376 protein-coding genes and 3 tRNA genes (2 of these 379 running past the window's edge) are annotated in these 461,373 nt (G+C 39.1%); 200 read left to right on the top strand and 179 right to left on the bottom strand.

What is annotated here, in order from left to right; all coding sequences use genetic code 11:
- Positions 1-996, bottom strand: partial view of a methylmalonyl-CoA mutase family protein gene (locus tag AWW67_RS08620; protein WP_062301142.1) — the 5' portion only. It extends 141 nt beyond the left edge of the window; the window shows 996 of its 1,137 coding nt (coding positions 1-996); the start codon lies at positions 994-996; its stop codon lies off the left edge, out of view.
- 267 nt (positions 997-1,263) lie between these two features.
- Here AWW67_RS08620 and dnaA point away from each other — a divergent pair, with 267 nt between their 5' ends.
- On the top strand, positions 1,264-2,679 hold the full coding sequence (gene dnaA, locus AWW67_RS08615) for a chromosomal replication initiator protein DnaA (RefSeq protein WP_053223478.1): 1,416 nt from the start codon (positions 1,264-1,266) through the stop codon (positions 2,677-2,679).
- A 60-nt stretch (positions 2,680-2,739) separates the two neighbouring features.
- Here the strand turns inward: dnaA and AWW67_RS08610 are convergent, their stop codons facing one another.
- The 12 genes from AWW67_RS08610 to AWW67_RS08555 form a co-directional block, all read right to left on the bottom strand.
- Positions 2,740-5,346: an ABC transporter permease gene (locus AWW67_RS08610; protein WP_062301141.1), complete on the bottom strand. Its 2,607-nt coding sequence runs from the start codon at positions 5,344-5,346 to the stop codon at positions 2,740-2,742.
- A 1-nt stretch (position 5,347) separates the two neighbouring features.
- A complete protein-coding gene (locus tag AWW67_RS08605; protein WP_062301138.1) occupies positions 5,348-5,674 on the bottom strand; it encodes a PadR family transcriptional regulator in 327 nt (108 codons plus the stop codon).
- Between the two features lie 900 nt (positions 5,675-6,574).
- Positions 6,575-8,062 (bottom strand): bifunctional metallophosphatase/5'-nucleotidase, encoded by a 1,488-nt coding sequence (locus tag AWW67_RS08600; protein ID WP_062301136.1) that lies wholly within the window; start codon positions 8,060-8,062, stop codon positions 6,575-6,577.
- 280 nt (positions 8,063-8,342) lie between these two features.
- The gene (locus AWW67_RS08595; protein WP_062301134.1) at positions 8,343-8,555 is read right to left on the bottom strand and encodes a hypothetical protein; all 213 of its coding nucleotides are present in this window, start codon (positions 8,553-8,555) and stop codon (positions 8,343-8,345) included.
- 37 nt (positions 8,556-8,592) lie between these two features.
- Positions 8,593-9,168 (bottom strand): RNA polymerase sigma factor, encoded by a 576-nt coding sequence (locus tag AWW67_RS08590; protein WP_071387080.1) that lies wholly within the window; start codon positions 9,166-9,168, stop codon positions 8,593-8,595.
- Positions 9,143-9,538, bottom strand: coding sequence for a hypothetical protein (locus tag AWW67_RS08585; protein ID WP_141655415.1), 396 nt, complete (start codon positions 9,536-9,538; stop codon positions 9,143-9,145). Before AWW67_RS08585 ends, AWW67_RS08590 begins: the two co-directional genes overlap by 26 nt.
- Positions 9,539-9,843: 305 nt before the next feature.
- Positions 9,844-12,705 carry an excinuclease ABC subunit UvrA gene (gene uvrA / locus AWW67_RS08580; protein ID WP_062301131.1) on the bottom strand — a complete coding sequence of 954 codons (2,862 nt, stop codon included), beginning with the start codon at positions 12,703-12,705 and terminating at the stop codon, positions 9,844-9,846.
- A 108-nt stretch (positions 12,706-12,813) separates the two neighbouring features.
- Positions 12,814-13,308, bottom strand: coding sequence for a hypothetical protein (locus tag AWW67_RS08575; RefSeq protein ID WP_141655414.1), 495 nt, complete (start codon positions 13,306-13,308; stop codon positions 12,814-12,816).
- The gene (locus AWW67_RS08570; protein ID WP_082794003.1) at positions 13,305-14,303 is read right to left on the bottom strand and encodes an endonuclease/exonuclease/phosphatase family protein; all 999 of its coding nucleotides are present in this window, start codon (positions 14,301-14,303) and stop codon (positions 13,305-13,307) included. The genes AWW67_RS08575 and AWW67_RS08570 overlap by 4 nt, the downstream gene beginning before the upstream one ends.
- Complete coding sequence (gene creD / locus AWW67_RS08565; protein ID WP_062301126.1) at positions 14,293-15,642, bottom strand: cell envelope integrity protein CreD; 1,350 nt, start codon at positions 15,640-15,642, stop codon at positions 14,293-14,295. Before creD ends, AWW67_RS08570 begins: the two co-directional genes overlap by 11 nt.
- Before the next feature lie 53 nt (positions 15,643-15,695).
- A complete protein-coding gene (locus AWW67_RS08560; RefSeq protein ID WP_082794002.1) occupies positions 15,696-16,004 on the bottom strand; it encodes a winged helix-turn-helix domain-containing protein in 309 nt (102 codons plus the stop codon).
- The gene (locus AWW67_RS08555; protein ID WP_062301541.1) at positions 16,001-16,621 is read right to left on the bottom strand and encodes a hypothetical protein; all 621 of its coding nucleotides are present in this window, start codon (positions 16,619-16,621) and stop codon (positions 16,001-16,003) included. Before AWW67_RS08555 ends, AWW67_RS08560 begins: the two co-directional genes overlap by 4 nt.
- A gap of 173 nt (positions 16,622-16,794) precedes the next feature.
- Here AWW67_RS08555 and AWW67_RS08550 point away from each other — a divergent pair, with 173 nt between their 5' ends.
- From AWW67_RS08550 to AWW67_RS08535, 4 genes are all read left to right on the top strand, one after another.
- Entirely contained in the window at positions 16,795-17,367 is a 573-nt protein-coding gene (locus AWW67_RS08550; protein WP_062301123.1) for an RNA polymerase sigma-70 factor, read from the top strand.
- 57 nt (positions 17,368-17,424) lie between these two features.
- Complete coding sequence (locus AWW67_RS08545; RefSeq protein WP_062301121.1) at positions 17,425-18,408, top strand: FecR family protein; 984 nt, start codon at positions 17,425-17,427, stop codon at positions 18,406-18,408.
- Positions 18,409-18,530: 122 nt separating this feature from the next.
- On the top strand, positions 18,531-19,163 hold the full coding sequence (locus tag AWW67_RS08540) for a hypothetical protein (protein WP_141655413.1): 633 nt from the start codon (positions 18,531-18,533) through the stop codon (positions 19,161-19,163).
- 101 nt (positions 19,164-19,264) lie between these two features.
- Positions 19,265-20,548: an STN domain-containing protein gene (locus AWW67_RS08535; protein ID WP_141655412.1), complete on the top strand. Its 1,284-nt coding sequence runs from the start codon at positions 19,265-19,267 to the stop codon at positions 20,546-20,548.
- A 62-nt stretch (positions 20,549-20,610) separates the two neighbouring features.
- Here the strand turns inward: AWW67_RS08535 and AWW67_RS08530 are convergent, their stop codons facing one another.
- Together AWW67_RS08530 and AWW67_RS08525 are read right to left on the bottom strand one after the other, a co-directional pair.
- A complete protein-coding gene (locus tag AWW67_RS08530; protein WP_062301117.1) occupies positions 20,611-21,306 on the bottom strand; it encodes a LytR/AlgR family response regulator transcription factor in 696 nt (231 codons plus the stop codon).
- A gap of 8 nt (positions 21,307-21,314) precedes the next feature.
- Entirely contained in the window at positions 21,315-22,358 is a 1,044-nt protein-coding gene (locus AWW67_RS08525; protein WP_062301115.1) for a sensor histidine kinase, read from the bottom strand.
- Positions 22,359-22,564: 206 nt separating this feature from the next.
- Here AWW67_RS08525 and AWW67_RS08520 point away from each other — a divergent pair, with 206 nt between their 5' ends.
- Positions 22,565-23,482, top strand: a complete 918-nt coding sequence (locus AWW67_RS08520) for a DUF6624 domain-containing protein (RefSeq protein ID WP_141655411.1) — start codon at positions 22,565-22,567, stop codon at positions 23,480-23,482.
- Positions 23,483-23,555: 73 nt separating this feature from the next.
- Here AWW67_RS08520 and AWW67_RS08515 read toward each other — a convergent pair whose 3' ends face one another.
- The 3 genes from AWW67_RS08515 to AWW67_RS08505 all read right to left on the bottom strand — a co-directional run bounded on the left by AWW67_RS08515 (position 23,556) and on the right by AWW67_RS08505 (position 25,980).
- The gene (locus tag AWW67_RS08515; protein WP_062301111.1) at positions 23,556-24,215 is read right to left on the bottom strand and encodes an HAD family hydrolase; all 660 of its coding nucleotides are present in this window, start codon (positions 24,213-24,215) and stop codon (positions 23,556-23,558) included.
- Positions 24,216-24,218: 3 nt separating this feature from the next.
- Positions 24,219-24,923, bottom strand: coding sequence for an LOG family protein (locus tag AWW67_RS08510; RefSeq protein ID WP_053221766.1), 705 nt, complete (start codon positions 24,921-24,923; stop codon positions 24,219-24,221).
- Between the two features lie 151 nt (positions 24,924-25,074).
- Positions 25,075-25,980: a TIGR01777 family oxidoreductase gene (locus AWW67_RS08505; protein ID WP_062301109.1), complete on the bottom strand. Its 906-nt coding sequence runs from the start codon at positions 25,978-25,980 to the stop codon at positions 25,075-25,077.
- 287 nt (positions 25,981-26,267) lie between these two features.
- Here AWW67_RS08505 and AWW67_RS08500 point away from each other — a divergent pair, with 287 nt between their 5' ends.
- A complete protein-coding gene (locus tag AWW67_RS08500) occupies positions 26,268-29,015 on the top strand; it encodes a TonB-dependent receptor (RefSeq protein ID WP_062301107.1) in 2,748 nt (915 codons plus the stop codon).
- Positions 29,016-29,049: 34 nt separating this feature from the next.
- Entirely contained in the window at positions 29,050-30,252 is a 1,203-nt protein-coding gene (locus tag AWW67_RS08495; protein ID WP_062301105.1) for a beta-helix domain-containing protein, read from the top strand.
- A 155-nt stretch (positions 30,253-30,407) separates the two neighbouring features.
- Here the strand turns inward: AWW67_RS08495 and AWW67_RS08490 are convergent, their stop codons facing one another.
- Positions 30,408-31,364 (bottom strand): AAA family ATPase, encoded by a 957-nt coding sequence (locus AWW67_RS08490; protein ID WP_053221806.1) that lies wholly within the window; start codon positions 31,362-31,364, stop codon positions 30,408-30,410.
- A gap of 478 nt (positions 31,365-31,842) precedes the next feature.
- On the opposite strand from AWW67_RS08490, the gene AWW67_RS18850 reads away from it, so the two are divergent.
- Positions 31,843-41,370: a PKD domain-containing protein gene (locus AWW67_RS18850; RefSeq protein WP_062301103.1), complete on the top strand. Its 9,528-nt coding sequence runs from the start codon at positions 31,843-31,845 to the stop codon at positions 41,368-41,370.
- Positions 41,371-41,389: 19 nt separating this feature from the next.
- Positions 41,390-42,418: a PorP/SprF family type IX secretion system membrane protein gene (locus AWW67_RS08480; RefSeq protein ID WP_062301101.1), complete on the top strand. Its 1,029-nt coding sequence runs from the start codon at positions 41,390-41,392 to the stop codon at positions 42,416-42,418.
- 173 nt (positions 42,419-42,591) lie between these two features.
- Here AWW67_RS08480 and AWW67_RS08475 read toward each other — a convergent pair whose 3' ends face one another.
- The 4 genes from AWW67_RS08475 to AWW67_RS08460 all read right to left on the bottom strand — a co-directional run bounded on the left by AWW67_RS08475 (position 42,592) and on the right by AWW67_RS08460 (position 48,313).
- A complete protein-coding gene (locus tag AWW67_RS08475; RefSeq protein ID WP_062301100.1) occupies positions 42,592-44,127 on the bottom strand; it encodes a YifB family Mg chelatase-like AAA ATPase in 1,536 nt (511 codons plus the stop codon).
- Complete coding sequence (gene lpcA, locus AWW67_RS08470; protein WP_053223486.1) at positions 44,117-44,704, bottom strand: D-sedoheptulose 7-phosphate isomerase; 588 nt, start codon at positions 44,702-44,704, stop codon at positions 44,117-44,119. Before lpcA ends, AWW67_RS08475 begins: the two co-directional genes overlap by 11 nt.
- 65 nt (positions 44,705-44,769) lie before the next feature.
- The gene (locus AWW67_RS08465; RefSeq protein ID WP_062301098.1) at positions 44,770-46,599 is read right to left on the bottom strand and encodes an ABC transporter ATP-binding protein; all 1,830 of its coding nucleotides are present in this window, start codon (positions 46,597-46,599) and stop codon (positions 44,770-44,772) included.
- Between the two features lie 49 nt (positions 46,600-46,648).
- Complete coding sequence (locus tag AWW67_RS08460; RefSeq protein ID WP_062301097.1) at positions 46,649-48,313, bottom strand: hypothetical protein; 1,665 nt, start codon at positions 48,311-48,313, stop codon at positions 46,649-46,651.
- 161 nt (positions 48,314-48,474) lie between these two features.
- Here AWW67_RS08460 and AWW67_RS08455 point away from each other — a divergent pair, with 161 nt between their 5' ends.
- Positions 48,475-48,717 carry a type B 50S ribosomal protein L31 gene (locus AWW67_RS08455; RefSeq protein WP_053223489.1) on the top strand — a complete coding sequence of 81 codons (243 nt, stop codon included), beginning with the start codon at positions 48,475-48,477 and terminating at the stop codon, positions 48,715-48,717.
- Between the two features lie 188 nt (positions 48,718-48,905).
- Here the strand turns inward: AWW67_RS08455 and AWW67_RS19010 are convergent, their stop codons facing one another.
- On the bottom strand, positions 48,906-49,064 hold the full coding sequence (locus tag AWW67_RS19010) for an acetate and sugar kinases/Hsc70/actin family protein (RefSeq protein WP_176700016.1): 159 nt from the start codon (positions 49,062-49,064) through the stop codon (positions 48,906-48,908).
- 198 nt (positions 49,065-49,262) lie between these two features.
- On the opposite strand from AWW67_RS19010, the gene AWW67_RS19005 reads away from it, so the two are divergent.
- Complete coding sequence (locus AWW67_RS19005) at positions 49,263-49,433, top strand: hypothetical protein (protein WP_176700015.1); 171 nt, start codon at positions 49,263-49,265, stop codon at positions 49,431-49,433.
- On the top strand, positions 49,420-49,788 hold the full coding sequence (locus AWW67_RS08450) for a type II toxin-antitoxin system VapC family toxin (RefSeq protein ID WP_062301095.1): 369 nt from the start codon (positions 49,420-49,422) through the stop codon (positions 49,786-49,788). Before AWW67_RS19005 ends, AWW67_RS08450 begins: the two co-directional genes overlap by 14 nt.
- Positions 49,789-49,909: 121 nt before the next feature.
- Here the strand turns inward: AWW67_RS08450 and AWW67_RS08445 are convergent, their stop codons facing one another.
- The gene (locus AWW67_RS08445; protein ID WP_062301094.1) at positions 49,910-50,674 is read right to left on the bottom strand and encodes a type III pantothenate kinase; all 765 of its coding nucleotides are present in this window, start codon (positions 50,672-50,674) and stop codon (positions 49,910-49,912) included.
- Between the two features lie 42 nt (positions 50,675-50,716).
- Positions 50,717-52,417, bottom strand: coding sequence for an amidase (locus AWW67_RS08440; protein WP_062301091.1), 1,701 nt, complete (start codon positions 52,415-52,417; stop codon positions 50,717-50,719).
- Positions 52,418-52,490: 73 nt separating this feature from the next.
- Between AWW67_RS08440 and AWW67_RS08435 the strand changes: the two genes are divergently transcribed.
- Together AWW67_RS08435 and AWW67_RS08430 are read left to right on the top strand one after the other, a co-directional pair.
- Entirely contained in the window at positions 52,491-52,910 is a 420-nt protein-coding gene (locus AWW67_RS08435; RefSeq protein WP_062301090.1) for a hypothetical protein, read from the top strand.
- A gap of 44 nt (positions 52,911-52,954) precedes the next feature.
- Positions 52,955-53,404, top strand: coding sequence for a DinB family protein (locus AWW67_RS08430; protein ID WP_062301088.1), 450 nt, complete (start codon positions 52,955-52,957; stop codon positions 53,402-53,404).
- Here AWW67_RS08430 and AWW67_RS08425 read toward each other — a convergent pair.
- Positions 53,401-54,822, bottom strand: a complete 1,422-nt coding sequence (locus AWW67_RS08425; protein ID WP_062301086.1) for a DUF5723 family protein — start codon at positions 54,820-54,822, stop codon at positions 53,401-53,403. The two genes, AWW67_RS08430 and AWW67_RS08425, sit on opposite strands and share 4 nt — an antisense overlap.
- 611 nt (positions 54,823-55,433) lie before the next feature.
- Between AWW67_RS08425 and AWW67_RS08420 the strand changes: the two genes are divergently transcribed.
- From AWW67_RS08420 to AWW67_RS08410, 3 genes are all read left to right on the top strand, one after another.
- The gene (locus AWW67_RS08420) at positions 55,434-56,972 is read left to right on the top strand and encodes a S41 family peptidase (RefSeq protein WP_141655410.1); all 1,539 of its coding nucleotides are present in this window, start codon (positions 55,434-55,436) and stop codon (positions 56,970-56,972) included.
- Between the two features lie 78 nt (positions 56,973-57,050).
- The gene (polA, locus tag AWW67_RS08415) at positions 57,051-59,864 is read left to right on the top strand and encodes a DNA polymerase I (protein WP_062301083.1); all 2,814 of its coding nucleotides are present in this window, start codon (positions 57,051-57,053) and stop codon (positions 59,862-59,864) included.
- A gap of 121 nt (positions 59,865-59,985) precedes the next feature.
- The gene (locus AWW67_RS08410; RefSeq protein WP_062301081.1) at positions 59,986-60,933 is read left to right on the top strand and encodes a pyridoxal-phosphate dependent enzyme; all 948 of its coding nucleotides are present in this window, start codon (positions 59,986-59,988) and stop codon (positions 60,931-60,933) included.
- 42 nt (positions 60,934-60,975) lie between these two features.
- Here the strand turns inward: AWW67_RS08410 and AWW67_RS08405 are convergent, their stop codons facing one another.
- The 5 genes from AWW67_RS08405 to AWW67_RS08385 form a co-directional block, all read right to left on the bottom strand.
- Positions 60,976-61,374, bottom strand: coding sequence for a lipocalin family protein (locus AWW67_RS08405; RefSeq protein ID WP_062301078.1), 399 nt, complete (start codon positions 61,372-61,374; stop codon positions 60,976-60,978).
- Positions 61,375-61,415: 41 nt separating this feature from the next.
- Complete coding sequence (locus tag AWW67_RS18870; RefSeq protein WP_141655409.1) at positions 61,416-61,850, bottom strand: hypothetical protein; 435 nt, start codon at positions 61,848-61,850, stop codon at positions 61,416-61,418.
- A gap of 151 nt (positions 61,851-62,001) precedes the next feature.
- Positions 62,002-63,840 (bottom strand): hypothetical protein, encoded by a 1,839-nt coding sequence (locus AWW67_RS08395; protein ID WP_062301074.1) that lies wholly within the window; start codon positions 63,838-63,840, stop codon positions 62,002-62,004.
- A gap of 103 nt (positions 63,841-63,943) precedes the next feature.
- Positions 63,944-64,612 carry a LytR/AlgR family response regulator transcription factor gene (locus AWW67_RS08390; protein ID WP_062301071.1) on the bottom strand — a complete coding sequence of 223 codons (669 nt, stop codon included), beginning with the start codon at positions 64,610-64,612 and terminating at the stop codon, positions 63,944-63,946.
- The gene (locus AWW67_RS08385) at positions 64,609-66,099 is read right to left on the bottom strand and encodes a sensor histidine kinase (RefSeq protein WP_260311377.1); all 1,491 of its coding nucleotides are present in this window, start codon (positions 66,097-66,099) and stop codon (positions 64,609-64,611) included. Before AWW67_RS08385 ends, AWW67_RS08390 begins: the two co-directional genes overlap by 4 nt.
- A gap of 556 nt (positions 66,100-66,655) precedes the next feature.
- On the opposite strand from AWW67_RS08385, the gene AWW67_RS08380 reads away from it, so the two are divergent.
- Positions 66,656-67,072, top strand: coding sequence for a VOC family protein (locus AWW67_RS08380; protein WP_375596903.1), 417 nt, complete (start codon positions 66,656-66,658; stop codon positions 67,070-67,072).
- Positions 67,073-67,172: 100 nt separating this feature from the next.
- On the opposite strand, the gene AWW67_RS08375 is transcribed toward AWW67_RS08380, so the two are convergent.
- The 3 genes from AWW67_RS08375 to AWW67_RS08365 are packed head-to-tail and all read right to left on the bottom strand — an operon-like array spanning position 67,173 to position 70,254.
- The gene (locus AWW67_RS08375) at positions 67,173-67,868 is read right to left on the bottom strand and encodes an ABC transporter ATP-binding protein (RefSeq protein ID WP_062301066.1); all 696 of its coding nucleotides are present in this window, start codon (positions 67,866-67,868) and stop codon (positions 67,173-67,175) included.
- A gap of 9 nt (positions 67,869-67,877) precedes the next feature.
- Positions 67,878-69,350, bottom strand: coding sequence for a DUF5687 family protein (locus AWW67_RS08370; protein ID WP_062301064.1), 1,473 nt, complete (start codon positions 69,348-69,350; stop codon positions 67,878-67,880).
- 4 nt (positions 69,351-69,354) lie between these two features.
- Positions 69,355-70,254: a M28 family peptidase gene (locus AWW67_RS08365; RefSeq protein WP_071387101.1), complete on the bottom strand. Its 900-nt coding sequence runs from the start codon at positions 70,252-70,254 to the stop codon at positions 69,355-69,357.
- A 90-nt stretch (positions 70,255-70,344) separates the two neighbouring features.
- Between AWW67_RS08365 and AWW67_RS08360 the strand changes: the two genes are divergently transcribed.
- Together AWW67_RS08360 and AWW67_RS08355 are read left to right on the top strand one after the other, a co-directional pair.
- Positions 70,345-71,391, top strand: a complete 1,047-nt coding sequence (locus AWW67_RS08360; RefSeq protein ID WP_141655408.1) for a hypothetical protein — start codon at positions 70,345-70,347, stop codon at positions 71,389-71,391.
- A gap of 93 nt (positions 71,392-71,484) precedes the next feature.
- Complete coding sequence (locus AWW67_RS08355; protein WP_053221743.1) at positions 71,485-73,011, top strand: M20/M25/M40 family metallo-hydrolase; 1,527 nt, start codon at positions 71,485-71,487, stop codon at positions 73,009-73,011.
- Between the two features lie 71 nt (positions 73,012-73,082).
- Here AWW67_RS08355 and yjjX read toward each other — a convergent pair whose 3' ends face one another.
- The 4 genes from yjjX to AWW67_RS08335 all read right to left on the bottom strand — a co-directional run bounded on the left by yjjX (position 73,083) and on the right by AWW67_RS08335 (position 80,173).
- Complete coding sequence (gene yjjX / locus AWW67_RS08350) at positions 73,083-73,613, bottom strand: inosine/xanthosine triphosphatase (RefSeq protein ID WP_062301060.1); 531 nt, start codon at positions 73,611-73,613, stop codon at positions 73,083-73,085.
- A 5-nt stretch (positions 73,614-73,618) separates the two neighbouring features.
- Positions 73,619-74,794, bottom strand: a complete 1,176-nt coding sequence (locus AWW67_RS08345; RefSeq protein WP_053221741.1) for a tetratricopeptide repeat protein — start codon at positions 74,792-74,794, stop codon at positions 73,619-73,621.
- Between the two features lie 360 nt (positions 74,795-75,154).
- A complete protein-coding gene (locus AWW67_RS08340; protein ID WP_062301053.1) occupies positions 75,155-78,469 on the bottom strand; it encodes a WD40/YVTN/BNR-like repeat-containing protein in 3,315 nt (1,104 codons plus the stop codon).
- Positions 78,470-78,622: 153 nt separating this feature from the next.
- Positions 78,623-80,173, bottom strand: coding sequence for a glycine--tRNA ligase (locus tag AWW67_RS08335; RefSeq protein WP_062301051.1), 1,551 nt, complete (start codon positions 80,171-80,173; stop codon positions 78,623-78,625).
- 136 nt (positions 80,174-80,309) lie between these two features.
- Here AWW67_RS08335 and AWW67_RS08330 point away from each other — a divergent pair, with 136 nt between their 5' ends.
- Both AWW67_RS08330 and AWW67_RS08325 read left to right on the top strand, forming a co-directional pair.
- Positions 80,310-80,849: a DUF2911 domain-containing protein gene (locus tag AWW67_RS08330; protein WP_062301049.1), complete on the top strand. Its 540-nt coding sequence runs from the start codon at positions 80,310-80,312 to the stop codon at positions 80,847-80,849.
- Between the two features lie 250 nt (positions 80,850-81,099).
- Positions 81,100-81,513: a hypothetical protein gene (locus AWW67_RS08325; RefSeq protein WP_141655407.1), complete on the top strand. Its 414-nt coding sequence runs from the start codon at positions 81,100-81,102 to the stop codon at positions 81,511-81,513.
- Positions 81,514-81,611: 98 nt separating this feature from the next.
- Here the strand turns inward: AWW67_RS08325 and AWW67_RS08320 are convergent, their stop codons facing one another.
- Positions 81,612-82,829 (bottom strand): bifunctional alpha/beta hydrolase/OsmC family protein, encoded by a 1,218-nt coding sequence (locus AWW67_RS08320; protein WP_062301538.1) that lies wholly within the window; start codon positions 82,827-82,829, stop codon positions 81,612-81,614.
- Positions 82,830-83,206: 377 nt separating this feature from the next.
- On the opposite strand from AWW67_RS08320, the gene hemH reads away from it, so the two are divergent.
- The gene (gene hemH, locus AWW67_RS08315; protein ID WP_062301045.1) at positions 83,207-84,226 is read left to right on the top strand and encodes a ferrochelatase; all 1,020 of its coding nucleotides are present in this window, start codon (positions 83,207-83,209) and stop codon (positions 84,224-84,226) included.
- A 4-nt stretch (positions 84,227-84,230) separates the two neighbouring features.
- Here the strand turns inward: hemH and AWW67_RS08310 are convergent, their stop codons facing one another.
- The 4 genes from AWW67_RS08310 to AWW67_RS08295 form a co-directional block, all read right to left on the bottom strand.
- Positions 84,231-84,575, bottom strand: a complete 345-nt coding sequence (locus AWW67_RS08310) for a hypothetical protein (protein WP_062301044.1) — start codon at positions 84,573-84,575, stop codon at positions 84,231-84,233.
- Positions 84,576-84,577: 2 nt separating this feature from the next.
- On the bottom strand, positions 84,578-85,720 hold the full coding sequence (locus tag AWW67_RS08305; RefSeq protein WP_053221734.1) for a cysteine desulfurase family protein: 1,143 nt from the start codon (positions 85,718-85,720) through the stop codon (positions 84,578-84,580).
- 4 nt (positions 85,721-85,724) lie between these two features.
- Positions 85,725-87,116, bottom strand: a complete 1,392-nt coding sequence (gene glmM / locus AWW67_RS08300; RefSeq protein ID WP_053221733.1) for a phosphoglucosamine mutase — start codon at positions 87,114-87,116, stop codon at positions 85,725-85,727.
- A gap of 82 nt (positions 87,117-87,198) precedes the next feature.
- The gene (locus AWW67_RS08295; RefSeq protein WP_053221732.1) at positions 87,199-87,429 is read right to left on the bottom strand and encodes a hypothetical protein; all 231 of its coding nucleotides are present in this window, start codon (positions 87,427-87,429) and stop codon (positions 87,199-87,201) included.
- Positions 87,430-87,515: 86 nt separating this feature from the next.
- Here AWW67_RS08295 and mazG point away from each other — a divergent pair, with 86 nt between their 5' ends.
- From mazG to AWW67_RS08280, 3 genes are all read left to right on the top strand, one after another.
- On the top strand, positions 87,516-88,325 hold the full coding sequence (mazG, locus tag AWW67_RS08290; protein ID WP_062301042.1) for a nucleoside triphosphate pyrophosphohydrolase: 810 nt from the start codon (positions 87,516-87,518) through the stop codon (positions 88,323-88,325).
- A 92-nt stretch (positions 88,326-88,417) separates the two neighbouring features.
- The gene (locus AWW67_RS08285; RefSeq protein ID WP_260311375.1) at positions 88,418-90,121 is read left to right on the top strand and encodes a chloride channel protein; all 1,704 of its coding nucleotides are present in this window, start codon (positions 88,418-88,420) and stop codon (positions 90,119-90,121) included.
- Positions 90,122-90,755: 634 nt separating this feature from the next.
- On the top strand, positions 90,756-91,358 hold the full coding sequence (locus AWW67_RS08280) for a thioredoxin family protein (RefSeq protein WP_062301041.1): 603 nt from the start codon (positions 90,756-90,758) through the stop codon (positions 91,356-91,358).
- Between the two features lie 4 nt (positions 91,359-91,362).
- Here the strand turns inward: AWW67_RS08280 and AWW67_RS08275 are convergent, their stop codons facing one another.
- The 6 genes from AWW67_RS08275 to AWW67_RS19140 all read right to left on the bottom strand — a co-directional run bounded on the left by AWW67_RS08275 (position 91,363) and on the right by AWW67_RS19140 (position 97,854).
- A complete protein-coding gene (locus AWW67_RS08275; protein WP_062301039.1) occupies positions 91,363-92,898 on the bottom strand; it encodes a GH3 auxin-responsive promoter family protein in 1,536 nt (511 codons plus the stop codon).
- On the bottom strand, positions 92,899-93,630 hold the full coding sequence (gene lptB, locus AWW67_RS08270; protein WP_053221727.1) for an LPS export ABC transporter ATP-binding protein: 732 nt from the start codon (positions 93,628-93,630) through the stop codon (positions 92,899-92,901).
- A 24-nt stretch (positions 93,631-93,654) separates the two neighbouring features.
- Complete coding sequence (recJ, locus tag AWW67_RS08265; RefSeq protein ID WP_062301037.1) at positions 93,655-95,355, bottom strand: single-stranded-DNA-specific exonuclease RecJ; 1,701 nt, start codon at positions 95,353-95,355, stop codon at positions 93,655-93,657.
- A gap of 92 nt (positions 95,356-95,447) precedes the next feature.
- Complete coding sequence (locus AWW67_RS08260) at positions 95,448-96,110, bottom strand: hypothetical protein (RefSeq protein ID WP_053221725.1); 663 nt, start codon at positions 96,108-96,110, stop codon at positions 95,448-95,450.
- Between the two features lie 56 nt (positions 96,111-96,166).
- Complete coding sequence (fumC, locus tag AWW67_RS08255; RefSeq protein WP_062301035.1) at positions 96,167-97,567, bottom strand: class II fumarate hydratase; 1,401 nt, start codon at positions 97,565-97,567, stop codon at positions 96,167-96,169.
- 95 nt (positions 97,568-97,662) lie between these two features.
- Positions 97,663-97,854, bottom strand: a complete 192-nt coding sequence (locus tag AWW67_RS19140) for a hypothetical protein (protein WP_062301033.1) — start codon at positions 97,852-97,854, stop codon at positions 97,663-97,665.
- Between the two features lie 14 nt (positions 97,855-97,868).
- Between AWW67_RS19140 and AWW67_RS08245 the strand changes: the two genes are divergently transcribed.
- The 3 genes from AWW67_RS08245 to AWW67_RS08235 all read left to right on the top strand — a co-directional run bounded on the left by AWW67_RS08245 (position 97,869) and on the right by AWW67_RS08235 (position 100,484).
- Positions 97,869-98,567, top strand: a complete 699-nt coding sequence (locus AWW67_RS08245) for a LiaF transmembrane domain-containing protein (RefSeq protein ID WP_062301031.1) — start codon at positions 97,869-97,871, stop codon at positions 98,565-98,567.
- 118 nt (positions 98,568-98,685) lie between these two features.
- A complete protein-coding gene (locus tag AWW67_RS08240; protein ID WP_062301029.1) occupies positions 98,686-99,741 on the top strand; it encodes a sensor histidine kinase in 1,056 nt (351 codons plus the stop codon).
- Complete coding sequence (locus tag AWW67_RS08235; protein WP_062301027.1) at positions 99,738-100,484, top strand: LytR/AlgR family response regulator transcription factor; 747 nt, start codon at positions 99,738-99,740, stop codon at positions 100,482-100,484. The genes AWW67_RS08240 and AWW67_RS08235 overlap by 4 nt, the downstream gene beginning before the upstream one ends.
- Positions 100,485-100,762: 278 nt before the next feature.
- Here the strand turns inward: AWW67_RS08235 and AWW67_RS08230 are convergent, their stop codons facing one another.
- The 5 genes from AWW67_RS08230 to AWW67_RS08210 form a co-directional block, all read right to left on the bottom strand.
- On the bottom strand, positions 100,763-101,563 hold the full coding sequence (locus tag AWW67_RS08230) for a TPM domain-containing protein (protein ID WP_062301025.1): 801 nt from the start codon (positions 101,561-101,563) through the stop codon (positions 100,763-100,765).
- 1 nt (position 101,564) lies between these two features.
- Positions 101,565-102,005 carry a TPM domain-containing protein gene (locus AWW67_RS08225; protein ID WP_053221719.1) on the bottom strand — a complete coding sequence of 147 codons (441 nt, stop codon included), beginning with the start codon at positions 102,003-102,005 and terminating at the stop codon, positions 101,565-101,567.
- Positions 102,005-102,598, bottom strand: a complete 594-nt coding sequence (locus AWW67_RS08220) for a LemA family protein (RefSeq protein ID WP_053221718.1) — start codon at positions 102,596-102,598, stop codon at positions 102,005-102,007. Before AWW67_RS08220 ends, AWW67_RS08225 begins: the two co-directional genes overlap by 1 nt.
- A 125-nt stretch (positions 102,599-102,723) precedes the next feature.
- Positions 102,724-103,020 (bottom strand): type II toxin-antitoxin system RelE/ParE family toxin, encoded by a 297-nt coding sequence (locus tag AWW67_RS08215; RefSeq protein WP_053221717.1) that lies wholly within the window; start codon positions 103,018-103,020, stop codon positions 102,724-102,726.
- Positions 103,011-103,238 (bottom strand): hypothetical protein, encoded by a 228-nt coding sequence (locus tag AWW67_RS08210; protein ID WP_053221716.1) that lies wholly within the window; start codon positions 103,236-103,238, stop codon positions 103,011-103,013. Before AWW67_RS08210 ends, AWW67_RS08215 begins: the two co-directional genes overlap by 10 nt.
- A gap of 116 nt (positions 103,239-103,354) precedes the next feature.
- Here AWW67_RS08210 and AWW67_RS08205 point away from each other — a divergent pair, with 116 nt between their 5' ends.
- Complete coding sequence (locus AWW67_RS08205; protein WP_062301022.1) at positions 103,355-104,779, top strand: pyridoxal phosphate-dependent decarboxylase family protein; 1,425 nt, start codon at positions 103,355-103,357, stop codon at positions 104,777-104,779.
- A 67-nt stretch (positions 104,780-104,846) separates the two neighbouring features.
- On the opposite strand, the gene AWW67_RS19000 is transcribed toward AWW67_RS08205, so the two are convergent.
- A complete protein-coding gene (locus tag AWW67_RS19000) occupies positions 104,847-104,984 on the bottom strand; it encodes a hypothetical protein (protein ID WP_157608446.1) in 138 nt (45 codons plus the stop codon).
- A 188-nt stretch (positions 104,985-105,172) separates the two neighbouring features.
- Between AWW67_RS19000 and AWW67_RS08200 the strand changes: the two genes are divergently transcribed.
- Entirely contained in the window at positions 105,173-105,385 is a 213-nt protein-coding gene (locus tag AWW67_RS08200) for a helix-turn-helix transcriptional regulator (RefSeq protein ID WP_053221714.1), read from the top strand.
- Here AWW67_RS08200 and prfA read toward each other — a convergent pair whose 3' ends face one another.
- On the bottom strand, positions 105,386-106,459 hold the full coding sequence (gene prfA / locus AWW67_RS08195; RefSeq protein ID WP_062301020.1) for a peptide chain release factor 1: 1,074 nt from the start codon (positions 106,457-106,459) through the stop codon (positions 105,386-105,388).
- 83 nt (positions 106,460-106,542) lie between these two features.
- Between prfA and AWW67_RS08190 the strand changes: the two genes are divergently transcribed.
- The gene (locus AWW67_RS08190; RefSeq protein ID WP_062301018.1) at positions 106,543-107,010 is read left to right on the top strand and encodes a hypothetical protein; all 468 of its coding nucleotides are present in this window, start codon (positions 106,543-106,545) and stop codon (positions 107,008-107,010) included.
- A 3-nt stretch (positions 107,011-107,013) separates the two neighbouring features.
- Here AWW67_RS08190 and AWW67_RS08185 read toward each other — a convergent pair whose 3' ends face one another.
- Positions 107,014-107,586, bottom strand: a complete 573-nt coding sequence (locus AWW67_RS08185) for a DNA-3-methyladenine glycosylase I (protein ID WP_062301016.1) — start codon at positions 107,584-107,586, stop codon at positions 107,014-107,016.
- A gap of 79 nt (positions 107,587-107,665) precedes the next feature.
- On the opposite strand from AWW67_RS08185, the gene AWW67_RS08180 reads away from it, so the two are divergent.
- From AWW67_RS08180 to AWW67_RS08170, 3 genes are read left to right on the top strand one after another with little or no spacing between them, the layout of a single operon-like run.
- Positions 107,666-109,042: a hypothetical protein gene (locus AWW67_RS08180; RefSeq protein ID WP_062301014.1), complete on the top strand. Its 1,377-nt coding sequence runs from the start codon at positions 107,666-107,668 to the stop codon at positions 109,040-109,042.
- Entirely contained in the window at positions 109,039-109,722 is a 684-nt protein-coding gene (locus tag AWW67_RS08175; protein WP_062301011.1) for a response regulator transcription factor, read from the top strand. The genes AWW67_RS08180 and AWW67_RS08175 overlap by 4 nt, the downstream gene beginning before the upstream one ends.
- A gap of 2 nt (positions 109,723-109,724) precedes the next feature.
- Positions 109,725-111,056 carry a sensor histidine kinase gene (locus AWW67_RS08170; protein ID WP_062301010.1) on the top strand — a complete coding sequence of 444 codons (1,332 nt, stop codon included), beginning with the start codon at positions 109,725-109,727 and terminating at the stop codon, positions 111,054-111,056.
- Here the strand turns inward: AWW67_RS08170 and AWW67_RS08165 are convergent.
- A complete protein-coding gene (locus AWW67_RS08165; RefSeq protein WP_062301009.1) occupies positions 111,053-111,811 on the bottom strand; it encodes an SDR family NAD(P)-dependent oxidoreductase in 759 nt (252 codons plus the stop codon). The genes AWW67_RS08170 and AWW67_RS08165 overlap by 4 nt on opposite strands.
- Before the next feature lie 247 nt (positions 111,812-112,058).
- On the opposite strand from AWW67_RS08165, the gene AWW67_RS08160 reads away from it, so the two are divergent.
- The 5 genes from AWW67_RS08160 to AWW67_RS08140 all read left to right on the top strand — a co-directional run bounded on the left by AWW67_RS08160 (position 112,059) and on the right by AWW67_RS08140 (position 117,750).
- Positions 112,059-113,078: an amidohydrolase family protein gene (locus AWW67_RS08160; protein WP_260311408.1), complete on the top strand. Its 1,020-nt coding sequence runs from the start codon at positions 112,059-112,061 to the stop codon at positions 113,076-113,078.
- 99 nt (positions 113,079-113,177) lie between these two features.
- Entirely contained in the window at positions 113,178-114,482 is a 1,305-nt protein-coding gene (locus tag AWW67_RS08155) for a hypothetical protein (protein ID WP_062301007.1), read from the top strand.
- A 10-nt stretch (positions 114,483-114,492) separates the two neighbouring features.
- Positions 114,493-115,512 carry a sensor histidine kinase gene (locus AWW67_RS08150; RefSeq protein WP_062301006.1) on the top strand — a complete coding sequence of 340 codons (1,020 nt, stop codon included), beginning with the start codon at positions 114,493-114,495 and terminating at the stop codon, positions 115,510-115,512.
- 17 nt (positions 115,513-115,529) lie between these two features.
- Entirely contained in the window at positions 115,530-116,291 is a 762-nt protein-coding gene (locus AWW67_RS08145) for a LytR/AlgR family response regulator transcription factor (protein ID WP_062301005.1), read from the top strand.
- Between the two features lie 223 nt (positions 116,292-116,514).
- The gene (locus tag AWW67_RS08140) at positions 116,515-117,750 is read left to right on the top strand and encodes a hypothetical protein (RefSeq protein ID WP_062301004.1); all 1,236 of its coding nucleotides are present in this window, start codon (positions 116,515-116,517) and stop codon (positions 117,748-117,750) included.
- A 66-nt stretch (positions 117,751-117,816) separates the two neighbouring features.
- On the opposite strand, the gene AWW67_RS08135 is transcribed toward AWW67_RS08140, so the two are convergent.
- The gene (locus AWW67_RS08135) at positions 117,817-118,443 is read right to left on the bottom strand and encodes a cytochrome c oxidase subunit 3 (RefSeq protein ID WP_062301003.1); all 627 of its coding nucleotides are present in this window, start codon (positions 118,441-118,443) and stop codon (positions 117,817-117,819) included.
- A 132-nt stretch (positions 118,444-118,575) separates the two neighbouring features.
- Here AWW67_RS08135 and mfd point away from each other — a divergent pair, with 132 nt between their 5' ends.
- Positions 118,576-121,926 (top strand): transcription-repair coupling factor, encoded by a 3,351-nt coding sequence (gene mfd, locus AWW67_RS08130; protein ID WP_062301002.1) that lies wholly within the window; start codon positions 118,576-118,578, stop codon positions 121,924-121,926.
- A 63-nt stretch (positions 121,927-121,989) separates the two neighbouring features.
- Here mfd and AWW67_RS08125 read toward each other — a convergent pair whose 3' ends face one another.
- Both AWW67_RS08125 and AWW67_RS08120 read right to left on the bottom strand, forming a co-directional pair.
- Positions 121,990-122,712, bottom strand: a complete 723-nt coding sequence (locus tag AWW67_RS08125) for a LytR/AlgR family response regulator transcription factor (protein ID WP_053221699.1) — start codon at positions 122,710-122,712, stop codon at positions 121,990-121,992.
- Between the two features lie 19 nt (positions 122,713-122,731).
- A complete protein-coding gene (locus tag AWW67_RS08120; RefSeq protein ID WP_053221698.1) occupies positions 122,732-123,871 on the bottom strand; it encodes a sensor histidine kinase in 1,140 nt (379 codons plus the stop codon).
- Positions 123,872-124,196: 325 nt separating this feature from the next.
- Here AWW67_RS08120 and AWW67_RS08115 point away from each other — a divergent pair, with 325 nt between their 5' ends.
- Positions 124,197-125,657, top strand: a complete 1,461-nt coding sequence (locus AWW67_RS08115) for an SUMF1/EgtB/PvdO family nonheme iron enzyme (RefSeq protein ID WP_062301001.1) — start codon at positions 124,197-124,199, stop codon at positions 125,655-125,657.
- 64 nt (positions 125,658-125,721) lie between these two features.
- Here AWW67_RS08115 and AWW67_RS08110 read toward each other — a convergent pair whose 3' ends face one another.
- Positions 125,722-126,327, bottom strand: a complete 606-nt coding sequence (locus tag AWW67_RS08110; RefSeq protein ID WP_176700014.1) for a ComF family protein — start codon at positions 126,325-126,327, stop codon at positions 125,722-125,724.
- A 131-nt stretch (positions 126,328-126,458) separates the two neighbouring features.
- Here AWW67_RS08110 and AWW67_RS08105 point away from each other — a divergent pair, with 131 nt between their 5' ends.
- The 18 genes from AWW67_RS08105 (at position 126,459) to AWW67_RS08020 (ending at position 150,163) form a co-directional block, all read left to right on the top strand.
- Complete coding sequence (locus AWW67_RS08105) at positions 126,459-126,797, top strand: carboxymuconolactone decarboxylase family protein (protein WP_053221695.1); 339 nt, start codon at positions 126,459-126,461, stop codon at positions 126,795-126,797.
- Positions 126,797-127,159 carry a hypothetical protein gene (locus tag AWW67_RS08100; RefSeq protein WP_053221694.1) on the top strand — a complete coding sequence of 121 codons (363 nt, stop codon included), beginning with the start codon at positions 126,797-126,799 and terminating at the stop codon, positions 127,157-127,159. The genes AWW67_RS08105 and AWW67_RS08100 overlap by 1 nt, the downstream gene beginning before the upstream one ends.
- The gene (locus AWW67_RS08095) at positions 127,156-127,917 is read left to right on the top strand and encodes an exodeoxyribonuclease III (protein WP_062301000.1); all 762 of its coding nucleotides are present in this window, start codon (positions 127,156-127,158) and stop codon (positions 127,915-127,917) included. Before AWW67_RS08100 ends, AWW67_RS08095 begins: the two co-directional genes overlap by 4 nt.
- Before the next feature lie 90 nt (positions 127,918-128,007).
- Positions 128,008-131,394 carry a DUF4175 family protein gene (locus AWW67_RS08090; RefSeq protein WP_062300999.1) on the top strand — a complete coding sequence of 1,129 codons (3,387 nt, stop codon included), beginning with the start codon at positions 128,008-128,010 and terminating at the stop codon, positions 131,392-131,394.
- 8 nt (positions 131,395-131,402) lie between these two features.
- A complete protein-coding gene (locus AWW67_RS08085) occupies positions 131,403-131,804 on the top strand; it encodes an ATP-binding protein (protein ID WP_053221691.1) in 402 nt (133 codons plus the stop codon).
- The gene (gene ybeY, locus AWW67_RS08080) at positions 131,804-132,232 is read left to right on the top strand and encodes an rRNA maturation RNase YbeY (protein WP_062300998.1); all 429 of its coding nucleotides are present in this window, start codon (positions 131,804-131,806) and stop codon (positions 132,230-132,232) included. Before AWW67_RS08085 ends, ybeY begins: the two co-directional genes overlap by 1 nt.
- A gap of 87 nt (positions 132,233-132,319) precedes the next feature.
- Positions 132,320-134,185 (top strand): tRNA uridine-5-carboxymethylaminomethyl(34) synthesis enzyme MnmG, encoded by a 1,866-nt coding sequence (gene mnmG, locus AWW67_RS08075; RefSeq protein ID WP_062301536.1) that lies wholly within the window; start codon positions 132,320-132,322, stop codon positions 134,183-134,185.
- A gap of 3 nt (positions 134,186-134,188) precedes the next feature.
- The gene (locus AWW67_RS08070; protein WP_062300997.1) at positions 134,189-135,070 is read left to right on the top strand and encodes a class I SAM-dependent methyltransferase; all 882 of its coding nucleotides are present in this window, start codon (positions 134,189-134,191) and stop codon (positions 135,068-135,070) included.
- Entirely contained in the window at positions 135,067-136,698 is a 1,632-nt protein-coding gene (locus AWW67_RS08065; RefSeq protein WP_062300996.1) for an Ig-like domain-containing protein, read from the top strand. Before AWW67_RS08070 ends, AWW67_RS08065 begins: the two co-directional genes overlap by 4 nt.
- Positions 136,699-137,070: 372 nt before the next feature.
- Positions 137,071-138,894 (top strand): tetratricopeptide repeat protein, encoded by a 1,824-nt coding sequence (locus AWW67_RS08060; RefSeq protein WP_176700013.1) that lies wholly within the window; start codon positions 137,071-137,073, stop codon positions 138,892-138,894.
- Between the two features lie 50 nt (positions 138,895-138,944).
- A complete protein-coding gene (locus AWW67_RS08055) occupies positions 138,945-140,708 on the top strand; it encodes an AMP-dependent synthetase/ligase (RefSeq protein WP_062300994.1) in 1,764 nt (587 codons plus the stop codon).
- Between the two features lie 12 nt (positions 140,709-140,720).
- Complete coding sequence (locus AWW67_RS08050; protein WP_062300993.1) at positions 140,721-140,927, top strand: hypothetical protein; 207 nt, start codon at positions 140,721-140,723, stop codon at positions 140,925-140,927.
- Positions 140,928-141,061: 134 nt separating this feature from the next.
- Positions 141,062-143,734, top strand: a complete 2,673-nt coding sequence (locus tag AWW67_RS08045; protein ID WP_141655406.1) for an SLBB domain-containing protein — start codon at positions 141,062-141,064, stop codon at positions 143,732-143,734.
- Positions 143,735-143,828: 94 nt separating this feature from the next.
- Positions 143,829-144,263 carry a MarR family winged helix-turn-helix transcriptional regulator gene (locus AWW67_RS08040; RefSeq protein ID WP_053221683.1) on the top strand — a complete coding sequence of 145 codons (435 nt, stop codon included), beginning with the start codon at positions 143,829-143,831 and terminating at the stop codon, positions 144,261-144,263.
- A 5-nt stretch (positions 144,264-144,268) separates the two neighbouring features.
- On the top strand, positions 144,269-146,653 hold the full coding sequence (locus tag AWW67_RS08035) for a 3-hydroxyacyl-CoA dehydrogenase/enoyl-CoA hydratase family protein (protein ID WP_062300991.1): 2,385 nt from the start codon (positions 144,269-144,271) through the stop codon (positions 146,651-146,653).
- A 58-nt stretch (positions 146,654-146,711) separates the two neighbouring features.
- A complete protein-coding gene (locus tag AWW67_RS08030; RefSeq protein WP_053221681.1) occupies positions 146,712-147,890 on the top strand; it encodes a thiolase family protein in 1,179 nt (392 codons plus the stop codon).
- Positions 147,891-147,961: 71 nt separating this feature from the next.
- On the top strand, positions 147,962-148,315 hold the full coding sequence (locus AWW67_RS08025; protein ID WP_062300990.1) for a four helix bundle protein: 354 nt from the start codon (positions 147,962-147,964) through the stop codon (positions 148,313-148,315).
- A gap of 39 nt (positions 148,316-148,354) precedes the next feature.
- Positions 148,355-150,163: an acyl-CoA dehydrogenase FadE gene (locus AWW67_RS08020; RefSeq protein ID WP_062300989.1), complete on the top strand. Its 1,809-nt coding sequence runs from the start codon at positions 148,355-148,357 to the stop codon at positions 150,161-150,163.
- 77 nt (positions 150,164-150,240) lie between these two features.
- Here AWW67_RS08020 and AWW67_RS08015 read toward each other — a convergent pair whose 3' ends face one another.
- The 3 genes from AWW67_RS08015 to AWW67_RS08005 form a co-directional block, all read right to left on the bottom strand.
- Positions 150,241-151,797, bottom strand: coding sequence for an Rne/Rng family ribonuclease (locus tag AWW67_RS08015; protein WP_062300988.1), 1,557 nt, complete (start codon positions 151,795-151,797; stop codon positions 150,241-150,243).
- A 185-nt stretch (positions 151,798-151,982) separates the two neighbouring features.
- The gene (locus AWW67_RS08010; RefSeq protein ID WP_062300987.1) at positions 151,983-152,801 is read right to left on the bottom strand and encodes a tetratricopeptide repeat protein; all 819 of its coding nucleotides are present in this window, start codon (positions 152,799-152,801) and stop codon (positions 151,983-151,985) included.
- Positions 152,802-152,822: 21 nt separating this feature from the next.
- Entirely contained in the window at positions 152,823-153,125 is a 303-nt protein-coding gene (locus AWW67_RS08005) for an HU family DNA-binding protein (RefSeq protein WP_053221676.1), read from the bottom strand.
- 155 nt (positions 153,126-153,280) lie between these two features.
- Between AWW67_RS08005 and mutY the strand changes: the two genes are divergently transcribed.
- The 9 genes from mutY to AWW67_RS07960 all read left to right on the top strand — a co-directional run bounded on the left by mutY (position 153,281) and on the right by AWW67_RS07960 (position 165,603).
- A complete protein-coding gene (gene mutY / locus AWW67_RS08000; RefSeq protein WP_062300986.1) occupies positions 153,281-154,348 on the top strand; it encodes an A/G-specific adenine glycosylase in 1,068 nt (355 codons plus the stop codon).
- A 34-nt stretch (positions 154,349-154,382) separates the two neighbouring features.
- Positions 154,383-154,820, top strand: coding sequence for a single-stranded DNA-binding protein (locus AWW67_RS07995; protein WP_053221674.1), 438 nt, complete (start codon positions 154,383-154,385; stop codon positions 154,818-154,820).
- A gap of 18 nt (positions 154,821-154,838) precedes the next feature.
- The gene (gene gldE, locus AWW67_RS07990; protein WP_062300985.1) at positions 154,839-156,179 is read left to right on the top strand and encodes a gliding motility-associated protein GldE; all 1,341 of its coding nucleotides are present in this window, start codon (positions 154,839-154,841) and stop codon (positions 156,177-156,179) included.
- Positions 156,176-156,766, top strand: coding sequence for a gliding motility lipoprotein GldD (gldD, locus tag AWW67_RS07985; protein ID WP_260311368.1), 591 nt, complete (start codon positions 156,176-156,178; stop codon positions 156,764-156,766). Before gldE ends, gldD begins: the two co-directional genes overlap by 4 nt.
- 9 nt (positions 156,767-156,775) lie before the next feature.
- On the top strand, positions 156,776-158,869 hold the full coding sequence (gene recG / locus AWW67_RS07980) for an ATP-dependent DNA helicase RecG (RefSeq protein ID WP_062300984.1): 2,094 nt from the start codon (positions 156,776-156,778) through the stop codon (positions 158,867-158,869).
- A 476-nt stretch (positions 158,870-159,345) separates the two neighbouring features.
- Positions 159,346-161,187, top strand: coding sequence for a site-specific DNA-methyltransferase (locus tag AWW67_RS07975; protein WP_062300983.1), 1,842 nt, complete (start codon positions 159,346-159,348; stop codon positions 161,185-161,187).
- Between the two features lie 9 nt (positions 161,188-161,196).
- Positions 161,197-162,297: an AAA family ATPase gene (locus tag AWW67_RS07970; RefSeq protein ID WP_062300982.1), complete on the top strand. Its 1,101-nt coding sequence runs from the start codon at positions 161,197-161,199 to the stop codon at positions 162,295-162,297.
- Positions 162,294-162,965: a DUF4276 family protein gene (locus tag AWW67_RS07965; RefSeq protein ID WP_062300981.1), complete on the top strand. Its 672-nt coding sequence runs from the start codon at positions 162,294-162,296 to the stop codon at positions 162,963-162,965. Before AWW67_RS07970 ends, AWW67_RS07965 begins: the two co-directional genes overlap by 4 nt.
- 1 nt (position 162,966) lies before the next feature.
- Positions 162,967-165,603 (top strand): DEAD/DEAH box helicase, encoded by a 2,637-nt coding sequence (locus AWW67_RS07960; RefSeq protein ID WP_062300980.1) that lies wholly within the window; start codon positions 162,967-162,969, stop codon positions 165,601-165,603.
- A 55-nt stretch (positions 165,604-165,658) separates the two neighbouring features.
- Here AWW67_RS07960 and AWW67_RS07955 read toward each other — a convergent pair whose 3' ends face one another.
- From AWW67_RS07955 to recF, 18 genes are all read right to left on the bottom strand, one after another.
- Complete coding sequence (locus tag AWW67_RS07955; RefSeq protein WP_062300979.1) at positions 165,659-167,812, bottom strand: carbohydrate binding family 9 domain-containing protein; 2,154 nt, start codon at positions 167,810-167,812, stop codon at positions 165,659-165,661.
- A gap of 73 nt (positions 167,813-167,885) precedes the next feature.
- Positions 167,886-169,016, bottom strand: coding sequence for a DUF4221 family protein (locus tag AWW67_RS07950; protein ID WP_141655405.1), 1,131 nt, complete (start codon positions 169,014-169,016; stop codon positions 167,886-167,888).
- A 258-nt stretch (positions 169,017-169,274) separates the two neighbouring features.
- Positions 169,275-170,054, bottom strand: coding sequence for a LytR/AlgR family response regulator transcription factor (locus tag AWW67_RS07945; protein ID WP_062300977.1), 780 nt, complete (start codon positions 170,052-170,054; stop codon positions 169,275-169,277).
- Positions 170,051-171,106: a histidine kinase gene (locus AWW67_RS07940; RefSeq protein WP_062300976.1), complete on the bottom strand. Its 1,056-nt coding sequence runs from the start codon at positions 171,104-171,106 to the stop codon at positions 170,051-170,053. The genes AWW67_RS07945 and AWW67_RS07940 overlap by 4 nt, the downstream gene beginning before the upstream one ends.
- Complete coding sequence (locus AWW67_RS07935; RefSeq protein ID WP_062300975.1) at positions 171,103-172,134, bottom strand: sensor histidine kinase; 1,032 nt, start codon at positions 172,132-172,134, stop codon at positions 171,103-171,105. The genes AWW67_RS07940 and AWW67_RS07935 overlap by 4 nt, the downstream gene beginning before the upstream one ends.
- A 113-nt stretch (positions 172,135-172,247) precedes the next feature.
- Positions 172,248-173,837, bottom strand: a complete 1,590-nt coding sequence (locus AWW67_RS07930) for a hypothetical protein (protein ID WP_062300974.1) — start codon at positions 173,835-173,837, stop codon at positions 172,248-172,250.
- A gap of 233 nt (positions 173,838-174,070) precedes the next feature.
- Complete coding sequence (locus tag AWW67_RS07925; RefSeq protein ID WP_062300973.1) at positions 174,071-175,300, bottom strand: DUF4221 family protein; 1,230 nt, start codon at positions 175,298-175,300, stop codon at positions 174,071-174,073.
- A gap of 54 nt (positions 175,301-175,354) precedes the next feature.
- A complete protein-coding gene (locus tag AWW67_RS07920; protein ID WP_062300972.1) occupies positions 175,355-176,554 on the bottom strand; it encodes a DUF4221 family protein in 1,200 nt (399 codons plus the stop codon).
- Between the two features lie 135 nt (positions 176,555-176,689).
- Positions 176,690-177,193, bottom strand: a complete 504-nt coding sequence (locus AWW67_RS07915; protein ID WP_062300971.1) for a DinB family protein — start codon at positions 177,191-177,193, stop codon at positions 176,690-176,692.
- Between the two features lie 463 nt (positions 177,194-177,656).
- On the bottom strand, positions 177,657-178,601 hold the full coding sequence (locus AWW67_RS07910) for a phospholipase D-like domain-containing protein (protein WP_141655404.1): 945 nt from the start codon (positions 178,599-178,601) through the stop codon (positions 177,657-177,659).
- 2 nt (positions 178,602-178,603) lie between these two features.
- The gene (locus AWW67_RS07905) at positions 178,604-180,244 is read right to left on the bottom strand and encodes a DEAD/DEAH box helicase (RefSeq protein WP_062300969.1); all 1,641 of its coding nucleotides are present in this window, start codon (positions 180,242-180,244) and stop codon (positions 178,604-178,606) included.
- A gap of 1 nt (position 180,245) precedes the next feature.
- Entirely contained in the window at positions 180,246-181,970 is a 1,725-nt protein-coding gene (locus AWW67_RS07900; protein WP_062300968.1) for an ATP-binding protein, read from the bottom strand.
- 6 nt (positions 181,971-181,976) lie between these two features.
- Complete coding sequence (locus AWW67_RS07895) at positions 181,977-183,122, bottom strand: cysteine desulfurase family protein (RefSeq protein ID WP_082794014.1); 1,146 nt, start codon at positions 183,120-183,122, stop codon at positions 181,977-181,979.
- 5 nt (positions 183,123-183,127) lie between these two features.
- Complete coding sequence (locus AWW67_RS07890) at positions 183,128-183,343, bottom strand: hypothetical protein (RefSeq protein WP_062300967.1); 216 nt, start codon at positions 183,341-183,343, stop codon at positions 183,128-183,130.
- Between the two features lie 22 nt (positions 183,344-183,365).
- Positions 183,366-184,469, bottom strand: coding sequence for a phosphoadenosine phosphosulfate reductase family protein (locus AWW67_RS07885; protein WP_062300966.1), 1,104 nt, complete (start codon positions 184,467-184,469; stop codon positions 183,366-183,368).
- Complete coding sequence (locus tag AWW67_RS07880) at positions 184,466-187,687, bottom strand: hypothetical protein (protein WP_062300965.1); 3,222 nt, start codon at positions 187,685-187,687, stop codon at positions 184,466-184,468. The genes AWW67_RS07885 and AWW67_RS07880 overlap by 4 nt, the downstream gene beginning before the upstream one ends.
- Positions 187,677-188,561, bottom strand: coding sequence for a DUF4007 family protein (locus AWW67_RS07875; RefSeq protein WP_062300964.1), 885 nt, complete (start codon positions 188,559-188,561; stop codon positions 187,677-187,679). The genes AWW67_RS07880 and AWW67_RS07875 overlap by 11 nt, the downstream gene beginning before the upstream one ends.
- A 153-nt stretch (positions 188,562-188,714) precedes the next feature.
- Positions 188,715-189,809 carry a DNA replication/repair protein RecF gene (gene recF / locus AWW67_RS07870; protein ID WP_062300963.1) on the bottom strand — a complete coding sequence of 365 codons (1,095 nt, stop codon included), beginning with the start codon at positions 189,807-189,809 and terminating at the stop codon, positions 188,715-188,717.
- 96 nt (positions 189,810-189,905) lie between these two features.
- Here recF and pdhA point away from each other — a divergent pair, with 96 nt between their 5' ends.
- From pdhA to AWW67_RS07850, 4 genes are all read left to right on the top strand, one after another.
- On the top strand, positions 189,906-190,937 hold the full coding sequence (pdhA, locus tag AWW67_RS07865; protein ID WP_053221660.1) for a pyruvate dehydrogenase (acetyl-transferring) E1 component subunit alpha: 1,032 nt from the start codon (positions 189,906-189,908) through the stop codon (positions 190,935-190,937).
- A gap of 57 nt (positions 190,938-190,994) precedes the next feature.
- Complete coding sequence (locus AWW67_RS07860) at positions 190,995-191,684, top strand: tetratricopeptide repeat protein (RefSeq protein ID WP_062300962.1); 690 nt, start codon at positions 190,995-190,997, stop codon at positions 191,682-191,684.
- Positions 191,685-191,808: 124 nt separating this feature from the next.
- Complete coding sequence (ribH, locus tag AWW67_RS07855) at positions 191,809-192,285, top strand: 6,7-dimethyl-8-ribityllumazine synthase (protein ID WP_053221658.1); 477 nt, start codon at positions 191,809-191,811, stop codon at positions 192,283-192,285.
- Between the two features lie 37 nt (positions 192,286-192,322).
- Complete coding sequence (locus tag AWW67_RS07850; protein WP_062300961.1) at positions 192,323-193,642, top strand: aspartate kinase; 1,320 nt, start codon at positions 192,323-192,325, stop codon at positions 193,640-193,642.
- Positions 193,643-193,721: 79 nt separating this feature from the next.
- On the opposite strand, the gene AWW67_RS07845 is transcribed toward AWW67_RS07850, so the two are convergent.
- Together AWW67_RS07845 and AWW67_RS07840 are read right to left on the bottom strand one after the other, a co-directional pair.
- On the bottom strand, positions 193,722-194,468 hold the full coding sequence (locus AWW67_RS07845) for a hypothetical protein (RefSeq protein ID WP_053221656.1): 747 nt from the start codon (positions 194,466-194,468) through the stop codon (positions 193,722-193,724).
- Positions 194,468-195,361 (bottom strand): MBL fold metallo-hydrolase, encoded by an 894-nt coding sequence (locus AWW67_RS07840; RefSeq protein ID WP_062300960.1) that lies wholly within the window; start codon positions 195,359-195,361, stop codon positions 194,468-194,470. Before AWW67_RS07840 ends, AWW67_RS07845 begins: the two co-directional genes overlap by 1 nt.
- A 143-nt stretch (positions 195,362-195,504) precedes the next feature.
- Between AWW67_RS07840 and AWW67_RS07835 the strand changes: the two genes are divergently transcribed.
- Genes AWW67_RS07835 through AWW67_RS07825 form a run of 3 tightly spaced genes read left to right on the top strand, consistent with a single transcriptional unit; the run spans position 195,505 to position 198,829 of the window.
- Positions 195,505-197,139: a M14 family metallopeptidase gene (locus AWW67_RS07835; protein ID WP_062300959.1), complete on the top strand. Its 1,635-nt coding sequence runs from the start codon at positions 195,505-195,507 to the stop codon at positions 197,137-197,139.
- A 1-nt stretch (position 197,140) separates the two neighbouring features.
- On the top strand, positions 197,141-198,628 hold the full coding sequence (locus AWW67_RS07830) for a M28 family peptidase (protein WP_053221653.1): 1,488 nt from the start codon (positions 197,141-197,143) through the stop codon (positions 198,626-198,628).
- 15 nt (positions 198,629-198,643) lie between these two features.
- Complete coding sequence (locus AWW67_RS07825; protein WP_062300958.1) at positions 198,644-198,829, top strand: hypothetical protein; 186 nt, start codon at positions 198,644-198,646, stop codon at positions 198,827-198,829.
- A gap of 14 nt (positions 198,830-198,843) precedes the next feature.
- Here the strand turns inward: AWW67_RS07825 and mutS are convergent, their stop codons facing one another.
- Positions 198,844-201,453 carry a DNA mismatch repair protein MutS gene (gene mutS, locus AWW67_RS07820; RefSeq protein WP_062300957.1) on the bottom strand — a complete coding sequence of 870 codons (2,610 nt, stop codon included), beginning with the start codon at positions 201,451-201,453 and terminating at the stop codon, positions 198,844-198,846.
- 302 nt (positions 201,454-201,755) lie between these two features.
- Here mutS and AWW67_RS07815 point away from each other — a divergent pair, with 302 nt between their 5' ends.
- Complete coding sequence (locus AWW67_RS07815; RefSeq protein ID WP_141655403.1) at positions 201,756-202,679, top strand: DUF4382 domain-containing protein; 924 nt, start codon at positions 201,756-201,758, stop codon at positions 202,677-202,679.
- Between the two features lie 132 nt (positions 202,680-202,811).
- Positions 202,812-205,229: an ATP-binding protein gene (locus AWW67_RS07810; RefSeq protein WP_062300955.1), complete on the top strand. Its 2,418-nt coding sequence runs from the start codon at positions 202,812-202,814 to the stop codon at positions 205,227-205,229.
- On the opposite strand, the gene AWW67_RS07805 is transcribed toward AWW67_RS07810, so the two are convergent.
- From AWW67_RS07805 to AWW67_RS07770, 8 genes are all read right to left on the bottom strand, one after another.
- On the bottom strand, positions 205,226-205,663 hold the full coding sequence (locus AWW67_RS07805; protein WP_062300954.1) for a hypothetical protein: 438 nt from the start codon (positions 205,661-205,663) through the stop codon (positions 205,226-205,228). The genes AWW67_RS07810 and AWW67_RS07805 overlap by 4 nt on opposite strands.
- Positions 205,664-205,698: 35 nt before the next feature.
- Positions 205,699-206,133 carry a type II toxin-antitoxin system death-on-curing family toxin gene (locus AWW67_RS07800; RefSeq protein ID WP_062300953.1) on the bottom strand — a complete coding sequence of 145 codons (435 nt, stop codon included), beginning with the start codon at positions 206,131-206,133 and terminating at the stop codon, positions 205,699-205,701.
- Positions 206,133-207,161 (bottom strand): hypothetical protein, encoded by a 1,029-nt coding sequence (locus AWW67_RS07795; protein WP_062300952.1) that lies wholly within the window; start codon positions 207,159-207,161, stop codon positions 206,133-206,135. Before AWW67_RS07795 ends, AWW67_RS07800 begins: the two co-directional genes overlap by 1 nt.
- Before the next feature lie 76 nt (positions 207,162-207,237).
- A complete protein-coding gene (locus AWW67_RS07790; RefSeq protein ID WP_062300951.1) occupies positions 207,238-208,110 on the bottom strand; it encodes a pirin family protein in 873 nt (290 codons plus the stop codon).
- Positions 208,111-208,298: 188 nt separating this feature from the next.
- On the bottom strand, positions 208,299-208,907 hold the full coding sequence (locus tag AWW67_RS07785) for a DUF4287 domain-containing protein (RefSeq protein ID WP_260311364.1): 609 nt from the start codon (positions 208,905-208,907) through the stop codon (positions 208,299-208,301).
- A gap of 173 nt (positions 208,908-209,080) precedes the next feature.
- The gene (gene tamL / locus AWW67_RS07780) at positions 209,081-211,363 is read right to left on the bottom strand and encodes a translocation and assembly module lipoprotein TamL (protein ID WP_062300950.1); all 2,283 of its coding nucleotides are present in this window, start codon (positions 211,361-211,363) and stop codon (positions 209,081-209,083) included.
- Complete coding sequence (locus tag AWW67_RS07775; protein WP_062300949.1) at positions 211,360-216,375, bottom strand: translocation/assembly module TamB domain-containing protein; 5,016 nt, start codon at positions 216,373-216,375, stop codon at positions 211,360-211,362. Before AWW67_RS07775 ends, tamL begins: the two co-directional genes overlap by 4 nt.
- 148 nt (positions 216,376-216,523) lie before the next feature.
- Entirely contained in the window at positions 216,524-219,184 is a 2,661-nt protein-coding gene (locus AWW67_RS07770) for a glycoside hydrolase family 3 protein (RefSeq protein WP_062300948.1), read from the bottom strand.
- 185 nt (positions 219,185-219,369) lie between these two features.
- On the opposite strand from AWW67_RS07770, the gene AWW67_RS07765 reads away from it, so the two are divergent.
- The 4 genes from AWW67_RS07765 (at position 219,370) to AWW67_RS07750 (ending at position 223,168) form a co-directional block, all read left to right on the top strand.
- Positions 219,370-219,579, top strand: a complete 210-nt coding sequence (locus AWW67_RS07765; RefSeq protein ID WP_062300947.1) for a hypothetical protein — start codon at positions 219,370-219,372, stop codon at positions 219,577-219,579.
- A complete protein-coding gene (locus tag AWW67_RS07760) occupies positions 219,576-219,890 on the top strand; it encodes a type II toxin-antitoxin system RelE/ParE family toxin (protein WP_062300946.1) in 315 nt (104 codons plus the stop codon). Before AWW67_RS07765 ends, AWW67_RS07760 begins: the two co-directional genes overlap by 4 nt.
- Positions 219,891-220,136: 246 nt before the next feature.
- Entirely contained in the window at positions 220,137-222,443 is a 2,307-nt protein-coding gene (locus AWW67_RS07755; RefSeq protein WP_062300945.1) for a hypothetical protein, read from the top strand.
- A 251-nt stretch (positions 222,444-222,694) separates the two neighbouring features.
- Positions 222,695-223,168, top strand: coding sequence for an OsmC family protein (locus AWW67_RS07750; RefSeq protein ID WP_062300944.1), 474 nt, complete (start codon positions 222,695-222,697; stop codon positions 223,166-223,168).
- 88 nt (positions 223,169-223,256) lie between these two features.
- On the opposite strand, the gene AWW67_RS07745 is transcribed toward AWW67_RS07750, so the two are convergent.
- The 10 genes from AWW67_RS07745 to AWW67_RS07700 all read right to left on the bottom strand — a co-directional run bounded on the left by AWW67_RS07745 (position 223,257) and on the right by AWW67_RS07700 (position 233,620).
- Complete coding sequence (locus AWW67_RS07745) at positions 223,257-224,129, bottom strand: SDR family oxidoreductase (protein ID WP_062300943.1); 873 nt, start codon at positions 224,127-224,129, stop codon at positions 223,257-223,259.
- A gap of 194 nt (positions 224,130-224,323) precedes the next feature.
- Positions 224,324-224,797, bottom strand: coding sequence for a serine hydrolase domain-containing protein (locus AWW67_RS07740; protein ID WP_062300942.1), 474 nt, complete (start codon positions 224,795-224,797; stop codon positions 224,324-224,326).
- 10 nt (positions 224,798-224,807) lie between these two features.
- Positions 224,808-227,207, bottom strand: coding sequence for a TonB-dependent receptor (locus tag AWW67_RS07735; RefSeq protein ID WP_062301530.1), 2,400 nt, complete (start codon positions 227,205-227,207; stop codon positions 224,808-224,810).
- A gap of 78 nt (positions 227,208-227,285) precedes the next feature.
- A complete protein-coding gene (locus AWW67_RS07730; RefSeq protein ID WP_062300941.1) occupies positions 227,286-228,338 on the bottom strand; it encodes a serine hydrolase domain-containing protein in 1,053 nt (350 codons plus the stop codon).
- A gap of 283 nt (positions 228,339-228,621) precedes the next feature.
- Positions 228,622-229,848: an MFS transporter gene (locus AWW67_RS07725; protein ID WP_062300940.1), complete on the bottom strand. Its 1,227-nt coding sequence runs from the start codon at positions 229,846-229,848 to the stop codon at positions 228,622-228,624.
- Between the two features lie 4 nt (positions 229,849-229,852).
- Entirely contained in the window at positions 229,853-231,628 is a 1,776-nt protein-coding gene (locus tag AWW67_RS07720; RefSeq protein ID WP_062300939.1) for a helix-turn-helix domain-containing protein, read from the bottom strand.
- A gap of 222 nt (positions 231,629-231,850) precedes the next feature.
- A complete protein-coding gene (locus AWW67_RS07715) occupies positions 231,851-232,252 on the bottom strand; it encodes a hypothetical protein (protein ID WP_141655402.1) in 402 nt (133 codons plus the stop codon).
- 147 nt (positions 232,253-232,399) lie between these two features.
- Positions 232,400-233,086, bottom strand: a complete 687-nt coding sequence (locus AWW67_RS07710) for a CatB-related O-acetyltransferase (protein WP_062300937.1) — start codon at positions 233,084-233,086, stop codon at positions 232,400-232,402.
- A gap of 281 nt (positions 233,087-233,367) precedes the next feature.
- Positions 233,368-233,451: transfer RNA gene (locus AWW67_RS07705), tRNA-Leu, on the bottom strand.
- A 96-nt stretch (positions 233,452-233,547) separates the two neighbouring features.
- A tRNA-Gly gene (locus tag AWW67_RS07700) sits at positions 233,548-233,620 on the bottom strand.
- Positions 233,621-233,901: 281 nt separating this feature from the next.
- Here AWW67_RS07700 and AWW67_RS07695 point away from each other — a divergent pair.
- From AWW67_RS07695 to AWW67_RS07680, 4 genes are all read left to right on the top strand, one after another.
- Complete coding sequence (locus tag AWW67_RS07695; RefSeq protein WP_062300936.1) at positions 233,902-234,207, top strand: hypothetical protein; 306 nt, start codon at positions 233,902-233,904, stop codon at positions 234,205-234,207.
- A 6-nt stretch (positions 234,208-234,213) separates the two neighbouring features.
- Positions 234,214-235,389, top strand: a complete 1,176-nt coding sequence (locus AWW67_RS07690) for a hypothetical protein (RefSeq protein ID WP_071387097.1) — start codon at positions 234,214-234,216, stop codon at positions 235,387-235,389.
- Positions 235,389-236,000, top strand: a complete 612-nt coding sequence (gene dcd, locus AWW67_RS07685; protein WP_062300934.1) for a dCTP deaminase — start codon at positions 235,389-235,391, stop codon at positions 235,998-236,000. Before AWW67_RS07690 ends, dcd begins: the two co-directional genes overlap by 1 nt.
- Before the next feature lie 126 nt (positions 236,001-236,126).
- Entirely contained in the window at positions 236,127-238,493 is a 2,367-nt protein-coding gene (locus tag AWW67_RS07680) for an ABC transporter permease (protein ID WP_071387076.1), read from the top strand.
- A gap of 46 nt (positions 238,494-238,539) precedes the next feature.
- Here the strand turns inward: AWW67_RS07680 and AWW67_RS07675 are convergent, their stop codons facing one another.
- The 12 genes from AWW67_RS07675 to AWW67_RS07620 form a co-directional block, all read right to left on the bottom strand.
- Positions 238,540-238,989 carry a hypothetical protein gene (locus tag AWW67_RS07675; protein WP_062300932.1) on the bottom strand — a complete coding sequence of 150 codons (450 nt, stop codon included), beginning with the start codon at positions 238,987-238,989 and terminating at the stop codon, positions 238,540-238,542.
- Between the two features lie 41 nt (positions 238,990-239,030).
- On the bottom strand, positions 239,031-239,564 hold the full coding sequence (locus tag AWW67_RS07670) for an RNA methyltransferase (protein ID WP_062300931.1): 534 nt from the start codon (positions 239,562-239,564) through the stop codon (positions 239,031-239,033).
- Between the two features lie 106 nt (positions 239,565-239,670).
- Positions 239,671-240,288: a porin family protein gene (locus tag AWW67_RS07665; RefSeq protein WP_071387096.1), complete on the bottom strand. Its 618-nt coding sequence runs from the start codon at positions 240,286-240,288 to the stop codon at positions 239,671-239,673.
- Positions 240,289-240,390: 102 nt separating this feature from the next.
- Positions 240,391-241,314: a Cbp1 family collagen-binding glycoprotein adhesin gene (locus AWW67_RS07660; RefSeq protein WP_141655401.1), complete on the bottom strand. Its 924-nt coding sequence runs from the start codon at positions 241,312-241,314 to the stop codon at positions 240,391-240,393.
- A gap of 185 nt (positions 241,315-241,499) precedes the next feature.
- Positions 241,500-242,855, bottom strand: coding sequence for a sigma-54-dependent transcriptional regulator (locus AWW67_RS07655; protein WP_062300928.1), 1,356 nt, complete (start codon positions 242,853-242,855; stop codon positions 241,500-241,502).
- A 699-nt stretch (positions 242,856-243,554) separates the two neighbouring features.
- The gene (locus AWW67_RS07650; protein WP_062300927.1) at positions 243,555-245,435 is read right to left on the bottom strand and encodes a hybrid sensor histidine kinase/response regulator; all 1,881 of its coding nucleotides are present in this window, start codon (positions 245,433-245,435) and stop codon (positions 243,555-243,557) included.
- The gene (locus AWW67_RS07645; protein ID WP_062300926.1) at positions 245,436-245,912 is read right to left on the bottom strand and encodes a Rab family GTPase; all 477 of its coding nucleotides are present in this window, start codon (positions 245,910-245,912) and stop codon (positions 245,436-245,438) included.
- Positions 245,905-246,741 carry a hypothetical protein gene (locus AWW67_RS07640; protein ID WP_062300925.1) on the bottom strand — a complete coding sequence of 279 codons (837 nt, stop codon included), beginning with the start codon at positions 246,739-246,741 and terminating at the stop codon, positions 245,905-245,907. The genes AWW67_RS07645 and AWW67_RS07640 overlap by 8 nt, the downstream gene beginning before the upstream one ends.
- 10 nt (positions 246,742-246,751) lie before the next feature.
- A complete protein-coding gene (locus tag AWW67_RS07635) occupies positions 246,752-247,102 on the bottom strand; it encodes a hypothetical protein (RefSeq protein ID WP_053222366.1) in 351 nt (116 codons plus the stop codon).
- A gap of 3 nt (positions 247,103-247,105) precedes the next feature.
- Positions 247,106-247,735 carry a peptidoglycan-binding domain-containing protein gene (locus tag AWW67_RS07630; protein WP_062300924.1) on the bottom strand — a complete coding sequence of 210 codons (630 nt, stop codon included), beginning with the start codon at positions 247,733-247,735 and terminating at the stop codon, positions 247,106-247,108.
- Positions 247,736-247,928: 193 nt separating this feature from the next.
- On the bottom strand, positions 247,929-250,622 hold the full coding sequence (locus tag AWW67_RS07625) for a carboxypeptidase-like regulatory domain-containing protein (RefSeq protein WP_062300923.1): 2,694 nt from the start codon (positions 250,620-250,622) through the stop codon (positions 247,929-247,931).
- Positions 250,623-250,655: 33 nt separating this feature from the next.
- Positions 250,656-251,501 carry a GLPGLI family protein gene (locus AWW67_RS07620; RefSeq protein WP_053222363.1) on the bottom strand — a complete coding sequence of 282 codons (846 nt, stop codon included), beginning with the start codon at positions 251,499-251,501 and terminating at the stop codon, positions 250,656-250,658.
- 117 nt (positions 251,502-251,618) lie between these two features.
- Between AWW67_RS07620 and AWW67_RS07615 the strand changes: the two genes are divergently transcribed.
- Positions 251,619-253,124 (top strand): sensor histidine kinase, encoded by a 1,506-nt coding sequence (locus tag AWW67_RS07615; RefSeq protein WP_062300922.1) that lies wholly within the window; start codon positions 251,619-251,621, stop codon positions 253,122-253,124.
- Positions 253,121-253,801, top strand: coding sequence for a response regulator transcription factor (locus AWW67_RS07610; RefSeq protein WP_053222361.1), 681 nt, complete (start codon positions 253,121-253,123; stop codon positions 253,799-253,801). Before AWW67_RS07615 ends, AWW67_RS07610 begins: the two co-directional genes overlap by 4 nt.
- A gap of 111 nt (positions 253,802-253,912) precedes the next feature.
- On the opposite strand, the gene AWW67_RS07605 is transcribed toward AWW67_RS07610, so the two are convergent.
- Both AWW67_RS07605 and AWW67_RS07600 read right to left on the bottom strand, forming a co-directional pair.
- Positions 253,913-256,228, bottom strand: coding sequence for a M56 family metallopeptidase (locus AWW67_RS07605; protein WP_062300921.1), 2,316 nt, complete (start codon positions 256,226-256,228; stop codon positions 253,913-253,915).
- Positions 256,225-256,602, bottom strand: coding sequence for a BlaI/MecI/CopY family transcriptional regulator (locus tag AWW67_RS07600; protein WP_062300920.1), 378 nt, complete (start codon positions 256,600-256,602; stop codon positions 256,225-256,227). The genes AWW67_RS07605 and AWW67_RS07600 overlap by 4 nt, the downstream gene beginning before the upstream one ends.
- Before the next feature lie 273 nt (positions 256,603-256,875).
- Here AWW67_RS07600 and AWW67_RS07595 point away from each other — a divergent pair, with 273 nt between their 5' ends.
- Both AWW67_RS07595 and AWW67_RS07590 read left to right on the top strand, forming a co-directional pair.
- The gene (locus AWW67_RS07595) at positions 256,876-259,347 is read left to right on the top strand and encodes a S9 family peptidase (protein WP_062301529.1); all 2,472 of its coding nucleotides are present in this window, start codon (positions 256,876-256,878) and stop codon (positions 259,345-259,347) included.
- 415 nt (positions 259,348-259,762) lie between these two features.
- Complete coding sequence (locus AWW67_RS07590) at positions 259,763-260,863, top strand: DUF2911 domain-containing protein (RefSeq protein ID WP_062300919.1); 1,101 nt, start codon at positions 259,763-259,765, stop codon at positions 260,861-260,863.
- A 49-nt stretch (positions 260,864-260,912) separates the two neighbouring features.
- Here AWW67_RS07590 and AWW67_RS07585 read toward each other — a convergent pair whose 3' ends face one another.
- Positions 260,913-261,908: a helix-turn-helix domain-containing protein gene (locus AWW67_RS07585; RefSeq protein ID WP_082794001.1), complete on the bottom strand. Its 996-nt coding sequence runs from the start codon at positions 261,906-261,908 to the stop codon at positions 260,913-260,915.
- Positions 261,909-262,180: 272 nt separating this feature from the next.
- On the opposite strand from AWW67_RS07585, the gene AWW67_RS07580 reads away from it, so the two are divergent.
- The 3 genes from AWW67_RS07580 (at position 262,181) to AWW67_RS07570 (ending at position 264,142) form a co-directional block, all read left to right on the top strand.
- Positions 262,181-262,822 (top strand): DUF4369 domain-containing protein, encoded by a 642-nt coding sequence (locus AWW67_RS07580; RefSeq protein WP_062300917.1) that lies wholly within the window; start codon positions 262,181-262,183, stop codon positions 262,820-262,822.
- Positions 262,768-263,202, top strand: coding sequence for a peroxiredoxin family protein (locus AWW67_RS18685; protein ID WP_082794000.1), 435 nt, complete (start codon positions 262,768-262,770; stop codon positions 263,200-263,202). Before AWW67_RS07580 ends, AWW67_RS18685 begins: the two co-directional genes overlap by 55 nt.
- A gap of 133 nt (positions 263,203-263,335) precedes the next feature.
- Positions 263,336-264,142 (top strand): hypothetical protein, encoded by an 807-nt coding sequence (locus AWW67_RS07570; protein ID WP_062300915.1) that lies wholly within the window; start codon positions 263,336-263,338, stop codon positions 264,140-264,142.
- Positions 264,143-264,275: 133 nt separating this feature from the next.
- On the opposite strand, the gene AWW67_RS07565 is transcribed toward AWW67_RS07570, so the two are convergent.
- The gene (locus tag AWW67_RS07565) at positions 264,276-265,325 is read right to left on the bottom strand and encodes a PA0069 family radical SAM protein (RefSeq protein ID WP_053222354.1); all 1,050 of its coding nucleotides are present in this window, start codon (positions 265,323-265,325) and stop codon (positions 264,276-264,278) included.
- A gap of 154 nt (positions 265,326-265,479) precedes the next feature.
- Here AWW67_RS07565 and AWW67_RS07560 point away from each other — a divergent pair, with 154 nt between their 5' ends.
- Both AWW67_RS07560 and AWW67_RS07555 read left to right on the top strand, forming a co-directional pair.
- Positions 265,480-266,664: a hypothetical protein gene (locus AWW67_RS07560; RefSeq protein ID WP_062300914.1), complete on the top strand. Its 1,185-nt coding sequence runs from the start codon at positions 265,480-265,482 to the stop codon at positions 266,662-266,664.
- A 12-nt stretch (positions 266,665-266,676) separates the two neighbouring features.
- Positions 266,677-267,840, top strand: coding sequence for a hypothetical protein (locus AWW67_RS07555; protein WP_141655400.1), 1,164 nt, complete (start codon positions 266,677-266,679; stop codon positions 267,838-267,840).
- 4 nt (positions 267,841-267,844) lie between these two features.
- Here AWW67_RS07555 and AWW67_RS07550 read toward each other — a convergent pair whose 3' ends face one another.
- Complete coding sequence (locus AWW67_RS07550) at positions 267,845-269,491, bottom strand: glycerol-3-phosphate dehydrogenase/oxidase (protein WP_062300912.1); 1,647 nt, start codon at positions 269,489-269,491, stop codon at positions 267,845-267,847.
- 4 nt (positions 269,492-269,495) lie between these two features.
- Positions 269,496-270,986 carry a glycerol kinase GlpK gene (glpK, locus tag AWW67_RS07545; RefSeq protein WP_062300911.1) on the bottom strand — a complete coding sequence of 497 codons (1,491 nt, stop codon included), beginning with the start codon at positions 270,984-270,986 and terminating at the stop codon, positions 269,496-269,498.
- A 200-nt stretch (positions 270,987-271,186) separates the two neighbouring features.
- On the opposite strand from glpK, the gene AWW67_RS07540 reads away from it, so the two are divergent.
- The 4 genes from AWW67_RS07540 (at position 271,187) to AWW67_RS07525 (ending at position 278,990) form a co-directional block, all read left to right on the top strand.
- Positions 271,187-272,503, top strand: coding sequence for a deoxyguanosinetriphosphate triphosphohydrolase (locus AWW67_RS07540; protein ID WP_062300910.1), 1,317 nt, complete (start codon positions 271,187-271,189; stop codon positions 272,501-272,503).
- A gap of 89 nt (positions 272,504-272,592) precedes the next feature.
- On the top strand, positions 272,593-275,034 hold the full coding sequence (locus AWW67_RS07535) for an efflux RND transporter permease subunit (protein WP_062300909.1): 2,442 nt from the start codon (positions 272,593-272,595) through the stop codon (positions 275,032-275,034).
- Between the two features lie 39 nt (positions 275,035-275,073).
- Entirely contained in the window at positions 275,074-278,379 is a 3,306-nt protein-coding gene (gene ileS / locus AWW67_RS07530) for an isoleucine--tRNA ligase (RefSeq protein WP_062300908.1), read from the top strand.
- Complete coding sequence (locus AWW67_RS07525) at positions 278,379-278,990, top strand: lipoprotein signal peptidase (protein WP_053222346.1); 612 nt, start codon at positions 278,379-278,381, stop codon at positions 278,988-278,990. The genes ileS and AWW67_RS07525 overlap by 1 nt, the downstream gene beginning before the upstream one ends.
- A 9-nt stretch (positions 278,991-278,999) precedes the next feature.
- Here the strand turns inward: AWW67_RS07525 and AWW67_RS07520 are convergent, their stop codons facing one another.
- From AWW67_RS07520 to hemW, 3 genes are all read right to left on the bottom strand, one after another.
- Positions 279,000-279,314: a DciA family protein gene (locus AWW67_RS07520; protein ID WP_062300907.1), complete on the bottom strand. Its 315-nt coding sequence runs from the start codon at positions 279,312-279,314 to the stop codon at positions 279,000-279,002.
- 137 nt (positions 279,315-279,451) lie between these two features.
- Positions 279,452-279,709, bottom strand: coding sequence for an Imm32 family immunity protein (locus AWW67_RS07515; protein WP_062300906.1), 258 nt, complete (start codon positions 279,707-279,709; stop codon positions 279,452-279,454).
- Positions 279,710-279,827: 118 nt separating this feature from the next.
- Complete coding sequence (hemW, locus tag AWW67_RS07510; RefSeq protein ID WP_062300905.1) at positions 279,828-280,967, bottom strand: radical SAM family heme chaperone HemW; 1,140 nt, start codon at positions 280,965-280,967, stop codon at positions 279,828-279,830.
- A gap of 32 nt (positions 280,968-280,999) precedes the next feature.
- On the opposite strand from hemW, the gene AWW67_RS07505 reads away from it, so the two are divergent.
- The 8 genes from AWW67_RS07505 to AWW67_RS07470 all read left to right on the top strand — a co-directional run bounded on the left by AWW67_RS07505 (position 281,000) and on the right by AWW67_RS07470 (position 290,161).
- Positions 281,000-282,751 (top strand): BamA/TamA family outer membrane protein, encoded by a 1,752-nt coding sequence (locus AWW67_RS07505; protein WP_062300904.1) that lies wholly within the window; start codon positions 281,000-281,002, stop codon positions 282,749-282,751.
- A 3-nt stretch (positions 282,752-282,754) separates the two neighbouring features.
- Positions 282,755-283,462, top strand: coding sequence for a DUF4271 domain-containing protein (locus AWW67_RS07500; RefSeq protein ID WP_062300903.1), 708 nt, complete (start codon positions 282,755-282,757; stop codon positions 283,460-283,462).
- 19 nt (positions 283,463-283,481) lie between these two features.
- A complete protein-coding gene (locus AWW67_RS07495) occupies positions 283,482-284,261 on the top strand; it encodes a uroporphyrinogen-III synthase (protein WP_053222340.1) in 780 nt (259 codons plus the stop codon).
- A 90-nt stretch (positions 284,262-284,351) separates the two neighbouring features.
- Complete coding sequence (locus AWW67_RS07490) at positions 284,352-285,317, top strand: PorP/SprF family type IX secretion system membrane protein (protein ID WP_062300902.1); 966 nt, start codon at positions 284,352-284,354, stop codon at positions 285,315-285,317.
- 148 nt (positions 285,318-285,465) lie between these two features.
- On the top strand, positions 285,466-286,725 hold the full coding sequence (locus AWW67_RS07485) for an SUMF1/EgtB/PvdO family nonheme iron enzyme (protein ID WP_053222338.1): 1,260 nt from the start codon (positions 285,466-285,468) through the stop codon (positions 286,723-286,725).
- A gap of 42 nt (positions 286,726-286,767) precedes the next feature.
- Positions 286,768-287,580 (top strand): type IX secretion system motor protein PorL/GldL, encoded by an 813-nt coding sequence (gene porL, locus AWW67_RS07480; protein ID WP_053222337.1) that lies wholly within the window; start codon positions 286,768-286,770, stop codon positions 287,578-287,580.
- An 11-nt stretch (positions 287,581-287,591) separates the two neighbouring features.
- Positions 287,592-289,196 (top strand): type IX secretion system motor protein PorM/GldM, encoded by a 1,605-nt coding sequence (porM, locus tag AWW67_RS07475; protein WP_062300900.1) that lies wholly within the window; start codon positions 287,592-287,594, stop codon positions 289,194-289,196.
- Between the two features lie 2 nt (positions 289,197-289,198).
- Positions 289,199-290,161, top strand: a complete 963-nt coding sequence (locus AWW67_RS07470) for a hypothetical protein (RefSeq protein ID WP_141655399.1) — start codon at positions 289,199-289,201, stop codon at positions 290,159-290,161.
- Between the two features lie 35 nt (positions 290,162-290,196).
- On the opposite strand, the gene uvrC is transcribed toward AWW67_RS07470, so the two are convergent.
- From uvrC to porW, 3 genes are read right to left on the bottom strand one after another with little or no spacing between them, the layout of a single operon-like run.
- Positions 290,197-292,002: an excinuclease ABC subunit UvrC gene (uvrC, locus tag AWW67_RS07465; protein ID WP_062300899.1), complete on the bottom strand. Its 1,806-nt coding sequence runs from the start codon at positions 292,000-292,002 to the stop codon at positions 290,197-290,199.
- 8 nt (positions 292,003-292,010) lie between these two features.
- Complete coding sequence (locus AWW67_RS07460; protein WP_071387074.1) at positions 292,011-294,335, bottom strand: penicillin-binding protein 1A; 2,325 nt, start codon at positions 294,333-294,335, stop codon at positions 292,011-292,013.
- A 2-nt stretch (positions 294,336-294,337) separates the two neighbouring features.
- Positions 294,338-296,851, bottom strand: a complete 2,514-nt coding sequence (porW, locus tag AWW67_RS07455; RefSeq protein ID WP_446238767.1) for a type IX secretion system periplasmic lipoprotein PorW/SprE — start codon at positions 296,849-296,851, stop codon at positions 294,338-294,340.
- A 162-nt stretch (positions 296,852-297,013) separates the two neighbouring features.
- Between porW and AWW67_RS07450 the strand changes: the two genes are divergently transcribed.
- The 12 genes from AWW67_RS07450 to AWW67_RS07395 all read left to right on the top strand — a co-directional run bounded on the left by AWW67_RS07450 (position 297,014) and on the right by AWW67_RS07395 (position 305,568).
- Positions 297,014-297,871: a M23 family metallopeptidase gene (locus AWW67_RS07450; RefSeq protein WP_260311360.1), complete on the top strand. Its 858-nt coding sequence runs from the start codon at positions 297,014-297,016 to the stop codon at positions 297,869-297,871.
- A gap of 29 nt (positions 297,872-297,900) precedes the next feature.
- The gene (locus AWW67_RS07445; RefSeq protein WP_053222332.1) at positions 297,901-298,335 is read left to right on the top strand and encodes a bactofilin family protein; all 435 of its coding nucleotides are present in this window, start codon (positions 297,901-297,903) and stop codon (positions 298,333-298,335) included.
- 32 nt (positions 298,336-298,367) lie between these two features.
- Positions 298,368-298,592: an AtpZ/AtpI family protein gene (locus tag AWW67_RS19270; RefSeq protein ID WP_053222331.1), complete on the top strand. Its 225-nt coding sequence runs from the start codon at positions 298,368-298,370 to the stop codon at positions 298,590-298,592.
- 28 nt (positions 298,593-298,620) lie between these two features.
- Positions 298,621-299,022, top strand: coding sequence for a hypothetical protein (locus tag AWW67_RS07435; protein ID WP_053222330.1), 402 nt, complete (start codon positions 298,621-298,623; stop codon positions 299,020-299,022).
- Between the two features lie 3 nt (positions 299,023-299,025).
- Positions 299,026-300,063, top strand: coding sequence for a F0F1 ATP synthase subunit A (gene atpB / locus AWW67_RS07430; RefSeq protein WP_053222329.1), 1,038 nt, complete (start codon positions 299,026-299,028; stop codon positions 300,061-300,063).
- A gap of 35 nt (positions 300,064-300,098) precedes the next feature.
- A complete protein-coding gene (atpE, locus tag AWW67_RS07425; protein ID WP_053222328.1) occupies positions 300,099-300,362 on the top strand; it encodes an ATP synthase F0 subunit C in 264 nt (87 codons plus the stop codon).
- 70 nt (positions 300,363-300,432) lie between these two features.
- The gene (gene atpF / locus AWW67_RS07420; RefSeq protein WP_053222327.1) at positions 300,433-300,936 is read left to right on the top strand and encodes a F0F1 ATP synthase subunit B; all 504 of its coding nucleotides are present in this window, start codon (positions 300,433-300,435) and stop codon (positions 300,934-300,936) included.
- Between the two features lie 9 nt (positions 300,937-300,945).
- Positions 300,946-301,503: an ATP synthase F1 subunit delta gene (gene atpH / locus AWW67_RS07415; protein WP_053222326.1), complete on the top strand. Its 558-nt coding sequence runs from the start codon at positions 300,946-300,948 to the stop codon at positions 301,501-301,503.
- Between the two features lie 27 nt (positions 301,504-301,530).
- The gene (gene atpA / locus AWW67_RS07410) at positions 301,531-303,105 is read left to right on the top strand and encodes a F0F1 ATP synthase subunit alpha (RefSeq protein WP_062300897.1); all 1,575 of its coding nucleotides are present in this window, start codon (positions 301,531-301,533) and stop codon (positions 303,103-303,105) included.
- 25 nt (positions 303,106-303,130) lie between these two features.
- Complete coding sequence (gene atpG / locus AWW67_RS07405; RefSeq protein ID WP_062300896.1) at positions 303,131-304,006, top strand: ATP synthase F1 subunit gamma; 876 nt, start codon at positions 303,131-303,133, stop codon at positions 304,004-304,006.
- Between the two features lie 99 nt (positions 304,007-304,105).
- On the top strand, positions 304,106-304,945 hold the full coding sequence (locus tag AWW67_RS07400) for a hypothetical protein (protein WP_062300895.1): 840 nt from the start codon (positions 304,106-304,108) through the stop codon (positions 304,943-304,945).
- On the top strand, positions 304,942-305,568 hold the full coding sequence (locus AWW67_RS07395; protein ID WP_062300894.1) for a class I SAM-dependent methyltransferase: 627 nt from the start codon (positions 304,942-304,944) through the stop codon (positions 305,566-305,568). The genes AWW67_RS07400 and AWW67_RS07395 overlap by 4 nt, the downstream gene beginning before the upstream one ends.
- Here the strand turns inward: AWW67_RS07395 and AWW67_RS07390 are convergent.
- Positions 305,549-311,068, bottom strand: a complete 5,520-nt coding sequence (locus AWW67_RS07390; RefSeq protein WP_062300893.1) for a DUF8202 domain-containing protein — start codon at positions 311,066-311,068, stop codon at positions 305,549-305,551. The genes AWW67_RS07395 and AWW67_RS07390 overlap by 20 nt on opposite strands.
- 320 nt (positions 311,069-311,388) lie before the next feature.
- On the opposite strand from AWW67_RS07390, the gene AWW67_RS07385 reads away from it, so the two are divergent.
- From AWW67_RS07385 to rodA, 8 genes are all read left to right on the top strand, one after another.
- Complete coding sequence (locus AWW67_RS07385; RefSeq protein ID WP_311316222.1) at positions 311,389-312,234, top strand: geranylgeranylglycerol-phosphate geranylgeranyltransferase; 846 nt, start codon at positions 311,389-311,391, stop codon at positions 312,232-312,234.
- Positions 312,231-312,809, top strand: a complete 579-nt coding sequence (purN, locus tag AWW67_RS07380) for a phosphoribosylglycinamide formyltransferase (RefSeq protein ID WP_062300892.1) — start codon at positions 312,231-312,233, stop codon at positions 312,807-312,809. Before AWW67_RS07385 ends, purN begins: the two co-directional genes overlap by 4 nt.
- A 38-nt stretch (positions 312,810-312,847) precedes the next feature.
- Positions 312,848-314,377, top strand: coding sequence for a bifunctional phosphoribosylaminoimidazolecarboxamide formyltransferase/IMP cyclohydrolase (gene purH, locus AWW67_RS07375; protein ID WP_062300891.1), 1,530 nt, complete (start codon positions 312,848-312,850; stop codon positions 314,375-314,377).
- Between the two features lie 78 nt (positions 314,378-314,455).
- On the top strand, positions 314,456-315,484 hold the full coding sequence (locus AWW67_RS07370; RefSeq protein WP_053222308.1) for a rod shape-determining protein: 1,029 nt from the start codon (positions 314,456-314,458) through the stop codon (positions 315,482-315,484).
- Positions 315,485-315,490: 6 nt separating this feature from the next.
- Positions 315,491-316,345 (top strand): rod shape-determining protein MreC, encoded by an 855-nt coding sequence (gene mreC, locus AWW67_RS07365; protein WP_062300890.1) that lies wholly within the window; start codon positions 315,491-315,493, stop codon positions 316,343-316,345.
- The gene (gene mreD, locus AWW67_RS07360; RefSeq protein WP_053222306.1) at positions 316,338-316,853 is read left to right on the top strand and encodes a rod shape-determining protein MreD; all 516 of its coding nucleotides are present in this window, start codon (positions 316,338-316,340) and stop codon (positions 316,851-316,853) included. The genes mreC and mreD overlap by 8 nt, the downstream gene beginning before the upstream one ends.
- On the top strand, positions 316,853-318,733 hold the full coding sequence (locus tag AWW67_RS07355) for a penicillin-binding transpeptidase domain-containing protein (protein WP_071387073.1): 1,881 nt from the start codon (positions 316,853-316,855) through the stop codon (positions 318,731-318,733). Before mreD ends, AWW67_RS07355 begins: the two co-directional genes overlap by 1 nt.
- Positions 318,730-320,001 (top strand): rod shape-determining protein RodA, encoded by a 1,272-nt coding sequence (rodA, locus tag AWW67_RS07350; protein ID WP_062300889.1) that lies wholly within the window; start codon positions 318,730-318,732, stop codon positions 319,999-320,001. The genes AWW67_RS07355 and rodA overlap by 4 nt, the downstream gene beginning before the upstream one ends.
- A gap of 12 nt (positions 320,002-320,013) precedes the next feature.
- Here rodA and AWW67_RS07345 read toward each other — a convergent pair whose 3' ends face one another.
- From AWW67_RS07345 to AWW67_RS07335, 3 genes are all read right to left on the bottom strand, one after another.
- A complete protein-coding gene (locus tag AWW67_RS07345; RefSeq protein ID WP_062300888.1) occupies positions 320,014-321,309 on the bottom strand; it encodes a TlpA family protein disulfide reductase in 1,296 nt (431 codons plus the stop codon).
- A 181-nt stretch (positions 321,310-321,490) separates the two neighbouring features.
- A complete protein-coding gene (locus tag AWW67_RS07340; protein WP_062300887.1) occupies positions 321,491-322,702 on the bottom strand; it encodes a peptidase associated/transthyretin-like domain-containing protein in 1,212 nt (403 codons plus the stop codon).
- Positions 322,703-322,708: 6 nt separating this feature from the next.
- Positions 322,709-324,208: a TlpA family protein disulfide reductase gene (locus tag AWW67_RS07335; protein WP_062300886.1), complete on the bottom strand. Its 1,500-nt coding sequence runs from the start codon at positions 324,206-324,208 to the stop codon at positions 322,709-322,711.
- Between the two features lie 213 nt (positions 324,209-324,421).
- Between AWW67_RS07335 and AWW67_RS07330 the strand changes: the two genes are divergently transcribed.
- The 4 genes from AWW67_RS07330 to AWW67_RS07315 all read left to right on the top strand — a co-directional run bounded on the left by AWW67_RS07330 (position 324,422) and on the right by AWW67_RS07315 (position 327,994).
- Positions 324,422-324,910, top strand: coding sequence for an asparaginase domain-containing protein (locus AWW67_RS07330; protein ID WP_062300885.1), 489 nt, complete (start codon positions 324,422-324,424; stop codon positions 324,908-324,910).
- A gap of 30 nt (positions 324,911-324,940) precedes the next feature.
- Complete coding sequence (locus AWW67_RS07325) at positions 324,941-326,569, top strand: S8 family peptidase (protein WP_062300884.1); 1,629 nt, start codon at positions 324,941-324,943, stop codon at positions 326,567-326,569.
- A 188-nt stretch (positions 326,570-326,757) separates the two neighbouring features.
- On the top strand, positions 326,758-327,483 hold the full coding sequence (locus AWW67_RS07320; RefSeq protein ID WP_053222301.1) for a carboxypeptidase-like regulatory domain-containing protein: 726 nt from the start codon (positions 326,758-326,760) through the stop codon (positions 327,481-327,483).
- A gap of 118 nt (positions 327,484-327,601) precedes the next feature.
- A complete protein-coding gene (locus AWW67_RS07315) occupies positions 327,602-327,994 on the top strand; it encodes a GxxExxY protein (RefSeq protein ID WP_062300883.1) in 393 nt (130 codons plus the stop codon).
- 85 nt (positions 327,995-328,079) lie between these two features.
- Here AWW67_RS07315 and AWW67_RS07310 read toward each other — a convergent pair whose 3' ends face one another.
- Positions 328,080-328,706: an arylesterase gene (locus AWW67_RS07310; RefSeq protein WP_062300882.1), complete on the bottom strand. Its 627-nt coding sequence runs from the start codon at positions 328,704-328,706 to the stop codon at positions 328,080-328,082.
- A 79-nt stretch (positions 328,707-328,785) separates the two neighbouring features.
- Between AWW67_RS07310 and AWW67_RS07305 the strand changes: the two genes are divergently transcribed.
- The 5 genes from AWW67_RS07305 to AWW67_RS07285 all read left to right on the top strand — a co-directional run bounded on the left by AWW67_RS07305 (position 328,786) and on the right by AWW67_RS07285 (position 335,208).
- Positions 328,786-329,487: an ABC transporter ATP-binding protein gene (locus AWW67_RS07305; RefSeq protein WP_062300881.1), complete on the top strand. Its 702-nt coding sequence runs from the start codon at positions 328,786-328,788 to the stop codon at positions 329,485-329,487.
- A 9-nt stretch (positions 329,488-329,496) separates the two neighbouring features.
- The gene (locus AWW67_RS07300; RefSeq protein WP_260311358.1) at positions 329,497-332,064 is read left to right on the top strand and encodes an ABC transporter permease; all 2,568 of its coding nucleotides are present in this window, start codon (positions 329,497-329,499) and stop codon (positions 332,062-332,064) included.
- Between the two features lie 104 nt (positions 332,065-332,168).
- Positions 332,169-332,528 carry a hypothetical protein gene (locus AWW67_RS07295; protein ID WP_062300880.1) on the top strand — a complete coding sequence of 120 codons (360 nt, stop codon included), beginning with the start codon at positions 332,169-332,171 and terminating at the stop codon, positions 332,526-332,528.
- A 153-nt stretch (positions 332,529-332,681) separates the two neighbouring features.
- A complete protein-coding gene (locus tag AWW67_RS07290; protein WP_062300879.1) occupies positions 332,682-334,268 on the top strand; it encodes an amidohydrolase family protein in 1,587 nt (528 codons plus the stop codon).
- 4 nt (positions 334,269-334,272) lie between these two features.
- Complete coding sequence (locus tag AWW67_RS07285; RefSeq protein ID WP_062300878.1) at positions 334,273-335,208, top strand: tetratricopeptide repeat protein; 936 nt, start codon at positions 334,273-334,275, stop codon at positions 335,206-335,208.
- A gap of 74 nt (positions 335,209-335,282) precedes the next feature.
- Here the strand turns inward: AWW67_RS07285 and AWW67_RS07280 are convergent, their stop codons facing one another.
- From AWW67_RS07280 to AWW67_RS07235, 10 genes are all read right to left on the bottom strand, one after another.
- Positions 335,283-335,855, bottom strand: a complete 573-nt coding sequence (locus tag AWW67_RS07280) for an OmpH/Skp family outer membrane protein (RefSeq protein ID WP_062300877.1) — start codon at positions 335,853-335,855, stop codon at positions 335,283-335,285.
- A 24-nt stretch (positions 335,856-335,879) separates the two neighbouring features.
- Entirely contained in the window at positions 335,880-336,422 is a 543-nt protein-coding gene (locus AWW67_RS07275; RefSeq protein WP_071387072.1) for an OmpH/Skp family outer membrane protein, read from the bottom strand.
- A 1-nt stretch (position 336,423) separates the two neighbouring features.
- Positions 336,424-339,087, bottom strand: a complete 2,664-nt coding sequence (locus AWW67_RS07270; RefSeq protein WP_053222294.1) for a BamA/OMP85 family outer membrane protein — start codon at positions 339,085-339,087, stop codon at positions 336,424-336,426.
- A 14-nt stretch (positions 339,088-339,101) separates the two neighbouring features.
- Complete coding sequence (uppS, locus tag AWW67_RS07265) at positions 339,102-339,833, bottom strand: undecaprenyl pyrophosphate synthase (protein ID WP_062300876.1); 732 nt, start codon at positions 339,831-339,833, stop codon at positions 339,102-339,104.
- Positions 339,834-339,914: 81 nt separating this feature from the next.
- Complete coding sequence (porG, locus tag AWW67_RS07260) at positions 339,915-340,649, bottom strand: type IX secretion system protein PorG (RefSeq protein WP_062300875.1); 735 nt, start codon at positions 340,647-340,649, stop codon at positions 339,915-339,917.
- Positions 340,650-340,690: 41 nt separating this feature from the next.
- The gene (locus AWW67_RS07255) at positions 340,691-341,566 is read right to left on the bottom strand and encodes an NAD kinase (protein ID WP_062300874.1); all 876 of its coding nucleotides are present in this window, start codon (positions 341,564-341,566) and stop codon (positions 340,691-340,693) included.
- Positions 341,567-341,572: 6 nt separating this feature from the next.
- On the bottom strand, positions 341,573-342,238 hold the full coding sequence (locus AWW67_RS07250) for a CBS domain-containing protein (protein WP_053222434.1): 666 nt from the start codon (positions 342,236-342,238) through the stop codon (positions 341,573-341,575).
- Positions 342,239-342,331: 93 nt separating this feature from the next.
- On the bottom strand, positions 342,332-342,898 hold the full coding sequence (locus tag AWW67_RS07245; protein WP_053222290.1) for an anthranilate synthase component II: 567 nt from the start codon (positions 342,896-342,898) through the stop codon (positions 342,332-342,334).
- Entirely contained in the window at positions 342,895-343,425 is a 531-nt protein-coding gene (locus AWW67_RS07240) for a CvpA family protein (protein ID WP_071387071.1), read from the bottom strand. Before AWW67_RS07240 ends, AWW67_RS07245 begins: the two co-directional genes overlap by 4 nt.
- Positions 343,426-343,429: 4 nt before the next feature.
- A complete protein-coding gene (locus AWW67_RS07235) occupies positions 343,430-343,882 on the bottom strand; it encodes a GatB/YqeY domain-containing protein (protein WP_062300872.1) in 453 nt (150 codons plus the stop codon).
- Between the two features lie 66 nt (positions 343,883-343,948).
- Between AWW67_RS07235 and AWW67_RS07230 the strand changes: the two genes are divergently transcribed.
- The 5 genes from AWW67_RS07230 to AWW67_RS07210 all read left to right on the top strand — a co-directional run bounded on the left by AWW67_RS07230 (position 343,949) and on the right by AWW67_RS07210 (position 348,014).
- Positions 343,949-344,662, top strand: coding sequence for a pyridoxine 5'-phosphate synthase (locus AWW67_RS07230; protein WP_062300871.1), 714 nt, complete (start codon positions 343,949-343,951; stop codon positions 344,660-344,662).
- Positions 344,662-345,429 (top strand): alpha/beta fold hydrolase, encoded by a 768-nt coding sequence (locus AWW67_RS07225; RefSeq protein ID WP_062300870.1) that lies wholly within the window; start codon positions 344,662-344,664, stop codon positions 345,427-345,429. The genes AWW67_RS07230 and AWW67_RS07225 overlap by 1 nt, the downstream gene beginning before the upstream one ends.
- Positions 345,422-346,132, top strand: a complete 711-nt coding sequence (locus tag AWW67_RS07220) for an SAM-dependent methyltransferase (RefSeq protein ID WP_062300869.1) — start codon at positions 345,422-345,424, stop codon at positions 346,130-346,132. The genes AWW67_RS07225 and AWW67_RS07220 overlap by 8 nt, the downstream gene beginning before the upstream one ends.
- A gap of 79 nt (positions 346,133-346,211) precedes the next feature.
- Positions 346,212-347,465 (top strand): methionine adenosyltransferase, encoded by a 1,254-nt coding sequence (gene metK, locus AWW67_RS07215; protein ID WP_053222284.1) that lies wholly within the window; start codon positions 346,212-346,214, stop codon positions 347,463-347,465.
- A gap of 69 nt (positions 347,466-347,534) precedes the next feature.
- A complete protein-coding gene (locus AWW67_RS07210; protein ID WP_062300868.1) occupies positions 347,535-348,014 on the top strand; it encodes a DinB family protein in 480 nt (159 codons plus the stop codon).
- A 67-nt stretch (positions 348,015-348,081) separates the two neighbouring features.
- Here AWW67_RS07210 and AWW67_RS07205 read toward each other — a convergent pair whose 3' ends face one another.
- On the bottom strand, positions 348,082-349,509 hold the full coding sequence (locus AWW67_RS07205) for a 4Fe-4S binding protein (protein ID WP_062300867.1): 1,428 nt from the start codon (positions 349,507-349,509) through the stop codon (positions 348,082-348,084).
- Between the two features lie 15 nt (positions 349,510-349,524).
- The gene (locus AWW67_RS07200; protein ID WP_062300866.1) at positions 349,525-350,859 is read right to left on the bottom strand and encodes an NAD(P)/FAD-dependent oxidoreductase; all 1,335 of its coding nucleotides are present in this window, start codon (positions 350,857-350,859) and stop codon (positions 349,525-349,527) included.
- Positions 350,860-351,099: 240 nt separating this feature from the next.
- Here AWW67_RS07200 and AWW67_RS07195 point away from each other — a divergent pair, with 240 nt between their 5' ends.
- Positions 351,100-351,813 carry a head GIN domain-containing protein gene (locus AWW67_RS07195; RefSeq protein ID WP_176700012.1) on the top strand — a complete coding sequence of 238 codons (714 nt, stop codon included), beginning with the start codon at positions 351,100-351,102 and terminating at the stop codon, positions 351,811-351,813.
- A 411-nt stretch (positions 351,814-352,224) separates the two neighbouring features.
- On the opposite strand, the gene meaB is transcribed toward AWW67_RS07195, so the two are convergent.
- Positions 352,225-353,217, bottom strand: a complete 993-nt coding sequence (gene meaB, locus AWW67_RS07190) for a methylmalonyl Co-A mutase-associated GTPase MeaB (RefSeq protein WP_062300864.1) — start codon at positions 353,215-353,217, stop codon at positions 352,225-352,227.
- Positions 353,218-353,300: 83 nt separating this feature from the next.
- Between meaB and AWW67_RS07185 the strand changes: the two genes are divergently transcribed.
- The 3 genes from AWW67_RS07185 to AWW67_RS07175 are packed head-to-tail and all read left to right on the top strand — an operon-like array spanning position 353,301 to position 355,302.
- Positions 353,301-353,795, top strand: a complete 495-nt coding sequence (locus AWW67_RS07185; RefSeq protein ID WP_062300863.1) for a rhodanese-like domain-containing protein — start codon at positions 353,301-353,303, stop codon at positions 353,793-353,795.
- Between the two features lie 5 nt (positions 353,796-353,800).
- Positions 353,801-354,424 carry a TIGR04282 family arsenosugar biosynthesis glycosyltransferase gene (locus tag AWW67_RS07180; protein WP_062300862.1) on the top strand — a complete coding sequence of 208 codons (624 nt, stop codon included), beginning with the start codon at positions 353,801-353,803 and terminating at the stop codon, positions 354,422-354,424.
- A gap of 50 nt (positions 354,425-354,474) precedes the next feature.
- On the top strand, positions 354,475-355,302 hold the full coding sequence (locus AWW67_RS07175; RefSeq protein WP_071387070.1) for an MOSC domain-containing protein: 828 nt from the start codon (positions 354,475-354,477) through the stop codon (positions 355,300-355,302).
- Between the two features lie 2 nt (positions 355,303-355,304).
- Here AWW67_RS07175 and AWW67_RS18995 read toward each other — a convergent pair whose 3' ends face one another.
- The 6 genes from AWW67_RS18995 to AWW67_RS07150 form a co-directional block, all read right to left on the bottom strand.
- Positions 355,305-355,472 (bottom strand): hypothetical protein, encoded by a 168-nt coding sequence (locus tag AWW67_RS18995; RefSeq protein ID WP_176700011.1) that lies wholly within the window; start codon positions 355,470-355,472, stop codon positions 355,305-355,307.
- An 18-nt stretch (positions 355,473-355,490) separates the two neighbouring features.
- Positions 355,491-356,534, bottom strand: a complete 1,044-nt coding sequence (locus AWW67_RS07170) for a TolB-like 6-bladed beta-propeller domain-containing protein (protein ID WP_062300861.1) — start codon at positions 356,532-356,534, stop codon at positions 355,491-355,493.
- A gap of 168 nt (positions 356,535-356,702) precedes the next feature.
- The gene (hpf, locus tag AWW67_RS07165) at positions 356,703-356,999 is read right to left on the bottom strand and encodes a ribosome hibernation-promoting factor, HPF/YfiA family (protein WP_053222273.1); all 297 of its coding nucleotides are present in this window, start codon (positions 356,997-356,999) and stop codon (positions 356,703-356,705) included.
- A 25-nt stretch (positions 357,000-357,024) separates the two neighbouring features.
- On the bottom strand, positions 357,025-357,906 hold the full coding sequence (locus tag AWW67_RS07160) for a phage lytic cycle repressor MrpR family protein (protein WP_062301523.1): 882 nt from the start codon (positions 357,904-357,906) through the stop codon (positions 357,025-357,027).
- 65 nt (positions 357,907-357,971) lie between these two features.
- Positions 357,972-358,166, bottom strand: coding sequence for a 30S ribosomal protein S21 (rpsU, locus tag AWW67_RS07155; protein WP_053222271.1), 195 nt, complete (start codon positions 358,164-358,166; stop codon positions 357,972-357,974).
- Between the two features lie 131 nt (positions 358,167-358,297).
- On the bottom strand, positions 358,298-359,437 hold the full coding sequence (locus AWW67_RS07150) for an acyl-CoA dehydrogenase (RefSeq protein ID WP_062301521.1): 1,140 nt from the start codon (positions 359,435-359,437) through the stop codon (positions 358,298-358,300).
- A gap of 176 nt (positions 359,438-359,613) precedes the next feature.
- On the opposite strand from AWW67_RS07150, the gene rfbB reads away from it, so the two are divergent.
- Together rfbB and rfbA are read left to right on the top strand one after the other, a co-directional pair.
- Entirely contained in the window at positions 359,614-360,663 is a 1,050-nt protein-coding gene (rfbB, locus tag AWW67_RS07145) for a dTDP-glucose 4,6-dehydratase (RefSeq protein ID WP_062301520.1), read from the top strand.
- Between the two features lie 2 nt (positions 360,664-360,665).
- A complete protein-coding gene (rfbA, locus tag AWW67_RS07140) occupies positions 360,666-361,526 on the top strand; it encodes a glucose-1-phosphate thymidylyltransferase RfbA (protein ID WP_062300860.1) in 861 nt (286 codons plus the stop codon).
- Here the strand turns inward: rfbA and AWW67_RS07135 are convergent, their stop codons facing one another.
- Positions 361,527-362,534, bottom strand: coding sequence for a M28 family peptidase (locus tag AWW67_RS07135; RefSeq protein ID WP_071387069.1), 1,008 nt, complete (start codon positions 362,532-362,534; stop codon positions 361,527-361,529). It abuts the gene before it with no gap.
- Between the two features lie 160 nt (positions 362,535-362,694).
- Between AWW67_RS07135 and rimP the strand changes: the two genes are divergently transcribed.
- From rimP to AWW67_RS07115, 4 genes are all read left to right on the top strand, one after another.
- The gene (rimP, locus tag AWW67_RS07130) at positions 362,695-363,162 is read left to right on the top strand and encodes a ribosome maturation factor RimP (protein ID WP_062300859.1); all 468 of its coding nucleotides are present in this window, start codon (positions 362,695-362,697) and stop codon (positions 363,160-363,162) included.
- A gap of 5 nt (positions 363,163-363,167) precedes the next feature.
- On the top strand, positions 363,168-364,415 hold the full coding sequence (nusA, locus tag AWW67_RS07125) for a transcription termination factor NusA (protein WP_053222268.1): 1,248 nt from the start codon (positions 363,168-363,170) through the stop codon (positions 364,413-364,415).
- A 36-nt stretch (positions 364,416-364,451) separates the two neighbouring features.
- Complete coding sequence (infB, locus tag AWW67_RS07120; RefSeq protein WP_062300858.1) at positions 364,452-367,307, top strand: translation initiation factor IF-2; 2,856 nt, start codon at positions 364,452-364,454, stop codon at positions 367,305-367,307.
- A 77-nt stretch (positions 367,308-367,384) separates the two neighbouring features.
- On the top strand, positions 367,385-367,564 hold the full coding sequence (locus AWW67_RS07115; protein ID WP_053222266.1) for a hypothetical protein: 180 nt from the start codon (positions 367,385-367,387) through the stop codon (positions 367,562-367,564).
- Positions 367,565-367,599: 35 nt separating this feature from the next.
- Here AWW67_RS07115 and AWW67_RS07110 read toward each other — a convergent pair whose 3' ends face one another.
- Positions 367,600-368,781, bottom strand: coding sequence for a THUMP-like domain-containing protein (locus tag AWW67_RS07110; protein WP_062300857.1), 1,182 nt, complete (start codon positions 368,779-368,781; stop codon positions 367,600-367,602).
- Between the two features lie 3 nt (positions 368,782-368,784).
- Entirely contained in the window at positions 368,785-369,768 is a 984-nt protein-coding gene (locus AWW67_RS07105) for an aspartate-semialdehyde dehydrogenase (protein ID WP_062300856.1), read from the bottom strand.
- A 102-nt stretch (positions 369,769-369,870) separates the two neighbouring features.
- Between AWW67_RS07105 and AWW67_RS07100 the strand changes: the two genes are divergently transcribed.
- From AWW67_RS07100 to AWW67_RS07085, 4 genes are all read left to right on the top strand, one after another.
- Positions 369,871-377,340 carry a lamin tail domain-containing protein gene (locus AWW67_RS07100; protein WP_062300855.1) on the top strand — a complete coding sequence of 2,490 codons (7,470 nt, stop codon included), beginning with the start codon at positions 369,871-369,873 and terminating at the stop codon, positions 377,338-377,340.
- A 541-nt stretch (positions 377,341-377,881) separates the two neighbouring features.
- On the top strand, positions 377,882-378,268 hold the full coding sequence (locus tag AWW67_RS07095; protein ID WP_053222262.1) for a TraR/DksA family transcriptional regulator: 387 nt from the start codon (positions 377,882-377,884) through the stop codon (positions 378,266-378,268).
- The gene (gene scpB, locus AWW67_RS07090) at positions 378,268-378,837 is read left to right on the top strand and encodes an SMC-Scp complex subunit ScpB (protein WP_062300854.1); all 570 of its coding nucleotides are present in this window, start codon (positions 378,268-378,270) and stop codon (positions 378,835-378,837) included. The genes AWW67_RS07095 and scpB overlap by 1 nt, the downstream gene beginning before the upstream one ends.
- A gap of 50 nt (positions 378,838-378,887) precedes the next feature.
- Complete coding sequence (locus AWW67_RS07085; RefSeq protein ID WP_053222260.1) at positions 378,888-379,700, top strand: pseudouridine synthase; 813 nt, start codon at positions 378,888-378,890, stop codon at positions 379,698-379,700.
- A gap of 119 nt (positions 379,701-379,819) precedes the next feature.
- Here the strand turns inward: AWW67_RS07085 and AWW67_RS07080 are convergent.
- Positions 379,820-379,892, bottom strand: a tRNA-Phe gene (locus tag AWW67_RS07080).
- Between the two features lie 99 nt (positions 379,893-379,991).
- Here AWW67_RS07080 and AWW67_RS07075 point away from each other — a divergent pair.
- Together AWW67_RS07075 and AWW67_RS07070 are read left to right on the top strand one after the other, a co-directional pair.
- On the top strand, positions 379,992-381,314 hold the full coding sequence (locus tag AWW67_RS07075) for a 4Fe-4S dicluster domain-containing protein (protein ID WP_062300853.1): 1,323 nt from the start codon (positions 379,992-379,994) through the stop codon (positions 381,312-381,314).
- Positions 381,315-381,328: 14 nt separating this feature from the next.
- Positions 381,329-382,126, top strand: a complete 798-nt coding sequence (locus tag AWW67_RS07070; protein ID WP_260311356.1) for a (Fe-S)-binding protein — start codon at positions 381,329-381,331, stop codon at positions 382,124-382,126.
- Positions 382,127-382,187: 61 nt separating this feature from the next.
- On the opposite strand, the gene AWW67_RS07065 is transcribed toward AWW67_RS07070, so the two are convergent.
- Positions 382,188-383,036, bottom strand: a complete 849-nt coding sequence (locus AWW67_RS07065) for a hypothetical protein (RefSeq protein WP_062300852.1) — start codon at positions 383,034-383,036, stop codon at positions 382,188-382,190.
- Positions 383,037-383,041: 5 nt separating this feature from the next.
- Positions 383,042-383,710, bottom strand: coding sequence for a DM13 domain-containing protein (locus tag AWW67_RS07060; protein WP_053222256.1), 669 nt, complete (start codon positions 383,708-383,710; stop codon positions 383,042-383,044).
- Positions 383,711-383,852: 142 nt separating this feature from the next.
- Between AWW67_RS07060 and AWW67_RS07055 the strand changes: the two genes are divergently transcribed.
- The 4 genes from AWW67_RS07055 to AWW67_RS07040 all read left to right on the top strand — a co-directional run bounded on the left by AWW67_RS07055 (position 383,853) and on the right by AWW67_RS07040 (position 393,743).
- On the top strand, positions 383,853-384,353 hold the full coding sequence (locus tag AWW67_RS07055; protein WP_062300851.1) for a hypothetical protein: 501 nt from the start codon (positions 383,853-383,855) through the stop codon (positions 384,351-384,353).
- Between the two features lie 38 nt (positions 384,354-384,391).
- Complete coding sequence (locus tag AWW67_RS07050; RefSeq protein WP_062300850.1) at positions 384,392-386,455, top strand: CHU_0125 family OmpA-like outer membrane integrity protein; 2,064 nt, start codon at positions 384,392-384,394, stop codon at positions 386,453-386,455.
- Between the two features lie 91 nt (positions 386,456-386,546).
- Positions 386,547-387,710 (top strand): AIR synthase related protein, encoded by a 1,164-nt coding sequence (locus AWW67_RS07045; protein ID WP_062300849.1) that lies wholly within the window; start codon positions 386,547-386,549, stop codon positions 387,708-387,710.
- Between the two features lie 531 nt (positions 387,711-388,241).
- The gene (locus AWW67_RS07040; RefSeq protein ID WP_176700010.1) at positions 388,242-393,743 is read left to right on the top strand and encodes a beta strand repeat-containing protein; all 5,502 of its coding nucleotides are present in this window, start codon (positions 388,242-388,244) and stop codon (positions 393,741-393,743) included.
- 8 nt (positions 393,744-393,751) lie between these two features.
- Here AWW67_RS07040 and AWW67_RS07035 read toward each other — a convergent pair whose 3' ends face one another.
- The 7 genes from AWW67_RS07035 to AWW67_RS07005 form a co-directional block, all read right to left on the bottom strand.
- Positions 393,752-394,537 (bottom strand): Rossmann-like and DUF2520 domain-containing protein, encoded by a 786-nt coding sequence (locus AWW67_RS07035; protein ID WP_062300847.1) that lies wholly within the window; start codon positions 394,535-394,537, stop codon positions 393,752-393,754.
- Between the two features lie 67 nt (positions 394,538-394,604).
- Positions 394,605-395,900, bottom strand: a complete 1,296-nt coding sequence (locus AWW67_RS07030; protein WP_062300846.1) for an aminotransferase class V-fold PLP-dependent enzyme — start codon at positions 395,898-395,900, stop codon at positions 394,605-394,607.
- Positions 395,901-395,995: 95 nt separating this feature from the next.
- Positions 395,996-398,527: a cytochrome c biogenesis protein CcsA gene (gene ccsA, locus AWW67_RS07025; protein ID WP_062300845.1), complete on the bottom strand. Its 2,532-nt coding sequence runs from the start codon at positions 398,525-398,527 to the stop codon at positions 395,996-395,998.
- A gap of 21 nt (positions 398,528-398,548) precedes the next feature.
- Positions 398,549-398,947 carry a cytochrome c maturation protein CcmE domain-containing protein gene (locus tag AWW67_RS07020; protein ID WP_053222430.1) on the bottom strand — a complete coding sequence of 133 codons (399 nt, stop codon included), beginning with the start codon at positions 398,945-398,947 and terminating at the stop codon, positions 398,549-398,551.
- Between the two features lie 65 nt (positions 398,948-399,012).
- Positions 399,013-399,273, bottom strand: a complete 261-nt coding sequence (locus AWW67_RS07015; protein ID WP_062300844.1) for a CcmD family protein — start codon at positions 399,271-399,273, stop codon at positions 399,013-399,015.
- 5 nt (positions 399,274-399,278) lie between these two features.
- Positions 399,279-399,941: a cytochrome c biogenesis protein CcsA gene (gene ccsA / locus AWW67_RS07010; RefSeq protein WP_062300843.1), complete on the bottom strand. Its 663-nt coding sequence runs from the start codon at positions 399,939-399,941 to the stop codon at positions 399,279-399,281.
- A 72-nt stretch (positions 399,942-400,013) separates the two neighbouring features.
- The gene (locus tag AWW67_RS07005; protein ID WP_176700009.1) at positions 400,014-400,697 is read right to left on the bottom strand and encodes a heme exporter protein CcmB; all 684 of its coding nucleotides are present in this window, start codon (positions 400,695-400,697) and stop codon (positions 400,014-400,016) included.
- A 184-nt stretch (positions 400,698-400,881) separates the two neighbouring features.
- On the opposite strand from AWW67_RS07005, the gene AWW67_RS07000 reads away from it, so the two are divergent.
- The 34 genes from AWW67_RS07000 to AWW67_RS06835 all read left to right on the top strand — a co-directional run bounded on the left by AWW67_RS07000 (position 400,882) and on the right by AWW67_RS06835 (position 442,360).
- Positions 400,882-402,168: a nucleotide sugar dehydrogenase gene (locus tag AWW67_RS07000; RefSeq protein ID WP_062300842.1), complete on the top strand. Its 1,287-nt coding sequence runs from the start codon at positions 400,882-400,884 to the stop codon at positions 402,166-402,168.
- Positions 402,168-403,223, top strand: a complete 1,056-nt coding sequence (locus AWW67_RS06995; protein ID WP_062300841.1) for an NAD-dependent epimerase — start codon at positions 402,168-402,170, stop codon at positions 403,221-403,223. Before AWW67_RS07000 ends, AWW67_RS06995 begins: the two co-directional genes overlap by 1 nt.
- A 1-nt stretch (position 403,224) precedes the next feature.
- Positions 403,225-403,797 (top strand): acyltransferase, encoded by a 573-nt coding sequence (locus AWW67_RS06990; protein ID WP_062300840.1) that lies wholly within the window; start codon positions 403,225-403,227, stop codon positions 403,795-403,797.
- The gene (locus AWW67_RS06985; RefSeq protein WP_062300839.1) at positions 403,794-404,765 is read left to right on the top strand and encodes a Gfo/Idh/MocA family protein; all 972 of its coding nucleotides are present in this window, start codon (positions 403,794-403,796) and stop codon (positions 404,763-404,765) included. The genes AWW67_RS06990 and AWW67_RS06985 overlap by 4 nt, the downstream gene beginning before the upstream one ends.
- Positions 404,766-404,768: 3 nt before the next feature.
- On the top strand, positions 404,769-405,902 hold the full coding sequence (locus tag AWW67_RS06980; RefSeq protein ID WP_062300838.1) for a DegT/DnrJ/EryC1/StrS family aminotransferase: 1,134 nt from the start codon (positions 404,769-404,771) through the stop codon (positions 405,900-405,902).
- A 203-nt stretch (positions 405,903-406,105) separates the two neighbouring features.
- Complete coding sequence (locus tag AWW67_RS06975) at positions 406,106-406,630, top strand: helix-turn-helix domain-containing protein (protein WP_062300837.1); 525 nt, start codon at positions 406,106-406,108, stop codon at positions 406,628-406,630.
- On the top strand, positions 406,623-407,129 hold the full coding sequence (locus AWW67_RS06970) for a UpxY family transcription antiterminator (RefSeq protein WP_062300836.1): 507 nt from the start codon (positions 406,623-406,625) through the stop codon (positions 407,127-407,129). The genes AWW67_RS06975 and AWW67_RS06970 overlap by 8 nt, the downstream gene beginning before the upstream one ends.
- 586 nt (positions 407,130-407,715) lie before the next feature.
- The gene (locus AWW67_RS06965) at positions 407,716-409,860 is read left to right on the top strand and encodes an SLBB domain-containing protein (protein WP_176700008.1); all 2,145 of its coding nucleotides are present in this window, start codon (positions 407,716-407,718) and stop codon (positions 409,858-409,860) included.
- A gap of 83 nt (positions 409,861-409,943) precedes the next feature.
- Positions 409,944-411,038, top strand: coding sequence for a non-hydrolyzing UDP-N-acetylglucosamine 2-epimerase (gene wecB, locus AWW67_RS06960; protein WP_062300834.1), 1,095 nt, complete (start codon positions 409,944-409,946; stop codon positions 411,036-411,038).
- A 318-nt stretch (positions 411,039-411,356) separates the two neighbouring features.
- Positions 411,357-412,253 carry a GNVR domain-containing protein gene (locus tag AWW67_RS06955; protein ID WP_176700007.1) on the top strand — a complete coding sequence of 299 codons (897 nt, stop codon included), beginning with the start codon at positions 411,357-411,359 and terminating at the stop codon, positions 412,251-412,253.
- Positions 412,254-412,321: 68 nt separating this feature from the next.
- Positions 412,322-413,587 (top strand): lipopolysaccharide biosynthesis protein, encoded by a 1,266-nt coding sequence (locus AWW67_RS06950; protein ID WP_062300832.1) that lies wholly within the window; start codon positions 412,322-412,324, stop codon positions 413,585-413,587.
- A 6-nt stretch (positions 413,588-413,593) separates the two neighbouring features.
- Positions 413,594-414,226 (top strand): imidazole glycerol phosphate synthase subunit HisH, encoded by a 633-nt coding sequence (gene hisH, locus AWW67_RS06945; protein ID WP_062300831.1) that lies wholly within the window; start codon positions 413,594-413,596, stop codon positions 414,224-414,226.
- Positions 414,213-414,977: an AglZ/HisF2 family acetamidino modification protein gene (locus AWW67_RS06940; protein WP_062300830.1), complete on the top strand. Its 765-nt coding sequence runs from the start codon at positions 414,213-414,215 to the stop codon at positions 414,975-414,977. Before hisH ends, AWW67_RS06940 begins: the two co-directional genes overlap by 14 nt.
- A gap of 35 nt (positions 414,978-415,012) precedes the next feature.
- Entirely contained in the window at positions 415,013-416,122 is a 1,110-nt protein-coding gene (locus tag AWW67_RS06935) for an N-acetyl sugar amidotransferase (RefSeq protein WP_221405254.1), read from the top strand.
- Between the two features lie 40 nt (positions 416,123-416,162).
- The gene (locus AWW67_RS06930) at positions 416,163-417,383 is read left to right on the top strand and encodes a glycosyltransferase (protein ID WP_062300828.1); all 1,221 of its coding nucleotides are present in this window, start codon (positions 416,163-416,165) and stop codon (positions 417,381-417,383) included.
- Positions 417,384-417,386: 3 nt separating this feature from the next.
- Positions 417,387-418,709 (top strand): hypothetical protein, encoded by a 1,323-nt coding sequence (locus AWW67_RS06925; protein WP_062300827.1) that lies wholly within the window; start codon positions 417,387-417,389, stop codon positions 418,707-418,709.
- Positions 418,710-418,759: 50 nt separating this feature from the next.
- Positions 418,760-419,971 (top strand): glycosyltransferase family 4 protein, encoded by a 1,212-nt coding sequence (locus tag AWW67_RS06920; protein WP_062300826.1) that lies wholly within the window; start codon positions 418,760-418,762, stop codon positions 419,969-419,971.
- 6 nt (positions 419,972-419,977) lie between these two features.
- A complete protein-coding gene (locus AWW67_RS06915; RefSeq protein ID WP_062300825.1) occupies positions 419,978-420,991 on the top strand; it encodes a polysaccharide biosynthesis protein in 1,014 nt (337 codons plus the stop codon).
- Entirely contained in the window at positions 420,988-422,109 is a 1,122-nt protein-coding gene (wecB, locus tag AWW67_RS06910) for a non-hydrolyzing UDP-N-acetylglucosamine 2-epimerase (RefSeq protein WP_062300824.1), read from the top strand. The genes AWW67_RS06915 and wecB (AWW67_RS06910) overlap by 4 nt, the downstream gene beginning before the upstream one ends.
- On the top strand, positions 422,106-422,963 hold the full coding sequence (locus AWW67_RS06905; protein ID WP_260311405.1) for a dTDP-4-dehydrorhamnose reductase family protein: 858 nt from the start codon (positions 422,106-422,108) through the stop codon (positions 422,961-422,963). The genes wecB (AWW67_RS06910) and AWW67_RS06905 overlap by 4 nt, the downstream gene beginning before the upstream one ends.
- A 65-nt stretch (positions 422,964-423,028) precedes the next feature.
- Positions 423,029-424,231: a glycosyltransferase family 4 protein gene (locus tag AWW67_RS06900; protein WP_141655397.1), complete on the top strand. Its 1,203-nt coding sequence runs from the start codon at positions 423,029-423,031 to the stop codon at positions 424,229-424,231.
- Positions 424,232-424,347: 116 nt separating this feature from the next.
- Positions 424,348-425,475 (top strand): glycosyltransferase family 4 protein, encoded by a 1,128-nt coding sequence (locus tag AWW67_RS06895; RefSeq protein ID WP_062300822.1) that lies wholly within the window; start codon positions 424,348-424,350, stop codon positions 425,473-425,475.
- 95 nt (positions 425,476-425,570) lie between these two features.
- On the top strand, positions 425,571-428,141 hold the full coding sequence (locus AWW67_RS06890) for an SLBB domain-containing protein (protein WP_062300821.1): 2,571 nt from the start codon (positions 425,571-425,573) through the stop codon (positions 428,139-428,141).
- Between the two features lie 2 nt (positions 428,142-428,143).
- Positions 428,144-429,226, top strand: a complete 1,083-nt coding sequence (locus tag AWW67_RS06885; RefSeq protein ID WP_053222214.1) for a GumC domain-containing protein — start codon at positions 428,144-428,146, stop codon at positions 429,224-429,226.
- A gap of 66 nt (positions 429,227-429,292) precedes the next feature.
- Positions 429,293-430,306, top strand: coding sequence for an NAD-dependent epimerase/dehydratase family protein (locus AWW67_RS06880; RefSeq protein ID WP_062300820.1), 1,014 nt, complete (start codon positions 429,293-429,295; stop codon positions 430,304-430,306).
- 9 nt (positions 430,307-430,315) lie between these two features.
- Positions 430,316-431,224, top strand: coding sequence for a glycosyltransferase family 2 protein (locus AWW67_RS06875; protein ID WP_062300819.1), 909 nt, complete (start codon positions 430,316-430,318; stop codon positions 431,222-431,224).
- Positions 431,225-431,535: 311 nt separating this feature from the next.
- Complete coding sequence (locus tag AWW67_RS06870; protein ID WP_141655396.1) at positions 431,536-432,678, top strand: O-antigen ligase family protein; 1,143 nt, start codon at positions 431,536-431,538, stop codon at positions 432,676-432,678.
- A gap of 54 nt (positions 432,679-432,732) precedes the next feature.
- A complete protein-coding gene (locus tag AWW67_RS06865; protein ID WP_062300817.1) occupies positions 432,733-434,715 on the top strand; it encodes a T9SS type A sorting domain-containing protein in 1,983 nt (660 codons plus the stop codon).
- A 22-nt stretch (positions 434,716-434,737) separates the two neighbouring features.
- Positions 434,738-436,171 (top strand): T9SS type A sorting domain-containing protein, encoded by a 1,434-nt coding sequence (locus tag AWW67_RS06860; protein WP_062300816.1) that lies wholly within the window; start codon positions 434,738-434,740, stop codon positions 436,169-436,171.
- A gap of 60 nt (positions 436,172-436,231) precedes the next feature.
- Positions 436,232-438,214 (top strand): asparagine synthase (glutamine-hydrolyzing), encoded by a 1,983-nt coding sequence (gene asnB / locus AWW67_RS06855; protein WP_141655395.1) that lies wholly within the window; start codon positions 436,232-436,234, stop codon positions 438,212-438,214.
- Positions 438,215-438,223: 9 nt separating this feature from the next.
- Entirely contained in the window at positions 438,224-439,369 is a 1,146-nt protein-coding gene (locus tag AWW67_RS06850; RefSeq protein WP_062300814.1) for a glycosyltransferase family 4 protein, read from the top strand.
- 58 nt (positions 439,370-439,427) lie between these two features.
- The gene (locus tag AWW67_RS06845) at positions 439,428-440,090 is read left to right on the top strand and encodes an acyltransferase (protein WP_311316221.1); all 663 of its coding nucleotides are present in this window, start codon (positions 439,428-439,430) and stop codon (positions 440,088-440,090) included.
- Positions 440,091-440,093: 3 nt separating this feature from the next.
- Entirely contained in the window at positions 440,094-441,248 is a 1,155-nt protein-coding gene (locus AWW67_RS06840) for a glycosyltransferase family 4 protein (RefSeq protein ID WP_082793995.1), read from the top strand.
- Positions 441,245-442,360: a DUF1972 domain-containing protein gene (locus AWW67_RS06835; RefSeq protein WP_062300811.1), complete on the top strand. Its 1,116-nt coding sequence runs from the start codon at positions 441,245-441,247 to the stop codon at positions 442,358-442,360. Before AWW67_RS06840 ends, AWW67_RS06835 begins: the two co-directional genes overlap by 4 nt.
- A 3-nt stretch (positions 442,361-442,363) precedes the next feature.
- Here the strand turns inward: AWW67_RS06835 and AWW67_RS06830 are convergent, their stop codons facing one another.
- The 6 genes from AWW67_RS06830 to AWW67_RS06805 form a co-directional block, all read right to left on the bottom strand.
- Positions 442,364-443,146 carry a class I SAM-dependent methyltransferase gene (locus tag AWW67_RS06830; RefSeq protein ID WP_062300810.1) on the bottom strand — a complete coding sequence of 261 codons (783 nt, stop codon included), beginning with the start codon at positions 443,144-443,146 and terminating at the stop codon, positions 442,364-442,366.
- A gap of 26 nt (positions 443,147-443,172) precedes the next feature.
- Entirely contained in the window at positions 443,173-443,838 is a 666-nt protein-coding gene (locus tag AWW67_RS06825) for an acyltransferase (RefSeq protein ID WP_062300809.1), read from the bottom strand.
- A 7-nt stretch (positions 443,839-443,845) separates the two neighbouring features.
- Positions 443,846-444,760, bottom strand: coding sequence for a glycosyltransferase (locus AWW67_RS06820; protein ID WP_062300808.1), 915 nt, complete (start codon positions 444,758-444,760; stop codon positions 443,846-443,848).
- Positions 444,744-446,180, bottom strand: coding sequence for a flippase (locus AWW67_RS06815; RefSeq protein WP_062300807.1), 1,437 nt, complete (start codon positions 446,178-446,180; stop codon positions 444,744-444,746). Before AWW67_RS06815 ends, AWW67_RS06820 begins: the two co-directional genes overlap by 17 nt.
- Positions 446,180-447,775: a capsule assembly Wzi family protein gene (locus AWW67_RS06810; RefSeq protein ID WP_141655394.1), complete on the bottom strand. Its 1,596-nt coding sequence runs from the start codon at positions 447,773-447,775 to the stop codon at positions 446,180-446,182. The genes AWW67_RS06815 and AWW67_RS06810 overlap by 1 nt, the downstream gene beginning before the upstream one ends.
- Before the next feature lie 88 nt (positions 447,776-447,863).
- Positions 447,864-448,544 (bottom strand): hypothetical protein, encoded by a 681-nt coding sequence (locus tag AWW67_RS06805; protein WP_062300805.1) that lies wholly within the window; start codon positions 448,542-448,544, stop codon positions 447,864-447,866.
- A gap of 235 nt (positions 448,545-448,779) precedes the next feature.
- Here AWW67_RS06805 and AWW67_RS06800 point away from each other — a divergent pair, with 235 nt between their 5' ends.
- The gene (locus AWW67_RS06800; protein WP_176700005.1) at positions 448,780-450,198 is read left to right on the top strand and encodes a capsule assembly Wzi family protein; all 1,419 of its coding nucleotides are present in this window, start codon (positions 448,780-448,782) and stop codon (positions 450,196-450,198) included.
- A gap of 94 nt (positions 450,199-450,292) precedes the next feature.
- The gene (locus tag AWW67_RS06795) at positions 450,293-451,669 is read left to right on the top strand and encodes an exopolysaccharide biosynthesis polyprenyl glycosylphosphotransferase (RefSeq protein ID WP_071387088.1); all 1,377 of its coding nucleotides are present in this window, start codon (positions 450,293-450,295) and stop codon (positions 451,667-451,669) included.
- Positions 451,670-451,693: 24 nt separating this feature from the next.
- Here AWW67_RS06795 and AWW67_RS06790 read toward each other — a convergent pair whose 3' ends face one another.
- The 4 genes from AWW67_RS06790 to galE form a co-directional block, all read right to left on the bottom strand.
- The gene (locus tag AWW67_RS06790) at positions 451,694-453,076 is read right to left on the bottom strand and encodes a capsule assembly Wzi family protein (RefSeq protein ID WP_176700004.1); all 1,383 of its coding nucleotides are present in this window, start codon (positions 453,074-453,076) and stop codon (positions 451,694-451,696) included.
- 44 nt (positions 453,077-453,120) lie between these two features.
- Complete coding sequence (locus AWW67_RS06785) at positions 453,121-454,104, bottom strand: UDP-glucuronic acid decarboxylase family protein (protein WP_062300801.1); 984 nt, start codon at positions 454,102-454,104, stop codon at positions 453,121-453,123.
- A gap of 2 nt (positions 454,105-454,106) precedes the next feature.
- On the bottom strand, positions 454,107-455,420 hold the full coding sequence (locus tag AWW67_RS06780) for a UDP-glucose dehydrogenase family protein (RefSeq protein WP_062300800.1): 1,314 nt from the start codon (positions 455,418-455,420) through the stop codon (positions 454,107-454,109).
- Between the two features lie 106 nt (positions 455,421-455,526).
- Positions 455,527-456,546 carry a UDP-glucose 4-epimerase GalE gene (gene galE, locus AWW67_RS06775; protein WP_062300799.1) on the bottom strand — a complete coding sequence of 340 codons (1,020 nt, stop codon included), beginning with the start codon at positions 456,544-456,546 and terminating at the stop codon, positions 455,527-455,529.
- Between the two features lie 73 nt (positions 456,547-456,619).
- Between galE and AWW67_RS06770 the strand changes: the two genes are divergently transcribed.
- Together AWW67_RS06770 and AWW67_RS06765 are read left to right on the top strand one after the other, a co-directional pair.
- Positions 456,620-457,639, top strand: coding sequence for a phenylalanine--tRNA ligase subunit alpha (locus AWW67_RS06770; protein WP_053222193.1), 1,020 nt, complete (start codon positions 456,620-456,622; stop codon positions 457,637-457,639).
- Positions 457,636-458,499, top strand: coding sequence for a 3-hydroxyacyl-CoA dehydrogenase NAD-binding domain-containing protein (locus AWW67_RS06765; RefSeq protein ID WP_311316220.1), 864 nt, complete (start codon positions 457,636-457,638; stop codon positions 458,497-458,499). Before AWW67_RS06770 ends, AWW67_RS06765 begins: the two co-directional genes overlap by 4 nt.
- Here AWW67_RS06765 and AWW67_RS06760 read toward each other — a convergent pair.
- The 3 genes in view from AWW67_RS06760 to AWW67_RS06750 are tightly spaced (at most 5 nt apart) and all read right to left on the bottom strand, a layout consistent with a single transcriptional unit that may run on beyond the window.
- Complete coding sequence (locus tag AWW67_RS06760; RefSeq protein WP_053222192.1) at positions 458,496-459,461, bottom strand: AAA family ATPase; 966 nt, start codon at positions 459,459-459,461, stop codon at positions 458,496-458,498. The genes AWW67_RS06765 and AWW67_RS06760 overlap by 4 nt on opposite strands.
- A 5-nt stretch (positions 459,462-459,466) precedes the next feature.
- Complete coding sequence (locus tag AWW67_RS06755; protein WP_071387087.1) at positions 459,467-460,810, bottom strand: peptidylprolyl isomerase; 1,344 nt, start codon at positions 460,808-460,810, stop codon at positions 459,467-459,469.
- Positions 460,785-461,373 carry the 3' portion of a peptidylprolyl isomerase gene (locus AWW67_RS06750; RefSeq protein WP_053222190.1) on the bottom strand. The gene runs 287 nt beyond the window's last position, so only the last 589 of its 876 coding nucleotides appear in the window; the start codon falls outside the window, past its right edge; its stop codon occupies positions 460,785-460,787. The genes AWW67_RS06755 and AWW67_RS06750 overlap by 26 nt, the downstream gene beginning before the upstream one ends.

Genomic DNA, 461,373 nt, shown 5'->3' with positions numbered 1-461,373 from the left:
GAGGGTTTTGTCCAAATACGATTCGTCTTTAAGAATGGTAGAAATGTTTCTGGCAATGCGCTCGCCTTGGGCTGTATTTTTAGGGAATAGCTGATGGAAAGGTTGAATAATCACAGCGTCTGTTCCTCCTATAATGGCAGTCATGGCTTCCGTTGTTGCGCGCAGCAAATAATTATATTCATCCTTGGTGGGTTCGTTCCATTGGCCAGAACTAGACGAAATCTGAATGACGTTCAGTGCCAATTCAAAACCATATGAATTTGCAAGCTGAGCAACCAAAATCCTTAATGCGCGGTGCCGAGCGATCTCTAAAAAGTATGATTCACCTACATTGAGGTTAAACTGTAATTGCTTAAACCATGCTTGAACCTCTTCAATTGTGGTCGTATTCGTGTCAATAACATCGATGGTTTTGGCAAGTAGAAGTGCTAAACCTAGGCTTGCATTTTCATTTTTTTCTTCTGAAAGGAAAAATCTGAAATTGGGCAGTTTACTTAAAAAAGGCGATTCATTGGAGCAGATAAAGCCTCTTACTTCATTTTCATTAATCCCTTTTGCTTTTACATAAGCTTCAAAGGCATTCATTAACGACTCAGCTCCATTTTCTATTTCAAAACCAATCTGGCAATAATTGAGCAGCACATCTTTGAGCAGCATGTCGAAATTTGGAACCGCTATCAGTTGAAATAAAATGCCTGTAGCGCCATTGTTTAGGGCTAAAAGGGCCTTTTCATTGGCCTCTTTTTCCGAGTCCACCTTAATTACTTGGTAATTAACCCAATTTCTTATTCCTAGAGCTTCTGCCTGCTGATTTGGGCTTTGTAATTGTGGTAATGAATCTGGTAAATCTTCTTCAGTGTAAAAAGGCTTTCCTTCAACACCCGCGATTTTCCAATTCAGTTCTTCAATAGATTTTCCTTTCAGTTCTTTAATGATTTGGTTCTGCCAAGCTTTAGGCTCTGGTTTTTTAAAGTCATCGAAAAGTCTTTGCTCCATACTCCATCCATTTAATGACACGAAAATAAGGGATTTCAAATCGCCATGCTGATTTAAAGTGAAATTCACATTGATAAACTGGATTTTGAAACCAGTTTAGGCCATTTAACAGGCGCTGAGGCACATAGCTAAGGCAGCTAGTTTTGGCGGTCAAATTATTTTCACCTCTCTTATGAATTCGCCTTTCATGTTCGTCTTATTTTTATCATTTTTGTCGTCCCCCAAAAATCACTTGGGGATTTTTTATCCAATTTGCATAATCAATTGATGGTGAAAGATTGCGTATCGGTTTGGGAAGACTGTCTCCGATTTATTAGGAGCCAAGTGGGCGATCAAAGTTTCAAAACTTGGTTTGAACCTATCGTTCCACTCAAACTGAATGAAGGTATTCTTACCATTCAGGTACCAAGCCAGTTCTTCTACGAATATCTAGAAGAACACTATGTTCAGCTGTTAAGGCAGGTGATTCATACCGAACTGGGGCCACATGGCCGACTTGAATACTCTGTAATTGTTGACAGTGGAAGCGCCCAAAATCAAGCTTACTCTGTAACCTTACCTAATCAAAACCCAAAGAATAAATGGGAGCAAGACAAACCGGCAAAAATTCATAGCCCGTTTGACATGCCTTCGGTAGAAGACGAGTTTCGACACTCTAACCTGAACCCGAATTACGATTTCGAAAATTATATTGAAGGCGACTGTAACCGTTTGGCGAGGTCTGCCGGTATAGCTGTAGCCGAAAAACCAGGGGTTACTTCTTTTAACCCGTTGATGGTTTATGGCGGAGTTGGCTTGGGGAAAACTCACTTAATTCAGTCTATTGGAAATAAAATTAGAAGAGACGATAAAAAGCATTTTGTGCTCTATGTGTCTTCTGAAAAATTTACCACCCAGTTTACTGACGCAATTAAGAACAACAGCATTCAAAGCTTTACCAACTTCTACCTACAAGTAGATACTTTGATTATAGATGATGTGCAGTTTTTCTCGGGCAAAGAAAAAACGCAGGAAATGTTCTTCCACATTTTCAATCATTTGCATCAAAGCGGCAAGCAAATTATTATGTCGAGCGACAGGCCGCCAAGAGACTTGAAAGGTTTGCAAGACCGATTACTTTCAAGGTTCAAGTGGGGACTAACGGCAGATTTACAGATGCCTGATTTTGAAACCAGAATTGCCATTATCTCCCGAAAAATGGAATCGGATGGAATTTATATTCCTGATGATGTGGTGGAATATTTGGCTTATAGTGTAGATACTAATGTGCGTGAATTAGAGGGTGTTCTGATCTCACTTATTGCTCATGCAACGCTAAATAAAACGGAAATCAACCTAGAGCTGGCCAAGCAAACGCTTAAGAACATCGTTCACGACATTGAATCGGAAGTGGGTGTTGATTTTATCCAAAAGTCGGTAGGTGAATACTTCCAGATTAGCGTGGAAGATTTGAAAGATAAAACGCGTAAGAAAGAGATTGTAATTGCCCGACAAGTAGCAATGTACTTGTGCAAAGAATATACAAACCACTCATTAAAATCTATTGGTTACCATTTTGGTGGCCGCGACCACTCTACCGTAATTCATGCGGTGCAATCGGTCAGCGATATGATTGAAATTGACACCAAGTTCTGCCATAGCATGGACGAACTCAAGAAGAAAATGAGAATGAAATCAGTATAAAAAAGGGGCTTTAAGCCTCTTTTTTATTTCTCTAAAACCTTTGTGTGGTTTTTTCAATCTTCACTCATTCTTCAAACAGTCAACAGGGTTAATTCTGGCTGATTTAATCGTTTGAAAGCCTACGGTAAGCCAGGAAATTAACAAGGCCGAAATACCTGCCAAGGCAAAGAACCACCATTTCAATTCAATGGAATAGGCAAAATTTTGAAGCCATTGGTTCGAAAAGTAATAACCAATTGGGGTGGCAAGAATGATGGAAATCAGCACTGTTTTAGTAAATGTAACCGTAAGTAATTTTACTACTACAGCTTGGCTTGCACCCAATATTTTTCTGATTCCAATCTCTTTGCTTCTTCGTTCTGCGGTAAAGGTGGCCAAACCAAATAGGCCAAGGCACGAAATGAGAATGGCAATACCCGCCATGTAGTTGGACAATTGGGCTACCTTATCTTCAGTGCTATACAGGGCGCGATAATCATCTTCTAAAAAGGAAGGCTCGAAGTCGTGTTTTGGGTTGAACTTGGCGTAAATCGTTTTGATTTTTTCAAGTGTGTTTACTTCATCTCCTGGTTGCAATCTGACGATAAAATCATCTCCGCTACTCCTGAAGCGGAAAAGCATGGGCTCAATTTCTTGGTGCAATGAGCCATATTGAAAATCACTTATCACACCTATCACTTCCTTAAAGTCATTTGGCGAGGCTTCCAGCTGAAAGCCAATTGGATCTTTTAGTCCCATGAATTTTACTGCGGTTTCGTTCAGCATTATTTTGCTCTCATCGTCATTCATTTCTTTTGAAAATGCCCTGCCTGCTACAAGTTTTAGTTCCAGCGTTTCAACAATGTTATATCCGATTCTTGGCGATTTGAACAGGTGATTGTCATCCTCGTCACCTTCTTTCCATGAGTAGCCACTGCTGTTGTCATTTCCCCAAAGAAAGTCGCCAGACATATTGCCAACATTGGTTACGCCAGGCAATGCTCTAAGCTCTATTAAAAATGGAGTGGGATCGAAATTCTCTGGGCCTTTTCGGGTAAAGGTGATGATGTTTTCACGATCATAACCCAGCGGTTTGCTATAGGTATATTCCATCTGTCTATTGATGGTGATTACCCCAATAATGAAAATTATGGACAGGGTGAACTGCACCACCACCAAGCCTTTTCTGATCCACTCCTCACCCCTTAGGTTGGCTACTTTTCCTTTAAGCACTGCCACGGGCTTAAAGCCTGACAGGTAGAAAGCAGGGTAACTGCCCGCCAGTATTCCAGTGCCCAATACGATGGTTAAAAGGGGTAAAATGAAATTGTTTAAATTGAATTCAAGCTGCTTAGAAGTAAGCTCATTGAACTGAGGAAGAAGCAAAACAACCAAGCCAATGGCCACCAAAAGCGCCAGAAGTGAAAGTAAAATGGACTCTCCTAAAAACTGAAGAACCAAGTCTCTGCGGTTGGCTCCAATGGCCTTTTTCACGCCTACTTCTTTCATTTTTTTGGAAGCTTGCGCAGTAGATAGGTTCATGAAATTGATGCAGGCAATTAGTAGAATAAAAATGGCAATGACCGTGAAAAGCCGAACATTCTCAATTCTTCCGCCCACTTGAATTCCGTTATCATAAGTACCGTAGAGGTAGTTTTTGGCATAGGGCTGAAGGAAGAGGTTTTGCTTATTATTACCTGTTTTTTCATGCATTAAACCCGCAATTTTTTGATTCAATTGCTCGACATTTGCCCCTTCTTTTAAAAGTAAGTAGGTGCGTGCATAACCACCTTTCCAATCTTCGGCCCATTCTTCAGCATCGATCAATATCTGATAATTAACAACAATATTGAATTGCTCGGTGGCATTTTTTGGAGGATCCTTAAACACACCAGTTACCACAAAAGCTTGGTTGAAAAATGAACTCTCCCATTCAATCGTATTACCCACTGCCTTTTCAGCAGAACCAAACACAGTACTGGCTAGCGACTCTGAAATTGCAACTGAGTTTTTGTCTTGAATTATCCTTTCTGTTGTTCCCGAAATCAGCGGGTAAGTCATGACTTGGAAGAAGTTAGGGCTCGCAAAAAGGCCGTTTACTTCAAAGTTTTTTTCGCTGTGGCTAATGGTGCCTTGAGGCCTAAAAAAGTGATTGCCCACCCGCACCGCATCTTCCACTTCAGGGAATTCTTCTTTTATGGCTTGTGCCAATTTGCCCGAGGTATAATCCCATGTGAGCACACTTTCGGGTAAAGTGAAGTTGGTGAAGACCCAATACAATCGGTCGTTTTTCTCATTGAATGTATCTACCGAACGTTCATCATTTACCCAAAGGAAAATGAGTAAGGCCGCAGCTAAACCCGTGGAAAGGCCAATAAGGTTAATTAGGAAAGTAGCTTTGTGCCTTTTGAAACCTCTGAGCGTGATTAATAAATTGTGTTGTAACATACCGAGATAATTGAGTTGATGATTTCCGCCAAGCCCTCTGACCAAAGTAGGGCGAAGCAGTTTTAAAACTTCACGATTGTAAAGCCGTCTAGATTTTTTGACCGAGTACTCAGCTAAATTTTCAGCGAATACTTCCTCCATATCGCCTTCTATTTCTTCTAAAAAGTCTTTTTTCAGAAAGAAGCGTAGAAGCCTTAATGACCAGCGAGGCGGCTGAATATCGTTTTGTGCGTTGTTCAAGTTAGTTGGTGGCTATATTGGGCATGGCTGACCAAAGTTGGGTGCGGATGTCTTTCATTTCTTCCAAAACCCTGTGGGCATAAGGTGTGGCGCTATAAATGCGTTTACGTTTTCCTCGTCTTTTTTGGGTGGCTTCTCCAAATTCTGAAGTCAGAAAACCCTTTTCTTCCATACGTTTTAAAGCGGACTGTATCGAGCCCACGCTCAGCTTTTCTTTGAGTCGATCTTCCAGTTCGCGCTTAATTTCTACCCCATAGGCTTCGGCTTGAAGCACAACCACCGTCATAAGTACTAGCTCTTCAAACTCTCCCAATTTGGTTTTCTTCATTGCTATATCATTCGTAATTGCAGTAAATATAGAAAATTATTTTATTCGTAATTGCAGTTTTTATAAAAAGTGTAGTGGGTATTGAGAAATGAGTAGTGCGTTGGGCGGCTAAAAGTTGCCTTAATGCTAGTTGTTGACAGTGACCTTATATTTGTTATGATGCGTGATAAGATCTCTACGAGATGACTGTAATAGCTGGATGAGATCGGTTTTAGACTGCTTCGTGCCTCGCAGTGACGTTGCTGGGCAAAGCCTGTTCGATCAGTCATACCGCCCCGAAGCTTCGCGGGTGTTTCGGTATCCCACAAAGATATTGGAGGAGCAATTCTTCAACTAATGGCTAATTGAAGTTCTTTATGCTGAGAAGAATAAATAGACACCAGTAGCTAGGTTAAAAATAATACAAGTCCAACCCGCATATACTTTAAGCTTTATACTAATCATGATGGCAATCAAATAGACAAACCCAAAAAAGAACCCTGAAATAATAGGGCCTATAATCCAAAGAAAGCCGCCCAAACCAGCACTATTCGGAATATCAGCACTTAGTACAATCGCTCGGTTGCACCGAGTGATGTTTAGAGTTTTGGCTTGAAGCCAACATACTACGAGTCACTCGGCAAAGCCAAGCGACTGTTAGGTTGTTTTTTAACCGCAAAGAACACGAAGTTTCGCAAAGGTTGGGGTATATGTTGGCTATGCTACTAAAGCCAGCTTTATGGTAGTTGCTAACAAGCCAAGTCATGCTGTAAGCCTCGAAGCTTCGGGGTATTCAGTAACACAAGTAGGAAAGCTATGTTGTAAAGCGTGAAATTCCGAGATTTCGGAATCTACGAGGTGACTGAAATAGTAGATTTAACCGATGTTAGACTGCTTCGTGCCTCGCAGTGACGCATCGGCTTACTTCCTCCTAAAATAAGCCATCACAATATCCCGGACATCGTTTTTGATGCCATTGAAGTCTGGAGGGGCGATGGATTGGTTTTGATAATCTTTGATATACTCAAGGTTGGCTTCGCCACCGCTGAGTACGAAATCAGGAAGCGCCATTTTATAGGTTTTGGAAGTAGATAGCTTTTCACCTTTGATGTACCAACCATCTGCTTTCTTTTCAGCATTGGCCAACTGTAAATAACCACCAATGCCTACGTTGGTTACCGTACCGGTTTCTAAAATGCGTTGTACTACATCGCCCTTTAAATCTACTACTGAAATACCACCTCCAAAAGGGAAAGACCGAAGGATATCGTACTCGGTAATGGTACCAGTAAGCTGATCGTCTAGGCGAATGGAGCCACTATTAAAAATAGCCAAATCGGCTTTGGGTACAGCGAATAAAAATGCCTCGGCTGTCATAATTGGGTAATTGGTGGGGCGATAGCGAATACTGCTTTCGCGCCCATCGAGGGTGTCGGTGGTAGTCATCACAATTTCATTGGGCGTATAACCCATTGCCGCCATACTCTCATTCGAAATATTTACCCATTTGTCTACTAAGGCTTTTACTTCAGTATCTTCCAATATGCTTTCATTAATAGGGATTAGCTCGGAAGTAATACTGGTTTTACCTGTGACTTTATTGTAACTCACCCTGTGCACATATACTGTTTTAGCATTAGCATCGGCTTTGGTCATTAGCGTATTTCCGAAAGTATATTTCATGTTGGCGTGGTCGTGACCTCCCAAAATCAGGTCGAGCCCAGGCACAAAATAAGTAGCCAACGAGTCGTCCATGTCTTCCTCTAAATGAGTTACGCCTACAAACACCTCCGCTTCACTTTTTATGCTATTATAAACTTCTTTCATCGACTCATACTTGTCGGTATAGCTAACATAATCCTTTTTAGTAAAGGGTACGGTACTACCAAAAAATGCAATATCCACTCCATCAATGGTTTTCATTATGTGGTTAGGAAAAGGCTGGCCGTTCTGTGTCCAAGAAACGGTGTCATCATTTACGACATGAAAAACATTGGTGGTGGTCCATTGAAACTTCGACTCTGCAATTCGCTTGATCAGTTCATTCTCTTTAATGTCGAACTCGTGATTACCTGGTACAACAATATCAACACCCACGGCATTCATCACCTCTACCATCTGTTTGCCTGCAATTTTTTCTCCTTCATAAGTAAGCGTACCAATTAAAGAAGGGCTTACAAAGTCTCCTGAAAGAATGGTAAACACATTCGGGTTTTCCTTCAATAAATTTTTTCTCACTGTGGCTACACGCGCCATTCCACCTACTTTGCCTCCTTCTAATGAAGCAATTTCATAGACATCATTCATTTGTAAAACAATGAAATCTACCGTGTCCGAAGATTTCTTAGAAGAACATGAACTAGAAAAAATAAAAAAAACAGACAGGAAAAAAAGGGAAAGTCGTTTCATGAAGATGCGTTTTTAAACTTGCAATAAAGTTAGTAAAAATGAAGTTTAAAGCCCTAGAATTTGGAACACTTAAAGCGAAAGGTGGGGTATGGCAAAGCCTAAATCGGGGTGCAATCACAGTCTTCTTTTGGGCTACGGTCTGACCTTCGGTACCGACAGATTACACAGGAGACTATTCTAAGGTCGGCACCGAAGGTCAGACCATGAATATTAATCTTAGGGCTTACTTTATGGTTCGAAAGGTCAAATTCACTCGGCAAAGCCAATTAGATAACCACCCTTATCCAGTCAATTCATCGCAATAAAAACCTTGGCTGGTCAATATAGTAATAACGGTTTCGGGGGCTACTTCTTCGGTTTCAACCCGTAAGATTTTATCGCAGTCTTCTAGGTCAAAATTCCACTCTTCGCTAGGCAATAAGATATTCAAAAATGAGCCCACCTGCCGCACTTCTTTTTTACTGGCTACGGAAGTTTTAAAGACATGAACCATGGTGATTGTTGTTGTATAGTTTGAGGTATTCTGATTATTAATCGTTTATCAGTTCTTCGTAAGTTGTTTTGAGGTGCTTGCGAAGAAACTTAACGGCATAATGTTTTCTTGAAAGCAAAGTGTTGATGGAAATTCCTGTAACTGCTGAAATTTCTTTTACAGGCACCCCTTCCAATTCAGTCAATTCAAAGATTTCGCGTTGTTCAATAGGCAGCTCCGTAAGCGCAAGTTCCAGTTCTTCCCACATCAATGACCGTATATAAACATTCACCGGACTGTCCGCTTCATCTGTTTGGGGAAATAGCGAGGCAATCACACCTTCCGAATCATCGCCATCGTGTTCCATAGAAAGAGGCGCTTCCTTTTTTTTCTTGTTTTTATTCACAATCAAGTTTCGGGCAACGCGAAATAGCCAACCAGAGATATTTTCAATAGGATTATGCGTGGTGTCCATAGTTTTCACGAACTGAAAAAACACATCCTGAGCAATATCTTCAGCATCCTCTGTAGAAGGAACTCTGTTCTTGATAAAAGAGCGGATTCTCGGCTGATGTTCTTTAATCTGCCTTTCTACATTTTCCTTATGCTCAGTTTTGCTCACGGTCAGAACCATCGTTTTCTTTTACGTCTGAATCGGAAAAACAATCATTTTTATGCTCCATCCATTGCGCGAACTTTCTTTTTTTGAACCATTCTTTGCGTTCCTCTGAACTCATGGTCTTCCATTCTTCACGACCTTTTAAGTCACTCCATTTGTGTTTATGAGAATGTTTCTTTTTACCCCCAATTCCTGAAAAAAGTATTCTTGAAAGGATGAAGAGTCCTAAGGCCTGCCAAAAACTAATGGTGGTCAAACCAAAAATTTCTGGCATTAACCAGTTCCATAAAAGCATGATTACGGAACCAAACAAAAACAACGCTGCTGCGCCAAATACAGGGAAGAAAATGTACTTGTACTTATATATAAATTTTTTCTTTCTCATTTCAATCATTAATTATGTTCTCTTGTATAGGTAGACAAATGAGGTAGAAAAATATTTTAAGGAAGTGAGATTTATTTTTAATATGAGGAACAATCGCTCGGTTGAACCGAATGATGGTTAACGTTTTGGGTTGAAACCAACTAACGACAAGTGTATTGTCCTGAAATAGGTTGCCTATAACCTTACGGAAAAGTTAACCCATTTCAAGAAGTGACCGCTAAAAATTTACATTCTCACAGATACATGAAGACGTGCACTGGTTACCGGCCATCCGATTTCCTGATCTCTGATCAACTGATAACTGACTACCCCAGTTCTTCCTTCAAAAACTTAGCCGTATAGCCCTTCGTGCTTTTGGCTACTTTTTCGGGGGTGCCTTCGGCTATAATCATTCCGCCTTTTTCTCCACCTTCTGGGCCTAGATCAATCACATGGTCTGCGACTTTCACCACATCCATATTGTGCTCAATCACCAAAACCGTATTGCCTTTGTCTACCAATCGGTTGAGTACATCCAGTAAATGTTGAATGTCCTGGAAGTGAAGACCCGTGGTAGGTTCATCCAAAATATAGAGGGTTTTTCCCGTGTCTTTTTTGGAAAGTTCTGTCGCTAATTTTACGCGTTGTGCTTCCCCGCCTGAAAGTGTAGTGGCGTGCTGGCCAAGCGAAATGTAACCCAAACCAACATCGTTTAGGGTTTGAATTTTGCGCAAGATTTTCGGCATGTGCTCGAAGAACTCTACCGCTTGCTCTACTGTCATATCGAGCACATCAGAAATCGATTTACCTTTGTAGCGCACCTCTAAAGTTTCGCGATTATAGCGCTTGCCTTTACAGGTTTCACAAGGCACATGAACGTTTGGCAAAAAGTCCATTTCAATCAACTTCATTCCGGCACCCTCGCAAGTTTCGCAGCGGCCACCTTTTACATTGAAAGAGAAACGCCCAGGCTTATAGCCTCTAATTTTGGCTTCTGGTAATTCGGTAAACAACGAACGGATATCGCTGAAAACGCCAGTGTACGTAGCAGGGTTCGAACGTGGCGTTCTACCAATTGGCGACTGATCTACTTCAATTACTTTGTCTATATTTTTTATACCCTCGAAGCTGTCATACTCCATTGGTGTTTTTCTGGAACGGAAAAAATACTGGTTCAGAATTGGAAAAAGTGTTTCGTGAATCAAGGTTGATTTTCCACTTCCAGAAACGCCCGTAATGCAAATCATTTTACCCAAATCCAGCTTGAGCGTTACGTTTTTAAGGTTGTTACCTTTCGCGCCCTTCAGCACTAGTTTTTCTCCATTGCCTTCTCTTCTTTCCTTCGGAACCTCAATTTTCTTTATGCCTTTCAAATAATCGGCTGTGGTGCTGCCTTGCGACAAGAATGAATCGGGTTCTCCTGCAGCCACCACATTTCCACCATGACGACCTGCGCCCGGCCCAATATCGATGATGTAATCCGAAGCCAACATCATGTCCTTATCGTGCTCAACCACAATAATCGTGTTGCCGATATCGCGTAAGTCCTGAAGGGCTTTGATCAACTTCACATTGTCTCTTTGATGCAGCCCAATACTCGGCTCATCCATGATATAAAGCACTCCGACCAGTTGCGTGCCAATTTGGGTCGCTAAACGAATCCGCTGTGCTTCACCACCAGAAAGGGTTCTGAGGGGTCTGTCTAACATTAGGTAATTCAAACCCACATCGAGCAAGAAGCCGATGCGTTTTCGGATTTCTTTAAGCACTTCCGTAGCAATAACCTTCTGCTTACTTGTCAGTCGCTCTTCTAGGTTTTCGAACCATTCCCAAAGGGTGTCAATGTCCATTTGAGCCAGTTCTGAAATATTCTTTTCTGCAATTTTAAAATGCAGTGATTCTTTCTTTAGCCTTGCACCATTACATTCAGGGCAGGTTTTTACCGACATAAAGTCTTCAATCCACCTGCGCGTTTTCTCTGTTCCTTCGTCTTTTTGTTTCTCAAGAAAAGAAATTATGCCTTCGAATTTGGTGTTCCATTCCGTGCCGGGATACTTCTTTGAACTTACCGCCACAGCCACGTCATCGCCATATAAAAGCGTATGCATTACCTCCTCAGGAATATTCTTTATAGGGGTGCTAAGGCTAACCTTGTAACGTTTGAGGATGGCCTCAATTTTCTTGAAAATCCAGATGTCGCGGTAGTCGCCAAGGGGCGCAATTCCTCCACGGCTAATGCTCAACTTATCGTCTGGAATTACGGCTTCACGACTGATTTCTTCTACTTTCCCTAACCCGTTACAGCTTGGGCAAGCACCGTATGGCGAATTGAAAGAAAAGGAGTTTGGGGCAGGTTCGTCATAAGACAAGCCGCTTTCTGGGTCCATTAAATACTTAGAGAAATGATGGACTTGATCGTTTTCATCACTCACCATAATGACACCTTTTCCATGTGTCATGGCAGTTTTTACGCTTTGTGCAATGCGGTAACGGTCTTCTTTCTTAGCGACAATTCGATCGACCACAATTTCAATATCGTGGGTTTTGTAACGATCCACCTGCATCTTTGGCTCCATGTCCATCACTTCACCATCGATACGCACTTTGGTGAAACCCATTTTTCGAATCTGCACAAAGAGTTCGCGATAGTGCCCTTTTCTACCTTTCACGACTGGCGCCAAAAGGATCAATTTCTTTCCTTCAAAGTTTTCAATCAGGTGGTCAATTACTTGATCCTCCGACTGACGAATCATTTTTTTGCCTGTGTTATAAGAATAGGCTTCGCCCGCACGGGCATAAAACAAACGGAGGAAATCGTAAATCTCGGTAAGTGTGCCCACGGTAGAGCGCGGGTTCTTTGAAGTGGTTTTTTGTTCGATGGAAATTACCGGACTCAGGCCGTTGATTTTGTCTACATCGGGTCTTTCCATATCGCCAATAAAAGAACGAGCGTAGGCCGAAAAGCTTTCCATGTACCTGCGCTGACCTTCAGCATAAATGGTATCGAAAGCCAAGGACGATTTTCCAGAACCAGAAATACCGGTAATTACTACCAGTTTGTTTCGGGGAATTACCGTGTCAATATTCTTGAGATTGTGTTCTCTCGCCCCGAAAATTTCTATGTTTTCATGACCAGAAAGGTCTATTGGAGCGAGATCGATTTTTACGTTTTCCTTGAGTTTTTCCATGGATGTGCTGCCAAAAACAGACAATTGGCAAAGGTCAGGATTTACAGATGGAATTACAACTTAGGGTTGATTATTAATGTTTGGATGAAGGGCTAATTATTAGGTGTATCAACGGCTCACTTTTTTCCAACGTTTGAGATCCACCTTGTTTATATCAACTTCTCGAACCCATTGAAACCAAGGTGTGAAATCAGAAACCATGATAATTCGCCTTTGATGTGAGTCATAGTTCTCCTCAAGAATGATCTTTCTATCCGAATAGTACTTGTGCTCATATAGAATTCTTTCTCGATCGTTGAAGCCCTCACCGAGAAAAACGAAAATCATGGCCGTGACCCAAGTGAAGAGCGTAAATCCAATCCCTAAAATAAAACTAACAAACCAATATCGCTCTTTTCTATTTTTCAAATAGTCTATAAGCACTATGAAAGCCACAGCTACAGGAGTGCTAAATACAACGAATATTATAAAGTCAGTTTCAAAGCCATCATCTCTGAATATAAAAGGAAAGTACTGTCTCAATAATAAATACCCCAACATCAAAGGTATGTAGCACAAACAGAGTTTGAAAGCCCTTCTCATTGCCAACTCTCTATCCATCACATCCCCCTCAATTCATAAGTGCCCATTATTGCGAGGTGATCTGAAGTGATTTTGACGGAATCCAAAGAGCGACAACCAATCCCTTTCGAATGGAAAATGTAGTCAATCGGGATTTGGGCTAGGTAAGGGTTCCAAGCAGGGAAAGTTGGAGTCAGCTTTTTACGGCTATCCTGCAGCTCGGTAGTCGATTTGAAATTCTTCAATCGGTTGTCCCAAGGCACAGTGTTGAAGTCGCCAAGCACCAGAAACTCGCCTTTCTTTTCACTGATGTATTCCTTAGCGATGTTCAAGTGTTCGTTGCGGGTATTCCACTTTAATCGCGTGGTTGGCGAACGGGTATGCAAGGCCAAAAAGTTAATTTCCTCCTTATGCATTTTCACCTTTCCGATGATATTGGTGGTGCCTGCCCAATCCACGATTTCAGTATCGATTAGTGGATGTTTACTGAACACCGCAATCCCTTGGCTGGCATCATCATTACTCACCACTTTGGAAAACGGATAATCATTCGCTAGCCCTTTCTTTAATTCGGTTGCCCATTCAGCACTTACTTCCTGAAAGGAAACAAAATCGGGTGATAGCTGGATGACCCGATCAATCGTGCTTTCATAGGCTTCGTTGGTTGCCAAAACATTGAACTGAAGCACTGTCATCTGCTCTTTTCCTTGAGTGATTTGATAGCCCAAACTGATGGGGCTATTGATCTTTATCAGCAGCAACAGATAAATAGAAAAGTTGATGCCTGCCAAACGGTAATGGTGTTTAACAATCCAGATGATACTCAACAGGCCATAGACCAACATGGCCTGAAACAAGAAGGATTGAAACAGGGTAAGTGTAAAAGTATACGTTGGGATCAGCAACAAAAGCGCAGGCAATAGCAGCACAGCCGCCAAAGCCCTTTCTTTATTTTTAGGCTGACGCATGAGGCAGTACATTCTGAGCAAGAAAAGCCCGAAACGGATTAATATTTTGAGTTTTAACTTATGACGCATGACTAATGATTTCTTTAGATTTGATATTATACCAATCAACTTTTCTAGATAAATACATGCAGCACCCGAGCACCAAAACGAGTCCAAAACTACCTACCAAAAGGGCAAAATCTTCGAGTTGAAGTATGACGAAAATGAAGGAATAGATGAGGGTGAAGAAGCCAAACATGACCATTGCCAACTTTGAGCTTTGCAATATTGATTTAGCGTAGAGCGAAACCATACCCACAATAATAGCCGAGGCAATTAAGTAAGCGTTGTTAAACCCAACTTGTTCCGAAAGGGATAACAACAGGGTGTAGAAAACGGTTAAAGCCAACCCAACAAGAATGTATTGAATAGGGTGAATCCGCTTTTTATTCAGAATTTCAACAAAGAAGAAGGTAATGAAAGTGAGAAACAGAATGAGGATGGCATATTTAGCCGACCGTGTGTTGCGCTGATAGTTATCGACTGGCTGATAAAGGTCAACGCCAAAACTGGAATTACTGATCTGATGCGCTTTTCCTTCCCATTGTTGTGGGTAATTTCTGTTCAAGTCGAAGACCGACCACTCCGCAGTAAAACCATTGTCGGTAATGTTATAATTATCGGGTAAAAACTGACCGCCAAAACTTGGGTGCGGCCAAGTAGAAGCCAAACTAATATTCGTGGTTTTGCCAATTGGGTTGAAGGAAAGCGACTCGGTTCCGTTGATATTTAAATCGAAGGAAAAGGGAATGGATTTACTCTCCGAATCGATTGCCACTTTACTGTTGACTCCAGAGCTCAATAAGTCTTGAACAGGAATTCCCGAACCCGCACGATAGGTGTTTTCTCCAAATTGAATCTGAATATCAGATTGGATACCCGCCATGTCGGGAATACCGATAGACACAAAAGCTTCTGACCAAAGAATGCTTTCCTCTTCCACTTGAAAATTGCTGAAGTCCAAGGCCTCGAATTGACCTTCTGCACTAAGCTCAGAATTGTAAACGATTACTTCGTAAATCCCACGTTTCCTCTTTTCAGGGTTCAGCTTACCTTTTACATCCAGCTTTGAGGGAAGAAAATGAGCGTAATGTTTGGTGGTATAAGGCCCCTCAACTCCTTTGTGAGTTCGGTTAAACGGAATGGTGAGAATAGGCCCAGTGATCTCAACTGGTGCACCCCACTTTTGAGAAACTTCTTCTACTGCTTCGATCTGATTAATTTTCCTTTCGCTGATCAACGATTTGATCATTGAGTTGGGGATTAATAATACGGCAATTAGAAAACCGATGGACAGCAACTTTATGCTTACTGAGGTTTTAATGTTGTTGTTAATTTTTTCGAAAATTGACTCTTGTTTTTCTTCCATGATAATTGATTTTAAAAGTACTTTGCATTTCAAAGTGAAGGGGTAAAAAAATATTACCCTCTACCAGTTTGTTCTTTAATTAAAGCCTCTAACGCATCGATATGCGCCATAAAGGCCACCTTGCCAGCTTTCGTGGCCACGTATTTCGTATTGGGTTTTCGGCCCACAAATGATTTTTTCACTTCTATATATTCTTCTTTTTCCAAGGCCTTTAAATGGCTGGCCAAGTTACCATCCGTTACTTCCAGTATTTCTTTCAGGCGGTTAAAGTCCATCTCTTCGCCTGCAATCAATGCGCTCATGATGCCCAACCTCACCCTGTTTTCAAAGGCCTTATTTAATGTATGTATGTTAACTTTCAACGTTCGTATTTAAAGTACATGACCGCACCGTATACAATGTGCATTACGCCAAAACCCAAGGCCCAAATAAGCAAGCCATAACCAGGGCTAAGACAAGCCAAAAGCCCAAGGCCTGCTTGAATAATGCCCAAATAGCGAATATCTCTAAAGGTATACTTGCTGGCGTTAATCAATGCCATACCGTAAAAGATAAGCGTGGCAGGCGCCATGAGCGAAATAAAGCCACGAGTATACAGAATGATCACGAAAAGGCCACCGATTACCAGCGGAATCATAAGATTTAGAATTACTCTTTTTGCGCTATCGTCCCAAGTTTTAACTCCGTGCTTCTTAGCTTTTTTGGTGGTGAAATACACCCCTGTGCCCACAGCCAGAACAAATACGGCCACTAAATCTACAATTAGCCATGTCAGGTTTTCTGACACTTGGCGCTGACTGAGCATGTCGTGGTAGAGAATGGTACTGCTGTTGTAAATTAGCTTATTGGCAATGAATGCACCAATCAACGCATAAATTCCGGCCAAAATCCCCGTTAACCCACTTAGCGAAATAAACCGTGAGGATTTCTCCATAATGGAGCGAATCTCGGAGATGTCTTTCAAGTAATCCTTTTCCATATTAAAAGTACTTTGAAATACAAAGTAAATGATTTGTTTTGATGGTGCAATATTATCCTCAAAAAAAAATGTTCTAGTTTTACGACTGGAAGTCCAAGCAAGCTTTTGCTGTAGACTTCTGAGGTTCAATCATTCAGGCGCTTAATAAATAGGCATTTTTAACCGAGCATATTTTGACCGATAAAGCATTAATTGACCAAATCAAAAACGGAGACGAACGTGCTTTCGAAAGTCTATTTCGAGAGTACTTTAAAGTGCTTTCTGTTTTCGCTAAGAAATTTCTGAATGATCTGGATGCCGCGCAAGACATTGTGCAGGAAGTCTTTGTCAAGTTTTATGAGCAAAGAGAAAAACTAGAAGTTCATACTTCGCTCAAGGCGTTGCTGTACCAATCGGTGCGCAACCGATGCTTGGACCAAATCCGCAGTACACAAACCCGTAGCGGCCACCACGACAATATTCTAGCGGCTTCTTTCGGAGCCGATATCGATACTTCTGATTTTATGGAGCAGGCGGAACTGGAACAAATCATTCACAATTCCATTGCCCAGTTGCCCGAACAATGTCAGCTCATTTTTAAGATGAGTCGATTGGAAGGGAAGAAGAATCAGGAAATAGCCGATGAACTGGGGATATCGAAACGCACGGTAGAAACCCAGATCAGCAATGCGCTCAAACGCCTTCGACTCGATCTTTTTGAATACTTAAAAGCATTGATAATCATTGCTTTAGAAATTATTTCATAAAATTTTCAATTGGGTCTACGTGTGTTTTATCACTAGGCCGTCTTATTACTGAACTCAATGAAAAACAGAAGCACCATAGATGAACACCTGCTGCTTTCCTACTTAAAGGGAGAAGCCACTGAGGCTGAACTTCAGCAAGTGGAAGCTTGGTTGGCGCTGGATGAAGGCAATGCTGCTTTGCTTGATAAATGGAAAAAGGCTTGGCAACATGCGGACGCCATGGCTGATTTTGCTGCAATTGATGTAGACAAAAACTGGTCGCAAGTACAGCGCAAGATTCAACCTAAAAAAGCCAAGCAGGTATTCTTGTTGCCAAAAATATGGCGCGTGGCGGCAGCCATTTTGCTGATTGCTACGGTAGCGTTTTTAGGAAGGGAATTTATGAACAATTCTGCTGGAGAAATGCAGACCCTAATGGCGGCCAGCTTAAACGGTGAAGCCGCTATACTTCCAGATGGCTCTCAGGTATGGCTAAAAGAAGGCTCTTCGATTACTTTTCCAGAAGAATTTTCTTCTGATCAAAGAGAAGTAACATTAAAAGGAGAAGGCTTTTTTGAAGTGGCACACAATCCTGCACAGCCTTTTATAGTAAAGGCCAAACAGACAGAAACTAGGGTATTGGGCACCTCTTTCAACTTAAATGCTTCGCAAGAAGGTGAAAGAATTGAACTGGTTTTAATGACAGGAAAAGTAAGATTTTCTACCCAAGATGAGGTGGTAGTATTAGCTCCTGGCGATCAGGTGGTGATTGATGAAGGTGGTAAACTTTCCAAAAAGGAAAATTCAAACGGAAATTTCTTGGCTTGGAAAACAGGCACTTTGGTTTTCGAAAATACCCCGATGAAACAAGTAATGGAAGATATTGCCAATGCTTATGGCATCACCTATGAATTTGAAAATATAGCCTTTATGAATTGCCCACTGACGACAAGGTTCGAAAATGAATCAATAGAAAATGTGTTGCAAGCCATTGAAGCCCTATTCGATATAGAAATAGAAGAAAATAACGGAGCATATATTATTAAAGGAAACGGATGTTAACGTAGAATCAATAATCAAAACAACATATACACTTTGCTTTTCAAGAATTGGTCGTTCGCGGAAGTAAAGTGAAAAGGTTAAAAACTCAAAAAACAATTCAACAACAGTCAAAAACAAAAATTATGAAAACAACAATTTTAACAATCGCACTTCTGCTGATCGGATTCAGCACAATGGCCCAAGAGCCCGATCAAGAATTCAGAACCATTTTCAACAACAACGGTATTCGCAGTAATGGCGGTTACGGAGCCGTAACTACTGGCTACTCCAAAATTGCCGATCGACATGCCATTTTAATGGGTGGCCATGGCGCTTGGCTTATCAACCATCAGTTTGGTTTGGGTTTTGGCGGAACCGGCTTTGTTACCGAACGCAAAACCGACACGCAATTGAACGACAGATACTCTGTAGCGGGTGGATACGGAGGTCTTAGAATGGAGTTCATTGCCATGCCAAACAGTCCAATCCACCTTTCGTTTCCGATACTCATTGGCGCTGGCGGGGTTACTTATGTTGAAGCTGGCAGAGACTATGAATTTGCGAGGGAAGAAGACAGCCAAGCCTTTTTTGTAACCGAAGCCGGAGCAGAAATTGAAATAAACGTGATAAAGTTTATGCGACTTTCGTTTGGCGCACATTACCGTTATACTTCTGACATCGACTTAACGTATTTGGATACTGGCGCTCCAATTATGGATAAAGATGCCTTGCGCGGATTAAGCGGAACCATAAGCCTTAAATTCGGTAAGTTTTAAGAAATTGTTAAACCCAACTGGTTTTTAAACTAAACTACAGACCTTTGGTCCAGTAATTATGCTGGGCCTTTGGCTTTTTAAACTGATATCAATTAAACAGTATGTTCTCTAGAGTTATCTTCATTTGTTTATTCATGTCTTTTGGCCTTGTGGTCATGGGGCAAGGAGGAAATGATGTGCTGGGGCGAAAGGTAACTTTGAATATTCGTGATACTTCAATTGAAGATATTCTGAAATCGATTGAAACGGAAGATTTTGCTTTCACTTATTCGGCAGAAGTATTTGATGTGAAGAAAAGAGTTTCCCTCAATGTGAAGGATGAAACCATTGCCAATATTCTAGAAATATTGTTTCGTGGCCAAGGTATGGAATGCCAGCAATTAGGGAATAAATTATTAATTAGGAAGAAAAGGGTTCCGAAAGAAACTGTGCCAAAATCAGACACCGCGAAAAATAAAACAGCTTCCACACCGCCTATAAAGCCTTCCATTCAAAAAACAGTAAGCCCGGTTATTGAAAAAGAACGCGAAGAAACCTCAGTAACAGAAGCAAAAAAAGAAACGGTGGTTCCTGCCATAACCGAACAGCGCAGTAAATCGACCATTGGAAACACAAGTCCTTCTACAGCAGCATTAGCGCTAGAAAATTCCAGAGCAGAATATTACCAAGAAGAAAGAAAGCAGACGGAAGCGATTGTGAATACCTACAAAAACTATGCTCTCGCCCCATTACTTTTTGTACCCATTTATGAAGTACATCCTAGGACCTTGCTCCCTATCGAATTCAAAGGTGAAATTGTGACGGAAGAAGTAGCTCAAAAGGAGAAGGAACCCAAGCCCGAGAAGCCAGCAAAGGATAATAAGTTTAGAATGAACTTGGCGCCCATGGTTGGCTATTCTGAAATTGGAGATCGGGACGCTATTGTTCTTGGAGGTCATTTGGTGTATAATCCCACAAAGAATTTTGGTATTGGGGTAGCTGGAAAAGGATTCATTACCAGAAATGAACCAGATTTGCAATTGGGTGCCGATTATTCTTATTCTGGCGGTTACGGAGGGCTACTTTTAGAAGCTACATTGTTTCCAGACAAAGCCTTTCACCTTTCATTTCCGGTAGTCTTTGGCTTAGGAGAGGTTATGTATAACAGTTTACAACCGCTCACAGGCTTAAACACTATTGAAGACCAAAGAACAATTTTTGTTTTTGAACCTGGTGCCTATTTAGAAATGAATCTGATCAAGTATTTGCGTGTGGGATTTGGAGCAACTTACAGAGATGCATCAACTGCAAACCTAAAATACCAATCTACTGATCAACCTATTTTAGACAAAAATGGCTTGGATGGTTTGAGCATTAATATCATGGTCAAATTCGGAATATTTTAATTTGGGCTGAAAATTTAAATGAACCCTCCAAGAGTTTGAAACTCTTGGAGGGTTACACTTTCTTATAAGGAGAGGGCATTGGCCACCTGTACTTTATAAGATCTGCTGATCGGAACTTCTACTCCTTTAACCACTAGGTGTTCCTTGGTAAAAGAGCTGATGAGCTTCTTCATCACAATAAACGATCGGTGAGTTCTAAGAAATACGGTCGGGTCTAATAATGATTCTACTTCTGTAATACTCGTTCTGGTAATAATTGGCCCATTAACTGTGTGCACCATCAGCTGATCATTCATGCTTTCCACATAAATAATATCATCAAAATTAATTCGGACGTTTACACGATTAGAAACCACATCGAGATAGCCTTTTGTTTCAGAATGGGGCCTTGACGGAGCTAAAACACCACTTTCTTTCAGATACTTTTCTACCGCCTGTCTTAGCCTTTCAGCAGAAATAGGTTTAAGCAAATAATCTACCACTTGTAAATCAAAACCTTCAATAGCATACTCTCTATGCGCGGTTGTAAAAATAACTTTCACCTCTTTGCTTAAGGTTTTGGCCAATGTAATTCCAGAAACATCTGGCATGTTTATGTCTAAAAACAAGAGGTCAATCCGTTCTTTGGCCATGAGGTTAAGCAGTTCAATCGCGTTTCTACATTTGCCTACAAGCTTCATCGAATCAATTTCCGAAAGATGAATTTCAAGAATTTGCCGAGCGGTGGGCTCATCATCAAGAATGGCACAATGGATCATGGCTTATTTTAAACTTGGTCTATCCTTAATTCTACTTTATAAACGCCATCCTTATAGCCGGTTTTCAAAGAATGACGATTTTCATAAATAAGATTCAGTCTGTTTTTGATATTCTGAAGCCCAATACCGGCTGTGTTTTTATTGGACTCAGTGGCTGAATTCTCAACTACAAAGAAAATGGCTTTATCAGTAACCTCTAACTTCAACTTAACAGTAAGCCTGTTTTCATTTCGGACACCATGTTTAAATGCGTTTTCTACAAAAGGCAAAAACAGCATAGGCGGCAAAGAAATAGCATCCGTTATTTCATCAAACTCAATACTCACTTCTAGACTATCTTCGAATCTAATCTTCTCTAAACTTACGTACTGCTTAATGTGCTTCAGCTCATTTTTAAGCACCACTTTTTCTTTGTTTACACTATAAAGAATATAATCCAACAGTCCCGAAAGTTTTAATATGGTATCAGGTGTTTTTTCAGACTTCGTCAGGGCCATACCATAAATTGTATTGAGCGTATTGAACAAAAAGTGTGGCTGAATTTGAGACTTCAGAAAGTTAAGCTCTTGCGATTTCAAATTTATTTCCCCCTGAAGTAGTTTCTCTCTAAAGTCATGGTTTTCATCTTGAATTCTCCTATGCTCTTTCCAAACGTATATAAAGGCAGCAATTGAAAGGACTAACAAGTAAAGGAAAAATGTGGAATAGAAACTCTTGATCAAGCTTGGCATTCCTTCCGCCTTCATTCCAGGAAAATATCCAACAATTACAATGTTAAAAAGCAAGATCAGTAATGCGCTGGCCAAACTGATTAAAATGGCTCCTTTAATAAAGCCGAGTTTAGATCGTTTGGCAATGAGTGAAGTCAAAGCAAACTTGATCAGCGCCCATATGGCCACCACAGAAAGCAAGGAAAAGAAGCTTGAAAAAACTACGATAATCAGCCAGCCGCTAGTACCAAAACTGAGGGTTAGAGCGAAAAACAACCACACCAGTAGCCCAAATAGTGCGTATGGCCTGCGGCTATGTTCTTGGTTAATCATAAGCTTCATAAAACTTGAATTTATATGAAAGACACAATCTTAGCATATCTGATTTCATAACCCAAAAAACAATGGATTTAACCAATTAAACAGGGTTTTCGACTGAAAAAATCAGCAAGAGGGTAAATGCTGTCTGTTTCTTGCCAAAACCTATAACTGATTTCAAGTTCAGCAATTCCAGTATCAAATTGTGTCAAAAATTAATCTAGAAAAATATGAAACCTCTAACGACACTCTTATTAATGATGCTGACGAGCACTCTTTGCTTCAGTCAGGCCGATGGAAAGAAACTTTTAGAAGAAGGCAATTTAGAAGGCGCTATGAATGCATTTGGTCAGGCATTTATGGCCAACCCAAGCTATACGGAAACGGCTTACCAACTCACAAAAACATTGGCCTTAATGAATCAAGTAGACACCGCTTTCTATTTTTTGAATGCTGCGCTACAGGATGACAACAGCCTAATACGCTTAGCCGATTTTAACCTATACTCGCTTACCACAAGCCCCAAATGGAAAGCGATAGAAGACAGACAAATTGAAAAGTTTCAAAGCGCCCATGGTCAACTTAAAAACCCAACGTATACCAAAGCGCTTCTTTCCATCATCATGAAAGATCAATCGTTGGATTATTATGTAGATTTTGCCAAGGTTGAATTCTCAGAGAAAGGGCACATTCCTCATTGGTTTTACCCTATCATCTTTCTTAAAAATGAATTCATAACGAATCAGAATTTTGAAGAAATGAAAAGCCTGATTAAGAAATACGGTTGGCCAACATATTCTATGGTAGGCAAACTGGCCAGCGATGCCCCGCTTTTGGTGATCAACCATCATCCAGACGATCAGGTGAGAAAAGACTATTTACCGATGATTAAAGAAGCTTGTGAAAGTGGAGAAGGTAGCTGCATTGAGTACGCCAAAATTTACGATCGCATTTTGGTAAACGATGGCCAGCCGCAATTCTATGGAATGCAGTTTGAGTTCAACGCAGACAGAAAACTCGTTCCGGCTACAATTGAAAGCCCCGAATATGTAGACCAAAGGCGCAAAGCCATAGGCCTAGAACCCTTGAAAGACTATTTGAAACGAAGAATCAATTTCAATTTTGAGGTAGCTCAGAAGGAAAAGTAAAGTTAATTTGAAGGCAACAGTTTAAACCAACTCTACGCCCTGTCATAATGGTTTGGGGTTGGTTAAGCTATAATCAACGGCCTATATATTTTATAAGCTTCCTAGCCAGTTCCTCATGATTATTTGCTAGATCAAAAACGCCCAACTGTTTCAGCTTTTCACCATGACCCGGCTGAATGTGACTTCCCCCTAAAAACCCAATAGTGGTTAACCCTGCTGCCAATGCAGCTTGAACACCTGTAAAGCTATCTTCTACTACAATGATTTCTTCTCGCGGAATTTGAATCGTATCAATGGCCAACAGATACACTAAAGGGCTAGGCTTTGCTTGGGCCACCATTTCAGCCGAAAACACCCTATTTTCAAAATGATGACTTGCCCCTATTTTCTCAAGGGCTTCGGTTACATAATGTGCTGCACTGTTCGATACCACTGATTTTGGGGTAGAAATCTGAGTGAGCAAATCTGATATTCCGAAAATAGGTCTGACTTTAGCCTTAATTTGCTCATCAAGCAGAGGCACAATGGCCTCTGTTTTCAAGCTTGCTTTTAAGTGGCCTTCTGCCTTAAGTTGGTTAATAATATTGGTGAAGGTTTTACCCGTGTGTTGAATAATAAACTCCTCCACCGAGATGTTCACCTTTTCACTGCTCAACCAATCTACCGTTACTTCAGCCGCTACTATTTCTGTATCAATTAATACTCCATCGCAATCAAAAATGATATGCTTCACTGATTAGAAGTTCGGAGTAAGTAGGTACTTTGAATAGAAGTCATCTATTACTTTCACCGCTTCTTCAGGAGTATCTACCAAGTTAATAAGATCTAAATCTGGTGAGCTAATATTACCTTCTGTTAGCATTACATCTCTAACCCAGTCGAACAAGCCAGCCCAGAATTTTTTACCTACCAATACAATTGGAAATTTTCCGATTTTATTGGTTTGAATTAGGGTAATGGCTTCAAACATTTCGTCTAGCGTTCCAAAACCACCAGGCATAATTACAAAGCCTTGTGAGTACTTTACAAACATCACTTTTCTTACAAAGAAGTAATCGAAAGAAATGAGCTTATCTGGATCGATATAAACATTGCTGCCTTGCTCATGAGGTAGTTCTATATTTAGCCCAACCGATTTACCATTTTCAGATTTTGCCCCTTTATTACCGGCCTCCATTATACCTGGGCCTCCCCCAGTGATAACTCCATAACCATGGCGCACCAATTTAGCCGCAATTTCTTCGGCCATTTTGTAGTATGGATGATCTGGCTTAGTACGGGCCGAACCAAACACGGAAACGCAAGGTCCAATTTTGGCCATTTTTTCAAAGCCTTCTACAAATTCGGCCATCACTTTAAAAATTACCCAAGAATCATGGGTTTTAATCTCGTTCCAATCTCTGTCTTGAAACGCCTTTTTAATTTTATCTTCGTCTGTCATTTTCTTTATTTAATTAATGGCAGGCAAATTAAAGGGCTTTTCCTTATTCGCCAGCCTTATTTTATTGAATATAATAATTAGGTCAAATTGAATTTTTTAATAAAAATGGAAGAAGGCTCTTCAACATTTAAAAATGTGACCATTTTACAACTTACTTGTTTTTTGCTAAATCTTCCAAAGCATTTTGCAGCCTTGTGAATTTAAAGTCATAACCAGTTTTATTGATTTTGTAAGCGCTCACTTTATTGCCTCCGGTTACCACCTGTGCCATTTCGCCTAATACTAGGTGCAAAACAAATTTTGGAACAGGAATTGGCACATAGAGTTTCCCAAATGCTTTTGCGGCCCTTTTCGTAAATTCTTTATTAGTTAAAGGCTCTGGAGCAACTGCATTGTACGGGCCAATCATGTTTACATCCTCCACTGATTTACATAAAATTCTAACCAAATCACTGATATGTATCCAGCTCATATATTGTTTACCACTGGCCAATGGAGCCGCCACTGGTGGGGCTAGTAGTTTTGGTAAAGCGCCCCCATCATTACTCAGCACCACTCCAATTCTAATTTGAACTACCCGAATACCAAGTTCAGTAAATCGGCTAGTTGAATCTTCCCAAGCCTTAACAACATCGGCTAAAAAATCGTGCCCTGCTGGTGAATCTTCTCTAAGGTTTACATCGCCAGTATCCATGCCATAATAGCCTACGGCCGATGCCGCTACCAAAGTTCTTACCGAATGATTTGTGTTCTTGAGCTTTTCATAGAGCAAATCAGAGGTCTGCGTTCGGCTTTTTAGTATTTCCTCTTTTCGCTCTTTTGTCCATCGCTTATCGGCAACCCCAGCCCCCGCTAAATGTATAAGGGTATCTACGCCATCAAAAGCACCCTCTTCTACATAGTTATTCTTGTAATCCCATTGGTAAACAGGAACGCTTTCACCTTTGCCCTTTGAACGACTTAGCAAACGCACCTGGTGCCCTGCTCCTTTTAAAAGGGTAACCAGCTCGGAACCTACCAACCCTGTTCCTCCAGAAATTAATATTGACTTAGACATAATTATATGGTTTTAAAAGTTGGTATGAGTTGATACTTACCCTAACCCATCAAAAACAGAATGGTTTTAGCCAAACTCGCAGTTTATAAAAATCAACGATTTAGCCTGTATTACGAACAGTTAATCGTTAAAGTTGGCCTATTCAATGTATTGACTACTTTACGTTACGTTAATGTTAAGCTAACACTTCTGAATATAACATTAGTCTCATAAACGTTTAATACAGGTGTAACCTACACTTTACCTCAGTACACGTTCTTTGTACCGTGAAATATAGAACAGTACTTATGAGATTATTTTTGTTTTTATTAATGATGAGTTGGTCATGGATGGTGACAGCTCAAGAAGTCGGAATAATAGCCGGAAAGATTACAGACAAAGACGCGAATGATGAGCCACTTCCTTTTGCTACGGTATTAATTCAAGGAACCCAGAAAGGTTCAAACACTGATTTCGATGGTCTTTTCAGAATTGATGGTGTAACTCCAGGTACTTACACGGTAGAGGTAAGGTTTGTTGGTTACGAAACTTTAGAATTAAAAAACATAGTAGTTACAGCAGGAAAAGTAACTGAAATCACTGCTTCAATGAGTGCTGGATCAACTAATCTAGAAGATGTGGTGGTTACAGCTAAAACAGAAAAAGACTCTGATATCGCCATGATTATGCTTCAGAGAGAATCTTTACAAATGCTACAGTCTATTGGAGCAAAAGAACTTTCAAGAAAAGGAGTGAGCAATGCCGAAGGTGCTGTTACTAAAGTAACTGGTGTAAGTAAGCAACAAGGAGCTAAAAACGTATTTGTTCGTGGTTTAGGCGATAGATACAACAGCACATCATTAAACAATCTTCCGCTTCCGTCTGAAGACCCTGAATACAAAAACATAGCATTAAGCTTTTTTACTTCAGACATCATTAACAGCATTGATGTAAACAAAGCATTTGGTGCAAACCTTTATGGCGATGTAGCTGGAGCAAACATTAACATTACTTCAAAGGAATTAGGTAACGAAGACATTTTTCAAATCGGAGTTTCTTCTGGTATCAACACTCAAACCATTTCTGAAGACTTTTATAGTGCAAGCGGAACTAGCAAATTCGGAACGGTAGATAACCCAACAAGCCCAATTACGGACTTAAATAAATATGATTTTAAAAACTCATTCGAGCCAACTAAAGCTGGTACTCCGATCAACTTTGGTTTATCATTAAATGCCGGAAAGAAATTTCAGCTAGGAGCCAATGCGTTAAGCACCTTCTTGGTGGCTTCTCATAGCTCTGACTTCACTTACCAAAATGGTGTTACAAGAGACATTACCCCTGAAGGTGGAAGAAGTAAAGACCTTACTTTTGATAAATACGAATACCATGTTTCTCAGGTATTAATGGGCAACTTGAAATACGAAATAGGCGAAAACAATTTCGTATCATACAACGGAACCTATATTCATGACAACAACCAAAGCGTAGGTAATTTCAATGGTTTTCATGCAAGTATTTACGATGATGCTAGCAACCCTATTGCTGAAAAATCATTTATCAGAAGACAGCAAGAAAACAATAACAGACTCTATGTAAACCAATTGCTTTCTTACATCGAGTTGAACAAAAACATTTCGCTTGACTTAGGTGCTTCATACAACGTAGTACAAGGAAATGAGCCTGACAGAAGAACCAATAGCTATGCTTTTGATGGCATTAACTACGAAACCGTTTCTGGTTCTGCAGCAGCTAACCACAGGTTCTATTCTGAATTAGAAGAGAAAGATTACGCGGCTCACGCTTTGTTAACCGTGAAAATGAACTCTGAAGAATCGCTTAACCAATTCCAGTTTGGTGGTAACTACAGAAATACGAAAAGAGACTTCTCTGCCATGCAATTCAACTTCAACTTTGATGCACCTACAGATGTAGATAGAGATAATCCTGATGGATTGTTCAACCAACAGTCTTTAGACAATGGCGTGTTCAACATTCTAACAGCCAACGGAAATGGTGTAGACGCTTTCGTTCCGATAACTTATAACGGTGACAGAAGAATTTATGCTGGTTTAGTCAACTACGCTCGTGAGTTTAATTCAGCTTTACTTTTAAACTTTGGTCTACGTTATGAGCAAATTGAACAAGATGTAATTTGGGACACCAACCTTGACCGTAACACTTTCAACAATAACATTAACACGGTTTCGGAATCGTACGTTCTTCCAAGCGTTAATGTAAAATACGACATCACAGACGATAAAGTAGTGAGACTGGCGGGTAGCAAAACCTATACCTTGCCTCAGTTTAAAGAAGTGGCGCCTTTCCTTTATGAGGATGTAAACTTCTCAAGCTTTGGTAACCCATTCTTAAGACCATCGAACAACTACAACCTCGACCTTAAGTATGACTGGTACTTCACCAACACAGAATTGGTTTCTGTTACAGGTTTTTACAAAAGAGTTGAAGATGCATTGAACAGGGTTCAAGTAAACTCAGCGGCCAACGAGCTTTCTTATGTAAACACAGGAAACGCCAATGTTGCGGGTGTTGAGTTGGAATTAAAAAAATCGTTGATCCAACAATATGGTGACGACAATAGCATGAAGCTTCTAAACTTTGGTTTGAACGTTTCATACCTCTATTCAAATCAAAAATTGGTTGATGTTCCAACCGATGCTTTAACAGTAAGATTTACAAATGCAGAAGATAAACTTGAAGGTGCTTCTCCTTTATTGATCAATGCAGACCTTACTTACCAGATTGAAAGAGAAGGACTTGATTTTACTACATCAGTAGTAATGAATTACTTCAGTGATAGAATCTTCTCTTTAGGAACGGCCGGAAGCCAGAATATTATGGAGAAAGGTGTCCCTACCTTGGACTTTATCACAAGAACAAAACTAGGACAGCACTTGGGACTAAACCTGAGCTTAAAAAACTTATTGAACCCAGCGTTTAAACTAACCAAAGAACTTAACAACGGTAGCGATACCATCATTAATAGCTATAAAAGAGGCATGAACGTTTCTTTCGGAATCAATTATACATTTTAAAACAAAACCTAATCAAAAATTCTAATCCATTTTTATGAAAACTCTTAAGAATTACTTTGCAATGGCCGCACTATGTGCCGTTATTTTCGGATGTACTGATGACGATCCTGCTCCAGTTCAAACTAAGGACGGTGTGATTTCATCACAAAGCGATGTTGATCTAGATGCTGCTGACTTAAAAGGAGAAATCACTTCTAGTATTACTTTGTCAAACGCCCAAGAGTGGGTATTAACTGGCCCTTTGAGTGTAGCTAGCGGTGCTAAATTAACAATCGATGCTGGTACTACTATCAAAGCTCAGGCAGGTGGAACCAACGTTTACATTGCTGTTGAGCAAGGCGGTCAAATCTTTGTGAATGGTACTGCTGCTGCTCCTGTAAAAATGACTTCAGGTGCTGCTAACCCTGCTTCAGGCGACTGGGGTGGTCTTTTAATCATGGGTAATGCTCCAATTTCTGGTGGCGGAACTGCTACTACGGAAGTTGTAGATTACACTTATGGTGGAACTAACCCTACTGACGATTCAGGTGACATCACTTATCTAATTGTTGAGTACACTGGTGCTCGTATTAACGGTGACAAAGAATTTAACGGTGTAACTTTCTACGGTGTTGGTTCTGGAACAACAGTAAGCAACCTTGCTGTTTTGTACGGTGACGATGACGCTGTTGAGTGGTTTGGTGGATCTGTTAGTGTAAGCAACCTTTTGGTAGCTAACGCTAAAGACGACATGTTTGACTGGACACAAGGTTATGTTGGTCAAAACAACACTAACTTTTACGGAATCAGACAAGCTGGCTTTGTGGCTGTAACTTCTGACCCACGTGGTATCGAAGCCGATGGTAACTTAGACGGTAACTCTCCACAAGATGCTGGTCAGTCTAACCCTAAAATTGATGGTATCACTATCATCCACAATGCTGCGGTTGAAATGTCTGATATGGTAAAAATCAGAAGAGGCTCTGGAGCGGTTATCACTAACCTTTATGTGGCTTTAGGTGCTGGCGCTACTGCTGGTGACTTGGTTGATTTAACAGATGGAAAAGGTGTTGCAATTGATGCCACTTCTATTACTGGTACTGCTAATCCTGCTAACGGGTTAGATATTACTGATATTAAAAGAACTACTGATGTAGATAATGTACCTACTACATCTAACGGTACAGTTACTATTACTTCAGGAACAACTTCTGCAGTAAACACTTCAATCTTTGCTTGGACTGGCTTTAGCTTCTAATTCATTAGAAGATTAGCATATATTTCACAGAGAAGACGCTCAGCAATGGGCGTCTTTTTTGGTTTAATCAGGCCAATAAGCAACACCATTCTTACTACAAAAAAAGGCCACAATTCTCATTGCAGCCATTTCAAATTCTTATGCTAGAAAGCGGATTAATGATTAATCGGAATCTTCTTTAAAAGCTTACCTATAATATGTTCGGTAGTAATACCATCAGCTTCAGCCTCATAGTTAAGGATAATCCTGTGGTTCAGTACATCCATTGCAATCGCCTTGATGTCTTCTGGTAAAACGTAATCTCGGCCATTCATAAAGGCATGCGCTTTGGAAGCTAGGTTCAAGTTAATACTTGCCCTTGGCGAAGCACCAAATTGCATGTAATAAGCTTCTTCATTCAAGCCGAAATCCTTAGGGTTTCTAGTAGCAAATACCAGCTCGATAATGTACTTCTCAAGTGATTCAGAAATAGAAACTTGGTTTACCTCATTTCTAATACTGAAAATATCTTCTTTGGTCAATAATGTTTCAAGCTCAGGCTTAAATGCCATATTAGCCATTCTACGCATTACTTCTAACTCTTCTTCTTTAGTTGGGTAGTCTACTTTTACCTTTAACATAAAACGGTCAATCTGCGCTTCTGGCAAACTGTAAGTTCCTTCTTGGTCTACTGGGTTTTGAGTGGCCAATACCAAGAACGGTCTGTCCAGTTTAAAACTGGTTTCACCAATGGTTACCGTTTTTTCCTGCATGGCCTCAAGCAATGCCGACTGCACCTTGGCTGGTGCACGGTTAATTTCATCGGCCAATACCACGTTAGTAAAAATAGGACCCTTTTTTACTTCAAACTCAGCCTTCTTCTGATTATAAATCATAGTACCAATCAAATCGGCAGGAAGAAGATCTGGTGTAAACTGAACTCTTTGGAAATCCAAATGAAGTACTTCTGCAAGTGTATTTACAGTGAGCGTTTTCGCAATACCTGGAACACCCTCTAAAAGAATGTGTCCGTTGGTAAATAAGCCAATCATCAGTCGGTTTACCATATATTCTTGGCCGACTACGATCTTACTTACTTCCGATGCTACTCTGCTTATTTTTTCTTGGTGTATTTTAGCCAATTCTGCTGATACCGCTTCCATTGTCAACTTATTTGTTAAAGGGCTCTAAATTAGAAATTTTGATCAATTACTGGGGTCAATACTCAAACGAGATGCTAAAGTTTTCCAGTGTTGGTAGAATAAGGCGAATATCGGTCTTTTCTCACTTTATAAAAGGGGTTTCGCATTCCTTTTAACAATAATTAACCTGAGCGAAAAAAAATTTAACCTGTTTACACATTTACCTGCAATATAACCCTGATTTTTTTCTAATCAGGTCATATACCTCTTTCTGCTATTCACACTTCTTCAAACGTAGGTAATATTACTATAATTATATTTTAGGTGTTTTTCGCTTGTATGAAAGCAGACTCTAAATTGTGTTTTTTTAATATGTGGTTTCAGAAAAAATATTGCTTAGAATGAATTAATCGCCTAATTTAGTCGAAATTAGACTCACTTTCACCAAACACTCTGGACACCAACTAAAATGCTGATTACTCACAGTAAAAAGTGGTTCATTAGAATAATTATATTATTCGCAGTCATTTTTGGCCTTGCAAAAAGTGCCTATTCCCAGGGTCCGGTTATCTCAAGTGTTAATATTAATAGCTGTGTAGGTGAAATCAGAATTAGTGTTACCAACGGTGTATTACCTTATACTTTCACTTGGGAAGATTCAGGCGGAAATCCTGTAGGTGGAAATTCCTTCTTACTGAATGGCATAGGCGCAGACGACTATAGAGTTACTGTTACGGATGGTAATGGCGACATGACCACCGCAGTTTATACAGTGACAGACCCGCCCGATTTGGTTGGCTCAGTAGTAGTCAACGATGTAAGTTGTAAGGGCGGTGCAGACGCCCAAGTGGTGGTAACCATGGCCAACGGAAACCCCGATTATGCTTGGGTACTCACCAACAGCGCAAGCAATATAGTAGGCACAGGAAATGTAGGTGGCACCATTATCACCATTGGTGGACTGGGAGTAGACAACTACCAACTGATAGTGACAGATGAAGACGGTTGTGCAGGTGTCATTGGCTTTTCTGTAACCGAACCAATTGATTTCTTAGGTGCCAACCTTGTTTCTCAAACCGATGCCACTTGCAGCGATTTAGCCAACGGAAGCCTGGAAGTGGTTGGAACAGGTGGGTGGGGAAATTACACTTACCAATGGTATACCGAACCAGGTGGTGCTTTCCTTGGAAATGGTGCCTCAATCAACAGTTTACTTCCTGGAAATTACCGAGTTTACATTACCGATGACAACGGATGTGTAGTCGACAGAACCTACACTATTGATTCTCCAGATCCAATTGCTATTACTCCCTCAGTTACTGATGCCTCTTGCAACACTGGAAATGATGGCTCAATCGACATTACAGTTATTGGCGGAAATGGGGGCTACACCTATAGCTGGAGTAACGGAGCTACTTCTGAAGACATTTCTGGTTTAACAGCCGGTAATTACACAGTAACCATTACCGACAATCTGGGTTGCAATTATTCAGAAACCTTTACAGTGGGTGAACCCAATGCTTTGGCCATAAACCCAACCATTACCGATGTTAAATGCTTTGGTAATAACTCAGGTAGAATTCGAACAAACCCTTCTGGGGGAACAGCCCCTTATACTTATTTGTGGTCAACAGGCCATACTGGGAGAAACCTAAACAACCAAACGGCTGGCAGCTATAGTGTAACAATCACAGATAAAAATGGCTGTACTGTATCTGGTACTTATACCATTAATGAGCCAGCAACTGCACTTTCTGTACAGTCCGTTGCAAATAATTCTCCTTCATGTTTTGGAGCAAATGACGGAAGTTTAAACATAGTAATGCAGGGCGGAGCCGCTCCTTATAGTTACTCTTGGTCCAACGGAGCCAACACCGCCAACCCAACTGGTTTAACCTCTGGAACTTATACATTTACCGTAACAGACAATAATGGCTGTACATTTACCGACAGCTACACGGTAACCGATCCTCCACAAATTATTGTTACGCCTACTCTACTCACCGAACCTACCTGTAATGGAGGTGCAAACGGAAGTATCACCGTAATTGCAAGCAACGGAACAGGGCCATATACCTACGATTGGGGCGGAGGAAATACTGGACCAACGTTAAGCAACGTACCTGCTGGAACATATACCGTAACCGTAACAGACAATGGCACTACCTGTTCTACAACCCAAAATGTAACACTAGGTGAACCAGACCTGATTGTTGCGAATGCCGTAGTAGAAGACATTAGCTGTAATGGTCAAGTAGACGGAAGCATAACTTTGGCTCCGACTGGCGGAACAGGAGGCTATACTTATCTTTGGAACACAGGGGCAACAACCGACAATATTTCAGGACTTACGGCTGGCAGTTATTCGGTAACCATTACTGATGCTAGCGCATGTTCAGTTTTCGAATCTTTCACCATCGTAGAACCCGATCCGCTTACCTCTACCGTGATAAAGCAAGATGTTTTGTGCAAAGGCCAATCTACAGGGTCAATTGACCTTAGCCCTGCCGATGGAACAGCACCTTACTCTTTTGTTTGGTCGAACGGAGCTACTTCTGAAGACTTAACAAATGTGCCCGCAGGGAATTATTCCGTCACCATTACCGATGCTTCAGGCTGTTCAATTGTTAAAGCAATTACCATTGATGAACCAGCCGAAGTTTTGGCTTTAAGCGGAACAGCCACCAACGTAACCTGTAACGGTTCAGCCAATGGAAGTATTGATTTTGAGGTAAAGGGCGGAGTCGCGCCTTATTCCTACTCTTGGAATACCGGGGCCGTTTCTCAAGACCTAAGCAATCTTTCCCCTGGAGTTTATACAGTGCAAGTAATCGATGCCAATGGCTGTATCAAATTCGATTCATTTACGATTACCCAACCAGCCGCTTTGGCTGTAAATCCATCAAAAACCGACATTACTTGCAATGGCGCCAATGACGGAATTATCAATCTGAATGTTAGCGGAGGAACTGCTCCTTACACTTACTTATGGAATGATGGAAACACCGACCAAAATAGAACAGCACTTTCGGCAGCAAATTATACAGTAACCGTAACCGATGCCAACGGCTGCCAAAACATTCAAAACATTACTATTTCTGAACCACTTGTTTTGAGTGTTACCAGCGTAAAGCAAGATGTTTTATGTTTTGGTGATGCTTCAGGAGTAGCCAACATTACTGTTTCTGGAGGAACGTTACCTTATTCTTATTCTTGGTCAAATGGTGACATTACAGAAGATTTGAATGGTGTAGTTGCTGGAAATTATACCGTTACTATTACCGATGCCAACGGATGCACTACTACAGAAAACATTCAAATTAATGAACCCTCTTCTGCACTAACGTTCACCCCAACGGTTGGGCAAATTACCTGTAATGGTGCTGCAGATGGCGCCATTAGTCTGAATGTATCAGGCGGAACAGCGCCTTATACTTATAACTGGTCGAACGGAAGTACGAGCCAAAACCTAAGCGGTCTTTCACCCGGAACCTACAGCGTCATTATCCGAGATGCAAACAACTGCCAAGTGACGGGTTCCTATGAAATCACCGACCCGCCAATTCTTAATCTTTCTGGTACAGAAACCGATATTACCTGCTTTGGCGCGAATGATGGCAAGATCGACATCACAGTTAGCGGAGGCGAAGCACCTTATACCTTTGTGTGGTCGAATGGAGATAATACGGAAGATATTTCAGGGCTCGCCCCCGGAGCTTATACTGTTCAGGTAATAGATAACCGTGGTTGTTCTATTTCAAAAAACTTCAACCTAAGTCAGCCCACCGCGCTTAATATTGCCTATACCAAAGCAGATGTAAACTGTTTTGGGGGAAATGACGGCAGCATCGACCTGACCGTTACAGGTGGCACTGCTCCTTATTCCTATAGCTGGGATAGCGGCCAAGCCCAAGCCGACATTACTGATTTAGTAGCAGGAACTTATACCGTTACCGTAACCGATGGAAATGGCTGTCAATCCATCGAAAGCATTGTTATTGATGAACCCGCAGCCGCTTTGGCCATCACAAATACAGTTACTGACTTAAGTTGTTTTGGGTCGAACAATGGGTCGATTGCATTGGTCACTTCGGGCGGAACGGTACCCTACACCTATGCTTGGAGCAATGGTAAAACCACCCGCGATATTTTCGGGCTTACCCCCGGAGCATATCAAGTTACGGTAACCGATGCCAATGGCTGCTCTCTTCAAGAAACCTTCAACATTACAATGCCAACAGCTCTTGATGTTACGGCCTCCACATCAAACCTAAGCTGCAACGGAACAATGAATGGAGCAATCGACCTGACCGTAACGGGCGGAACAGCACCTTATACCTACGGCTGGAACAACGGAGAAACTACAGAAGACCTGACCAATATTTCTGGAGGAACTTACCAAGTATTTATTACCGATGCCAATGGCTGTTCGCTTACCCGAACTTACACCATCACCGAACCGCTCGCTTTAGTGGCCAGCATTACAAAGCAAGATGTGACCTGTTTTGGGCAAGGCGATGGAGATATTGATGTAACAATTTCTGGAGGAATTGCACCATACACTTACTCATGGAGCAATGGTGCCATTACAAAAGATTTAGCTAATATTTCTGGAGGAACTTACACCCTAACTGTTACCGATAATAATGGATGCCAAACTATTGAAACAGTTGTAATTGACGAACCGCTTTCTGCGCTAGCTGCCAGCGGAACCTCCACCGATGTTTCTTGTTTTGGGGGAAATGATGGAACAGTAGATTTAACTGTTTCGGGAGGAACTGCTCCTTATACTTACGCTTGGAACAATGGCCGAACCACCGAAGATGTGGCTGGTCTAACTGCTGGGAATTATCAAGTCATCGTAACCGATGCCAGAGGTTGTACAATGGCTGTTCCTTTTACCATTGGATCACCAACGCTGATGCAGGCCAATGCTTCCATTTCTAACATTACTTGTAACGGAGCTGACGATGGAGCAATAGATTTGACAGTTTCAGGCGGAACGGCACCTTATACTTTCTTATGGTCGAATGGAGAAACCACAGAAGACCTTTCGGCACAAACACCTGGCAATTATTCGGTACAAATCACCGATGCTAACGGATGCGTGATTTCTAGAAGTTTCCAAATTACCGAGCCAGCCGCCATGCAGTTGACCTATACTCAAACCGATGTGCTCTGCTTTGGAAATTCTACGGGTGCAATAGACATTACAGTGACTGGAGGCGTTGGTGGTTATACTTATGCTTGGAGCAATGGAGCTACTTCGGAAGACCTTTCGAACCTCACGGCTGGAAATTATTCTGTTATCGTAACGGATGTCAATGGTTGCTCTGTTTCACAGAACATTCAAATCACACAGCCAATTGCTGCGCTTGCGGCCACGGAAACCAAGACCAACTTAACCTGCTTTGGAGCAAACGATGGAGCCATCGACTTAACCGTTACGGGCGGAACAGCACCATACGCTTACGCTTGGAGCAATGGCAAAACCACCGAAGATAATTTCAATGTGGCGGCAGGGGTTTATGATGTCACCATCACCGATGCCAACGGTTGCTCAATTCAAAAAAGCTATACCATTACCAGTCCATATGAACTCACGTTAAGTGGAACTACATCTGATATTTCATGCTTTGGTGCTGCCGATGGGGCTATCAATATTACTGCCACGGGCGGAACCGCTCCTTATACTTTTGTATGGTCGAATGGGGCTGGAACTGAGGATATTTCTGGCCTATCCCCAGGTAATTATTCGGTACAAATTACCGATGCCAACGGCTGCACTAAAGCTGAAAGCTATACCATAACTCAACCAGCAGTTCTACAACTCACTTATATCCAAACGGATGTATTGTGCTTCGGAAATTCTACAGGTGCAATTGACATTACAGTAACTGGGGGAACTGGCGCATATACTTATGCTTGGAGCAATGGAGCTACTTCAGAAGACCTTTCGGACCTCACGGCTGGAAATTATTCTGTTACCGTAACGGATGTAAATGGCTGTTCGGTAACACAAAATATTCAGATTACACAACCACTTGCTGCGCTTGCTGTTTCAGAAACTAAAACTAATCTCACTTGCTTTGGTGCGAATGACGGCACCATAGATTTAACCGTTACGGGTGGAACAGCGCCATACACTTACGCTTGGAGCAATGGCAAAACCACAGAAGATAATTTCAATGTTGCTGCGGGAGTTTATGATGTCACCATCACCGATGCCAACGGCTGTTCGATTCAAAAAAGTTATACCATTACCAGTCCAGATGAACTCACGTTAAGTGGAGCTACATCTGATATTTCATGCTTTGGTGCTGCCGATGGCGCTATCAATATTACTGCTATGGGCGGAACCGCTCCTTATACTTTTGTATGGTCAAATGGCGCTGGAACCGAAGATATTTCTGGCCTATCCCCAGGCAATTATTCGGTACAAATTACCGATGCCAACGGCTGCACTAAAGCTGAAAGCTTTACCATTACGGAGCCAACAGTTCTCGCTTTTTCTCACAATAAAGTAGACGTTTCCTGTTTTGGAGGCAGTGATGCTTCCATCAACATCAGTATTGTGGGGGGTACTGCGCCTTACACTTATGCATGGTCCAATGGAGCTACTTCGGAAGATATTTCGGGATTGAGTGCTGGTGACTATACCGTGGTGGTTACAGACGTTAACGGCTGTCAAATTTCTCAGACTATTAATGTTGTAGAGCCAATTGCTGCTTTAAGTGCGGTGGAATCCATCACCAACCTTACCTGCTTTGGTGCAAACGATGGTTCGATAGAGCTTTTAGTTACTGGCGGAACTGCTCCTTATACCTACAATTGGAACAATGGTTCAAGCACAGAAGACATTTATGCACAAGCGGCAGGTGCTTATCAAGTCACCATTACCGATGCCAACGGCTGCTCGATTCAAGGCAACTATAGTATCACCACACCTGATCCTTTAACCTCAATCGGAACTGCGCAAAACATCAGTTGCAATGGGCTTACTGATGGTTCTATCGACTTGACCGTTACAGGTGGAACTGCACCCTATGTTTATTCATGGAGCAATGGCGAAACCACCGAAGACCTTTCCAATTTAGCGATTGGCAGCTACCAAGTGCAAGTAACCGATGCGCAAGGATGCAGCATTTCGCGAAGCTTTAACATTACCCAGCCTTTGCCACTCACGCTGAATTATGTTTCCAATAACGTTTCCTGTTTTCAAGCAGGCGATGGCAACATTACTACCCAAGTATCGGGCGGAACAGCACCCTACACTTATGCCTGGAACAACGGAGCGACTACCAAAAACATTTCGGCCTTAACGGGAGGTAATTACGAACTAACGGTCACTGATGCTAATGGATGTCAAACCACCAAAAACATCACCATCACTGAGCCTATTTCGGCACTCAATGCAGTGGAAACAATAACTGATGCTGGTTGTAATGGCCTACCAAATGCACGAATTGACCTAACCGTAACGGGAGGCACAGCACCCTACAATTACCTCTGGAGTAATGGTTCGGTACAAAGGGATTTAGTGAACATTTTTGCTGGAAACTATCAGGTAACGGTTACAGATCGAAATGGCTGTACTTTCTCCGCTTCATATACTATTAATCAACCCAATGCAATCACCGCTGATTTGGCAATTACCAATACCACCTGTTTTGGAGATACCGATGGAAGCATTATTGTGACCCCAAGTGGTGGAACAGCGCCTTATACCTATATATGGAGCAATGGCGCTACCAGCAAAGATTTAATCAATGTGGCAGGGGGAACTTACAACCTCACCATCACCGATGCCAATAACTGCTCAAGCACTTCTTCAGTCGAAATTGGCGATTCGAGAAACTTGAATGTGAGCATTCAGAAAACAGATGTATTGTGTAAAGGAGAATCGAATGGAGCCATTGTGCTCAATGTTACAGGAGGTAGTGGAGCGTACACCTATGTGTGGGACAACGGCTCGGAAGGAAAGGTGCTCACCAACCTTTCCGCTGGTGTATATAGTGTATTAATATCCGATGCCGCGGGTTGTGCAACCACTGCTTCCATTGTTATTTCAGAACCTGCCCTTGCCTTAGGCGTAATTGTTGACCGAACTCAAGAATTTGCTTGCTTTGGTGATAACACAGGTTTTGCGAATGCAATTCCTTCAGGTGGAGTTGCTCCTTACACCTATTTATGGAGTAATGGCGCTCGTACAAGGCAAATCAACAACCTGAGTGCAGGCAACTACACCGTTAGCGTTACCGATGCCAACGGCTGTTTGGTTCAACAAAGCTTTAGCATTCAACAGCCCGCAAAGCCTGTAAGTGTAAGTGCCAAAGGTGGTCTTCAATTGTCATGTGCTGGCGATGGAAACGGAGCCATTGAACTGAATGTAGAAGGAGGTACATCACCATACACTTACCTATGGAGCACAGGGAGTACGGCCTCAAAAATTGAAAACTTGACTGCAGGAGATTATACCGTTCGAGTTTCAGATGCCAAGGGCTGTATTACTGAAAAAGTATTCTCTGTAGAAGAACCAAGCCCTTTAGTTATTGCAGATGCCAGAGTAAACGAAAGTCAGTGTTTTGACGATAGAAATGGTTCTATTAGCCTTGATGTTAGCGGTGGCGTTTTTCCTTATACCTATCAATGGAGCAATGGCGCTACCACCAAAAACCTAGTGGGTATTACGGCCGGAACTTTCACGGTTGAAATCACCGATGCCAATGGCTGCTCTGTACAAGGCGTCTATACCCTCAGTACTCCTGAGCGCTTTATTGCTGCGCCTTCTATTTCAGAAATAAGTTGTGTTGGAGCGAATGACGCTTCCATTTCCCTCAATATTGAAGGAGGTATTGATCCAGTTTCTATCCAGTGGAATACAGGGGCAAATTCAGAAGTAATTACCGATTTGGCTCCTGACCAATACAATGTGCTCATCACCGATAAGAAAGGCTGCACCATCCAAAAGCTGTTCAACATTATTGAACCATTGCCACTTACTTTAGATGCCTATATCGAAGATGCCGCCCGTTGTAACGACCCGAAAAGCGGAAGGATAAATGTGATTGTTTCGGGAGGAAGAGAACCTTATTCTTACCGTTGGAACAATGGAGAAACAGGCTCTGAATTGGTAGATGTTTTACCAGGAACGTATGTTGTGACTGTGTCAGATCGATACGGTTGCGAAGTGCAAGGCACCTATATTGTACAACAGCCCGAACCTTTACGTATAGGCCTTACCTCCGTTCGCGAAGTGGACTGCGAAAACCGAGTGGCGGGTGTAAGGGTGAAAGCCAATGTAACGGGCGGTTTCGGAAACTACACCTACAACTGGAGTTTGGGTAGCAGTAATAACAACGAGATTTTCCTTACCCAACCGGGAAGACTGAATCTAGAAATCTTAGACGACCGCGGTTGTGTTCAATCCAAAGCCATAGATATTTCCATTCCTGAATTTGGCGAGGCTGAATTCTCTTACAACGCAGAATCGTTGCGCGAAATGGGTGATTTAGCCGCCAACGATCCCGTGAATTTCTATGATGAATCCGTAGGCAACATTATTGACTGGGACTGGGATTTTGGCGATGGTTTCGACTCAGATGAAATTGATCCAATTCATACTTATGATGCCCCAGGCACCTACACGGTTACGCTAATTACTACAGACGATATTGGTTGCACATCTTCTAAAACCACTGTTTTGGAAATTACAGAAGGCTACCGAATTATGGCACCAACTGCATTTAGTCCTAACGGAGACGGTAATAACGACTACTTCCGCCCACGATTCTTAGGCTTGACCACCATACAGTTTTCAGTTTTCAACACTTGGGGTGAATTGGTATTCAGCACCAGCGATTTAGAAACCAAAGGTTGGGATGGTATAGTGAAAGGGCTACCTGCCGAAAACGGAAACTATGTTTATAAGATTTCTGGCTTTACCCAAAACGGATTGAAAGTAGAGCGAAACGGAGTTTTCGCACTGATTAAATAAACACTTAAACACCAACCTTATGAAAAGATTTCTACCCCTTATTTTGTGTTTAATCAGTCTCTTAGTATCCGAAAAGGCACAAGCCCAAGACCCACAGTTTTCGCAGTTTTATGCCTCGCCCATCTACCTCAACCCTGCGCTGGTGGGTTCTACCGACCGCGGTAGAGTGGGAATTAATTATAGAAATCAGTGGCCTTCATTGGCTCATTCTTTCACCACCATTTCGGCTTATGCCGACTTCTTTTCTAAAGCCATTGAAAGCGGAGTGGGTATTATTGTAAATCAGCACAAGGAGAGTTTTTTGGATTATCAATCCAATGAAATTGGGAGCGCTTACTCCTATAAATTAAGGATTTCAGATGCACTGGTCATGCGCTCCGGCATTCAGCTTTCCTATTTTAACAAAGACCTTAATTTCGAAAAGCTTGTTTTCGGCAATCAGATTGACATTGACAATGGACAAGTTATTGGCCCTTCGGGCGAAACTTTTGATCGTGGCGAAAAAGTGGATTTTCTAAGTGCCTCCGCTGGTGGTTTATTTTATACCAATGCATTATGGATTGGAGCAACAGTGCATCACATCAACGAACCCAATCAATCTTTCTTAGGTGATGAAAGCAGATTGGCCAGAAAATTCTCTTTACATGCTGGCTATAAACTCAATTTAGGAGATGGAAGAAGGCTCCGCACTATCTCCTATGATTTTCAGGAAAGGTCTGTCACTTTTGCGGTCAACTATAAAAAGCAGGCGGGTTTTAATCAACTGGATGCTGGCATGCAGTTCTATTTTCAGCCTTTGGTGATTGGTGGCTGGTACCGTGGAATCCCCGTGCAAACGGTAGACAAAGTGGTTAAAAACGAATCCATCATTGCCCTTTTAGGTTTAGAAATCACCCCCGATATGTCCATCGGTTATAGCTATGACTTTACCGTTTCCAGTCTGGCTGGCTCCACCGGTGGCGCTCACGAATTTTCGTTAACCCTCAGCTTTGGCCAAATTGTAAAACGCACACGCAGAGATACCATTTTGCCGTGTTTTAAGTATTGATAACAGCCTATACTCTTGCTCGTTACAAACGATGATGAGGAGGGGTGGTAAAGGATCAAACGGACAGAGTCCTAACAGTTATAATGAATAACACGTTCGGAGAACCTGCGGCAGTGGCAGACTAGCTAAAGTCTATAACCGAACTTCTAAACTATAAACCCTAAACTTCCCAATCACCCTGCCCATCCGTCTCTATCCAAACTGCGGTATTGGATGGCTTCGGCCAGGTGCTCAATTTTGATTTCATCGCTATCGGCTAAATCGGCAATGGTGCGGCTTACTTTTAGGATTCTGTCGTAGGCACGGGCAGAAAGCCCTAAGCGTTCCATGGCGGTTTTTAAAAGCACTCTTCCGGCATCGTTAATCTGGCAAATGTCTTTTACCATTTGCGAAGGCATCATGGCATTGGAATGTAGGCCGTGGTCTTTTAGTCGAGCAGTTTGAATCGCGCGGGCTTTGATTACTCTTTCACGAATGGCAGCACTGTCTTCTGCCTTTCGGTTTTCCGTCATTTGATCGAAGGAAACTGGCGTTACTTCTACATGCAAATCAATCCTGTCGAGCAATGGCCCACTAATTTTATTGAGGTAGCGCTGCACTTGTCCCGAACCGCAAACGCAGTCTTTTTCTGGGTGGTTATAATAGCCACAAGGGCATGGGTTCATGCTGGCAATCAGCATAAAGTTGGAAGGAAAATCTACCGAAACCTTGGCGCGTGAAATCGTCACTTTGCGCTCTTCCAAAGGCTGACGCATTACTTCTAAAACGGTGCGTTTAAATTCAGGCAATTCATCCAGAAAAAGCACGCCATTGTGCGCCAAAGAAATTTCTCCGGGCTGTGGGTTTCCACCGCCACCCACTAAAGCTACATCGCTTACGGTATGGTGCGGAGAACGGAAAGGTCTTTTAGTGACCAAGTCGCCATTGGCAGTCAGTTTACCCGCTACGGAATGTATTTTGGTGGTTTCCAGCGCTTCGTACAAACTCAGTGGAGGGAGGATAGACGGAAGCCTTTTCGCTAACATGGTTTTTCCTGCACCAGGTGGGCCAATCATGATGACGTTATGACCACCCGCTGCTGCTATTTCTAAAGCACGTTTGATATTTTCTTGTCCTTGAACATTCGAAAAATCCGCTTCATAGTCATTCAAATGGGTGAAGAACTTATCGCGGGTATCGTATTCTAAAGGCTCAATATGACGCTTCCCTTCCAGAAATTCGATGGCCTCAATCAGGTTGCCTACACCAATTACATCAAGGTCGTTGACGATGGCTGCTTCATTCGCATTTTCGGTGGGAAGGATAAAGCCTTTGAAACCATTATTCCTAGCCTCAATGGCAATAGGCAGCACACCTTTAATCGGACGAAGATTTCCATCCAAGGCCATTTCACCCATAATGAGGTATTTCTCTAATTCTGGTGCATTGATTTGGTTAGAAGCGTTCAGCACGCCCAAAGCGATGGGCAAATCGTAGGCAGAACCCTCTTTCTTGATGTCGGCTGGCGCCATATTGACCACCACTTTTTGACGTGGCATGCGATAATCAAAATGCTTAAGGGCAGATTCTATGCGATGCTCACTTTCCTTTACAGCGCTATCGGGCAAACCACTGAGCCAGAACTTAGTGCCTTGCACAATGTTCACTTCAATGGTGATGATTCTTGCATCTACACCATGTACAGCCGCTCCGTAGCCTTTACTCAACATCTGTGGTTCCTTTTTCGATCAGTTGAATAAGTATGTGAATTACTTTAATGTGAATTTCCTGAACGCGGTCGGCATAGCCCATGTGTGGCACACGGATTTCTACATCGGCCAGTTCTGCCAATTCACCTCCATTTTTCCCCGTAAGGGCAATAACTTTCATTTTTCGCTGCTTGGCCACTGTGGCTGCGCGAAGAATGTTCTTAGAGTTGCCGCTGGTGCTGATCGCCAAAACAGCATCGCCTTCACGCCCTAAGCCTTCGATATAGCGAGAGAAGATAGATTCGTAACCGAAATCGTTTGAAACACAGCTGATATGGCTGGGGTCTGAAATGGCAATGGCAGGCAAGGCCCTTCGGTTTTCGCGGTAACGACCAGTCAGTTCTTCAGCAAAATGCATGGCATCACAGTGCGAACCACCATTGCCGCAGCTGAAAATTTTACCGTCATTATTTATGGTATCTACAAAGGCTTGAGCGGCCTTTTCTATGGCTTCAATGTTTTGTTCGTTATTCAGAAAGTTTTCTAGCACTTTGGCGGCTTCCTGTAATTCTTGCTTAATCAGACTATAATTGTCCATGTTGAAGAGGTTTTAATCGAATAAAGGGAATTATAAGAAATATATCAATGTAATCTGAAATAAATCTAAATGGATTGCATGTTGATGAGCTTAGTATACACTCCGTTTTGTTGCAATAAAGTTTGGTGATTACCCCGCTCTACAATTTCACCTTTTTGCATTACCAAAATTTCATCGGCATGCTGAATGGTGCTCAATCTGTGGGCAATCACAATCGAGGTTCTGTTTTTCATTAGGTTGGCCAAAGCTTCCTGCACCAGCTTTTCAGATTCAGAATCGAGTGCCGAAGTGGCTTCATCCAAAATCAATACCGGTGGGTTTTTCATTACCGCACGGGCAATGCTCAATCGTTGGCGCTGACCGCCTGAAAGCTTTCCGCCTCGTTCACCAATATTGGTTTCGAAACCATGTTCCAAACCCATGATGAAGTCGTAGGCGTTGGCAATTTTAGCGGCTTGCATTACATCTTCCAGCTTGGCATTGGGCATGGCAAAAGCGATGTTCTTAAATACGGTGTCGTTAAATAGAATTGACTCTTGGGTTACAATACCCATAAGCGCACGTAACGATTCGGCCGTAACGCTTGTAAGCGGATGCCCGTCAATTAGAATTTCGCCATCTGTTGGGTCAAAATAGCGAGGAATCAAATCTGCCATGGTCGATTTTCCGCCACCAGAAGAACCTACTAAAGCCACCGTTTTCCCTTTTTCCACCGTAAAGTTGATATTCTTTAATACCGTTTCTTTGTCGTAAGCGAAGCTCACATTTTGGAACTCAATTTTATCATTGAAACCTTTTAGAACAGTAGCATTCGGTTTGTTTTCAATTCTTGGCTGCTCGTCAATCAATTTAAAAATACGATCGGCTGAAACGATACCGCGCTGAATGTTACTCAAGGACTGAGAGATACTTTTTGCTGGATTAATAATTTGGCTGAACACGGCAATGTAAGCCAAAAGCTCACCCGCTTGTAAGCCACCTTTTTCGTTTAAAACGAGTGTTCCACCATAAACCAAAAGGGAAGCTACCACCACAATACCTAAAAACTGAGAAACGGGTGAGGCCAGTTCGTTCTTACGCGCCATGGAAATGTTGATTTTTCGGTAAGTCATGGTTTCCTTTTCGAAAAGGTCATCTACATAATCTTTGGCATTAAAACCTTTGATAATGCGCATGCCCGAAAAAACTTCGTCCATGAGGTTGACAATGCGACCTAATGACTCTTGACTTAGTACGGCCTTTTTCTTCAACTTCTTTACAATCCAAGAAATGAGAAAACCCATTACAGGGAAGAAGACCAAAACGAATAAGGTTAGCTGAAGGGAAGTGGCTAAAAGGAAAGCCACATAAATAATAATGGTGGCAGGTTCTCTAAAAAGCACTTTAATAGAGCTGACCAAAGTGACTTCAATTTCCTGAATATCGTTCGTCATACGCGACATGATGTCGCCTTTTCTTTCACCAGAGAAGAAGTTCAAGTGAAGGTTAGTGGTGTTTTTAAATACTTTGGTTCGAATTTTTTGCACCACATTGGCCTTTACAATGCCCATGGTGACATTTGAAAGGTAAGTGAAGAGGTTGGAGAGCAAGGCCGAAATGGCGATGATCACACTCACGTAAATCAAGCTACTTGACTTACCATAGGTATCGCGCAGGTAAATGAGTTTTTCGTAGAGAATGCCTTTAAGCTGATCTAAAAAGCCAACCTGATCACCAACAGTCGCTACAGGGTCAAGCCCTTCTTTTGTGTTTTCAAATATGATACTGAATAAAGGCTCTAATAAAGCCAAATTAGTTAAGCTGAAAATAATGGCCAGCGTGGCAAACAGAAAGTACTGCGGGAAATGCTTATGGTAAGGTTTGGCAAATGCCAGAATTCTCCGAAAAGTCTTCATAATTCAATTTCGGCCAAAGTTAAATATAAATAATGGGGAAAGCCCGATTTCAAAACTCGTGTTGGCGCTTGGCCAAATTCCAACGAAGTGAGGCACTAATGGTTGTGCTGTTTAAGTCGCGAGCCGCCAATTCGCTATTAAAGTTCCTTTGTAATAAACCCAAATCGAAAAACACGTTATGCATAAGCATGTACGACCCTCTTAATTCGATGTACATGTTTTTAGCATTTGCGCCTTGCCCAATTTTATTACCCGAAGTAGACGCGCGGTCATCCGTATCAGCCAATACGTTTCCACCATAATTTACGCCATCGCCAAGGTCTTCGCCCAAATCGGAATAAATGATTTTACCCACCACTGAAAGTCTTTCCAATGGCTGGTAGCGACCTACTAAAACCAATTCTTGAAAGTTTGCTCCCAGCGGATGCGCTAATGGATTTCTGTAATTAGAGTAACTATTATCAAATTCGCTTTGGTAGAGGTAAGGGCGAGCAAAATTAAGTTCTGCCTGTAAGTCGAGATTAGAAACACCAAAAGCATCGATACTTTTAGCGCCAAGTTGTATGCCGTAGCGGTTTCTCCAACTGCCGTCACCAGCGCGAAGATCGCCAAGTACAAATTCGTCTAACAGAGCTTGGCCGTAAACAGAAATTCCTTTTTTCACTTTCCAGTTAAAATCCAGCCCGAGCAAAACGTTATCGGGGCTGCCTTCTTGTAATTCTACGGCTCGGTAAAAAATAATGGGGTTAAAATAGGCCAATGTGGCATTCTCACTCATTACCGATTCAAATAATCCAATACTGAATTTTGGCGTAATATTTAACCCTAAACGGTGAAAAGCCCAGAACTTTTTAGGATAATCGCCATCACCAGGAAAACCCCTGCCGGTAAACGCGATGTCCGCTGTGAGTTCAGAAAACATGTTAGTGTACTGAAAAGGCCCTACTTGAGTATCGATTTTCAAGAAGAGATAAGGGCTAGAGAAATCCGAAAGAATCATGGAGCGGTGTCCGTTGCCTATAAAGTTCTTATCGTAACCCGCTTGTACTTTTATGCTTTTGGTTAAGCCGAAGGTAAAATACCCTCTTGCGTGAAAAAAGTCATAACCGTCATCTTTAAACTGTTTCCATATTCCCTCATTCGGAAAGGCCATTTGTGCGCCACTTATGTAGTTATTCACATAGGTAGGAAACTGTGCCTGTGTAGTGCTTATGAAAGTATAAAAACCTATTTTTCCATCTATTGAGCCTTGCACTTCTGCGCCTCTTGTGTTAGTATAAATAACGCCATCGGTTTCTGAGTCTTTTCCGCCAGTAAAATCAAAAACCGGGTTAATGTGTATGGTAGAATTTCCTCCTTGGTAATAAAGAAAGTCCGACTTCTTAGTGTAGAAGACATCCCACCAATTTTTATCGTTTTCTATGTATTCCGAATCAGTAAACTCCCAATTGTCGTTCATTAAAAACTCGAAATTAAATTTATCTTGTTCCGAAAAGTTTGGATACTCCTCTTTAATCGAATTTAAAAATGCCGCTAAGTTTTCTCGGCTTACGGGTTTAAAAGTCGTTTGGAACTCTTTGGCCTGCTCAGGAAATTTGGCTACAAAGCGATCGATGATATGGTAATAATCTCGATTGTAAGGAATTAAACTGCTTTGGCTCAAAGCCGAAACTGTAAAGAATGTAAGGCAGAGAAGTAAAAATAGCTTTTTCATAGGCGTATATAGCTGCTGCAAGATAAGCACTGCTGCGGTACAGATGGTTTAATTTTAGGGAAAGCTTAAAAACATCAATAATAAAGTAATTATATTTGTGAAATCGACTGTGGCTCACTACATTTGCAGTCCTTTTTGAGGGAAGTACTAAGAATAGCGTTATGAAAAAAGAAATCCACCCTGAATATAAGCCAGTTGTATTTTACGATACTTCAAGCGAGTTCAAATTTATGACGAAGTCTACAATGACTTCAGGAGAAACCATTGAGTGGGAAGATGGAAACACTTATCCATTGATTAAAGTGGAAGTTTCTTCTGCTTCGCATCCCTTCTACACTGGTAAGAAATTATTTGTTGATACTGCAGGACGTGTTGAGAAGTTCAACAAGCGTTACAAGAAGTAATCATCAATTTAGCTTATATGAAAAGGCCCCGACATGTCGGGGCTTTTTTTGTTGTGCATGCTGTGTGTATCGTCCTGAAATAGGTTGACACAAATAAGTGTAAGAATGAATAATAGGTATGAGACCGTATTTTTAATGCGATTTGCACTTTGCATCATCTTCGTTACAAACGAAGATGAGTTGAGAGATCACTTCAGCCGCTCATGAATCAACCTTAACCCTCCAAGGGTAAGGTGGCGGTTCACTTCGTCAAAGCGTTCGTGGAGTGGGGTAAGCACTGAAGAAAGTCCACCAGTAGCCACTACCTTAAAATTTCTACCCATCTCTTTTTGAATTCTATCGAGCATTCCTCCTATCAATTCAACCCTTCAGTTATTTGCTTATCAATATCTCTTAACAAAAGCTCGGAAGTGATTATATGAAGAGTTACTCCAACAAAGAACAAAACAAGAATATGACCTAAACGTATATTAGAGTCATTAGAAGGAGTCACTTTAGTAAGTTCTCTATTTCAAATTCTTATATTTAAAAAATACATTTGACTTATGGTTACTGTTATCAAAAGAGGTGCTAGCAAAAAAAGTATCGAAACCTCGATTAAAAAATTAGGAGGCTCTAAAAAAAAGGGCTTTGACGCTAATAAATTCTGCGGTGCAGTAAAGCTTAATGAAGATCCTGTGGATATTCAGAAAAGGTTAAGAAATGAGTGGAAATAAGCTTCTTTTAGATACGAATATTCTCCTTTATTTATTAGCAGGCGACCAGACCTTAGTTGATATCCTTCAAGGGAAGAATATTTACATTTCTTTTATAACAGAGCTTGAACTGCTAAGCTATAACCTTAACGCCTCAGAAAAAGGGGATATTGAAGCACTTCTCTCAGAGTGTATCATCGTAGATATTAACAGCGGCATTAAAAAGGATACAATTCAAATTAGACAAGCATTTGGCCTAAAATTACCAGACGCCATTATCGCTGCTACATCTCAATATTTAGATATTCCCCTAATATCTGCCGATAAAGGGTTTGGTAAAGTTGATTCCCTAAATCTAGTCCGTTACGAAAAATAGCTTTTCTCTAACTCCTACTTATTTACAACAAGGAGAAATTACCAAAACATTTTAATGCGATTTATACTTTGCAGCATCTCAACTGGTCTTCGCGTCTCGCTGAGACCACATCTGATCATATTCACTTCAGCCGCTCATGAATCAATCTTAAACCATCAAGGGTAAGGTGGCGGTTCACTTCGTCAAAGCGTTCGTGGAGTGGGGTAAGCACTGAAGAAAGACCTCCCGTAGCGACTACTTTGAAGTTTCTACCCATCTCTTTTTGAATTCTATCGAGCATTCCCTCCACCATACTTACATAGCCCCATAGCACTCCTGCTTGAATGGCATGCACCGTGTTTTTTCCAATGACCGAGGTGGGTAATTCTAAAGGCACATCTGGCAACTGTGCCGTATTTCCAACCAAAGCTTTAATGGCTGTTTTTAAGCCCGGGGCAATATTTACCCCATGAATATTACCCGAAGCCTCCACCACCGTAAAGGTGAGGGCAGTGCCAAAATCCACCACAATACAATCGGTTTTATAAAGGCAATGAGCCGCCATGGCATTGGCCATTAAGTCCGTTCCAATGCTGTGAGGGTTGCTGGTGATAATGGGCAGTTGATCGTAATATTTCGGGCCAATAAATACATGCTCACATTCAATCAAATTGGACCAAAACTCAGCCAAAATGGTGTTCATTTGTGGCACTACGGATGAAATAATGATGCCGTCAACATCGCTCAATTTGAGATCGTTTTCCAGAAAATTAAGACGCAAAAACACCTCATATTCGATCTGGTTTTTAATGGGCAGCGTATTAAATCGCCACTCATGAATCCACGCGTTTCCATCATGAATTCCGAAAACAATATTGGTATTCCCTGCATCAATGGCTAAGAGCATTTTCTCAATTTTTAAGCATCAAATTACAAACTCAAATGATCTCTATTTTTTCACAAACAGAGGTGGGTTCTCTTCATCAAAACCCGTGGCTTCTTGATAAGCCCTGGCCACCGCTAAAATCGTGGCTTCATCATACAAGTTCCCAATAAACGAAATACTGGTTGGACTTCCGTTTTGGGTATAGCCATTTTTCATGACCACAGCTGGATGCCCCGTAAGGTTGGTAGTCGAAAGCTGATTGTTCCCTAAGCTCGGGCTAATGATTACATCATAATCCTTCATCAGTTCATTCACTTTTTGCATCACTTCATAGCGCACACGGTTGGCATTAATATAATCCACGGCAGTAATAAAACGCGCTTCGCGGAAGGAGTTTGGCCATGCGCCTGAATTCTGTCGTACCAAAAGGCTATCTCGGTTTGAGCGCGTCAGTTCGTCAAAAGCAGCAGCGGCTTCTGCCGAAAGAATGTTCAACATTCCCCCAAAAGGAAGGTCGGAAACCCATTCAACGGGTTTTAAATCTGCACCTAACTTTGTCAACTCGTCCAATACCTGCTGATCGTTTTTCTTCTGAGTCTCGTTTCGGGTATTGTCAAAATAAGACTTAAGGTAGCCCACTCTTAGTTTCGATAAATCAACATTTGCATTATAATTGAAAGGGGCATCTTGAACCGAAAGATCAATCCCATCCGACCCTCGAATGACTTCAAAAACCAAAGCGCAATCGAAGGCATTTCGGGCAATCGGACCAATCTTGTCCATGCTCCAGCTGAGTGCCATCGCACCTGCTTTGCTCACTCGACCAAAAGTAGGTCGAAGACCAGTGACCCCATTTCGAGTAGAAGGAGAAACAATAGAACCCAAGGTTTCTGTGCCCAAGGCAAAAGGTACCAAACCAGCCGAAGTAGCCGAAGCCGAACCGGCTGAAGATCCGCTCGCTCCTTGTTCTAAATTCCAGGGGTTTTTGGTAGTTCCTCCATACCAAACATCGCCCATGGCCAAAGCACCTAAAGTAAGTTTAGCCACTAAAACGGCTCCAGCATCATCCAATTTTTTGATTACGGTGGCCAATTCATCCCCACGGTCTTGGTCTTTATAAGGTCCAGCTCCCCAAGTGGTTTTATAACCCGGAACGGCAAGCAAATCTTTCGCTCCGTAAGGAATACCGTGCAGAGGCCCCAAATAAGTGCCTTTCGCCAATAAATCATCCGCCTTTTTGGCCTGTGTTAAAGCGCGTTCTTTGGTAATGGTAATAACGGCTTCTAGCGTTCCTCCATGTTTTTCTAATCTATCCAGAAAGAATTGGGTAAGTTCAACTGAACTGATTTTCTTATTTTTAATCAGCGAAGAAAGTTGCGCTACGGTATAAAAAGCCAAATCGTTTTTATCCTTTGGCATTTCTACCTTATTCGGCAAAAGCCATTCAATTTTCTTTTGAGCCGGAAAATTCGTTTTTCCAATATTCGGGTTGAACAAAACGGCTGGTGGAGTGGCATTGTCTAGTGGATATTCGTGCAGTTCGCGTACATCTGCCAAACCCCTGTTCAGGTTAGGGAGAAGCTGTTCAATTTCAGCATCAGTCAGTTGCAGGTCAATTATTTTTTGAGCCGATTGCACATCGGCCTTTTCGATTTTGATTTCTTGAGCTACTCTGTAGCCCATTACAAAACCAGAAGAAACCAATAGTACCGCCAATAAAGCGACAATCGGAATTCTGAACTTACGGGGATTTGGCTGTTTCATAGGTTTAATTTAAATGTTTTGCCGTCCTTTGCAGAACAATAACAAAGCTAACAATCTGCTAAAGTTTTAAGTTATGAAAACGATGAAAACACAACAAACGCTATTTCCTAACTGGATGCGCGGATTCTTACTGATCGCCTGCGTTTATAATATATTTTGGGGCATTTTCATCGCTTGGTTTCCCGAAAGCTTTTACCATTGGGTAACCGAAAGCCAAAATACCACCCCAGAAATTCTTATTTGGCAAGGCCGAGCAGTGTTAGTTTTGGGCTTCGTTTATTTCGCAACAGCACTTCACCCTGGAAGACTTTGGTACTTAGCCCTTGTTGGAGCGCTCACTAAAATTGGGGGTGCCATATGGTTCTATACGGTGATTTTAGAAGGAAAAGTTGGCGACCAAGGCTTGTTTCACCTGATTATGAATGATGGAATTTGGGTGCCTTTCCTTATTGTGATTGCTCTAAAAGGCAAGGCTTACAAGGCCAGTAAATAGCTGAATTTTAATTGTTTCTGTTGTGAGTTTTAAATTTGAAAAACATGAAAGAACGTTTTACCAGACTTTTCGAATACAATATTTGGGCGAATAATCTATTTGCCGATGTGATCAAATCAAATACCTACAAAAACGATAAAATCACGAAGCTTTTCCACCACATTGGAAACGCCCAGCTGATTTGGCTCGACAGAATTACACACACTGAAGAAAACGTTCCAGAAGTTTGGACTGAAGGAAGTTCAATTGAGGCCATTGAACTGGTAAAAAGAAGCAGCCAACGATGGTTAGATTTCATCTATTCTCAAGAAGAATATGAAAATGTAATTGAGTACAAAAACTCAAAAGGTGATGCTTACGAAACCCGTATTTCTGATATTATGACCCATGTAGCAAATCATGGAACACACCACAGAGGCCAGTTGGCTACTTTGCTCCGCCAAGAAGATATTGCCCCACCAGTAAGTGATTTTATTTTTTACGTAAGGGCTTAAAAGAATATCCACTTCTTCCTTTTGTAGATAGGAGTGCGCTTCGTGTTGGTCATTGAAGTTCCGCGAGATGGCCCAAAGCAATAAGGTTTTTTGGCATTGGCTTTAAGCTGGCTGATATTGATGCTGAAGAAGAAACTGCCTGTATTGGGCTCACTGCTCAAAAGCGACCCTAAACTTTGAGTGCCGAGTGTAAAAGCCCCATAACGGGCAGCCAACCCTAAATGAAAAGCACCTTGCTGATTGATGTACAATGGTGCGTAAATCGCTTTCTTTTCCTTTTCCCAACGAGGGGAAATGGTAAGGCTATGTTGGTAATTAAGTCGATAATCTGCTTTAGAAAGGCTGGTTAGGTCAATTCTGGCAAAAGCGCCCAAATAAAAATCGTTTCCAAAATTGTAGTCATAACCAAGGTTGAGGGTGGTAGGCAAACTCACGGTGTATTCTCCGTTTAGGGAAGAGGTTTGGGCTACAGTTGCCAAACTATCGGCAACTCCTCTAAAACTGGCGATTCCGCTAAAAAGCGTGTCTAAATTTTCTGCATTTACATTGCCTAACAAACCTATACTTTGGGTTGAAGCGCTTCCATATTGAAACTTCATCTTTCCAACATCCGTGATGCTGGCGCTGAGTTTAAATTCATAATCAATATCCCTGTTACGATTGGTGCCATTCTCATCTTTTGACGCTTCCCAAAATGTTACTCTTTCGTAAACTAGCCCAAAGTCAAACCCAAAATGGTTGCCTATTAAATCAGGCAAACGATCCAGTTTTTCAGTGCCATCAAATTGCTCAAAGCTGTTGAGATTAGCAGAATAACCAAAGGCCAATTCGGCATTCGTCAAATCTGTATTGCCAGAGTTATCTGTCGAGTAACTAATGTCTTGAATATCCAAAAAAGCACTTCCTCTTGGGTTGATCAGCTTAAAGGTGGCCCCAGCTTTCCAACGATGAAAACCATCATCCTTTAAAATTTTGGCGTAAGTAAGTCCATATTCTCTCCAAAGGGCTGTAGCAAATTTTCCTGATTGATTGGTGGCTTGACTGTTCAAAAACTGAGGCTGAGTAAACCTTCCCATTTGGGTAATAAACTCTGGACTGAAATCAATGGCACTTCCGTGTGCGCGCATCCGATAGGTAAAACCTATCGACTCGTCACCTCGCAAAGTGGCCATCCCTGAAATTCCCCCTAAAGTAATATTTGAGTGCAAAAACCTTTGGCCGTCATTTAAATACCGAACAAAACCTCGATTGGTTTCTGTACTTTTTATGTAGGCAATGTTATTGGTGAGGAAGTAATTCGCATTCACTAAACTGATGTCGTACTTGTATGGAGAACCCGCCAAGTTTGCAGGCTGAAACTGCGCTCCAATAATCCCAGAAAAATCGGAATGTATGTACCCATTAAAGCTTTGACCCATAATAAGTTGGGGTAATAAAAGCGTCAGAAAAGCAAGTACAAATCGCAAAATGGAACCGAAATTTCTTTGAAGCACTGAAATTACGTCAATTTCTAAGAAATATTTTAAGCATTCTATGTTTTCCGTAAAAACCACAAAACCAGCAACATACGATCACCATTCGAGGTAATTGCCAAATAATCTATCTTACAACTCCACTTGTGCAAAACAATAATGTGTGTCGGTACATTTTAATTATCTATGAAATTCGAAATATTGTATTCAAACAACATCTTAAATTGTGTGAAAAGCATTTTTCTGTATATTTGTATTCCTTTCAACAAACACCTAGCGGTGATTCTCCGCTTATTGCATTTCCCAGATTACTGAACCAAACATCAATCGAACTAACGTAAATACGTTTTTCAACCACTCGTATTTACTCATTTCTATACCCTGCCACACAGGGTGTGCTAGGCGTTACACCTATACTATAGAGGTAATGCCGAAATATTGGAATTAGTAAATCGCTAACAGAGCCACAAGGCCTTAAGCCGATCTTCAATTCGCTGAACATCAAGGTTTACGAATTGAATCCAATCATTCACCCTGATGACCAAAACAGGAATAGAATGATTAGAAATACGGCAATAAAGGTTTCAAAAAGTACATTCTCGATCATCGTCATGATGGTTTTGAGTCTGTCTGCCTTTGCCAATAACGGTTTCGATCACTCACTTTCTAAGCAGCAAGCCGCACAAGATCTTTCCTTTTACTTCAAACTAATTGACGAGCAACACGGTAATCCGTACGCCTACATTTCAAGAGCAGAGTTTAAGCAGCTTGTAGACGCAAGCATTAACAGCCTTCCAGAAAACATTAGCTATCAGCATTTCTCTAATTTGGTTATTGAGCTAAATCAGAAGTTAAGATGTGGTCACACTGCGGTATCCATAGACACTCAGATTCTGAAAACAGCTACTGAAAAGAGCGACTTCTTCCCTTACCCTGTTTCGATAATCGACAATGAAGTTTATATCGACTTTGATGGTGGAACTTTGCCACTAGGCAGTAAAATAGTTTCCATTAATGGAATTCCTTCGCAACAACTGTTGAAAGAACTTACTGCCTTAACCGTAACTGATGGGTTTATAGAAACTAAAAAATACAGAGAAGTAGAACAGAAATTCGGTTACTATTTTTTCCTTAAATACGGTGCTTCGGCTGAGTTTAATGTTATTTCTAATTTAAATGGAAAAACAAATACCACCGCTGTTCAAGGCATTCCTGGTAATCAAATGATGGCGAACAACTACATGCGCCCAGTTTACCAAACAAACGAAAGATACATTCACTTTACTCATGTGGATGCAATTGACTCCCTTCAAACCCTAGTACTTACCCTAAACACTTTCCAAGCCAGTCCAGAATGGTTTTTCCAGAAAATTTATGATCAATACTCTGCTGCCTCTAAGGGGGCGGGCGTCAAAAACTTGGTGCTCGACCTTAGAAATAATGAAGGTGGCGACCGTAGACTTTTGAATTTTCTGTACAAAATGATCGCTGGTACTGACTTGGTAGACCCATCTTCAACTTCTACCAGAAGCTTAAAAATTACACATGAAGACCAGTTAAGAGGCATCAATGGTGCTGTCGGTTCCGAAGAAGTAGTTGCAAATGCAGAGCAGTATTTAGAAAAACACTTCTCGGCAAACGCCAAAGGAGAGTTTGTAAATGACACCCAAAATTGGCACGAAGAATTTGAATTAGGCTTCGATTTAAAAGACCTGAAATTCGAAGGCCAAGTGTATGTGCTTACCTCAGGAAAGACCTTTTCTGCCGCTGCCGATTTCGCTAGAATTTTGGGTCAATTGGATAATGTAATTCTTGTTGGTGAAGAAACGGGAGGTGCAAACGCAGGCAGAACAGCCAATATGCTTTTGAATTATAGCTTGCCAAATTCTGCCCTAATGGTTCAAGTGCCCGTAATTTCAGAAACCTTCCAGAATAAAGGAGACAGAAACGAAATAGGTCGTGGTGTGTTTCCTGATTTCGCGGTTAAGAAAACCTATACAGACTTAATCAATAAGCAAGATGCCGTTTTCAACTTCACGCTTGGCCTAATTGCTCATAAACCTAATTTGGTGGCCAGCACTTCTTTAGGTCAGTAAATTGTTCACCCAGCTTTTTAGCACATAATTAATCAAAATTCTGTTTCCCTAAGTACTCGGATTACTTACCTTTATTGAATGAGTAAACCCGAAAAAACACTCTTCCTTCTGGATGCCATGGCATTGATTTATCGTGCCCACTTTGCCTTCAGTAAAAACCCAAGAATTAGTTCAAAAGGATTAAACACAGGAGCCGCCTTTGGTTTCACCAATAGTCTTTTCGAGATTATTGATAAGAAAAAACCTTCGCACATTGCTGTGGCTTTCGACACCCCAGCCCCAACTTTTAGGCATGTAGATTACCCTCTCTACAAAGCCAACCGCGATGCACAACCTGAAGATATCCGTGTTGCTATTCCTTTGGTGAAAGACATTGTTCGGGCATTTAACATTCCAGTGTTAGAACTCGATGGCTATGAAGCCGATGATGTAATTGGCACTTTTGCCAAAAAAGCTTCTGCCGAAGGCTTTGAAGTTTTTATGATGACCCCAGACAAAGATTACGGCCAATTGGTGGAAGAACATGTATACCTCTACAAGCCTGCATTTATGGGTAACGGGGTAGATATTATGGGAATTCCAGAAGTATTGGCGAAATGGGATGTAGAACGAATTGATCAAGTTGTAGACATGCTCGGGCTGCAGGGTGATGCTGTAGATAACATTCCTGGAATACCAGGTGTGGGTCCAAAAACAGCTTCAAAACTGTTGAAGGATTATGGCACTGTAGAGGGCATCATTGCACATTCACATGAACTAAAAGGAAAACTGAAGGAGCGTGTAGAAGAGTTTGGCGCCCAAGGTTTGCAATCGAAAGAATTGGCCAGAATTTGCACTACGGTACCCATCGATTTTGATTCGTCCACGATGGAATACAAAGGGCCAAATAAAGAAAAGCTGACGGAGATTTTTGAAGAGCTAGAATTTCGTACCACTTTGAAACGAATTTTGGGAGAAGCCTCTGCTACTCCAACAGCATCCAAGCCAAAAGCGGCTGCCAATACTTCACAAATGGGACTTTTTGGCGATGCTACACCAACCCTTTCCAACGGACCAGATGAACCTATTACTTCGGAAAAAGGTACATTAGCCAACACCGAGCACGATTATCATTTGATTGATACGCCTCAAAAAAGAAAGCGGTTGATCAAGTACTTGATGGTGCAAAAAGAGCTTTGCTTCGATACGGAAACTGACAATTTAGAACCGATTGAAGCCAATATGGTTGGGCTGGCCTTTTCATACAAAAAAGGGGAAGCTTATTACGTACCCACCCCACAAGATCGCGAAGAAGCCCAAGCCATTATTGAGGAATTCAGACCTGTTTTTGAAAATGAAGCCATTCTGAAGATTGCGCAAAACGCGAAATACGATATTCAGATCTTGAAGAATTACGGTGTTGAGGTAAAAGGGCCAATCTTCGATACCATGATTGCCCATTATTTGATCGACCCAGACACGCGCCATAATATGGATGTGCTGGCCGAAAATTACCTCAATTATACGCCAGTTTCGATTACCGAACTCATCGGTAAAAAAGGAGTAAAACAAGGCAACATGAAAGATGTCGACATTCACAAAGTAGCGGAATACGCGGGTGAAGATGCCGACATCACCTTCCAGCTAAAGCAAGTTTTTGCCCCTATGATGGAAGAAAACAAAGTGACCAAGCTTTTTGATGAGGTTGAAATTCCTTTGGTAAACGTATTGGCCGACATTGAATACAATGGCGTAAAAATCGATACAGATGCATTAGCCGCTATGTCGAAAGAACTGGAAGAGGAAAGCTTAAAAGCCCAAACTCAAATCTTCGAATTGGCTGGAAGTGAATTCAATATTGCATCGCCAAAACAGTTGGGCGAAATCCTTTTCGATCAGATGAAGTTGATTGAAAAACCGAAGAAAACTAAAACGGGTCAGTATGCTACAGGCGAAGATATTCTTTCGAAACTAGCGGTAGAGCATGACATTGCGCGCATCATTTTGGAGTTTAGGGAATACCAAAAACTGAAGTCTACTTATGTAGATGCGCTTCCAAAAATGATCAGCCCAATTGATGGTTTGGTGCACACCGATTACCGTCAGGCGGTGGCGGCTACAGGGCGTTTGAGCTCCAATAACCCCAACCTCCAAAACATTCCGATCAGGACCGAAAAGGGGCGTGAAATCAGAAAGGCATTTATTCCTCGTTCCGAAGACCACATTCTTTTGGCTGCGGATTATTCGCAAATAGAGCTTCGGATTGTAGCCGCTTTTGCCGAAGATGAGAGCATGATGGATGCCTTTAAAAACGGGCGAGATATTCACGCTACCACAGCCTCCAAAGTGTTTGGCGTTCCGTTAGAAGAAGTCGACCGTGATATGAGGCGAAAAGCCAAAGAAGTAAACTTCGGTTTGATCTATGGCATTTCAGCTTTTGGTTTGGCGCAAAACATTGGCATTAGCCGCACCGAAGCACAGCAAATTATTACGGCTTATTTCAACGAATTTCCTGGTGTGAAAAAATACATGGATGCCCAAGTGAACAAAGCGCGCGAGTTCACTTATGTAGAAACCATCTTAGGCCGAAGAAGGTACTTGCGCGACATTCATTCTAAAAATATGGTGGGTCGTGGCCATGCAGAGCGTAATGCTATTAACGCACCAATTCAGGGCAGTGCTGCGGACATGATTAAAGTAGCCATGATTAGCATTCACGATTGGATGAAGAAAGAAAAGCTTCAATCAAAAATGATCATGCAGGTGCATGATGAACTCGTTTTCGATGTATACAAACCCGAGCTTGAAATAATGAAAGAACGGATTCCAGCATTAATGAAATCGGCCATTGAGCTTTCTGTTCCTATGGAAGTAGAAGTAGGTGTAGGCGACAACTGGCTGAAAGCGCATTAATAGTTTGTTTATTTTACTCAACCCTCCAAAAGTTCAAGTACACAGTTCAGCTGTTTTTAATAAATTCTGAGCATATCAAAGCATCGACTTTTGGAGGGTTTTTACCATATTTAAAACCACTATGGAATTACCAATCAGTTTAGCAGAGCTTCGCGAAGCACACGAACGCATAAAGCCGTTCATTCATCGCACACCGATTCTTACTTCGGAAAGTATCAATGCAATTGCTGGCTGCGAGGTATATTTCAAATGCGAGAACCTTCAAAAGATTGGAGCTTTTAAAGCGCGTGGAGGTTTAAACGCTGTGCTTTCGCTTTCAGAGGCACAAAGGGCGAAGGGTGTGGTAACACACAGTTCGGGAAACCACGCACAGGCCATGGCCATGGCGGCCAAAACCTGCGGCATTCCTGCTTACATTGTAATGCCCAACACCGCACCAGAGGTAAAGAAGAAAGCAGTAGCGGGCTATGGCGCAGAAATCACATATTCCGAACCTACGCAAACGGCTCGCGAAGCTGCGGCAAATAAGATTATGGAAGCAACTGGGGCTACTTATGTTTCTCCTTATAACGATAATAAGGTCATCGAAGGGCAGGGCACTGCGGCCATAGAGTTTATGGAAGACCAGCCTGATTTGGAAGTTATGATGACGCCAGTAGGTGGTGGTGGGTTGTTGGCTGGAACCGCATTGGCGGCTCACTATTTAAAATCAAAAATCAGAGTTTTTGCGGGTGAACCGAAAGGTGCAATGGATACTTTTCTTTCGATGCAGAAAGGAGAGATAGTACCCAATACAAACGCCCATACCATTGCGGATGGCCTTTTGGTGACCGTGGGCGATAAGAATTTTGCCATTATTCAGAAACTGGTGAAAGAAATTCTAGTAGTAAACGATCAGGAAATAGTTGATGCCATGCGCCTGATTTGGGAGCGAATGAAAATTGTGGTGGAGCCTTCTGGCGCTGTGCCTTTTGCTGCCTTGTTAAAAAACAAAGCCCAGTTTGCGGGCCAAAAAGTAGGCATCATTATTAGCGGTGGTAATGTTGATTTAGGAAAGTTGCCTTTTTAATTTCACTTACTATTTCATCGTTTCAACCATATGGTTGACTCCTTAATCTGGTGTTACCCTTTTAAATTTTTCAGCACAGCCTTCATCACATGGACTCGGATCTGGTGTTAAGACCATAAGGTTATCTTTAGATTCAATTTTATAGGTCAGGTTAAACTGATTATCTGGGCAACTAAAGGTGATAGTTAAACGACCATCATCACTAAACTGATAGGTTCCCTCACACTCAAATTTGTCGGCAATTACAATATTATCCTCTAAGAATGTATAAGTGTAGCCGTCTGCTACGGAAGACCATTGACCAGCCCCACCATTACTTGAGTATATTTCCACCAATTGCCATGTTCCTTTGATGTAATCAGTATATGTGTTGTCAATATCATTTTCACCACATGAACCGAGCAATAACAAGATTACGAATGCGCTAAATAAATTTTTCATTTTTTAATTAATTATGATGTGATGAGTTCAGGATTTAGCTTTCAATCAGAAGCTTTCGGAGTACTTATTCTCTTGAACTTTGAATAACAACCTTCATCGCAAGATGATTCTTTTGGAGAAGTAACTAAGTAACCTTCAGCATCAATTCCATAGTAAAAAACCAAACTCAGCTCTTTATCTTCACAGTTCAATTGCATGGTGAGCTCTGCTCCTTTTTCAACTTTCCTTGTTTGAAAAGAACCATCAACCTGATCAACAGAACACCCTAGTGTTGGCTCTTCAGTGATAAGTGTTGAGTCTGTTTTGAAGGTAATCATATACCCATTCTCCAACGCTTGATAGGGTTGAGCAGAACCACCATCATACCGTCCAACAAGTTGCCAGACTCCAAATATGGAGTCATTTATTGGTTGTTCATCCTGACTATGACAAGACGAGACCAAAATGAGCACTAAAAGTATTGGTAAGGGTTTCATAGTGCATAATTTATTTAAGGATAACATGATAACTTACCGAAGGGTCTTTATTATGCATTCGGAGAACGTAATTTCCTTTTTCTTAATTAGACACGTTAAGCTTACTAAAGGTGGTAACGCTTCCAGAAATGATCTGATTTCGCGTACTTTTTCATCTCTTCAAACCTTTTAAAACCAGTTCTTCCTGAATTAAAACATCTCTCATAAATAAGTTTTGATTGATCTTCTTTAAGCCTGACTCTTTGAAGGCCAAGAAGATATTCAGAAGAGTTTTAGCTTCTATTAATGATAGGTTCAGTTCGAAATCATCTCGACAATCATTGACAAACTCATCACTAAAATTAGGAGCAATCAACAAGGTTTTTATCACTGAATATCCAGCACTTTGAGTTAACTCTTTATAAGCTTTGATCTGACGAGACACACTGCTGAACTTGGTGTAGTTTTCCTTACTGGTTTTACACTCCACTAAAATAATATTATTGTCACCGAGGTTGATCAAAATATCAATTTGGTTCTTCTTATTATTAATCTGTCGTTTCAGATGGTTATCTATACTAAAGCCTAAATTCTCCAAAATACTGGCAGTCAAGTTTTCGAACTTCAAACCAATATCAGCTTCCTTAATTTGAAGACCGTTTTCTTTAAGAGCGTTTAAATCTCTATTTCCAATCAAGTGATAGTTTTCAATGTATAGACTCTCCAAATCCTGATATGCTTTCAGAATATTTGAGATTTCATCTCCTCTTGTAGATATGTTATGCTCTTTACAAAAAGCTGAAATAGAATCCTCATCTAAAATATCCAGAACATCTCTAGGCTTAATATTATAGTCCAATAAGTATTTTCCAGAAAGCACGTTCTCTTCACTCAATTCAAACTCTTCCTTAAGCTGCTTATTTATGCTTTTTAGGGAGCTCCCTAAATCTATCATAAGGCGTTCATAACCATCAGTCGAAATCCCTAGCTTTTCTTCTTTTTCTAAATGAATAAAGTAATCAATAATTAATTCCAGTTTTGCTTCAAGGGTGCTTCCTCCAAAATTGGCTATGTTGAGCTTCTCTGCTATTCCATTGATTATTTTTTTCCTATCCGTAAGGTTAAGATCAGGTTTGAATATGTCTTCGCTAAGCGTTTTAGTAAAACTTAAACCTTCTTTTATGATTAGTCTAATCTTCTGATCTCTGCTTAGTTTCCAATCAATGTTGTGTTTTCTACAGACTAAATTAATTTGGGAATCGAGTAAGGTTTTTAAAGTTCTTCTAAAGTGTTTATCCGCAACTTCTTTTCCTCTGACAGCTCTTAGCACTCTAACAACTTCTTCTGCAATAAAGACTTTATTCTGCTTCTGAGAGTAGAATAAAACCCCTTTATTTCTCAACTCATCAATCGTTTCTTGAACGTCTTTTTGACTAATAGGAATTACCAGATAATTGATAAGCCTAATCTCTTCTTGTGACAAAGCAAGCTCTTTAGTAAGAGTAACTAAAATGCTCAACTCATCAGAAGTGATTTTGGAATCAGAATTATTAGCTAAATCATTTTGATACGCAACGTTCACACAAGCCTGATAGATTCTATAGTCTCGAAGTCGTTCTGGAGCAATGTTTGAATTACCCGAAGTCATTTCAGATTGTAAAACTTTAAGCTTCTTCTTTAACTCTTTAATTTCTTTGGAATAAAGCGAATAAAACCACTCCCTATTCATTATAGCATTACCGTCACGACTGACAATATCAATCAATAAGTCGAATTGCGAAGATGTATCGAGGAACTCATTTCGAAGAAATCTCTCAAAATCACTTTCTATATATTCGAAAACTTCACTGATTAAGACGCTATCCAAGTTCTTTAATTCACCGTCCGAACTCGAGATAATCTTATCGATTGCGTTTCGGTTTTTTGATATCGGAATTAACTCATTGATGATCTTTAAAAAAGAGTTCTTTTCTCTAAAGTTAAGCTGCTCGATAATCTCATGTAGTCTCATACGTTCAAAATGTTTTGGTAAGAAGCAGTCTAATCTACGAAAACAAGATGAGATTTATATTTTTTATAATTACCAAAAGAGATAATAACAGTTTTTTTGATCCTCAAGCAATAGCCTCCACCAACAACTGATAGTAAATGCTGCTAATGGGAATTATCTCGCTACCGATACTTAACTGATGCTTTTCTATTTTATTGATAAAGGTCTTATTGACTAAAAACGAGCGGTGGGTTTTTAAAAAGCCATGAGGTAAAAGTGCGTTTTCAGCTTGTTGCATTGTCATTCGGCTGAGAACTTGTTCGTTTTCCGTTACAAACTTTACATAGTTGCCTTCGGCCTTGGCGTATTTGATTTTCGCTATTTCAAGTCGCACATATTCATAACCCGTTTTCAGAAAAAGATGCTGATCATTCTTTTGTTCCAGTCGGTCGCTGGCCTTATTTACCGCCTTTAAAAACCTTCCAAAATCGAAGGGTTTTAGCAGGTAATCTACGGTCTGAAAGTCATAACTCTCCAGCGCGTATTCCTGATAAGCCGTGGTGAAGATGACCAAAGGCGCTTTCGAAAGACTTTTCAGAAAATCCATTCCAGAGATATCCGGCATTTTCACATCCAAAAACAGCAAGTCAACCGAATTGGTTTTTAGAAATTCAAGGGCCTGATAGGCATTGGTAAAGCTCGCTTTCAATTCCAAAAACGGAATTTTATTGGCGTGACTTTCGATAATGTCTAGCGCAATCGGTTCGTCATCTATGGCAATGGCTCTGATCATATCAAGGTAATTTTAATGTTAGCCTCAAAGCTGTCTTCCGTTTCATAAATTTGAAATAGGTGTTTTTCAGGATAAAGAATGCCCAAACGCTTTCTCACATTCTCCAGCCCAATTCCTGATTTACTTTTTTCAGGATCTTCTGCATGTTTGTGAACGCTATTTTGCACATTCAAATGCACCTCTTCCGCATTACAAGTTAATTTTATTTTTACCCAAGAGGGTTTTTGAAAACTGACCCCATGTTTAAAAGCATTTTCAACAAACGGAATCAGCACCATGGGCGTAATTTCTCCTTGGCAACCCTCCGCTACATCTACTTCCAATTGAAAATGATCTTTTTGTGAAATTCGCAAAGTTTGAAGTTCGATGTAATTACGGAGGTAATCAATTTCCTTCTGCAAAGGAATTTTCTCAGCGTGGTTTTCGTGGAGCATAAAACGCATCATCTCACTTAGTCGCTGCACGGCATGGGCCGTTTTTGGGCTTTCCTCATTTAGCGCCAAACCATACACCGTATTTAAAGAGTTAAACAAAAAGTGCGGATTGATTTGAGATTTGAGCAGGGAGAGTTCGGATTTGGAATGTTCTACGTCCAAAATTAGTTGGCCACTTCTAGTAATTGCTTTCCTTCTAAAAACAAAATACACTATTGAGAACACTTGAGATAAAATTAAAATTATAAAAAGCTGATCAACAGTAAACCCAATGTTTTGAAGGTCACTACCAAACGAGGTATAGGAGGTTGCTAATAAGGTTAACAAAAAACTCAAAATAGTGGCCAGCAAAACAACCAAAGGTATCCGCTGTATCAACGTACGTAAGTCTTTTGAGGCATACAACCAAAGAACGTTAATAGCTGAACATACCATTAATATAATTGCTTGTAAAAATGGTATAGTATAGAAATAAGAGGAAAAGGAATATGGAATACCGGATAGCTGCATTCTGATTAAATTACTAAACACGTATAATAAAGTAATCGTAAACCAGAAAACAACTATTGCTCTTAGCTCAGATTTAAACGGGGTAAGATATCTTTTCAGCTGGGCTGAGGCGCTAGGCATCACGTAAATTCTTCTCAAGAAAAAGTAGATTACAATCAGACATAATCCTTGAAAGAAAAAATACGCGTGTCCAATAAAGTGAACCAAAGAAGCATCCTCTTGATCAAAGCTAAATCTTGTGCTATCAAACATAAAAGGGATAAAAGAAGATTCCTTCCTTTCTAATCCAGATAAAACATGGTCGTAAAATTGTGTACTAGAGTAATAGCTAAGCAAGGCAGTAATAGACGCGCCTAAAATTAAAAGTATAAACACTTTAAAATAGAATCTCCAAGAAGTCAAAGTAGTTAGGTAACCAGATTCTAAAAGCTTACGCAAATAAAAAAACAGAGTAGCAACGAAGAAGACCCTTGATACCTGATATAAACCAAACCTCCATGTTCTATTATACTCATAGAACTCTGAAGCGGCAATTGTTGCCATGAATAACAAAATAACAGCTATAACACTGATAGCCATCCATTTTTCGATTTTACAAAGTCTAATTTCTCTCTTTTCCATACCCAAGAATACCGCTCGGTATCTGCTTCAAAAAATAAATGTGACCAAAGCCCAAAACAATGTGACGGAATATAATCTATTCTTGCAAGCCAATAGATAATTCACTCCTTCTCGTTTGCAACGAGAAGGAACTACTCAAGCATTTTTAATGCGGTTTATATCAACAAGTACAGCCGATTGTGATGCCATACACTCCTAAAAAGCGGTTATTTTTTCACTAATCCATTTCTAGCTTTGGCTTTGTCTAACAACCTCGTTGCAAACGAGGTTGAGTGAGCGTGGGCTCTCTCCTTCTCGTTTGCAACGAGAAGGGTCTACAAAAGCATTTCTAATGCGATCTAAAACAACAAACACAACGAAATAATACACGGCCAACCCATTTACATTCCAGCATTGTGCAGCAACCTCGTTGCAAACGAGGTTAAGGGAATTTGCACAACAAATCATAAATGCTCAATTTGTCTAAAAAAACATCAACATGAACACTCCTTTTCATTTGGCCTTTCCCGTAAAGGACATCGAATCTACCCGATCTTTCTTTGGCGACTTACTGGGCTGCGAAATTGGCCGCTCTACCGATAAATGGATCGACTTTAATTTCTTCGGCCATCAATTGAGTGCACACGTAAAACCGGAAGAATTGGCCCAAGCGCATGCTAATATTGTAGATGGTAAAAATGTACCCGTTCGCCATTTCGGAGCCATTTTAGAATGGAAGCAATGGCACACCTTAGCCGACAAGCTGAAAGCCCACGGAACTGAGTTTGTAATTGAACCTTACATCCGTTTCGAAGGCCAAGTAGGCGAACAAGCTACCATGTTCTTTCTCGACCCCAGCGGAAATGCTTTAGAGTTCAAAGCCTTTAAAGACACCAGCCAAATTTTTGCTAAATAGGAGTTTGAAAAACGAAAATTAATGAAAAAGCTACTTTCTGTATTCCAATCTCATCCTCGTTTATTACGAGGATGAATTCATCGAGCATTTTCAATTCGGTTTAAGCCGTAAAGTACTCCTCCAAGTCCTTTAAAGTAGTTTCGCTCGTTTGAATATCTTTCTGAACTTTCCCCCTTTCGAGCAAAACAATGCGTTCGCAAACTTCGGTAACGTGGTTTAAGTCGTGGCTAGAAATGAGTAAAGTAACATCCTTTTCTTCCTTCAGCTTTTTAAGAATTACCTTCAAACGAATTTGTGTTGTGGGGTCAAGGTTAGCAAAAGGTTCGTCCAACAAAATGATTTCAGGATTGCCCATTAAGGCCGCCACAATGCCTACTTTCTTTTGGTTTCCTTTAGATAGATCGCGAATGTACTTTTTCTTCCCTCTGATTTCATCGTTAAACAAATCATCGAACTGGCTTAAGAACTCCTGCAAATCACCTTTTGAGTAATTGTGCAATGAGGCAATAAATTCAAAATATTCGTCTGGTGTTAGGTAATCTATAAGGAAGGATTCGTCTAAAAATGAGCCTGTATAGTATTTCCAATCTTCGTTATTCTGAACGTTTTCGCCCTTAGAAAGCACCTCGCCTGTCGAGGGTCTAATCAGGTCCAAAATCATTCTGAAGAAAGTGGTTTTTCCCGCACCATTATTTCCAACCAAGCCAAAGCTTTCGCCTTTGGCAATATGCATTTCAGGAATATTGACAACCTCAACTCCTTTATAACTTTTCGAAAGTGCTTTTACGTCAATCATCTTAATGGTTTATTGGGATCTAAAACTTGCAGCAAATTTATGTCTTCGGCTAATGAAAAACTGGGTGAGGGCATTCAGCGTTTTATCACGGAATAAGAAGCCAATGAGCCCAGCCAAACCTGTTAGAACCAGCCCTAAATTTTCGTAACCGAGTATTAAAAATGGAGCGTAAAGTATGTAGGGCAAAATCATCATAGGAATCATAATGAGGAATTGCGCTGCGCCCACGCCTTCATAATTAAAGGCGGCTCCTTTATTTAAATCAATCTTTTTCGGGTTGAACATGGCCAATCGCATTACAGCGAACACGTTCAAGCCAATGTTGAACAAGTAAGCGACAAGGTTAATCAAAACGATCTTCCATCCGAAATAGCCATAGGCCAGTGAAACTACGAATGCAATAGTAGATGTAGCCACAAACAGCCAGTATTTTGATTCTATAAACTGCCTAGAAGTAACCCTTCTGGTCAGAATAAAATCGAAATAGCCGCTCTCCCAACTCAACAAAAACTGACCATAATTGATAAAGAAAATACCCGTGATAAATACGCCCGCAAACATGAAGATGAACTGCATGTCTTGATAGGCATCATTAGTATAAAAAATCAATCCATAGAGTAGCAATACCCCGCTCATGATCAAAGTGTTTCTTGGGCGTTTGTGGCGTAAAATTAATTTCAGTTCAAGCTGAATAAGCTCACCAATTCTTCCATATTGTTTTAAGAACCCGAAATCTCCTGTTACCTTTTCTTCCTTTTTAATGGCCAATTCCTCTGGGTAAGTATTCTTCACCAAGAAATTGTAGTTGAGCCTGTAAAACACAAAGGCCAATACTACGGGAATGGCGCCCAAAGCTGGTTGTTCCACAATAAAGCCAAAAGCGGCAGAAGATAAATCTGAAAACGAAACCAGATTAAAGTAATCGAGTGCAGCTAAAGCTGCCACAAAAACCAGAAGGCCGATAAATAAATTAGGGATGTCATTCATCTTCTTTTTAAAGAGGATGACCACAAAATGCAGCGTTATAGAAAGGCCAACAATTGAGGCCAGCCAACCTACAGCACTTACCGCCCCATAATCGGCCCCAACTCTTATGATAGAAAAAGGAAGAAAAAGCAAAACAGCCAACAGATTGAAAGCACTAAAAAGGCTCTTTCTAAACATAAAGTGAATGATCTTCCCTTTTCTAATTGGCAGGTGTAAATAGGGTTGAATTTCTAAAACAGGCACATTCTGCATAAAGAACCTGAGCATAAACTCCACCAGAAAATAGTAGAGAATAAAGCCATTCACAAAAACCAGCGGGTCATTATCAGGGAAGAACTCCCTAACAAGTTTGTCCATTGCCACACCAGCAATCAGCACGTAGGCCAACATCATTAGGGCCGCAAAACCTAAGAAAACATTAGTAAGAAGGCTCTTTGCCCAAACAGGCGAGCGAAATTCCTTTTTCCAAATGTGCGATATAAGCTGGCTAATCATAGGCTTAGTTTAAATTTCTATCCAATTCTATAATAGAGTAAAGAACTGCATGTGCGGCTTTTATATAAAATGCCTGATTTACATTTTCAAATTCATCAGTGCCTTTGTGATAATGCTCGTGGTCTTCTACACCAAAATAAAGAAAGGGAATATTGTTCTTGTGAAAAACCCCATGATCCGACTGCATCGTCCAATCGTCTTTACCCAAATCTGGAGAATCGTGGCCAAAAAGTAATTTCAATGGCGGCACCTCTACCTTTTCCAAAATGGATTTAAACTTAGGGTAGAAATGGGTTCCTGCTACATAAAGCTCGTTTTTATCATTAATACTGATCATGTCCATATTAACATTCAAAATTACATTCTCGATAGGAAACTCAGGATCATTAAAAATGGCTTTCGCTCCTTGCAGCCCCATTTCTTCGCCATCTAGCGCAGCAAAATACAATGTGTGTCTTGGCTTATTACTTTTAAAATATTCCATCATGGCGAGCATAGCTGCTACTCCAGAAGCGTTATCGTCTGCGCCATTAAATACCTCACCATTTCTCACCCCAACGTGATCGTAATGTGCAGTAATAATAAAAGCAGAATCTGACTCTCCTTGAATATAGCTTATAATGTTTTCGCCCTTAATGGTATCTCCTCGGCTCACAAAAGTGAATGGGTGGCGGTAGCCCTTCACCAAACTTTTTGGATTAACGGCATCCATTTGTTTAATGATAAACTGACGGGCGGCTTCAGCACCTTTGGTTCCAGTTTTTCTGCCCTCAGCAGCATCATGTGAAAGTTTTCTTAAATCTTCTAACATGATTTCTGTATCCAGATCGTTTTGGGAATAAGCGCTAATTGGCGCACCAACAAATAAGACAATAAGGGCAAGGTGGAGGATATGCTTTTTCATTTTTATTTGGTTAAGTTCGAACGAAAATGAATCGAACATTCAATATTTCGGTTCTTTTCAGGTTAAACTTAGTGAATTGAATAGTAAGTTTTGAAGGTCATAATATATAATTTTCTTTTACTGCTTTTACTCGGCAGCTCGCCACTGAACGCTCAGGGAACGAATGCTACGTTGTCTGCCTTACTTCACATGAATGAGGCTTACGATCCTCCGCAAGATATTCTAAGTACTAAGTCAATTGTATTAATGGATGTACCAAAGGGTATGTCGGTAGAGGAAAGGTTGAAATTAGCGGATGAGTTGCAAGCCTTTTTTGCCGAGGTGGGTATTGATGCCGCAGCATATTTCCAAATCAACAGCTTTAGCTCCGTTAGCGGAATGGAAGAGCAAATTCCAGACTTTATTTTAAGACGAGATTTTAAGAATCTTATTTTTCTTACCGTTCTGAACCCAGAAAACGATTTTCTGTTAGGCATGGGCCCATTCAATGGAAAAAACAGTTTTTATGATAAAGGAGCTATATTTTGGTTAAGAAGAACGAACGATTTAAAAAGTGTTTTCAGTGAATTAACCACAAGATTAAAGAGCGATGAATTTCCGAAAGAAAACCTTCTTCTAAGTAATTCAGCAGAATTTTTTGAGCCTACTGTTTCTGGTTTTAAACAAGCCTATATTACCTTACCTAAAGCGTTTGAAGGCAAAAAAATTGCTATTCCCCAAATAGAAACAGACCCGTTTGCACAACCCAATCCGCAGGCTTTGGGCATTGAAGCCATCACATCGGCAAACGCTTTTAAAAAGGAACTTTTAAACCGAAAAAACTCCTTCGAAGCTTTAGTTGCCAGTGATTCTACTTTGTTCCAAATTATAAATGTTGAAAACAAAACCGATGCTGATTTAAGACGCGCCAGAGTAGATTATGTGCTTCATTATATTGAAGCCAACGCCCAAAATGTCTACACCTTTTTACCTTTTGAAAAGCGTAAGGAAAACAAAACGGGAGTGCTCATAAAATTCTTTTTACGCGACACCCGAACCAATATTGCTTTTTTAGGAAGTGAATGGGACGCCAAAGAAAACTGGAATCAAGCCCTTAATTCATTTATTACCCAAATCAACAGTATGAGGGATAAATAACCCGATTGAACACTTTATTGCCCATCGGTATATTTTAGAAAGATTTTAAAAGTAAGATTAGCTACCTTCCTCATTAAATTAAAACTTAAACAAATGAGGATATCAGCAGTATTAGGGTTTCTATTTTTAGGGCTGCAAGCACTAGCCCAGAACACCCAAGTAGATTACGAATCTATCTACAAAATCAAAGATGAAGGATTCAATAACAGTCAGGTAATGGACATTGCTTGGAACTTGACTGACAGAATTGGGCCTAGACTTACGGGTTCTGAAGGTTTGAAAAAAGCTTATGACTGGACATCACAAAAATATAAAGATTGGGGCCTAACAAACGTTAAGGTTGAAGCTTGGGGCGATTTTGGTCCAGGATGGGAAGTAGACAAAAACTACCTTGCCATGACTGTTCCTTATTACCAAGCCATGATTGCAATTCCAAAAGCATGGACACCTGGTACTGGAAAAGAAATTACGGCAGAAGTGGTTTATGTTGAGATCAATTCTGAAGAAGACCTAGCCAAATACAAAGGCAACCTTAAAGGCAAAGTAGTTTTAATGCCTACTACAATTAATGCTGAAAACGGTTTTGAAGCCGATGCACACAGGTATACAGAAGAAGAATTAGAAGGCCTTACTAAAGTTACTGTAAGAGGTGGCGGAGGAGGTGGAAACTTCAGTGCCAGCAGAATGTCTGAGTTCAGAAGAGCTTCTAACCTAAGAAGAGCCGCCTATACCATGTTAAAAGAAGAAGGCGTTGCAATGATTTTGAATACTAGCCGCGGTGGAGGCCAAGGAACTTTCTTTACTTCAAACGGATCGAGAAATGATGATAGCGCGCTTCCAGAAATGGAAATGGCACCTGAGCATTACAACAGAATGGTTCGTTTGCTACAAAAAGGCGAAAAAGTAATGGTTGAAGCAGAAACTAAAACTCGCTTCTTGAAGAATGATACCAAAGGATATAATGTATTAGGAGAAATTCAAGGTTCTGATGCTAAATTGAAAAATGAAGTAGTTATGTTAGGTGCTCACCTCGATTCTTGGTTTGCAGGAACAGGCGCTACTGATAACGCTGCCGGATCAGCTGTAATGATGGAAGCGATGAGAATCTTAAAAGAATCAGGCGTAAAGCTAAGAAGAACAGTAAGAATCGCTCTTTGGAGTGGTGAAGAGCAAGGTATTTTTGGGTCAAGAAATTATGCTCAAAACACATTCATGACAGACAAAAAGCCTAATGCAGCTCACCAGAACTTCTCTGCTTACTATAACATGGACAACGGAACAGGAGCCATTAGAGGAATTTACTTACAAGGTAACGAGGCTACTAAAGGTCTTTTCGAAGAATGGTTCAAGCCTTTCCACGATATAGGAGCAAGCACAATTACAGTAAACAACACAGGCGGTACCGATCACCTTGCGTTTGACGGTATTGGCTTACCTGGTTTCCAGTTTATTCAAGATCCAATTGCTTATAGCACAAGAACACACCATACTAATATGGATGTATTTGAAGCTTTAGAAGAAGTTGATTTGAAAAAGAACGCAGTAATCATTGCCGCTTTAGTAATGCAAACTGCTAACATGGACGCTAAAATGCCTAGAAAACCAAAAGAGTTTAAATAAGTAGTATTAGATTTAGAAATAGCGAAAGGCCTTGTCTGTAAAAGATAAGGCCTTTTTCTTTGATAGCTTAGTCAATAAAGCTCTGGGTTGATAAAAGGAATTAGCGCCAATACTATGGCTGGCCTGTAATATTCCGATCTGTCTATCAAATCGTGGGTTAGAATACCCACCGCACCATTAGACTGTTTAGAGTTAGATCGCTTAAACACCATATCATCTGCCAGACCCAATTCTATTCCTTGATGTATTAGTTCTACAATTTTTGGTGGAAGAGTAAAGGTGGCAGTTCTAGATTCGCCCTTTTGGTCATTAGAAATTATGCTTATCCATGCAAAGGCTAACATTTCGCCTGCTTTTGTTTCAGAAATTCCTCCTTCTATTCCAACCCAATAGTCTGCTTTGGGATCGGCAGACTGCGCATTCTTTGCTCTGTTTCTTGCTCCCTCAAGGGTTTCTGAATCAGTCATTGGCTGGTCTGCCACATTGGAGGGAACATTTATTCCTGAAAAAATAAATGATTCATTTTTGAATACTTCCTGAAATGCCTTTTCGGTACATTTAATTTTTACCGGGTTTTGAGAGGCTATAACTACCTTAATCATTTTAATTATCCCTTTCCATTCAGTTCTGCAAGCTTATCTGTCATTTTCAGGCGTTCGTAGAAAACCTTAAGTGCACGGATTGTTCCTGGGTCATCTGGCTTAATTTTTCTACACATTTCCATATAAGGCAAAGCCTTTCTCGTCCAGTTATGGCCTACTTCTTCTGTATTTTTTCCGCTAATAACGTATTCTTCCTCGCTCATTAAATTAATTCGGTCATATACTCGATTGGCCTGTTCGTTAATCATTACCGCGTAATTGTAATTGGCGGTAAAATCTTTGGGGTACTTATCGAGGTAGATTTCATAATCTTCAGAAGCCATCTCGAAATATTTTTCCGAACGCTCTGGCAATCCATTAGCGTAAGCGTCTTTAAAAATGCGATCAAAAAGATCGGCACGCCTTAATCTCAATTCATAATTATTCGGAATGCGGTTGAGAACGGTATTTAATCGAGATTCAGCCTCTTCAAATTTATTCAACCTAATTAGCGCTCTTACCTCTTCGGCAATGTAAGGCAGGTGATCGGGGTACTCAAAAAGCGCTTCTTCAATCATATCTAGCCTTTCTTCAAGCGGGGCATTCATAGCCTGTTTACAACTAATCAGGCTGTTATAAACTGTTTTGCTTAACCTGGTAAAAGATTTCATCGCCAGATAATATTTAATGGCTTGCTGATAGTTTTGGGCGTTTTGGGCACTTAACCCTGCATATAAATAGGCTGTGGTATCTTGTGGCATAACGGCCTGTGCCATCTCAAAATACTTTGTTGCTGATTCGAATTTCAGTTCTTGATAATCCTTGTATCCTTTATTTATTCCATAAGCCCAAAGAATCTCCAATTGATTGTTTGCAAGCCGATAAAGATTGTCTGTCGGCTCGGTAAGTATTTTGGTTTTATTATAGCACAAGGCTACTTCACCGGCAAAGTCTTTTAGGTCTGGTTTAAATTTGCGAAACTCAGGGGCATCGCTATTGAGAATTTCATGATAAATGCGGCCTTTGGTATACCAAGCTCTAGCGCTTTTATCTCCATCGGGGCTTTCAAAAACCTCATCTATAGTTTCTTTAGCCTCTATATACTTGTTGTCATTCAAAAAAGTACTTGCCACAGTCACCAAGTCCTGAGAATAACTAGGACCGGTAAGCAGCGCAAATAGTATGGTAATAGTTAGCCTCAAATCGGTTAAATGGAACGACACGTGAAAATATGAAATATTGTAATAGTGGGCATTATATTTTCAACAAGTATATAAAATCAAACAGTGAACAAATTTACATTCAAGCCACAATAGCTGCTGATGGAATACAGAAATAAGCATTTTACTTCCAAACATTAAAAACTCCATAACAGACCTATTGCATTCCGCTAGCCATAGGGTTCGGTACTGAACTTGACTAAAAACATCAAAGTCCATCAAAAAACAAATGTTATTGGAGAGGGTGTGAGGTAAAGGATCGGTTCTAAAAAAACAGAACAGTCAAATATATGAAATATAATATTGAGGGACATATTAAATATGCCCCTCATGGTATTTTAGCTATTGTTTTTTCCAGTTGGGGAGTCTACCTGATGTGAGTGGTGCTCCTAGTTGATCCAACTTTCCATCCATTCTGGTAAACTCATTCACCAAAGCTTTCACTTTTGGTAAAATTGGAGCAAACTCATCGGCAGCAATATCATAATTGGTTTTGGCTGTTCCCGTAACATTAGAGGTAGAACCAAAAATATCATACACTGCATTTTGCGCCCGCTGGCTTGTAGCGTACTCTCCATCCATATCTAATTGGCCATAGTCAGAATCTCCATTGAGTTCAATATTTAGGGCTTTTACCTTGTTCTCTAAAACTAGAATTTCCTTGATCAGCTCATTGCTTTCTCTGGCAGGAAAACCCTTGGCAGCCGCTTTATAGCTGGCAATTTTTCCATTCATTTCGCCCAATACGGAACGAGTTGAGTTAACAGCTTGCATTAAAGCCATTGCCTTCTTTTTGAAATTTGCCATCGCTAACCAGTCATCTGCCGGAATTGTTTTATTGTCGATATCTTTCACTGTAAAGCTTACCGGCCCAGCCAATTCACTGATTTCACCCTTTATATTTTGCGATAAGCTCACTGTATAGTTGCCTGGAACAACATATACGTTAGAAGAAGGCAAACTACTTGTAACAGACGCTTGTCGTTCATTCACTGGACCAAAGCCCGCATAAGTCATATCCCATGTAATTTCACTAATGCCTTTTCTCAACGGACTTCTCAATTCACTTACAATATCACCCGTTTGATCTTTTATAGTGAAAATTAAGAAGGAAGGAAGTTCACTTTCTTCTGCTTTGAGTTCTTCTAGAGTTGGGTAAGGAATGGCTTGCCCATTTTTAAAGGCTTCCGCATCTTTTTTCGACCTTTCTGCTTTCAAAGAACTCACGCCCTCTTTCACATAGTAAGTAAAGGTTGCTCCTCTGGTGGGGTTGTCTGCCGCAAAAAACATTTCGCCTTGAAAACCTTTGTCTGCACTACCCAAACTGCCCAGCGGCTGCCAAGTGTTGTACATCAATGCATCCTTAATTTTGAAAATATGGCCGTCCTTGGCCAATAAATCTTGTGTCATTTCTCGAAGTGGTGCGTAATTATCTAACACATAAAAACCTCTTCCGAAAGTAGCCAGTACTAAATCATTCTCTCTTTCTTGAATAGCAATATCGCGTACATTCACAGCCGCAGGCAACCCAGCAGATAACTTAGTCCAGCTTCCACCTTCATTCATCGAAACAAAAACACCGTATTCAGTTCCTGCAAATAGAATATTCGCATTCATATGGTCTTGCTCTAAAGCATAAACAGCGCCTTTGGGTAAGTTCGAAGAAATGCTCGTCCATGTTTTTCCCTTATCGTTACTTTTATACACATAAGGGTTGAAGTCACCACTTTTATGGTTATTAAAAGCTGCGTAAACCGTATTTACATCGTGCTTCGAAGCAATTAAATCATACACATAGGTGTTTTCAGGAACGCCAGAAAAATGATTGATTTTTCTCCAGTTCTTTCCCCCATCTTCAGTAATATTGATTTGGCCGTCATCTGTTCCTACATAAAGTAAGCCCTCTTGCAAACGTGATTCATCTAGAGAAACCGCAGCGCCATATCGTGAGGTAGAACCATTTTTCGCAACGGCATCCATAGGCCAGATTTTGCCCATAATCGGCAATAAATTTCTGTCAATGTCTTGGTCGAGCTCACCGCTAATTACTTCCCAAGAGTCACCACGGTCTGTACTTTTGAATAGCTTATTTCCACCAAAATATACCGTTTTATGATCGTGTGGGCTGATCATTAAAGGAGAATCCCAGTTAAAATTATACTGCCTTTCGTCTTTTCTTGGTTTAGGCTGAATGCTCACCGCTTCGCCACTTTTTCTATCGAAACGAACGATTCCGCCATTTTGCGACTGAGAGTATATAATGTTCGGATCTTCAGGGTCTGGAACCGATTCGAAACCGTCTCCACCTTGAGTTACAATCCAATCGGAACTCACAATACCATGACGGCTGAGCGTCTGTGAAGGGCCATGCAAGCTGTAGTTATCTTGGGTTCCGCCCATAATATTATAGAAAGGATATTCATTGTCTACTGAAACTTTATAGAACTGAGTAACTGGTAAATTGCTAAAGAACTTCCAGTTTTCGCCCCTGTCGAACGATTCGTAAACACCACCATCAGAGCCTTGCAATAAGTGATTTGTATTGTTTGGGTCAATCCATAGGGCATGGTTGTCCCAGTGCTTACTTTTCTCTCCTAGGCCAGAAAATGTCTTTCCACCGTCTTCTGTAATTTGTGTAAACGTATCTAAAAGGTAAACACGGCCTACATGTACTGGGTCGGCCACAATTTCTTGATAATAATTTCCGCTAGAAGAAGTACTACTCATTTTCTGCCAAGAGGCTCCTCGATTGGTACTTCTGAAAAACCCACCTTGTCCACTTTGCGCTTCAACTACGGCATACAAAACTTCTGGGTTGGCTGGCGAAATGGCCATTCCAATTCGGCCTTTGTCTACACCTGGCAAACCACGGTTTATTTTTTCCCAAGATTTACCCGCATCCATCGATCTGTAAATACCCGATTCTGGGCCTCCACCTAAATAAGTCCATTGTCTTCTTCGTCTTTGATGGGCTGTGGCATAGAGTATATCTGGATTTCTCGGGTCGAAGTGTACTTCATTTACTCCCGTGTGTTCACTAATTTCTAAAACTTTCTCCCAATTTTCGCCACCATCTGTGGTTTTATAAAGGCCACGATCACCGCCTGCACTCCAAACCGGACCGTAAGCAGCTACATAAACCACATCAGAATTTCGAGGGTCAATAGCGATCATTCCAATGTGTTCTGAGTTTTTCAAGCCCATGTTTTTCCATGAGCTGCCCCCGTCTTCTGATTTATAAACCCCATCGCCATAAGAAACGGAACGCTGGTTGTTGTTTTCGCCAGTACCTACCCAAACTACATTGTGGTTATTCGGGTCGATTTCTACCGTTCCGATAGAATACGAACCTTGTCCATCAAAAATTGGGGTGAAAGTGGTACCCGCATTGGTGGTTTTCCAAACACCGCCTGCTGCTGCGCCTACATAAAATTCGCTATGGTTTGAAGGGTTCACGGCTATATCGGCAATTCTACCTGAGGTAAGCGCTGGACCAACACTTCTGAATTTAAGTGTACCGAGAGAAATCCCTTTTAAGGGGTCATCTATCTCGGTCTTGGTTTGTTCTTTTTTATTGCGTTGTGCAAAACTGTTTGCAGAAATAAGAAGGAAGGCCATAGAAAAGCATAAGGCCTTGAAGAAGTTAAGATGTTTCATTCTAGTGTGTTTTGTGGTGGAAGAAATATAGGTTTTATTTCAAACAGTACATAACGGCCACCCTAAATTGCTACTCCGGAGAGCGCAACAAAAAAGGTCTGATTTTCATTTTGAAAATCAGACCTTAATATATTCCGCTAGAAAAAACTATGCTTAGAGCTTTCTAAGTAAGTTATTGATAGAGGTAACTTCCGTTAGCTTAGACTTTAGCTCCTCCACTGAAATTCTGATTTGACTTAAATCATCTCTATCACGAATTGTAACTGTATTGTCTTCCAAAGTTTGGTGATCGACAGTTACACAATATGGTGTTCCAATAGCGTCTTGTCTTCTATAACGTTTACCAATGGCGTCTTTTTCATCGTATTGGCAATTGAAATCAAACTGAAGATCAGCCAAAATTGCTCTCGCTTTTTGTGGAAGTCCTGAATCTTCCTTTTTCAATAATGGCAAAATAGCCACTTGATAAGGCGCTAACGCTGCTGGTATTTTCAATACTGTTCTTTCGCTACCATCTTCTAATGTTTCTTCAGTATAAGCAGCGCTTAGCACAGCCAAAAACATTCTGTCTAAACCAATCGAGGTTTCAACTACATAAGGCACAAATGATTCATTATCGACCGTATCGAAAAACTGAAGTTTCTTTCCAGAATATTCTTCGTGTGCTTTTAAATCAAAGTCGGTTCTAGAGTGAATCCCTTCCAGCTCTTTAAAGCCCATCGGGAAATTAAACTGAATATCGGCAGCGGCATTAGCGTAGTGCGCTAAGTTAATATGATCGTGGAAACGGTAGTTTTCATCACCCAAGCCAAGGGTTTTGTGCCATTTCATTCGTTTTTCTTTCCAGGTTTCGTACCAAGTCAATTCTTCACCTGGCTTTACAAAAAACTGCATTTCCATTTGTTCGAACTCACGCATTCTGAAAATGAACTGGCGCGCAATAATTTCGTTTCTGAATGCCTTTCCAATTTGGGCAATACCAAAAGGCACCTTCATTCTACCAGATTTTTGAACGTTCAAGAAGTTGACGAAAATTCCTTGAGCTGTTTCTGGACGCAAATATATTTTGTTAGCGCCTTCGGCCACAGAGCCCATTTCTGTAGAAAACATTAGGTTAAACTGACGAACGTCTGTCCAGTTTTTAGAGCCCGAAACTGGGTCGGCAATACCCAATTCTTCGATCAACGCTTTTACATCGGCCAAGTTTTCGGTTTCTAAGCTATTGCCTAAACGCTGGCTGATTTCGTCTATTTTTTCTTGATTTCTGAGCACGTTAGGGTTGGTGGCCAGAAACTGCTCCTTATCGAAAGCATCGCCAAAACGCTTCTCAGCCTTTTCAACTTCTTTGGTAATTTTTGCTTCAATTTTATCGAGGTATTCCTCAACCAAAACATCCGCACGGTATCTTTTTTTCGAATCCTTGTTATCAATCATCGGATCGTTAAAGGCATCTACATGGCCTGAGGCTTTCCAAGTGGTAGGGTGCATGAAAATCGAGGAGTCAATTCCTACAATGTTTTCATTCATTTGTACCATGGCTTTCCACCAATACTGCTTGATGTTGTTCTTTAGTTCAACCCCGTTTTGACCGTAGTCGTAAGCGGCAGAAAGTCCATCATAGATTTCGCTCGATTGAAAAATAAAACCGTATTCCTTCGCATGCCCAGCGATTTTTTTCAGCTGATTATCGTCATTTTGTGCCATGCGGCAAAGATATAGAAAAGGCTTTCAACATGTGCAATGCATTACTGAAAAAGGAAACTTCCGCTTATCAAGTCTCGGCATAATCCTTGAGGCTTTTTGCGAGTCTTAGAAATCAGAATCCTTATATTTGTTTGGTATGAAAAGAAAGCTTTCCACAGCCGTACTTATTTTGGCCGTCATTGTTGGTGGTATTGTTGGTGTTCAACAGTATCAGCTTTATCAAACAAAACAGTACAGTCCTGCTGAAATCGCATCATATAGTAATAATGCCATAAATATTGAGGTTACTTACAGTAGGCCATTTAAGAAAGACCGAGAGATCTTTGGCAAGCTTGTTCCTTATGGCAAATGGTGGAGAACTGGCGCTAATGAAGCTACTACTATTCAGCTTTCTAGAGATGTTTCCTTTTCTGGAAAAACCCTAAAGGCAGGTTTATATTCTTTAGTAACTATTCCTGGAGAAACAGAATGGCAAATCATTTTCAATAGTCAGATTCACGATTGGGGTACTGTTTATACTCCTGAAGATGATGAGCTAAGGGTTACAGCAAAAGTAGAAGAACTGCCCGAAGTGGTTGAACAGTTTACCATTGATTTTTCTGAAGAAAACGGAGGCCCGGTGCTCATTATGGCATGGGATAAAATTAAAGTCTCAACTCCATTCAAAGTGCTTTAAATTCCCCTTAAATTTTATTCCTTCTTTTTAATTGTCTGATAAGTAGAATTAATTACTTCTTCAGGCCTGACGCATATCTGCATTTTTCTGGACTCATTAAACCTTGTTGTGCTATTACCATCAAAGAGCCATAACAAACAAAAAGGAAATGAGGTCGATAATTAAAATCTTGATGGTAAGCTTGATTGGTATATCAGCAAACCAAATGTTAGCTCAGAACACTAATAAAACTTTGTTACAAACAGAGCAAATGGCAGCGAGGCTCGGACTAAATGAGCAACAGAAATTAGCACTGGATAAGGAACTGAAAGCAGCGCAAACGGAGCGTAAAGCCTCTATGGAAAAAATGAGGGCTTTGAGAGAAGAAATGAAACGCGATGCTTTTGTAGAAAGGCAAGCTAAAGAAGAAAGACTTAAGGAAATTCTAACCGAAGAGCAATACGCAAAATTACAAGAGGTTAAGAAAGATGGCCAAAGAGCTCGGGTACAAGGCCAAAGAAATCGAGGAGAAATTAGGGGTAGAACAAATAGAAATGAAGCTCGCTTTTCACCCCGAAATAACAGAAGAAATATAGGCAAGCGTATGATGATGCAAAAGCGCAATGCCGAAATGAAAGAAAGGACCAAAGAAAAAAATGAGCCTAAAAAAGACGGAGGAAATTAAAGATTTGTATAAGTGTAATATGTGGTTGTTTTGTAAAAAGGGGTCGACCGAAAGGTTGGCTCCTTTTTCATTTTGTGTATACATTAAATTTTGTACTTCTATTTCAGCTGCTTTAATCTGGTATCAATATTTAAACCTTTAGTAAGCGTTTTGTGTAACGGACATTTATCTGCAATCTGCAAAATTCGCTCACGTTGTTCTTCACTCAAATTTCCTGTTAGTTCAACCTCTCTATCTATAAATTCCATTTGTGCAGGTGCCCCATCTATAGCATCATCAGCATGGCGCTTATCAAAAGTTAGGTGTACTTTCACATCATCGAGCTCCATCTTTTTATGATTGGCGTAAAGCCTTATGGTCATGGCTGTGCAAGCGCCCAATGCAGAAACGAGCAAGTCATAAGGGGTTCCTCCTAAATTGGTACCACCTACAGCCTTGGGTTCATCGGCAATTAAGTAGTGTTTATTGGCCATTATTTCAGAAAAGAGACCATCTTCCTTCTCATTTCTAACCACCACCTGATGTGTGGTTTCTAGGCCTTCTTCATTCACTTCCAAATCCACGTATCGCTTAGCCCAAGTAGCAATTGTTTCACCTACATAAAGTGAGTCTGCCTTGTCAGTTAGCAAGTGGTCTGCCTTGTCTAATGATATATAGCTTTTTGGATGATGCGCAGCAACATAAATCTTTTCTGCATTTGTGATGTCCACCGTTTCATCTTGCGGAGAATGGAAAATAAGTAGTGGTTTTCTTAACTCACTAATAACTGAAGTAAGTTCTGTTTTATCCAGATCCTCTATAAACTGCTGCTTAATCGTAAATGGTCTTCCTCCCAATGAAACCACCGCTTTACCATTTTCTTCAATTTCTTCTAACGAACTTTTGAAAAGCTTTTTTAGGTGAGGTGTATCTGCTGGCGCACCAATAGTAACTACAGATTTTATAAAATCTAGTTGGCTTGCTGCCATCAATACCGCTGCACCTCCCAGTGAATGGCCAATTAAAATACTTGGCGCTTCGTAGTTATCGGCCAAATATTCAGCGGCAACAATAAGGTCTTGAACATTTCCAGAAAAGTTAGTGTCCGCAAAATCACCCTCACTTTCGCCCAAACCCGTAAAATCAAACCTTAATACGGCAATTCCTTTCGAGGTTAATGCTCTGCTAATATTTGTAACAGCAATTAAATTCTTGGAACAGGTAAAGCAATGCGCAAACAAAGCATAGGCCAAGGGTTTCCTATCTACAGGCTGTTCGAGTTTTGCAGAAAGCAGAAAACCTTCAGCATTTTTGAATTGAAGTTTAATCGTTTTCATGGCCATTGTAGGTTTATTTTTTAGGTTAATCTATAAAACGAAAGCAAGAGTATACACCTATAACCAAAAAGTGTTTGGTTCGTTAAAAACGATGTGCTCTTTAGAGCCGCTATTTAAAGATTTATTTTTTAGGCATAGGTAAGGGTAAATACCAAACGCCTTGTTTTCTAATAAATCTACCTATAAAAAAGGTCGCTCAAATAAATCTCTAAAGGAAGAGGAGTCCGATAGAAGAACAAAACAACAAATTTGAACGATATAGATGAGGCACTATCTTAACCGATAGTGCTTTTTTATTTTCTATTGAAAAGATCAATTGGCCTAGCCGCTTAAAACAAATATCTTTGCAAACGGTTTATCAAGGCTAAATTCCTACCATGCAAAAAGAAAAAATTGGTGTATTACTCGTTAATCTAGGCACACCAGATAGTCCTTCCACATCAGACGTTCGCAAATACTTACGCCAGTTTTTAATGGATGGAAGAGTAATTGACATTCCTTTTCTTTCAAGATTTCTCTTAGTTCAGGGCATTATAGCCCCTTTAAGAGCACCCAAATCGGCAAAAGAATATGCCAAGCTATGGATAGAACGGGGCAGCCCTTTGAAATTTTACGGTTATGATGTTCGCGATTCTTTGCAAGAGTTATTAGGGCCTGGCTATAAAGTGGCTTTGGGCATGCGTTACCAAAACCCAAGTATTGAAGAGGCATTAAACGAATTAAAAGCAGCTAGCGTAAGCCGAATTATTGTGATTTCGCTGTTCCCTCAATATGCATCGGCCTCCACTGGCTCTGCTGTACAAGAGGTGAATGATGTGGTTAACAAATGGCAAGTGATTCCTTCCATGAGTTACATTAACCAGTTTATGGATCACCCTAAGTTTATTCAGGCTTTTGCAGAAAACGGACTTAAACTAATGGAAACCACTGATTACGATCATGTGGTTTTCAGTTACCATGGTTTGCCAGAACGCCAAATCAAAAAAGGTTCAGATGGAAATCAGTGTCAGTTGGGTAGTTGCTGTAATAAATTCCATGAAAAAAACCGCTACTGCTACAGAGCGCAATGTTTTTATACTTCGCGCCTTTTGGCTGAAAAACTGGGTTTAAAAGAAGATCAGTATACAATCAGTTTTCAATCTAGGCTGGGTAAAGACCCATGGATCAAGCCTTACACTGATGAAATTTTGAAAGACCTTCCAAAAAAAGGAATTAAGAAAGTATTGGCCTATTCTCCTGCTTTTATTGCCGATTGCCTCGAAACTACTGTTGAAGTAGGCGAACAATTTAAAGAAGATTTTATGGAAGCGGGCGGAGAAGTTTGGGATTTGGTACCAAGCCTTAATAACTCACCAACTTGGATTGAAGGTTTGAAAGAAATGGTTGAGAACGCTTAAGCGACTAATTCGCTGCGCTAATTTGTTCTATCCGAATAAATTGGCCGTCTCCTGATAGGTTCGCGCAGTCGGAAAGTTCATTGAGAATTTCACCTTTTATGAATACTAAAGCCCCATTTTGCTTGTATTGGGCGGGTAAAAATGTAGGAACGTAGTATCGTCCGCCATCGGTTTGGAAAATGTATTCACAACTGAGACTTACCGTAGTGCCTTCTACAATTGTACCCCTGAGTTCAGCAATATCAATGTCCTCATCAGAGCAGCCAAAAAGGAATATAGTGAATAAGGCCAATACATAAATTGGCCTTGTTGTGATTTTATATAATATGGAACGAAATTCGTTCTTCATTTTTAAGCGTGTACTGGGTTTAGAATCTCAACGAGTTTTTCAACCGTATAGTCTACTTCTTCTGCTGTAGAGTATTTTCCAAAAGAAAAACGAATGCCTTGTCTTTCTGGGTCTGCTTTTATTCCTGTCAACACATGAGAGCCTGTATTGGCACCGCTAGAACAGGCACTTCCGCCAGAAGCAGAAATTCCATTAATATCTAAGTTGAAGAGCAGCATATCATTGTCTTCGTGTGCAGGAAAACTTGCATTCAACACCGTGTAAAGGCTGTGGCCTTCTCTGATGTCACCATTAAATTCTATTCCAGAAATGTTGTTTTTCAAACCTTCAATCATTCTGGTTTTTAAGCCTTGAATGTGCTTAGCATGGCTGTCCATATCGCGGTAAGCGATTTCTAAAGCCTTGGCCAAACCAACAATGCCGTAAACGTTTTCTGTTCCGCCTCGGTGGTTTCGCTCTTGGCCTCCGCCTTCCACAAAACGACCAATCTTTTTGCTTTTGCACACCCTTAAAAAGCCAACACCTTTTGGGCCGTTGAATTTGTGCCCTGCACCAACAATAAAGTGGCAAGCCAATGCCTGCAAATCATGTTTGAAATGCCCCATGGTTTGCACCGTATCGGAATGAAAAACGGCATCGTACTCTTTACACATCTCACCAATTCTGGCAATGTCGTTTAATGTTCCAATTTCATTATTGGCGTGCATAATAGACACCATTGACCTTGAATTGTTCTTTAAGAGGCTATTCAGATGGTCATAATCAATGTGGCCTTGGTGATCGAGGTCTACAAAGCTCAATTTCACTTTACCTTGAGCTTCAAGTTTTTCTGCTGTTTGCAAAACCGCCTTGTGCTCAATTTTCGAAGTAATTAAATGCTTTAAATCATAGGCTTCTACACTGCAAGTAATGGCAGTATTATCGGCCTCAGTTCCGCCAGAAGTAAAGAAGATTTCAGAAGGAGTTGTATTTAGCAACTCAGCTACCGTTTTTCTTGCACGTTCAATCTTCGTTCTTACCTCACGGCCATGGGCATGAGTAGACGATGGATTACCATACATTTCCAACATCATTGGTTTCATGGCCTCAAAAACCTCAGGATCCAATGGTGTTGTAGCAGCGTTGTCTAAATATATCCTTTTCATTCTATCAAGATTTTGACGAAACGATTTCTTTAATATCTGTAATAATTTTATTGGCCAAATACTCGGCAGTTGCCTGCGATTCAGACTCAGAATAAATACGAATAATTGGCTCAGTGTTCGACTTTCGCAAATGTACCCATTCTTTGTCAAACTCTATTTTTACACCATCAATGGTGTTTACTGGCTGCTTAGCATATCGATTTTGCATTCCTTCCAGCACTTTATCCACGTCAATCTCTGGCGATAAATCAATCTTATTTTTTGAGATATGGTAGTTAGGGTAGCTGGCCCTCAGTTGAGACATTTTCTTTCCACTTTTCGCCAAGTGAGTTAAGAAAAGGGCGATTCCTACTAAGGCATCTCTACCATAATGTAATTCAGGATAAATGATTCCACCATTTCCTTCACCACCAATTACGGCATTCGTTTCTTTCATTTTGGTCACCACGTTCACTTCGCCTACAGCAGCGGCTTCGTAAGTACCTCCTCTTTTTTCGGTTACATCTCTCAAAGCTCTAGTTGAAGAAAGATTTGAAACGGTATTACCTTTGGTTTGCGAAAGCACATAATCGGCCACCGCTACTAAGGTATATTCTTCGCCAAATGGGTCTCCATTTTCTGACACCATTGCCAAACGGTCTACATCAGGATCGACTACAAAACCAACGTCATAAATGCCTTTCTGCATAATTCTGGTAATGTCTCCTAAATGCTCTGGAAGCGGTTCGGGGTTATGAGGAAAATGCCCGTTTGGTTCGCAATAAAGTTCTTCAACTTGTACAACACCCAGCGCCTTTAATAAAGGAGGAAGTGAAATACCACCTGTAGAGTTTACGCAGTCAATGGCCACTTTGAATTTGGCCGCTGTAATCGCTTCAACATCCACTAAAGGAAGTTTCAAAATGGCATCAATATGTTTTTGAATATAAGTATCGTCCGTTCTATACTTGCCTATAGACTTAACAGGAGCAAATTCATAGGCATCGTTCTCTGCAATTTCTAATACTTCTTTTCCGTCATCACCACTAATAAACTCGCCTTTTGCGTTTAACAGTTTTAGGGCGTTCCATTGCACAGGGTTATGACTGGCAGTTAGAATAATTCCTCCACAAGCATTCTCAGCTGCAACAGCCATTTCAACGGTTGGCGTAGTAGAAAGGCCAAGGTCAACCACGTTTAGGCCTAACCCCCTCAATGTAGACGAAACTAAGTTAGAAACCATTTCACCAGAAGGTCTGGCATCTCGACCGATAACAATGGTATTTTGCTTAGAGTTTTGTTTTGCCCAGGTGCCAAAAGCAGCAGAAAATTTAACAACATCAATTGGTGTAAGTGATTCATTTACTTTACCACCAATGGTTCCTCTTATTCCTGAAATAGATTTGATTAAGGTCACGTATATATTTGGTTGATTGTAATTACAAAGCTAGCAAAAACGCAATATGACAGTCGCTTTTAATCGACTTTTGAAACCAAGCTTACTTGAATTTAGAGAGCACTTTATCTACCTCATTGTCTGGGTTTCCACAGCTTTCTCCTGCTTGTATAGTTTTGCCACAAAAGCTGCAAGGCGCACCGTCTTTATTCAAAAAGGGATTTTGCGAGGCACAAGTGCCTTTAAATTCTCCGTTTTTCAAAAAAATCAAGCGTACAGACATGAACACGAAAAACAATCCGACAAGTCCTAAGGTCAAATATAAAGTTGTCATAATAGACTAATTTTCTGCAAATTTAAGATAGTTGTGCGTAGAACGCTACCTTTGAAGAGTAAGTTTCCCAAAAAGCCTTTATCTAAATGCTTAAACCCAAAAAAGACCTTCGTAGAAAAGAAAAACTAGAAGCCTTCGATCGCCTGCTGACCATTATGGACGAGTTGCGCTTAAACTGCCCTTGGGACAAAAAGCAAACACTAGAAAGCCTCCGCCACTTAACCATCGAAGAAACATATGAGCTTTCAGAAGCCATACTTGAAAACAACTTAGATGAAATCAAAAAGGAAATAGGAGATGTAATGCTCCATTTGGTCTTCTATTCTAAAATAGCCGATGAACAAAATGCCTTTGATGTAGCCGATAGCATAAACGCCATTTGCGATAAACTGATCCATCGCCACCCACATATTTATGGTGATGTAGAAGCCAAAGACGAACAGGCGGTAAAAGAAAATTGGGAAAAAATTAAGCTTAAAGAAAAAGGAAACACTTCTGTTTTAGGCGGTGTTCCGAAAGGCTTGCCAGCCATGATAAAAGCCATGCGAATTCAGGACAAAGCCAGAGGGGTTGGCTTTGACTGGGAAAAGAAAGAACAAGTTTGGGAAAAGGTAGAAGAGGAAATGCAAGAGTTCAGAGATGAATTCAACATTGAAGAAACCGCTAAAATTGATAAAGAAAAGGCCTCTGCCGAGTTTGGTGATCTGCTTTTCTCTCTCATTAATTATTCCCGCTTTATAGACATTAATGCTGAAGAGGCCTTGGAGCGAACAAACCTTAAGTTTATAAAGCGCTTTCAGTTTTTAGAGTCTGAATCTAAAAAGGACGGAAAAAATATAGCAGAAATGAGCCTACAGGAAATGGATAAATATTGGGAAAGGGCTAAGAAACTTTAGAGATTTGCATTGAAGTACTTATGAAATTCAACAAGACCCTTTCAAAGTTTTTAGTCTGGAGAATACGCCACGTTAGTACGCGTAATTTTCTTATGATTCTTAGCGGAGTAATAGGGGTTGCAGGAGGAATTGCAGCTGTAATTCTAAAAAGTACCGTTCATTATATTCAACACACCCTCAGTGATTTTAAGGAAGATGTTGCTCATTACCTCTTTTTAATTTACCCTCTTATTGGAATAGTAATTACATCAATTGTAGCCGATAAATTACTAAAGGAAAAATTGGGCCATGGCATTACGAGTATTCTTTACACTATCTCCAAAAAGTCGAGCATTATAAGCCGAATAAAAACCTATAGTAGTATGATTACTTCTGCCATTACCGTAGGCTTTGGCGGTTCGGTTGGTTTAGAGGCGCCAATTGTGGTTACAGGCTCTGCCATTGGTTCGAATATTGGGCAGCTAATGCACCTTAGTTATAAGCAGCGTACTCTGATGATTGGTTGTGGGGCTGCGGCTGCAATTTCTGGGATTTTCAACTCCCCAGTAGCTGGCGTTATTTTTAGTATCGAAGTTATTTTAACGGATGTTACTATTGCAGCCTTTATCCCATTATTAATTGCATCGGTAATAGGCTCTCTGGTGTCTATGCTCACTTTAGGTTCAGATGTACTATTCTCATTCGACCTTACAGACCCTTTTTTAGCCTCAGATTTTCCATACTTCTTGGTTTTAGGGGCTTTATGTGGCTTGGTTTCCGTTTATTTTACTCGGTTAACCCAGTTTACAGAATCGGTAGCTGTTAGAATTAAAAATAAAACAGGCCGAGCCATTTTTGGGGGATTGGCCCTAGGTATAATCATTTTCGTTTTTCATCCGATTTATGGAGAAGGTTATGATTCAATTACCACCATTCTGAATGGAAACCCCGAGGCTCTTTTAAAAGAAAGCTTTTTTCTAAAGAATGAAGACAGCACAATTTTTCTCATTCTTTTCTCATTAGGAATTTTACTCATCAAACCAATAGCCACTGGACTCACTTTAGGGGCTGGAGGCAGTGGTGGAATTTTTGCTCCTTCGCTTTTTATTGGAGCGATTACGGGCTACATCTACTCTCAAACCATTAACTTTTTAGGTATAGGCAAAACCCTTTCGATTAGCAATTTTACCTTGGTAGGCATGTGCGGGGTAATGAGTGGGGTATTGCACGCTCCTCTTACTGCCATATTTCTTATTGCTGAAATTACAAGCGGATATACCTTGTTTTTGCCTCTAATGCTAGTATCAGCCATTGGTCTAAGTACCTCTCGTTATTTCGAACAGTACTCTTTTTATACAGGCCGCTTAATTAAAGCCGGAGACCTTATTACTAATGACAAAGACCGACAGGTGTTAAGTCTAATTAAAATTGAAAAACTCATTGAACACGATTTACTCACTATTCACCAAGACAAAACTTTGGGTGATTTAGTAACACTAGTTAGAAAATCGAAAAGGAATATTTTCCCCGTAGTAAACAATAACAACGAGCTTCAAGGAATAATTACCTTAGACGACATTCGAGAAATTATGTTTGACCCTGCTTCTCAAAAAAGTGTAATTGTTGCGACCTTAATGCACAAACCCCCTGAAACAGTTTTTCTGAGTGATAAAATGGAGGAAGTAATGACTAAGTTTGAAAAGACAGGCGCATGGAACCTTCCAGTAATTAAGGATAATAAATACGTTGGAATTGTGTCAAAGTCGCGTATTTTCAATGCGTACCGAACTAAACTCAAGCGTCAAAATAAAGAATGACATTTTCAAAAATGTATATTTTTTATTCGAAAATATCTTTCATCGAAAATCGCCAATATATCTACTCAGAATGTTCTAAGCTGGTTTTTTAAATACTTATCAACAAAAATCAAATTACACTTGCTTATTATATATATCTCATAATCAAATACTTGCAAAAAAGCACATAAAAAGTGTGGACAACTTTTTCATTTTGTGGAAAAGATTATTTGATTTTCTTCAATCTTTGTTTTGTCTAAATGGATTACCAATAGTCCGTTTTTGAAAGTCTATTTGTGAACCAGAAATGCGCATTCCTACATCACCTTCAATTGTATTTTTGTGGGTAAGAGTTGACTCCAACCAAAACACAAATAGATTAGACTATTTCAACCACAATGTTAACCCAATATTATGCCCATATGAGCACATTATTTTTTTGTAGGTGGTATCCAAAAAAAAGGAAATCAAAGCGATCAAGGTGCTTAGAGCATATATTGGAAAATTTATATTTTCAGTTTCCGGTTCGAAATACCATTGGGTTAAGTTAAATCAAAGTTTTACGAACAACAGTTTATAAAATATGTTGAATCAAAGAAGGATAATGACGAGCTTCAAAGGTTGAAAACAGAATTGCTAATCAAGATCAAGTATTATGATTTACATTAAAGCATTATTAATCTCATTCCTTTTAATAGTTGGAGGCTCGAGCCAAACTCCACAAGGTGTTAAAATAGGAGATATCGCTCCAGATTTTAATCTTAAAAACGTGGATGGCAAAATCGTTTCACTCAACACCAATAAAAATGTTAAAGGCTACATCATTGTTTTTACCTGCAATACTTGTCCTTATTCTGAAATGTATGAAGATAGAATCATCGCTTTACACAACAAATATTCAGCTTTGGGCTATCCTGTAATTGCAATTCAGCCCAACAACCCAAAAGTTTCTGTAGGAGACTCTTATTCTAAAATGAAAGAAAGAGCTAACGATAAGGAATTTCCATTTGCCTATTTAATAGACACCGATAGCCAAGAAACCACAGCCGCTTATGGAGCTACTAACACCCCTCAAGTATTTGTGTTGAATAAGGAAGCCTCTGGCTTTAGAGTTGGCTATATTGGCGCCATTGATAACAACAGTCGCAATCCAGAAGCGGCCACTAAACGTTATGTAGAGAGCGCTGTAGACGCCCTTTTAAATGGACAAAGCATAGAGACCAATAGCACGAAAGCGATTGGCTGTACTATAAAATAAAAGGCTAAACCTGTGTAGAGTGTGTTTCTAGTATCTTCAAAATATCATCGAGATACTCTCTTGTATTAGAAAGTCGAGGAACTTTATTTTGGCCGCCCAGTTTACCCCTACTCTTCATCCACTTATAAAAAGTGCCCACCTCTGCTTTATGAACTATAGGGCTGGTCAATGCCATGTCTTTATAACGCTTGGCGTCATAATCTGAATTGATTTCGCGAAGCTTTTCATCCAAAAACCTTGTGAAATCCTCTAGACTAGAGGGCTCCTTTTCAAACTCAACTACCCATTCGTGAGCAGCCTTTTCATCCTGACTAAAGTATTTAGGAGCCGCGGTAAAATTGTTTATCAAAGCACCCGTTTTTTCGGCAGCAGTGGCAATTCCTCTTTCTGCGTTTTCCACAACCAGCTCTTCTCCAAATGCATTGATATAATGCTTTGTTCTACCTGAAATTCTAATTCTATAAGGTGAAATAGAGGTAAACTGAACCGTGTCTCCGATTTTATACCTCCATAAACCAGCGTTGGTAGAAATCAGTAAAGCATAATTTTCGCCTACCTCTACCTCTTCTAAGCCTATTACCTTGGGCGAATCGCTATGGATTTCAGCAAAGGGTATAAACTCATAAAAGATGCCATAATCAAGCATGAGTAACATCTCATCAGAGTCAATTTGGTCTTGAATTCCAAAAAAGCCTTCCGATGCATTATATGTTTCCATATAGTGCATTTGGTTTGAAGGAATCATTTTCTGAAAGATGTTTTTGTAAGGGCCAAAAGCCACAGCTCCATGAAAAAACACTTCCAAGTTTGGCCAAACATCAAGAACATTATCTGTTCCTTTCAGCTCCATAATTTTCTGAAGCAGAATAATTGTCCAAGTAGGCACACCCGAAATACTGGTCACGTTCTCGTCCATGGTGGTTTTTGCCATCAATTCGATCTTCGCTTCCCATTCATCCATTAGAGCAATATCCAAAGCCGGAGTACGGACAAACCTAGTCCAGTAAGGAAGGTTTGACATGATTACCGCAGAAACATCTCCATAAAACGATTCTTGGCTGGTATCGAATTGGTTTACCTGTTGGCTTCCGCCAATCGTCAGCCCTTTGCCATCAAACATCCGAGTTTCGGGGTTGTTATTGCAGTAAATAGAAAGCATATCCTTGCCTCCTTTAAAGTGGCATTCTTCTAAAGCCTCATAAGAAACAGGGATGAATTTACTCCTAGCATTGGTGGTACCTGATGATTTAGCAAACCACTTTATATCTGATGGCCAAAGCAAATTTTGCTCACCCATCATGTTCCTTTCTATATAGGGGTTAATTTCTTCATAAGAGAAGACGGGAACGTTCTTTCTAAACTGCTCTTGATTTTGAATATCTGCGAAGCCATGAGTACGGCCAAATTCTGTATTTCGAGCTGTGGTAATCAGTTTTTTAAATAACTCATCTTGAACCTCCAATGGGTATTTCATGAAAAGGCCGATTTGGTACATCCGCTTTTTCATTACCCATGTTAGTATTGAATTAATGATTGCCACTTATACTTTCCGCTTAAGTTCGAAATTTTTGCCTAGATACACCTTTCTCACTTGCTCATCTGCTGCTAGTTCTTCTGCCGTACCGGCCTTTAAAAGTTTACCTTCAAACATAAGGTAGGCTCGGTCGGTAATGGATAGGGTTTCGTTTACGTTGTGATCTGTAATCAGAATGCCTATGTTTCTCTGCTTCAACTTAAAAACTATAGACTGAATTTCTTCTACTGCAATGGGATCTACTCCAGCAAAGGGTTCGTCAAGCAATACAAACTTTGGGTCTACAGATAAGGCTCTTGCTATTTCTGTTCGTCTTCTTTCTCCTCCAGAAAGCACCTGCCCTTTGTTTTTTCTTACATGGGTAAGGCTAAATTCTTCTAAAAGAGATTCCATTTTTTCCTTCTGAAGTTTCTTAGGCAGCTTTGTCATTTCAAGTACTGCCATAATATTTTCTTCTACCGTAAGTTTTCTGAAAACACTGGGTTCCTGGGCCAAATATCCGATACCTAATTTGGCCCTTTTAAACATAGGCAGAGGAGTGATATCTTCATCTTCAAGATAGATATTTCCTTCATTAGGCTTAATCAAGCCCACAATCATATAGAATGTAGTGGTTTTTCCTGCTCCATTTGGTCCAAGCAAACCAACGATTTCTCCTTGCTCTACTTGCACGGAAACATCGTTAACTACTTTTCTTTTTTTATATGTCTTGACGAGATTGTCGGCTCTTAACTTCATGATGGAATGGCAAAAATAGAATAATCATTCAAACTTAATATCCTTAATGAAGAGTTGAAGACTCTTATGTCCTCTAAAATCGTTCTCTTCAACGGTATAGGCCATGTGAAATTTCATGCCAGATTTTACCAAATCGAAATATTCGCCCAAGCCAAAACCTATGGCGTCAATTGAAGCGTTAGTTCCCTCTTGTTTTACTGTAAACTTAAGGTGTTGTTCTTTCAACACTTTTACATTTTCAGCATGAACGTTTTCAGAAACAAAAACGGGTTGCATGTTTTGCGGCCCAAATGGTCCCATCTGCCTAATAGTTTCATAAAACTTAAAGTTGATGTCGTCTAAAAAAATGACCAAATCAATTTTGATGGCTGGAACAAGCTGTTCTTCGGTAATTGTACTGGCCACTACCGACTCAAACCTTTCTTGAAAGGCCTCCACATTTTCAATTTCCATAGTGACACCAGCCGCATACATATGTCCACCATATTGATTGAGTAAATCGGCACATTCGGTTATGGCATTGTATACATCAAAACCCATTACTGAACGAGCCGAGCCAGTTACTTTTCCGTTGGATTCTGTCAAAATAACTGTTGGACGATAATGTTTTTCGATACAACGAGAAGCCACAATACCTATCACTCCCTTATGCCAATCTTCTTTATATAACACGGTTGATTTTGCATTGAGTAGCACCTCATCCGACTGAATCATTTGCAAGGCCTCTTCGGTAATTGAGCTATCGAAATCTCTGCGCGCATCATTCTTATCGTTGATAAGCGATGCTTTCGCATCTGCATCTTCTTCAGTTTTGGCTAAAAGTAGTTTTACCGAAGCTCTTGCGTGGTCCATTCGGCCAGCGGCATTTATTCTTGGGCCAATACCAAAAACGATACTCGAAACCGTAAAATCATTTTTATTCTTACAGAGGTCTACCAAGGCCTTCAATCCAGGTCTCGGGTCTTGGTTTAGTTTTTTGAGGCCGAAATAGGTGAGCACCCTGTTTTCCCCAGTAATGGGAACAATATCAGAAGCAATACTCACTGCCAGCAAATCGAGGTACTGAAAAAGGCGTTCTTGCGAAATTTCTTTCTTTTGGCAATAAGCCTGCAACAGCTTAAAGCCCACACCACAGCCCGAAAGTTCTTTATAAGGATATTCGCAATCTGTTCGCTTAGGGTCTAATACAGCGTAAGCCGCTGGAAGTTCATCGCCTGGGGTATGGTGGTCACAAATAATTACATCAATTCCTCCTGCTTGGGCTTGGGCAACCCTGTCGTGGGCTTTAATGCCACAATCTAGCGTAACAATAAGTGTAAAGCCGTTTTCAATGGCATATTCAATTCCGGTTTTAGAAACACCGTAGCCTTCTTTGTATCTATCTGGAATATAAAACTCAAGTGTATCGTGTGTCTCGGAAAGAAAACCGTAAAACGTGGCCACAGAAGTGGTTCCGTCTACATCGTAATCGCCATAAACGAGTATTTTCTCACCATTCTCGAGTGCCGAAGACAACCGATCTACAGCACGATCCATGTCTTTCATCAGAAAAGGGTCGTGCAATTGATCTAACTGAGGCCTAAAATAAGCTTTGGCCTCTTCATAATTTTTGATTCCCTTTTGAGCAAATAAAAAAGCTAGATTTTCTGATAGGCCAAGGTTTTCCTGAAGGGACTGTACCAACTCTGCATCTGCTTCATTATTAAATAGCCACCTCTTTTCCATGTATAAAAATAGTAAATATTGAACCTAAAAAGGATATAAAAAAGCAGTGCTTCAATAAATAAAGCACTGCTAATTTCTTATGTATGAAATGTTTACTTCGTTTTTTCTGCAGTAGGAAGCACCTCTTTAAGCGGTACTCTTTTGCCATCTCTGTAAGGTACAATCCAAGCATCTTCAACACCCATTTCTCTTAGGTATCTTTTTAGAACATTGGCGTCCTCGTAATTCCTAAAGTTGCCAATTACATATTTGCGTAAATCATCTGCTCCTTCTTCTGCAAAATCTTTAGAAGTATCTGCGTATTTTTTTAAGTCTACTTTTCTAAAAGCACCTACTTGTACCTTGAATACAACACCAATGCTGAAATCTTCGCCATTGATGATGTCGGGGTTATAAGCAGGACGTTTGTCATTTTGAGCCTTCAGGTTCTCTACTTCTTTTTGGGAAGCTTGATAGGCGGCTTGCATTCTAGTTACTTGTTTTTGCAAATCACCAATCTGACCATCCTTAGCACTCAGCTGTGTTTCAAGCGTTTGAATATCACTCAAAGCTCCAGCATTAGCTGCCTTTAGTTTAAGATGTTCCTCCGAAAGCGCCTTAAAGTCTTCTGGAGACATGGCTTTTTTCTTCTTCTTCCAAATCTTCATTTCTTGTTTGAAAGCCTTTTTTTCTGCCTTGGTCATTTCTTGACCAATAGCGGCTGTGGCAATAAACATGCCCAGCAAAAGCGTGAAAAATACTTTAGAAGTTTTCATCTTATCTTTGATTTATTTGAGTGAAACCCATTAAATGACAAATTATAACTTTAATGTCAGCTTTTCAAACTTCCGATCATATCTTCTGGTCTTACCCATTCGTCAAATTCTTCGGCTGTTAGGTATCCTAAATTAACGGCTTCTTGCTTTAAGGTAGTTCCATTCTCATGCGCGGTTTTGGCAATTTTAGCGGCTTTTTCATAACCAATTTTGGTATTTAAGGCCGTAACCAACATTAGCGAATTATTCAAATGTTGTTGAATACTGTTATAGTTTGGTTCAATTCCAACTGCGCAATTCTCTGTGAAAGAAACGCAAGCATCACCAATTAAACGTGCCGACTGTAATACATTGTATGCCATCATTGGTTTGAATACATTCAGTTCATAATGCCCTTGTGCACCCCCAACAGAAACAGCCACATCATTACCCATTACCTGGGCACAAACCATGGTCATGGCCTCGCACTGTGTTGGATTTACTTTGCCTGGCATAATTGAAGAGCCTGGTTCGTTTGATGGTATAATGATTTCACCAATTCCTGAACGAGGTCCAGAGGCTAACATTCTAATATCATTGGCAATTTTATTCAAAGAAACAGCCATTTGCTTCAAAGCTCCGTGGGTTTCTACCAAGGCATCGTGGGCCGCTAGTGCTTCAAATTTGTTTTCAGCAGTAATAAAAGGGTGGCCAGTAAACTCTGCAATTTTCTGAGCTACCAGTTCAGAATAACCTTCTGGAGTATTAATTCCCGTTCCTACCGCAGTACCCCCCAAAGCCAATTCTGAAAGGTGTTCTAAAGTATTTTTTAAGGCTTTCAAGCCATGATTCAATTGAGAAACGTAGCCAGAAAACTCTTGACCTAAAGTAAGTGGTGTAGCGTCCATTAAGTGGGTACGGCCAATTTTTACCACTTTCATAAAGTCTTGAGACTTTGCCTGAAGCGTATCTCTTAACATTTCCACTCCCGGAATAGTCGTTTCTACAATCATCTTGTAGGCCGCTATGTGCATACCTGTTGGGTAGGTATCATTAGACGACTGTGATTTATTCACATCGTCATTTGGGTGAACTTCTGTTTTGCCTTCGCCTAATTTATGCCCAGCAATTACATGCGCTCTATTGGCTACTACTTCGTTCACATTCATATTTGACTGCGTTCCCGAGCCTGTTTGCCAAATTACCAACGGAAATTGGTCATCGTGTTTTCCTTCTAAAATTTCATCACACACTTTTGAAATAAGGTCGCGCTTTTCTACCGACAAAACTCCTAAGGCGTGGTTAGTATGGGCTGCGGCTTTTTTAAGATATGCAAAACCATATACTACCTCAAGTGGCATACTGGCTTCTGGACCAATTTTAAAGTTGTTTCTAGAGCGCTCAGTTTGGGCTCCCCAATACTTGTCTGCAGGAACTTTAACGTCCCCCATGGTATCCTTTTCTATTCTATATTCCATGTGATGAGATTTTATTCAATTCAAAATTAGGCAATGAACCACTAGTTAGAAAGTAATTCGGAGATGTTATTCACCGATTATTTAAAACTGCTGAATTAGATGGTCGAAAACATTGTGCGTTTACCGAGTTCAGGCGTTCGTTCACCGAATTCAGCCAACAAAGACATGATAAAGCCACGTACATTTGAATGTGTTTCAAGCCCAAAGGTCAAAAAACACTGGTCAATTAAACAACAACAATTACTCAAAACAACAACCACAGCAGGCAGAACTTTTTCTGCCTGCATTTAACTAAAAAATTATGTCACAGTCAGCTAGTAAAAGGTATATAGTCGGAGCGCTATTTCTTGTCATCGGTTCTCTTTGGACTTTAGATAACATTGGTGTCCTTAACATTCGTCTTCCTTGGTACTTTACCGAATGGTATTCAATTCTAATACTCATCGGTATTTTAATTGCCACAGTAAGAGAAAAAGTAGGTTTGGGCTTAACCTTTGTAGCCATTGGGGCCGCTTTCTTAATAAGAGATGTATATTATCTTGACTTTAGAGACATCTTCGAATTCTGGCCAGTTATCTTCATCATTATCGGTGGGTCGCTTCTTTTCCGAAGAGGGATAGATAAAGACGGTTCTAGTGAAAAAAAAAATACTGAGTCAGAAATAGATGGCGTAGATGAAATCGCGATTTTTTGTGGAGCAGAAAGAAAAGTTACCTCGAAACAGTTTAGAGGAGGAAAGTTGACTACCATTTTTGGTGGAACTGACTTGAACCTTCTAAACGCAGAACTTGCCAGCGGCACGAATATTTTGGATGTATTTGTATTGTTTGGTGGAACTGAAATTAGAGTTCCGTCCGACATGAATGTGAAAGTACAGGTAACTGCAATTTTTGGTGGCTTTTCAGACGAAAGAAAGGTAATCACCGAAAACGAAGCCAACAACGGAAAAGAACTAGTAGTAAAAGGATTGGTGCTTTTTGGTGGGGGCGAAGTAAGGTAAAACGGTAGCTTAAATCTAGAGTATTGAGTTAGAGTTGGTCGCTCTTGATTCAATACTCTTTTTATTTTTTACCAAAGCCTTAAAAGAAATCGTTAATTTTCGTTTCGTTTAGATTTCTATGAATCACCCTTTTATAAAGAACAAAGGCATTATTTTTTATACCGCAGCGTGGTTATTCATTGCCATTCTATTTGGGCTGGCGCTAAGGTATTTTTACGATTTCAGTACAAAAGAGGCAAACATTGATAGCTTCATTTTTAACGGTACTTTCTATTGTTTAGGCCTCGCCTTTTGGTTTGTAGTACGTTATAACTCATTTGATTCTTCCCAAATTCTCAACCTTATTGTAAGTCATTTGGCCGCGGCAGCACTTTCTGTAGCCGCTGGGGTTTTTATTACAATAACAGTTTTAAAAAACATATTACCACAAACTGAGGAATCGTTGGTTTATCTGAATAGCTCAGTTGTTTGGCGGTCGGGTTTAGGTTTGCTCTACTACGCGGTGCTTATTTTGGTCTATCACCTTATAAAATATTATGATGATTTAAGAGATAGAGGCCAACAGCAAGCCCAGCTTGAAACCATGCTGAAGGAGTCGGAGTTGGAGATGTTGAAATCGCAGATCAATCCTCACTTTATATTTAATAGCCTTAACTCAATCGCTTCGCTTACCATAACGGCTCCAAACCAAGCACGCGAAATGGTGGTAAAGCTTTCTGATTTTCTTCGCTATTCCTTAGGTAAAGAAAATCATCAGCTGAATACTTTGGAAGAAGAAATGGCCAACCTGATGCTCTACCTAGAAATAGAGAAAGTCCGTTTTGGCGATCGACTTCAAGTAGAAACTCAAATTGAAATTGACGCTTTAAACCTCACTTTACCCAACCTTATTCTTCAGCCCTTAATTGAAAACGCTGTTAAACATGGCATTTATGAAAGCTTAGAAGATGTGACCATTCGGGTAACAGCAAAAACCGAAAATGGTATTCTTCGGCTTTCCATGACCAACGAGTTCGACCCAAAAGCCGTGAGCAAAAAAGGAAAGGGCATTGGGCTTAAAAATGTGCGTGAACGTTTGCGCGTCATTTATGGTGTGCCGAAATTGGTGTTTACTGAAACCAACGAAAATCTATTTACCGTCCGTTTAGACATTCCCCAACCCAGCGAAAAATGATCAAAGCCATAATAGTTGACGATGAAAAATTAGCCCGCGATATTATCAAGGCTTATTTACAAAACTTTGCTCAAGTGGAAGTGATTGCAGAATGCGGTGATGGTTTTCAGGGTTTAAAGGCTATTCAGGAACACGAACCAGATTTGCTTTTTCTGGACATTCAAATGCCCAAAATCACGGGTTTTGAAATGCTAGAGTTAATTGAAAACCCTCCAGTGGTCATCTTCAGCACCGCTTTCGATCAGTATGCTATCAAAGCTTTTGAACTGAATGCCACCGATTATTTACTAAAGCCTTATGCCGAAGAGCGCTTTAAAGGAGCGGTGCAAAAAGCGATCGATAAAATTCAAACCAAAACTTCTGCCCAAAAAGAAATTGAAACTTTAACAGAAAAACGCGAAGAGCTTTCGGAAGGTATTGATCGATTGGTGGTGAAAACTGGAAACAAAATCCATATTCTAGGCTTAGACCAAATTGCGCATTTCGAGGCGCAAGATGATTACGTAGCCATTCATTCAGACCAAGGTAAATTTTTGAAATTGATGCGTATGAAGCACCTGGAAGATAATCTTCCTTCTGGTAACTTTATTCGTGTACATCGTTCTCACATCGTCTCCATTAAGCACATCGAGAAGCTGGAGCTTTACGAAAAGGACTCTTATTTACTCAGCCTAAAAACAGGCGCTCAATTGCCTGTAAGCCGCAGTGGGCACAGTAAGTTGAAAGAGGTGTTGAAGTATTGAAGTGTTTGTGTGTTGAGGTGTAGACGTGCCGTTTTAAGCTTTTCAACCTATTTTAGGACAAGAAAGTCCACCCCCTGCCCCCGCCAGCGGGGGATAATTACATCAGATTCCGTTGATACTTTTGTGCTCCACCTTTTTTGTTAACTCTCATAGCAGTCCCTCCTTGAGGAGGGTTGGGAGGTGAACAATCTAAATGCTTTTCAAAATCGAGTTTTCAATCAAAAAGCCCCTTCCAATTTCTTGAAAGGGGTTCAAATATCTTTTTAATTGAATTAGGTTTACCAGCTTCCGCCAGAACCGCCACCTCCGAAGCTTCCGCCACCGAAACCGCCAAAGCCGCCTCCACCACCGAAGCCAGAGCCTCCACCAAATGAGCCTCCGCCTCCACGAAAATTGTCCCATTTGTCGTTATGATTTCCACCTCCGCTGCCCATCATAAGCCAAGCCCACCATGGAATACCTCGCGAACCATGACTATTACCTCTTCTTTTTCCCACCAAAGCCGGAATGATAAAGAAGAAAAGAATAAACAGCGTGAAGAATGGAAAACCACCACCGCCATCTCCAGTTCTTCCGCTCGCTACATCATCAGAAGTATATTCGCCAGAGGCCAGTTTAAAGATCACCGTTGTGGCATCGTCTAAGCCTTTATAGAAGTTACCTTCTCTAAAACGTGGAGTCATATAATCTTCACGAATGGTGTAAGTTGCGGCATCGGTAATAGAACCTTCCATACCATAGCCAGAAACAATAGCCGCCTTTCTATCATTAATGGATACAACTATAAAGATCCCATTATCTTTATTCGCTTGGCCAACACCCCATTTTTGCGCTGTTTGCTGAGCAAAATCCACCACCTCGTATCCACCCAGTGACTCTACAATAAGAATTGACACTTGGGTTGAAGTAGTATCCTCGTAATTCAAGAGTTTTTGCTCAAGCGCATTCGCTTCAGCAGTTGATAAGGTTGTGCCCGTAAAGTCATTTACCAATCGCTTTTGGCTGGGTTTCTCTGGGATTCCCTGCGCAAAAGCAAGTGCTTGACTGAAGATTAAGACTATGGTAAGTAAGTATCGCATATTAATTTTTTCCGAATGAGATGTCGTCTGACAGTTCGTTTTTGTCGTCCTTTTGGTAAGGAAAATGCTCCTTTAGCTTTTCTCCCGCACATAGGATTCCTTCCACCAAACCTGTAGTAAGATTCCCGTTTTTGAAATGGGCCAACATTTTATCCTTGGTGGTATCCCAAAAATCATCCCCCACTTTTTGATTAATGCCGGCATCGCCAATAATGGCAAAGCGGTGATCTTTCACCGCCATGTAAATCAATACGCCATTTCTAGCATCCGTTTTATGCATTTGCAACTTAGAAAACATTTGGGAGGCCCTATCGAGTACATTTTCCGTTTTGCAATGGTTTTCCAAATGCACTCGAACCTCTCCGCTGGTGTTCAATTCAGCTTCCTGAATTGCCGCTTTGATTCGCTTTTTCTGGTCGCTACTGAATAAATCCTCAGCCATTAGTCAAAAGTTACTTCTGGTGCTACATCAGACCCTGGCTTTGACTCAAAGTATCCCTTCTTCTCAAAACCAAACATACCCGCAATGATGTTTTTAGGGAAGGTTTTGATGAAAGTATTGTATCCTTGAACTGCTGTGTTGAAATTTCTTCTTTCTACAGCAATTCTATTTTCTGTTCCTTCTAATTGAACTTGAAGCTGACTAAACTGAGTGCTCGCTTTTAAATCAGGGTAGCGCTCTACTGTTACCAAAAGTCTGCTCAAAGCCGAACTCACCCCTTGTTGTGCTTGCTCAAATTGGGCAATGGCATCTGGGCTTAAGTTTTCTGGGTTGATACTTACCGAAGTAGCTTTGGCCCTCGCTTCAATAACACCTGTTAAAGTTTCTTGCTCAAAATCGGCATAGCCTTTTACTGTGTTTACCAAGTTTGGAATAAGGTCTGACCTTCTTTGATATTGGTTTTCAACTTGCGCCCAAGCACCACTGATGCTTTCCTCGCGTTGAACCATTCCGTTATAAGATCCTTTAAAAGTAGAGTAACCGATGATGACCACAAGAGCAACAACGATTAAAACAATCCATTTCGTTTTCATAATTTTTAGTGCTTTAGATTAAAGTACGTTCTTAGGCCTGCAAGATATATGCTAACTTTGTTTTCGGACAATATGGCGGATAAACGTATTGAAAACAGAGTTGTGATCGCTGTAATAGTTAAAGATTATCCTTTCAATGGTTTTCTTCTTGCCGAACGAATATTGATAAGTTGTATTTGATTCGTTTTCTTAACTAGCCTGTAAGTGAGTATGGTGTATTTATTAATTGGGCCTCGATAAACGTTTTCTTGCTTTTCCGTTTTTTCAAGCATTTCTGGATAGAGTTTAAGCAACTCAAAAAATTCTGTGGATTGTTTAACAAAGCGTTTTACTTCCTTATCAGTAAAGTTCTTCTCTAAATATTTAATGGTATTATCGAAGCCAGCAATTGCGCGCTTTGTCCAAACTATCTCTAACGCCATTTGTCGTATTTAGACATTACCTTATCATGTGGTATTAGCTCTCCTTTGTCAGCCTGCGCCAAACCTTCGTTTATTTCGGACTTTTCATCCTCACTAATTTCATCCCACCAATCTATTTCTTTAGATTTTTTAAAAGCGACTAACTCAGAAATAGTATTGGAATCCCTCAAACTAGCCAGCCATTCAATCAACCTTAATTTTTCCGCCTGAATATCCATACATGAAAGTAACGAATTCTATGGAAAATAGTAAATCGAAAGTTTGAAGCCGATTCCATTAAGTATCTTCAGTTATCTTTGGTCACATTCAATGTTGAGTAGAAAGCAATAAAATAATGGATAACGATTCTTTTAGAAAACACGCCCACAGCCTTGTGGACTGGATGGCCGATTACCTACAAAACGTAGAAGAATATCCCGTTTTACCCGATGTAAAGCCGGGTGATATAAAAAAGCAGTTCCCGAAACTCCCTCCCGAGCAATCGGAGCAGTTTGAGGCCATTTTTGCCGATTTCAAGCAACAAATTGTGCCAGGAATGACCCACTGGGAGAGCCCTAATTTTATGGCTTACTTCCCTGGCAATAAAAGTATGCCTTCCATTTTGGGTGAAATGCTCACTGCTACTTTAGGTGCACAATGCATGATTTGGCTTACCTCGCCTGCCGCAGCCGAGTTGGAGGAGCAAATGATGGAGTGGATGAAAGAAATGCTGGCCTTGCCAAAGCATTTTACTGGTGTAATTCAAGATACGGCTTCTACCGCTACGCTTTGTGCCATTCTTACTGCGCGAGAAAAAGCTTCGGGTTATAAAGTGAATGAAGAAGGTTTTTCTGGAGCAGAAAAATACATAGTGTACGCTTCAAACCAAATTCACTCTTCCATTGATAAGGCAGTAAAAATTGCAGGCATAGGCTCAAATAACCTTCGCAAGGTAAATGTAGATGAAGCTTTTGCTTTAGACCCTGCGCATTTAGAAGCACTAATCAAAAAAGACATTGCTGAAGGAAGAAAGCCACTTTGTGTAGTGTCTGCCATAGGCACCACAAGCACAACGGCCATCGACCCAATTATGGCCATTAGCAAAATTTGCCAGAAGTATGATATTTGGCACCATGTAGATGCCGCTTATGCAGGCACGGCTCTAGTTTTACCAGAAATGCGTTGGATGGCAGAGGGTGTTGAATTGGCAGACTCCTTTGTTTTCAACCCGCATAAATGGATGTTCACCAATTTTGACTGCACGGCTTATTATGTAAAAGACCCTCGTGCCTTAATCAATACCTTCGCTATTTCACCCGATTACTTAAAAACCTCAGTAGACGATGAGGTAAAAAATTACCGTGATTGGGGCGTGCCTTTAGGGAGAAGATTCCGAGCACTCAAACTCTGGTTTGTAATTCGCGAAATGGGTGTTGAAGGCATTCAAGCTAAAATCAGAAAGCATATTGCACTTGGTCAATGGCTGAAAACCGAAATTGAAAAGCACCCTGATTTTGAGCTTTTAGCGCCAGTTCCACTAAACACAATTTGTTTTAGGTTTGCTCCAAATATTAGCGAGGACAAACTGGATAGTTTGAATGAAGAAATAATGAACAGGGTGAATGCTACAGGAAAGCTCTTTTTTGCCCAAACCAAATTGAATAATAAGTTTTCGTTACGACTGGCCTTTGGAAATACAAACCTAGAAGCCAAACATGTAGAAAACGCTTGGGCTTTAATTCAAGAAAAAGCAAAAGGGGTTTTGGCCAGTGAATACTAACCAGAAGGAATGATTAAAGGCCAATTTTTAGTTGACCTATGAAATAAAGAAATGGGGAGAAATAGACTTAGTGCTCTCCTTCTTTTTTCTTCTTTCCTTTAAAAAGGGCATCGTGCTGACTTAAAGCAGCTACAAAGCCAACAAGAATTACAACAATCCAAATAAAGGTATTAGCTCCAGAAGCAATTGGTGGGTCGAATAACATGGTTTCTTCTTTTATTATGGGGGGCAAAGATAAATCAAAATGCCAATGTTAAGAAACTGTTCACGAATTTTTAACAGCCTTGTAACATTCTGTTCGTTTTAGGAACAAAAATGTAATATAAACTTAACTAATTAAAAGGCCGTTCAAAGGGCTGATCGTTCTAGTTTTACGTAAGAATTGGAATCAAAATGAAAAACACACTCCGCGAAGAGCGCAAGCGAAAAAAGATAACTCAGGAACAACTGGCCAGCCTTGCAGGAGTATCGCGACAAAGCATCAATGCAATTGAGCGCGGTAAATACACGCCATCTACCACTCTGGCCCTTAAAATTTCTGAGATTTTCAATACTACAGTAAACCGATTGTTTGAGCTAGAACCGATGGATTACCAAGCTAAGTAATTAAACCATACTGTCTTGTGCCATTTTTTCAGAGGCTTCGGCCATTCTTAAACGCTCTACAAACTCGCCAATTTCGCCATCCATCACGGTAGGTAAATTGTGTTGAGAATAACCAATTCTATGATCTGTAACGCGGCCCTGAGGATAGTTATAAGTTCTAATTTTATCGGACCTATCGGCACTGCCTACTAAAGATTTTCGTTTTCCTGCCTGTTCGTCTTCCTGCTTTTTCAACTCAATTTCGTACATACGCGAGCGAAGAACACTCAATGCCTTATCGAAGTTTTTATGTTGGGAACGCCCATCTTGGCATTCTACCACAATACCCGTAGGTATGTGCGTCAGTCGAACAGCGGATTCTGTTTTGTTTACGTGCTGACCACCCGCACCTGACGAACGATAGGTGTCTTTCCGAACATCTTTCATATCGAGGTGAACATCCACATCTTCCACTTCGGGTAAAACTGCTACTGAAGCAGCTGAAGTATGTACTCGCCCTTGAGACTCGGTTACAGGAACACGTTGCACACGGTGAACGCCCGATTCAAATTTTAAAGCTCCGTAAACGTCTTCGCCAGAAACGCCAAAAGTGATTTCTTTAAAACCACCAGAAGCCGCTTCGTTTACATTGATGAGTTCCTTCTTCCAGCCTTTGCTTTCAATGTACCTGTCATACATTCTGTATAAATCACCAGCAAAAATTGCAGCTTCATCACCACCAGCACCTGCTCTAATTTCCATGATTACATCCTTAGAGTCATCAGGGTCTTTAGGAATAAGCATTACCTTTAGCTCTTCTTCTATTTCCTCTTTTCGCTCAGACAGTTCACTGATTTCCATTTTGGCCATCTCACGAAACTCTTCATCTTTTTCAGTTTTCAGAAGTTCTTTGGATGACTCAATATTTTCATTCACATTGATATATTCATCATAGACCGTCACAATCTTCTCTAAGTCTTTGTATTCCTTGTTCAGTTTAGAGTAATGCTTCATGTCTGTCATGGCATCAGGCTGTACAAGGAGCTGACCTACTTCTTCGAATCGTGCTTTAAGTGTCTCTAGCTTGTCAATCATATTTATGCGAATTAATCCACAAAATTAACAAACAATTGACAAGGCTGTTAATTTTACACCCAACTGAGTAAATATTTTATTTCATGAAAAAGCTAAGCATCGTAATTCTCGCTCTTTTGGCTTTCAATTGTTCTAACCAAAAGGTAGATACAAAAAAGGCGCTTCAAGACATGAAAAGCCAGGAAATTCAGGTGGTGTCGGATGTGCAAATCATTGAAAAAGCCAAGGAAATAGGCGATAGTATTTCCGCTAAACTCAAGGTAAATCTTGAAGAAGAAAAAGTAGTCTGGACAGCAGTCGAATCAGCAGATATTGAAGTAAAGGGTTTTGCTTTCAACGAAGAAAATAGCTTAGAGGGAAAAGGGAAAGCCATTTATGAAGCTTACCAATACAATAGTAAAAACGACATTAAATCGCCTGGAAACGTTCAATTCATGGAAGACACTCAATTTGTGTTGTATTCATCTGCTATGGTAGCAGAAGGCAAAGAAGTGGGAATGTGGTACATAAAAATTCCGCGTAAAACGATTGTTTTGAGCGTTTCCCAATAAAGACTATTTTCCGCTTAGCGCCTTGTATCTAAAACAGTCTGTGGTATGGTCCATTACCAAGCCGCAGGCCTGCATATAGGCGTACATTATTGTACTGCCAACAAATTTAAACCCTCGCTTTTTCAAATCTTTGCTCAGTGCATCTGATTCAGGGGTAGTGGCAGGCACTTGCTTCATGCTTTCCCAAGCATTCACAATGGGCTTTCCGCCTACAAAAGACCATACGTATTTGTCGAAAGAACCGAACTCTTTTTGCACCGCTATAAATTTCTGGGCATTAATCACCGTTCCAGCAACCTTTAGTCGATTTCGAATAATGGCGGGGTTTTGAAGTATAATTTCTACTTCGGCTGGAGTAAATTCCGCAACGGCCTCCACATTAAAATCGGCAAATAGCTGACGATAGCCTTCTCTTTTCTTCAAAACGGTCGACCAACTTAAACCTGCTTGTGCGCCTTCTAAAATCAAAAATTCGAAATGCGTTTTATCGTCATGCACAGGCACGCCCCATTCCTCATCGTGGTATCTTTCGTATTCTTCAAAGGTGTTTTCGCACCAAGTGCAGCGTTTTTTCATATTATGAAATTAAGGAATATTAATCTGAATTTAAGCTAGTTTTAATAAGAGTGTTTTAGGTTCGAAGAAATTTAAGGTTATGAAAAATCGGTTTACTTTTTTGTTATTCGCTTTACTACTTTCTATTCCAGTAGTGGGTCAAGAAATTCCTCCTAAAATGCTCGATTATGCAAAACGCTTTAATGATAAGTCTAAACATATAGAGGTAACCTACCGAGGAAAATTTATCAAGTCCATTTATGGTGATAGGACTATAGAAAGCTATTTAATTGGTGCCGTTTTCCAAAAAGAAAATGGAGACTTATTAAGTCTAACCTTCCCGGCTGAAAATGGGGCAATGATGAAACCTCTTATTGCTTTAAAGGAAACTGTTGAAATTAAAGTAAGTGGAGACCAAGAGTTTTTAGAAAAAGCTCCCTATAAAACCACTTCTACAAGAAAAGCAGAAAAAGAACTGAGTAAAAAGATTTCAGGAATAGGTTCTTTACTAGAAGTCAGAACGAAAAAAGAAGTTTTTTTAATCGAACGAAAGAGTATTGAAGCAAATAAAACAGGTTTAAGAAATAGTCAAACTTTTGAAACAGTGATAGCGGCTAAAGTATTAAGTAGTACAAAAATCAAAGGACGTGAATATTTACTGTTTTTGGAAAACGGAGATAGCTTGCTAGCCAAAAAGTCTATATCAAACAATGACGATCATATTGAATCAAACTTTGTAAGCTATGTTCGCCCTGTTAAAAACTATATTGCTGGTTCTGTAGTAAAAACTAAGAACACCCTAGAAATGGCTCATGGAATGATCATTGGCACAAAGTATGGAAGTTCTATAATGCCTTCTTTCGGACAAATTTCTATGTTCTTAGATCATAAGACAGGCATTGCAAATGAGCTTATTCCAAATGAGCTTGGACTAATTTCTTATTTGAAGACGCAATCGGACAGCGAGAAGGTTACTTATAGGTTTAGTGAAAACGATGCAAAAGCAATTGATTCTTTCATTCAGAACCACAAAAACGAAGAGCTTTCACTTTTCTATCGTAACCGCACAAACAATGGCTATTTCCGTAGTGAACACTATAATTTTCTATATGCCTTATGCACAAATAAGGACACCCTCCGTTTATACGGTTTTGCCCAAGCAAAAGAAAATTACGAAACGGAGTCTGAAGAAGTAAGCGGAGTGGTAACCGGCATTGACTTAGAACGAGTAAATAAAGATGATGTATTAAGAGGCGTGGTTTTAGATGACAAGTCTTACATTAAGATTAGTACCCGAATCGCTTCTTCTATTTCAAACCTAATTAAAGAGGGCAAAACGATTAAAATCGAAGGTTGGAAAAGAAAAGGGCTTGAGGGAGAAATTAATAAATTGGGCTACAGTATTTTTATCCCTTCAAAAATCACTGTAGACGGAACAACTTTTAAAGACCAAGTAAACCTTACTCGCTCACTATGAAAATTCTCTTAATAGAAGACGAAGTTAAGCTGGGTAATTTTTTAGTAAAAGGCTTAGAAGAGGAAGGCTATTCTGTTGCCCATGAAACCAATGGCAGCGAAGCATTAGAAACCGCAGCCACCAACGATTTCGACTTGATACTTTTAGACATTATGCTGCCTGGTCAAAATGGTTTTGAGGTGTTGAAAAACATGCGTGAGTTTTCCATTCATACGCCCATCATTTTTATGAGTGCTTTGAATGAAAGTGAACACGTAATCAAGGGGCTGGATTTAGGTGCGATTGATTACGTTAAAAAACCCTTCGATTTTGAAGAATTGAAGGCCAGAGTAAGAAATGTGCAAAGAAAATTCGGCTCAACACGGGCTTCAACTCTTCAGGTAAAAGACCTTAAAGTAGATTTGATTAAGCGCGAAGTAACCCGAGCCGATCAATTAATCGAGTTAAGTAAGCGAGAGTTCTCTATCTTAGAACTGCTGATGAGCAACACCAATCGCGTGCTTTCCAAATCAGAAATTACCCAGAAAATCTGGAACATTAATTTCGACCGTGGAAGCAATGTGGTGGAGGTGCACATGCATCAGCTCAGAAAAAAAATAGACTTTGATTTTGAGCCCAAGCTGATAGAAACCCAAGTAGGTTACGGCTATAAAATTCAAGGTGAACTCGTAAAAAGTTAAGCTTGCCGCAGATTCAGTTTTTTAAAAGTATTCGATTTAAGATTGCTGCGGCCTTCTTCGTTGTCTTTTTTGGCATTTCGCTCGCCTTTAACTATTCCCTTTTTCAATCCATCCGAACCAGCCTCATCAATGCTTTTCAGAATAGTGGAAAAGTTGAAGCCTTGAGCATTTTAAACGGAGTAGATGATGAGCTAACGCAAATCCCCGTTACGCAAGAAGATCAGCCCATTCAATTGTGGTTTGGCAACATGTTCGAAAGCCAAATGGTATATGAGCGGCCCGATTTCCCCGAAATATTCTCTTCTGTTTTTGTTGAAATAGAGCAACCAACTTTGGAGGGGCGGGCTCCATTGATGGAGTTTATCAAGATCGATTCGTTTACGTATTGCATTGCCCGAAGGCCTTTGGATGAAAGCACCGGTGCGCAAATCAGTTTGGTGCTGGCAAAAAACAATCAAATCGTCTATGATGAAATTTCTGCCTTAAAGTCCAGATTGATTTTTGCCAACTTGGGTGCTGCGCTTATTGCATTTATCGCTGCCGTTTTAATTGCTCATTTCACTTTAGCCCCGCTTCAAAAATTAATTGCCAAGGCTCAAAGTGTAAAGGCCTCGCCTCAAATGGATCGTTTACCCGTTTCTTCTGCGAATGATGAAATCACTCAGCTTTCGGCCACGATGAACGAAATGATTTCAAGGATTGAAACTTCCATTCGTAGCCAGAATCAGTTTTTCGCCATGGCCGCCCATGAACTGCGAACCCCTTTGGCCAATATGCAGTCGGAATTGGAGTACAGAATGGGCTCGTCTGAAAAAGAACTAAGCCAGGATACGCTCAATAGCTTACGCGAAGAAGTGATTAGGCTAAAAAACATTGTGCAGGATTTTCTGCTGATGAGTCAGCTCAAATCTGAAACGCTTGTACTGCGCAAATCCAATTTCAGATTGGACGATTTGATTTATGATATGCTGGAAAGAATGCGCCCGACTTTGTCTACAAAGAATTTCGACATCAAGCTTTCCATCAATGCAAACCCTGAAAAGCTTACGATAAATGCAGATAGAGAAAAGCTAGAAGGTGTGCTCGTCAACCTCTTTGATAACATCCGAAAATATGGAGAAAGTAAGCAAGCTGTTTCGGTTGAAATCTCGGAACAAAAAGAGATGCTTTCCTTACATATTCAAAACGGAGTTGCGGAAAATATTGATACCCTTCAGAAAGGAATGGGGCTTGGTTTACAAATTGCGAAGCAGGTGATAGAAAAACACAACTACCAGTTTTTACTTTTAAAAAGTAAAACAAGCTTTACTATTGAAATAATATTCCATAGTTAATGCACATAACTGGCGGCATTCACATCAATGGTGCAGCCTGTAGCATGATCCATTAACCCGCTGGCCATAAGCGTTACTAGAGGTGCTAAATCCTTCGGCTCGGTTAATTGATTCAATGCAATATCGTTCAGGGCAAATCCTTCGCCATATTGGTCCATAAAATCTTGCGCCATGTCGGTTCTTACAAAACCAGGCGCAATGGTAAATGCTTTAATTTCATTTTTTCCGTAAGCCCGAGCTATGGAACGCGTAAGCGCCACCACTCCACCTTTCGAAGCCGCATAAGCCAAGTAATCAGCAGTATCTCCACGAAAAGCAGCCCGAGATGAAATATTGATAATTCTTCCTCCGCCATTCTCTAAGAAGTGTTCGATGCTTTTTTTACACAAAAGTCCAGTAGCCTGAAGGTTCACGTTCATGGTAAACTGCCAGTCGTTTAACCAGTCATCATCTGCTTTCACTAAATCAGAAGAAATGGCTACTCCCGCATTGTTAATCAACACATCCAAACCATTCATTTCCTTTATTACTTGTTTAAACAAGTTTATTGTTTCAGGTGTATTAGAAAGATCCGCTTGAAAAAGCTGACAATCGGAATTCAGCTCATTTAGAATGGATTGTGCCTGTTCTTTATTAGAATTATAGTGAACAGCCACAGCAGCGCCAGTGTCTGAAAGCTGTTTGGAAAGAGCGCGGCCAATGCCCCTCGAACCGCCCGTGACCAATATTACCTTGCCTTTTAATGAAACCTCCATGATTCAATCTATTTATTCCTTTCAAATTAATTCAAAAACTAGGCTTCTTTCTTACCGTCAAAATCATTTATTGGTTTGGAAAAGACTGAATCATTCTATCTTAAGCAGTTGTGTTGATTTTGATCACAAGCGCAAAACCTTTATTATTCTACTTCGATTAAGCTAAAAACTATCTTAAGCCATGAAAATCAAATTGATTGCCTGCTCCATTGGTCTATTTTTAGGAACCACAATTACCGCCCAAACGATGGATTTTGAAGGATATAATCCGCCATCAACACTCGTTGTTCCTGAACACCCGATCACCCGATCGAAATTTCCTTTTATCGATATCCACAGTCATCAGAGGCGAATGGGTCAACAAGATTTAAATGCACTTGCTGCGGAAATGGATGGAATCAACATGGGGCTTATGGTAAATCTAAGTGGTGGTAGCGGCAAATCAATTGCAGACGCCTCCGCAAATATAAAAGCTAATCAACCCAAACGCTTTATTGTTTTCGCCAATGTAAACTTTATTAATGTAGGCGAAGAAGGCTGGGGAGAAAGGGCCGCAGCCCAACTAGAAAGGGATTATAACCAAGGTGCACGAGGGCTTAAAATTTTCAAAAGCTTAGGTTTCTCCGTAAAAGATACTGATGGAAATCGCGTAGCAGTGGACGACCCAAGGCTTGACCCGATTTGGGCAAAATGTGGTGAATTAGGTATTCCAGTACTGATCCACACTGCAGATCCAAAACAATTTTGGGCACCTTTTGATGCTGAAAATGAAAGATGGTTGGAGTTGAAAACACATCCGAATAGAAAAAGAGAAGATGATAATCCCGTGCCTTGGGAAACCCTAATTCAAGAACAACACAACGTTTTCAAAAAGCATAAGAATACCCAATTTATTGCCGCGCACTTAGGCTGGTATGGCAACGACTTAGCCCATTTGGGAAAACTCTTGGACGAAATGCCAAATATGAATGTAGAAATCGGAGCAGTAATCGCTGAGTTGGGTCGCCAACCACGTATGGCAAATAACTTCCTCACCAAATACCAAGACCGCGTGCTGTTTGGAAAAGATGCTTACAACCCTGAGGAGTACGCCACTTATTTTAGAGTACTGGAAACGAACGATGAATACTTTCCTTATTACAAAAAGTACCACGCCTATTGGAAAATGTACGGTTTGGGGCTCTCAGATGAAGTGCTAAAAAAGATCTATTACAAGAATGCAATTCGTTTGGTACCGGGTATTGACGCTTCTGCTTTTCCGAAATAGAAATTATTTGAAGTGGTGCTTTTCCCGATTCAGGGTTTGAATATGCTAGTACAGTCTAGAAACGTTTTTTCTACCAACAATTCAAATTACGTTTGTTGCATGGGTAGTCTGCAACATAACATTGAGAAAAAGGTGAGAAAGCTGATGCTGTGCATTGGCATTGCGGTAGGCTTGTTGATTATTGTTTCAGAAGCGAAATCGCAGGAAAAGAACATTTACCTGTACGGAAAAGTAACCACCATTAATGGCGATAAATACCAAGGTGCTTTGCGCTGGGGAGGTGATGAAGTGTACTGGGTCGACCTTTTTAATGCACAAAAAACCTCAAGCGATTTTTTAAAATTCCTTTCAAAAAAAGAAATACAACAGATTTCAGATCAAGAAGGCGGAAGTTCATGGCTAGGCATTGACCTTGGTATACTGAGCATTTGGGACGATAAATACAGCCGTACCAATCACCAATTCGATACCCGTTTTGGCGACATCAAAAGCATTAAACCTACGGGCAGAAGCCGGGCGCAAGTAGCGTTAAAAAACGGTGTAATTGTAGAAGTCAGTGGCAATGGTTTTGAAGACGTAGGCGCAAGCGTTAGCGTTTACGATGAAGAATTAGGTATTGTAAAGCTAGATTGGGCGAGAATAGAAAAAGTGGAGTTTTTGGAAAGTGGCAAAATACCGAAATCGCTCTTTGGTGAAGCCATTTACGGAAAAGTAAAAGCAGGCAGAAGAGGTACTTTTGAAGGAACCATTCAGTGGGACCAAGGCACGAGCAAAAACACTCACAATGAGCGTTTTTTAGAAGATATTCTGAATGGTAAAGACCGTGATGGTGACAAAAACATTCCATTCAGGTCGATTACGAAAATTGTAAAAAACCGAAATGGGGTAGATGTAACACTTAAATCAGGACGAGAATTCTACTTAACAGGCTCTAACGATGTGAACAGCGAAAACGCTGGCGTTTTAATCAACGATAAGGAAATTGGTCAAATCGTGGTTCCTTGGCGCGATTTCGAAGAACTGGAAATTATTGAATCGAACAACCAAGGGCCGTCTTATAGTGAATTCCCATCCTCAACAGGTTTGAGAGGAACTGTAATTAACAGAGATGGTGAAAAAATAAGCGGCCTCATTGCCTATGACTTAGACGAGGCTTGGGAATATGAAACTTTAGATGGCCAAGATGACCGAGTAGTTTATAAAATCCCCTTCCGAAATATCAAAAACATCATTCCTAAAAATTATAGTTACTCATTAATTATTCTTAGAAATGGCAAGGAGCTTCTATTAGGTGAAAGTCGCGATGTGTCAGAAGACAATGATGGAGTGCTTATATTTACTTCGAAAGACGCCAAACCGACCTACATACGTTGGTCGCAAATTGACGAAATCATCTTTGATTGAGTAAAACACTTTGAAGTTCAGTCGTAGTCAAATCATCCAAAACAGTATTGCCATCAGTTTGGTGGCGGGCGTTTTTGTCTTTCTTTACGCCACTTCAGCACCCCGCGAACTTTACCTGACAGCAGGGCTTATTGTTGCGGTTTTACTCTTAATTCTCCTGGCCAACCGCGCCTTAACAATTTCATTAGACCGAAAACTGCCTTGGCTTACCCACGGCAATAAGCGTTTTTACTCCCAATTGGGTATAGGCGTATTAGTCTCTTTAGTCATCATCAACTTGAGCTATTTTCTGTTCAAGATTACCCTCACAGAAGATCCACCTGTTGGAAGTCAAATTGCGACCATAAACGCATTATCCATTTTGATTCTGTTGCCCATCATTTCAATCAATTTTGGAATTCAGTTTTTGAAACGCTGGAAAAATGCTCAATTGGCTTCGGAAGAATTTCAGAAAGAATCGATCAAGGCAGAGCTTAATGCTTTAAAAAACCACTTAGATCCGCATTTTCTTTTCAACAACCTCAACATTCTTTCTTCGCTCATTTCCAAAGACCAAAAGCAATCACAGGCTTATCTAGAAAAGTTTGCGGAAGTTTATCGCATTATTCTTCAAAGCAGTTCCGAAGAATTGGTGGAGTTGAAAGAGGAGCTCAGTTTTATTAGCGCTTATATGTATTTGTTAGAAATTCGGTTTGAAGACACCATTCAGCTGAGCATGGCCATAGATAAAAAAGACGAAGCTTTATACTTGCCTCCGCTCACCCTGCAAATGCTCATTGAGAATGCCATTAAGCACAATACCGTTTCGGAAATACGTCCACTAAAAATTCATGTTGAAAGTCAGAACGGCTATATCTCAGTAAAAAATAATCTGCAAGAAAAGAAAGTTGAATTGCCGAACAGTGGACAAACTGGTTTAGAAAATATTAAGCGTAGGTATTCCTACTTTACTACAAAGCCCGTTGAGGTAATCAAGAACCCAAACTCGTTCATCGTTCGTGTTCCTCTCATCAATATTTCTGAAATTTAACCTTAAAAGCTAAGCGAATGAAAGTACTGATTATTGAAGACGAAAGGCTGGCCTCAGAAAGGTTAATTGAACTGCTAAAAGAACTCAAACCGGAACTGGAAATCGTAGCCACCATCAGGTCAGTAGAAGCTGGTTTGCTGTGGTTCGAAAATAATGAGCATCCCAACTTCATTGTCAGCGATATTCAGCTACTTGACGGAACTAGCTTTGAAATTTTTGAACAACACAAACCTAAATGTAAAGTAATCTTTACAACAGCTTACAATCAGTATGCGATTAAAGCATTTGAGGTAAATAGTGTGGATTACTTGCTCAAACCCATTCAGCGCGAAAAGTTAGCCAATGCGCTAGAAAAAATTGAAGAGCAATCCGCGATTTCCACTTCTCCAGCATTTGACCTTAGCCAAATCAAAGCGCTAATTAACGAACAGAACAAAGAATATAAATCACGATTCCTCACCAAAATTGGCCAGCGGATTCGCGCCATTCCTACAGAAAAAATCGCCTATTTCTATACCCACGATAAGCTTACCTATATCGTCACTTTTGAAAAGCAAAAGTACATTATCGATAATACCCTAGAAGAAGTAGATCAAATGCTAAACCCAAAGCAGTTCTTTAGGGTAAACCGTAAATTTTTGGTGCATTTCGATGCCGTTAGCGACATTCACCCTTACTTCAAAGGCCGCGTAAAATTGAGCCTTAGCCCAGAAATTGATGAAGACATTGTGGTGAGTTCAGAAAAGACACCGCTTTTCAAACAGTGGTTAGATAACTAAAAACACCTCTCCAAAAGTTGGTGTCATAATTCCCTAATGGCTATCATTTTCTCAGGATCTAGAATCAAAGCTTTTGGAGAGTTCAACCATCATTTCCAGTTCAGTAAGTTCTCCTCCCGTTTCGGTTAAAGAATAACTAGATAGAGCCAATCTGTATTTTTTGGCAAGATGTCATTCTGCATCTTTGATTCGTCAAAAAGAATAAAACTCAAACAACACAACCATGATTAAATCAATTATTTCAAAATCTGCCATTTTTCTCGGGCTCATTACGGCTTCATTTCTTTCGGCCAATGCACAAGATGAAGGATTCATCTACGGAAAACTCACCACCATTGATGGCAACAGTTATACAGGTCAAATGCGATGGGGCGATCGTGGAGAAGGCTATTGGACAGACCATTTTAATGGAAATAAGGAAGAAAACGACAATTACCGTCACCTGACAAGAGAAGAAAGAAACGACTTAAGGGACGAACAAAGAAGGAGAAACAGCAGCTGGGGAAACTTTAGCATAAGTTGGGGCAATAACAGCTGGGAAACTACGCACGAATTCAGAACTGAATTTGGCAACATTTCTAGAATAGATATTAACAGACGTTCCGAAGTAGAGTTAACACTTCGCAATGGGGATAGAGTTTTTGTTAAAGACGGATCAGACGATATGGGTGGAACAATCACCATTCTAGATCAAGAATTGGGAAGCATGAAATTCAACTGGAGCAGAATTGAAACCATAGAATTTATGGATACACCAAGTAAGCTCGCAAACAAAATTGGTGACCCTATCTACGGAACTGTTGAATATTACGGAGGTTCAATCACTGGGTTTGTTCAGTGGGACCATGATGAAAGATATACCACAAATGTACTCGATGGCGATACCCGCGATGGCGACATGAAAATCGAATTCAGCAATATTAAGTCCATAGAAAGAGATCGTTCTGGTAGTAATGTGGTGACAAAATCAGGAAGAGAGCTTTATTTGAGAGGTTCGAATGATGTAGACAATTCGAATGGTGGGATTATCGTGAGTACCGATTTCGGTAGAGTAGATATTCCATGGAAAGAATTTAAGCGTGTTGAATTCACAAATGCACCAAATTCTGGAAAAGCATATTCTGATTTCGAAGTGAAGAAAATCTCAGGAACCGTAGAAACTACCAACGGAGAAACCCTTTCTGGCGAAATCATTTTCGACCTAGATGAAGAATACAACTTCGAAATTATTCAAGGGGAAGACGATGACATTGAATACTTTATTCCAATTGAAAACATCAAATCCTTCAGCCCAAGAAATTACGATAACGCAAGAATTATGTTGAAAAGCGGTAAAGAATTAACCCTTGGTTCGGGTAGAGATGTAAGCGATGAAAATGAAGGCGTTCTTGTTTTCAATTCAAGCGGAAAGCCAACTTACGTGAAATACCAAAACATTAAGCAGATTAATTTTAACTAAGCCCAAAAGTCAAAAACAGTATATTGGTCAATTTGAAGGCTGCAGCTACGTTGTGGCCTTCTTTTTTTAAAAGCTAAACAGCAAATAAAAGAAGAGCAACAACCAAAGCACATCTACAAAATGCCAAAAGTCTGTTAGCATTTTGAACCTGATTTTTTGGTAAGGATTGGTGCAGTAAATCAAGCTTTGCACAGCATCCAGCGAAACCTTATTGCATTTGACGAGTAACCGAACTGCATAAAGTAAAATGGCCACTAGATGTACCACGTGTAAACCTGTAATGACATAGAGATAAGCACCAGAGCGTGCTCCGCTAAAAAGAATCTGACTTTCTTGAAGTTCGCGCCAGCCTAAAAACTGAGAAGTGGCAAAAGCCAAACCTAGTAAAAAGGTAATGCCCAGCCATTTTTTCAGTTTTTCCAGCTCGTCCTTTTCATAAGCCGGAATAATTTTGGACACCGAAAAACTCGAAAGAAGCATTAATACCGTACTTACCACAAAGAATTTAGGAAATTCAATTTTAAGGAAATCACTATGAATCGGTCTGCTAGCCGTAAAAGCAACCACTAAAAAGAGGAAAAGGACAGAACTACCAATCAAGGCCACATAGAGCATAACTTGATGCGGATGCATCTGCTCCATTTTATTAAAGGCTTCGCGCCTTAAGCCGATTCTAACTTTTTCTTTTTTCACTACAAATGCTCTAACAATAAAAGCAATTAAAGAGTTGGGTTAAATGTCGGTTAATTTATTCATTGCTTACACTGTTTTGCCACGAATGGCTTCAGAATTATTTACATTTGCCCCCTCTTTTTAGCAAGAACCTTGAAAGTAAAAGACTTCATAAAGATTTATAGGGAAGACCCTATCATTCAAACCATTGCCGAGCGAATCAAGCCCAATGAGGGAAATAGCATTCAGCTTAAGGGATTGGTGGGTAGTTTAGATGCCGTTGTGGCGGCTGCCGTGTATCAGCACAATAAGCAAACTTGCCTTTTTGTAATGCACGATAAAGAAGAAGCTGCTTATTTTCATAACGATATGCAGAATTTGGTAGGTGAAAAAGAGGTTTTGCTTTTCCCTACTTCCTACAAAAGGCCTTATCAGTTTGATGAAACTGAAAATGCCAACATTCTCATGCGTGCCGAGATCCTAAACAGGATTAACCATAAGGCTTCCACAGGTGAAATCATCGTTACTTATCCCGAAGCGCTTACCGAAAAGGTAATCAACAAAAAGGCCCTAGCCACCAATACCTTTTCTACCAAAGTGGGGGAAGAAATTGATGTGGAGTTTTTAGCAGAACTGCTGATGACCTACGATTTCGAGAAAACCGACTTTGTTTATGAAGCAGGCCAGTTTTCAGTACGAGGTGGTATTGTAGATGTTTATTCTTACGCCCACGATTTACCTTACAGAATTGAGCTTTTTGGTAACGAGGTTGAAAGCATCAGAACGTTCGATCCCGTTTCTCAGCTGAGTCAGGAAAGTGTAAAACACATCAACATCATTCCGAATATTCAAACCCGACTGTTGCAAGAAGTAAGACAATCGTTTTTGGATTTTATTCCGAACAACACCAAAATCTGGTTTAAGGATTACCAACAAACCTTAGACACGATCGAAAAATACTTTGAAAAGGCTTCTGCCAATTTTGACGAAGTGCTTTCAGTTACCGATGCCCAAGTGGTGCTTAGCCCAGATGCACTTTTCGAGACTCAAAAGTCCTTTAAAAAGGGAATCGAGAGTTTAGCCCAAATCGAATTTGGAAATCGCTTTACTAAAAAATCTGGTTTCGAATATAGGTTCGATGCCGAAGTGCAACAATCATTCAACAAAAATTTCGACCTCATTGCCGATAACCTTGCCGGTTGGCAAATGAAGAATCATACACTTTTAATTTCTGCGGAATCTGAAACTCAAATTGGCCGATTAGAAAAAATCTTCACGGAATTGAATCCTATTATTAAGATTCAACCCCTTAATATCGGCCTCAGACAAGGATTTATCGATAAAACGCTCCAGATGCTCTGCTATACAGACCATCAGCTTTTCGATAGATTTCACAAATACAAAAGCCGAACAAAGCATAGCAAATCCAAAGCCCTAACGCTCAAAGAACTGCGCTCTTTGCACCCAGGAGATTACGTTACCCACATTGATTATGGCGTAGGGCGTTTTGCGGGAATGGAAAAAGTGGAAGTGAATGGAAATCAGCAAGAATCCATTCGTTTGGTCTATCGCGATGACGATTTGCTTTATGTCAGTCTCCATGCCCTTCATAAAATTTCAAAATATTCAGGCAAAGAAGGCACACCGCCTACCATGAGTAAATTGGGCTCTCCTGAATGGGAAACCAAGAAATCGAAGGTTAAGAAGAAGGTTAAAGACATTGCCAAAGACCTGATTGCGCTTTACGCGAAAAGGAAGGGAGCCAGCGGTTTTGCTTTTCAGCCAGATGGTTTTATGCAGGCCGAACTGGAATCCTCTTTTATTTATGAAGACACTCCTGATCAAGCCAAGGCCACCGAAGATGTTAAAGCCGACATGGAATTGCCTCACCCAATGGACCGATTGGTTTGTGGCGATGTAGGTTTTGGTAAAACCGAAGTGGCCATTCGTGCCGCATTCAAGGCTTGCGCCAATGGCAAACAGGTAGCGGTTTTAGTGCCTACTACCATTTTGGCCATGCAGCACTACCGTACTTTTGCTGAAAGACTGGAGAACTTCCCGGTCAATGTGGAATACATCAACCGATTTAAAACCGCCAAAGAAATTAAAGAAACCCTTCAGCGTGTAAAAGAAGGAAAAACTGAAATATTGGTCGGTACGCACAGAATCGTAAATAAGGATGTTCAGTTCAAGGATTTAGGCCTTTTGATTATTGATGAGGAGCAGAAATTTGGGGTACGGGTAAAAGATAAACTGAAAGAATTTAAAGTAGATGTGGATGTGCTTACCCTCACAGCTACGCCAATTCCTAGAACTTTGCATTTCTCTTTAATGGGCGCCAGAGATTTAAGCGTAATTGCTACGCCTCCTCCAAACCGTCAGCCTGTTACTACGGAAATTCACACTTTTGACGAAACCATTATTCGCGATGCCATCAGTTTTGAGCTCAGACGTGGCGGTCAGGTTTTCTTTGTGCATAACCGAATTAAAGACATTGTTCAGGTAGGAAATATTATTCTGAAGCTTGTGCCCGATGCCCGAATTGGTGTGGCGCATGGCCAAATGGAAGGAAGTGTGCTTGAAAAGCGCATGGTGAAATTCATTGAGGGTGAATATGATGTGCTGATTTCTACCAATATCATTGAATCTGGACTTGATATTCCAAACGCCAATACGATTATCATTAATCATGCGCACATGTTTGGGCTTTCCGATTTGCACCAAATGCGTGGAAGAGTGGGGCGTTCTAACCGAAAAGCCTTCTGTTATTTATTAACTCCTCCTTCTATTGGGTTGAGTTCCGATTCCAGAAAACGTTTGAGCGCTTTGGAAGAATTCTCTGATTTAGGCGATGGCTTTAAAGTGGCCATGCGCGATTTAGACATTCGTGGAGCAGGTAATTTATTAGGAGCCGAACAAACAGGTTTCATTACCGATTTAGGTTTTGAGATGTACCATAAAATTTTGGACGAAGCCGTTCAAGAATTGAAGGAAACGGAATTCAAAGACCTGTTTTACAAAGATTTGGTAAAAGAAGCTGCCGAAGCCATTAAGGTAGATACTTCGATTGAAACCGATTTGGAAATTCTAATTCCGGAAACCTATGTTTCTAATATTTCGGAACGACTTGGCCTCTATTCTAAAATCGATAACATTAAGAATGAAGAAGGATTGGCCAAGTTTACGGCCAGCATTAAAGATCGTTTTGGGCCTATTCCTGTCCCTGTTTTAGACTTGATAGAAACGGTGAGGCTACGTTGGTTGGCTGAAAATCTGGGTTTTGAAAAAGTAGTCATCAAAAACGAATCGATGAAATGCTACTTTTTACCTTCTGACAATGAGCGCTATTTCCAATCGGCTGCCTTCGGAAAAGTAATTGCTTATGTACAGTCGCACCCAAAAAGTTGCCATATGAAAGAGCACAAAACCCGTTTGATTCTACGAATTGACGAGGTGCTTTCTATCGGAAAAGCAATAGAGGTTTTACAAAATATGAGCGCTTAGGTTAAAAAGAAAAACGCTCCAAAGTTTATATTTGGAGCGTTTGAATATGATTAGTAGCAAAAACTAGAAACTCATAATATCTTTGAACTTAAGGGTTTGCCTACGCGAAACATCGATTTCTTCGCCCCCTTTCATATATATTCTTAAGCTACCACTAAACCAAGGTTCAATTCTTTCGATCCATTTTAAATTGATGATTTGTTGACGATTGGCCCTAAAGAAGGTTTTCTCGTCTAGCCTTGATTCTAAATAGTTTAGCGTTCGGGTAATCATTGGTTTCGATTTGTCGAAATACACGGTGGTATAATTCCCACTTACCTCAAAAAGACGAATATCAGCCAACTGAACAAACCAGCATTTTTCGCCATCTTTTACAAAAACCTGATCGTGGATGGTGAGCTTATCGCTTCCACTTTCTTTATCTCTTTCTTTTTTCTCTACTTTTTCAATCACCTTAGAAATGGCTCCCGCCAACCTATCCTTCTGAACGGGCTTTACCAAATAATCGAGTGCATTGTATTCAAAAGCTTTGAGCGCATATTCATCATAAGCCGTAGAAAAAATTACCTCTGGCACAATTTCCAGCTCCTCAAGTAAATCAAAACCTGTTTTGCCTGGCATTTGAATATCCAAGAAAATTAAGTCGGGCTTTAGTTCGGTGATTTTTTCAATTGCTTCATCAACACTTGCCGCTTCTCCAACAACCTGAACATTGTCAAACTCTTTGAGTAGCCTTTTTAATTCGTTTCTGGCAAGTCTTGAATCGTCTATTACTAAAGTTTTCATATCGCTTAATTTTGAGGTTTTAATTTAAAGGGATTTTGACCGTTGCACAGACCATGTGCTCATTCATATTTTCAATATTTAAAGAAGCTTTATCTCCATAAAGCAAGCGTAGTCTTTCTCTCGCGTTTCCAATTCCAATTCCTTTTCGCTTAGTACCATTTGGCCCTTTCAATTGGCCTGTGTTTTTCACAAAAATACTTAGGAAGTTATTTGTCATTTTTGACTCCACTATGATTTCTCCTCCTTCAGGTAAATTATTGATACAATGTTTAATAGCGTTTTCAACCAAGGTTTGAATAATCATTGGCGGAACAACAACATCTTTACTTTCACTATCAATCAAAAACTGATACCTCAGTCGGTCTTCCAGCTGAATAGACTCAAGGTTTAAATAATGAGCCACAACTTCCATTTCTTTCTCAAGGCTCACTTTTTCATAATGATCGAATTGAATGGAAAATCTTAAAAGATCAGAAAGGTGCGTAATTGAATCTCTGGCTTTTTCGGCATCTTCTACCACCAATGATCGAATATTATTGAGACTATTGAATATAAAGTGCGGATTGATCTGAGATTTCAAGGCACTCAATTCGGCATCTTTCACCGTAGCCTGAAGCTTCCATTTTTCAATTTCAACCTCTCTGTTTTTTTGAAGAAACTGGTAAGCAAAATAGATAGACGACCAACTAATAAAATATACTGAATAGCTGCCAATAAAGCTCACCGCCATTATAATTAGGGTGCTAGGGGTAAATATTCCACGATTTACCTCTCTTAATTTTTCGAGCGTGGCTTCATCTACGCCTTCCATTTTAGAAAGTCCTGTAAAATGATCCATTAAATTGGGATCTACCTTGATCAATAACACAACAGAACCAATAGCAACCAAAAAGGTAAGAATGGCCAAAAGCGCCCCCTGAATAATGCTACTAAAAAATACGCGAGGAATAAGCTTTACAATTTTTAAGTCTTTCCACTTTCTCTTTTTTGCGTAAAGCCTGTACAAATGGCTAATAAGAACAGCACAAAGAACACTGACTATGGTAGAAATGATAGAGGCCCAAAAAGGCAGAATAAAAGCAATGGCCAAAAAGCTGGTTATATGGAGCCCGCCCCAACCTCCAATTTGGAGCATCCAATACAGCTGATTCTTTTTCATAACCTAAAGCAAATATATTTATTCAACACCTCTCCGATCATTTTACTAAAAGGTTTAATATTCGGATTAACCATAAAATAAGCCTGATCAGAAATAGAAAGACTCAACCTTCTACCTGTTCGGATTAAATAATGGTTAATTATACACTGTCTTTTCAGTCATTGTATTATTTTCAATCTCGCATTTTGATGCTGAATTGTAAAATATGTAATTAGAACCAACGTTTAGGCATAACAATGAGTGAATTACACCTTTGTTAAACATAAGGGATAAGTGTATATTAGCCCCCTTAATTCACCTAAAAGGTCTGAATAAAAACACTAACATGAAAAATACAGCTGGGTTTTTGAAGGTTTCAGTATTTATATTACTGTCAACCTCATTATTATCTTCTTGCTTCCTTTTTAATAAAAACAAAGGAGGAGTGAGTTCTACAACTGGTATGGCTTATGGTAACTCAAAAGACACCCTCAGTTTTACCCCATTCGATACAAAAAACTTACCTAACCCTCCAGGAATGGTTTATATTCAAGGGGGTAGAACCGTTTTAGGTTCTTTTGAAGAAGATTTGTTAGGAACCAGAGACAACATAGAAAGAACCGTAACTGTGAATTCTTTCTATATGGACGAAACCGAGGTGACCAACAAGGACTGGAAAGAATATGTTTTTTACCAATTCAACCCTATACCACTAAGCTTAGGCAAGGATATTGAAATAGTGGATGATCCTGCTAACCCATTTCTTCCGCCAACTACTTCGCATAACGGACAAACCATGAAAGACCTCATTCCAAACGACAGTGTTTGGTCTAGTGATTTTTCTTTTAACGATGTATATAGCGAAAACTACTACAGCAACCCAGGCTACAATAATCACCCAGTTGTTGGAGTTACTTGGAGACAGGCTGTAGACTACTGTAAATGGAGAACTGATTTTGTTAATTACATTACTATCAGTCAATTACCATTCGAAGATCTTCCAGATGCTTATAAATTAGAATTTTACGACCCAGATGGTACACTTCAAATTCTTGGAAGTGCTGGAGGAAATAGCTCAACGGGCGGTGGTCAAATTACACCACAAGAATTAGATGATCTTCAGCAAGATCAAATCGCTTTTATCAACGCCAACAAAAAATTATTTATCGAAAGAGGTATTTACCTACCTGAATTTAGGTTACCAAATGAAGCCGAATGGGAATATGCTGCTAAAGCGACTATTGGAACTCAATACCTAGATGAAAACGAAGAGTATGGTAGAATTTACCCTTGGGATGGAAGGGGAGTAAGAAATCCATACGGTAAAAAACGAGGTGAGCTTTTGGCCAACTTTAAAAGGGGCCGAGGCGATTATGCTGGTATTGCCGGAAATATTAATAATGACGGAGATGTAATTCCACGCCCAGTGGGAGGATATGAGCCAAACGACTTCGGTTTATTCAACATGGCAGGTAACGTAAGCGAGTGGGTAAACGATACCTACCGACCACTTTCATTCCAAGCAGTTGACGATCTAAACCCCGTTAGAAAAGATGGTACGGCTGACGGAGAACAACTTTACGGTTGGGATGGAAATAGAACCGACTTCAGATCATTAATTAACGACAGAGCGAAAGTATATAAAGGCGGTTCTTGGAAAGATGTAGCTTACTGGATGTCGCCAGGAACAAGAAGATTTTTAGATCAAGATAAAGCCACAAATACCATTGGTTTTAGATGTGCCATGATTTCTATTGGTTTCGAACCGAAATCCAGTGGTGGTGGAATCTTTGGAGGTAAAGAATAAATAGAAGAAAAATCATTAAAAGGCCGTTTCTGCATAAGAAGCGGCCTTTTTTGTTTTATGCCCATTAACGAGTAGCAGCAATTACAGCAAAACTGAGTTCTTTAATGCCTGCTTCAATTAATACATTTCCGCAAGCCAACAAAGTAGCACCCGTGGTAATTACATCGTCCACCAAAAGAACCCGTTTACCCTGAATTTCCGAGGCATTTACTATCTCAAAAATTGATTTCACATTCTCTAGCCTCTCAACCCTACTCTTTCTCGTTTGCGTTTCACTGGCAGCCACCCTGCTAAGCCCAAGACAAACTTCTGCTTTTAATACTTCTGAAAGCCCTTTGGCAAAAGCTTCACTTTGGTTATAACCTCTCTTTCGTTGCTTAGACGAATGTAAGGGAACTGGAATAATCATATCGAACTCGTTGGTAAAGCCGCCCAGCAATAAATCGTGACCATACCATCGCCCTATCATAAGGCCAATATCTTCTTTATGATTATACTTTAGTTCATGTAAAATATGCTGAACAATTCCCTTTTTCTGAAAATGGAGGTAAGCGAGTATATGACTGAACTGGATAGAGCCTGCCAACTTTTGATCAATATGCGGAACCTCTTCCTTATAATTATTTGTTTTCGGCAAATCGTATTGACAAGCAGGACAAATATGATTCATGCCGTTGGGTAACGACCCTTTACATCCAATACATATGTTTGGAAAAAAGAGAGCGACAAAGTCGTTCAAGATTAAATTTATCTTGCTAGGCATTCAGAAAACGAAACTATATTTGACGAAATATTAAGGTAATGACTATTGTAGAAGAATTCAATGATTATCGCGCCAAGATGAACGAAAAAATCTTGGAAGAGAACAACACAGTGTTGAAAAGATTATTTAATCTAGACACTAATGCCTTTGCTCCTGGTGCATTGGATGGAAAAGTAAAAGAGCTAATCGGGCTTTCTAGCTCTATGGTATTAAGGTGTGACGACTGCATCAAATACCATTTAGGAAAATGCCACGAATTGGGAGTGACCACTAAAGAAGTTTTCGAAGTCTTTTCAATTGCAAACTTGATTGGCGGAACCATTGTAATTCCTCACCTTAGAAGGGCAGTTGAATTTTGGGATGAGCTCAATAAATAATGTATAAAAAGGATTTAGAACTTCAGAGGAATTGGGCAAGGTTGCTTACCCATTTAGAGCAGCTTTTGGGCAAAAGGCCCAAAGATCTTAATGGGGTTCTATTTCTTATTGGGGTTCAAGAGCTTGGCAACGGCAAACAAAATTTTACTAAGGAAGAAAAGCAAGATTTGATGCACATTGCTATTTGCAAAGTATTAAGTCTTTCAGGATTTTATGAACTAGAGGGAATTGATGCTGATGGTTGGCCTCACTGGAAAAAAACAGATGTTTCATTACCTCATTTCGATTTAATGGATCAAGAAAAGCTTCTCAAAATGCATGTAATTGAATATTTTGAGACTGAATTAAAAATTGAATTATGAAGATTATCAGCTATAACGTAAACGGAATTAGGGCCGCCATGAAAAAAGACTTTGTGGGCTGGCTAAAAACCGAAAACCCTGATATTCTTTGTTTACAAGAGCTAAAGGCATTGCCCGATCAAGTAGATACTTCTGAATTTAAGGCTTTAGGCTACCATTTATATTGGGAGCCTGCACAAAAAAAAGGATACAGTGGAGTAGCGATTTTCAGTAAAATTGAGCCGCTTCACGTGGAACATGGTTGCGGAAACCCTTTGTATGATGCTGAAGGAAGGGTAATCAGAGCCGATTATGAAGATTTCTCGGTTATGAGCGTTTATATGCCAAGCGGAACAAGCGGAGACATTCGCCAAGACTTTAAATATGAATGGCTCGACTTCTTTTTTGAGTACGCCAATGAATTAAGAAAAACCATTCCTAACTTAATTATAAGCGGAGATTACAATATTGCTCACAAAGAGATTGATATTCACAACCCCGTTTCTAACAAAAACTCATCTGGCTTCTTGCCTGAAGAAAGAGAATGGCTGACAAAATATACAGAAGCGGGTTTTATTGATTCCTTCAGAGTTTTTAATCAAAACCCGCACGAATACTCTTGGTGGAGCTACAGAGCAAACTCAAGAGCAAATAACAAGGGCTGGAGAATCGATTATCACATGACCACAGCAGAAATGCAAGACCGATTAGTGAGCGCATCTATCTTAAACGATGCTATTCATTCAGACCACTGCCCGATACTCCTAGAAATTCGATAATTTAAATCGTATATTTCTCCTTTAGTCAATTGTTATACAATCAAATACGTTTCAATCACGTATGAGTATTTACAAGTTTAAATTCAGGAGATGAGTTCTAACCAACTACTAAAACAGCAACTTCAGGCATATAAGAAAAAGTTCTACACTAACCGGTTGATCAAAGGCTCTATTCTGTTCTTAGCCTTTTTTCTTAGCCTTTTTATTATAGCCAATGCTTTTGAGTTTTCGGCACGTCTAAGTGGCGGGGGTAGGGCTATCCTTTTCTTTTCTTTCGTTTTTGGAAGCTTATTAGCTTTCTTCTGGTTTGTTGGTAAAAATTTATACCACTTAAGAAACGCACAAAAACACTTATCGAACGAAGAGGCCTCTAAGCAAATTGGAGCTCATTTTCCAGAAATTTCAGACAAGCTGTTAAACATAATTCAGTTAGAAAAGCTCAATAGGGCACAAAACGAGTTGCTTTTGGCCAGTATAGAGCAGAAAAGTAAGGAAGTCGGTAAAATTTCATTCGTGAATGCCATAGACTACAAAGGCAACCGAAAATACCTCCGATATGTGATAGGACCAGGTGCCATAATCGTTATTCTACTGCTTTTCATTCCCCAGTTTCTTACAGAAAGTTCTACAAGAATAATAAACTATAATACTGAGTTTCTTCCTGAAGCTCCTTTTTCCTTTTCTATTAAAAACACCGATTTTAAGGCCTTTAAGGGCGAAAACTTTACATTGGAAGTAAATACTGAAGGGCGCTCTATTCCTCAAAATCTTTATGTATGGACAAATAACCGTAAGGTAAAAGCCAATAAAACAGGGCCAGAAAGCTTTCAGTACACATTCACCAGAATTCAAGCAGATACTAAGTTTTCGTTAGAAGCGGAAAGTATTACTTCGTCAGAATATAAAATTGAAGTTGTTTCTAGACCATCACTCTCATTATTCAACCTTGAACTTGAGTTTCCGAAGTATTTAAAACGAGAAAAAGAGCAGTTAGAAAACTCTGGAAACGTTTCTGTTCCCGAAGGCACCATTGTTAAATGGAAATTCGATACCGATAATACAGATGAAGTAAAACTCAATTTTCCAGAGCTTGACATATATGAAAAGGCAAAAAAGAGCTCAAACGGTACTTTCAGCTACGAACAAAAAATCAGTAAGTCTAGTCGTTATTCCATCCAACTCAAGAATGAATACAGCCTCAACCGCGACTCACTTGTTTTCGCAGTTGAAGCAGTAAAAGATCGTTATCCCGAAATCACCTTAGATCAATATCAAGATACCGTCTTATTCAAATCTTTAGTTTTAGGTGGAAATATTACTGATGACCATGGCTTTTCTCGCCTTTCTATTTTCTACCAATATCAGGACGACCAAAACTTTGAAGAACTTCCTTTAGAACTGAATAAAGCTTTGAATAGCCAGAGTTATTATAAGGTTTTCAATTTAGATTCAGCTAAAATTACTGCTGGCGCAGAAATCAAATATTATGTACAAGTTTCTGATAATGACGGAGTTAATGGGTCAAAATCTGTAAAAACAAGCACCTATTCATTCAAAATACCTTCAAAAGAAGAAATTGAAGAAGAAATTGATCGCACCGCAGAAAAGGTTCAGAAAGACATAGATAAAACCTTAAAAGAGGCCAAAGAGCTTAATGAAAAACTAAGTGAGGTAGATGAACGCCTGAAAACTAAAAAAGAATTGGATTGGCAAGATGAAAAGCTGATGCAAGATATTCTTAAGCAGAAAGATCAACTAGCAGAGAAGTTGGAGGAGTTAAAGAAAGAAAATCAGCTTAACAACATGAAGAAAGAGCAATTCTCTCCTCAAAACGATAAGATTCAAGAAAAAATGAATCAACTACAAGAGTTGATGAATGATATTCTTGATGATGAAACCAAAAAGCTCTATGATGAATTGAGAGAACTGCTTGAAGAACAAGGTGATATATCTGAGTTCAGAGATAAAATAGAAGAGATGAAAAACAAGGGTGGCGACCTTGAAAAGGAGATAGAAAGAACTTTAGAATTATTCAAAAAACTTCAATTCGACATGAAATTGGAGCAGAACATAAAGGAATTAGAGCAAGCCATTAAAGACCAAGAACAGCTGATTGAAGAAACTCAAAACGAAAAATCAAGTTCAGATTCTCTCAGCCAAAAACAAGCTCAAGAAAAGAAAGACCTCGAAAAACTTCAAGAGCAAATGGAGAAGCTAAATGAGTTAAATGAAGAAAGAAAAACCCCAGATGACCTACCTAGCGACTTAAAAGAACAATTTGAAGAAATAAAGGAAGAGCAAGAAAAAGCGCAAGAAGAACTTCAACAGGAATCTGAGCAAGAAAATAGCCAAGAGAAATCTAAAGAAGAACAGGAAAAAGGACAAGAAGAGCAAAACGAGAAGAGCGAAGAAGAACAACAAAAGGGTAAACCTTCGCAACAAAGACAAAACGCAACCAAAGCTCAGCAAAAAGCAGCTGAGAAAATGAAGGAAATGAAAAAGAACCTTGAATCATTGCAAGGTGGTATGGAAATGGAACAGCAGCAAGAAAACCTTGAGTTCTTAAAAGAGCTTGTAGATAACCTTGTTACGCTTTCTTTCAATCAAGAAGACCTGATGAATTCTTTCCGTGAAATACGCGAGAGTGACCCTAGATTTGTAGATCTTACTCAGAAGCAACTCAAGCTTAAAGACGACTCTAAAATTGTTCAGGATAGCTTAATTTCCCTTTCTCAGCGGGTATTCCAAATCTCGTCATTTGTAATGAGAGAAGTAAGCGAAATGAACCGACAAATGGATGGCGCTTTGGACGAATTGAAAGAAAAAAGAATCAATCAAGCTACTGGAAAACAGCAGTTTACAATGACTTCTATTAATAATTTGGCCCTATTATTAGATGATATCGTTCAGCAAATGCAAAACCAAATGGCCAGCTCGTCTAACAAAGGCAATAAAAAGAATAAGCCAATGCCTGGTGGATTAAGTGAACTCCAGAAACAGCTTAGTGAACAAATAAGTGAATTAAAGAAAAGTGGAAAATCCGGAAGGCAACTTTCTGAAGAATTAGCAAAACTAGCAGCAGAGCAGCAACGTTTGAGAAATGCACTTGAAAATTTTGAAACCGGAGTTGATGGAGATAATTTAGGCGAGAAAATTGATAAGCTCATTAACCAGATGGAAAAGAATGAGGAAGACCTTATCAATAAAAATCTGACGGAAGAAACTGTAGAAAGACAACAAGAAATACTTACCCGTTTGTTAGAAGCTGAAAACGCAATGAACGAAAGGGGTGAAGATGAAGAAAGAAAAGGAGAAACGGCAACTGACTATGACATATCAGTACCAGAATCTTTAAACGAATACCTTAAGGCAAAGGAAAAAGAAATTGAATTATTAAAAACTATTCCTGCTGTTCTTAATCCATATTACAAGCAAGAAACCAATAAGTATTTCAAAAAAATAAAGCAGAAGAATTAATTCTCTACATGAACACTATTAGCATTGAAATTCCTTCTCTAGTTGAGAACATTCGTATTGTCGAAAGTTTTATAGACAACGCCAAAGAAAAGTATCAGTTAGATGATGACCTTTACGGAAACATCATGATTGCCGTTATCGAATCGGTAAACAATGCCATTATTCATGGTAACCAATTAGAGAAAAGTAAGTTCGTGCATCTTTCTATGATTTTGGAAGAAACCTCGGTTACATTTATGATAAAAGATGAAGGTAAAGGGTTTGTTATCAACAACTTACCCGATCCAACGGCACCTGAAAACTTAGCTAAACCAGGTGGAAGAGGTATCTTCTTAATGAAGCATTTAGCTGACGAAGTTGCTTTCAATGATAACGGACAAGAAGTTAAACTTACGTTCTACCTTAATTAATGGACAATATTAACTTCTTTTCTGAAGACATTGACTTCACTTTAAAATCAGAAGATCAAATAATTGCTTGGCTACAGCGCATTGCAGAGGCCGAAAATAGTTCGATAGAAGAGATTAGCTATGTTTTCTGCTCAGATGATTATCTATTGAAAATCAATCAAGAGTATTTAGATCACGATTATTATACAGACATTATCACTTTTGATAATCGCGATAACCCAGAAGACCCAATAGAATCTGACATTTTCATCTCGATTGACAGGGTAACAGAAAATGCCTCTGATCAAAATGTATCCTTCGAACTTGAACTCAAAAGAGTTCTCGCACATGGCTTACTTCACCTCATCGGTTATAACGACAAGACAGAAGAAGAGCAACAGCTCATGAGAGAAAAAGAAGAAGCTTATCTATCTTTACAAATCAATTAAAAAATCAACTGTTCCACGTGAAACACTGTAACGCAATCAACTAGCATTGTAGAACTGTTCCACGTGAAACATCAAGAAGAAAATTATATGTTCAATCAATACGATGTCATAGTTGTTGGTGCTGGCCACGCTGGTTGCGAAGCTGCAAATGCTGCTGCAACTATGGGTTCAAAGGTTCTTTTAGTAACCATGAACATGAATACCATAGCTCAAATGTCATGTAATCCCGCAATGGGCGGGGTAGCAAAAGGACAAATTGTAAGAGAAATAGATGCACTTGGAGGTATGTCGGGAATTATTACCGATAAATCTATGATCCAATTCAGGATGCTCAACAAGTCCAAAGGTCCGGCAATGTGGAGCCCACGTACTCAAAGTGACCGAATGAGGTTTGCGGAAGAATGGCGATTGGCACTAGAGCGTAATCCTAATATCGATTTTTGGCAAGAGATGGTCACTGGCATTATTGTAGAAAACAATACTGCAGTAGGTATTACCACCGGAATGGGTATTGAGATTAGATCAAAATCTGTTGTGCTTACGAATGGCACTTTTCTTAATGGCCTCATTCATATTGGTGAAAAACAATTTGGTGGTGGTAGAACAGGAGAAGGAGCATCTAAAGGAATCACTGAACAACTCGTTCAGCTTGGATTTGAATCAGGCAGAATGAAGACTGGAACACCTCCAAGAGTAGATGGTCGATCTTTAGACTATTCCAAAATGGAAGAACAAAAGGGTGACGATGTGCCTGGAAAATTCTCTTTTTCTCCTTCAACTACACCGTTGCTTCAACAAAAAAGTTGCTATATCACCTATACCAATCCAGAAGTACACGCAATCTTGGAAACTGGTTTCGACAGATCGCCAATGTTCAATGGTAGAATTCAAGGTTTAGGACCGCGCTATTGCCCATCTATAGAAGATAAAATCAATCGTTTTGCCGAAAGAACGAGACATCAAATCTTTGTTGAACCAGAAGGCTGGGACACTGTTGAAATCTATGTCAATGGGTTTTCAACATCATTACCAGAAGACGTACAGTTTAAGGCAATACGTAAAATAGCTGGTTTTGAAAATGCCAAAATGTTCAGACCAGGTTATGCTATTGAGTATGACTACTTTCCCCCAACACAGTTAAGTACGACTCTCGAAACCAACCTTATTCAAAACCTGTACTTTGCTGGCCAAATTAACGGAACCACCGGTTACGAAGAAGCAGCTTGCCAAGGGTTAATGGCTGGAATTAATGCGCATAATAAAACACACGATAAAGAACCTTTTGTTTTAGGAAGGTCTGAAGCCTATATCGGAGTATTAATTGATGACCTGATTAATAAAGGTACTGATGAACCTTACAGAATGTTTACTTCTAGAGCCGAATACAGAATACTCTTACGACAAGATAATGCAGATATTCGCCTTACGGCCAAAGGTCATAAACTTGGATTGGCCTCAGACGAAAGACTTACAAATGTTGAAGAGAAAAAGAAGTCTGTTTCGAAACTGCTAAATGATATTCGACAAAAGAAGATCGACCCAGACAAAGCTAATCCAGCCCTCGCTGCGCTTGGTACAGCAACTATAGAACACCGAACCAATTATGCCAAGCTGTTAAAGCGGCCACAAATCAATATTTATGATCTACCAGCATTCGATGAAGAGCTTGCAAACTACTTGGCAAAGTATGATCATGAAATTCTAGAACAGGTTGACATTCTTATCAAATACGAAGACTATATAGATAAAGAAGAAAAGTTGGCAGAGAAAATCAACAGTTTAGAAAACCATACTATTCAAAATGATTTCGATTTCGATTCCATTAGTGCTTTATCTGCTGAAGCTCGAGAGAAATTCAAGAAAATAAAGCCATCTACAATTGGGCAAGCTTCAAGAATAAGTGGAGTTTCGCCAGCAGATATTTCAGTACTTATGGTATATATGGGTAAATAAAACATGGAAAGATTAGAGGAATGTCCACTCTGCGGAAATGCCCAGTTTGAAAACTATTTGAAAATCAATGATCATTTCTTGAGCCATGAAGAGTTTCAACTTCAGAAGTGCACTTCATGCCATTTAGTCTTTACCAATCCAAGACCTACACAAACAGAAATAGCCCCTTATTATAAATCCGTAGATTATATTTCGCATTCCAATAAAACCAAAAGTCTTTCTAGCCTTCTATACAAACTAGTAAGATCATATACGCTTGGAAAAAAATATAGACTTATTAAATCGCAGCTCCACCAGACCTCACAAATTCATCATTTAGATTACGGTTCAGGAACTGGTCATTTTATAGATTATACTTCAAATAAGGGCTGGATATCTAAAGGCTATGAACCAGATCAAAATGCCTTATCTCATAATAATAAATCAATTCAGAAGTTGATTCTACATAATTTAGAATCAATTAAAGATAATTCTTACGATGTAATCACCTTATTTCATGTTTTAGAACATGTACATAACCTTAACTCCGTGTTAGGGTTATTGATCAATCAACTCAAACCAAATGGAATATTATTATTAGCACTTCCTAATCATAAATCATATGATGCGAAGCACTACAAACAGCATTGGGCTGGTTATGATGTACCCAGACATCTTTATCATTTCGATAGAACAAGTGTAAATCAATTAGCTAAACAACATGGCCTAAAAATTGATAAAATTGAACCAATGGTGTTTGATGCTTTTTACGTAAGTATGCTTTCAGAAAAATATTTGGGCAATTCTATGACTCTAGTTCGCGGAATATTAAATGGATTTAAATCCAATAGCAAAGCGAACAGCAATGGCGAATACAGCAGTTTAATCTATATCCTCAGAAAATGACAAGAATACAGATGCTTTCCACTGCCATACTATTATCAATACTAGGTTGTGCCCGTATATCATCACCAACTGGCGGACCTGAAGATAAAGATCCACCCATTCTAATTACTTCCAACCCAAGTGATGGTCAAACTCAATACAATCAAAAAACAGTAACACTAGTTTTCAACGAAGCAGTTACTACAAAATCTATTGAGAACAACCTGATCATTACACCTTCAATAGGTGGTAACTTTAAGACAAAAATCAAACGTAATACTGTACAATTGTTATTCGATAGCGCGTGGAGAGCAAACACTACCTATTCCTTTAACTTCGGAAATACAATAGTAGACCTAAATGAAGGCAATATTCCTGAAAACCTTTATCTCAGTTTTTCAACTGGTGAAACAATTGACTCATTATCCATTTCAGGAAAAATAACCAATTTATATACATCTGAACCAGTAAAACAAGCACTCGTTTCATTGTATCCGGCTTCCGACACGTTGAATATCACTTCTGGAGCCGCTCTATATTTAACAAAAACCGACACGGCAGGAAACTATAAATTCCAAAACCTTCCTTCCGGAAATTTCTTAGTGTATGCAGCAGTAGATAAAAACAATAATTCTAAAGCCGATACTGAAAAAGAGCTTTATGGTTTTCTGATGGACACGGTATATCTAACAGAGAATATCGCTCAACAATCATTCTCATTACAAAGACTCAATGTTCTTCCTTTGGCTATCAAAACGAATCGCCATTTCGGAAAATACTACGATATCACTTTCAACAAACCCATTACATCTTATGAATTAGAAAGCGATATACCTCTAAGCCATCATTTATATAGTCCCGACAAAATTAGAATTTACAATACGATGGAAACTTATGGTGATTCCACCAACTTGGTCATAAACGCAAATGATTCTATTGACAGCAGATTGAAACAAATTGTTAAACTCTATTTCAACGAATCCAACTTGGAAGGAGATAAGCTAACGCACGACATATATCCATCAAGCCCTTATATTTCAAATATCTTCAATCTTAAAGTAGCATTTAACAAACCCATAGTAGCTTATAATTCTGAGAAAGTAATTCTTCAAAAAGATAGTCTCAATCAATTTTCCATACCTGATTCATTGATGACATGGAACAGATCAAAAACAGAAATTTCCTGGACCTTAAATGCAAGCAACTATATAGAACCTGGTGAGCAATTACAAGCCATTTTCGAAAAAGGAGCATTTGTAAGTGTTGAAGCAGATACATCATCACTCATTCAAAAAGCATTTCAAGTAGCCAAATCAGAAGACTCAGGGCTAATACAGGGCACCATAACAACAGATGCTCCTCACTTCATCATACAATTAATAAATAATCAAGGAAACGTAATTCGTGAGCTGTATAACATTAAGAATTACACCTTCAACAACCTTGATGCAGGTAATTATAAAGTGAGAATGATTATCGATACCAACAATAATAAAAGACATGATGTTGGAAATATACTTACAAGAACACCTTCAGAATCCATAATATTCTACACAGATCCCATTTCGAAAAGCAAAACCATTAGCGTTAAAAAGAACTGGGAAATAGGCGATATAAACATTTCTCACACTGTGAATAACAAGGATTAACTGTGAATAAGAACGAGGATAGACCAACTACAATCCACACTACTCCACATTCATCAGTGCCCACTTAAAGCCAAGTGGATAAATTCGTAACCTTTCAAGTAATTTTAAGAACCCCATCCACATTTTAAAAGTCAGTAATTATTATCCACAAAATTGATCGCTATTCACATAAAAAAATAACTAACTAATAATCAGTAATTTGTAAGTTAATAAGATGTGCATAAATGAAATACTCTATACAACTTACCAACAGATTTGAAGAACAAATGTGGGGAATCAAGTTGTACACATATCCACAGTCTTAATAGAGAATAATTATCTTTAATCAATTAACTATATTTAATTACTACCGTGTTGAAAATGTTAACAACTATGAGGAAGACAGCTCTTTTTCTATTTATGATACTTATCACTAGTGCTGCATTTTCGCAAGTTGATGCCATTGCACTTGCAAATGAATATTACGAGCAAGGAGAGTTTGAGAAGGCATTAACTGAGTATAAAAAATTAGCCAAGAACAACTCAAACATTCCTAGAATACACGACAACTATTTAAAATTACTTTTAAGCGAAGAAGAATTTAAAGAAGCCGAAAAGTACCTAAAGGGTGTAATTAAAGATAATCCAGAAAACTTCTTCTATAAGGTAGATTTGGGAATGCTCTACAAAAGTCAAAAAGAAGAGGGAAAGTCAGAGCAAGTATTTGATGACATAATTGCTGAGCAAGCGAAGGATGCCGGAGAAAATCAGAAAACAAATGGTATAAGATTCTTAGCTCAGGTATTCTTTGAAAAAAACTTAAGAGAAAAGGCCCTAGAAACTTATCAGCAAGGAAGAAAAGCAATGAACCGGCCTGAAATGTTTTCATTAGAATTGGCAAATGCTTACCAGTTAATGAATCAAAAGCAGGAGATGGTTTTAGAATATCTCATTTTTTCAAAATCGCAGCCACAAAACTTGAGCTATGTTAAAAACTCATTTCAACGAGTACTTACAGAACCTGAAGATTTAGATACACTTGAAACAACGCTGTACGATTTCATTCAGAAAGACGCAGGTAATCCTATTTACAACGATCTATTAGTTTGGACCCACCTACAGCAGAAAAATTTCGCGGCTGCCTTACGGCAGGCTAGGGCCTTAGATAGAAGGCTTCAGAATAATGCAGAAAATATTATTAACGTGGGTTTGATTGCATTCAGAAATCAAGAATACAAAACAGCACAAAAGGCATTTGATTATGTACTTACGGAGTTTCCCGATAGTCCGAGTAAAAATTTAGCACAACGTTATGTTTTGTTGGCCGATGAAGAAGTGGTCAAGCAAACCTATCCTGTGGATACTACTGCAATTAGAAGCTTAATTGTGAAATATGATGCCTATAAAGAAAACTTAAGAGACGTTTTTAATATCATTGATGCCAATAGAAGGGTTGCGCATTTGCATGCTTTTTATTTAAATGAAATACCAAAAGCCATCGAAATCCTAACAGAGAATGTGAACCAACCAGTAGGTAAACATCGGGTAATTGCAGAATCAAAAATGGATTTGGCAGATATCTATCTACTTAATGAAGAACCTTGGGAATCAATTTTACTCTATGCTCAAGTAGAAAGAATGTTTAAAGACGAGCCCCTTGGTTATGAGGCAAAACTGAAAAGCGCGAAACTTTCTTACTTCAAAGGAGAGTTTGAGCTTGCCCAAAGTCATTTAGATATTCTAAAACTTGCTACATCACGAGAAATTGCAAATGATGCCTTAAACCTCAGTATTCTAATTAAAAATAATACCGTTTTTGATTCTACAGATGTGGTGATGCAAGAATACGCCAATATTGAATTACAACTCTTTCAGAATCAAAAAAATGAAGCTATTGTGGCTCTAAACCAAATGATTGAAAAATATCCTAAGCACTCAATTATTGACGAGGTATATTTTTTAATGGCAAAAACAGAAAGAGAGCTTGGCCATTTTGATAAAGCTTTAGCCGCTTTAGGAGTTATAAATCAGACACATTATTTTGAAATTTTAGGAGATGACGCTCTGTTTCTAACAGGAGTTATTTTAGAGGATGACTTAAAAGACAAAGAAAAAGCAATGGATGTTTACCTTCAATTGCTGGAAAAATATAAAGGAAGCATTTTCGTTTCCGAAGCCCGTAAAAGATTGAGAGAACTGCGAGGAGACTTTGGTTAATTTTTACTGCTCACAGATTTTATTATCTTGATAAACATTAGCCAATAATTATGAACACTGCTACACGCCTTTTTGAACTGCTCCCTAAGCAGTTAGAACAGTATAATCTTGATGTTTGCCTAGCTGATAAAAAAAATGGCAAATGGCGAAAATTTTCTACTCAGGAAGTAATAGATAAATCAACCCAACTTTCGTTTGGGCTGATGAATAAAGGTATACGACCAGGAGAAAAAGTAGCCATTATAAGCGAAAATAGAACAGAGTGGAATTTTGCAGATGTAGCCATCCAGCAAATTGGTGCCATCAGTGTACCTATGTATCCTACTATTTCTGATGACGATTACGCTTTTATTTTTGAACACTCCGAAACCAAATTGGTCTTCGTTTCTACAGAGGAAATTTATCTTAAAGCGAAAAACGGTGCACTAAAAGCAAATCTTGATTTACCGATTTATATTTTTGATGAGTCCAAACTTACAGAGCATTGGTCTTCACTTTTAGCCGATGGTTCTGCCGAACAAAAAAAGGAAATGGCTGACATACAAGGCCAAATTACCGAACTCGATCTTGTTACTATCATTTATACTTCTGGCACCACTGGTCGCCCTAAAGGCGTAATGCTTAATCATAAAAACATTATTTCTAACGCCACTGCCGTTTCAGAAAGAGCAGAATACAAAAAAGGCCATGATAAAGTACTAAGTTTTTTGCCTCTATGCCATATTTTTGAACGAACCGCAATTTACTTCTATTTTCAGCTTGGCTTATCTGTTCATTATGCCGAAAGCTTAGAAACGATTAGTGATAATCTGCAAGAAATTAAGCCGCATGGATTCAATACAGTTCCTAGGCTCATCGAAAAAATTTACGATAAAATTATCGCCAAGGGTTTCGCACTTTCTGGAATCAAGAAGCAGTTATTCTTTTGGGCTGTAAACTTGGGTCTTAAATATAATCCAGATCAGCAAATGGGATTTGCATATGATTTTAAACTGAAGATAGCACGAAAACTTATTTTCAGTAAATGGCAAGCAGCTTTAGGAGGAAATGTTCGACACATAATAGTTGGAGCATCGGCAATTCAACCCCGATTGAAAAGGGTGTTTTGGGCGGCAGACATTAAAATTTTAGAAGGTTACGGACTGACCGAAACATCTCCAGGTATAAGTATTGGTATGCCAGATCCAATTCAGGCTAAACTGGATTACGTTGGCCCACTACTTACAGGTGTGCAAGTTAAAATAGCCGATGACGGAGAAATTTTAGTAAAAGGACCTAACGTAATGATGGGCTATTACAAAGATTCAGAAAAAACTAATGAGGTAATTGTGGATGGCTGGTTTCATACGGGCGATATAGGCGAATTAACAAATGATAGTTTTTTAAAAATCACCGACCGAAAAAAGGAAATGTTTAAAACCTCAGGAGGTAAATACATAGCCCCTCAGGTAATGGAAAATAAACTGAAAGAGTCCGTTCTTATAGAACAGGTAATGGTGATAGGTGAAAACAGAAAATTTCCAGCGGCCTTAATTGTTCCAAATTTAGAAGCAGTTGGAGCTTGGGCAGAGCGTCATGGTTTGAATAAAACCGATCCCGAATTATTGAAAAATACTGAGGTCATAAATAAGTTTAAAGCAGAAGTAGATGCTACCAATCAGAGTTTTGGTCATTGGGAACAAGTAAAGAAATTTGAGATTATAAACGAACAATGGGGCATAGCTTCAGGAGAGCTTACACCAACGTTAAAACTTAAAAGGCGGATTATAAAAGAAAAATATGCCGATCTTATAGAGAAGATTTACGCAGTCTAATACCTTCGCCCAATGGCTAAATCATTTAACAACTTACGCGTAGGAAAAAAATTCACACTTCTTAATTTTTCCGAGTCTTTTGAATTTGAAGTAATAGAAATATTCGAAAATGGAGATTGTTGTTTAAAGGATATAAATACATTAGAATACTATAATCTTTTTAGCCTAATTCAATATGGAAAAGGAGATGATTTCGATATTGAAGAATTGAATAAATGATTAAATATCTGTTATCAAATGCCCGTGCTAATAAAATTACTTTAGTTACAGATCTTTTTTTGCTAATTTGATGCATAATATTGTATCTCACATTTGTGAGATGCTTACCTCAGATACCAAACAGATACCGAACCTTGAAAAGAACGAGAACTAAATCTTCGTTTACCTGCATTATATTGCTCCTGCTGACCATTTGCTTCAATGGATATGCGCAGTCTGAACAGCAAGTAAAACAAGAACTTGAAAAACGAGGTATCAATACACAAGAAGAAATACTTTCCGAACTGAGAAAGCGAGGAATGTCAGAAGATGACGCACGTAGGCAAGCCCGCCTCTATGGTTTGGATTATGATGAGTACATAAGAAAGTATATCTCAAAAAATGAAGAACCAACTTCTTTAGAGTCAATACAGAAAATAGGAAAGGATACCTTAAATTATAATAGCGAGAAAAAGGATACTATTATAACTACCCCAAAACGATCAAAAACTGAAATCTCAAAAGATAGCTTAGTTTATTTCGGTTACAATATTTTCAACAATAACCCCTTCGCAAACGAACAGGCACTAGTAGGCAATATTGACCCAGGTTATTTGATAGGGCCTGGAGACGAATTAAGAGTTTACCTCTGGGGAGAAGCGGAATTTCAGTTCGAAGGAAAAGTAGATATTAATGGAAATCTATTTATTCCAAACGTAGGACAAGTATTTGTAGCTGGCACCTCATATGAAGGGCTGAATGTAAGAATGAAAGAATTTCTTTCTAAGTTTTATTCAGGCTTAAAGAAAGATCCCCCAAAAATATTTTTAGATGTTTCATTAACCAAGTTAAGACCCATACGAATTGTGGTAATGGGAGAATCAAAAAATCCGGGCTCACACCTTATCAATTCCTTTGCAACCACCTTAAATTCACTTTATGTTTCAGGAGGAATCCAAACCTCAGGCTCACTTCGTGATATAAAGGTATTCAGAAACAACCGCTTTATTTCCAATGTCGATTTATACGATTATTTAGTAAAAGGAGCGCTTCGTGAAGACTTAAGATTAATGAATAATGATGTTATTTTCATCCCTACAAGAATGAATGCCATCAGGCTTAAAGGGGAAGTAAATAAGCCTGCGATTTATGAATTAAAAGATAATGAAGGGCTACTCGATTTAATTGGTTTTGCTGGAGGCCTTAAGCCAACTGCTTTTACAAAAACAGTAACAGTAAAGAGAATTCGTGCAACCAATAATCGTTCGAATGGAAGTTCTTTTGATCGAGAAATTGTTTCTGTAAACTATGATAGTCTTTTAAGAAACGGAATAAATTTTAAGCTTCAGGACGGAGATGAAGTGACATTTGGTGAGGTGCTTGACAAATATGATAATTTGGTCACAATAGCTGGTTCAGTGTTCAGGCCAGGTGATTATCAACTAAATAATGACTTAAAAATCCGAGAACTCATTAATTCGGCTGGGGGTATAAGGCCAAATACGTATCTCGATAAAATAGATGTGTTTCGAAAAGACCGAAATGGAGAGCTTAAGTTTTTGTCTTTCTCCTTATCCGAAATTATGGCAGATGTTAACTCATCACAAAACATTGTTCTTCAGGCAGACGACTCACTAAAAGTATATAATAATGAAGAGCTTAAGTCTTTAGAAACAGTTTCAATAGAAGGGTTTTTATCGGAGCCTAAAACTATTTTATGGAGAAAAGACTTAAGTCTTTATGACCTCATCTTTATGTCGGCCAATGTAGAGGATTTAGAATATAGAAACCGTATTCTAACCAGTAGAGCTGATTTATTACGATATCAGCAAGGTAAACTTGAATATCAAGTTATTCCTTTTAATCTAGATGAAGTGTTGGATAAGAAGTTCAATGCTGTACTCAAGCCGAAGGATAGGGTGATTTTATATAGTAAAGACATTACAGAGACTTTGGATAAATATGTATTCGTCAAAGGAGCAGTTAAGAATGAAGGAAAATACTTGCTTACCGATAGCATGACTGTTGAAGACCTAATAATTCAGTCTGGTGGATTTCTTAAAAAATCATATCGTGAGAGAGTTACTGTGTCACGTGAAAACTTTGATTTTACTGGAAATAAAATTGCGTTCAACACTGATGTTGACTTAGACCTGAATTACCTTTTGGGAGCAAGTAAGAAGTCATCATCAAACTATATTCTTCAAGACAATGATCAAATTTCAGTAAGCTATATTCCTGGTTCATCAGATCAAAGAGCGGTGCAGCTCACCGGTGAGATCAAGTTTCCTGGAACATATTATTTAGAATCGAAAAGTGAAAAATTAACAGAGGTAACTGAAAGAGCGGGTGGCCTTTCGCCAAATGTTTATTTAGCTGGTGCAAGGCTATACAGAAATGGAGTTCAACTAGCTTTTGATTTTCAAAAAGCCTTGGGAGAACAAAACGAAAAATTTGATATCATTCTCCAAAACGCAGATAGTATTTACTTTCCTGAGTCTATTTATACTGTTAAGGTGGAAGGAGAAGTTGCGAACCCATCGCTTCAAAAGTATTTAGAAAACAAAACAGTTCGCTCTTATGTTAAGAACGCTGGAGGAAAAACCAAACAGGGAGATAAAGTATATCTTACCAACCCCAATGGCTTTACACGTAAGATTGGTTTCCTTTCTAACCCAAAAGTTTTGGACGGATCAGTTATTACAGTTTCAGCTAAACCACCTAAAGAACCCCGTGATAACGGTAAGTTTTTGGAAAACTTTGGGACAATTGCAGCAATTGTAAGCTCTACCTTAACCACTATTGTCCTGGTTCAGAGTATAAAATAGGCAAACGTATTCATAATTTAGTAACATACTTTTTTCTAATAAATAGTATGCATGCATAACAAATTTTCTTTAACTTCGTAACCCTTACAGGATTATGAAGAGAGAAGAAACTATAGACCACAACGTAAAAATGCTCTGGCATGCGATTTACCGTATGTATAACCAGCAAGCAGTTAAGCACGACATCACCACTTCAATTGGTTTTGTACTTCTTATTATAAATAGTAAAGAAGGTACACCCGCTACCAAAATTGCACCTCTTATGGGTCTTGAATCTCGTAGCCTTACTCGAATGTTGAAGAGTATGGAAGAGAAAGGTTTTATCTACAGAGAGAAAGACCCTAATGATGGTAGATCCGTTAGAATATTCTTGACAGACCTAGGAAAGCAAAAACGAGAAATTTCTCGATCAACCGTACTACAGTTTAATGAGGCTACATACAAGCTTATAGAGAAAGAAAAATTAGATACCTTTTTCGAGGTAATAGAACAGATAAATAATCTTATAGATAAAAAATCAATCTTTTAGAACACATGAACAGATCGATTAGAAAAGTCGCGGTATTAGGTTCTGGAGTGATGGGCTCAAGAATAGCTTGCCATTTCGCTAATATCGGAGTAGAAGTATTGTTATTGGATATGGTACCAAGGGATTTGCCCGAAGATCAGAAATCCAATAAGGCGGCCAGAAATAAACTGGTAAACGATGCATTAGCAACGGCATTAAAATCAAAGCCATCTCCCATTTACGATTTGAGTTTTTCAAATAGAATTTCTACCGGAAATTTTGAAGACGATATGTCAAAAATTTCTGAAGTGGATTGGATCATTGAAGTGGTTGTAGAAAGACTCGATATTAAGAAGATTATCTTCGACCAAGTTGAAAAGCATAGAAAACCAGGCACGCTCATTACATCGAATACATCTGGTATTCCTATGCATTTGATGTGCGAAGGCAGAAGCGAAGATTTCCAGAAACACTTCTGTGGCTCTCACTTCTTCAATCCCCCAAGGTATTTACGCTTGTTGGAAATCATTCCTGGACCGAAAACGGATCCTGCGATTATCGACTTCTTAATGCATTATGGAGACCTTTTCTTAGGAAAGGAAACTGTGCTTTGTAAAGACACCCCAGCCTTTATTGCCAATAGAATTGGTATTTATGCTATCATGTCGGCCATGCATACTATTGAAGAAATGGGGCTTACAGTGGGCGAAGTTGATAGATTGACTGGGCCAATTATTGGTCGTGCAAAATCTGCCACTTTCCGTACCATGGACGTTGTTGGGCTTGATACCACGGTTAACGTAGCCAACAACTTGTACAAAGGCTTAGAAAATGATGAGGCTAGAGAGAAATTTGTTCTCCCTGGTATTGTCGAAGAAGTTCATAAAAGAGGTTGGTTTGGCGATAAGTCTAAACAAGGCTATTTCAAGAAAACGAAAGACACCAACGGTAAGACAGAAATTCTTGAGCTTGATTTAAAAACTTACGAATACGGAGAAAGAACAAGGGCGAATTTTAAAGCGCTCGATGCTGTTAAGGACGAAGAAAACCTAAAAGCGAGAATTAAAACACTTGTCAACTTTGATGACAAAGCGGGTGAATTCTACAGAACAACCTTCTACGATACCTTCAAATATGTTTCGTTCAGAATTCCAGAAATTTCAGACGAACTCTACAGAATAGATCAAGCGGTTTGTGCTGGTTTTGGTTGGGAATTAGGACCATATGAAACTTGGGATTTACTAGGTGTTAAAGCTACTGTTGATAAAATGGAAGCCATGGACCTAAAGCCAGCGGCTTGGGTGTATGAAATGCTTGAAGCCGGAAACGATTCCTTCTACAAAATCGAAAAAGGAATTAAGCACTATTATGATATTCCTTCAAAATCATATAAAGTAATTCCGGGCTTAGATGAGTTAATCATCTTAGAAAATATCCGTGAAACTAATAAGGTTTGGGGCAATGCGGGTGCATCTGTTTTCGATATCGGAGATGGAGTACTTTGTTTAGAATTCCATACCAAAATGAATTCAATGGGTGCCGAAGTCATTGAAGGAATTCAAACAGCCATTTCTATGGCAGAGAAGGACTATAAAGGTTTGGTAATTGGAAATGAAGGGCCAAACTTCTCGGCAGGGGCAAACTTAGCCATGCTGTTTATGTATGCAGGAGATCAAGATTTTGACGAGATCAATTTGATGATCGCTCAATTCCAGAACACCATGAAACGTGCAAAATTCTCATCAATACCTGTAGTGGCAGCGCCAGCTGGTCTTGCTCTTGGTGGAGGTTGTGAGTTGTCATTGCACTGCGATGCCATTCAAGCCCATGCCGAAACCTACATTGGTTTGGTTGAAGTAGGCGTTGGCCTTATCCCTGGTGGTGGTGGAACTAAGGAGCTCGCCTTAAGGGCAGCAGATTCTTATGTAGCTGGAGATCCTGAACTGAACCGACTTCAAGAAGCCTTTATGAATATCGCAACTGCTAAGGTTGCTACTTCAGCTGAAGAAGCCAGAGGAATGAATATTCTTCGACCTACAGATGGCATTACAATGAACAGAAAACGATTGATTTCTGATGCTAAGAAAAAAGTGCTCGAACTTTATGAAGCAGGTTATACCCAGCCAGTGGAAAGAACAGACATTAAGGTACAAGGTGTAACTGGTTTAGCGCTTTTCGAAGCAGGAATTAACGGAATGCTTTTCGGTAATTATATTTCTGAGCATGATGCTAAAATTGCGAGAAAAGTAGGTTATGTAATGTGTGGAGGAGATTTAACTGCTCCGCAGGAAGTTTCAGAACAATATCTTCTTGATTTAGAGCGCGAAGCTTTCTTGGCACTTACTGCCGAGCCAAAAACCTTAGAGCGAATTCACAGCATTCTTTTCAAAGGAAAACCGCTTAGAAACTAAAACCGATCATTAAAAATTTAGTCTGACATCTAATGTCTGACCTCTAAAATCTTAAAATATGGACGCATATATAGTTGCAGGATATAGAACAGCCGTAGGACGTGGCAAGCGCAGTGTACTCAAAAGTGTACGTTCTGACGACATGGCTGCTGAAGTAATTAAACACTTGGTGGGCCAGGTGGCTAACTTCGACCCAACCAGAGTTGATGACCTGATCGTAGGTAACGCTGTGCCTGAGGCAGAGCAAGGAATGCAAATGGGAAGAATGATTTCATTATTGTCATTACCTATTCCTGTGCCAGGAGTAACGGTTAACCGTTATTGTGGATCTGGTCTAGAAGCTATTGCATTGGCTTCAGCTAGAATTCATGCAGGAACGGCAGATTGTATTATTGCAGGCGGAACAGAATCAATGAGTCAAGTGCCAGTAATGGGTTATAAAACGGCTTTGAATTACAAGCTGGCTACAGAGCATAAAGATTACTACTTGAGCATGGGCTTAACTGCCGAGCAGGTTGGAAAAGAATTCAAGATTACCAGAGAAGAATCTGACCAATTTGCTTTTGAGTCACACCAAAAGGCTGTGAAAGCACAAGCAGATGGCAAGTTCGATGATGAAATTGTTCCGATAAAAGTAACTGAGAAATTCGTTGACGCTAACGGTAAGATGGCTGAAAAATCTTACACCGTAGATAAAGATGAAGGACCAAGAGCGGATACTTCTATGGAAGTATTGGCAGGATTAAGACCTGTATTTGCGCAAGGTGGTCAGGTTACGGCTGGTAACTCTTCTCCGGTTTCAGATGGTGCATCTTTCGTGATGGTAATGTCTGAGAAAATGGTAAAGGAACTCGGTTTAGAGCCTATCGCCCGAATGGTTACTTACACAGCTGTGGGTGTTCACCCAAGAATTATGGGAATTGGTCCAGTAGACGCTGTGCCAAAAGCATTGAAGCAAGCAGGTTTGAAACAGTCCGATCTTGATTTGATTGAATTGAACGAAGCCTTTGGTGCCCAGTCTTTGGCAGTAATCAAAGAGCTGGATTTAGATCGCTCAATTTTGAATGTTAATGGTGGGGCAATTGCTTTAGGTCATCCGCTTGGATGTTCAGGAGCAAAACTTTCGGTTCAACTCTTCAACGAGATGAGAAGAAGGGGCAATGCTAAATACGGAATGGTAACGGCTTGTGTAGGCGGTGGCCAAGGCGTAGCGGGTATCTATGAGTTTTTGAAATAGAGGTTTAGTCCTGGGTATTGTGTGGTGTGTAATGTGAATTAGATCATTTGCAAATCATAAATGATGGATATATGAATAATAACAAAGAGTTAAGGGTTTGGCAAAGCTCCGTAGACTTTGCGGTGGATATTTATAAGTCAACAGAGAACCTACCTGCCGATGAAAGGTTTGGTTTGACTAGTCAGATCCGAAGAAGTGTAGTTTCTATCAGCTCAAATATTGCGGAAGGTGCTGGAAGAAATACTTCTGGAGAATTTAACCAGTTTTTAGGAATCGCCTACGGCTCTTCTTGTGAATTGGAAACACAACTAATCATTGCAAATAGATTGCAGTTTTTAAACAATGAATCATTCGGGCAGCTAGAGTTAGAAATTGATAAAATACAGAAGATGATCTATAATCTTAAGAAATCAATCAATTGCTAACCCACTCAATACCCAAATCAAAATACTAAATACAATAACATGTCAAGCGAAACAATAAAAGCATCAATCAAGGGAGGAGAATTCCTCGTAAGAGAAACCCCAGCTCAGGAGGTTTTTATTCCTGAAGAATTTAGTGAAGAGCAAAAAATGATGGCCCAAGCCTGTAGCGACTTCATCGAAACAGAAATTACGCCTAATGCCGATCGTATCGACAGTATGAAAGAGCCAGATTTGGTTCCAAATATTTTTAAGAAGGCCGGTGAGCTAGGTCTTTTAGGTATTACTGTGCCCGAACAATATGGAGGGCTTGGCATGAGCTTCAATACAAGTATGCTAATTGCCGATGTGATTGGTGCTGCTGGGTCTTTCTCTACCACTTATGGTGCTCATACGGGTATCGGAACCTTACCAATTCTTTATTATGGAACTGAGGCGCAGAAAGAAAAATACTTACCAAAACTCGCTACTGGCGAATGGGCTGCTTGTTATTGCTTGACAGAGCCTGACGCAGGTTCTGATGCGAATTCAGGAAAAACGAAAGCAGTGCTTTCTGCAGATGGAAAGCACTATAATATTACAGGTCAGAAAATGTGGATCTCTAATGCAGGTTTCGCTGACTTGTTTATTGTGTTTGCTAAAATCGAAGATGATAAAAATTTGACTGCATTTATTGTTGAGAAAACCTTCGGTGGAATCACAATGAATGAAGAAGAGAAGAAACTTGGAATCAAAGGTTCATCAACTCGTCAGGTATTCTTTAACGATTGCCCAGTACCAGTTGAAAACATGCTTTCTGAAAGAGGAAATGGTTTCAAAATCGCGGTGAATATCTTGAATATTGGTCGTGTAAAATTAGGAGCAGGAGTTTTGGGTGGTTGCAGAACTGTAATTTCTCATGCTACTCAATACGCCAACGAACGCAAGCAATTTGGCGTGTCAATTTCAAGCTTTGGTGCCATTAAAAGTAAATTGGCCGAAATGGCCACTAAAACCTACGTGACGGAATCTTTAGATTACAGAGCAGGTCAGAACATCGAAGATAAAATTAACGACCTGATAGCGGGTGGAATGGATGATGCTGAAGCTAAGCTAAAAGGTGTTGAGCAATTCGCGATTGAATGCGCTATTGCAAAAATACACAGTTCTGAAGTTTTAGATTATGTGGTAGATCAAGGCGTTCAAGTTTATGGAGGTATGGGCTATTCAGCTGACGCCCCAATGGAAAGAGCTTACAGAGATGCACGTATCGCTCGAATTTACGAAGGCACGAACGAGATCAACCGTATGTTGATGATCGGAATGCTTTTGAAACGCGCAATGAAAGGCGAACTAAACATGTTCGAACCAGCAATGGCAGTTTCTAAAGAACTCGTTTCTGTTCCTTCTTTCACTACCATCGACAAGTCAGTGTTATTCAATGCTGAAAAAGAAGTAGTGAAAAACTTGAAGAAAGTCTTCCTAATGGTAGGCGGAAAAGCTGCAATGGCACTTCAAGATAAAATCGAGGACGAGCAAGAGGTAATGATGAACCTTGCGGACATCCTGATTGAGATTTACGCTGTTGAATCTTCTATGTTAAGAACAGAGAAATTAGTGAGTCAAAGAGGCGAGGAGGCATGTAAAGATTATATCGCCATGACTCAAATTTATATGGCTGAAGCTGTTGATAGAGTGAACGCAGCTGCCAAAGAGGCAATAGCATCATTCACCAAAGGTGATGAACAAAAAGTGATGTTGATGGGCTTAAAACGCTTTACGAAAATGGATTTAGTGAACACCAAAGAACTTCGTAGACAAGTAGCCGATACAATGATTGCTAAGGGGAAATTCCCTTACTATTTCGCGTAAGAACAACCAAATAGACTGATAAAGTAAAAGGGAACCTCATTTGAGGTTCCCTTTTTGTTTAATTTGATGTTTTAAACTTAAGCTGTAATGGCTATTTCTTCGCCAAGCTTATTGTTAATGGTATAAGCCGAAAGACTTAAAGAACTGTCTTTTTCGATCTTCACCCAAGTGCGGTATTTCTTGTACCATTCCCACCTTTTAGAGAAAATTCCTCTAGTGAAATAAGCATGTAAAAAGGGGTGTACAGTTAATGTAATGCCTTTTTCATTTTGGGTACCAAGAATGTAATCGATGTTCTTTTCAATCGTATCTGATACAAGTATTGTAGCAGCTACTTTTCCCGTTCCTCCGCATGCTGGGCAGTTTTCACGGGTAGTAATGTTCATTTCTGGCCTCACACGCTGACGTGTAATTTGCATTAAGCCAAATTTGGTAATGGGAAGAACGGTGTTTTTTGCACGGTCTTCATCCATAATCTCACGCATTACTCTGTAAAGCTCTTTTTTATTTTCAGCTTTACGCATATCGATAAAGTCGATCACGATAATTCCGCCCATATCGCGCAGCCTCAATTGGCGTGCTACTTCTCTTGCGGCTTCAATATTTACAGCAAGTGCGGTACTTTCCTGATCTTCTCCTGCATTCGATTTATTACCACTGTTCACATCTATAACGTGAAGGGCTTCGGTATGCTCAATAATTAAATAGCCGCCCTTTGGCAAGCTTACTGTTTTACCAAAAAGCGATTTAAACTGCTTTTCGATTCCAAAACTTTCAAAGATTTTCGCTTTACCAGAGTAAAGCTTTACTATCTTTTCCTTGTCTGGAGCAATTTTATGGATGTAGGATTTAATCTCATTATAGATTTCCTTATCATCCGTGGTTACACTGTCAAAAGATTCGTTGAGGATATCTCGAAGTAAGGATGAAGCCCTACTCATTTCTCCGATTACCTTATCTTTTGGCTTAGCTTTATGTAGCTTTTTAATGCCTTCAATCCAAGTTTCTTCAAGGTTTCGGAGGTCTTTATCTAATTCGGCCACATCTTTTCCTTTCGCAACTGTGCGAACAATGACACCAAATTTTTCGGGTTTGATCGATGAAATCAGTCTCATCAATCTTTTTCTCTCGTCTCCATCAGTGATTTTCTTAGAAATATTGATAGAATCGGAGAAAGGCACTAAAACCATATAGCGCCCAGCTATAGACAACTCGCAAGAGAGTCGTGGCCCTTTTGTTGAAATAGGTTCTTTTACAACCTGAACAAGTATTTGCTGACCACGCGTCAGCACCTGGCCCATTTTGCCAAGCTTGTTGATGTCTGGCTCGCTCTTGAATTTGCTCAAGTTGCCATTAACATCATTGGCCGATTGGGCCATTCGGGTGTATTTATTCAGTGATTTGATCTGCGGACCAAGGTCAAGATAGTGCAGAAATGCATCTTTCTCGTACCCAATATCTATAAAAGCCGCATTCAGTCCTTGGACGATTTTTTTAACCGTTCCCAAGTACATATCACCTACCTTAAACTGGTTGTCATCATGGTCATGATGGAACTCAACCAGATTTTTATCTTTCAGAAGGGCTATACGACATCCATCTTGAGTCGAATTAATTACTAATTCGTTGCTCAATTTGAAAAAAGTTAAATGTTAATAATTAAACTAGTGATGCGTATAAGCACAAAACTAAGAAGTACTACTTCTTAGTTTTGTGTCTGTTTTTTCTAAGTCTTTTCTTTCTCTTGTGAGTTGAAATCTTATGTCTTTTTCTTTTTTTACCGCAAGGCATAATTCTAATGTTTTAATGAAATAATATTTTACTTAATTCTTTGCAGATACTCGTTAGCAGCTGTTTGTACTGCCGGATCGGTATCCATGTTTTTTACTTTCTGAAATTGGGCTTTCGCTTTATCGTTCTGGCCTGTTTCATAATAGCATACCGCTAAAAGGTAGTTGCCATCTAAGCTATTAGGATGGTAACCCACTAATGCTTCGAACCTTTCTACAGCTTTATCAAACTGATTTGACTGCATTGAAAGGCGACCCATGTTCAATAGGGCCTTTTCGTTTTTTTCGTCTGTTTCAAGTATTTCTCTTAACATCATAATTCCCTGCATAGGGTTAGAACTTGCAATAAAGGTCATCGCTAAATTGTTTTTAACATCCAGATTATCTGGTGTTTGTTCTAAAACCTTGCTATACATTTCACGGGTTTTAGTGCCAAGTCTTTCTACTTTTTGAGGTTCTAAAGCGAAAGTAAAGGCCTCGAAATAGGCGTCTCCGGCCTTCTGCCAAAGTGTAAGTGTATTAAATTCTTTTGCGAAAGATTCAGCATAATAAGCAGCGCTATCGTATTGGTTAATGGTTTGAAAAACAACCATCAGTGAATCCAATGCTACTTCATCTTTCTTAATTTTTGCGTTTGAAACTAGCTTTTCCTTCCAAAAATCAATTTTAGGTTGAATTTCTTCAGGGATTTCAGAGCTGTGGTCAATTACCTCTCCTCCTGGTTTACTTTCATCAACAAACTGTAAAGCCTCATTTTCTTTATTGTCAACTACAGAGGTGGGTAGCATGTACAGTAATACAACAGCTATAATTCCAACGCTCAGAAGTATGATTTGATTCTTTTTCATAATAGCCAATGAGGCTAAGGCTTATTTGTTCGCAATTTTTACTTTGTCACTCACTTTTACTTGTTCTACGAAAACCTTTGAAGGTTTAAAGCTTGGAACAAAGTGCTCATCAATTACGATGGCAGTGTTTTTAGAGATATTTCTAGCAATTTTTTTTGCTCTTTTCTTATTCACAAAGCTGCCAAATCCTCTCACGTAGATATTTTCACCTTCCGCCATTGAATCTTTTACTACTGTAAAAAGAGTTTCCACCGTAGTAGTAACATCAGATCGATCTATTCCTGTCTTCTCTGCTATTTGGTTAATAACATCTGCTTTCGTCACCGCTGTTAAATTTTAGATTTATAAATATTGTGTAAAAAACTAATTCCCAGTTATTTTGGCCTGCAAAATTACGAGTTCATTTCTAATTTAAAAAACAAACCCTCAAATTTTAACCAATACCTTGCAGGGGTATAAATTTGGCACAAGATAGCACTATGTTAGATAGTAAAGTGTTTGCAAATCAGTTAATTAACTGGTATGAAGAAAATAAAAGAGACTTGCCGTGGAGGAAAACCAAGAACCCTTATAGGATTTGGCTCTCTGAGATTATCCTTCAGCAGACGAGAGTTGCCCAAGGTTTGCCCTACTACGAGCGATTTATAGAGCAGTTTCCTACTATTCACGATTTGGCAAGTGCTTCCGAAACCGAGGTACTCCGTTTATGGCAGGGCTTAGGCTATTATTCTAGGGCCAGAAATCTTCATGCCTGCGCTAAAATGGTGGTTAAAGATTTTGCCGGAGAGTTTCCGTCTGGCTTTAACGAATTACTCAAATTAAAAGGAATTGGGCGATATACCGCAGCAGCAATTTCGTCATCGGCTTTTAACAAACCCAATGCCGTAGTAGATGGCAATGTATATAGAGTGCTCAGCAGGGTGTTTGGTATTGAAGAAGATATTTCGAGTACGCAGGGCCCGAAAATTTTTGAAGCTAGAGCGAATGAGCTTTTAGATAAAGAAAGGCCAAACCAATATAATCAGGCCATTATGGAATTTGGTGCTATTCAATGCTCACCAAAATCTCCAGCATGTGGTATTTGCCCTTTTAAAGATTACTGTTTTGCTTTCAACAATAATAAAGTTGATAGTCTTCCAGTTAAAACCAAGAAGACCAAAGTTAGAAAAAGGTACTTTACTTATTTGGCCTTTCATTCGGAACAAGCGTTTTTGATGAAGCAAAGAGAAAAGGGCGATGTTTGGCAGGGCTTGTTTGACTTTTATTTGTTGGAAGACAGCAAACCGATTGATGTGGAGGGGGTGATTTCAACACTTCATAAGTTAGGTTTGAACAGCTCAATTATAGGTGAAGAATCAAAATTATACGAACATGTTTTGACGCATCAACGTATTTTCGCCAACTTCGTGAAAATTGAACTGATAGGAGACGATGAAACGAGGCTAGTCAGCCTTCACCCTGAATTGAAAAAATACTCTTTAGAACAAATATACAGCCTTCCAAAGCCAGTTTTGATTATCAAATACTTGGAAGATCAATGTTTTTAATTAATTTGTTCTATAGAAACAAAAAATAAATATTATGGCAGGAGTAAACAAAGTAATACTAGTAGGCAACTTGGGTAAAGATCCAGAAGTGCGCCACCTAGAAAGTGGAAGAGCTGTAGCAAATTTTTCTTTGGCTACGAGCGAATCTTATAAGAACAAACAAGGCGAAAGAGTAACCACAACCGAGTGGCATAATATTGTACTTTGGAGCCCACTTGCAGAAATTGCCGAGAAATTTTTAAAGAAAGGCAATCAGGTGTATATTGAAGGTAAACTGACCACCCGATCTTGGGATGATCAGGATGGAAATAAGAGATATACTACCGAAGTTGTTGGAAATAATTTAACAATGCTAGGTACTAAGTCTGATAACGAAGGTGGAGGAGGTAGTTCTTCTTATTCACCTAGTTCAGAGAAATCTAGTGAAGTTTCGAGCATTCCTGAGGACGACTCAGATGATTTGCCATTTTAATTAGTTAAAAATAGAATATTGGAATCAGCAACTGACGATCCCTATCCTAGTTTGGCCCTTTTGGCCTTAGCTCAAGATGTTTCCACTCCATACCTTGTGGTTAATGGAGTGGTTTTTATTTTTTTGGTTATACTCTCGGCCCTTATTTCAGGTTCCGAAGTGGCATTTTTTTCCTTGAATGATGACCAAATTGATGAATGTAAAAATGACGACTCTCCCGCTAGCCGATTAATTATTCAATTGATGGAAAGACCGCGCCATTTATTGGCCACTATTCTCATCATGAATAATTTGGTGAATATTGCCATTGTTACCCTTACCACTTTTGTAACCTGGGAAATTATAGGTGAAAAAACCAGTGAAGGAACCATCGTAGTTGCCTTAACGGCAGTGGTTACTTTTGTAATTCTCTTTTTCGGAGAAGTGCTTCCTAAAAACTTTGCCACCCAGAACAACCTAAGATTTTCGAGAGCAACGGCTCGAATGCTTTTTTTCTTTGAAGGCATTGTAAAGCCTGTGGCTTATGTGTTGATCAAATTCACTCAACTTATTGAAAAGCGCGTAAAGAAAAAGGGGCACAATATTACTGTGGATGAACTGAATCAGGCCCTTGAAATGACTACGGGTGATGATACAACAGATGAAGAAAAGGGAATACTAAAGGGAATTGTAAACTTTAGTACGCTTACTGTTCGGCAGGTAATGAAATCAAGAATGGACATTACCGCAGTAGATATCGAAGTGGATTTTCACGAGCTGATGGACAAAATCAACAAGAGCGGATTTTCTAGAATTCCTGTTTATAACGAGACAATTGATAAAATTGAAGGGGTTTTGTACATCAAAGATTTGCTTTCTCATGTAGACAAGGAAGAAGATTTTAAATGGCAAGAGTTGATGCGCCCGGGTTTCTTTGTTCCTGAAAATAAAAAGGTAGATAGCCTCTTGAAAAACTTCCAAGACAAACGTGTCCACATGGCCATCGTGGTGGATGAATACGGAGGAACTTCTGGACTGATTACCATGGAGGACATTATTGAAGAAATTGTGGGTGAAATCAATGATGAGTTTGATGATGACGATATCGCCTTCAACAAATTAGACAATAATACTTACGTTTTTGAAGGCAAAACCTCCTTAAATGATTTCTGTAAAATCATGGAAATCGACCCATATTACTTTGATCAGGTAAAGGGAGAAAGCGAATCGCTAGGTGGACTCTTACTAGAATTGCACAGTAAGCTGCCTAGGGCCGGAGAAAAAATTAAGTTTGATAAGTTCCTTTTCACAATAGTTGCGGTGGACGTTCGTAGGATTAAGAGGGTTAGAGTTTTGATCAACCGTAAAGTTTCAGTTTGAAAAAGTCCATTCAGAAATTACTACTGCTTTCATTTGTGCTTATGCTTGGCTTTTCGGCTTGTGAGCAAACTTATTTACCCAAACCAAAAGCTTATAATCGAATCGATTTACCAGAATCAGCTTATCAGGTTTTGCCCGATACTTTCCCGTATCAGTTTTTTTATTCTCAATATGCAGAGCTATCGCGCGATACTTTTCCAAAATCGGGTAGGTACTACATCAATTTGTTTTACCCCGATTACGATGCCGTCATTCAAATCACATATAAGGATTTGAAAAACCCTGATAATAACGTGGAGGAACTACTTACCGAAGCCTTTGACCTTACCATGAAACATAACTCTAAAGCTTATTCAATTAGGGAAAGTATAATTGCAATGCGCAACAACCAAGTAGCAAGCATAGCCGAGTTGGCAGGAGAAGTGCCCAGCCAGTTTCAGTTTTTTACTACCGATAGTACAACACATTTTTTTAGAGGAGCATTATATTTCAACACCGCCAACAAAAACGATTCACTTCGACCAATAATTGAATTTATTAAGAAGGATGCAATTGAAATGTTGAACACTTTAGAATGGAAATATTAAATTGTTTCCGTGCCGTCATTTTTCGAAACACGCATAGAATTTATTAAGGGTGTTGGCCCGCAAAAAGCAGCGCTGATAGGTGCCGAAATTGGCCTATTCACTTATGGCGATCTTATTCAACATTACCCTTTCCGCTACGAAGACCGCACCAAGTTTTACCCTATTGAAGAAGTACATGGCGATATGCCTTTCGTTCAGATTAAAGGTAAAATCAGAAGAATTGAAACGGTGGGCGAAATGCGAAAAAAGCGCCTTGTTGCCCATTTTGAGGACGGAACGGGTACCCTTGAACTGGTTTGGTTTAAGGGAATTCAGTTTATAGCCAAGAAAATACAGCTGGGGGTAGAATACGTGGTGTTTGGCAAACCCGCTACTTTTGGTAGAAAAGTTAGCATTGCGCATCCTGAGCTTGAAGTGCTGACCACCCAAAATGAAAAGGCTTCATTCCTTCAACCGGTGTATCATACTTCCGAAAAAATGAAGACCAAGTACTTGGACAGCAAAGCCATTTCAAAAATGGTGCGCCAGGTAATGATATTGTCTGAACCACATATCCACGAAACGCTCCCTCAGCATTTAGTGGCGCGTTATGGTATGATTGAAAAGAAGCTGGCACTTTGGCACATACATTTTCCGGGCAACGAAGAGTTGTTAAAAAAAGCCCAATTTAGGCTAAAATTTGAAGAGCTGTTCTTTATTCAGTTGCGCCTGCTCAAGTTAAAACTGACCCGAACTGAAAAGTACCGTGGAGCGGTGTTTAGCGACTCCAGTTTGCTCACCGATTTCTACAATAACCATTTGCCCTTCGACTTAACAAATGCCCAAAAGCGGGTAATCAAAGAAATTTACTTCGACATGAAGTCGGGCAAGCAGATGAACCGTTTGCTGCAAGGCGATGTGGGTAGTGGAAAAACCATTGTAGCCTTTATATGCATGCTTTTGGTGGTGGGTTCTGGTGCGCAAGCCAGTATTATGGCTCCTACCGAAATTTTGGCCGACCAACATTTTCAGGGTTTAAAACCCTTTGCCGATGCTTTAGGCATTGGCATTGCAAAACTGACAGGCTCTAGCAAAAAGAGCGAGCGCAAGGTAATTCATGCTGGCTTGCTCGATGGAAGCATCAGCATTCTAGTGGGTACACATGCTTTGCTCGAAGATGTGGTTCAGTTCAAGAATTTGGGCTTGGCCATTATTGACGAACAGCATCGCTTTGGGGTAGCGCAAAGGGCGAAGCTTTGGGGCAAAAACGAACGTTTCCATCCGCATGTGTTGGTAATGACGGCCACTCCAATTCCACGCACTTTGGCCATGACGCTTTATGGAGACCTAGAGGTTTCCATTATTGATGAACTGCCTGCCGGGAGAAAGCCCATTAAAACCTTACATGAATACGATGCTAAGCGGCTTCAAGTATTTGGTTTTATGAAGGAAGAAATCAAAAAGGGCCGACAGATTTATGTGGTTTATCCTTTGATTGAAGAATCTGCCAAGCTGGACCTGAAAGATTTAGACGATGGTTATGAATCCATTCGCAGGGCTTTCCCCGACCAGCACATTAGCATTGTGCATGGCAAAATGAAACCGCAGGACAAGGATTTTGAAATGCAGCGTTTTATTAAGCACGAAACCCAAATTATGGTGGCTACCACGGTGATTGAAGTAGGGGTAAATGTGCCGAATGCTTCGGTAATGGTGATTGAAAATGCCGAACGTTTTGGTTTGGCGCAATTGCATCAGTTGAGGGGCCGTGTGGGGCGTGGGGCAGAGCAATCTTATTGTATTCTGATGACAGAGTACAAGCTGAGCAAAGAAGCCCGCACGCGACTGGAAACCATGGTACGCACCAACAATGGTTTTGAGATTGCCGATGTAGATTTACAGCTCCGTGGCCCAGGCGATATTACCGGAACCCAGCAAAGTGGTGTGCTCGATTTACTCATTGCCGACATCGCGAAGGACGGCCAAATTCTGCAAGCCGCCAGAAATGCCGCCAGCGATATTCTTGAAGCCGACCCCAAGCTAGAAAAAGAAGAAAACCGCAATATCCTCCGCCATATCAAGTCCCTTAGAAAGGCAGTGGTGAATTGGGGGAGGATTTCGTAGTGTTTAGAAATCAGTTATCAGTAGATCAGGAAAGATGAAAACATCAGTTCTTCTGCCCTTGTTGGTGTTCTTCACCAACAAGCTGATGAGCCTTTTATAACAAAATTACTCTTGTTTTCGATGGCGAAGGTTTATAAATAGAGCGTGCTACTCAAATGGCTATGTGCACAACAAACGGCACTTCTTTGTGCGCGTTCATGAAACATGTAAGCATATACTTGTTTTCTTGTGCATGTTAATGTGTTATGCACAAAAAAGCGGGTGCAACATTCTTATTAAAAGCTAAACGTTAGAGCTAAAAAAGACCTTAGTGAATTTGGGGAGGGTTTCGTAGAGGGTAGATGTTAGAGAACAGACGTTAGATTTTAGAATACAAATCCAGAAAAACAATAGAGATTTGGAATCAAAATAGAAGTGTTACTCAAAAAATCATTAAGATTGTTAGCCTTTGGCTAAAGCAATAAAAAATACAAACCATGCCCACACTCAATTGGATAGGAAAAGAAAAAGTGGTGAACCACCACAGAGATGTGCCTTTTCGGGTATTAGAACACAAATATCATTTTGAATACTCGCCTGAAAGCGAGGCCGGTGAAAATGAAAAAAGTTTATCTGCCGAAGCTTTAACGCAAGAAGGAAACATGATTATCCATGGAGATAACCTAGAGGCACTAAAAGCGCTGCTTCCCAAATACGAGGGCAAAATCAAATGTATTTATATAGACCCGCCCTACAATACTGGCAATGAAGGCTGGGTATATAATGATAATGTTAACCACCCCAAAATCAAAAAGTGGCTGGGCGATGTAGTAGGCAAAGAAGGTGACGATTTAACAAGGCATGACAAATGGCTTTGTATGATGTATCCAAGGCTTAAACTACTACATAGGCTTTTGGCCAACGATGGAGCCATCTTCATCTCAATTGATGATAATGAGCAGGCCAACTTGAAGTTGATATGCGATGAAATTTTTGGAAATAGGAATTGTATAGGACCGATCATACAAAATAAAATGAATGCCAAAAATGATACAGTTAACATCCAAAAAAATCATGAGTTCATTTTGGTCTATAGAAAGGATAGTAAGATAACCAAAGGGTCAAAGACTTCGCCAACACTTTTAAATCAGACAATTAAGGAAAGAGAAGTTTATGAAGAAAATGGACGGTACTACTTCATTAATGATGCAATTACGACAAGGGGAGAAGGTGGAGTTCTGAATGCACGCCCTAATCTTGGGTACACAGTATATTTTAATCCAGAGACAAATCAGAAAGAAGCCATCCTCGATTATGATATTGAGCTAGCAAAGGAATCTAACAGCATAAAGGACATTTATTGTACCGATAAAGAAAAGTTAGCTAATGGATTTATTCCGATTAGGCCACCGAAGGTTAGAGGTAAATTAGGGTGTTGGACTTGGTCATTGGATAAGTTTAATGCTGAAAAGGATAATATTATAGTGACTGGAAAGAAAGGTGCGTTCGCAGTGAAGAAACGAACGTTTGTTGAATCCAGTCATGTCGTCAAAAAGGAGCACAAATTATTCTATCAGGATGTAAATAGTCGTAACTCTAGAAGCATTTTGGACTTTTCAACAAACGATGGGACAACTGAACTTAGTAATATTATGGATGTTCAAAACATATTTGATAATCCAAAGAACATCAGTATGATTGAATATTTAATTGGCTTAATACCTAATAAGGATGCATTGATTCTAGACTCCTTCGCTGGTTCAGGCACAACAGCCCATGCGGTGATGAACCTAAATAAACAGGATGGAGGCAACCGCAAGTTTATTTTGGTGGAGATGGAGGATTATGCCGAAACCATTACTGCCGAGCGGGTAAAGCGGGTAGCAAAAGGTTATGGAGAAGGCAAAAAAGCAGTAGAGGGCACAGGCGGTAGTTTTGATTATTATACTTTGGGCGAGCCGCTTTTTGTAGGAGAAAACAAGGAATACCTAAACGAAGCCGTAGGCATAGAAAAGATTCGAGAATACATTTGGTACAGCGAAACCCGCACCGCCCTCCCCGTCATTGCGAGGAATGAGGAACGAATGGGGAATGAGGGAGATCGCTTCGTGCCTCGCGATGACGAGCCGTTTTACCTAGGCAACAAAGACCAAACCGCCTATTATTTCTTTTATGAGCCTCAGCAGGTTACTACTTTGGATTATGATTTTTTAGCTACAATTAAAACCAAGGCAGAGCAATATGTAATTTATGCCGATAATTGTTTACTTTCTAAGGCATATATGAGCGAGCACAACATTATCTTTAAAAAGATACCACGCGATATTTCAAGATTTTAAGACAAGGATATGATCGATTATCTGGAAATAGAAGGATATAAATCCATCAAAGAGCTCAAAATTGAGTTGAAGCCCATCAATATATTGATTGGTTCTAATGGTGCTGGAAAAAGTAATTTTATTTCTTTTTTCAAATTGTTGCGGGCAATCTTTAATCAACGATTGCAGCACTTTGTTTTGGAGGAAGGCAAGGCTGATAATTTATTATACTTTGGTCGTAAGAGAACGGAATACCTATTTGGTAAAGCAATCTTTACAGAAGGGCGTGATAATAATGCATATTTTTTTACGCTAGTACCGAATAAACAAGGAGGGCTATTCTTAGGGGAAGAAGGTGCTGGCTATAATGTATCACGAGATAAATATGGCAACTACTTCACAAGGTCTAATATTGAGGAGAGTGCGGTTGCTCGCGAAAATTACCCTCGAAATCAATATCTCAGAGATTACCTTAAGCAGTTACAAATTTTTCATTTTCATGATACTTCTTCCAGTAGTAGCCTAAGAAGAGATTGTGATGTAGAAGACAATTTATATCTTAAGCATGACGGTGCAAACCTTCCTGCTTATTTGTACTACATGAAGATGAAGCACCCTATAGTGTATAAAAGAATTGAGTACACAGTACGTAGTGTAGCACCATTTTTCGACCATTTTATCTTAGAGCCAAGCCGTCTTGGTGACGGAAGAATTGAGCTAAGATGGAATGAAACTGATGATGTGGATTCCAATTTTTCAGCTTCACAATTCTCTGATGGTACAATTCGTTTTATAGCCCTTGCCACGCTTCTTTTGCAACCGAATCCACCTAAAGTAATTATTATTGATGAGCCAGAGTTAGGACTACACCCATTTGCAATAACTAAATTGGCAGGAATGATCCAAGCGGCTTCTAGCCGTACCCAGCTTATCATTTCCACACAAAGTGTAAACCTTGTAGATCAATTTGATCCAGGGGATATTATAGCCGTAGATCGTAGCAGAGAAGAAAAACAGTCTATTTTTATGAGGTTAGACGAAGGTAATCTAACTGAATGGCTCAATGAACACACAATGGGTGAGCTTTGGCAGAGAAACATCATTGGGGCAGGTCAACCGTTTAAGCAATGAAGCGACTCATCATTATTGGGGAAGGGCAGACCGAACAGGCCTTTTGCAAAGACATTTTGCAACCTCATTTTTTAGGTTTTGATATTTTTATTGAGAACCCAACCATATCTAAAAGTGGTGGAGGTATTGTACAATGGACACATTTAAAAGCTGATATTGAACGCCTTCTAAGAAGTTCGAATGCCTATGTGACTTTGCTTATTGATTACTACGGACTTAAAGATAAACATGCTTTTCCGAGTTGGGAGCAGTCGAAAGCGATCCCGAACAGAGTTGAACGAATGAGTCATTTAGAAGCAGCCATGCATAAAGACATTGCTGAGCAATGGAAACACAGGTTTATCCCCTACATTCAACTTCATGAATTTGAAAGTTTATTGTTCGCAGACGAAGAAGTTTTCAAAAGGTCTTTCACCCAAGAGGAATATTCTGATTATGAATATTTGGAAACTACTTTTAGGGAGTTCGAAAATCCAGAAGATATTAATGATGGTTCAATGACCGCCCCTTCAAAAAGGCTCGAACGCATATTAAGGGACTATACCTCAAATAAACCAAGCACAAAAGCATTATGGGGGCCAATGCTAGCGGGTGAAATTGGGTTAGATCAAATCAGGCGAAAATGCCCCCGTTTCAATCAGTGGATAGAAAATTTAGAGCAGATTTAGGATGGAGCTTAAAACCTACCAGCATAAAGTAATTGAAGACTTAGCGTCTTATTTAGAATATGTTCAAGAACATAAAAACACCCATTTAGCTTTTAGCAAATACTGGGAAGATAAGATTGGGCCATATAACCCTTTGACAGGGGAAGGCATGGAGCCCTACAAAAACAATATTCCCAATGCTGCCCATGTTTGCATAAAAGTACCTACTGCTGGAGGTAAAACCTTTATTGCCTGCAATGCGCTACACACCATTTTCAATGCTTATGGCAGTGAACTACCTAAAGCTGTGGTTTGGTTAGTGCCTTGGAGCAATCTGCTTGATCAAACAGTTGAGGCGCTGAGTAATCCAGAACACCCATATCGTCAAAAACTTGACACGCTTTTTAATCACCGCGTAGAAGTTTATCAGAAAAAAGATTTACTACAAGGGTCTAACTTTAACCCCACGGTGGTTCAAGATCAGCTCTCCATTATTGTAATGAGCTTTGCCAGTTTAAGGGCTTCAAATAAAGAAGACAGGAAAGTTTATCAGGAAAATGGTCAGCTGGCTTCTTTTGTAAGTCAGTATAAAGATCAGTCTCATGTAATGGAAGACACAGATGAAACCGCTCTCATTAATGTCATCCGCAGTCTCCACCCTGTTTTAGTGGTAGATGAAAGCCACAATGCGGAGAGTAATTTAAGTATTGATATGCTTAAAAATCTCAATCCTTCTTTTATTCTTGACCTTACGGCCACTCCAAAAGACAATAGCAATATTGTAAGCTTAGTGCCTGCTATTGAGCTTAAAAAAGAACACATGGTGAAGTTGCCTGTGATTGTGTACAATCATCATGATAAAACGGAGGTGATCAATAGTGCACTGCATTTGCAACGAAAATTAGAATTGCTGGCGATAAAAGAGCGATCGGAAGGAGGTAAATACATTCGTCCGATAGTTCTTTTCCAAGCGCAACCTAAGACCAAAGATGACAATACCACTTTCGATAAATTAAAAGAGCAGTTATTGAAAATAGGTATTCCAGAAGAACAGATCAAGATTAAAACGGCCAATAAAGATGAGCTGAAGGGAATTGATTTAATGGATGAATCTTGCCCTGTGCGATATATCATAACAATCAACGCTTTGAAAGAAGGTTGGGATTGTCCGTTTGCATATATTTTGGCTTCCTTGGCCGATAAATCTTCTGCTGTTGACGTAGAACAGATTCTCGGAAGAGTACTGCGACAACCCTATGTAATGAGGCATTTAGCATCATTGCTCAATGTATCATACGTATTGACGGCATCGGCAAAATTTAATGAGACACTTCAAAATATAGTAGAGGGTTTACAGGCCTGTGGTTTTAGCGAGAGAGATTATCGTCAAAAGGACATTATGCCTGAAGAGGTGAAAAAGGTGTCTGGTGGAGACCCGATGGAATCTTTTTTATTTCCAGAGCAGCAGGTTGAAGCTGAGCAAGACGAAATTGATAAGGAACGAATCTCTTTTAATCCAGACATCGAAAGCGAAGTAGCTACTAATGATTTGGTAGTTGCAGAGATAGAGTCAATGGCTGAAGAGCAAAACCAAGAGATGGAGGCCGAAATAGAGAAGCAGAAAAGCCAACCTATTGATGAAAACCAATTTATGGAAATGGGAGAAAAAGTGAAACGATATCGACTACTAGATCAACACAAAGCACTTGCCACCACAATCACCCTTCCCCAATTTTTTCTTGAAACCCCACAAGGAGACATTTTTGGAACAGGTGAAGAATTACTGAATCAAGAAGCGCTTTTAAAGAATTTCAAACTTTCAAACGAGGACACCAAAATTGACTTTGAGCAAATTTCATCTGACCTATATAAAGTTGATATAGAAAAAGTTGGTAAGGATCAGTACACTCCGCGATTTACCAAGATTGAAGATCAGCAGGTAAAAGACCCAATGGTTGAGTATATTTTGGCCAAGCCCAAAGAAAATCAGGTCAAAGATATTGCACACCAACTCATTCAGATTATTGGCGACATGTACCCGATTGCAGAGCAGGAAATAAGGAAGTATGTAGAAAGACTTTTGGATACGCTAAACGCTGAGCAGTTACAAGACATCCTTATCCGAAAACTTAGCTATGCCAAGCGAATCAAAGAAAAGGTGCAATTACTAGCGGATGCTTATGCAGAAGAACAATTCAACGACTTTGTAAAAATAAGTAAGGTGGTGACCAAAGCCACTTGGAAGTTTCCCGCGGCAATTGTGCCTGGTCAATTAGGAGGATCAATCAGTAACTCCCTTTACGAACGTGAAGGTTCAATGAATAACTTCGAGACTACTGTGATTGCTGATATTACCAGTATGTCTAATATTGCTTTTTGGCACAGAAACCTAGGGCGAAGCAAAGGGTTCTCTATTAATGGTTTTAAATCAAACCATTATCCTGATTTTATTATAGTCACTAAGTCAGGAAACATCATAATACTGGAAACCAAGGGAGACGATAGAGATAACCCTGATAGTGCTTCAAAAAGAAGGCTCGGTAACAAATGGGCTGACCTTGCTGGAAAAGAATATCATTACTTTATGGTGTATGATAAAATATCTCCAGAAGGTGCGTTTAACAGGTCAAAAGCGAAAGACCTGATTGGGAAACTTTAGCTTTTACCAAATGTTGAAAGAACCAATAACCAACCCCTCTTAACTACACACCCATCTACCATCTCCACAAATAGCTGGCTTTAAAGAAGAAGCCGCTGGCTTTTTGTAGGTATTGGTCATCATTTACGTACTGGGCGCCATCCCAACGGGTTTTTTCATATACAGAACCCCATCCCAGATGAACTACAGTACCAGGAATGTAGGTAAAGGACACCAAGAAATTAGGGCTAAGTACCTTAGAAAGGCTATTGTATTGGGCAATGCCTCTAAAGAACAGGTACTTATTCATTTGGTAAACCACGCGTCCACGAGCAATGTGAATATCATAGTATTTTACATCCGTGTCCGAATTATAAAGCGAGTTAAAAGTGTGAGTGAACTGCGCGCTAAACTTGTCGGACAATTGGAGGGTAAGGTTGTTGCTAATGCGCTTGCCATACCCTTGGGCCAATTCTCTGTAGTAAGTTCCGTTGTCCCAATCGTAGCTAGTTTTAAAGAAAATGCGCTTTGTAATCTGCGAACTCGCCTGTAGGCTAATGGTTCCGTCTTTAAATTCTTGACCTAAGTAAATTTCTGAAGAATGATCTGCAGAAACAGACAAACGTGTGTTTCGGGGTAGGGTAGCTGCCAATGAAAGGTAAAGCACATGCTCATTAAGTCCGCTGGGTTTATCTTTTGTGAGCGAGGTGTAAAGTTGCGGATCTATGCGTTTGATTAAACCATCACCTTTTGGAAATATTTTTGGGTTTAAACTTAGCGTAACTCGACTAATTCCTGTTCGGGTAATATAGCCTACCTCTGACCTAAAGTCTTCACCAATATCTAACAGACTAAAAGAGCCATTAAAATTTCGGGTGTTTCTAGAAACACTAATGGAGCTAGAAATACTGTTAGCCAAAGGGCCGTCTTCCGTAAGTTTGGTTCGGGAATTCAAAAAATGACCTGTCACTTGGTTCGACTGATTGAAACGGTATTGGCCATCAAAACCTAATACATCATTCGAAGCCCCATTTCTTCTACGAGTTGTACCAATTAAGCCCACATAGCTGTCTTGAGAAAGCGAACGCATATAGCGCATTACGCCAACATCGGCAGTTTCATCTTGGGCAAAATCTGGTAAATGTTCATCCGCTCTGTCTACTGCGTATATGCTAGAAATGATGTTTTTATCGCCAATCTTACCCGTCAGTTTGGCGGCTCTTTTCGGAGATACAATTGATCTAGAATTGACCACTGAACTTACAGGAGAGAAACCACCTGTTCCAGCAAAATTGAAGTTCTCGTTTCCTTCTAAAAAGAAAGGCCTTCTTTCAGGGTAATTAACAGGAAAGCGCTGGTTTACTTCTACCTGTTGCGCATCAGATTCTACTTGGCTAAAATCTGGGTTGATGGTAGCGTCAAAAACCAATTCGGGCGTAATACCGATTTTGGCCGTTAGGCTGGGTTCAAAATTATACTCCTTTTTGTATGCTCCGTTTATATGTTCTTTATTGATGGCGTAAGTAACAGCAGGCAATATCTCCACTAATTTGGGTTTCTTTACCCTATCATATTGTATCGGCATCATTTGGGTAAGAAAAGCAAAGCCTTGTTTTGGGTCTAGTGCCGGAAAAGTGCCCTGAATAGAAAAACGGCTAATCCTTCGTTCGAAAATTACACCCATTTCTACCTGGCCGTCCTTAACAGTATAGCGAATACTTTTAAAAGGAATTTTGGCTTCTACCACGTAGCCATCATCCACTATTTTAGCCGCGCTGTACCAAATCAAATCTAGACCAACATCCTCATTACCTGCGGCAAATCGCGTATCCATTTGAATACCATTTGGGTTTACATACAAGCCATAAAGAGATTGGGCACTGTTAAATGAGTCGAGGTTGATGCAAATCCAATCATCGGCCGAAATTTTATCGCGTGCTGCAATCGATGTTTTTATCAGTTTGGGGTCGTCAAAACACTTAAAGGCGAAGTATAAGTTTTCATCGTCATGTGCCATATAAGCGATGGTTTGAAAAGGCATGTCCTTTCCAAAATCTGGTACAAAGGTTTTATAGCCAGTTACATTAGGGCTATTTTTCCAAATGTCTTCATCTAAAACCCCATCTATTTTTGGGGGTGTTTCTACATAGACCGACTTAATTTGAGCGTTTGCCTGAAATTTAAATAGAACAACGAACGCAATGACCGAGTAAAAAAGAGTTTTCAACATAAAAAATGGTTGCTTAAGCAAAATTACTTCGATTCACTAAAAAAAGGTAACCACTTATATATTTTGAATTGGTTTACTTGATCTTCAGCGTTTTAAACCTCATCTCTTCTTCGTTCTCTTGACTTTTAGCGTAGATGTGAATTCCTTTTTCTGTGGAGAAAACAAGAGGTGCTGAAAGGGTGAGGTTGACATCCTCCAAAATATCACTTTCAGCTATTTTCCTAAAGTTAGCATCGAATACCACTACTTTGTAGTTTCTAGCTTTGGCTTCAATAACCTCTTTTTGATTCATTTGAGAGTAGGTTAGCGGTAAGTTGACAAAGCGCCAGTAAGTGTCGGAATATGCATCGTAATGAAGCCTGGAAAAAGAAGGGTTCTCTAGATATTTTGCTCTTGATTTTTCGTGTTTTATATCTGACTGTGATTTATAATAATGACCATCAAAATCATCAATTGCCGATGACTTCATAGGATGTTCTTTTATGATCCCATTTTTAGTAAGCTCGAAAACAGTGTGACTTAAAGGGTAGCTAACAACGAGTGATTCTGTTTTGGAGTTTAATGTTGGAGATATAAATCCTTGAAGACCTCCAGAAATCATGTTTTTATAATTTTTAGGGTAGTTTAAAAATGTGGAAACTGATGAATCTGATTTATTGATTCTGACAATTGAGGGGAATCTATAGTCAGCAAGCATTGTCTTAATATCGTGGCCCGCTAAGATAGGCACATAGATAAATTCATTATTTGCAGAAGCTACAGTAGTTCCAGTTGCCAAATAAGCTCCAAATGTGTTTTCCTCTTGCTTAAATACATACTTGAAACTTTCCCTGCCTTTTTCATTTACAGCATGGGCAGATTGTTTATAATAACTGAAAACATAAATATCATCTTCATCTGCCATTAAGCCTGTAGATTGATACATGCTTTTTGGCCCCTCTTGTGCAATATTAATGGTACTAGCTACACTTAACGACTCTTGGTCAAATAGCTTTATGCTAAAATTTACAGGATTGTAGAAAGCAAAATAATCTTTATACCTCACAGGGCCGAATGCCTCAAAGGAGGTTTCGTAATCCAAATTGAAAACAAAGTCGTCTCCGTAAACTATCTGCCTCGCTGACTGAGACTGAAGAGAGAGGGATATGATACAGAAGGCCAGTGAAAAAATTTTAATCCTATTACTTATTCCAAAAAATTTCATAAACCAAAATAGTAATACTTTGGCTGAAAATGAAATGGGGTACTGCTGAACAACCAAATTTCCTCACAAAGTAGACCCTAAATGTGATGTTGTATTTCAGAAATTGATGGGAAAAAGGAAGGGTTGGTTAACTCTCGTATTAACAAAGAGTTATGATCTTTCTTGTCGTAAAGTTAGGGCAAATTTTCGTATTTCTTGTTGTAAAGTTAGGGCAAATGAGTCTCTCTAATGACCAATGACTAATCAACCAATGACCAATCACTCCCCATCAAACCAAGCCTTAAAGGCATTTACCTTTTCACGACTAACGATAATTTCTCGGTCGAAATTTAGGTGAAGAATGATTTTCAGGCGGCTGTTAGAGTAGACTAATACATCTTTAATTGCATTGATTTCGATGATATAACTACGGTTTACTCGGAAGAACTTTTTGGGGTCGAGCATTTCTTCCAGCGTTTCCAACTTGTAGTCTATAATCAGGCGTTTGCCTTCTTCGGTAACGATGTAAGCATTTCGTCCTTCGGCATAAAACAGGTGAATGGTATCGGTGGTGACAGAGCGAATGTGCTCCCCAATCTTCACCATAAAACGCGTTTTGTATTCGCGCTTACTCAGCATTTGCAGGGCCGCTTGTAAATCAATGACTGATTCTGTTTCCACTTTTCCTTGTTCTGAAAGGCGGTTTTTAAGGTTTTTGAATTTGTCCAAACTTTCAGAAAGGGCATCGAAAGTAACAGGCTTGAGGAGGTAGTCTATACCGTTGGCCTTAAAAGCTTCGATGGCGTATTCATTATAAGCCGTGGTGAAAATCACGGGAATGTCAATTTTAACGGACTTGAAAATATCAAAGCTGAGTCCGTCTGTCAATTGAATGTCCATCAGCAGCAGGTCTACATCATGATTTTCATCAAGCCAAGTTACGGCTTGCTTCACGTTCATGGCCTGACCCAAGATTTCTATGTTTTCATCATAGCGCTTTAAATAGCGTTGAATCTTTTCGGCTGCCGGAATTTCATCTTCTATAATAAATACCTTCATAGTTCTTCTTTCAATTCGAGCAATGGCAGTTTTATAAAGGCGTCACCATAGGCCTTGATTTGGATTACGGGTTTGTCTGAAAAATAGGCAAAGGCCTGATGCAGGTTTTTATGCCTTTTCTTAATCATCGCATCCAAACTCAATTTATCATTTTCTTGGTATTGCATTACCAGGTAACCTTCTTCATCAAAACTAATTCGAATATTTAAAGGTTGGTAGCTAGAAATGATGGTACTGTTGACCACACAGTCTAGCAACATTGGCAATGAATTCGGCACCAGTAACTTTCCTTTTTCTCCAGCCCACGGGGCAATAGTTAAGCTGATCTGCTCAGGATACTTTTCTTTGAAAAGGAGGAACAGGTTTTTGGTGGCCTGAAGCTCATCTTCCACTTTTACCAATTCCTTTTTTCGGTTATCTAAAATATAGCGATAGACCAACGACAGCCTGTCCACAAAATCTTCAGCAGCGTCTATATTATGATGCACCAGCGAAATAAGCGTTTCCAAACTTTGGAAAAGCAGACTTGGGTTAATTTCATTATTGAAGATTTCGAGCTGATGTTCTAGGTTTTGGCGCTTCAAATCTTCGCGCTTTATCTCTGTTTCGTTTTTTACGGAAAGGAAATAAATGCTCAGGTAGAAAAGCGTGTACAGCAGGCCGCTAATGGAGTAAATGGAAACAAGTTTAATCAAGTTCGATTTAAAAAGAACAAAGTAAGAGTTGCCTTCAATTTCAGAAAAGTAATAATACACCGCAGCAAAGATGATGGCTGCTGAAATCAGTAATGAAGTAAAGAAGAGCAAGGTGATATTGCCCGTTCTCCTTAATTCATGCCCCACTTTTTTCTCGAAGAGCACAATGGTAAGCCGCAGCGATTCGGAAGTAAGAAATGCAAGGACTACGCAAAGTAGTAGCTCTTGAGTAAGAACCGTATCTGTAATTTGGCTGAGGTCGTTGTTGAGCAACAGAATCAGAAAATACATCATGAGCCCGTAAATGGGGGGCACGGTAATGCGAAAAAGCGGCTGATCTAGTAGGTTCTTTTTCATGAATCTTTTAGAATCGGCAGTTTCACTTCAAAATAATCTTCATCTTTCACCTCCACTTCGCGCACGGTAAAAAAGGCATATCGCTTCTTAATATTGTCGAGGCCCACTTTATGTGAACTGGTTTTGGTAGGCGCTTCGGTTTTGTTGTTCAAAACAATAAGGTGATGCTCGTCATTTCGAATATTGATCCTCAGCGGTTCGTCATCAGAAATCACATTGTGTTTTACCGCATTTTCTACCAAAAGCTGAAGGCTTAAAGGCGGTATTGGGAAAGAAAGCGTAGCATCATCGATTTCAATTTTCAAATCGAGCGCATTACCATAGCGGATACCCAACAAATAATTAAAGTCTTTCAGGGCTTCAATTTCTTCTTTTAAGCTGACCAGTTTTACATTTTTGGTATTCAAAACATAGTTGAAGGTTTCTGCCAGGTTGCGAATAAAGTTCTCTGCAATTTGAGAATCGCGATAAATGAGCGATGAAATGGTGTTCATACTATTGAACAAATAATGCGGACTGAGCTGGCTTTTAAGGGCCTCAAACTGAAATTCAAGCTGTTTTCGTTCCGACCTTAATCTTCGAATTTGACCCACAGAAAATTCGCTGTAGGAATAAGTATTGAACTCTACCAGTGTTACAATAAACAGCAGAATAAAGCTTAGGATAATCACTTTTACTTCAAGCTGGCTTTCGGTGAGCGCTGCCTCGAACAAGTGAAAATCAATTATTCCTGAAACACCAGCCAGCCAGTTTAAAGTTAAAAGTACAATGGCGAGGGCTAGAAAATCGAAGGCCAAACCAGCGATAAATCGCTGCATGATACTTTTGCGCCAAGGTAATTTCTCATTCAGTTTTAGGTTGATGCTGCTAATAAGCCAACCAGAGATAATACTGGTAACAATAGTAAATATATATAGCGGAGCCTCTTTATATACATTGGGTAATAAATCGTATTCGCTATAATAAAGGTATTCTAGAAATAGAATTCCAATGATGGTAAAAAGTACAAGCCTGATAAGCTTGGGCATACATTAAAGTTGGTTGGATAGAAATTTAAGAAAAAGAGAGGGGCAAAATAACGGTCTATCGAAATATATTCGAAAGCCATATTTTCACTTCCCTCTCTTTTGGACAGAAAATCTTAGTCGATACAACGGGCCACTTTGCCGTAATACGTGTCTGACTTAATGGTTTTAGCTACCGATCTAAACAAGTCTTTTACTTCAGCGTCAGCACCACTTACCGAACTGCAAGCGCCTTTTAATACTTCAGATTTGTAGTAGTCTGACCCAATGCTGGACACCGTTTTCAAGATGCTGATCATGTGCGTTTTGTTCAAATTTCTAGCTTTAAGTACATCTTGTAATATGTTAACTTTATAGAAATCCGAATCAATGTTGGCTACTCTGCTCAACACCTTATCATAGTTTTCGTCTGAAAGTTCTTGCTCGCGCAATACACTTTTCAATATTTGGGCAGCGTAATTGTCGGAGTCAACATCATTAACGGTTACCAATAAGTCATTGAAGTATTTTTTAGAAATCTGCTGATTCTTCATCAAATCATTGATCACCAATGTTCTGTAGTGGTCTGAATCCATTCGCCCCACTCTTTTTATTACGGCTTCTACAACTCTGTCAGAAGGATTGCTCTGTCTTAAAAGACCACGCATGGTTTCGGTTACATAATGATCGGAATCAATATTTGAAATGGCCTCCATCAGGCTTTCAAAAGCTTCATCTGTTAGGTTTGGTCTGTCAAGGGCTTCGCGTAAAATCAAAGTAGAATAATGATCAGAGTCAATATCTGAAGTAGCTTTCACGATTCTATTTACCGCGCTGCTCGAAAGCTCTTTTCTATCCATTACTTTTTTGATCACCTCAGTTTTGTAATGGTCGGAGTCCATTCTTTCTGCAGCATCTAATACTTTAGAAATCATGGCATCGCTCAAATCTTCTTTCAAAGCACGCATTAAAATAGTGCTTATATAATGGTCGGAATCCATTCGACCAATGGCGTTTAAAAAAGCCTCTGTGGTTTCGTTGTTCTTTAAAAAGAGCGTGCTGTAATCCTTAAAAACTTCAGTAATGTAATGGTCAGAACTTAGGTTAGCAGGCACATAAGCCGCTATTTTCACTAGCTCTTTATTACTCAGGTTTTGTTTGCCGAGCACCGCTTTAAGGTACATTTGGCTTACGTGGTCGCTTTTGATTTCGTTCGTTTCTTTTAAAACCGCATCAAGACCACCTTTGGCGTAAATTCTTTGGGTTCTGCTTTCGGCTCCAATGCCCGTAGCGCGAATGGCTTCGAGCAGTACATCGGCTAACCATTTTTGGGCAGCGGCATCAAAGTCGGCTCTTCTTCTACCTTCGTAAAACTGATAGTCAATGGTTCCATCAGCATTTCCTTCGGCCAATAGCTCTCTTCTTTCTCCAAAAGAGGTTTTTCTTATTTTGATGTAACCACCTCTTGAAATTGATTTGATGGCTTTGTCATCATCGGTAAATGCGATGTCGCCTTCATATTCTATTTCAATACCATTGCTGCCTTGCTTGCTAGAATAGCGATAGGTGCCATTTTTTTGAGAAATGCTTGTGGAGTTGGAATTTGACCTAGAGGTTGAAATAGTAATCTGTCGGGCGGAAAGATCATTGGCCATGGAAAGCATTGCCCACAGGGCAACGACCATTCCCATAATAATACTTCGAGTTTTTGTGCTTCGGTTTTTCATAGTTTGTTTCGTTTTAGGCAGTTGCTGGCAGGTGACCAAACCTGCCTTTCAACTGACTTTGTTGTTTTGAGTTCCCGATGACCTATCGGGCTTGACCTCTTGCCGATGCGCCAAATGGCTAATCGACCTTACAATGATGGGAAGATGCTGCGCAAGAAAAAACTGCAATGCAATGAACTGTAATTTGTCTGCACTGAACTGTCGCGAAGATGTAATGCTGCTTTGTATCGGGTTTACTTCACCCCAAAAACTCTGAACTGGATCTCGTCTTCGTTTTGTTGATCTTTTACTTGAATATGCAAACCAGCATTATTTGCAAAAACTCCCGAGCTAGTTGGCACATATAGCTTTAGTTCACCTATAGGTAATTCAATGCTGGTAGTTTCTTCTGTGGTAAGATCAAGAACAAGCAGCGTGGCCGAAGTAATGGCCGCATATTCAATGTTAGTTGTTAGGTTGATTGCTGGCTTTGTTCCGTGGCTTAATATCCTATACAAGTATTTGTGATTTGGGGAAATATACAAGTTTGTGAAGAATGGAGGTTGATTCATTTTTGATGGGCCCGAGACACTACCGCTCCCCCCACTTGATTCAATAATCAATTCCCGTAAGGGCATATAGCTTTTATAATCTGTTATGGTTTCGGATGGAACGCCAGCATATATAGGCTTTACAAGTTCATTTCCTGCAAAAACATAAATACTATCTGAAATCGGTGTAGTGGCATACACATATTGATCGTCTGCCGCAAAATGTTTTGGAAGAGGCATTATGGTTTTACCCTTCGTATTTCTTACTGCTTGAATTTCTTCATAGAGAGTGATAAATGATTCTGGCCGAATAAAATCAGAAGTAATGGAACCTATTTCCCAATTGACAAAGGCCCGAACAAAAGGTCTGTTTGGTTGATTTATCTGGTTATTGTTTGCAACGCTTAACATACCCTTTTTATAGGTGCTGGCTTCATCTAATGAAACTGTGTTGATTCTTTCTGCCCTTCTTTGTGAAAAGGTCATCTCTCCGTTTGAAACCAATCTATGAATGACTTCAGCCTGATTATTTATAAGGTATATCCCGCTATATGGTATCTGAACAAAGATCGAATCCATACTGTGGATCAAATATTTGAACCGAAAAGGTTTGGGTACGGTATTCGGCCCTTGCTCAGATAGGGTTACTTTTTTGAAAAGCTGAGCCGAATCGTAGTCATACAGATAGATAGAATGATTTGGCCTGTTGTAAAAAGTCAAATATTCTTTACCATTTTTTTGAAAAATAGACGGGTCTTTTATCCACTGAAAGTCGGTTTCGTGGTCAAGAGGAAAACTCTTGATTCCTTTATCAATAAGCTCTAATGGCTTTCTTTCGGCTATTATGTTATCGGTTTTCTCACTTTTTTCAGTTCCTCCACAAGAACTAAGTAACAATACAACCAAAAGTGTTTTAATAGGATTATATCGCATTTTGAATCTGTTATAAGGTTTAAATCAGCAAATTGTCGAGGAGGTGTATATTATTTACTTCACTCCAAAAACTCTGAACTGGATTTCATTTTCGTTTTCTTGGCCTTTCACTTGAATATGTAGACCTGTATTGCTTGCGAAAATTCCTGCGCTTATAGGGACACCAATTTTCAACTCGTTTACAGGTAATTCAATGCTAGTAATTTCTTCTGTGCTAAGATCGAGGACAAGTAAAGAGGCAGCAGTAATCACAGGATATTCCTTATTGTTATAAGGGTTCAGTTTTGGTTTTGTACCGTGGCTTAATAGTCTGTATAAGTATTTGTGATTTGGAGACAGGAACAAGTTTGTGAAATACGGAGGTTGATTTAATTCTATTACGTTTGTGATGCTTCCACTTCCACCATTTGAACTAACTATTCTTTCCATAAGTGGCATGTAGCTTTTATAGTCTGCTATGGTTATGGATGGAATTCCAGCATAAATAGACTTTACAATTTCGTTATCTTCAAAAACATAGATACTGTCTGAAATGGGTGTAGTAGTGTAGATATACTGATCGTCTGCCACGAAATGTTTCTCGAGGGGTCTTATTGTCTTACCCTTAGTGTTTCTCAGCGTTTGAATTTCTTCAAAGGGATTGATAAATGATTCTGGCTGAATGAACTCAGAAGTAATAGAGTCTACTTCCCAGTTGATATAGGCTCTAAGAAATGGCTTATTAGTCTTATTTAGCAGGTAGTTGTTTATGACGCTCACGTTCAACGTATTGTTTTTGAAGGTAGTGGCTCCGTCAAATGTGACGCTTTTGTTTTCTCTTAGAGTTAATTTGTCTATAATTTCGGCATTACCGTTTACGAGGTACATGTTGACTGTTATCAAGTCAATAAAAATAGAATCCATCCGGTGTATAAAGTATTTAGAGATATGCCGAGGTACTCCATTCGGCCCCTGCTCAGAGAGGGTTATTTTTTGGTAGAGTTTCGCAGAATCATAACCATACAGATAAATAGAGTGGTTTGGCTGGTTATAAAAGGTCAGGTATTCTTTACCATTCTCTTGAAAAATAGATGGATCTTTGATTCCCTGAAAGTCAGTTTCAAAATCTAGTGGAAAGCTTTTGATTCCTTTATCAATAAGCTCTAATGGCTTTCTTTCGGCTATTATGTTATCTGCTTTCTCACTGTTTTCAGTTCCTCCACAAGAACTAAGTAACAATACAGCCAAAAGTGCTTTAATAGGATTATATTGCATTATAATTTCTCTATACAAAGATTAAATAAACGTAATATCCATGGAATTAACAAGGCTGAGAAATTCTTGGGCCTGAGTAACAAAAAAAGGCCACACCTTTCGGCACAGCCCATTCCAATACACAATACAATTCGTTTAGCGATAAGCAGGAGGCTTAATTCCTTTCATTCTTAAATAACTTACCATTTGGCCTCGGTGGTGGGCATTATGGTCTAAGTATGAAATTACTAGAGCCGTAACTGCGTCATTTTGTTCACTCGCAAGAATCAATTTGTGCATGGCATCAAATTGCTCCCCAGCCCATTTGGTCAGCTCTGCTTTGCTTTTAATATTTTCATCGCCAGGACTCCATTCGGCTTGCCCTCGATTTTGAAAAGCCCTACGGTAATAATCGATACTATACGCAATGTGATAGGCCTGAGCCCCAAAAGTGCGTTGCTCCTCATTGGGCTTGAAATTGTAATCTGCCTCTGGCATGGCATTAAACACTTCTATGGTAAATGCTTTGGTAATTTCTAGCCTTTGTTTGAGGTAATCATAATCGCCATCTGCTGGTTTTAGGTTGGCGCTGGTGAGCCCAATGACCAACACACACAGTGCAAAGGACGAAAAGGCAAATTGTTTTAGTTTGGTTTTCATAAGCAGTTTTAAATGTAAATAGAGATTATACGTAAGTGGTTACGCAAATGGTTGTCTAATATGATACTTCGATGCTTAAAACTGTTTAAACTTGTTTAATTCCACCTAATTTTAAGTTTTGGAGATCAGAAGATTATATAAATCATGCGACATACATTAAGAAACGTGACTTTTGACCTACCAATGGAACTCAAATAAAAGTAGAGTCAATTGGGTGAAAGAAAATTGAAGCGTAAAGAATTGTAGTACAGCATTTGGCCACGGTGATGGCCATTATGATTCAAATAAGAAATTAATACATTGCTAGTAATGCCATTCAATTGACGAAGGCTTTAGAGTTGCTAGGAGAGCGGGAAGACCAAGAGCAAGAATAACTGGAGCAATAGAAGTTAGGCCTGTTTCAACTAACAAAGGCAGTACCTCATAATTGTGTTTAATTCTTCACTTTTATAAGTGGTGAGTTTTAAACTTTGAATAATCTTTCAGAATAATTAGGTCTGTCAACTGCATATTTACCACTGCCCAATTTCACAATCCATCTATAAAGTATTTGAATATTTTCTGTGATTTCCCACTTTCTAGGAGTAGGAGAATCGGTACAGTTTTTATGAATCCATTCTTTTGCAGTTCCAAAATAAATTTCATTAGAGCCTTTTAAATTCTCTAAAAAACATTCAATGAATCGATGTGAAAAAAAAGCATCAACTAATTTTTCTCTAAATTTACTTGAAGGAAGTCCCAAAGGTATTTTATATATAGCCAAGTCGTGTAATGCACAATTGAGTTCTACTTCATTTACAAATTCTGTATCCATATATATTCTAAAAAGTGTTTCAACGCTATAGGTCATTGGTAGAGATGAAATAAGAAAATCCTTGTCGGGTGACTCAAATTTAAAATCGAAATCATCTTCGTTGGGGAATTCACGTTTCTTTTCAGGCAGTTGGTCAATAAGCTGGTTATAAATATTATCAGTTATTAAAACGCTTTCGCTTTCAATGATTTGAAAATACAAACGGTCCTCAATAGCCAAATCCTCTACTAATGTTCCTATTTCATAATTGTACCTTGAATAAGGTGGAAGGTTCAGCGCTCGTGAAGAAATGTTTGCAGTTGTGAGAAAACAATTTTTGTATTCGTCAAGATATGCTTTGAGATGTAATCGTGAATTTCTGAAAAGTAAAATTCCTTTCGATTTGAGGTACGGATAAATTTCTAGGTCTGATGCGCCAAGAATTATATCTTTGGTTTCCCACCTGACAAAAACTGCTTTAACATTTTTCTGTCCATCGATTAGCGTCTTTAGCGTTTTCAATTTTATATATGGTGAGAAAATAAAAAGTCTTTGCGAACGATTGATGTATTCGCTGAGTTTGGGTTGAAGATCAAATCCGTTTTTGAAAAGCATAGTCATTTATCAAAATACTCATCGAAATAATCAAAAATGTCATCCTCATCTGGTAGGCCAATGATATTGTCCCTAACCGTAATAACCTTACACTTTTCAGTTCCACCTATAGCCTGACCTCTTAATCCTCTGCCTATCATTTGACTGTACAGTACGATGGATCTTGTGGGTCTTGCAATAAATACAACATCCGTTTTTGGCGCATCAAATCCGGTGGACAACACGCCATAGTTGCAGATGATTTGAATCTCTCCGCTCTTGAAATCATCAATCAATTTCTGCCTCATGGGCTTTTCCGTTCCCCCGTCAACATGTGCTGCATTATATCCAATATAGACAAGTAATGAACAGATGAACTTGGATTGATCCACACTACAAGCAAAGAATATAATTTGTGGATTACTATCTGAGCATTCTTTATCAATTCTTTTTACGATCTCTAGATTCCTGAAATCATCATTGCCAATCCTTCTCAATAATCCTTCTGGGAAATCATAAAAGGTTTGAAGATGCTTCTTCTGTTTATCGTCTAATTCGTAATTGATATTGGTAATTAGTGGCTCGAAAGTGGCTCGTGACAGCACCTTCTTTTCCCTTAGGTATTGAATTACCGATTGATTACCCGCTGATTCTATGGTGATGATCTTGTTTAAGAAAAAATCCGAAAGTGATTTATTTTCTTCCATATCATCGATATGCCTACCTGGTGTAGCAGTGAGCCCAATTACTTTGGTGGTATCACCTATTAAAGCTCTTGTAGCTTCCAAATACGTAGGGGCCAAAACTTTATGCGCCTCATCTATAACCAAAAGAACGATTCGTTTTTTTACCTCATTAAATGGGATTTGATCCTTTTTCAGTAAGGCATGAAGTTTCTGAAAACCACCAACCATAAAAGCCGACTCTGGAAAAGTAAAGCTGAGTTTTCCTTTATCCCAAACCCGAAAAACCTTCACTCTTTTATTTCCAACGTGCTCCCAAACTTCTTTGAAACACTGTACCGCCTGTTCGCAGAGCTCTTCAGAATGCGCAAGCCAAAACACGATGCTTCCTTCTGGATTCTTACAGAGTACATCTGTAATAATTTCCATGGATGTTCGCGTCTTACCTGAACCCGTAGGCATTTGAACAATAAACCTTGAATTCAAGATTTTGATGAGCTCCATACTCTGCTGGAATACACCAGTTTGGTAGTCCTTAAGCGTCTTAAAAGGAGCTATTGGAGGCAGGCAATCCTCTTCAGGAAGAAAAGGTTCCTGCTTTATTGGCAAGAAAGAATCAGGCAATTCGGCAACTGATAGAAACTTCGAACAAAACTCGTAATCAGTCCACCCTTTTTTTAATAAAGCTTCTGTCTTTTGCTTAAAGCTTTTTCCGCTTATTGATATTTCTGTTTCCTCACAAATGCGATCAATTGTTTCTTCTGAAGTAGTATTTAGTAACTCACTGAGGAATCCCTTATCCTTGAATAGATTTGAATTTGAAAATGATGTAAATATTTTGACTAATGTATCTTTCCGGTAAATCTCATTTGGGTCGGTGGCATCCCCCTTTATAACGGGGATAATTCTTTCCAGTCGATCCAAAACGGACTCACTGATTAGTTCTTGAAGTTTGGGCTTTGTTAAATTACTAAAGAGCATTTTAATAATTTTCTGACTTCCATGTCTCCAAATAACTTTTCAGGTATTGCCCCCAGCTAATCTTTAAATCCTCGAAGAATCGCTCGGCTTTAAACTCCCTATCCTTATCAAACATGGATTCCGATTTTGCATAACTTATTATCAGCAGATCTATTAGGCTTTTTAGCTTCATAGCTAGTTCTTGATCCGCTTCTGAGGATTGTAGTTGATCAACCAGACTGTATAACTCTTCAACAAATGGGTGCTTCAAATTATACTTGATTACATCTGAGCCTCCTAAGGGATGAATCTCAATAAATTCAGGAGATTTCCAGCTTTCATCTATAATGGTGTATGGTTGGCTGGCAAATTTTGTAGCCCAGGCTGCTTGTTGCTCCGCGGTTTCGTTGGCATGAATTTGTGAAGCCAGCACATTTGCATTGGTTTGAGTTTGAGGTGTTATTTGAGGTTTTTGAGTCTCTGATTTTTTTGCTACACCTTCTGCTTCTTCATGACCAGTGGCAGTTCCATTATCACTTTGCTCTTTTAGCTTTTCCTGCGCTTTTTCTACCTTTCGCTTTTTCCAATGCTCTGAAACTTGTTCTCTAAATGTTTTAATTGTTGGTACAATTTTCTCATTTATAGACTGCTTAAGCGTGGTGATTGGTACTGCGCCTCTCTTTATGTTTTTTACGGCAAACACCTTGTCTAAAATAGGATCGAACGAGATTTCGCATCCCCACCAGCGATCAATTTCCTCAAAAGCTGGTTTCCAGTGAGGAATTTCACCATAAAAAACTTCTCTACCATTTCTTAGGATCGAAACACCTTCGTTTCTATCAATAAATCGATCTCTTGTTTCTTTAGCGTTACCAACACCTTGATAATCTCGAAGAGATGGGTCGATCAGAGATAATTGTATCTTTATTTCATTTGAGGCAAGGTCTTTGAAAATTTCTCCATCTTCTGTAGGGATTGGCCAATCGATAACTATTGGCTCTGTTTGATAAGAGGATTTATCACTCGGAAATCGTTCATTTTTTACATGAAGAGGATCAAGGGCTAAAACTTTCACATTGTTGATTTCAATATTCAATTTATTAGTCGATCCATTGACATCAACTTCTCCCCATATGAACTTTCGGAAGGTGCGTCCAATCCAAATATCCATTTCCTTAACCATTGAATCAGCACTCACCGGTTGTTTGTCGTATTTACTCCAAATTACCAAAGTCCCTTGTTCTTGATTTACCAAAGCTGCAAATTCCTCGGGAATCTTACTTTCCTTGGGCTCTGGAATAGAGTTCATTTTGGCAGGAGTCCCAGTTATATCATCAATATCTATCAATGTGTAAAGCCAAACTCCACCTTTCACTTTAGAATAAACCTCAACCTTTTTACATTGATTGATTGCACCCAAAGTCATTCCAACTCCAAACCTCCCAATACCCGATCTGTCGTTATACCTACTAGAAAACCCTAGTTGTAAACATCTATGTAATGTATCCCTGTTCATGCCAGAACCATCGTCCCCGAATGCAATCCAATCAACCACTTGAAACTCACCAATTCTTTGCCTTGCTTCCTTATGGGCTTTAACTCGAATCTTAATTTCTTTTGAATCGGCTTGAATGGAATTATCTATGACTTCACCAATAGCACTGTAGGCATCAAAATCAGAATCACGCATTGAGAGAAGTGCTGTTGAATCACTTACGAACCTTATTTGGTTTTCGGCAGATATCATAATTATTTAAGTTAAAGTTGGTATTAACATTTTGTGAATTGCTTGAATAACATTTCTAATCTCTTCTCTTGTATTCAATTTGCCCAATGAAAAACGTAATGAACCAAACGCATCGTCATCACTTATCCCCATCGCTTTTAAAACGTGTGAGGGCTCTACTACAGCTGAGGAGCAAGCTGAGCCATTGGACACAGCAATGCCTTTCATTCTGCCAATCAACACATTGGCGTCTTGTCCTTTAAAACAAATATTGGTGGTATTGTAGATTCTTATTTTGGAATCACCATTCAGTGAAGTGTTTGGTAGTTTTAATAATTCACTTTCCAATGTATCTCTTAATTCTGAAATAGCATTTTCACGTTGCAGCATTTCTTCACTAGCAATTTCACAGGCTTTTGCTAAGGCAACAATTCCAGGGACGTTTAAAGTGCCACTTCTCAAACCTTGTTCGTGTCCACCTCCGTGTGTTTGTGCAGTAAGTTTTACTTTATTACCTTTTTGTCTTACGAACAGGGCTCCAATCCCCTTTGGAGCATACATTTTATGTCCACTAAAAGAGAGCAAGTCAATACCTAAATCATCAACATTAACATCAATTTTACCAACGGCCTGCGTGGCATCGGACATAAATAAAGCTCCCTTTTCGTGAGCTATTTTTGAAATTTCGTTGATGGGTTGAATTACTCCGGTTTCATTATTGACATACATGACCGAAACCAAAATAGTGTCATTTCGGATAGCTTTTTGAAGATCTTTTAAATCTATTAATCCATTCGATTGAACGGGTAAATAAGTTACCTCAAAACCCTTTCTTTCTAAATCCTTGCAAGTATCTATTACTGCTTTGTGTTCCGTTGAAACCGTGATAATGTGTTTTCCTTTGCTAGAATAGCATTCCGCCACTCCTTTAAGGGCAATATTAATGGCTTCTGTTGCCCCACTCGTAAAAAACAATTCATTGGGTTCAGCCTTAATAAAATTAGCTATTTGCTCACGGGCCTGCTTTACCTTTTCATTGATGCTTTGACCAAAATGGTGAGTGCTACTTGGATTGGCAAAGTTGTACTTTAAAAACGGCAACATTGCCTCAAGTACCCTTGGGTCGATGGGGGTAGTGGAGTTATAGTCGAGGTATGATATTTTATTTATCAAGATTGTCAAAGTGTCACAGCTTCCAAACAAATACTATCAGCTTCTTCCATACAATCCTCTTTGTTATCTTTCCATTCGCACGAAATCATCATATCACGGTCATCAAGGATTACCCATTGTTCTTCATCTTCTCTGCTGATTTCTTTTACCACCCAATTTGTTTCTTGATTTACCCAATAGCTAGAATCAAGGTGCTTCCAATTTTTAAATTTCTGTTCCATATTCCTGGTTATTAGATTTATATTACACAAAACAAGCTGCACACCCTTCATCCCCGTTATCATCTAAAATATCCACTAGGTAAGGTGATTTAGCTTTTGATTTTCTTTCCATTCTTTTAATGTACTCTTCCTTGATTTGCTCTATTCTTTCAGGTTTGATGATATCCTCTAAGCTTTCGCCTTGTGCCCAAGTATATCCATCTTTCTCATATTCCATTGCTTTTAGGTACAAATCCTTGTGTTGCTCATAAAGCCAAACCCATTCAATCTTTTGTTGGAAAAAGCAGAAGAAACAACCAGAGCGACTTCTTGCGTATTCTCCTTTTTTCCCATTGATTTCAAACTCTATTTTGTTGTAGTAGGCAGGTACACCTACTCCACTTTCCTCCAAAATTCGAAAAATATCATCTCTCACTAAGACTTCATCATTTTCCAGAAGCGGAAACGAGGCTTCTGTTGCTAACGGATAATCTGTTGTTTTTAAAAAATCAAAAACCAAATGATTAAATGCTTTCACATTTGAGTCTAATAGAATATTTAGTTTTTGGTCAAGAGTGAAACTTGTGTCTATTTTTCGAGTAATGGTTTGGTATGCTTTTTCTTGGTTTTTACCAAAGTCTATGTTTTTAGACATTGTTATTAGCTGTTCCATATTTTGGTTTGACAGCAATTTTGTGACAACATCTTGACTCCAAATATTTTTACGAAATGGAAATATGGATTGAATGTTCTTTTTAGTTGAAATATAACCTTCTCTTTCTTCATCACCTCTGATTCCAACGTAGGAGATTACTGGGTCATCGCCTACATAATTTTCAAAAGGGGCAAGCTTTAATTTTTTGGTACACCAGCGTGCTTGGGATGAAGGTAGAAAACCACCATACATTTTTAAGAAGTGGTCAAAAGGATCTTCTGAACTATTTTCGGCACCTTGTAAAAGCTCAATCTTAATTCCGAGATATACTTCGAGGTTTTTTATCAATTGATAGGTTTCATCTAGTTCCTTACCTGTGTCGCAGGTGTAGAACTCTAAATTAATCGAAGGATACTTTGTCTTAACATAAATTGCCAAAGCCGCACTGTCTTTCCCTCCTGATATGCCTAAAACATGTCTTACTTTGCTCATTGTAATAACTCTTTAAGAAGGTTCAAGACAGCAGCAATATTTGATGTGTTGTCGGTACCTAATTTATTTCTGAGCTCATTTTTCAAGTGCTCAATTTCTTTACTCTTATTCTTGGGCACTCTGACCACTTTTGGGTCAATTTTGCTAAAGAACGAATCAATTTTAACCCCGATAACTTCTTCTTTGCTATCATCAATATCATTGTTAGAAATTTTAGTCAAGCTATCTAACTCTAAAATCATGGCTTTAAATTTTTCATAAAGCAATATTTCATCCTCATCAGAAAAGGTTTCGAGTGTTTTTCCAGATATGGCTTGTGCTATGGAGTTTAGCCAAGCTTTTCGGTCGTCTAAAGGGGAGTCTAAGCGTTGCACAAAAGTCTTTTGATTACTCAAAAGCATATGCTTTTTTAATTTTGAGAAACGCTTTTGAAGATGTCCTTTATATTCTACAAAATTTGAAGATTGTCCAACGAATTCGCTGCAAATGAAATCTTCAAAACGCATAAGTAATTCATCATAAGCAGTCCGCAATTCTTTAACAGCATCTTGTAAGCTTATGGTATAGTTTTGAAGTTTAGATTTATCTTTTTGTAGAGCTGAGAGCGTCAAGCCTAGGGCACTTGGAAACGCTTCAAAGAAAGTTTTTTCTGGGTCTTTGCTCGTAATTATGGCCTTCCTAATTTTAATAGCAGAAGGCGAAAGTCTCTTTGTGTTTTTGCTATACTCAGGCAACTGTTTGTAGAAAACAATAAATGGCTTTATGGTTTCAATAAACGAGTTGTTATCGAATTTTTGTTCGGTAGCAATGTTTAAGAATGTTCGATAACTATTAAAAATATCAAGCTTTACACCTTCAATATCAAATGTCTTTATTGAATACTTTTCAGGATATTTGGCTATTAACTCCAAATTCTCTTCTGACAAATTAGGGATATAGCTGTCATCATTGAAAATGGCGAAATCATCTCGTTTCAAAAATAAGAATGTAGGAACCCAAAAGTCAATCAAACCTTGCTTAAGCTTGAAAGGTCTTTTGTTCAGTAATTCACTTAATTCAGAGACCTTTAATTGTTCAGATTTGGCACTTTCTATAAAGTCTTCTGAAGCACACCAAAGCTTGTAGAATGAAGAAGTTCTATCAATAGAAATTACATCTGTTGCATTTTCTCTAATTGGCGAAATGCCGTTTTCTTTTAATAGGGATAAATAAATGGTCTTTTCTGGTGGAAATTTAGAATCGTCAAAACCTAAGTGTTCTTTATCCCAATTGTTTGATAAGGCCTTGAAATAATTTTTTTTGGCCGTATGAATGGAAGATGAAATTTTATGTTTGTTCACAAGTTCGTTTTTGAAAACTGGGGTGGCATCATATACAATGCTACAAACTTGGGAAAGTAGTTTGTTGAAGTCCTTTTTGTCAGAGATTTTCTTTTCTGCTCCACTAAAAAACCACTTCACATCTTTGCTACCTGAATAAATACTGTCAGTTATGTAATGGTTTAATAAACGAATTTGTGATTCAATTATATTTTCTAACTCTCTCTTTGCGACTTTATCATCTTTGTTTTCATCATGTACTTTCTGAATTTTTTCAATCTCGAATAACAAATTTTTAATTTCAGCAGAGTTGTTGAAAAAACAATAAATGATGGCCTCTTCTTCTTGTTTGGAGATATTTTGGATGTCGATTTCTTTCAGCTTGCTATTAAAAACAAGATTTATATAGCCATCAATTTCTCCTTCTGGAATTTTCCCAAGCTCTGGGTAGTCTGAAATGACAAACTTAAAATATCGTGGCGTTCCTGTGGTAAATGAATACTGCTTTGCAAAGACTGGGTTGAATCGGATATGTTTGTTTAGCAGCGTAGTGATATCAACAACCTCAGAAATTCTATTCCCGGCTTCAATCAGTGCGGTTTGAATGTCCAAATCTGTTCCTTCAAATAGGATGAACCTCCTTGAATGCGAGCGATAACGGATAATATTTTTTGTCTCTAGATTCTTAATGACTTCTTTGGCATCTGATACACCGCAGGCAGTTTTTAAATAATCGATAAAGAAATTCAAATCTAAGATTGAACCACTTGCGGAGAAGATATTTAAAAGTCCAATCGTCTTAACAGCCTTAATGTAATCATTGATATTTGAATCAAATGCTCTTTCCACTTCTTCGATTGATGAACGAATGGAACTCCATGCGGAAAAGTCAGGATTATATCTTGAGGTTAAAAACGAATAGAAATTGAAATTCAGATAATCATAAACGTTTGACAAATTGTAAAACGGATTTTCTTGTTTGTTGAATTTCGTTAGGCCTGTATGGTCAGATGATTCAAGAAAGGAAAACAATGAGCGTTCATTTTGTCCATATCTTTGTAATGAAAGTGTGAGAATATTTGCTGAAAGAATATCAAGCGGATATAATTTAGAAGCTATTTCTTTTAGGTAATCTTTATTAAAGTTAAATGCCTTTGTTTCGGTAGTAAGCTTTAAGCATTTCTCAATTTCTAATTCTGAAGCCTTGGTTTCAAAGTTCTCAGCTACATATTCCGAAGCTAAAAACAAAAGCTGTTCAACAGGTTCGTTAAAAGTGATTTCACGAAAACGCCCTTTTACTTTTGTCCACTCTTGTTGTTGAGTTTTACTTAGTGAATAAGCGTAGGACTCTAAGCTTTGGTGAACAGTAGTAATTAAAACAATATTGTGCTTTGGGTTATTGCAGAACTCTGCTAATTGTTGAACAAAATATAATTCTTTTTCGGGGTTGTGCTTACTCGCATATTCTAAAAATTTACCAAATTCGTCAATCAGGAGAAATAAGACTTTATCGTCATTCCCCATGGAATGGTATCGGTTGAATATCTCGGAAAGTATATTCTCTTGTTGATTTTTATTTGTTTGAACTTCGAAAGCATCTGAAAACTGCTCAACTATGGAAGAGTAGGAGCCAATAAATTTTACAAAATCAAACTTGGGGTTGGTAAGAAAATTTGGATCAAAGTATCGTTTCTTTCCTGTAATGCTTTGCTCAAATGCTAAAAGAAATGAAGATTTTCCTGTACCGTAAGTTCCAACTACATTAAAAGAGCGAATACCTTTTTTAAAGTCATTAACTATTTGACCTACAATTTGCTTAGCATTTGGGGTTGGGATATAGCTGAAATCCCTGTCAGTATCCCTTATAATATTTACCGATGTCGTGAAATTATTTGCCATAGTAATTATCTAAAGTTTTGTAGGGGTCAAGTTTATTTTTGAATTGCAACTCTTTAATTCCTGCCTGGTCAGTAAAAGTGATGTCATTAAAGCCATCAACAATGTCCGATATTTTATTCATCAAGCCAGGCCTATTTAAGGCAAAAATTGAACCCGGACTATTAAAGTCGAACTCTAAAGAGTTTAAGCTTATAGAATTTCCGTAATTAGAATTCTCGAGGATTGAAAATAAGACAACTGCTTCTGGAAGATTGTCTCTTTCAGTATTTTCAATGTAAAATTGTTCTTCTTTTCCTTTTCTCGTGGTCTTTAAAAGCTCTATTTCAGATAGAATTCCAGAAAAACTATCCTCAACATCTTTACTTTCAGGGTCATTTTTATACAGGTTAGTAAAAACTATAAAATCTTTGGCAACCGTATTTTCATTGAAATTCAAACCTGGATTACCTTCACCAATTCTTTTGACATAGTTCACAAAGGTTTCTTTATTGTAGAATAACTTTTCCTTTCGAAATTCATTAAAAATTAAGGAGTAAATAGATGCAAACCCATTTTTCACTAGCTGATAATGCAAGAGCCAAAGACTTGCTTCTTCTTCCAAAAATGGATCATACCCATTTTCATCATCTAACAATCGACTACCGAATTCAGTAGGAATATCTTTATGGTCAATAATATTAAAAGCCTTTAACCAAAAGCGAATAGATGAAACCATGTTTTTTCCAACTCCGAGTTTAATAACCGCATCATCATCATTGAAATTCCTTCCTTCCTTAACAAAGTCATACCCCTTTTTCAGCCAAAGCTGACGGCATTGAAAGGAGTCGTGTCCTGAGAAAGTAAATTTTATTTTTTCTATATTTTCTATTGTCATCTTCTCTCTTGAGAATTCTTTTCTAAGGATACAAAGTAATCAATTTATTGCCATTGATAGAGCGGAAAGGGTTCTTTCTTCTTAACCTGATTTCAATAGTTTTGAAAACCAGCCATATGAACATCAGAATAATGGAAAAAGAGAATCAAAAGGTTAACCCAACTTTCCATCTACCACCTCAAAAAACCTCACTTCATGGCCAATGGCTTCGAATATTTTTTGGCTGCGCTCTGGGCGGGCATCGGTAACGAAAATCTGACCGAAAGCATCAGAAGCCACCATTTCCATCAGTTTGGTAATGCGGAAATCATCGAGTTTATCGAAAATATCATCGAGTAGCAGCATCGGCTTAATTTCCGTTTCATTAAAAATATAATCGAAGTGCGCAAGTTTGAGTGCAATCAAATAAGACTTCTGCTGCCCTTGCGACCCAAACTTTTTAATCAGTTCGCCTTCCATTTCAAATAGAAACTCATCTTTATGAATGCCCACATTGGTGCGTTTCAGAATTAAATCCTTTTTCTGATTTTGCTTAAACAAAGTAGCAATGTCCTGCCCAAAGTCCGATTCATATTGTAAGTCTACTTGCTCACTTTCTTCTGAAAGCAAGGCATAATGCTTTTGCACCAACGGACGGAAAGCCTGAGTAAAGTTTTTCCTTACCTCGTAAATGCGCTGGCCAATTTCAATCAGCTGATCGGTGTATTGCTGAAGCAAGGCCGCATCGAAAAAATCACGGTCGGCAAACTGTTTCAGCAAACTGTTGCGCTGCTTGAGTACGTGGTTATATTGAATCAGGTCGTTGAGGTAACTTTGGCTGGTTTGCGAAATAATTCCATCAAAAAACCTCCTTCGATCTTCACTGCCATTGCGGATTACATCGGTGTCGTTAGGCGCAATTAGCACCACCGGAAACTTACCAATATGCTCGCTCGCTTTCTTATAAGGCTTCTCGTCTAGCTTGATTAATTTCTTTTTTCCCAGCTGCAAACCGCAAACAAAGGTGTGAGTTCGCTCGCCCAGAGAAATTTTTCCTCGTAATGAAAAGTAGTCTTGGCCATGGAGGGCACATTGGTTGTCTTGGGGGTTAAAGGCGCTTTTAGTGATACAGAGGTAATAAATGGCATCTAACAGATTAGTTTTACCGCTTCCGTTCTTACCTACAAGGCAGTTAATTTCCTTCGAAAAGTTGATCTTTAAACTTTCGTAGTTCTTGAAATTGTTAAGGCCGATAGATTCGAGATGCATTAATTTCGAAGTTGAACGTTTTTGTCTTATTTTCGCACTCCGATTTAAACTTGTACAAGCAAAGGAAACGGAGATTTCCTTCAAATATATTGACGAATGGCCGCAACTAAAGCAACATCTAAAGCAAAAGCAACAAAGGCGACAAAGTTCTCTAAGGAGACTTATATGTTCTGGTTCGAGAACATGTTGTTACAAAGAAGGTTCGAAGAAAAAGCAGGACAGCTTTACGGACAGCAAAAAATTAAAGGTTTTTGCCATTTATACATTGGGCAAGAAGCCTGTTCAAGTGGTTCGGTTACTGCTTTAGAAAAAGGCGATAAGTGGATTACTGCTTACAGAGATCATGGTCAGCCATTGGCTTTAGGCACTAGCCCTAATGCAATTATGGCCGAACTTATGGCCAAAGAAACGGGAGTTTCTAAAGGAAAAGGTGGCTCTATGCATATCTTCGATAAAGAAGTTGGGTTTATGGGCGGTCATGGTATTGTAGGTGGCCAAGTACCTTTGGGCGCGGGTATTGCCTTTGCCGAAAAATATAATAAAACAGGTAAGCTTTGTATCTGTATGATGGGCGATGGCGCTGTGCGTCAGGGTGCATTCCACGAAGCATTAAATATGGCCATGAACTGGAAATTACCGGTGATTTTCGTAATCGAAAACAATGGTTACGCCATGGGAACTTCGGTTCAACGAACTTCTAACGTAACCGACCTTCATACTTTAGGTGAATCATATGATATGCCTTCTGCTGCTGTTGATGCCATGAACCCCGAAAACGTTCACATTGCGGTTGAAGAAGCTGCTGATAGAGCAAGAAGAGGAGATGGTCCAACTTTATTGGAGTTCAGAACTTACCGTTACAAAGGGCATTCAATGTCTGATCCTGCGAAATACAGAACCAAAGAGGAATTAAACGAATACAAAGATAGAGACCCAATTGAGCAAGTAAGGGCTAAGATTTTGGAGAACAAATGGGCTACTGAAGCAGAATTGAAAGAGATCGACAAAAAGATCAAAGCTACTGTGGAAGAGTCGGTTAAGTTTGCAGAAGAATCTGATTATCCAGACCCATCTGAGGCTTACAAAGACGTTTATGTACAAGAGGATTACCCGTTCATCACCGAATAGGATTTAATCCCTTGTTGTTCAACATTTTCCTTATATTTGCGACCTAATTTTCAAGAGATGGCACAAAAGACTTCAGAAGAAGCACACAACGAGCATAACGATACCAACTCAGCAGTTGGAAAAATGAAGAAAGAGCTAGGACCAGCAGGTTTTGTTGGTATGATAGCGGGCTTGGTTATTATTGTAGTAACCAGCGCTATTTTCCTACTTAATTATAGTAAGTCGAATAAAAACGATAGCGCGCAGGCAGACATGTTTCAGGCGCAGTATTACTTCGAGCAAGACAGCCTTGATTTGGCCTTAAATGGTGACGGTAGAAACCTTGGTTTCTTAAGTATCATCGATATTTATGGTGGAACTGAAGCGGCAAACTTGTCTAACTATTATGTTGGAGCGATTTATTTAAAAGAGCAAAAATTTCAATTGGCTTTAGATCATTTGAAAGACTTTTCTTCTTCTGAAGAATTGATTCAAGCAAGAGCTTATAAGCTAACAGGCGATGCTTATATGGAATTGGGTAATTTCAGTGATGCAGCAAGCCAATACGAAAAAGCAGCAAGTACTGCTGATGACGATGCTTTTTCTCCAGCTTATTTATTGAAAGCTTCTTTGGCTTACGAAAAACAAGGAGACCTTAAAGCGGCTATTAAGCCTTTAGACGATATTATTAAGAATCATTTTGGAACTGCTGAGTACGCTAGCGCACGAAAGCATAAGGCTCGCCTAGAAGGTCTTGCCGGGAGTTAATTCTTGATTCGAAAAAAATTAACAATGAAGGTAAGGTCGTGAGGTCTTACCTTTTTTATTTAGCATAGGGCTAAACTCACTTTTTGTATTATCAATAAACCTACAGCAATACACAATAAAAATTATGGCATCTAACCTTAAAAACCTTAGCGATTACAGCGATAAAAACCTTACCGATATGGGTAAGAAGAAGTTTGCTATTGTGGTTTCAGAATGGAATGAAGAAGTAACAGAATCGCTTTACCAAGGCGCATATGAAACCCTAATTGCCAATGGAGCAACCAAGGAAAACATTATCAAGAAAATGGTACCAGGTAGCTTCGAACTTTCAATGGGCGCACAATGGATGGCTCAAAAAGAAGAAATTGATGCTGTCATTTGCTTGGGCTGTGTTATTCAGGGCGAAACGCGTCATTTCGATTTTATTTGTGATGCCGTGGCGCATGGCATTACCAATGTGTCGTTAAAGTACAATAAGCCTGTAATTTTTGGTGTACTTACCCCAAACACCCAACAACAAGCTTTAGATAGGGCCGGAGGAAAACATGGTAATAAAGGAGATGAAGCCGCAATTACTGCGGTGAAAATGCTCGGCTTCTAATTAATAATTTTCACTATTTACTTTTCCAGATCAATTTATGCAGGTCTTAAAATTCGGAGGAACTTCGGTTGGAAAACCGGAGCGAATGCACCAAGTGGCTCAGCTTATTACCAAAGACGAGCACTCTAAAATTGTTGTTTTATCGGCCCTTTCAGGCACTACCAATGCCCTTGTATCCATTGGTGAGTCATTGGCCAAAAGTGATAAGGAAGAAGCAAAATCTAAGATTCAAGCTCTTAGGGAGCATTATGCTACTTTTATAGAAGCTTTGTTTTCTACTTCAGAAAAGGCCCAAGAAGCACAAAAAATGATTGATGAGCACTTTGAGTTTTTGCTCATTACGCTCAAAATATCATTCAATGAGGCACTGAACAGAGATATTTTGGCACAAGGCGAACTGATGTCTACCAAACTTTTCACGCTTTATTTAGAAGAGATTGGGGTAAGCGCAAAGCTGCTTCCGGCCCTTGAGTTTATGCGTACCAACGAAGAGGAAGAGCCAGATTTGGATCTTATTTCTGAAAAGCTAAAAGCCATTTTAGTAAAGGAAAATGACGCTACAATTTTTATTACCCAAGGCTATATCTGCAAAAATCATAAAGGTGAAATTGACAATTTGCAGCGTGGAGGAAGCGACTACACGGCCTCTTTGGTAGGCGCAGCCATTAATGCCACCGAAATTCAAATTTGGACGGACATTGACGGAATGCATAATAATGACCCTAGGGTGGTAGATAAAACTTTTCCGATTGCCGAGCTTTCTTTTGACGAAGCTGCCGAGCTTGCCTATTTCGGAGCGAAGATTTTACACCCTGCTTCTATTTGGCCAGCGCAGAAAATGGGAATTACAGTGCGTTTGTTGAATACCATGCAGCCAGAGGCAAAAGGAACCGTGATTAGCACTGCAACCACTTCTGATGATGTGAAGGCTTTGGCCGCAAAAGATGGAATTACCGCCATCAAGATTAAGTCGAGCCGAATGCTCTTGGCTTATGGTTTCTTAAGAAAGGTGTTCGAGATTTTCGAGAAGTACAAAACACCAATTGATATGATTACCACTTCAGAAGTGGCTGTTTCGGTAACCATAGATGACAATACTTATTTGAATAAAATTCTTACGGAGCTAGAGAAATTTGGTACCGTGGAGGTGGATAAAAATCAAACCATAATTTGCGTAGTAGGTAATTTTGTGGCCGAAAGAAAAGGGGTAGTCAATAATATTTTTGAAGCTTTGACCAGCATTCCAATTCGAATGATTTCATACGGTGGTAGCCGACATAATATTTCTTTATTGACAGATGAGGGCTCTAAGGTAGAAGCGCTTAAAAAGCTAAATACTCACCTATTCGATTTATAAACCTTATAGGCAAATACTAAAAATGCCTCTCGAAACTAATTGAGAGGCATTTTTTTATGCTTTGATGTTATACAAGCAGTTATGGCATCCACTTGGCGCCTTCAAAACTATTAGGCTCAAATATTTCAGGAGAAAGCGATTTAGGAGATTTGATATTGGAATAGGTTTCCAATAACCTCAACTTGTTGTCGGTATAAAACTTTATTTCAGTAGCTACCCAGCCCCCACCAACTTTCTCATATTTATCAAAATGAACATCCTGATTTCGTCCGTTTCCAAAGTTCTGCGTCATTCTAACAAATAGAAGCGTTTCTTTATCTATCCAAAATTGGTTCGAACTTTCATCTCCTTCTAGCGCCCCTACCACATATACTTTTTTACCGTTGTAGTCTCGTTGGTAGGCTTTTTCTAAGTCGAACCCCAAAATTGTAAGGGCCCTGGCTGTTTTTACCGCTGGTTGGTCGTAAACAGAAAAGCCTAAAATCAGCAAAGGGTGGTACATTATTCTTGAAGCTGAAACCACTCCTTCTTTCAGTTGATAGATAGAGTCATTTCTGAAAATCATTCCATTGCCTTTGTCCATCTCATCAAACTTAATGGCCAGCTTGTCGGGCATTTGGATGGCTTCGTACCAAATATTTTCACTCACTACATTTCCATCTTCATCGTACCTAATGGTTTGTTGATCGAAAGTGAGATTTTTGTACCATTTGCCTTGGTAGCGTGCATACATTTTTTCCAGTAAGCTTAGGCCAACGCCATTTTGCTCAGTAGGAAGGGCAAAAAGTGTTAATATAACAGATAGGGTAAGTTTTTTTAAAATCATTATTTTCCTTCAAACAGCTCTATATAGGCTGCATCAATTGTTCTAGATTGGTTTCCTTTCCATTCAGGAGCACCTGGTATTTCATTCACATCCGACAAAGCTTCTTTTGTCTTTCCTGCGTCAATTCCTTTTTTAACGTACTCTAATGATTTGGCCAAATAGTTACTAAAAGCCTTCAAATCTTCGCGCTTTCCTTGAACATTATAACCATCTCCAGCGTGTCCGTAAACGAAAATCGTATCGTTGTCAAAGGTATTATAAGTTTTTTCAAGAACCACCTGCCAATTGGCCATATTTGCCCCAGCAGATTTATCAATAAAGGGTGGTCTTCTGTTAAAAAGCAGATCACCCATATGAACAATATTCGCGTTTTCGAAGTGAACCACCGAATCTCCATCGGTATGGCCCGCCCCAAAATAATGTAGCGCCATGGTCTCGTCACCCACTTTTTTACTCCATTTTCCAGACTTATAAGTAGTATTGGGCAAAAGCGTGTTTTCCGGATTTCTGGAGGTTCGTGCTAAATTAGATTTTGAGTTTTCATGAGCAACAAACTCTTTAACCAAGCCTTTGAAAGCAATATTGCCCGAAGTGTGATCGCCATGATGATGCGTATTGATCAAAAGGTCGATTTGTCGATTCGTTTTTTTCTTTAATTCTTCAATCAAATGAGCAGCAGAATCTTGATACTGCGTGTCTACTACTACAATTCCATTATTGGAGGCCATCCAGCCAATCGTTCCGCCTTTTTCAGTAAAAAAGCCAACGTTATTTCTTAATGGATTCATTTTATAACCACCTTGATCAAACAAAGCGCTTAAAAACGAGAAGCCCGTTGTGGCACCAATGCCGGTAATTAAACTTGTCTGTTTTACAAAATTACGTCTGTTCATATAGGCTAGAATTGGTCAATTGAAATTATAAAAGGATACGATTAAAGGCAGTACCGCCTATATAAAAGCGAAATAAAAGCAATTTGAACATAGCAAAACATCTGCTTGTTTTTGGTAATTTCACCGATCCTAAATTGATAATTATGAGACTTTTTTATCTTTTGATCTTAAGCTGTTTTGCCTTTTCAGTAACTGCGCAAGACCTACCAAAAGCATTATTAACCACACCAGAACTTTCAAACTACGAGAAAACCTCTAGCTATGCCGATGTAATGGCATTTATAGATGCCGTGAGTAAAGGAAGCAATAAGGTAACCCGTATTTCTATGGGTAAGAGTTTAGAAGGAAAAGACATTCCTGTATTGGTGTTGGCAAACCCAAAAGTGAGCACGCCAGCTGAAGCAAAAGCAAGTGGCAAGCCCATCATTTATATCCAAGGAAATATTCACTCGGGAGAAGTAGAAGGAAAAGAAGCGGTGCAGGTAATGCTTCGCGAAATCCTTCACGGAGACAAGGGATATCTTTTGGACAATCAAATCATCCTTTTTGCACCTATCTACAATACCGATTCTAACGATAAAATGGAAGCTGGCCGTAGACCTTCGCAAGAAGACAGCCCAAAAGAAGTGGGAATTAGAGAAAATAGCCAAGGCTGGGATTTGAACCGTGATGGCATCAAACAAGAAGCCTTAGAAACTAACGGACTTATTCAAAATATCATTGTGCCTTGGGACCCTGCGCTTTTCGTAGACTTACACACAACCAACGGTGTTTGGCATGGTTATTCACTTACTTGGGCACCTAGCTACCACACCGCTGGCGAAAAAGCACCATATGACTTTACGTGGGATAGAATTCTTCCTGAGGTTACCTCACAGGTAAAGAAAAAAGATGAAATACATTTAGGCCCTTATGGCTACTTCTACCCACAGAGAGAAGGCTGGCCGATTAAGTCTATTAGCACCTATAATCATCACCCACGCTATTTGGTAAACCAGTTTGGTTTAAGAAATAGAATGGCAATTTTGAGTGAAGCTTTCGCTCATGAGCGTTTGTATCAGCGTATCAATTCTACCTATGCATTTATTAGAGAGATTTTGGAGTTCACCAATAAGAATGGAAAGGAAATGTTGAAGGTAAATGCGCAAGCAGAAGCCGCAGCCATTCAATTAGTGAAAGAACAAGGTGGAAAAGTAAGCAAAGGAGTAAGGTTTGAAATGACACCGTTAGAAGAAAAAATTCCTGCTTACCGAGCATACAATTATTTGGAATATGAAGAAACTGAAGGCAACAGACCTGGAAAACGCTATTTAAGAAAGCCAGAAATTGTTGAGTTGCCTGACGTAGTGAATTACAGTGCGTTTACTCAAACAGTTACTGCTATTTTACCAAAAGGCTACATTATTCCAGCCGAGTTTGCCAACATTGCCGAGCACTTAATGAAAAACGGGGTGAAGGTGACTAAGCTTGAAAAGAATGTGAGAGCAACAGGGCAGGCATATAAAGCGACAAAATTAGCGCTAGCACAAAGGCCTTTCGAAAAGCACAACATGGCCACCATTGAAGGAGCCTTTGAAAGCGCCACTAAGAAATTTGGTAAAGGCGATTATTGGGTAGATTTAGCTCAGCCTTTGGCCAATCTTATTTTCTATATGTTAGAACCAGAATCAGATGATGGGTTAGTAACTTGGAATTTCTTCGATGAGTATTTCCAAAAGAATGGCATTGATCAAAAAGCTGTTGAATACCCTGTTTTTAAATATTTTGAATTGAAGTAATATGAAAAAGACACTCCTTTTTTCAGGCTTGTTGCTGTTTATTGGTAGCGCCTGCAGTCCTCTTACTGACAAAGAAAAAACAGATAACACGGTAAACAAAGAAACCATTAAGGAGCACATTTACTACTTGGCTTCTGATGAAATGAAAGGCCGCGATACCGGCTCACCAGAAATTTTAAAAGCAGCAGACTACATTGCTGATCAGTTGAAAGCTTATGGCGCTAAACCTGTGCCCGGTGCCGATGGTTATTTTCAGGCTGTACCAATTAGAAAGAAAAGCCCAGCGGAGTCTGCTACTTTAGATTTCTCGGGAAAGAATTTTGAACTAGGAACCAACCTTTTAGTATTAGAAGGCCAAAGCGAAAAAGTGGAAGGCGAAATCGTTTTTCTCAATTATGCATTGGCAGCCGATTATGAAGGAAAGGATGTAGAGGGCAAAATAGTATTCGCTAAAATTGGTGATGGAGAAGCAACCGACACACGTCAAATTCTTCAGTTCAGCCGTCAGAAATACCAATTGGCTTTAGAAAATGGAGCCGCTGGAATCGTAGAATTCTATAACCTTCCTACTTCGTTCGAACAAGTAGGAGCCCGTTTCAGAAGCACTAGCTTGAGTATCGACCCTGATGGTGATGAAGGAAGAATTATTCCTCAGCTTTGGTTGAAGGATGCTGACAATTCTACCCAAAAGTTTATGATGACGCGCAGCATCAAAAGAGCGAATATTGAAATCAAGGGAATGGTGAATGAGCTGACCAAAGACAAAAATGTGTTGGCCATGATTGAGGGCACTGATCCTGAATTGAAAGATGAGTTCATCATGTTCTCTGCACACTACGATCACGTAGGCATTGGAAGGCCAGACGAAACAGGAGACTCAATTTACAACGGAACTCGCGATAACGCGATTGGAACAGTAACGGTGCTTTCTGCGGCAGAGAACATCGGGAAATACCCAATGAGAAGATCTGCGCTTTTTGTGTTGTACACAGGCGAAGAGAAAGGTCTGATCGGAAGTCGCTGGATGGCCGATAACCCAATTATTCCGCTTAACGAAATTGTTTTCTGCTGGAATAGCGATAACGCTGGCTATAACGACACTACTGTTTCTACTGTAATTGGCTTAGAAAGATTTACCGTAGTACCGCAATTGATAAAAGATGCCAACACGGCTTATGGCTTAACCGCTATTGATGATCCTGCGGGTGAGCAAGGCCTATTCGATCGATCGGATAATGTGAGCTTTGCCCGAAAAGGAATTCCAGCACCTACGTATAGCTTGGGCTTCCGTGCTTTTGATGGAGATGTAACCAAATACTATCACAAGCCAGGAGACAACCCTGAAACCGTAGATTACGACTATCTATTTAAGTTCTTCAGCAGTTACGTATTGGCTTCGCGCCTTATCGGAAATGCAGATGAAACCCCGTTCTGGATTGAAAGTGATAAATACTACGAAACAGGAAAAGCACTTTATGGAAAGGACTAGCCTTTACCAAACTTAATGATTAGAAAAGCCCTTGAAAGAGGGCTTTTTTGGTTTATTAACCGTCACGCTGAGGTTGAGTTTGAAAAACGAAACCGCGAGCGTCTGTCTGTTCGGAGTGGTAGTGCAAAGCTCAGACACTCCGAGGCTTCGGAGTTTTCGGTTGAGTATTTCTCTAACGCGAAATACTCTCCCTCAGAATGACGGAGTATTGATTTCTACTTCTTCAACTTTCCTTTAATCTCATTTAGCTTTAGCAATGCTTCTACTGGCGAAATGGTGTTGATGTCTAGCGTCTCAAGAATTTCCTTGATTTCATTAAAAGTCGGATCGGCCTCGAAGAGGTTCAGCTGAAAGTTGTTTTTCGGCATATCCTTGATCTTGTCGTCTGTTTGGTTGCGGATTTTATCCTTTTCCAAATGGTGCATAATTTCCGCTGCACGAATGACAACGGGGTTTGGCATACCCGCCATTTGCGCCACGTGAATACCAAAACTGTGTTCGCTACCGCCTTCTTTAAGCTTGCGCATAAAAATTACCTTGTTGCCCACTTCCTTCACCGAAACATTGAAATTCTTAATCGCAGGGAAGTCTTCTTGCAACTGATTCAGCTCGTGGTAATGCGTAGCAAAAAGTGTTTTGGGTTTGAATTTGTCGTGGTTGTGCAAGTATTCCACAATGGACCAAGCAATGGAAATTCCATCGTAAGTACTTGTACCTCGGCCAATTTCGTCCATCAGCACCAAGCTTCGGTCGCTCAAATTGTTAAGTATACTTGCCGTTTCGGTCATTTCTACCATAAAGGTAGACTCGCCTTTAGAAAGGTTATCACTAGCGCCTACTCTCGTAAATACTTTATCGGTAATGCCTAAAATAGCGGCTTTGGCCGGCACATAGCAACCCATTTGCGCCATCAACACAATCAGAGCGGTTTGACGCAAGAGCGCAGACTTACCTGCCATGTTGGGTCCGGTAATAATTAGAATTTGATGTGTATGATCGTCTAAGAATACATCATTGGGCACATAGCTTTCGCCCACAGGCAATTGCTTTTCAATCACAGGATGGCGGCCTTCCTGAATATCAATGATCATTTTGTCATTGATTTGCGGACGGCAATAATGGTTAATCTCGGCTACGGTGGCAAAAGAAATGAGGCAATCTAACATGCCCACCACCTTGGCATTTTGCTGTACTTGGGCAGTGTATTCAGCCGCAAATGAAACCAAATCGAGAAAAATCTGCTGCTCAATGGCTTGAATCTTATCTTCGGCAGTTAAGATTTTGTCCTCGTAGGTTTTTAGCTCTTCGGTAATATAGCGCTCAGCGTTCACCAAGGTTTGCTTTCTTATCCACTCCGCAGGTACTTTGTCTTTGTGTGAATTGGTCACTTCTAAGTAATAACCAAACACTTTATTGTAGGCAATTTTTAGCGAAGTAATGCCTGTGCGTTCCGTTTCTCGCTGCTGAATTTGCAGCAAATAATCTTTTCCAGAGTGCGATATTTTCCGAAGCTCATCTAGCTCTTCATCTACGCCATCTTGCACAAAATTACCTTGGTGCACTAGCATAGGAGCCTCTTCTTTTAACTGCTCTTGAATCCGCTCGAGCAGTTTATCACAAGGGTTTAGTTGATCTGCCAAAGCTTGTAATGCCTTGTGTGGCGCATTGGCCGCATAGCCCTGAATTGGCCGAATATTCTCCAAAGCTTTGCGCAGCTGATTCATTTCGCGTGGGTTAATTCTGCCCACGGCCACTTTAGAAATCAACCGTTCCAAATCACCAATTTGCTTAAGGTGGGCAGAAATCTCATCGCGCAGTTCGGTGTTTTCTGCAAAGGCATCTACAATAGAAAGGCGCTCTTCAATTCTGCTTTTTTCCTTTAGCGGAAGTACCATCCAGCGTTTCATTAAACGGCTACCCATTGGAGTATAGGTATGGTCTAGAATATTAATTAAGGGTACTCCGCCTTCTTGTTGCGGGTAAACCAATTCTAGATTTCGAATGGTGAATTTATCGAGCCAAACGTATTTATCTTCTTCAATTCGGCTGATAGAAGCAATGTGCTTTACTTCTTTATGCTCCGTTTCTTCCAAATAATGAAGAATAGCACCTGACGCAATAATGCCCAAGCCAAGGCTTTCTATACCATAACCTTTGAGGTTGGCGGTTTCAAAATGATTGGTCAGCTTTTCGTAAGCATAATCATAGGCATATACCCAGTCATCTAAATGATAGGTATTGTGCGATTCTTTAAAGCGATCGTAGAAAACCTCTCGGTTCGATTTACAAAAAATGAATTCCGAAGGATTTAAACTCTGCACGAGCTTGTCTATATATTCTTTAGAACCTTGGGCAGTTAAAAACTCACCCGTAGAAAGGTCGAGAAAGGAAATGCCCACTTGGTCTTTATCGAAGAAGAGCGAAGCCAAGTAGTTGTTTCGCTTTTTATCGAGCACGTTGTCGTTAAAGGAAAGGCCAGGAGTCACCAATTCAGTCACCCCGCGTTTTACAATTCCTTTTACAGATTTAGGGTCTTCCAGCTGATCGCAAATGGCAACTCTGTTTCCAGCCCGTACTAATTTAGGCAGGTAGTTATCTAAGGAATGATGCGGAAAACCGGCCAATTCAATATGGCTGGCAGAGCCATTGGCGCGTTTGGTGAGCACAATATCAAGCACCTTGCTGGCTTTAATAGCATCTTCGCCAAAGGTTTCGTAGAAATCGCCTACCCTAAAAAGCAACAGCGCCCCAGGGTGTTTGGCTTTGATGGCATTGTACTGCTTCATCAACGGGGTTTCCTTCACTTCTGCCTTTGCCTTCGCCATAAATTGAATCTGATTATTTGTGCTTCTTCAAAAATAGAAAAATCCACTGCGCTTTCAATTTCCTATTTATAAAAGTCCGGAAATAGAGGGCTTATTGGATTACTCGACAAGCCCTAGATAAACGAAAAATATAGTTTTCGGAACTTCATTTTCAAAATGACAGACTTCTTTTCAAAATGAAAAAGTAAAGCGAGCTGTAATTTTCAAAAAGCCCATAATAGTCCATTTAGAGAGCGTTGGCACGATCGGCATCATGTTCGCAAAATGGCCAAAAGTTAAATTCTAAATTAAAACTGAAAATTATGAAATATCTAAAATCACTAGCTGCAACACTACTAATCATTCCAACATTAATGTTTACGAGTTGCGATGACGACAATTCAAATGAGCTTGACGGAACAGGAACCGCTAGGCTAGAAGCAACCGATGCTGCAGTGGATGCAGAGAATATCACTGGCGTTTTCTTGTCGGTAGATGAAGCTCAATTTATGGCCAATGGTCAAATTCAGAATTCAATCATGTTTGAATCTCCAAAAGAGTTTAACCTGATGGATTACCAAAATGGTGAAACCTATATTTTGGGTGAAACAGAATTGGAAGCGGGCGCTTACGATGAAATTCGTTTGATTTTGACTTCTTCTAACCAAGCTTACGTGAAGTATCTTAATGGCTCTACCGATGAAATTAATGTTCCAAGCGGATCAACATCAGGCTACAAAATTATGGGTGATTTTGAAATTATGGCCAACGGTATGACTGAACTTGTTCTTGATGTAGATTTGAGAAAAGCCCTTGTTAAGAGAGGTAATGGTGAGTTTAATTTAAGACCTACTGCAAGATTGATTACTAAATCGGCTACCGGTATGATTCAAGGAACCGTTGATGAAGACAATATGGATGATGCTGATAAAGTAGTAGTTTATGCTTACTTGGAAGGTACTTTTGAAGACTCTGAAATGGACGAGCCGACTGATGGAAATTCAAGATTTGAAAATTCAGTAAATAGTGCTGTAGCAGATGCAAGCGGAAACTTTACCTTGGCCTTTATGCCAGAAGGAGATTATGAGCTAATTGTAGCCTCTTATAAAAGAGATCAACTTTTAGGTGGTGAATTAAAGTTTGAATCAGCCACTCAAGTTCAAGTTTCAATAGATGGTGAAACCACATCAGTTGTTGAAGTAGAAGCAAAAGTAGTAACCAACCTACTCATCAACTTATTTCAATAATTGATTCTTGAAAGGCATCCAATTGGGTGCCTTTCGCTTTTTTGAGTTGAACATATTGTCTACCGAAAGGTTATCTAGCGTATATTGAGAAAGTAATTTTCAATATTTTATTTTTTCAACGTTAGGCCATAAATGACCCGCTTCAAACTCAATAACAGACTCACATTAGCATGGATTGTAAATCTGGCTTTGATCGTGCTTACCGTAGTTATTTCGGTGGCAGGCTATAAGGCCTATCAAAGATTGAATAACATGGTGAGTGAGCTGCAGCAAAATGCAGAGCAAAACTATAATCTATTGATTTTGAAGGATGTATCCTTCTACGTGAACGAGATGGAAACTCAAATTGATGCTTATCGAAATAATTCCAAACCCGATTATATCCGAAATTTTAATGCCTCTTTAGACAACAGCCAGTACTTGATTGACTCACTTAAAGCAAATTATACAAAAGATGAAATGATCGCCCTCTGCGATTCCCTTTCCTTTTTGATAAAAGAACGAGCCAAAGTACAGACCAAATTGACGGCCATTAATTCGGATTTGCTTGAAAATACTTTGGAAGATTTAACGCAGAAAATTGAGGCCTTACCAAAGGCAATATCTGAGGCGGATACAGTGAAGGAAGCCACAAGAAAAATTGGTTTTGGGACAAAGGTCGCAAATTTGTTTAGAAAAAAAGAGAATAAAATAAAAGCAGACACCACCGTAGCACCAACTCAATCAGAGATTCTCCAAACCGAAATTATGTCAGAACTGGCCAAAGCTAAAGAAGAGAGTAAGGAAAAAGGGTCTGAATTGCGTTATCAGCTTTCTACACTCGAAAAGGAGTCTCAGGTATTTCAGAGTAAAATTATAGATGTAATTAATGCGCTTGAATCACATGAACTTGAAGAGGGTAGAGATCATGTAAAAGATATTCAAGGCTTAGCCAATGACACCAACCGCGAAGTGGTTATTTTTTCAGCATTATCAAGCGCGCTTTTGCTTATTACATTAATCAGCCAGTTGAATTATGTAGGTAGAAATAGAAAATACCAAGCAGTGCTTCGCGAAGCCAAAAAGAACGCAGAAGAACTGGCCGATGCTAAAGAGAAATTTTTGGCCAATATGAGTCATGAAATCCGCACGCCCATGAATGCCATTTCGGGTTTCACTAATCAGTTATTGAAAACTACAGCCCCAGGAGAACAAAAAGACCAATTAGAAATAATTAAAAGTTCTTCCGATCACCTGCTGCATTTACTCAACGACATTCTTGACTTTTCTAAACTTCACGCCAATAAGGTAAAGCTGAATAAAGAAGCCTTCGACCTTAAATTATTGCTCAACGATACCATGCGTATTTTTGAGGAAATGGCCGATGAAAAGGGTTTGAAATTGAAAACGTCTTTCGATGGCATTCCGAATTATGTAATAGGAGATGAGCACAGGTTACGTCAAATAATACTTAACCTTTTGCATAACGCTATTAAGTTTACCCCAAAAGGCTATGTCGAACTGAGTGCTTCTGTCGAGTCTAAGTCAGCAGAAAAAGTGAGTTTACGAATTGTGGTGAAAGATAGTGGTGTGGGTATTCCAAAGAACAAACAAGCCAAAATTTTTGAAGAGTTTGAACAAGCCACAGTAGCCGATGAAGCCAAAGGAACCGGACTTGGTTTGGCTATTTCTGCCATGTTGGTAAAACTACATGAGGGTGAATTTTTAATCGAAAGCGAGCCCGACCAAGGCACAGAAATGATACTAATTTTGCCTTTTACGCTTAGCCAAAGCTTAAAAGAAGAGGTAAAATCGAAAGATGAAAACCTAATTCATTTATCAGGAATTACAGTTCTAGTGGCCGATGACGAGCCCTTCAACCTAAAACTTTTAGAAACCATTTTTAAAACTCACGATATAAAAATGGTGCAGACACATAATGGAACCGAAGCTCTTGCAGCACTTGAAACCCAGGTGTTTGATATTGCCATTTTAGACGTTAAAATGCCAGGGCTCAGCGGCTTAGAGGTAGTAAGGAAAGTTCGGGCCGGAAAAGGAAAGAACAGTCAAACCCCAATGATTGCCCTTACCGCTACTGTTTCTGAGCAAGAAATGAAAGAGAGCTTGGCTTCTGGTTTTAATCGAGTATTGAGAAAACCATTTGATGAAAATGCTTTGCTCGAAATGATTCGTGTAGAAACGATGAAAACCAAAATGAAGAGTTCATCGGCTCCTAAAATGGTAAAAGCAGTAGCCAAGTTTGATCTCTCTGGCTTGCGCGAAATGGGCGATGACGATTTTGTAAAAGAAATGGTGTCCATTTTTAAGTCGAGTTCTGCCAGAAGTATAGAGAATTTAAAGAAAGCGATTCAGCTTAAAATTAGAGAAAGCCTTAAAAACGAAGCCCATAAAATGCTTCCTCCAGCGCGTCACTTAAGCGCTACTGATTTAGTAAAAGCTTTAGAAACATTACAAGCCAAAGCCGATAAAGAAACCTTTGATGAGCTCAGCATTCGTATTGCCGAAATAGAAACAATTTATAATGGAATTAAAGAAGCTTTGAAGGACTAAATATCTGTTAGCATTTTACCTTCTTCTTGGGCTTTTTTGTCTTTCGCAACACCAATAGCAAGCCCAATAGGAATGCCTATTCCCATAAAAGCAATGTTGTCTAATGCGGTTCCTAATGGTATTCCAAAAATCAACATGCCTAACGACATCCATTGACCTCTATAGAAATGCGGAGGTAGTATTTCGAATTTCTTCTTCAATACACCATGAATATTACCCTTGAGTGTTCTTAGTTGCCCAAAACGTAAGGGCTCTATTTCCAGAAAACGGTCAAGTCTATCTATCGGCTCACCAAGTTCTTCAATCGGAATTTCGCGTGTTTTCAACTGCTCAAAAAGATGAATAAACTGCCTAATGATTTTATGGCAAGTCAAGTGCTTTTCATCTTGAAGCTTGTCCTGAAGGCGAGAAATAAGGGAGTCGTAGGTGGGCATATTTCAATATGGGCAAGTTGATTGGGGTGGTGATTTTATTGTTTTAATCCATCAATAATTTTTAATTTCAATTCTTCACTATAATCATCCTCATATAATATGGAGCTAATAATTTCTTGAAGGAGGTCTTTGTCTATTATGTTGTTCGCTACATGGACAGCATAGTTTTCCATTTCAACTATAAATTTGTCTATACAATAGTCAATACCATTTATCTCCAAAAAATAAGCACCTAGAGCAATACTTGTTCTTTTATTGCCATCATTGAACGCATGAAGCTTGTTGATTGAATAGACAAGATGTGTTATTTTATCTTCCAGCTCAGGGTAATAGATATCATTTTGAATATGCTCCAAAACACTTTCGATCTTTCCAAGGTCTAATACCCCCTTTCTACCCCCTGATTTTTCGATGATAAAGTCATGAGCTCTGACTGAGTGTTCTATATCAAAATATAAAAATTCTTGCATTACCTTTCTTTCAGCCTCTTGAACACTTCAATATTGTCGTTGATTCTTTTTTCAAGACTTATGCTCTTTTCACCAAGAAACTTGTCAAACTCCTCCGTGGACAAGTGAGTTATATATGATTTGAGTTTCTCATGTAAAGCATCCCTAAAAGCCATATCTCTACTAGCCATTAAGCTCCTTGCTTTTTCTCTTAGCGGGTCATATATCGATTTGGTTAGCGCTTCAAACTGGTCAAATAAGCTATTGGCTTCTGAAAGCCTCAGCTTCTCTCCTTTTTCCGTAAACGCTTTTTTGAGATAGTCTGAAAAGCCATTCTCGTAACTAGATATTAAATCTAGTACCTCTGAGTACATAGTGGACCGGACACTTTCCTTATTTCCGAGTTTGAGTATTTGCCGGTATTCTTTTGCATCTTCTTTAAAAATACTCACATATATTTTGTTGGTGAGTTGTGCATATTTGAATTTGTTTTCATCTATATAATGGTCTAAAGCATTTGTGAACTCTTGTCTGTAATTGTGCTCTCTGACTGCACTTGGTAAAAACTCCTCCTCTCTTTGATTGATGTATTTAGTTGTTCCTCCGAGTTTTTTATTTAATGTGTCAATTACAATATCAAGTAAAAATGCCCTGAGAACCTTTGCTCTTTCGCTGTCTGTAAGAATCATTCCTATATTTAGAAATGATCTGAAGGTGAAAACCCCTAAGATTGATGTTTTTTTAAAACTGTCATCTATGGTAGCGACATCGATGTCGCTACCATAGGATAACTTAAATGCTTTCAGACGATTACCCGTTAATACTTCGTATCCAGAATCATCTATTTCTTCTTTATTTTGCTCAATATAACGGTCAACAGTCCTATCGTCAATATTGAAGAAATCAGCAACTTGTTTTTTAGTATATCTAAATTTCCCTTCGAACAGAACCCCAGGGAAAGATATCTCATCATATACAGCTTTTAAAGCAGTTGTATTATTAAGTATATTTTTTCTGTGGAGCTTAGAAGAGGTTAAATCTTTATTCATATGTTAAAGATATTTAAAAGAATGTGAATAGTTATTTCGAGATCATTCAGTTCTGCTTACCAGATAATTGAATTTCTTACCCCGGCAACGGAATATAGCCAGTTTCACCGGGCACCATGTCAAAGGCTTTGGCTTTCCAGCGTTCTTTGGCGGCTTCGAGTGTGGCTTTTTCTGAGGCTACAAAATTCCAGTAGATATGCCTTTCTTCCGGAAAAGGCTGCCCGCCAAAAATCAATAAATGTGTGTTTTCTCCAAGCGTAATTTTGCAAAGATCTTCTTCTTTCGACACCAACATATTGCCTTTGTTTACGCGTTCATCGCAAGCCATAATATGCCCTTCCACAATGCAAATCCCAATTTCGCCAGAAAGTTGGCCATCAATATTAAGTAGGGTTTCCGCAGTAGATTTTACTTCTACCATAAATAATTCGGAATGAACGGGCACGGGTGATTGATGTCCAAAACCTTGGCCAGCCACCAGCTTAAATTGCAAACCGTTTTCTTCCCAGGTAGGTAAATCTTCTTTTGGAGTATAAGAAAACTGTGGTTTCATAAACTCTAATTCTTTCGGAAGAGCGACCCAGATTTGATAGCCATGGGCGGTAAATTCACTGCCGTCTCGTCTGTTTTGGGGCGTGCGTTCGGTATGTACAATTCCTTTTCCAGCCGTCATCCAACCTACAGAGCCGGGAGTAACCAATTGCTCAGTGCCCAAGGTATCGCGGTGAGTAATCTCGCCTTCCAGTAAATAGGTGAGGGTAGAAAGGCCAATGTGCGGATGTTGCCCAACGTCCATATAATGGCCGGGCTTAATTGTGACAGGCCCCATGTGATCGATAAAGATGAACGGACCCACCATACGCTTTTTCCTAAACGGAATCAGTCGGCCTACAATAAAATCGCCAATATCTCGGTTGCGTTCTTCAATAATTAAACCTTGGTTCGACATGGTTTGCTGTTTTCGGGTTTGAAATAAAATCCTGGTTATTTTTTGGGACAGTCTCGATTGACAGAACCCTCCAAAAGTTCTCGCTTCAACTTTAGATGGAATAATTTACCACGGAAGATCTAATTATAACAACTTTTGGAGGGTTTCTCTGCTGCTAAAACGGATACAACGAACCAAAAACTTATTCATTAGCTGTTGGCATCGTAGGCTTTTTGCACCCAAATGGCCAAAGAAGCATCCACTTCTTCCACCGAAGAAAGCTTGATTCTGTGGGTAACCATGCTGTTCCAACTGCCTGCGGCTTCTACAATTCCTTCTGGTTCAACTCCTTTTAAATTGAGACCAATATCTACCCTCGTTTTGGTGCTGGGCTGTAACAAAGCAAACTGCTTTTTTGGTGTCCGAAGACTGATATAGGTTTTCTTGTAGGCAAATTCTACTTCGCCATTCACGTTTTCGAAAAGTGCTTTGGCTTTTTTGTACACTTCTGCAATGGCCTCTTTTCCTGCGAGTAAATCTTCGTCTGGATTCTCGGCCACTTTGTTTTCAAGCAGTTCAGGTTTTAAATAAACTTGGGCAATCAGGTTAGCAAAACCGTGAGTTACCCCATGTTCGCCTTTCAGCAGCTTCATGATTTCACCGTGTTTCTGTAGACCAGATGCAGCCAACAAAGTCTGCCATTCGGTTAAAGATTTACCTGTTTTTTCGGGAAGGTTATTGATCATGGTTTGCGCCATTTCTTCAGGAGTAGCCATAGGGTTGGTTTTTAAAAATGTAACTGTTAACCTTTTAAACATACAAAAGATTAGGGGTTTGTGGAAGCTTAATCTCATAGCGTCTAAAGCTACTGAGCAGTTTTACTTACGCCTTTTCCCGTCCGACCTGCGGTACTGACGGAAAAGCCCATCGCATAAGTCAGGTGAGGGGCATAAGGCATAAGCGGATACAATAGCCATTATTGACTAAACCGTTAAAAAGGATAACCAATTCCAAAATTGAAGAGTATTTCGGATAAATCGAAGCCGGTGCGTTGGCCAATTGGCAGATATGGTTTGCTGAATGGGCTTGACAAATCGAGTCGGATAACAAAATTTTGGATGTCGACCCTTAAGCCTGCACCGTAGCCAATGCCCAGTTCCTTAATAAAATCTTTGCTGAATTTTCCGCCCGGCAAGGCTGCGTTTTCATTATTGAGCCAAACATTACCAGCATCGACAAAGAGCGCTCCTTTTAAGAAAGAGTAGATAGGGAAACGGTATTCAATGTTGGCTTCTAAACGAATATCGCCAGCCCTGTCGAAGAATGCGCCTTGATCTTCTACGGTAGGATCATAAGAGCCCGGCCCAAGTGATCGGGACCTAAATGCTCTTACGCTAGAAGGACCACCAGAGAAAAACTGCCTTGAGAACGGGAGCGTTTCGGAATTACCATAAGGCAAGCCATAACCGCCAAAAATTCGTCCTACTATGGTTTGTTTGCTGCTGAGGCGGTAGTTGTATACAAAGTTTAAATCTGCCTTAAAAAACTGCGCATATGCAATGCCGAACAGCGTTTCTTGCCCATCGCCATTGGAATCTTTGCTTACCAAATCCAGCGCATTTCCTGCAAACTCAAAGTTGGTTACTAGCAGAATAGGGTTTCTCTTTTTGCCTTCTGTAAGCTGATTATAAATAAAACTATAAGTGGTTCCAGTAATCAACTGTTGTTCAAAACTACTTTGAAGGAAACTGTTTCGGTCGAGAATTTCTTGAAAGGCTGGAGTAATGTTAGAGGTGTTTACATAATTGATATTTATGGGGTTGAGCTCATGGTAAATGGCCTGGGTATTTCGCCAGTTATAACCAAAACTGGAATTTAACGCATTGAGATTATAGAGGTCGCTGCGGCTAAATAAATCGTAACCAAGCTTAATATTGGTTTTCGGCACCGCATAAAGCACAGTGTCCTTTACATTAAAAGGTAGAAGTAAGCGTGGAATTACAAGCCCGGTTTCTAAACCAAATTGTGTACTGCTCAAACCTTCTGCTTCTCCTGAACCCAATTGAACTTCATAACCAAAATTTCCAGATAGGTTAAGTGTTTCTCCGCCTCTAAAAAGGTTACGATTACTGTATACCACCGCCAAAGCAGGGCCGGCAAAACCATTCGATTTGGTGACTGCTTTTAACTCTGCCCGAACGGATCGTTTTTTTAATGGAGACAGGAAAATATTGGCATCTAAGCCTAAAGTGTCTTGGTCGGTTACTTCATCAAAGGCGGGTTCGTAGCGGATATTCACAAATTTATACGCGCCAATGGAAGACAAGCGGCTACTGGTGAGTCGTGAAATTTTTGGATTATAAACTTGGTCTTCTTTAAACAATATGTAGGGAGTCATTCGGTTGGGTTTGAAGAACTCTGGGTCTTGAATAAAGTTAATTCCGTTTACGGCATAGGCGTCTGCCTTCGATGCTTTGTTGTTAAAGGAGTAATCTGGGTTAACGTAAACCTTATTGAGTTTATAAGGCAATAGAGCTTTTTGTGGCACTTCTTTTTTCAACCTTAAAAACAGGTTGAATCGCCTGCTATTGTATTGGTTAGTGTCGGCTTCGAAAATCAGGAAGTCTGCATTGAAGTTATAGTAGCCTCTTTCTTTTAAGTAGGTATCTATTCTTTCACGTTCTTGTTGCATCATGTCTAAGCTAAAGCGGCTACCTTTTGTAATGGTGCTTTCTTTTAATGACTGTGCAATGCCCTCGTAAATTGTACCTGCTGCGGAGTCCAGTTCAAACCGCTCCAAAGTATAGGGTTGGCCTAATTCTACGCTGTATTTTATACTGGCCAGCTTCTTTTTTGTAGTGGTTAAAGAGGAGACCTTGGCATTGAAAAAACCGTTGTTTTCTAGCCTGTTGGTAATTAAGTCCATGGTACGGCTAGAGTCTACATCGGATAAGTAAACCGGTTCTTCGCCAAACTTTCTGTTTAAATATTTACTTATAAAGCCGGGGTTTTCTCTTTGAGATTTATAATGGGCATTTAAACCCACGCGCATGCCCAAAAATGTAGAATTGGGTTCTGGCCGTAAAAGTCCCTCCAGTTCTTCTTCAACCCCACCAATATTTTTCACCGAATCAGGGGCGCTAATGGAAACACTAGCCGATTTCAATAAGTATTCGTCTGTAGGAATAAACCGCCTTACACTGCAAGAGCTGAACAATACTAGGCTCACGAGCAATGCAAAAATTAATCGAACCGATGACTGACGAAAACTCATTTATTGTTATTCTCTTTTTCCTGTTTCTCTACTTCTTCTTTTACCTGTTTGGCAAAAAGCTCTTTGAATTTATTGAACTCGCGGGTAAACACCAGCGCAATACCCGAAACCGTCAATTGACCATCAATTACGCCTTCGTATTGGTTTCTACTAAAACCTTGAAGGCGCAATCGTTTATCTTCCGTTAGCAGGTATTCTAAGCTCACATTGCCAATAATTGGCGCTCCTTCCGAAGCACTTTGGCTACCGGCTACATCTACTTCGCTACCTACTTTTACAATCAGTCGGTCATTGAAAAACTCCTTTTTGGCGGTAATGCCAAGTTGAGTTTGTATTTGCCCACCATTATTTGCGTTACTATTCAGGTTAAAACCCACATCGATACCTGTATTGCCAAAGATTTTTTCGGAGTAATTATTAAGCTGGCCAGAAAGTACATTGTTTACATTATCTAAAGCCATTGAAGTAGGCCCTCCGCTGCTGCCGTCACTTCCTGAGCTTGGGAAGAACCGATTTAAAACCAACAATGAAAATACCTGCTTGTTCAGTTCTTCTTCTTGACTATTCAGTTGTTGAACTTGGCTGTAAACGGTTCCGCTTAATGAGCCTCTTTCTTCTTCTGGCATGTCTAAATTGAAGGAAATGGTAGGGCTGAGCAATTCGCCATCTACATTAATGTATACATCGAACGGAAGCCGCTGCTGATAAGAAGCTTCGGCACCAGTAGCTTCGGCAGATGTTCTTATCGCCATCAAAGGTTCAACTGATGTTTTAATGTTGTATATCGCGCTTACGTCAAGTTCGGCATCGTAAGGGTCGCCCGACCACGAAATGCTACTGCCCGGTGCAATTTCGAACCTGCGTTTTACCAAGTTGAAAACATTGGCTTCGTAATGGCCGCCACTTAATTCATATTTACCAGAAAGACCAATTCTGCCGTTGGGTTCTATATTTAGGTTGAAATCTCCATTGCCCACTACACGTAAATTGTCACCTGTAGATTCATCAATAATGATGTTGAATTCAGAATTATCGCCTATGGAAATAATGGTTTCAATGTCATAGCCAGCAATTACGGCAGAGTTTGCGGAAACTTCGCTCGGGTCTGTTTTTGTTAAAATGTCATCGGGGTTTTCTCGGTTGACAAAGAGCACTACTCCTTCACGTTCTTTTAGCTCTAACTGCGATTCGGGCACTGTAAATGTGAGCGTTGAGCCATCTATTACTTCTAGATTTCCTCTAATTTTTGGGATGTTCAAATCGCCAGTAATGGTGAGGTCTGCCCCTACATTTAATTGCCCATAAAAAAGGTCGCTGTCTTCTTTTTCTGAATTAATGACCCTAAAATTATTGGCTTGTACTTTTAGGTCGAAGGTTGGGTTTACTAGGTCATCGGTTAAAATTTTTCCCGCCAGTTCAAAGTCATTATTGTCGCCATCGGTTATGGTGAAACTATCGAGAAATAGCCCCGAGTTATCTACCTTTAACTGTTCATTATCAATACTAAAGCCTGCGTTCAATTCATTCACCAAAAAACCAACCTGTTTAAAATTGAGTGTTCCAGTATATTTTGGCTCATTCACATTTCCAGAAACGTCTACTTTTGCAGAGAGACTACCCTTCGATTGGGAAAGGCTATTATTTGAAAAAGCCTCTATGGCCGACATTTTTATTTCGTTCAAGTCGAGATTTAGATTCAAATCACCACCGGTAGCCGAAGCAGTGTAATTTCCCGTCAGATTTAGGTCTGCATTATCTCCTTTCAACGAAAGATCAACCTGATATTTTTCAACCCCAGCTCCCTCTGCTTCTAATTTCAACTGCCCGAAAGGCACTTCCATAACCGCCAAATCTGAAATATTTAGCCCAGCAATTACTCCAAAACCACTGAAGGGGTTTTCCATGATAATATCACCATTGAGTATTCCAGTGGCCAGTGGCTTTTCGGCATTAAAAAGGCTGGTGATTGTGCTTAACTGATAATTACTAAAAACAGCGCCTAGGTGTTTCTGTTCATGACCAGGCAATGTTGTGCTTAATGTTACCTTCTGTGCCCCATTGGAAAGCTCAAAACCATTGATGTTGATGTATCTACTGGCCAGCGTAACCTGATTGCTCTCTAAAATATTCCATTGTTCACTATTGAATATTAGGGTGTCAGGAATAAAGTGTACCTGAATGGTGTCGCCTGTAAGGTTCACTTCTGAGTTAATGTTGATAAGTGTTTTTTGATTACTGATAATGTTGAAACGAGAAGTAACTGTACCTGCATCTACTTTGCCCTGCAGTTTGGTTTTGTCAATTGTAACTGGGCCAGAACTTACCTGTGACCAGCCTAAAAGGAAGTCTAAATAATCGTCTTTTCCATTTATTTTGAATCCCAAACTGTCTATTTCTGTGCCCTGAAAATTGATGTATGGGGCCATTAGTTCTGCTGAAAGCTTGTTAGTCATTGCATCAAAATCAAATTCGAAACCAATCGTATCCATGCGTTCTAAGCCTTGTAAAAGCACTTCTGAAACTAGGGCGGTTGGCCTTGCCACCATCGTCATTTTTAAGGTAGCATCAGTTTTCAGCGAATCTTGGGCTGAAAAATTTCCACCATTTTCGAGGTAGCGGGTAAACTCTTGTTGCAATAGCGGAAGAATTTCCATTAAGCCTTTATTGGCCACAATTTTTGCATCAATGGTTTGGCTGTCGATCATTATATCCAGAGTATCGGCAGCTGATTTAGCCACTAGATTGAAGCTTCCGAATGTGTAAGCCTCTTGGTTATAAATTGCTATACCATCATTCAGTTTAGTTTTTAAATCGAAACTTGAAGCATTGCCTTCAAAGCTAGCATCTAAAACAAAGGCAGTTTTTATATTTCGTGAACTCAAACCTAAAGCGTACAAATCGGCTCCTTTCACAGTTAAATTGGTATTGATTTTTGGCGCAACAGAATCAAGTGCTAGCTTAGTTTCCATGGCCATGTCTAGGTTTTCGTCTTTAAAACGCAAGTCGATATTTCCATTTCCGTTGGTGATTTTACCTGACAATTCCAGATTAGAAAAATCGTATCCGTTGTATTTCAGTCGTTCGAAATCTGTTTTTAGCTCTGCGGTTAATTCATTCAAGCTGGCTCCGCTTCCTTTTAGTTCTACTGTAAAACTGAGCGTATCGAGTTGTTCATTCTGAAGCAATCGATTGAGTTGAAGTTCTTTTGCAGAAAGCATTGCATCAAAAGTGATGGTTTTGTTTTGGCTGAATTGGCCCTTTACCTCAACATTTCCACTTGTGGTTTTGAGTGTGAGGTTGGTTTGCGCATCATTCAGGCCGCCCTTGAAAGTTCCGGCCAAGGCCATGTTTTCTGGTAAACCCAAGCCTAAACCTGTAGTATCTATAATTTGAGAAATGTCGGTTCTGGTGGTTTTGGCGCTTAAAGTTGGCAGGTCGAGCCTTAACTGATCGGGGTCTGTTGGGTTGGTTACTCGGCCAGCAATATTGATAGCGGTTTGCTTACCCCAATTCACCAGAGCCTCAGAAATTTGTAAGTCGGTTAGGCTGCCATTTACATTCAGCTGCCCAGTGATTTTCCTTTTAGAAAGCGACTGAAGGGATTCATTCTGAGCCAATTCTGGACTAAAGACTGCTGCTTCGAGCAAGTCGATTTCAAATTCATCTAAATCGGCAGTAATTTGAGTTGCGTCAGGGTTATTGATGAAGTTCGTTATGGAGGTATAATTCAGGTTTAAATCACCCGAAAGCATATTTCTCGTTGTAGCAAAATCTAGCGATTCAATTGAGAGTGATTCGTCCGTTACATTCAAATCAAAAGCCAGTTTATTCAGTGCAAGCCCACTTCTTTCAGTAAAGGAAAACTCATTGATGGACATGCTCGCCTTGCCCGGTTGGTATTCAATATCATCTGCATCAAAATTAAAGTTTTCGACTACTAGCCAATTGGGGTTGAAAACTCCATTTTCGGGTAAACTGTCTGTAGTTTGAAAGGTAATGTTATTCTTACTGAACGATATTTCATTGACTTCCACGTTCCAATTCGGCCATTCAAAAACAAAAGGTTCAGATGTTGAAGTTGAGTCTTGCGGAACAGCTTGAGTATTATTTGACAGCTGCTTTACAAAAACTTTGGAGTTATCTAAGCTCAATTCATCCAATACAATTTTTTGTTCTGTTAAGTTGGCTGTTGGCAGTTTAACCCGAAAATTTCCGATCTCGAGTTTTGCGGTAGTTTGGTCTGGAATTGCATTATAATCTAGGCTTACATTTTTCAGCACCAATGCACTTACAGAAAGGGTTGGAAGGAGAGAATCTTCAGTTTGGTCGCTATTGGTTTGGGCTGTGTCTACCGCAGTTGCTTTACTGAGTTCGTATTTGATTTGACTATTGGCAATGGAGAGTTCATCAATTTCATAGATCATTTGCTCTAGGTCCAAGGCGTCTACGTCCAAATGGAGCTCACCTAAAAGCGCGGTGGCTTTCATGCCCATTAGCGCATCGTTATAGGTAATGTTGAAGTTGCTGAGCCTTATTTTTCCAATCTCAATCTCTGGGCTGGCCGAAGAAGCGGTGTTGGTTGCAGTAGTATCTGTAGAAGCAAAAGCCTCGATTAAGAAATTGTAGTTAAAATTTTCACCTGAAGCAGGTCGGTGAATATTGGCTTTCAATCCATCCCAGTCAACAGATTTCACATTAATTCGATTTCCTTTGATTAATGGAATTAGCGCTACAGAAACCTCTAAATCTTTAGAATAAACAAGCGTGTCTTGCTGCTCATCTTCCAAATAAAGTCCTTCTACATAAAGGTTACCCGAAAAAGTAAGGTACAGCCTATCGATGCTTACTTCGGTACCTGTTTTATTGGCAATAAAACTTACTGCACGGGTTACGATAATATCCTGCCCCCAAGGACTACGAATAAAAAGAACCAGCAAACCGAAAAAAATAAGCACACCGATGATGACTCGGGTCAGTATTCTTAAAAAACGATTCTTAATTAATCTTTTCAATGTAAATTTTATCCTCTACAAATAACTTCATAATTCTCCATAGCGGTTATGAAATGTGCTTTTTAATTAACCAAGCGAGGAGGTTTTGGTTTATGAAGTGCGCGGAATAAATTACTAATCGCTTAATGTAGATCTTCTAATCAATCATTTAATTCTTCAGTTTAATCGCTGATTCTATAGTGAAAGTATCGCTTTGCCCTTCCTGAGAATTCTTTCCAACCATTACTCTGAACTTGCCCGCTTCAACTACCCGTTCCATGTTCCTGTTCCAAAGGGAAAGATCTTCAGGTTTTAAATCGAAACTCACGCGCTTGCTTTCTCCAGCATTGAAGTGGATCCGTTGAAAACCTTTGAGTTCCCTTACCGCTGTGGTTACAGAGCTGATCAAGTCGCTGAGGTAAAGCTGTACTACTTCTTCACCTGCTTGATTTCCGGTATTGGTGACCGTCACTTCGATGTGAATTTTTCCTTCCCCTTGGTTGGTAATCTGAAGGTCTTTATAATCGAAAGAGGTATAACTTAAACCGTAGCCAAAAGGGTAGAGTGGTGTAATTTTCTCATCCACATAGCGGTGATTTCTGGTGGGTTTGGCACTGTAATACATGGGCAATTGGCCTACACTTCGGGCAACGGTAACAGGTAAACGACCCGCAGGGTTATAGTCTCCAAATAAGGTTTGTGCCACCGCCAAGCCTCCTTTTTCTCCAGGAAACCAAGCCTCTAAAATGGCAGGCACTTTCTGATCTAAACTGTTAATGGATAAGGGGCGGCCGTTGAGCACAACACATACTACGGGAGTTCCAGTAGCAAGAATGGCATCCACAAATTCCTTCTGAAGTCCGTAGAGTTCTAGGCTGCTTACGTCTTTATTCTCTTCAACTAGTTCGTTCGATTCACCGACCACCACAATGGCTACATCTGATGATTTTGCCTGCGCGATCGCCTCGGTCAAATCTGGCTTTTGCATGTTCCAGTTGAGATAAGCTTTGGCGCCATAACCACCTTCCCATACGTCCATCCTGATTTTGTATTCCTTGCCTTTTACAAAATCCATTGGCGTGGTTTCAATGCTTGTCGCTCCCTTTTCCCAATTGTCAATCACCAGTTTGTCGTCCACCCAAAGCCTTACGCCATCATCGGAACTGACGGCTAACCATCCGTTAAATGATTCATCTGGCTGAAGGTAACCTTCCCATGTGACAGAGAAGTGATCTTCACCCACTCCTTCGCCTGGAGAACCCGGCCATTCAAAGGCTACTTGCTTGTCAATTCTAGTGAGCACGGGTTCGCCCTCTACATTTCTATTGTTGAAGAATGTGGCGTTCAATCCGTTTTGCGATTTGTCTTTGGTTTTAAAGTTGGCCATCGGAATGGGTTGACCTTTATAAATGAGGGGAACACCTTCGGAATACACTACTTCTGTATTTTCTCCGAGCAATTGCTTTACCCCTTCATAAACCGTGATGGCTTTTTTGTTTTTCACAGAATAGCCACCCAAAACGGACTCATCGGCCAATGGCCCAAGCACCGCCACTTTCTTCAAGTTTTTACTGAGGGGCAATAAATCACCTTCATTTTTAAGCAATACCATTGACTTTAGGGCTGCTTCCAAGGCCAGATTTTGGTTTTTCTGACTGTGATTTCTTTCGTCAATAAGTCTTTGCTCTGTGTATGGGTTTTCAAATAACCCCAACAAGAATTTCAATCTCAAAACGCCTGATGCTGCCCTGTTCACTTTTGAGATATCAAGCGATCCTTCGTTCACCAGTTCAATAATGGTTTGCTGAAATTGATCATTTGGGAAGTCATAAAACTGCATATCGATGCCCGCAGAAATGGCTTGCCGGATAGATTCTTTTGGAGAATCGCTGGATTTGTGGCTGCTCTGCAAAAAGCGAATCGCACCAAGGTCAGAAACCACGATGCCTTTAAAACCCCATTCATTTCGGAGCACTTCGGTCATCAGCCATTCATTGGAGGCATTGGGAATTCCGTCAATTTCGGAATAAGCCGCCATAGTACCCAAAGCGCCCCCTTCCATAAATGCCTTTCTGAATACGGGAAGGTAATCTTGCCTTACCGACCTTTCTCCCAACAAAACAGGTCCCGCATTTCCTCCCGATTGTGGAGATCCGTGGGCGGCAAAATGTTTGGGTTCTGCTACCATCGAGCGGTCAGAACTCAAGTCTTTTCCTTGAATGCCTTTGATCAAGGCGGTACCGAGTTCGGCAGATAAGTGAGTGTCTTCTCCCAGCGTTTCTGCAATTCTTCCCCAGCGAGGTTCTCTGCCCAAATCGAGGTTGGGGCCTAAACCGAAATGTACGCCATGCGCCCGGCCTTCAGTGCCAATGACCTGCCCCACCTTTTCCATTAAGGCTTTGTCCCAAGTAGCGCCAAGACCAATATTCATGGGGAAAGCAGTACTGCCCTCACCCATATAGCCGTGCAAAAACTCGGACATAAGTAGTGCAGGAATTCCCCAGCGGTTATTGTTGATGATAAATTCTTGAAGTTGATTGGCTGCCTTGGCGTCTTTCGGATAGTAATCGTGTACCGCGCCTGCACCCAATTTTTCTCCGATTAACTCCTTGGCCAACGCTAGTGAAAAGGCTTCCCCTTCCTTATGGTTAGCCCCATTGTACATGTCCATCTGCCGTACCTTTTCTTCCAAACTCATTCTTGAAAGAAGGTCAGCCACTCTTTCTTCTACCGGAAGCTTAGCGTTCTGGTAAGGATATTTTTGGGCAAATAGTGATATGCCCACTACCTGGCAAAGTATGATTAAACTGAAAATTCGCTTTTTGAGCATCGGTTTTTTATTCTCTTAATTCAAAAAATTAGCCCTCCACTTTTCGCCTTTTTTTGCCATGGACAGGCTTTGCTGAAAGGGACAATTTACGGAAATGAGTTGGGATATTTATGCAATGGAGGGTGCTCTGGCTTTTCAATGTTTGCTTCAATTGACTTGATGACGAAAATCTTTATCTTTACTTCATGACGATCGAACAAAAGAAAATATCGCTTATTAACTGGATAACAAACCTTGAAGACGAGGCGATAATTGATCAAATAACAGGGTTTCAAAAGTCTTCTTTGGATGAGTTTCCTAAAGCAATAGTAGAATTACTAAAAATGGCAGAAGCTGAGCCAGAGGAAAACCTCATTAAGCATACCAATGTTAGGGATATTCTGAATATGCGATGAAAGAAGTTCTGTGGACTGAAACCGCCAAGAAAACCCTTCAAGAAACTTCAGATTTTATTCTCGAACTATGGAATTCCAACATCAATGATGGCTTTGTTGAACAACTGGAATATCGAATAAACCAACTCCAAAATAACCCTGAACTTGGCACAGCTTTTCAAAATACTCAAATCAGGAAACTCGTAGTACATAAAACGGTTTCCCTATTTTATACGAATACTCCCAAATACATCAAACTACTTGTGATTTGGGATAATCGGCAAAATTCAGATAAGCTATTAGATAAATTAACTGATGCCAACAAGCGCTAGCAGTTATGCGCCAAAGGGTTTCTTTGCGAGCTTCTATTTTCCGCTGAGAAACCTCCTCTGGCACACAGAAATGAGAGATACGATTTAGCCCTTGTAAATATTCTCTTAAATGTCTTTCTTTATTCTAGAAAAACATACCTCTCGCTTTCACCCATCATGCTTTTCTGGAAATTGTAAAAAACATAACGCTCATAAAAGTGAGCGATAGCTAACGTTGGCTGCAAGCTAAAAAAGACTAACAGAAAAATGATTCCAGAAAACATCATTGAGATATGTGTAGCAATTGACATCGCAATATTAGGTATTGCCTACCCTATTATTGTCGATAAAATATCGAATATTGGAGAGAAGTATAAGTCTCAATATATACCCGTTTTATTCAATGATGAGTTTCCCCAGAAATCAATTTCCATAACCGTTCTCAAGAAGGAGTTTAGAACCACATTTTTTAAACTAGCTCTATATTTAACTCTGTTCTCATTCTTATTCTTGATTTTTCAATTTCCACCTCCTTTTGGTTGGGATAATTGGTTCGTCAATAACTCGGCACAACTAACAGTATTTGGATTATCGACCATCCTGACGGTATTCTTTTTTATTTGGTTGGATAAAGTGGTTTTGTACAACGGTAAGTCTACTTCTATACTAAAAAGCTTACGTAAAAAGTATGACTTGATAGAAAAGAACCCTGACAAGAAACAGTATTGCCTAAAAGCGATTAATGAAATTACTTTTTACGCCATTGAAAAACAGGACGAACACCTCCAAGAAACTTTATTAGAGTTCTACTATAAGGTATTTTCTTCAATTAGAAGAAATAATGATTCAGACTCACCGCTTATTTATCCAATTGATCTCTATTTCCTTGTAAACAAATTGAATATTGAGGTGACCAATACCGATAATAAAAAGCTTAAAGCAATTGAGCATCGAGCAGTTAGTGGAACTTGGTTATTGGGTGAAGATTTGGAAGAAATACCTATTTCTGAAGAAACTTATAATTGGCTTTGGAGAAATCTTTTTACAATCTGCGATAAACCGAGATTGGTTAAAATGTTTTGGGCCAACTCTAATCAATATTTTGACTTCCGACTCCAACCCGTTTACACTGATTATAGCGTTGACGAGGGTGGGATAGTAAACCAAACCGAAATTGATAAACGAAAAAACGAAAGAGATGAGTTTTTAGAATTTCATTACGCGTTAGGGGGACTTGTACTTTATAGAAAGCAATACCAACTTATCAATTATTTATTAGAATACTCTCAATCACAACCTCCAAAGTACGTATTGCTTCCTCAGTCAATGACAGAGGTATTCTATTGGTTTGAGATATTTAGAAATGAATTTAAAAACAGAAAAACTCCAATCGACTTGAAATATTATTTCCCCGAACTTGATAATTTAGGAAATAGAAGACAAGTCAATTATTGGATTTGCAGTTACATAACTGTTCTATATGTCCGTCAATATTCATTAAATAAGTACTATACTTATCAAGATTTCACGGGTTTGCCAAGCCTTCCTGATTCAGTAACAGAATTATCAAATTGGTTAGACAGCGCTTCTTACTTTGAAAAATGCTTGAATGACATTTTGGAAAATAAATCTCTTTTTTCAGAATTGGGCTACTTTGAAATTATTGAGGCAAAAAAAGAAGAGTTTTATCAATTCATAGAAGAGTTAAAAACTGCCATACAAGAAAAAATAGGACAACAGAAACTTAATGCAAACCTTGCTGATACAAAAATTGAGGACTTCTATGAAAAATCAAACGAGATAATTAGTTCTGCATTCAACGAATATAAACCTTTATTCATAGAAAAGAATGATTCCTTTGATGATAGTGAACTAAAGCTAACTGTCAATGGTGCAAAAACGTTAATGTCCAAATCAGCATTTACGGAAGACGATATCCCACATCTAAACTTTGATACAGTATTTGCAAGTTCAATTGTAACAAATAACATAAAACGGCTTATACCAAACTCATTCTCAATAGCTAGAACAAGACGTTATTTATTCAATAGCAAAAATATACTCACTGCATTGGATAAAATAATTGGTGATTCAGACGAAGCTTTAATTGTTGGTATAAACATTGGGTATAATTTGAAGGAAGCCCTCAATAAAAGCAAGTTCCAACACAACATTGAATATTACCCTTCTACCCAATATCAAAGTCAGAATACTTTTTATATTTTGAATAAAAGTGACTTACCTGCATTAGAGCACAGAGAGATAAAGGAAGAAGAAATTGAAGAGTTACAATTAATCCCTATTAACGAAGACTTAAAAGTATATGCCTCTATTATTGACATCAACACCGAGGCAAATAAAGAAATTAAGAGTAAATGGAGTTTACAAGATGAACCCGACAACCTTGATTTAAAAGTTCAAATCGCTATCTCATTTTTAAGTATTATATATTGGAAAAATGATCGGGATATAGTTCAATTAAATATAGCTTCTGAATTTAAGGAACAGGGTATACAAAATGACATTAACGATATTGAGCCATTAAGAAAAATCCAGCAGCCAACAAACCTATAGGCAGTAGTGTCTTACAACTCAAAAACCCTCTCCATCAACAGCCATTTTTCGCTTGGCTGAGCGAAGGGTAAGGCTTGTTGATATTTCTACCTATTGCGTTTTATTTTGATGACCTAAAACTCTCACGTTGCAATTGGCAGTTTCGTAAAAAGCTGAGCTATTTCTTAAGAAATATATTCAATAGAGGAAGATCGAATTTATGTAAGGCCATGTAAATTGGCTTTTGATTTAACCACCATAAATCTTGTTCAATGCCAAAGCATCACAGCTACAATGTAAAAATAGAATGGACTGGAAATAAAGGAACGGGCACTAGTTCATACCGAGCTTATGAAAGAAGTCATAGTATTCAGGTAGAAGGAAAGCCAGAAATTTTAGGTTCGTCCGATCCCGCTTTTAGAGGCGACAACACCAAGCACAACCCTGAAGATATGCTGGTGGCTTCGCTGTCGGCCTGCCATATGTTATTTTATTTACACTTATGTGCGGACGCTGGAATTACGGTAGTGGAGTATGTTGATAACGTTTCTGGTACAATGGAAGAAACGCCCAATGGCGGTGGCCGGTTTACCGAAGTAGTACTAAGACCAACCGTTACAATTACAGACAAGAGTAGAACTGAAGAAGCTAATCAGTTGCATCATAAAGCCAATGAGCTTTGCTTCATTGCCAACTCTTGTAATTTCCCTGTTCGGCACGAACCGAGTTGCCAAGTGGAGGAATAAACGGCTTTCTCAATAATTATAAATTAACGGTCGGGGCCTGTCATCTACCTAATTGTGGCCATGCAAAAGATTGTTACACCTATCAGCGCTAATTCATTTTACTTAATTGGTCGACCTCTTTTTCGAAGAAACTTTCAATACGGTGAATTCCATAGCGCGGAGCTATATTATCTTGGGCCATCATGGTGAGAAAAAACTCATATGGCCCGTAGGTTTTTTGTGAGGTAAATGTTTTTAATGACCCAATGAGCAATTTTCTTAAGTAGTTGGGTATATGGGTAATTTTAACAGGGTTTTTCCAAGCTTTAAGGGCTAGTTTTGCTATTTCGTTTTGAGTAAGAATGTCTGGGCCACCGACTTCAATTTCCTTTTGATTAGAATAAGCTGCATCTACTACTACTTTAGCAAGGTCTGCTCCGTGGATAGGGTTAAGCTTAAACTCACCGTTTCCGAATAAGTAGACTCTTCCTTTTCTAGCCATTTCTAAAAAGTCTTTCATGTCAGAAAAGAAGCCATTTGGCCGGATAATACAGTAATCGCCACCCCAGTTTTTTAGTGCATTTACAAACTTTTCTTTGGCCGCCATAATTTTGAGGTGCTGCATTTGTTCGCCATTAATGGCTGAAATATAGATGAACTTTTTTATGCCAGCTTTTTTGGCCTCGATGAGTAGATTCATGTTGGCTTGATAGTCTACATCCATATAGGTAGCACCATCTTTTTGGCGAGTTATACCTACTGTTGAAATGAGTACGTCTGCTCCTTGAAGAACACCATTCAGAGTTGCTGGTTGAGTTACTTCAGCGGTTATAATTTGCTGAGGTTTCAACCCAAGCACCTGTAGTTTTATTTCGTTTCGAGTGATTGCTTCAAAGTCAGCATTCCTAAACTGTAGCTCTTTAATAATATGTGTTCCCAGATAGCCGGTCGATCCTGCTACGATAATTCTTCTTGTATTCATTTTGCTAAATTTTCTAATTATTCGCTTTTAGCTTTGTCAGTAGTTCGGCAATAAAGACGATGTGATTTTGTAATAATTCAGTTTGATTAAATGTGCCGCTGAGGTAAGTATCCAATTCTGGACAGTAGTACATAAACGACCCTGTAAGGCCCGAATGGCCAATAATTGTGAGTTTTGGTAGTTCACTAGAAAGCTCATTGAGCACCCTCAGGTTTATCTTCAAAGTAATCGGCCAGCCCAGAAGTGTGGTTTAGCAAGTGATGTATTTTTAGCTCATTCGTGTAGTCTTGCTCATTAATTACATGAAGGCCACTAATCATATCACCTAAATAGTCTACAACTCTATCGTTAAAGCCGAGTTTTCCTGCGTCTACAAGTTGAGCAATGGCCGCAGCTGTGAATGTTTTACCAATACTGGCCGTATAGAATGGTGTATTGGAAGTAACCTTATTTCCATTTTTGAAAGCCCCAAAAACGAAGCTTTCATTTATTTCTAATTTGGCTGACTCAATTTGGAAGAAGGCATTATGCACGCCTTCTTCCTGAGTATATGTATGGAATACTTCCTTGATTAGCTTAGTTCTTGTTTGCGGACCTTGTCCTTTTAAGTGGCTACTGATAAGAAAAACCGCTACAAGAATGCCTAAAATGAGTATTCTAATTTTCATGATTCTTTACTTAAAAGTAGATTTTGTACATCAAGTTTGGCAGCAAGCCGAACTGAGTGCTGTAGCCAACTCCTCCTGGTTCGTTTGCATCGTAATACTCTCTCAGTTTCCCTTTATTGTCGGTTATGTTTTCTAGGTTAACTAACAGTTCGTGGGTAGTTCTCTTTTTGTCCCATTTAAAGCTTGCAGAAAGTGTAAGGGCATAGAGGTCTTCTAAACTGTTTTGGTAAGCTTTGCTATAATCCCAAAACTCATTATTGTCTGGGTCTACATTTAAGCTGCCTGACTCCGTTCTAAGTAGGGGTAGTATTTTTTGTCCTCCTTGTAAAAAGAGTTTAGCGTTAATGGCAATGGTCTGGTTTTTCTTTTTACCTAAACCTGAAAACTCTCGTCCGCCTAAAATATTGATGCGGTAATCACTATCAAATCGAGTACTACGCTCTACACCGTCTAAAGCGGTATAGTGAGATTCGAAGACAGAGGTATTGGCCATAAAGTAGTAACCATTGGCAAAGCTTCTGTTTATGGTAAGTTCAATACCTGTATTTGTTCCTTTGCCTTCATTTACTAAAGCTACATAAGTAACATCTAGGTCTTCATTTACGGTAGAGAAAATACTATTTACATTGTTTTCAACGGGTAGATCATAAAGATCTTGATAGTACATTTCTAGGGTAAAATCCCAGTTTTGATTGATTTTGTAGTTGTAACCCAATACTAGATGATGTGCTTTTAAAAGATCAAGATTTAAATTGGGCTGTGTAAGGTTGCCATTCCCATCTCTTATTTGAGCGAAGTAATGATTCACTCCTTCCATGGTGCTATGGTTTCCATAACCGAAATTAAGCTTGCTCTTCTGGCTCATTTGCCAGCTTAGGGCTAATCTGGGCTCAAGTGTGTGTTTTTTGTTGAAGAAAACGTTGGTATTATGTACTCCTGCTACAAGGGTAACATCCTGATTGAAACGATGTTTCCAGCTAATATAGCTTCTCATATTGCCCATGTTTTCGTTAAAATCTAACACCGGAGTAGCTTGGTTTTCGCCAAAATCTTGACGGATTTGTTTATTCTTATAATCAAAAAGGGTGTAGATCACTCCCGCCTGAATTTTATTTTTTGCATTTAGTTTATGATGATAGTTTGCCTGCGCTCTATATGCCGATTTTTGTAAATCACTTTTCAAACTATGAATACGTTCTGTATCGCTTTCATTGCGGAACACATCATCTTTTACTCCATCAAAAGTGGTCGAAAGCCCAGTTTCAATAAAGTTATCATCTGTAAAAAAGTAGGTATGGCTAACCCCTGTATTGAGTAGGAAAGACTTTTTGTCAAATTCAGTTTGAAGGTTCGGAATCATTTCGTCTGATCCAGGAATATTCCAGTCGTCTGGCTGAACATCGTCAAAACCAAGGCTGCTTATTCCCCCTAAAGCGTATACTGAAAAGAGCCCAGCTTTCTTTGTAGGCAGGTGAAACTTAACCGCGGCATCTTGAAATTTAGGATTTCCCTCTACATCTAAAGCCCCCAATTGATTTAATACATCCGCAGTTGAGTAACGATAGTTGATTAGGTAAGAACCATTGTACCCTTTTTTTAGAGGTCCTTCTAAAGTAAGGTCTGTACCCAATAAACCAATACCAGCAATAGCTTCTTGCTTTTCGTTGTTACCTTTTCTCAATTTGATGTCATAAATACCTCCAATTACGTTTCCGAATTCTGGTGAAAAAGCGCCCGTAAAGAAATCGGAATTGGCTAACAGGTTACTGTTCAATATTCCGGTGGTACCATTAATCATTCCTTGATCACCAAAGTGATTTGGAGTAGTCATTGGCATACCTTCTAGTCTCCATTGCACATATTTTGGCGAGTTTCCTCTTACTATAATATCGTTTCCGCCATCTCCAGCATTCGCAACACCAGCAAAGTTTGACGTGATCATAGCAGGATCGTTAAAACCTGTTGCCATCCGTGTTAGTTCTTCCATAGAAATAGACCGGCCACTGATCAAAACCATTTCATTAGCGGGCACGCCTTCTTCAATTTCTGGAGTAACCACTATGTCATCAAGGTCTATGGCTACTTCTTGCATTTGAAGCTCCAAGACGACTTCCTTGCCTACATTAACAATGATGTTTGATATGATTCTGCTTTCGTAACCTACAAAGCTTAACTGAAGCGAAACACGACCAACCGGTACATTTTCTATCCTAAAGTTTCCGTCTGGGTCTGTAATGGTTCCTTTTAATGGGTTACTGTCTACGATTTTGATGTTTACCCCATAAATTCCTGATTTGCTGTCAGCATCTACAATGGTGCCGCGAATGGTTTGGGTAGCGGAGCTATCTTGAGCGTTGACCGCTATTTTGGTGCATAGTAGCACCAACATAATTAATAATAAACGTTTCATTTTTTTGAGTTTTATTGTTTGAGATTGAATTTGATGGTTGTCTGAATCGATTTTCGACAACCATGACCTGTTTTCTAATTAAAATTCGTTGATGATTAAGGCATCTAATACTTCATTAATTGGCTCCCAGCTATCTTGATTACTGAGCATAATGATCATGCTGTTGGTTTCTGGAAGTAGGGCGATGATTGAAGTGAAACCGTCAATATTTCCACCATGGTTATAAATGAGCGTACCGTCTACTTTTATGGTGTACCAGCCTAAGCCTGGGGTAAAGAAATTATCTTCTGAATGTGGTTCGGCAAATATTTCTGCTTTCTCTGCTGCGGAAATAAAGCTGTCGCCCATCATTGCATCACCCCATTTTTCAAGGTCACCAATGGTGCTTATTAAGTCGCCAGCGCTGTAAGCAATTTGCATTTGATAAGGAGCTACCTCAACACCATTTTGATAACCTTTTGCAAAGTTTTCACCTTCAATTTCATTTTCGCCTTTTCTTGTGTTTTCCAAACCAAGCGGACCGAATACTTTGGATTGTAGGTATTCATGATAGCTCATATCGGAAAGGGCTTCTATCAATAAACCTAAAATGAGGTAGTTTGAATTTGAGTAGGCAAACTGTGAACCTGGCTCGAACAGAAGACCGTCTGTTTCGGCAGACTCTTTTAGTAAATCGTATATGTCATTTGGAGTGAAAAATATGCTCGATTCTTCCACAGCATTTGTATAGTCAGGAATACCTGAATAATGAGTGAGCAAGTGCCTTAAAGTAATTTTGTCTCCATTGGGAAACTCATCATCAAAATCGCTTATGGTCTGATCGTAGCTATCAATAAGTCCATCGCGTTTTAGAGCGGCAAGCCCCATGGCTGTAAAAGTTTTGGTTACAGAGCCAATTCGGTAAGTTAGGCCAGGATCATTGGTGATGTTTTCTTGCGCATCGGCCATTCCAAATCCTTTTCTTAGAAAGTCGGTGTTTCCTTTTCTAATAAGTATACTCCCTTGAAAACCATTCTCTTCTAATAAGGCTTCAGCGGTTGTATAATCTGGTATTGGCTTATCGTCATCGCTGCATGCCGTAACCAATGCGATGATGACTAAAATGAATAATTGCTTAATTGTTGTTTTCATAGTTTTTGATCTTTAAAAATTTGATGGTTCAAAATTGGTGAGCCTATGAACCGTAATCGTCCGAGGTTTTATTTCAGGTCCTCAATTATGAGAAGTCGGACTTTTTTATTTTTCTGAATCATAGTCCTGTTCAAAGCCTACATTCTAGCTGTTGTTTTTGCCTTGTGGATAAACTGCGATAGAGCTTTTTCTTTCAAATGTCTCGCAAAGGCAGACTCTAATCGTCCGTACTAGTATATACAGTGCTGTGGAATGAAATTTAGGACTTCTTATAAAAGGAATTCTACGCCTTGTGAATAGTGCTTTGTATGCGTTGCATGAAAAACAGGGTAGCGAGCATAAAAGAAATTACGATAAGGCCTAGTAACCAATAGCGGCTTAGAGAACCGTCTGTAGTTGTGTAGAGAACAAGGCCAGCAAATGCTGCGGCTAGGGCACTGGCCAATTGCTGTACTGAAGAGTCAAAAGCCATAAAGGCACCTCGGTCTTTAAGTTTTGGCACTTCCATTCCTAGGGCTGTAGAAGATACCATTCGGGCATTGATACCGATAAATAGCAAGGCGTGAATGGTTATTATCATTGCAAAAGTAGCTTGTTGCAGGTTAGAGTACATGGCAATCGCCCCGATTGAGAGCACAGTTCCAAAAGTAAAAACCTTCAACTTACCGAGTTTGTCGGAGAGCCTACCGAAAATAGGGCCAAATAGTAGAGTAACACCACCAGTTACTACATAAACGAGGGGTATTTTTTCTAAACTTAACTTTAAATTATTGGCCATGTAAGCAGCGTCAAAAGTGAGTATGAGCACATCGCCTATTACAAGAAAGGCGTTATTCAAAAATACATTCCAATGGTTTTTTTTGTGAATTACTTGAAGCACTTTTTGCCAAGGCATTTGATTTTGAACTTGCTTTAAGTGCTCTGTTAGCGGCTGCATAAAAAAAACCAACGCCAGACCTATTGCTAAACCTAAAAAAGCAATAATCCAATATGGTGCTTGCCAAGTAAATGTATTCGCTGCGTAAATGGCCAATGGTAAACCACCGATTTGGCCAGCAGCATACGACATTTGAACAAAGCCCATAACTCGTCCCCTTTGGTTGAGCAGAAAAAGGTCGGCTATAATTGCAAAACAGGTAGAACCTACGATTCCACCAAAAATGCCAGTTACTATTCTGGCTGCTAATAAAACCCAATATGAGGGAGCCAAGGCACAGCAAACGATACCTAGTATAAAACCAAAATAAAAGAAGAGCAGGTATGATTTTCTATTAAACCGATCGGCAAAACCCGTTGAAATAAAACTGGAGATGGCAGCACTGAAAGCATAGGCGCTAGCCAAGGCTCCAAATTGTTCAGTACTTAAGTTAAGCGCAGGTAAAAGAATGGCGCTTAGGGCAGAAAGTAACATGTAGTCTACCACAATGGTAAACAAGAGTAAGGCTATGATTACCGTTATTAGTACCTGATATCTGTTAAGTGGGGTTGCCTTAATACTTGTATCAGTCATTATATTACTGCTTCATCCAAACTTTTGGAGTGGTGCCCATCTTCTTTTTAAAGAAGTCGTTAAAAACTGATTTTGAAGAAAAGCCGCTTTCATAAGCTAAGCCAAGAATTGAAAAATGGCTGTTGGCGGGGTCTTTAGCTTTGTGTTGAAAAAGTGTTAATCTGTGTTCGTTGATAAACTCATTAAAGTTCTTACCCATTTGGTCGTTCAAAACCCATGATAATTTGTTAGGGTGGAGGTTGATTAACTCTGCTAGTTTTCTTAATGATAATTGATGGTCTGTAACAAGCTCTTCATGATTCATGGCTTCATTAAGGGCTTTCATAATCTGTTCAATATCGCCCTCTGTTAGTCCATAGTTATTTACCGGAACCAACTGAGAGGTTTGTTGATGAGGTTTGTGCGTTTTTTGGTCGCCAAAATTCATGGCTTTCACCACTTCTTTAAAACCTAGATCTTCACGAATATTATCCCAAATCCAATAATGTTTTAAGGTAACCAGCATGGTAGAGCGAGTTTCAAAGCCTTTCTTTAGAAGTGGAACTGCTTTTTCTGGCATTTTCAGGAGACTATATAACTGAGCCTTATCACAAGGATCTGGCGTGTTTAGGTTTTCAATATCCTCGATTACATTTTCTTTTTCACCACTGAGAATACGAATACTAAGGCGGTCTATATTAGCAAGGCCTTGACCCTGCATTTTATTTAAGGCCATATCCACATAATCAAAAGCGTTTTCAAAGTCGCCTAAACAGGCGTAAACTAGGCCAGCCCATCGCATAGATTCGGCAAAACTTTCGTCTAGCTGAATGCTCGTTTTAAAGGCCTCCAATGCAGGTTCAAATTGCTGGGCAAAATAGTAGCATAAACCAAGTTGCCAATAGGTTATGGCATGTAGGGGGTCTTTGCTTACCGTTTCTTTTGCTATACTAATGGCCAGTTCATAATCTTTTTGAATGAAGATGTAATAGTAAGAAATGAAGTCATTATCTGAGGTCATTCCATATTTGATGGCCATATTATATGCCGCGATGGACTCATCCCATTTCCAGTCGTAAAAAAGGTCAACATTGGCAATCACTTTATAGGCGCGTGCCTCTTCTTTGTTAATTTCTATGGCCTTTTCGGCAGATTTTCGGGCATTTTTAAAACCTTCTTCTGGTGTTAATAAATTAAAGCCGCTCATATGAATGTATGTTTCACCCATGTAAGCGTAGGCTTCGGCATAATTTGGATCGAGCGTAACGGCTTCTTCAAAAAGCTTTAAGGCCAGCTGAATGTCATCAAAATCCTTTCTTTTAAAATGGTAAGTTCCCTTTAAGAAAAGTTCGTAAGCCTTAATGTTTTGGGTTGAAGGAGAAACTAAATGCTCATTAATTTCAAGGTGACCGAAAGTCTCTCTGATTTTTTCAGCAATTAGTAAACTAATTTCATCCTGAAACTCAAAAATATCTGTGAGATTACGGTCAAAATTTTCCGACCAAATATGGAAGCCGTTATCTGTTCTTATCAGTTGAGAAGTAATTCTTACTCGGTCGCCAGATTTGCGAATACTGCCCTCTAAAACCGTGGAAACGCCTAATTTATTTCCAATGTGGCGAACATCTTCCTTCTTGTTTTTGAATAGAAATGAAGAAGTACGCGCAGTTACTTGCAAGCCTTCTACTTTGCTTAGCGCATTGATTATTTCTTCCGTCATACCATCCGAAAAATATTCATTCTCAGGATCAGAGCTTAGGTTGTTGAACGGAAGAACAGCTATGGATTTTTGGTTAATCAAGGGGAAATTAATTGATCCTTGACCGAAAATACGAAAGTGTTTTTTTAAACTCTAAATACCTTCTTTATTTTCTCTTTATCCCGTTTGAAGAAAGTGGCTATAAGTAGGTTTTGTGGCTTGAAAAGCAATTTGATGGTACTGAAAAATCTTTTTGTTTATGTGTTTTTACAGGTAGTTAAAATCAAGAAATGAGCTTAACTACCTGTTTTGTGAATAAAAGCACTACTGATATTTGATCAGTTTAACCTTGAATACTTTTACACGATTGACGAAACCTGAATTGAGCCCAAGAACATCACCGTTTCCTATTTTTTCTCCAAAGCCTATACCATCAGTGCTGTTTATTAGCTCTTGGTAACCATCGCCAAAAAGAATCGCATCTGCACCTCTTTTTTTGGCTTCTTCGATTAGCGCAATTTTAATGTCTTCTGGGTCATTAGCGAATTCTCGACCTTCATTTTGCATAAAACCCATAACCGTATATTCACGCTTAATGTCTTTCGAGTCGAAAAATAACTCCACTTCTGAGGTGGGGTTGAATTGATTACCGATGTAATTAATTTTTGGTGAGCATGCACTGATGAAGATGATAAGCATCACACTTAGTTTGAACGTTGTTTTCATAATGTTTTTGTTTTTGAGTTTGAAATAGCCTTCGGGCTGACTGTAACTCAAAAATGGAATGGATAAAGGGGCTTATCGTCTTGATTTACCTTTTCGTACTTTTTTAGCGTAAATCCGCACCTTTTGAGGTTTTCTAAGAGAGCGCTATTATTCCTTTTTTTCTGATGTCTTCAATGCCTGATTTAGTATAAAATCCTTACCGGTTAGCTCAGATACATGGGCACTGATTTTTTCAATGGGCCAGTTCCACCAAGCCATTTTTAGCAATTCTTTAATGCGTTCATCACTAAACCTCATTTTAATAATTTTTGCCGGATTGCCCCCAACAATACTATAAGCAGGAACATCTTTGGTTACTACAGAATTTGCCCCTACAATGGCTCCATCTCCTATTGTCACCCCGGGCATAACGGTTACATCATTACCTAACCAAACATCATTTCCAATATGGGTATCTCCTTTAAAGGGATATGCCTTTCCGTCCATAGCGTGTTCCCAGCCTTCGAAAATAGCAAAAGGGAAGGAGCTGATGGCATCTGATAGGTGGTTTGCTCCGTTCATTATAAACTTCACTCCTGAGGCAATCATGCAGAATTTTCCTATAAACAATTTATCGCCAGTGAAATCGAAATGATACTTTACGTTTCGTTCAAAGTTTTTTACATCTTCAAAGTCGTGATAGTAGGTAAAGTCGCCCACAATGATGTTTGGGTTTTGAATTATGTTTTTTAAGAAGCATAATTGCTCGTACCCTTTGAGTGGAAATGTTTGATTTGGGTCAGGAAAATTCTTGTTATCAAGAGTTGGTTCTTTCTTTGTTTTTGAATCCTTCATTTTTACAAGTTATCGGTAAAAAGTTTTAATGTTTAAGCAAAGGTAGATTGCTTACAAAGAACGGTCGTACTGTAATGTAATTCAGGCCTTAAAAATACCTTTTTATGAAATATGGGACTTTTGAGATAACCCTATTATGCTTCGGAGTGAACCCGCACGACCAGATGGTCACAAGATTTTAAGTCCTGCGTGTCTATTAGTTCTATTACTTGGATGGAAAATCAGTTTGGGTAATGGGTTGGATAAAATACAAAAAGCCTCAGATTTCTCCGAGGCTTTTGTACCAGAGGCGGGACTTGAACCCGCACGACCAGATGGTCACAAGATTTTAAGTCTTGCGTGTCTACCAGTTCCACCACTCCGGCATCGACTATCAGATAGTCAAGTTTTTTGGTAGTCTTTAAAACCTATTGGCTCTAAAGTAAAAAAGCGCGATCGTGATCACGCTTCTTAATATTATGAGCGGGAGACGGGATTCGAACCCGCGACCCCGACCTTGGCAAGGTCGTGCTCTACCAGCTGAGCTACTCTCGCTTATTTCAGTACTTGTTTATCGCTCTTGTAGCGAATTGGAGTGCAAATTTAAACAAGGCCTTTGAATATGCAATGCCTTTGTGAAAAAAATAAATGACAAGCCGAAAATATTTCATGTAAACTTAAAAATGTGGATAACTTGTTATATATAAATCATACATTTATATCCAATAACAACCTAGAAAGAGCGTTTTAAAAACGTAATCATTAGTTATCAACATTTGTACACCTTATTTCTGGAGATTAAGAGTATTGCTAACAATAATTTAATCCAAAAAAATATGTTTTACTCACATACACTAGAAAGCAGTAAAATTGGTTTATTTCATCTCTTTTTGAAATCCCTGATAAAAGGGGATGATAGTTACAGGGAAGATGTAAACAATGTAATAAAAGAAACTAGTTCACTTTTAAATGGTGATAAGGACTTTTATACCATAGATAGAGATCGCTACCCAATCATTGTATACTTGAAAAAATCCGACCCTGATTATTTCAAGCACATTGACATTAATTCGTTAAACAATAAAGATTATCAATACATAATTGAAATCTTTGAAAGACAAAGTAATGTGAACTTGATCTAGTATTTGGTGGATAACAAGCTTCTAAATCTTCACTTCACACAATTATCATCAGCTTGGAGGTATTCAAAAGAAAATATTTATTCGGATGCAAAGAAGAATGAATATCACAGTAATTTGAAGATTCTGCACTCTAAACTTAGTGTTGAAGATTTTTCTCTTTTGGACGAACCGGAGCTACTTAAAAGAAAAGTGATCTGTGACTTCTTCTTTAAAAGTTTAGAATTTCTCAACAGTAGTACCCTAAATCATATCCCATTTGAAATTGTAAAGTGTCTTGAGTTAGCCCTTTGCGACTGGATTGATAATGAGGAAGATTTTTTAATCGTAACTTCCTTAGTTAACGATATACATAATTTTAGTTTTGATCCAAGCTTAGCCTTTAATGAAGAAATTTATAACCTGATTAATTCGGTCTATGGTATTGAGTTTAAATCAAGACTAATTCAAATAAACCTTCCTGCTCATTTGGATAGAGACTACCTAGCCAATGTTGTATTATATCATGAGCTTGGGCATTTTGTTGATTACAAACTGAACATTTCCAAGGCCATTTACGAGGATCTCTTAAGTAGGTTAAGCTTAAATCAAATACCTGAAGCAAATTTAAATGAACTTGTAGAATACTTTCCATATATCAAAGATCCTTTATTATTAGACTATTATAGAAATGGGACAACAGTTCATGTGTTGATGAGTCACTTAGCCGAATACTTTTGCGACTTATTTGCATCTCAGTATATCCATTCCTGTTCAAATCATTATTTAAATTACCTTACGCAAAGTAACACCAACTATTCCCAAACACATCCATCAACAACAAATAGAATAAGAATGGTAGATACCTTTCTTAAAAAAGAAAAATCATTCCCTTTAGCTCTTTTTGAGCATGCTGTTTTGAAATGCACATCAGACATTAAAGAACTCAAGGTTAGATACGAAACTTTTGATTCGGATAATTTTGAACGCCTAATCCCAGTTGATATAGAAAACAATGATCAATTGCATTACTTATTCACTTATGGTTGGAATATTTGGCTCAATAGCTGGGTAGGATTTAAAGATAAAAATGACATGGGTTTCGATCTAAATCGTACACAAGTATATCACTTAGTAAATAATCTTATTGAAAAGTCAATTGGAAATCATATTCTAGTAAGTAATTGGGAAAAATTCTCTGAATAATGTATCTACAAAGAGAAGAGATATTAGCGCTTAAAGGATCAGGGGACTTAGTAATTAGTCCAACTCTATCTCTTGAACAAATAGGTGAAATGACTATTGATCTACGTTTAGGGTATGATTTTTTGGTTTCAATACAAGGAAGGGAAGCCTTTATGGATGGGTCTTTAAATAATGATGAGACAGCGAGATCGTTTAATACCTTTTTTCATAAAACTAGGAGAAGGCCTGGGGAGACTTTCTTACTGCACCCTCATCAGGCCATTTTGGGAGTTACCCTAGAATACCTAAGGCTTCCAAAGAATATTTGCCTTATACTTAATATGAGGAGTTCATACGCTAGATTGGGGCTTTCATTATCAACTATTGTTCAGCCAGGATATACAGGTTGTCTCTCAATCGAATTAATAAACTCAGGTAAAAATGCCATAAATTTAACCGTAGGAGCAAGGATTTTTCAAGCTCGTTTAGTAAAAATGGAATACGAGTCCAACTACTTCTCGAGTGAAAGAAAGTACATGTGCCAAGTAAGGCCGGAGGTTTCTGCAGTAAATTCAGACAAAGATTTAATGATTCTGAATAAATATTGGCAGAGCCTAAATAATCGAGGATAATTTTGTCAAAAGACTAAACATGTCTATTTCAGTTTGACTGAGTGCAACCCTTGTTACTTTTTCACATCTATGGAGTAATGAAATACGCATAACCTCGTCTCACTAGTAACTCAAATCAACAAAACCATGGTCAAGAACATTATCACCACTGCGCTGCGTGTCTTTTGGAAAGAGCGCGGCTATTCCCTTTTAAACATTTCGGGGCTAACTGTTGGCATTGCAACAAGCCTAATGCTGTTCCTTTATATCCAAGATGAAAAGTCGGTTAATCTCTTTCATAAAGATGTGGATCGAATTTATCAGGTAATGGAACATCAGCGCTATTCTGGTGGCTATGTACTTACCACTACCGCAAATCCTGGCCCTTTGAAAGATGCTTTTAAGGCCGAAATGCCTGAAGTGGAATATATCGCTCAAGTGAGTTGGGAGGAAGAGCGTCTATTTATTACTGGAGACCAATCCTATAAATCCCAAGGCAGGGTGGCCAGCGAAGACTTCTTTCATGTTTTCGACTTTCCATTTATTGAGGGGAATCAGGAAAATAGTTTAACGACACCGGGAGCGGTCTATATTTCTGAAAGTTTTGCGGAACGAATGTTTAAGACCACTGCGGTTTTGGATAAAACAGTTCAGGTTAACGGTTGGGGGGAATACAAAATTGGCGGTGTATTTATAGACCCACCAATAAACTCAACCCTTGATTTTGAATTTGTATTGCCCGTTGAGGGTCCATGGCTTAGAACTCATCAGTGGTTAGAAGATTGGGGAAACAATGGCATTAGAGATTATATTAAACTTCATCAAGGAGTAGATGCTCAGGCTTTCAATGCAAAAATTAAGGATTTTGTAAAAACAAAGAATGAAGGTTCTGTAGTGGAACTTTTTATTCAAAATATAGGAGATCAATATCTGTACGGAAGATATAAAGATGGTGTTCAGGCTGGAGGAAGAATTACCTATGTGAGACTTTTTGGCTATGTGGCCATTTTTATTTTGGTCATTGCCTGTATCAATTTTATGAATTTGGCTACGGCTCGGTCTTCAAAAAGGGCAAAAGAAGTTGGCGTAAAGAAAGCGGTAGGTTCTACCCGAGGTCAGCTCATTGCCCAGTTTATGGGAGAATCGGTAATTATGGCTTTGGCGTCTACACTATTGGCGGGTTTGGCCATTATGCTCTTGCTTCCATCTTTGAATGATTTTACGGGTAAGGCCATGGCATTCTCTCTGTTAGACATCAATAATCTTTTTTTTCTTGTGGGAATTGCCTTAGTGGTGGGTGTCTTGGCAGGTAGTTATCCTTCCTTATTTCTTTCCTCTTTTTCGTCCATAAAAGTATTGAGAGGCAGTTTTCGTTCTTCAGGTTGGAGCAATGGAATTCGAAAAGGTTTGGTGGTTTTTCAATTTCTGATTTCCATTTTTTTGATCATCAGTACTTTGGCCGTTCATAAGCAGATTTCTTATGTAAAAAACATCAACTTAGGCTATAACAAAGAGAACATCATTTACCTTCCGTTGGAAGGCGAACTTCAGAACGAAAGTAAGATTGAGCTTTTTAAGGCTAAAATGCTCGAAAACCCTAATATTTTGAATGTATCTACGGCTAGTAATTCCCCGATTAATATTGGAACTTCTACTTCAGGAGGTTTTTCGTGGGAAGGAAAAGACCCCGAAAGTGAAGTGCTATTTACGGTACTTGAAGTAAGCAATGACTTTATTGAAACCTTAGGAATGGAAATGAAGGAGGGTCGTTCTTTTGATTCAAACTTGGTGAGCGACACGCTCAATGTGATTATAAATGAGCAAACGGCCAAAAATATGAATGTAGAAAACCCATTGAATCAGCCCATTACTTTTTGGGATAGACAAGGTCGGGTAGTTGGAATAGTAAAGGATTTCCATTTTGCATCGCTGCATAATAAAATTGATCCTTTGGTGATCAGTTTAAGGCCAGAGTCATCGAGCGTAATGTTTCTGAAAACCACTACTGCTAACACCAAAGCTACGCTGGACTATATAGAAAAGGTATTTAAAGAAGTGAATGGACAATATCCGTTTGAGTACCAGTTTTTAGATGAGCAATATGAAAACCTCTATCGTAGAGAAACTGATATTGGTACTTTGGCCAATATTTTCACCCTAATTGCCGTGTTTATTTCACTTTTAGGGCTTTTCGGTTTGGCTTCTTTTGCGGCAGAGCAGCGCATCAAGGAAATTGGTATCCGTAAAGTGTTGGGGGCTGGAATTGGCAATTTGATTATACTTTTAGCCAAAAATTTTCTGCTGCTGGTGCTTTTGGGTTTTGGAATTGCTGTGCCTTTGTCTTACTTCTTCTTGTCCGATTTCTTGTCGGCTTTCGAATATCAGGCAACCATTGGCGTAGGAGTATATATTATGGCAGGTTTTGCGTCCGTAATTATTGCTTTGCTTACAGTAAGCTACCATTCGTTCCGTGCCGCAGCGGCAAATCCTGTAAAGAGCTTGAAGTATGAGTAAATGGAATTATGAGCTTGTTTGGGTTTTCAGTCTAAGCAAGCTCAAATTACTTCACAGGGGCATAAGGATTAATTTCTCTTAGCTTTTCTTCCAAAGCGCGAAGGTCTTTAATACGCAGCCAGCTAATGCGCAGTTTGTGTTTTTGAAGTTTGTCGTCTTTGTCTAAAAGGTTTAGTCCTATGTGGAGGTGATCGGTTTCGTAGTAACTATCAAAGTTATATTTAGTCACCAAAATAGATTTCTCCTTTTTAGAGAATAGTTTTTTAGTACTGATGGCCACTCCATTTTCAGTTTCAATAGCGGTAACATATAGCGGCCAATTGACCAAACTAGACAAAAATCCAAAAATAGGGGCAAAGCCAACCAATAAGATCAGGCTTGGTAAATCGGGTCTGATTATATATTTGTACACAAAAATAAACACCACAAAAAGCAGATAGAAGTACAGCAAGTACTTAAAACGGTTTACTTTTCCTTTGTTGCTAATTTGCTTCATATGATCAGGCTTTTTGAAAGGTGAATTTAAGCAAAAATGAGTTACCCAAACTTTATTTTACGGGTCAAATCCCATAACACCACACCAATGCTAACCGAAATGTTTAGCGAATGTTTGGTGCCAAATTGAGGGATTTCCAGGCAGCCATCAGCAACATCGATTACATCATCTTCAACCCCAAAAACTTCGTTTCCAAAAACAAGGGCATATTTTTGGCCTTCTTCAATTTTAAAGTTCTCTAATGAAGTACTGTTGTCGGCTTGTTCTACAGCCAATACTTTGTAGCCCTGTTGCTGTAGATTTTTGCAAAGTGTTGCCGTGTTTTCTGCATGTTCCCAATCTACGGATTCGGTAGCACCCAAGGCGGTTTTGTTGATTTCTCTATGGGGAGGTTGGGCGGTAATGCCGCAGAGGTAAATCTTTTCTATTGCGAAAGCATCGGAAGTACGAAAGGCCGAACCGACATTGTTCATGCTACGGACATTATCCAGAATAAGCACAAGCGGAAGTTTTTCGGTGATTTTGAATTCTTCGAGCGTTAGCCTGTCGAGTTCGTCATTTTTTAATTTGCGCATGGCCAAAATTAAAAAACTATAACTGATAAGAACGATAGTTTTTGGGCATAAAATAAGAGTAGAGTCCTAAGACCCTACCCTACACATATGGCTTTCAAAAGAACCATCAAAAATGAAAGCCGATATAGACTGTTAATGCCGAATTTTTTGCTTCGCTTGTGGCTTCTCCAGCGAAGGAGCCTGATTTACCGATTTCTCGGAAACCGTAGTTATATCTTACTCCTAAAATACCTCCGTCAAAATCGTAGCCTAAACCTGCTACTCCACCATAATCTAAAGTGTTGAAGTCGTCTCGGTCTAGTTCCTGGATGCTGTTTATAGAGCCATCACCGTCTACATCTTTGATTTTAACACCAGCTAAAAAGCCTACATAAGGGCCCGCGTGTAAGTTGAGCTTGCCCAAATTGGCGCTGAGCATAACCGGCATTTTGATATAATTAAGATTGTATTTGTATGTGCCGCTGCCCGAAAGAAAGTTATCGTATTGCAGTGCTGCTCCTTTTTGAGCGTATAGGAATTCATGCTGAATGCCTAAGAAGTTTGTGATTTTGATTCGATTATAAATACCAATGTTTAAACCGACTTTTGCATTTTCGTCATCTACATCATCTACATATAGATTTGAAATATTAGCGCCTACAGTAAAACCTGTTTGGGCCTTTGCCGCTGATGCCATAAGTAACATTAATAGGGCAATTATGTATAGTTTATTTGTCTTTTTCATGGTTCTCAATTTTTAGTATAGTTGTATATTTTAGTGTTTAAAGTAAGCTCCGGTTAAGGAGCCTACTTTTCTTGCTGGCTATTGCTCAGTTGAGGAGGGGCACTAGCTTTTTGTTGAAATCACTAAGTATTTAGATACTTGCCAGAATTTCTTAGGGTCAGTAATTTCTAAGTACTTAATGTTTGATTCGTTTTCGTCTTGAACGATTACATATGAATCGGCAGGGTGTTCGGTAACCAATTCAATTTTATCTGCTTCTATCGGAAGTTTAGAAAACTCGCGAATATCAGTTTCGATATACTCATCGCCTAAGGCAGATTCGTTTAAATCAATTGTTCTTCCAAACCATAAAAAACCACCTTCTTTAGAAACCAAACCTCTTTCTTTTAGGTCTTTGAAGCTACCCACCGCATAGTGAACAGTATTCAAATCGTCATTTACAGAAGTTAGTAATTCGATTTCTTGATCTTTAGTATTGATTTCTCTTACCTGGCTTGTCGATATCACTTGAATGGAGTCATATCTGCTTGCAATCATATTGATTTGCTCATCTTTTCTAAGCACTTCGCTTCTTAGGTCGGCAATCATAACGCTTCGTTGTTCCAAATCCTCAGTCAACTGATTGATTCGTTTTTGAAATCCAGATAACTTCAAATCAGTGTTTCTCAACTTTCCTTTTAGGTTTTCTATGGTTTCGTTCGACTGCGCTACTAAATTATCGATCAAAGTAAGTTCTTTCAGAAGCTTGTCTTTGTTATCGGCATTGTCTCCGGTTTGGGCATTGGCAATTAGGTTTTCCTTTTCAACAATCGTTGCTACCTGATCTTCTACCTGACTAAGCATATTTAACACTTCGTTAAAGGCGGAATCCCTAGAAGCAATCTCGCTTTTCATTTCTTGAATAGAAACGGTTTGTTCTTCGATTACTTTTTGTTTTTCACCATTACTGCAAGACGCCAGACCTACAGTGGCGAACGCTGCTAACGCTAAAAGCGCTTTGCTTGTTTTTGAATTTTGAATTTTCATGGCTACTGATTTATATGTGTTAATACTAATTTTTCTTTTGTGCTTTGTATTATGCCAAAACAAAGCCACGATAAGAATTAGATGTAAGTAATTGTAAATCAGTTTGGTAGAATGGATAAAAATAAAAAACGCTCTACTTTTGAGAGCGTTTTTGTCAAAATGAATAAAGTTTGAAGCGTTTTTGGCTAATTCTTTTCTTCGATTTCTTTGAGCATTCGGTAAATGGTTGACTGACCGATATCTAATTTTTGGGCCACCAGTTTAATGTCGTTATCGTAATTCTTTAAATACAACTGAATGATGCGTTGGTTGTATTCTTTTAAACTCATTTCTTCACCCGACATTTCAGCAATTACATCTTTAGTGCCGAAGGTGATGTCATCAGGTTGGATGGTTTCGCCTTCAGACATTACCACAGCAAGTTCCACCACAGATTTTAGTTCTCTGATATTTCCTGGGTAGCCATAGCCCAACAGTTTTTTAGAAGCGTCTGACGATAAGATTTTCTTACCCAAACCATTCTCTTTACAAAATTCATCAATAAAGTGTTTGGCTAGAACAATGATGTCCTTCCCGCGTTCGCGCAAAGGAGGAAGGTGAATAGTGAGCCCGAAAAGGCGATAATATAAATCTTCTCTAAAATTGCCAGCCTTAACTTCTTCCAGTAAATCGCGATGGGTGGCGGCTACAATTCTACAATTGATTTTAACCACCTCTTTTCCTCCTACTCGGGTAATTTCTTTTTCTTGAAGTGCCCTTAATATTTTGGCCTGAAGGGTTTTGTCCATTTCGCCCATTTCATCCAAAAAGAGTGTTCCGCCATTGGCTTGCTCAAACTTTCCAATATGTCGATTGGCGGCACCAGTAAATGCTCCTTTTTCATGACCAAAGAGTTCGCTTTCTGCTAGCTCTTTCGGAATAGCACTCATGTTTACAGCTACAAATGGGCTTTCTTTCTTTTCAGAATTATAATGAACGGCCTTGGCTACAAGCTCTTTTCCAGTACCAGTTTCGCCATTAATGATTACGGAGATATTGGTAATTGTAGCTTTCTTAATGAGCCCAAACACTTTTTTCAGAGGTTCACTTTGCCCAATAATTGAGTTCTGGAAATCGTATTTCTTCTCAACTTCTGATTGAAGGGTCTCTATTCTTTCTTGTAAGGAAGAGTGCTCACGAATGTGTTTGATTACATTGTGTAGCCTATCCTTTATGTCTTTGGTTTTAGTAATATAATCGTAAGCGCCATTTTTAAGTAACTCTACAGCAGTATCTATTTCGCTTTGCTCTGAAATGATGATTACCTTGATTTCAGGAGCGATCTCCTTTATTTTTTTCAAAAGGTCTTCTCCATTGGTATCTGGCAGGCGATAATCCAGAGTTATTACCTGTGGCTTTTCTTTAAGAGCATCCATTAAAGATTTTCCATCTTCAAAAGCTACTACGCGGTAATCTGGGTTTAATTCAAGGGTATATACCAGAAGTTTTCGGTACCATTCATCATCTTCAACTACGAAAATGGTAAAAGAGGCTGTATTCATGCGACCAATTTACAAAATGAAATTAAGCTTGCGTATGCAATTTTAGTTTTCGCTAATAACATGTTTTTAAAACTGATGATTGTCACTAGATGTTTACATATGATTTTTAACTATTCGAAGTTAGCCTGTTATATGGTATTTAATAATGGAGGAGGGAATGTGCCAAAAACACCCTTCGGAATAGAGCATAAAAAAACCCGAGGTTAACTACTCCTCGGGTTTTAAACAAATAAACTACTAACTTAATGAAGATGATCACACGTTTGTGATCGAATTCTTTGAAACCTGAGGGTTACTACTTCTCATTGATTTCTAATACAAAGATCGTTTTTTTAAGAGAAAGGTTGTGTTTCTTAAATTAATTTAACGTTAATTAACTGGTTGGTTCATATCCTATTTGAGAAGTAACCTGCTTCTTTGAACCGATTCGCCCCTTCATTTGTACGTTCACGGGCTTTAATCAATGTTTTTCTTCTTTAACACAGACTTAATTCCCTTGTTTATTATCTGAAAACGGAAGTTTAGATTTCTGAAACTTTGTTAAATTTTGGTTGTCTGAATTGTAACAGTTTTTGGAGGTAGATTTTTTGATGAACTAATTTCTAAAAAATAATCGCAGCATCTTCCAGAGGTTCTTAGAAGTAAAGTCAAAATAATGCGGATGATTGTTTAGGGCTTCAAACCTTAATACATTTTGGGCTAGATGTATGTTTTCAAGTCATTCAATGCGAAGGCTGTACCTGTTGTAAACTCTTTGATTTGCTGCTTTGTGGATTCCTTTATTTTCCCTGTTTCTACTTGATTATGTATAGCCTTACGGGTTTCGCTTAGAAAGGTAATCCCTAAATAGTCTATACTAGGGCGTATTTTATGCAATACTTTTCTTACCTCGGTCCAGTCTTCTTTGGCCGTTTTTTCATTCAGTATATTCAGTTCCATTGGGAGGTTTAAGATAACCACCTCAATCATCTCTTTCAAAAAGCTTTCGTCTTCTTGAACCGTACGTTTAAGTATACTCAAGTCGACTTTGAACTTGTTTTTCAAGGATAGAACTTGAATGATGCTCTCTTCTAGAAAAGGCAGGTCAACGGGTTTTTGCAATATTTGCCAATTGCTGAAAAGTTCTAATGAACTGAGTTCTTCAATTTCGCTTCCGCTTACAAAAATGAAGGGTATAAAATCATTTACACTTCTTCTTTGATCAATTACGTCAACGCCACTCAAACCCTTGAGCTGGATATCGGAAATAACAATATCGAAAGTATTATCAGTTAAATGTGAAATCAATTCTTCGCCAGAAGCTACTACCGTGAGTTGTGCTTTTCGCGACTCTAAAAATGCAGCAATTACCGCACGACTTACGGGGTCGTCTTCCCCAAAAAGAATTTTAAATTCGGCAAGAGTAGGGCTAGGTTTCGAATCTGGTTGCTTCTTTTTTTGCTTGGCTTGTCCTTTATCAAAAGCAAGGTCGAAGCTCATGGTGGTACCTTTTTGCGGCTTACTAGTAATATTGAGTTTTCCCCCAAAGGCTTCAATAAGCTTTAAAGCAATGTTTAGGCCTAGGCCGGTTCCTCCAAAAATTCTGGAGGTGCTTTGGTCGGCTTGCGCATAAGGTTCCAAAACACTTTTCACTTGTTCAGGAGTCATTCCAATTCCAGTGTCGGTCAATTCAAAATGAATATTCACTTGATTGTTTTTCAGTATAGTTGGCTTTACGGCAAGCGTTACTTTACCTTCTGAAGTAAATTTTAGAGCATTCCCTACCAGGTTATATAATACTTGACTTAAACGGGTAGGGTCACTTTTGAGAAGAATAGGCTCATTAGGAATGTTGAGCTTTACTTGGGTGTTTTTTCTTTCTGCTTCAAATTCAAAACCAGCAATAATGTTGGTAATGCATTCTGTTAAGTTGAAATCTATTTGCTCAAACTGAAGCTTTCGGGCTTCAATTTTAGAAATGTCTAAAATATCGTTGATGATGGAGTTAAGGTGGTCAGAAGTAGCCTTTAGCGATGGCAAATAATCGTTGAGTTTTGAGTTATCTTCTTGAATAAGGCTTACTAAACCTGCAATGCTATTCAATGGTGTTCTTACCTCGTGGCTTACATTGGCAAAAAATTGATTTTTGAAAGCTTGAATTCTCTTTAACTCCTCGTTTTGATACCCAAGAAGCTGGTTTTCCATTTCAGCCACTTTATTCTGAAGTAGTGCTACTTCTTCATTAATAACGCTATTGTTTCTGCTTTGCTGATTTAAAAGAATTCGTGGATAATCACTTGTTTTGTCAAGTATAACTAACTGAATTTGCCCATTTTTCAGCTTCTCAAAAGTTAGGCTCAATAAACTTTGTCGTTGTTCTTGCCATTCTACTTCAGGAAACTCATGGCTTTCGCCTAGGGCCATGCTTACAAAGACTTCTTGTAAGCTTTGTAAAAACATGAATTGATCGAAAATTGGCTGACTTTTATCTGTTTTTAGTAATGTATCACAGCTCTCGAGTATTTTTCCAGCCTCATCAAAAATAGTTACTTGAATTTTTGAAGCTACTTGCTGAAGTTTGACTTTATCGAGCTTATCCATTTACAGCATTGCTTTAGCGAGGTCGATAAATGCTTCTTCAACATGTTCCCCTGTTTTGGCACTTGTGGCTTTAAAGGAAAGCGGAATGCTTTCTTTAATACTGTTAAGTTCTTCTTCAGAAATCAAGTCTTTTTTATTTCCTAATATCTGAATGGGAGCATTGGGCAATAGTGTTTTCAAATAGTCTAGTTGTTTGTCAAGATTTTCGTAGGTAGAAGGCCGGGTTAGGTCAAAAACATAGATAATACCGTGTGAGCCCAATTTATAGCTTTTTGATACGCTGTTCTGCTCGGTTTCGCCAGCGATGTCCCAAATAAGTAGGGTCATTTGATATCCATCGAATTCAACTACTTTTTTGTCGATTTTTACTCCAATAGTAGTGAGGTATTTTTCGGAAAATTTACTGTAAACAAATTGCTGTACTAAGGAAGTTTTTCCTACCCCGAAGTGACCAACAAGAATTACCTTTTTATTCATTCTTGTCAAAGTTATCAAAGTATTGCTCAAGACCAGAGGTTATTCTTTCTTGCTTTACTTCTTCATCGGCATCTTTAGCCTTTCTAAGTACTTTTTCGGCAAAATCTAGTAAGGTGTCGTCCAGCTTGTCGCGAAAAGCCATGCTCATTCCGCCCGAAGTAACCACAGCAATAAAGAATGATTTGAAGTTCTTTATTACGATTTTATAGTTGTCGTAATCAATGCTGTCCAGCTCTTGAGTTTCGCTTTTGAAAGCGTCTTCTACAAAGGTTTTAATGGCAGTAAGCATTGCGGCAATCATCTCTTGATCTACCGAATGGTTTTTAGAGAAGCTCCCCATTAGCATGCCCGATTGCTTTTCAACAATAAATATTTCTTCAATTTTAGGCTCAATGAGCTTAGAAATAATCATGTTTTTTTGAGGCGTGCCGGTAAACCAAGCTTTGATTCGAATTTTCCAAGCCTCCCAAGAAAAAGCAAGCTTCATTTGCTCATCTACTTTTTCAGAAAGCTTTTCTATTTCGCTGGTAATGTATTTTTTGATCATTCTACCCAAAATAGGATAGAGTGCTTCTACCACTTCATCTTGCGATTCGCGAATTTGTTTGCTAATCGTTTCGGTAATTTGAGGGCCGAAAAGATCAGGAAAGCGATGCCTTAGGCTTTCACGTTCATCGTCTAGAATAGGCTGAATTTTTTCTTCCAGCCTGTTTCTTGAGTTTAACTGATCATCGAGGTCGCTTAGCTTTTGGGCAAACTCTTCCCTTTCCTCCCAGTCTTTCTCTAGGAGTATTTCTCTAAGTTTATCAAAAGCCAAGCCTTTGCTCATGAATGGTTACTTATTCAGCGATTTGTTTGCCCATTTCTTGCAATAGGGCACCGAGTAACTTTCTGTTTACTTTTCTGTTATCAAGGTCGGTAACGGCTTCATCCATATCAGACCTAAGCTGAGTCACCTTCTTGTTCATGTCGGTTCTTAAGTCGTTGATGATGTTGTTGAGCTGATCGCGGGTGTCGTTTAATTCGCTTTCAATTTCGTTGCGCGTACGCTTGATTAACGCTTTGATTTCGTTGAACTCCGCATCGTACTGCTGCATGCTTTCGCCAAAAATCAATTGTTTAACTGCATCAATTTTTGGGTCGCCTGAAGAAACAGGTTGTTTCTTTTCTTCTTCTTTTTCCTTAGCCATGATTTATTTAATTAAAGCTTTAAGTGTTTTTTCGTCTACTTCGCCCGAAGGGAATAGACCATTGTTTTGTTGAAAAGTCTTAAGCCTATTGGCAGTAATTAGGTTAAATATTCCGTCTTGAGGAATGCTGTCTGAATCGGTGTTTAATAACTTTTGAAGTTCCCAAACGGCCGCACCTTTTGCTCCTATTTTTAGATCGAGCAAATGGTAATTTCTTTCAAAGTTAATGTCTTCTCGAGTCAAGCCTTGTTCAAAGTACATTCGCACTTCATAGTCATTATAACCTTTAGATTTTAGTTCGGCAGACATTTCAAGTTTAGTTTCGAGCATTTTGGCCGTGGCAATCATTTCATTATAAACTTCTGTTGCTCGGGTAGATTCAAAATCTTCATCATTGATAAATCGAACATCTATCTGATTGTTTCTCCACAATGAACGGGCATAAGAACCCACTTCTAAAGCAGTTTTATAGTATTCTTTAAGCACAGCGCGATCGTAAAAATCGGTATCGATATTTTGGCTTAGTTCATAATCGTAAGCCGATGGCGGATTGAATCTACGATCTTTTAGATACTGAACTGCGACATAGGCAACTACACCTATGAGTATTACAATAACAAGAAGACGCTTCATGACTGTATGGATTAAAAAATCTCAGCCATAAAAATAGCAGAAATTATTGATCGGATAACATTGTGATGGGTGATAAAACTGCAAGACTGTTAAACACGATAAGATTTTGATAATAATGCTGTTATGAGAAAGGCATAAAAAATGCCGCTCAAAACCGAGCGGCATAGAATAGAATTTAATATAACGTATTTTGTTATAAGTCGTAATTCACTGAAAATAAGAAATATCGCTTTTGAATAAAGTACTCGTAAGTGCTGATTAAGTTTTCCGAAAATGAATCTCTTCTAATTCCTGTGGTGTTCAGCAGGTTCATGGCGGTGGTTTTAAACTCCCATTTGCTGCCTTCTTTTCTGTAACTCAATTTGGCATTCAGCAGGTCGTAAGTGCTTTTTGTTCCGTTAGAAGTGTTTTTATAAGTGTTATACTCATAGTCGGTATCGAAACGGAAATCTTTTAAGAAATTGATGTACAAACGAGCCGTAGGTTTGTGATTTTCGAACTTACTGCTAGTGCTGCTGGCGGTGTAATTATTGAATGAAACTTCATAACCAAAATTGAATTCTAAAGCTTTTAAAACCGTGGTAGAAAGTCCCGCTTTATAGCCTTGTTGAAAACTTACATTTTCATTGGCCAGATCGCTGATACGGTTATTCGTTACCGACCGCGACCAGTTTCCGGAAAGACTGACTCTGTAATGGTCGAACCTTTTGTCGATACTGGCATTCCCCGACATGCTTTCATTGGCAAAATCAATGTTAGTAGGCGTATTTACCCTTTCTAATCCACTGAAATCTATAATGTTGGTGATGTCGTCAAAACGTTTTTGGTAGTTTACTCCGCCCGAAACGTTAAGGAAATTATACATGTTGAAATTGAAATAGTTGAGGTTTATATTATGATACCAACTATTATCCAACACTGGATTTCCTGCGAATAGTGAGTTATAACCTCTGACAATAATACCTTGCGCAGCGTTTTGAATATCGGTAAAACTGGCTGACATACCATAATTCAAATTCAATGAATGTGAATTTCTGAAATTGTATTTGGCGTTTAATGAAGGAAGTAAAAGCGTTTTGTCAAAACCTTCGGTGATGCCGTTTTGCTGATTTTCGATGGAATACTGATGTAGGTTAAGCCCTGGGTTCAATACCAACTTTCCAAACTTCACTTTGTAGTAAAGCCCGAAATAGTAATCGCTGAAACTATAATCAACTAAGTTATTTAAGTCGGGATCGTTGAACTCATTTGTACTTCCGTTGTCCAATTTTTGCAAAATACTAGAGCTTAAGTCTTGACTGGTTTGGTTTACCCCAAGTTTGAAGTTGATGTGATTGGTGTTGTTCAGAATTCTATAATAGTTAATGGCGGCTTCGGCTTGCTCGGTACCTATATTTTTAAATTGAAGCAGGTTGTAAGGGCTGTTGCCCGTCATAGGAATGATTGCCGCAAAAGGCCTTTGCGTTGTCGACAAGTCATATGTTGGGTCTTGCTCTTGGTTTTTGTAAGTTACTTCAGCCGAAAAAACGTTCTTTTCATCTGGAGCATAAAACGCCCTTAATTGCTGTTCAATAGAAAAAGGCTGTTGAGTGCTTAAGCTGTTAATATCATTCGATGTATTATTGAAAAGCGAATTTTGAAGGTCTGAATTTTCAATATTAGAAAGTCGAGAGAACACATTGTAATCCAATTGCAAACTTGCGTTTGGCGAATAGGTAATGCCCAATTTGAACAAACCCGAAGTGCTCTGAACATTCGATTCAGTAGTGAGGGTTTCTGTTTCTCCTGATTGCAAAACATATTGGCGCTCCGATATTGAACCCAAAGTGTTATCTACTTTAGAACCAATGGCAAAACCTGAAAATCTGATTTTGCTGCTAGGCGTGTAATTGAAGTTAAGGGCTCCCAATTGGTTATTTAATTCTTTTGCGCTGTTTCTTTCTGCCATTGGAATACCCAATTGGTTGGAGCTTACGCGGAAGTTTGAACCTGATCGGCTTGCTAAACTCGCTAAGCCACCGCTAAACCTAAAGTAGTCGCTCATGCTAAAGGCCAAATCGCCTACGTTATTGGCATCACCAATAAAGTTAATGTTGGTTTTCTTATCATAATAGAAAACATTGGCGTGAGCTTTATATCGTTCTTCTGGGCCCCCTGCAAGTTCCAAATCGCCAAAAACCATGTTTTTCATGTCTTCCTTGAGTTGAATGTTCAATGCCAGTTGCTCACTGTTATTCACCCCGCTTAAAGGGCCAACATCGTTGAAATTCTGCAATACCTGAACTTTGTCTACCGCTTTGGCAGGCAGGTTTTTGGTAGCCAGTTTGGTGTCTCCTTCAAAAAACTCTTTCCCATCAACCAATAGCTTGTCCACTTTTTTACCCTGTACTTTTACTTGGCCGTCTTCGTCTACTTCAAAACCAGGTAAATCTTTGAGCACATCTTCTAGTTTGCGCTCGTTACCTTGGGTAAATACATCGGTTTTATAAGTAATGGTGTCGCCTTGAATGAGAATGGGCATTTCAGAAACCACTTCTACAGCACCCAAATTTCTTTCGTCATTATTCAACTGAATTGAAACGGGTAAATCTTGGGTGTCTTTGGCGGTGAAATACCTCTCGAAAGGAACAAAGCCAATAAAACTGACCTTAAGCTGATAGACTTTTTGGTCTTCTAACAGTAATCTAAACTGACCTTGCTTATTGGTGACTCCAAACGAAGCAATCGTTTTTTTGGTGGTGTCCATGGCCATTACGTTGGCAAATTCAAGGGGCAAACCCAATGAATCTCTTACCTCGCCAAGGTAAACTACTTTTTGTTGGGCATTTGCGTTTTGCATTGCTACACATAAGAATGTGAGCAAAAAAATTAAACCTATTCTTTTCATGTTGTGAGTTTTTGACCTTTGGGTTCGAAAAAATTAGTTGCCGCCTATTTTTATAGTAAAGCTTTTGCCATCTCCGTTGGTACCCTGGCTATACTTTTCCATCATCTCTTTGGTTTTTTCGTCTCGAATAACCTTTAATTCTTCTGGTGTCACTTTTTTACCTTTCGATGGCTTCTTGATTTTCACCCCTTCTTCAGGATTCAGAATTACTTTGGTGCAGAGGTAAGTGATTTTGCCGTCAGTAATTTCCATGATTAAACCCGGCAAACCCCAAAAATCGTCTGGCCCTTGCGATACTGGAATTTCAGGAGTGAACCAGGCCTCGATATTGATGGTGTCGGAGGTTACCGTTGATTCCTTGTCGTCATTGTCGAATGAAATAACGGTGCGCTCTACTATTTCCGAAAAAATGGCTTTTTGGGCAGTGTAATTACCAATTTTCTTGGTTTCGTTGGTCAGCTGCCATTCTCTGTTTTTTAGTTCACTCTCAACTAAAAAAGGTTTACTAAACACTTCGGTTTCATTTAAAAATAGATTGTCGGCAGTGTTTTTATATTTAGTGCCCGAATTGGAAGATATTCTCATTACCACACCCCCAGCTGCCGTTGCAGGCGCTCCTTCAAGACTTTCCACTTCGGCCCAAGTAGATTCAGTTAAGTTGAATTTCAATTCATATTCTTTTTGCATTTGTTTTTTAAGGCTTTCCTGAATTTGCTTTTCCATTTCTGGCGACATCCCATCTCCTTTAATACTTAACCCGCCCATTTTGCGAGCAGATTGGTAGGTGGCGATGCCTTGAAAATTCTGGGCATTTAGGGTGAGCGTTCCTGCTGTTATAATGCCCAACAAGAGCATAATTGTTTTTTTGAGCTTTTTCATTTTTGATCTGTTTTATGGAATACAAAAAAGCTTGAATTCAATTAAACCGATAGTTAACCAGTGTTAACGAGTGTTAACCTTTGATGCTCAGGTATTACGAATGCGTATATTTGAACTGTGAAAAAACGCAAGTTCAAGGCTATTATCTATCTGATTTCCTTTACGGTACTTATTACTGTGGGCATTCAAGTGTATAGAAATGTTCAGAATTATAATCTGAACAAGCAGCGTTTTATCAACGATGTGCAAGTAGCTTTAGACAACGGAGTAGAGGGCTATTTTTCCTCTTTGGCCAAGAATTTTGTTTTTCTAGACAGAAACGATAGTGGCGCTTTTGATGCCAGCGAAATCAAGGCGTTTTTTCAGAATAGTATTAAAGGAAAGGCAAGCGATTCTTTAAAAAAGTTTCAGTTTTCTACCAATACGGCAGTTCTCTCCGACACTTCTATTGGTGGAGTAACGATTCGAAGCACGGGCAAAGGAGATTCAAATGTTCAGCTAAGAGGTGTGGCTAAGCTGAATAATGGTGTATCCATTAGAAATATTACGGTTTCAAAAGACACGATTTCTTCTACTAGACTGAATGAACTAGAAGCTTTTACTACCAAAGTTATGATTTCGATGGTGCAAGATACCATTGACTTTAAAAACTTAACCCAGTATGTAAAGAAGGAATTGGGCCGAAAGAAAATAGACATTGATTTCGCTTTTGCCTCTTTACAAAACAATGAGGTGGTTGAACGGTCTAGAGAATTTAGAGATGATGAGTTTTCGCTTTCCACGCTTTCAAAAGCCAGTTATTTACCCAAAAAGGAGCTGAAGATGTATTTCGATAATGCCTCTTTAATTATTCTGAAAAGAGGAATGGTTGATTTGCTTATTTCATTGCTCATTTCCGTTTCTGTGATTGGTTCGCTGTTATATCTCTATAGAATCATCAATCAGCAAAAGCAGTTGGCCGAAATTAAAAATGACTTGATTAGTAACATCACCCATGAATTTAAAACCCCAATTGCCACGGTAACATCGGCTCTTGAAGGTATTGCGAATTTCAATAAACAAAACGACCCTGAAAAAACGGCCAAGTATTTAGATATGTCGAACGACCAGTTGAAAAAACTCAACCTGATGGTGGAGAAACTACTGGAAACCGCCACGCTCGACAGTGATGAATTGAGTTTAAGGAAAGAACCCGTGAATCTTACCCTGTTGCTTTCCAGTATGATTGAGAAGTACAAAATGTTGGCTGGAAATAAACGCCTTGCATTTGTGGCACCTACTGCGGATGTAATTATTGAAGCAGATCCTTTCCACCTCGAAAACGCCCTCTCCAATTTGGTAGACAATGCCATAAAGTATGGAGGAAACGAAATTCAGGTAATTTTGACGAAGTTAGGTAACCGTGCGCAGGTAGTAGTACAGGACAATGGCGGTTATATAGAGAAAACCCAAAAGGAAAGGGTGTTTGACAAATTTTACCGAATTCCTACCGGTAATCAACATGATGTGAAGGGTTTTGGGATTGGCCTTTATTATACCCGAAAGATTATTGAGAAGCATGGAGGCTCGATAGACTTAGTTTTGAAACCTCAACTGACCAGTTTTGAAGTGGCTTTTTCATGACGGATAAAATCAAAATATTATTGGCCGAAGATGAAATGGCTTTGGGCACTATCATTAAGGAAAGTCTAGAAACCCGTGGTTTCGATGTGCTTTTCTGTACCAACGGAGAGCAAGCCTTAAATACTTATCGTACAGAGAAGCCAGAATTATTGGTGCTGGATGTAATGATGCCCAAAAAGGACGGTTTTACGCTCGTCAAAGAAATTCGGGCTGAAAACGATAAAATCCCTGTCATTTTCCTGACCTCTAAATCTAGAACCGAAGATGTAGTGGAGGGTTTTGGTTTGGGCGGAAACGATTATTTGAAAAAGCCTTTTAGTATGGAAGAGCTTATCGTTAGGATTCATGCGCTTTTAGACCGAAAGAGAAAGCGTGAATCTTCAGAAGAAATCAATATAGGTAAATACCGCTTTAACCTTTCAAAACAAAAATTAGGGTTGGGCGAGAAGGAACAAACCTTAACCCACCGTGAAGCGCAACTGCTTTTTTACTTGAGCGAAAACCGAAATGCAGTTACCGACCGAAGCTTAATTCTTACTCAACTTTGGGGCAATGATGATTTTTTTAATGCCCGAAGTATGGACGTTTTCATCACTAAACTCCGCAAAAAACTAAGCGAAGATGAAACCGTAGAAATTCTGAATATTCGTGGTTACGGTTATAAGCTGGTGTGTTGAAGTATTAATGTGTTTGAGTACTGATGTATTGAAGTGTCGAAGTATTGGTTTAAGCCATCAACCTATTTCAAGAGGAGACATGTCGGCCTATGTCGAGAAAAGGCAGAAAACCTACTTCGTCACTATTCTAATCAGCGCATCGTAGCCTTTCAGCTTACGTTTTTTGTGGTACTCATACATCTTATCGTTTTTGATGATTTCCACAGTCTGTACTTTTTTATCTCCTAAGTTGTTTAGGTCATCAAAGGTCATTTCTGGTTTCAGTTCACCATCTAGGTCAATAATGATGTTACGCTCGGCCAGTCTATCGCTGACGAATTTTAATTGTAAATCATAACTCAAAGCATCCCCAAACTCGATTCTTGTAAAATCATGAGTTATGACGGATGCGGTAAACGGATCTTTTACAAGTAATGAATTGGGCTCCAAGTCGTTATTATTTTTTGTAGATGCGCGGATTAACGCTAAGTTTTCACCTTTTAGTTGAGGGTATATTTTAAGGATTTTTGCCTGGTCTCTAATTACCTGTACAGATACAATTGCTTTTGGATCGATTGCCATTAAATCTTTCTCATCAACGATTTTATTGTCGACTTCATAAATCAGGCTGTCATTAGTTGCTTTCGCTCTAGTAAATTTCAATTCAACTGGTTCGTTTGTATCATCGATTATTTTTTTGGAAACATTTTTAAGGGTTAGTCTGATGGCGTCCTTCTCCTGTAAGCTTTCCTCCAGTTTCTTTACTTCTTCGGAAACGGCAGTCTGGTTATCAACAATTTCTGTAGTTGCCGTTCCTTTAAAAAGAGTAGATACATTGCCCGTAAAATCATTTTGTCCAGTGGTAACTCTGTTTCTTTGCGTTACTAGAATATTTCCAGTTCTCCCTTGAATTTTACGAAGCTCTTCTTGAGCCTCTACGAGCTTTGCTTCTTCCTCCTTCACCCTCTCTACCCACTCAATAATTTCCTCCTGAGTTACCTCAGCCTTTTCAACCACCGAAGCTTTAGATTGTGCTAAAGCCTTAATTAATTCTTCCACTTCTCTAAGGACTTCTTGGGTCCGAATAATCTGCTGATCGGTCTGAGTTTTTGCAGAGCGTTTGGCTTCCGTTTCAAGTTTTTCTTTGGCGCTTTGGTGTTCTTCAGAAAACTTATGGATTTGATTGTATGCGGTTTTATAGGCTTCAAACTCTTCGCCTGTGATTTCCGCTTTGTCATTCAAAATCATCGTTACAGTGCCAGTAGCATCGGTTTTCACCGTCACTTTAGAGTTTGGATTGAGTAACTCCAGAATGGCTTTTTTCACTTTGGTAGTGTCTTGAGGCGCTGGGGTCTGCATCAAGTTTTCGATGTTGTTTTCTTCCAAATCAGCCATGCTAGGTTTATCTGCTTGGGTCGCATTCTGACTCATAAGCACAAAACTCAAGACCAGAATTCCTAGCGACATAAAGCCACTAAGCCAGTTCATTTGGGGCTTGTGATCTACAATGCGTTTTACCCTGCTCAGCAATTGATTCTTCTTTCCGGCAAAGGCCAAAGCAGGCTGAAATTTATGACCTTGATATTCAGAGGCATTGGTGAGCGCTTTGATCAGTGTGAGCTTTTTACCCAGCTGATTTAGGGCAATATCATCACAGTGAAACTCTCTTTCGGCATCTAGCTGTATTTTGAGCCACCAAAAAGCAGGGTGGAAAAAGTAAATCACTTGCAACAGGTTGATAACTATGTTGATAAGAAAATCTTTTCGTTTGATGTGGGCCAATTCGTGCACTAAAATGGCCTCAATTTCATCAGTAGGAAGGGCTTGGATGAGACCCATTGGAAAAATGATAACAGGCTTAATCACCCCCATGACTAATGGAGAAGAAACCCTTTCAGACTGCTTTAAAAGCACTTTTCCCTTTATCTTCAAAGAGTTGCAGAGTTCGTTCATTTTCTCTAACCAGACGGAATCTGTAATCAGGTTGGCTCCGGATTTTAGGCGATTTAGAAAATAGAATCCTCCTAACATTCTGACTGTGAATAAGAAGGCACCCATGAGCCAAACCACTAAGGCCAAATTGGCGTTCTGTGACGTCCAAGCTTTCCATTTTTCCATAATGGTGAGTGAGGTAGCTACCTGCTCAATTGGTGTTGAAGCTTCATTGAATTCTAAGGAAAACAAGGAGGTATTTTCTAAATCAAGCGGGCTATTAAAGGTTGAAGTTATTGCACCATTATCTAAATGCCCCAGAAAAGTAGTGACTGAAAGTGTAGGTAAGATGAGGATGGCGGCAAGCACCACGGCATAACGTTTTGCAGGCGAAGCTTTCTTCATAAAAAGCAAAACAACAAAACTAGCGATCAGCACTAAGGCACCTTGCCAAAGCGAATCGAATAGGGTTAAGCCTAAGGCTTCGGCCCATTGTGGGTTGATGAATGCTTTCATTTTTGTTCTCCTTCAAGTTGTTCAATGAGTTTTTTGATTTCTTCGAGCTCGGCTTTTGAGGCTTTTCCTTGCCCTAATGCCTGCATGACCAATTGCGAGGCTGAACCGCTAAAAGCGGCATCTACTAATTTGTTAAGTAAAGTATGCTGTACATTTATTTGTTCAATTGCTGGTTTGTACACGTGTGTGCGTGACGATTCGTCTCTAGTAACAATACCCTTTTGCGCCATAATCTGCATCAGTTTCAAAGTAGTGGTATAACCTGTTTCCTTTTCCTGACTGAGTATTTCATTGACTTCCCTCACCGTACTTGGGCCTTTTTCCCAAAGCACTTTGAGTATGTCTAGTTCCGATTCCGTGGGCTTGTGTGTCATGTTGTTTTTTTTAAATATTGACCTCTTCTGAAGTAGATAATTTCAGTCTACGACAAATTTCGTATCAAACATATACGAACGAATTCGTAATAGCAAATTTTGTTACGAATATTTTCGTAGACATGTACGGTAATTTGAATAGGTTCATATGATTTCTACCATAAATGAGAAATCCTTTTCCTCTCATCACCTTTTTGGAACAATTATACTATGTGTCTGTATTTAGCACGAAAGGAATGCTTAATTTCATTAACCACTAAACTTACCAACGAGATGAAACTATCGAATAATTTAAAACGACTCCCCCAGCTTCTGGTCGTGGCGGTGCTATTGAATTTCGGTTCAGTACAGGCACAAGACACCAATATGGGCTACCAAAGGCCTCCAGAAGAAATTGCTAAACTCATTGACGCGCCTTCTACGCCATCGGTGAGTATTGACTCTAAAGCAGAATGGATGTTGCTGATGGAAAGACCAGGCTACCCTTCGATTGAAGAAGTAGCTGCGCCAGAGCTTAGAATTGGCGGAACCAGAATTAACCCTGCCACTAATGGCCCAAGCCGACAAAGCTTTATGACGGGCTTGAGCTTGAAGAACATTGCTTCAGGCCAAGAATTTCAGTTTTCAGGAATGCCAAGCAAACCTCAAATTGGCAACGTAAGCTGGTCGATGGACGAAAGTAAAATTGCTTTTACCAATACCACCGAAAACGGAATTGAGCTTTGGGTGGCAGATGTCAACAGTAAGTCGGCAAAAAAATTGACGGACGAAATCATCAACAATGCCTATGTAGGTGCATTTGAATGGATGCCAGATAATGCTACTCTATTGGCAAGCACGGTGGTAGACAACCGTGGTCCTCAGCCCAAAAAGCCTTTAGCACCAACTGGGCCAGTACTTCAAGAAACTTCTGGCGCACTTGCTGCTTCAAGAACCTATCAGGATTTACTGGAAAACCCGTATGACGAAATGCTTTTCGAATACTATACCATGGTTCAGTTGAGAAAAATCGACATGAATGGGAATAGCCAAAAAGTAGGGAAGCCAGATATTATTAAGTCTGTAAATATTTCGCCTGACGGCAACTATATTTTAGTTCAAACCATTCAGAAACCGTTTTCTTATTTAGTGCCTGCTTCACGTTTTCCTTTTCAATACGAAGTATGGAGCAGTACAGGAAGCTTGGTTAAAGTAATGGCCAAAATTGATTTGGATGAAGTTCGTCCCAATGGCTTTGACGCCACAAGGTTAGGTGCTAGAAGCATGACTTGGAGAGCTGACAAACCGAATACGCTTTACTGGGCAGAAGCCAACGATGGTGGAGACCCTAACAAAGAAGTAAAAGAGCGCGACATTGTATACATGCAAAGTGCTCCGTTTAACGGAAAACCAACCAAGCTTTTCGGAACTAGTTTACGCTATTCTGGTATTCAGTGGGGCGATGAAAACAGGGCCTTATTAAATGAAGGTTGGTGGGCACAGCGTTTGGAAAAAACCACCTTGATTGATCCTTCTAAGCCTAATACTCCTGGTCAGGTGTTAATCGACCGCGCTACTACCGACCGTTATAATGACCCTGGAAACCCAGTAATGACTAAAAATCAATATGGCTGGAATGTGCTTTTATTTGACAAAGACGATCTGTTTATGCGTAGTACGGGTGGTTCGCCAGAAGGTGATAGACCGTTTTTGAGCAGGTTTAATACGAAAACCAAAAAGGCAGAAATACTTTTTAGGTCTGAAGCCCCTTATTACGAAAGAGTAACGGATCTGCTTTCTAAAAAAGGAGACATGATAATTACCATTCGCGAGTCAGAAAAAGAGCCACCAAACTATTATATCCGTGATTTGAAGAAAGGCACAATGAAGGCGATTACTGATTTCCCTCATCCTCAACCTTCATTAATGGCCATTAACAAGGAAATAGTAAAATACAAAAGGAAAGATGGCGTAAACTTAAGTGCTACGCTTTACACCCCGGCTGGCTACGACAAAGATCGAGATGGCCGTTTGCCAGTGATTATGTGGGCTTACCCAATTGAGTACAAGTCGGTAGAAACTGCTTCTCAGATTAGAGGCACACCTTATTCGTTTACCAGAGTAAGTTCAGGTTCACCATTGTTTTGGGTGCTACGAGGTTATGCCGTAATGGATGGTACGGAGTTTCCAATTATTGGTGAAGGTGATAAAGAGCCGAACGACACTTTTGTAGAGCAATTGGTAATGAATGCCGAAGCGGCCATCGACAAAGCCGTTGAAATGGGCATTGGCGATCGCAATAAATTTGCAGTAGGTGGCCATTCTTATGGTGCATTTATGACGGCTAACCTTTTGGCGCATTCCGATTTATTTGCAGCCGGAATTGCCCGAAGTGGTGCTTATAATAGAACATTGACACCATTCGGTTTTCAACGTGAAGAGCGTACTTATTGGGAAGCTCCAGAATTATACAACACCATGTCGCCATTTATGAATGCCGATAAAGTGAATGAACCATTGCTTTTGATTCATGGTGAGGCCGATAATAATTCAGGTACTTTCCCAATCCAGAGTATTCGTTTTTATAATGCCATTAAAGGGCATGGCGGTACTTCGCGTTTGGTAATGTTACCTCACGAAAGCCACGGCTACCGCGCAAAAGAATCGATTATGCATATGCTTTGGGAAATGGATTCTTGGTTAGAAACCCACGTAAAAAATGGAAAAACTAGCCCAGAAAGCGCAGCCATCAACAGTAAGAAGTAATTGATATACAAATACTGAAACAACTAACCGCACTCGAAAGGGTGCGGTTTTTTTGTTTGGGGTTTACGGTGGTAAAATTCAATATATTTTAGGTTAGCAATCACATTCAAGCCTGACTGTTATTATTTTCAATCAAGAATTCCAATTTAAAGGAAATGTAAGTGCACTTAAGAATCATCGAAAGGTCTGCCACTCTCACCAGTTACCGTTAAGGCAATTGTTCTTAATACTTAAATCAAGTAACCCTATTTCATAATTTAAACTGTCATTACACATCTGAAAGGGTCATGGGAGCATGCCCTTTTTCTGTTTACGCCAACACTTTTATCAGGTAAATCGTCTCCTGATTTCCTGAATCAGGAGTTAAGGCATCCATATGAGTACTAGAATTGCATGAACTCAAATAAATAACATTATGAAAAAATTATTAGCCGTGCTGCTACTATCGATTGCAGCAGTAGAAGCGAGCGCTCAATTTCACACTTTAAAAATTCCTCAGCCGAGTAATCGTGTTACCGAAACACAGCGACTTGCTGTCACAGATATCACCATCGATTACTCAAGTCCTTCTGCGAATGGAAGGGATGTATGGAATGACACCAATGTAATTCCTAAAAATGGTGACCCGATACCGTGGCGAGCTGGTGCTAATATGAATACTACCATCGAATTCAGTACCGATGTAACCATAGAGGGTAAGGCATTGAAAGCAGGGAAGTATGGATTTCATATCATACCTAAAGATGATAGCTACCAGCTCCTTTTTGCTCATAATAATGATCAATGGGGAAGCTACTACCTTGATGTGGACAAGGATGTTACCTTAAAGGTTGATGTAAAAAGTGAAGAATGCGCTCCTTCAGAAAAGCTGGATTATGAATTCATCAATTGGACTGAATCAACAGTGCAAGTCGCTTTGGAGTGGGGTAATCAAAGGATTCCTTTTACAGTAGGTGTTGATATTAATAATACGGTAGTTGAAAGTTTTAGAAGTGAGCTGCGTGGTATCAACACTTACCACTGGCAAGCGTGGAATGATGCCGCTGCGTGGTGCTTAATACATAACACTAACTTAGAAGAAGCACTTACCTGGGCAGATAGGTCTATCAATGGTGGTTATGGTGGTTTTGCTGCCAATAAAAATGTGACTAACCTCACGACTAAAGTTAGACTTTTAAAGGCTCTTAATAAGAGTGAAGAGCTCACTGCTACCATTACTGAATTGAAAGCTATGGATATGAGCCCGAATGAGGCCAATGAATTGGGGATATTTTTATTGCAAAACAATAAGGCATCAGATGCACTTGAAATTACAGAAAGGCTATTGAAGGAGAATCCTGATGCATGGTTTCTAATGTTGAACAAAGGAATCTTTCAATACTACTTGGGCAATAAGAAATCTGCTCTGAAAACATTGAATGAAGTAGAAAAGGTTATTCCTGAAGGATTCAGGGCAAGGTTGGGCCAGATTAAAACTGAAATAGAGAACAATACCTATAAAGTACCTGGGAGTTGAGTTTTCGGGTTTTTTGACCAGACGGCATGCCAGCAATGGCATGTCGTTTTTATGCTGTTTTTAGTGCCTGGGTCTGCTTAAAAACCTTCGGACTCATACCCGTTTGCTTTTTAAACGCGGCATAAAATGCAGATGGCGTTTTAAAGCCAACATCATAAGCTAAAGCCTCCACTTTTACATTGTCTTCGATCAATAATAGGCTCTGCACTTCGTTAATTCTGAAATGATTAATGGCTTCAGGAAATGTCATTTTGTAAAGTTCTTTTACACAATGAGTGATCAAATAAGCGGGTATTTGTAATTGCTCGGAAAGTTGATTGATTGTTATTCCTGGCACTCTGTAAACATTTTCATGCTCAAAGGCCTCTTTCACCTTCTTTACATACAATGGAGAAACCTCTACCTTCATGGCTGGCTGAAAAACCACTGGAGATTTGAGGGCATTGATAAACACAAAATAAATGCCCACAGCCGCAATTCCTGAACCAATGGCATAATCCATCATGGAGTTGGTAAGGTGCTGATAAACAAAGGCCGCCCAAACTAGCGAAACAGCAATCAATATTTGCTTGTTCCAAGCAGCAAGGCGCTCATGCTCATAAGTGCTTACGGTATTCACCTTCCATGCCTTGAGCAAATAGAAAAACATTATGACTGTAGTAATCTGATAAAACCATGTAAATCCTTCATCTTTTACTACCGTGAAGCAAAGCACTGTACCAACCAATGGGTATATAAAATGAATTGCATAATAATACCATGGAATTGATTTTCTACTGGCAGCATAGGCGGTATAAAACAATGTGAGCGGCCCTATTAAAGAAAGCCCCAAAAAGCCTGTGGCCACACCTTCATCTGCCATAACAGGAAGAAGAAAATATGCAATAGACTTACCTACGCGAAGTGAAATTGCCAAAAACAGTGCGCCAAGAAAGTAGTTGCCAATTTTATCATCCTTTCTAATAAAAATGAGGTAAGCTGCTAAAAACAAACCAGTTGTTACTGCTATACCGGCAAACAAACCTAATATTCCAAAGAGATTCATGGGCTATGGATTCACGATTTAGTTACGTTGAGCTTACAGTATTAGTTACGATAAGTAAAACGTGAATCTGATGCTGTTTTTCAGCAAAGATAATTGGTTTTATCAAAGCCCTATTCAATCAATCCAGCTCGCTATGTTCATCGGTATTTCTATTCTTATTTTTTTGTAAGCCATAGGCTTTACGGTTTGCTTAGGGTTAACTACCTAAAATTCAATATATTTATGGGGCTTAGTCTCATACAAGACTGTTTGGGGATAAGTAAAAAAGCTAAATGAAAAATCTAAGTACAAGCATAGCTATAATTTCATTGACAATATTAATTTCTTGTCAAGATAAGCCTGTAAGTAAGGGATATTTAATCAACGGAATCGCAAAAAATGTACCTGACAGCACCCAAGTTTTATTATACCTCTATCCAAAAATGGATGTAATTGCTGATTCTGCGATTGTTCTCAATGAAGAATTTCAATTCAAAGGAAATGTAAGTCGGCCAACCTTAGCGCATTTAAGGATAATTGAAAGTAGGGATGACAGGACTTTTTGGTTAGAGAATAAAGAAATTGATTTTGTTGGTCAAGAGGGGAGTTTTTCGGAAGGTAAAGTAAGTGGTTCGAATACCCAGAAGGAATCTGAACTACTTTTAGAAAGAAAGGACTCTATTTTTAAAGAAATGGGGAAACTTGAAGCGATGGTTACAAAGGAAAACCGTGATTCACTTTTTGTTTTTTATGAACAAATGCAATACGTGGTTATTGATATTAATAAGGGATTCATTAAGGATTACCCTAATTCCTATGAAAGTCTGACCCAATTAAACTGGTCAAAAGAAATGATGGGAAGTGAAGAAACAGAACAAATATTCTCGCAGATAAACGAAAAATTACGATCCACAGAAGAGGGCAAGCCAATGTAGACGGACAAACAATTCAATTATCGGAGTTAAAGGGAAAGTATACCCTAATAGAGTTTTGGGCTTCTTGGTGCGGCCCTTGTAGGGCTTTCAATCCTGAACTGGTTGAGCTATATAATGACCAAGGTTTTGAAATTCTTGGAGTATCATTGGATAGTAATAAAGAAAAATGGGAAAAAGCAATTGAAAAAGATGGATTGACTTGGCCAAATGTGAGTGACCTAAAAGGAGATAATAATGAAGCCGCAATGATTTATGGAGTACGAGATATTCCTGATAATTTTTTAATCGATGAAAACGGAATAATCATTGACAGATTTATACGAGGAGAAAAATTACAAATGAGACTCAAGCAACTATTTAATGAAAAGGACGGCTTGTAACAGCCATCAACAGCAAGAAGTAATTGATACACAAATACTGAAACAACTAACCGCACTCGAAAGGGAGTGGTTTTTTGGTTGGGTAGAAATGTCATAAAATTCAATATATTTATGGGTAACAGTCTCAGATCATATGGACTACCTAAAACCATCGATTATAGAAGGAATATTTAAGTTCTCCAATAATAGGTATGATCATTTCCTAAATTACTTCCATAGTATCCACATACCTATAATAGAAACTAAGCTAAAACTAGCGCAGACTATATTTCGGGCAAGATTTTCCAAACCTGATGAAATTCTAGAAGACTACACGGAATACATTTACCCTCCTCACAAGTCTAATTCCTTTTCGAGGATTGGAAAACCTGGTGATACTTGGTTCTATGCCTCAGATAATTATGAGGCTTGTCTAATGGAAATGCTCCCATACTGGTATGAGCAATTTGAACTCGGTACATCAATTAGAGTATCAATAGGTACTTGGCAAATAAGACAGGTGATATCAATTCTATTAATTCCAGATGTTGAACTCAAGAATGAAATTGCCAAAGCATTTAATGAAGTTGCTCCCTATTCTGAAGAGGATAAAAAATTTTGGAACTTCATAAGTCCATATTTCTATCAATCATCGAAGTGCAATCCAGTTATCTATGAGCTGACTTCTGCACTAGTGACTTCAGTGCTGGAAAGGTCTGAACTAACTGGTAGCAATCTTGATGGAATTGCATATCCGAGTATTCAATATCGAGAAAAAACGAACGTAGCTTTGAAACCTTCTGTAATAGACAATGAACAACTCATTTTCAAGTCTGCATTTGACATGATTTTTAACAAGGAATCAGAACTAAATGAAGAAGGTCTTCCAATATATTTAGGGCCATTTGATGGGCGACAGGGAATTTTAAACCAAACATCTGGAAATATAGATTGGATATAAACGAATTGTCAACAATTGATAGGGTTTATTTGAGACTTGAAAACTCACAGGATAAATTGTATTAGAAAATTGCTTGTAGGTTAAATAGAGAAAAGCAAGGAGCCATTCACTCTATATTTTTTTCAAACCCCTCCTAAAACAGCCCCATCTGCCCTTTGTTGGTTTTCACAAATAAGTCGGTGCGGAGTTTCGGCCTGGGTTCTGTATTTTGAAAGTACTTGGCTTTAGAAAGCTCAAACAGTCGGTTGATGGATTGCACCATCAAACCCTCGCCTCGCATTCTGGTGCTGTAACGGCTGTCGTTTAGTTTGCCTCCGTGTGCGGCCTTTATTTGGTTCAGAATTTTACTTGCCCTGTCGGGAAAAGCTTCCTGCACCCAATGTTCGAACACTTGGCCAATGGCGCCATTTAACCGCACCATGGTATAACCAGCGCTTCGCGCTCCAGCCTTGGAAGCGGCTTTCATAATTTCAGGAATTTCATGGTCGTTTAGGCCGGGAATAATAGGGCCAATCATAATGTTTACGGGCACGCCACGCTGGGTTAGGGTTTCAATGGCCTTCAATTTTCTAATAGCCGAAGCTGTTCTCGGTTCAAGCTTTCTTCTTACCGATTCATCCAAAGTAGTGAGGCTGAAATAAACGCTAATCAGGTTGAGGTCGGCCAAAGGGCCAATAATATCGAGGTCGCGGGTAATGGTAACGTTTTTGGTAATAATGCCCACCGGGTGTTTGTATTTCAGAAAAACAGCGAGCAGCTTTCGGGTAATTTCGAGCTTTTGCTCCAAAGGCTGATAACAATCGGTATTGCCAGAAAGCACGATGGTAGAAGGCTGCCAATTGGGGTTTTGCAAATGCTTTTCTAGCAACTGTGGCGCAGACTCCTTGTACATAATCACTTTTTCGAAATCTAACCCAGCATTATAACCCCAGTATTCATGGCTGTTTCGCGCATAGCAATAAATGCAGCCATGCTCGCAACCTTGATAAGGGTTGAGGGAGTAGGTCATGCCTACATCAGGACTTTCCACTTTGTTCACAATGGTTTTTGGGAAGATGGGGATGTATTTGGTGTTCGGGTTTTGGCCATCAAATTCATCGATTGCCTCTAGGTGTTCTTGTACATATTCGTGCATCAAGAACCTGTTCTTCACCTGCTTTTGAGCGCCTCTTCCTTTAATCATTAATCTAGTATTATTAGTAAAACTAAAAATAATAGATTCAAACCAAATATTATAGCTAATAGATTGAGTATTTCTTTTGAAGCCTTATTTGTGCTCTTTTGTTTTCTGGACTATTAATTTATATTTTGGAACATAAAATTATACTTAAGCTATAATGAAACTCCGATCTCAGGCATTCTCAATTTTTAGTTTCCTTCTGCTGGTTTTATTGACTGTTTCCTGTGGTACTTCAAAAGAGGTTACTGATGATAATGTCAAATCCTACATTACCCAAGTAGTCGATTCCGTTATGGTCGATCGACTTTCAACACTTCAACTATTAGACTACAATGTTGACACGAAAGAGTTTTTAGTAGGCGATCAACAAACCAATGAAGTATTGATCGTGAACGAAAACGGTGACTTGGTCTTGCAATTCAACCCCCATGTTGAAAGCCCCGCCTATGTTGGTGATTATGACTTCGGTTGGAGTTTTTACGGAAATGATGGATTGGTTTGTCACAGCCACTATTATTTATATCAGTTTGATAAAAAGGGAAACAAGCTTGCTAAAATACCCTACCCTGTAGAAGCAAGGTCGATTTGGTGGTTAGATAGAGACCCAACTATGGTGGACAGTTATACTATAAATGGCAGCACTGAAGTGCTTGCTTTTATCACTGAGCCTGCTGGGCCTCCTTACAACTCTCAAGGCTTTCAAGATTCGACAGTTATGCTTTACCGTATGAATTTTGAAACTGGAGAGGCCACTCCCGTAATGGAAAAACAGCCTGAAAGTGTATATCGGACTTTAGGGAAATTTGTAGACCGCGGCTTTCCTTATGTAACAAAAATGAAAAACGACCGCTTTGCTCAGGTCTATAGCATTGACTCCATGCTTTACATTTTTGATGTGGCGAATAACAACTTAGTAAACGCGATCCCGCTTCCAAAGGCTTTTCAGCCTGAGTATGAAACGATTGAGTTTGGAGAAAAGGGAGAGCCAGATATATTTAGAATTAACTCCTATGTGGTCTCCACTGGTGATAACATCATGGTTTCGGTCATGGGAAAAGTTCCAGAGTCTATCATAAGAGAAATATATAAAAAGGTAGACATGCTGTCTGAATCGCAGGATTATAAGGATGCAGTAAAAAAGTACATGACGAATAACCATTTACTCTTTGACGAAAACCGCTTTTTGGGCGAGGTGAAATGGACTGCCGGAAATGTGGGGTATCAAAAAATCAGTAGCCCCGATGGATATTTCTGGGTTCAGCGTAGGTATGATGACGAACGCGATTACCAGACTTTTTTGAAAGTAAAAATTGTAGAAGACTCTAATTCAGAAAAACCCTAACCTCAGATTTGTATGCTTAAGTATTTCAAAAACTCTCAACTCTTTTTGCTCACATGCTGCCTTATATCAATGATGGCTTGCAGTGGCAATGAAGAAAATTCAGAAAGTAAAATAAGAAGCTTCAAAGCTGAAATTGTTGACTCTTTGGTGATTGATAGACTCTCAATGGTTGAATTGCTAGATTACCAAAGTACTACAGGAGACCTTCTGTTTGCGGATGTTCAATCGGGGGATTACTTGGTTATGGACAAAGACGGTGAGGTTCTTTCTTCTTTTAACCCTCATATAGAAGGGCCAAACTATATGGGCAATTCAAGTTATGGCTGGAGCTTTTATGGTAAAGATGAGCTGGTGGCTTTTGGTCACCCTGATTTTTATCGCTTTTCCAAGGCCGGTGAAAGACTTGGGCGTTACGACAATCCAATAAATCCTGGAGGAGGTATTTGGCTTGATTATTCCCCCCAACGGATAAAGGCTTTTGAAACCCAACGGGGAACGGAAGTGGTGGCTCTGATTTTGGACCTTACCAACAGAAACCGCAGCAGTCAGGAATATCAGGATTCCGTTGATGCGGTTTTTCGAATGAATTTTGAGACGGGTGAAAACACTACGGTTATGCATAAAGAACCTGACAATATTTACCGTACGGCTGGCGAGTACATGGACTGGGGTTATCCGACTTTCACACGATTGTCGGGAAGTACCTTTGCTTTTACCCATCAAAGCGACAGTTACCTTTATATTTTTGATGCAGAGAAAAATGAGTACCTCAATAAAATTGAAATTCCAACCGATTTTTTGCCTAAGTATAATGCAGTAAGCTTTGGTAGCAAAGATGCCCCTGAGCAGTTAAGAGTAAATGCAAATATTTTTTCTGTAGGTGATAAAGTATTGCTCTTGAGCATCGGGCGAATACCGGACGCTGTGATGAAAGAGTTGCAACAAATTCCTAATTATTATGAGTCGCCAGAGTTAGAAGCTGCGGTGAGAAAATATATAACAACTGATTTTCTACTATTTGATCAAAAACAGTTTTTAGGAAAAGTTGAATGGGAAATTAACCTTAATGAGGCTTTACCCAAAGGCACAGAAAACGATTTTCTTTGGCTGAAACGCACCTACAAAGATGAACGCGATTACCAGACTTTTTTGAAAGTGAAGATTGTAGAAAAATGATTTTCTAGCCAAAAACAGAAACCTCTTGAATGGCTTTTTCCATGGCTTCTTTTTCTGAAAGTACTTTTTCAACAGACCAACCGAAGTGATTTTGAAAATCCTTGAGTATAACCTCAAGCGTAGGTTTGATGCTGTGAATATCGAAATACAAACGGCCCGTTCTGCGGATGTAGAAATCTTGAATTGAAAAGACCATTTCATTTTCTAGGCAATACCTCAATTCTGAACGAATCAATTTAAGGTGGAGTGCTTTGTTGTCAAAAGCATTCATGCCTTCAATAATTTCGTCTGTTACCTTTCCGTAATTGCTCACCAAATAGCCCGCATAGTACTTCTCGAGGCCAATGACCTCTAATTGCTCACGAATTGCTCTTCTGTATTTCTTTACCGCTTTGGCATTTTTAAAAGCGCCATTATCCAGATCAATATGGGTGGTTTTGGTTTCCACAATGGGCATGTCTTCTTCTTTGTGCAGTCTATCATACAAGCGATCGACTACCTTTTCAGCCATTTTTCTATAGCCCGTGAGCTTGCCGCCAGCAATAGAGATCAGTCCACTTTCCGACTCGAAGATTTCATCTTTGCGCGAAATTTCTGAAGCAGACTTTCCGTCTTCATGTATCAGTGGCCTTACTCCGGCCCAGCTCGATTCTACATCTTTGGCCTTTAGGTTCAACTTTGGAAATGCATGATTGGTCCCATTAATAAGGTAGTCTACATCGGCTTTGGTGGTTAAAATTTTATCCTTATCGCCAAAGTAATCGGTGTCGGTAGTGCCTATATATGTGATTTTCCCTCGTGGAATGGCAAACACCATTCGCTTGTCGGGGAAATCGAAATAAATGGCTTGCTTGAGCGGAAATTTACTGTGGGGCAACACAATGTGTACGCCTTTGGTGAGGTGGAGGTGTTTGTTGGTCAAAGAATGGTCTTTCGTTCTCAGTTCATCCACCCAAGGGCCAGCTGCACTGATGGTAGATTTGGCCCTAATCTCCATTTTTTCACCTGAAATAAAGTCCGTAGCAAAAACACCGGCTACTTTTCCTTCCTTATAAATGAACTCATCGGCCTGCACATAATTAAGGCAATGCGCTCCAAATCTGGAGGCGGTTTTAATAATTTCAATTGTTAGGCGAGCGTCATCAGTTCGGTATTCTGCATAAATGCCACCGCCTTCTACATTCTCTTCGCTTAATAGTGGTTCCCTTTCTAAGGTCTCTTGAATGTCCAACATTTTGCGTTGATCCACTTTTTCTACACCTGCCAAAACATCGTAGACCATTAAACCAATGCTGGTCATGAGCTTTCCGAAAGTGCCATCCTTAATGAGCGGAAGCAACATTTTTTCAGAAGTTACCAAGTTGGGAATGAGTTTATGGAGAGTGGCGCGCTCTCTGCCTACTTCACGCACGAGCGCAATTTCAAACTGCTTGAGGTAGCGCAAACCGCCATGAATCAGTTTGGTGGATTTACTGCTGGTACCCGAGGCGAAATCGTTCTTTTCAACTAAAACAGTTTTGAGCCCTCTTGAAGCGGCATCGAGCGCAATACCTGCCCCCGTAATTCCCCCTCCAATAACCAATAGGTCATAGTGCTGCGCTTTTACAGTGTCTGTTAATGCTTTTCGGTTGGTGGAAGAGAGGAAATTCATAAGCTTAATTTTCTACCCAGTCCATAGATCTCTTTACCGCCTTTTGCCAAGTAGCATAAAGTTTTTCTCTTAGTTTGGCGTCCATTTCTGGCTCAAACTCATGCTCAATAATTCGGTTTTTGATGATGTCCTCTTGCTTCCAAAAACCTACTGAAATTCCAGCCAAGTAAGCGGCACCTTGCGCAGTGGATTCAATAACTTCTGGTCGTTCTACCCCAACGCCAAGAATATCGGCCTGAAATTGCATAAGGTAATTATTGGCCGCAGCGCCACCATCTACTTTCAATTCTTTCAATTTAAGCCCCGCATCTTTTTGCATGGCTTGTAAAATATCACGGGTTTGAAAAGCCAGAGAGTCTAGTGTGGCCTTGATAATGTGTTCTTTTCCCGTATCACGAGAGAGTCCGAAAATGGCGCCTCGAGCATACATATCCCAATAGGGAGCGCCCAAGCCAGCAAAGGCTGGAACGACTACGACTTCATGGCTGTCTTTTAGCTTTTCCGCAATCGCTTCGGAATCGCTTGAATCTTCAATAATTTCAAGCCCATCGCGTAGCCATTGTACAGCTGCACCCGCTACGAAAACACTTCCTTCCAAAGCGTAGTATACTTTATCGTCAATGCCCCAAGCAATGGTGCTGAGCAAACCATTGTAAGAATGCTGAAGGTCTTCGCCCGTATTCATCAGCATAAAACAACCAGTGCCATAGGTGTTTTTTGCCATGCCGGGTTCAAAACAAGCTTGACCAAAAAGGGCAGCCTGTTGGTCGCCAGCAATGCCTGCGATAGGAATTTCTACCCCGTCAAGTTCATAAGTACCAAAATATCCGCAGCTTGGTCGGGCTTCTGGTAGCATGGATTTTGGAACCTCCAGCGCCTTTAAAAGCCTGTTGTCCCACTTCACGGTTTTGATGTTGAAAAGCAAAGTGCGGGAAGCGTTGCTGTAATCGGTGGCATGTACTTTTCTATTGGTCAGGTTCCAAACCAGCCAACTGTCAATGGTTCCGAAGAGTAAATCGCCAACTTCGGCACTTGCTTTTGCACCGTCTACATTGTCTAAAATCCATTTGATTTTGGTGCCAGAAAAATAAGAGTCGATCACTAAACCCGTGTTCTCTCTAAGGTAGGCTTCAATGCCGCTGTGCTTTAGATCTTCGCAAATGCTGGCGGTACGTTTGTCTTGCCAAACAATGGCGTTGTAAATGGGCTTTCCAGTGTTTTTATCCCAAACTACGGTGGTTTCACGTTGGTTGGTAATACCTATGGCCGCTACTTCTTCGCCATTGATTTTGTTCTTTTTAATGAGTTTGGAAAGGGTTTCCATTTGACTGGAAAGAATTTCCGTAGCATCGTGTTCCACCCATCCTGGTTTAGGGAAAATCTGAGAAAACTCTTGCTGTGCAATGTCAAGGATTTGCCCTTTTTGATCGAAAAGCACCGAACGAGAACTCGTGGTGCCTTGGTCTAATGCGATGATGTATTTCTTTTCGCCCATAATATTAGATGGATTTTGCTTTAACTGAAAAAATGATTTGACCTCCTATAATATTAGCGACTATTCAGCGGAAAGCCTAGAGCGCAAAACCAATTCTATTATTTGAAGAGAATGAACTTTTATTGCTGCTTCTGACCGTATATTTGACTCAAGTCTTTTTTACCTTTCCTGTTAAAGGCTCAATACTTAGCTTTACCGCGATGAATTGGTTACAACTTCTTTCTTTAGATACTCCTGATATTCAGCAAAACCAGACGAGAACGGTTTTCGATCGTGATTTTGATCGGATTATCTTTTCTCATCCGTTCCGGAAATTGCAGGACAAAACGCAGGTGCACCCCTTGCCAGAGCAGGATTTTGTCCACACCCGACTGACACACAGCTTGGAAGTGTCTAGCGTGGGCCGATCTTTAGGAAGGTTGGTAGGCAGTAAGCTGATTGAGAAGTATGATTTTCTTCAGAATAAAATAAGTGCACATGACATTGGCGCTATTGTAGCGGCTGCTTCTTTAGCGCACGATATTGGAAATCCACCTTTTGGGCATTCGGGTGAATCTTCTATTTCCGATTATTTTAAGAATGCAGAAGCAGAATTAAAACCTGAAGTAACCGAAGCCGAATGGGCCGACTTGATCAATTTTGAAGGAAATGCGCAAGGGTTTAGACTACTGAACCGACCGGGTTATCAGGGTTTGAAATTGTCTTCGGCCACTTTAGCTGCCTTTACAAAATACCCTCGTCCTGCCTTGGTTGAAAAGCAAGACAAGGCCAGAAGAAGCCAGAAGAAATTTGGTTTTTACGATACAGAAAGAACCGTTTTTCAGGAATTGGGAAAAGAACTTGGTCTTGAGGTTTTAGGAACTGATCAGTATTGTCGTCATCCGCTGGCCTTTTTGGTAGAGGCTGCCGATGACATTTGCTACCATATTATAGATTTAGAAGACGGCTGTAATTTAGGCTTGGTCAGTTATGAGCAAACGGTCGAATTGCTTGCCAATGTGATTGGCGATAAGTTTCAGCCCCAAAAATTAGAGGCCATTCATAGCTTAAAGGAACGAATTGGAGTGCTTCGTGCTTTAGCTATAAATCAGTTAATTGGTGAGTGTGTAGATTTATTTATGAAGCATGAAGAGAAATTACTGACTTCTGAATTCGACATTTCTTTGGCGGATGAAATTCCTTCGAAAGCGGCCATGTCCGAAATTATTAGTGTTTCAGTAGAGAAAATTTACCGTAGCCGAGATGTAGTAGAAACCGAGGCCGCGGGTTATCGTGTATTGAATGGTTTGTTAGAAACCTTAGTGCCTGCAACTTTAGCAGGTTTTAAAAAGAACCTTTCTGCAAAGGATAAAACCTACTTTAGGTTATTGCCCACCGAAACTCAGGTTGAGGTGAAAGAAGCTTCTTCAGCATATTTGGCCTTAAGGGCCACGCTAGATTACGTGGCTGGAATGACCGATTCGAATGCTTTGAATTTGTACCGAAAAATTATGGGTATTTCCCTACCGGGAAGGTAGCCAAATTAACCTTTCTCTTTATAGGATAAAATGGTGAGAATCAATTTACTGAGAAGGGATTTCTATTACCTTTGTGATCTTTGAAAAAAATGTGGTCTAAACTTCCTCATATCGTACTGAAATACAGGCTCGCCCTGATGATTCTATTGCTCCTTTTTACGGTGTTCATGGGCTATATGGCGCGTGATGTAAAAATGGCATTTAACTTTAATACGGCCGTTCCAGAAACAGACGAAAACTATAAGTACTTCCAAGATTTTAAAAAGAATTTTGGGGAAGATGGAAACATCTTAGTGTTGGGTGTGAAAGATAGCAGTCTGTATGAGCTTGATAACTTCCTCAAGTATGAGGCACTGAACAAAAAATTACGAAGTGTGGAAGGTATCACTAACGTGATTTCATTGGCTACACTTCAGAATATCACCAAAAATCAAGACAACCGCAGTTTTGAGCTTACCCCTTTAATAAAGCAAAGCCCCACCTCTCAGGCAGAACTAGACTCCATAATGGCAGCGGCTTTGAACTTAAAGTTCTATAGCGGTCAGTTGATGAATGTTGAGAATGGTGCTACCCTGATTCTGATTACGATGGATCGGGAAGTGCTTAATTCTAAACTTAGGAATGATGTAGTGGGTGAAATTAAAGGCATTGGTAAAGCATTTTCTGCCGATACAGGCATTGAGCTTCATTATTCGGGAATGCCGTTTGTTCGAACCATCATGCAAGAAATGACGGCTAAAGAGCTCAAGTTATTCATTGTGCTTTCTATTGCCATTACAGCCCTTATCCTCTTCCTCTTCTTTAGGTCGTGGACGGCTGTGGTTTTTCCGCTTATAGTTATTGGCGTAGTGGTAACTTGGGTAATGGGAACCCTCGGAATCCTTCAGTATAATATCAATGTACTCACAGGTTTAATACCTTCAATCATCATTGTAATCGGTATTCCCAATTCAATTTACTTGCTGAATAAATACCATCAGGATTTTGCCAAACATGGTAATAAAATGAAGGCGCTTAGCCTCATGATCAGAAAAATTGGCTTGGTAACCTTCATCACCAACTTCACCACTGCCATTGGTTTCTTGGTTTTGGTTACTACCGATATTACCCTTTTGAAGGAATTCGGTTTAGTAGCTGGTATTAATATTTTAGCCACTTTCGTGGTAAGTATGGTGCTAATTCCAGGTATTTTCTCATACCTGCCTGCGCCAAAACCCGCTCAGCTGAAACATTTAGAGTTTAAGGTGCTTGGGCGTATGCTCACCTTACTCGACTTATTAGTACACAGACATCGCTACCGTGTTTTTGCAATTACTTTTGTGGTGGTTGGGGTTTCGCTTTATGGAGTTTCTAAACTCTATTCGGTGGCCTATATGGTCGATGATATTCCCGAGGAATCAAAACTTAAGCAAGACCTTTACTTTTTTGAAGAGAATTTTAACGGAGTAATGCCGCTTGAAATTATTGTGGACTTCGGAAAACCACGCTCGTCACTGAATGCTAGAAACTTGAGAAAAGTGGAACGTTTGGAAATCGGCCTCGATTCTATCGACTTTGTTTCTCAACCTATTTCAATTGTCAGTTTTGCCAAGGCCATTCGCCAAGCTTACTATAATGGCGATTCAAACCGATATAGCCTTCCGAGCCCAAGTGATAGGAATGCGATCCTGAATTATTTGAGCAATCAAAAGGATGAAGATGGATTGCTAAACAGTTTTGTAGATACTACAGGTCAAGTGTTAAGGGTTTCTTTAAAAACATGGGATTTAGGCTCTGTAAAAATGGACTCACTCATTACCCAGGTAGTGGAGCCAAGAATTAACGAAGTATTTGGTGAAGATGAAGACGTGCATACCAGTGTTACAGGTTCTACCTTGCTGTTTGTAAAGGGAAATAAATTCTTAATCGAAAACCTTCAAATGTCATTGTTATTGGCTTTCGCAATTATAGCAGTCATCATGGCCATTCTATTTGCAAACTTCAGAATGATTATCATTTCTATGGTGCCAAACTTAATTCCACTGATTTTAACCGCAGGAATCATGGGCTTTTTCGGAATACCATTAAAACCAAGCACGGCCTTAATTTTCAGTATTGCCTTTGGTATTTCTGTAGATGATTCAATACACTTCTTAGCCAAGTACCGCCAAGAATTGTTTGCCAATAAATTCTTTGTGCCTATCGCCATTAGTAACAGTATAAAAGAAACAGGCTCGAGTATGCTCTATACTTCTATAGTGCTATTCTTCGGTTTTGTAATTTTCGTGTTCTCCGATTTTGGAGGAACAGTAGCCTTGGGTTTACTTACTTCGTTAACCCTGTTGTTTGCCATGGTTACCAACCTTACCGTTTTGCCAGCTTTATTGATGGTTTTCGATAGTGGTAAACGAGATGTAAACGCTCATCCACTTATTGAGCACTATGAGTTTTATATTGAAGACGAAGACGAAGAAATTGATACTCAAAACCTTTTGATTAAGAGTAACGACCCGTTTGTTGGTTCAACAGACAAAGACAATAAAGATTCCTAAAAGCCATTTTCGGCTTAGCCCATAAAACAAGGAGTAAAAGTGAAAAAGTACAACGAATACAAAAACCCGAATTATGCCCAAATAGGAGAACAAATGCTCCAATTCTGGAAAGAGAATGGCATATTCGAAAAGTCAGTAGACACCAGAGAAGGACAACCTTCTTTTACCTTTTATGAGGGACCGCCATCTGCTAACGGAACCCCAGGTATTCACCACGTAATGGCCAGAACTGTAAAGGATATTTTCTGCCGTTACAAAACGCAAAAAGGCTTTCAGGTAAAACGAAAAGGCGGTTGGGACACCCACGGTCTTCCTGTAGAACTTCAGGTAGAAAAGGAATTGGGCATTACCAAAGAAGACATCGGCAAAAAGATTTCGGTTGAAGAATACAACCAGAAATGTCGTGAGGCGGTAATGAAATTCAAAGATGAATGGGATGACCTTACCGAGAAAATGGGTTATTGGGTAGACCTCGACAACCCATACATTACTTTCGAAACCGATTATATTGAAACGCTTTGGTCGCTTTTAAAACGACTTTACGATAAAGATTTACTTTACAAAGGTTACACCATTCAGCCGTATTCACCTGCTGCAGGTACAGGTTTGAGTTCGCACGAACTAAACCAACCGGGCACTTACCAAGATGTGAAAGATACATCGATGACGGCCATGTTTAAGGTAGAAGGTACCGAAAACGATTTCTTTTTGGCTTGGACCACAACGCCTTGGACATTGCCTGCCAACAACGGTTTGGCCGTTGGTGCTGGTATCGAGTATGTTAAGGTGAAGACCTTTAACCAATACACTTTCGAGCCCATCAACGTGATTTTGGCGAAAGACCGTGTTTCCTCATATTTCAATGACAAAGCGAAAGACATTAAGCTTGAAGACTATAAAGCGGGCGATAAGCTAATTCCTTTTGAAGTGTTAGAAAGCTTTAAAGGCCGCGAGTTGGCAGGCAAAAGCTACGAGCAACTGATGCCTTATATTCCGTTAGAAAAGCCTGGCTGTACTGTGGTTGTTGGTGATTTTGTAACTACTGAAGACGGTACGGGTATTGTGCACATTTCAAAAACTTTTGGCGCAGACGATTACCGTGTTTCGGTAATGAATGACATGCCGGGCGTTTTCGTAAAAGACGAAGAAGGCAAAGATGTTCCGATTGTAGACAAGCAAGGAAAGTACGTGAAAGAGATCACGGATTTTGCTGGCATGTACGTAAAAAATGAATACTATTCAGATGAAGAGCGTCCTGAAAAATCGCTCGATGTTTTGATTTCGATCAAACTGAAAGAAGAGAACAGGGCTTTTAAAGTAGAAAAATACGAGCACTCTTATCCGCATTGCTGGAGAACCGACAAGCCGATTTTATACTATCCGCTAGATTCTTGGTTCATTAAAACTACGGCCTACAAAGAGCAACTTGTAGCGCTGAATAAAACTATAAACTGGAAACCCGCTTCAACAGGTGAGGGGCGCTTTGGCAACTGGTTAGAAAACTTGGTAGACTGGAACTTGAGCCGCTCGCGCTATTGGGGAACACCACTGCCAATTTGGGTTTCGGAAGATAAAAAAGAGCAGAAATGCATCGGTTCATTGGCCGAGTTGAAAGCAGAAGTTGAGAAATCAATTGCGGCTGGCTTTATGACCGAAAGCATTGGTGAAGACTTCGATTTACACCGCCCTTATGTGGATGATGTGTACTTGGTGAGTGAAACAGGTCAGAAAATGACTCGTGAAGCTGACTTGATTGATGTTTGGTTCGATTCGGGTGCCATGCCTTATGCGCAATGGCATTATCCATTTGAGAACAAAGAAATTTTCGAATCGAATTTCCCAGCAGACTTTATTGCAGAAGGCGTAGACCAAACGCGTGGTTGGTTTTTTACCCTTCATGCTTTGGCAGTAATGTTAGAAGATAAAGTGGCTTTCAAAAACGTAATCGCCAACGGTTTGGTGCTGGACAAGAACGGCAATAAAATGTCGAAAAGGTTGGGCAATGCCATTAACCCGTTTGAAACCATTAGCAACTTTGGCCCAGATGCTACACGTTGGTATATGATTTCAAATGCCAACCCTTGGGACAACCTCAAATTCAATATTGAAGGTGTAGGCGAAGTACAGAGAAGGTTCTTCGGAACACTTCAAAACACCTATGCTTTCTTTGCGCTGTATGCCAATTTAGATGGTTTCACTTTCGAGGATGCTGAAATTCCTTTGAATGAAAGGCCAGAAAGTGACCGTTGGATTTTATCTCGATTGAACAGTTTGATCAAAGAAGTAGACCAAGCCTATAACGATTACGAGCCAACCCGTGCTTCACGTGCAATCATGGATTTTGTGACCGATGAAGTGAGTAACTGGTACGTACGTTTGAACAGAAAACGTTTCTGGAAAGGCGATTACGACCAAGGTAAAAAAGCGGCTTACCAAACTTTATACACTTGCTTAGTAAGCGTGGCTAAATTGGCGGCTCCTGTGGCTCCGTTTTATATGGATCGCTTATATCAAGATTTGAATGCGGTTTCTGGCAAAGAGAACTTTGAATCGGTTCACTTGAGCAATTTCCCTGAAGCGAATGAAGCATTCATTAATAAAGATTTGGAAGCTCAAATGATTTTGGCGCAAACCATTTCTTCATTAACACACTCTATTCGTAAGAAGGAAAAAATCAAAGTGCGTCAGCCTTTGACCAAAGTGATGGTGCCTGTACTAGACGAAAAAACTAAGCAATACATTGAGGCGGTTCAGGATTTGATCATGACCGAGGTAAATGTAAAAGCGGTAGAATATATTGATGATGCTTCGGGCATTTTGGTGAAGAAGGTAAAGCCGAACTTCCGCACCTTGGGTAAAAAATTCGGATCTCAAATGAAGTTGGTGGCTGCAGCAATTGGGCAATGGACGAAAGCTGAAATTGCCGAAATCGAAAAGAACGGATCGATCAATATTTCGCTTGAAGGCGAACCAGCCTCGCTTTTGTTAGAAGATGTTGAAATCTCTAGCGAAGACATTCCTGGCTGGTCAGTCGCTTCTGAAGGCAAGGTAACTGTGGCGCTAGACATTTCGATTACAGATGAGCTTCGTGCCGAAGGTATTGCCCGTGATTTCGTAAACCGAATTCAGAATTTGCGAAAAGACATGGGGCTTGATGTTCAGGATAAAATCAACATTCAAGTAGCAAAGAATGAAGCTTTGATCAACGATGCTTTAACAGCCAATGCAACTTACGTTTGTGAAGAAACACAGGCTTTGAGTTTAACCATTGTGGACTCGCTTTCAGAGGCACAAAGTGTTGAAATTGACGAGTGGACGCTTGAAGTGAAAATAGCAGTAGGCTAATGGCTGCGCAGTTCAGGCACTATAAATATTATCTCCTCACTTTGGCGGTAATCGCCATAGACCAGACGGTAAAACTTCTGGTACATTTTAAAATGGTTTTCGGCCAAAATGGGGAGATCAAAGTATTTGGTGACTGGTTTAAGCTGCATTATATCTTAAACGAAGGCATGGCTTTTGGCCTTCGGTTTGGTTCTGAATGGGGAAAACTTGGGCTTACAGTTTTCCGAATGGTTGCCATGACATTTATTGCCATTTACCTATACAAATTCGCTAAGAGAAACCTTCACCCCGGCTTACTTTGGACCATTGCCCTCATTTTAGGGGGCGCTATGGGCAATGTAATCGACAGTATTTTTTACGGAGTTTATTTAAATAACGCCCCTTACGATGCCGTTACTCCTTGGTTTCATGGCAAAGTAGTAGACATGTTCTACCTCGATGTTTGGGAGGGATATATTGCAGATTGGGTTCCATTTTGGGGAGGGAAGTATATTGCGCTTTGGCCTATTTTTAATGTAGCCGATGTCTGTATTTTCTTAGGGATTGCCTTGCTTTTAGTTTTTCAGAAGCGGTTTTTTGGAAGAACTGAATTACCCAATGCGGCAAGCTAGATAGAGGCTCTACAACAAAACCACATCATTTACGATAGGACTTCCAAATTCTTTGGTCAACAAAACTAAAATCTTGTTTTTGGACATGTTCAGTTCGTGGCGTAATGGGGCAGAAGTAAGGTGAACGTAAAGCTTTTTATCCTTAATATAGATTTTGCTTGTGCGTTTGGCAATGGCCACGCCCATTACTTGTTCCCAAGAATTGATCAGGTTGGTTTCGTGAAATTTTTGCTCAATGTTGAATGACTTCAACATTTCTTTCACCGCATCGCCAATGCTTTCTGGTTGTCCTTTTCTATTGTTGGGGTAAGGTCTTTTGTTCACAATTATTTCTTTCGAATTGTAAAAGTAAGGATTTGGCAGGGTCGTTTTTGATTAAGCACAGGATTTACTTATCAAGACGGTTATCCACAATTGAACGTCAACCCTCTTCGCTATAAACGAATAAATCGGAGGCATACTTATTTCTTTATAACTATTAATTCTTTCGAGCCTTTTTCTAAAGAGTTGAATTCATCAAAGTGCATATGATGTCCATTAGGAACTCCGTCTTGGGCAAGATTTAAAAAATGATTAGCCAGAGAAATTAACCCGTCCCTGTTAGCCTGTATAATTATTTCACCGTTCTCAACCTTAGTTTGTATTTCAAAATTGTCTTCCCAAATGTAGGTTATACCACACTCAGCTTTATAGTCTGGGATCTGTATTTTTATTTCCATTTGATAAATTTATTTGCTCATATAAAGATAATCCTGAGCCCTAGGTTGTCAGTCTATTGGTATGAACAATTTTAGGAGAATATTTTTCTGATTTTTCAGCGTAGAATTCGAAAGAGGATTAAGAAAACTCATCATAAACAAATAAATCGGAGGCAATCTTATCGGCTAAAAGCTTTCCGTTATTGGTAAGCGTAATGCAGCCATCTTCTACCTGAATCATGCCTTTGTAGTCAATCCGCATGAGGTAATCTTCGTGCATTTTCAATAGATCAACTTTGTGCTTTTGTTTCAGCCATTCCGTATCACAACCCCATTTAGTTCTTAGGCTGGTAAGAATATACTCGTTGATTTGGTCTTCTTTGGTCAGAATAATTTTTTCGAAAGGAATAGTGCCATCATTAATTCCCTTGATGTATTTGGCGTTGTTCGAAACATTGGCTTGCTTAAAGTGCCCATTGAATGAATGTGCCGAAGGGCCAATACCCAAATATTTTTCCTGCTTCCAATAATTGCCGTTGTGCTTCGATTCGTAACCGGGCTGAGCGAAATTTGAAATTTCATACTGTTCGAAACCATAGCGTTCCAAGGTTTCGGTAAGCATTTCAAACTGTTGCGCAGCGTACTCTTCTTCCACATCTTTCATTTTTCCTTTCGAAACCAAATGGCCAAAGGCAGTTTTAGGTTCTATGGTCAGGCAATAAGAAGAAATGTGTTCAGGTCGCATGTGGATTACTTTCATTAAATCCCGTTCCCAAATTTCATGGTTGTGATGAGGCAAGGCGTAAATCAAATCCACAGAGATGTTTTCAAAACCAGCCTTACGCGCATTATAGAAGCACATTTCTGCCTGTTCGGCTGTATGTTGGCGGTTCATCCATTTTAGATGCGGCTCATGAAAAGATTGAATTCCCATGCTCAATCGATTAATGCCAGAAGCATAGAGCGATTTCAATTGGTCACCATCAAGGTCGTCTGGATTGGCTTCGAGCGTAATTTCAGGGTTGCTGGCCAAATTAAAGGTATGCTGAATCTGTTTCATGATTCGCTTCAGCTGATCTTCACTCATTAATGATGGAGTACCGCCTCCAAAATAGATGGTGTTTATCGCTTCACCATTCAAATAATCAGCTTGCATTTCCAGTTCTTTACAAATAGCATTCACCATGCTGTCCATTTGCCCAAGCGATTGGGTGAAATGGAAATCGCAATAATGACAAGCCTTTTTGCAAAAGGGAATATGAATATATAATCCGGCCAAAGAATCGTTAATTTGAAGCTTAAATTCGCAGAATGCCCAAGATATACTTAAAGTATATTTATTGCTTATTCCTTTATGGTTTTTTATGCCTTTCTGTTCAGGCGCAGGAAAAGTATGTGCTTACGATTGAAGTGGCAGAACAAGAAAGTGCTGTGCTTAAGAGGTATAATTTTCCTAAAGAACATACAGATTCTTTAAGCGCCCAGCGGGCTGTGCATAACTTGGTGCGGGCTTTACATTCCGATGGATATTTGCTGGCTTATGTTGCTTCCCATGCCAGTTCTTCGCAGCAGGTTAGCTATAAAATATCTATTGGTGAAAAGTTTACTTGGATGAAACTTTCGCCAGGAAATGTGGAAAATTCGCTTTTGCGAAGGAGTGGATATAAGCAGAGCCAATTCGATGGAAAGCCATTTCGTTTTAATCAAGTAGCACGAATGGAGAAATCGCTTTTGTCTTTTGCCGAAAGAAACGGTTACCCCTTTGCAAGCTTAAAATTAGATTCGCTTAGAATAGAAGAAAACCAAATTGGTGCTTCGTTGAACTTAGATTTAGGACCCCTCATTCTTTTCGATAGCTTAGATATAAAAAGTGACTTTACACTCAAAGCCCGTTTTTTAGGAAACTACTTGGGCGTTGTTCAAGGCAATCCTTACGATCAGAGAAAGATTGATTATTTGGGTCAGCGTTTGCGCAATTTGCCTTACCTAAGGCTGAGTGAAGCGTCCACTTTAACCTTTCAGAATTCTGAAGCTACTGTACATTTGAAGGTTGAAAAACGGCCTGTAAACCAAATAGATGGAATCATAGGTTTCCTTCCTAATTCTAATCGATCAGATGGACTGCTGATTACTGGGCAGGTAGATATTGATTTGTTGAACCCTTTTGGTTCGGGAAAGCAGATTGGTTTGCACTGGCAAAAACTGAGTGAAGAAACTCAGAATCTCAATCTGCAATATGCACACCCCAACGTATTGGGCAGCCCGCTAAACTTTGATTTTGCATTGGATTTTCTTAAACAAGACACATTGTTCACTAAGCGTATATTCGACCTGAAAATTGGTTATAACCTTGGCGGAAATAGCTTTCTAAATGCTTTTTCGAGCAGCGAAGGCACTGACCTGATTGGTACGCCAAAAATCAGAAATAATGAACTTCCAGCTGTAATCGATTTTGACCTTACTTCTTACGGAATGGGCTTTGAATGGAACAACTTCGATGATCCGTTTTTGATCTCAAAAGGCACTGGGATTAGTCTGGAGGCTTCTACCGGAAATAAGAAAATTAGCCGAAATGTTGGCTTACCCGCAGAAGTATATGATGGCGTTGATCTTAAAACTCTTCAATACACCTTTCGACTTAACTTTCAGAATTACTTAAGACTGAAAAATAACTTTGTTCTGGTGAACAAGCTGAGCGGAGGGCTAAAGGCCAACGACCAACTTTTTAGAAATGATGCTTTTAGGTTGGGAGGCCTCAAATCGATTAGAGGTTTTAATGAGAACTTCTTTTTTGCCACAAAATATGCATTAGCTACATTAGAAGGTAGGTTGTTATTTGACGAAAGTTCATATTTGTTGCTGTTTTCAGACTTGGCTTATATACGAGGAGAATTTAAAACCTCTCCAACATCAGATTGGGCTTTGGGTTTGGGAGCAGGTTTGAGTTTTACCACTTCTTCGGGTATTTTTAATTTTATTTATGCTTTAGGAAGTTCGCAAAACACAGGCAGTTTTAATTTCAGTCAATCTAAAATACACTTTGGGTACACAACCAGGTTTTAACGCATGATCTATACGCAATTGGTTAGGGCAGAAGGCAGAGATGCATTTATTGTGATTGCAATTATTTTGCTTTGTACCTATGCCGTATCCAGAGCTGTTTTCCCCAAAGTATTTTCGGGTATTATTGCCCCGAATAAACTCTTTGGATTTAGGGTGAGAGAAGATTTGGGCAGCAACCTGAGGCCATTCAGTTCGGAACACCTGTACTTTACAGCCTTAAGTTCGCTGTCACTTTCCTTTGTAATTTTATTTATTGCCAATGGTCTTTGGAAGCAAAATAGCCTGCCTGAAATACTTGTTGTCGATCATTTTGGACTCGCGATTATTCAATGGCTGGGCCTTTTTGTAGTACTTAATGTATTGGTGTATGTTAAGTTTCTGTTGATTTTAGGTTTCGGATTATTATTTGATTTACGCGGATCTATCGCTCGTCATTTTGTAGATATGGTGAATGCTTCGCTGGTATTTTTTCTGATAGTCCTTCTTTTTTTAGCCCTAGTAAGCTTTTCTTCAATCGTGTTTCCAGAACGTTTGATTCAATTTACATTGGCTGCGATGGTAATCTTTTTCTATTATCGGGGGTTTTTAATATACATGAGAATGCTCAACGAAAGGCCTCATAGCAAGTTGTTTATATTTTCGTACATTTGCGCCACAGAACTGACCCCACTCACAATTGGGCTGGTTCTAATAATCAATAGCCAAATCTAGAAGAAGAAGTAGGGAACTTATGTCTAATAGTACACAGGAGGATAGGCTTAAACAAGTAAAGAGCATCCTAGTATCTCAACCAAAGCCATCTGATGACAAATCACCTTATTACGTTTTAGCGGATAAGTATAACATCAAGATTGATTTTAGACCTTTTATTCAGGTTGATCCAATTAATGTTAAGGATTTCAGAAAGCAGAAGGTAGATATACTAAAGCATACAGCCGTAATTTTCACAAGCAGAAATGCCGTTGATCATTTTTTCAGGCTTTGTAAAGAACTTAAGGTAGAAGTACCGGCTGACATGAAATATTTCTGTATTTCAGAACAAACAGCTAATTACCTTCAAAAATATATTGTAGTTAGAAAAAGAAAGATTTTTACTGGGTCTCGAACCGCTCAAGACCTAATAGAGATTCTTAAAAAACACAAAAACGAAAAATACATTTTTCCTTGCTCCAATATTCGTAAGGAAGACATCCCTGTGTTTTTAGAAGAAAACAACTATCATTTCACAGAAGCCATTATTTACGAAACGGTAGCAAGCGACCTTTCAGATTTGGACGATGTGCTGTACGATATTATAGCGTTTTACAGTCCTAGTGGAATAAATTCGTTGTTCGTAAACTTTCCTGATTTTAAGCAAAACGATACCAGAATAGCTGTTTTTGGCCCAACAACTGCTCAAGCATCAAGAGATGCCGGTTTAATTATTGACATTGAGGCACCTTTGCCGAATGCTCCTTCAATGACTGGCGCTTTAGAGCTTTACATAAAAAAGGCAAATAACATAGATTGATTTATTGTTAACTCTAAGGGAAGAATCCAGTTATCTTGTAATATATTCGAGCCGAATGAATAATTCGGCTAAATTTGTCGTTACGAGATTATGAATAGAACTTTTAGTTTGTCATTGGTTCTTTTACTGGCTGCCGTTTTTCAGGTAAAAGCTCAGCAAGACGCTCAGTTTACCCAGTACATGTTCAATCAATTATATTATAACCCTGCCTTTGCTGGGTCATCTGATGGAACCACTTTAACCGCAATCCATCGCTCCCAATGGTTTGGTTATGATGGTACTGTAAACCAAGGCGGAGCCCCAAGCACACAATTAATAAGCTATAATTCAAGGTTGCCTCAAATAAAATCAGGGCTTGGAATATATTTAAGTAACGACAAACTGGGCCCTACTAATAACCTACAAGTACAAACCTCACTATCCAGAAATTTGAACTTACCCAATGGTGGAATCCTTACAGTAGGAATAAATGTAGGTTTATTTTCAAGCTCTATTGATTATGATAAGATAGTGGTAGTAGACCCCTCTGACCCCATTTTTAATGCATCCGGAAAAGAAGGTCAAATGAGACCAGATTTAGGAGTAGGGCTGGTATACAGAAAAGGAAATTTTTTTGGTGGTTTGAGTACAAATCACTTACTTCAACCGAAATTTGACTTTGGAGAAAGTCAAACTTCCAATCAATTAAATCGACATTACTATTTGACAGCGGGTTATGATTACTCATTTACCCCTCAAATAACTATCACACCAACTGTTTTATTAAAATCGGTAAGTTTGAATACTTACAATGTAGAAGTGAGCGTTATTGGCGAGTACAATAACAATCTCAGAGCTGGTTTGGCTTACAGACAATCAGAGTCGGCCTCTCTAATAGTTGGATATAAGATTTTAAGTGATCGTTCTTTAACATTGGCTTATGCCTTTGATTTTGTTGTAGGAAATCAGAGTAGCAAAAAGCCGACATCACAGGAGTTAATGTTAATTTATAACTTTAAGTCTACTCCAAAGATTGGAGGACAAAGAATTATAAGAACTCCAAGGTTTAGGTACTAACAAACGTTTTGCCTAAGTTATGATTTCGATAATTTTCGATCACAGGCTGGATTAATGAATAGAAAATACTATTTTTCGCGCTTTATTTAGTTGATTGGCAATAACATGCGCTAATGGTCAGTTAAGTAAAAACAAGAATTAGCTATCAATGAGGAGAATATACGCTGGGTTTGCGATTTTAATGGTTGTCTCTTTATCTACGGGTTGCTCTATGTTTAAGGGCTTTCTCGGTGGTGGAGGCATGAGTAAGGTAGAGAAACTTAATGCTGAAGGGCAATTAATGGGGGTGCCTGACCGAGAAGGTTGGTACCAAGAAACACCTTACGGTATGGTTCAGATTCCTGGAGGAACATTTTTCATGGGCCAAGCAGATGAAGATGTTGCAGCATCTCAAATCAACTTTAACCGCCAAATTACTGTCAGTTCCTTTCTGATGGATTCGGAAGAAATCACAAATAATGAGTATCGTCAATTTTTGAACTTTATCGATACCATTTCTCAAGATCCTAACGAACAATACTGGACACAGCAAGTAAAGCAAGATGTAACGCCAAACCCAGATGTTTGGGATACGGAGTTTGCATATCATATGGGCGATAAAATGACCCAATACTACTTCAGTCATCAAGCCTTTGATGATTACCCTGTTGTTGGGATTAGCTGGGAATCTGCCGCTAAATTTGCTGAATGGAGAACCGAACACTTGAACATAGGTCGTGAAGACGATTATTTTGGCACAGGTGGCGGTGGCCTTTTTGGAGGTAAAAAGAATAAAAATGCTGATCCTGCTGGGGTTCAAGGCTTAGGCGGCCCAGGTCAGTTAGGTGCGCAGCCTCAAGCGGGGCAAGGCCAAGGAAATCAAACAAATACTACATTTAAGAGTACACTTCCAGTTGAAGCACGTTATCCAAACTTTAGGTTACCCACTGAAGCTGAATGGGAATATGCAGCTAGAGGTGGTCGTGAAATCATTAAGTATCCTTGGGGTGGGCCATATACAAAAAATAAAAGTGGCTGTTTCTTAGCCAACTTCAAGCCTGGTCGTGGTAATTACGATGATGACGGTTATCCATACACGGCTCCAGTAAACTCATTCCTTCCAAATGGTTTTAACCTATATAATATGGCAGGAAACGTAGCCGAATGGTGTTTAGATGATTTTTCACCTATCTACAACCCGTTAGTTTGGGATTTGAACCCAATATTCCTTTATAAAGACAACGAAACAAGTAATCCTCATTACGGCAAAAAAGTAGTAAGAGGTGGTGCTTGGAATGATATTTCATATTACCTGCAAACAGGAACACGTACCTACGAATACAAAGATGTTGAATCGGCCAGTATTGGCTTTAGATGCGCAATGGATTACCTAGGCCGTGCGGGTGATGACTTCGGAATGAACAACTAACCAAATTTAAACCAAATAACTTCAACCTTATTTAATACACATATGGCTAACAAATCATTTTCAGAGAAATTTTATGGCGATATTATGCCAAAGATTTATGGGCTCGGAGCCGCGGTAGTAATCGTGGGAGCAATGTTTAAGCTAGAGGGCTGGGCAGGTGCAACTCCAATGCTAATTACAGGTTTGAGCGTAGAAGCATTGATTTTTGCTTTCAGTGCTTTCGAACCAAAATCAACAGATTACACTAAAAAATTATATGAGGCAAACGCTGCTGGAGTAAGCCCAAGCCAAGAAAACAGTAAAGACGAGGTGAGCCTCGGTAAAATCTTGAAAGAAGCTGCCGTAAGTAAAGAAAGTTTGAAACAATTCGGAGAAGGAATGACCGCCCTTGCCGCTAATGCGAAAAACATGTCTGACATGTCGAATGCTGTTTCTGCTACTAACGCTTATGCAGATAGCGCTAAGAAAGCTTCTGAAAGCTTAGGTAAAATTAACCAGAGCACAACTGCTACGGCAACTGCTATGGCTCAAATGGCCGATGCAGCAAAAGGAGCTGGCGAAATTCAAGCACAACTAAAAAATTCTGCTGGTTCATACCAAGCACAACTTCAAAATGCATCTGTTCAATTAGATGCTTTGAACAAGGTTTACAAAGAAGAATTGAACGATTCACAAGCACATGTGAAGGCAATCAAAACCTTCTATGCAAATATTGATACTGCCTTAGCGGGTGTTTCTGCCGCAACTAAAGAAGCAGAGGAGTTTAAAGCTCAAATGGGCAAGTTGAATACCAATGTGAATTCACTTAACAAAGTGTATGGCGCAATGTTGTCAGCAATGAAATCATCAAACTAAACTGATCTATTATGGCAGGAGGTAAAGAAACCCCAAGGCAGAAGATGATCGGTATGATGTATCTCGTACTGACAGCTCTTTTGGCCTTGCAGATTAAAGATACAGTACTTGAAAAGTTTGTATTAATGGAAGCAGGCTTGGAAACTTCAAACGAAGTTTATGCTACAAGCAATGCTCAAGTATTAGCCAGTATTGATAAGGCAGCGAAAGATCAGGGAAGTAAAGAAACTGATATGGCTGTTGTTAATGCTGCAAAGCAGGTGCGTCAGAAAACCACCGACATTGTTGAGTACTTAGCAGGTATTAAGCAAGAAGTAGGTCTTAAATCATCTGGTGGTGATGCCGAAGCGATTTATGAAAGAAGTACCCTAAAGAAATACGAGGAGCCTTCTAACTACTTAGTAGAGCAGAAAAAGGCAGATGAGATAAAGGTGCGTTTAGATACTTATAATGATGAGATGAAGTCGATTCTATCTCAGATTGGTATCAATAAGAATTGGCAATCGCTTGCACTTGATGCGAGTGAAATCGAATTCTATAAGAACAATCCTGAAGAAAAAGATAAGGACTTTGCGAATTTGAATTTCTATAAAACACCATTGGCAGCTGTTTTAGCTCAACTTACATTCTACGAAAACCAAATTTATGCCCGTGAATCAGAGGCATTAGGTTTGTTAGGAGGTAGAGTAGGAGCTACAGCAGTTAAAGGTTTTGACCAAATTACGGGAACTGTTTTACCTGTGTCTAACGTGGTTACTGCAGGAACTGAGTTTGAAGCAGAGCTTTTCTTAACAGCATCTAACTCAGCTTTGGAGCCTACTATGACTTATAACGGTTCAAAATTAACAGTTGAAAACGGTAGAGGTAAAGTGAAGTTTAGAGCTTCAGCAACCAATTACGTTGATAACTTATCGAAGCAGACTTTCAGAGCTGAAATCACTTATAGTGACGGTGGTGAAACCAAAACAGTGCCTATTGTGCACGAGTATATGGTGGCTAAGCCAGTAATTGAGGTAAAAGCTGAAGCAATTCAAAATCTTTATCAAAACTCTGCTAACGTACTTCAAATCAACGTTCCTTCATTAGGGCCAGCTTATAACCCTTCTTTTACGGTAAAAGGTGCTGAGCAGAGAGCAGGTTCTAAAAAGGGTGAAGTAGTAGTAATTCCAACTACGGGTACTAGAAATGTAACTATTGGCGTTAGTAGTGGCGGAGCCTTTATTGACAACGTAAGCTTTACTGTAAAATCTATTCCAAGACCTAAGTTTGTGGTTAAAGTGGATGGTAAAGATTACAATGCTGAAAGCGGTTACAATGGTATACCGAATAAGCTTAGTCTGATTTTAGAACCAGATGAAGATTTTCTTAAAAACTTTAAATCTGATGCTAACTTCTTTATTTCGAAGGGCAAGGTAATGCTGATTCAGAATAATCGCCAGAGCGGTACAATCAATATAGATGCTGCTACTACGGATGTGGATTTAGCGCCTTTGAAATCTAGAATGAGAGCAGGCGATAGGTTGCGAGTTATTGTAGAAGAATATACGCGTTTGAATTTTGCCAACCAGAAAGAAGTGGTGAAATACAGCGATGGACAAGAAATAAATATTAATTAATTATGAGAACTCTCTCAGCAATTTGTTTTTTACTCTTAGTGAGTGCCAGTAGTTTTGGCCAAGCCAACTCCAATGGAACCGCACCTATTGATAGTGTGCAAAACTCAAGAAGGTATAATATCAACTCCGTTAGACCGATTAGAAGTGAGGACGTAATGTTCAGCATTCGAGTATGGTCTAAAATGGACCTGAGAGAGAAATCAAATGAAGGCTGGAATTCCAGGTATTCTAAAATTGTTGAAATCATTTTCGAAGGCATTGATCTTTGGTACAACTCTGCAGAGGGAGAAGGAATTGCTCCTTACAATCCGTTAACGCAAGGTTTTGATGATTCAGACTTATTATCAGATAGAAACGCTTATACCGATAGAGTGATCATTGATGGTACAAAAGGTGAAGATGCTACTTTGGATGAGATTGACCGATGGAAAACTGAAGCGATAACTCGTGGCGTTGAACCTGATGCCTATGTGCAGCAGAAAACACGTGAGAAACTTGCTCCAGATTCTATTCCAAAAGATAGAATTGCCATGTTGGAAATTGAGGAAGACTTGATCTTTGACAGAAACCGTTCTGTACCAATTTGGGACATACAATCTGTAAAGGTTGTTGCTCAGGCAGATATTGCTGGTGGTGTTGAAAAGGAGATGGTAAGAGTTAAATACAAAGACTTGGTAGCTTATTTGAACAAAGTCTATCGTGAGAGTGTAGCAAATAAAGAGGAGAACGTAAGGGCTTTTTGGTTCAATCCACGAAATCCACGAAACTTTGATATTAGCTTAACCAATGCTTTTGATATGCGATTGTTCAGTTCAAATATTGTTAAGTTTTCTAACCCAAGCGATGCAGCTATGGAGCAATTCTTTGAGGCTCAAATCACAGCAGGAAAGAGAAACTTGATGGAGATATCAAGGGATTTCAGATATCAATTATTAGAAACCATGCATAACCTCTGGGAATATTAATTAAGGTTATTGAAGTTATAAATTTGGAAGGAGGCTTATGCCTCCTTTTTTTGTTGAAAGAAGTTTTGGATTCTTCTCGCTCGACTCTCTCCTGCAATAGCAGATAGTTCATCAAAACTGGCAGCCTCAATTCTGCTCATGGTGCGAAATTCTTTGAGCAGTTTGTCTACGGTAAACCTTCCAATTCCCTTTACATTTTCAAGCTCAAAATTGAAGCTGTTTTTGCTTCGTAAATCACGATGGAAAGTAATGGCAAAGCGGTGGGCTTCATCTCTCAATTTTTGGATAAGCCGCAGCGATTCAGATTTCTTATCAATGTGGAGTGGGAAGGAATCTTCGGGAAAGTAGATTTCTTCAAGCCTTTTCGCAATACCTATAATCGGGATCTCACCATAAATCCCCAAACTTTTCAAGGCATCGCAGGCAGCACTTAACTGGCCCTTGCCTCCGTCTATAACAATGAGTTTTGGTAAGGGCTGTTGCTCTTCTAAAAGTCGCTTATACCTTCTGCCTACTACTTCTGTCATGGAAGCAAAATCATCTGGCCCGATAACCGTCTTAATTTTGTAATGTCGGTAGTCTTTCTTAGATGGACGTCCCATTTTGAAACAGACCATTGACGCTACTGGATTTGTTCCTTGTATGTTTGAGTTATCAAAGCATTCAATATGAACAGGCAGTTCCTTTAGCTGAAGGTCAATTTGCAATTGTTTTAATACTCGGTTGCCCTTGTCTTTTACATTGTCCAGCGACTGATACTTTTCTTTTTTAGCGAAGAGCGAATTTTTTAATGATAGCTCTACCAATTTACGTTTGTCACCAATTTGGGGCACAACAGGTTGGAAGGTTTCCGAACCCAAATCGATTGTCTTATTGGTCAGAATTTCTTTCGTTATGCTTTGGTAGCGGTCTCGCATATCTACCATCATCAGCGAAAGAATTTCTTCGTCTGTTTCGTTAAGCTTTTTCTTGATCTCATTGGTTTTAGAAAGGTTGATCATTCCATTTTTAATGCGGATGTAATTCACGAAAGCATACTTTTCATCTGATACAATGGTAAATACATCTACATCTGTAAGCTTGGGGCTTACAATAACTGATTTGGAATGGAAGTCATCCAATAACTCCAACTTCTCTTTAAACTCTTGCGCCTTTTCAAACTGTAGTTCTGCAGCGGCTTCCTGCATTCGTTCTTTAAAATAACTTTTAGGAAGCCCCAAATTTCCTTTTAGAATATTCAGTGCTTGATCAACATCTTTGAGGTAGTCTTCTTCACTTTGTAAGCCTTCGCAGGGGCCTTTACAATTGCCTAAATGGTATTCTAAACATACTTTAAACTTCCCCTTAGCTATATTTTCTTGCGACAAGTCGTAACGACAAGTGCGTAAAGTGAACAAAGAGTTAATTAGCTTCAGTACATTATTCATGGCCTTTACATTGGTGAAAGGACCGAAGTATCTTCCTAAAGAAGGAATTAATTTACGTGTGCTATAAATTCTAGGAAACCGTTCATTAGAAACACACAGATACGGAAAGGTTTTATCATCCTTGAGTAGGATGTTGTACTTAGGTTGATTCTGCTTGATGAGGTTGTTTTCTAGCAACAGGGCATCAAACTCGGAATTGACGAGTACGATTTCTATGCTTACAATTTCGCTCACCATGCGAGTCGTCTTTCTGCTGTGTTGTGCCGATTTATTAAAATAACTCGACACACGTTTTTTCAACGACTTTGCCTTGCCAACATAAATTAGCGTATCCTCAGCATTGTAGTACCGATATACGCCCGGGTTATCGGGTAATTTTAAAATGTCTTTTGTTGAAAAGCGTATCGCTTCCATTTACCAGTTTAATAAATTTCTGGATCATATATGGTAGAACCCGAAGTGGTATCCTGAGGCGCAAGTATATCCTGAAACTTCTGGCAATCAATTTCCATTTGAAGGTTTGCTGGGCGTTCAAAAACTCCTTTTTGAAGGTTTATGGAAGTATCCTTGTATACTTTTTCAAAGAATCGACCTACAATTGGAAGGGCTGTTCTAGCTCCTTGTCCATCAGGCCAGCTTCTAAAATGGATTGCGCGATCATCTCCACCTACCCAAGCACCAGCCACTAAATCTTTGGTTACTGCCATAAACCAACCGTCAGAGGCGTTTTGTGTAGTGCCTGTTTTAGAGCCTACTGAGTTTTCAGTTTGGTTAAAGTTGGTGATTTTATATTCACTCCAAAGTCTGATACCGGAACCATTTGTAGTATTTTCTTGAAGCATATTTAGCATTACATAGGCTACATCTTCGCTAATCGCTCTTTTCTTTTGAGGCACTTTGCTCCAAATGACATTGCCAAAACGGTCTTCAATTTTGGTAACATAATGAGCTTCTATATGTGTTCCTTTATTGGCAAATGTGCCAAAAGCCGAAACCATTTCTTTTACCGAAACATCTACAGTACCCAAGGCTATAGAATAGTATGGGTCAATTTTCGATTCAACCCCTAATCTTCCAGCCATTTTAGAAACGTTATCGGGTTTTACAATGTCCATTACGCGTGCAGAAATGGAGTTTACAGATTTTGCCATGGCGGTTTTCATGGTCATTTTTTCACCTGTAAATTTGTTGTCAGAGTTTTGAGGAGACCATGAGTTTTGCCCAGCGATTTTAATTGTTATGGGTTGATCTTCAAATTCGTAACATGGAGAAAAGCCTTTTTCAACGGCTGTTGCATATAAGAATGGCTTAAACAAAGAACCTGCTTGCCTTTTTCCCAATCTAACATGGTCAAATTTGAAATACTTATAGTCAATGCCTCCGACCCAAGCTTTAATTTCACCATTGTGTGGATCGGCCGCCATGAAGCCTGCTTGTAAAAAGTGTTTATAATATTTGAGTGAATCCATTGGGCTCATTACCGTGTCAATTTCTCCCTTCCAAGAGAAAACTTTCATCGGAACTTTCTTATTCAAATAGTAATCTATTGAATCGGAGCCTTTACCATATTCTTTCTCTAGGCTTCTATACCTTTCGGTTCTAGGTAGCACTTGGTCCTGTAAAAAATCTTTAATTACTCGCCCATCACTATCAATCCATGGTTCGCGCATATTTCCATTGCCATCCTTTAACGAGTTGAAGAAATTGGCTTGCACTTGACGCATGGTACTGTCTACTGCTTGTTCGGCATAGCGCTGCATTCTACTATCTATAGTGGTATAAATTTTTAGGCCATCGGCAAATAAGTCGTAGCCCAAATCTCTGGCAATTACGATAAGGTCTTTCTGTACTTCAGCTCTAAAATACTGGCCAGGTCCAAAGTTTTGATCTTGGGCGTTATAGTCAAGTACAATGTCTTGAGGAGCCAAAGTATCGTAGGCGGCTTTTTCAAGATATCCGTATCGCACCATTTGGTTCAACACTACATTTCTTCGTGCTTTCGAGTTTTCGGGATTTCTTATAGGGTTATAACGCGTAACTGCTTTCTGAAGTCCAACCAAAACTGCGGCTTCTTCAACATTAAGTTCTTTAGGTTTTTTATTAAAGAAGCTTTCTGCTGCAGATTGAATTCCAAATGTGTTGTTTCCGAAACTTACCTGGTTGAAGTACATGGCCATTAGTTCGTCTTTTGTATAAGATCGCTCCAATCGCACCGCTAAAATCCATTCCTTAGTTTTATATATAAGTTGGTCTAGCATTCGGTTTATGCCTTCTAACTTTCCTTTTTCGTCTTCTTCAATAACACGCGTATCAAACAAGTTTTTAGCCAACTGCTGGGTTACGGTACTTCCTCCTCCTTGTGGATTAAAAGTTAGCACCCCAAAAGCTGCTCTTAACATACTTCTTAAATCAATTCCTGAGTGGTTATTAAAACGAATGTCTTCTGTTGCTTTTAGGGCGTTGATTAGGTTAGGCCCAAGCTGATCATAGGTAACAGGCTTTCTATTGTCTCTATAATAAGCACCAAGAATTTCGTCATCGGCACTAAAGAGCAATGAGCTGAGGTTTTGCTCGGGATTTTCTAACTGACTATAGCTAGGAAGTTCACCAAACAGGTTGCTCATATTGCTACTAACTGCCCAAATGTACACAGGGAAGCCCACAAAAATTAGAACGAAACCCACCCAAAGTAGTACCGTTAATTTTTTGAGTATTTTTTTGTCACCTTTCTTTTCTTCCTTGGCCATGTCTATTGATAGAATGTATTATGAAATCTGAGGTAAGCTTCTAACTCTTTACTTTGAAAGAGCATCTGAAAGTTATCTCGTGATATTGCAAAATTATTAAAATTTGAATCGACTTCTATTGTGAAGTCGGCTAAAGCTTTTTTGAATGCCCTATGATAGGCTTCTACTGTTTTTTTGTCTTCAAAAGAATTAATGAAGATAATACCCAATTTTTTACTTTCATCGAAAGCCAACTGCCCCACACTCAGTTTTAAATGACTGAAAGTTTCTTTATTGAAGTTTTCGATTGCTGTTCTTAAATCAGCTGTTTTGGTTACTTCACTGTTATATACAATTGCCAAAAGGTGAAGTTGTTTGAAATCTTCGCTGTATTCAAAATCTTCACTCCTTACGATGGTTTCCTTAACTGGGTTAACCGCGATTAAAAGATCTTTTGCATAATTGGTCAAACGACCCTCAGGATATTTGGCTACAAAAGCTTTTAAAGCTTCTTCATAAGAAAACAAGCTTTCAGTTTTTCCTTTTAATATGGCCGACAGCAATTCAACAGTTGGCATAAAATCCACATCTTCAAAGGATTGCAACGCGCCTCTTAATATTTGGTCAGCTTTTACGTATTCTCCGTTTTCATAGGAACTATAGGCCGAAGCATATACTTTTTGTAATGCCTTGTTACGCGCTTCTTTTTCGGCCAAGTAATTTGGGTTGATGAGTGTTTTGGCGATTAAAGATTCAGGGAAAGCATCAATAATTTGCTGCTTATAAGTTTGAGCCTGATTTGGGTCTGATTCGAGATAAAGGGTGTACAGCGCAAAAAGGGCATCTAATTTATATTCAGTATTGGGGTATTTTTGAACAAGTGTTTTATAAGTAGTGGCAGCTTTGGCCGTTTTCTCGAGTCCAAACCTATAAACCGACCCAAGCTTAAAGTAGGCTTCTTGAATTTCAAGGTGAAGTTTTTCTTTCGCTTCTGCAGTAGTAGGAATAGTAGCCAGTAATTCTTTTTTCTTGGCGGCTCTTCCTTCATCTGCAAGGGCAGCTTCTTCTGGTTGGTCAGTAGCATCGTCTGTAATATTCTCTTCAGTCGATGATTCCGTAGTGGAAGACGCCTCTTTTGTAGATCGCCTCCAATTATCTTCCAGTTTTCTATTGCCCCATCGTCTTTGGAACTCGATTGTTCCTAGTTCTACTGCTGCATCATTATAGAAATACCATTCGCTTGATGGCGCATTGGAAGAAAAACCACTTCCGCTAGAGGGAGATATTACCGCTCCTGTGGAAGCCGCGTTTCTAGCTTCTTCTTTTTCGCGTTCCTTAACCTCTTTTTCTTGTTGGTTTAAATAATTGTCCACAAACGCGTCTAGCGAAATAGCGGGTAATTCTGCCAAAGACAGCAAGCTATCGTTTACCTGAATGGTTTTGAGTTGTGTTACAAAATCAGTGAGTACTTCTTTTCTTTTTACATGGCTTGGGTAGCCGTCAATATCATCGGGAATTATAGAAACTGCACTGTCGTAATAGTTGCTGGCGAGTTCAAACTTTTCGTAGATATCGAAATAAAGTTGACCAATTCTTAAATAAGAAAGAGACTTCTGTCGGGGCGAAGGTTCTTCAACCGATACCGCCTTTAGGTAATTATCAATGGCCAAATCGTAATGAGTTTGTTTTTTTTCAAACTCTCCCATTTCATAATAAATCTTGCCTTGGTACTCTTTGTTTTTGCCGTCTTTTAAAAGCTGGGCATAAAATTTCCTCACTTTTTCTACTTCCGAAGTGCCATTCACCGAACTTACTTGTTGCATGTTTAACTTGGCGTGGAAAGTAAGGTCGTATGGAGGGGTGCCGGCCAATGAGGCTTTATAGTATTGATAAGCTTCGGCATTCTGACCTTTTTCTTGCTCAATTTGTCCAAGAATGAAATTGATCCTCGATTTGGTGTCTTTTTTAGTAATGACCTCTGCCACTTCTTTAAGATTTTCAGCCATGGCTTCATAATCTTCTTCGCGCTGATAATAATAAGCGAGCATCACCTTATAGTCGGCCATGTTTTCATCTGTAAGCTCTTCGGTTTCTAAATAATTAGAAACTTCCTTAGCTTTTTCTTTATCGCCAGCGTCCATATAGGTTTGCATTAAAGCAATCAATGAGGCATGCCTAGTGGGGTCGTCTTCGCTGGTTTGATTGATGTATTGAAGGGTTTCAATGGCGAACTGAAATTGGGCTCGAAGGTGGCGGATTTTTCCAATTATTAAATAATTATCATCCGTCCAATCGCTGCTTCCGTACCATTCAATCACCTGAGATGCTTTTTTAAAGGCATCGTCTAATTTGGCTTTATTGCTCTGGATGGTGCTTGAGTCTATATCAGGATAGATTTTTAGAATCTGATCGTAATTGTATTGATACGAATCTTCAATTTGCTGATTGACTTCATTTAAATATTGGTTGGCATAGAAGTATCCATTATACCGGGCATTCATATTCTGATACCCTTTGGAATTACAGCCTACGAACAATGATATAATGGCCAGCAGACCAAAAAATCTAATGATATGTAAAAATCTAAATCTCAAAATTTCGTTTACCCGATTAAGGAACGAAATTAAATCTTAATTAATACAAATAAAGGAAGTGGATTATCTATTAATCTATAATTTTGTTGTCCTTAGAAAATAACGGTGGCTAAAATTAAAAAAACACTCTCGAACTGGTTGAATAACAGGCACATTCTGATCATTCAGAATGAAGAGGATTTCTCTCATAAAGCAACATATAATTTTACTTACGCGAGAATTATCTTTTTTAGCTTCCTAGCATTTGTCTTGATATTCGTTATCAGCTTTTATTTGGTAAATACAGTTTTAGCACAATGGTTTGACCCTACCCATGCCGAAAGAGAAACCAGAAAGGATTTAGTAACGATGAGCCTTTCTCTGGATTCGTTAGCCACAGAATTAGAAAATAGAGACCTTTTTATTCAGAGCATCAAGCGAGTATTAGAAGGCGATGAAGGAACTGGAGAAGAAGAATTGGCCGAGACTGAGGCTGGGCAAGTGGAGCTTTCAAGAAATCCCAACTCTCAAGAAATAGACTCACTTTTTAAATCTGAATTCGAAACAGGAGGAGATTTCTTATTAGGCCGAAACATCGATAACATGGAGTTAAGGCAAACCTATTTGTTTTCGCCCATTAGTGGTTACGTTTCGCAGCCTTTCGATCCTAAAAACGAGCATTTTGGAATTGATGTGGTTTCGAAAAAGGATGAACCTGTTAAATGTATTGCCGATGGCACGGTAATTTTTGCCTCATGGACGCAAGATGCCGGGAATGTAATAGCCGTTCAACACAAAGAGAATTTAATTTCAGTTTATAAACATAATTCTGCACTGACCAAAGAAGTGGGAAACTTCATTAGTGCAGGCGAAATTTTGGCAATAATTGGCAATACAGGAGAGTTAACCAATGGGCCACACCTGCATTTCGAACTTTGGTATAACGGAAGCGCTGTGAATCCTGAAGATTTCATCGTATTTTAGGCGCACTCAACTCAACAGTATATAGTAAAATGTTCACATCTAAGGAATCAAAGAAAGATACTAGGACTACCGAAGAACAAAGCAATACCAGTAATATAATTGGTAAAGACACCGTGCTCGAAGGTAGTATCGAGTCGGTCGGTAATATCAGAATTGAAGGCAAAATATTTGGCCACGCCAAAGCAAAAGCCAAACTGGTAATGGGTACAGACGCCACAGTAGATGGCAATGTAACGGCTAGAACAGCTGAAATTGCAGGAACCATTAACGGTAATATTGAAATTTCTGAACTGCTAATCTTAAAACCTTCTGCAGTAATTAAAGGTGATATACTTACCAATAAATTGGTGGTAGAGCCAGGCGCAACTTTTAACGGAGGCTGTAAAATGGGACACTTGGCAAAAGAAATTGAAATAGGTAAGCCAGCAAGCCAAACCAGAGAAGCCGCCATAAAAAGAGCGTAGGTAACTTCTTTTTTCTATTTCTTACTTTATTTATGAAGCCTAAGAAATCACCTTTCGAAAAAAAGCCAGTGAATATTTACCTCAAGTATTCACAGTTAGGCTTACAGATGTTTTTAACCATAGGCCTTTGCGCTTGGCTAGGTTACAAAATAGATCACAGGTATTTCGAGGGTAAACCTATTTTTTTTATCATTTTATTCCTCCTAGGAGCCTTTGGGGCTTTCTATCAATTTTATAGACAAATAAAGTCTGACTGAAATCAACATAATTCGCTACCTTTGCGCGATGAATTCGATTAAGACGCAGACGCTCAGGCTTTTGGTATTTTCCGGGGTCGTGTTTTTGCTTATTTTCGTTCTAGATAAAGTACCTGTTACCAGTGGTTTAATTCACGAAAAGGCCTACGGATTATACGTTTTTATAACCGTTTTAAGCTTTGTATTGAGTATTGGAACCTTATTCTTTATTAAAAATACCGACCAGAATGTTTGGAAGGGAGTTTTTATGGGTGTGATGGTAATAAGGTTATTATTTACAATAGCATATATCGCTATTGTGCTTTATTTGGGAATGGAGGATCGACTTCTCTTTGTAATTAATCTTTTTGTTGTCTATTTGTTTTACATGGTGTTTGAAATCATGGGCTTAGTGTCTAACTTGCGCGCGATTTCAAAGAAGGCTGAATAAGTAATGTTCGAAAAAAAATCAGTAGTACCAAGCAAAGCGCTTTTAATTAGTTTTTTAGCGTTATTCCTACTCTTAGTTCCTGCACTTTCTAGTGCAAAAGCATCTTCGGGTGGAGATGATAAAGAAGGAGCAACAGACTTTATCCTTCATCACGTAGTGGATGATTATACTTGGCACTTCTTTGATGGAGATTATGGTACAATTTACCTACCAGTAATTCTTTATTCTGAAGATAGAGGTATAGAAGTTTTCTCATCACATCACTTCTATAATGAAGCCCACGAAAAAATAGCATATAACGGTTATGAGATAAGTGAAGATGGCCACATTGCTGCTTTAGATGAGGGCAGACACGCCATGGACTTCTCGATTACAAAAAATACGGCCATGCTTATTCTTATAATGATTGTTTTATCAGTCATTGTGTTAAGTGCCGCCCGCCATTATAAGAAGAACCCTAGAACAGCTCCAAAAGGAGTGGCTTCATTTCTAGAACCTATTATAATATATATAAGAGACGAAATTGCAAAACCAAACATTGGTAAGAAGTACGAAAAGTTTATGCCTTATTTGCTCACGCTTTTCTTCTTTATTTGGTTTGGAAACCTTTTAGGGTTGTTGCCAGGAGCTTCTAACCTAACAGGAAATATTGCTGTAACTTTTGTTTTGGCAATGTTTACTTTCGTTTTCACGAATATCAATGGTAATAAAGATTACTGGAAACACGTGTTTGCAACACCTGGTGTTCCAAAACCATTATTATTAATTATGGTTCCAGTAGAGTTTGTAGGCCTTTTTACAAAGCCTTTCTCTCTAATGGTTCGTTTGTTTGTAGCCATTACGGCAGGTCACATTGTAATCTTAAGTTTGATTGCTTTGGTATTTATCTTCCAGTCTCATGCGGTAGGTGTGGCCAGTACAATAATGGTAATCTTTATTAATATGATTGAATTGTTGGTAGCGACTATTCAGGCCTATGTGTTTACGCTTTTCTCTGCTATGTATATTGGCGCAGCGGTAGCAGAACACGAACATCACTAAGAAACTTATTTGTTTAATTTTATAAAACACGAATTATGTTAACTACAATTTTACTTACTGCAGGTTATGCTCTTATGGGAGCAGGTATTGGTGCAGGGATCGTTGCGATAGGCGCGGCCATAGGCATCGGTAGAATCGGTGGTCAGGCAATGGAAGGTATTGCAAGACAACCAGAAGCTGCGGGAAAAATTCAAACAGCAATGTTGATCATCGCTGCTTTGATCGAGGTAGTTTCTCTATTTGGTGTGGTAGTTTGTCTTTTGATTGCTACTAACCCAGGTATTGTTGAGAAATTATAAAAAAACTAATCGGAGTGGCGTTAGGCCACTCCTTTTATTTGATTTGAACACAGATTTTAAAATATAAATTATGATTGCTGCTAACTTATTATCTCCGGGTGTTGGCTTAATTGTTTACCAAGCAATAGGTTTCTTAATCTTATTGTTTGTTCTGGGTAAATTTGCTTGGAAACCAATTTTAGGTGCCCTAAAAGAAAGAGAAGACAGTATTGAAAGTGCATTGCTTTCTGCCGAGCAGGCAAAAAACGAAATGCAAGCTTTACAGGCCGATAATGAAAAACTATTGGCAGAGGCAAGAGTAGAAAGAGACAGCATCTTAAAAGAGGCCATCGCTACTGCTACTTCAATCAAAGAAAGCGCTAAGGAGGAAACTTCTAAAATTACTGCAAGAATGATTGAAGATGCCAAAGCAGCAATCGAAATTGAAAAGAAAGCCGCTCTTACCGATGTGAAGAATAAGGTAGCTGTGCTTTCATTAGAAATTACCGAAAAGCTGCTTAGAAAGCAGTTGGAGGATCAAAAAGCTCAGAAAGAGCTGATTGATGGTTTCGTAAAAGATTTGAACCTTAACTAATAGGTATAAATGTCAGAATTCAGAATTGCTTCCCGATATGCCAAATCACTGCTAGAATTAGCCAGTGAACAAGGTAAGTTGGAAGAAGTGAACAAAGACATGCTACTTTTCTCTGAAGTTATTTCAGAGAATAGAGATTTTCAGTTGTTTCTGAAAAACCCAGTAGTAGCACACGACAAGAAATTGGCGGTATTGAATCAGGTATTTACTGGTAAAGTAAATGACCTCACATTGGCAATCTTTAGAATTCTAGTAAAGAAACAGAGAGAAGCCTATTTATCGGCAATAGCTACAGAATTTCATCACCAGTATAATGCCAAAACAGGGATAGAAGAAGCTACGGTTACTACTACTTTCCCTATTGATAATGAACTCCGTAATGAGTTTAAGGCTGTAGTGAAGAAAATATCTGGAAAGGAAGTAGAACTTACCGAAAAAATTGATGAAAACTTAATCGGAGGTTTTATTCTAAAAGTGGGCGACCGTCAAATAGACGACTCCATTAACTCAAGGCTTAAGGCCTTAAAATTGAAATTTAGTCAAAACCCTTATGTAAAGGAGTTTTAAATAATTAACACATAACTGTATCATAAAATGGCAGATGTAAGACCTGATGAGGTTTCAGCAATTTTAAGAGAGCAACTCTCAAACTTTAAATCAGAAGCTGAATTAGAAGAAGTAGGTACCGTATTGCAAGTAGGTGATGGTGTAGCCAGAATCTATGGCCTATCTAAGGCGCAATCGGGAGAGCTTCTTGAATTTGAAAACGGACTGAAAGCCCTAGTATTGAACCTTGAAGAGGACAATGTAGGTGCTGTATTACTTGGTGAATCAGCTGAAATCAAAGAAGGCGATACCGTTAAAAGAACAGGTAAAATCGCATCTATCAATGTAGGTGAAGGAATGGTTGGCCGTGTGGTCGATACCCTTGGTAACCCAATTGATGGTAAAGGACCTATTTCTGGCGAAACGTTTGAAATGCCATTGGAGAGAAAAGCTCCTGGGGTAATTTACAGACAGCCAGTAACTGAACCTCTTCAAACAGGTATCAAAGCAATTGATGCTATGATTCCGATTGGAAGAGGACAGAGAGAATTGGTAATTGGTGACCGTCAGACAGGTAAAACTGCTGTAGTTATCGATACTATTCTTAACCAAAGAGAATTCTACGAAAAAGGAGAGCCTGTATTTTGTATCTACGTTGCCGTAGGTCAAAAGGCATCTACTGTAGCAGGTGTAGTGGCAGCCCTTGAAAAAGGTGGTGCAATGGATTACACTGTTGTAGTTATGGCTTCTGCTTCTGATCCTGCTCCAATGCAGTTCTTCTCGCCAATGGCGGGTGCTGCTATTGGTGAGTATTTCAGAGATACCGGAAGACCAGCGCTAGTAATTTATGATGACCTTTCTAAGCAAGCAGTAGCTTACCGTGAAGTTTCTCTTCTTTTAAGAAGACCTCCAGGGCGTGAAGCTTACCCAGGTGATGTATTCTATTTGCACTCTAGGCTTTTGGAAAGAGCTGCAAAAGTGAACGATAACGATGACATTGCTGCTGCAATGAACGACCTTCCTCCTTCATTACAAGGAAAAGTGAAAGGTGGTGGTTCTTTAACAGCCCTTCCAATCATCGAAACACAAGCGGGTGACGTTTCTGCTTATATTCCAACCAACGTAATTTCAATTACAGACGGACAGATTTTCTTGGAAACTAACCTTTTCAACTCTGGTGTGCGTCCTGCAATTAACGTAGGTATCTCAGTATCAAGAGTAGGAGGTAACGCTCAGATCAAATCAATGAAGAAGGTTTCTGGTACTTTAAAGCTTGACCAAGCTCAGTTCCGTGAATTAGAAGCTTTTGCAAAATTTGGTTCTGATTTGGATACATCTACTAAACTTACAATTGATAGAGGTAGAAGAAACCAAGAGATTTTGAAACAACCTCAATTTTCTCCAGTACCTGTTGAAGAGCAAGTAGCAATCATTTATGCTTCTACTAAAGGACTTTTAGATAGAGTGCCAGTTGAGAAAGTTAGAGAGTTTGAGAAGGAGTTCTTAACAATCATGAGAACTTCTGAAAGAGCAGCGCTTGATTTACTAAAAGCAGGTAAGCTTGACGAAGCTGCTACTTCAGCAATCGAGAAGACGGTTAAAGATTTAGCAAGTAGGTATTAATTTCATTAAGCCTAAATCGTAATAGATGGCGAATTTAAAGGAAGTAAAGGAAAGAATTAAGTCGGTATCTTCTACCCAGCAGATAACCAGGGCCATGAAAATGGTGGCTGCTGCAAAGTTGAGAAGAGCTCAGGATAAGATCATTCAGTTGAGACCTTATTCTGAGAAGTTATCGGCTATTCTTGCCAATGTATCTGCTGGTAACAGCGATGAGTCTATGACCACTTACGCCCAAGAGCGTGAAGTAAAAAATGTACTTATTGTGCCAGTAACCTCTGATAGAGGACTTTGTGGAGCGTTCAACTCAAATATCAACAAAGCATTAAATGTAGTAGTAAAAGCCCATGAGGGTGCAACTATTCACGTAATGCCTATTGGTAAAAAAGCGTTCGATATGTCTAAAAAGCAGAAATTCACTAACGTGACTGCTTATTGGGATATGTTCTCGAAACTGAGCTTTGAAACGGCTCGTGAGGCAGCAGAATACGCTATGAACGGTTATGTTGAGGGTAAATACGACAAAGTAATATTGGTATATAACGAGTTCAAGAACGTAGCCACTCAGGTTGTAAGAAGCGAACAGTTACTGCCTATTGTTCAGGTAGAACAAGAAGGCGAAACAACCGCAACTGGAACGGATTATATCTTCGAGCCTTCAAAGGATTTTATCATTGAAGACTTGATTCCGAAATCGTTGAAAATTCAGTTTTACAAAGCAATATTGGAGTCTAATGCTTCGGAGCATGGTGCTCGAATGACGGCCATGGGCAAAGCAACCGATAACGCTGGTGATTTACTCAAAGAACTGAAATTGATGTACAACAGAACACGTCAGGCTGCCATTACCAAAGAAATCCTAGAGATTGTAGGTGGAGCAGAAGCTTTAGCTGCCGACAACTAGAAATTCAATTGTAATAAGTAGAGAAAGCCCTTTTGAGAAATCAGAGGGCTTTTTTGTTTGCTGTAGGCTCGTGAATTTCCATACATTTGATCCATCGCTATGAGAAAGCTTTTGATCCTTATTCAGAACCTTAGTCTTGACGTTACGACAGGGGCTATAATTTGTAGCTTGTATGTAGCCAGATTATTTGGTGTTACCCTCGAAAACTCGATGCTCATCGGTCTGGGAGTGGCGATTTGGCTTATTTATACTGTAGACCATCTTTTTGATGCCAAGAAAAGCATTGGATATTCAACCAATCAACGTCATGCTTTCCACCAGAAATACTTTAGGCCAATTGCCTCTGTTGCGTTCATGGTTTTTCTAGTAGGAGCGTTTAATCTATATTATTTGCCTTGGGTTACTACTAAGCTAGGGTTGATTTTAGCACTGTTGGTTGCGATTTACATTGGCTCCCTGCATCTACTTAAGCTCAGCAAGACATGGCATAAGGAATTTTTAGCCGCCATAATCTACAGCTTTGGAATATTCGTTGCACCTCTCAGTTTATTGGAACAATGGGATATTTTCGTATTCTATGTTTTTGTGGTGTTCTTTCTCATTGTGCTTACCAATCTACTTGTATTTCCGTTGTTTGAATATGAGAGTGACCGAAATGACAATAATCAATCTATCGTGACGCTTTATGGAAAGCCGTTTGTTAGAAAAATGACTGCTGTTACTCTGGTGTTTAATCTGTTATTAATCGTTTGCGGAATGGTTTACCTCAACCCTGTGATGACAGGTGCTCGTTGGTTAAGTTCAGAGTATATATTGTTTATGATGACTTTGGTTTTGGCGATGCTCTTAATGCTCCCTAATTTTTTTCAGCGAAATGACCGTTACAGATTGGTGGGAGATGGCATCTTCTTTTTCCCTTTGATTTATCTTTTACTGTGAAAAACAACTTCAACCTTATCGCCCCAGTATATGACGGCTTGGCTAAAGTTGTTTTTGGGAAAAAGCTAAAGCAGACTCAGACTCATTTCCTACCCGTGATTCCCGATAATGCTAATGTATTAATCATGGGCGGAGGCACAGGATGGATTATCAACGAACTGTTCAACACGGGTTTTAAAGGGAAACTTACTTATGTAGAAGCCTCTGAGAGGATGATTTCCTTATCGAAGAAGAACTGTGAGTTCAGTGAATCAGTAGACTTTATTCATGGGGAAGAAAGTGCGCTCCCTGCAGATAGAGAATATGATGTGATCATCACCAACTTCTTTCTCGATGTCTTTTCCGAGGTTAGGTTAGATGAAGTAATCGTTCAGCTTTCTAAGCAACTCAATAACGATGGAATATGGATTTGTTCAGACTTTCAGAATACTGATCGATTTGGCCACCAGTTATTGCTGTGGCTTATGTTTAAGTTTTTCAAAATTACAGCAAAATTAGAGTCAAGATCACTTGTGAACTTTGACCATAAGTTCAAAAAAATAGGCCATTCAAGAAGTGAAAATTTCACTTTAATGAATGGCCTAATATTCTCCTCAGTATATACTAGTGAACGATTACTTTAAAGGTTTGTCGCTCTTTAGTAGCTTTATCGGTTAGTGTAATCATGTGCAAGCCTTTGCTCAGCCCTGAGGTTTCCAGAGTAATGCTTCCAGTTTCAGGATTCAGTATGGTAGATTGACTATTGATAAGCACGCCCGATGCTGAAATTAGCTGTACAAGTACTTCGCTTTCTACCTCAACACCGTATTCTATGGTAATCAAATCTCCTCGATTTACCGGATTCGGGAATACATTAAAGGTTTGTACTAAGGTCGTTTTTTCTACAAACACTCTTTTGATTTCAGAAACCGTAGACATTCCATTGAAATCGGTTTGTTTTAAGCGATAGAAGTTGTTACCTGATTTAGGTGCTTTGTCTATGTAGAAATAATTGTTCACATCCTGGCTGTTGCCTGCACCTACGAGTGTACTAATGCCTTCAAAGTCTTCACCGTTAGTGCTTCTTTCAATGGTAAAGTAAGCGTTATTGGTTTCGTCTGCGGTACTCCAATCTAATCTAACATAATCCTCATTGGTTTTTTGAGCCTCAAAGGATAATAGCGTAATAGGTAGCGAAGCCGCTTGTAAAGAGCCTAAAGTGAAATACTGAGTGTCATTTAGGTTGACCGCAAAAGTTACCGTTTTTTCTGTTGCGTTGATGGATGTTGGAGCCACTAAGGTTACTCCAGAAGTAAAGTCTCCATCATTATCTACCATTAATCTTACTTGGTTTAGGTTGTTTGTTCCAACACCGCTTGGTCCCATAATATCGGCCAGATCGAAGGTTAGATTTACGGTTCCTACGGTACCTGTTTCTTGTACATACCATTCTCTGAATAGTCGGCCACTTACCTGAGAAGAGTTGTATTCTGTATTGCCTTCTTCTCTAGTTCCAGTTTTCGCTACATTATCATTTCCCCAAATTAGGAATGAGTTGTCGGTAGTAAATGATCCCGCCATTTCCATAGTAACAATAGCATCATCATTTTCACTTTTTGACTTCCATTGTTGGAAACATGAGTCGTCATCGCGGCCTATACCAGCAATATCGTTATTGTAAACGGTCTGTTCAGACCAGTCCCATGTGATAGTACCCGCAGACGACAAATAGTCTTCAGTAGTAGTACCACCAGCGTTTCTTGTAATACCGTATTTAACAGCCAAATAAGATTCAACTCTTTGCCTTTCATTTTCTGTAAGATCATCTGAGAAAACCAGTACTTCAGCAATTCTACCGCTAAACTGCGAAGCTACGTTTGAGTCATCGTGGTTTCCTATTCCGAAAGAACCAGGACCGGTAAGCGAAGTGTTGGTAGAGGTTCCTGAGCCAACATTTGCAGAGTTAATATATAGCTGAATAGATCCTGCCGAGGTTAATCTTCTACGGGTACCAGTAGCAATGAATGGTTCAAAGTTGTTATATACTGGGCCAGATGCACTCCTCACGTTCAATGTAGAGTTATTGGCGGCATTCATATGTACCCTGCCACCAGAAATTCCTAACCCGTAATCTGCCGACCCACCAGAATCACCGCCTCCAATAATAGCTGGGGCATCTTCAAAGTTAGAAGTTGAACCGCCTGTTTGACCAGTTTCAAATACTGCTATTAATGTAAAATCTTCCGACACGTTGTTTCCACCAGAAGTTTCCATAAAGGAAGCGTTGGTTGAGTTAGGGTCGCTAAAATTAATTGCTGGGTTAAAGTTGATTTGGTTGGTTTGGTATTTTGGCTCTACCGGTGCACCTCCGCCCAAGTTGATTTCATTGGCATTTCTACCGATTGGGCTTTGGTCTGTCCAAGTATTAAGGTCAGTGTTATTTGTGGTTGTGCCGGTGCCGTCATCAGCCCTTAACCATAATGCTAGGTCGGTTGTTACTCCACCAGGCCCACATGTTTCTCTTGCTGTTCCCAGCGTAAAGTAATCTCCATCGGCAAAATTTACATTATTAAATGTAATCACATTGCCGTTAAATGTACCTCCAGAAATGGTTGAACCACTGGCCATTGTTGAAGATGAAGATACAATTAATTGAAAATCTGAGGCATTAGATGAATAGCCTAAACCTGTCAGGTCGAAAGAAACAGATGTATTTCCAACTGTTCCTGACTCATCTACTCTCCAAATACGTTCTATTCTTTCCGTTACGTTACCAGGAACATCTACAGTATTCGCGTTGGCTTGATCGGCATTATCTCCATCATTTCCCCATATCAAGAAAGAGTCATCGGCAGTGAAACTATTTGGATTAGAAGCATTGTCTGTAAAAATCCCACCATTTCCGATGGTAACTATTGAACCAGAGTTTTGGCTCTTAGATTGCTTTTGCTGTAAACATGAGCCATCATCTCGGCCAATTCCAGCAATGTCTCTATTATATGTGCTGTTTGTAGTCGCATTCCAAACAGTGGTTCCAGATGAATTTACGTAGTTTTGAGCTGTATTCTGGCTTAGCGTGATGCCATATTTAATGGCTAAATATGATTGAATTCGGTTATGTTCTGCATCTGAAGGGCGAGCCGAAAAGGATATAACTTCGGCTATTTGTCCATCAAAAGTATCATTAGTAAAAGTGTTAGCGTCTAGGTTACCACCTATTCTATAAGCCACGTTGGTAGAGGTTAAGAATGTTCCACTTTGTAGGTTTACTTGATTTCTGCCATTCACAAATATTTCTGTGTTGTTATTGGTAGCATTGTTTTTTACCCCAAACATCATGGTCTGATTACTATTAATCCCTCCAAACGTGGCAAAGTCTGTACCTCTTCTCCAACGTGTACCAGTACCCCCAATAGAATGAGAGAATACTTCATTGGTTATAGCTGAAGTTACGCTACCAAAAAGTAGACTCCCAAACTGGTTTGTTGCAGTGGCAGGTACCGCAAATTCTACGATTGTTTCTTGTGGAGATGAGTTATTATAAGTCTGATCAGTATTTAGTACGATGTAGTAGGCACTTGAATTAAAACCAGCACTTCCGGAAATTTCTTCGGTATTAGCGGCATCAAAATTAAGTGCGGGGTTAAAGTTGATAGAATTACTCTCATAATTAGGTTCATCGCCAGAGGCGGCTGTGGCGTTATTACTACCTGCCTGATCGAACCAAGTGCTTACATTGCCTCCATTTGTAGTTGAGCTTGGTCCAACATCCGCTTTAAGCCATAGAGTTAAGTTTGAGCTTACTTCGCCAGGAGCACAGTCTATAAATCCAGTGCCCAGTGTAAAGTATTGTCCATTAGAAAGGTTGACATTACTAAAGGTTATAGTATTACCAGAAATAACACCTCCTGTTATTACCGAACCAGAAGAAAAGTCTCCATTGGAACTATTACCTGCTACTAACAGACTGTAATCAGCGGCCGCTGGGCTGCCAGAAATAGTAAGTTCATCAAGGTCAAAAGAAATAGAGTTGTTACCCGTTTCTCCGGTTTCCCCAACGCGCCAAACACGTTCCACACGTTGCGAAATTAGTGGTGGAACATCTGTAGTTTCTGTGTCAGTATCAGCCCCACCATCATTTCCCCAAATAAACCAAGAATTATTAGAGGTTATGCTTCCTCCGTTGTCTACTGTTACCACAGAGTTATTGTTCTCGCTTCTTGATTTAACCTGTTCAAAGGCAGAATTATCGTCTCTTCCTATACCTGCAATGTCTTTATTGTATTCTAAAAATCCACCAATAGACGCAGCTGAGGTGGTATTGAAAATAACAGTACCCTCAGAGTTTACATAATTAAGAGGCGTAGATTGATCGAGGGTAATGCCGTATTTGATCGCTAGGTAACTTTCTATCCTATTGCGTTGTGTAAGCGGAAATGCGCCTGGTTCGTTACAGTAAATGAGTTCCGAAATTTCCCCATAAAACGAGTTTCCGCTGTTATTGGAGCCATCATCAAATCTCATATTACCATCAGCACCACCAAGCTGGATTCCTCCGGTATGTTGATAAAGTAGACCAACATTTCCAAACGATCCAAAGCTCTGTCCGTTTAAATATCCAGTAATAGTTCCTGTTCCTGAAGAGTTTCCGTTTTCTTCTAAGGTAACAATGTATTCAGTGTTTGTAGTTATTGCGGTGCTTACCGTGGTTACGTTTCCACTGTTGTTCCATGGAGAACCGGCTCCATCATTTGGTACGTTCCAAGCTGTAAGGTGTAGAAAACCATTTCGGATATATATGTTGATTCCTCGTGAATTTCCGCCTTGCTCATATAAAACTTGTCTTGTATTTATGTCACTTGTGCTAGTTCGGAACGCAAGGTTAATTCCCTTTCTAGTGTAAGAAGTGGCGGTGTTGAAACCGGCATTATTTGCTATATCGAGGCTATTGTTTCCGTTGCCAAAATCTGCTGTAGGGTTAAAATTAATACTGCTTGAAGTACTTCTATACACCACTGTTCCAGTGCTTGAAGTAGCATCATTATCGCCTACCCATTGGTCTTGCCAGTCAGATAAAGTACTGCCATCTGTTGCGGTTGTAACACCTACATTGGCTTTCAACCAGGTGGTAAGCGCTGCTTTATAACCCCCTGGACCAACGGCTGGTGTTAAGCAATCATCAGAAGATACTGCTGCCGAAACCCCAGCTACTAAATCCAAACCTGAGTTTAGTGCAGTTGTATTGGTTGGGAATGTATTAATGTCGGTTAAAGTATGGTCGGTAGCATTGGTGTCGAATGCAAAGATTGAATAGCCATATACTACTTGGTTGGCCGAAATACCAAGCTCTGTAAAAGAAACTCCAACCCCCTGAATGGTTTGAGCTGATTGCCCAGCAAATGTACCGATGTTTATAAGTGGTAATGGGTTTTGCCCTACGGTTTGCCTTCTTAAAATAAGGTAGTTATTAAAGCTATTTCCCGTACCAGGCCAGTCCGAATCCTCAATATTAACCATATTACTATAAGCAGAAGGGTTACCATTACCATCTAGGGCTGTAATGGCGGCAATCTTTATTTCGTCATTTCCTCCTCGTTCAATAACAGGAAAAACAGCATTATTTGGCTCGCAGGTTACAATTCCAGTATACCAAATTACATCTACCCGTTCGATTTGTGCTTGAATACTACCGCTCGCTTCGTCATCTGTATTTACCAAAATATTGTCGTAACCAGTAATCAAACTTCCAGTTTGATAGATTGCATCAGCATCGTCTACTTCTAGACCATCAAGACTAACAGTATTTGCGGTAAGGTTATTAAGAGTGTACCAAATGTTTACAAAACGCCCCCCGTCAGTTCTTTGGATGATTAATGTGTCAGGTTGTAAAAAGTTATTGTAAGAAGAACCGCCTATGGTATAACCATTTAATATAAAGTCGTTACCAGTTCCATAATTAACTGTGTAAGAAGTTGAAGCATTGATGTTGTTGCTTGCATCGCTAGGAGCAGTAGCCGTATATGAAGTATTTGCCGGATTTACGGTAGTTGTACTGTATGCAGTAATTGCTGTCTGACCAAAAAGTTTTTGGTTTGAGCACACGATCAAACATAAAACAAGGAATACCTTGAGCAGTTTTGGCATTGAAGCGACATGTTTAGGTGAACACAGCATATAAAATCTTGCTATCTGTTAGGTATTGTAGAGCCAAGGCAAAACCTCAACTATTTATACTTAACAAAACAGTGCCAAGAATTTACTTCTTGCTGATAGAACAAAAATGTTGGTTTTTTTATTATAAAACAATAATAATTCAAAGGAATTTATCTCCATTTTGGAAATCGTTTCCCAATTTGAGACTGCGGTGATTTGAGCTAGCTTTCATTAATTTCAGATGATTTTAATATTGAAGCTAAGCGAACAAGCTTACCTTTATCACGTAATAGGGTTGAATACTCATTTCTATGATGTCAAACCACTTTTCTGTATTTAAATACCTCAAAATGGTGAGAGGTTTGAACCTCATTATCGTGGGGCTTACTCAGTATTTTACTGCTATTTTTTTATTACATGAGGGGCTTAGTTGGCATCTGTTAAATGATCAAAAATTTTTTTTGCTTGTTCTTTCCACGGTAATTATCACTAGTGCTGGATACCTGATTAATGATTATTATGATGTTAAAATAGATTATGTCAATAGGCCTGATAGAGTGATAGTTGGCAGAGCCTTGAAAAGAAGATGGATAATTATTGCACATACTGCTTTTAACTTTATAGGAATTGGTATTGGGTTCTATATTTCACCAACCATTGGTACTATTAATTTTATTGCAGCTTTTCTTCTTTGGCTTTACTCAAATCAGTTAAAGAGGCTGCCCTTTATAGGAAATTTCACCATTGCTATTCTTACAGGCACTACACTATTTTTAGTTGGTCAGTATTTTCAAGAGCGAGAATATTTGGTTTTATGCTACGCCATTTTTGCGGGATTCATAACACTTATTCGAGAGATTATTAAGGATATGGAAGACTTGAAAGGAGATGAAAAATTTGGCTGTAAAACCCTTCCAATTGTTTTAGGAATAGCCAAAACTAAGCAGATTATTTATGGAATTGTTTTGATCTTTTGCACGGTGGTATTCGTTCTGATGAGTTCCATAAATATTGTTTTCCCCATCACACTTTCAGTTATTATGATTTTCCTCATCTTTGAGCTTTTAAAGGCTGATAAGATCAAGGATTACGGTAAACTCAGCACATTTTGTAAAGTTATTATGCTGTTGGGAGTAATCAGTATGGTTTGGATATGAACAAAAATCGAATTGCAATTTTTGCCTCAGGCAGTGGTACTAATGCCCAAAAAATTTTCGAATATTTTGAAAATCATGATAAAGTAGAAGTTGTTTTGCTTTTGTGTAATAAGACAGAAGCTGGGGTTCTTGAAAGGGCGAAGAATTTTGATATTCCTACTTTCAATTTTTCGCGAGAGCAATTTTACAATACTCAATCAGTGCTGCATACTCTAAAGAAGTTCAAGGTTGATGCTATTGCTTTAGCGGGTTTTATGTGGTTGATTCCAACCTATTTGGTAGAGGCTTTTCCAAATAAAATTGTAAATATTCATCCCGCCTTATTGCCAAAATTTGGTGGTAAAGGCATGTATGGAATGCATGTGCATGAAGCTGTGAAAGCAGCTGGAGAATCAGAAACGGGTATTACCATACATTTGGTAAATGAACATTATGACGAAGGTTCCATTTTAGCTCAGTTTTCATGTCGTATCGAACCAAACGACTCGCCTGATGAAATTGCGAGAAAGGTTCAAGTGCTGGAACATGAAAATTATGCAAAAGTGATTGAGAATCTAGTTCTTAATAAGTTCTAAAATGCCTAGTTTTGCGACTTAATTAAAAGCCAACCTACATGTCAAAGGTTAAAATCCAATCTGCATTAATTTCTGTTTTTCATAAAGACAACCTAGCTCCAATTGTTAAGAAATTAGGGGCTTTAGGTGTTCAAATTTACTCTACAGGGGGTACGCAAACTTTCATCGAAGAATTAGGTGTTCCGGTTACCGCTGTTGAAGATCTTACGAGTTATCCGTCAATTTTCGGTGGCCGAGTAAAAACGCTTCATCCTAAGGTATTTGGTGGAATTTTACACAGGAGAGATAATGCTGGAGATTTAGATCAAGCGAAAGAATTCGAAATCCCTTCAATTGATTTGGTGATCGTTGATTTATATCCTTTCGAAGCTACTGTAGCTTCAGGAGCACCAGAGCAAGATATTATTGAGAAGATAGATATTGGCGGAATTTCATTGATAAGAGCGGCTGCCAAAAATTTTAAAGATGTAGTAATAGTTTCGTCAAGAAACCAATACCCCACTTTAGAAAAGCTACTTGAAGATAAAAAGGGGAGTACGGACCTTTCTGATAGAAAAGCATTTGCTGCGCAGGCCTTTGATGTTTCGTCTCATTATGATACAGCTATTTTCAACTACTTTAATCAAGATGAAGCCCTTGAAAGATTTAAAGTAAGTGAAACAGAAGGTCAGACATTGCGCTATGGAGAAAACCCACATCAAAAAGGGCAGTTCTTTGGTCCGCTTGATGAACTTTTTGAAAAACTAAACGGAAAAGAACTTTCCTACAATAACTTGGTAGATGTAGATGCTGCTGTAAGTTTGATTGAGGAGTTTTCAGAAGATGAAAAGGCTTTCGCTATTTTAAAACATACCAATGCCTGTGGCGTTGCAATTGGCGACACTGTTAAAGAGGCTTACTTAAAAGCTTTCGCAGCTGATACGGTGAGTGCTTTTGGAGGTGTACTAGTAAGCAACCAACCAATTGACTTGGCTGCTGCCGAAGAGTTGAATTCGCTTTTCTTTGAAGTTTTGATTGCTCCAGCGTTCGATGCCGATGCTTTGGAATTGCTGAAAGGCAAGAAGAACAGAATATTATTGGTGAAAAAGCAGCCATTAAACACTACAAAACAGTTCAAGAGTTTATTAAACGGTGTTATTGTTCAGGATAGAGATTTAGTAACCGATCAAATTTCTGATTTTAAGCAAGTAACTAAAAAAGCTACTACAGAAGCTGAGAATTTGGCATTAGCTTTTGCTAGTAAAATCTGTAAGCACACTAAGTCTAACACTATTATTTTAGCAAAAGACGGACAAATGCTTTCTAGTGGAGTAGGCCAAACCTCTAGGGTAGATGCTTTGAAACAAGCTATAGAAAAGGCCAAGACTTTCGGTTTTGATTTGAATGGAGCCGTAATGGCTTCAGATGCTTTCTTTCCATTCCCTGATTGCGTAGAAATTGCAAAGGGTGAAGGAATTGTTGCTGTAATTCAACCGGGTGGATCAATTAAGGACGATCTTTCAATTGATTATTGCGACAAAAACAGCATGGCGATGGTGTTTACAGGTACTCGCCATTTTAAACATTAAAAGAATTTTTCAACCCTTAGATAATTGCGAGTAATTCGTAACTTTCAAGGATATAAAATATAGGAGACAAGACTGAATATGGGCTTTTTCGACTTTCTGACAAGTGATATTGCAATTGACTTGGGTACAGCAAATACCCTGATCATACATAAAGATAAAATCGTTGTAGACGAACCGTCTATTATTGCTATCGATAGAAATACCAACAAGGTGTTGGCCATAGGTAGAGATGCAATGAACATGCACGAAAAAACGCATGAAAACATCAAAACCATTCGCCCTTTGAAAGACGGTGTAATTGCCGATTTCGAAGCTGCCGAACTGATGATCAAAGGAATGATCAAAATGATTGACTTAAAGCGAAGAAGCTTTATGCCATCATCGCACCGAATGGTGATTTGTATCCCTTCTGGAATTACCGAAGTAGAAAAAAGGGCTGTTCGAGATTCGGCCGAACATGCGAACGCCAAAGAGGTATACATGATTTACGAACCAATTGCTGCGGCCATTGGTACAGGAATAAAGATTGACGAGCCAATGGGCTCAATGATTGTAGATATTGGAGGGGGTACAACCGAAATTGCGGTAATTGCCCTTTCAGGAATTGTTTGCGACCAATCCATCAGAGTAGCAGGAGATACCTTTACCAAAGATATTCTCGACTACATGAGAAGACAGCACAACCTTTTGATTGGAGAGCGATCTGCAGAAAAGGTGAAAATCGCCATTGGGTCAGCCTTAACAGAGTTAGACGATGCACCAGACGATTACGAAATCCGAGGTCGTGATTTAATGACAGGAATTCCTAAGGTGATTAAAATTTCATATTCTGAAATCGCTTTCGCGCTAGATAAGTCTGTTTCTAAAATTGAGGAAGCTGTATTGAAAGCCCTTGAAATTTCACCACCAGAACTTTCTGCCGATATTTATGATCGTGGGATTCACTTAACAGGTGGTGGAGCAATGCTTAAAGGTTTGGATAGACGTTTGGCCTTGAAAACTAAACTTCCAATTCATATTGCAGACGATCCGTTAAGAGCAGTAGTGCGCGGAACAGGCGAAGCCTTAAAAAACATTGATCAATATAGAGCGGTGTTAATGACTTAATAATGAATGGGTCAGTTATTTTCTTTTCTTTATAAATACCGAGCGTTTTTTACATTTCTAACCCTAGAGGTACTATGTATTTGGATCATTGTTCGAAATAACAATTACCAAAGAGCAGCGTACTTCAGTGTGGCCTCTGGCTTTGTTGGAAATATTAATGAAAGAACGAATAACATAAGCGATTACTTTAGCTTAAAAAAGGTGAATAGCGATTTGGCCGAAGAAAACGCCAGGTTGCGAACACTGTTGTTACAGCTAACGGAAACCCCATTAGATTCGCTCAAAACCTTTGATATTGATACCGATACTACTGATGCGGTACATTACAGACTAATTGCTGCCGAAATCGTAGACAATTCCATTCGCTTAAGTCATAACTTCTTTAAAATTAATAAAGGAAGTAATGATGGTATTAAGACGGGCATGGGTGTGATTAGTCAGAAGGGGGTAGTGGGTAAAATTAGAACGGTATCTAAAAACTACTCTAGCGGTATTTCGCTACTGAATTCCAGAAATCAAGTTTCGGCTAAACTTAAGAATTCAAACAGAACGGCCACTATTCAGTGGGATGGTGATGGGCGTAACCCAAGGGTAGCAAAACTCTTATACATTACTAGAGAAGATAATGTTCAAGTGGGCGATACGGTTGTGACTTCTAGCTTTAATGCTGTTTACCCAAAGGATATTATGATTGGAACTGTGGCCAGTGTTAAGCCCGACCCTAATCAGCGCGATTTGGAAATCGAAGTATCCTTAAGTGTGGACTTTGGAACACTGGCCTATGTGTATGTTATAGAGAATATATATAAGGAGGAAGAGGACTCAGTTTCTTTAAACAACCCTGTAGACTTTAATGAGTAGAAACCTGATCATATTGACTGTTACAGCAATCCTGCTGATGATTTTTCAGGTACTAATTCTGAAATACTTTGTGATTTTCGGTATTGGGTTTTGCTTTCTATACCTTATGTTTTTGCTATTCCTACCTTTAGAAATTGGCTTCGCCTCGGCTATGATCATTGGGTTAATAGCAGGCCTAATTGTCGATTTATTTTATAATACGCTTGGTATTCATGCTTTTGCCTGCGTTCTGATAACGTTTCTTCGTCCTTATTGGATGAAATGGAATAAGCCTAGAAGTGGCTATGAAGTTAATGATTTGCCGATGATTACCAATTACGGTCTTGGTTGGTTTGTTATCTACGCGCTACCTTTAATCTTTATTCATGCTTTAACCGTATTCTTAATTGAATCAGGAGGAAACCAGCTGGTAGGGATTTCAATCCTTAAATCTGCCGTTACGGCTCTTATCTCACTGGTTTTTATGATCGCTATTCAGTATCTTTTTTACTCTAAGGCGAAGCGGTAATGTGGGACAACAGAAGGTATATTATACAAGGTGCGTTTGTTTTGATTGGATTAGTTTTTCTGATCAAGTTGTTTGCTATTCAGGTATTAGATAAAGATTACAGAACCAAGGCCGAGCGAAATATTATTCAGCCCATTGTTCAATACCCTTTTCGCGGCCTTATTTACGATAGAAATAAACAACTCATAGTTTATAACGAACCCGTCTACGACCTCATGGTCGTTCCAAAAGATGTTGCTATTGCCGATACCACCGAGTTTTGCGAGCTCTTGGGAATAGAAAAAGAAGTTTTTTTGGAGAACATGAAAACCGCGAGGACGTATTCGCGAGTGAAACCCTCTGTATTTCTAAAGAAAATATCGCATGAGGAATACGGTAAAATTCAAGATCTACTTTATAAATACAGCGGTTTTTTTGTAAACCCAAGAACAGTAAGAGGCTACACTAGTCCAGTTTTGGCCAACGAGCTTGGCTATACGGGTGAAATTAGCAGACGTCAATTAGACAGAGACACTACTGGCTATTACAGATCGGGCGATAATATTGGAATTACTGGTTTAGAAGAGCAATATGAAAGACTCTTAAGTGGTAAACGAGGGGTAAGCTATAAGCAAGTAAATGTAAGAGGAATTGAAAAGGGATCCTTTAAAGATGGAGCGCTCGACACCGTTTCTGTACCAGGTACAAACCTAATCACCACTATTGATCTTGAATTACAGACCTATGCTGAAAAGCTACTTAAGGGCAAAACAGGGAGTATTGTTGCAATAGACCCTTCCACAGGGGAAGTATTGGTAATGGCTACCGCCCCCACTTATGAGCCAAAAATGTTGTCGGGAAGAGAGTTTGGTAAGAACTACGGAAAAATAGCATCAGACAGCGCTAAACTTTTATTCAATAGGGCGCATATGGCTACTTACCCTGCGGGCTCGGTATTTAAAACGGTTCAGGCACTTATTGCTTTAGATGAAGGAGTGATTAAACCGAATGAACAAATCTATGTTGATTTAAGTGGAATTGGCGACCACGCCCCAGCAGGCTACTATGATGTAGCCAGAGGTATTGAAAAGTCTTCTAACAACTATTTTCTTGAAGTAATGAGGAGGCTAGTAGTTCAAAGAAAGAACCCTAATTATATTGCTGATTCAAGAATAGGTCTAGCGCTGTGGGCAGATGCCGTAAAGAAATTTGGCTTTGGTGCTCCGTTGGGTATCGATATCCCCGGAGAGGCTTCTGGCCTAATACCCGATGTTGATTATTACGATAAGATTTATGTAAACAAGAACTGGGGCTATAGCACGGTTCAATCCTTATCAATAGGTCAAGGAGAAATATTGGTTACTCCATTACAGGTGGCTAATCTAGCTGCTATTATCGCCAATCGTGGCTATTACATACAGCCGCATTTAGTAAAGGGGTTTGAGAAAGACGGTACCGTAACTTTAAAGCAATTTGAAAAGAAGTATACAGGAAAAGGCTCCGATTATTACCCAGCTATTATTGAGGGAATGAAACGTTCGGCTCAAGCTACTACTAGAGCACCTATTAAGGATATTGTAATTGCTAGTAAAACCGGAACGGCTGAAAATGGAGCGAAAGACGAGACCTTAGACCATTCCGTATTTATGGCTTTTGCACCAGTAGATGATCCAAAAATTGCCATTGCGGTGTATATCGAAAATGCGGGTTGGGGCGGACGAGCCGCAGCTACCACCGCCAGTCTTGTAATGGAAATGTACCTTAAGGGTTATATAGAAAAGGACTGGAGAAATAGAGAGGAGTATGTGCTCAAAGGTGACTTCTTAGACGAAGAACAGAAAAGAGAAATAGAAAGAAAGAAACAGGAAAAGGCTAGAAAGATTGCCTTAGAGCAACAGTGAGAAGAAGAGATTCCATATTAAAAAACCTAGATTGGCCCATTGTTTTCCTGTACATCATTCTTGTGGTGATGGGCTGGTTCAATATTTTCGCATCGGTTTACGACCCTGAAACTGCTTTTAATATTTTCGATGTAAGTCTAAGTTCAGGCCGACAGCTTTTATTCATTGGTGGTTCGGTAATACTCATTATTGTCATCCTCCTGATGGATTTTCGTATTTACGAATCTTTTGCGCCTTATCTCTACGCACTATTTATCCTCTTGCTGATGGCAGTTTTAGTCTTTGGAGCTAAAATTAACGGAGCAAGGGCTTGGTTCGACTTAGGAATTTTTCGACTTCAACCTTCAGAGTTTACCAAGTTGGCCACTGCACTTTTGCTGGCTAGGTATATTTCTAACAATAACGTTAAGCTTACCGAATTCAAACATCAGTTGATGGCCTTCTTCATCATCTTCTTACCGGTTGGATTTATAATGCTTCAACCCGATTTGGGTTCATCGTTAGTGTATTTTGCTTTTGTTCTTCCGCTTTTTAGAGAAGGCTTGCCAGCTATTTATTTAATAGTAGCAGGTTCATTTGCACTGCTTGGGGTGCTTACGCTTTTATTACCAATTACTATTATAATTATCATTGTTCTTGTTGTGGGCATAATTTGGATTCTAGTAACATCACGGTCCGTTTCGAATATTGTAATTACCTCGCTGTTGGCCCTTCTCAGTGTGGGCTTCTCCTATGGCTTCGGGTATGCTTTTGAAAATCTTGTGCCGAAATATCAAAAAGATAGAATCCTTGTCATCTTCGATTCCAATTCAGTAGATCCTTTAGGCGCGGGTTATAATCTTAATCAATCTAAAATTGCTATTGGCTCTGGCGGCTTTTCTGGCAAAGGTTTTTTAGAAGGAACACAAACCAAATACGGTTACGTACCAGAACAAAGCACCGACTTTATTTTTAGCACTTTGGCTGAAGAACACGGTTGGCTCGGAAGCTTCGTGGTGATTGCATTATTTGTTTTTCTGATGATTAGGATTACAGTAATTGCCGAACGGCAGAAGTTTAAATTTGCACGCTTTTATGGCTATTCGGTTGCTGCAATTATCTTCTTTCACTTCACCATTAATATAGCCATGACCATTGGCTTGTTTCCTGTGGTGGGTATTCCGTTGCCCTTCTTTAGCTATGGAGGCTCATCCCTTTGGTCATTTACTATAATGCTTTTTGTGCTCCTTAAAATGGACATGCACAGAACTCAGGTGCTTTCGAGGTGATTGATTGCCTTATCAGGAATTACCTTGAATTTCTCTGACTATCAGATTCTCTACTTGAGTTGAAGAAGGTCTTGGTGCATTCAGGTGAACTATTTCTCCCTTGCTGTCTAAAAGTAAATACCTAGGAATTGAATTGAGATTGAGTTGTTCAAAGAGCTTTGTGCTTATTCCCTGCTTAATAATATAGCTATTCTCTTTGATACCGTATTTCTGAATTACACTTAGCCATTTTTCGTAATCATCATCAACCGAAATATGGATGTACATAAACTCTGACGGATGGTACTTTGCTATAAGTGATTCGATATATGGAAACTGCTGATAGCACGGAAGGCACCAGGTAGCCCAAAAATCTAGGTAAATAACCTTTCCTCTATTGACTTTAATCAGCTCTTCCAACCCTATTTCCTTTTGATCAGAGTCAATTAGCCTCGAAGATAAATCAAGTGTTTTTGGATTGATTTTACTCGAATTATAGTATGCTCTGAATACGGTATCATTGTGGTTTTGGCTGTATTGCTCAACCATTATTGTTTCCCCTTCAACCGATAATTTGGGAAGGTTCTCAAGCAATGCTATTCGGCTGATCATTGTTTTTTCCATTGCGGGAATGCTTTGATTGGTCAGAATAGGCGAAAGCACATGATCAAGGTCTTCTTTGGTATAAATGGGTTGAGATGGAGCGAAATGTTTAGTGTAGATGGTGGTCATTAATTCGCGGTACTCAAACGCATGATAAATCAACTGAATGGAATCTTCATCATAAATAGTGGAGCGAAAGAATGAATCGAGCGGCATGGGATTTTCATTAGCAATATCATTGGCGTTGAGTAAAATCTTGAATTTGTCAAGCTCATTTAGCCAAGTGTAGTAATAGTAGGCTTTTACAGTAAGTTTTTGTTCCCTTAACAAGGAATCAAGCAGATATGCCTCTTTGCTGATCTCTATTAAAGCTTTCTCCTTTAAGTTAAGAATGTCTTTGTCTAGCTCTTCACCCTCGTTTTGGGGTTGAATTTTGTTTTGATCGGAGTTCTTAAAATTTAGGAAATCATAAAAATAGGATTCACTTGAAATCGTATTTGAAAACAGTGCTGAGTCTCTATATGCTATATAATCGAAGCTTTGATCGTTGGGTTGAAAATAGAAGGAAATGCTATCTGGAAGTATATTCAACCTTTGCGAACCAAAGAGTGAAAGGTTTTGGCTCTTTCGGTTATAGGATGCTTGGATAGACAAAGCTTTATCGAGAGGAGTGATGCTTTTTATATTTCCGTTGTCTGCCGAGTCAAAGCGTATCTCTTTCTCCAATAAGTCATCGTTGATATAATGAAACTTTAGAGCTCCTTTGCGAATAAGGGATATGATTGCTTGATCAGAAAACTCAAGTACAATGGCCTTTTTGCTATGGTCTACAGTGGCTTTTTAGCATGAGACAACTGTTGCAAACAGAGCAAGAATCAGAAGAGAGTACCTCATATTTTTTAATGAGTTAGTTCGATGTCTTTTTGATAAACTGCTGGTCTAAGGGCTGCTTATTTTTTAGGCTTTCCTTCACCCAATCGGGTAGTAAAATCGGGTAGGTTTCCCAAAACCCTGAATGGTAAGGTAACTCGGGTAAGCTATTATCTCTTGGAGTAATTTCCTTGAATTTGATTTTTTTGAAGTCATCCGTATGCACGTTCGGAAATTCTATATAATGAATTTCCATTTCGTCATCGTCCGAATTTCTGTTGATAAAACGAGGGCTAACGCTCTTAATGGATTTGGGATAATAGCGACCTTCTACCTTCTGAAATTTCACTTCAACGTCATTCACAAGGTGTTCTTGGTTGTATTGAAATCGCCTAAACTCCAAAATGACATAGTCCCTCAGATCAATTTTAATGGTGGTGCTGCCCCAAAGCGTTGGGTAAGAAATATGACATATGGAATCGTTGAATTCTAAAACCTCGAACTTTTTGCTTTCTATATTTTTAAATGAACCAAATACCGTTGATGGGTTATTAAAAAGGCGAATGTAGTTTCTTTCGTAAACGTTCTGAATTGGATTAACGGGCGCCTCTCGAACGGTGCTTACTCTATTGAAAAACCGAATGGCAGTACTGTCTATATTTCCTGAATCGGTGGTTTCCCTTATTTCATTGAGCTTTATCTTGACGTTATCCTTGGCTGGTTTTTTATACCCAGCATCTTGTAGCGAAAAGTCAGCTTCAGTAACCTTGGTTATCTTATCTCCTTCCGTAAAAAGGGATCTATAATAGCCATCTAGCATATGTGCGCGATTGGGGTAATTCGTGCCAAAGAGGTCGAATGTTTTTTCGAGTATCGGAAGTATTTCGATTTTCTTTCCTTCAACAATAAAGTCTTTGAGGATGATTGCGTTGGGAGAAAGCTCAATTTTAAAAGGAATGTCTGTATATGAAATGTCCTTTAAAGGAATCAGCCTTTGTTTGTAACCTAACACCGAAACCAATAGTGTATCGTTGAGAAAAGAACTATCAAATGATAAGCTAAAAATGCCTGTTGAATCCACAAGCTTACCGATGTGGTTATTTTCCTGCAAAAACACGATGACGTTTTCTATCGGTTGCTGATTGGATTTATCGACAATAAAGGCCTTTAATGTGATTTTGTTAGCCTCTTGGGCTTGAGCAAAAGTCACAATAAAAACATAGAGCAGAAGTACGATAGTTCTTTTCATATTGAATCAGTTATGAGGAATATACTTCTCCAACATTTCTTTAATAGACGGGTCTTTTGGCCCTGGCGCATTTTTTTCTACCAAACGTCCATTGGCATCATAAATTAAGTATCGAGGAATTGACTGTATTTGAAGTGCTTTTATAAACTCTGAACTGCTGTGGTTTAAGCTAAGAAAGCTATTTTCATAATTACTGAGTCCATATTTTTCAGCGGCCTTTTTCCACGCACTTTGGTCGTTGTCGGAAGAGAGGTAAACGAAAACGATATCCTCATTTGCATACTCTTTTCTAAGCGCTTCAGCATAAGGCATGGCCTCTATACATGGCGCGCACCAGCTCGCCCAATAGTCAATGTAAATTACTTTGCCCTTGTGTTTGATTAAAATGTCTTGGAATCGGATTACACTGCCGTCTGCTTTTAACAAGTTCAATCCAACTTTCTCATTGATTTGCTTTTCATAGCCCAAAAGGAATTGCTCAGTAAACTCTTCTAAAAAAGTAGAGTCCTGATAAGTCATCATATACTCATTCAGGTAATCGGAGATTTCAACATACGGCTCCTTATATTCCACCATCTTAAATAAAGATGTTTCTCGGCCTAACTTCAAAAGTTCTCCTTCAGGCATATGGTTGGGAAGTTTATCGTAAGCCTCTTTGTAATTGATGTATTCCATTGACCTACTGCGATCAGTTTTACCTTCTAGCACTACTTGTATGATAAAATTTTGAAAATAACCCATGCCAAAACGACTGTTCATTATAAACTCACTAGTGAACAAATCAGAAGAGAAAGCCTTGCTTCTGATTTCTTGACTTTTTGTCCAGCGCAGAAGGCTCATTAGTCTATAAAAGGCCATTCTTTTTTCTAAGTCTAGTTTAAGTTCATTCAAGTCACTCAATCCAGAAGTCCCCTCTTGTTCTATTCTTTGTTCCGAAAGTTTATCCAAAAGACCTTCAACAAGTAAATTAAACGCATCTGGGTTGGTTTTAAGCAGATCTTTATTGAGAGTGAGGGGAAACCCAAGGTTTATTTTTTCAAAATCTGAGTTGATCTCGATAGGTTTAAATTTGTTGTTTGAAATCGTGTATAACCTATATAGCGAGTCGAGGTATGCCTGTTTAGAGCTTGATGTTGATATGCTCTTTTTGCCACCACTTAATTGAAAGGCTTCTCCACTTTGTGGCAGCAGAATATGAATTGAATCGCCTTTAGTCACATAAAGGCTATCGCTATAAATGTTCCTATGGCTTATAAGAACGACTTCTGGCTGATAAATGGGAATGTTAAGCGTATCTTTTCCTTGGTAAGCATAATAGTCCGCCTCAAGGCTATCGGCTATACTTCTGAAAAACCTGATTCTGATGGGCGAATCACTATAGTTATTAACAAAAAAGGCGACTTCATTTTTTTCTGGAATGATAACCTCTTCAATAACGGCCTTCTGCTTACAACCAAAACTTAAGCAAATGATAAACGCTAAACTTAGCTTACGGATACCCTTCATATTGAATTAACCTTCTTTAAATTGATTTGAAGTAACACTGCCGTTTAATTGGTTTTAAACGCCTTGGAATATACAACTAAAACTTAAGTTTTGGAGAGGGTTAGTTTTTATTATTGGTGAATTTTAGTATTTACATGAAGAGAATTCAACCTATTGAACAATAAGGGTTCAACTCTACTAGCAAAGCGTTTAAAAATCTATTAGCTTTCATTTATGAAAGTACTGTTTATTCAAGCGGGAGGCACTATAGATAAAGACTATCCAAAACTGAATAAGGGATATGCATTTGAAATTGGAGAACCTGCCATTTCGCGAATTCTAGAACGGAATTTTCTAGGCTTTGGCTATGAAATTGTAAGCCTCATGAAAAAAGATAGCCTTGACATGACTGATCAAGACAGAAGCAAAATTCGAGACTATTGTATGGCGTCTGAGTATGCAAAAATTGTCATAACTCACGGATCTGATACACTGGTTGAAACGGCCAAAGTGATTGGTCAGATAAAAGGAAAAACCATTATACTTACCGCAGCGTATAGGCCTGAAAGATTTTCGAATTCCGATGCAGATTTTAATATTGGCGTGGCAGTTGGTGGCCTCAATAATATATCAGAAGGCACGTTTATTGCCATGAATGGCCTGCTGATTCCCCCAGGCCAATGTTATAAAAATGAAAAAACGGGAAGGTTTCAACAGCGCTAATACTATATTTAAAAACTAGAAAATATACAGATGAAAAAATATACAATATGGGTGGTACTCTTGTTGGTATCGCTTTCAAGCTTTGCCCAGCAAGGGCTTTTACAAACACCTCCGAAAAACTGGTTTAACCTTGATCCGGTTGAAAACAAAGTGAATGGGGTGAGTACCGAAAAGGCCTATGAGTTATTAAAAGGTAAAACCTCTCAAAAAGTAATCGTTGCGGTAATCGACTCAGGCATTGATATCGAACACGAAGACCTTAAAGATGTGATTTGGACCAATCCAGGCGAAATCCCAAATAACGGAATTGACGATGATAACAACGGCTACATAGACGATGTTCACGGCTGGAATTTCATTGGCGGAAAAGATGGCCGTAACGTGGGTAAGGATAGCTATGAAGTAACTCGGTACTATAAAATTCTGAGCGAAAAGTACGAAGGTAAAGAGCTTAAGGATATTGATAAAAAAGACAAGGAAGAGTTTATTACTTGGCAAAAAGTAAAGAGTGAATTTGAAGAAGCTCATACCAAAGCACAAATGGAATTTGAGCAGTATGGAAGTTTAGCACGCCAAATTGAGCGTTTTAATAAACTGTTTGAAGCCTATATGGATGTTGAGGAAGTAACTGTTGCAGCTTTATCAGAAATAGAATCGGATGATGCAGTAATCGACTTAGGGAAAAACTACATGATTCAGATTTTACAATCTATTGATGAAGAAATGTCGTTGGATAGTGTGTTGGTTTTAATCAATATGGATTTGGCTGAAATGGAAGCGAATGCAAAGTACTCTTATAGCTTGGAATATGATGCAAGAGAAATAGTAGGTGATGACCCAAATAACCTTGCAGAGAAAGGTTATGGAAACAACGATGTTATTGGTAAAGGAACCGACAACTTTCATGGAACTCATGTAGCTGGAATTATTGCGGCATCCAGAGGAAACGGCATTGGAACCGATGGTGTAGCCAACAATGTAAGTATTATGGCACTTAGGGCTGTGCCCGATGGCGATGAGCGTGATAAGGACGTTGCGAACGCAATCCGTTATGCGGTAGATAACGGAGCAAAAATTATAAATATGAGTTTTGGAAAAGCCTATTCGCCTAACCTTCAGTATGTATATGATGCCATAGAGTATGCCAATTCAAAGGGTGTTTTATTGGTACACGCAGCAGGAAATAGTGGAGAAGACATTGATGAGGCCAACAATTTTCCAAATGATAAATTCGGTAAAAATGGCGATTGGGCCAATTGGATTGAAGTTGGAGCTTCTTCATGGGGCAGTGACGGTCAGTTTATAGGTAGTTTTAGTAATTACGGAGATAAAACCGTAGACCTATTTGCGCCAGGTGTGGCCATATATTCAACCGCTCCAAATAACGGTTACCAAGATGCACAAGGAACAAGCATGGCATCACCTGTAACGGCTGGTGTAGCAGCTATGCTACTTTCATATTTTCCTGATTTAACTGCAGAACAGCTTAAAGATATTTTGATGAAGTCTGTTCGCAAACTGGATGGCACTAAAGTGACTAAACCAGGAACATTCAATCAAGAAGTGAATTTCTCAAAACTGTCAAAATCAGGCGGAATTGTCAATGCTTATGAAGCCGTAAAAATGGCCGAGTCTATGAAACTAGGTAAGAAGAAATAGAGCTACGCTCAAACACGAAATGCACAAAAAGGGCGCTTGAATTATTCTCAAGCGCCCTTTCTGGTTTATTTCAAGCACCAAGAGCTAGAAAGGGCGGTTAAAAAAAGTTAAATACCAATTTTAGCTTAGGGTTATCTATCAATCAAGCGTTACTTTGTAACGTGTTCAAAACCATCACCATCTTATGTATGTTTCTCTTATGCTTTGGCCTTCGCGCTCAGCAGCAAGAAAACTATGTATTGAAAGGTCAACTGGTGGAAAAATCCACATTGGAGCCAATATCGTTTGCAACGGTTTTGGTAGTGAACCGAAAAAAGGGAGTAGCTACCGATAATGAAGGGAAGTTTGAATTTCCGGTACAACTTAATGACAGCATAAAAATCACTTCAATTGGCTATGAACCCGTGACTTTTACCATTACAGCCTCTTTAATGGAGACTCACCCCGAAGGGCTATTTATTCAATTGGAAGAAGGAACCTATTTGCTAGATTCAGTGGTGGTAACCGGTTTTGCAAAAGACTTTTATCTTAATCGTCCTGAGCGTGTACCCATGGATTTGGGTTTTGTAGACCCGAATGCCCCCAAAACGGATTGGTCTAAACCACAGATGGAGACCTTGGAGCAAGGAGGTGTTGGCATTTCTGGCTTACTCAATTTCTTGGATCGAAAATTTATGGAGAAGCGGAAGTTGAATGTACTGTTGGCCGCTCAAGAAAAAGAGAAAACGCAGAAAGAAGCTGTTGAGGCTAAATTCAATAAGGAGTTCGTAAAATTTGTTACGCGAATAGACGACCGTGTGATTGATGAATTTATGGAGTTCTGCAACTTCTATGATATCGAAATCCTTCGTGCTTCAGAATACCAACTAGCACAAAAAGTACTGAACCGGTACGATGCTTTTTTAAGGCGTTGACAGCTATTTTTTTCAGAGCTGAATTATTGACAACTTATATGTCTATAGTTTTAAAAAGCTTAAGGCTTGCTAATTTTTAACCACAAAGGGCACAGAGAATTCACGAAGTGCACTAAGGATGAATAAATCGGAGAATGAAATAGCGAATCAAATTATTGGGTGTGCCATAGAAGTACACAAAGCTTTAGGTCCTGGTTTGTTGGAGAGTGCTTATAAAGAATGCTTATTCTACAAACTTCGACAAGAAGGCTTATTGGTTGAGAAGGAAAAACCTATGCCACTCGTATTTGAAGAAGTAAAGTTAGAGTGCGGGTATCGTATTGATTTACTGGTAGAGAGAAAGGTAGTTATTGAGTTAAAAAGTGTGGAAAGTTTGACAGATGTTCATTTGGCTCAAACATTAACTTATATGAAACTTGGTAATTACAAACTCGGTTTGCTTATCAATTTCAATGTGGCGTTACTAAAACATGGAATTAGAAGAGTCATAAACGGAAATTTGACTGAGTAACCCCTTAGTGAACTTTGTGAAAAAACTTGGTGCTCTTTGTGGTTATAGAAAAAATACGATCAGTGACTTAAGTTAGATTAAATCTTCACTTCACATACTTCTCCAAATACCTCCACACGGTTTCTGCTACAATTTTATGTCCTGCGCGGTTAGGATGAATACCGTCCGATTGATTTAAATCTTCTTCACCACCCACGTTTTCAAGTAGAAAAGGAATTAAATCTACCTTTTTCTCTTTCGCTACTTTGGCAAAAACCTTACGGAATGATTCAGTGTATTCCTGCCCCAGGTTAGGCGGAATCTGCATGCCCGCCAAAAGGATTTTAGTGCTCGCGTTGGCCTGACGTACTTTGTCGATCATGGCTTTTAAATTGGCTTCGGTCTCTTGAATGCTTAAGCCACGTAAGCCATCGTTTCCGCCCAATTCCAACACAAAAATATCAGGCTTTCCTTGTAGTATCCAGTCAATTCTATCTAAACCACCAGCCGAAGCTTCACCACTTAATCCAGCGTTGATCACCTCATAATTCAGCCCCAAAGAATCTATCTTTTTCTGAATAAGGTTAGGGAAGGCTTCCTCCAAGCTTATACCATAACCAGCCGTAATACTGTCACCAAAAAAGATGATTTTTTTCTTCTCTTGATTGTTCGGGCTAAGCCAAAACGCAACAATGAATGTTAGAATACTAAAGAGTTGAAGTTTTGAAATCATATGTTTCTACACTTAATTGAAGGATCATTAAACATTCAAGATGGAAAAACGTCTTAAATGTTCACATCCCTATTACTACATGGCAAGTATACTGAAGGTTCAAGACCTAACGAAATCTTACAAAAGCGGTTCCAAAAATTTAACTGTACTCAAAAATGTAAATTTTGAAATTGAAAAAGGCACAAGTTTCTCCATAGTTGGACCTTCGGGCAGTGGAAAAACTACTTTGCTTGGGCTATGCGCTGGCCTCGACAGAGCATCATCGGGCACTGTGGTATTGAACGGCCACGCCTTGGAAACCCTCAACGAAGACCAAAGAGCCGCAGTGCGTAACCAGAATGTTGGCTTTGTATTCCAGAATTTTCAGCTTTTGCCTACACTTACCGCGCTTGAAAATGTAATGGTGCCGATGGAACTAAGAAAGGAAAAAAATATAAGAGCGCGTTCTTTAGAACTGCTCGACCGTGTAGGTTTGGCCGATAGGCACGACCATTACCCAACACAACTTTCGGGTGGAGAACAACAACGTATTTCAATTGCTCGGGCATTTTCAAATCAACCTGAAATTCTTTTTGCCGATGAACCAACTGGTAATTTAGATGAAGAAACTTCAGAAAAAGTAGAAGAGCTGCTGTTCAGTTTAAACAAGGAAGCGGGCACCACCTTAATTTTGGTGACGCATGATTTAGAGCTGGCCAATAAAACCAATCGAATCATTAGAATTAAAGGCGGACAAGTGGTTTTTGATTCGGAATTGGTGAATACAGAAACCTCAATTTGATTGTTTTAGATGAACATTAATTCAAATAATTTTCAGTCGAATTCTTCTACCAAATGGTTATTTTTAATGGCTTGGCGCGATGCGCGAAAAAGTAAGTCGAGGCTTTTTCTGTTCATTTCATCCATCATTCTTGGTATAGCTGCTTTAGTAGCAATTAACTCTTTCAGCGAAAACCTAAAAGAAGATATTAACGGCCAAGCAAAAGAACTACTTGGCGCAGACCTGGAATTAAGCGCCAACAAAGATGATTTCAACTATCCCTTTCTAGATACACTCGATTATGAGGTTTCATCTGAAAACAGCTTTGCCTCGATGGTTTACTTCCCAAAAAATCAGGGTAGTCGACTGGTAGATGTTAGAGCTTTAGAAGGTGCATTTCCTTTTTATGGGGTTATCGAATCTAATCCTGCATCAGCAGCGCAATCTTTTAGAGATGGACAAGCCAAAGCTTTGGTAGACCAAAGCGTTTTGGTGCAATACGATGTTCAAGTAGGCGATTCCGTGCGAATTGGAAAGGTGACTTTCTTAATTGAAGGCGCCTTGATCAGCTCACCATCACAGTCTATGGCCGCTACTTTGGTAGCCCCTGCGGTGTATATTCCTATGAAATACGTGGAGGCTACGGGTCTGATTCAGAAAGGCAGCCGTGTTCAATACAGGAAGTTCTACAAGTTGAACGACCTCGATCCTGAATTTGACCTAGATGAACAGCTAAGAACCGACCGAGAGTATCTGCGTACCGAAGGCATTCGTGGAGATACTGTGGAGGAAAGAAAACGAGACACAGGCCGTACGTTTGAAGACTTGAGCAGCTTCTTAAACTTGGTCGCTTTTGTGGCCTTACTCTTGGGCTGTGTGGGTGTAGCAAGTGCAGTGCATATTTATATTAAAGAGAAAATTAGAACAGTGGCGATTCTTCGCTGCCTTGGTGCTAAAGGACGAGATACCTTTTTAATTTACCTGATTCAAATTGGGGTCATTGGTTTGATAGGGGCAACGATTGGTGCTTTTTCGGGAACACTTTTACAAACCATTTTACCAAAAGTATTTGCAGACTTTCTACCTGTAGAAGTCAATTTCAGTATTTCTTGGCCTTCTATTTTAGGAGGTATTGCAACAGGGCTTGTGGTGTCTATCCTTTTTGCGCTTACACCACTTTTGGCTATTAGAAAGGCGTCTCCATTGCTCACTTTAAGGAACACGCCTGATGGAGAAAACGGTGCAAGAGACCCGCTCAGGTGGTTGGTTTTTGCAGGAATCTTCATTTTCATTTTTGGCTTTGCTTATTTACAAATCGGAGACCTCTCTAACAGTTTTGTGTTTACCATTTCGGTATTAATGGCCTTTGGGTTTTTGGTGCTTATCGCTCGTTTGGCCATGTGGGCAGTGAAGAAATTCTTCCCAACGGGCTGGAGTTACCTGTGGCGACAGAGTTTGGCCAATTTATATAGACCGAACAACCAAACTACGATATTGATCGCTTCCATTGGTTTGGGTACAGCGCTGATTACCACCCTGTATTTTATTCAAGGTTTGTTGATCAGCCAAGTAGAAATTACCACTGATGCAGGCCGTCCGAACATGATGCTGTTTGATATTCAATCGTATCAGAAAGATGAAATAGCAGATTTTACCAAAGCGCAAGGATTGCCGGTATTGCAGCAAGTGCCTGTGGTAACCATGAGGCTATCAAAAATTAACGGCAATACTTTGGCCGATGTAATGGCCGATTCCACCTTGAATTATCGGTCAGGAGCTTTCAATCGTGAATGGCGAATTACGTACCGTGATAGCCTTATTGATTCAGAGAAATTGGTGGAGGGAGAATTTAGAACGATGAATTCAGAAAGCGATTCAGTTTTTGTAACCATTGAGAAGGGGTATGCCGAAAGTAGCCGAATCAAACTAGGTGACGAGCTTATTTGGAATGTGCAGGGTGTTCCTATTACTACCTATGTGGGGGGATTTAGAGAAATTGATTGGGAAAGAGTACAAACCAATTTCTTGGTGCTCTTCCCCGAAGGAGTTTTGGAAAAGGCGCCTCAGTTTCATGTGTTGATCACAAGAGTCAAATCCACTGAAGAAGGAGCGCTTTATCAACGCGATATTGTCAAGAAATACCCGAACGTTTCGGTAATTGATATTGGTTTGATTCTAACAACAGTAGATGAAATCTTGGGCAAAATCTCTTTTGTCATTCGCTTTATGGCCTTGTTTAGTATTGTTACGGGGCTTTTGGTTTTAATTGGTTCGGTAATTCTGAGCAAATTTCAACGTATAAGAGAGAGCATTTTGTTAAGAACTTTAGGTGGAAGTAAACGCCAAATCTTGACCATTAATAGCCTTGAATATTTTGTATTAGGCAGTTTGGCTTCGCTTTCTGGAATTATGTTAGCTTTACTGGGTAGCTGGGCCTTGGCTTACTTTACTTTCGAAACGTCTTTCGTACCAAATGTACTTCCAGTATTACTGGTTTATGTTTCCATTACTTCATTAACGGTTTTGATTGGGTTACTGAACAGCAGAGGTATTTTAAGTAAATCTCCGCTAGAAGTGCTTAGAAGTGAAATTCAATGACCAGTTTAATATTTCATTTAACCATTGTATTTCCCTTTCGCTCTTTTTTCAGATTATTGTAGCAGTCTTTGCGTTTACATTTGACATAATCAAAAACTCAAATTATGAAATTTATAACCACAGTATTACTCGTACTTACAAGTCTTAGTTTTTCTCTTCAAGATAATTCCAAAGTGATTGGTGATTGGAACGGAAAAATAGTTACTCCAAATGGCGATCTCGAAATTATAATCCATCTTACTGAAAACGAGAAGGCCCTAAAAGCCACGATGGACAGCCCAATGCAAAATGCATATGGTTTAGCGTTTGACGAGGTAAGCTTTAAGGAAAATGTGTTAAAACTGAAGATGGAAGCCATCGGTGGAACTTATGAAGGTACTTTAAAAGACGGCAAGTTTACAGGTAAATGGAAACAGTCTGGTCAGATTCTCGACATGAACCTTGAGAAAAAGGAAAAGAAATAATAATTACAAACAAGTAACATATGAAAAGCCTTACAGTGAAAACTGTGAGGCTTTCTGTTTTAATACCCTTTTCATTTAGCTCCACCAAAATAAGCAGCGTTGTGTTCTGATGAGGAAATAATTATCTTCTGCACTAATTCAACCTTAATCACTATGAAAAAATACTTCTTGAGGACAATCGTGTCCCTTTTTCTACTCACCATAGTAGGTCACCTGCAAGCGCAAATAGAAAAAGCACCCAACCGTAGGGAAGGCGAAGGGCCTTTCGAAAGACTTATCATTCGGGGAGTTACACTGATCAATGGCAACGGAGCGCCACCCACAGGCCCAGTGGACATAGTGGTGGAAAAGAACATTATTAAAGGTATTTACAATGTAGGCTACCCAGGCTTAGAAATCCGTGAACAAGACCGCCCGAAAGTAGGGCCAAAGGATCAAGTAATGGATTTGGAAGGCATGTACTTAATGCCAGGTTTCGTAGATATGCACGGCCATATAGGAGGGTCTGCACAAGGTACACCAGCAGAATATGTGTTTAAACTTTGGTTGGCACACGGCATTACCACCATTCGCGATCCTTCTACAGGCAATGGTCTTCAGTGGGTTTTAGATCAGAAAGAAAAAAGTAATCAAAATACCATTACTGCGCCTAGAATTTTGGCCTACACAGGTTTTGGCCAAGGAGCCAAAGAACCAATTTCAACACCAGAAATGGCCAGAGAATGGGTAAGGCAAAATAAAGCCAAAGGAGCAGACGGTATTAAGTTTTTTGGGGCTGCCCCTGAAATTATGCAGGCTGCTTTGGAAGAAAATAAGAAGCTAGGCTTAAGGTCCGCGATGCATCATGCGCAAATGGACGTAGTGCGTTGGAATGTGCTAAATTCTGCCCGAGCTGGATTGACTTCAATGGAGCATTGGTATGGCCTGCCCGAAGCGCTATTCACAGATAGAAGGGTTCAGAACTACAGTTTAGACTATAACTACAGAAACGAACAGGACCGTTTTGGGGAAGCAGGTAGACTCTGGGCACAGGCAGCACCTCCTTTTTCAGATCACTGGAACAACGTAATGAATGAATTGATTGACTTGGATTTCACTTTAGATCCCACCTTCAATATTTATGAAGCTAGCCGTGATTTAATGCGTGCTTATACAGCCGAATGGCACCAAGAATATACCCTTCCTTCGCTTTGGGAATTCTATCGCCCAAGCAAAAGATCGCATGGTTCTTATTGGTTCTATTGGGGAACGGAAGAAGAAGTGGCTTGGAAAGAGAACTATCGCCTTTGGATGACATTTGTAAATGAATACAAAAACCGTGGCGGCCGAGTAACTGCTGGTTCCGATTCTGGGTTTATCTTCCAGTTGTATGGTTTCGCTTATATCCGTGAGTTAGAATTGCTTCGCGAAGCAGGATTCCACCCGCTAGAAGTAATTATGTCTGCAACATTGAATGGAGCAGAAGCTTTGGGAATGGCCGATAAAATTGGAACAGTTGAAGTAGGTAAGTTTGCAGATTTTGTAATTGTAGAAGAAAATCCTTTACAAAATTTAAAGGTGCTTTACGGTACAGGAGCATTAAAACTGAATGATGACAATGAACTTATCCGTGTTGGGGGAGTTCGTTATACAGTGAAGGACGGAATAGTATATGATGCCAAAAAACTTCTACAAGATGTGAAGAAAATAGTAGATGAGAAAAAGAATGGAATGACCTTTAAATTGACGGATAAATACTAAGTATATGAAAGCTCACTTATCGATATTACTATGCTGTACTGTGTTTTTCTTTGCTTGTTCAGGCGATAAGGCTGAAGAAAAAGAAGAAGTTCAAGCCTATGCTGTGGATGGCACGTCCCTTTATATTCCCGACAGAAGTGAAGAAGCTACTTCAGCCTTGACTGCTAATTTAGAAGAAGCTCAAAAGAACTTTGATGACGAGCCTAGCGAAATGAATACCATTTGGTTAGGAAGGCGTTGGGCGTATTTAACCAACTATAATAAAGCCATTGAGGTGTTTACAGCGGGAATTAATAAGTTTCCGAATTCTTATAAGCTTTATAGACATAGAGGTCATCGCTACATTAGTACACGCCAATTTGAAAAGGCAGAAGCTGATTATAAAAAAGCTTTTGAGTTGATGGACAAGGAGAAGATTGAGGTTGAACCTGATGGTGCTCCAAATAGCATGAACATTCCGCTTTCAAATACCCAATTCAACATTCTTTATCACTATGGTTTGGCGCTTTACCTTCAAGGTAAGTTTGAAGAAGCAACTGCAATCTATAAGGAATGCCTGAAATACAGTGTAAATGATGACCTACTTGTGGCTACTACAGATTGGCTTTATATGAGCCTTATGCGAGAAGGTAAAGCAGAAGAGGCCGCCACAGTACTTGAGCCTATTCATTCAGAAATGACCATTATCGAAAACGATAGTTATTATAAACGCATTATGATGTACAAGGGTGAACTGGCAAAAGAAGAGCTGCTCAGAACTGACCAAATGGATGTAGCACTTAGCTTGGCTACTCAGGGTTACGGAATGGGAAATTGGTATTTGTATAATGGAGACACTACCAAGGCGAAAGAGATTTTCCAAAAAGTAATTGAAACAGGTAATTGGCCTGCCTTTGGCTATGTGGCCGCTGAGGTTGATTTGTATAGATTGAAAGACTAGTTTAAAAGCTCATAGAACCTAAAAGGCCATCTCAATTGAATTGAGATGGCCTTTCATTTTGGGAGTGATATTTTTTAGTTACCTCCTGATTTTGCTGCTGGAGCTCCACCTTCAGGTGCAACAGGCATTGGAACGCCTAATTTTTCAAATACAGCTTTAGTAATGTTATCTTCTTCTCTTGCTGCTAAAACGATTCCGCCAGTATCAGTACCTGCATTAAGAATCATGCCATAGCCTTTTTCTTTTCTAACCTCTTCAATGGCATTTTGAACCTTTACATAAATTGGGTTGAACAGATTGTTCGATTTATTGCTTAAAGATTCGTCTGCTTTTTGAGAAAAGTTTGCAAAATCGGCTTGTAGCTTTCTGATTTCAGTTTCTTTTTCTTGCATTACTGTTGGCGATACTGTTGGCTGCTGAGCCAATTTTTGATACTCTGCAATTTTAGCATCGATTGTTTTTTGTTTGCTCTCTACCTGACTGGCCAATTGTTTTTGATAGACTTGTAGGTCGGCATTGATTTGAGGAATTTCAGGCATACTAAATACAATAGCATCTATGCTTGTATAACCAACTTTAAATTCCTGGCTCCAGGCTGTCATTGCCATTAAAAACAATGATGTAGCGAGTAATAGTTTACGATTCATGACTTTAAGATTCAAATTAATGTTTTAGTTCTTCTTTTTTAATAACTCCAATTCCTCTAGCACAAACTCTGTGTAATCATGTTCGGGATTAGAGTAAATAATGCTCATGTCGGCAGCTTTGTCAAGCATGTAGTCGAGATTGTGTTTTCTACAAACCACTTCTGTTGCTTCAAACATTTTTTGTCTGATGGGTCTTAACAATTCGTTTTGCTTTTTATATATAAGGCCATCATAACCAAAAAACTCTGTCGATTTATCTAAGGCTTCTTGTTCTTTAAGGTCAACTTCTTTTTGTTTTTCCTTTATCATTTCAGGAGTAAACAAAATTTCTTTGGCCCTAAGCTCTGCCCTCATCTTCTCTGCTTCGTTTTGCAAACTCCGTACCACTTTGTCATATTCCTTATGGAGATCTTCTATCTCCTTCTTTTTTTGGCTGTATTCAGGCATTTTAGATAGAATATACTCTGAATCTATGTGGCCAAACTTTTGCGCAAAGGCTTTATTTTGAGCGAGCACAAAGTTAGAAATTACGAAGAATAATACTATGGCAGGCGAAATTTTGTGCATGTTATCTGATTTGTTGACCAATAGTGAAGTGAATTTGAGAACCTCCATCAATTCCCAATTCTCTATCAGAATCAAAACCATATGCCCAGTCAAGACCTAGCAAGCCAAATGCAGGAAGGAATACTCTTGCTCCTACACCAGCCGATCTAAATAAATTTCTTGGAGAATACTCCGAGTAATTATTCCATGCATTACCCGCTTCACCAAAGCCCAATAAATAAATTACTGAAGATGGCTTGAGCGATACAGGATACCTTAGTTCAGCAACAAACTTATTAAAGATAAGTCCACCTCTAAAACCGGTTTTTGGGTCTACTGGCACAATACTGTTATCATCATAACCTCTTAACGCAATAATGTCTTGTCCAATTATAAAGTTGTTTGCTCCATTTAATCCGTTACCCCCTAAAAAGAACCTTTCGAATGGTCCTGTGTCGGTTTTGTTTCCGTAAGAACCAATGAACCCAAGGTGAGCTCTGGCGTTTAATACAAACTTGCTAGGAAGCTGTATAAAGAACGATGCATCCATTAAAGTTTTGTTGTATTCGATAAACTGATAACGTTCTCTGGTAGTAAGGTTTGGTCTGCCTTCACCGCTAAATCTATCTAAGAATAGTGAATAGGGTGGTGTTAAGTTTATATTTAAAGAGAACTGAGATCCACTAGTAGGAAACTGCGGACTATCAATGTTACTTCTTGAAATGGCTGTGTTGAATGTAACACTATTGGCCTGACCGGTAGCAAAACCGAGTGTATTGCCAAAGTTGAATACATCGTAGAATTGGTATGAAATACTATTAGAAAGGGTGAAAAAATCGTCTGGCCAACGAAGCTTTCTACCTAAGCCAATGGTAAATCCAGAAGCTTTAAGGTACCCATTTACATCAGAAGGATTGTAATAATCTGTAAAGGTTCTGTTTACTGTTCTGTTAAAGCTTATACTGAAGTTGTTAGGCTTTTTTCCTCCAAGCCAAGGTTCAGAGAAAGTCATGTTATAGTTCTGGAAACGTCTACCATTAGATTGAATCTGTACGGAAAGCCTTTGTCCATCACCTGACGGGTAAGGTCTCCATTTGCTCCAGTCGCCAATGTTTTTAACCGAGAAGTTGTTCAGTTGAAGCCCTACTGTACCCACAAAACCAAATGGCCCCCCGAAGCCTCCAGAAAGCTGGATTTGATCTGATGATTTTTCAACAAGGCTGAATTCAATATCTACAGTGCCATCTCCGTTGTTCGGAATTGGCTTTGGATTGATCTGTTCAGGGTCGAAATAACCTAGTTGAGCCAGTTCTCTCGTGGTTCTAATTAATTCTTTTCTACTGAATTTTTGTCCTGGTAGGGTTCTGATTTCTCTTAACACTACATGGTCACTTGTTCTATCATTTCCTGTAAGAATAATTCTTTTAATAGTGGCTTGCTCGCCTTCATACATTCTCATTTCAAGGTCTATAGAGTCATTGTCAGCTCTTACCTCAACTACTTCAAGCCTAAAGAACAAATACCCGTCATCCATGTAGAGCGAGTTGATATCATCTCCGTTCTGTCCATCAAATGAGGTTCTGGCTTCAATTCTTTCTCTATTGTATACATCACCTTTTTTAATTCCTAAAACCTGAGAAAGCTCAGAAGAGGTGTATTTGTAGTTTCCTGTCCAATCAATATTTCTGATATAGTATTTATTGCCTTCATCTATTTTGATGTCGAGGTCTATATAATCATCATCTACTTTTTTAACGCTACTGCTCACGATGGCCGCATCTCTGTACCCTTTTGTATTGTAGAAAGCAATCAACGCATCTTTGTCTGCTTCAAATTCTGATTGAATAAACTTCGAGCTTTGAAGGAAGTTGAGCTTTACGTTATCGTTTATAAACGATTTAAATCTAGACTCACTTACAGAATAGGTTGAGTCCATATAATTTGATACCGTTTTAGGACTGGTCTTAAATATTTGGTCGAAAAGTCTTGCTACAAGCCAGAAACGTGGTTTTTCATTGGTTTTCTTTAAAGGCTTTTTTAGTCGTTGGTCTGAAAAAGAGTTGTTGCCTTCGAATTCAATTTTATTGATTCTAACCTTCGACATTTTATCAACGATAAAAGTTAATTGCGCACCCTTATTGCCAAGCGAATCTGCCTCTTGAAGTGTTTTTACATTGGCATTTAAATAGCCTTTTGCTACATAATATTTTCGAATAATGTTTTCACTGTTTTTAATCAGTGGAGCACTAGCTACCTTACCAATTACGCCAATTTGCTCTTTTAAGTCTGATTTTTGAGAGGAGTTAACGCCTTCAATTTCGAATTTTGTAATTCTTGGGCGCTCGGTGATTCTAAACTCTAAAAAGGCTCTATCTCCTTCAATTTTGGTGAGCCAAATCTGAACATCAGCGATAATGCCTTGCTTCCATAGTTTTTTGATGGCATCGGAAATTTCGTTTCCGGGAATACTGATTTTATCGCCAACTTTAATGCCCACTAGGCCAGTAAGCGCTCTTTCTTCTATGGTGCTAAGGCCAGTGTATTGTACCTCTGCAATTTCAAAAACCCTTGGGTTTGTATAGTCAATTTGAACACCTTCTGCCGTATTCACACCATATCTCACCTGCCCTTTAACTTGCGTTAAACCACATATGCTAATGACCAGAAGTAAAAATATTTTCTTCATTCCCAAGGTTAATTCTATATCTGTTCGCTCGTTTTACCGAACCTTCTTTCTCTTGTTTGGTACGAGACAATTGCCTCATATAAATGCTCTCTTCTAAAGTCTGGCCAAAGCGTATCCGTGATAAAAAACTCGGTATATGCCATTTGCCATAATAGAAAATTACTTATTCTTTGTTCGCCACTTGTTCTTATCAACAACTCTGGATCAGGAATCCCCGATGTAGACAAATGGTTTTCAACCACTTCACTTGTAATGTTTTCAGCTTTTAATGCTCCTGTTTCGCATTTAGCGGCAATTTGCTTCATTGCATTGGTAATATCCCATTTACCACTATAACTCAAAGCCAAAACTAAAGTCATTCTTTTGTTATTCGAGGTGGTTTCCATTGCTTGTGCCAATTCGCGTTGGCATGACTCTGGTAAACTGGCGATGTCACCAATAGCGGTTAATTTGATGTCATTATCCATCAAGGTTTTTATTTCCTTGTTGATGGTGGCCACCAATAACTGCATTAGGGCGTTAACCTCTAGTTTCGGCCTGTTCCAATTTTCAGTTGAAAACGCATAAAGAGTAAGGTATTCAATGCCCAATTCTGCACAACCTTCGGTAGTATCTCTTACCGCCTTGATGGCATTTTTATGACCAAAAACACGGGCTGCACCTTGGCTTTTTGCCCAACGGCCGTTACCATCCATGATTACGGCTATGTGTTTTGGAAGTGAGTCGAGCTTAATTTTGTTCTTCATTGTATCTGCTTCGCGAAAAAGCGAGTGCGAAGGTACGAAAATGGTTATTGTTTTTAAACCCTAATTGATTCTTTATCAGAGCTATCTAAATTTGCCTTGCGGACACACGATTTTATAGAGTGTATAGCTTATGGATATTGACGTGAAGAACATCCAATCGTCATCATTAGGATTGCCCCCTCTGTAATCTTTAATCGAAGGAGTGTCTACAGAAACATTATCCAATGTGTCTGAATTTGTTTTGATTGCGCTGGTTGATGCTGCTAATGTCCACCTTCTATCAATTCTGTATTTAAGCCCTATACCTATGGGTAATTTTAGATTCAATCCAGAATCATAAGAAGTTCCAGAACCATCTTCTCCCGTATATTTATAAGCCCCAAGGCCAAACAAAATATAAGGTGTCCAGAACTTTTGTAGCTTTTCGTCTCGATAATCGAGGAAATTATATTCCCAGAGAAAGTCAACGTTGAAAAAACGACCTTTAAATGAAGCCTTTCTGTTTGCTGAAAACACGTCAAATGCTTCGTTATCTACACCTTTGAGTTTTCCATATCCCGCTGAAATACGGGTGTTAAAACCATTATTAAGGTGTTTCTTAACAAAGAACTGTGCCCCTAAAGTTGAATTTCCAAAATCATATGTGCGGGCTACATCGCCAAGGTAGTTATAAGCCCCTAGCTCAAAACCCACCTCAGAGTCTTGCGCTTTCGCACTGAATGTTGACAGCAGAAATGCTGCTATCAAGAATGATTTCTTCAAAAACTTTGGTAATACAGTTTTATCCGTATGATATGCTCGCAAGCTAGATAACATTGTGATTTTGTTTCAAAAATAGCCAGTTAAATATTGTTAATTCAATTTCTGGCGTCTACCCCCCAATTCAACTTTTGTCGTAAGGTATCAAAATAGCTGTTATGATCGAACCTAACCAGCTTTGCCTCGAACGACTCCCTCTTAACGGATATTTTTACTTTATCGTCTACACTGCACGATCGTGAATCTAAAGACACCATAAAACGATTGGTTCTACCTTCAATCTCAAAGGTAATTTCGCTTTGGTCTGAAACAATAATTGGCCGAACATTTAGGTTATGCGGTGAAACTGGGGTAAGAATAAAGTTCTTTAACCTTGGGTGAACTAATGGCCCTCCACAACTTAATGAATACCCCGTTGAGCCCGTTGGGGTAGATATGATCAATCCATCGGCCCAATAGGCATTTAAGTATTCGCCATCTACGTAGGTATGCACCACAATCATAGATGAGGTTTCTTTTTTGACGATGGTAAATTCGTTCAGCCCAAAATTGAATGGAGCAAAAAGGTCATCGTTTGAATCTACATGAATTAATGACCTGCTTTCTACATTGAAATTGCCAGAAACCAATGCGTTAACCGCATTGTTAATTTCACCACGCGGGGTAGTGGCTAAAAAACCAAGTCTGCCTAGGTTGATACCCACAATGGGTGTTTCATATTGCGCTGTGTAAGCTATCGTGTCGAGCATAGTGCCATCGCCACCTAAGCTGAGTACAAAGTCGATATCAGAGAGGTCGTCACCGGGCAGGAGAATTCTACTTGGGTTAGCACTGAGCTTTACTTTTTTTAGCTGCTTTTCAAAATCTTTCGACATCGCGATGTCGATTGACTTTTCGCTTAAAACCTGAAGTAAATCTTTAACACAATCAATGGCTTCGGGCGTAATACTTTTTCCGTGGAGGGCAATTTTCATAGGCGGTTAAATGTTGAGGTATTTCATCAACATGTCATAACGGTCTTGGTCGTTCGATTTGATTTCAATTTCTTGAAATTTACCAATTACTTTATATCCAAAACGTTCGATGGAAGCACTGATATGCGAAATATCTGGCTTGTTTACTTTTAAAGTAAGCTTAATTCTTGAGGCATCCATGTAATCGTTGGTAACACAGCTACTCAAAATCTTGGCGTTTTCGCCTTCAACAATTCTGCTGATTTCGGCTAAAGAGTAGTCTCTATAATTCATAGAAACAATGAGAATTGCCCCCGGTTCTTGAACAGCCATTGATTGAGCAAAACTGCTAATGGTGTCTTCTATGGTTACCACACCCAAGAAGTTTCCGTTTCTTCCAATAATTGAAACCAGTTGCACTTCATGCTCATGTGCCATTTTGATGACATCGTAAAAATGCTGGTCTTCAAAAATAAAGCAGTCTTCTGCAAACAAATCGTATTCACTAATAGGCCGTGTAGCATCATTATTTTCGAGGATCACTTCTTCGGAAATAAAGCCTAAGAACTTTCCTTTTTCCACCACAGGCAACTGGTTTGTGCGTAATTCTTCCATCCAAATAATGGCCTTATTGCCATCATCGGTTAATTTTAAAGGTGGAATCAAATAATTTATCAGTTCTGCTGCGGTCATGCTGCCTTTGTTTAAACCTTTTAAATGCAAGGCTAATTTCTACAAATCACCCAATACGTTAAAAGGTTGTGTAACCAGTTTTCAACTTGTGATTTAAACAATATTATAAAAACTCACCCAATTTTTAAGCATTTCTAATCCGTATTGGGTCAAAATAGCTTCGGGGTGAAACTGTATTCCTGCTACTTTTAACTCAACATTTTCAAAGGCCATTAGTTCTCCATTTTCTGTATAAGCAATGGGAAAAAGACTTTTGGGCAAATTTTGAAGTACTAATGAATGATAACGTACCACGTTAAATTCATTGGGTAAATCGTTGAATATAATTGCTTCTGTGGTTTTAATGCTAGAAATCTTACCATGCATTGGGTACTTGGCTTTTACCAAAGAAGCTCCCAAATATTGACCTATGGCCTGATGTCCCAAACAAATTCCAAGCATTGGTATTTGACCAATTTTGCTTTTTACCACGTCCATTAATATACCAGCTTTTTCTGGTTTTTCTGGCCCAGGAGATAGAACAATAGCCGAATACTTACTAAAATTAATGCTTTCAATAGAAACGTTGTTTCTAATTACCTCAGCTTCAATGTTGAGTTGACCAAAGTAGTCCACCAAATTATAGGTGAAAGAATCGAAGTTGTCTAAAATGAGTATCAAGTGATTTGGGGCGAAACCATTTCTTTGATAGAGTCCAGCATTTCTTCGGCAAAGGGCAAAACTACATTTAGGGCTTCAATCAGGTTAGGGCCAAGTTTTACCAAATAAGGGTAAAGTACTAGGTCTTCGTCTTGCCCAGGTAATTCAATACCAAAATTATTGGTAAGCCAAAGGAGAATACTTAAGCCAATGGCCCATTTGGCAATACCGACAATGGCCCCGGCAAATTTGTCAACTCCTCCTAGTAGTGTCATATCCACTACCTTCTTCATTAGTTTTCCGATCATATTCACCAACAGAATAATGGCTAGAAAAATAACTAAGAAGGAAATAAAAGGGAGCAAGTGATCCATGCCTTCTATGTGCTCTTGCAAATAGGAAATGCCAATTTCCATAAGTTTAAAACCACCAATAATGGCCAAAACAAAAGCCAATATTCCGATGATTTCTAAGAGTAACCCTTTTCTAAAGCCCATTACCGCCCCGAAAACGAGCGGTATTAATAGTATGATGTCAAGGGTTTTCAATGAATTAGGCTGTCAGTAATTGCTTTACTAAAGTTGAAATGGTTTTGCCATCTGCTTTCCCAGCTAGTGCTTTGGTGGCTGCGCCCATTACTTTGCCCATGTTTTGAGGGCCAGTAGCACCTACTTGAGCAATAATTTTCTGAAGTTCAGCTTTTACCTCTTCTTCGCTAAGTTGTTTTGGTAAATATTTTTCGATTACCTCAACTTCGGCCATTTCAATAGCATAAAGGTCCTCTCTGTTTTGCTCTTTATAAATTTGTGCAGAGTCCCTTCTTTGCTTTACCGCTTTTATTAAGAGCTTCATTTCAGCATCTTCAGAAACTCCTTCGGTATTTCCTTTTTCAGTTTCCGCTAAAAGAATCATCGATTTGATTGCTCTTAAGGCTTTCAAGTCATCTTTACGCTTTTCAAGCATTGCACTTTTAATATCTGCGTCAATCTGTTGTTTTAGGCTCATCTCAAAATTTTTACGATCAATGAAATCATTAACTTGCGGGCAAAGTTATGCAAATAAAAATATTCCATGACTAAGCTCAGTGTCAACATCAACAAGATAGCCACAATTAGGAACGCCCGTGGTGGAAATAACCCTAATGTAGTTCAAGTAGCAATTGATTGCGAACGATTTGGTGCTCAGGGAATTACTGTGCACCCTCGTCCAGATGAACGCCATATTACCAGACAGGATGTTTACGATTTGAAGAAAGTAGTAACTACTGAATTCAATATTGAAGGCTACCCAGACGAACGTTTTATGGAAATGGTAAAGGAAGTGAAGCCAGAACAGGCTACGCTAGTACCTGATCCTCCAGGGGTTCTTACTTCAAATGCGGGTTGGAATACGGTTGCTCATGAAGAATTTCTGAAAGGGGTGATTTCGGAACTAAAAGCGGCAGGAATACGTGTTTCGATTTTTGTAGCGCCAGAAATTGATATGATTGAAGGAGCTGCCAAAGTAGGCACCGACCGTATTGAGCTTTATACCGAAATGTATGCTTCTGCTTACGAAAAGGATAAAACGAAAGCGATTGCCGATTATAAATTGGCTGCAGCAAGAGCAAAAGAATTAGGCCTTGGAATTAATGCTGGCCACGATTTAGATCTAAAGAATTTGGCCTACTTGAAACAGGAAATCCCTTTTATGGACGAGGTTTCCATTGGGCATGCCTTGATTTGCGATGCGCTATACTTTGGTTTAGAAAATACTATTCAACTTTATTTAAGAGAATTAAGATAATGCAAGAACTCTATTTTAGAGAATTAGGAGAAGGGAAACCACTCATTATACTTCATGGCCTGTTGGGCACATCAGACAACTGGCTTACACTGGGTAAAAAGTATGCTGAACACTATAAAGTTTACATCCTAGACCAACGGAATCACGGTCAGTCTTTTCATGACGATGAGTTTTCTTATCCTGCAATGGCAGAGGATTTACTCAACTTTATGAACAATCATAATATTGAGAAAGCTCATATTCTTGGTCATTCAATGGGAGGTAAGGTGGCCATGACATTCGCTACCGAGCACCCAAATCGAGTAGATAAGTTGATTGTAGCCGATATTGGTCCGCAATCCTATCCGCCACATCACACCCTTATTTTTAAAGGTTTGTTTTCACTAGATCTTCCCAATTTGAGTTCTAGAAAAGAAGCAGATGAAAAGCTGGCGGAATATATTCCAGAGTTCGGAGTGCGTCAGTTTTTGCTTAAAAATCTAGCGAGGAATAACGATGCATTTGAGTGGAAAATGAACTTAGATGTAATTGCGAAAGAAATTGATAAAGTGGGTTTAGGCCTAAACCATAATGCTGAATATAAGAAAAGCACTTTATTTGTCCGAGGTGGAAAGTCGGATTATATTCAGGATTCTGACTTCAACTTAATCCATTCCATTTTTAAGAAAAGTAAAATAGAAACGATTGAAGGCGTAGGTCATTGGCTGCATGCCGAAAAGCCAGAAGAGTTTTTAAATCTCACTTTAGATTATTTGCAAAATGGGTAGTGGACAAGTTTTTATGATTCCGAATGTGATTTCGGCCAACACCCAGCAAGCGGTTATTCCCGAACAAGTGCGCGAGGCCATTCTTAAATGCGACTTGTTTTATGTAGAAGATTTAAGAACTGCTAGAAGATACCTTAGTTCGTTAAGGCTTGGTTTAGTGATTGAAGAGCTTCAGTTCGAGATTCTAAATAAGAAAACCTCTTTCGAAGACTGTTTCGAATTGATACAGCCTGCGCTTTCAGGAAAAAACATTGGAGTGATATCGGAGTCTGGCTGTCCTGGTGTGGCCGATCCTGGCGCTCGTTTAGTACACATGGCACATCAGTTTGGGGTGAAGGTAAATCCATTGGTTGGGCCTTCTTCAATACTTTTGGCCTTAATGGCAAGCGGTTTCAACGGCCAATCATTTACCTTTCATGGCTACTTGCCTATCGACAGAAAGGAAAGACAGCAGGCCATTAGAGATTTGGAAAAAGAATCGAATCAAAAAAACGTTACCCAAATTTTTATGGATACGCCTTACCGAAATGAAGCCTTATTGACCGACATTCTTAAAGTAGCAAAAAAAGAAACTTTCTTATGTGTAGCCAAGGATATTTCAGGAGCAACAGAGCATATTGTTTCAAAATCAGTAGGTAAATGGAAAGCTTCAGACATTGACATGAAGAAGACTCCAGCTATCTTTCTGCTTTACAGTAGTTAGTATTACAAACATTTGTTTTCATAATAGAATCAAAAGCCTAATTTTGGCCTCCAATATTTCAAGAAATAAAGATTAATATATGTCATATCTATTTACCTCTGAGTCAGTTTCCGAAGGGCACCCTGATAAAGTTTCTGATCAAATTTCCGATGCACTTATCGATAACTTTCTGGCTTTCGATCCTGATTCAAAAGTAGCTTGTGAAACTTTAGTGACTACTGGCCAAGTGATTTTGGCAGGTGAGGTAAAGTCTAAAACTTACCTTGACGTTCAGAGAATCGCCAGAGATGTAATCGAGAGAATTGGTTATACCAAAGCCGAATACCAGTTCGATAGCAAATCTTGTGGTGTGCTTTCTGCCATTCACGAGCAGTCGCAAGACATTAACCAAGGGGTTGACAGAGCAAGCAAAGAAGAGCAAGGCGCTGGTGACCAAGGTATGATGTTCGGTTATGCTACTAAAGAGACTGAAAATTACATGCCTCTGGCTTTAGACCTTTCTCATAAAATTCTTCAGGAATTAGCAGAGCTGAGAAGAGAATGTAAGGAAATTCCTTACCTAAGACCAGACGCAAAATCTCAAGTAACCATTGAATATTCTGACGACAACGTACCGTTGAGAATTGACAGTATTGTGGTTTCTACGCAGCACGATGATTTTGCTGGTGACGAAGAAATGTTGGCAACTATCCGTAAGGACATCATCAATATCTTGATACCAAGAGTGATGGCGAAATTGCCAGCCAATCTTCAGGCCTTGTTCAATGACCAGATCAAATACCACATTAACCCAACAGGTAAGTTTGTAATTGGTGGACCACACGGTGATACCGGTTTAACAGGAAGAAAAATTATTGTAGATACTTACGGTGGAAAAGGTGCTCATGGTGGAGGTGCTTTCTCGGGAAAAGACCCTTCAAAAGTAGACCGTTCTGCAGCGTACGCTACAAGGCATATTGCTAAAAACTTAGTGGCTGCAGGTGTAGCTGACGAAGTTTTAGTGCAAGTTTCTTATGCCATTGGAGTAGTTGAGCCAATGGGTATTTTCATCTCTACTTACGGAACCGCTCATGTAGATATGACCGATGGTGAGATTGCTAAAAAAGTATCTGAAGTATTCGATATGCGTCCTTATGCAATTGAAACTAGGTTGAAATTGAGAAACCCAATGTATCTTGAAACTGCGGCTTATGGCCATATGGGTAGAAAGAACGAAATAGTAAAGAAAAGTTTCATCGGGTCTGATGGTCAATCGCACGAAAGAGAAGTGGAATTATTCACTTGGGAAAAACTAGATTACCAAGATCAAGTAAAGGCAGCTTTCGGGCTTTAAGCTATACTTTTATAAATATTAACCCAAAGCCCGGTTCATTGAATCGGGCTTTTTATTTAACTAGCAGCTATGGAACATAATTTAAGAGAAACGATTCTTTCCGCCTTTGAGCGCTTTATGATGATGCCCGAAAACGAAGCCAACCTAAGGCTCGGTGCTGGCAAATGGTCTATTCAAGAAATTGTGGGACATATGATTGATTCGGCTGCAAATAACCATGCACGAATTGTAAAGGCGCAATCTACTGATGACTTGATTTTTGATGGCTACGACCAAGTAGCTTGGGTAGAAAACCAAAATTATGCGGGTGCGCAATGGCATGACTTGATCATTCTTTGGAGACAATACAACCTCCATATCGATTTCATTATCAGCCAAATTCCTGATAAGATATTAAAGAAGGAAAGGCTTAATCATAACCTTGATAAAATAGCTTGGAAACCTGTTCCCACAGACCAGCCCACAACACTTGAATATTTCATCAATGATTATATTAAGCACTTAAAACATCATTTGGGTCAGATTGAGGAGATTATTTCTAATACCTGAGATAACAAAAAAGGAATTGTCAAATCAGCTGACAATTCCTTTTTTGTTAAGTGATGATGCTATTTAGTTATTCTGAAATTTTCACGCTCTCATTACCAATAATAATTGGAGGTAAATCGTAGCGTTTTTCTTCTGGGCCATTTTCTAATTTCAGAACCCCTCTAGGGCAAACCGCAGAACAAACCCCGCAACCCACGCAGCTCGCGCGAACAATATTTTGCCCTTTCTGAGCATATGCCCTTACGTCAATTCCTTGTTCACAATAGGTAGAGCAATTTCCGCAAGAAATGCACTGACCGCCATTCGTGGTAATTCTAAACTTGGATTTAAAACGTTGAATAATTCCCATATAACCAGCCATTGGACAGCCAAAACGACACCAAACGCGGTTGCCAAGCATTGGGTAAAAGCCAACTCCGATAATTCCTGAAAAAATAGCCCCAATAAAGAAACCATAAGGTTTTTGGAATTTAGAATAGATATCGAGCCCAAAAACGGAACTGGCACCAGTAAAATATCCATAGAGCGTAACGGCTGTCATAACAAAAACAAAAACCATTACGCTATGAATAAGCCAGCGCTCGAGTTTCCAAGCGCTTAATTTTTTTGAGGAAAGGTGACGGAAAGGGTCTCCTGCAGTTTCGGCCAAACCGCCACAACCACATACCCAAGAGCAGTACCAACGCTTACCAATAAAATAGGTAAGAATAGGGGTTCCGATTAAGAACAAGCCAATCCCAACGACTAAATAAATCATTCCGAAAGGCTGATAGGCCTTTTCTTGCATCGCGTCTAAATGGTAGCTATAAAAGAAGTCGTAATCGAGTGGCCAAACGTTTTTAATGTCAGTGTCATAATAGCCAACATATTCTCCAGCTGATGTGGTCACATCATTATAATTAAGCGCGGCTAATATTTCAGGAATGGTATAAGCAAAAACCAACTGGGCAATCATCACCGAAATAGTTCTGATAAGTTGATAACGGCTATGTCGGTATTTAAAAATGAACTTCATTCCCAAAGCCAAAATAGCGATGGTGTACAGTGTTCCGTACATAAACCATTGGCTGGCAGGCCGTCCTTTTATGGCCATACTTAAGGGGTCGAACAGCGCTACTAAGCCTTGGTTTTCACCGTTCTGAACAAAACCTACATAGCCTGGAAACCAATACAACAGGACATAGAAGCCAGTAAGTAAAATCCCGACCGCCCAAGCGAAAGCACCTCTGCTGGTCAATGAGAAGTGCCAAACGCCATTATTCTTAATTCCTTCAGGTTGTTTCAAATAACTTCGGGCGCCATACACTGTGGTTCCACCAATCATGGAAATGATGGCGATGGGCATAAATACCGAAGCATCTAAGGCTATATTGGCCCAAGCTGCCAGCAGTATAAGCACTCCAAAGCAGGCCACCACTAAGGCTATTTTCTGGATTACATCTGTATCTTCTGGATGCGGATTCGAAATGGATAAATTCGGTTCTGTAGTCGACATTATTGTCTATTTGAATTATGATACAAAGTCTAAAATGCGTTTCCAGCTTTTCTTTTTAAGCTGAATGTTTTTGCCGTTTTCGCGATTGAATTGTGCGATGATTTCGGCCTCATAGGTTTTATAAAGCTCAGGGTCAAAGTTGGCGTCCTTTAAGTGCTCAAGTGCATAATCGACTGTTCTTCCCTCCTTAAACCATTTATCAAAAGCGTGGTGCCGAAGTCTGAAGCCTAAATTGTTTACGCCCAATAGCTTACCTGTAGATTTATCCCAGCGCAAACGAAGACAGATTTTACCGTTTTTATGTTCCCAATAAAAGTCGCCTTCATTTTCTTTGGCTTTTGCCCAAACCCAACCGTAAGTCTGGTATTCTATATCCAAAAATTTAGCAGAGTTGAACCAATGCCCCGGTTCATATTTGGTGGGTTTATCGCATAATGTTCTAGCGAGCGCTTCGCCCATCATTCGGCCTGTATACCAAACTTGTTCTATGCTTTTTCTTTCTCCATTCGGTTCTAAAAATTCAGCACAATCGCCAAGAGCGTACACATTATCAATATTGGTTTTTAAATATGGGTCTACCAAAACACCTCTTTTTGTTTCAATTTTCGAGCCTTTTAAGAATTCTATATTTGGAGAAACACCTACAGTGAGCCCCACGAATTCACACTGAATAGTTTCTCCCGCTCCAGTAATTACTGCTTTTACACGGCCGTTTTCATCAGAAAGAATTTCTTTTAATTCTGTCGCTAATCGTAGATCGATATGATGTTCTTTGATGTGGCGGTTGATCATTTGTGATTCACCGCTGGGTAAAACATTGTCCCAAAAGCTTTCTTCCCTCACTAAAAAAGTAACAGGAATATTTCTGGAGCGAAGCATTTCGGCCATTTCAATACCAATCAAACCTCCTCCAACAATCACGGCCCTAGAAATATTCTTGGTATTGGCTTCCATGCTTTCCAAATCCTGATAGCTGTATAGGCCTTGTACGCCTTCTAAATCTTGCCCAGGCCATCCAAATTTATTCGGTTTAGAACCTGTGGCAATCACCAACTTATCATAAGTCATAGTTTCACCACCGGAAAAATGGAGGGTTTTACCATCAGTGTCTACTTTTTCTACAAAGGCGCGTTTTAGGTCAATTCTGTTTTTCTTCCAAAACCAATCCTCATACGGCTTGGTATGCTCGTATTTCATATGGCCCATGTAAATGTACATTAGCGCAGTTCTGGAAAAGAAATGGTCGGTTTCGGCAGAAATCACAGTGATTTTGTGGTCGCTGAGTTTACGGATATGCCGAGCCGTAGTAATGCCCGAAATGCCGTTTCCTATAATTACAATGTTATGCATAGCTGGATGATAATACCCAAGTTGAGGTTTTTAGTTGCCTGAACATGTCGTTTTTATGACTGTAATACAAATTCTTGATATTTGGCTTTCGCTTCTGCTGAATTTAAGGAATAAATGCCGCATGTTTAACCTCACCCTTGCTAAATGAATGAACATATTTATCTTGAGGAGTTATTCGGAATGGTCGTGCAACCTTTTACATTGGCGACCATCTTTAGGCCAGATTTAAGTTTTAAGAAAATGAAAACATTATTAAGAATTTCGAGACCCACTTTACTTGCCGCTTTTATGGTAATGTTTGCCGCGACCGCTTTTGGGCAAGCCAAGCAAAAGAGAGAGATATCTGGCGTTAGAGAGTTGAGTGTAAGTAATGCTTTTGCTGTTGAAATCCGAGTTGGAAATCAAGAATCTTTGGAAATAGAGATTGATGAGGACTACATGGATGATGTAATTACAGAAGTAAGAGGAGGTAGACTGACAATCAAAATGAGAGATCAATCTGGAAGAAGAGGCTATAGAATGAGAGAGACCCCGAGGGCTTATCTTACTGTAAAGTCGCTAGAATCAATTTCTGCCAGTGGTGCTGTTTCTATCAAAACCATGCAGACTTTAGAAAGTAGTAAAATGAGCATTGATCTTTCAGGAGCTTCATCTCTAAGCTTAGATTTAGATGTGAATGATTTGAACTTAGAAGTTTCTGGCTCATGCGTAATCAATTTAAAAGGTAGGGCCGATAGGCAAACGGTTAGAATTACAGGAGCCTCTACTTACAGCGCTTATGACCTTCAGAATAAAATTGCAGACTTGCGTGTTTCTGGTGCTAGTAATGCAAGAGTTAATGTTTCTGAAAGATTAGAAGCTAATGTTTCTGGTGCCTCTAGTGTTCGCTATCGTGGAAATGCTTCTGTAGATTCAGATACTTCGGGTGCTTCAAGTGTAAGAAAAGGAGAGTAGGTTTTTAGAATGTTTCTCTGAGTTTGAAAAGCGATATCAGAGGAGTATTCGCGTTGAGAGAGGAGAAGTCAGACAAAAACAGATTCTTCAGAACGGTCGATTCTTTTCTATTTCAAATCGTGAAATTTAGATCCTTCGTTTCTCATCCGCTAAAGCTCCTGCGAACACGGGCCTCAGGAAAAGAAAGCAGGTGGTTTCGTTTCAATCGTTTTTTGGTGGTGGAGCAATCGCTAGACATTTTTCGGATTCTTAAACCACATACATTAATAGTTCACATGAACTTTACTTATATGCACTCTGCTTTGCATCCTGAGTGGTAACGAAGGAACTAGAAACACTTAGTGTCGAGAGATTAAACCGAAAGAGTCTGTTCGTGATATGAGCTTTTTGTCATGCACCAACAGACTCTTCTCATTCCCCCTTAAATTTTTGAATTAACTGTCTAGCTGCATTTAATGCAGGTAAAGAACCAGCCTTCACGGCTTTGGTGATTTCAGGAAGGCTGTTTTTTACAGCATTGTTGGTATAAAACTCTTGTTCCAATAAAGCACTAATGTTTTCCTTCATCCAGTTTAAATTTTGGGCCTTTCGGTTAGTGTCAAAATAACCGTTCATTTGGGTGTGACGAACGTATTTTTCCATCATTTCCCAAATTTCAGACAAGCCCGTGTTTTGTAATGCAGAACAGGTTTTTACTTCGGGAATCCAGCCCGATTCAGAAGCAGGGAACAAGTGAAGTGCGTTTTGGTATTCAACTTTAGCCCGTTTTGCGGCTTTAATATTATCGCCATCTGCTTTGTTAATTATTACCGCATCGGCCATTTCCATAATACCCTTTTTAATACCCTGAAGTTCATCGCCTGCTCCGGCCAACATGAGTAATAAAAAGAAATCGACCATACCGTGCACCAAAGTTTCCGACTGACCAACGCCTACGGTTTCGATAAAAATAACATCGAAACCAGCGGCTTCGCAAAGCAGCATCGCTTCACGGGTTTTGCCGCTTACTCCACCCAAAGCTGTGCCTGATGCAGATGGACGGATAAAGGCTTTCGGGTTTCTGGCCAAAGTTTCCATTCTGGTCTTATCACCCAAAATACTGCCTTTGCTCAGTTGGCTACTTGGGTCGATGGTAAGTACCGCTAAGTTTTTGCCTTGCTGCGTTAGAAACTCACCAAAGGATTCGATGAAAGTACTCTTTCCAACACCAGGAACTCCCGTAATACCAATGCGAATCGCCTTGCCTGCATGCGGAATAATGTTTTCTAACAATGCTTGCGCCAGCTCAATATCCGATGGTAAATTACTTTCTACCAAAGTAATGGCACGGCTCAAAATCAGGCGATCGGAATTTAAGATTCCGTCCGTATAGGCTTTTACGCTAAGTCTTTTTGGTTTCAACATCTTCAGTACCGAAAGTAATAATTATTTAACTTGGCCAAACATGATTGTCGAACAAACCGATCAAATATCCTTAAGAAGACTCAATGGCATTTAAAAAACTTGGAAAATGGTTGCTGCTTTGGCCATTTGGGTTTCTGTTTCTGCTGATGACAATACTCTATTTTACACCACAAACGGCACGTTTGTTCTACCCAAAAGAAGTGTTGAACATTAGCCCATCAGAGGCAAAGAACTTAATTCAATCCCAAAAGCTACTGATCTTGGATGTTCGCGAACAAGCAGAATATGAAGTCAGTCATTTGTCGGGCGCCAAACGTTTTACACCCGAAGTACTGAAAAGCATTGAACCCGACACCGAGATTTTGGTGTATTGTACCGTAGGGGTTAGAAGCGCCAGTTTGGCGAAGGAACTTAAGAACCAAGGTTTTTCGAATGTGCATAACATTGATTTGGGCGTTGTAAACTGGAAAAACCAAGGTTTTGAAGTGGTAGACGATAAAGAACAAACCACAGAAAAAGTACATGTATATAAGGCTATATTTGGCCATTGGTTGAAAAAAGGGGAAGCGGTTAAGTAAGATATATGGGAAAGGCATTACTCATCATTTTTGTTAAAAACCCAGAATTGGGAAGGGCTAAAACCCGCTTGGCCGCTACGGTAGGAGAGGAGGCCGCTTTAGCGATTTATAAACGTTTGCTGGAGCGTACTAAATCCATAACCCAACCTTTAGCGGTGGACAAAACTGTGTTTTACAATCAGGCTTTGGGTGAAAATGACTTATGGTCAGCGGAAGATTATTCTAAAGAAGTTCAATCGACAGGCGACTTGGGCGTGAAAATGCTTGAGGCTTTTCAATCTTCTTTTGCCAAGGGCTATGAAAGAATTTGCATCATTGGCAGCGACTGCTACAACTTAACTACTGAAATCTTGGAGCAAGCTTTTTCCTCTCTAGAAAATCATGATGCTGTGATTGGTGAAGCCGTAGATGGAGGCTATTATTTGATCGGAATGAACCGCTTGATTACTGATGTATTTCAAAATAAGAAATGGAGTACCGAAGAGGTTTTCCCCTCTACCATTCAAGATTTTAAGAATAAAGGGCTTTCCTATTTTGAACTCCCTATTTTAAATGATGTTGATACCGAAGAAGACTTGGGCGATTGGGCACAAGATATTTTGAAAGGACACAGAAAAGCTAAGAAGTGAATCTTGAAAGATTCCATTCTTTAATAAATTCAAGCTCAAATTTTAACCGTATGCCGAACCTGATTATTACCGCACTTTACATTTATCCGATTAAGTCATTGGCGGGTATTGAAGTAGCCAAAGCCAAAGTAGAAAGCCGTGGTTTCCAAAACGACCGCAGGTTCATGTTAGTCGATGAAAACAATCAATTCATTACTCAGCGCAAATACGCTAAAATGGCTTTGCTTCAGCCAGAACTGACTGCAACAGAAATTATAGTTCGGCACAAAACAGAAGCGGTAAGCCCGCTAAAAATCAGTTTGGACGAACCCAATACCACTCCCGAAATGGTAACCATTTGGGACGATACCTGCCCTGCAAAACCTGTGAGCCCCGAAGCAGACGAATGGTTCAGTACTGTTTTAGGAATGAAGTGCCGGCTGATGTACATGCATGATGATTCCATCCGCCAAGCCGACCAGCGTTATGCCATTAACGAAACCGACAAAGTGAGTTTTGCCGATGGCTATCCCTATTTAATGATCAGCGAAGAATCTTTAGCACAACTGAATGGGAAGCTTGATGAACCAATGGACATGAGAAGGTTCAGGCCGAGCATCGTTTTTAAAGGCGGAAAACCACACGAGGAAGATGAGATAAGGAAGGTGTTTTGTAACGGAATTGAAATGTATGGCGTAAAGCCCTGCGCCCGTTGTGTAATGACTACCGTAAATCCTGATACTTCTGAAAAAGGCAAAGAACCACTAAAAACCCTCAGCACTTATCGTCAGATTGGCAACAAAATACTTTTTGGTGAGAATTTTATCGCCACTAGCGAGGGCGAATTAAAAGTGGGGTATTTGCTAAAGGTGTTGGAGAGGAAGGCACCTGCTTTGTAAGCCTACTGTGCTTTTCTTTTGGTCATTTTTTTAACCAATAACTCAGCAAATCCTCCACCCACAAGTCCTGCAATAAGAATAAATAGGCCTTCCGTGAAGCTGTACAAATTAAGAAGGTAACCAGCAGAAATTGGGATAAGTATTAAGGGTATTGAGTATTTAAGTTTCATAAGCTGAAATAGGAGCTCTTAATTTAACGGGTAAGTATAAATATTATAAGGCTCCTCATCTGGAAAACACACATAAAACTGTTTGTGTATTTTGTCATAAGCAAAAGAGCCAATTCTACTATTAACTTCTAAAGTATAATGTTCTAAAGGGTTTCCGTCCCAATCGAATACTTGAATTTTGCCTTCGTCTGGCCATCTTTTCGAAGCATAGATTTTATGGTCAACTTCTACCAGTGAAGAGAAATAACGTTTTATTCCCTCTGGCAATATTTGAATTCCAGGAGGGGGCAACAGCTGCTTCCTAGGGCTGATAATTGTGGAGCGGATATAATTTCCTTTCAAATCAAAGAAGTTCAATTCATCTAGGTAGGTGGGGGCTGCAACGAATCTGTTTCTCTTTTTATTGACAACAACCGAAGATTGAAAGATCATGAATTTTGTATAGTCCTTCATTTCTACATCCAATACTGGGATGAAAGGAATATATGTTGTGTCCTTTGTGCTGGAGTTAAGAATAACAAATCTCCCACCAGTTTCAGGGTTGGCTAAAAAGAGAGAGTCATCAATATGATGTAAAGTCACGGTGACACTGTTTAAATCAGGTGCTCGTTCTTGTGTAATGGCATTATCGCTGCCTTTAATTACTTTTAGAATATTTACTTCGGAAATTCGATTAGTACCTATGTCGTATAGCCTTATTACGGGTGAATTATTCTGTTTATCGTAAGAGGTTTGCTTTAACATATCTGGCATTTCAAATTCATTTGGGGCCGAACCCTGAGTGCCAATTTCTCCAAGTAGTTTATGGCTGTTTGTACTGTATATTTTTATGAAGGGCGCTTCTCTTTTTTGAATCACTAAAAATGTGTCAACCACAACAAGGTTTGCCCAAGTAGTGGTGAGTATAATTTCCTTTGCAGGCTTGCCAGAAAGTATTGCTGTTTTAGGGAATTCTTTGACGATTATATCTTGATTAGAAGCATCACTACCAGAAGAACTACAACTGGCGAAAATGAAAATGGATAATAGGAGACAGATGCAGGTTTTGAGCTTTGAAGACATAGTTGACCAGTTAATTTCAGATAAATGTTATTGATCTTTTATTATTTATATAGAAAAATTAGGATCAATATAAGCATATTTACTTATTTTATTCTCGAAACGATAATAAAAAATGAGCTGCCTTTTTACAAAAGCAGCTCATTTGATTTAATGAATTCTTATTTATCGTTAGTGCGCCAAAGATTTTTCTTTGTGCTTTTTGATTTGTCTACGTAGGGCTTCAGTACAATGATCGGTTGCGGCCTCGAACGAACCGTTGGTTTTTTCAGCAAAAAGCTGGTCGCCCGGAACGTTCAATTTAATCTCAACCGTTTTGTTTTCAATCCCCTCATTATTCACTCTTAAAATGACTTCTGCATCAATAGTTCGGTCGTAAAAGGTATCTAGTTTATCTAATTTTTTCTGAATGAAGTCGATCAACTTCTGATCTGCATCGAAGTGAACTGATTGAATCTGTACTTTCATAATCGTAATGTTTAAGGGTTAAAACTTAAGCTTTAGGGTGCGCCTGATCAAAAACCGATTTCAGCTTTTCAAGCGAATTGTGTGTATATACTTGCGTTGCCGCCAAGCTGCTGTGCCCTAAAAGATCTTTCACAGCATTAAGGTCTGCGCCTTTATTTAGAAGGTGCGTGGCAAATGTATGTCGCAAAGCATGGGGACTTTTCTTCTCGGTAGAAGAAACCATGTCCAGAAAATTATTTACTATTCTGTAAACCATCATCGGGTATGCCTTGTCTCCTTTGTTGTTTACGAGTAAAAATGCATTTGGATTGCCTCCGAACACATGATTTTTCTCAGCTTTATACTGAGCAATGAGTGAGAGGAGTGGTGCAGCTATGGGTATTACACGCTCTTTGTTTCTCTTACCCAATACTTTAAGGGTGTTTTGATGATGGTTAATATCCGAATCTTTGAGCCCAATTAATTCCGATAATCTTATGCCTGTTCCGTAAAGTAATTCGATGATTAGCTTTTGTCTCAGTCCTTCAAAGTCATGAGTAAATTCGAATCGGTCTAAAAGGTTGACCAATTCTTTTTCATCGGCAAAGCTGGGTAAGTCTTTTTGGGTTTTAAGTAAGCGAACTTTGGCAGTTGGGTCTTTTTCAATTTCGCCTCGCTTGATTAAGAATTTGTAATACGACCTAAGGCTAGCAATTTTTCGGTTAACCGTACGGGGCGAAGTGCCAGCATCCATTAAAGATAGCACCCAAGAACGCACCATTATTTGAGTGGCCAAACTTAGGTCACTGCATTTAAATTGTTCCGAAATGTAATTTGTGAATTGTGCGAGATCTGATTGATAGGAAATAACAGTATGCTTACTGTATCTTTTCTCGAACGATATGTATTTGAAGAATGAATCAACCATGTTAGCACTGTGCTTTCGCAATCAGTACTAACATAGTGATTAAATATGATTAGAAAAAGTAAGCCTTAGTAGTTTTCGTTGGCGTACATTTTTTCTTTGTAAGCTGCTTTGATCTTCTGAGCTCTGTTAGCAACTGAAGGTTTTTCGTAAGCTTGTCTTGCTCTTAGTTCTTTCAAAACACCAGTTCTTTCAAACTTCTTTTTGAACCTTTTTAGAGCCCTGTCGATAGATTCGTTTTCTTTTACGTTAATAATAATCATAATCCTTGAAACACCTCCCTTCAATTTGGACTGCAAAAGTAGGGGTTTTATTTTTCTAAACCATTGATTTCCACAAAAAAAGGACAGCTATTCGGCTGCCCTTCTCTATTCTTTTTCAAATTCAGGGTTGCTTACTTCAAAATTGACCTAGAAATTACCAGTTTTTGAATTTCTGAAGTACCCTCGCCAATCGTACAAAGCTTCGAATCACGATAGTATTTTTCTACCGGATAATCTTTGGTGTAACCATATCCGCCAAAGATTTGCACCGCTTCGTTAGAGAATTCTACCGCACATTCAGAGGCATAGTATTTAGCCATGGCCGATTCTTTGGTAACACTTTTGCCATTGTTTTTCAATTCTGCAGCCCTAAAAGTGAGAAGTTTAGCGGCCTCTAACTTTGTGGCCATATCCGATAACTTGAAGGAAATGCCTTGAAAGTTGAAAATCGGTTGGTTGAACTGCTCTCTTTCTTGAGAGTATTTCAATGCAGCCTCAAAGGCGCCTTCCGCAATACCTAAACTTAGTGCAGCAATCGAGATTCTACCTCCATCCAAAACCTTCATGGATTGTATAAAGCCTTGACCTACTTCGCCCAAAACGTTTTCTTCAGGAACTCGGCAGTCTTCAAAAATCATTTCGGCAGTTTCTGAGCTGCGCATGCCCAACTTGTCTTCTTTCTTTCCACCTTTAAAACCAGGCGTGCCTCTTTCTACCACAAAAGCGGTCATTCCATGAGAATCGCCCACTTCGCCAGTACGAACAATAACTACGGTAATATCACTGCTTTTACCATGTGTAATCCAGTTTTTAGTACCGTTAATTACCCATTCGTTGCCGTCTTTTTTGGCTGTGGTTTTCATATTTCCAGCGTCAGAACCAGTGTTGGGTTCAGTTAAACCCCAAGACCCGATCCATTCGGCAGTAGCCAATTTTGGCAACCATTTTTTCTTTTGCTCTTCATTACCAAACTGAAGAATATGCCCCGTGCACAGAGAGTTGTGCGCGGCCATTGAAAGGCCAACCCCAGGGTCTAGTTTGGTCAGTTCCATAATGGCTGTTATGTATTCGTCATAACCAAAACCAGAACCACCGTATTCTTGAGGAACAATTACGCCCATAAGGCCGAGTTCGCCCAATTTCTTCATTACATCTACAGGGAAGGTTTGGTCATCGTCCCATTTATTTCTAAAAGGAGTTATTTCTTTCTCTCCAAAATCCTTGATCATACTGGCGATCATGGTTTGGTTTTCGTTTAGCTCAAAATCCATGGTTGTTATTATTTTCTGAAAATTACGCAATTTCATTAACCGAACAAACGATCGTTAGGTAAATTGATTGTCAATGGTTGATGTTCAATAATTTGTCAAGTTGAAAACCTTGTTGAATAGGAAGGCTGTCGAATAAGTGCAATCTGTTATCTTTGAACATGTTCAATACGGAAAACATGAATAAGATTTTAATAACAGGCGGAGCAGGCTTTATTGGGAGCCATTTGGTAAGGCTTTTTGTAAAGAAGTACCCCAATTATTCCATTTATAATTTAGATGCCCTTACCTATGCTGGTAACCTCGAAAACCTGAAGGATATCGAAGAAGAGGCTAATTACACCTTTATAAAAGGAGATATTAATGATGCTGATTTCTTGGAGGATATTTTCAAAGAACATCAGTTTGATGCAGTGATCCACTTGGCAGCAGAATCTCATGTGGACCGTTCAATTACCGACCCATTGGCCTTTGTGAAAACGAATGTAATAGGCACAGTAAATCTTTTGAATGCAGCCAAAAACACCTGGACCGGAAACTTCGAAAACAAACTTTTCTATCATGTTTCTACCGATGAGGTATATGGTTCATTAGGCGAAACGGGTTATTTCTTGGAGACTACTCCTTACGATCCACAATCACCTTATTCAGCATCAAAAGCGAGTTCAGACCATTTTGTGAGGGCTTATGCCAATACTTACAAAATGCCTATTGTGGTTTCGAATTGTTCCAATAATTATGGTCCTTTTCAGTTTCCGGAAAAGCTGTTGCCTTTGTGCATCAACAATATAAAGAACAGTAAAGCCTTGCCTATTTATGGTAAAGGCGAAAATATTAGAGATTGGCTTTTTGTAGAAGATCATGCCAAGGCCATCGATATGATTTTCCATAAAGGAAAAGAAGGCGAAACCTATAATATTGGGGGCTTCAACGAATGGAAGAACATTGACATTGTGAAGCTGCTTTGTAAAGTGATGGACAAGAAATTGGGAAGGGCTGAAGGTACTTCTGAAAAGTTAATTACCTACGTAACCGATAGGGCTGGCCATGACATGCGCTATGCGATTGATGCCAGTAAGATTAAAGAAGAATTGGGTTGGGAACCTTCCTTACAATTTGAAGAAGGAATGGAGAAAACCGTAGATTGGTACCTGGCCAACGAGGAATGGTTGGGTCATGTAACCTCAGGGCAGTATCAGTCATATTATAGTAACCAGTACAAAGACTAATTATGAAAGGAATTATACTCGCAGGAGGCTCAGGAACAAGGTTGCATCCTTTAACATTGGCGGTGAGTAAGCAGCTTATGCCTGTGTACGACAAGCCTATGATTTACTACCCGTTGTCTATTTTGATGATGGCAGGCATCAAAGATATTCTGATCATTACTACACCTCATGATAACGCACTCTTCAAGAAATTGCTAGGAGACGGAAGTCAGTTAGGTTGCAACTTTCAGTATGCCGTGCAAGAAAACCCAGAAGGCTTGGCGCAGGCTTTTATTATTGGAGAAGAATTTATTGGAGATGATAAAGTGGCCTTAGTATTGGGCGACAATATTTTTTACGGCTCTGGCTTGCCAAAATTACTTCAATCAAATACTGAAGTAGAAGGTGGAGTGGTTTATGCTTACCGCGTTTCTGACCCAGAAAGATACGGTGTGGTGGAGTTTGATGAAGAAAAAAATGCCCTGAGCATTGAAGAAAAACCTACTGAGCCTAAATCGAATTACGCAGTGCCTGGTCTTTATTTCTACGACAACCGTGTAGTAGAAATTGCTAAGAATTTGAAACCAAGCCCTAGAGGAGAGCTGGAAATTACGGATGTAAACAAAGAATATTTAGCCAAAGGTGAGCTTAAAGTAAGTATCCTCGATAGAGGAACTGCTTGGCTTGATACAGGTACTTTCGAGTCATTAATGCAGGCAGGTCAGTTTGTTCAGGTGATTGAAGAAAGGCAAGGTTTTAAGATCAGCTGCATAGAAGAAATTGCCTACAGAATGAAATTTATTTCTAAAGAACAATTGGAAGCCATAGCCAAACCTTTGGTTAAATCGGGGTATGGGCAGTATTTATTGAGTTTGTTGAAATAGTTACTCGTTAAAGATTACAGTAAGCAAAGTTTCACCTACGGCTTGTAAGGTGGCTTTGCTTATTCCTTCCATATTATCTTGTGTGGTATGGTGGCCAGGGAAAAAGCTGTTCTGAGCCTTTCTGTAGTCCATAATATCAATCATCGGAATTCGTGCATATTTATTGACGTAAACATGGTCATCTATAAGTCCGTTTTGTAAAACACTTTCTTGTTTAAAGTATTTTTGATGGCCTAATTCATTGGCGATATCCCAAACCTGAGTGAGTATTCGGCCTGCATTTTCTTGCGACACTCCATCATAATAGAAGGAGGCATCTTTCGCGCCCACCATGTCGAGCAAAACTCCATAATAGGCAGTATAGTTAGGAATATGTGTTTTCTTACTCCAATATTGAGAACCCAAACACCACCATGAGTCTTTGTCTCCTTTCATTCTACCGAAGTCCTCACCAGCATCACCCCAGTCTTCACCATCAAACAAAATGATATCGATACCCACATCTGGATTTTGAACTGAGCCAATAACTCTGGCCACTTCCAGTAAAACCCCAACCCCACTTGCTCCATCATTCGCGCCATCCAGCGGAGCCCTTTTATTCTCAGGATCATTATCCGCAAAAGGGCGAGTGTCCCAATGTGCGGCTAATAACAAGCGTTTTTTCTTCTCTGGATTAAAGCTCGCCACAATATTCTTGAGTTTGACTTTTACTCCACTGTACGTATATTCTTCAAATTCTTGTAGATATACTTTGGCGCCATACGATCTAAATTTCTCTTCAAACCATTCACTAGCTGCTTTGTGAGCTTCGGAATTGGGTACTCTCGATCCAAAATCAACTTGTTTCTGAATAAATGAATAGATAGAGTCTACATTAAAGGCAGGCGCGGAAATAAGTGTTTTCGAATTGCGTTTTTCATTTTCTGAATTTTTTGATTCGGAACAGGCCAAGGCTGAACAAAATAGGGCAATCAACAAAAAGAAAATTAATCTGTGGCGTACCATCATTTTTGGTTTGAGTTTTAGCCAAAATAATAGACTCCTAGGTTAAAATCTATCTCTCAGACATTTATTTGATTTGAATAAAAAAAACATTAATTTTGCATCACTTAAGGGAATTTACCACGAGGGGACCAAAAGTCCCCTCTTTGTTTTCTGATTATAGTTTATGGATTTAAAGGATTTTGTAGAGAAGGTGGCTTTAAGTAGCCTGAAGGATGAATCCTACTTTATCGTAGATGTGATTGTGAAAGGCGTTAGCGGAAAGACCAAAATTTTGGTGCTTTTAGATAGCGACAGCGGTTTCAACATTGACGATTGTGCAGATTTAAGCCGAGCCATCAGTAACGAAATGGAGGCTGAGGCCATCATGGATGATCCATATATTTTAGAAGTTTCATCGCCTGGTCTTGATCATCCGTTGAAGTTGAAAAGACAGTATCAGAAAAATGTGGGCAGAGAGCTAAAGTTAGTTTTGACGGATAGCTCAATTGTAAAAGGAAAACTCATAGAGGTTTGCGAGAATACCATTAAGTTTGAAAAAGAAGTAAAAGAGAAAAAGAAAATAGGTTCTGAATTGGTGGAAATCAATTTCGATACTATCGAAAAAGCGAATGTATTAGTGTCATTTAAGTAATCAGAATGGACAGTTCAATATTAATCGAATCATTAGCAGAGTTTGCGAAAAATAAAAATGTCGACAGACCAACCATGATCAGAATTCTGGAAGATGTTTTCAGAACCATGATCAGGAAAAAGTACGAGGTTGATGATAACTTTGATATTATCATTAATGCCGATAAAGGTGACTTGGAAATTTGGCGCTTTAGAGAAATTGTTGACGATAACTCTGAAGATATTTGGGACTATGACAAGATAAGCCTTTCGGAAGCACGTAAGATTGAACCTGATTTTGAAGTAGGTGAGGAGGTTTCTGAGGAAATTAAATTACTAGACTTTGGACGTAGAGCCGTAATGACTGCTCGTCAGACATTGATTCAAAGGATTAAGGATTTAGAGAAGGATATTCTTTATCAGAAATATAAAGACTTAGTAGGCGAAATGATTACCGCTGAGGTATATCAGATTTTGGGTAGAGAAGTGTTGCTTATAGATGCCGAAGGGAATGAAATTTCGCTCCCAAAGGCAGAACAAATACCAAAAGATCGTTTCCGTAAAGGAGATTCTGTACGTGCGATTATCGATCGTGTAGACATGGTTAATGGCAACCCTAAAATTATTCTTTCAAGAACTTCAGGCGAATTCTTGGAAAGACTTTTCGAGAACGAAGTGCCAGAAGTTTACGATGGTCTAATTACCATTAAGAAGGTAGTTCGCGAGCCAGGCGAAAGAGCCAAGGTAGCTGTTGAGTCTTACGATGATCGTATTGATCCAGTAGGCGCTTGCGTTGGTATGAAAGGGTCTAGAATCCATTCTATCGTACGTGAGCTTCAGAATGAAAATATAGATGTAATCAACTTTACCGACAACATCGAGTTGTATATCGCCCGAGCATTGAGTCCTGCTAAAATTACTAGCATGAAAATTCGGGAAGAAGATGGTAGAGTTTCAGTTTTCCTTAAACCAGACCAAGTTTCATTGGCCATTGGTAAAGGCGGACAGAATATAAAGCTAGCGTCTAAGCTAGTTGGGTTAGAAATAGATGTGTTCAGAGAACTATCTGAACTAGAAGAAGAAGATGTTGATTTGGATGAGTTTTCTGATGAAATCGACAGTTGGATTATTGATGAGTTAAAGAAAATCGGTCTAGATACCGCAAAGAGTGTGCTTGCTCTTTCTCAAGATGATATTGTGAGAAGAACAGAGTTAGAGGAAGAAACAGTAAAGCACGTTTTTGGTATCCTTTCGCAAGAATTTGATAAGGACTGAGATTTTTTAAACGCTTAAAAAAAGGGATATTTGAGTATGGCAGAAGAAAGAACGATGAGATTTAGCCAAGTGGCGAGGAAACTAAACGTTGGTCGTAGTACCATAGTAGACTTCCTTTCCTCTAAAGGATTTGATGTTGACAGCAGTCCAAACGCGAAAATCACTGGCGAGCAGTACAGTATGCTTGCCAAAGAATTTGCTGCATCAGCTTCTGAAAAAGAGGAGGCTTCTCATCTAACTATCGGTAATAAGCATACCGAAGAAAAGCCGGTTTCAAAACCTGAGCCTACTCCTTCAGTTGCTCCTAAAAAGATTGAAGAGCCAGAACCTGAAGAAAAAGAGGTGCTTATAAAGAACGTAAGCAGCGAAAAGGTTTTAAAGAAGGAAGAACCAAAACCAGCGCCTGCAGCTGAGGCACCAAAAGAGGTTAAGGAAACTCCGAAAGTTGAAAAAGAACAACCAAAACCTGATCCTGTTAAGGAAGAGGTTAGTCCTGCTAAGGAAGAAGCAGCGCCTGTAAAGGAAACGCCTAAGGTTGAGAAAAAAGTAGAAGAACCTAAGAAAGAGGTGAAAGAGAACAAACCTCATACCTTTAAAGTATTGGGGAAAATCGACCTTGAACCTAAGAAAAAACCAGAAGCTAAAGCCAAGGTAGAAGAGAAAAAACCAGAAGAGCCTAAGCCAGCGGCACCCGTTGCACCAACTCCAGTTGAAAGCGAAACGATTAAAGCAAAAGCTGATTCGCTTAGTGGATTAAAGGTTCTTGGCAAAATAGAATTACCTACTAAGAAGGAGAAACCTAAGCAAGATCAAAACAAGGGCAATAATCAGTCTGCGGCCGATAAGAAGAAACGTCCTAGAAAAAGAATTCAATCTAAACCTGAACACCCTAATAGAGGTGGTGCTGCAGCTGGAGGAGGAGATAGAAGACCACCACAAAGAGGTGGAGGTGCAGATTCTAGAAAGAGAGTTCCGAAAGAAGAACTTACAGATAAGCAAATACAAGATCAAATCAAGGAAACTCTTGCCCGCTTAAGTGGCGGAAAAGGTGGCGGAAAAGGCCGATCTAAATACCGTAAGGAAAAGAGAAGTGCTGCCGCTGAAGCTGCCGAAGAAAGAATGCTTCAAGAGCACGAAGAGTCAAGAGTACTTAAAGTAACAGAGTTTATTTCTGCGAGTGATTTGGCTTCTTTAATGAATGTTACTGTAAACGAAGTAATCTCAACCTGTATGAGTTTGGGAATGTTCGTTTCAATTAACCAACGCTTGGATGCCGAAGCAATAACCATTATTGCCGATGAATTCGGTTTTGATGTAAGCTTTACTACCGCTGATGAAGACGTTGAAATTGTAGAAGAAACTGATGAAGCAGAAGATCTACTAGATAGAGCTCCAATTGTAACCATCATGGGGCACGTAGATCACGGTAAAACTTCATTACTAGATTACATTCGAGACTCTAAAGTAACCGAAGGTGAAGCCGGGGGAATTACCCAGCACATTGGTGCGTATGACGTAACCACTAAGGAAGGTAAGAAAATCGCTTTCCTTGATACTCCTGGTCACGAAGCCTTTACGGCCATGAGAGCCCGTGGTGCTAAAATTACTGACGTAGTAATTATTGTGGTTGCGGCTGACGATAACGTGATGCCGCAAACAAAAGAGGCAATTAACCATGCTCAAGTGGCTGAAGTGCCAATAGTAATTGCGATAAACAAAGTTGATAAGCCAAATGCTAACCCAGACAAGATTAGAGAAGAACTTTCTCAAATGAATATCTTGGTTGAAGATTGGGGTGGTAAATATCAGTGCCAAGAAGTTTCTGCCAAAACCGGTCAAGGTGTGGAAGAGCTATTGGAAAAAGTGTTGCTCGAAGCGGAATTGCTTGAGTTAAAAGCAAACCCAGAAAAGAACGCAGTAGGTACAGTAGTAGAAGCTTCTCTCGATAAAGGTAGAGGTTACTTAACTACTCTTATGGTTCAAGGAGGTACCCTTAAAATTGGAGATGTACTTTTGGCTGGGCCACATTACGGTAAGGTAAAAGCCATGTTCGATTACAGAGGAAACAAGCTAAAAGAAGTTGGGCCGTCTACTCCTGTGCAAATGCTAGGTCTAGATGGAGCTCCACAAGCAGGTGACCGCTTTAATGTGATGAACTCTGAGCGTGAAGCGAGAGAAATCGCAAACAAACGTGAGCAGATTCTACGTGAGCAAAGTGTAAGAACTAAGAAACATATTACTCTAGACGAGATCGGTAGACGATTAGCCGTAGGTAACTTTAAAGAACTTAACGTAATCATTAAGGGTGACGTGGATGGTTCTATAGAAGCCTTAGGTGATTCATTATTGAAACTTTCTACTGAAGAAGTTCAAGTAAATATTATCCATAAAGGGGTAGGTCAAATTTCCGAATCGGATGTATTGCTTGCCTCTGCTTCTGATGCGGTAATCATAGGTTTCCAAGTAAGGCCATCTAGCGGTGCTAGAAGAATTGCTGAAAACGAAGAAATCGAAATCAGACTTTACTCTATCATCTACGATGCGATTAACGAAATCAAAGATGCAATGGAAGGTTTACTAGAGCCAACCGAGAAAGAAGTAATTACAGGTAACATCGAAGTAAGAGAAGTTTTCAAAATCTCTAAAGTGGGTACTGTTGCAGGTTGTTTCGTGTTAGATGGTTTCGTGAAGAGAAACAATCAAATCCGAGTGATTCGAGATGGTATTGTAACCTACACCGGTAACATCGGTCAGTTGAAACGTTTCAAAGATGATGTGTCTGAAGTTAAATTTGGTTATGAATGTGGTTTAAGCATTAAAGGATTTAACGACATTAAGGTTGGAGACGTAATCGAAGGTTTCGAGATTCAAGAAGTAAAAAGAACACTTTAAGTGCTCTAAAACATAAATTGAAAAGCCATTCTGAGAAATCGGAATGGCTTTTTTAATGAAATTAGTTTTCTTTTGGTATGGAAGTAACCCTTAAGTTTCTGATTGGTACTGCCGCATTAGCTGTGATGATTGGCCTGTATTCTCCTTGGCGTATGCTTTGGTGGATGAGCAAACAAAACCGATTGCTTGTGCTAAAATACTATGGAATTCCGCTGGTGGTTCTTGGCTTAATTTACCTCCTGTTTTATAGCTACTAACTTTCCAAAAGGTTCAAATTTTAAGGAAAGTTGTTTTATTGTGCTTTCTCACACAACACCAGTTTTTTACCGCTTTGGTCTGTAGTGGCAAAAATGTAGAAATCTCCACCGTCTTTCAGCCCAGTTTTCTTTCTCATTTGCTCCACCGTCATGGGGTAGTTCCGAACGGTGATATTCGTTTTCATATTGGGTATGGCTTTGCGCAATTCTTTTTTGCTGAGGCTAATTTCAGCAATCGCCTTAAAGCTTCTACCTGGAAAATTGGCAACCAGTGTTTTAGAAGTGTACAAATGCGAATTCACATGTAGCTTTGTTAAACCGAGCCTAGCAGCAATACTTTTAAAAGCCCCAGCTTTCAAAATGGACACATTGGGCTCGTATAAGTAACTATCAATACTTCCATGAGCCAAGTGAACGCTCTGCTCTTCTTCATAATTGAACTCAAATCCTACTTCGGTATTTGCCAAGTCAATGGCCTTAATGATTGGATTTTCGCTGGCTTTATCATCAATAATAAAAAGGAGTTCTTTCACCTCATTGTTTATCGCCACAACGTGTACTTCGGTAGCTCCTCCTAAATCTTTTATAGCGCCTTTAATATCTAATAGCGGTGAAGTCTTCATTAGTATTGACCTGCCTTTGGCTTTCATTAACGGAAGCAATGAGAGCACATTGGGCTCACAGTCTTCAATTCTAAAAACCTTTTGGTCGTGGTTTCCCCTTCGGGCCGGATCCAGAAAAATAAGATCGAATTTTTCGGAAGTTTTGTTTAGGAAATCCTCGGCCTCGGTAGGGTGAAACTCAGCAGATGTTAAGCCCAAGCATTTCATGTTATGCCGCGCTATTTTCACCAAGTTGGTTTGCCTTTCTACATAAAAACCATTTTTGAAAGACTTTGAAAGGAAGGAAAAATCGATGCCCATTCCGCCAGTCAGGTCTACGAATTTTCCACCCGAGAACAATGAGGCTTTGTATTCAGCAGTAAGGGCAGAAGATGACTGCTCTAAGCTAAGTGGTGGAGGATAAATTAGATTGGTTGCCCGGTGCCAAGTGGGTAATTTAGTTTTCGCTTTTTTTCTAGATTGAATCTGTTCAACCACCTCTTTCAAAGGAATATCAGCATACTGTTTTGCCCGAAGCATCAAAGTAGCGGGATCATCGTTTTCATGATCCCGAATAAACTTTTGAACCTCAGGTGTTAGCAGTGCTTCAATCAAAAATTAGCTATTTTTAGATAAGTATTCAGCAATTTGAACTGCATTGGTAGCCGCTCCTTTTCTTAAGTTATCCGCTACAATCCACATATTCAATGTGTTGGGTTGGCTTTCGTCTCTTCTTAAGCGCCCTACAAAAACAGCATCTTTTTTATGTGCTGTCAGTGGCATTGGGTAAAGATTGCTTTTAGGGTCATCCTGTAAAATTACGCCATCAGCATTTTCTAAAATACCTCTTAACTCTTCTAGGTCGAAATCATTTTCGAACTCAACATTCACTGCTTCCGAATGACCACCCACCGTTGGGATTCTTACCGTAGTAGAAGTTATGCGAATAGAGTCGTCACCAAAGATTTTCTTGGTTTCATTCACCATTTTCATTTCTTCTTTGGTGTAGCCGTTGTCCAAAAACACATCTATATGTGGCAAGGCATTCATGTCTATTTTATGCGGATAAGCCATGTCTCCTTGGATTCCATTGCGCTCGTTCATCATTTGATCAACAGCCGCTTTTCCTGAACCCGTTACCGATTGGTAAGTAGAAACCACAATTCTTTTAATCTTGTACTTTTTGTGCAAAGGCCCTAAAGCCACCACCATTTGAATGGTAGAGCAGTTGGGGTTAGCAATAATTTTATCTTCCGCAGTAAGGCTAGTAGCGTTAATTTCTGGTACAATTAGTTTGTGATCAGGGCTCATTCGCCATGCAGAAGAATTATCGATAACTGTGGAACCAGCAGCAGCAAACTTTGGAGCCCATTCTAATGAAGTACTTCCTCCAGCTGAAAAAATAGCGTAGTCAGGTTTTAATTCAACCGCTTTGGCCAAGCCAATTACTTCATATTCCTTTTCTTTAAAGGTCATTTTTTTTCCTACAGACCTTTCAGAAGCCACAAGAAGTAACTCATCAAACTTGAAATTTCTTTCGGCTAAAACTTCTAAAATTTCTCCACCTACAAGTCCGGTGGCGCCAACTACTGCTATTCTCATTTTTTATTTCATTATTTTACACTCATAATCAAATGATTATGGAAAATAGAACCATATTTTTCGTACTTTAACAGGCTAGAATCTAACACTTGTGAGTCTCAGATGAGGTTAAGTATCTCAATTGCCATAGCAGCTCTTGTTCTGCTTACCGCAAATATAGCGTTAAGTCAGATTAACACCTTTCCTTCTAGTGAAAGTTTTGAACAGGCTTTTACTACAGGTAATGCAGTTGTTTTTATACCAAACTGGACGGGCAACGAAGTTCAGAACAGCTCAAGAATATTTCAAGGGGCAAACGGAAGAACCGGTACAAATTCGCTGAATATAATCCCTACCTCTACTTTTTCTGGCGAGGTTTTAATTGCGTTAGACTTCACAGGGGTTAATAATCCACTTTTATCTTTTTATGCCTATTCCAAGCAAAATGGGGGAGGCACCTCAACTAGGCCCGTTTTGGTTAGTATTTCAACTTCAATTGATGGAGGAAATAATTTCCTAGATAACGTGTCCATTGGCGATGCTACCACCTTCCCGAATAATAACACTACTAGCTATACCAAATATGAGTACGAGCTGCCCAGTCAGGCATCTGGCCAAGCTAATGTAATAGTAAAGTTAAAAGTGGAAAGAGGTGATGGCTCAGGTTCTGCTGCAGAGTTTGTGATGGATGATGTAAGCATTGTAGAACAAATTTTGCCATTGGCCATTAGTTCAACAAATGCTATTAGTTCAACTTCCGTAGTGGTAAATTTTAACCAAGAAGTAACACAAGTCACGGCTGAAGACAAAACGAATTATAGTTTGGATAATGGAATAAGCGTAGTTTCTGCCTCGCGAACCACTACCAATCAGGTGACACTTACCACTTCGGTAATGCCAAACGCCAATTACCAACTGACGGTGAACAATGTTGAAGATGCGGCAAGTAGCACACCAGCAGTTAATTTAGCTTCTACCTTTAGTTATGTTGAGCCGCTTTCTATTACGGCAGTTCAGGTACTTTCTAAAAACTCCGTTGAACTAAGTTTCAACTTGAACCTTGATCAAACCACGGCTGAAAACGCCTCCAATTATGGCATTGATAATGGAATTGGCAGCCCAACTTTGGCCGTAAGAAGTGCAACAGAACTCAATAAAGTGGTGTTGACGCTTGATGCCGACCTTACAGAAAGCAACTATGCGCTAACGGTTGATGGCGTTATAGATGAATCGACATTGGCAACTGCTTCGAACCTTAGTACTAACTTTTCTTACTTACCGTTGACGGTTTCTAGTATTTCAACCCTTTCAAATACTCAAGTAGAAGTAGTTTTCAATCAGAATGTTGAAGCCACATCTGCCAATTTAGTCAGCAATTATAGTCTCAATTTTGGCTATGGTGCACCTTCCTCTGCTGCTCGAAATGTAGCTGAACCAAGCAAAGTGGTACTCACTTTTGGAGAAGAGTTAGCGAATAATACCTATCAACTGACCATTAATAATGTTGCCAATGAAAGCGGAAACGCTTTGGCTTCTACCTTGCAGTCTTCTGTGATTAATGCCACACAAACGGCTTATCGATCTTTGGTGATCAACGAAATTTTTGCCGATCCTACTGGTTCGGCTCAGCCTGACCCCCAAACACTGCCCTCTGGCACATCCGATGAATTTATAGAACTGTATAATGCTGGCAGCAAAGCCATTGATTTGGCCAATTTTGATTTAACAGGAGGAACGCTTTCAAGTTATATCTTACAACCTCAGTCTTATGTAATCTTGACTTCCACTTCCAACGTAGTCGATTTTCAACCCTTTGGAAATGTAGTAGGTGTCAGCTCATGGAACGGACTTTCAAATGGAGGCGAACAACTATTACTGAAGGATAATCTAGGCAATTTGGTCGACAGCCTTACTTTCAATACCGATTGGTATAAAGATGCAGTCAAAGCTGATGGCGGTTGGTCCATTGAGCAAATAAACCCAGAGCTTGTTTGTAGCGACATTAACAATTGGCAAGCCTCAACGAATGCTCAGGGCGCTACTCCTTCAGGGCAAAACTCAGTTTATGACATTAGCCCAGATGTAAAGGAGCCCAGGTTGATTGAAGTTAGGATTGATTCGCCAAGTCAATTGACTTTATTTTTTGATGAAATTATGGATGATGCTTCGCTTAATGGAGCATCGTACTCCTTGAATAATGGTGGAGCAATTGCCTCAAAAACTGTAAATCAGACTACGCATAAATCTGTGGTTTTGGCTTTAAGCGCACCAATGGTTTCAGGAACGATTTATACCGTATCATTAACGGGAGCCACGGACTGTGCTGGTAATACCATAGGCACAAACACTTTAGAATTTCTATTTGATAATTTGGCACCAGTATTTCAAAGATTTGTGTTTAAAGATAGCACCACTATTGACGTTATTTTTGATGAAAATTTGAATCAAACTTTGGCAGAAACCGAAGCCAACTTTTCAATTAATTTGGGAATAGGAAACCCAACAAAGGCGATTGTTGATGCCGATAATAGTAAACGAGTGAGGCTAAATTTAGGCGCTGCACTTTCTGTTGGTAATGCCTATCAATTTACATTTCAAAACTTAGCAGACACGCTGGGAAACACGGTTAGTCTATCCTCTGTCAACCTCGATTTTGTGAATCAAATTGACACAGTTGTAGTATTGTCTGCTCAATTGCTTGATGTGTATTTTGACGTTGATGCTGATGAATCCACCGCAGAACAATTGACCAATTATTGGGTAGATGGAGATATTGGTAACCCTGTTGCAGCTTCGTTAGACAACGTGAATCCAAGATTGGTGCATTTGGTCTTCAGTACCAATTTTGATGAAAATAAAAATCAGTACATCAGTTTTGAAGGGGTTCAAGCCAGCAATAATAGCTATTTACAACTGTTTAATACGACCTTCATTTATGACACCGATGATCCAGACATGGACTCTGTAGTGGTAATTGATGAGCGTAATCTTAGGGTTTATTTCGATGAAATATTGGATGAAACTTCCGCGGAGTCGGTAAATAATTACACCGCGAATAATGGTATTGGAAATCCAAGTTTGGTAACGCGCCAAGCGGACAAACGCTCTGTAATATTAACATTCGCCCAGGCTTTCGAGCAGGAAGTTAAGAATCGCTTATCGATCACTGGAATTCAAGATTTATCTGGCAATGTGATTTCAACACAACGAAACGAAGACTTCACTTACGACCGACTAGCACCTCGCTTGGTAGGAATTACTCTTGTCAGCCCTACTAAAATTTTGGTTGAATTTTCAGAAGAGGTGGTGAAAGAGGTTGCTGAAAATGTCAATAATTATTCAGTTGATAACGGAATTGGGGTTCCAATAGCCGCAGTTCGTACAGAAAAAAACACCAACATTGTAGAGCTTACTTTCGCTGCTTTAGGTAATAATTCTCAAAACACTCTTCGCATTTCTAATATTTCCGATGTGTTCGAGAATGGACTTCCTGTTGATTTAACGGCTATTTTTTCCAGTTTAAAGCCAAACTTTGGGACATTCACGGTTTTGAATGACACCACCATTCAGGTGCAGTTTACCAAAGCGCTGAACAAAGCTTCTGCTGAAGACATTGAAAATTATGGGTTCGATAATGGGGTTGGATTGAAGTCAGCGGTTCAGAATGCAACTGACGCTTCTTTGGTCACTTTAAACCTGACAATTTCTCTGAAAGAAGGCTTGAAATACCGGTTGGTTGTTCAAGACTTGTTGGATTTGGACGGCAACCGATCAGAAGTAATCAGCTATGACTTTACATACAGCACACATATTGTTGATATTCAAATCCTCAGTCAGAATAGTTTGGTGCTTACTTTCGATCAGGAATTGGATGAAGTTACTGCTGAAACCACTCAAAATTATGTACTGAATTCGGGGATTGGAAACCCCATTTCTGCGGTGCTTAGTTCAGATGACTTTAAGGTGGTGACGCTACTTTTCAATTCCAACTTTGTAGAGGGAATTAATTATGAACTTATAGTACAGAATATTAAGGATTTGTTCGGATTCACGATAAATAGCTCAAAAAACAAACTGAGCTATGACCTTACTCCCCCTGTGATTTTAGAAGTAAATTCAACCTACTTAGATGAAATTGAGGTAGTGTTTAATGAACCATTGAATACAGCCACTGCGAGAACTATCAACCATTATTCATTGAATAACGGAGTTGGAAACCCTACATCTGCTATTTTGGTGGCGGGTTCTTCTTCAAAGGTAATATTGAAGTATGACACACCATTGACGAATGCCTTGACCTATCAACTTACCGTGGATAGGGTGCAAGATAAACAGGGCAAGGCGATGAATGCTGCTACTTTCGACTTCACTTTTTCCGCCCCCGTTACTCCAGTGTTTCGAGATTTGGTCATCAATGAAATTTACTTCGACACAAAACCGAGTTCGAGCCTACCTAACGCTGAATTTATAGAGCTTTACAACCGTGGAAAGTCAAACATTGAGCTGCGAGATTTTTTACTCACAGACAAGCGGGATACGGTAGTATTTACGGCTCAAGTTCTAGCTCCAGGTGAATATCTGGCGGTAACCACTCAAGGGGCGGTTGCACAATACTTGAATTATGGAAAGGCCATCGGTCTCAGAAATTTCCCTTCACTTTCAAATACAGGCGAATCGGTTTATTTATTGGACAGAAATAAGGTGGTGATTGACTCAATTGCTTACGATCAGACATTTTATAATGATGCCACAAAAGCCAGTGGAGGTTTTTCTGTGGAGTTAATCAATCCAGAAAAGCCATGTTTTGAATATACCAATTTTGCGGCCTCTGTTTCGCCAAATGGAGGTACACCAGCAGGACAGAATTCTGTATTTAGCCTTACAGCAGATGTTACAGCGCCATCCATGACAAAATTAGAAGTGATTTCTGCCACTGAACTCAAACTGACTTTTGATAAAGCCATGGACATAAGTACTTTAATTCCTTCAAATTTCACTCTGCAAAATGGGGTTTCGGTGGCTTCTGTAAGTATACTTGATGCTTTTGGTAGAAGTGTACAATTGAAATTGAACAAGGAGTTCACCAAAGGCTATGAGCTTTCGCTTATTACTAATGCTATCACGGATTGTTCGGGTAATGAATTAACCACAAACAACTTCACTTTTGTACAAGGAGATCGTCCGGCCTTTCATGAACTTTTAATTACAGAAATTATGGCCACACCTACCCCAAGTAGAGGGTTGCCAGATGTAGAGTATGTTGAAATTTATAATAATTCGGGTCGAATTATTGATTTGGACGGACTCTATTTTAGTGATAATGATGGAAGTTATAAACTGACAAATAAGAATATGCTTCCCGAAACCTATTTGATCCTTTCAGGAAATACAGCGGCAACAGCTTTAGCGGTTTATGGTGAAGTGTTGGCGGTAAATTCCTTCCCAACTTTAACCATTGAAGATCAGGTAAGCCTCAAAGATTATAACGGTAATATCATTTTTGAAGTGGCTTACGACCGAAGCTTCTACCAGTCTGACGCTAAAGATGATGGTGGTTATAGTATAGAGCTCATCAATCCGCTCGCTTCGTGTTTTGATAATAGCAATTGGATAGCCTCGAGCAGTGAAAATGGTGGAACTCCAGGGGTTCGGAATTCAGTATTTGATACTACGCTAGACACAACGGCTCCTTTGGTGGTTTCACTTTATGCAGAGTCAGAAACACAGCTTAAAATTACTTTTAATGAAGCCATGAATACGGCTTCCATACTCACTTCGACCTTTAACTTATCTGGAGGACTTCAAGTCTCTAGCGTTGAAATTCTTGATGGTTTAGGCCAAGTAATTTTGGTGAATTTATCTAGTGCTTTTCAAAGAGGAGTGGTGTATTCAATTACACTTTCTGACCTAAGCGATTGCGAAGGAAATGTGATTTCAACCGTAACCAAGAATTTCTCATTAGGAGCTGTTCCAGCATATCAAGAACTTATTTTCACTGAAATTATGGCAAATCCCTCTCCGTCTCAGGGTTTACCCGTGGTGGAATACCTAGAAGTCTTCAACGCCTCCTCTAAAATAATTTCTTTAGAGGGCTTAACGCTTTCCGATGGAGCAAGCTCAACTACTTTGGGTAATTTCAATCTAAACCCATCTGAATATTTAATTCTCACGGCCAATTCAGATAAGGCTAAATTGGATCCATATGGTAATGTTTTGGGTGTTAGTAGCTGGCCCAGCTTAAATGCCAGTGGCGACAAAGTTTCTCTCAAACTAGGTAATCAAGTGATCCATAGTGTAGACTACTCCTCGGCTTGGTATCGATCTTCATCTAAAGCCAATGGAGGCTATAGCCTTGAGTTGATTGACCTTAGTTATGCCTGTGTAGAGCAATCCAATTGGAAGGCCTCTGAGGCTGTTGTTGGAGGAACCCCAGGAGCACAAAATTCTGTCAATGGAATTAATCCCGATCTAGTAGGGCCAGAGTTGATAAAAGCAGTGGCGCTAAATGATAGCCAGATTCAGCTGATGTTTAATGAAAAACTAGCCGTCTCTTCGTTTCTCTCTAATAACATTTCCATATCTGGAGGAATTTCTGTGTCGAGCATAAGTTTGGGGTCTGACGCCAAATCTGCCTCCTTGAATTTGAGCAGTGCTCTTGTACCCAATACTGCTTATCAAATTACGGTGGAAAACATCACCGACTGTAGTGGCAATCTGATTTTGGCAAATGCTCGTCAGGCAACCGTTGTGATAGCTGTGGAAGCAGCAGCACTGGACATTGTGATAAACGAAATCCTTTTCAACCCTAAAACGGGCGGTGTGAAGTTTGTTGAAATCTATAACCAGTCGAACAAATACATTAACCTTAAAAACTGGCGAATAGAGGGAAAGACAAACGATAGAGTCATTTCTACGGAAGATATTATTATTGGACCATCGAGCTATAAAACTATTACTACCGATGGTGATATTCTGAAAAATCAATATGCAAGCACGGAGCTCTCTACGATCTTAGAATTGAGTTCCTTGCCGAGTATGCCTTCCGATGCGGGTGTGGTGCGGTTTGTGAATAGTAAAGCTATTGTAATCGATGAAGTGGAATACAATGAAGATTATCATTCCTCATTATTAAGTTCTGTTGACGGTGTTTCGCTTGAGCGCATTCGTTTTTCTGGTCTTTCAAATGATGCTAATAATTGGCAGTCAGCGTCAAGCCAATCGGGCTACGCTACTCCTGGTTATCAAAATTCGCAAGCGCAAAGTCAGCCGTCAACCGTGGCTACATTTAGTATAGAACCTAAAACCTTTGCGCCAGATGTAGCAGGTAGTGCAAATTTCACCACCATTAACTATGAGTTCGACAATTCGGGCAATGTTATTACAGTTTCGATTTACGATTCAAATGGGAACCTCATTAAGAATGTTTCGCAGAATTCACTGGTAGGAACCACAGGCTTTTTCCGTTGGGACGGCATCACAAACTCAGGTGAAAAAGCACGTTTAGGTTACTATTTAATTCTGTTCGAAATTATAACTCCTTCAGGGGAGGTTACGATAAAGAAAGAGACAGTTGCTATCGGCACTCGCTTCTAACTTTATCCGACAATTTATTCGTTTCAAATACAATTTATTGCAGGTTGTCAGTTTGTGAACTTAATTTTATCTCAGTGTGAAGAAATTTAGATCATAAATTCTTATATTAGGTGAGACTATTTTCAGAACCATCTAATACCCAACTAAATGAATTGTTTAATTAATAATGCAATCGATTTTAACCTGAAAAAGGGTAGAAAGATCGAAGTGATTAATCGGTACCTCAGAATGAAGTACAGGGTGCAAATTGATAACTTTTCAATTACGAAAAGGATGCAATCCCTGAACATTCAATACTGAAACAACTAGACAACCTAAGAAAAAAGACCCATTGGGTCTTTTTTTTATGAAGCAATCACGATCAAAAAAACTTATATTTTACTGTTTTTACAACCATATTATTTGTTTGAAGTCATCAGTTTCAGGAAGCACAAACGCGATATTCAGCCTTCTTAAAAATTATATGAAAGCCTTTGCGTTCTCTTGTAGTAGGGCTATTTTAGTGCAATTTTTATAGCAGTACATTTAAACAAAGCTAATTATGAGCCAAGCAGAAAAAACGAGATATTCTGATAGTGAATTAAAAGAATTTGAGGCGCTCATCAACGACAAGTTGGAAAAGGCTAAAAGTGAATTCAACGAATTAAAAAGAAGCATTTCAAAAGGTGGGGATGCAGGAACTGATATAACCAACAATTCTACCAAGGTTTTGGAAGATGGGGCTGATACATTGGAAAAAGAAAACCTTAATCAGCTTGCCGCCAGACAACAGAAATTCATCAATAACTTAGAGAATGCATTGATTAGAATTAAGAATGGTACTTATGGCATTTGTGTAGACACCGGAAAACTTATTTCAAAAGAAAGGTTAAAAGCGGTACCACATACCATGCATTCTATTGAGGCTAAATTGGCACAAAAGAGCTAGTGGATTTCCTTGGAAATCATATAGAAGCCCTTATTTTTTGCTCTGAAAAACCAATTAAAATAGCAGAACTTAAATCTTGCCTGAGCGAAATGTTTGAGGCAGACGTGCCAGAGCAAGATATAATTGATGCTATTGATAAAATTGAAGAAAAGTATTTAGGTGATCAATACCCCTTTACTGTATTTAAAAGTGGAGGGGGTTATCACTTTCTTACCAAGCCTGCCTACCAAGCCAGTATTGGCATTTTGCTCAAACAGCAATCGAAGAAAAGACTTTCAACTTCGGCCTTAGAAACCCTTTCTATTATTGCATACAAACAACCAGTTACCAAATCAGAAATGGAACAAATTCGTGGTGTAAACTGCGATTATGCCGTTCAGAAGCTATTGGAAAAAGAACTAGTGGAAATTAAGGGAAAGTCTGAAAACGTAGGGCGACCGTTGCTTTATGGAACTTCAGAAAAATTTATGGACTACTTCGGCATAAATAGTCTTAAGGATTTACCTACCCCAAAAGACTTCTCCACTGAAGAAAACGAAATAGGTCAACCTACAGAAGGAGATTCCTAGATAAGCTTTTCGTACCTTTGCGTATATTCCAGTAGAGATACTGCATCATTATGGCAAAGAAATTCAAATCAAATAAGCCTTTTTTCAATAAGGTTAAAAACACTCCAAAAACTCCACCTACTTACGATCGCGAGCTCGTGCAAAAAGGACGAGCAAGTGCAAGTGAAATAAGGCTCAATCGCTATATTTCTAACTCAGGCGTTTGTTCTAGACGCGAAGCGGATAAGCTTATTGAGGCGGGCGAAATTAAAGTGAACGGAGAAGTAGTAACCGAAATGGGTTACAAAGTAAAGCCTACCGATAAGGTTTCGTATGAAGGCAATGTGTTGAAAAGAGAGAAACTGGTTTACTTGGTTCTTAACAAGCCCAAAGATTTTATCAGTACTACAAGCGATCCGGAGGGTAGAAAAACCGTAATGGACTTGATTAAAAATGCTTGTGAGGAACAAGTTTTTCCTGTAGGAAGATTAGACAGGGCCACCACAGGCTTGCTGATTTTTACTAACGATGGAGATTTGGCTAAAAAACTGACACACCCTTCACACAAAGTGAAGAAAATCTATCAGGTTACTTTAGACAAGCCTATTGAAGAAGAAGATTTCGACAAAATTAAAGCAGGAGTAACGCTGGAAGATGGCCAAGCACCAGTAGATGACTTGGCAGTGACAAGCCCCGATGGAACTGTTTTAGGAATCGAAATTCACATGGGTAAGAATAGAATTGTTCGTAGAATTTTTGAACACCTGGGCTATAAGGTTGAAAAACTAGACCGAGTAGTATACGGTGAATTAACCAAAAAGGACTTACCGCGTGGTAAATGGCGCTTTTTAACCGAAAAAGAATTGATGAAGCTTAAAAAATAGTATGCATGCATACTATTTTAATTTCATTATGTATATTTGTTTATGCCCAGTGGAGTGAGATTGTTATTAACTGAAGAGCAAAAAATAAAGCCTTCCATTTCTAGAAGGCTTTTTCAACGTGGTGCTGAGTGGATTCGAACCACCGACTCACGGATTTTCAGTCCGATGCTCTACCAACTGAGCTACAGCACCCTCAATTGGAGGCACAAAAGTATACAAAAAGTTCACCCGTACAAAACATTTTTAATAATTTCAGGTCTGAAATCTTATTAACCCTTGAAGCCCTAATCTATGCAGTATATTTCTCAAATCGTTTTCTTGATTCTAGTGGCTGTAGCAGCATATTTTCTGTACCAACGCATTAGTCGAATCAGAAAAAATATTTTTCTAGGAAAAGCTTCTGGAAGAACAGCGAGCCCCGAAAGATGGAAGACAATGCTATTGGTAGCCTTTGGTCAGAAGAAAATGTTTAAGCGCATTGTGCCTGCTTTTTTACACATGTTGATTTATGTGGGCTTCTTGGTAATCAATCTTGAAGTACTTGAATTCGTAATTGACGGAATTGCAGGAACTCACAGAATATTTGCTCCAGTTTTGGGCGATTTCTATACCGTTCTCATCAACGTTTTTGAATTCTTAGCCGTAGGTGTCCTTTTTTCATGTGTGGTTTTCTTAATTAGAAGAAACATATTGAAAGTAAAGCGCTTTCAGGGAAATGAAATGAAGAAATGGCCGACATTAGATGCCAATCTTATTTTAGTTATTGAAATTATTTTGATGTTTGCCATTCTTACCATGAATGCAACAGATATGCTTATTCAAGGACAAGATGAGCATTATGCCCAAACGGGAACATTCTTCTTTAGCAGTTTTCTAGTGCCTCTTTTTGAAGGAATGCAACTTTCAACACTGATCTTTATAGAGCGCTTTGCTTGGTGGTTCCATATTCTCGGAATTTTAGGCTTTGCCGTTTACGTTACTTACTCTAAACATTTACACATCGCTTTGGCCTTTCCAAATACATGGTATTCAAACCTAAACCCTAAAGGTAAAATGGAGAACATGGCCGAGGTAACCAACGAAGTGAAAATGATGTTGGGAATGCCTACAGAGAATGCCAATGAACCTCCAGCAGAAATTGCAAGGTTTGGTGCAAAGGATGTAAATGATTTGAGTTGGGTGAATATCATGAATGCCTATTCTTGCACCGAGTGTGGACGCTGTACCGATAATTGCCCAGCAAATATGACAGGCAAAAAACTTTCCCCTCGAAAAATTATGATGGACACACGTGATAGAGCCGAAGAAGTAGGCGCTAGTTTGGCCAAAGGAGGTAAAGGGTTAGAAGATGGAAAGTCGCTTTTGGGTGATTACATTACTAAAGAAGAAATTAATGCTTGTACCAGCTGTAATGCCTGTGTGGAAGCTTGCCCGGTAAATATTGACCCGCTGGCCATTATTTTACAAATGAGAAGGTACGTGGCCATGGAAGAGTCAGGGTCGCCAGCTTCATGGAATAGTATGTTCCAAAATGTGGAAACCAATTTTGCTCCATGGAAATTTCCACCAACAGACAGGTTTAAATGGGCAGAGGAAATGGAGTCTAAATCTTAAGAACGAAGGAAATCATGAGTGATAAATTGAATAATGTACCCGTTATGGCCGATTTGGCCGCTAAAGGTGAATCCCCTGAAATACTTTTTTGGGTAGGTTGTGCTGGTTCTTTTGACGATAGATATAAAAAAGTAACCCAAGCTTTTGTCAAAATATTGAACAAAGTAGGAATCTCCTTTGCCGTTTTGGGCCCAGAGGAAACCTGTACTGGAGACCCTGCCAGAAGGGCTGGAAATGAGTTTTTGTTTCAAATGCAGGCAGTCTCTAACATTCAGGTTTTGGATACTTACAACGTAAAGAAGATTGTTACGGCTTGTCCGCATTGCTTTAATACCATTAAAAATGAATATCCAGAGCTAGGTGGTAATTACGAAGTGATTCACCATTCTACTTACCTTCAGCAATTAATTAATGAAGGCAAGGTTGGCTTGAAAGGTGGCGGAGAGTTCAAAGGAAAGAAGATTACTTATCACGATTCATGCTACTTAGGAAGGGCGAACAATATTTATGAAGCTCCACGCGAGGTTTTAGCAGCTCTCGATGCCGAGTTAATTGAAATGAAGCGTTGCAGAACGAAAGGTCTTTGCTGTGGGGCTGGTGGAGCTCAAATGTTTAAAGATGCAGAACCTGGTAATAAAGAGGTAAATGTTGAAAGAACGGAAGAAGCGATTGAAACAGGTGCGAGTATTGTTGCTTCGGCTTGTCCGTTTTGTATGACTATGATGCGTGATGGTGTAAAAAGTAAGAATAAGGAAGCCAGTATAGAAGTAATGGATTTGGCTGAGTTGATTGCTAAAAACGAAGGCTTATAAGTTAAAAGCCTCTAGAATAATCGTTTTCTAGAGGCTTCATTTTAATTAAGGTTTTCTCTTTCTACAAATTGAAGAATACTCCAAAAGATGCCGAAGGGCTTACTAACACTCTTTTTCCTGAGGCGGCAAAACCTATGGCGCTCGAAATACCCCATTTATCATTCCATTGATATGCTAGCTCTGGCGTAATAGCAAGGTATTCAATATTGTTAGAGAATATTCCGTTAGAAGGCGTTTCAAAATCGTTTCCATTATTCAATGAATTAACGCTTAGTACTTTTACATTGGCTAGCCATTTATCCCCTAGTTTGGTTCCAAGTTCAATACCAACTCTAAACTCATCTGAAAAACTATCAGATCTATTATTGAAGGCAATCAAAGTTGATACCCATGATTTTCCCTTGTTTAACCCCCTGCTTGCTTCTATACCCAGTATTTGATTAAACTCTCCATCTCCAGTTTGTAGCACTTCTGTTCTTCCGCCCATACTGTTCCCTAGCGGAATTCCAAACATAACGGAAGCACTCACAACAATGGGTTTATCCACTATAATCCCATATTTAAAGCCCAAATCTGTATCGCCAAATGAATTTACAGCGTCACCTTCTGAGATCACATTTCCTGTTCTTGCCGATTTTTGTTCGTTTAGTGTAGCTCTAGAAAAAAAGGGAACATAAGCAATCCCTGTCAAGCGTTTGGTTAACCCATATTCTCCATAGAAATTGGCAATATGAATACCTGCTGTTGAAATATCTAAAATATTACCATTGGGCGAATAATAGTTGCTAGATACTATACCGTAATAACCAAGCTTAAAATAGCCTTTGCCTTTAGGCTGCGGCCAACCTCCTCCCGCATATGAGTTTAGGTTAAGGCAAAGCAAAATGATTAGTAAATAAATGTTTCTCATGGTGGTTAATTATAAGAGCCAGTACCAAACGGTACTCCAAAAGGTTTACAATATATTAGCACATAATTGTAGGTAGTGAGCTGGATGTTTGTAGCAATAGAGTAGGATTGAGCTCCTGCGTTTTTCATTAATTTTCCCACCTCTTCTCCTCCAGTAATGCTTGTAGGTTGATTAGATAGATAGACATAAAGCCCTGGGCCACTTGATGCTCGAAAGTTGTCATCAAAAATCAGTGTGAGGCTTCCATTAACTTCTTGCAAGCTGAAATTTCCAGAAACAGAATAATTGTTTCTTCCCATAAAAGTGCCCTGTCTATTGTTTGCCAATACCGAAGTGGTGTTTCCGGCATTCACCTTTACAGAATCCGCATTGTTACCTTTTGCGGCTTTAATGTATACGTTTCCTGCTGTAATGGCTTGAGCACTGCCGGTTTGCTCAATACTAATGATAGATGGGTCTGAACTTGACCATGTAATCATAGCCTCAACAGGCTTACCAAGTCCGTTGAAATAATCAGCGCTGAAGGTATAGGTGTCTCCAATCTTTAAACTATCTATGGCATTGTTTATAGAAACCGTTTCGATAACAGCAACGTCTTCCACAATATCAGTTCCTATACAATTAGAAAGTAAAGCCATTGAAAGAATTGAAAAGTAAAATTTAATGTGTTTCATTTTGAGTAATTTTCAAGTGTTGATTTCAAACGCCTCTGGTTCAAAAATTCTTTATCTCTGATTTACAACAACCGAAAAGGAATTATTATCCGTTATAGTTGGTTCAAAATGACAAGTGAACGACATTTGAATAAAAAAGACTATGCTAGCCGATTTTGACAAACTCAGCAAAAACTCACGCCTCTGGATTTATCAGGCTGATAGAAAATTGACTGCCTTAGAACAGAAAAAGTGTTTAGATCAACTTGAAGCTTTCCTGAATCAATGGGCGGCTCATGGTAATGATTTGATGGCTTCGGGAATTATTAAGCACGATTACTTTCTTATTATAAGTACCGATGAGTCTTTCAATATGGCCAGCGGCTGTTCTATCGATACCCAAGTAAGGTTTGTCCAACAACTTTCATCAAATTTAGGAGTTGACTTTTTTCAGCGTACCAATATTGCCTTCTTAATTAATAATGATGTAGAATTGGTGCCATTGAGCCAAATTAAATCGGAGGTTGAAAATGGCCGAATTTCGGCTCACACACTTTTCTTCGACAATACAATTCAGACAAAAGGCCAACTTAAGAATAATTGGTGCGTTGAAGCGGGTAAAACTTGGCTAAACAGATACTTTAAACAATCGGCAAACGTATAGAATATTAGCATTCAGCTTATTTCGCTAATTTACAACCGATGAGGAATAGGATTCAAATTATAGGTATTCTTATGATGGCCCTTTTAGTGGGCTGTAAATCTTCCCAAAACTTTCTTGGAGTTGATACGCCTAGTACTCCTGCTAATGGTGGTCGCTCTACAAATGCGCAATCCAGCAATGTGGGTAGCTTGACTGGCGGAGTAGAGGAAGAAATTGAGAAGCTCAAAGAAGTAAAAGTGAAGAAGAGTTATGAGAATGCAAACTACAATCTAGCAATCGAAGATTATAAAAAAGAATTGGAGGACGATCCTGAGTCGCCAGTTTATAATTATTACGTGGCGGAATCATACCGCAAAACCAACCGAATTTATGAAGCAACCGATTATTACGCCAAGGCCATTGAAGGTGGCTATGCTGATGATGAAATGGAGTTGCACTATGCTCAAGCTCTAAAGGCATCTGAGCGATACAATGATGCCAAGAATGTACTTCAAAAGTATTTGCAGTATGCCACGGTCGAAAATTTTGTAGATAGGGCTAAAGCAGAGTTAAAGAATCTCGATAAGCTGGACAGTATTAGTTTGAATGTTCGAAACATTGATGTGAAAAACGCAGAAGGCATTAATACTGAAAATGCAGAATACAGCCCTTATTTCTTTAAAAATGAGCTTTATTTTGCTACTGGCCGAGAGCAAGCGAGCTTTGAGCGTTATGGAATTCCCTTTACCGATTTATACAAAGTACAAACCAACGGACTGAATTTGGATGCGGCTTCAATTGAAAAACTATCGGGTATATTCAATGATGAAGAAATCAATGAAGGCTCTTTGGCCTTTTCACCCGATGGAAACTCAGTGGTATTTGCAAAAGGAAACTCAGCAGACAAACGAGGACGCTTTAACACAGACTTATACATTTCCACCAAGAAAAACGGAGAATGGACCACTCCACAGTTGATGCCGATTAATAGCCCAGACTCTTGGGATAGTAGCCCTACTTTTAGCGGAGATGGAAAAACCATTTACTTTGCTTCAGACCGCCCTGGAGGTTTGGGTGGCTCAGATATTTACAGAACAAGGCTTAATGACAGAGGCAGATGGGCCGATGTTCAAAATATGGGGCCGACTATTAATACACCGGAAGATGAAATGTTTCCATACGTTTCGCCAGATAACAAACTTTACTTTTCTTCAACCGGTCATGCTGGTTTTGGAATGCTCGATGTTTTTGTGGCCGTTAATGAAGGCGGAAATATTACTATCGAAAACATGGGACCTTCCATCAATTCATCTTATGATGATTTTGGTTTAGTCTATTCTGAATTTCCATATGAAGGTTTTTTCAGTTCTAATCGACCAGGAGGTAAAGGAGATGATGACATTTACACTTTCATAGACAACTCTTCCGACCTAAAGAAAATCGAATACATTCTAGCAGGAGTAACTTATCAGTTGAATGAAGACAGTACACAAAGTATTTTGCCAGATGTGCGTGTAAAACTTATGAGCACGGATAATGAAGTTATAGACGACCAATTAACGGGTCGTGGTGGTATTTTTCAATTCAAAGTAGACCCTGAAAAGGAATATGTTTTACTTGGAGAGAAACCGAACTTCTTCGTAAAGAGACGTGCATTTTCAACTGTGGGTGGAGAAATTAAACAAGAAGACTTGGTAGAGCGATTTACCACCAAAAAGTTTGAGTCCTCTTTAACATTAGATCCGATTATTCTTGAGAAAACAATCGTGCTTCAGAATATTTATTATGATTTGAACAAGGCTGAAATTAGGCCAGACGCAGCAGTAGAGCTGGATAAACTTGTAGAACTCTTAAAGGATAACCCGAATATTAAAATTGAGCTAAGCTCTCATACCGATTCACGTGCGGAAGATGCGTTTAACCTAGACTTATCTGAAAGAAGAGCCCAAGCAGCTGTTCGTTATTTGATTCTCAAAGGAATTTCGCAAAATAGGCTTGTAGCGAAAGGCTATGGAGAGTCTCAATTAATTAATGGCTGTGGTAACGATGCGGATTGTACGGAAGAACAACATCAGCAAAACCGTAGAACAGAGTTTAAAGTAATTGAATATAAAGACAACTAAGCTGTATTAAATTTTCTGGCAGATTAAAAACCTGAAAAAAGAGCCCCGTCATACGGGGTTTTTTTATTTTTGTGATCTTAAATTATCAGATATGAGCGACCGGTACATGCAAAGAGGCGTTTCAGCTTCAAAAGAAGATGTTCACAACGCAATCAAGAACTTAGACAAAGGAGTTTTTCCTACTGCTTTTTGTAAAGTTGTTCCTGATTTTATGGGCAGTGATGATGCGTTCTGTAATATCATGCATGCCGATGGAGCGGGCACAAAGTCAGCTTTGGCTTATATGTATTGGAAAGAAACCGGTGATCTTTCGGTTTGGCGTGGCATTGCTCAAGATGCTATTATTATGAATATTGATGATTTACTTTGTGTTGGCGCCACCGATAACATTCTTCTTTCTTCGACAATTGGCAGAAATAAAAACCTGATACCGGGTGAAGTGATTGCTGAGCTGATCAATGGCACCGAAGAAGTACTTCAGATGCTGAGAGATAACGGCATGAACATTATTAGCACTGGAGGCGAAACGGCAGACCTAGGTGATTTGGTAAGAACCGTTGTAGTGGACAGTACGGTTATCGCTCGAATGAAAAGGGAAGATGTAGTAACCAATGAAAAAATTAAACCGGGTCAGGTTATTGTTGGTTTGGCTTCCTACGGTCAGGCAACTTATGAAAATGAGTACAATGGCGGAATGGGCTCGAACGGGCTTACTTCTGCTCGTCATGATGTATTCCATAAAGACTTAGCTGCTAAATTTCCAGAAAGCTACGATCACGCTGTGCCTTCAGATTTAGTGTATTCTGGTAAATATCAATTGACTGACCCTGTGGAGGGAAGCCCATTGAATGCTGGTAAATTAGTGTTGTCACCAACAAGAACTTACGCTCCTGTGATGGTGGAAATTCTCAAGAAATTCCGAAATCAAATTGGAGGATTGATTCATTGTAGCGGAGGCGCTCAAACCAAAGTGCTTCACTTTGTAAACAATGTTCATATTATAAAAGACAATCTTTTTGAACTTCCTCCTTTGTTTAGAATGATTCAGGAAGAAAGCGGGACTAGCTGGAAAGAAATGTATAAGGTCTTTAATATGGGGCACAGAATGGAGATTTATATTGATGAAGAATTTGCCGAAGAAATCATCTCCATTTCAAAGAGCTTTAACATCGATGCACAAATTGTAGGCAGAGTGGAAGCCTCAGAAAATAGGAAACTTACCATCAATTCTGAATTTAGAAATTTTGAATACTAGTCGTGTCCTTTTTTTAAGGAGTCTAAATGCCTCATAGAATTATATACTGCCAGTATAATATTGCCAAGTAAAAATTCAGTAGGATAGTTTTTTAAGTCAAGATGCTGAATCAATGTTATTGAATTACAAGATAAATCAAAGGTGGGTGTTTTGTGGCCAAATGCTAATTTTTATATCTAAGTGGCATAAGATTATTTTTGATTAACAAAAATATAATATACATTTGCCACCTCTTTCACCCACTATTTAAGGCAAAGCTACCATCTTTGCATCATTATTATTTTCCTCAACCCACCATTTACTTAACCATTTGATTTTGAACAAAAGATGTTCAACGAATTACTCAAACATTTTTCAATGTCATAGAAGAAAACCTATGGCGAGAGATTTTAACTAAAACAAAAGGTGAGGTACGTAGATTTAGTTGATACTTTTTTCGGGAGAGTTTTTTTAGGCATGCTATTGCTATGTTTTATCAATACGGCATTATTAGGGCAGTCCCATATAACTTCTATTAACTATGCAAGCCCTTTGCCAACCTCTGTTCCTTCAACAGTTTCGGTAACCTCACCGAGTGATGCTATCAATGACATTCAGCCAAGTTTACCCTACGATCTTTATTATGGAACAGGGGACAACTTGAAAATCAAGTCTTACACTGTTGGTGGTAAACTCTATGATAACTTTGTTCTTCCAGATACTTTAGTTATTAAGAGGACTGACAATCAAGCATATATCAACGTTTGGTATACTTTAGGTAGTATTGTTGACCCATCGTTTAGTCCACTTACACCAGGAGAACTGGAGTTAGATGCAGATGAAGTAGAAGATGCAGATGCCCTTTATCAGTCCGGGGTTTTGAATGCTGGTTATGATAATATTATGGTTAACGAGGATGATGAGGGACTCAATACCATACAAGCACAGGTAGAGCGTTTAGATGTAATTTGGTTTACAGGCTTAGTTACTTGTGAACCAGATAGTGCTGTTTTTCCAATCATTGAAAGGGGAGGAAATGATGAAATAAAGATTGCAGCAATACTCTCTCTTGATGTTAATGGCGAACCAGCATCTTATGGTTCAATGATTGATATTGAAGACTCAGATTGGCCAGACCCGACAAATTCAGGCACAGGAGGTGGACGCTCATTCGACAACTTTCTTATTTTAAGAAGACAGGATACGGGATTAGACCCAACCCCAATTATCAATATTGGTACTTTTTTTGGACAGAGTGCCCAAAGTTTGCAAGGAGTAGCGGTTTCTTTTAGTGAACTAGGAATTGCTGCAAATACAGTTATTTATGGCTTCTCAATTTTTGCATTCGACACAAACGATACAGATCATGATTTAACTGATATTTTCACTTTTCCTACCGATACCAAAGCCAGTGACTCAGGGCTTGATTTAGTTGCTGGTTTATCAGCGGGTGTGTCATCAGATAACTGTTTGACTCCAGGAACTGGGCCTGGAGGCTATAAAGCTGCTTTAACTACATGGTTAAAGGCTAATGTTGGAGTAACTACTGCTACTGATGGGAGTACCGTGACCGACTGGCAAGATCAGTGGATTGGAAATCATGATGCTACTACAGGAGTTGCCGCACCAACGTACAGAAGCACGACTAGCAACATCAATTTTAACCCTACGGTTGATTTTACTACAGGAAGTACAAGCCTCACTATAGCTAATAACCTAGCGTTTAATACAGGTGGGCCATATACTAAAAAGGGAATCAATTTAGCTTTTAGAACAAGCACTTCGGATATTAATACTCGTCAAGTATTATATGAGCAAGGAGGGAATGATCGAGGTATCACCGTTTATATTCGAGATGGAAAACTACACCTTTCGTCTTGGAACAGAACGAGTGATGGTAGCGGGTCTCCTTGGAATACGACAGCGAATGTGGCAACCATTGCAACAGCAACTTTGTCTGAGAATACAGAATACATAGTTACTTTAGAGTTTAGTGGAAACACATCTTCAACAGGTACAGTTACGGGCTACTTAAATGGCCAAAGCTTTGCGACCTTAAACAATGTTGGGCTACTTTATAGCGACACCGATGGAATAGAGTTTGGAGCTTCAGATGGAGCTTCAAGATATGACAATGGTAGCAGTAGCAGCGCAAACTCATATTATGGAGAAATTTCCGAACTTATTTACTGTAATGAGCCGGGTGCTTTCCTTATCTCACAACGCAATAGAATAGAGAGTTATTTGGCCGTAAAGTATGGAATCACACTTGACCAGTCGACTCCTATTAACTACGTAAATTCTCAAGGTGATATTGTTTTTAACACAACGCTAAACGCCTCTTTAGGAGGGTATTTGGAATACAACAAGGACATTGCAGGTATTGCAAGAGACGATAACTCTGAATTTGAGCAGGTTAAATCAAGGAGTGAAAACATGGGTTCTGTGGTTACTATCGATCATGGAGGTTCATTTCCTAATAACAACTCATGGCTAATTTGGGGGAATGACAGCGGTGATAAAGATGATGATGAAACCACAGATGTACCTCCTTTGATTACTCGTAGAGTAGAACGTGTTTGGAGAGTTGGTGAAACTGGTGAAACAGGAATTAATAGTGTTTCTTTCGATGTTACGGACTTTACGTTTAACGGAGGTGCACCTAGCGAATCGGATTATAGTTTACTCATCGCAAGCAACTCTTCTGGTGGAGTATTTACTTCTTCTCAAATTATAACAGGAGGCACATTAAGTGGTAATACAATTACTTTTTCAGGAGTAAATTTTGAAAATGGTCAGTACTTTACTTTAGGTACAGGTTTTATTAGCTGTGGGCCAGGTAATGTAACTACAAATTTAACCTTATGGCTAAGAGCAGACAATGGACCAAATACAACGGTTAATGGTGCAGATGTCACTACTTGGGGTGATTTTTCTGGAGGAAATGACGCTACAGGTGCTTCAAATTACCCTAACTATGTAACGAACGCTATTAATTTTAACCCAGCCGTAAATTTTGATGATGCAAACACTGAAGGATTAAATGGAACTGCCGGATTTTATACCACCGCCTATTATCTTGTTATCAAGCCAGATGTAACACAAACATCTGGAAGCTCATCCGATGTAATTGTTGGCTTTCAAACACCAACGGCTACAAACAATATTGGTGGTTTTGGAACAGGATCAATGACTCCTGATATATCGTCTGAAATATTTACAAATTTAGTAGGTGGAGGTGGTGGAACAAGGTCAGCCTCAGGCGTTTCATCGGGGGGCTACCCTGATGGTAATGTTGCAGCAGGAAAAAGTATTCTTGTCGGAGTTAGAAATAACGCTGGTAATAGTGAAACCAATATTTTTATTAATGGGATTAAAAGAGATAACCTAAAAAGAACCCCATTTCTAACGTCATCAAACGTATATTATAGACTTGGGGGATTTGCTTTACCAAATACATTCAATGTTACAACGTCTAACTTTGATGGACAAATTGCAGAGCTGATTTCATTCTCCGTACGCCCTGATGATACCAACGAACATCTTAGAATTCAAAGTTACTTGGCTATAAAATATGGTATAACGTTAGATCAAAGCACAGGACAAAATTATTTGAATTCATCAAGTTCAGTGATTTGGAACGCCACGGACAACGCTTCATATAAGAACGATATTGCTGGTATTGGCAGAGATGATGATTCCTGTTTTGAACAGAAACAATCTAAAAGTGTAAATAATGATGCCATTGTTACTATTGGCCTTGGAGGTATTGCGGCAGATAATAAATCCAATCTTAATAGTTTCTCAGCAGATGAATCATTTTTGGTTTGGGGTAATGATAATGCAGATAAAGAACAGTCAAACGCTGTAAATGCTACAAATGATGGTAGTCCGGATGTTCCTACTGGGGTTACTGAGCGAATGAGAAGGGTTTGGAGAGTAGATGAAACGGGAACTGTAGGTAATACTACTGTATCTTTCGATTTAACAGGCCTAGGTTATTCTTCTTCGGCAGCAGACTTTAAACTGATCAGGTCTGCTAGTTCAACCATGGCCTCTGGTACCACAGTAGGTGGAGGTACTTTCAATGGTAATGTATTGACTTTTGAGAATGTAGATTTTGCCGATGGAGATTATTTTACACTTGGAACAGCAATAGAGCTTTGTGGTCCAGGTGGAGTAACAAGTGGTTTAGCCTTATGGTTAAAAGCAAATAATGGTCCTGATGCTGTTGTAAATGATGCTACCGTTAATACTTGGACCGATAAGAGTACGGCAGATAATGATGGAGCATTGACACCAAATGGAGTATCTCCAGTATTACCAAAGCTCAAAACAGCCACCTTTAATTTTAATCCCGTTGTTCGTTTTTCTGACCCAGGTAATTCGGATTTAGCATATATAAGTACCGATAATGGTAATGTGGTAAGTGATGATATGACTTTAGCAACTGTATTCTCAACTACTCAAAATGGAGGGAATACTGGAAACTTTGAGGATTCTCCAGTGCTAATGAGCTCTGGCGTATCGGGAGGAACAGCCGATTATGCATTAGGCTTGGCAGATAATGGTGCAGTTCATTTTAATGCTGCTAATAACTCTGGTCGTACTGCTTATAGCACTGCCAAATACAATAACGGTATTCCTCATATTGCAATGGGAACCCGTGTAAAGGCAGCCTCTGGAACAGTTAAACTGTATGTGGATGCTGCGAATGTAGGTTCTGGTACCTCCGATAATGTTTCGTTAAATGGTGGTACAGCTATGGGTATAGGAAATAACGGAGCTATTGCTGATTATACAATAAACTCTCAGCTACAGGGAAATATAGCCGAAGTGCTAGCTTACTCTAGGGTTTTGACAGCCAATGAGCGTGTGCGAGTTGATTCATACCTTGCTTTAAAATACGGAATCACTAGAGCTGGAGATACAGGTGAAAAAGATTATTTAGCCTCTGATAGTGGCGTAGTATGGGATTGGACCGAACAACCGACTTATAACTATAACATTTCTGGCTTGGCTCGAGATGACAACTCTTGTTTCCTTCAAGAAACCTCTAAGAGTTCTAATGCCGGTACCATTGTTAAAATGGCGTCAGTCAGTCCGATTGGAGATGATGATTCGTTCTCGATATGGGGAAGTGAAAATAAGCCACTAACTGGAACAAAGGCTGACGGAAATACAGAGTTTAATACTTCTCAAGTAAAGAGTAGGCTATTTAGAGAATGGTATGTTCAAGAGACCGGAACAGTTGGACAAGTTGATTTAACTTTTGACTTATTCTCAATTGGCGGACCTTCTGGTGTAGGAACAAACAACCTTAACCTTGTAAGGCTAATGCTAGATGCGGATGGAGATTTCACCTCAGGTGTTACTCTTCAAGCACCTACTTCAATTGATGCGGTTAAGAAAACAGTAACCTTTAGAGTTGACTTAACCGATACACAATTCTTTACATTAGGAGCAACTGAAAAGTATGCGCTTCCAATTACCTTGATTTCATTTGATGCTAAGAATATCAATAATGAATCTGTTCAATTGAATTGGACAACGGCTAGTGAAGAAGGTAACGCTTATTACACAATTGAAAGAAGTGCAAACGGAAAGGATTTCACAGCAATTGGAGTACTTAATGGGGCTGGAAATAGTGATGAGATATTAAACTATACATATACTGATTCAGAGCCTTTGAGCGGCACTTCTTATTACCGATTAAAGCAGACTGACTTTAATGGTGAGTTTGAATATTCAGAGGTGAAAAGGGTGCTGCTAAACAAAGCTCAACTGGAAATCAATACTGCATTCAGTGTATTCCCTAATCCTGTTGTTTTTGGGGAGAAATTTAAACTTGCTTATAGAGTAGCTGAAGATCAAGAAATTGAGCTTCAGGTAGTGACTTCCAGTGGTGTAGTAGTAAGTAGTTCCAACTTTGAAATTAAGGCTGCTTCAGGTCACATAGAGCTTGATTCTAAAGACTTGCCAAAAGGCTTAAACATGATCAGAATCATTGATCGAGACAGAAAAGTAGTCACAATTAAAATGTTGGTTCGTTAGCGAGCAGTTTATTCTTCAGAATAATAATCGATGATATTTTGGGAGATTGCCCTGTAGATTTCTGCTATCTCTGGATTGTTAGATAAAGCCTGAAAGTGATTGTCCAAGGTTTCGAAATCGCCTCTTTTTGCAGGGCCAGTTTGAGCATTATTGGGGCCTATTTCAAGCGACTTATTGAGCGTTTCAACAATTAATGGCTCTAGCAAGTCAAAATTGAGGTTTCTGTTTTCTAAAATACCTTTTGAAATCGTAAACAGATGGTTTGTGAAGTTGCAGGCAAAAACAGCTGCCAAGTGAATCGTTCTTCTATCTCGGCTATCCATTAACTGAACTTTGTTGCTAATGCTTTTGGCCAAACTGTTCAAGGCATTTTCTGTCATTTTGTTTTCTGCTTCAATGCCAATTGGAATTTCTGAAAAGTTCACGGCCTTGCCTTTGCTAAAGGTTTGAAGTGGATAAAAGACCCCTTGGTTTTCCGTTCGTGCGTAACCCAAAGCAGCCATTGCTACAGACCCCGAAGTATGGACTAAAATTGCGTTTTTTGGAAGTAAAATTTCAGGTGCAATTTCAGCAATAGCGTCATCCGAAACGGCCAAAATAAATATTTGAGCATTGCTATCATTAAAGTTGAGTTTACTTGTGGTTTTAGCATTAAAAAAGTCTAAAGCAAAGTGTTTGGCCTTTCTGATATCTCGGTTATAAATATCAGTAATTACATGCCCTGCGTTTTCAAATGCTCTGGCCAAGTGCCAAGCAACATTCCCGGTGCCTATAATACCTATTTGATAGCTCATGGTTCGAAGTTAGAAAAACGAATGGAATGGTTGATATCGAAAGCACTGTTCTTCTCTCCAATAAAGTTTACTTAGGTGTTCCGGCAATTTTAAGCATGGCTTCTACCAACCGATCTAAGTCATACTTTGTAGTGTACACATGCGGGGTAATTCTAGGGCCGTTTACCTTTTCCCATTGCACAGGGCTCGTATGTATTTTGTATTCATTAAAAAGCCTGTTGTGTACTTCTCCAGCGGTCATGCCTGCTACGCCAAAGTTGCATAGGGCTCTACTATACTCTGGTTTTAGCGAAGTGTATGGAATAACGTTTTTATGGTGAATCACTTCCTTGGCCCAATATTGCTTCAAGTATTCTAATCTGGCTCCTTTTCGCTCTTGGCCAATTGCGTTATGAAAGTTGAGTGCTCCGCCAATGGCTTGTTCGGTAGCAAAAGAGCGAGTACCAATGTTTTCGAATTTGCGGATATTTGTTTCTTGGTCTTCGGGCGAGGCCAAAAGAGGCCAAATATCTTTTATTTTTTCCTTTCTAATGTAAAGCATTCCCGTACCAAAGGGTGCGCAAAGCCATTTATGAAGGCTTGTTCCGAAGTAATCGCAGCCCAAATCTGAGATTTTAAAATCTAAGTGAGCGAAGGTGTGTGCTCCGTCTACCACAGAATCAATTCCTCTTTTTCGGGCTTCGGCACACAACTTTTTGGCTGGCATAATTTGACCCGTCCAATTAATCATGTGGGTAATATGAAAAACACGTGTTCGTGGCGTTACCGCATCAGTAAATTGCTTTACAATGATATCATCGTTTTCATTGGGTAAATCTAAATCCAACCAAACCAATTTTATTCCATCGCGTTTTTCACGCTGCTTCCAAGCATTTATCATGTTTGGGTAATCATATTTGGTCAGAATTACTTCGTCTCCCTTTTTCAGGTTCATTCCAAATATTACCGTGTTGATGGCCTCAGTGGTATTTCGGTTGATGGCTATTTCATCTGGAGAGCAACCAGCGAGTTCGGCAAGTTTATCTCTAACAGGTTCGCGGCCTTGGTCAAGAATTCGCCACATGTAATAAGAAGGTGCTTCGTTGGCGTATTGGTAGTAGCGAATCACAGCATCTTGCACCACTTTTGGCTGTGGACTTACTCCTCCATTATTAAGGTTAATTATATTGGGGGAAGTAGTATAGGCCTGCTGAATCCTTGCCCAAAGCTCTTCGTCTTGGGCAGCGGCTTCAGGAGAAAGCTGATTTATTTCCACCATCGCCTGACTTACATCTTCGGCAACGGATTTTTTAAAGAATGAAGTTAGAGAAAGACTTCCTGCCGTTAAAAAGGATTTTTGGATAAATGATCTGCGTGAATTCATAGCCTAAAAAAGTTTAGTCAACTCAAATTAGGCAATTTTCAACATTTTAAAACCGTTGATTAGAAGAGAGGTAAAAACGCCACGGTTTGGCGATTTTACTCAACCCCCTTATCTCTCATTTGCATAAATTCGACATAACGTCTTCTTACTGCTATAATAAAGCCAGCAATCATCACCAAAGTACCAATCCAAAGCACATTGATGTGTGGCTTCTCTAGCGCTTTCATAATAATAAAATCCTTTTGAGTAGTGTTTAAACCTAGAGTCACAGAGCCTGCGTCAGGGTTAATACTTTCCACCGAGATTTTAGAAGCAATTTCTTTAATTACATCTGGTTGTTTACCTACTTGTCCATTCTGGATAATGAAAATAGGTTGGGCTAGGTATTTTTCATTGTCTTCGGCATAAACCGTAATATTTGCTCTTACGGCTACATCATCAGGGCCAAGAGTAGCGAAACTCATGCGCTCGACTCTTTCTAAACCATTGAAGTCGGCTACGTAGTCATTGATGAAAAAGCGTTGTCCAGCTTTTACTTCAATCTCTTGTTTTTCACCCCATTCAATGTCTTCTTCAAAATTTGGTTTTACAGAAACATAAGAATAGATATCTCTACCCCATAGCTTTTTAATATCAGGAGAAATCACATCACCCATTTGTGGGTTTACTTGTATTCTTGGGTATAGTGTAAACTCTTTCCCTGTTTCTAAATCCTTATAATCTGTTTGATAATAGAAGTTTTCAGGGCTTTGGAGATAAACCGTGTCGCCAGCTTGGGCGTAGGTCTTACCGTCAACTACAATGTCTTGCTTTACTACTTTATAGTAAGGGTCTTCAGTATTATTGAGATTCGATTTCTTAACATAGCCAGGTATATCGTATACTTTCATAAGTTCATTACGGTAAGTAATCTCATACTTATCCATAAAACTTGGCTCATTTAAGAAAAGAGGAATGTTAGTTTGATTTTGATCATCCGTCCATTCTTTACTTATGAGAAGTGTATTGCGAGAAATAGCTTCAGAGTAACCCTCTGAAAACATGATCCCAATTAACATCATGGCGATACCAATATGGGCAACTGAACCGCCAACCAACTTAAAGCTCTTACTTTTCAGCAGTTCTAAAAGAATTTTTGTATTGGCCACAATGGAGTACATTCCAGCAACGAGTACGAGAATATATACTGGGTCATAAATTTTAGCTACAATGAAAATAACAGCACTCAGCAATAATGAAATCAATACAGGAAAAGTGAGTGACGCAATAAGCTTTTCCTTGTCCATTTTTTTCCAAAAGAAAAACTGACCAGTTCCACTAAGTAGAGCTACAGCTATTGCAAACCAAACTTGGCTATTTGAATAAAATTCAATTTGATTGGCTGGTTGAGCAAGTGTAGAAATGCCACCAAACAATTCAATGATTTTGTTGAATACAGGGAATGAGGTTGGAATCAATACTTGAAATGCCATTAGAGACAGCGTTAGTGCTCCAATAAACACCCAAAATTCTCTAGAATAAGTTGATGCTTCCTTTTCGGAAGAAGGAATTTGCTTCCAAACCCTTACTGCGAATATGATAGAAATGATAAGGAAGAACATCAAGTAAATCAGAAGCTGTCCTGAAAGCCCTAAGTCAGTAAAAGAGTGAACTGACGCATTCCCTAAAATTCCACTTCTTGTTAAAAAGGTAGAATAGAGAATAAGTATAAAAGAAGTAATTACCAGAATGATCGATGTCTTTAGCGCTGTGGCGCTTTTCTTAAAGGTAATCATGGTATGAATACTGGCTACCATAATCAGCCAAGGCACATAAACTGCGTTTTCAACGGGATCCCAGTTCCAATAGCCACCAAAGTTTAGGGTTTCGTAAGCCCAATAACCTCCCATAATAATAGCAGTACCTAAAATCATGGTGCCAAAAATTGTCCATGGTAAAGCGGGCCTTATCCATTCTTTCACCCTGCCAGTCCAAAGCCCAGCAATACAATAAGAGAATGGAATTAGAGAGCAGGCAAAGCCTAAGAATGTCATTGGAGGGTGAATAACCATCCAGTAGTTCTGTAATAATGGATTAAGTCCAGTTCCGTCTTCAGGTATAAAGTCTGGATTGATTAGGAAAATGGGGTCATTCAGTACCTCTCTTAACAATAGGAAAGGAGAACTTCCTATTTTCAAATCGCCAATTACAACACCTAATATCATTGAAGCCAAGAATGCCTGAACTACGGCAAAAACCGTCATTACAGGAGCTTCCCATTTACGGTTGGTTTTAATAATAATGAAGCCTAAAAGTGCATTCCAGAATAACCAAAGCATAAAACTTCCTTCTTGGCCTTCCCAAAAGGAGGCAATCATATAATAGGGAGGAAGGTTTTTTGAGGCGTGACTCCAAGCGTAATGATACTCGAAGTAATTATTATAAATTATGATGTATAGCGTAACCACCACACCAACTACTGAAAGGCCATGGAAAATAAAGGCAGCACGGCTAAAGCTGACCCAAGGGGATTTGCCTACCTCATTATTATTAGTGGCTTTGAAATACCCAAAGGCCGCCATTAATGAAGTAATAAATGAAATTATAATGAGGAGGTGGCCAATATTGCCTATGCCTGTATGTACCATGCTTGGTTACCTTATTTCAGATTAAAGTTCAGTCTCTTCGTATTTAGAAGGGCACTTGAGAAGTATTTTATCAGCAATAAACTTGTCATCGTGATAAGACCCAATTACTACCACCTTCTCTGACCTAAGAAAATCAGAAGGCATTGGTTCGTTATAATATACGGTTTGCTCTAGGTTGTTATCATCTAGCATAACAAACGATACAGAAAGCTTGTCTGGGCTTGGGTTTACACCAATTACTTGACCAACAGTGTTCTTTTTAAGCTCTCCTACCACATGGATTTTTTTGTTGCTTCCATTCTCAGCCATTTCTTTGGCTACATCAAATGAAACATAAGAGCTAGCACTGTTTTGTGTAGAAATGATGATAGCGATGGCGATGGCGATCACTACGATTCCGATGATACTCGATTTTTTCATAACAGGAATTTTTTGGGTTCAACGGGATGAACCACTATTTGGGTGCGAAATTACAACACAAACGACTATGAATTAGCCTTTTCTTTGAAAACCTCCTTCTCAAGCTTGCTTATCTTTTTATCAACTGAAATAGTATAAGCACTAAGGCCCACAAAAAGAATCATAATAACGGCTACAACGACATATATTTTACCATTTGAGCGCATTGTATCGGCCATTTCAACCGTTTGATCTTTGTAACTGTCATCGGTAATTTCATATGCGCCATCTTGGGCAATGGAAGCTAAGCTGAAGCAAAGGAAAAGGATGGTGAGAAATTTTTTCATATCAATTAATCTTCTAAAGCACGTTCAATTTGTCGGGTTCTAACTCTTAGGTTGGCTAACCAAGCCCCCATGAGGGTCCAGCCAATTACGGCAGGGTAGAAAACAACCCTTAGCTTACTATCGAGGTCATAAGAATTAAAACCAGGATTTCCTCCATTACCTGGGTGAAGCGAGTTAGGGTCTAGTCTTGGTAAAATGAAAAGGAGCGGAATCATTGCCGCATAGGCAAAGATGTTATAAACACCGCTTACTCGAGCCCTTTGTTGTTCATCTTTCATTGAGTTACGAAGCACTAAATAAGCAAAGTAAATCAATAGGCATATGGCAGCAGCATTTTGTTTGGAATCACCACTCCATGGTTCACCCCATGTATAATTTGCCCAAACTGCTCCGGTAATAATTCCTAAGGCTCCCATTAAAACCCCTGCTTTGGCCAGTTCTACGGATTTGTCATCTAGTGTAATTTGCCCTGATCGTAAATATTTAATCGCATAAACCATTGATGCAGTTAGCAGTATTACCATCCCAAACCACATGGTAACATGGAAATGGAGGTTTCGAATAGTTTCGTTTAGAATATTTAATCGGGGGGCATCCATGAGTAATCCTGCCAATAGTGTGTAGGTTACTAGAATTAAGGCTAGGGCTTTCCACCAGTTTTTCTTCATGACAATTAACCTTTAGTGGCTCATTTAACAAAGCGATTAGACGAGAGTTAACTCAGAATGGTTGCGCTTCTTTTATGATCGCCAAAGATAAGGGAATAACAAGTAAGATACCGCGAATACGATTGCATTTATGGCTACCAGTATTAGAATTTCGTCTGTACTCACCGATCGATCAAGTCCATCCATAGCGTTTTTAGAAAGCTTGATTACCATCAGGATAATAGGAAGTATAACAGGAAAGCTCAAAACGGCCATCAGCGAGGTGCTATTTTCAGCTTTAGCAGCAATACCAGAAATCATGGTAAGGCTAGATGCCAAACCTAAAGAGCCAAGTACAATGGCAATCAGGAAATAGAGCAGGTCAAAGGTAGCACCCTCTTCATTGGCTCTTTCCATTACAAAGGAATAGATTGCAAAACCAACTAAGGCCAAGGCCAAGAGTAAGAGCGCATTATAGATAATTTTAGAAATAATGATTTCAATAGGGCTTGCTATGGAGTAATAATAAAGAGCCCTACCTCTCGATTCTTGAATAAAACTTTTAGCAACAGAATTCACAGCAGTAAAGAGAAGTATAATCCAAAATAGCGCGTTCCATGTTATAGCGTCTATGGCTCCTGCTTTTAGTCCAAAACTCATATAGCACACAAAAATGGTGCTGGCCAAATAAAGTACCATCCCATTCAATGCGAACCGCTGTCTCCATTCAGAGAGTAGCTCTTTTCCTATTAGAGAGAATATTTGATTCTTGTTCATTTTAGATGGGCAAATATAGGGCTTTCAGAACAGTGTGTTTGAATTTTTGCTAATTATCACCCAATCAGGGTATTGACGAATGTTAGTAAAATGTTAAGAGATAAATATGGGAGAGAATAAACTCTTTTATTCCACTTGAAGAATCTTTTATAATCCCTATTTTCGTGCCGAACAAATTTTTGGCATGTCAGAGAATAAGATTGCAATTATTGGATTGGGCTATGTTGGCCTTCCGTTGGCAGTAGCTTTTGCGGAGAAATACAAGGTTTTTGGCTTTGATATCAATCAACCGAGAATTGAAGAATTAAATAATGGTCATGATAGAACTCTTGAGGTAGAAGATGATCTTCTTTCTTCGGTTTTGGCAAAGAAAGATTCCACATTGGGTCTTTTTAACACAAATCAATTAGACGACATTAAGGACTGTAATATATTTATTGTGACAGTCCCAACACCAATTGATGACGATCAAAACCCTGACCTAACACCGCTAATTAAAGCTTCTGAAACGGTGGGAGGAGTGCTTAAAAAAGGAGATATTGTTATTTATGAATCGACTGTTTATCCTGGAGCAACTGAAGAAGATTGTGTGCCTGTTTTGGAAAATAAGTCTGGATTAAAATTCAATAAGGATTTTTATTGTGGTTACTCACCTGAGCGCATTAATCCAGGAGATAAAGAACATACCGTAAAGAAGATTCTAAAAGTTACTTCTGGTTCTACACCAGACATAGCAGAAAGAGTTGACCAACTTTACAAAAGTGTAATTACTGCAGGAACATATAAAGCGGCCTCAATAAAGGTGGCGGAAGCTGCCAAAGTAATAGAGAACTCACAGCGTGACATAAACATTGCTTTCGTAAATGAATTGGCAATGATTTTTAATAAAATGGGTATTGATACTGTTGACGTGCTAGAAGCTGCAGGTACAAAGTGGAACTTCTTACCATTTAGACCAGGCTTAGTGGGAGGTCACTGTATAGGGGTTGATCCATACTATTTAGCTCAAAAGGCGAAAAAAACTGGATACTACCCGCAAATTCTCTTGGCAGGTAGAAGACTCAATAATAGCATTGGTCCCTACGTTGGCAGTCAAGTAGTCAAGCTTTTGATGAAGAAAGGAAAGGTTATCAGAGATTCAAAAGTGCTGGTTTTAGGTATTACTTTTAAAGAGAATTGTCCAGACATTCGTAATTCTAGAGTGATTGATATCATTCAGGAATTGAAAGAGTTTGAGGTGAATGTAGATGTGTTTGATCCTTGGGCAGAGCCTAAAGAAGTTAAGCATGAATACGGTTTGGACTTGGTTGGTCAATCGGAACTTGACCTAAAATCTTATGACGGAGTTGTATTGGCCGTGGCACATAATGAGTTTAAGTCTATGATGGAACCTGAGAATATCGATTCAGACTCGGTTATTTATGATGTGAAATCATTCCTTCCAAAAGAAACTATCACAGCTCGATTATAATGGCAAAAATTCTAATTACGGGAACAGCAGGTTTCATTGGCTTTCATTTAGCAAAAAAGCTTCTTGAAAGAGGAGATGAAGTTGTAGGTCTAGATTCAATTAACGACTATTACGACATTCGAGTTAAGCATGGCCGACTGCTAGAAACTGGTATTAACCCTGAAGAAGTTGAGTACAATAAGCTAGTTCAGAGCTCTAAATTTAAGACTTATCGTTTTATTCAATGTCAATTAGAAGACGCTGAAAACCTAAATCAATTGTTTGAGGCAGAGAAATTTGATAAAGTGATTAATCTCGCTGCTCAAGCTGGGGTTAGATATAGCCTAGAAAACCCAAAAGCTTATATAGATAGTAATATCGTGGGGTTTGTTAACATTCTGGAAGCCTGTAGACATAACAAAGTCAAACACTTATCTTACGCCAGTAGTTCATCTGTTTATGGTCTGAATGAGACTCGCCCTTTTTCTACGAGCCATAATGTAGATCACCCCATTAGTCTGTATGCCGCTAGCAAAAAGAGTAACGAGTTAATGGCACATACCTACAGTCATTTGTTTGGCTTGCCAACAACTGGTTTAAGGTTCTTTACAGTCTATGGCCCTTGGGGAAGACCAGATATGGCCTTATTTTTATTCACCAAAGCAATCTTAGATGGAAAACCGATTCAGGTTTTCAATAATGGGGAAATGTCAAGAGACTTTACCTACGTTGATGATATTGTTGAAGGCGTTACCAGAGTAAATGATAATCCTCCAAAAGGCAATGAAAGTTGGTCTGGTTCTCAGCCTGACCCTGGGTCGTCTAGAGCACCATATAAGATTTACAATATAGGTAACAATTCACCGGTAAAACTGATGGATTTTGTGACGACTATTGAAAAGGTTTTAGGGAAGGAGGCTGAAAAGCAATTTATGCCAATGCAGCTAGGTGATGTTTCTGCGACTTATGCGGATGTTCAAGATTTGATTGATGATTTAGATTACAAGCCAGCTACATCGCTAGAGTTTGGAGTAGGGAAGTTTATTGAGTGGTACAGGAAATTTTATAAAATTTAATATGGGATATTTTGCTCATGAATCTGCAATAGTTGACGAAGGGTGTCATATTGGTGAAGGCACTAAGATTTGGCATTTTTCACATATTATGCCGAACTGTGTTCTTGGGAGGAACTGCAATATTGGTCAAAATGTAGTGGTTAGTCCAGAAGTCGTTTTGGGAGATAATGTCAAGGTCCAAAATAATGTAAGTATCTATACGGGAGTAACATGTGAGGACGATGTATTTCTTGGTCCTTCAATGGTTTTTACAAATGTTATTAATCCAAGAAGTGCTGTAAACAGGCGTGGTCAATATTCAAAAACTACAGTCAAGAAAGGAGTTTCAATTGGAGCCAATGCAACGATTGTTTGTGGAAATGATATTGGTCAGTTTGCATTTATTGGTGCTGGAACGGTAGTAACAAAAGAGGTTTTGCCCTACGCACTTATAGTCGGTAATCCAGGTAGGCAAATTGGTTGGATTAGTGAGTTTGGGCATAGGCTCAATTTTGACGAAAACGGTATTGCTCGGTGCTCAGAATCAAATGAATTATACACACTTTCAAATGGTCATGTGACTAAAAATATATGAAGAATTTTGCACTCATCGGGGCGGCAGGATATATAGCTCCAAGACATTTAAATGCGATTAAAGAAACTAATAATAACTTAGTTGCGGCTCTGGACACTTTTGATAGTGTTGGAATTATGGATTCATATTTCCCCAACGCTGACTTTTTTGTGGAGTTTGAAAGGTTCGATAGGCATATTTATAAAATGAAAAACGATAAAGGTATTCAGCTTGACTATACAAGTATCTGTACTCCTAATTACTTACATGACGCTCATATTAGAACAGCATTGAGAGTGGGTTCTGACGCTATCTGCGAAAAGCCTTTAGTTTTAAACCCTTGGAATATAGATGCGCTGAGTAAGGTAGAGGAGACAACAGGAAAGAGAGTATGGAATATTCTGCAACTCAGGGTTCATCCTAGCATTATTGCCTTAAAGAAGAAAATAGACGAAGGATCGAAAGATAAAATTTATGATATCGATTTAACTTATTTGACGTCTAGAGGACATTGGTATTACACCTCATGGAAAGGAGATTTGCAGAAGTCTGGTGGTATAGCTACTAACATAGGTGTTCATTTTTTTGACATGCTAAGTTGGATTTTCGGTGGAGTCAAATCAAATAAAGTACACGTTCATACGCATGACAGAGCCTCTGGATTTTTAGAGTTGGACAGGGCTAATGTAAGGTGGTTTCTTTCAATTGACGAGAATGTGCTTCCAAAAGAGGTGGTTGAGAAGGGACAAAGAACTTTTCGATCAATTACTGTAGAAGGTGACGAGTTGGAATTTAGTGGTGGATTTACAGACCTTCATACTACATCATATACTGAGATACTTGCTGGCAATGGTTATGGAGTTGAAGAAACTCGACAAGCAATTGAGCTCGTTCATAATATAAGACATGCTACCCCTATTGGTTTAACTGGAGATTATCATCCGTTAGCAAAACTACCTCTTTCCTCTCATCCATTTAGTGAAAAATAAAATATGAAGCCAATTCAAATGGCCGATTTAATTGGCCAATATCAAAAAATTAAGGACGAAATTCAATTGGAAATTGGTAAGGTTCTAGATACAGCGTCATTCATTAATGGGCCTATTGTAAAAGAGTTTCAGGCTCATCTTGAGGATTATCTTTCTGTCAAACATGTAATTCCATGTGCCAATGGTACAGACGCCCTTCAGGTAATTATGATGGCATATGATTTTCCGAAAGGTGCCGAAGTAATAGTTCCTTCATTCACTTATGTAGCAACAGTAGAAGTTATAGCTCTTCTGGGGTTAAAGCCAGTATTTGTAGAAGTTTATCCCGACACCTTCAATATTGATATAGAAGATTTAGAATCAAAAATCACGGATCAGACAGTGGCAATCGTGCCTGTACATTTGTATGGACAATGTGCCGCTATGGAGCGCTTAATGACTGTTGCTAAAAAGCATAATTTAAAGGTTTTTGAAGATACAGCTCAAGCCATTGGAGCTGATTATAAATACAGTGATGGAAATACTGTAAAAGCTGGAACGATTGGAGATGCTGGAGCTACGTCATTTTTCCCTTCCAAAAACTTAGGGGCATATGGTGATGGCGGAGCTATAATGACCAATGACGATGAGCTTGCAGCAAAACTCAGAATGATTGTCAATCATGGCCAAAGTGAAAGATACTATCATGATTCTATTGGAGTGAATTCGAGACTAGATAGTATTCAAGCGGCAATTTTAAAAGTTAAACTGAAGTATTTAGACGGGTATAACCATGCTCGTCAGCAAGTAGCAGAAGTATATAATGAAGCCTTTGCCGCTACAGATGAGATAATCACGCCAATCACGGCTGATTTCACTAGTCATGTTTATCATCAATATACGATTAAGTTGAAAGATGCCTCAAAGAGGAATGAGTTGAACAAGTACCTTGCTGCTCAAGGAATTCCGTCTATGATTTACTATCCAGTCCCTAACCATCTACAAAAAGCCTATAGTTATTATGGGTATAGGGAAGGGGACTTCAAAATCACAGAAGACCTTTGTTCTAGAGTGGTTTCTTTTCCTATTCATACTGAAATGGAGAGTGAGCAACAAGATTATATAATTGAAAATGTGTTAAAGTTTTTCTCTTTATAGAGATACTTTATCATTGGCTTGTCATTGTGTTTTTGACAGGTTAAAAAATTAACATACAAATATTAAGAGGTTTATTGCTATTTGAAAATATTGAGTAAATTTGTTACTCAATATTGAGTTCTGACTTGGGACTTACGAGGCGAAGCTGTATCATTTGATCAATTAAATTGGCAAATAGCGCGAACCCTTAAAAGCTTTTGATAATGCTTGAAGCACTTATTTCTTCAAAAACACGAATAAAATTACTCTTAAGGCTTTTCCTTAACCCGGATTCTAGTGCTTACTTGAGAGGCTTGGCAGAAGAATTTAATGAGAGTACCAATTCTATTAGAATTGAGTTGAATAGGTTTGAAGAAGCAGGAATGCTTGACTCTGGTTTGGTCGGAAATAAAAAAGTTTTTAAAGCCAATAAGAAATACCCTCTTTTTCAGGAAGTTAGAAGTATACTTCTAAAATATACAGGGCTTCAAGATGTAATTGACGAAGTAGTTGAAAAATTGGGAGATTTAAGTAAGGTGTACCTTGCAGGGGATTTGGCACTTGGGAAAGATTCAGATGTTGTGAGTTTGATCTTTGTTGGAAATCCAGACCTTCATTATCTTGTGCAATTAATTCAGAAAGCAGAGTCATTGGTGCCTAAGAAAATTCAATACCTAGTATACTCCAATGAGGAAGCCGCTTTAATGACTTTCAATCCAAATCAAAATCTTTTAATATGGCATGAATAATTCGCAAAGAACATATTGGACAGCTTTTTATACTAAACCACGTAACGAGAAGAAGGCAGCAGAGAGGTTAACTTCAAAAGGGTTCGATGTCTACTGCCCTACTAGAACCGTACTCAAGCAATGGTCGGATAGAAAGAAAAAAGTAACAGAACCAGTATTCACATCATACTTGTTTGCTAAGGTTGATGAGACTTGCCGTTTAGAGATTTTGAAAGACGCCTCGATTGTTTCAAATGTAAGATGGCTGGGCAAACCTGCAATTATTCAAGAAAGAGAGATATCTGAAATTAAATCCTTTTTAGAAGAATTTCCCTTATCAGAATTGTCAAATGAGAAATTCCAAAAAGGAAGCCGAGTGAGCATCGACTCAGGGGCATTATCAGGGCAATCAGGCGTAATTAGGAGAACACAAGGGAATAGAGTTTTTTTAATAATTTCAAGCCTTGGTGCTGAGCTTCAAGCTGAGATTAGCATGAATCACTTACGGAAGGTTGGCTGATTTTTAGCCTAGATAAATAAGTATATATTTGAAGACTTTAAACGAGTCTTGTTATTAGAATATGATGAATAAGAGTCAACAAAACTTTCAAAAGGAACTCAAAATGAACATAGTTAAAAGCTTGTTTAGCTTTGTTCGAATATTAGGCTTAATCATTTTTATTTCCTGCTCAAGCAATACCTTAGATGCTCAATCTTTAGGAGGCTTGGACTTGAAGTCTGTAAAGGTTGATGAACTCTCAGATGAGCAGATTTTGAGCTACATGAAGCAGGCTGAAGAGAGAGGTTTGACTCAGTCTGAATTAGAATTATTGGCTAGACAAAGAGGGATCTCGGAAAGTGAAATCTCAAAATTACGCAGGAGAATTGAATCCTTGAGAAGTAATAGAGAGAATTCAAACATAACTTCAACTGATAAAAGGAACTCAAGAACAGAGCCTGTTATTTTGAATGATTATGATGTTTTTGGTGCCCTTTCTAATGATGAGACCATTGAGTTAACAGAAGAACAGAAGAAGATATTTGGGTTTGACCTTTTTCAAAAGCGTAACCTTACATTTGCCCCAAACCTCAATTTACCTACCCCAATGGATTACCAATTGGGGCCGCAAGATGTACTTGTTGTTGATTTATGGGGGGCCACACAAGCATATTTTCAATTTGAAGTTTCTCCTGAAGGAACAATTAGACCAGAGAATTTATCTCCTGTTTATGTAAATGGATTAACCATAGAAGCCGCTTCAAACAAAATTATTGACCGATTGAGCCAGATTTATAGTGGACTTAAAGCTCAAGGGAATAACCCTCCTACTATCTTTCATCAAATCAGTCTTGGAAACATTCGCACCATCAATGTAGAAGTCGTTGGTGAGGTTGCTAAGCCAAGTATGTATTCGCTGCCATCACTTTCAACAGTTTATACCGCTTTACATGCAGCAGGTGGGCCAACTGAGAACGGCACCTTTCGTAAGATTCGAGTAGTCAGAAACAATAAACTACTTTCTACATTAGATATTTACCCTTACCTGTCAAGTGGAATTCGTTCGGGGGATGTGAGATTGAAAAATGGCGATGTAATTATAGTCGAACCGTATTCTAATAGAATCAAGCTTGATGGAGAAATAAAGCGTCCTGGATTTTTTGAATTAAAGAATGGTGAAAGTTTTAGTGATCTTTTGGTATATGCAGGAGGTTTCACGAGTAAGGCTTTCAAAAGTACTGTGACTGTCAAGAGAAATGGAGATAGAGAAAGAGAAATAATCGATGTTGACCAAGATGGATTTGAAGATTTTCGGCTTAGGGATGGAGATTTGATAGAGGTCAGTGCTATTCTAGATCGTTTTTCCAATAGAGTAATAATTAATGGAGCTATTTACAGGGAAGGAGAATACCAACTTACAAGTGATCTTACTTTAAGGAAGTTAATAGAGAAAGCTGGAGGCGTGAGGGGAGATGCCAACATGTCGCGAATCACAATCTATAGAACGAGTGATGATTTTTCTCAGTCTGTTATTCCGGTAGATTTGGAGGCTCTTTTGAGGGGTGATGTTGCTGATGTAATGCTATTAAGAGAGGATGTTGTTCAAATAACTTCAATTTATGATATAAAGGAGGAGTACTATGTTCAAGTATCTGGTGAAGTAATTGAAGGAGGGGTTTACCAGTTTTTCAATGGTATGACTGTTCAGGATTTGATAATTCTCTCTGGGGGCTTAAAAGAATCAGCCTCAGGGTCTATGATAGAAATAGCTAGAAGAAATTCGAACAGGGGAGTTAATTCGGCTGCTGATATTATTACTCTTTCCATTGATCAGTCTCTGACACTAGACTCAGAAGATAGAAATCAAATTTTAAAACCTTTTGATCAAGTATATATTAGAAAGTCACCAGGCTATACCGTACAGCAACAGGTTACGGTAGAAGGAGAGGCGTTTGCAACAGGGGTTTATACTATTAGCAGAAAGGATGAACGAATTTCTGATATAATTAAGCGGGCAGGTGGATTAACCCCATATGCAGATGCTTCAGGTGCAATTTTAATTAGGAAAACAGAGTTTTCAAATACAAAGTCTAACAATCAAATTAGTCAAGAATCTTTACAGCAATTAAGGCAAAAGGTATTAAATGAAGAGTCGGAGCTTAAAAATATAAGTCAGACTCAGTTAATTGAAAGGTTAAAAAAACTTGAAGAGAAAGTTGAAACGGATACACAAAATGATAGGGTTGGTAGTAAGTTGAAAAAAGAGTTGATTCAAGATGTTTCTGAACAGGATTCACTGATGCAAGATGTTGTTATTAAAGAGGAAGAACCAGTTGCAATTAATTTACCTAAGATACTTGATGAACCTGGCTCAAAATATGACCTTATTGTTAAAGAAGGAGATGTCATTTCTATACCTGGTAGCCTTGAAACAGTAAGAGTGGCAGGTGAGGTGACTTCTCCGCTTAATGTGAGATTTGATCAATCGTATAGTTTTAGGAACTATATTGAGCGTTCTGGGGGCTTTTTAGTTAGCGCCAAAAAAGGAAGGAGCTATATACAATACCCAAATGGAGAGCGAAGAGAGGTAAAGAGATTTCTTTTTTTTAAAAAATATCCAAAAGTACAGCCTGGCTCCACTATTTTTGTAAGTAAAAAAGCTGAGAAGAAACCATTACATTTACAAGAAATTTTAGCCATTACCTCCAGCCTTGCTACAATTGCTTTTCTTGTAGATAGGATAAGTAATTAGATAAATTTTTCTTATTAAGACAAGCCTAATTGCTGTATTACAGTTCAATTGTAGCCAATTAGAGTTGAAAATTTTGATTCGATATGAAAATATTTAATGTAGTTGGAGCACGTCCTCAATTTATAAAAGCCGCGGTAATCTCAAGAGCTATTGCACAAACAAGTGGTATTAAAGAGATTATTGTGCACTCAGGTCAACACTACGATGAAAATATGTCTAGTATTTTCTTTGAGGAAATGAGCATTCCTAAGCCAGACTACTTATTAAGTATTAATGGTCTTAACCATGGAGCAATGACAGGAAGGATGCTCATTGAAATTGAAGAGTTAATTTTAAAAGAAGAACCTGATTATGTGATTGTTTATGGCGACACTAATACAACATTAGCTGCATCTTTGGCCGCAAAGAAGTTGGGGGTTAAAATTGTACATGTTGAGGCAGGGGTAAGAAACTTTGACGAATCAATGCCAGAGGAAATTAATAGGTATTTGGTAGATAGAATTTCAGATTTGAATATCACATGTACATGGCTTGGCAAAGAAAACTTGGAGAAAGAAGGTTTTATGTCTTCTCGTATAAACTCAGAGGTTTATAACTTTGGTGATGTAATGTATGATGCTGCACTCTTTTACTCTGGTTTAGCAGAGCAGAGTTCGAGTATATTAGATCAGCTTGAGATAAGGAATTCTAACTTTGTAGTTTGTACTGTACATAGAGCAAGCAATACTGATAGTGAGGAAGCTCTTAGATCTATTGTCGAGATGCTCAATGAGCTTAATCGAGAGGTAACAGTAGTTCTTCCTTTACACCCAAGGACAAAATCAAGAGTTCAAAAATATGGCTTATCCCTTGAAATGCTATGTATTGATCCAGTTGGCTATTTTGATATGCTTGAATTGATCAAAGCTTCGAAATTTGTAATAACGGATAGTGGAGGAGTTGTAAGAGAGGCATATTTCTTTGGAAAAAAATCTCTTTTTCTTCTCGACAAACCTGTTTGGCCCGAATTGATATCGGAGGGTGTATGTACTTGTTCCAACCCAAGTTCTACTGAACTTAAAGTTGGGTTAGAGAAAATGAAAACCAAAGAAGGCGACTTTACTAGAAGTTTATATGGAGATGGTACTGCTGGAAACAAAATTATTGAGCTTATTTTAAAAGACTTCTTTCGGATTTAATAATAGTATTATCGACAGTAAACATACTTTACTGGTATATTTGCTAAAGAGTTTCATCGTGATATGAGATTTTAGTTTGGATAAAGAGTAACATATATGAATACCAATTTTTCTAAGCAAGTGAATGGTGAAACATTGATTAGTATGTCTTCAGTATTGAAATTTTCATGGAGATTACGAAAGAAGGCACTTTTGATAGTGAGTATTTTTAGTGTATTTGGAATTTTTGTAGCCATCTTCTCTAAAAAGGAATTCTCTACCTCTGTAACTTTTGTTCCTCAGTCCTCTTCACAAGGGCTAGGTAAGGGCTTAGGTGGTTTGGCTGCGATTGCAGGGATAAATATGACAGACTTCACAAGTAGCACGCAAATACCATATACCCTTTACCCAAAGGTTTTGGAGAGTCTCGATTTTCAAAAAAGGATAATACATACTAAACTAGAATTTTCAGAATTTGATGAACCAATTAGTCTTTATGATTATTATACCACTATTGATAAACCTGATTTGTTAGGATATATCAAGAGGTTTACAATTCAGCTGCCTGAGCAAATTATTAAGATGTTAAAATCAAATGAATCTGAAGTTGTCAGTTCAGATATTAATGATGACTTTGGTCATTTGACATTTGATGAACTTAGTGTAATTAGGGTAATGAATAATCAGCTTGAGATTTCTGTGAATGAATTTGATGGATATGTAAAAATTTCAGCCTCACTACCCGATCCTAATGCCGCGGCTGACTTGGTGTTGAAGGCACAAGAGGAATTACAGAATACTATTATTTTGTTAAAGAGTGCAAAGGCACAGGAAAAATTAGAATTTATTCAAGAGAGGTATTATGAAAAAAAGAATGAATACGAATTAATTCAGGATTCGCTGGCAAAATTAAGGGATAAAAATTTTAATTTAACAACTCAGTCTAGTAAGGTGAGTTTGGAGCGCTTGGAGTCGGAGTATGATGTTGTTCGACAGGTTTATACTGAGCTTTCAACTCAACTAGAAACCCAAAAAATTCAAGTAAAGGAGGATACCCCCCTTTTTATGACAATAGAGCCTGTATTTGTTCCTATTCAAAAATCTAAACCTAAAAGACTCTTGATTGTGATTTTGTGGACAATTTTCGGAGTGATATTTGGTTTTGGTTTTGTTTTGTTCAAGCCTATCCTTCAGATAGTTACTTCTAAATTTCATGTGTACCTTCAAGACTTGTAAGTAGGTGAAATATCTTCCAATTGTTTGCCGTTTCCTTTTTGATTTTAATCCTAAGTATGTGATAGACTGTGCTGTTTGATAAACTCAAGTCAATAAGAAAGGGACAATCGGAGTTTACTAAAAATGTAGCCACTGTCATGTTTGGTACAGCTATTGCTCAAGCAGTACCTGTCCTAGTTTCACCAATAATTACTCGGGTTTATACGCCTGAAGATATAGGTGTTTTCACTTTGGTTATGTCCGTTATTAGCTTTTGTGCTGTTGTTGGCTCTGGGCGTTACGAGGTGGCAATCATGATTCCCAATGATAATGTTGTCGCGAGAAATCTTGTGGCTATTGCACATTTTTTAGGTTTTATATTTTGTTTGATTCTAGGTATTGTTGTTCTTACTGCACACGATGCTGTGGGAGATATTTTAGGACTGAATCCTAAAGACAGACATTGGCTTTACTGGATACCTGTATACACTTTTTTGGCTATTTATCAACAAACCCTCATTTTATATACAGCCAGACTAAAAAAATTTAAAGTTGTGGCATTGAACAAAATGGGAAAGACAATAAGCATGTCTGTGACTCAGGTGATAATGGGTATAAGTAAAATTACTGGAGGGCTAATTTGGGGTAATTTCGTGGGGGGGGTTACCTCTGTTATTTTTTTAAAGCGAAAATTAAAGAAACTATATAACTTGCAGACACCTCGAAATTATTTGAATACCGCTAAAGAATACTCTAAATTCCCTAAGTATTCATTGTTGGCTGATTCAATTAATTCGTTTTCTAATCATGTTCCTATAGTTATGATGATTAGGTTTTTTTCCGAGGGAACCGCTGGATACTTCGGCTTCACTCAAAGGATTTTGTCTCTCCCACTTGGGTTGATAGCCTCATCATTTACAGAAGTTTTTCGCCAAAGGGCATCAGAAGATTATAATAAATTTGGTTCATGCAGACCTATATACTTAAAAACTCTTAAGAAGTTATCATTAATATCAATTCCTTCATTTGCGGTTTTAGCACTTATAGCCCCCCAGCTATTTGCTTTTATCTTTGGGGCTGAATGGTATGAATCAGGTAGGTATGCCAGCATTCTTTCTTTTATGTTCGCACTTAGATTCATTGCAAGTCCTTTGAGTTATGTGTTATACGTTGTTGGCAAACAAAAGTATGATTTGATATGGCAGGTTTGCTTAGCTGTTGTTACCATAGTTTCCTTTTGGGCCGGAGGTAAATTAAATAACCCTGAGTTGGCTTTGTGGTCTTTTTCTTTAAGTTATAGCTTTTTATATATTATATATATTTTAATGTCTTATAGATTTTCCAAAGAAAGATAATTGAAAATGATAGCTATTGTAGATTACGGAATGGGTAATTTAGGTTCGATATCAAATATGCTAAAGGTATTAAACTTAAAATCTATTGTGACAAATGATCGTAAGATTATTAGAGATTCAGACCATATTATTCTTCCTGGTGTAGGGTCATTTGATAAGGGAATGTCAAAACTTAATCAAAGTGGTCTCTCTGAACTGCTCAAGGAATTAGCCCAAAATAAGGAAATACCAATAACTGGTATTTGTCTTGGCATGCAACTAATGACTAAGGGAAGTGAGGAAGGCAACCTGCCTGGCTTAGGTTTAGTTAATGCGACAACGAAGCATTTTAGCAAGCTAAGCTACAATTTCCAGCAAAGAATACCCCACATGGGTTGGAATCAGGTCGAATTAGCGAAGAGGGATAATTATATCTGTAAAGGTTTACCTGAGCCATTAAAGTTCTACTTTGTGCATAGCTTTTATGTACAATGTGAGTTGACCACTGATGTTTTGATGTCTACATATTACAGTGATAAATTCACTTCGGCATTTCATACTTCTAATATTACGGGTTTTCAATTTCATCCAGAGAAGAGCCATAAATATGGTTTGAGTTTATTTAAGAATTTAATGCTTTCTGATCATGCTAAATACTAGGGTAATTCCCACTCTATTAATAAAAGGTGATGGCTTATATAAGTCAGTTAATTTCAAAAGCTATCGCTATGTGGGAGATCCAATTAACGCAATTAAAATTTTCAATGAAAAGGAGGTTGATGAGATCGTTATTTTAGATGTGGAAGCTAGCACCCTAAATAAAAAGCCTAATCTAAAGTTAATTGAGAAAATGGCAACTCAAGCCTTTATGCCAGTTGGTTATGGAGGTGGAATAACTACGTTAAAACAGGCAAAGGAAGTACTCTCACTTGGTGTTGAGAAAATAATTGTTAATTCAGTAATAAAAAATAATAGAAATTTAATAAGTGAGATTGCCTCTGAAATAGGTTCTCAAAGTATAGTGGCTAGTATAGACGTTAAAAAGAACTTTTGGGGAAAGTATGAATGTTATACTTTTTCTGGAACTAAAGGGCTTAAACAAGATCCAGTAAGTTTAGCAAAAGAGCTTGAAAAACTTAGCGTAGGTGAGATTATTATACACTCAATCGATAGAGACGGAACATTTAAAGGTTACGATACTACTTTAATCAAGCTTATTTCAGAGGTGGTTAATGTTCCTGTTGTGGCTTGTGGGGGAGCTGGCTCCATTGAAGATTTTGCTAGCGCTATTAAAAATGGTGGGGCGTCAGCAGTTGCAGCTGGAAGTATATTTGTTTTTCACGGTATACATAAGGCGGTTTTGATAACTTATCCCCAAATTTCAGATTTAGAAAAATTGTTCCAAAAGTAAACTATATTCTATAGATGTTAAACCTAGAATACCAAATGTGCACAAGGACGGTAATGGACACTACTGATCCGGATATTAGTTTTGACAAGATGGGAGAATGTCATTACTGCGAAAAGTTTGACAATTTCATTTCAAAAAACTGGTTTCCAAATAAAGAGGGGGAAAGAAAGATAAAGGAGATTGTTAGTAAGATTAAATATGAGGGTAAAAATAAGAAATATGATTGTATAATTGGTTTAAGTGGCGGTGTAGATAGTTCCTATCTGGCGTACAAGGCCAGTCAGTTAGGCTTGCGTATTTTGGCCGTTCATGTTGATGCTGGGTGGAACTCAGAATTAGCGGTGAAGAATATTCAAAACATTGTAACTAAATGTGGTATTGACCTATATACACACGTTGTTGATTGGGAAGAAATGAAAGATGTCCAAAGAGCATTTTTTAAGGCTGGAGTGGCCAATCAAGATACTCCTCAAGATCACGCATTCTTTGCAGCTCTTTACACCTATGCCATAAAGAATAATATTCAATGGGTTTTGCATGGAGGAAATATTGCTACCGAATCGATTTTGCCAGAAGCTTGGGGTTATAGCGCGATGGACGGAAAGCACTTAAGAGCAGTACATAAACTATTTGGAGAGAAACGTAGACTTAAAAATTATCCTGTGATAAGTTTTTTTAAGTATCAATTCTATTTTCCTTTCGTAAGAAAAATGAAAGTAGCGAGGTTATTAAACTATATGCCATACGATAAGGATGAGGCCATTAGTGTGTTAGAGAAAGAGGTAGGTTTCACCTATTACGGAGGAAAACATCACGAATCACGTTTTACAAAATTTTTCCAATCTTACTATCTCCCCGAGAAATTCGGATATGATAAACGTAAAGCTCATTTGTCTTCAATGATTCTAGCAGGCTCTTGTACTAGAGAAGAGGCTCTAGAAGAGCTTAGAAAATCACCATACGACCCTTCTACAATTGAGGGAGATATAGAATATGTTGCTGATAAGTTGGGTTTTAGCCTAAATGAGTTCAAAAAAATAATTGACCAACCTAAACACTCTTACAAAGATTACCCAAATAACGAGAGTTTAGTTAAGGCAAAAGTTAAGCTCAATCAATTCTTAAAGAGGAAAGGCATTAGATAACATAATACTTTAGATGCTATTACTGAAAACTTATTAGAAGATGTCTGTAAAAAAAAGAGTTTGTATGTTGAGTTTTTCGCCAATGTTATTTGATGCAAGAATTCAAAAGGAAGCTCAGGCTTTAAGGGATGCAGGTTATTTGGTTAAAAACATATACTTGGAGGATCAACGATATTTATCTGGAATCAAGAATTTAACAGAGGCTCAGGAAAACTACAATAGAGATATGCATGGCATCCAAACCATTGCTATTCTTTTATGGACTAAAAAGTTCAACAATATATGGAAGCCTTTGTATCATACTTTTATGAGTATTGAGTTGACTTTCAAACTTCTGTATGTCTTAATTACAAATAAGGCAGAGTATTATCATATTCATGACTTGGAGCCTGGTTTATTCGCTTGGGTTGGGAAATTTATTTATGGTGGAAAGTTGGTTTATGATGCTCATGAAAATGAAATACATAGACATGGGCCCAACCGAGTTGGTATTTTATCTAAATATGAAAAATTCATAGTTTCTAATTCTTCGTTGAATATTACTGTCAATGAGGATATTAAGCTTAAAATGCAAAAACTGCATAATAAACCTGTTTTGGAAATTGCTAATCGGCCAAAATATATTCCTTATGACCATATAGACCGCGAACGTTTAAGGACAGAGTTTGCCCTGAGGTACGATCAAAAGGTTATTATGTATGTAGGCTATGTCATTCCTTGGTTAAGAGGTGTTGAGATTGTGCTCGAAGCATTGGAGCATGAGTCAATGAACGACTGTGTTTTCCTAATTATGGGGGTTGGCAGGTTAGATGAGTTTAAGAATCATTTGAAAAATTATGCCGAAAAAAAAGGACTGAAAAATGCTATAAAAAGGGTGTTGTTTATTGGGCCATATTCTCCAGATGAAATTGTTCATTATTTGAATGGAGCTGATGTTTCTATGCTCTTATATCAAAGTGATCAATCTTTTAATCAGACTAATAACGCTCCAAATAAATTATATCAGTCAATTATGGCCAGGACACCTGTTTTAGCAAGCCATAATGAAACATTTCCAGTTTATATTTATGGCAATGGTATCGGTAAAATTGGTGAAACTGTGAGAGAATCTTCTGTCGATGATGTTAGAATGAAAATTCTGACGATTCTGGATAAAGATAATCAGGAATTATATCGCAGAAATGCAAACTTGTTGGCTCAAGAAGTAAGCTGGGAAGCTGAGGCTAGTAAACTAATAGAGGCATACGAGCTTTTAAACTAAAACATGTTTGATCCTCAGATATATAGTTACAGCAAACTTTTAGCCGTTTTAATTCCATATGTGCTCCTCTTTTTTACCACAATTTTTATTATTCGAGGGAGCACATTGAGACTTTTGTTTGTAATGTTTTTTGGTGGGTTCTTCTTCTATTCAGGCTTAGGTTATGGCTTTAAGTTTGGGTTGGCGGATAATTATCAACACTATTTTCTAATTTTTGCTACTGTTTTCTGTCTGTCAATTGTCATCTTTAACAGAATAATTAGCCTAAAAGAATTAGACTTTACTTACGTTAATAATCGCTTGGAGTCAATATTTGATAATCGATACCTTATTAATTTTATCATTGTAGGATATTTGTCATCTTTTGTTTTGGATCTTATCACTCCCGAATTTAAGTTAGGTAACTTAATATCTCCCCCTAGGCCTAATCTTTTGGCTGATTTTCAAGGTAGATTTGACGGGACAGAATCTACAACATTTCTTAATTCGATTTTTAAATATTTTCGTTCCCTTATCTATCCATTTTATATGGTTGTTTTAATAAAGCAGATTAAGAGAATTCCGCTGTTTGTTTTACTCCTATTTGCCCCACTATACCTAGAATATTGCTCTAAAGCTTATATTGGAAGAAGCGCAATTTTGTTGTCCTTAATATTTCTCTTCATGATGCTTTGGAAATTTAGACCTGAGATTAGAAGAAGAATACTAATAATTACGCTGGTAGTTTTTCCTTCATTTGTAGTTTTTAGTTTTGTATATCAGGTTATTAGAAACCCTAATAGCAAAGGGTTTAACGAAGACTTAAATGTTACCGTGGCTGCAGAGATATTGATAAATACAGAAGTATCCTTGCCTACCTCCTCTAGTAGAATAGTGGATCAAGATGAGCGTGTTAATTTGAAAGATCACTTGACTTGGATGTTTACAGCTTCGATTCCTAAGTTTGGATTGTTTGAATTAAAAAAGGGACTTGCAGGATACGAAATAGCAGAAATTATTGTTGGAAAAAAAAGATCTACTCCTGGTTTCTGGGTTCCTCTAACCGGTTATTTAACCGAAAATATATATGTGTATGGAAAATTATTTTTTTGGTTTCCAGCGATAATAATTGCTTTCCTCCTTTGCTTTATTGGTAAATGTTTTGGAGAAATACCTCTGTTGTACGGCTTTGTCCTTTTTTTAGGACTGACTTTTGCGTATAATTTGAATCGTGCTGGTATAGGGTCTTCGCTCCCATTATTAGTTACATATAATATGATAATGTTTTTATTTCTTTTTCTCGTTTTTAGAAAAGTAAATTTTAAGTGGAAATTACATGGGGCTTAAGAATGTTCGTGTAAATGTTAGTTTTAGGGCCTTTTAAATAAAGGAATAGATTGAAAATTCTTTTCATTCATAATGTAAGTGTATGGGGTGGTTCGTTAAGAAGTTTGCACGAAACTATTCGTGTACTAGCCAGCCATAAAAGCATTTCTGAAATACATTTGATTTTACCAAATTGCGAGCATATTAATAAGTTCGAGAAATACGCAAAAGTACATTCTTTCAAAGCCATTCCTCAATATGACACCACAGAGTATGGTAAATATAGTGGTTTTAGAAAATTGATTTTAATCAGAGAATTATATGCATATTTATTGTTTTGTATTGATTTTAAGCGCTTTAAAAGTACACAATGTCATTTCGATATAATCCATTTTAATGAGATTGTTAGTTTTAATTCAATTTCAAGTGTTTTAAAGAAGGCGTTTCCATGTTCAAAAATTGTATGTCACGTACGGTCTTTACAAAGACAGATTGGTTTCCCCCACTTTGCATCTTCTGGACTCAAAGCCAGAGCTGACGCTCTTATTGTTATTGATGATTGTGTAGAAAGCACAATTAATAAGGAATTTCATTATAAGACCCATATAGTTCCTAACATCTTTGTGAGCATTGAAGATAATGACTTTGAGCTAAGAACTAGAGATCAGACAGAAGAACTAAGGCTTCTATATATTGGTGGATTAAATTGGGAAAAGGGACCTGACCGAGTGCTGGCGTGTGCTAAGTTGATAAAAAACAGGAAACTTAATGTAGTTATTACGTTTGCTGGCATAAAAGAATCAAACAAAAACGCTATTAGAAAAATTATAGATTTCACATTGAATATTTTAAATATTAGGAAAAGCATAAGGAAAAAGGATGTAACTAAATTTATTGAATCCAATGAACTTGAAGGGAAAATAAACTTACTTGGGTTTCAGGAAGATATAAGAGGCCTTTTTTGTGATCATGATGTTCTAATTTTTCCTTCGAGATTGAATGCACCTGGAAGGCCTTCAATAGAAGCGATGAGTTGTGGATTACCTTCAATAGTTTTCTCTAATTTTGGTTCAAATATAATAATAATAGATGATGAAACAGGATATAATATTTCAAATGAAGATGTTGATAAATTAGTAGATAGAATCGAATTGATTTTAAATAGCCCAGACAGGTTGGAAAAAATGAAGAAGAAGAGCCTTCTACACTTTAGAGAGCTATTCAGTGAAGATATTCATAGAAACAAAATATTGGAAGTTTACAAAGAGGTATTAAAAAATTAGTTGAATATGTTTAAGGATAAAAGATTACTAATAACTGGTGGAACGGGGTCCTTTGGTAATGCTGTGCTCAAACGATTTTTAGAGACAGACATTGGTGAAATTAGAATCTTTAGTCGTGATGAGAAAAAGCAAGACGATATGAGAAAGGATCTCATGAGTTCTAAAGTAAAGTTTTTCATTGGCGATGTAAGAGATCCCTCAAGTTTAGACTTCGCAGTTTCAGGAGCGGATTACATTTTTCATGCGGCGGCACTAAAACAAGTACCATCTTGTGAGTTTTATCCAATGGAAGCCGTTAAAACTAATGTGCTTGGAACGAATAACGTACTAGATAAAGCCATCCAATATGGGGTCAAAAAAGTAATTTGCTTAAGTACAGATAAGGCTGCATACCCTATCAATGCTATGGGGACCTCAAAGGCTATGATGGAAAAGGTTGCTGTAGCGAAGTCTCGTCTAACCTCTAATACCGTTATTAGTTGTACAAGATATGGCAACGTAATGGCTAGCAGGGGCTCCGTAATTCCGCTGTTTGTGTCCCAAATCAAAAATGGTCAACCTTTGTCAATAACAGACCCTGAAATGACCAGGTTTATGATGTCCTTAGATGATGCAGTTGATTTAGTTCTTTATTCTTTTCAAAATGGAGAGCCAGGTGATATTCATGTCCAAAAATCTCCTGCAAGTACGATACAACAATTGGCAGAGGTGTTGTTGGAGATTTTTAATGCAGATAATCCTATAAAAGTAATTGGCACAAGGCATGGAGAAAAACTCTATGAGACTCTTTTAACAAGGGAAGAGTTTGCAAAAGCGGATAGCTTACCTAATTACTACAGAATACAATCTGATGACCGTGATTTGAATTATGGGAAATACTTTACTGAAGGAGATGAAGAAATAAAGGGGGAAGAAGATTACAATTCGCATAACACTCATAGGTTGACTAATGAAGAATTGAAAGGCTTGTTACTGAAACTGGATTATATACGAGAAGAGCTGGGGCAAACAAACATATGAAAAAACTAAAGGTAGTAACTATTTTGGGGACACGTCCCGAAATAATTAGGTTATCAGCATGCATTAGGAAATGTGATCAATTCTTCGATCATACGCTTATCCATACAGGGCAAAATTACGACTATACTCTTAATCAAATTTTTTTTGAAGATTTAAAGATTAGGAAACCTGATTACTTTATGGATGCTGCAGGTGAGCACTTAGGTGAGACAATTGGTAATATCATTGCAAAGTCATATGAATTACTATCCGCGATCCAGCCTGACGCCATGCTGGTATTAGGAGATACAAATAGCGTTCTTTGTACCATAGCTGCAAAGCGACTTAAGATTCCAATTTTTCATATGGAGGCTGGAAACCGCTGTTTCGATCAAAATGTGCCAGAAGAGATCAATCGTAAAATATCGGATCACATCAGTGATATTAATCTGACGTATACCGAAAACAGCCGTAGATATTTACTGAGTGAAGGGTTTCGTAAAGATCATGTATTTGTGACTGGATCACCATTGAAAGAAGTCCTCTTTCAGTTTGGTAAACAAATTTCAAATAGCCAAGTAGTCAATCGACTTGGGCTTGAAATAAGGAAATATATTGTGGTTAGTGCTCATCGAGAAGAAAATATAGACCTGAAGAACCACTTCGAAGTCTTAGTTGATGGCTTAAACGCTGTTGCCGAGGAGTATCAAATGCCTATTATTTTCTCGACTCACCCTCGAACACGAAAAAGAATTGAAAATAATAGAGTTGTGTTTCACCCATTAATTGAAAATGTGGATCCTCTTGGTTTTTTTGATTATGTGAAACTTCAGCAAGACGCACACGTGGTTCTTTCGGATAGTGGTACCATAAGCGAAGAATCTGCAATGATGGGGTTTCCAGCAATAAGTATCAGAACCAGTACGGAAAGACCTGAGGCTATTGATGCGGGAACCATTGTGTTAGGAGGTATTACTAAAGAGCAAATGTTACAAGCTATTCCATTGGCAATAGAATTAAATCAAATGGGATTAGAAAAACTACCTTGGGAATATGAAGTGACTAATACCTCTACCCGAGTGGTTCGGGCTATTCAGAGCTATGTAGGAGTTGTAAACAAGTTTATTTGGCAAAAGTGAAATTTAAAGTTTTGATAATTGGCTCGAAAGGTATGGCGGGGCATCTAATACTCCAGTACCTCAAAACCCACTCGAACCTTCTAGTAGATGATGTGTCTCGAAGTGATGATAGTTTTACGTCTACGTATAATCTAGATGTAACCAATTTTGACGTATTGAAATCTGTTTTGAAGAAGGGCGGATATACTGTAGTAATCAATTGTATTGGTGTTTTAAATCATTTTGCTGAATCCAGGCCAGATCAAGCAGTTTTATTAAACAGTTACTTTCCCCATTTTCTATCAAATCTTGGATCTGAAATGGGGTTTAAGCTGATCCACATTAGTACAGATTGTGTTTTTTCAGGCACAAAAGGTGGCTACATTGAGACTGATCCAAAAGACGGTAAGGGTTTTTACGCTCAGTCAAAGGCTTTAGGGGAGGTTAATAACTCAAAGGATTTAACAATAAGAACCTCTATCATTGGTCCAGAGCTTAAAAATGGTATAGGGCTTTTTCACTGGTTTATGTCTCAAAACACTGAAATTCAGGGCTATAAGCGTGTTTTTTGGTCTGGGGTAACTACAATAGAGCTTGCCAAATTTATAAGTGCCATACTCGATTCGGATTTAACAGGTTTGATACATTTGACCAACGGGGAGCGAATCAGTAAATTTGATTTACTAGGGAAGCTCAACAAAAAATTTAAACAAGGCGAAGTGCTTATAAATCCCGAGCAAAATATACACATAGACAAGTCACTTGTAAACACTCGGGGTGATTTACATTATCAAGTTCCTGAATATGAATTGATGATTGATGAAATGAAAGATTGGGTTTGTAAGCACAGACACTTATATAAGAGATATCTTTGAAAACCCGTATTCTGAATAATGATTTAACATTAATGATCTTGACAACAGACTAAAATAGGCCGCTTGTGCGTGTATTAAAAATACTATTAGTTGTAGATGATTATATGCCACATAGTATTAAAGTGGCAGCCAAGATGATGCATGACTTAGCATTGGAGCTGGTAAGTCAAGGGCATGAGGTAACAGTACTAACTCCCCGACCGAATCAATCAGAGAAACTGGTTATTGTGAACTATGAAGGGGTGAAGGTGCTTTATTTTAAGTCAGGAGAAATCAAAAATATTGGTATGATAAGAAGGTTAGTTAATGAGCTGTTACTATCGTACAAAGCATGGTTTTTTGTAGACTGGAAAAACGAGGTAAATATATTAGATCTGATTGTTTTCTATTCGCCAACTATTTTTTGGGCTTCATTGGTTAAAAAATTAAAAACAAAGTACAAAGTGCCTGTTTACTTAGTCTTACGTGATTTTTTCCCCCAATGGGTTATCGATAAAAATTTAATTAGCAATAATTCTTTTAAAGCAATTTTTCTAAAATTTTTTGAGAGAAAGAATTACCAAGTTGCAGATCGAATAGGAATTATGTCTAAGAAGAATATTGAATTTTTTAAGAAAAATATTTATAAAGAAGATGTAGATACCGAAGTTTTGTATAACTGGTCAAGAGCTAAACCACATGAGGTTTCTAAAGATTTTAAGAATCAACTCGGTTTAGAAGGTAAAGTGGTTTTCTTTTATGGTGGAGCGATTGGTTATGCGCAGAGTATAGAGTACTTAATAGAACTGGCGATTAGACTAAAGGAGTTGAAGTTTTGTCATTTTTTATTTCTTGGTAACGGTGATGGGGTAGAGCTGGTAAAAAGGGCTTCCCAAGAGAATGATAACATAAGTTATTATGAATCTGTTAATCAAATAAAATATTTGGACTTTTTAGCCGCAAGTGATGTAGGCATGTTTTGTCTTAGCTCTGAACATACGACTCACAATTTCCCCGGAAAACTTCTGGGTTATATGGAAGCTCAACTGCCAGTATTGGGTATTGTAAATAAGGGGAACGACTTAATAGAATTGGTTAATACTAATGATGGGGGAGTGATTTTTGATCATGATAATAAAGAAGCGTTCTATGAGGCCGCAGTACAACTTGCCACAGATACTTCGCTCAGGGTAGGGCTCGGTAAATCTGGAAATAAGTTTTTACGAAACTACTTTTCGGCCAAGGTCGCTGTGGATAGTGTATTGAAGTTGGAAAGAGACTTTTCATGAGTGGGGTTTGTGGTCAACCATAAGAGATATTGATTCCTTATCTATCATAAAACCTTCTAGGTTTTGAGATTTTTTATAAGATCAATTGTCCATATATTTGCATATTGATATTTTGTATGGAACAATTTTTTTTACTTGGGGGTACTGCCTTTTTAATTACTTTTTTGATCTTTCCTGTGTTCATTAAAGTATTTAAAAAGCGTAATTTCTTGGATACACCTGGTGGACGAAAAATACATACTGTACAAACGCCTTCTATGGGGGGACTTCCAATCTTCATTGGATTTGCCATTTCGTTGTTGATATGGATGCCTTTTGAACAACTTCGAGAAATTAAATATGTGATTAGCGCACTTACCATAATGTTCATTATCGGTTTTAGGGATGATTTGATAAATCTAAGGGCATTTCAGAAACTCTTTGGTCAGATTGCCGCTATGTTAATTATTGTGGCTGTTTGCGATATTAGGCTAATGTCGCTTTATGGCCTTTTTGGTGTCTATGAAATCCCATTGGTTGTAAGTTATGCGCTTTCGGCTTTTACAATTATTGTGATTACGAATGCCTATAATCTTATAGATGGAATTGATGGTTTAGCGGGCTCAGTTGGTATAATTTGTAGTCTTTTCTTTGGGGTTTGGTTTTACCTTGTTGGCGCTAGCGCTTATGCTTTTATATCATTTGCTATATTAGGTGGTTTACTGGCTTTCCTTCAGTTCAACTGGGCACCTTCCAAAGTTTTTATGGGAGATACTGGTTCTTTAATGATTGGATTTTTCCTGTCCATCGTTACTATAAAGTTTATTGACCTAAATTATAATCTTCAAGCGGCTCATCCGTTTCGCTTTGATGCCTTTATTGGTCCTGCCATTGCCGTACTCATAGTTCCTCTATATGATACATTGAGAGTGTTCATTAAACGAATGCTAAGAGGTAAGTCACCAATGCACCCAGACCGAACCCATTTGCACCATATACTTCTACGCTTGGGATGTAATCATGCTCAGGCAACTGGTATTTTGGTAACAGTGAATGTAATTTTTGTTCTCTTAGCGCTAGTACTAAAAAGCTTTCCAGATATGGTAGTGCTACCAGCATTGATAATTACAGCCCTAACCCTAGGCACAATTACCGAACTTATTTTTAAATCTATGATTGAAAAGCGTAAAGAAGAACTGAAGGAAAGAAATCGAACTTATAGAAAAGAGGCAAAAGTGATTTCTATTTCGAAGTCAGCGGGCTAGTATTTTATCACCGAAAACAATCTTGTGAAAGCTAAACATTTCTATGTTTAGCTTTTCTTTTATCTTGCAATTGATTTAGACAGAATAACCAAAGAATGGTGCAAAAAATTAGATCGTACTTTTACGTAATTGGCTTACTATCCTTGCTCGTTAGTCAGCCTGCTCTTTCACAAACTATACCGGATTTTAGTACAATTAAGGTGGATGAACTCTCTGATGATCAAATTCAAAATCTGATGCAGAGGGCTTCTTCTATGGGCTATTCACAGCAGGATATATTTAGTTTAGCGCAACAACAAGGTCTATCATTGGCTGAGATTTCCAAACTAGGTCAAAGGATCAGTAAAATAGAAAGCTCTCGAGCCTCTATTGCTCAGTCAACTCCAATTAAGCGACCCGTTAGAACTTATGCGGATACAGTTTTTCTGAACAACCAAACTTCATCTTCAACTGTAATTTTTGGACTATCCATTTTTCAAAATGGAACAGCAAAGAAAGGCTTTGAACCCAGCCTAAATATACCCACCCCTCAAAGTTATATCCTGGGTGCGGGAGATGAACTGTTCATTGATATATACGGAACCTCTGAGCAATATTATCAGGCAGAAATTAATGCTGATGGAAATATTCTTTTAGAAAATTTTGGGCCAGTTTTCTTGTCTGGACTCGATATTAATGCTGCTCAGAATAAGATAAAAAACAAGCTTTCAAAAGTATATACTGAAATGGGAGGCGACTCCCCGTCTACTTTTGTTTCGGTTAATTTGGGAAAAATCCGATCAATCAATATTACGGTGGTGGGTGAAGTCGCTATTCCTGGCACATATACTTTAAGCGCATTTAGTACCGTGTTTAATGCTTTGTATACAGTAGGGGGAGTAACGGAGAATGGAACGTTAAGAAATATAAAAGTGATTAGATCAGGTAAACTGATTACTCAGCTTGATGTCTATGATTTTTTGATGTCAGGGGATAATAAGCGTAACGTAAGGCTTCAGAATGATGATGTTATTATGGTGGAACCTTATACCAACAGAGTTGAGATCAATGGAGCAGTAAAAAGACCAGCCATTTATGAATTGAAAGAGAACGAATCTCTTTCTGACTTAATTAGGTATGCAGGTGGCTTTACAGAGAATGCTTTTTCTGACCAAATAAATGTGGTTAGAAATGTTGGTAAAGAGAAAGTGGTGGCCGATGTCTTCAAAAATCAATTTGGCATTTTCACGCCAAAACCAGGAGATGTTTATCAGGTAAAACGAGTGTTGGATCGTTTTACTAACCGAGTTCAAATAAAAGGAGCAGTTTTTCGTCCTGGGCAATATTCTATTTCTGAAGAATTGACTGTGAAGGAACTTATTGAGAAGGCTGATGGATTGAAAGGTGACGCTAACTTGAGCAGAGCATTAATCATCAGAACAAATCCAGACTTATCAACCGAGAATATTTCTATTAATTTGAAGGATTTGATGGAGGGTGTTTCTTCCGATATTCAATTACAACGTGAAGATGTTGTTCAAATATTCTCAATTTATGATTTGAAGGAAGAGAGCTATGTAGAAGTATCTGGCGAGGTGAATTCTGGTGGTATATTCAGATTTTCTGACCGTATGACGATAGAGGATGTTTTAGTAATGGCCGGAGGCTTTAAGTCTTCAGCATCGGCATCGAAAATTGAAATTACTCGAAGGTTTGGTGATGCTAAGGCAGGTAACGTTTCTGAGGTGTTTGTGGTAGATGTTGATAGAGATCTGTCTCTTAATGCAGAAGACAATACTTTTGAACTTCAGCCATTTGACCATGTTATTGTCAGAAAAAACCCTGATTTCTTTGTTCAAAAATTTGTAGCTATTGAGGGCGAAGTTGCCTACCCAGGCAATTATGCCATAAAGAATCAAACTGAGCGAATTTCAAGCTTGCTTGAGCGTGCTGGTGGTGTTAACCAGTATGCTTATATAGAAGGGGCTACATTACTCAGAAAGACTGAATTTCATTCAGAGATCAGTAACATTGAACAAAAGGTTCAAGCTTTAGAAGCATTACTTAATCGATATGCCGAAGCAGATCCTTCATTATCCGAGTCTGAGTTGGCTCAAGTTGCTAGACTCAATCAACAATTAAATGAGCTTGATAAACAGAGTTTGGATATTGAAGGAGACCCTTTCTATGCTAAAAAGGAAAGGCTCCGAGAAATCGTACAGCGAAATGCGCTTTTTGGCGATGTGCAGCTTGGTAACTCTGATGCAATTGGTATCAACCTAAAGAAGATTTTGGAGGAGCCTAACTCTAAATATGATCTTATTCTTGAAGAAGGTGATGTGTTAGTTCTGCCTAAGCAACAAGAAACTGTGAGATTAAGAGGGCGGGTACTTTACCCAACCACGGTCGTTTACGAACCTAATAGAAGCCTTAAACACTTTATCAATATGGCTGGCGGTTTTGGTAATAGAGCGCAGCGTAAAAACACTTATGTTATTTATGCCAACGGAAGTGTGGCCAAAACCAAAAAATTCTTGTTTTTCAAAACCTATCCTCAAGTATCTCCTGGGGCTGAGATTATTGTACCTACCAAACCGCCTAAACTTCCCGTTGCAATTTCAGAAGTAGTAGGAATAACTAGCGGATTGGCCACTTTAGCACTTCTTATTAGTCAGATTAATTTTTAGATATGATGGATAAGGCTAATAACTCCTCCGAAGAGAATATCACTTTAGCTGTTTTAGTTCAGCGTATAAAAAACTGGATAGCTTTTATGTTATCGGCTTGGAAGAAAATTCTCCTCGGTACTCTTTTTATTGGTGCGGTATTTTTCCTTTATCAGTTTGCAAAAAGGAACAGTTACAGGGCAGAGACAACATTTGTACTAGAGTCTGAAGGAGGTGGTATAGGAGGGCAGCTATCCTCTTTGGCTAACCTAACAGGAATTAACCTTGGTTCTATGTCTGAAGGGAGTAGTCTATTCCAAATTGACAATATCATTGAACTGTATAGGTCGTATAGAATGATGAGAAAGACTTTGCTTACTGAAGTTGAAGTTTCATCAAAAAAGCAACGACTAATAACTCATTATATTGAAGATGCTAAGTTGTCCAAAAAAATGAGTAAGGCTGGAATTAATTTTGAAGTTCCGGATAATCAGATAGAGATCAGGCATGACAGTGTTCTGAAAGAGGTAGTGGAAGATATTCTGAAGTATAATCTTTCCGTTACTAAGCCGAGTAGAAAACTTACTATCCTTAGTGTGGTGTATTCATCCAAAAGTCAGGAATTTAGCAAGGCTTTTAATGAAACTCTTGTTAAGCATGTCAATGAGTTTTATTTGGATACAAAAACCAAAAAGAGCGGAGATAATCTAGGAATACTTGCTTATCAAACCGATAGTGTGAAAAGGGTATTGGATAAAACACTAGCCGATTTGGCCGAATTTGAAGAGAGACATCCAAACCTGAATCCGTTGAGAGCGAAAGAGCTCTTGCCATATCAAAAACTTCAAATTGATGTTAGGGCGTCTGGGGCCGTATATGAAGAACTGGTTAAGAATCTGGAGCTTGCAAAAATTAGCTATCGTAATAATCAACCATTGATTCAAGTGATTGATGAACCTGTTTTGCCGTTGAAAAACCAAAAAATGAAGTGGTATAAGGCTTTAGTTATTGGGCTGGTAATTGGGGGTGTTTTTATGGTCTTTTGGGTAACCATGAGCTACTTTTACAGATTAGCTTTGAGAGATGATAAAGAGTCAATCGAATAACCTTTTATCCATTTCTATTTCTTCTATCTTTGAACTCCCATATTTAAAACTGTTTTGAAGCAAAAAATGCGAAATATTGTTATTACTGGCGTAGCTGGGCTAATTGGAAGTAGAATGGCAGACTGGATAGTGGTCAACCATTCAGAATATAATATCATTGGAATAGATGATTTGAGTGGCGGATATATTGAAAATGTTAACCCTAATGTCGAATTTCATCAGGTTGACTGTAAATCGGCAGAGTTAAAAGAGATTTTTGCTAAATATAAGCCTGAAATTGTTTACCACTTTGCGGCATATGCAGCCGAAGGACTTTCTCCTTTTATAAGAAATTTCAATTATCAGAATAATCTTTTATCAACCTCTAATATTATCAATGAGTGTATTAGACATGGAGTTCGAAGGTTAGTTTTTACCAGTTCAATGGCTGTTTACGGTAACGGAACCCCTCCTTTTGATGAACAAGACACTCCAGCACCAATTGATCCTTATGGAATTGCAAAATATGCCTGCGAAATGGATATCCAGGTAGCTGGTGAACAACACGGTTTAGATTGGTGTATTATTCGTCCGCATAATGTTTACGGAATTAAACAAAATATTTGGGACACCTATAGAAATGTGCTTGGTATTTGGATGACGCAATATCTGAACAATGAGCCCATGAGCATTTTTGGAGATGGGGAGCAAAAGCGAGCATTTAGTTTTGTAGATGATTGTCTGGAACCCTTGTGGAAGGCAGCAACAGATGAGCGTGCTTCAAAGAAAATAATTAACCTCGGTAGCTCTATTTACCATAGTATTAATGAAGCCAATAAAATACTAAAACGTGTTATAGGTAATGGTGAAACCATTTACAAGGAAGCACGTCATGAAGTTAAAAATGCACATCCAACCTGGCAAAGATCGGTGGAATTACTGGATTACAAGGACAACACATCACTAGAAGAAGGCCTAACCATAATGTGGGATTGGGCAAAGGAACAGCCTTTAAGAGAAAGGTTTAGATGGTCCGAATATGAACTTGAGAATGGCATTTATGATTTTTGGAAAAAGCCTGAAATAGTAGCAAACACCTAAATATTTCATATGCTACCCTCGTTAGCCATAGTTATTGTAAACTGGAATAGCTTTGATGTAACACACAACTGCCTTGCTTCTTTGAGGGCTATCGACTATCCTGATTACCGTGTGATAGTGGTTGACAATGGGTCTAATGATGGCTCTGGCGATAAACTCAAATCTAAATTTCCTGAAATCGTTTTTTTAAAGAATGAAAAGAATCTTGGTTTTACTGGGGGAAATAATACGGGTATTGAATTCGCTCTGAATGAGGGTTTCGAGTTGGTAATGCTGCTGAACAACGACACGATTGTTACGCCTGATTTTGCTAGCAGCCTAGTTGCAGTTTTACAACAAGATTTAAACATAGGAGCAATTCAGCCAAAGATAATGTTCAACCAAGAACGAGAAGTCATTTGGAATGCAGGAAGTTCATTTTCAAAGGTTTGGCATTTGACTAAAACTATTGGAATGGGTGAAGCCGACAAGGGGGCTTATGATAAACAGATGGAAATTCCTTGGGTGACAGGCTGCTGTTTCTTGACAAAATCTTCAATAATACGCGAAGTAGGAAAGCTAGATGATCGCTTTTTTATTTACTATGAAGATACTGATTGGTCATTTAGAATTAAGAAGGCAGGATATAAGTTAATTTATGAGCCTTCCTCTAAGATATATCATGAAGTAGGTAAGTCGAATGATAATCGGGAAACTTTTGGGGAGGGTAATTTGTCACCATTTTCTCACTATGTAAATATTAGAAATAATATTTACATAGTGAGGCGATATGCCAAAGGATTTTTTTTTATTACCTCAATGCTTTATCAGCTTTACAAGCTTACTGGGTATTCACTATATTTTTTAATCCGAGGCAGATTTAAAAAGCTTAAGGCGTCATTTCGAGGTTTTTACCATGGCCTAACATTTCAAGTTTGAATTATTCCGAATGATTCCTAATTGTGAGAATTCCTGTAACTTGAAACTAGCTTTAATATACTTATGGGTATCTTGAATGATCTGTCTTGCTAGTTCTATTCTTAATATTGAGCCTATTTTTAGTATGGGGTGTGATCTATTGCGCTCAACAAATTCTCTTTAAAGGGAACCTACATTTCCTCATTTATTTTCTTTGCGTATTTCTCCCTTTTTATGTCACCCTTCAGGCATTAACCTACCAACAAACAGGGTCTCCTTTGTTGGTGAGTTTAATCACTTATTTAAAAGAGATAATGGTGTTTATAACATTGATGTCTTGGTTGCTATATAGAAAGAATGTCTTCACCACCCCCATTCGATTACAAGCCACTGACTACTTATTTATAGTATTACTTGCGTATGCCTTGTTATATGTCTTCCTACCTATTGGAGGCGTCTCATTCCTGAATAAACTGCTGTATTATAAGAATATTCTAATGCTTGGCTTAATGTATTTTTTAGGAAGGCTAATGGTGTTGGAGTCCTATCAGGTCATGAGTATTCTAAAAATAATTATGACGGTTACTGTTCTGGCTTTCATATTAAACTTGTTCGAAAAGTCTATTGATACTCATTTTCAAACATTTATTGGTTATGCAAACCTAAATCAAGACATCAATGGAATTGATCCTGCAGGTGTTCATGGACTTACTTATACCTTTGGAGCAGAGAGTGGAGCTAAACGTTTTGCTGCCTTTTTCGAGAACCCATTGGGCCTAGCCTCTGCAATGTTGATGAGTTTTTCTGCGGCTTTTTTCCTTTTTCTCAATAGTAAAAGTAAAACAAAGCGTTATCAGTATGGAGTTTTGGTTCTCATTTCAGTTGGCTCTCTTCTTTTTGCCTACTCTCGCTCTTCTCTTATGGGCTTATTTTTAATTATTTTCTTTATTGCGATTATTCTTGGTTACTATAGGCTCATCTTGTACGGGTTCTTAATGGTTGTGTTATTTTTTGCATCGATATTTATTTTTGCGGGAGATGATTTACGCTATTTTGTGATAGATACATTTAGCTTGGCCGATTCATCAAGCCTAGGACATGTTGTAGAGTGGCTAGAAGGAATAGAGAGTATTATATCCAATCCATTGGGAATTGGTTTGGGCACAAGTGGCAATGCAGGCGGAGTGAACGAAGAACTGAAAGTTGGGGGTGAAAATCAGTTTATTATTTTCGGAGTTCAGTTGGGAGTTCCTTTCTTGATACTATATGTTAGTTTAATTTTTAGCTCAATTTACTATTCAATCAAAGCATATAAATTGGGGAATACTATTTCAGAACGAGCCATCCCGTTTGTAGCGGCTACTTTCAAATTTGCTTTTCTTCTACCCTTAATGACAGCCAACGCAGAAACTTATCTTTATGTAGCTTATTTATCATGGTGGATGGTAGGGTATTCAATAAAAAAAAGTAAATAATGCTATGCTTTAGTTAAAAGTATATATATTTATTAATCACATAAATACATAGATATGAAAAATAATTTTTTTTTAATCTATTTACTCGCTGCTTTTAGCTCTTTTTCAAATTCTTTACATGCTCAAGAATACGATATTGGAGTAATTTATATGCCTTTTTGGCAAAATAATACCGCACCTGATCCATTTAATGTGACGGGACCATGGATTCCTTACCCCTATTTTGCACAAGCTTCTGGCGCTAATCAGGTGTTGAATATTGGAGGTAATACCGTAGATATCCAACAGACTATTTTAAGGTCTCATTGGAAGATGATAGATGATTATGATTCCTATTTGATAAATAATGGTATTACTGGAAATTGGGATCATTATTCACAAACCTCGATTCCAAAGCCAATATGGTATGCGGATAACCCAGACTACAGTGGTTATGGTTTCAATGACAGCCCAGCTTATTGGTACAATGAAAATGCCCCACAAGTAACTAGCAAACAAGCACAGTTAATGAAGTCTTATGACATTGATTTTGTTATTTATAACTGGTTTTGGAATTATTGTGAATGTGGCGACCCTAACTATTTGTCTGGTTCTTTGGATCCATTGAGATGGAGAACATATTGGGATGCAGGAATGAGGAATTGGTTAGATCCAAATTTTCAAGATCATGGGCTTGACTTGGCTATCTATTGGTCAGCAGAGTTCACAAAACTAGTTTCTCCAGATCAAAACCCTGATGGCTCAGTTACTGGGGGTAACCCGAATGGTGCTGATGGCTTTTTTGGGGCTGGGTTAGGACTGGATAAAATGTTAACTGAGATGGCGAAATACATGAATATGTCAGGGGGGAAGTACAAGACAAAAAATGGAGAAAACGTACTTTACGTCAATTGGCAAGCATTGTATGACTTTATGAATGACTCTGGGGTAGCCAGTCATTCTTTCTTTACCGGCCACAACTCAAGCACAACAACGAGAATGGCTCATTTTTTAGGCCAAATTAATAGTTTATTATATACTAAAACTTCGAAATATATATATTTTGTAGCAATGGTTTCTGAACCGTATAATATTAATGATAACTACGATTATTCAGGAGCTAGAAAGGCATGGATGATTGATGACCCCATTAGTGGAGGTTTTGATGCGATAACCTCTTATAACTATAGAAGTTATGAATATAGTGATCTTTATAAATTAAATACTGGCATTCGCGTTGTCCCTGATTGGACTTACAACTATAATAGAATGAAGTCAGCTTACAATAAAAACTATAAATATTATCTAAACACCAATGGTCAAACACTAAGTTCTAGCTCAACAAAATACCAAGTGCCTGTAACGGAAGGCTGGAATAAATCCTCTTTTAATATGGCAGTGGCAGGCCCGAATGGCACTGGGAATTCTTATATCTGGTTAGATTCCCACTTAGATTCAGCGGATCAAAACTTTGCAGGACTTGAGGCTAATCAGTTTAAACGCTCCGTTTGGGATAATGCTAATAGTACCCCAGCACAATATAGTGGTGCATTGAGCACTGCAAAGTCATGGATAGATGCATACCCAAGTACAACAGATAATACAGTTATTCTGTGTTGCTGGAATGAACATGCTGAGGGTACCGTAATTGAGCCTACATTTGCTTGGGGCTACGATTATCTTCAGAAGATTAAAGATGTATTTGGTGATGTATTGGAAGAGGATCCTGAGCCTCCAGGTCCACCACTTAAAGCAGCAGATAGTTTCTTTAATTTGAAACCTAATGAAATACCTACAGAGCTTATAATTGGTCAGAATTATCCTAATCCCTTCAAAGAAATTACCTCCATTACATATGGAGTTCCATCGGAAGGTAAGGTTGAGGTTCAGGTTTTTGATACAAACAACCGGTTAGTCATAGTATTGGTTAACGAAACCAAGAGTGCTGGCATGCATACTGTAGAATGGGATGCTTCCACTAATAAAAGCGGAATATATATAGGTCAAATAATTCATAATGGGGTTCAGAAAACGATAAAGATGGTTTTGACAAAGTAGTTAATACCACTACATTTAAATTATGATTAACAATTGGTTTCAAAAGGAGAGGTTTTTGATATTTCTCCTTTTGATTTTTTCTTCGTTTTGTGCTCAAGGGCAAACTAGTTCAGAGCAAATATATCTTGGTAATGAGTTCAAGTTTGATGCTGGATCTAATGATTTTTTTGAGCTAGAGAAAGTAGGTGAAAATAGGATAGTTGTTTTTAGAAAGATTCGAAATAAACCAGAATTCAAAGCTTATGTTGTATTAATAGATGATGACAACAATTTTATCTTGGATGCCGATGTAGAGGAAAATTCTCTTTCTGGTTTCTGGTCAGGGTCTATTATACCGTTAACGGATTCCACATTTGCCGTTGGGCGTACATTCTTTAAAATCAACAACTATAACCTAATTGAGAAGCAAGCTGAACTTCCAATCTCCTGTAATGGTTGCGGAACTAATATCATAGGCCCATATTCGTCAGATACTGTTTTAGTTAATCACGATGGAAATTTGGCATTGGGCACGGCCCTTGATGGTAAAATTCATTCGCTAACAAATATTTCCTCTCCTGCATTCCCTGTGTATCTACCTATTCAACTTGGCAATAGAAAGGTGGTGAGTTGTACAGGATTTGGGTCATCATCAATTGGGTGCTTTGTTACGGAGGTAAGTGAAGGGAATGCCTATTATGGGGATGAGTTTAAAATTTGTGAAGAAGGTGAAGATTGTTATGTGATGAGTCAAAATGTATACTCCATTGACTCTAATCGCTTTGCCGTGGTTTATTATTTGGATAAACAGTCTTTCATGAAGATTGGCATTGTTGAGGGTTTAACTATAAGTTATTCTTCACCAATATTTATTTCTGATTTTAACAATTCTGGACAGCCCATAACAAATATAGATGTAGCAGCTCTATCAGAAGAAAGCCTTGTTATTATTTATAATTTTGGTTACACAGGGCCTGGGTATACTAGGTTAATAAAACTTGAAGAAAACAACACTACTTCGGTTTCTGACCGATACCTATACAATAGTGTTGGGCCAGAATTGGGACATCATGTAACCCCCCTTAGTTCTACTAAATTTATGATTCAGTACTATGGAGGAAACCCTGTTTACAATTTTAGTGATGGACGTTCATATTTTCATGATGGTTTTTTTAGGCTGGGTAGTATTGATAGCCAAGAAAATGTGGATTCAATTGTTCTGGGCTTGGAAGATGAGAAAGAGGGTCGTTTGTTTAATGTTTACCCGAACCCTTCTGACGGTCAATTCTGTATTAGTCAGCCGATCGCTAAAAAGTATAAACTGCTTATAACGGATATTCATGGTCAAACCATTCTAAGTTTGGATTTGAATTCGGAAAAAGAGTGTGTTGATCTTGGGAATTTACCCACCGGAGTTTATATCATTAACCTTAGCAACTCCTATTCCTCTGTCACCAGAAAAATTATTATAAAGTGAGTTATCAGTGTCATTTGAGAACGGAATTTATGGCTAATTTCATGAATTCTTGTTTCTTTTTTGAAAAAGACAATTAACTACCAGCCTGCTCATATATCTTTACCCCCCATGTGTGGAATTATCGGAGTAGTTGATTTTAGAAACACAATTTCTGTGGAGGAAGTTGTTGTAGCAAGAGATTTAATGTTTCGGAGAGGCCCCGATGATTTTGGTTTAGAGTCCTACTCATTTAATAATTGTAAGGTACATTTAGGGCATCGCAGATTATCTATTATTGATTTATCAGTTGCCGCAAGGCAACCATTTGTGAGTCAGAATAAAAAATGGTCGATAGTTTTTAATGGTGAGATTTATAATTTCCGTGAGCTAAGAGAAGAATTGCGCAACCTTGGCCATTCTTTTAATACCAACTGCGATACAGAAGTAATAATAAATGCCTTTGAAGAGTGGGGAGTGCACTCAATTTCAAAATTCATCGGAATGTTTTCCTTAGCAATTCTGAATGCTTTGGATAACAAGTTATTTCTTGTACGAGACAGATCTGGGGTTAAGCCACTTTATTATCATCATACCGAGGGGAAATTGATATTTTGTTCTGATCAGAAATCAATCTTGAAGCTATTAGGCACCGAAGCTAGCCTTAACCTAGCAAATATTCCTTTCCACATGCGCTATGGATATTTAAATAGCAATAGAAGTTTTGTAAAGGAAATTAACAAAATGGAGCCAGGAACATTAATCTCCTTTTGCCTAAACACGAATACGTTTGAGCAAATTAAGTATTGGGATCCAATATCGTTCTTCCTGAAACCGAAGAATATCTATAGTTCAACAAACCAGTATATAGAAGAGCTTGAACCTATCTTAAAATCTGCTTTTAGTTATCGAATGGTAGCAGATGTACCCGTAGGCGTATTTCTGAGTGGAGGATATGATAGCAGTATACTTTGTGCACTTCTTAAGCATCAAGGCCATGACTTCAAATCGTTTTCAATTTCATTTGAAGATAAGGCCTATGATGAGGGACCGTTTGCCAAAAGGGTATCTGAATATTTAGAGATTCCACATACCCAATATAAGTGTACGGCAAGCGATGCAAAGGCACTAATACTAGAATTGATAAATATTAACGATGAACCTTTAGGCGATATTTCTTCTATTCCTACGACTTTAGTGAGCAGGCTCGCTTCACATGAAGTGAAAGTTGTTTTGTCAGCGGATGGAGCAGATGAGATATTTGGTGGGTATATTAAATATGGCCGCTCAGTGAAGTTCTCCAAAAAGCTCAAGATGTTTCCGATTCAGGGAAGAAAATACTTATCTCGGGTTTCAACAAAAAACTTAGAGTCTTTAGGGTCGATGCTATTGGGCAGAAAACTCGGACATTCTCGCATAGAGAAACTTAAGAGAGCTTTATTGAGTCAATCTGCAACTCAGTTTTGTGATGAGCTGGCCACAGAATTCGTCCATCCCTTTTTCAAACCTGAATTCGTGAATGAAACATCTCTGTCCTTCTTCGAGGATGATATTAGAGCAAATTTATTTCAAATTGATGATCTTATAGACCAAATGTTAGCTTTTGACTATATAAACTATCTTGAAGGCGATATTTTAAAAAAGGTTGACAGGGCTACAATGTTCAATTCCATAGAGGGGAGAGAACCTTTTTTGGATCATAGAATATTTGAATTTATGGCCTCTGTGCCATCTAACTTAAAAATAAATCAGCAACTGCAGAGCAAAGTGTTATTGAAACAGATCACTCATAAATACCTCCCTAAGAATATGATGGATAGGCCAAAAATGGGTTTTGAAATACCAATCCATAATTGGATACATGAAAAGGGGGAACTCAGAGATGTTTTTTTTGATGCGATAAGTAATCAACACTTAAGTGAATTTAAGATTTTCGATTTGACAGAAATAGAAAAATTGAAGAATCAATACTTAAAAGATGGAGTCTCTAGCTTTCAAGCCCTCTGGAATCTTTTTACCTTTAGCCACTGGTATGCAAACTCCACCCTTAAAGGTGTTAGCCCTTGATATAAATTAATGAAACGAGTATTAGTTGACGTAGGGTATCTAAATACGGCTGTTGGCGGAATAGGGACTTATATAAATCAGATTTTAGGTGAAATTGAATCACAGGGTGAGAAAAAATTCAAATATATAATAACACCATCTAAAAATAAGGTCTCAAGGTCTATCTACTTAAATGAAAAACCAGATAGGATAAAAAGTGTTCTCCATCATTTAGAATATTTTTTAAGAAAGCAATTTGTGTTGCCCGTACTTTGTCTCTACTATAAGGTGGACCTTTTACTAGTACCAGATTACGTTGCTCCCTTCTTCTGTTTCCGAACAAAAAAAGTTATAGTTCTACACGATGCCTTTTTCTGGAAATTTCCTAATAATTACAATCCATTATGGAGAAGGTATTTTGTTCAAATGATTAAACTGGGACTGAGAGGAAAGGCTGGAGCAATTACCACTTCAGAATACACAAAGAATGATTTAGGCAATTTCTTACCGATTAAAACCATCTTGAAAGTAGTATATCAGAGCCCTAAACTTTTACCGAAAAATGAGCATAAGGTTGAACTATTAGAAATGCAGTTGAATCGCAAAGAATACATTCTACATGTTGGCACCTTTGATCCGCGAAAAAACCTTCCTTTGCTTATAGCTTCTTTTAATGATCTTGTTAAATCAGATAGTAAATTCGAAAATATCAAATTAGTGCTTGCTGGAGCAACTGCTGAAAGCTTAAATCAAAACGTAATTTTAGAAATAAGGCGATTGATATTGGAATTTGGTATATATGAAAGCGTTTTTATCACTGGGTTTGTAAATGATAGTACCCTTGCATCGCTATATCGGAATGCATTGATTTATGTGTTTCCTTCAGTTGATGAGGGTTTTGGTATTCCGATTGTCGAGTCATTTTCTGCAGACCTACCTGTGCTTGTTTCTGATAAGGGTGCTTTGAAAGAGATAGGTGGAGATGCAGTATTAGTGTTTAACTCATCGGATAGATTAGATCTAAAATTAAAGATGGAAAGACTTTGTCAGGATGTTTCTTTGAGAAACTTGCTAATCCATAATGGTAGGATGAGGCTAAAAAAATTCACGCGAGACAATTTCTTCAAAGACTTGGAGGATGCAATTGAAGAAATTTCTTTAGAACTAAAAAAGTAATATTACCCAATTTTGACACTTTGAATCAATGCTAAACTATTTGTTTAAATATGTTAAGATGGATGCTTCTGGGAGATATGGGGAAAATTGGGGAATTAATGATACCATTTGGTCCCTAGTTCGTCTGTTTGTTAGGTGTCTCAGAGGTAGGGTGGTTTCTCTTTTTTTCCGAGAGAGGAGAGGCCTTTCTTTTATTGGTAGACATACAAGAATAATAAATAGATCATACATATCCGCTGGACGAAATTTTGTTGCTGAGGATGGTTGTGAAGTAAACGGTAAGTCTTTACGAGGCCTAAAGTTTGGTAATAATGTGACGATCGGAAAGTTCGCATTAATTAGAGCAACAAATGAATATGGTGGTGAGCCGGGCGAGGGACTTGTTATTGGAGATGATTCTAATATTGGCCCATACTCTTATATTGGATGCTCTGGATTTATAGAAATAGGCAAGAATGTTATGATATCTCCTCGGGTCAGCATATATGCTGAAAATCATAATTTTTCATCAACACAACAGCCTATGAAAAAGCAAGGTGTGACTAGGCATTTTGTAAGAATTGAGGATGATTGTTGGATTGCTGCTAATAGTATTATTCTTGCCGGAGTAACTATTGGTCAAGGATCTATAGTTGCTGCGGGGAGTGTAGTAACCAATGACGTTTTACCATTTTCAATCGTAGCTGGTAATCCTGCTAGATTAATTAAACAAAGAAAATAATTCATGGCCACAGTTTTATTTTTGCACTCAAGTAGCGATTTGTATGGTTCTGATCGCAGTTTGATAAGAACGATTGACGCTGTTTTAGAATTAGGACATAGTGTATTTGTTTGCCTTCCGTATCAGGGGCCTTTGGTCGGATTACTTCGTAAAAAGGGTGTTATAGTTTATGTTTTTAGCCTCGGGGTGTTAAGAAGAAAGTATTTTAATCTGATTGGTGTCTTTGCTTTTATTTGGTCCTTTAGTTATGCTTTTTTTAGAGTATTAGGCATTGTACGGAGAAACAAAATTCGGTTAATCCATAGTAACACTAGCACTATATTGATTGGTGGAGTGGTGTCTAAGTTGTTAGGAGTTTCTCATATTTGGCATGTTAGAGAAATCCTTACTAGCCCAGTTTTTTTAAGAAAGTTGATTCATTATTGCCTAGCAAATATGAGTGATAAGATTGTGGCTGTCAGTAGGAGCACATTGGATCATATTTTTCTTGATCAACCATCAATAATAAAGAAGGCTTTAGTAATTAATAATGGTTTAGAAATTGATGGATATCTTGGCGGAGATGGAAGACAGCTAAGAGAGGGATTAGGGCTAAATGAGAATGATATTCTAGTTGGTATGATAGCCAGAGTAAGTCATTGGAAAGGCCAAGATTTGTTTTTGAATATAGCAAAAAAGGCATTTCTGGAATTCGATAATGTTTATTTTATTGCTTTGGGAAGTCCATTCCAAGGTATGGAGAACTTAATGGATTCATTTAGAAAGGAAGCTGCATCCTTACCAGATGATAGATTCTTTATACATGAATTTTCAGATAACGTTAAAGATTATCTTGCTTCATTCGATGTATTTATCTTGCCAAGTACACAACCAGATCCCTTGCCAACAACTGTATTGGAGGCTATGGCGACTAAAAAAGCAATAATTGTTAATGGCCATGGTGGAAGTACGGAGATGATAGAGCACAAGAGGTCGGGGTTTATAGTATCTGCTCCTAATGATCCTGATGAGTTTTTGATATATCTAAGAGAATATATTAAATCCCCTGATCTAAGAGAGGAAATGAGTAAGGGAGCTTTTGATCGAGTTAATAAGGATTTCTCTGTTCAATCATACACTCATAATATTCAGCAGTTATTTAAACAGTATTTAAATTGAGAGTATCAATTATAGGCACCAGAGGTTATCCATATGTATACAGTGGGTACGAAACATTTATTAAAGAGCTTGTCGAAAGACTGGTAAAAAAAAATGTAGAAGTAACTGTTTATTGTCATCGTAACCTTTTTAAAGATAGGCCAAAGGAAGTGAATGGAGTAAAGTTGGTTTATGTACCAACAATAGAAACTAAGTCGCTGAGCCAGTTAATTCATTCTTTTTTCTCTATGACCCACGCCTGTTTGAGTAAAACAGATGTGGTTTTTGTTGTGAACTCCGCCAATGGTCCATTTGGCTTAATCAGCCGTCTGTTTAGAAAGCCCACTGCTATAAATGTGGATGGTTTGGAATGGCTTAGGCCTAAATGGAAGGGTTTGGGTGCAAGCTATTTTAAATGGGCTTCAAAGCAAGCAACAAAGTGGTATGATGTGATCATTAACGATGCCGATGAAATGCGTAGGATATATCTTGAGTTGTTTAACCGTGATTCTGAAGTAATAGCCTACGGAGGAAATATAAAATATTCTAAATCGCCAGAATTAATTGAAGAGTGGGGACTCGAACCTGGTGGTTATTATTTAATTGTTGGGAGGTTTATTCCAGATAATAACTGGGGAGTAATGATTGAGGGATTTCGAAAGAGTAATTCAAAAAGAAAGCTTGTTATAGTAGGAGACGTGCCCTATCAAGATGAATACTCATCAAAGTTGAAAGCCCTTAGTCAAATTGACGACCGACTTATTTTTACTGGTTTGGTTAGGAATCGTGATGCCGTTGCTGAGCTTTTTCATAATGCATATGTTTACATGCATGGTCATGAGTTTGGTGGAACAAATCCAACAATGCTAGAGGCCCTGAGCTTTGGTTCAGCCATAATAGCATTAAATACCCCTTTCAATAGAGAAGTACTTCAGAATGAAAAGTATGGTCAGTACTTTGAAAAGAATGAGATTAGTGTTCAACAATTGGTTGATAAAATAGATGCTGAATTTGAACGGGTTCAAAAAATGAAGTCTACTTCTAGAGAAGGGATCACAGAAAAGTATAACTGGGATTCAATCACGGATCATTACATAAGAGTATTTGAAGATTTAACTAAGAAGGCTGGCTAAATTCTACTTTTCGAAATCAAAGTATTTGTCCGCCTTGTGCCTCATTTTCAATTGTTTGTAAATACGTTTTTTAATAGGCGATAAAAATCTAAGCTTATCTTTTATGATGTGAATAGAATGTAGTTGTGCCACTTTAAAAGAATTACGTGCTGATTCGTTTACCCCAGCTGGGGTATTCTGATTTCCACCTACTTTTATTAAAGCTAACCCACCCCACATTTCTCTATTATTCCCATTGTGCCAAAATGAGCCTGTTATATAATCCAATTCTACATATTCAATGTTGTCATAACTAGAATAGTCAATGTCCTTCATTCCCTTACGGCACTGTGGGTTATAACTGTCATGCATAAGTATGACTAAGTCATTCTTATGAGGGTAATCGAGAATCATCTTTAAATCATCGTGCACTCCTTTTCTTGAGTGATCTCCATCCACCAAAACGAAGTTTAGTTTTTCACCCGCTTCCTCAATCTTTTTAAATAGATCATGAAGTACATTTACAGACTGATCAACAATGAATTCTACATTATCAAACAAAGGCTGAAGCGTTCTCTTGGGTTCTGGACTAATGTCTATAGAGTAAACTTTCTCAGAGAATTCACTAATTACTTGTAAACTACCACCTTGAAAAGTACCTATTTCTACAGAACAATTGGGTTTTAAGTGTTCAAGTAATCCAATTAACGCATACTTCTCGGATCGTGACATTTGCCAAACCAAATCGGTATTAACTTGAAATGAAGAAATAAAAGGTAGACCGTTGTCTTTATTAATTTCAGTCATGATTTATTTAATTGATATTTCAAATATCAGGCTTCCCATTCAATATCTGAAGCTATTTCCTTTGCTGGATTACCTCCAATTATACTACTAGAGACCTTAAACTTTTTGTTAGTTAATGAATTGGTTGCGATTACGCAGCCTTCAGGGATTTCGCTTCCTTTGAGTATCGTGCAGCGTGAACCTATCCATACCCTATTTCCAATTTTTATTTCTTTGTCGGGGTTGGTGATAAGCCCTGTTTTATCTTTGATTTTATGGAAGTCTGTATCCATAATTTGTACTTCCCAAGAGATTAAACAGTCGTGGCCAATGGTTATTTTTTTATGACATGCTATGGAAGACTCGGCAGTTACTAGAAGGTTGTCGCCAATAGTTAGTGTAGCCCTTTCACCCACACTAATTTTACATGCCTGACCGAATTTAGCGCTATTTTCAAAAACTAGTTTACCCTTTAGTTCTAATATACTTCTTGAATTTTTTCTGTCAAATATACCAATCTCACCATAACCAATCCTTATCATACCAGACGCAATTTCACCCTTAATCGTAATGGATCCTTTTAAATCCATCAAATAAACTTTCCGGCTAATAAATATGGGCAATTTGATTGCATCTCTGAATGGAAGATACTTGAAGTTTACTAGTAACGTTTTAAAGTTGATTTTCGAAAGAGCAGAGATTAGACTAGCCATATATTTCTTACTTAATACGGAGTTCTTCAAACAGCCGTCTTCTATATAGCTTTTGCTTGAAGTAATTTAAGCTTCGACTCCTTAAAAATTGATCAAAGATATCTTTTTTGTCTGACTCCATTAAGTCCTTATGAATATCATAAAAGGCCTCCGCAATTTCAAATTGATTTTTCATATGAAGCTCAGGATTAAAAATGTCTTTAACGTTTTGTAACCGTCTGTCGATAAGGCTACGTTTCCTTGTCGAATAGAATGCCTGATTGTTTCCATGAATCCTGTAATCATTATAGGATTTGTCTATTCTCTTTGTTTTACCAAAAGTAAAGGCAGCTATGGCTAACCAGTGGTCATGGTAACTTTTGATATTTGGAGGCATGCTCGCTAAGTATTTAGCTAGAGCAGGATTAAACGCTGAAGCGGCACCTGTCACGAAATTACCAAAGAGCAAAGAATGAAGCGTGTGCTCAAACTTTTCATACCCGAACTGCGACCAGAAAGAAGGGTTAATAACATTGTTTTCTTTATCAATAACCCTCATGTCGCTGTAAACTAAAATAGGGATTTCAGCGGAACTAGTTAATGACGTCAATTCTGATTTAAAGCTTTGAATTTTTTCTGGGTGCCAAATATCATCCTGATCACTAAGGGCAATTAAGTCCGCATCTAAGTTTTCATTCAACGCGTTTTTTACATTAGAAACAACTCCAATGTTTTTTTCATTAAAGTGTAGATTGATTGGTGCATGAACACTTTCAGATAGAATTTTCAACTCTTGTTGAAAGTGTTGTTCTGAACAATCATCATAAATTTCAATTGACTCAATATTTTTTTGATTAGCAATACTATTGAGCTGGTTCTGAATAAATTCTGAACCGTTATAGGTAATCATGATTACGCGTATATCACTATTTTTTTTTCCCATTTCTTAAGAAGGTGAGTGAGTCAATGATAAGCTTCTCCTTAAATATGTAATACTGTATTAACACATATACCAGAGAGCACATTGAAATTGCCAAAATAATAATTGTCAAGCTGTGCTTTAACTGACTCTGTAAAAAAAGAACAATGGGAATGAACGGTAGTACCGCCAAGCCTGCGGTTATCAATTTTTTCCAAGGTAGGCTTAGTAAAATATACTTTGGAAAGAACATGAAATAACAAACTGTAACGATTAGTTCTGTTACTGTATTGGAAATTGCCGCACCAGTACTACCGCTCTTAGGTACTAGAAGGAAACAGAGACCAAAGAAAAGACACATACCCACAGCAGTAGAGATAAAGAGGCTTTTGTTTTGGTTAAGCGGGAGTAAAACCTGAAATGCCGCAAAATGGCCGAAACCAATAAACAACGGAAGAAACGCTAACGCTGCTACATCTGGTGCTGCCGGTATGAATTCTTCACCAGAAAAAAGAAGAATTGTTTCTTTCCTCAATAGGTAAATACCAAGACACATTGGAATGGCTAAAAAACTGATAAAGGAAAAAGATTTTTCGTATAAGGACTGTTGTGCCAACTGATTGTTAGATTGAATCATGCCCGTAATCTTTGGCAGAGCAACTATGCCAAGGCTGGTTAAAATAGGAATTGAGACTTTAGATAACTTTACTGCTGCAGTATAATATCCCACTTCCGTAGTGTTGCTCAAGAACCCAAGTAAAACACTATCTAATGTAGTGTAAATAGTTGTCGCTATGGTCATGCTGAGAATTAATACAAGAGGGCGAAGGTGTTTTTTAGGTATTATTTCTCTAAAATCCAGCTTGACATAACGGAATAAGAAAAAGAAGTTCAGCCCGTAGTTTCCAATGTATAAGAATACTAAGAAAAAGAGGTATGCAGTTATATCATCAGAATTTCTAACTGTTATGAATAAGAGTAAAAATGCAACCGTTTTAATTAACCCAGACCGAATTGCTATTATTTTAAATTGCTCTCTGCCACTAAAGAACCAATCTACATTAAAGACACTCATAACAATGAGTAAACCAGCCAGCAAATAATCGGCTTGATTTTCTCTAAACTGACCAATTATCGTTATTGAAGAGATATAAATAGCAAGAACAATTATCATATTCACGGTAGAAATCAGTAATAACTCCGTAGTAGCCTTATTCAGTTTGGCTTGATTATCCCTAGCTTCACTTATTACTTTAACTCCATAAATGGGTATGCCAAAAGCTGCCAAAAGGGCAAAATATTGAGCGTAAGAAAATATAAATTGAGTTTGGCCTATGCCGTCAGGGGATAATATTCTTGCAGCGTATGGGAATGTGAATATGGGGAATGCAATGTTCAAAAATGAATTGAACAGATTATAACCGTAATTCCTTTTGATTGACATTAGAATATGTAGATCAAATCCAAACCAGCAGAAACGTTAATCACATCTTTTCCTGGAATGAAAAATTGAGGTGTCCTCAGTTGATCCAGTATTTGATATTGATAGTTCAATGATTTTATAACTCCTAGTTTTCCATCGATAATAAGATCGTCAAACTGCCAAGTTGCTTTAGCAAAAGCACTGATGTCGATCCAGTGTCGCCTTGGGTCTTGAGTTATTGTAAATAAATCAATATACAAGTCGTTGTTATGAACATATCGTTCTAATTGTAGACCTATTTTATTGATTCCCTGTACCCAATTCACATTAAATGTTTGAGAATTTCCACTTGGGCCTATTCCAGCTCCCATTACTTCACCGTAATTGGTGTAGCCCTGCCTTACCCTGCTATGGATATAAAAAGTACTTGCATTACGTATAATTCGATTTGCACTTTGTTGAAGAATTGTCCATTCGAGGTTTGCTTCGATAAATTCATCGGATTTTCTCTTATATGGGAATAACTTATTAAAGCCGAACATAAATCCAGCAGCATGGCCAGGTTCTAAAAAAAAGTCTCTAAAATTCCATGAAGCATCGTTTCGTGCAAATTCAAAATAAAACTCACTTTTAGTTGAGGTCCAAAAATATCTTAAAAATATTGAGGCAAGCTGATCTCTAACAATGTCATCAATCTTATCATTTTTTCTGAACACAGACCCTAATGCAGCTAGATAGTCATTATTTTGTTTTGCTGTTTCACTATACTGCTGAACAACTCTAGTGAGCCCCAGTGATAAACCTGGAATCCACTTTGGCTGATAACCAAGCATTAGACCTGACATATACCTCCAATCAGGATTTTTAGGGTTTCTGATGAATCTACCATTATATGTAAAAAAGGGTCTTGGAGGAGTGTATCCAGAATTTTCAAGTTTTGCGCCTATCAGTTGCCACTCAAATGATCCGATTGGAGTTTTAACTGGCCTGCTTGAATTAAATGTGAGGTGTTTGAACCCGCGGGCATTGTTAGACATCACCAATGAATTTCTTTTACCAGGCCCCCACTGAATGTTTTCATTAGATAAGCCAAAAGCAACAGGTCCAAATTCTAATTTTATAGAGCTTTGCCCCCACAAAACCTCGTTGATGCTTTTTTCACCAAACCTCTCTGGAGTGTCAATATAATTAAGTTGACTTCTGTAATAATTATACCAAATAAGGTCGTAGGCTTCTAATGGAAAACCATCGTACTCCTTATTCTGGGCATATAGATATTCAGGATAAAGTTGAATTTTTAATGGGCCTACTTTGGCCGAAAAACCAGCACTAATCATTTGCTGATAGCCACTTGCTGGAAGGATACTTCCATTATTCCATCCATAGGGTTGTTTCTGGTTATAGACAGATTTAGATAAAACAGGAAGTAATTGTACATCCATCCACTTGTTTTTTTGAAAACCAGTAGGTCTCGTTTCTTCATTTAAACCGAACAAGGGTTTTGAAAAACTTTCAGAGTATAATGGCAGTTTTAAAAATGATACGGTACTATCAAACTGACCAAGTAGCTGATTTCTTCTGTGATATTCATTGATTGCATCAAAACTTAATGGCAAAGATGACTGGGCTTTGAGTTGAGTACAAAAAGCAAGAAATAATATAGGAACAATAATATAAGTTTTCAATTGCAAGAATGGGTTATAGTTACAAGTCAATGACTCTCACGGTAGTTACTTTTATGTTATCCACTGACCAACTTTTAAAACAAAGATCTGAACCTGCATCTTTTATATCTGCTCCAATCGTAATGTTAGATGAGACACTAGAATGAGGTATTAATTCTTTAATATGAAATTTTTTACTTCCTCCTATTTCACCTTTCCAATAGCACACACCAGGTAAGTTTGGGTTGGCGACATTGGCATTTTCAGGGTTGGTTCTAGATTTGATTACATCTGGAAAACTCTGAACTGTATCACAGTTCTGATCAATACATTTAGAATTTATAATGGAAGAAAAATAGATTGATGTGTTGTCTACGTTGAAAATTAAAACATCCTCTCCGTTTCCTCTTAGGCCATTTCCCTCCCAGTTGTCATGGACATAGAAATCATACTCGACAATAAAATAATCGTGAGTGGGTAAATTCTTTAACTCAATGACTATACCGCCAAGGCCAAAGCGACCTAGAACTGTATTACCATCGAATTTAAACCATTTTTCGGAGGTATTATATGCATAGTTGATAGAACCAAATTCTTTTTGCACTAAACTACTACCTTCGAAATTATTTGAATAAACTAGAGTTTCTTCTGGTTGACCATTGGTACAACTAGTTAGTGCAATAATATTGAGAATAAAAAGTAGACTAAATGTGTTTTTCATGCACCTTCGTATTCGTGGATAATTTTTCAAAACTAAGCAAATAGAGATACAATTGAATCATAAATTGGTTATTTGGATGTGTCTAGTTTCAAATAGAACAGACTTATTAATTAATTTGTCCATTAATTTAAAGCTAGGGCTACTAAACTGATACTTACTAATGATGAATAGATTGTTTTTGTCATGCATTTTTATAGTTCTATTTAATCAGAACTTAGTTTCTCAATCTGATTCAGTGAGTGTCTCATTTCAATTGGGCACCCTTCTTTCTTCTAAGAGCTTTGCACCATTTTACCTTGTCAATAATCAATATGGAGAAGTTGATGGTGATGCACCAGTTTTTCTAAAAGGGGATGTTGAGTATGAAAAATCTTTGAACAGAAACTGGAGATTCTTGTCTGGTTTGGGATTTCGTAACGATAGGTTCTCTGAATTTTATGTTGGGGCTAAATTCAAGGATTGGGAATTTACTGCAGGAAGAGCCAAGAGAATTTATGGTGGGTTGGACTCTGGGCTTTCTTCTGGCTCTTTAGCCATGAGCGAGAATGCATTACCACTTCCAATGATTGAGCTTAGTTTGAACGAATATAAGTCTGTTCCTTTTACCCATGGTTACTTGAAGTTTAGAGGCTCTTTGAGGCAGAGTTGGATGGAAGAAGATCGATACATTTCAAAGGCATTGCTTCATGGAAAAACCTTTTATGGGATGGCGGATTTAGACGATTTGATTGGTCTACAAATTTCATCGGGTATTGTTCATTTTGCTCAATATGGTGGCATTTCACCTCAAGGAGATAAGCAGCCTAGTAGTTTGAATGACTATTTTCGGGTGTTTATGGGTAGAGGGATTCATAACCCCGATGGCAGTAGTGCCGGTGAGGGAAATGCAATCGGTAATCACCTTGGTTTAACAGAATTCACCTTTAGAAAACGGCTAGGCGATCATGTCTTAACCTTGAATTATCAAAAACCCTTCGAAGACGCTGGCAGCATTCAGTTTATAAGTTTAAAAGATTTTTTAATTGGGTTGGAGTGGGATTTGCCGAATGATGAATACTTGGTGAATAAATTTTATGTGGAGGTTGTAAGAACAAAATGGCAAAGCGGACGTGGCTTGCCAGATCCTACGGATGATATTCAGACAGAAGAAGACAATAGGGGCAATGAGTTTGGCGAAAGAGATGATATCTATAATAACTATCTCTATCGTTCGGGTTGGACTTACCATGATCAGGTGATCGGAAACCCATTGATTTTGACTTATCAGCATACACTTAATTTTCTGGCTCCTTACCCTGATTATGGGGTAGCCATCGCGAATAATAGATTAACGGCATTTCACCTTGGGTTAGAGGGTAATTTTAACTCCAAAATTACCTATAAAGGGTTATTTACATACTCAAAAAACTTTGGTACTTATGCCGGTCTATATGAGGGTAGGTTTAACTGGGGGGGGATTGATCGAGACCCTAATTTTGAGTACGTTTTTCGACCAGCAAGAAAACAATGGTATACTTCAGTTGAAGTTAATTATAACAAAGCGTTTAATGTAGAGCCTTTATCATTAAATATTAGGCTTGCGAGCGATTTTGGCCAGTTGTATAATGCCTCTGGTTTTGAACTGTCATTGTCATATAGATTGTCAAATTATTAATTCGAGAAAGTTCTGGCAAAAGATTTGACTTGTTTTAATATCTTTGTCTCGGCATAGTTTTTATGGTTTAATTAAAATTTTCAAGATTCAGGAGGTGGGAAAAAGGTTTAATAAATACTTTCCTTATTTATTCGTTATAGGAGAGATGATTGTTCTGACAGTCATCTTCTTTATTTCCATTTACATTGCCGAAGGTAAAATGGTTTTAGAGAAGTCCTATTTATTGCTTCTTTCTATCTATTTAGCTGTTTGGCCTCTTATTTCTTACCTGAATAAAGATTATAAAATTGGTAGAGCCGTTAGCTACTATAATACTTTTAAGAAAGCCTTCTTTAGTGTTTTTATTTTTATATCGGTAATTTCTATAGTTTGGGTATTCTCAGAAGCCCAATCACTGGAGCGACATTTTTTAACTGCTTTGGTTCTGCTTCTATTTCTTTGGTTAACCATATATAGGGTTTCGGTACACCTTGTATTAGATAAGTATAGAGAGTTTGGCGGTAATATTAGGTATGCAATAATACTCGGTAATGACGATTTGGGATCTAAATTATTTGACACCCTAAAAAAGAAAAGTCACTATGGGATTAGGTGTCTTGGTTTTTATGGTGATCAAGGTAGTGATAGTGGGACTCATCCTTATTTAGGTAGTTTCAGCGATTTTATAAAAGCCGATTTAGATAAGGTCGATCACATATATGTTAGCGAGAGAGCTCCAAAGTATGTGCTTGAAAGAGCCATTGAAATAGGGGAGAATAGCTTAAAGCGGGTAAAGCTTTTACCAGAGTTTAAGACCGAGGCAATTAAGAATTTTGTGTTACGTAGGTATGACGCAATCCCTGTAATTGATGTAAACAATTTACCGCTAGACGCGAAAGTGAATACTTTTGTGAAGAGAGCCTTCGATTTGGTTTTTGCGGCTATCGTGGTTGTATTTTTACTTAGCTGGATGTACCCTCTATTCGGCTTGATTATAAAAATAGAATCAAAAGGACCAATATTGTTTAAGCAGCTAAGACATGGGAAAGGGAATGCCCCTTTTTATTGTTACAAGTTTAGAACAATGATTGAAAATAGTGAAGCCGATTTTACTTGGGCCAGTAAGAATGACCCAAGAGTGACTAAGTTTGGTGCATTTCTTAGAAAAACGAGTTTGGACGAATTTCCTCAGTTTTTCAATGTTCTAATTGGTAATATGTCTATTGTAGGTCCACGTCCTCATCCGTTGTCTTTAAATAAAACATACGAATCTAAAGTAGAGAAGTATGCGAAACGGCATGCTTATAAGCCAGGGGTAACTGGGCTTGCTCAGGCGATGGGTTATAGAGGTGAAATCACAGACTATTATCAAATGAGTTCTCGTGTCCGATTAGATCGTTTTTACCTGCAGAACTGGTCTTTCGTTTTAGATGTTAAGATTATATTTCTTACCGTATACGCCTTAATGAAAGGTCAAAAGCTAGCTTATTAGGCCGACTTTACTATTCTACTCAGGTTACCTCTTTAAAACAATCTCTTTTTGAAACTCAACCTTGAAGCCCCAATTCTTGGAAGAGTAGTTTCCCCAGTTATATTCGGAGCCAACTAAGAGCTTATTATTCTTAATATTAATTCCAGTATTTAGCGCGATAGAGTTGTGCTCTATTGGTTCCGGAAGAGGCTCGAACTTTGTTCCCGTGTTTACGAACTGCCTAAAGGACAGTGAATATTGTATGTTTTGAATGTGACCCCGTGAATATAAGCTGAGGCCAGTGATTACATTATTTATTGTATTGCCTTGGGTATTTTCTGGATTGAGAATTAGAAAAATTGGGCTTCCAATAACTTGATTGTTATAGGTCCATCCATTACGGTAAACGCCATTATTAAGGAAGTTGTCCGGTCCAGAACCAATGCCGTCAAGAGAGCCGCCTTGGTTAGTGGTATTTACAATTTCAGCCCCTAGTTGATTGACAATACCCGATTTGTTAATCTGGCTTAACGAAAAACCATATACCCCAGCGTTCCAGTTTTTTGGCTTTAATCCAGAGCCATCTTCCCATAACCACTGAATGTAATTGGTTACACGCCAATTTTCACCAATGGCTGCTTTTATTTGTAAATCCCAAGTTCCTAAATGATTCCCAAGAGCATTGAGTTTATCTGTTTGTAAAGCTCCTTCTCCTCCTTTACTTGCAATCATGATTCGCATGAAGTCTTTAATTCCTGTTGGTTGTTTAAAACTACCGTTGCTGCCTCCCCATTGGGTATTATGTGTTATTCCAAAATTGAATTCAACAGGAACATTTTTAGGATGGAACTTAAAATGAAGGTACTTCTGATGAAGAAAGGAATTACTTTGATATCTATTGGCTTCTAACCAGCCATGAGCCATATATGCCTTTATACTAACAAATGATTTAAATAGAGGAAACCAGTCTTGAGTTTGAATAGAAAGTTTTGGAATTGGTCGAGCATTATTTCCATTTACAAGGTTTCCGAACCCTAAGGTGGAATTGTAACCCATAAATTCTTCTTTTTGCCCTAAGGTAAAAAGAAAGCGAGAATAGCTAACTCCGATATAATTTTGAATAAAACTTCCGTGGAAATTATTCGATACGGTGCCTTGCCATTCAATTCCATAGAAATAATCTAGGTTTCCACTTTTATTGGCATTTTTATTTAATAGAAGCCTACTGTATATAAAGTTTGCCTCGTTTTTATTAAAGCGGTTGCTATTATTACCTTCCATCCAAAAAGGCACACGCTCATCTGAAGCCGTAATTATACCCTGGCTTAATTTGAGCCTGTGCGTTTTTTGAATCGAATCACTAGGGATTTGGAATCCGAATAATTCTTGGCCAAAAAATAAAGACAATAGAATTGGTAGTTTTCTCAATAGCATATAATTGAGACACTAATCTATTCATTTAAGTTGTAACCTTATTTAATATAATGTTCGAAATTTTTATGATCCTTGTCGAACAGCTTTTCTTCTGGCAGAGACTTGAAGTAATCGTAGGTTATTTTTAAACCTTCGGCACGCGATATTTTTGGTTCCCAGCCAAGTATTTCCTTGGCTTTATCAATGTTGGGTTGTCTTTGCATAGGGTCATCTTTTGGCAATGGCTTGTAAATGACTTTCTGTTGAGTGCCCGTTAGTTTGATAATTTCTTCAGCAAATTGAGAAATAGTAATTTCATCAGGGTTACCAATATTGACTGGTTGCGCATAATCTGATAGTAGAAGACGATAAATACCTTCCACTAAGTCATCAACATAACAGAACGATCTTGTTTGTGAACCGTCTCCAAAAACAGTTAAATCCTCACCTCGTAATGCTTGGCCAATAAATGCAGGTAAAACGCGACCATCATTGAGTCTCATTCTTGGCCCGTAGGTATTGAAAATTCTTACTATTCGAGTTTCGAGTTTGTGATAGGTATGGTAAGCCATTGTCATGGCCTCTTGAAACCTTTTAGCTTCATCGTAAACCCCTCTTGGTCCTACTGGGTTTACGTTACCGTAATACTCCTCAGTTTGAGGGTGAACCATTGGGTCTCCGTATACTTCAGAAGTAGATGCGATAAGCATTCTAGCCCCCTTGTTTAGTGCCAAACCTAATAGGTTATGAGTGCCTAAAGATCCCACTTTAAGTGTTTGAATGGGGATCTTTAGGTAATCAATGGGGCTTGCTGGTGATGCAAAATGAAGTATGTAATCGAGTTTTCCAGCTACATGCACAAACTTTGAAACATCATGATGATGAAATTCAAACTGTTCTAAAGGCATTAGGTGCTCAATATTGGATAAGTGACCCGTTATAAGGTTATCCATACCAATAACGTGGTATCCTTCTTTTATAAAGCGATCACACAAATGAGAACCTAAAAATCCTGCTGCGCCTGTAATTAAAACTCTTTTCATAATTAAATGCCTATACCGTAGTAATCGAAACCAAGGTTTTTAACCTCCTGCTTGTCGTAAATATTTCTTCCATCAAAAATTACTTTTGATTTCATTAGTCTTCCAACAACATCAAAGTTTGGAATTCTAAATTCTGGCCATTCCGTAACCAAAAGAAGTGCGTCTACATCGATAAGTGTATCATACTCATCTTTTGCATAAGTAATGGTGTCTTTTAAGTCGTGCTTAGCTTCTTCCATTGCAATTGGGTCGTATGCTTTCACTTTGGCTCCCATTTCTAATAGCGCATTGATGATTACTATTGATGGTGCTTCTCTCATGTCGTCTGTTTTTGGTTTGAAAGAAAGTCCCCAAACGGCAAAGGTTTTACCTTTAAGGTCGCTTCCAAAATGAGATTTCACCTTGGTTACCATTACTGATTTCTGACGTTCGTTTACTTCTTCAACAGCTTTCAAAACAGACATGGTATATCCATTATCTTCAGCGGTTTTAATCAAAGCTTTTACATCTTTAGGAAAACATGAACCACCGTAGCCAACACCAGGGTAAATAAATTTATTTCCTATTCTGTTATCACTACCAATGCCTTTACGCACCATGTTTACATCGGCTCCCATGATTTCACAAAGGTTGGCGATGTCGTTCATAAAGCTAATCTTTGTAGCAAGCATTGAGTTTGCAGCATATTTAGTCATCTCTGCTGATGGTACATCCATGAAAATAGTTGGGTGTCCATTAAGTAGAAAAGGCTTATAAAGCTTTTTCATTATTTCTTCAGCTTTTTCAGACTCTACACCCACAACGATTCGGTCTGGTTTTAAGAAATCGGCAATGGCTGCTCCTTCTTTTAAGAATTCAGGGTTCGAGGCCACATCAAAAGGAATGTCGACACCTCTCTTTTTCAAGGCTGCTGCCACCTCTTTCTTTACTTTTTGCGCTGTTCCTACTGGCACTGTACTTTTGGTTACCACTACCATGTAATTGTTCATATTTTCGCCAATCGACTTGGCTACAGCTAGAACGTATTTTAAGTCAGCACTTCCGTCTTCTCCAGGAGGGGTACCTACTGCAATAAATGCTGTTTCACAATCTTGAATGCTTTCTGCCAAATTGGTTGAAAAATGCAAACGCCCTTTTTCATAGTTCTTTTTAACCATGGTTTCTAAGCCAGGTTCGTATATAGGCATTATACCTTCTTTAAGGCCATCAATTTTCTTTTGATCAATGTCAATACAGGTTACATCAATACCTACTTCGGCAAAACATGTTCCTGTTACTAGGCCTACATAGCCGGTTCCTACTACTGCTATTTTCATTACTTAATTATTTTTCACAAAGGTTTGATAAATAAGGGTTGTATTCATTGAATTTAGTTGAACGTGCCAATCCATTAGGTAAGGGGTCTGATTTTAATGATAAATATCAAACATCTTGCTTTAGCGTTTTTTGCCAGTTCCAAGAATCCGTTAGCGAATCTTTCAACGATTTCTCAGTCTTCCAACCTAAGGTTTCAGAAGATTTAGTCACATCCGCGTAAATTTTTTCTATATCTCCACCTCTTCTTTCGCCTATTCTATAGTTTAACTTCACTCCAGATACTTCTTCGAAGGTATTCACAATTTCTAAAACTGTATTGCCTTTCCCTGTTCCAATATTAAAAATGTCGAAAGACAAATTAGCGTGTTTGGTTAGGTATTCTAAGCTTTTAACATGGGCTTTAGCTAAATCAACTACGTGGATATAATCTCTAACACATGAACCGTCTTCAGTATCGTAATCATCTCCAAAAACGGTTAGTTGCTCTCTCCAGCCTGCTGCTGTTTGAGTAATAAAGGGAACCAAGTTATTAGGAATTCCTAATGGTAATTCTCCTATTTCCGAAGAAGGATGTGCTCCTACAGGATTAAAATAGCGTAAGGCAATGGCTCTAAATGATTTGTCTGAAATAGAAGTGTCTTCAATAACTTCTTCACAAACCTGTTTAGTATTGCCATATGGTGATTCTGCCGTTTTCTTTGGGCTTTGTTCCGTTACAGGCAGTTGGTCGGGCTGGCCATAAACCGTACAAGATGAAGAGAAAATTAATTTTTCAACACCTTCCTCTTTCATCAAACGAATAAGGGTCATTAATGAACCCACATTATTTTCATAGTATTCTAAAGGCTTAGCTACAGACTCACCCACCGCTTTATATGCAGCGAAATGTATTACGCCAGAAATCTCGTGTGCTTTAAAAACTTGCCTAAATGCATCCTTATCATTACAGTCGATTTGATAAAAAGTAAAATCTTTGCCAGTGATATTCTTTAGCCCTGTTAAAACCGACTTTCTAGAATTAGATAAATTATCTACGATTATTGGGTTATAACCAGCATTATGGAGTTCAACCACGGTATGGGAACCTATATAACCAGCACCACCTGTAACAAGGATATTCTGCATAAACACAAATTTAGAAGCTTAGAGGGATTAATTAATATCAAACCCTATTTTTGTACCGAAATACTAATGCAATATGTCGAATTCGATCGAAGAAATTAAGAAAGAGGTAGAAGCTTTTGTGGTAAGTTCTGAAGCGGAACTAGAAGCTTATAGAATGAGATTCATTAGCCGAAAAAGTGTTATTGGTGAGCTTTTCGGTAACATGAAGTCCGTTCCGGCTGAAGAAAGAAAGGCTTACGGACAAGATGTTAATGCTTTGAAGAACCTTGCTGAAGAACGCTTTCAGTTTCATATTGATAGTTTAAAATCTGGGTCGAAGAAGACGGAAGATCACCCAGACCTTACTTTACCACCAATTGAAAGTCAGTTTGGAACAATTCATCCATTAACCGCAACGCGCCAAAGGTTCATCGAAATTTTTGAAAGAATTGGTTTTAATGTTTCTTCTGGGCCTGAAATTGAAGATGACTGGCACAATTTTACTGCACTGAACTTTCCTGAAAATCACCCTGCCAGAGAAATGCAGGATACTTTCTTTTTAGAGAAAAACCCCGACATCGCTTTAAGAACACATACCTCTTCTGTTCAGATTAGAGTAATGGAAAATGAGAAGCCTCCTATCAGAACGCTTTCTCCAGGAAGGGTTTTTAGAAATGAGGCGATTTCTGCCAGAGCGCATTGTGTATTTCACCAAATGGAAGGTTTATACATAGATAAAGGTGTTTCGTTTGCCGATTTAAAGCAAACGCTTTACCATTTCGCTAAGGAAATGTATACCAAAGATACTCAAGTACGATTTAGGCCTTCGTATTTCCCTTTTACAGAACCAAGTGCAGAGATTGATATCTCTTGTCAGATATGTCATGGCGAAGGATGCAATATTTGTAAATACAGCGGTTGGGTAGAAATTGGCGGTGCCGGAATGGTAGACCCAAATGTGCTAGAAAACTGCGGTATTGACTCTTCTGTGTATTCTGGTTTTGCCTTTGGAATGGGAATAGAGCGTATTACCATGCTTCGGTACGGAATTAAAGATTTACGTTTGTTTACGGAAAATGACATTCGCTTTTTAAAGCAGTTCAATTCATTATGATGCAATTAGAGGATATTAAGAAAATAGGTGTAGTTGGAGCAGGAACTATGGGGCAGGGAATTGCTCAGATTTCTGCTTTGGCAGGCTACACTGTTGTGCTATACGATCTTCAGTCTTCAGCTTTAGACACTGCTAAAAATAATATTGGCAAAAATCTAGATAAGGGAATTGAGCGAGGTAAAGTTACTGCTGAAGAAAAAGATCAAGCACTTTCTAGTATTGCTTTTACTACCGATTTTGAATTACTAAAGGCCGATATTATTATTGAAGCCATAGTAGAGAGACTTGACGTAAAAAAGGAGCTGTTTGAAAAATTAGAAAATCAGAATTCTGACAAAACCATTTTAGCTTCAAACACTTCTTCCATTCCTATTACAAGAATAGCAAGAGACTTGAGGCACCCAGAGCGTTTTGTGGGAATGCACTTTTTTAATCCTGCCCATATCATGAAACTGGTTGAGGTAATTTCTGGGGTAGCAACTTCAGACGATACTTCAAAAGTAGTTTACGAATTGGCTAAAGTATTAGGTAAAGTGCCTGTTATGGCTAAGGATGCCCCTGGCTTTATTGTTAACCGAGTAGCGCGTAACTTCTATGTTGAAGGGTTAAAAGTACTGGAAGAAGGAGTTTCTGATGTGAAAGGAATCGATCGACTTGTAGAGGCTTCGGGTTTTAAAATGGGCCCTTTTAGACTGATGGATCTGATTGGTGTGGATACTAATTTTTCTGTAACCACCTCAATGTTCAATGCATTTCATCAAGACCCAAAATTCAGACCTTCTCGTATTCAAGAGCAAAAGGTTGATGCTGGCCATCATGGCCGTAAATCAGGAAAAGGATTTTATAATTACTCGGCTTAGAGTAGCTCTTCGATCAATTTGTCGATAGTAATACCTTCGGCTTCTGCTTTAAAGTTTCTTACGATTCTATGGCGTAGGATTGGTTTAGCCACGGCTTTCACGTCTTCAATGTCAGGCGAATATTTATTATTCAGCAAGGCATTACATTTGGCAGCAATAATTAGGTTTTGCGAAGCTCTTGGCCCTGCACCCCATTCTACATACTCTTTGGTAATGGCAGGAGCTCTTTCTGAATCAAATCTGGTTTTGTGAACGAGATTTACTGCGTATTCAATTACGTTATCGGCAACAGGCACTCTACGTACCAAATGTTGGTAGGCTAGTACTTCTTCAGCACCCAGTACTTTATTCACTATTTTTTGCTCATCGGTAGTTGTTCCTTTTACGATGTCTACTTCTGATGCAAATGATGGGTATGACAATTGAATGTTGAATAAGAAACGATCTAGCTGAGCTTCTGGTAAAGGATAGGTTCCCTCTTGTTCAATAGGGTTTTGAGTAGCCAGAACGAAAAAAGGTTTTTGTAATGGAAACGTTTGTCCAGCCACTGTAACCGCATATTCTTGCATGGCCTCTAACAAAGCCGCTTGTGTTTTGGGAGGAGTTCTGTTGATCTCATCTGCCAAAATAATGTTGGCGAAGATTGGGCCTTGAATAAATTTGAAATTTCTGTCTTTGTCCAAAGTTTCAGCCCCCAAAATATCTGAAGGCATTAAGTCTGGAGTAAACTGAATTCGGTTGAATTTTAGGTCTAAAGCGGAAGAGATTGTGCTAATCAGTAAAGTTTTAGCCAAGCCAGGAACGCCTACTAAAAGGCTGTGGCCCTGACAAAAAATCGAAGTCAAAAGTAGGTTAACTACTTCATCTTGACCAATAATTACTTTTGAAATTTCCTTTTTAAGAATGTTGAAATCCTCAAAAAATTTATTTGCAAGGGCTACTTCCGACTTTACTTCTTCCATTCTTATTAGTTATTCGTTATGCCGCAACGGTTAAATTCAGGATCAACCATTACGTAAACTTCTTTCATTTTTTCTTTAATATACTCTCTTCTTTTTTGATCTTTCTTCATACCCAAAGTAGCTGCTCTTAACTTTTCGTAGTCATCAGTCATGTTGGCCCTATGTGGCCCTACTTTAGATTTGTAATATATGATTCTTACAGCTTTTGAGCCATCCAACATTTCAATGATTTCTGGCTTTGAAATATCACCTTCAGACATTTCATCAATGATAAAAAACATGGTTGGGTCTAAGTTCTCGGCTGAGATTTTATTGGTTCCAAACTGACCAGTCAAAAACCCACCATTTGCTTTTGTACCCTCATCATCTGAAAATTGTTTCGCAGCTGAGGCAAAAGTTATACTATCGGATAATATAAGGGTTCTAAGGCTATCTAATTCATTAGAAGTTCTTTGAATATCTTGCTCGGTTGGTTTAGGAGTAATTAAAATATGGCGTGAATTGTATTCGTTTCCACGCTTTTCTATAAGCTGAATGAGGTGAATTCCGAATTGGGAAACCACAGGCATAGAGATTTCGCCTGGCTTAAGCGCTAAGGCTCCCGCTTCGTAAGCAGGATCCATCTGGCCTCTTTTAGCAAGACCTAGATTACCACCATTGGGGCCACTTGGGCCTTCAGAGTTTTCAATGGCTAAGATTTCAAAATTTTCTCCATTCATAGCCCTTTCCCTAATTTTCATCAACTGATCTTTTACTTTTTGTACTTCAGCTTCGTTTGGCACAGGCTTTTTTACAATTACACCAATTTCAAATTCGGTGTTAAAAAGAGGTAAACTGTCTTTAGGAATATTATTGTAAAACTTACGGATTTCTGCCGGGGTAACCGTTACTGAACTTAAGATGAACTCTTCCTGAGCACTTACTTTTAATTGTTCTTCAACGTTGGGTCTTAATTCATCCATCAGTTGATCGATAGACTTTCCGTAAGCTTCTTCAATAGCGCGTTCCGAACCCATTTGCTGAACTATGTTTTGCATTCTCATTTGGAGCTCGTAATCTACCCTTCCTGCATCTACATCTACAGAATCTATCTCAGACATAGCAAGCATGAGTTTAGTTTCGATCATTTGCTCCAAAATTAAACAGCGGGCATCTCCTGTGAAGTTTGCAGCCTCGCCACTCGATAGAAATCCAGCGTAAGCCTGTTCAATTTCGCTTTTAAGAATAATGTGATTATCCACTTTGGCGATAATCTTATCTACTACTTCTTGCCCAAAAGTTATGTTGAGTGAAAGCACTGTAAACAGTATTGCTGCCAATCCTTTATTTATATATCTCGTAGTCCTCATTTTTTTTCGCTCTTTCATAAACTTTATTCTCCAGACTCTTGGCAATCTCTACCTTACGCTTGTTAATTATAATATTCTTGATGTCTTCCTTAACGTACTCCAATGGAGAAACCTGCTCAGACAGTTTGAATTCGTGAATTCTGAAAAGGTAAAGATATAGAGAATCTGATTCTTCAACGTATCGGTTTCTTCTTAGAAATTGAATCTTATTTTCAATAGTGGAAAAAGGTGAGTTTTTAGTTAAATCATCAAAGTTAATCCACGTAGAATCTTGTAGAGAAAAGTCGCTAGCAAATTGAAATCCATAAGATTTAAGCGACTCTAAGTCCTCTGGCCTATCGGATTTCATCCACCTTCTTACGTCTGCTTTCTTTTGTGCGGCCTGCAATATTTTTAAATATCGGCCTCTTAAAATATTTTGCCTAAGCTGAAAATTGTCAATATTGTCGCTGTAGTATTGCTTAATTTCTTCTTCGCTTACTTCTCGATTGAGCTGTTGCTCTACCATTAATTTTTGGTACTCATAAGAAATGAGCGTATAGCGGTAGGCTTCTACTTTTCTT

The sequence above is a fragment of the Roseivirga seohaensis genome (genome assembly GCF_001592945.1).
In the GTDB taxonomy this organism is placed as follows: domain Bacteria; phylum Bacteroidota; class Bacteroidia; order Cytophagales; family Cyclobacteriaceae; genus Roseivirga; species Roseivirga seohaensis.
This window is presented reverse-complemented; position numbering and strand designations above follow the sequence as displayed.

Excerpts from the sequence above, each read along its gene's own strand:
- AWW67_RS07790 (WP_062300951.1), bottom strand. The coding sequence starts at position 208,110 with ATGTCGAACCAAGGTTTAATTATTGAAGAACGCAACCGAGATATTGGC.
- AWW67_RS08050 (WP_062300993.1), top strand. The coding sequence starts at position 140,721 with ATGGCTAAATCATTTAACAACTTACGCGTAGGAAAAAAATTCACACTT.
- AWW67_RS07950 (WP_141655405.1), bottom strand. The coding sequence starts at position 169,016 with ATGAAATTTTTTGGAATAAGTAATAGGATTAAAATTTTTTCACTGGCC.
- AWW67_RS08065 (WP_062300996.1), top strand. The coding sequence starts at position 135,067 with ATGACAAGAATACAGATGCTTTCCACTGCCATACTATTATCAATACTA.
- AWW67_RS07905 (WP_062300969.1), bottom strand. The coding sequence starts at position 180,244 with ATGCTCTTTAGTAATTTAACAAAGCCCAAACTTCAAGAACTAATCAGT.
- AWW67_RS06875 (WP_062300819.1), top strand. The coding sequence starts at position 430,316 with ATGCTACCCTCGTTAGCCATAGTTATTGTAAACTGGAATAGCTTTGAT.
- AWW67_RS08020 (WP_062300989.1), top strand. The coding sequence starts at position 148,355 with ATGTCAAGCGAAACAATAAAAGCATCAATCAAGGGAGGAGAATTCCTC.
- AWW67_RS06995 (WP_062300841.1), top strand. The coding sequence starts at position 402,168 with ATGGCAAAAATTCTAATTACGGGAACAGCAGGTTTCATTGGCTTTCAT.
- AWW67_RS07335 (WP_062300886.1), bottom strand. The coding sequence starts at position 324,208 with ATGAAGGGTATCCGTAAGCTAAGTTTAGCGTTTATCATTTGCTTAAGT.
- AWW67_RS07185 (WP_062300863.1), top strand. The coding sequence starts at position 353,301 with ATGGCATTTAAAAAACTTGGAAAATGGTTGCTGCTTTGGCCATTTGGG.
- AWW67_RS07160 (WP_062301523.1), bottom strand. The coding sequence starts at position 357,906 with ATGGTTGATTCATTCTTCAAATACATATCGTTCGAGAAAAGATACAGT.
- AWW67_RS07000 (WP_062300842.1), top strand. The coding sequence starts at position 400,882 with ATGTCAGAGAATAAGATTGCAATTATTGGATTGGGCTATGTTGGCCTT.
- AWW67_RS07295 (WP_062300880.1), top strand. The coding sequence starts at position 332,169 with ATGAAATTTATAACCACAGTATTACTCGTACTTACAAGTCTTAGTTTT.
- AWW67_RS07055 (WP_062300851.1), top strand. The coding sequence starts at position 383,853 with ATGCTAGCCGATTTTGACAAACTCAGCAAAAACTCACGCCTCTGGATT.
- AWW67_RS06980 (WP_062300838.1), top strand. The coding sequence starts at position 404,769 with ATGAAGCCAATTCAAATGGCCGATTTAATTGGCCAATATCAAAAAATT.
- AWW67_RS08025 (WP_062300990.1), top strand. The coding sequence starts at position 147,962 with ATGAATAATAACAAAGAGTTAAGGGTTTGGCAAAGCTCCGTAGACTTT.
- hisH (WP_062300831.1), top strand. The coding sequence starts at position 413,594 with ATGATAGCTATTGTAGATTACGGAATGGGTAATTTAGGTTCGATATCA.
- AWW67_RS07550 (WP_062300912.1), bottom strand. The coding sequence starts at position 269,491 with ATGAATTTCCTCTCTTCCACCAACCGAAAAGCATTAACAGACACTGTA.
- AWW67_RS08375 (WP_062301066.1), bottom strand. The coding sequence starts at position 67,868 with ATGATTGACGTAAAAGCACTTTCGAAAAGTTATAAAGGAGTTGAGGTT.
- AWW67_RS07285 (WP_062300878.1), top strand. The coding sequence starts at position 334,273 with ATGAAAGCTCACTTATCGATATTACTATGCTGTACTGTGTTTTTCTTT.
- AWW67_RS07740 (WP_062300942.1), bottom strand. The coding sequence starts at position 224,797 with ATGAAAATTAGAATACTCATTTTAGGCATTCTTGTAGCGGTTTTTCTT.
- AWW67_RS08010 (WP_062300987.1), bottom strand. The coding sequence starts at position 152,801 with ATGAAAAAGAATCAAATCATACTTCTGAGCGTTGGAATTATAGCTGTT.
- AWW67_RS07460 (WP_071387074.1), bottom strand. The coding sequence starts at position 294,335 with ATGGCCAAGGAAGAAAAGAAAGGTGACAAAAAAATACTCAAAAAATTA.
- AWW67_RS06985 (WP_062300839.1), top strand. The coding sequence starts at position 403,794 with ATGAAGAATTTTGCACTCATCGGGGCGGCAGGATATATAGCTCCAAGA.
- AWW67_RS08385 (WP_260311377.1), bottom strand. The coding sequence starts at position 66,099 with ATGGCAACAATTGCCGCTTCAGAGTTCTATGAGTATAATAGAACATGG.
- AWW67_RS08585 (WP_141655415.1), bottom strand. The coding sequence starts at position 9,538 with ATGAGAAAGAAAAAATTTATATATAAGTACAAGTACATTTTCTTCCCT.
- AWW67_RS06805 (WP_062300805.1), bottom strand. The coding sequence starts at position 448,544 with ATGAAAAACACATTTAGTCTACTTTTTATTCTCAATATTATTGCACTA.
- AWW67_RS08355 (WP_053221743.1), top strand. The coding sequence starts at position 71,485 with ATGAGGATATCAGCAGTATTAGGGTTTCTATTTTTAGGGCTGCAAGCA.
- infB (WP_062300858.1), top strand. The coding sequence starts at position 364,452 with ATGGCAGAAGAAAGAACGATGAGATTTAGCCAAGTGGCGAGGAAACTA.
- AWW67_RS07745 (WP_062300943.1), bottom strand. The coding sequence starts at position 224,129 with ATGAATACAAGAAGAATTATCGTAGCAGGATCGACCGGCTATCTGGGA.
- AWW67_RS07595 (WP_062301529.1), top strand. The coding sequence starts at position 256,876 with ATGAAACTATCGAATAATTTAAAACGACTCCCCCAGCTTCTGGTCGTG.
- mnmG (WP_062301536.1), top strand. The coding sequence starts at position 132,320 with ATGTTCAATCAATACGATGTCATAGTTGTTGGTGCTGGCCACGCTGGT.
- AWW67_RS06880 (WP_062300820.1), top strand. The coding sequence starts at position 429,293 with ATGCGAAATATTGTTATTACTGGCGTAGCTGGGCTAATTGGAAGTAGA.
- mazG (WP_062301042.1), top strand. The coding sequence starts at position 87,516 with ATGCTTAAACCCAAAAAAGACCTTCGTAGAAAAGAAAAACTAGAAGCC.
- AWW67_RS08200 (WP_053221714.1), top strand. The coding sequence starts at position 105,173 with ATGAAAAACACACTCCGCGAAGAGCGCAAGCGAAAAAAGATAACTCAG.
- prfA (WP_062301020.1), bottom strand. The coding sequence starts at position 106,459 with ATGATTGACAAGCTAGAGACACTTAAAGCACGATTCGAAGAAGTAGGT.
- AWW67_RS08520 (WP_141655411.1), top strand. The coding sequence starts at position 22,565 with ATGAAACCTCTAACGACACTCTTATTAATGATGCTGACGAGCACTCTT.
- AWW67_RS07370 (WP_053222308.1), top strand. The coding sequence starts at position 314,456 with ATGGGCTTTTTCGACTTTCTGACAAGTGATATTGCAATTGACTTGGGT.
- AWW67_RS07645 (WP_062300926.1), bottom strand. The coding sequence starts at position 245,912 with ATGAATAAAAAGGTAATTCTTGTTGGTCACTTCGGGGTAGGAAAAACT.
- rpsU (WP_053222271.1), bottom strand. The coding sequence starts at position 358,166 with ATGATTATTATTAACGTAAAAGAAAACGAATCTATCGACAGGGCTCTA.
- AWW67_RS07590 (WP_062300919.1), top strand. The coding sequence starts at position 259,763 with ATGAAAAAATTATTAGCCGTGCTGCTACTATCGATTGCAGCAGTAGAA.
- AWW67_RS08540 (WP_141655413.1), top strand. The coding sequence starts at position 18,531 with ATGAAAACAACAATTTTAACAATCGCACTTCTGCTGATCGGATTCAGC.
- AWW67_RS07230 (WP_062300871.1), top strand. The coding sequence starts at position 343,949 with ATGACTAAGCTCAGTGTCAACATCAACAAGATAGCCACAATTAGGAAC.
- AWW67_RS07900 (WP_062300968.1), bottom strand. The coding sequence starts at position 181,970 with ATGATATCTGCCGAAAACCAAATAAGGTTCGTAAGTGATTCAACAGCA.
- AWW67_RS08500 (WP_062301107.1), top strand. The coding sequence starts at position 26,268 with ATGAGATTATTTTTGTTTTTATTAATGATGAGTTGGTCATGGATGGTG.
- AWW67_RS07610 (WP_053222361.1), top strand. The coding sequence starts at position 253,121 with ATGACGGATAAAATCAAAATATTATTGGCCGAAGATGAAATGGCTTTG.
- AWW67_RS07945 (WP_062300977.1), bottom strand. The coding sequence starts at position 170,054 with ATGAAGGTATTTATTATAGAAGATGAAATTCCGGCAGCCGAAAAGATT.
- AWW67_RS06895 (WP_062300822.1), top strand. The coding sequence starts at position 424,348 with ATGGAACAATTTTTTTTACTTGGGGGTACTGCCTTTTTAATTACTTTT.
- metK (WP_053222284.1), top strand. The coding sequence starts at position 346,212 with ATGTCATATCTATTTACCTCTGAGTCAGTTTCCGAAGGGCACCCTGAT.
- AWW67_RS07200 (WP_062300866.1), bottom strand. The coding sequence starts at position 350,859 with ATGCATAACATTGTAATTATAGGAAACGGCATTTCGGGCATTACTACG.
- atpG (WP_062300896.1), top strand. The coding sequence starts at position 303,131 with ATGGCGAATTTAAAGGAAGTAAAGGAAAGAATTAAGTCGGTATCTTCT.
- AWW67_RS08555 (WP_062301541.1), bottom strand. The coding sequence starts at position 16,621 with ATGGAAAAGGATTACTTGAAAGACATCTCCGAGATTCGCTCCATTATG.
- AWW67_RS06970 (WP_062300836.1), top strand. The coding sequence starts at position 406,623 with ATGAATAATTCGCAAAGAACATATTGGACAGCTTTTTATACTAAACCA.
- AWW67_RS08285 (WP_260311375.1), top strand. The coding sequence starts at position 88,418 with ATGATTCTTAGCGGAGTAATAGGGGTTGCAGGAGGAATTGCAGCTGTA.
- AWW67_RS08330 (WP_062301049.1), top strand. The coding sequence starts at position 80,310 with ATGAAAAGAAAGCTTTCCACAGCCGTACTTATTTTGGCCGTCATTGTT.
- AWW67_RS07505 (WP_062300904.1), top strand. The coding sequence starts at position 281,000 with ATGCCCAAGATATACTTAAAGTATATTTATTGCTTATTCCTTTATGGT.
- AWW67_RS07650 (WP_062300927.1), bottom strand. The coding sequence starts at position 245,435 with ATGGATAAGCTCGATAAAGTCAAACTTCAGCAAGTAGCTTCAAAAATT.
- AWW67_RS08590 (WP_071387080.1), bottom strand. The coding sequence starts at position 9,168 with ATGGTTCTGACCGTGAGCAAAACTGAGCATAAGGAAAATGTAGAAAGG.
- AWW67_RS07135 (WP_071387069.1), bottom strand. The coding sequence starts at position 362,534 with ATGATGGTACGCCACAGATTAATTTTCTTTTTGTTGATTGCCCTATTT.
- atpF (WP_053222327.1), top strand. The coding sequence starts at position 300,433 with ATGATTGCTGCTAACTTATTATCTCCGGGTGTTGGCTTAATTGTTTAC.
- AWW67_RS07315 (WP_062300883.1), top strand. The coding sequence starts at position 327,602 with ATGAATAAATCGGAGAATGAAATAGCGAATCAAATTATTGGGTGTGCC.
- AWW67_RS08325 (WP_141655407.1), top strand. The coding sequence starts at position 81,100 with ATGGCAGCGAGGCTCGGACTAAATGAGCAACAGAAATTAGCACTGGAT.
- AWW67_RS06865 (WP_062300817.1), top strand. The coding sequence starts at position 432,733 with ATGAAAAATAATTTTTTTTTAATCTATTTACTCGCTGCTTTTAGCTCT.
- AWW67_RS07995 (WP_053221674.1), top strand. The coding sequence starts at position 154,383 with ATGGCAGGAGTAAACAAAGTAATACTAGTAGGCAACTTGGGTAAAGAT.
- rfbA (WP_062300860.1), top strand. The coding sequence starts at position 360,666 with ATGAAAGGAATTATACTCGCAGGAGGCTCAGGAACAAGGTTGCATCCT.
- AWW67_RS07070 (WP_260311356.1), top strand. The coding sequence starts at position 381,329 with ATGAGTGATAAATTGAATAATGTACCCGTTATGGCCGATTTGGCCGCT.
- AWW67_RS07105 (WP_062300856.1), bottom strand. The coding sequence starts at position 369,768 with ATGAGAATAGCAGTAGTTGGCGCCACCGGACTTGTAGGTGGAGAAATT.
- glpK (WP_062300911.1), bottom strand. The coding sequence starts at position 270,986 with ATGGGCGAAAAGAAATACATCATCGCATTAGACCAAGGCACCACGAGT.
- AWW67_RS07035 (WP_062300847.1), bottom strand. The coding sequence starts at position 394,537 with ATGAGCTATCAAATAGGTATTATAGGCACCGGGAATGTTGCTTGGCAC.
- AWW67_RS08240 (WP_062301029.1), top strand. The coding sequence starts at position 98,686 with ATGAATCACCCTTTTATAAAGAACAAAGGCATTATTTTTTATACCGCA.
- AWW67_RS07955 (WP_062300979.1), bottom strand. The coding sequence starts at position 167,812 with ATGTTGAAAACTCTTTTTTACTCGGTCATTGCGTTCGTTGTTCTATTT.
- AWW67_RS08440 (WP_062301091.1), bottom strand. The coding sequence starts at position 52,417 with ATGAAACAGCCAAATCCCCGTAAGTTCAGAATTCCGATTGTCGCTTTA.
- AWW67_RS07835 (WP_062300959.1), top strand. The coding sequence starts at position 195,505 with ATGAGACTTTTTTATCTTTTGATCTTAAGCTGTTTTGCCTTTTCAGTA.
- porG (WP_062300875.1), bottom strand. The coding sequence starts at position 340,649 with ATGTTATCTAGCTTGCGAGCATATCATACGGATAAAACTGTATTACCA.
- AWW67_RS08600 (WP_062301136.1), bottom strand. The coding sequence starts at position 8,062 with ATGAAACGACTTTCCCTTTTTTTCCTGTCTGTTTTTTTTATTTTTTCT.
- AWW67_RS07320 (WP_053222301.1), top strand. The coding sequence starts at position 326,758 with ATGTTTCTCTTATGCTTTGGCCTTCGCGCTCAGCAGCAAGAAAACTAT.
- AWW67_RS08425 (WP_062301086.1), bottom strand. The coding sequence starts at position 54,822 with ATGGGTCAAAGCTTTAATGGGTACATACATTCCGATTTTTCTGGGATT.
- AWW67_RS08085 (WP_053221691.1), top strand. The coding sequence starts at position 131,403 with ATGAACACTATTAGCATTGAAATTCCTTCTCTAGTTGAGAACATTCGT.
- AWW67_RS08205 (WP_062301022.1), top strand. The coding sequence starts at position 103,355 with ATGGATAACGATTCTTTTAGAAAACACGCCCACAGCCTTGTGGACTGG.
- AWW67_RS08110 (WP_176700014.1), bottom strand. The coding sequence starts at position 126,327 with ATGAATCATATTTGTCCTGCTTGTCAATACGATTTGCCGAAAACAAAT.
- AWW67_RS06870 (WP_141655396.1), top strand. The coding sequence starts at position 431,536 with ATGTCTTGGTTGCTATATAGAAAGAATGTCTTCACCACCCCCATTCGA.
- uvrA (WP_062301131.1), bottom strand. The coding sequence starts at position 12,705 with ATGGAAAAACTCAAGGAAAACGTAAAAATCGATCTCGCTCCAATAGAC.
- hemH (WP_062301045.1), top strand. The coding sequence starts at position 83,207 with ATGCAAAAAGAAAAAATTGGTGTATTACTCGTTAATCTAGGCACACCA.
- AWW67_RS07310 (WP_062300882.1), bottom strand. The coding sequence starts at position 328,706 with ATGATTTCAAAACTTCAACTCTTTAGTATTCTAACATTCATTGTTGCG.
- AWW67_RS07555 (WP_141655400.1), top strand. The coding sequence starts at position 266,677 with ATGCTTAAGTATTTCAAAAACTCTCAACTCTTTTTGCTCACATGCTGC.
- AWW67_RS07915 (WP_062300971.1), bottom strand. The coding sequence starts at position 177,193 with ATGAAAACCAAACTAAAACAATTTGCCTTTTCGTCCTTTGCACTGTGT.
- AWW67_RS08305 (WP_053221734.1), bottom strand. The coding sequence starts at position 85,720 with ATGAAAAGGATATATTTAGACAACGCTGCTACAACACCATTGGATCCT.
- AWW67_RS19270 (WP_053222331.1), top strand. The coding sequence starts at position 298,368 with ATGAAGCCTAAGAAATCACCTTTCGAAAAAAAGCCAGTGAATATTTAC.
- AWW67_RS07710 (WP_062300937.1), bottom strand. The coding sequence starts at position 233,086 with ATGAAGGATTCAAAAACAAAGAAAGAACCAACTCTTGATAACAAGAAT.
- AWW67_RS06825 (WP_062300809.1), bottom strand. The coding sequence starts at position 443,838 with ATGGCTAGTCTAATCTCTGCTCTTTCGAAAATCAACTTTAAAACGTTA.
- AWW67_RS07100 (WP_062300855.1), top strand. The coding sequence starts at position 369,871 with ATGAGGTTAAGTATCTCAATTGCCATAGCAGCTCTTGTTCTGCTTACC.
- AWW67_RS07470 (WP_141655399.1), top strand. The coding sequence starts at position 289,199 with ATGAGAACTCTCTCAGCAATTTGTTTTTTACTCTTAGTGAGTGCCAGT.
- AWW67_RS08140 (WP_062301004.1), top strand. The coding sequence starts at position 116,515 with ATGATTAAATCAATTATTTCAAAATCTGCCATTTTTCTCGGGCTCATT.
- AWW67_RS07290 (WP_062300879.1), top strand. The coding sequence starts at position 332,682 with ATGAAAAAATACTTCTTGAGGACAATCGTGTCCCTTTTTCTACTCACC.
- AWW67_RS06755 (WP_071387087.1), bottom strand. The coding sequence starts at position 460,810 with ATGAGGACTACGAGATATATAAATAAAGGATTGGCAGCAATACTGTTT.
- AWW67_RS06990 (WP_062300840.1), top strand. The coding sequence starts at position 403,225 with ATGGGATATTTTGCTCATGAATCTGCAATAGTTGACGAAGGGTGTCAT.
- AWW67_RS08310 (WP_062301044.1), bottom strand. The coding sequence starts at position 84,575 with ATGAAGAACGAATTTCGTTCCATATTATATAAAATCACAACAAGGCCA.
- AWW67_RS07760 (WP_062300946.1), top strand. The coding sequence starts at position 219,576 with ATGAAAGAAGTTCTGTGGACTGAAACCGCCAAGAAAACCCTTCAAGAA.
- AWW67_RS06935 (WP_221405254.1), top strand. The coding sequence starts at position 415,013 with ATGTGCACAAGGACGGTAATGGACACTACTGATCCGGATATTAGTTTT.
- AWW67_RS06845 (WP_311316221.1), top strand. The coding sequence starts at position 439,428 with ATGGATGCTTCTGGGAGATATGGGGAAAATTGGGGAATTAATGATACC.
- yjjX (WP_062301060.1), bottom strand. The coding sequence starts at position 73,613 with ATGATTAAGGTAGTTATAGCCTCTCAAAACCCGGTAAAAATTAAATGT.
- AWW67_RS07800 (WP_062300953.1), bottom strand. The coding sequence starts at position 206,133 with ATGCAAGAATTTTTATATTTTGATATAGAACACTCAGTCAGAGCTCAT.
- AWW67_RS07535 (WP_062300909.1), top strand. The coding sequence starts at position 272,593 with ATGTGGTCTAAACTTCCTCATATCGTACTGAAATACAGGCTCGCCCTG.
- AWW67_RS07050 (WP_062300850.1), top strand. The coding sequence starts at position 384,392 with ATGAGGAATAGGATTCAAATTATAGGTATTCTTATGATGGCCCTTTTA.
- AWW67_RS08455 (WP_053223489.1), top strand. The coding sequence starts at position 48,475 with ATGAAAAAAGAAATCCACCCTGAATATAAGCCAGTTGTATTTTACGAT.
- AWW67_RS07655 (WP_062300928.1), bottom strand. The coding sequence starts at position 242,855 with ATGAATACAGCCTCTTTTACCATTTTCGTAGTTGAAGATGATGAATGG.
- AWW67_RS08475 (WP_062301100.1), bottom strand. The coding sequence starts at position 44,127 with ATGTTGAGTAAAGGCTACGGAGCGGCTGTACATGGTGTAGATGCAAGA.
- AWW67_RS07920 (WP_062300972.1), bottom strand. The coding sequence starts at position 176,554 with ATGCAATATAATCCTATTAAAGCACTTTTGGCTGTATTGTTACTTAGT.
- AWW67_RS07065 (WP_062300852.1), bottom strand. The coding sequence starts at position 383,036 with ATGAGAAACATTTATTTACTAATCATTTTGCTTTGCCTTAACCTAAAC.
- AWW67_RS07005 (WP_176700009.1), bottom strand. The coding sequence starts at position 400,697 with ATGAACAAGAATCAAATATTCTCTCTAATAGGAAAAGAGCTACTCTCT.
- AWW67_RS07015 (WP_062300844.1), bottom strand. The coding sequence starts at position 399,273 with ATGAAAAAATTTCTCACCATCCTTTTCCTTTGCTTCAGCTTAGCTTCC.
- AWW67_RS08035 (WP_062300991.1), top strand. The coding sequence starts at position 144,269 with ATGAACAGATCGATTAGAAAAGTCGCGGTATTAGGTTCTGGAGTGATG.
- AWW67_RS07565 (WP_053222354.1), bottom strand. The coding sequence starts at position 265,325 with ATGATTAAAGGAAGAGGCGCTCAAAAGCAGGTGAAGAACAGGTTCTTG.
- ccsA (WP_062300843.1), bottom strand. The coding sequence starts at position 399,941 with ATGAAGAAAAACTGGTGGAAAGCCCTAGCCTTAATTCTAGTAACCTAC.
- AWW67_RS07815 (WP_141655403.1), top strand. The coding sequence starts at position 201,756 with ATGAAATATCTAAAATCACTAGCTGCAACACTACTAATCATTCCAACA.
- AWW67_RS07975 (WP_062300983.1), top strand. The coding sequence starts at position 159,346 with ATGCCCACACTCAATTGGATAGGAAAAGAAAAAGTGGTGAACCACCAC.
- AWW67_RS06785 (WP_062300801.1), bottom strand. The coding sequence starts at position 454,104 with ATGAAAAGAGTTTTAATTACAGGCGCAGCAGGATTTTTAGGTTCTCAT.
- purN (WP_062300892.1), top strand. The coding sequence starts at position 312,231 with ATGAACAAAAATCGAATTGCAATTTTTGCCTCAGGCAGTGGTACTAAT.
- AWW67_RS07845 (WP_053221656.1), bottom strand. The coding sequence starts at position 194,468 with ATGATTTTAAAAAAACTTACCCTATCTGTTATATTAACACTTTTTGCC.
- AWW67_RS08570 (WP_082794003.1), bottom strand. The coding sequence starts at position 14,303 with ATGCGTCATAAGTTAAAACTCAAAATATTAATCCGTTTCGGGCTTTTC.
- meaB (WP_062300864.1), bottom strand. The coding sequence starts at position 353,217 with ATGTTGAAACCAAAAAGACTTAGCGTAAAAGCCTATACGGACGGAATC.
- AWW67_RS07340 (WP_062300887.1), bottom strand. The coding sequence starts at position 322,702 with ATGAAAAGAACTATCGTACTTCTGCTCTATGTTTTTATTGTGACTTTT.
- AWW67_RS08165 (WP_062301009.1), bottom strand. The coding sequence starts at position 111,811 with ATGGAGGTTTCATTAAAAGGCAAGGTAATATTGGTCACGGGCGGTTCG.
- AWW67_RS07665 (WP_071387096.1), bottom strand. The coding sequence starts at position 240,288 with ATGAAAAAGACAAATAAACTATACATAATTGCCCTATTAATGTTACTT.
- AWW67_RS08190 (WP_062301018.1), top strand. The coding sequence starts at position 106,543 with ATGAAAAAGCTAAGCATCGTAATTCTCGCTCTTTTGGCTTTCAATTGT.
- AWW67_RS06820 (WP_062300808.1), bottom strand. The coding sequence starts at position 444,760 with ATGGGAAAAAAAAATAGTGATATACGCGTAATCATGATTACCTATAAC.
- AWW67_RS07715 (WP_141655402.1), bottom strand. The coding sequence starts at position 232,252 with ATGAAAACAACGTTCAAACTAAGTGTGATGCTTATCATCTTCATCAGT.
- AWW67_RS08535 (WP_141655412.1), top strand. The coding sequence starts at position 19,265 with ATGTTCTCTAGAGTTATCTTCATTTGTTTATTCATGTCTTTTGGCCTT.
- creD (WP_062301126.1), bottom strand. The coding sequence starts at position 15,642 with ATGGAAGAAAAACAAGAGTCAATTTTCGAAAAAATTAACAACAACATT.
- AWW67_RS08040 (WP_053221683.1), top strand. The coding sequence starts at position 143,829 with ATGAAGAGAGAAGAAACTATAGACCACAACGTAAAAATGCTCTGGCAT.
- AWW67_RS08595 (WP_062301134.1), bottom strand. The coding sequence starts at position 8,555 with ATGGTTCATGTCTTTAAAACTTCCGTAGCCAGTAAAAAAGAAGTGCGG.
- AWW67_RS06975 (WP_062300837.1), top strand. The coding sequence starts at position 406,106 with ATGCTTGAAGCACTTATTTCTTCAAAAACACGAATAAAATTACTCTTA.
- AWW67_RS08320 (WP_062301538.1), bottom strand. The coding sequence starts at position 82,829 with ATGAAAACGATTAAACTTCAATTCAAAAATGCTGAAGGTTTTCTGCTT.
- AWW67_RS07400 (WP_062300895.1), top strand. The coding sequence starts at position 304,106 with ATGAGAAAGCTTTTGATCCTTATTCAGAACCTTAGTCTTGACGTTACG.
- AWW67_RS07970 (WP_062300982.1), top strand. The coding sequence starts at position 161,197 with ATGATCGATTATCTGGAAATAGAAGGATATAAATCCATCAAAGAGCTC.
- AWW67_RS07305 (WP_062300881.1), top strand. The coding sequence starts at position 328,786 with ATGGCAAGTATACTGAAGGTTCAAGACCTAACGAAATCTTACAAAAGC.
- AWW67_RS07275 (WP_071387072.1), bottom strand. The coding sequence starts at position 336,422 with ATGCACAAAATTTCGCCTGCCATAGTATTATTCTTCGTAATTTCTAAC.
- AWW67_RS07840 (WP_062300960.1), bottom strand. The coding sequence starts at position 195,361 with ATGAACAGACGTAATTTTGTAAAACAGACAAGTTTAATTACCGGCATT.
- AWW67_RS07940 (WP_062300976.1), bottom strand. The coding sequence starts at position 171,106 with ATGAAAAAGAACCTACTAGATCAGCCGCTTTTTCGCATTACCGTGCCC.
- AWW67_RS07270 (WP_053222294.1), bottom strand. The coding sequence starts at position 339,087 with ATGAAGAAAATATTTTTACTTCTGGTCATTAGCATATGTGGTTTAACG.
- galE (WP_062300799.1), bottom strand. The coding sequence starts at position 456,546 with ATGCAGAATATCCTTGTTACAGGTGGTGCTGGTTATATAGGTTCCCAT.
- AWW67_RS06890 (WP_062300821.1), top strand. The coding sequence starts at position 425,571 with ATGGTGCAAAAAATTAGATCGTACTTTTACGTAATTGGCTTACTATCC.
- ribH (WP_053221658.1), top strand. The coding sequence starts at position 191,809 with ATGGCATCTAACCTTAAAAACCTTAGCGATTACAGCGATAAAAACCTT.
- uvrC (WP_062300899.1), bottom strand. The coding sequence starts at position 292,002 with ATGGAAGCGATACGCTTTTCAACAAAAGACATTTTAAAATTACCCGAT.
- AWW67_RS06780 (WP_062300800.1), bottom strand. The coding sequence starts at position 455,420 with ATGAAAATAGCAGTAGTAGGAACCGGCTATGTAGGCCTAGTAACAGGA.
- recF (WP_062300963.1), bottom strand. The coding sequence starts at position 189,809 with ATGCATCTCGAATCTATCGGCCTTAACAATTTCAAGAACTACGAAAGT.
- AWW67_RS19010 (WP_176700016.1), bottom strand. The coding sequence starts at position 49,064 with ATGCTCGATAGAATTCAAAAAGAGATGGGTAGAAATTTTAAGGTAGTG.
- AWW67_RS07500 (WP_062300903.1), top strand. The coding sequence starts at position 282,755 with ATGATCTATACGCAATTGGTTAGGGCAGAAGGCAGAGATGCATTTATT.
- dcd (WP_062300934.1), top strand. The coding sequence starts at position 235,389 with ATGTATCTACAAAGAGAAGAGATATTAGCGCTTAAAGGATCAGGGGAC.
- AWW67_RS07770 (WP_062300948.1), bottom strand. The coding sequence starts at position 219,184 with ATGCTCAAAAAGCGAATTTTCAGTTTAATCATACTTTGCCAGGTAGTG.
- AWW67_RS07220 (WP_062300869.1), top strand. The coding sequence starts at position 345,422 with ATGGGTAGTGGACAAGTTTTTATGATTCCGAATGTGATTTCGGCCAAC.
- mutY (WP_062300986.1), top strand. The coding sequence starts at position 153,281 with ATGTTAGATAGTAAAGTGTTTGCAAATCAGTTAATTAACTGGTATGAA.
- AWW67_RS19140 (WP_062301033.1), bottom strand. The coding sequence starts at position 97,854 with ATGCAGGCAGAAAAAGTTCTGCCTGCTGTGGTTGTTGTTTTGAGTAAT.
- AWW67_RS08030 (WP_053221681.1), top strand. The coding sequence starts at position 146,712 with ATGGACGCATATATAGTTGCAGGATATAGAACAGCCGTAGGACGTGGC.
- AWW67_RS18850 (WP_062301103.1), top strand. The coding sequence starts at position 31,843 with ATGCTGATTACTCACAGTAAAAAGTGGTTCATTAGAATAATTATATTA.
- AWW67_RS07580 (WP_062300917.1), top strand. The coding sequence starts at position 262,181 with ATGAAAAATCTAAGTACAAGCATAGCTATAATTTCATTGACAATATTA.
- AWW67_RS07795 (WP_062300952.1), bottom strand. The coding sequence starts at position 207,161 with ATGAATAAAGATTTAACCTCTTCTAAGCTCCACAGAAAAAATATACTT.
- atpH (WP_053222326.1), top strand. The coding sequence starts at position 300,946 with ATGTCAGAATTCAGAATTGCTTCCCGATATGCCAAATCACTGCTAGAA.
- AWW67_RS07755 (WP_062300945.1), top strand. The coding sequence starts at position 220,137 with ATGATTCCAGAAAACATCATTGAGATATGTGTAGCAATTGACATCGCA.
- mreC (WP_062300890.1), top strand. The coding sequence starts at position 315,491 with ATGGGTCAGTTATTTTCTTTTCTTTATAAATACCGAGCGTTTTTTACA.
- AWW67_RS07075 (WP_062300853.1), top strand. The coding sequence starts at position 379,992 with ATGCAGTATATTTCTCAAATCGTTTTCTTGATTCTAGTGGCTGTAGCA.
- AWW67_RS07170 (WP_062300861.1), bottom strand. The coding sequence starts at position 356,534 with ATGTCTTCAAAGCTCAAAACCTGCATCTGTCTCCTATTATCCATTTTC.
- AWW67_RS07935 (WP_062300975.1), bottom strand. The coding sequence starts at position 172,134 with ATGCCCAAGCTTATCAGGCTTGTACTTTTTACCATCATTGGAATTCTA.
- AWW67_RS06965 (WP_176700008.1), top strand. The coding sequence starts at position 407,716 with ATGGATTACCAATTGGGGCCGCAAGATGTACTTGTTGTTGATTTATGG.
- AWW67_RS07435 (WP_053222330.1), top strand. The coding sequence starts at position 298,621 with ATGAATTCGATTAAGACGCAGACGCTCAGGCTTTTGGTATTTTCCGGG.
- AWW67_RS08405 (WP_062301078.1), bottom strand. The coding sequence starts at position 61,374 with ATGAAAAATTTATTTAGCGCATTCGTAATCTTGTTATTGCTCGGTTCA.
- AWW67_RS08450 (WP_062301095.1), top strand. The coding sequence starts at position 49,420 with ATGAGTGGAAATAAGCTTCTTTTAGATACGAATATTCTCCTTTATTTA.
- AWW67_RS08430 (WP_062301088.1), top strand. The coding sequence starts at position 52,955 with ATGAAAGAACGTTTTACCAGACTTTTCGAATACAATATTTGGGCGAAT.
- AWW67_RS18870 (WP_141655409.1), bottom strand. The coding sequence starts at position 61,850 with ATGAAACCCTTACCAATACTTTTAGTGCTCATTTTGGTCTCGTCTTGT.
- AWW67_RS08505 (WP_062301109.1), bottom strand. The coding sequence starts at position 25,980 with ATGTCTAAGTCAATATTAATTTCTGGAGGAACAGGGTTGGTAGGTTCC.
- AWW67_RS08605 (WP_062301138.1), bottom strand. The coding sequence starts at position 5,674 with ATGAAGAAAACCAAATTGGGAGAGTTTGAAGAGCTAGTACTTATGACG.
- AWW67_RS07355 (WP_071387073.1), top strand. The coding sequence starts at position 316,853 with ATGTGGGACAACAGAAGGTATATTATACAAGGTGCGTTTGTTTTGATT.
- wecB (WP_062300834.1), top strand. The coding sequence starts at position 409,944 with ATGAAAATATTTAATGTAGTTGGAGCACGTCCTCAATTTATAAAAGCC.
- AWW67_RS07150 (WP_062301521.1), bottom strand. The coding sequence starts at position 359,437 with ATGGATTTTGAGCTAAACGAAAACCAAACCATGATCGCCAGTATGATC.
- AWW67_RS07695 (WP_062300936.1), top strand. The coding sequence starts at position 233,902 with ATGTTTTACTCACATACACTAGAAAGCAGTAAAATTGGTTTATTTCAT.
- AWW67_RS06765 (WP_311316220.1), top strand. The coding sequence starts at position 457,636 with ATGATGCAATTAGAGGATATTAAGAAAATAGGTGTAGTTGGAGCAGGA.
- porM (WP_062300900.1), top strand. The coding sequence starts at position 287,592 with ATGGCAGGAGGTAAAGAAACCCCAAGGCAGAAGATGATCGGTATGATG.
- AWW67_RS08445 (WP_062301094.1), bottom strand. The coding sequence starts at position 50,674 with ATGCTCTTAGCCATTGATGCAGGGAATACCAATATTGTTTTCGGAATT.
- AWW67_RS07625 (WP_062300923.1), bottom strand. The coding sequence starts at position 250,622 with ATGAAAAGAATAGGTTTAATTTTTTTGCTCACATTCTTATGTGTAGCA.
- purH (WP_062300891.1), top strand. The coding sequence starts at position 312,848 with ATGTCAAAGGTTAAAATCCAATCTGCATTAATTTCTGTTTTTCATAAA.
- AWW67_RS07675 (WP_062300932.1), bottom strand. The coding sequence starts at position 238,989 with ATGAAGCAAATTAGCAACAAAGGAAAAGTAAACCGTTTTAAGTACTTG.
- AWW67_RS08155 (WP_062301007.1), top strand. The coding sequence starts at position 113,178 with ATGGGTAGTCTGCAACATAACATTGAGAAAAAGGTGAGAAAGCTGATG.
- mutS (WP_062300957.1), bottom strand. The coding sequence starts at position 201,453 with ATGGCGAAGGCAAAGGCAGAAGTGAAGGAAACCCCGTTGATGAAGCAG.
- AWW67_RS07640 (WP_062300925.1), bottom strand. The coding sequence starts at position 246,741 with ATGAGCAAAGGCTTGGCTTTTGATAAACTTAGAGAAATACTCCTAGAG.
- AWW67_RS08060 (WP_176700013.1), top strand. The coding sequence starts at position 137,071 with ATGAGGAAGACAGCTCTTTTTCTATTTATGATACTTATCACTAGTGCT.
- AWW67_RS07910 (WP_141655404.1), bottom strand. The coding sequence starts at position 178,601 with ATGCTTTTCAAAAACGGATTTGATCTTCAACCCAAACTCAGCGAATAC.
- atpB (WP_053222329.1), top strand. The coding sequence starts at position 299,026 with ATGTTCGAAAAAAAATCAGTAGTACCAAGCAAAGCGCTTTTAATTAGT.
- AWW67_RS07635 (WP_053222366.1), bottom strand. The coding sequence starts at position 247,102 with ATGGCTAAGGAAAAAGAAGAAGAAAAGAAACAACCTGTTTCTTCAGGC.
- porL (WP_053222337.1), top strand. The coding sequence starts at position 286,768 with ATGGCTAACAAATCATTTTCAGAGAAATTTTATGGCGATATTATGCCA.
- AWW67_RS08105 (WP_053221695.1), top strand. The coding sequence starts at position 126,459 with ATGACTATTGTAGAAGAATTCAATGATTATCGCGCCAAGATGAACGAA.
- AWW67_RS07805 (WP_062300954.1), bottom strand. The coding sequence starts at position 205,663 with ATGCCCACCTACGACTCCCTTATTTCTCGCCTTCAGGACAAGCTTCAA.
- AWW67_RS07525 (WP_053222346.1), top strand. The coding sequence starts at position 278,379 with ATGGCTGCGCAGTTCAGGCACTATAAATATTATCTCCTCACTTTGGCG.
- AWW67_RS07225 (WP_062300870.1), top strand. The coding sequence starts at position 344,662 with ATGCAAGAACTCTATTTTAGAGAATTAGGAGAAGGGAAACCACTCATT.
- atpA (WP_062300897.1), top strand. The coding sequence starts at position 301,531 with ATGGCAGATGTAAGACCTGATGAGGTTTCAGCAATTTTAAGAGAGCAA.
- AWW67_RS08100 (WP_053221694.1), top strand. The coding sequence starts at position 126,797 with ATGTATAAAAAGGATTTAGAACTTCAGAGGAATTGGGCAAGGTTGCTT.
- AWW67_RS08280 (WP_062301041.1), top strand. The coding sequence starts at position 90,756 with ATGATTTACATTAAAGCATTATTAATCTCATTCCTTTTAATAGTTGGA.
- AWW67_RS07880 (WP_062300965.1), bottom strand. The coding sequence starts at position 187,687 with ATGGCAAATAATTTCACGACATCGGTAAATATTATAAGGGATACTGAC.
- AWW67_RS08545 (WP_062301121.1), top strand. The coding sequence starts at position 17,425 with ATGAAAAACAGAAGCACCATAGATGAACACCTGCTGCTTTCCTACTTA.
- AWW67_RS07045 (WP_062300849.1), top strand. The coding sequence starts at position 386,547 with ATGAGCGACCGGTACATGCAAAGAGGCGTTTCAGCTTCAAAAGAAGAT.
- AWW67_RS08340 (WP_062301053.1), bottom strand. The coding sequence starts at position 78,469 with ATGAAACATCTTAACTTCTTCAAGGCCTTATGCTTTTCTATGGCCTTC.
- AWW67_RS07250 (WP_053222434.1), bottom strand. The coding sequence starts at position 342,238 with ATGACCGCAGCAGAACTGATAAATTATTTGATTCCACCTTTAAAATTA.
- polA (WP_062301083.1), top strand. The coding sequence starts at position 57,051 with ATGAGTAAACCCGAAAAAACACTCTTCCTTCTGGATGCCATGGCATTG.
- AWW67_RS19000 (WP_157608446.1), bottom strand. The coding sequence starts at position 104,984 with ATGTTATTCGACCCACCAATTGCTTCTGGAGCTAATACCTTTATTTGG.
- AWW67_RS08390 (WP_062301071.1), bottom strand. The coding sequence starts at position 64,612 with ATGATCAGAGCCATTGCCATAGATGACGAACCGATTGCGCTAGACATT.
- AWW67_RS08335 (WP_062301051.1), bottom strand. The coding sequence starts at position 80,173 with ATGGCACAAAATGACGATAATCAGCTGAAAAAAATCGCTGGGCATGCG.
- fumC (WP_062301035.1), bottom strand. The coding sequence starts at position 97,567 with ATGGAATATAGAATAGAAAAGGATACCATGGGGGACGTTAAAGTTCCT.
- AWW67_RS07725 (WP_062300940.1), bottom strand. The coding sequence starts at position 229,848 with ATGACTGATACAAGTATTAAGGCAACCCCACTTAACAGATATCAGGTA.
- AWW67_RS07930 (WP_062300974.1), bottom strand. The coding sequence starts at position 173,837 with ATGAAAAACCGAAGCACAAAAACTCGAAGTATTATTATGGGAATGGTC.
- AWW67_RS07630 (WP_062300924.1), bottom strand. The coding sequence starts at position 247,735 with ATGAAGCGTCTTCTTGTTATTGTAATACTCATAGGTGTAGTTGCCTAT.
- AWW67_RS07660 (WP_141655401.1), bottom strand. The coding sequence starts at position 241,314 with ATGAAAATTCAAAATTCAAAAACAAGCAAAGCGCTTTTAGCGTTAGCA.
- uppS (WP_062300876.1), bottom strand. The coding sequence starts at position 339,833 with ATGAAGAACAAAATTAAGCTCGACTCACTTCCAAAACACATAGCCGTA.
- AWW67_RS08185 (WP_062301016.1), bottom strand. The coding sequence starts at position 107,586 with ATGAAAAAACGCTGCACTTGGTGCGAAAACACCTTTGAAGAATACGAA.
- AWW67_RS07330 (WP_062300885.1), top strand. The coding sequence starts at position 324,422 with ATGAAAGTACTGTTTATTCAAGCGGGAGGCACTATAGATAAAGACTAT.
- AWW67_RS07600 (WP_062300920.1), bottom strand. The coding sequence starts at position 256,602 with ATGACACACAAGCCCACGGAATCGGAACTAGACATACTCAAAGTGCTT.
- AWW67_RS07960 (WP_062300980.1), top strand. The coding sequence starts at position 162,967 with ATGGAGCTTAAAACCTACCAGCATAAAGTAATTGAAGACTTAGCGTCT.
- AWW67_RS08435 (WP_062301090.1), top strand. The coding sequence starts at position 52,491 with ATGAAAACGATGAAAACACAACAAACGCTATTTCCTAACTGGATGCGC.
- AWW67_RS07205 (WP_062300867.1), bottom strand. The coding sequence starts at position 349,509 with ATGTCGACTACAGAACCGAATTTATCCATTTCGAATCCGCATCCAGAA.
- AWW67_RS07810 (WP_062300955.1), top strand. The coding sequence starts at position 202,812 with ATGACCCGCTTCAAACTCAATAACAGACTCACATTAGCATGGATTGTA.
- AWW67_RS06830 (WP_062300810.1), bottom strand. The coding sequence starts at position 443,146 with ATGACTGAAATTAATAAAGACAACGGTCTACCTTTTATTTCTTCATTT.
- AWW67_RS08115 (WP_062301001.1), top strand. The coding sequence starts at position 124,197 with ATGAAAAATACAGCTGGGTTTTTGAAGGTTTCAGTATTTATATTACTG.
- AWW67_RS06840 (WP_082793995.1), top strand. The coding sequence starts at position 440,094 with ATGGCCACAGTTTTATTTTTGCACTCAAGTAGCGATTTGTATGGTTCT.
- AWW67_RS08175 (WP_062301011.1), top strand. The coding sequence starts at position 109,039 with ATGAAAATTCTCTTAATAGAAGACGAAGTTAAGCTGGGTAATTTTTTA.
- rimP (WP_062300859.1), top strand. The coding sequence starts at position 362,695 with ATGGATTTAAAGGATTTTGTAGAGAAGGTGGCTTTAAGTAGCCTGAAG.
- AWW67_RS07300 (WP_260311358.1), top strand. The coding sequence starts at position 329,497 with ATGAACATTAATTCAAATAATTTTCAGTCGAATTCTTCTACCAAATGG.
- AWW67_RS07585 (WP_082794001.1), bottom strand. The coding sequence starts at position 261,908 with ATGAATCTCTTTGGAATATTAGGTTTGTTTGCCGGTATAGCAGTAACA.
- AWW67_RS08230 (WP_062301025.1), bottom strand. The coding sequence starts at position 101,563 with ATGCGATACTTACTTACCATAGTCTTAATCTTCAGTCAAGCACTTGCT.
- wecB (WP_062300824.1), top strand. The coding sequence starts at position 420,988 with ATGAAAAAACTAAAGGTAGTAACTATTTTGGGGACACGTCCCGAAATA.
- AWW67_RS07325 (WP_062300884.1), top strand. The coding sequence starts at position 324,941 with ATGAAAAAATATACAATATGGGTGGTACTCTTGTTGGTATCGCTTTCA.
- AWW67_RS07085 (WP_053222260.1), top strand. The coding sequence starts at position 378,888 with ATGGCAAAGAAATTCAAATCAAATAAGCCTTTTTTCAATAAGGTTAAA.
- AWW67_RS08495 (WP_062301105.1), top strand. The coding sequence starts at position 29,050 with ATGAAAACTCTTAAGAATTACTTTGCAATGGCCGCACTATGTGCCGTT.
- AWW67_RS07620 (WP_053222363.1), bottom strand. The coding sequence starts at position 251,501 with ATGAAAAAGCTCAAAAAAACAATTATGCTCTTGTTGGGCATTATAACA.
- AWW67_RS06850 (WP_062300814.1), top strand. The coding sequence starts at position 438,224 with ATGAAACGAGTATTAGTTGACGTAGGGTATCTAAATACGGCTGTTGGC.
- AWW67_RS06860 (WP_062300816.1), top strand. The coding sequence starts at position 434,738 with ATGATTAACAATTGGTTTCAAAAGGAGAGGTTTTTGATATTTCTCCTT.
- AWW67_RS07925 (WP_062300973.1), bottom strand. The coding sequence starts at position 175,300 with ATGCGATATAATCCTATTAAAACACTTTTGGTTGTATTGTTACTTAGT.
- AWW67_RS07175 (WP_071387070.1), top strand. The coding sequence starts at position 354,475 with ATGCCGAACCTGATTATTACCGCACTTTACATTTATCCGATTAAGTCA.
- AWW67_RS18995 (WP_176700011.1), bottom strand. The coding sequence starts at position 355,472 with ATGAAACTTAAATACTCAATACCCTTAATACTTATCCCAATTTCTGCT.
- dnaA (WP_053223478.1), top strand. The coding sequence starts at position 1,264 with ATGGTGAAAGATTGCGTATCGGTTTGGGAAGACTGTCTCCGATTTATT.
- AWW67_RS07390 (WP_062300893.1), bottom strand. The coding sequence starts at position 311,068 with ATGCCAAAACTGCTCAAGGTATTCCTTGTTTTATGTTTGATCGTGTGC.
- ybeY (WP_062300998.1), top strand. The coding sequence starts at position 131,804 with ATGGACAATATTAACTTCTTTTCTGAAGACATTGACTTCACTTTAAAA.
- AWW67_RS08510 (WP_053221766.1), bottom strand. The coding sequence starts at position 24,923 with ATGACAGACGAAGATAAAATTAAAAAGGCGTTTCAAGACAGAGATTGG.
- AWW67_RS06815 (WP_062300807.1), bottom strand. The coding sequence starts at position 446,180 with ATGTCAATCAAAAGGAATTACGGTTATAATCTGTTCAATTCATTTTTG.
- AWW67_RS07670 (WP_062300931.1), bottom strand. The coding sequence starts at position 239,564 with ATGCGCAAATTAAAAAATGACGAACTCGACAGGCTAACGCTCGAAGAA.
- hpf (WP_053222273.1), bottom strand. The coding sequence starts at position 356,999 with ATGAAAGTACAGATTCAATCAGTTCACTTCGATGCAGATCAGAAGTTG.
- AWW67_RS06885 (WP_053222214.1), top strand. The coding sequence starts at position 428,144 with ATGATGGATAAGGCTAATAACTCCTCCGAAGAGAATATCACTTTAGCT.
- AWW67_RS06915 (WP_062300825.1), top strand. The coding sequence starts at position 419,978 with ATGTTTAAGGATAAAAGATTACTAATAACTGGTGGAACGGGGTCCTTT.
- AWW67_RS08095 (WP_062301000.1), top strand. The coding sequence starts at position 127,156 with ATGAAGATTATCAGCTATAACGTAAACGGAATTAGGGCCGCCATGAAA.
- AWW67_RS08260 (WP_053221725.1), bottom strand. The coding sequence starts at position 96,110 with ATGAAAACTTCTAAAGTATTTTTCACGCTTTTGCTGGGCATGTTTATT.
- AWW67_RS07515 (WP_062300906.1), bottom strand. The coding sequence starts at position 279,709 with ATGGAAATAAAAATACAGATCCCAGACTATAAAGCTGAGTGTGGTATA.
- AWW67_RS07850 (WP_062300961.1), top strand. The coding sequence starts at position 192,323 with ATGCAGGTCTTAAAATTCGGAGGAACTTCGGTTGGAAAACCGGAGCGA.
- AWW67_RS08120 (WP_053221698.1), bottom strand. The coding sequence starts at position 123,871 with ATGAAAAAGAATCAGCTGTATTGGATGCTCCAAATTGGAGGTTGGGGC.
- AWW67_RS08225 (WP_053221719.1), bottom strand. The coding sequence starts at position 102,005 with ATGGCTGAGGATTTATTCAGTAGCGACCAGAAAAAGCGAATCAAAGCG.
- AWW67_RS08145 (WP_062301005.1), top strand. The coding sequence starts at position 115,530 with ATGAAAGTACTGATTATTGAAGACGAAAGGCTGGCCTCAGAAAGGTTA.
- AWW67_RS07180 (WP_062300862.1), top strand. The coding sequence starts at position 353,801 with ATGGGAAAGGCATTACTCATCATTTTTGTTAAAAACCCAGAATTGGGA.
- AWW67_RS07605 (WP_062300921.1), bottom strand. The coding sequence starts at position 256,228 with ATGAAAGCATTCATCAACCCACAATGGGCCGAAGCCTTAGGCTTAACC.
- AWW67_RS07485 (WP_053222338.1), top strand. The coding sequence starts at position 285,466 with ATGAGGAGAATATACGCTGGGTTTGCGATTTTAATGGTTGTCTCTTTA.
- pdhA (WP_053221660.1), top strand. The coding sequence starts at position 189,906 with ATGGCCGCAACTAAAGCAACATCTAAAGCAAAAGCAACAAAGGCGACA.
- AWW67_RS06930 (WP_062300828.1), top strand. The coding sequence starts at position 416,163 with ATGTCTGTAAAAAAAAGAGTTTGTATGTTGAGTTTTTCGCCAATGTTA.
- AWW67_RS07730 (WP_062300941.1), bottom strand. The coding sequence starts at position 228,338 with ATGAAAACAACAATTAAGCAATTATTCATTTTAGTCATCATCGCATTG.
- AWW67_RS07030 (WP_062300846.1), bottom strand. The coding sequence starts at position 395,900 with ATGAATTCACGCAGATCATTTATCCAAAAATCCTTTTTAACGGCAGGA.
- AWW67_RS08220 (WP_053221718.1), bottom strand. The coding sequence starts at position 102,598 with ATGAAAACGAAATGGATTGTTTTAATCGTTGTTGCTCTTGTGGTCATC.
- lpcA (WP_053223486.1), bottom strand. The coding sequence starts at position 44,704 with ATGGACAATTATAGTCTGATTAAGCAAGAATTACAGGAAGCCGCCAAA.
- AWW67_RS08370 (WP_062301064.1), bottom strand. The coding sequence starts at position 69,350 with ATGATTAGCCAGCTTATATCGCACATTTGGAAAAAGGAATTTCGCTCG.
- AWW67_RS07255 (WP_062300874.1), bottom strand. The coding sequence starts at position 341,566 with ATGAAAATTGCCCTCCACGGAAAAAGTATTACGCCCGAAGCCATTGAT.
- AWW67_RS08055 (WP_062300994.1), top strand. The coding sequence starts at position 138,945 with ATGAACACTGCTACACGCCTTTTTGAACTGCTCCCTAAGCAGTTAGAA.
- AWW67_RS07680 (WP_071387076.1), top strand. The coding sequence starts at position 236,127 with ATGGTCAAGAACATTATCACCACTGCGCTGCGTGTCTTTTGGAAAGAG.
- AWW67_RS06760 (WP_053222192.1), bottom strand. The coding sequence starts at position 459,461 with ATGGAAGAAGTAAAGTCGGAAGTAGCCCTTGCAAATAAATTTTTTGAG.
- AWW67_RS07570 (WP_062300915.1), top strand. The coding sequence starts at position 263,336 with ATGGACTACCTAAAACCATCGATTATAGAAGGAATATTTAAGTTCTCC.
- AWW67_RS08380 (WP_375596903.1), top strand. The coding sequence starts at position 66,656 with ATGAACACTCCTTTTCATTTGGCCTTTCCCGTAAAGGACATCGAATCT.
- AWW67_RS08125 (WP_053221699.1), bottom strand. The coding sequence starts at position 122,712 with ATGAAAACTTTAGTAATAGACGATTCAAGACTTGCCAGAAACGAATTA.
- AWW67_RS08090 (WP_062300999.1), top strand. The coding sequence starts at position 128,008 with ATGAGTTCTAACCAACTACTAAAACAGCAACTTCAGGCATATAAGAAA.
- AWW67_RS08245 (WP_062301031.1), top strand. The coding sequence starts at position 97,869 with ATGTCACAGTCAGCTAGTAAAAGGTATATAGTCGGAGCGCTATTTCTT.
- nusA (WP_053222268.1), top strand. The coding sequence starts at position 363,168 with ATGGACAGTTCAATATTAATCGAATCATTAGCAGAGTTTGCGAAAAAT.
- AWW67_RS07560 (WP_062300914.1), top strand. The coding sequence starts at position 265,480 with ATGAAACTCCGATCTCAGGCATTCTCAATTTTTAGTTTCCTTCTGCTG.
- AWW67_RS07385 (WP_311316222.1), top strand. The coding sequence starts at position 311,389 with ATGATGTCAAACCACTTTTCTGTATTTAAATACCTCAAAATGGTGAGA.
- AWW67_RS07495 (WP_053222340.1), top strand. The coding sequence starts at position 283,482 with ATGTCTAATAGTACACAGGAGGATAGGCTTAAACAAGTAAAGAGCATC.
- AWW67_RS07765 (WP_062300947.1), top strand. The coding sequence starts at position 219,370 with ATGACGATCGAACAAAAGAAAATATCGCTTATTAACTGGATAACAAAC.
- AWW67_RS08525 (WP_062301115.1), bottom strand. The coding sequence starts at position 22,358 with ATGAAGCTTATGATTAACCAAGAACATAGCCGCAGGCCATACGCACTA.
- AWW67_RS07750 (WP_062300944.1), top strand. The coding sequence starts at position 222,695 with ATGCCAAAGCATCACAGCTACAATGTAAAAATAGAATGGACTGGAAAT.
- AWW67_RS08160 (WP_260311408.1), top strand. The coding sequence starts at position 112,059 with ATGGATTTTGAAGGATATAATCCGCCATCAACACTCGTTGTTCCTGAA.
- AWW67_RS07785 (WP_260311364.1), bottom strand. The coding sequence starts at position 208,907 with ATGTTTAAAAGGTTAACAGTTACATTTTTAAAAACCAACCCTATGGCT.
- AWW67_RS08180 (WP_062301014.1), top strand. The coding sequence starts at position 107,666 with ATGAAAAATCGGTTTACTTTTTTGTTATTCGCTTTACTACTTTCTATT.
- AWW67_RS07115 (WP_053222266.1), top strand. The coding sequence starts at position 367,385 with ATGGAAGTAACCCTTAAGTTTCTGATTGGTACTGCCGCATTAGCTGTG.
- tamL (WP_062300950.1), bottom strand. The coding sequence starts at position 211,363 with ATGAGTTTTCGTCAGTCATCGGTTCGATTAATTTTTGCATTGCTCGTG.
- atpE (WP_053222328.1), top strand. The coding sequence starts at position 300,099 with ATGTTAACTACAATTTTACTTACTGCAGGTTATGCTCTTATGGGAGCA.
- AWW67_RS19005 (WP_176700015.1), top strand. The coding sequence starts at position 49,263 with ATGGTTACTGTTATCAAAAGAGGTGCTAGCAAAAAAAGTATCGAAACC.
- AWW67_RS07890 (WP_062300967.1), bottom strand. The coding sequence starts at position 183,343 with ATGGAACAGAAATTTAAAAATTGGAAGCACCTTGATTCTAGCTATTGG.
- AWW67_RS07875 (WP_062300964.1), bottom strand. The coding sequence starts at position 188,561 with ATGACAATAGAAAATATAGAAAAAATAAAATTTACTTTCTCAGGACAC.
- AWW67_RS07965 (WP_062300981.1), top strand. The coding sequence starts at position 162,294 with ATGAAGCGACTCATCATTATTGGGGAAGGGCAGACCGAACAGGCCTTT.
- AWW67_RS06940 (WP_062300830.1), top strand. The coding sequence starts at position 414,213 with ATGCTAAATACTAGGGTAATTCCCACTCTATTAATAAAAGGTGATGGC.
- AWW67_RS06925 (WP_062300827.1), top strand. The coding sequence starts at position 417,387 with ATGTTTGATCCTCAGATATATAGTTACAGCAAACTTTTAGCCGTTTTA.
- AWW67_RS08410 (WP_062301081.1), top strand. The coding sequence starts at position 59,986 with ATGGAATTACCAATCAGTTTAGCAGAGCTTCGCGAAGCACACGAACGC.
- AWW67_RS08420 (WP_141655410.1), top strand. The coding sequence starts at position 55,434 with ATGATTAGAAATACGGCAATAAAGGTTTCAAAAAGTACATTCTCGATC.
- AWW67_RS08365 (WP_071387101.1), bottom strand. The coding sequence starts at position 70,254 with ATGAAAAAGCATATCCTCCACCTTGCCCTTATTGTCTTATTTGTTGGT.
- AWW67_RS06770 (WP_053222193.1), top strand. The coding sequence starts at position 456,620 with ATGTCGAATTCGATCGAAGAAATTAAGAAAGAGGTAGAAGCTTTTGTG.
- AWW67_RS07825 (WP_062300958.1), top strand. The coding sequence starts at position 198,644 with ATGATTAGAAAAGCCCTTGAAAGAGGGCTTTTTTGGTTTATTAACCGT.
- AWW67_RS07490 (WP_062300902.1), top strand. The coding sequence starts at position 284,352 with ATGAATAGAACTTTTAGTTTGTCATTGGTTCTTTTACTGGCTGCCGTT.
- AWW67_RS08480 (WP_062301101.1), top strand. The coding sequence starts at position 41,390 with ATGAAAAGATTTCTACCCCTTATTTTGTGTTTAATCAGTCTCTTAGTA.
- AWW67_RS08530 (WP_062301117.1), bottom strand. The coding sequence starts at position 21,306 with ATGATCCATTGTGCCATTCTTGATGATGAGCCCACCGCTCGGCAAATT.
- AWW67_RS07095 (WP_053222262.1), top strand. The coding sequence starts at position 377,882 with ATGAGCCAAGCAGAAAAAACGAGATATTCTGATAGTGAATTAAAAGAA.
- AWW67_RS07060 (WP_053222256.1), bottom strand. The coding sequence starts at position 383,710 with ATGAAACACATTAAATTTTACTTTTCAATTCTTTCAATGGCTTTACTT.
- AWW67_RS08070 (WP_062300997.1), top strand. The coding sequence starts at position 134,189 with ATGGAAAGATTAGAGGAATGTCCACTCTGCGGAAATGCCCAGTTTGAA.
- AWW67_RS08395 (WP_062301074.1), bottom strand. The coding sequence starts at position 63,840 with ATGAGACTACATGAGATTATCGAGCAGCTTAACTTTAGAGAAAAGAAC.
- AWW67_RS07540 (WP_062300910.1), top strand. The coding sequence starts at position 271,187 with ATGAATTGGTTACAACTTCTTTCTTTAGATACTCCTGATATTCAGCAA.
- AWW67_RS08465 (WP_062301098.1), bottom strand. The coding sequence starts at position 46,599 with ATGAAGACTTTTCGGAGAATTCTGGCATTTGCCAAACCTTACCATAAG.
- recJ (WP_062301037.1), bottom strand. The coding sequence starts at position 95,355 with ATGGAAAAGAGGTGGCTATTTAATAATGAAGCAGATGCAGAGTTGGTA.
- AWW67_RS08210 (WP_053221716.1), bottom strand. The coding sequence starts at position 103,238 with ATGGATATTCAGGCGGAAAAATTAAGGTTGATTGAATGGCTGGCTAGT.
- mreD (WP_053222306.1), top strand. The coding sequence starts at position 316,338 with ATGAGTAGAAACCTGATCATATTGACTGTTACAGCAATCCTGCTGATG.
- AWW67_RS08460 (WP_062301097.1), bottom strand. The coding sequence starts at position 48,313 with ATGAAAAAGCTATTTTTACTTCTCTGCCTTACATTCTTTACAGTTTCG.
- AWW67_RS07020 (WP_053222430.1), bottom strand. The coding sequence starts at position 398,947 with ATGAAAAAATCGAGTATCATCGGAATCGTAGTGATCGCCATCGCCATC.
- AWW67_RS07195 (WP_176700012.1), top strand. The coding sequence starts at position 351,100 with ATGAAAACATTATTAAGAATTTCGAGACCCACTTTACTTGCCGCTTTT.
- AWW67_RS07445 (WP_053222332.1), top strand. The coding sequence starts at position 297,901 with ATGTTCACATCTAAGGAATCAAAGAAAGATACTAGGACTACCGAAGAA.
- AWW67_RS08295 (WP_053221732.1), bottom strand. The coding sequence starts at position 87,429 with ATGACAACTTTATATTTGACCTTAGGACTTGTCGGATTGTTTTTCGTG.
- AWW67_RS08215 (WP_053221717.1), bottom strand. The coding sequence starts at position 103,020 with ATGGCGTTAGAGATAGTTTGGACAAAGCGCGCAATTGCTGGCTTCGAT.
- AWW67_RS08235 (WP_062301027.1), top strand. The coding sequence starts at position 99,738 with ATGATCAAAGCCATAATAGTTGACGATGAAAAATTAGCCCGCGATATT.
- ccsA (WP_062300845.1), bottom strand. The coding sequence starts at position 398,527 with ATGGTACATACAGGCATAGGCAATATTGGCCACCTCCTCATTATAATT.
- AWW67_RS07860 (WP_062300962.1), top strand. The coding sequence starts at position 190,995 with ATGGCACAAAAGACTTCAGAAGAAGCACACAACGAGCATAACGATACC.
- AWW67_RS07735 (WP_062301530.1), bottom strand. The coding sequence starts at position 227,207 with ATGAAACGTTTATTATTAATTATGTTGGTGCTACTATGCACCAAAATA.
- lptB (WP_053221727.1), bottom strand. The coding sequence starts at position 93,630 with ATGAAGTTAAGAGCCGACAATCTCGTCAAGACATATAAAAAAAGAAAA.
- rfbB (WP_062301520.1), top strand. The coding sequence starts at position 359,614 with ATGAATAAGATTTTAATAACAGGCGGAGCAGGCTTTATTGGGAGCCAT.
- AWW67_RS07830 (WP_053221653.1), top strand. The coding sequence starts at position 197,141 with ATGAAAAAGACACTCCTTTTTTCAGGCTTGTTGCTGTTTATTGGTAGC.
- AWW67_RS07885 (WP_062300966.1), bottom strand. The coding sequence starts at position 184,469 with ATGAGCAAAGTAAGACATGTTTTAGGCATATCAGGAGGGAAAGACAGT.
- AWW67_RS07235 (WP_062300872.1), bottom strand. The coding sequence starts at position 343,882 with ATGAGCCTAAAACAACAGATTGACGCAGATATTAAAAGTGCAATGCTT.
- AWW67_RS07280 (WP_062300877.1), bottom strand. The coding sequence starts at position 335,855 with ATGAATCGTAAACTATTACTCGCTACATCATTGTTTTTAATGGCAATG.
- AWW67_RS07210 (WP_062300868.1), top strand. The coding sequence starts at position 347,535 with ATGGAACATAATTTAAGAGAAACGATTCTTTCCGCCTTTGAGCGCTTT.